Below are 461373 nucleotides of genomic sequence, written 5' to 3' on the forward strand. Positions count from 1 at the left end.
ACGTTCCGGTGCTGCTGTCCCCGTATGCGTATTCAACCTATCGAGGAAGCTGAGGGTGCGGTGAAAGCGGTCATCATCGGTGCCGGCATGGGCGGTATGTGCGCAGCCATCGCGCTGCGACAGATCGGTGTCGAGACCGAGGTCTTTGAGCGGGTGACCGAGAACAAGCCGGTCGGTGCCGCGATCTCGGTATGGTCCAACGGCGTCAAATGCCTCAATTACCTTGGGTTGGAGGCGGAGACCGCAGCGATCGGCGGCATCGTCAACAGCATGAGCTACGTCGACGCCCACACCGGCGAGACGATGTGCCGCTTCTCGATGCAGCCGCTGATCGACGAAGTGGGCCAGCGGCCCTATCCCATCGCCCGCGCCGAACTCCAGTCGATGTTGATGGCGGCCTACGGCCTCGACGCGATCAATTTCGGCATGAAGATGGTCGCCGTCGAAGACGGCCCCGACCACGCCACCGCGACGTTCGCCGACGGCTCAACTGCTACCGCCGATGTCATCATCGGCGCCGACGGCGCGAGCTCGATCACCCGTGAGTACATCCTCGGTAAACCCGCCAGCCGCCGGTATGCCGGTTACGTCAACTTCAACGGACTGGTCACGGTCGATGAGGAGATCGGCCCCGCTACCGAGTGGACCACGTATATCGGTGACGGTAAACGGGTTTCGGTGATGCCCGTCGCCGAGGGCAGGTTCTATTTCTTCTTCGACGTCGTCGAAGCCGCGGGAATGCCCTACGAGAAGGGCAGCGCGCGTGAGGTATTGCGCTCGCATTTTCACGACTGGGCGCCCGGCGTGCAGAAGCTGATCGACGCCCTCGACCCGCTGACCACCAACCGGGTCGAGATCCTGGACCTCGACCCGTTCGACACCTGGACCAAGGGCCGCGTCGCGGTGCTCGGCGATGCCGCGCACAACACGACGCCGGATATCGGCCAGGGTGGTTGCTCGGCCATGGAGGATGCCATTGCACTGCAGTGGGCGTTGCGCGACCATCCCGGCGATGCGCGGGCCGCTCTGGCGGCCTACGCCGCGTCGCGCACGGAACGGGCGGGCGATCTGGTGCTCCGCGCGCGCAAGCGCTGTGACGTCACCCATGCCAAGGATCCGCTCATCACGGCCGCGTGGTACGAAGGCCTGCGCAGCGAAGACGGCAGCGGCATCATCGCCGGCATCGTCGGCAACATCATGGGTGGGCCGCTCACTCCAGTGGGTTGACGGCGAGAATCCTTGGCGCGCGCCCGGTATCGAGCCGCACTTACTCCAGCTGGTCGCGCAGGCGGGTCAGCGCCCGGGCCAGCAGTCGCGAGACGTGCATCTGGGACACCCCGATGCGTTCGGCGATCTGGGTCTGGGTCAGCGACTCGAAGAACCTCAACACCACCACCGCGCGCTCGCGGTCGGGCAGCGATTCCAGCAGCGGCCGCAGGGCTTCGCGGTTCTCGATCTGATCCAAAGTGGCATCGACATCGCCGAGGGTGTCGGCGATAGCCGGTGCATCCTCGCTGCCGCTGCCGCCACTGTCGATCGACAGGGTGTTGTAGGAGCTGCCGGCCACCAGGCCCTCGACCACCTCGTCGCGGTCCATGTCCAGCAGTTCGGCGAGTTCTGTCGGGGTGGGGGCCCGCCCGAGCCGTTGGGACAGCTCAGCGGTGGCCGCGCCAAGCTGCAGGTGCAGCTCCTTGAGCCGTCGCGGGACCTTCACCGACCAACTGTTGTCGCGGAAGTGTCTGCGGACCTCCCCCATGATGGTCGGGACCGCGAACGACACGAAATCCGACCCGGCGTCGACGTTGAACCGGATCACCGCGTTGACCAGTCCGACGCGAGCTACCTGAACCAGGTCGTCATGCGGTTCACCACGGCCATCGAAACGGCGGGCGATATGGTCAGCCAGCGGCAGGCACCGTTCGACGATGCTGTCGCGCTGACGCTGAAATTCCGCGGAACCTTCCTTCAGAGCCGCCAGCTCCCGGAAACGATCAGGAACGTCGGCGTACTCAGAAGTCGATCGTGAGGACGATCCGCGGGACGCGGGTGGTGTCACCTGGCGGGGCTCACTCGTCTCGTCGTCATCGAGATCCCGAACACCGGATTGAGATCAGCACCGTCGCGGAAGGTCCGGACATCATCGGTCAGGGAAGTCAGGACGTGCCAGCTGAAACTGCCTGGCGTCAAGATGTCCTCGGCGGTCGAGGTCGTCGACACATCGATGACCACCTCGCTGGCACTGGGATCGATCACCAGGACCAGGGTGGAGTCAGGCGAGGCCGACCGGATGAGCCGGGTGCACGCTTCATCGACGGCCAGTCGAAGGTCGGCGACAGCGTCCAGATTGAGATCTTCGAACGTACCGACCGCAGCGATCAGTGTGCGGACGACAGCAAGATTCTCCAGTTGTGCAGAGACCCTGACTTCGACCGCCCGCGGGCTGCGAACGTGAGGTTGGTCGCTGTTGTGAGCGTCGGACATGTGCCTGCCTCCCGGCGATATCGAACCGAGGTTACCCCAGCTGTCAGGCCTGCTAACCAAGGCGGTGCCCTCCATCTACATAGTGTCGGGTGTCGGCTCGACCGGCTCCGGGTGACGGACCGGCCAGACCGATCGCCCCTCCCCGCCGACCTCGTCCGATACTGCCATCATTCGATGGCAGTAAATACCGGTCACTCACGGCCCTGTAATGGCCTGCGGCGCTGCGCTGTGAAGTCATGATGCGGATTGCCATACCCAGATCACGACCAAGGCAAAACCGTCCGGTACGACTTCGGCGCACATCACTGCGTTCTCCAATGCCTTTGCGGCGCAAGGCCGCTACCCACTACAGGCCCGGTCGACGTTCCGACCGGGCCTGTAGTGGCGCGCGCTGCGCGAGGTGCAGCCGCGGCGGTGGGATAGAGCGCCACCGCCGCGGGACTCGATTCACGTGTGGAGGGGATTGGCTACTGGTAGCGAGGGTTAACTCAGCGCCGGCCCGGCGAGGGTGGGAAATCCGGTGGTCAGTGCCAGCAACATCAGCGTCATGAGGAACCAGCCGGCGCCCTGCCAGCCCCACCAGGTGCGCTCTTCGCGCCAGGTCTGGTAGGTACGGACAAACGCCCAGACTGCACTGCCGAGCAAAATAGCGGGCGCGCCAAGGCCAAGAAGAGTGCGCTGCGGCACCCCGCAAGCGACGGTGTCGACGTCGGCGGTACCGCAGGTGCTGACCCAGAGGGCAGCGATAACAAGGAATGCGATGCCGGCAACCGAAGCCAATGCGGCGAACCGGATGGCGGCGCGGACGTCGTCATCCTCACGACCCAGACGGTCGTCACGGGAGCGCCGTGATGAACTGCGCGTGGTTGCCATGGTCCTCGCCTTCATGAGGACCCCAGTATTCCCGGTCGGCGGCGACGGCAAACACGGAAACGCCAGATCGACCTGACGACGCGCGCGGGTGCGGTCAATCCATGTCCTCGGCGATGCGTTTGATCGCCGCCAGGCGTCGATCCCACAGTCGACCGATGGCTTCCAACTCACCAGCGAGCGCGCTGAGCCGGCCGCCGAGCGCACGGTAGCGGATCTCCCGACCGACGCGCACAGACTCGACCAGACCGGCGCCGGCGAGCACAGTGAGATGTTTGGCGATGGCTTGGCGGCTGACCGGCAGCAGCCCGGCCAGTGCGCTCGCCGACAGATCCTGGGCACCGAGTTCGGTGAGGATGCTCCACCGTGTTTCATCGGCGAGGATGCCGAACACCGCGGGCACACCCACCCCCGACGACGTCAAGAGAGCGCCGCCTCCTTCGCTTCCACGAACGCGACCAGCTCCCCCAGTTCGGCCCGCCAGCCCGTGGTGTTCCCGTCGTGGGCACCTTGCGGGTCGGGCAGGGCTTCGAAACCGGTCTCGAAGACCGTGAGCCGAGTGCCCTGTGGGATCTCTTCGAGATCGAAGCGCACCAGCGTGGAGTTGCCCGGCTCGGGGTCAACGTCGAACTCCCGGGCCCAGCGATACACCAACGTGGTGGGCTCCTCGACGTGTTCGACGAGGATGCGGAAGGCGCCACCGTGATCAGCCCAGCCGAACTCGCCCCTGGCCCCCGGTTCTGCGACGAATTCGGCTGTATCGCCGAACCATTGCGCGATCAGCGCCGGGTCGGTAATCGCTGCCCACACCTTTTTCGCCGGGGCGTGGATGTCGATGGTCCTGGTGATGTCCAACGTGGTCATGATGGCCTCCTCGATGACGTGTCCGATATGCAACCACAGCATTGCACATGCCCATCGGCGAGTGCAACCCCCAGATTGCACTTTCGGTCACGGTGCGGCACCGCCCCAGGTTGACTAGCGTTGCCATGTGGACCTCAACACCGTCGAGGTGATCGACGTGCCGACGTGCCGCGATGACGTCTGGCCACTGGGCCCCGATGCCGCGGTGCTGGCCGGTGGCACCTGGCTCTTCTCTGAGCCGCAGATTCACCTGCGCAGGTTGGTCGATGTCACCGCGCTGGGATGGCCACCGATCACAGTGCGCGAGAACGGTATTGAGCTGGCCGCCACCTGCACCATCGAGCAGGTGTCCACACTTTCGGGCGAGTTGCCGGGGCTGCAACCGGATTGGTCGGCCTCGCCGCTGCTGCATCAATGCTGTACGGCTCTGCTCGCGTCGTTCAAGGTGTGGCGCACCGCCACCGTCGGCGGCAATATCTGCCTGTCCTTTCCCGCCGGAGCAATGATCTCGTTGGCCGCCGCCCTGGACGGAACGGTGACCGTCTGGCGCGCCGACGGTTCTGAGTACACCGTGCCGGTGACCGAATTCGTCACCGGCTCCGCCACCAACATCCTCACCACCGGCGACGTGCTTCGGTCGGTGCATTTGCCCGCCGCCGCGCTGCGCGCCAGCACAGCGTTTCGCAAGCTGGCACCGTCGCCGCTGGGGCGCTCCAGCATCATCGTCATCGGTCGCCGCGACACTCCTGCCGACGGCGGGCGCTTCGTCCTGTCGATCACCGCTGCCACCGTGCGCCCGTTTACGTTCGAATTCGCCACTGTCCCGGACGCCGCGGCACTTCAGGCCGCCCACGCGACCATTCCCGATGACGCATGGACCATCGACGCCCATGGTGATCCGGACTGGCGCGCAGCGGTCTCCCTGGTGCTCGCCGAACAGATCCGCGCGGAGCTGCGATGACGATCCGCGTGAACGGTGCCGAGCGGCCGAACCACCCGCGCAGCGGTCAGTGTCTGAGAACCTATCTGCGCGATCACGGTCACTTCGAGGTCAAGAAAGGTTGTGACGCAGGCGATTGCGGCGCGTGCTCGGTCCTGGTCGACGGTGCACCTGTGCACTCCTGCATCTTCCCCGCCTACCGCGCCGATGGGCACGACGTGACCACAGTGGCCGGGCTCGGCACACCGGCCGATCTGCATCCGGTCCAGCGACAGTTCCTGGAAGCGGGCGGATTTCAGTGCGGTTTCTGTACCGCGGGCATGGTGACGACCGCGTCGACGTTCACGCCCGAACAGCTCGCCGACCTGCCCCGCAATCTGAAAGGCAACCTCTGCCGGTGCACGGGATACCGCGCCATCACCGACGCACTCGACGGTAAGGGAAACACCGAAAAGCCCGCGCAGTCAGCCGATGTCGGACGATCGATCAGCGCGCCGGCAGGCCTGGGCGTGGTCACCGGAACCGAGCAGTACACGATGGACTTCTGGCCCGACGGGACACCATCGAGCCTGCTACACCTGGCGGTACTACCCAGCCCCTTGCCGGCCGCACGGATTCTTTCCATCGATACCACGGCAGCGGAGGCGATTCCGGGTGTTCGGCTGGTGCTCACCCACCGGGATAGTCCCGTGGTGGCTTTCTCGACTGCCCGCCACGACAACCGGCTCGACGATCCCGATGACACCCTTGTGCTCGACGACACGGTGCGCTTCGTCGGCCAGCGGGTGGCCGCTGTCGTCGCCGATGACCTCGCTACCGCCGAAAAAGCTTGTCGCGCAATCATCGTCGAGTACGATCCGATGCCTGCGGTATACGACCCCGAGCTTGCGCGGCAGCCGGGCGCACCGTTGGTGCACAACGGTAAGGACACGGCCTCGCGCATCGCTGACGTATCACGCAATACCGTCGCCGACTTGCACGGCGGCGTAGGCGATATCGAGGCCGGTATCGCCGCGGCCCACTCCGCGGGCGGGGCGGTGGTCACCGGTCGCTGGCAGACCCAGCGCGTGCAGCACGCCCATCTGGAAACACACGGCTGTACCGGCTGGCGAGACGATGCCACCGGCAGGCTGGTGATCCGCACCAGCTCGCAGGTGCCGTTCCTGATTCGCGACGAGTTGGCGCACATCTTCGGCTTGGCCCGCGACGACGTGCAGGTGTTCACCAAACGGGTCGGAGGGGGTTTCGGCGCCAAACAAGAAATGCTCACCGAGGACCTGGTTGCGTTGGCAGTATTGCGACTTGGCCGTCCGGTGCGTTATGAGTTCACCCGCTCGGACCAATTCACGCTCGCTCCGTGCCGGCACCCATTTCGCGTCGATATCACCATGGCCGCCGACGCCGACGGGATACTCACCGCGTTGGGTGTCGATGTGTTGACCGACGCTGGTGCCTACGGAAACCACAGTCCCGGTGTGATGTTCCACGGCTGTGGCGAATCCATCGCGGTCTACCGATGCCCCAACAAGCGCGTCGATGCCCAGGCGGTGTACACCAACAACCTGCCGTCGGGTGCGTTCCGCGGGTACGGCCTCGGCCAGATCATCTGGGCCGTGGAATCGGCGATCGACGAACTCGCAGAACAGTTGGGGATCAATCCCTTCGACATGCGTCGGCGCAACGTGGTGGTGCCCGGCGACGATTTCGTCGACTCCCATGTTCTGCGAGATGATTTGACGTTCGGCAGCTACGGGCTCGATCAGTGTCTTGACTTGACCGAAGCAGCTTTGGGCAGCTGGGCGGGAGGCAACCCCGCCGTCACACCGCCGGAGGGTCCGCAGTGGCGTATCGGCACCGGTGTCGCCCTGTCGATGATCGCCACCATCCCACCCCGCGGCCATTTCGCGGACGCGACGATCACGCTTTCCGGTGACGGGGAGTACGTGCTGTCCGTGGGTACCGCCGAGTTCGGCAACGGCACCTCCACGGTGCACACCCAGATCGCCGCGACCGAACTGCACACCACCGCGGATCGAATCATGTTGCGCCAGTCCGATACCGATGGCGGTGGGTACGATACCGGGGCCTTCGGTTCGGCTGGGACGGTGGTGGCTGGGATGGCTGTGCAGAACGCGTGCCGCGACCTGCGCTCCTTACTCACCGATACCGCTGCCGCGCTGACGCATACGCCGCACCATCGCTGCGAGCTCGGGCCTCACGGTGTGCAATGCGGTGACCGATTCGTCGATTTCGGCGATCTCTGCGCCGAGGGCCCCTTGACGGGTACCGGCCACCACGACGGCACGCCGCGATCGGTGGCATTCAACGTGCAAGGCTTTCGTGTCGCGGTCGATATCGAAACGGGTGTGGTGGTGATCCTGCAGTCGGTGCAGGCAGCTGACGCGGGGGTGGTGATCAACCCACAACAATGCCGAGGTCAGGTGGAAGGTGGTGTCGCACAAGCGATCGGATCATCCCTGTATGAGGAGATCCTGACCGGCCCTGATGGCGAAGTCCTCACCAAGGAACTGCGTAACTACCACATTCCACAGCTGGCGGATCTGCCGGTGACCGAGGTGTACTTCGCCGATACCTATGACGAACTCGGTCCGATGGGCGCGAAGTCGATGAGCGAGTCGCCCTACAACCCCGTCGCGCCCGCACTGGCCAACGCCATCAAGGATGCGACCGGCCTGCGGCTGCGTCAGCTGCCGATGTCGCCGGCCCGGGTATGGCGTGGGGTCACAGACCCCGCTTTGCGGCCTTGACCGCAGAGATCACCTCCGGATCGCCGCTGAAATCGGCGTGCACGGCGTTGCGACCGAAGGTGAACAGCAGCAGCTCCGCAGGATCGGCGGTGACCACCACCTCCGGCCCCTTACCCGTGGTCAGCACGGAATGGCCGTCGGGTGTCTGCAGTGTCAACCGCGCGGGCACCTTCGTCAGTCCGATGCGGCCGAGCATCGGCAGCGGTCGGCTCACCGCGGTCAAGGTGTCCTGGTCGAGCTCACGAGGCGTCCAGTCCGGCTGCGCCCGACGCACGTCCTCGTGGTGGACGAACATCTCGGTCGCATTCACCAGCGGATCAAGCAGTTTGAACGGCGAGTACAGCGGTGGGCCCGCAGCGATCTGATCCACCAGCACGTCCCAGGGCGTGCTCGCCGCGATCCGGTCCTGCACCTTCGCGGTGTAACCGGCCAGCGGTTTGAAGGCGATACCCGCCGTGGCGTCAAGGCGGCGCTCCCGCAGGACGAGGTGGGCGGCCAGATCCTTGGCCGTCCACCCTTCGCAGAGGGTGGGGGCATCGGGGCCGACGGTACGTAGGGTCGCGACGAGGGCGGCACGTTCACGCGCAGAGACGCTCATGACCTCACGATAGGCCCTCATGTCGGCGGTGGGATTTACGATCGGCGCCGTGCAGGTGAAAGTGTGCGTGCTGATCGGGTTGGCGGCCGGAATCGGCGCCTTCGCTTCAGGGGTCAGTCCGTGGTGGAGTCTGGCCACCGGAGCAGGGGTGGCCGCGGCCGTTCTGGGCGCGCCACATTTCCTGCGCGGTGCGCTCACCGGAGCCCGCACACCAGGAGCGCGGGAACGCCCCGCTGAGGCGATGTCGGGAACGCAATTCGAAGACTATGTCGCGCAGGTGGCCCGCACCTGCGGCGTCCCGGTGATCATGACTCCCCTGTCCGGCGACTGGGGGGTCGACCTGATCGTCGGCGACCGCCCCGATCGGCTGGCCATCCAATGCAAACGCCTCGGGCGCCCGGTCGGGCCCGGCGCCGTGCAGGAGGTGGTCGCCGGCGCCCCGATGCAGGGCTGCACCAGGACCATGGTGGTGACCAATCAGGGCTTCACCCCGGCCGCCCGCAAACTCGCCGAGCTGCACGGTTGCGCGCTGGTCGGCGGGACCGAACTGCCGCAGCTGCGCTCAGCCATCCGGACGGCGCTGCGCTGAATCTATGAAATCGCTTCGCGCACTGCGCCGATGGCGATATCCAGCTCATCCTGCGACACCGTCAGCGCCGGACGGAATCGGACGCTGGTCTCGCCGCTGGCCAGCATCACCACGCCGTTGTCCCAGAGCCGCGCGATCAAGGCGTCGCGCTCAGCGGCCGTCGGCAGGCTGAACGCACACATCAGTCCCCGACCCCGGACGTCGAGCACCGTCGCCGGGAATTCCCCGGCGAGCTCATCCAGACGTGCCATCAGATAGCGACCATGGTCCACTGCGCGCTCGAAAAGCCTTTCGGCTTCGATGGTTTCGAGGATGCGTCGCGCCCGGACCATATCGACGAGGTTGCCGCCCCAGGTGGAGTTGATTCGCGAGCTGACGTTGAAGACGTTGTCGGCAATCTCGTCGACCCGGCCGCCGGCCATCACACCGCACACCTGGGTCTTCTTGCCGAATGCCACCACATCGGGCCGCACACCCAGCTGCTGGAAGGCCCACGGAGTTCCGGTCAGACCGCATCCGGTCTGCACCTCGTCAAAGATCAGCAACGCGTCGAACTCGTCGCACATCGCGCGCATCGCGGCGAAGAACTGCGGCCGGAAATGCCGGTCGCCGCCTTCCCCCTGGATGGGTTCGGCCAGGAAACACGCGATGTCGTGTGGCGCCGCCTCAAAGGCCGCCCTGGCCTGGCGCAGCGATTCGGCTTCAAGGTCAGCAGTATTCGCACCGGGCCGGACATAGGGTGCGTCGATCCGCGGCCAGTCGAACTTCGGGAAGCGGGCCACCTTGTTCGGGTCGGTATTCGTCAGTGACAGCGTGTACCCACTGCGGCCATGGAAGGCACCGCGCAGGTGCAGCACCTTGGTGCCAAGGGCCGGGTCGATCCCACGGGCCTCGTTGTGGCGGCTCTTCCAGTCGAATGCGACCTTGAGGGCGTTCTCGACAGCCAGCGCCCCGCCGTCGACGAAGAACAGGTGCGGCAGGGCCGGGTCGCCAAGGACACGCGCAAAAGTGTCGACGAACCGGGCCATCGGCACGGTGTAGATATCGGAGTTGCTCGGCTTGTTCACCGCGGCTTCGGCGAGTTCCGCCCGGAAACCGTCGTCATCGGCCAGTGCGGGATGGTTCATCCCCAAGGCCGACGAGGCGAAAAACGTGAACATGTCCAGGTAGCGCCTGCCGTCGCGCGCGTCGACGAGGTAGGAGCCGCGCGACCGCTCGAGGTCGAGAACGAGGTCCATCCCGTCGGCGAGGATGTTGCGGCCCAGCACGTCGTGCACCTGTGCGGGTGCGATGTCGCGGCGGGCGGTGGACGCAGACTCCTGCGTCGTGAGAACGGCAGTCATGATCGCCACCATAACGTATTTTTTACGGTCGTGTCGCGTTCAAACAGGAACTATTCCGGTATGAAGTCGCGTCCTGCGTAAAAAGTCTGTAAGATGATGGTGCTTCGCGTCCGCACATTCGCCGCAGTCCTGATCTGTTGCAGCAGCTCTTCTAGTGCCCGTCCGGACTCGACACGCACCAACAGCACGTAGCTTTCCTCGCCGGCCACCGAGTGACATGCCTCGATGGCCGTTATGTGTTCCAGGCGGGCGGGCGCATCATCGGGTTGAGAGGGATCGAGAGGGGTGATGGCGACGAACGCCGACAGCAGGTGGCCGACGGCTTCTGGGTTGACGCGCGCGGTGTACCCGGTGACCACTCCCCTGGTCTCCAACCTGCGCACCCGCGACTGCACCGCCGAGACCGAGAGGCCCGCGGTGCTGGCCAGGTGCGCCAAGGTGGCACGGCCGTCGGCGACCAGCTCACGCACCAGGATCCGATCGATATCGTCGAGGTGCTCAGGATCGCCCATGGCCGGAGACTATCCCAGCTGGAGGACACGGTGAGCCCGCCGTTGGCGTTGGAGACCTGGCAGCTGCGGGCGCGGTTCGCCGCGGCGCTGTCGGCGATGTACGGCGCGGAGGTGCCCGCCTACACCACGCTGGTCAACGTCAGCGGGGACGTGAACCGCGATTTTGTCGCCCGGCATCACGACGCCGAGCGCCTCGGTTCCCTAGAGCGCGTCACCGCCGAGCGCCACGGTGCCATCCGGGTCGGCACACCCGCCGAACTGCGCGATGTGGCCGATTTGTTCGCCGCGTTCGGCATGTTCCCGGTCGGGTTCTACGACCTGCGTGACGCCGGATCGCCGGTTCCCGTGGTGTCCACCGCTTTTCGTCCCACTGACGCAGGTGAACTGGCCCGCAACCCGTTCCGGGTGTTCACCTCGATGCTGGCCACCGCCGACCCGCGATTTTTCGACAGCGATCTGCGCCCACGGGTTGAACGTGCCCTTTCCGCCCGCACACTGTTCGATCCGGCACTGATCGCGCAGGCACGCACCATCGCCGCGGCGGGGCACTGCCCGGCTGCGGACGCCGACGATTTCGTCACCCGAGCGGTCGACGCCTTCGCACTGTCCCGTGAGCCGATCGACCGCGCCTGGTACGACGAGTTGTCCGCAGTCTCGGCGGTCGCCGCCGATATCGCCGGGGTGGCCAGGACCCATATCAACCATCTGACCCCGCGGGTGCTCGACATCGACGATCTGTACGCCAGGATGGCGGCGCGCGGCATTGCGATGATCGACGCCATCCAGGGTCCGCCACGCTGGGCCGGGCCTGATGTGTTGTTGCGCCAGACGTCATTTCGGGCGTTGGCCGAGCCACGACAGTTCCGCGATACGCACGGTACGGTCACCGAGGGCACTCTGCGGGTGCGCTTCGGCGAGGTCGAGGCGCGTGGGGTGGCCCTGACCCCGGCAGGTCGAGAGCGCTACTCCGCCGCGCTTGCGGATATTTCAGCTCTTGCGCACCTGGCCGGCGCATCCGATCCCGCCGCGGTGTGGGCCCGGTACTTCCCGGATACCGACGCCGAGCTGGCTCGCCAGGGGCTGGCCTATTACTATCGCGGCGACCCGACGAAACCCGTTGTCTACGAGGACTTTCTGCCAGCGTCGGCAGCGGGCATCTTCCGCTCCAACCTTGACACCGACGCTTCAATCCTGGCGGCCCCGGACGCCGACGATTCCGGTTACAGCAGCGACTGGATGGCCGGCGCCATCGACCGTGACCTTCTCGACCCTTATGCCCTCTACGGGGCACTCGCACAGCAGACGCAGGAGATATCAGTATGAGTACGCCCACCGATGTGAGCTCCCGGACAGCACTACCGACCGCCGATGATCTGCGGGCTCGCGCCAAGGCCGCATTGGCCGCGATCGGCGTGCACCACACACTCGGCGCGCCCGGCGCGCACGGGGTGCTGGCCAGCACCCCACTGACCGGTGACGTGCTCTTCACCGTGCCTGCGAGCAGCCCCGATGACACCGAGGCAGCGATCACCGCAGCGGCACAGGCGTATTCGACCTGGCGCACCACGCCGGCGCCGGTGCGCGGCGCGCTGGTCGCCCGACTCGGCGAGCTGCTCGTCGAACACAAGGCCGACCTCGCGACACTGGTGACCATCGAGGCCGGCAAGATCACCTCCGAAGCCCTCGGCGAGGTGCAGGAAATGATCGACGTCTGCCAGTTCGCGGTCGGCCTGTCCCGACAGCTGTACGGGCGCACCATCGCCTCCGAGCGCCCAGGCCACCGGTTGATGGAGACCTGGCATCCGATCGGCGTCGTCGGGGTCATCACCGCCTTCAACTTTCCCGTCGCGGTATGGGCGTGGAATACCGCCATCGCGCTGGTCTGCGGCGACACCGTCGTCTGGAAGCCTTCTGAACTGACGCCACTGACCGCCCTGGCCTGCCAGGCGCTGATGGTGCGGGCGGCCACCGATGTTGGTGCGCCGGTGGATGTGACCCGCCTGGTACAGGGTGGCCGCGATGTCGGCGAGCTGCTGGTCGATGATCCGCGGGTCGCCCTGCTCAGTGCCACCGGATCAGTGCGCATGGGCCGCCAGATCGCGCCGCGGGTGGCGGAACGTTTCGGCAAGGCGCTGCTGGAATTGGGCGGCAACAACGCTGCCATCGTCGCGCCATCGGCCGATCTCGACCTGGCCGTGCGCGGTATCGTCTTCGCCGCGGCGGGCACCGCGGGACAGCGCTGTACGACGTTGCGACGGGTGATCGCCCACTCCTCGGTGGTGGACACGCTGGTCGAACGGATCGCGGGCGCGTACGCCAGCCTGCCCATCGGTGACCCGTCTGCCGATGGCACCCTGATCGGCCCGCTGATCCACGAGACCTCCTACCGCGATATGGTCGGCGCTCTGGAACAGGCCCGCGCTGACGGCGGCAAGGTGATCGGCGGGGACCGCCAGGACGTCGGTGGTTCCTCCGGTGAGGGCGCGTATTACGTTGCGCCCGCAGTTGTTCGGATGCCCGCGCAGACCGCGATCGTGCATTCTGAGACATTCGCGCCGATCCTCTACGTGTTGACCTACGACGATCTTGATGAGGCGATCGCCCTGAACAACGCGGTACCGCAGGGTCTTTCGTCGGCGATCTTCACCACCGACATTCGCGAGGCCGAGCGCTTCATGGCCGCTGACGGGTCGGACTGTGGCATCGCCAATGTCAACATCGGCACCTCGGGCGCCGAGATCGGCGGCGCATTCGGCGGGGAGAAGCAGACCGGCGGCGGGCGCGAATCAGGCTCGGATTCCTGGAAGGCCTATATGCGCCGCGCGACCAACACAGTCAACTACTCCTCGGAGTTACCGCTGGCCCAGGGCGTGCAGTTCGGGTAAGCCCCGTCCCCGCTGCGAGCTCAGGCATGCTGGTAGGTATGGACGACGTGCGAGAACGTGAACCCGGGACTTTTCTCGACCTCGATGAGATCAGCTCCTTGCGCGATGAGTTCTCCCGTTTCATGTTCTCGTACAAGTTCGGCATGGAAGAAGTCGCCACCAAGGTCGGGATTCTTCAGCAGGAGTTTCAGCACCTGCAGAAGTACAACCCGATCGAGCATGTGACCAGCCGGCTCAAGGCACCGGAGAGCGTGCTCGACAAGATCGCGCGCAAGAATTGTGAGCCTCGGTTCGAGACAATCCGCGAGACGATCACCGATATCGCAGGCGTTCGCGTCACGTGTTCTTTCACCTCTGATGTCTACCGGGTGTTCGAGGCGCTCACCCGGCAAGACGATATCACCGTCCTGGCTGTCAAAGACTATGTGCGCCAACCTAAACCGAATGGCTACCGCAGCCTGCACGTGATTGTCGAAGTGCCGGTCTTCCTCTCCAATGGTGTGGTCGACGTTCCCGTGGAGGTGCAACTGCGCACCGTTGCGATGGATTTCTGGGCCAGCCTCGAGCACAAGATCTTCTACAAGTTCAGCGGCGAGGTCCCACTCGACATCTCCCGCAGCCTCGAAGAAGCTGCCGCGACGGCGGCTCGCCTCGACGATGAGATGGAGCGCCTGCATCGGGACGTCCACGGTGACTTACCGCCGGTTCCGGTCGAAGTGGCCCGGGGTGCGATTCCGATGCCCGATGACGTGGTGGCCCGGCTCGTGCGCCAACGGGGACTGTTCTCGGGCCTTTAGTGTTTGTGGTGCGCGTCAGGCGGCGGAGATCCGGGCCCGGATCTCGAAATCGAGATGATTCGCTTCTGCGACATAGATGTCCTGGCTGAGCTGGTTACCACGCATGCTGACTTCGCCGCGGGGACTCTGATAGGTCAGCCGGTTCGCCGCCGCCGTCAAGTCGGCTACGTCCAACGACCCGGCGCGGCAAGCTAATTCGATCAGCAGGGTGATGGCTTCATAACATGACTCACCAATGCTGTTCAGGGCGGGCGCGGCCGGTCCGAAGCGGGCGTAGTAGTGCGCCGCAAAGTCCATGCTGGAGGTGGTATTGAGCGCCTCGAAGTAGCCGGCGGCGGCGAACAGTCCGTCGTTGCTTTCACTGCCGCTGGCCAACAGCATGTTTTCTTCGACATGCGGACTCAGCCGGCGCACCGCGCCGGCCAGCCCGGTGGCGGCGAACTGACGGTTGAAGGCCACCCCGTCACCGCCGACGAGCAGCAGTAATACGCCGGTCGCCGACGTGGACTCAACCTGTGCGATGGCGTCGCTGAAGTCCTCGGTTCCCAGTGGCAGGTAGATCTCACTGATGAGTGGGTTGCCCCGGCCCCTGGCGTGATGGCGTGCCGCCGCGCCGGTCTGTCGGGGCCAGACATAGTCGTTGCCGATCAAGATCCACCGGTCGATCCCGTATTCGGAGTTCATCCAGTCCATCGCAGGCAGCAGCTGACGCGACGGCGTCTCGCCGGTGAGGAACAGTCCCGGGGTCCGTTCGCCGCCCTCATACAGCGGCCCGTACACGTAGGGGATCCGATTGCTGGTCACCCGGGCGATGGCCTGTCGCACGGGTGAGATGTGCCAGCCGGTCACCGCATCGATCATTCCGCCGTCGATCAACCGGGCGATATCGGCGGCCACCACCATCGGTGCGCGGCTGCCGTCGATCGGGATCAGCCGGACCGGGCGACCTAGCAGTCCCGATGTCGCGTTGAGGTCGGTGATGGCCAACTGCGCGCACGCCTCGCAGGACGGACCGTAGATACCCGCCGAACCACTGCGCGGAATGACCAGGGCCACATCGACCGTGGTTCGGTTCGCTGACCGCCCATCACGTCGCATCGCTCCAGCTTTCACGCATCAATGGTGTCCCCGGCGAGTTACTGCGATATTGCGCGACTGTTCGCGTTTTGAAAATATTTCAACTGGTGGTGATCACGGTGTCACGTCCCCGAGCCGGGAGAGGGTGCGGATCAACTGGGTTGCGGTGTCCTCCCCCAGCTCCTCGAACAGGGTGGCCTTGAGCAGCACCTCCTGCTTGCTCAGCTTGCGCACCTTGGTCTTGCCGCGGGCCGAGAGATAGATCAGGACTCGTCGACGATCCGTCGCGTCGACGCGTCTGAGCACGAACCCACCGTCCACCAGTTTGTCGACGATGCGGGTGAGCGTGGGAGGCGGGATGGCCATCGCCCCAGAGATCTCGCTCATCGTGTAGCCGTCATCGCGGCGGAGCGCACCGAGCACCCGCCATCCTTCGAGGGTGTTCACATCGGCGTCGAGCAGACCGGCACACAGCGCGTCGGTCCACCAGCGCCCCGCGCGGAAGAACACCTCGGATACACCGGCAACGGATTCCAGACCTGTCGAGGAAGTCACCCTGCTCCTGAGGTAATCGCTTTCAATGCGAACTATTGCGGATTTCACCTTATCTGAACCGCTTTGCTGCCGCAGCGGGTAGCCGTGCCGTTCTCAGGCAGGCGCTGTCGCACCGGAACCGAGCCTGCCGAATCCGCGAGACAGCAGCGCGGCACCCCATTCCGACGCGACCCCGAAACCTGCCCCGACCAGCGCCGTGACGGCGGCGATCAGCGCCGGGTGCGACAGACTGCCGGTGGTGATCGGAAAGCCGGTTGCAGCAATGGTTCCGACCGTCATGGCGAAGCCGAAGACGATCGCCGGGGCCGCCGAGATCCACGACAGCCGTGAGACTTGCACCATGGCGAAGCTGCCCACACCGACCGCGATCGACACCAGCAGAGCGCTGGTGGTGGACTGCACCGACAACAGGGTGGCGGTGGCGATCAGGATGCCGGTCCAGTTGCAGGCAACCGATTTCAGCAGTCCGGTCCAGCCTGTGCCGACGAAGAAGAACGACGCCCACGCCAAAAACAGCACCCACACGGGCAGCGGCCAGACCGTGGCCGTCAACAGCGTGGAGAGCATCCCGAATACCCCGACGCTGATCGAGAGCGCGGTGACTTTACTCATGAAGATCTTTCTGGTTCAGGGCCGACGGCCTAGTGATGGTGATCGTGATCGTGGTCGTGGTCGTCACCTGAGTGCGAAAGTCGAAGTACCTCGGCATCCGTACGCTGTTGCAGCGCAACCGAATCGAAGAACTCCTTCTCACTGGCCAGGCGGCAGAACGCCTCGCCGAACTGCCGGTAGTAGACCGCCGGATCGCAGGTGTCGTCGATGCCGGAGTCCTCGATCGCGGCGATCAGGTGGGTCTTGAACTCGTCCCACTCGAACGCACCGGCCTGGCACAGGTGCAGAACCAGCCCGAACAGGCGGCCCTGCCAGGGTGCGTCGAAGACCAGTTCGCCGTTGGAGCGCGGTAGCGCGCTGAGCCCACCCGGGTCGTCGAACTCGTCGAGTTCGATTGTGGGAGCGGTCATGATGACGCTCCCGCTGCGGATACCAGCGCGGTGCCGACCATGGAGTCGCGGCTGATCAGCGGAACCAGTTCCTCGGCGCTCAGGCCTTCGGTTCCGCTGGGCCGCTGTGGGATCACCAGGTAGCGGATCTCGGCGCTGCTATCCCAGACATCGATCGCCACATCGTCAGGCAGCGTGACCCCGAACTCCGCGAGCACGCTGCGCGGCTCTTTGACGACCCTGGCGCGGTACTGCGGATACTTGAACCACGCCGGCGGAATGCCGAGCAGGGTCCACGGGTAGCACGAGCACAGCGTGCACACCACCACGTTGTGCTTCTCCGCGGTGTTCTCCACGGCGATCATGTGTTCGGTCTGCAGTCCGGTGAAGCCCATATCGGCAATGGCCGCGGTGGCATCGGAGAGCAGCCAGTCGCGATACTCCGGCTCAGTCCAGGCGCGGGCCACCACCTTGGCGCCGTTCACCGGGCCCATATCGTTTTCGAACGACGCGACAACGGCGTCGACCGCCTCGTGTTCGGCGAGACCTTTCTCGACCATCAACGATTCCAGCGCGTTCACTCGCGCCTCGACGTCGGTCAGTGAAAGCCAATCCATTTCCGTGTCTCCTTGATTCAGTCGTTGGCCGGCTCGAGGTAGTCCTCGAACAGATCTGCGTAGAGGTCGAAATCTTCGGCGTTGTCCTCGCCCCATAGTTCTTTGGCCGAGAACCGCACCATGTAGAGCTGATGCGGACGGTCGACCTGCTGGTGCGCGCTGGCAGCCGGGTCGTGAAAAGCGCCGTACTGCTTGGCGATAACGCCAGGCGTCTTGTTCAGATAGCCGGGCAGGCGGTTATGGGTGGCCTCATTCAGGTTGCGCACGACGACGGCTGCGCCCACCTCGTAGACGGGAGGCGTCTCGGCGGGCAGGTCGTGCGGGGTGCCCTTCCAGAGCACGTCGACCATCTGCTGGGCGAAGGGCGAGAGCGTCTCGGGCTTCTGTGGATGCGGTGTCATCGATGGCGCGCCGAGTTCGGCCATCCGGGCGTCGATCTCCTCATGAGAGATGTAGCCCTTGTCGTTGAGAAGTTTCTCGACTGAATACAGCCAGTGCGCGTAGTAGGTCGAGTCGAGATACTCGCTCCACTTCATCAACTCGATTCCGTGGCGCTGCTCATCGAGATTGAATGCACCCTTGGCAATGGCCATGGCCGTCACCGCATGCATGCGACCCTCGAACGGATAACGCCAGTCGGGAATACCTGGCTCGAGGAACTCCGTGGCGATGGGCCCGATGCCATCGCGACCGCCAAGGTCGTGTGGACCGTGCATATGACCACCTCTCCAATCATTAGTTCAGGACGGCAATACTTTCATTTGATAATGATGCACAGGGACAGAACCCTTGGCAATCGGTGGCGCAAGGCGTTACACACGGTTAACAGTCGGTACCGCTGATTGTTAAAGATGGGTTTCGTTTCCTGGCCAGATGGCTGTGCCAGTTGACGTTTCACCAGTGCGGGTGCGTAACTTGCAGCTGTTCAGAATATTTGCGTAATGGAAGTAAATGTACTTCCCAAGACGAAGGGATCACCGTGACATCACCTGCACAACAATCAGTAGTGGCCACCGGCGTGGCTGTGGAACTGCCGGGCGACGCCGCGATCAGCCGGACACTATGGCTCAGCGCCACCTTGGCGCTGGCGCTGATCGCCTACTACTTCATCGGTTTCGACCAGGGCGTGGTCTCGGTCTTCGGATCCGACACCCACGTACACGAATTCGTTCACGACGCCCGGCACCTGCTGGGCTTCCCCTGCCACTGAGGACAACAGACCATGGACAAGAAATTCGTAGGGCTGGGCCTGCTGGCCGGGCTCGCCGGCGGGACCGCGGCCTTCGCCCTGGCGCGCTGGCAGGTCACCCCGGCCATCGCCTCGGCGATCGAGTATGAGGAGGGCCGCTCGGCCGCTGAGGCGGCACTGACCGGAGAACACGCTCATTCCCATGAGGTGTTCAGCCGCGCCCTTCAGGAGAACGTGGGCGCCGGCGTTGCCACGGTGGCGTTCGGGCTGATCACGGGAGCGCTTTTCGCAGTGGCCTTTTCGTTGACGTTGAGCTATCTGCGCCGACGCGACAGCGCGGTGGAACCGCGTGCCGTCGCACTGGGACTCGCAGGCGCAGGGTTCGTCGCGATGTGTCTCGTACCGTTTTTGGCCTACCCGGCCAACCCGCCCGGAGTCGGGGATCACGAGACGCTCGCCGATCGCACCAGTTCCTATCTTGTGCTCACTGTGCTCTCGGTGGTCGTGGCCGTCGTCGCGTTCATCGCATCGTCGCGGGTGGCCCCGAGGATCGGCGCATTCGGCGCGGCCGTCATCGGCTCGGGCGGTTACCTGGTGACGATGGCGGTGGTGGCTGCCGTCCTGCCGTCCTTCGACGAGGCACCGGGAGCCCTGGCTGACGCCACCGGCGCGCTGGTGTACCCGGGCTTCCCTGCTGAGGTGCTGGCCGATTTCCGGATGCACTCCGTCCTGAGCCAGGCAGCCATGTGGGTGGTGATCGGCGTGGTGTTCGCCGCGCTCGTCGGGCGGTCCCTTCCGCAGAAATCCCCCGCGGCGGCCCACGTCACCGCTGTCACCGTCTAGTTCAGGAGGACGTATGGAAACCATCGAGTTCAGCCCGACCAGGGATCAGTACGCGTGGACCTTCGGCGGGGTGGAGCCCGTTCTGGAAGTCCGCCCGGGCACGGTGATGAAGTTGTGGACCGAGGACGCCTTTGCCGGTCGTGTCACCTCAACCGCACATAAGCCCAGCCAGGTGTTGAACACCAAAGAGCTCAACCCGCAGACCGGGCCCTTCTATGTCACCGGCGCCGAACCCGGCGACACGCTGGCATTGCATTTCGTCACGATCGAACCGGCTCGTGATTGGGCGGCGTCCACCACGATTCCGTTGTTCGGCGCTCTCACAGGCACCGACCGGACGGCCACCTTGCAGCCGGCGCTGCCCGAACTCACCTGGATCTATGCGGTGAACCGGGAGACGCAGTCGGCGACGTTCGTCGCCCATGAAAGCGACTTCACCGTGGAGCTGCCGCTGGCGCCGATGATGGGCACCGTCGGGGTGGCACCGGCGTTGCGCGAGGTCCGCACCACGCTGGTGCCCGACTACTTCGGGGGCAATATGGACACCCCGGAACTGCGGGCGGGCACCACGGTCTATCTCGGGGTGAACGTCGAGGGGGCACTGTTCTCGGTGGGTGACGGCCACTACCGCCAAGGCGAGGGCGAAACGTGCGGAACCGCCCTCGAAGGCGCGATGAACGTGACCCTGATCGTCGAGCTGATCAAGGGCAACGCACCGGCGTGGCCGCGGTTCGAGCACGATGACGCGTTGATCGCGGTCGGCTCCGCCCGGCCACTCGAGGATGCCTGGCGATGCAGTCAGGTGGAAATGGTCACCTGGATGACCGAGCTCTACGACCTGGGCCGCATGGATGCCTACCAACTGTGCAGCCAATTGTGTCTTTCGCCGATCGGCAACGTGGTCGATGTGAACTACAGCGCGGTCACCAAACTCGGCAAAGGTGTACTGCCCGATATCGATCCCTACGGCGGAATGCATCGACGGCTACGGGCACTGGCCTCTGGCCTGCAGTAGTGCCCACCCGATTGCCGGGGTAGCGCCGGCAGCGGGTAAGCACAACGGATGGATATCGACGGCAAGGTGGCAGTGGTCACCGGCGGTGGTTCGGGTATCGGCGCGGCACTGGCGCGGGCGTTCGCGGCCGCCGGTGCCAAGGTCGTCGTTGGCGACCTCGACGAGCCCGGCGCTCGGACCACCGCTGAGCGCATCGGTTCAGCCGCCGTCGGCGTACGCGCCGACGCGAGCCTGACTGCCGATATCGACACCCTGTTGGCCACCGCGGCAAGCGAATTCGGGCCCGTGGACATCTACGTCGCGAACGCCGGCATCATCGGCACCACCGGACTTGGCGACGACGACGACTGGGACCGCATCCTGAACGTCAATCTGCGGGCCCATATCCGGGCCGCCACGCTGCTCGCCCCGCAGTGGCAGGCCCGCGGCAGCGGCTACTTCGTCTCGGTCGCCTCGGCGGCCGGCCTGCTCACACAGCTCGGCGCCGCCGGGTACGCCGTCACCAAACACGCCGCGGTCGGATTCGCCGAATGGCTGGCCATCACCTACGGCGACGACGGCATCGGCGTCAGCTGCGTGTGCCCGCTCGGCGTCGACACCCCGCTGTTGCGGGCCATCAGCGCGTCAGACGATCCCGTCGGTCGACTCAGCGGGGAGTCGGTGGTGCGGTCCGGCACCGTGATCAGCGCTGACCAGGTCGCCGAAGCCACCCTCGACGCCGTCCGCGCCGGCCGGTTCTTGGTACTCCCGCATCCCGAGGTGCTCGACATGTACCGACACAAGGGGTCCGATTACGACCGCTGGCTGGCCGGAATGCGTCGGTATCAGCGCTCGCTGGGCTGACGGTTCGGTGGCTTCCTGATTCCGCGCAGGAACAGCGCAAGATGACGGCGCGCGGTCACCGCCCAGTCCGGTCCGTGCGGCAACGGCATGGCGATCAGCGTGCCGCACACGATGACGTCGAGCGCCACCACGTCGGGGTACACCGACCCGTCGGCTCGCCCTCGTGCGAGGAAGTCGTCGATCTCCTGACCGATGCGCACCTTCGCGTCCACCGACGCGTCGTCAGTGAGCGGTTGCGCGCCGCGAAGGGGAAGAGCGATGAGCTGATCCGCCATCATCAGGCACTCCTGCAAGTAGGCGTCGATGGCGTCGGCGCCGGTCAACCCGTCTGCCCTGATTCGGGACAGCGTCGTGAGCAGAAGGTCGTACCCGCGACGTTGCAACTCATCGAGAAGTGCAGCGCGGTCGGGGAAGCCGCGGTAAAACGTGCCCACGCCAACGCCTGCCGCCTCAGCGATCTCCGTCAGCGGCACGTTGCGGCCCCTGCGCGCGATCAGCTCCGCGGCCGTGCGCAGGATCTTCTCCCTGTTTTCGACGGCGTCCCGCCGTTCCGCACGCGGGCGCCGACGCGAAGGCTCACCGGCAGGCATCAATCGAGTCTCACACACACCTCGGGACGACCGCACGTGCGACGTCGTCGGCGGTGCGCGCACGTACCACGGCGCAGGGGTGCTGCGGGCAGCTCGAGTTATCGGGAGTCGTTGCGGCGCTGTATGCTTCGCCACCCGGTCGATGCGCAACACCGGGTAATTCGGCGAGGAGTTCGCCCACCATTGCCTCAGTCATCGCGCCCTTTCGGCAGTAGTGCCAGAACCGGGATGGTGCGGGTGGTCTTGCGTTGGTATTCGGCGAACCCTGGATACCGTTTCGCTTGCTCGGCGTACTTCGCGTCGCGTTCGGCGCCGCCCAGTTCCACGGCGTGGACGTCGAGGCGCTGATCCCCGACTTCGATGCTGACGTCGGGGTGCGCGATGAGGTTCCAATACCAGGCGGGGTTGCGGTCCGCGCCTGCTGCCGAGGCGAACACCAGGTACCGGTCGCCGTCGGCAAGGTACATCATGGGGCTCACCCGTTCCTCGCCGCTCCTGGCTCCGATGCTGTGCAGCAACAGAACTGGAGCGCCTTGGAAGTTTCCACCGAGCTGTCCGTGGTTGGCGCGGAACTCGTTGATGTTGCGCTCGTTGAAATCGTCCTTGGTCCTATCGTCCTTGGTCATGACGCCGACCGATCTGCGATGGTCATCGCGGGATAGTCGGTGTAACCGTGCTCGCCGCCGCCGTAGAACGTCGCCGGGTCCGGATCATTCAAGGGCGCCGATACCCGCAATCGGTCGAGGAAATCGGGATTGGCCAGCGCCCACTTCGCCACGGGCGCAATATCGGCGCGCCCGGCCGCGATATCGGCACCGAGCTCATCGAGCGTGCGACCGTCCCTGATCAGCAGCAAGGCATTGGGCCAGAGTGCGCGCAGGTCCGCCAGCAGGCCGTGATCGTCGAACGAATAAACATCGAGGAACGCCAGGTCGAGCTTGGCAAGTTCAGCGACCAGATACCGGTACAGGTCGTCGCTGTCGGGGCCTTCGTCCAGGCCGCCCAGCGGGGCGTTCGGTGAGAGCCGAATCCCGACGCGGTCGGCGCCGATGCGCGCCACCACCGCCGCCGCGACCTCGAGGGTGAACCGCGACCGGTTCTCGATCGAACCGCCGTAGATATCGGTGCGCACGTTGGCGTTGGGTGCGAGGAACTGGTGCAGCAGATAGCCGTTGGCGCCATGGATCTCGACGGCATCTGCACCGGCGGCGATCGCCATTTCGGCAGCGTGGGCGAAATCTTCGATGGTCGCGGCGATCTCGTCGACGGTCAGCGCGCGTGGCGTCGGGGCCGGTTGCTTCCCGGTGGGCGTGACCATGTTCACGCCCGCTGCGATGGCCGACGGCGCCACCGGGGTGCGGTGATGGGGGGTGTTGTCGGAATGAGCCATCCGTCCGACGTGCATCAACTGGATGACAAGGTGGGCCCCGCGCGCGTGCAGTGCGTCCGCAATCGCACGCCACCCCTCGACATGCTGCGGCGTGTAGATGCCCGGGGTGTTCAGGTAACCCTGGCCGTCGGCGGACGGTTGCGTGCCCTCGGTGATGAGCATGCCGAACGATGCGCGCTGGGCGTAGTAGTCGACGGACATCGGGGCGGGGGTGCCGTCATCGAGTGCACGGCTTCTGGTCATCGGCGACATGGTGATTCGCTGCGGCAGCCGCATGCGTCCAATCGTGATCGGGTCCCAAATGCTGGTCATGTCTGACTCCTCGAATTGGTTTGTGGGTCGGGTGACTCGATAGTCACGACAGCTATAGCGGAAGATTTATTCCGCTTATTTCATCGAGCATTCCCTCCGGGCGACGCTTCGTCAAGCGGGGTGTGCAGTCAGAAATGACATGTGCGGCCGAATTGTCGGACCTAGTTGGCACCATGGAGAGGTGGCCCGTACGAAAGACCCGCTCGCCCGCTTCACCGCGCTGACGCGGGAGTGGTTCGCGGGCACCTTCGTCGAGCCGACACCGGCGCAGGCCCAAGCCTGGGCGGCCATCGCTGACGGGGACAACACGCTGGTCATCGCCCCCACCGGGTCCGGCAAGACGCTCGCCGCGTTCCTCTGGGCCATAGATGGGTTGGCCCGTCCCGCCGACAACGCCGTGCCGCCGGAGCAGAAGGGCACCCGGGTGCTCTACATCTCTCCGCTGAAGGCGCTGGCCGTCGATGTGGAACGCAACCTGCGGACACCGTTGACCGGTATCGGGCGCATCGCCGAGCGCAACGGGGTGCCCGCACCTGCCATCACCGTCGGCGTCCGGTCCGGGGACACCCCGGCCGCCCGGCGCCGCGAACTGATCGCCAAGCCGCCGGACATCCTGATCACCACCCCCGAATCGCTGTTCCTGATGCTGACCTCAGCGGCCAGGGAGACCCTGGCCCACGTGCAGACCGTGATCATCGACGAGGTGCACGCCGTCGCCGGCACCAAACGCGGTGCGCATCTGGCGCTGTCGCTGGAACGCCTGGACGCGCTGCTGCCCGCACCCGCGCAGCGCATCGGCCTGTCGGCCACGGTGCGGCCACCGGAGGAAGTGGCGCGGTTCCTGTCCGGGGCGGGCGCCGCCACACCGACCAATATCGTCGCGCCACCGGCGGCGAAAACCTTTGAGCTGGCCGTGCAGGTGCCGGTGCCCGATATGGCCAACCTGGAAAACAACACCATCTGGCCCGATGTCGAGGAACGCATCGTCGACCTGATCGAGGCCCATCAGTCGACCATCGTCTTCGCCAACTCCCGCCGGCTCGCCGAGCGGCTCACCTCCCGGCTCAACGAGATCCACGCCGAGCGCACGGGTGTGGCGCTGCCGGAAGTACGCAATACCGGGGTGTCCGGCGGTGCCCCGGCCCAGGTGATGGCCAGCGGCCAGTCCTTCGGTGCCGACCCAGTGCTGGCGCGCGCGCACCACGGCTCGGTGTCCAAAGAGACCCGCGCCGACGTCGAGGACGCGTTGAAGACCGGCAGGCTCAAAGCCGTCGTCGCGACATCCAGTCTGGAGCTGGGCATCGATATGGGCGCAGTCGATTTGGTGATCCAGGTCGAGGCGCCGCCATCGGTGGCCAGCGGCCTGCAGCGGGTCGGTCGGGCCGGCCACCAGGTCGGCGAGATCTCCCGCGGCGTGCTGTTCCCGAAGCATCGCACCGACCTGATCGGGTGCGCGGTCAGCGTGCAGCGCATGCTCAAGGGCCAGATCGAAACCATGCGGGTGCCGGCGAATCCACTGGACGTGCTGGCTCAGCACACGGTGGCGGCCTGCGCGCTGGAACCACTGGACGCCGACCACTGGTTCGATACGGTCCGGCGCAGTGCCCCGTTCGCGACGTTGCCACGCAGCGCTTTTGAGGCCACGCTGGATCTGCTGTCCGGGAAGTATCCGTCCACCGACTTCGCCGAACTGCGGCCCCGCGTCGTCTACGACCGCGATACCGGCACCGTGACCGCCAGGCCGGGTGCGCAGCGCCTGGCGGTCACCTCCGGCGGCGCCATCCCCGACCGCGGACTGTTCACCGTGTACCTGGCGTCCAGTGCCGACACCGACAAACCTTCCCGGGTAGGCGAACTCGACGAGGAGATGGTCTACGAGTCACGCCCAGGAGATGTCATCTCCCTCGGTGCGACCAGTTGGCGCATCACCGAGATCACACACGACCGGGTGCTGGTGCTGCCTGCCCCCGGGCAGCCCGCGCGGTTGCCGTTCTGGCGCGGCGACGCCGTCGGCAGGCCAGCGGAGCTCGGTGCGGCCGTCGGCGCGTTCACCGGCGAACTGGCCCGACTGGCCCGGCCCGAGTTCGAAACACGTTGTCGACAAATCGGTTTCGACGACTACGCGGTAGTAAACCTATGGCAGTTGATCGACGAGCAGCGCAATGCCACCGGCGTGGTGCCCACCGATACGACACTGGTGGTCGAACGGTTTCGTGACGAGCTCGGCGACTGGCGGGTGATCCTGCACTCCCCCTATGGCCTGCGGGTGCACGGGCCGCTGGCACTGGCCATCGGCAAGCGAATCTACGAGCGCTACGGCATCGACGAGAAACCCACCGCCTCCGATGACGGCATCATCGTGCGGCTGCCGGACACGCTGTCGGATAACGACGATGCTGTCTCCTTCGCCGATCTGTTCGTCTTCGACGCCGACGAGATCGAACCACTGGTCACCGCGGAGGTCGGCGGCTCGGCGCTGTTCGCGTCGCGGTTCCGGGAATGCGCGGCCCGTGCCCTGCTGCTGCCGCGCCGCCACCCCGGTAAACGCTCACCGTTGTGGCATCAGCGGCAACGCGCCGCTCAGCTGCTGGATGTGGCACGCAAGTATCCCGATTTCCCGATCGTCCTCGAGGCGGTCCGGGAGTGCCTGCAGGACGTCTACGACGTGCCGATGCTCATCGATCTGATGAAGCGGGTCGCGAGTCGGCGGGTCCGGGTGGTGGAAGTCGAATCCTCGACACCGTCGCCGTTCGCCGCGTCTCTGCTGTTCGGCTATGTCGGCGCATTCATGTACGAGGGTGACAGCCCGCTGGCCGAACGGCGTGCTGCCGCATTGTCTTTGGACAGCACGCTGCTCGCCGAGCTGCTCGGCCGCATTGAGCTGCGTGAACTCCTCGATCCTGAGGTCATCGCCGCGACCCACCGGCAGCTTCAGCATCTGACCGAAGAGCGAGCCTCCCGCGATGCCGAGGCGGTTGCCGATCTGTTGCGACTGCTTGGCCCGCTCACCGAGGACGAGATCGTGCAGCGCAGCACCGCCACCGACGTCGGGGGTTGGCTCGACGGTCTGCACGCCGCCAAGCGTGCATTGACCGTGTCCTTCGCGGGCCGATCGTGGTGGGTGGCGGTCGAAGATATCGGGCGACTGCGCGACGGGGTTGGGGTCGCCGTGCCGGTCGGCGTGCCCGCCAGTTTCACCGAATCGGTGGTCGATCCCCTCGGTGAGCTGCTGAGCCGCTACGCCCGCACCAGGGGCCCGTTCACCACTGCCGACGCGGCAGGCAGGTTCGGCCTCGGCTTGCGGGTCGCCAGCGATGTGTTGGGCCGGTTGGCGGTCGACGGCAAGCTGGTTCGCGGCGAGTTCACCGATGTGCCAACAGGTCTCGCCGGTGGTGAACAGTGGTGCGATACCGAGGTGCTCCGCATCCTGCGCCGGCGCTCGCTGGCGGCGCTGCGCGCACAAGTCGAGCCGGTCAGTACCGCCGCGTATGCCAGGTTCCTGCCATCGTGGCAACAGTTGGGGTCGGCCAGCGGAGTCGACGGGCTAGCCGGGGTGATCGAACAGATTGCGGGAGTGCCCATTCCGGCGTCGGCGATCGAACCGCTGGTATTCGGTCAACGCGTCCGCGACTACCAACCGGCAATGCTCGACGAGCTGCTGGCGACCGGTGAGGTGACCTGGTCGGGTGTCGGTCCGATCGCCGGCGGTGACGGCTGGATCGCCTTCCATCCCGCCGACACCGCTCCGCTGACGTTGACTCCCCCGACAGAGCTCGACTTCACCGATACGCACCGCGCGATCCTCGATACCCTCGGCCGACCTGGCGAGGTCGGCGGGGCGTTCTTCTTCCGGCAGCTGATGACCGACGGGACCAGCGCCGAAAGCCTCAAAGAAGCGTTATGGCAGTTGATCTGGGCGGGCTGGATCTCGGGCGACACATTCGCCCCGGTGCGGGCGATGCTGACCGGCGGGCGCCGCCCCGGCACCCGTAAACCCGCGACACCGGCACACCGGCAGCGCCGCGCCCCCCGACTGAGCCGCTACAGCGTCGCGCACGCACAGGTCCGCACCTCCGATCCCACCGTCGCAGGCCGCTGGTCGGCACTACCTGCGGCGGAACCGGAGTCCACCGTGCGGGCACATTTTCAGGCCGAGCTCCTTCTCGGCCGCTACGGGGTGCTGACCAAGGGGCCGGTACTCACCGAGAACGTCCCCGGCGGGTTTGCGATGCTCTACAAAGTGCTGTCCGCGTTCGAGGACACGGGCCGGTGCCAGCGCGGCTATTTCGTCGAATCCCTTGGTGGGGCACAGTTCGCGATGTCCGCCACCGTCGACCGGCTGCGCACCTATGCCGACAGCGTCGACCCGCAACAAGGTGACCTCAACACCGTCGCGGGGATCGCCCTTGCCGCCGCCGATCCGGCCAACCCCTACGGCGCAGCGCTGCCGTGGCCGCGAGCCCGTGACGGCGAAACCGAAAAGGCCCACCGCCCAGGACGCAAGGCCGGAGCGCTGGTGGTGCTGGTCAACGGCGAGCTGGTCTGGTTCGTCGAACGCGGCGGCCGCTCACTGTTGAGTTTCACCGATGAGCCAGACGCTCAACACGCCGCCGCCGGTGCACTGGCCGATCTCGTCACCAGCAGGCGCATCGACGCGCTCCTGGTCGAGCGGATCAACGGCGTACCGGTGCTGGACACCCGCGATTCCCCGGTGGTCACCGCACTCACCGAAACCGGCTTTTCCCGTACCCCACGCGGCCTGCGCCTGCGCTGAACCGCTACGCCTACAAGGCGAAAGCCCGAGGCGGCCCGGCGAGGGATGCTTTCGCCTGGAGACCGAGATCATCGAAGATCTCGATGTTTCCGGCTTCGAGCCCGTCGAGGGCCAGCCGGGCGAGATCGGCCGGGGCGATCACGGCACCTTCGGGCAGCTCGACGCCGAGACGTTCCACGAAATCGAACAGCGTCTGGGTACCGACCAGTCCGGGCACGAGCGCGGCAACGAGTGTCCCCTGGCCTGCGAGTTCGACCCGCACCCCGTTGGTCAGTCCCCATTCTGCGGATTTCGCGGCGGCGTAGGCGGTATTGCCGTCAACGGTGTTCCACGCCGCGGCAGACAGCACGTTGAGGATCGCTCCGCCGCCATTGCGCGCCAGGATGGGAGCGAACGCCCGGATCATCGCCAGCGTGCCGTAGTAGTTCGTATCCATCGTCGACCGAATCGCTTTCAACTCACCGGTCACGAGATTGCCACCGGCGGTATCGGCGGCGTTGTTGATGAGGATGTCGACGTCGCCGGCGAGTTCGGCTGCCGCGTCGACCGATTTTTGGTCAGTGATGTCCAGGCGGATCAGCTCGGCGCCAGGAATATCGACGAGTTCGGGGCGCCGGGCGGTGGCGTAGACCTTCGCTCCACGTTTGAGTAGCTCGACCCCGAAGTCCCGGCCCAGTCCACGGTTCGTGCCGGTGACCAGGGCTGTGGCGCCGTCCAACTTCATTTGTCCTCCAAGGGAATTCGGGCATCGCGAAGCAGTGTCCGCGAAAAATGACCATGTGGTCATCTTCTTTCACCACAGTAGGCACAAGGTGACCGCGCGGTCAACTTGATAGTCTGCGGTCGTGGCTACCACTCCTGCTCGACCACTGCGCGCGGACGCCGCGCGTAACCGCGACCTCTTGCTCGCCGCGGCCGAGGAGGAATTTGCCGATCGTGGGATGGCCGCGTCGGTCGCCGATATCGCCCGGCGAGCTGGCGTGGCCAAGGGCACGGTGTTTCGCCACTTCGCCACCAAGGAGGATCTGATCGCCTCCATCGTGGCTGCGAACATCGCCACACTCATCACGGTCGCCCGCCGACTGGCCGACGCGTCAGATCCTGGCGCGGCACTCCTGGAATTTCTGACCGTGGCCGCCGACGAACGTCAACAACATGACTTGACTTTCCTGCAGCAGGCCAGCCAGGGCGACCCGCGGGTGACCGCGGCCAGGGACGAACTGCTGGCGTGTATCGGCGTTCTGGTCGACAGGGCGCGCACATCGGGCGCCATCCGACCCGATATCACCGGACTGGATGTCTTTCTGTTGATGTGCGCACCGATTCACGTGGTCGAGAATCTGTCGAATCCGACGCCTGACCTCTGGCAGCGGTACCTCGCGATCATCTTCGACGGGTTACGTCCAGAGGGTGCCAACCCGTTACCCCATGCCGCGCCGAACTCGCCCTGACCGTCGTTCGGAACGTCTCATCGGCTAGGCGGCTTCGTGCGCCGCGAGCAGGCGCCCAGAAACCACACTCTCGACGGTGAAGTGGGCCCGCCGGCCGGTATCTTCGTCGTCTCCGGGAACCCCTTCGGCCGCCCACTCGATGGCCGCGGTGCCCGAGAGTTGGACTGTACGTCCCGTACTGAAGTCCAGGAAAAGCAGCGCGGCGCTCGGATCGACAGCCAAATTGCCGAAACTGTTGAACATGTTGTTACCCGGGTAATCCGGCCACCACAGTTCGTTGCCGTCCACCCGGACGAAACCGGCGGGGCCGCCTCTGTGGGACGCATCCTTACCGCGGTCCGGGTGTGTGGTGCCGAGAAAGAACGTGTCCGCCGACCGGATCAGTTCGGCATCGTCGTCACCGAGGACCGCGCCGCGCCGGGTGTCCGGGCTGGCGGCGTCACCGGTATCTGCCACCAGCACTCGTTGGTGGATGTGCTGCGGGCAGTTGCCGTAGGCCTGTTCGACCTCGATGACCAGCCGATCGTAGCCGGCGTCGGTGAGGAACCCGTTGATCCGTACCCGCCGCCGGGTGGCGAACTCGATGACGATCAGGCCGACGGATTGCCCTACCCCCACCCGATGCAGCGGGTCACCACGCAGCGGGGCGGCATGGATGGTCAGGGTGGTCGGCGAGGTCGCCTGCAGAAAGCCCGGCTGGCCGGTCAGCGGCGAGACCCAGAGTCGGCCCGCGTCGTCGCGCGCGGTGATCACCGCGAAGGTGCGCCCGGCCAGAAACGTGACGATCCCGCCACGGAGTTCCACCGGTGCCAACATCCCACGCAGGCGCGCCGCCTGCGTCTGAACGCCCGCGAGCCGTTGAACCTGCAATTCGCCATCGTGAAAACCCACCGCCGCCTGTTGTCGCGTCACGGTCGCTCCTTCTGTCGCTGGTGCCACACCACCCTCAACGCCGACTTCTAACGGATATATGCCCGATTACCCATGATAAATTGGTCACTATGCCGTACGCGGAGCCGTCACCTGTTCGGTTGATGAATACCATCTGGGCCGATACCGGCGGAATTCACGATGACCTGACCACGACAGCGCAGGTCCGCGGCTGGCTGATCACCTCCGGGGACGCAGACCCGGCGTTGACCTGTACCCCCGCAGAGCTCGAACGGGCCAGACTCCTTCGGGATGCCCTGCGCAGGCTGGCAGCGCATCGGACCGACGACGCCCGTCGCGCCGCGAGGTCGCCGCTGACCGATCTCGACGAGGCGATAGCCGCAGTCAACGAACTTGCCGCCGACACACCTCCGACCCTGCTGGCCGTGCGCGACGGGCAGCTCACGCTGGACGACACCGCGGCCCCGACTGCGACGACCGCGCTCGCCGCAATCGCGACCGAGGCGATCGCGCTGTTTACCGATCCGAATGCCCCGCACCTGCACGCCTGCCACGCACCACGATGCGTGCGCTACTACACCGCAGCCCACTCCCGCCGCGAGTGGTGTTCGCAGGCATGTGGCAACCGCGTGAGAGCCGCACGCCACTACCAACGCATCCGCAAGGGCTGAGCACCACACCGGATTGTTTCGCGGAGTTAACTCGCGATGTGCCAGTGGTAACTCGATTCGCCGCTGCTATGACCTGGATGTAAATCCCCTCCTGCGCAAACACCGGCGGGGTGTTTCACCGGGTAAACTCATGTGGCGCGCGACACACTGTCAGACACCACCAAAATCATCAATTCGATTGTGCCACAGGGACTTAGAGTTCACTGACGTCCGCAGGCACGGTGAGATTCCGGTAATCAGTTGTTGTTCCCGATGAAACCATTCGGAAGTAATCCAGGACGTAAATGTTGCTCAGACACCCCACCCCGAACCACAGGAGCAGCAATGACCGACACCGCCACGCAGACAACGACTGACATCGACGCCGCCATCGCCGCCAATATCGCGAAGTCGCTCAACGAGATCCCGCACCCGTCGCTGCCCAAGGGAACCAACATCTACGGCGGCACCAAGATCTTCCCCGACTTTCAGGCCACCGCGGGCGAGACCTATTTCACCCTGGTGCACGGTATCGCCCACGAGTCGTCGGTGAGCTTCGTCGCTGTGCTGCAAGCCACCCGCGCCCTGCGCAAGGGGTTCGAATCCGCGATCTACTTCTACGGTCCCGGTGCCATCAACTGCCTGGCCACCCGCGGCTTCCCGACCACCGGTGACAGCGGTTTCCCCGGCGAGCAGAACATCAACGATTCCCTCGCCACCTTCATCAAGGAGGGTGGCACGGTGTACTGCTGCCGTTTCGGCCTGGCCCTGCACGGCGGGCGCGAAGAGGACCTGATCGAGGGCGTCATCCCGGCCCACCCGCTCGATGTGCAGGACGCGCTCATTCATTACGCGCGCAAGGGCGCAATCATCAACTCCACCTACATGGTCTAACGCCATGCCCACCGTCCACCTCAGCACCGGGCCAAGTCTGCGTATCCGCGCCGACCTGGCTGTGCGCGGCGCGAGAATGCTGGCGCCGGTCTCGCGGCGCTCCGGCGCCGGACCGTCCGACGACGGGCACGTCAGTATCGCAGGCAACGGCGCCACCATTCCGCTGAACCCGTTGAGCGACTTCGTCATCGACGGCGACCGGGTGTTGTTCGACGGTGATGATATCGGCGTAGATATTCACCCGGTCGCGCGTCCGAAGTTCTACGACCTGTCCACCGCTGACGGTGTCAGCTACGAGAAGATCGCCCGACTGCACGGCACCAACGTGCTCGCCACCACAGTCATCCAGAAATGCATCCGCTACAGCCAGTCACAACGCTGCCGGTTCTGCACCATCGAGGAGTCGCTGGCCGCGGGCGACACCATCGCCTATAAGTCACCGGAACAGATCGCCGAGGTGGCTGCCGCTGCGGTGCGCACCGACGGTATCGCGCAGCTGGTGATGACGACCGGCACCACCAACGGAAAGGACCGTGGCGCAGCGCATCTGGCCAACTGTGTGCGGGCCGTCAAACGTGCCGTGCCGGCCCTGCCGATCCAGGTGCAATGCGAACCGCCGGCCGACCTCGGCGTCATCGCCGACCTGAAAGCGGCCGGTGCCACATCCATCGGCATCCACGTCGAATCGATGAACGACGACGTCCGCCGGGCCTGGATGCCGGGTAAGTCCACCGTGCCACTGGACGACTATCGGGCGGCGTGGACCGAGGCGGTCCGGGTATTCGGCCGCAACAAGGTCTCCAGCTACTTGCTGATCGGCCTTGGCGATACCGGTGACGAGATTGTCGAAGCGGCAACAGAATTGATCGATATGGGTGTGTACCCGTTCGTGGTGCCGTTCCGGCCGCTGGCCGACTCGCTGGCCGCCAAGGACGGTGCGGCACCGCCGGACGCCGGGATGGTCGCCGATATCACCGAACGGGTCGCCACCCTGCTCCGGCAGGCGGCGATGACGGGTGCGGACCAAGAAGCCGGGTGCGCGGCATGCGGCGCGTGCAGCCTGCTCTCGGCGGCTGGAGCCTGATGTGACCGATAACCTGCTGATGTCCCTGCTGTCCGGTGAAACGGCGGCGCCGCAACAGGATTACCTGATCACCCCGGCCGATACCCAGCCCCATCGGATCGCCCAAGAGTATGCCGCACTACGTCACCACGTCTTCGTCGATACGCAGGGCCTGTTCGCGCGTACCGACGTCGATGACGCCGACGCCGACCCCGCCACCACCGTGCTCGTGGCAACCGATCCGGCAGGCACGCTACTCGGCGGGGTACGGCTGGCACCGGCCCACAGCCCGGATCTGGGCTGGTGGACCGGTAGCCGGCTGGTGCTCTCACCATCGGCACGGGGCACCGGCGTCGGGCGCGCCCTGGTGCGCGCCGCGTCGGCCTGGGCCGAAGCAAACGGTGTGCTGCGCTTCGACGCCACCGTCCAGCAGCGCTACCAACGGCTCTTCACCGCGCTGGGCTGGACTCCTCTGGGCGAGATTGACTTCGGCGGCGTGCCACACGCGCGGATGCAGTGGCCCATCGACCGCTTCGATCGCCAAGCTGCGGCGACCAAATCGATGCTTGCCGACGTGCTGGCCCCTATCAGTCGACAACCCCTCGGGCTGGGTCCGGCGCAGTTCCGTGGCGATGACGGCGTGCCCGTCGGCGACCCAGCAGCCGGGCTGATTGCGGCCTGCGATGCCATCATCCCGTCGATGGTGGCCCGCGATCCGGAATGGGCGGGCTGGTGCGGCGCGCTGGTCAACCTCAATGATCTGTCCGCCATGGGTGCCACTGCCACTGGACTGCTCGACGCGGTGGGGGCGCCGACTGCCTCCCAGGTGACCAGGATCATCCGCGGCCTGGCCGCCGCGAGCGCCGCCTGGGGGGTGCCGGTACTCGGCGGTCACACCCAGGTGGGCGTGCCTGCGGCGCTGTCGGTCACCGCACTCGGACACACCACCCACCCGATACCGGGTGGCGGCACCCGACCCGGTGACGCCCTGACTCTCACCGCCGACCTGGCCGGGTCCTGGCGCCCGGGATACACCGGTGCGCAGTGGGATTCGACCTCGGGTCGAGAATCCGCAGACCTACGTCACCTGGCCGGCATCGTCGGCCGCACCGCGCCGCACGGCGCCAAGGACGTCAGTATGGCCGGGTTCGTCGGCACGGTGGGCATGATGGCCGAGGCCAGCGGGGTCGGTGCCGAGATCACCGTCTGCGCGGTGCCCCGCCCCGAATCCGCGCGAGCCGCCGACTGGCTCGCCTGCTTCCCCGGCTTCGCCATGATCACCGCGGACACCCCGGGTCGCACCGTCACCGATCCCGGCCCCGCAACCACCAAGCCCTGCGGCTCTTTTCACACCCGCTCCGGCCAACAACCGCTGGTCACCTTGCACTGGCCCGACGGCGAAACCACCACAGCCATCGCCGGCACCGTCACCGGGCTGGCACCCACAGAACAGGATCTCTCGTGAGTACCACCACCATCTCGGTCGCCGCCGCAGAGTTCGGCCGCGACCTGGAACAATGCTTCACCACCATCGCCCGACTGATCGACGAGGCCAAGGCCCACGGCGCCCAGCTTCTCGTGCTACCGGAGGCCTGCCTCGGTGGTTATCTGCCCAGCCTCGGCGGTGGTGATGAAACCGAGGAGGAAAAGGAGCGTCGGCGCCAGGCGCTGCCGCCGGCGTTCGCCCTCGACGCACCGGAGTTCACCAGGCTGCGCTCGATGGCAGGCGATCTGGTGCTCACTCTCGGATTCTGTGAGGCCGACGGCGAGGATCGCTACAACGCCGCGGTCACCCTCACCGGCGACGCGATCCTGGGCGCCTACCGCAAGGTGCACCAGCCACTGGGCGAAAACCTCTGCTACAAAGCCGGTTCCAGCTATCAGGCGTTCGACACGCCGGTGGGCCGGATGGGCATGCAGATCTGTTACGACAAGGGTTTCCCGGAGGCCGCGCGGGCGCTGGCACTCGACGGCGCGGAGATCATCGCCTCTATCTCTGCGTGGCCGACCGCACGTACGGCCACCGTGCCCAACCTGGAAGACGACCGGTGGAAGCACCGTTTCGATATTTACGATCAGGCCAGGGCTTTGGAGAATCAGGTGGTCTGGGTGGCCGCCAATCAGGCGGGTACGTTCGGGTCACTGCGGTTCGTCTGCAGCGCCAAGATTGTCGGGCCCGGCGGCGAGATCCTGGCCAGCACCGGGGTGGAGCCCGGCCTGGCCACCGCCACCATCGATATCGAGGAGCGCATCGGGATGGCCCGCGGCGGCGGCATGTACAACCTGCGCGATCGCAGACCCGATGTGTACCAGAGCTTTCTGTTCTCCGATACCTACCAGGTGACCGCACATGCCTGAGATGACCTTCACCGTGCGCTGGCCCGATGGGGCCACGCAGGACTGCTACTCACCGTCCCTGGTCATGCACGACTACCTCTGCGACGCAGCAAGTTATCCGCTGGCGGACTTCATGTCCCGCGCGGTGACCGCCCTGACCCAGGCCAGTGAACGCGTCAAGGCGAAGTACGGCATGTACTGCAGCTCCGCGACCGCACAGATCGATGCGCTGCAACAGACCAGCAGTCGCTACGTAGCCGGGGATGTCACCGTGCTGGCGATGACACCAGGACGGGAGGGCCTGGGATGAGCGAACGTTCACCTGAACATCACCCGGTCATCGTGATTGGCGCCGGGCAGGCGGGTCTGTCGATGAGCTGGTATCTCACCAGCGCCGGTATCGACCACATTGTCCTGGAACGTGATTCGATCGGACAGGACTGGCGTAACCGCCGCTGGGACAACTTCACCCTGGTCACCCCGAACTGGCAGTGCGATCTACCCGGCTTTCCTTACGACCGCGGCGATCCGCACGGTTTCATGACACGCGACGAGGTGTACCGCTTCGTTTCGGACTACGCCGCGTCCTTTGCGGCACCGGTTCGGGAGGGGGTGGACGTCACCAGCCTGCTGCAGGCACCCGGCGGCGGCTTCGACCTGATCACCTCGGCCGGGCCGATGCAGGCCGATCAAGTGGTCGTCGCTACCGGCGGATACCAGAAACCGCGGCTACCGAGAATGGCAGAACGGCTATCCCCCAGCCTCTTTCAACTGCACTCCGCTGACTATCGCGGATCGCATCAGCTGCCGGACGGTAAGGTGCTGATCGTCGGCAGCGGCCAGTCCGGGGCGCAGATCGCCGAGGATCTCCACCTTGAGGGTCGTGAGGTGCATCTGGTCACCGGATCGGCTCCACGCTGCGCCCGCTTCTACCGCGGCCGTGACTGCGTGGCCTGGCTCGCGGAAATGGGCACCTACGATGTGCCGATCGACGCCCAAACCGGCGGTGTTGCCAAGCGGGAGAACACCAATCACTATATGACGGGTCGCGGCGGTGGCCGTGATATCGATCTGCGCGCCTTTGCCGTGCAGGGAATGAAACTCTACGGCCGCCTGACCGAGGCCGACGGTACCTGCATGACGTTCGCTCCGACGCTGGCACGCAACCTCGATTCCGCGGACGCCGTCGCCGAGGGCATCAAAGACATGATCGACACCTACATCGACCGCGAGGGTATCGACGCACCGACAGAGGAGCGCTACGTTCCGGTCTGGCGCCCCGCGCAGGAGCCGCGGTCCCTGGACCTGACCGCCGCCGGCATCACGTCGGTGCTGTGGTGCGTCGGATTCGCCACCGACTACGCCTGGCTGCGCGCCTCGGTATTCGACGGTGAGGGTCACGTCTGCCACCACCGCGGGGTCACCGGAGTCGACGGCCTGTACTTCCTCGGGCTGCCGTGGCTGCACACCTGGGGTTCCGGCCGGTTCGCCTCGGTGGGTCGCGACGCCGAGCATCTGCATACGCACATCGTCGCGGCCGCGGTGCGAAAGACCCGCGCGGCATGAAGATCGCTGCGATGGCAGCTCATTTCGGCCGCGATATCGAGCGGTCGATGGAGAAGCTGGGCGGCATCATCGACCGGTTACGTCAGGAGCAGATCGACCTCCTGGTGCTACCGGACGCCACCTTGGGCGGTTATATCGGCAGCCTGTCCAATCCGTCACCCGGCGAGCGCCCACCCGCGCTGGACCCTGACGGTCCCGAACTGCGATCGCTGTGTGCGATGTCGGGACCGATGACGGTGTGCGTGGGTTACGCCGAGCAAGGTGACGGTGGCCAGATCTACAACGCCGCCGCGTGCCTGTCCGGCGATGGCATCCTCGGCAGGCACCGCAAAGTGCACCAACCCGCGCAGGAAAGCCTGATCTACGCCGCCGGTGAGCGATTCGAACCGTTCGACACCCCGGTCGGACGGATCGGGATGCTGATCGACTACGACAAGACCTTCCCGGAATCGGCCCGCACCCTGGCGCTCGGCGGGGCGCAGATCATCGCCGCGCTGTCAGCCTGGCCGGCCAGTATCACCGATCGCGCGGCGCGCATGCCAAATGACCGGCAGGCCCGGCTGTTTGACCTGTATGACATGGCCCGCGCCGCAGAGAACCAGGTGGTGCTGGCGTCGTCGAACCTCACCGGCATCACCGGCACGTTGCGTTTCCTCGGCCAGGCCAAGATCGTCGACCCCGGCGGCAACGTCGTGGCGAAGACGTGGTCTAAGGGTGGACTGGCCGTTGCCGACATCGATGTCGCTGCCGAGATCGACCGCGCCCGGGCAGTTCTGAACCATCTGCGGGAACGACAGACAGTTTCCTACCACCCGAGCCTGGCCGGGCAGTGATGCGGATCGCGCTGCTGACGTATTCGACCAAACCGCGCGGCGGGGTGGTGCATACCCTCGCGCTCGCCGAAGCACTGGCGCGCGCAGGTCAGGATGTCACCGTCTGGACGCTGGGCCGCGGCGGCGACACCACGTTCTACCGCCGGGTCGACCCCGCGGTGCACGTCGTCGCGGTGCCGTTTCCGCCGCTCGACGGCGAGGGTGTCGGGCCGCGGATCTTGCGCTCAATCCATCTGCTGGGCAAAGCTTTTACCGAGCGAGCCGATTCCTACGATATCGTCCACGCGCAGGACTGCATCAGTGCCAATGCGGTCAGCAGATGCATCCGCACCGTGCACCATCTCGATACGTTCACCACGCCGGAGCTCGCGCGTTGCCATGAACGCGCGATCGTTGCGCCCTATGCCAGGATCTGTGTCTCGGCCGCTGTTGCGCGCGAGGTAACCCAAGGGTGGGGTTATCACCCGGTTGTCATCCCGAATGGTGTTGATTGGCAACGGTTCTCCACTGCCGACGGTGAGCCGTGGCGGGCCCGACTGGGACGGTACGTGCTTGCCGTCGGCGGTATCGAGCCCCGGAAGGGCAGTATCGACCTGCTGGAGGCCTACGGCTTGTTGGGCCGCCAGCAGGTCTCCCTGGTGTTCGCCGGCGGGGAAACTCTTTTCGACTACCGCGACTATCGAGCCGACTTCGACGCCAGAGCCCGCGAACTGGGTGTGCACCCGATCATGCTCGGCACCGTCGACGATACGGAGATGCCCGCCTTGGTGGCCGGTGCAGCGGCCCTGCCCTTCGTCTCCACCAAGGAAGGCTTCGGTCTGGCCGCCATGGAGGCCCTTGCCGCGGGGGTACCGGTCGTGGCGCGTGACCTACCGGTGCTGCGTGAGGTGTTCCGCGATCAAGTGGAGTACGCCAGCGACCCACCCTCGATCGCCACCGCGTTGCGGGCCGCACTGGACGGCGAGTTCACCTACCGCCGTGAATCAGCAGCGGCCCTGGCCCGCTCATACAGCTGGGATGCCGCCGCGGCAGCGCATATCGCGTTCTACCAACAGGTCGGGTCACTCGGTCTCGGCGCGCTCTGACGCTCGACGAACCCCGTCGCGGATCTCGAACAGATCCGTGGCCACACCGCCGATGGCCCCGGCGACATCTTTGACAGCGGTCGTGATGATCGAGGCCACCTCGCCAACCGCCGACGATACCGACTCGACGGTCTCCTGCAACGCGTCCTTGCCGATTTCTGTCTTGCTCAGCCGTTCATCCATCGGCTCATTCTGGTCGGTCGGAGCTGCGATTGCTAGCCCGTCAGCGTCGAGGTGTAGTAGATGACGCTGCTCATGGTCGGCTGGTCGTCGGCGGCTTCCGGGATCCCGTCGAAGCCGTTGGCCGCCAAGAGCTCTCCCATGGGGGTACCGGCCGAGGTCCAGCCGCGCGCATCGAGGTACTCGCCCACATCGTGGCGTTCGCCGTCGAAACCGAGCTCACTGAAGTCCAGGTCGAACCCGTGACTACGCCACTTCTCGGTCGCCTCCCGCATCTTCTCGCGTGCCTCATCGAGGTTGAAGTGGGGATTGTTGGGCACCGCCTCAGTCGCGATCCGGCTACCGGGCGCGCCCAGCTCGGTCACGGCGTCCAGCAACCGGTCCTGCGCTTCTGGCGGTAGGTAGCCGAACAGTCCTTCGGCAATCCACGCCGACGGCTTGGCCGGGTCGAATCCTGCATTCTTCAAGGCGGCGGGCCAGTCGTTGCGCAGATCGATCGCCACCGTGTGGACGTCGGCCGTCGGCGTGGCACCCAGGCCGGCCAGGGTGGTCTGCTTGAAGGCGATCACCTCGGGCTGGTCGATTTCGAAGACCGCCATGCCGGCCGGCCATTGCAGCCGGTAGGAGCGCGCATCCAACCCGGACGCGAGGATCACGGCCTGCCGGATGCCTGCTGCGGCAGCATCGGCGAAGAACTGGTCGAAGTACCGCGTTCGCGCCGCCATCGCGGCGGGCATCTGGGCCAGCCCGAAAGCCGAGCCCTCGACATCGAGGTCCACCCCAGCCAGCTCACCGTTGGCCCACTTCGTCAGGAAATCAACGCCAACAGCGCGAACCAGGGGCTCGGCGAACGGATCATCGATGACCTCGTCCTTGGTGGCGATCGCTCGGGCGGCGGCCACCATGGTCGCCGTGGCGCCCACGCTCGATGCCAGGTCCCAGGTGTCGTCGTTGGTCCGTGCCACGTAACTCTCCTCAGCTCGTCGTTGTACTTAGCTCATATAACGACTGCTGCCCCTCCAGAGTTCCCGAAGGTAGCGTCGTACTCATGCCCGAAGGCGATACCGTCTTCCGCACCGCGGAGAAGCTGCGCACCGCGTTGGTGGGCAAGACGCTCACCCGATGCGATGTGCGCGTCCCGCGCTACGCCACTGTCGATCTGACCGGCGAGGTGGTCGACGAGGTACTCAGCCGCGGTAAGCACCTCTTCATTCGAGTGGGCCCGGCCAGCATCCATTCACATCTGTTGATGGACGGCAGCTGGCAGACCGGTTCGCTGCGAGTTCCCCAGCACACCGTGCGGATCATCCTGGAGACTGCCGATTCCCGGGCGGCCGGCGTTGACCTGGGCGTGCTGGAGATCCTCGACCGCAACCTGGACATGGATGCGGTCGCACACCTCGGTCCCGATCTGCTCGGCGGCGATTGGTCAGCCGACGTCGCGGCGCAGAACCTGATGGCCGACCCTGACCGTCAGCTGGCCGAGACCTTGCTCGATCAGCGGGTGATGGCCGGTGTCGGCAACGTCTTCGCCAACGAGCTGTGCTTCATCGTCGGACTGCGCCCCACCACCGCCGTCGCCGAAGTGGCAAACCCGCTGCGACTGGTCACCCGCGCGCAGCAGATGTTGTGGGCCAATCGATCTCGGGTCAACCGGACCACCACCGGGGACACCAAACCGGGCCGCGAACTATGGGTCTACGGCCGGGCGCCCAAACCCTGCCGACGCTGCGGCACACCCATCGCGACCGATAAGGGCGGCGACCGCGTGACCTATTGGTGCCCCGCCTGTCAGCGCTGACCGGCCTGCCGACAAGCGCGAAGACGACGAGTTTTGTCAAAAGTGACAAAACATATGTCCGGTCGACGCATACTGCCAGCCATGATTTCCTTGATCGTCCATGCCGTTCTCGGAGTAGTGACCGCCGTCTGGATTGTCCGCTCGAATCCACACATCTTCGCCAAACCTGCCACCGGGCCGATGTTCTCGGGGCTGGAGATTGTCTATCTGCTGACCGGGCTGCTGGTGATCCCGATCTGCTGGTATTTCAACTACCAGTTCGTCCTGGAATACAAGACGGGTGCGGACAACCCGATCTGGGGCCCGGGCAGTTGGCAGCAGTTCATCGTCCTGGGTTACGACAACCCGGCGGCCGCCTCGGCCAGCGTCGATTACACGGTGATCAGCCTGATCCTGGTGCCGGTGTTCACCATCGTCGACGGAATGCGCCGCGGTATCCGTCGCCCATGGCTGTTCTTCGGGTTCATCCTGTTCGCCACCAGCGCCAGCGCTTTCGCGTGGTACTTCGCGGTCGCCGAGCGGCAGCACCGCCATCAGCAGTCACAGGTCGGCAGCCTCAGTCACCTCTGAGGGAACGCCCGCTGACGAACCGATGCCGCGCTCCGCTCATCGGATCGTCGAACTCCAGGGTGTGTGCCAGCAATTGCAGAGGTGCGCTGAAGTCATCGGCGGCAACGTCTTTCACCACCGGATACCACGGGTCGTTGACGATCGGGGCACCGATGGAGTTCATGTGCACCCGTAGCTGATGGATCCGGCCGGTACGGGGCGTCAGCCGAAAGCGGCCACCGCCGAGGTGCTCGATCTCGGTTACCGCGTTGCACTCCCCCGGCTCCGCCGGCACTTCCACTGCCTGCAGTACATCGCGATGTTTGACGATCCGGTTGCGCACCACCTCGGGTATCTGTGCCGGAATACGCTGCGCCACTGCGAGATAGGTTTTGTGCACCTCCCTGCGCGCGAACAGCGTCTGATACCGGCCGCGCACCTCGCGCCGCGTGGTGAACAGCAAAACGCCGGCCGTCAACCGGTCCAGGCGGTGCGCCGGACTCAGCTCGGGTATTTCCAGTGCGCGTCGCAGCAGGACCACCGCGGTCTGCACGACATGCCTGCCCCGCGGCATGGTCGCCAGGAAATGCGGTTTGTCCACCACCACGATGTCGTCGTCGCGGTAGAGGATCGGGATGTCGAACGGGACCACAACCTCGTCGGGCAGATCGCGGTACAGGTAAACGTGGCTCCCCTCGGCCAGCACCGTCGTCGCATCGACGATCGTCCCATCAGCGCAAAGCACTTCCCCGGCAAGCACTTTCGCACCGGCCTCCGAGCCGAACCGGTCGGTGAGTTCGGTCAGCACCGGCCCACCGTGCAGGCGCACCCGCGCCGGGCCGACACCGTCGCGGTCCGGCAGCGGAGATTGTCTACGTGAGCGGGACCGGCTCAAGGATTTCCGCGCGCGCTTCCGGAGCGGCGGCGCGCAGGGCGTCGGCCGAACCGTCGTCGGGCTGAGTCTGCGACAGCACCTCGGCCTCGACTCGCGCGGTGTAGGTGGCCACCTCGCGGTCGACGTCCTCTGCACTCCAACCCAGCACCGGCGCGACGATCTGCGCCACCTCGCGGGCGCAGTCCACGCCGCGGTGCGGATATTCGATCGAGATCCGCATCCGGCGGGCCAGAATGTCCTCCAGGTGCAGAGCCCCCTCGGCGGCCGCCGCGTACAGCGCCTCCACCTTGAGATAGACCGGGGCGTCGGTGATCGGCGTCAACAATTCTGGCCGATCTACCGCCATTGCCAACACCTCGTCGATCGCAGACCCGTAGCGGTCCAACAGATGCCGGACCCGGTACGGGTGCAGGCCATAGGTGGTGCCGACCCGTTCAGTCTGGTTGATCAGGGCGAAATAGCCATCGGCACCCACCAGCGGCACCTTTTCGGTGATCGACGGTGCCACCCGGGTCGGAACGAATTCGGCAGCCGCATCGATCGCATCGGCCGCCATCACCCGGTAGGTGGTGTATTTGCCGCCGGCGATCGCCACCAGGCCTGGTGACGGCGAAGCGACCGCGTGCTCACGCGACAGTTTGGAGGTCTCCTCGCTCTCACCGGCCAGCAGTGGACGCAGGCCGGCGTACACACCGTCGATATCGTCATGCGTCAGCGGATTGGCCAACACCGTGTTGACGTGTTGGAGGATGTAATCGATATCGGCCTTGGTGGCCGCGGGATGCGCCAGATCCAGATTCCAGTCGGTATCGGTGGTGCCGATGATCCAGTGTGTCCCCCAAGGGATCACGAAAAGCACCGACTTCTCGGTGCGCAGGATGATCGCGACCTCGCTGACGATCCGGTCGCGGGGCACCACGACGTGCACACCCTTGGACGCGCGCACCCGGAAACGCCCGCGTTGATGCGACAGCGCCTGGATTTCATCGGTCCACACACCGGTTGCGTTGACCACCACATGGCCGCGCACCTCGGTGACCGAACCGTCCTCCGAATCGCGGACCTGCACCCCGACGACGCGATCGCCCTCGCGCAGCAGCGCCACCACCTGGGTGGAGGACCGCACCACCGCGCCATAGTGGGCGGCCGTGCGCGCGACGGTCATGGTGTGCCTGGCGTCGTCGACGACGGTGTCGTAGTAGCGGATCCCGCCGATCAGGGCGTTCCGCTTGAGGCTGGGCGCCAGCCGCAGTGCGCCATGCTTGGTCAGATGTTTCTGCGCCGGAACGGATTTCGCGCCACCGAGCTGGTCGTAGAGGAAGATGCCTGCCCCGATGTAGGGCCGCTCCCACACCCGTTTGGTCAGCGGGAACAGGAAGGGCAACGGCTTGACCAGATGGGGGGCCAGCGTCGTCAGGGATAGCTCGCGTTCGTGCAGCGCCTCACGCACCAGCCCGAATTCCAGCTGCTCCAGATAGCGCAGTCCACCGTGGAACATCTTCGATGACCGGCTCGAGGTACCCGAGGCGAAGTCCCGCGCCTCGACCAGGGCCACCTTCAGACCGCGGGTGGCGGCGTCCAGGGCGCTGCCGGCGCCGACCACCCCGCCGCCGATCACGACGACATCGAACTGTTCGCTACCGAGGCGAGCCCAGGCCTGGGCTCGCTGTTGTGGGCTCAGGAAGGAAGCCGACTCGTTCACGCGCACTCCTGTCGTTACTTGTCAGTTCGTTCCCACGCTACGTGTGTGCGGCCCTGGGTGTGGCTCACCGCGGCTTCCCTAGCCGTCAGTCGAGGTCGTCGTGCGCTACCAGCCGCCGGGCCGCCTCGATGACCGAACCCGACAGTGAGGGGTACACCGACAACGTCTGGGCCAGGTCACGCACGGTGAGGTGATTCTGGACGGCGAGCGCGATCGGCAGGATCAGCTCGGAGGCGATAGGCGCGACCACCACGCCGCCGATCACCACACCGGTGGCAGGTCGGCAGAAGATCTTGACGAAACCGCGGCGCAGCAGCGACATCTTGGCCCTGGCATTGGTGGTCAGCGGCAACATCAGCGTGCGGGCCGGTACCGATCCATTGTCGATGGCGTTCTGCGAGATGCCGACCGCCGCGATCTCGGGCCGGGTGAAGACGGCGGCAGCGACGGTACGCAGCCGGATCGGGGTCACCTCGTCGCCCAGTGCGTGATACATCGCGATCCGGCCCTGCATGGCCGCGACCGATGCCAACGGCAACAACCCGGTGCAGTCACCCGCGGCGTAGATACCGGACGCAGTGGTCCGCGACACCCGGTCCACCGGCAGGTAGCCACCGGGTTTCAGCTCGATACCCACCCGCTCCAGGCCGAGCCCGCCGGTGTTGGGGACCGACCCGACCGTCATCAGCGCGTGGCTGCCCGTCACGGTGCGGCCGTCAGCGAGCTCGACCAGCACGCCGTCATCGGTACGGGTGACTTTGTCGGCGCGCGCATTCTTGACCAGCTTGACGCCGCGCTCAGCCAACGCCTCCTCCAGCACGGCCGCGGCGTCGCTGTCCTCGTGGGGCAGGATCTGGTCCCGGCTGGCCACCACGGTGACGTTCACGCCGAGTTCGGTGTAGGCATTGCAGAATTCGGCCCCGGTCACCCCCGAGCCGACGATCACCAGGTGCGTGGGCAGTTCGGTCAGGTCGTAGAGCTGCCGCCACGTCAGGATGCGCTCGCCGTCGGGCACCGCATGTGGCAGCACCCTGGGTCGGGCACCGGTCGCGATCAACACGACGTCGGCCTTGAGCACGCCGACCTTGCCATCGGGGGTGGTGACCTTCACCCGGTGATGCGCCATCCCGGCGATATCGTCGACGAGCTCGCCGCGGCCGCGAACCACCGTGACACCTTCACGCACCAACTGCGAGCCGATATCCGCGGACTGCGAGACCGCGAGCGTCTTCACCCGGTTATGGATCTGCGGCAAGGTGATCTTGGCGTCATCGATGGAGATGTCGAACCCCAGCCCCGATGCGCGACGGAGTTCGGTGCGGACACCGGTGGAGGCGATGAACGTCTTCGACGGCACGCAGTCGAACAGGACGCAGGCCCCTCCGACCCCGTTGTCCTCGATGACAGTTATCTGGGCGGCCTCTCGGCCGTGGGATGCGGCGACGAGCGCGGCCTCATAGCCGGCAGGTCCGCCACCGATGATCACGATGCGGGCTGGCACGGCTCATAACCTAGTCAACAACCGGCGCTCGGGCTTACGTCTAAGCTTTTCCCCGTGCCGATCTACGCCGCCTACGGGTCGAACATGCATCCAGAGCAGATGCTCCAGCGGGCACCCCACTCTCCGATGGCCGGAACCGGCTGGTTGCACGGTTGGCGACTGACCTTCGGCGGCGAAGACATCGGCTGGGAAGGCGCGCTGGCCACCGTCGTCGAGGACCCCGACTCGAAGGTTTTCGTCGTGCTCTACGACATGACTCCCGCCGACGAGAGCAACCTGGACCGCTGGGAAGGTTCTGAGTTCGGCGTACACAAGAAGATCCGGTGCCGGGTGCACCGCGAATCATCGGACACCACAACCGATCCCGTACTGGCCTGGCTATACGTGCTGGACGCCTGGGAGGGCGGCATTCCCTCGGCTCGCTACCTCGGGGTGATGGCCGAAGCCGCGGAAATCGCAGGCGCACCCGGGGAGTATGTGCACGATCTGCGGACCCGCCCGGCCCGCAATATCGGCCCTGGCACCTAGCCGACGGGGCAGGCGGTGGCCCGCATCCCCCTGCGACGGCCCAGCAGTATCGCGAATATCACAACGATTCCCAGCAGGCCGACGGCCGCCGCGCCACCGATCACCACGTATGGCGTGACGTCGCGGTACTCGTGCCGGTAGAGCAACCGCTGAAAAGGTGTGTCGTCGAGTGCCGGGATGAACTCGAAATCGGAGGTGATCGTGGCGGGCTCGCCGATCAGCACCGAGGTGCGGGTCAGGTAATCACCGTTGCCGGACAGCTCGACCAGCGTGGGATCGGCCGTGCGACCGGCGAGGTGTCCGGCGTAGTCGATCTGCACGGGCTGGGCGGCGGCATCGGCGTCACCGCGCTGCATCCGGTGCTGGCCGAGGGTGTAGATCACGACGCGTTGCGGGCCGCTCGCCTGCGCCGACATCCGCATCGGGTACACCAGCCGATCAGAGCCGAAGACGAGCTTGACGGGATCGAGGTCGCCGTTGAGCGGCGCGGGACCGGTCAACCGCATCGCGACCACGGCCCACCCCTCGCGTAGATAGGGGTCAAGGCCTGCCGCGATCTCCGCGCGTAGCGCGTATCCGTTGGCCTGTAGCCAGTCGCGCACCCCCGTTACCCCGCCGCCGGCCAGCGTCGTCGCCTCCAGCGGCCCCACCTGGACCCGGCGGACCACGGTCGGGCCCGCGCCCATCCCGGTCGGGGCGCCCCCGGCCGCCTCGTCAAGGGCTGCCCCGTCGCCCCAGGTCCAGTGCTGCACGGTCTCGATCCTCGGGGCGCTCGCCGTCGCCAGTTCGGCGAAGAACTCCGGGCCCGCCGCGGTGACCGTTGCGGGGGTCGGGGTGGGGATGACCAGGGCGGCGTTATCGGCGGTCGACTCCAGGTTGAGCCGCATCACGATGGTCTCGACAGTGCCGTCGGTGGTGACCAGGGCCATCTCGTCGGCGACGCGGGCATCGACGTCGGGACTGACGACACCGCCGCACGCACACGCCGACGCGACGTCAGGCATTCCCACTCCAGGCATTCCTACGAAGGCGGCCGCCAATGCCGCGACCACTAGCGACCTGACCCACCGCATCGCGGACCCCCATCGAGATAGAACTCAGCGCGCAAAACTACGAGTGAACCTCGCAGTGAGTTCTATCTCAACGTGCTATCTCAACGTGCTAGTACTGCGCGGACTGCTCGACGATATTGAGCATCACCCGGATACCGACGCCGAGTGCTCGCTCGTCGAGGTCGAAGGTGGGCTGATGGAGATCGAGCTGCGGGCCCTGACCACTCCATACGCCCAGGCGCGCCATCGCGCCGGGCACCTCTTCGAGATACCAGGAGAAATCCTCGCCACCGCCGGACTGCCGGGTATCGGCCAACGCCTCAGGCCCGACGGCTTCGATCGCGTGGGTCATGATGCGTGTCGAGCTCTCTTCGTTGACCACCGGCGGCACGCCGCGGCGGTAGTTCAGCGAATGCTCGATGTGCAGCGGCGCCAGCAGGCCCGACACCGTCTCGGTGACCAGGCCTTCGAGCTCAACCCAGGTCTCGCGGCTGGCGGTGCGAATAGTGCCTGCCAGGGTGCCGGTCTGCGGGATGGCGTTGGCCGCCACCCCGGCGTTGACCGCACCCCACACCATCACCGTGCTGTGTCGCGGATCGATCCGCCGTGACAGCACCCCGGGCAGCCCCGTGATCAGCGTGCCCAGACCGTAGACCAGATCACCGGTCAAATGCGGGCGCGATGTGTGGCCGCCCGCCGAATACAGCGTGACCTCCATGGAGTCGGCGGCCGATGTGATCGGCCCCGGTGTGATCGCGACCTTGCCGACGGCCAGTCGCGGGTCGCAGTGCAACGCGAAGATGCGCGACACCCCGGTCAGCACCCCGGCGGCGATCGCGTCGATCGCCCCGCCGGGCATCAGCTCCTCGGCCGCCTGAAAAATCAACCGGACCGAGACCGGGAGTTCCGGCAGGGAAGCCAGCGCCAGGCCGGTGCCGAGCAGGACCGCGGTATGCGCGTCATGCCCGCAGGCGTGGGCCACGTTCGGCACCGTCGACGTATACGGCGCGCCGGTACGTTCGGCCATCGGGAGCGCATCCATATCAGCGCGCAGGGCGATCCGCGGTAGGTGCTCGGGTCCGATATCGCAGGTCAGACCGGTTCCGCCGGGGAGCACCTTCGGGTTGAGCCCGGCTTCGGCCAACCGCTCGGCGACGTACTGCGTGGTGGCGAATTCCTGTCGGCCCAGTTCGGGATGGCGGTGGATATGCCTGCGCCAGGTGACGACGTCGTCGTAGTTGCTGGCCAGCCAGGACTCGGCGCGGTCGGTCATCGTCATGCGCGCACCCGCTGCGCCTGGGCCGCCAGCACCCGATCGCGCTGCACCGGCGTCTCTGCCAGCGCCACGACCGTGCGCGCCAGCATGATGGCGCCGTCGACGACGGCCTGGTCACCGCTGGGACCGCCGGCCGCCGCGGTGAATGCGGGCTGGTGCACCGACGCCCCGCCTGCCTGCACCCCGATGAGCGGATGAATCCCCGGCAGCAGCTGTGTGACATTGCCCATATCTGTGCTGCCCAACGGCAAGGACGCCTCCATCTCCTTGGGCACCGGGGTGCGCCCGAGACGCTCCATCTCGGCGCGGAACACGTCGGCGAGCCAGGCGTCCGGAATCAGTTCCTCATAGATCGGCGAGGCCTCGGTGACGTCGTAGTCGCAGCCGGTGCCGAGCGCGCCGGCCAGGAAACACCCGCTCATCCGGTCTTCGAGCCCGTGCAACGACGACGAGTCGGTCGCCCGCATGGTGTATTGCATTGCGGCGTATGCCGGGATCACGTTGGACGCCTGCCCACCGTCGGTGACGATGCCGTGCATCATCTGTCCCGGCGCCAGATGCTGACGCAACAGCCCGATCGCCACCTGCGCGACGGTGACGGCGTCAGCGGCGTTGATACCGAGATACGGCGCGACCGCGGCATGCGATTCTCGGCCGCGGTAGCTGACGTTGACCTCCGACAGCGCCAGGGACCGCGCGGCGGCGATATCGACGGGGCCGGGATGCACCATGGCGGCGACGGTGAGGTCGTCGAAAACACCGGCCCGCAACATCAGGACTTTCCCGCCGCCGGCCTCCTCGGCGGGTGTACCGAGCAGCACGACGGTGAGCCCGAGTTCATCGGCCACGTCGGCCAGCGCGAGGGCGGCTCCGACGGCGGAGGCCGCAATGATGTTGTGCCCGCACGCATGTCCGATGCCAGGTAGCGCGTCGTACTCCGCGCAGAGCCCGATGACCAGCGGCCCGCTCCCATATGTCGCGCGGAAGGCGGTATCCAGACCGCCCGGCGCCGCAGTCATCTCGAAGCCGCGCTCAGCGGCCAGCGTCTGGGTCTTGGCACAACTGCGGTATTCAGCGAACGCCAGCTCTGGTTCGGCGTGAATCGAGTGCGAGAGCTCCACCAGGTCGCCGCGGAGGCGAAGGACGACGTCCTCGACACTGTTCAACGCGGTGGCTGTGGGCATCACAGCAGTATCGCACCAGAGCTAGTCTGCCTCTCTGTGACCAGTTCCCTCGCGCAGCAGGCCGCCACCGCCATCGCCGATCGAACCGGGGCGGCCCGCCACGATGTGGCGGTGGTCCTCGGCTCAGGCTGGGCGCCTGCTGCCGGCGCCCTCGGCACACCCTCAGCGGTGGTGCCGATGTCGGAGCTACCCGGATTCACCCCGCCGTCCGCGGCCGGTCACGGCGGTCAGGTGTTATCGCTTGCGGTGGGCGATAACCGGGTGTTGGTGCTGCTGGGCCGGATTCACGCCTACGAGGGCTACGACCTGAGCCATGTGGTGCACCCGGTGCGCACCGCCTGCGCGGCCGGTGCGCGCACAGTGGTGCTGACCAACGCCGCCGGCGGACTGCGTAGCGAGTTCACGGTCGGCCAGCCGGTGTTGATCAGCGACCACCTCAACCTGACCGCGCGGTCACCGTTGGTGGGCGCCGAGTTCGTCGACCTGGTCGACGCGTATTCACCCCGGCTGCGGGCCCTGGCGCGCGATATCGATCCGTCGCTGGCCGAAGGGGTGTACGCGGGCCTGCCGGGACCGCATTACGAGACGCCCGCAGAGATCCGGATGCTGCGCACGCTCGGCGCCGATCTGGTGGGCATGTCGACCGTGCACGAGACGATTGCCGCGCGGGCCGCCGGTGCACAGGTATTGGCCTTCTCGCTGGTGACAAACCTGGCGGCCGGTATGACCGGTGCGCCACTCAACCACGAGGAAGTGCTGGAAGCGGGCCGTCAATCGGCGACGGCGATGGGCTCTCTGTTGGGCTCGGTGATCGCCCGACTCTGACCGCTGTGACTCTGACCGCGGCGACCTACCCGCGCGGTCAGCGCGACCATGCCTCGTGCCAACAAGGGTGCACAGAACAGCATCACCAGCACCCGCAGCACCTGTGCGGCGATGATGAAGGTGACATTCGAGCCGGTCTCGACCGCGGTCGCCAAGACCGCGTAGATACCGCCGGGGCTGGTGGCGAGGTAACCCTCCAGCGGGGTCAGTCCTGCGACTCGCGCCAGCAGCACACCCAGACCGGCGGTCGCGACGGACAGCGCGACGATCAGCCCAAGCGCCAGGGGTAGAGCGCGCCCGATGGAGCGGATCGACTCCCTGGTGAAGGCCACTCCGGCCTGCCACCCGATGAGTACGTAGCCGATCTGCACCAACACCACCGGTACGGACAGGCCAAACGACATCCCGGTCAGCTGCAGCACGATCGTCACTGCCATCGGGCCGAGCAGACCGGCACCGGGCAGGCGGGCAAGTTTGCCGAGCGCGGCACCACCGACCGCGATCACCGCCACCATCGCAAGGCTGAAATACCAAGGTGCTGACACGCTTTCGGCGGTCGGGACGCTCGGGTGCGAACGATCCGGTGCGAAGGCCAGGGTCACCACGATCGGCATCGCTGCCGTCACCAGACCCACCCGCAGGTACTGCACCACCGCGACCACCCTGTCGTCGCCACCGAGCTCACGGGCGATCGCGACCAGGCCGGAGGCGCCGCCGGCAACCAGGGCCAGCGCACCGGTGAGCGGGCTGACGTCGCGGTGCAGACCCATCAGTGCGCCGGCGACCACGCTGATCAACAGCGTTGCCACGACGACTGCGAGCACTATCGGCCAGTGCGAACCGAGCGCGCCGACGGCGTCACCGTGGACCATCGTGCCGATGTAGACACCGAGCACACCCTGGGCCAGCAGACCGGCCCGGCGCGGCACACCTGACGGTGCCACCGACGCCAGGGCCAACACGATGCCGACAGCGAGGGCGGCGAACAGTGCGGCCGACGGCACGCCGATCAGGGTGAGGGGGACGGTGACGGCCACCGTGGCGACTGTCAGTAATAACCAGCGCGACAGCTGCCACCTCGCCATATATCCCTCGACCTCTTCCCTGTCTGCCATCCGACCCTCTTCACTCACTAATGACAAGTATGTCCTTGCTTTTATTTCAAATCAATCCGGTGTTTTGCGGTATCCATCGGCTATATACCAAGGTATACCTTTGGGTATGACGCAAGACACCCCGTCGGCAACCGAGTTACGCGAGTCGATGATGGCCTTGGCCCGGCAGATGCGCAGGCACCGTCCGGATAACGGTTTGACCACCAGCCAGATGGAGGTCTTCGGCGAAATCAGCCGTAGCGGGGTGACTACCCCCGCCGAGCTGGCCGCACGCATGCATGTTCGGGTGCAGTCGCTGACCGACAGCATCAACGCCCTTGAGGCCCGTGACCTGGTGACCCGCCGCGCCGATCCCGTGGACCGGCGTCGGCAGCTGCTCGAGATCACCACCCTTGGGGCGGAGGTGCTCGACGAGGACCGCGGCGAGCGGGATGCCTGGTTGCACGCCACCATGCGCGACAACTTGTCCGATCTGGAGTTCAATCTGCTGATGTTGGTCGCCCCGGTCCTGCGCAAGCTGGCCGACGCAGAGGTGATGGCGGCACAATCAGCGTCATGACCACCGATGTACCGCTGGCGTTCGGCACTGCGGGCCTGCGCGGCCCGATGCGCGAGGGCGTCGGCGGAATGAATGTGGACCTGGTCGCCAGGGCCAGCTGGGCAGTGGCTCGCGTGCTGACCGATCGGTGTTTGGGCGGGTCCACCGTGGTGGTTGGCCGCGATGCCCGCCACCATTCCACCGAGTTTGCCCTTGCCGCCGCTGAAGTCTTTGCCGCCCAAGGCTTTTCGGTCACCCTGCTGCCAGACCCGTTGCCGACGCCGGTGGTCGCTTTCGCGGTACGCAAGGGCAATGCGGCGGCGGGTGTCCAGATCACCGCGTCGCACAATCCGGCAACCGACAACGGCTACAAGGTGTACTTCGACGGTGGCCTGCAGATCATCTCCCCCACCGACCGCGAGATCGAAGCTGCGATCGCCGCGGCCCCGCCCGCCGACCAGATCGCCCGGCGCGCAGTGCTGCCCGCCGATACCGAGGTGGTGTTGCGCTATATCGACCGCGCCGCCTCTGTTCGCTACGGCCGCGCCCCGGCCCGGGTGGCGCTGACGGCACTGCACGGCGTCGGCGGTGTTACCGCGGTCGAGGTGTTGCGCCGGGCCGGCTTCGACGACGTACATACAGTGGCCGAACAGTTCGAACCCGATCCCGACTTCCCCACTGTGGCCTTCCCCAACCCGGAAGAGCCGGGGGCAACAGATCTGGTCCTGGCGTTGGCCGCCGACGTCGACGCCGACGTCGCGATCGCCCTTGACCCGGATGCCGACCGTTGTGCGGTCGGGATCCCCACCCCGACTGGCTGGCGGATGCTCTCCGGCAACGAAACCGGCTGGCTACTGGGCGATTACATTCTGTCCCAGGTCGATCCCGGCACTGTCGCCGAGCACACCGTGGTGGCCAGTTCGATCGTGTCCTCGCAGATGCTGGCGGCCATCGCTGCCGATTTCGGCGCCCGCCACGTGCAAACGTTGACCGGGTTCAAATGGTTGGCCAGGGCCGACGCCGGCCTGCCGGGCCACACCCTGATCTACGCCTACGAGGAGGCGATCGGACACTGCGTGGACCCGTCGGCCGTGCGGGATAAGGACGGGATCAGCGCGGCGGTCCTGGTCTGCGATCTGGTCGCCACGCTGAAAGCTCAGGGCCGCAACGTAACCCAGGCTTTGGACCTACTGGCTCGGCGCCACGGCGTACATGTCACCTCAGCGGTGACGACGCACATCGACGATGCGGCCGGGGTCATGGCGCTGTTGCGCGGGGATCCGCCCACCCGAATCGGGGGTATCGCGGTCGAGGTGGCAGATCTGCTGCACGAACGCGGCCAAGGCCGCACCGATGCCCTGATCTGCACCGGTGGCGACGAGCAGATCTCGTTGCGGCTGGCGCTACGCCCTTCGGGTACCGAGCCGAAGATCAAGTGCTACATCGAAATTCGAGTGGCGCCGACCGAGTATCTGGACGACGCCCGTGCCCGCGCGGCGACTGCGCTGCGCGCCGTCGAATCCGATGCGACAGCGCTTCTTCAGCGTGGGCCGAATTGACGGTCACCCGCGTCGCCCAGACCGGGCACGATGTAGGCGATCTCGTTGAGGCCGTCATCGATGGTCGCGGTGTAGAGCCGCGCATCGGGTGCCGCCTCGGCCAGGACGGCAATACCTTCGGGTACCACCACGACGCAGACCACGGTGATATCGGCCGCGCCACGCGCTTGCAGTAACCCGATCGCGTGGGCCATCGACCCGCCGGTGGCCAGCATCGGATCCAACACCATCACGGGCCGGGTGCTCAGATCCTCCGGTAACGATTCCAGGTACGGGGTGGGCTGATGCGTCTCCTCGTCGCGCGCGACACCGACAAAACCCACCTGAGCGTGCGGGAGCAGCACCTGCGCCGCCTCGGCCATGCCCAGCCCGGCGCGCAACACCGGCACCAGCAGCGGCGGCTTGGCCAGACGGGACCCGACGGTCTCGGCGAGCGGGGTGCGGATGGTGAATTGCTCACACGGCGCATCCCTGGTGGCCTCGTAGACCAGCATCAGGGTGAGGTCATGCAGCGCAGCGCGGAACCCGGCGTTATCGGTGCGCTCGTCCCGCAGGGTGGTCAGCTGGGCTGCAGCCAGCGGGTGATCGACGACGCGGACATCCATAGCCGATGACCCTAGGCGGTCACCGCGCGGCGTGCGTGGACGCGCGCAGCTATGCGCCGGTACAACCCAGGATCGCCGCCTTGGCCATCCCCCCGAATTGATAGGCGTAGATGATCCCCCACTCCAGCGGGTGATAGGGGTAGGTGTGCGGTGACGACCGCATCGTGACGGTGCCGTCGAAGCACTGGTGAAAGATGTAGCGGGCCCGGACGAGGTGGAAATTCCACGACACCACGATCACGTGCTGCCAATGGTGCTGGGCCGCCGCGCGCTGGACGAACATCGCCTCACCGCGGGTGGTGAAGGGCGACGGGCGAAAGCAGATCACCGTGATCTTCGCCGTGCCCGACGCACATGCCCGGGTGATGGTCGGCTCGCCGCGGTCGTAGGAATCAGAGATGACCACGGTGTCGGCGTAACCCTGCCGCGCCAGGTCCAGGCCGTAATCGATGCGGCCGTCAAGATCGCCACCGAGCACCACGATGGCATCAGCCTTGCTGAGCGGATCGCCATGCGGGCGGGTGAACAGGACATAACCGGTGATGCCGAACACCAGCAGAACAGGAAGGATGACCACTGCCGCAGCCATCGCCGCGCGCTTCAGCCTCCCTTCCACGGCGCCAGATTACAGGCGGCAAAGCCGCCGCGATCGCCTGCGATGAGGGGCCGGCGGGTCCGTTTAGCCGGGGAACCGGCGGCGCCGCCAGCGGGCGTCGTTATCCTGTGCCGCATGGCTGCTGATCTTGTCCCGATCCGTCTTGGCATCACCGCGGGCGACCTCTACACCCTGTGGGCGCCCCGCTGGCGCGACGCCGGCGACGAATGGGAGGCGTTCCTCGGCAAGGACGAAGACCTCTACGCCTTCACCAGCGCCGCGGATCTGGTGGCCTTCGTGCGCACCGACACCGATAACGATCTCGCCGACCATCCGGCGTGGCAGACCGTGGTCGAAGGCTCGGCGCACAAGCTGAACCCCTCCGAGGCGCGGCAGTTCGACCTGATCGCCGTCACCGAACTGGTTGCCGAAAAGCCGACCGAAGAGTCGGTGCGGACACTGGCCAGTGCGCTGGCGATCGCCTCCTCCATCGGTTCGGTGTGCGAGCTGCCCGCGGTGACGAAGTTCTTCAACGGCAACCCCACCTTGAGCAGCGTCAACGGCGGTATCGACGAGTTCAGCGGTAAGGCGGGACTCAAGCGGTGGAACAACATCGCCATCATCGTCGGACGCAGCTGGGACAACGTCATCGCCGCGATTGACGAGGTCGTCACCACCCCCGAGGTCGACGAGGCGCGCTCAGCCAAGGCCGCGCAGGAGTTGGCCGAGCCCGCCCCCGACGACGAGGAGGAGGAGGTGCTGGTCGATGACTCCGCGCTCGACGATGATGACGACGACGAGTTGCCTGCCGCCGCCGTCACTGTCGACGCCCAGGAAGCCGCCGCCGAGAGCAGTCTGGTGCTCGGGGACGACGAGGACTTCTGGGTCAAGGTCGGCATCGACCCGATCCAGTTGATGACCAGCTCGGGGACGTTCTACACGTTGCGCTGCTACTTCGATGACCGCCCGATATTCCTGGGCCGCAACGGCAGAATCAGCGTCTTCACCTCCGAGCGTGCGCTCGCCAGGTACCTGGCCGATGAGCACGATCACGACCTGTCCAGCTTGAGTACGTATGCCGATATCCATACGGCGGCCACCGACGGATCACTCGACGTCGAGGTCACCGAGGACAACATCTATGTGCTGACCGGATTGTCCGACGATATCGCCGACGGTCCTGACGGCGTCGACACCGATCAGCTGGACCTGGCGGTCGAGTTGTTACGCGATATCGGCGACTACTCCGAGGAAGACACCGTCGACAAACTGCTCGGCGAGGATCGCCGGCTCGGTGCATTCGTCAAGTACGTCCTGGCGCCGGGCTCCACCACCAAACCGGCAGCGCCATATGCGGATGTGGTCGACGAGTTCGAGAAACTCGAACGTTTCGCGGATTCGCGCCTCCGCAGGGAGTAGGCCCGGTCGCCGAGGCGGGCGAGGAACGAGCCCGGGGAGAGAGGGGCCGGGCGCGTAGAGTAGGCCCGGTCGACGAGGCGGGCGAGGAACGAGCCCGGGGAGAGAGGGCCGGGCGCGTAGAGTAGGCCCGGTCGCCGCGATGATTTTGTGCACCCCGGATGGTCAGTACCCCTGACCTAACGTTCGGACCCCGGAGGACCGCATGACCATTACCGACGGCCTGATCTCTCGTTCACTCGATGTCCCTGGCGCCCGCCTGCATTACGAGGTCCGCGGCACCGGCCCGCTGCTGTTGGTGATCGGTTCGCCGATGCCGGCCGCCGACTTCGCCCCGCTGGCCCACGCACTGGCCGGTGACCACACCGTCGTCACCTACGACCCGCGCGGGCTGGCACACAGCACCATCGACGACCCAGCCCAGGACGCCACGCCTGATCTGCGTGCCGATGACGTAGCGGCGCTGATCGACGTCCTGGGTGGTGAGGCGGATGTGTTCGGCTCCAGCGGCGGCGCGGTCACCGGGCTGGCGTTGGTCACCAAACATCCGGACAAGGTGCGCACCCTGGTCGCGCACGAACCGCCGGTGACCGAACTGCTGCCGGACGCCGCTGAGCAGCGGGCGGCGACCGAGGACATGATCGAGACCTTCCACCGCGACGGGCCGGAAGCCGCGTGGATGAAGTTCATGCTCAATGCCGGTTTCGATCTAGCCGGTTTCGATCTGACCGGCGACGAACAGGGCGCACCGGTCGGGCCCGAACCCACGCCCGAGGAGCAGGCCCGTCAACTCGCCGATATGACGCGGTTCTTCGACCACGAGATGCGCGACACCATCGCCTACGTTCCCGATATCGCGGCGCTGCGGCGCGCCCGCGTGGTGATCGGTATCGGCGCCGATTCCACACGGCTGCTGACCTACCGGACCAGCACCGCGCTGGCTGATCTGCTGGGCACGACGCCGGTGGAGTTTCCCGGTGACCACGGCGGGTTCATCGGTGCGCCAGGCCCATTCGCCGACCGGTTGCGGACCGTACTGTCGGATTAGCCGATCAGCACAGCGAATCGCGGCTTGATGACTTCGTCGATGATCGCCAACCGCTCGTCGAACGGCAGGAACGACGATTTCATCGCGTTGATGGTGAACCGCTCCAGATCACTCCAGCCGTAACCGAACGCCTCGACCAGCCGCAGCATCTCCTGGCTCATCGTGGTGTCGCTCATCAACCGGTTGTCGGTGTTGACGGTGACGCGGAACCGCAACCGGGCCAACAGGTCGAACGGGTGCTCGGCGATGCTGGCGACGGCCCCGGTCTGGACGTTGGAACTGGGGCACAGCTCGAACGGGACGCGTTTGTCACGCAGGATGGCCGCCAGCCTGCCGAGGTGGGCGTGACCGTCGGCGTCGACAGTGATGTCATCGACGATCCGTACCCCGTGCCCGAGCCGGTCGGCACCGCAGAACGCGATCGCCTCGTGGATGGACGGCAACCCAAACGCCTCACCGGCGTGAATCGTGAAGCGCGCATTGTTGTTCCGCATGTATTCGAACGCATCCAGGTGCCGGCTCGGCGGGTAGCCGGCCTCCGCTCCCGCGATATCGAAACCGACGACACCCTTGTCCCGGAACCGGATCGCCAGCTCGGCGATCTCGCGGGACCGGGCCGCGTGACGCATCGCGGTGACCAGGCAACGCACGGTGATGGTGCGACCCTCCGCGGCGGCCGCCTTCTCGCCGTCGGCGAATCCGGCCAGCACCGCGTCGACGACAGCGTCCAGCGACAGGCCCTGATCGATATGCAGTTCCGGGGCGAAGCGCACTTCGGCGTAGACGACGGAGTCGCGGGCGAGATCTTCTACGCATTCGAAGGCCACCCGGTGCAAGGCTTCCGGCGTCTGCATGACGGCGACGGTGTGTGCGAACGGCTCCAGGTAGCGCACCAGCGATCCGCTGTGGGCGGCGGTCCGGAACCACGTCGCCAGTTCGGTGACGTCGGTGGCAGGTAGATCGTCATACCCGATCTGGGCGGCGATATCCAGGACGGTGGCCGGTCGCAATCCACCGTCGAGATGGTCATGCAGCAACGCTTTGGGGGCCTGTCGGATCACATCGATATCGCACGGTCCCTGCGGTGTGGTCATGGCTCTATTTTGCGCTTCCGAGTCGCGGCTCTCACCTACCCCCAGATACCACGAGCGAAGTGCCATGCTTCGTCTGCGTTAAATTGCAGTTCCCAGCTCAAAAGGGCAGTTACGACCGGCATATGATGCGACCATGTGGATCAGCTCGATCGACCGGATTCGATCGAACCCCGCACACACAGCTCTCGTCGGCCTGGTGTTGGCGATCACCTACATCGCGCTCGGCCGACTCACTTTCGCGGTTTCTGTCGAACACAGCAACGTCACCAGCGTCGTCTTCGCACCTGAGGGTGTCGCATTGGCATTGGCCATCATCTTCGGCCCGCGGGTCGCCTGGGGAGTGCTGGTCGGCCAGACGGTCCTGTCGCTGTGGTCCGGCCCATCCCTGCTGGGTGGCATGACTATTGGTGTCGTCAACAGCCTGGAATGCGCCCTCGGGGCCATTCTGTTCGCGCGTTGGAGGATCTCGCCGCAACTCGCCCGACCCCGCGACGTACTCCTCTTTGTCGCGCTGATTTTCCTGGTCTTACAACCCATCAGCGCCACCGGCGGAGTCAGCGTGCTGTGGGCGGTCGGGGCAATCCCGCTGGACTGGATCCCCGACTCATGGGAACAGGTATGGAATCAGGGCATTCAACACCCGCTCGCCAACGCGAGCGAGATCCCGTCGGCATGGATGCACTGGTGGATCGGCAACTCCGTGGGCCAACTCCTGGTCGGACCACTACTGCTGGCTTGGGCGTTGAAGGGCGCTTCCCGCCGACCCGAGACGAGATACGACCTGCTCTTCTGCGCGGTCGCCATCGGCCTATTAGGTGTCGCCGCAACCGCGCTGCCCATCTACCCCTTGCTGCTGCTTGGCGGAACCTATCCACTGCTGGTCTGGATCGGACTTCGGCGCGGCTTGCGTGGCGTCACCACAGCCAACGTTCTCATCGTGCCGGCCGTCACCTGGGCAGGAGCGTCTGGGAACGGATTTCTCTCCCATCTCGCCGTTCCTGACCGGCTCGCCTATGTCAGCTTCTTCATCGCCACGGCGTCCATCTTCTCGTTGATGCTGTTCGCGATGTTCGAAGAACGCCGGCTGCTTGTCGAAGCGCTAGACGAGCTGGCACGGCGGGATTCGTTGGTACCACTGGCAAATCGTCGGCACTTCGTTGAACGCCTGCGACACTGGCTCACGACGTCGAACGAGAGTGACGCCTCGTTGGCGGTGGTGGCCTTCGATGTCGACCACTTCAAACGCATCAACGACGACAACGGCCATGCGGCCGGCGATTTGGCCCTCGTCGTGATCGCCGACACCTGCACAGCGATGCTCAGTACGGGTGACGTTGCGGCAAGGATCGGCGGTGAGGAGTTCGCCGTCGCACTTCCCGGCACCGATCTTCAGGACGCGCAGCGCTTCGCTGACCGTCTCCGCGACGCCATCGCGCACCAGCATCTGGCCGACGATGCACCCACCGAGTTGGTTCCCGTCACTGTCAGCGTCGGTGTCACTGTGGCTCGATCTGACGATTCACTCGACGCGCTCCTCAACCGCGCCGACGATGCGCTTTACGCCGCCAAGCGGGGTGGCCGGAACATCGTCGTCGCCGAAAGCTGACCGGCGACCACGCGCTCAGCTGATTCCCGTGCCAATCCGGTCGATGATCAACGGCCGAACCTCCGGTGGCGTGTCACCGACACTCCATGCGCCGTCCAGTTCGGCCATCGCCGGTCCGATTCTTGCCGGGTTATCGGTATAGAGAGTGAACAACGCATCACCAGCGGCGACGGGCTCTCCGGGACGGCGGTGTATCCGCAGCCCAGCACCGTGCTGGACCCGCTCACCAGGGCTGGCGCGGCCCGCCCCGAGCCGCCACACCGCGTGCCCCACCGCCAATGCGTCGATGCCGCCCATTGTGCCGCCCGCCGGTGCACGGACCGTCTCGCAATGGGCGCCGATCGGCAGCTCCGCATCCAGGTCGCCGCCCTGAGCGGCCACGATCGCCCGGAAGCTGTCCATCGCGGTGCCGTCGCGCAGGGTCTGCGCTGGGTCAACCGCATCGAGACCGGCCAGCTCGAGCATTTCGCGGGCCAAGGCGATCGTCAGCTCCACCACATCGGCCGGCCCTCCCCCGGCCAGCACCTCGAGCGATTCAGCCACCTCCACGGCATTACCGACGGTGCGACCCAGGGGCGTCGCCATATCGGTCAGCAACGCCCGGATCGGGATACCGCGCGCCGCACCGAGGTCCACCATCGTGCGCGCCAGGTCCCACGCTTCGGCTTCGGTCTTGAGGAAGGCACCCGAGCCCACCTTGACGTCGAGCACCAATGCGTCGGCGCCTTCCGCGAGCTTTTTGCTCATGATCGAACTCGCGATCAACGGCAACGACTCCGTCGTTGCGGTGACGTCCCGCAGCGCATAGATCTTGCGATCGGCAGGCGCCAGCTGCCCGGCGGCGAAGATGGCCGCCCCCACATCGCAAAGCTGCTGACGGACTTGCTCTTTCGAGATTTCGGCAGTGAATCCAGGGATGGCTTCCAGCTTGTCCAGCGTGCCGCCGGTATGCCCGAGACCGCGCCCGGCCGCCTGCGGCACCGCTGCGCCACAGGCGGCAACCACCGGAACCAGCGGAATGGTGATCTTGTCCCCCACCCCGCCCGTGGAGTGCTTGTCCACCAAGGACAGTGGCTTCCCGGCACGGCGCAGATCGGAGAAGTCCAACTGTTCACCGGAGGCGATCATCGCCGCGGTCCACCGGGAGATCTCGGCCCGATCCATCCCGCGCAGGAAGATCGCCATCAGCAGCGCGGCCATCTGTTCCTCACCGACACCACCCCGGGTGTACTCGTCGATGACCCAGTCGATCGCCGCATCGGACAACCGGCCGCCATCACGTTTGGTGCGGATCACCGTCGGCGCATCGAATGTGAACTGGGTCACGGCTTTTCCTTCTCCCGGATCAGTCGGCTGCTCGCCCGTAGCGGGCGATGTCGTCGGGGCCGAATGCGTCGGGCAACAGTTCGGCGAGCCGCTTCGGCCCGGACGGGTGGTCGATCAGCATGTCAGAACCGCCGTGCTCGAGCAGGACCTGGCGACACCGCCCGCACGGCATCAGCAAGGTGCCCGCACCATCGACACACACCAACGCGATCAGCCGTCCGCCACCGCTGGAATGTAGGTCGCAGACCACAGCACACTCGGCACAGAGACCTAGGCCATATGAGACATTCTCCACATTGCAGCCGACTACCAGCCGACCGTCGTCGACCAACGCCGCCGCCCCGACGGGGAAGTGAGAGTACGGTGCGTATGCGTGCGCGGTTTGCTCAATTGCCTTGTCTTGCAGGGATTTCCAATCGATATCAACCGACATGTCGAGGCCACCGTGTCAATTCTGAATGCATTCCGAAAACCCACTTCGCTCGTTGATCCAACGTGAAGGCCACCCTAACTTTTATGCGCTGACCCCGCCTTTCGGTATTACGGCAGTTCGATCGACCCTGTAAATGGGATTAGAGTCCAAACGGCGGCTTCCCGATCCCCTTTTCCAGACATGATGGTGATATCGAGACACCGCCACGCCGGGCTTTCTCAGTGGGGTTCGGCGTCCACCGATGGCGTTGGAGGCACTGATGAGTACAGCGGCAATAGAGCCGACTCAACAGGAGAGGCCGCGCAGGCGAACCCTGTATCGCGGCGACCCAGGCATGTGGTCGTGGGTATTGCACCGCATCACTGGCGCGACGATCTTCTTCTTCTTGTTCGTCCACGTGCTGGATACCGCGCTGGTGCGGATCAGCCCCGAGGCCTACAACGAAGTCATCGACACCTACAAGACCCCGATCGTCGGGCTCATGGAGGTCGGCCTGGTGGCAGCCGTACTGTTCCATGCGCTCAACGGCATCCGGGTGATCCTGATCGACTTCTGGTCTGAGGGTCCGCGGCATCAGAAGAAGATGTTGCTCGGCATCGCGGTGATCTGGTTGCTGGTGATGGTGCCCTCGCTGGTCGTGATCGGTATCCACATGTCGGAGCGATTCCTGTGACCGCGCCCGATAGTCAGCTGGGTCGCGGCGATATCGCCCCGATCATGGAACGTAGCCACGACCGGCCGGCCGGTCTCGATAATCCCCGGGCACCGCGACGTCGAAACGGTATGCCCAACTTCGAGAAGTACGCGTGGCTGTTCATGCGCTTCTCCGGGATTGCCCTGGTCTTCCTGGCGCTGGGGCATCTGTTCGTCATGCTGATGTGGGAAAACGGCGTGTACCGCATCGACTTCAACTATGTCGCGCAGCGCTGGGCCTCGCCGTTCTGGCAGACCTGGGACCTGTTGCTGCTGTGGCTGGCCCAGCTGCACGGCGGCAACGGCATGCGCACGATCATCGCCGACTACACCCGCAAGGACTCCACCCGGTTCTGGCTGAACACACTGCTCGCGTTGTCGATGCTGTTCACCCTGGTGCTGGGCACGTATGTGCTGTTGACCTTCGACGCAAATATCTCCTGAAGGACAAAATGAGCTCGATCATTCAAGAACACCGCTACGACGTCGTCATCATCGGCGCAGGTGGCGCAGGTATGCGCGCGGCCGTGGAAGCCGGGCCGCGCGCCCGCACCGCGGTCCTGACCAAGCTGTACCCCACCCGCAGCCACACCGGCGCCGCCCAAGGCGGCATGTGTGCCGCGCTGGCCAATGTCGAGGACGACAACTGGGAGTGGCACACCTTCGACACCGTCAAGGGCGGTGACTACCTGGCCGATCAGGACGCCGTCGAGATCATGGCCAAAGAGGCCATCGACGCGGTGCTCGATCTGGAAAAGATGGGGATGCCGTTCAACCGCACCCCAGAAGGCCGCATCGATCAGCGCCGGTTCGGCGGGCACACCCGCGACCACGGCAAGGCCCCGGTGCGCCGGGCTTGCTACGCCGCTGACCGCACCGGTCACATGATCCTGCAGACCCTGTATCAAAACTGCGTCAAACACGACGTCGAATTCTTCAACGAGTTCTACGCGCTGGATATCGCCCTGACCGAGACGCCCGGCGGACCCGTTGCCACCGGCGTCATCGCCTACGAGCTGGCCACCGGCGGGATCCACATCTTCCACGCCAAGTCCATCGTGTTCGCCACGGGCGGTTCGGGCCGGATGTACAAGACCACCTCCAATGCCCACACCTTGACCGGCGATGGCCTGGGCATCGTGTTCCGCAAGGGACTTCCGTTGGAGGACATGGAGTTTCACCAGTTCCATCCGACCGGTCTGGCCGGCCTTGGCATCCTGATCTCCGAAGCCGTGCGCGGCGAGGGTGGCCGGTTGCTCAACGGCGAGGGCGAGCGATTCATGGAGCGCTACGCACCGACGATCGTCGACCTCGCACCCCGCGATATCGTCGCCCGCTCGATGGTGCTGGAAGTACTCGAAGGCCGCGGCGCCGGACCGAACAAGGACTACGTCTACATCGACGTGCGTCACCTGGGCGCCGACGTCCTCGAGGCCAAGCTGCCCGATATCACCGAGTTCGCGCGCACCTACCTCGGCGTGGATCCGGTCACCGAACTGGTGCCCGTCTACCCCACCTGTCACTACGTGATGGGCGGTATTCCGACCACCATCAACGGCCAGGTGTTGCGCGATAACACCAATATCGTGCCGGGTCTCTATGCCGCCGGTGAATGCGCATGCGTGTCAGTGCACGGCGCCAACCGGCTCGGCACCAACTCGCTGCTGGATATCAACGTCTTCGGCCGTCGCGCCGGAATCGCCGCTGCGGCTTACGCATTGAGCCACGACCACGTCGACCTGCCACCCGAGCCGGCATCGATGGTGGTCGGCTGGGTCGGCGATATCCTTTCTGAGCACGGCAATGAGCGCGTGGCCGATATCCGTGGCCAACTGCAGCAGTCGATGGATAACAACGCTGCGGTGTTCCGCACCGAGGAAACCCTCAAGCAGGCGCTCACCGATATCCATGCCCTCAAGGAGCGGTACTCGCGAATCACCGTGCACGACAAGGGCAAGCGCTTCAACAGCGATCTCCTAGAAGCCATCGAACTCGGCTTCCTGCTGGAGTTGGCCGAAGTCACCGTGGTCGGTGCCCTCAATCGCAAGGAGTCCCGCGGCGGGCACGCCCGTGAGGACTACCCCAACCGCGACGACACCAACTACATGCGCCACACCATGGCCTTCAAGCAAGGCAGCGAGCTGCTCTCTGACATCAGGCTGGATTACAAGCCCGTGGTCCAGACCCGGTACGCGCCGATGGAACGGAAGTACTGACACGATGACTGCCGTCATTTCCGAAGCCGAAAAGGGCGACCTGCCACTGCCACCCGTGCCGGAAGGCGCGACGATGGTGACGCTCAAGATCGCCCGCTTCAACCCCGAAGACCCCGACGCCACCGGCTGGCAGAGCTTTCGGGTGCCATGCCTGCCAAGCGACAGGCTGCTCAATCTGCTGCTCTACGTCAAGGGTTACCTCGACGGCAGCCTGACGTTCCGGCGGTCCTGCGCGCACGGTGTGTGCGGGTCTGATGCGATGCGCATCAACGGGGTCAACCGGCTGGCCTGCAAGGTGCTGATGCGCGATCTGCTGCCGAAAAAGGCGGGCAAGGACCTGACCATCACCATCGAGCCGATCCGCGGGCTGGCCGTGGAAAAAGACCTCGTGGTGAACATGGAGCCGTTCTTCGACGCCTACCGCGCGGTGAAGCCGTACCTGATCACCAGCGGTAACGCGCCGACCAAAGAGCGGATCCAGAGCCAGACCGACCGGGCCCGCTACGACGACACCACCAAGTGCATCCTGTGCGCGTGCTGCACGACCAGCTGCCCGGTGTTCTGGAGCGAGGGTTCGTATTTCGGGCCCGCGGCGATCGTCAACGCGCACCGGTTCATCTTCGATTCCCGCGATGAGGCCGCTGCCGAACGGCTCGACATCCTCAACGAGGTCGACGGGGTGTGGCGCTGCCGCACGACGTTCAACTGCACCGAGTCCTGCCCCCGCGGTATCGAGGTCACCAAGGCGATCCAGGAGGTCAAGCGCGCACTGATGTTCGCGCGCTAGCCTCTCCCCGCGAGCGTGCACGTACGTGCATTTTCGGACCGGCAGTTTTAAGCTGTGGATGCAACAGCTGGTGGTTTGAACGGGTTCGACAGTAGCTCGTCGAGGGCTTCGGTTGGGGTTTTCCAATCGAGGGTTTTGCGGGGTCGGTTGTTGAGTTTGATGGCGATGTAGTCGAGATAGTCAGCCGGAAACACCGATAGGTCGGTGCCTTTGGCAAAGTATTGGCGCAGCAGTCCGTTGGTGTTCTCGTTGGTGCCACGCTGCCACGGCGAATGCGGGTCGCAGAAGTAGATGTCCAAATCGGTCGCCGCGGCGACCGCGGCGTGGTTGGTCATCTCCCGGCCCTGATCCCAGGTCAGGGTCTGACGCAGGATCGCCGGCAGCGCGGCCATCTTGGCCACAATCGCCTCTTGTACCGCGGTGGCGCCGTGACCATCGGGCAAGTGCAGCAGCATTAGGAACCGGCTGGCGCGCTCCACCACGGTGCCGATCGCCGAGCCAGACGCCACGCTGCCCATGATCAGATCGCCTTCCCAATGCCCAGGCACCGCGCGGTCCTCCACCTCAGGTGGGCGCTCACTGATGTTGACCATGTCCCGGATACGTCCGCGACGCTCATCGGCACGGCGATGCGGTCTACGTAACGCCCGCCCAGTGCGGAGACACTGATGTAGCTCGCGGCGCAGATTCCCTTTGCCCTGAACATAAATCGCTTGATAGATGGTCTCGTAGGACACCCGCATCTCCGGATCGTCGGGGAAGTCGATCACCAGCCGTGCAGCGATCTGCTCGGGGCTGTGCTGCTCGACGCTCAACCGAGTCTGCACCTCCTCGTGGAGCCGCGCATTAGTCGCCAGCCTGCCCGGCCTGCCACGCCGGGCCCGCCGCCGGGCATGCCCGTGAGCGGTGCTGGCCCGATACCGCGGCTGGGCATCCCACCCACCCTGACGGACCCCGAACCTATACCGCGATCGATACCTACCGCGGCACTTGCCATTACGGTTGATCTCGCGCATCACTGTCGAGGCCGCGCGCTTCAATCGCCGCGCTATCGATTGGATCGACTCACCGCGAGCAATACCGTCTTGGATCTCTTCGCGTTCCTCGAGGCTAAGCCGAGGCCTCCGCCGTACTCCGTTGTCGGGAAATCGTGGTTTCACCCCACCGAGCTCAGCAAACCAACGATAACCGGTGAGCCCTGACACGCCGACAGCGATCCCGGCCTCTCGGGGCAGTATCCCGTGGGCAATCAAATCCCAGAACTGACGCTCTACACACGCCAACCGCATCGCACCCATAACAACCCCTCAGATGGAGGCTGTTGCAATGACCGCTTAAACCCAAGACCGGCGAAATGCACATGGGTGCACCCTCGCGGGCACTGCACAGGGTGATTAGCGGACGGTGTGGGTTTGCCACACCATGCCGGAGTGACACCTGAACTCGACAGGATTTTCGCCGTGCAGGGTGGCGTGGCCACCTCCCGACAAATCCATCAGCACGTCAGCAGGGCAGCGATGCAGCGCTACCTGCGGAAACATTTGCTGTTTCGAGTGTGGCCAGATATCTACAGCAAGACTCCACCCGACACCCGCACCCGGTTGACCGGGCTCGACCTGAGGTGCGGAGAGTCGGTAGTGATTTGTCTGTCAACTGCCGCCGCCAGATACGGGTTCGACACCGAGGGAGGTGGGGCTCTCCACGTGCTGAACCCCGTTGGGCACCAACTACGCAACTCCTCCGATCTGACCGTGCATCGTCGCGCCGGCGTCCCCTTGGCGCAGGTTGCTGGACGCCTCGCGTCGGCACCGGACTGGACGGCCGTCGAGGTGGCTCGGGAGCTCAATCGGCCTCGTGCCCTGTCCACACTCGATGCGGCATTGCGCAGCGGCACGTGTGAGCCCCCCGATCTCCTCCGGGCAGCACTAGCGCAGTCGGGCAGACGCGGCATAGTTGCCGTCCGCGATCTCATCCCCTTAGCCAGGCCGGGAGCGGAGTCCCCGATGGAGAGTGAGGCTCGACTGGTGATGCTCGATTGCGGTCTGCCCGAACCCGTTCTGCAACATGAGGTGGTCGACTACGACGGGAAGCTGTGGCGGCTAGATTTCGCGTGGCCCGAAGCGATGGTCGCGGTCGAGTACGACGGATTCGATTGGCACAGTTCACCGGAAGATCTTCGACGGGATCGGCAGAAGCGAGCTGCCCTTGAGGAAATGGGATGGCGGCTGCTATCGATCGTCAGCGACGATGTTCGCAGGCGACCCGCGGGAATGGTCCGGCGGATAGGCTCAGCTCTGGCTGCGAGCGGCAGAAGTGCCGAATCTCCTCCGGTACATCGCCAGCTGCAGGTTGGCCAGCCGGGTATCACGAAAAGTGAAGGGCGGCGCCATCATCTGCGCGAGGCTGATCGGCGCCTTCGAGAACGCGACCGCACGGGCATGGGTGAAAGTATCGAAACCCGCTCTGCCGCGGTAGGCACCATACCCACTGGTACCGACGCCACCGAAGGGCAAGGCACTGCCGATGAAGTTGGCGGTGAAGTCATTGCCGTTGACCGAGCCTGATCGGGTGGCGGACTGTAACCGCTCGTGACGGTCGTTATCGTCGCCATACCAATACACCGTCAGCGGATGCGGGCGGCTGTTGATGTGCTCGATCGCCTCGTCCATGGCCCGGTACGGATACACCACCAGTACCGGCCCGAAGATCTCCTCGTGTGCGATCCTGGCCGCGTCCGGCACACCGGTAAGGACAGTCGGTGCGATCTTGCGGGTCCGTCGGTCCGGAAGCCGCTCTCCGATGGGAATATGTTGGTGCACTGAAGCTCCCCGCGCCACCGCATCATCGATGAGTCCGGTGACGTGGTCGTAGTGGCGTTCGTTGACAGCAGATGTGTACTGCTGGTTGTCCACGACGCGGGGGTAGGCCTGCTGCCACGCGTCCAACACAGCCGCGACGAAGGCGTCTTCATCCCCTTCGGGGACGAAAACGTAGTCAGGACACATGCAGACCTGGCCACCGTTGACCATCCGGGACGCGGCGATCCGATGCGCCGCGCGCCTGAGGTCGGCCGACGGATCGACGACGACGGGGTTTTTGCCGCCGAGTTCCAAGGTCACCGGCACCAGATTTGCCGCCGCCGCGGTGGCGACCAGCGCGCCGACGCCCGGGGATCCGGTGAAGAACAGGTGGTCGAACGCCTGCGCCGCGAACTCGGCGCCATCGGCCTGATCATCGGTGATGACGGCCAGTTCTTCTGGCGGAAAATAGTGCGGCGCAACATCAGCCAACACCGCTGCGGTGTTCGCGGTGATCTCCGAGGGCCGCATCATCACCCGATTGCCTGCCGCCAGCGCCGTTCCGGCAGGCAGCACGGTCAGCTGAACAGGAAAATTCCACGGTCCCATCACTCCGACGACACCGAGGGGATCGTGGCGGATGCGTTGTCGCAGACCAGCACCTGCCAGCACCCGGCCCCGGGCCTGCGGCCTGATCCAGGCACGCAGATGGCGCTTTTGATACTGCAGATCACCCATCGCGCCGACGATGTCCGCGAGCAGGGAGACCTCTCTGGCCCGGGTACCGAAATCCGCTGCCAGCGCCCCGACGAGCTCCTCGGCGTTATCAACCACCATCGCCTGTAGTCGCCTGACCCGGTCGATGCGGGTCGCGAGGTCGGGGATCCCGTCAGCGCGGAACGCGGCCCGCTGGCGTTCCAGGATGGTGGTGACCGCAGCCCCGCTCACTGCACAGCACCAAGCTCAACGGCGGCGGCGTAACCGGTCCCGCGGGCGTCGCGCTGCCACAGCACACCGTCTCCCCCGCTCACCCCTTCGGCGATCAGCTCGCGTTTGAGGATCTTGTTGGTCGCGGTCCGGGGCAGGTCAACGTTGATCCGCACGAAGCGGGGCCAACCCTTCGGGGAAAGGTCCGGTTGGTCGGTCAGGAAATCTTCGAAGTCCTTGGGCCGCAGCACCGCACCCTCGTTGAGGACAAGCGCGGCCATCACCTGGTCACCCACCCGCTCGTCGGGCACGCCATAGACGACGACCTGGTTGATCTGCGGTAGCCGCTGCAGGATGCGCTCGATCGGTGCGGCGGCCAGGTTCTCGCCGTCGACCCGCAGCCAGTCCGCGGTCCGCCCAGCGAGGTAGATCCAGCCTGCGGCGTCACGGTAGGCCAGATCGCCCGACCAGTACATGCCGTGTCGCATCCGCTCCGACGTCGCCGCCGTATCGTTGTAGTAGCCCGAAAATGCGCCGGCCCCTTCGGTATTGACCAGCTCGCCGACCGCGTCATCGAAATTGGTCAATGCACCGTGCTGATCGAAGATGGCGGTGGCGCATTCAGTGACCGTTTCCGGGTGATATACCGACACCCCGGGATAGCCCTTGCCAATGGAACCGGGTGGGGTGCCGTCCTCACGGACGACGATGACCGCGAACTCGCTGGATCCGAACCCGTCCACCACTCGACAACCGAACCGCCGGGCGAACTCGTCGATATCGCGGTCGGTGGCTTCGTTGCCGAAAGCCGCCCGCAACGGGTTGTCGGCGTCATCGGGGGCCTCGGGGCTGGCCAGCAGCAACGCCAGTGGTTTCCCGACATAGTTCAGGTAGGTGACGCCGTACCTGCGGATGTCGGTCAGGAACCGGGAGGCGGAGAACCGGGCGGGCACCATGGTGGCGCCGCTGCCGATCGCCACGGACCAGCCGGCGGCCACCCCGTTGGAGTGAAACAGCGGCATCGACAGATAACACACGTCGGCGTCGGTGATCTCGAACTGGTAGATCAGGCTGGCCCCGCACATCACCGCCATCGCATGGGCGAACGGCACCGCCTTCGGGTTCCCGCTGGTACCTGAGGTGAAGATCAGCATCAACGGGTCGGTGCCCTGTACTTCCCGATGAGGCACCAACGGTCCGGCGGTCGCCACGGCGTCGGCGTAGGCACGGCCGCCGACGTCGAGTACCACGGCGCCGCCCAGGTCGAGCCCGTCCAGCAGTGCCGCATGATCGTCGTCGACCAGCAGCAGCTGACAGTCGGCCCGGCGGATATCGTCCGACAGACCCTGTCCGCGACGGGTGGTGTTGATACCGCACAGCACATACCCGCCGAGTGCGGCGGCCGCCATCGCGCGCAACATGGCCGGTGAATTGGTCAGCAGCGCGCCAACATGCAGGGCCCGGCCGGGTTGCGCCAACGCGATCAGCACCGCGGCCTCGGCAGCGGCCTCTGCCAGATGTTCGCGCCACGTCCAGGTTCGGTCGCCGTAGGCCACGGCCGTGCTGTCATCGTGTACGCGGCCGCGCAGCAGCTGTTGAACGGTCTCGATATGCGGTCCAGTCATGCGGTGGCTCCTCCGTCGACGACGAACTCGGCTCCGGTGCAGTAGCTTCCGGCGTCACTGGCCAGGAATGCCACCAATCGCGCGATCTCCGACGGATGCGCTGCCCTGGGAATCGGCAGATGGGACAGGTCAAGGCTGGGCGCATCGATCATCGGCGTATCGACCGCACCCGGGCAGACACAGTTCACCCTGATCCCCAACGGAGCCAATTCGATTGCCGCCGAGCGACTTGCACCACGCAGCCCCCATTTCGACGAGGCGTAGGGCAATGCGCCGCCGAAACCCCGCAGCGCCGCCGTCGACGCGATATTGATGATCGAGCTGCCCGACGGCATCACTGGTGACACCGCCCGGATACCCAAGATCGGGCCGATCAGGTTGACATCGACGATCTCGCGGATCTCGGCCGGTGACCAGTCGGCGAGCGGCGCTTTGCGGTATCTCCCCGCGTTGTTGATCAATACATCGATCCGGCCGTGTTGGGCGACCACGTCCTTGACCAAGGCGTTCCAGCCGTCGGGGTCCGTGATATCGAGATCGCGACAGTCGACACCATGGATATCGCAGGCCACCACCTGGGCACCTAGTGTTCGGAACAACTCAGCCTCGGCGGCACCCTGACCCTGCGCCGCGCCGGTGACGACGACGACCTTGCCGGCCAGACTTTCAATTCCCGGCAGTCCCACACTGGGCGCGCTCATCATCGCTGCCTCATCGCGTCGTGAACACCAGCCCGGCGTACCCACGGGCGGCAACATCGTCGCAGTGGGTGCGGTAGGTGCCGAAACCGCCTGTGTAGGGCATGAATACGCGCTTCTTTCCGTCGATGTTGGCGCCGAGGTACCACGACGACCGAGCGAGCGGGAACAGTGTCGACCCGGCCGCATCGGCGACGTGCTCGGTCCAGGCGATCGCCGCATCGCGGCGTGGTTCGACCTCACTGACACCATCTGCCAGTGCCTGCGCAATCAGCGCCAGCACCCAGTCAACCTGCACCTCGGCGTGCAGCACCATATTGGCCAGCACCGAGGGACTGCCCGGACCACTGATGGTGAACAGGTTCGGTAGCCGCGGCGTCATCAGCCCCAGGAAGGTGACCGGCCCGTCGGACCACAGCTCGGTGAGTCGGTCACCACCGGGGCCGACCGGGTCGATACGGGTGAGCGCACCGGTCATCGCATCGAAGCCGGTGGCGAAGATCAGGATGTCGCAGGGGTAGGTCGCTGCACCAGTGCGCACTCCGTCGGCGACGACGGCCTCGATGGGTTCCCGGCGCAGATTCACCAGGTGCACCTCTGGTGAGTTGAAACTCGCATAGTAGCCGGAGTCGGTGCAGATCCGTTTGGTCCCGATGGGATGGTCTGTCGGGATAAGATCGTGTGCCACAACCGGATCGGTGACCACCTCGCGGATGCGGTCATCGGCAAACGCCCTGGCGATATCGTTGGCGGCCAGGTCGCTGAGCTGGTCGGCGAACGTCTTACTGAACAGCACCCCACCTTCGCGCCAGCGTCGCCACAACGCCTGCTCACGCGTCTGCGGATCGGTATCACCAGCCCGCGCAACGGGGGCGGCGTGCGGAGTGCCTGCCGGGGCGTAGGCGGACTTTCTCCGCCGCTCGGGATACTCGGCGCGGATGCGTTCCATATCGGCGGCCGACCATGGCCGGTTGGGCATCGGCACGGTGTAATTCGGTGACCGTTGGAACACCACCAGCGATGCGGCCTTGGCGGCGATCACCGGGACGGCCTGGATACCGGAGGAACCGGTGCCGATCAGCCCGACGCGCCGACCGCTGAAATCGGGATCCTGCTGCGGCCAATCCGCGGTGTAGAGCACATCACCGTCGAACTCTGCCAGTCCCGGTAGGTCGGGCCGGTTCACCGCCGACAGGCATCCCGTGGCGCACAACAGGAATCGACTCCGGTGCTGTTGCCCGCCCGATGTGTGGATCACCCAATGGCTCTGCGCGGAGTCGAACGTCGCGTCGGATACTTCGGTACTGAAACGGTAATGCCGCCGCAGGTCGAACCGGTCGGCGACGTGCTCGAGATAGGCCAGGATCTCCGGTTGCCCGGCGAAGCGCTCCGTCCAGGTCCACGACTGCTGCAGGTCGTCGTCGAATGAGTAGGAATAGTCGATGCTCTCGACATCGCAGCGGGCGCCTGGATAGCGGTTCCAGTACCAGGTCCCGCCGACCCCTGGCGCGGCTTCCACCCCCAAGACAGTCAAACCCGTTGCGGTGGCGCGGTGTACCGCATAGAGACCGGCAAAGCCGGCGCCGATCACGATGACGTCGTAATCGGTGCTCACGCCGCCGGCTCCCGGACCGGTGCCAACAGCTCGCGGATATCTGCCCAGATCAACTCGCGGGCACTGGCCGCAGGGGCGAATGACATCATGGTGAGGAACCCATGGAACAGCCCAGGGAAATCGCGGTGCACGACCGGGACACCTGAGTCGCGCAGCAGGCGGGCATAGGCAACGCCCTCACTGTGAAGTGGATCCAGGCCGGCAGTGAGGATCAGTGCCGGTGCCAAGCCGGCGTGGGAATCAGCGGAGGCCGGCGCCACCAGCCACGCCGGGTCGGTCAGCAGGTCACCGTCGAGGTACTGGCGCCAATACCACTGCATCGCAGCGCGCGTGGTCACCTGCCCCACCCCGTTGGCGTGCTGGCTCGGCGTGTCACACGACGGATCGAGCGCCGGGTAGAGCAGGACCTGCGCCACGGGTGCGGGCGCGTCCCGCTCACGGCACCACAGTGCGGTGACGGCGGCGAGATTCCCGCCCGCACTGTCCCCGGCCACGGCGACGCGGGTGGGGTCGATCGCGAGATCCTCAGCGTGCGCCACCACCCATTGGAACGCTGCGATGGTGTCCTGCACCGCCGCTGGCGCCCGGTGCTCGGGTGCCAGCCGATAGGCGACCGATACCACGACGCTTCGGGTGTATCTGGACATCGCCCGACAGAAGCTGTCATGACTGTCCAGGTCGCACAGCACGAATCCGCCACCATGGCAGAACACAACGGCGGGCAGCGGTCCCGCCCCCGCCCCGTGTGGCCGGTAGATCCGGACGGCAATCGGCCTGGCACCACCGGGTACGACGGTGTCCGTGGTGCTGTCGACATCGTCGAGATTGGCGACCGGCACCCGGCGCGCCGCGACGGCAGCCCGCGCTTGGGCGCCGGTCATCGTCTCGACGGCGGGAAACCCGGCGTCGAGCAGGCTCAGCATCGCCGCCACCCCGTCGTCCACGATTTTCCCTCCGAACCGAACTAGTCCTAAAAGATATAGTGTCTTCGATGACCAGGAAGCCGGTTTCGCGACTTCCGCTTACCCCGGGCCGCGGCCCCCGTCATCTAGGGTGGCGCCATGGCAGACGAGAGCGCCGAACCGTATCCCCAGCTGCGGGCCACGAGTTGGGCTGTCCTCGGCATCCTCGCGTTCGGCGAGGAACTGTCCGGATATGACGTGAAGAAGTGGGCCGACTGGAGCCTTCGGTTCTTCTACTGGGCACCGTCCTACAGCCAGATCTACGGCGAGCTGCGCAAACTCGAAGAGCTCGGCCTGGTGTCGTCGCACATCGTCGATAAGAATGACGTCCGGGGCAAACGTCTGTACCGCATTTCCCCCGAGGGCGAGCAGGCGGTCAGCGCGTGGGCGGATGGGGCACCTGCAGAGCCCGCCGTTCTCAAACACGGTGTGATGCTGCGGATGTGGTTGGGGCATATGGCCGACCCGGCGAAGTTGCGTGACGTGCTGGTGGCCCACCGCGAGCAGTCCGAGCGGATGCGGGTCAGGGCGGTCGCCGACGTCGAAGGTGCCAAGCGCAACCCCAACTGGGTGTATCCCGAGGCGGTGCTGCGGTGGTCGGCGCAGTATTACGCCGACGAATGTGCGCGCGCAGACGCGATGCTGATCGAACTGGACGAGCTGGCCAAGAAACGCTAGGCAGGTCGGTACCGCAGCAGTGTCACACCGGAATCGGCGATATCACAGAACACCGGGGCCAGTCGCATCCCGATCTTGATATCGGCGGGGTCGATGTCGACGAGCTCGGTGCTGAACCGGGGGCCGACGTCCCACTGCACCACCGCGGGCAACTGAGGTAGCGCATCAGCCCATGGCGGGCCCGTCGGACGTCGCGCCACAGTGAAGGTGTATAGCGTTGCGGCACCATCGATCTCGCGCCATTCCAGGTCATCGGCCAGGGTACCCGGCGCCAGGGTGCGCGGGTAGAACACATAGCGGTCGAGGGATGGCGAAAACTGCACCAGGATGCGATGTTCGGTCAGCGCATCCCAGAATGGGCGCGATACCGGGGTTGGTTCGGGAACCGGCATGGATTCGGCCATCAGTCACCTCCCAGCAGCAACGCCACCTGCTCGCTCATGATGCCGCCCGTCCCGCTGACGAATGCGGTGTTGCAGTTCGCGACCTGCGTCGCGTCCGCCCGGCCCATCACCTGCCGGGCGGCGTCGACGACATGATGCATCCCGCCCGCCATCCCGGCTTGCCCGAATGACAGCTGCCCGCCTGCGGTGTTGAGCGGGAAGTCGCCGCGGAAGGTCAGATCATGCTCCTTCACCCACCCCATACCCTGGCCTTTCCCGCAGAAGCCGGCGTCCTCCAAGGTCATCAGCACTGTCACGGTGTAACAGTCATACAGCGAGGCGACGTCGACGTCGGAACGGGACAACCCGGCCATCGCGAACGCTCGGTCGGCCGCACGGGCGATGGGTGTCGTCATCAGATCGGTGGCATACGTGGGTGTCTTGAAGGTGATGTGTTCGCCAAATCCCTTGACCCACACCGGCCGGTGCCGCGACCTGCGGGCCAGCTCGGCGTTGGCGACCAGCACCCCAGCGCCGCCCTGCACCCGCATCACCGTCTCCAGCATGCGGATCGGGTCGGCGATCATCGCGCTGCCGAGCACATCGTCGACGGTGATCGGGCTGCCGTGGAACACCGCTCCGGGATGCGCGCAGGCATTGGTGCGCTGGTCGACTGCGATCTTGGCGGTCGCCGACGGGTCGTACCCGAACTGTGCACCGTAGCGTTGGGCAATCTGGGCGTACGGCGCGTTCTGTCCGACGTTGCCGTAGGGAATTTCGTGTTCAGCCTGCGGTGATCCGTAGTTGTTGCTCGACGCACCATGCCAACTCGGTGCCGGAGGCGGGCGACGCTGCGAACGAGGCAGCATCATCGAGCCGGGAACGATCACCAGCACCGCCTGACAGAGGCCCAGTTCCACCGCCACCGCGGCCCGCCACACCATCCCCGCCGAGGTGGCCCCGCCGAGGTCGACGCGCTCGCCGAAATCCAGTGGAATACCGAGGTATTCAGACAGGGTTGCCGGGGCGAACATATCGGATTCGGCAAGGCCGTGGCACACCAACCCATTCACCGCCGAGGCAGCCAGCCCAGCATCGTCGGTCACCATCTTCGCCAGCAGCGCGTACTGGTCGAGGGTGAACAGTTCGGGCCTGGTCTGTTTGCGCTGCGCGGGCAGTTCGGCGATGCCGACGATGGCCGCCTCACCGGCGAGGCGCATCACGAATCACCCCGCCGCGGTAGCGAAACGGTCGCAGTACCCGGCATGAGAACGGTGTCGTCGCGGCGCCCGGTGATCTCCAGGTCGACCAGAGCACTGCCGTCATCACCGGTCCGCACGCCGGTGACCACTCCGCCGAAGCTCAGCGTCTGACCGGGATACGCGACCGCACGGTTCTGCACCGAATACGACAGCAGCTTGCCGCGTCCGCCGATCCAGTCGGTGAGTGCGCGGGCCAGGAGGGCAGCCTGCAGCGGGCCCTGTACCAAGACGTCGTCATAGCCTTCGACATCGCGGGCCCACTGCTTGTCATAGTGGATCCGGTGACCGTTGTAGGTGGCGGCGCTGAAGAAGAACATCTGGGTTTCGTCGACCGTCACTGTGAGCAGGGTGATCTGATCGCCTGGTCGTACGTCCTCGGCGTAGCGCTGGGGCGCTGTCACGGTCGGGCGATCATCGACGTCGAGGCCTGCGCCAACAGCTCGTCGTTCTGGTTACGGTAGGTGGTGTTCCAGGTCACCAGCACGAATCGTCCAGACCTGCCTTGCTTTTCGACGACCGACTCGATGGTGCGCACCATCTCGATGTCGTCGTGGTGATAGGCAGGTAGGTGAAATATCGTGCTCTCCCCGCCTGCCATCCGCCGCGGCGCGCGCGGGAACGCCAGGCTCCCCGACGCCGCACCGGAGGATCCGTCGGGCCGCAGATCATCCAGCGGGGTGACGCCCAGCACCGCGTACTGCAGGTACAGCGGTGGGCAGATGATGTCGCGATAGCCGTTGGCGCGTGCGTAGTCGGGGTCGAACCACAACGGGTTGCGGTCGCCCACGGACAATGCCCAGCGCTGCCAGTCGCGCCGGTTCGCCTCGCCCGTCGCGCGCGCCGCCACGGAGCCCACTCTGGCCGCCGACTCGGCGTCGATCAAACTGTCCCCTGCCAATGCAGTCCCCTTCACCAGCCGATTTCGTCCTGCAGCCACCCCGCGGCGATATCGGTACCGCCGCCCAAGGTGGACAGCACGCGGGCCCGTTCCGACCACAGATGCAGATCGGTCTCCACCACATAGCCCATCCCGCCATGCAATTGATGGGCGTCGAGAGTGATCAGCTTCGCTGCCGACGCCGACTTCATCCTGGCCACCGCCGTTTCCCGGGTGGCGATGCGGCCCTTGGCAATCCAGAAGACGGCCGAGCGGGCGGCCAGTCGGGCCGCGGCCAGCGCGATATGCATATCGGCCACCAGATGCTGAGCGGCCTGGAACGACGCTATCGGCCTGCCGAATTGGTGGCGCATCGTGGTGTAGTCGACGGTGGCGGCCAGGACGGCTTCACCCACCCCGACCAGGTCCAGCGACAGCAGCGCAACGGCGGCGTTGGCCACCCTGCGCAGATCCGCTACCCGCAGGCCCGTCCCGTCGGGACCGTCCAGAATCGTGTCCCCGTCGGCGGCGACCACGTTGTCGAATCGAATGCACTGGGCGTGATGGCCACCCATCAGATCAAGCGGCTCTCTGGTGACGCCGGGCGCGTCGAGGTCGACGACGAACCCGAACGTCCGCTGCGATTCGTCGGCAGCTGTCACGACAATGACATCGGCGAGGTCGGCATCACTGACGAAATCGACTGTGCCAGAAAGCATCCACCCTCTCTCGGGGTGGGGCCGCGCGGTCAACGTCGGGTGGATCGACGCGGCATCGCGGGCGTTCCACAGCCCGGTGCAACCGCGAATCGCACCACTGGCCAGCCCGGGGAGCCACCGCCGCCAGGCACCGGTCGCGCCGAGCGTGTCGATGGCGAAACCCGCAAGTATCGATCCGTACACCATCGTTGGACACAGCGCACGTCCTGCCTCCAGGCAGAACGTCCCCGCATCGGTCAGTCCACCCCCGGATCCGCCGTATTCGGTGGGCAGGGCGATACCGAGCACGCCGGCGTCGGCAAGCGCTTGCCACAATGCCGGCGACATCCGCAGTGCCGCAGCATCTTTGCCGGCACGAGCCAGGTTCGTCGGGCACTCGGCAGCCAGCAGTCCGCGCAGCATCGAGGCCAGCGCGCGGTCATCCTGATCGATCAGCAGCTTCATGGTCACCGACCGTAGGACGGCATGCCGTGGCCACGTTGGGCGATGACATCGCGCAGCACTTCGTTGGTGCCGCCCCCGAAACGCATCAACGGCGATGTGCGATAGAGCCTTTCGAATTTGCCGTCCAGCGGAGCATGCGGTGCTCGGTGCGCCAGCAAGCCGTCCGTGCCGAGCATATCCAATGCCAGGTCTGCGATCCGCTGACGGAGTTCGCTGGTGAAGATCTTTTCGACGCTGACCTCGATGCTGGGTATCGTGCCGCTGTCCAGCAGTGACGATGCTTCGTAGCCCATCAGCGTTGCCACCTCGACATCGGCTTCCGCCGCGGCGATTCGGCGACGGAAATCCGGATTCATGGCCGGGATGGTCCCGTCGCGAAGGGGGGCGCGGACCACGGCCAACAGGTCGTCGAGGGCTCGGCGCATATCCCCCGCGTTGGTCAGTGCCCCGCGTTCCAGGTCCAGGGCGCCGGTGATGTAGGTCCAGCCGCGGTTGACCTCGCCGATCAGGTTGGTCGCCGGCACCCGGACGTCGCGGAAGAACACCTCGTTGGTCCGGTATCCGGACCAGGCGATCAGCGGGCGGATCTCGATACCCGGCAGATCGATCGGCACGATGATCACCGAGATTCCGCGGTGCCGAGGGGCGTCGGGATCGGTGCGGACACAAAGCCATTCGTGAGTGGACCGCTGGGCACCGCTGTTCCAGATCTTCGAGCCCGTGATCACCCAGTCATCGCCGTCGCGGACCGCCCTGGTGCGCAGCGACGCCAGATCAGTACCCGCCTCGGGCTCGGAGTAGCCGACGGCGCAGATCATCTCCCCCCGCGCGATCGGCGGAAGGAATTCGGTCTTGTTGGTCTCGGTGCCGTGCCGCATGATCATCGGCGCCACGGAGGTAACGGTGAGATCCGGTCCAGGCACACCACGGTATTCGAACTCACGCATCAGCAGATGCTGGTGCACGGCGCTCAGGCCGAGCCCGCCGTACTCCGTGGGCCAGTTCAGGCCGAACCAGCCCTTGGCACCGATCTTGCGCCGAAATGCCCCGACCTCCCCGCCGAGGTATTCCAGGTCGTGGGCGGCAAGTTCGGATTTGAGCTCAGCAGTGACGTTCTCGTCGAGGAATTGCCGCACCTCCGTTAGCCAGGCCTGCTGTTCGGCGTCCAGCTCGAAGTCCACAGTTCGGTACCTTAACCGGATCTCGGTGATTCTTTCAGGAGTATTCCGAAAAGGAATACCTATCCTCGTTGTCACACCTACGCGGGCTGTCTCGTCCAATGGTTATGACTACACAACACCCTCGTCTGGAGCCCCTGCCGCCTGCGGAGGCACCGCTGGTGGCGCGCCTGATGTATCGCTACGCCAAACGCCGGTTCGGGGAAGTGCCCGTCCCGTTCGCGGTCGGCGCTCACCACGTGGCGCTCCTGATCGCCAACGCCGTGCACGAGACGTTGCTGGAACGGGGATCGACGAAGCTGCCCGCGAATATTCGCGAACTCGCCGTCTACTGGACCGCCCGCACTGTCGGGTGCTCGTGGTGCGTCGATTTCGGCGCCATGCTGATCCGGCTCGACGGCCTCGACGTCGACCGGCTCAGACAGATCGACGACTACCAGACCTCACCGCTGTTCACCGAGGACGAGCGCGCCGCCATCCGCTATGCGGACGCGGTGACCACCGATCCCCATCAGGTGACCGACGAGCAGGTGGCCGATCTTCGCCGCCGCTTCGGCGACGCCGGCGTGATGGAGCTGACCTATCAGATCGGGATCGAGAACATGCGGGCCAGGATGAACACCGCACTTGGCATCACCGAGCAGGGGTTCAGTTCTGGTGATGCATGTCGGGTTCCGTGGGGGCCGGACGCAAAGGCGAAGCCGTGAACTTATCGGGATTCGCGATATCCCATACGGCGCAGACCTTTCCATCACGAACGGTTATCGCCACGATATGCGGCAGCATTTCCGGATGCTCGTCACCACCCGGTGCGCCGGCCGTATATACGCCGAGCTCCCCGTTGATCAGCGCGAGCTGATTCGACGAGAAGAAGGCAGGCCCGTAACGGTCGGCCAGCCCGAACAGGAACCTGGCCACCTTGTCGGCCCCGTGGATGACCCGCGCGGCAGTCGGTGCCCTGCGGTTCGAATCGCCGGTGAAGGTCACCTCCGGATGAAGAAGTTCCACCACGGCCGCCACATCACCGGCCGCCATGGCCGCCATCAGCTGCCCGACTACCTCGTCATGGGAATGATTGCCCGCCTCATCGCGCTCGCCGGGCTGCGCGTCGGCCACGGCACGGCGGGCCCGCGACGCGAGTTGGCGCGCCGCCGATACCGACGTCCCCAGCACGTCGGCGATTTCGGCGAACGGGACCGCGAAACCGTCATGCAGGACGAAGGCCACCCGCTGATCGGGAGTCAGCCGCTCCAGCACCACCATCGCGGCAAACCGGGCGTCCTCGTGCGCGACGACAGCGGCCAGCGGATCCGCCCCGGCAAAGCTCGTGACCACTGGTTCTGGCAACCACTGCCCGTAGTACGCCTCGCGGCGATGCACTGCCGAGCGCAATCGGTCCAGTCCTATCCGACTGACCACGGTCGTCAGCCAGGCGCGTAGATCCGCGATCGTGCTGCGATCGACATCCGCTGTGGCCCAACGTAACCACGCGTCCTGCACAGCATCCTCGGCGTCTGCGTAGGTACCGGTGAGACGGTAGGCCACGGCCAGCAGGTGGGGACGCAGCGCCTCGAATTCTTCGGCCCGCCGCGCGGTGGTCACCTCACGGAGCCTACTTCCCACCGATGACCACCGGCAAATGGCATTTTGGCAACGAAATTCGTTGCTGAGAGGTCCCTGTCAACACTGATTCCGTTGATAGTGCGCGAAATCACCACGGAAACCGTATTCTGCCAACGCTGCGTCCAGGTGCGAAGGAGAGTCCGATGACCACAGGTGAGACCACTATCGATCCGGGTAGTGCGGGGGGTGGTGGATCGGTCGACAGTAAGGGCTTGCGTGGCGGCTCGCTGGGCCTGCTGTCCAGCGTGGTCGTCGGCATGGCATCCACGGCGCCGGCCTACAGCCTGGCGGCTGTTCTCGGGCTGATCGTGGCCAGTGGCGCCGGCGTCAAGGCGGCATCGATCGTGCTGCTCGCGTTCGTCCCGATCTACCTCATCGCGGTCGCGTATCAGGAACTCAACAAAGCCGAACCCGACTGCGGCACCACCTTCACCTGGGCATCGCGTGCCTTCGGGCCGCTGGTGGGCTGGATGGGCGGCTGGGGCATCATCGCCGCCGACGTCATCGTGATGGCCAACCTGGCCCAGATCGCGGGCTCCTACTCCTTCACGTTCGTCGGTGACCTTGGCTGGGATTCCGCGGCCGACCTGGCCAGCAGCACCCTGTGGTCGACGGTCGCCGGTGTCATCTGGATCGTTGTGATGACCTACATCTGCTACCGCGGTATCGAGGTATCGGCCCGACTGCAGTACTTCCTGCTCGGCTTCGAGGTCATCATCCTGGTGGTCATCTCGATCTACGCACTGGTCAAGGTCTATACCAACAACGCACTGCCGGGGGAATCAATTCACCCGTCGCTGTCCTGGTTCTGGCCGGCCGGCCTGGACTTCGGCACCGTCATCGCACCGGCCATCCTGATCGCCATCTTCATCTACTGGGGCTGGGATACCGCCGTGGCGTGCAACGAGGAATCCGATGATCCCGGCACCACCCCCGGTAAGGCCGCTGTGCTGTCGACCTTCCTGCTGCTTGGTACCTACGCCATCGTGACCGTGGCGGTCGTTGCCTTCGCCGGCGTCGGTGAAGCCGGTGCGGGCCTTGGCAATCCAGACAACTCGGCCGACGTGTTCGCCGCCATCGGACCCGCACTGTTCGGCGATAGCATTATCGGACACATCGGCCTGCTCGCGCTCTCGGCCACCATCTTGACCTCGGCCTCGGCGTCGACCCAGACGACGATCCTGCCGACCGCGCGCACCACGCTGTCGATGGGTGTGTACAAGGCGTTGCCGGCGTCATTCGCCAACATCCACCGCAAGTACCTGACCCCGACCACCTCGACGGTCGTGATGGGTGCGGTGTCGATCTTCTTCTACGTACTGTTCACGCTGATCAGCAGCAGCCTGCTCCTGGCGTTGATCGGCTCGGTCGGTCTGATGATCGCCTTCTATTACGGCCTGACCGGCTTCGCGTGCGCCTGGTACTACCGCAAGACGTTCACCTCCTCGGCCCGCAACTTTGTGATGCGGTTCGCGGTGCCGCTGCTCGGTGGGATCATGTTGACCGTCGTCTTCATCTACGGACTGATCCAGTACGCCAAGGTCGACAACCTCGTGGACGACGCAGGCAACAACGTGACGATCTTCGGCTTCGGCGCGGTGGCTGTGGTGGGGATTGGCGCGCTGGTGCTCGGCGTCATCCTGATGTTCATCTACTGGGCAATGGAACCCGGCTTCTTCCAAGGCAAGACCCTGCCGCGGCGAGCGGACCTGCTGCTGGAACCGGCAACCGGCTCCGTCGCGCATTTCGGTCTGCCTGATTCCGGTCAGATGCCCACCGTCATCGCACCCAATCTGTCGAACCTGCCCGCGGGCGAGACTGCCGTCGATCCGCAGACCGGTGAAGAGTTCAGCAAGGACCGCTGACCGGGGTTTACTCGCGTAACCGGACAGAAACTGAATTCTCGCAGGATCTACACAGATTCGACGTAATCGATCCGTATATTCCAGCGCATGGCAATCACGGAACCGTCGGCCCCCGCAGTTGGCGGTAAGGGGCTGCAGGCTGGGGCGCTCGGCCTCGTCGGCAATATCGTCATCGGCCTGGCCGCTGTCGCCCCCGCCTACAGCCTGGCTGCCACCCTCGGTTACGTGGTGCTCAATGTCGGCGAGAAGGCACCGGCGATGTTCGTGCTGGCGTTCATCCCGATGCTGCTCGTCGCGTTCGCATACAAGGAGCTGTCGCAGGACACCCCGGACTGCGGCACCACATTTACGTGGGGCACAAAGGCGTTCGGGCCGTGGATCGGCTGGATCGGCGGGTGGGGCCTGGCGGTATCGGCCATCATCGTGCTGGCCAACGTCGCCGAAGTAGCGGCGATCTACCTGTTCAAATTCCTCGGCCAGGATGAACTCGCCGAATCGTTGCCTGCCAAGGTGTTGCTCGGTTCGTTCTTCATCATCTCGATGACGGCCGTCAGCGCGCGTGGTGTTGTCGTTTCCGAACGCGTCCAGAACGTGCTGATCGCCATCCAGTTCGGCGTGCTGATCCTGGTCAGTATCTGGGCGCTGATCCGGGTCTTCACCGGCACCGCCGGCGCCCAAGCGATCACCCCGCAGCTGTCCTGGCTGTGGCCGTCGGGTCTGGACATGTCGTCGATCGCCGCAGCGATCATCCTCTGCATTTTCATCTACTGGGGCTGGGACGCCTGCCTGGCCGTCGGCGAGGAAACCAAGAACCCGGGCAAAACCCCGGGTATCGCAGCCGTCATCACCACGCTGATTCTGGTGTGCACCTACGTGCTGGTCGCCTACGCGATCGAGTCCTTCGCCGGGTTCGGGGACGTCGGCATCGGGTTGAACAACCCGATGAACACCGATGACGTGCTGACGGTGCTCGGCAAACCGGTCGCGGGCAGTCTGGTGGCTTCGCTGCTGCTGTTGACCGTGTCGGTATCGGCACTGTCATCCACCCAGACGACGATTCTGCCGACCGCTCGCGGGACGCTGTCGATGGCTGTCTACGAGGCCATCCCCAAACGCTTCGCCAGCGTGCACCCGAAGTACATGACCCCCGCATTCGGCACCATGGTGATGGGCTTCTCCGCGCTGGGCTTCTACCTCTTGCTGACCTTCCTGTCCGAGAACGCCCTGGCCGATTCGGTGGCCTCGCTTGGGCTCGCGGTGGCCTTCTACTACGGCGTCACCGCGTACGCCTGTGTGTGGTACTTCCGGCGCACCCTGTTCCAGTCGGTGCGAAACCTGTTCTTCCGCGGCATCTTCCCGCTACTGGGCGCCCTGGCCATGACGTGGGCGTTCATCCAGAGCTCGATCGACATGATCAAACCCGACTACGGCTACACCGCCTTCGGATCGATCGGCGGAGTGTTCGTCTTGGGCGTCGGCATGCTGGTGCTGGGCATCCCGCTGATGCTGGCCTGTTTCGCCTTCGGCACCAAACGGTTCTTCCGTGGCGAAACCCTCAATGCCTCAACCGAAGTCAAAGTTCCCGACACGTTCTAAGGATCAGCAATGCATCTGACTGTTGGGTACCTGGCTACTCCCACGGGCGACGACGGCGTGGCGCTGGCCGCCGCGCTGGCCAAAACCTTCAGCGCCGACGTCGACATCGTCCTGGTGGTGCGCGCCGAGATGCCGGACGGCCATCCCGGCCGCGCCGAATATCAGCAGTATCTGGCCGACCGCGGCGAGGAGTGGATCGCCAAACCAACAGCCCGACTGTCGGCCGCGGGGCTGTCGGTCACGTCCAATGTGTTGGTCGGTGAGTCCTACGCCGAATCGCTGATCGCCTTCGCCGAGAGCAAGTCCTCGGACCTGATCGTCATCGGTGGGGCGCGCGACGGTTTCTTCGGCGGCCACGTCATCGGACCGATCGCCGGTGCGCTGCTGCACTGCTCACCGATCCCGGTGGCACTGGCGCCCCGCGGTTACTCAGAAGATCCGCCCGAGACCATCACCGAAGTGACCGCCGCGGTTCCCGCCAAGGCGGGCGAAGACAACCCATTGCCCTTCGCACTGGTACTGGCCAGCGCCGGTGCCCTGCCGATCCGGCTGGTATCGCTGGTGTCGCTGGAGAACATCGACAGCGATCTGTCCTACGCGGAAGTGCGCGCCAGCCAAATCGCCGCCGCGGAGCAGAATTTGATCGTGGCCGCCCGCTCGGTGCCGGAGTCACCGGATATCCAGTCTCTGGTCGCCGACGGCTCGACACTGGAATCGGCGATGAAAAAACTCAATTGGGGATCCGGTGACCTTCTGCTGGTGGGTTCGAGCCGGTTCGCAGCACCGCGTCGGGTCTTTCTCGGCTCGACAGCGGCGCGCATCCTGGCCGGCACCGACGCACCGGTGATCGTGGTTCCGCGGGGTTAGGCCCGACGTTAGAAGGTGAACCCGAGCCGAGCCGGGACGTCGGTGCCGAACGCGGCGTCCAGCCTCGCCGGAAGTGCAGCGTCGGTCGTCCTGATGCGGTTGGCCGCCGTTAACGATGTCGCCCGGTGCGCGCCGAGGTAGATGGCTCCCAGCACGCCGAGATCCATGGTGAGCTGCGCGGGCGCCGAGGTCGGCACGCACTGTGCGCGGCCGTTGCGAATCTGTAGCGCGAATCGTCCTCCGTCGGAACGGAACCCGTCGTCGATCTGCAGGACGGTATCGAGATCGGCCAGATAGCTGCGGGCCTCAAGGGTGGTCGGGACGTCCATGATCCGCAGCCACAGGCCGTCCTCGGCGGCAGTGGTACGCACCAGCCGGGCGTCGGTCAACAGGTAGGGCAATACGTCGCCGGGATGGCTGGTGGCAACGACCGTCTCGACCAGATCCAGCCCGAGCAGCGCGCGCCACAGAGCGTTGTGCGCCTCGGGTGTGATCGCCTTAAACTCCTCCACCCGAACGGTTTTGGGGTGTCCATGCACCCGGTAGAGCAGGTAGCCATCCGCGTGCAGGAACGCGAACCACGGAGAACCGCCGCCCCGGGAATCGTCCCAGTCGGCGAGAAGGTCGTCCCACAAGGGCAGCGGCCGTTCCAGCCCGCCTGGTGTGAGACGCCGGTAGCGGTCGTAGACCGCGGCGAATTCGTCGCGGTGCTCCCCCGCCATCACCACCCGGACGCCGCCGGGATCTGCTGCGTCGGGGTGGAATCGGGCAAATCGGCGGTCGAGCGTGAACTCGGTTTCGATGGTGGCCGGTCCATATCCGAACCGGCCATAGATACCGCCCTCGCTGGCGGTCAGTGCCGCGATCGGATAGCCGCGCTCGGCGATGTGCTGGTGCAACGAGGTATACATCGACCGCAACAACCCACGACGACGATGGGTCGGCGCCACGCCCACCCAGGTGACCCCGGCGGCGGGGACCACCGCCCCACCGGGCACCGTGAGCTTTAATTCGACGTAGTGCGACATCCCGATCACATCGTCGCCGTCGCAGACCACCACCGAACTGCCGGGGACCATCAGCGAGCGCCAGGCGTCGAGCGTCTCGGGATGCCAGAACGATCCGAAACTGGTCGCGGCCAGCAGCCGAACCCGGGGCCAGTCGGCCTCGGTGACATCGCGTGCGGTCAGCGACATGAGCTAGCGTTTGGTGAAAATTGTTCGGTGCCAACCCTTATCGGCGACACCGGTGATATCGCTCATCACATGCTTGATGGTCAGGTACTCCTCGAAGGAATAGTCGCTCATGTCCTTGCCGAAGCCGGATGCTCCGACACCGCCGTGCGGCATCTCGCTGATGATCGGGATGTGGTCGTTGATCCACACGCAGCCGGCCTGGATCTCGCGTGACGCCCGGCCGGCCCGGTACACATCGCGGGTCCACGCCGAGGCGGCCAGTCCGTATTCGGTGTCATTGGCCTGACGCAGGGCATCGTCATCGTCGGTGAACGACCGCACCGTCAGCACCGGTCCGAAGATCTCGTCGCGGTAGACCTCGGAGTTTTCGTCGACATCGGCGATCAGGGTCGGCCGGTAGAACGATCCGGGCAGATCCGGTACCACGCCGCCGGTGACGATTCGGCCGCCCTGATCGGGCGCCCGACTCACCATGCCCGCGATCTTGTCGCGGTGCGCCATCGAGATCACCGGCCCCAGATCGGTGTCGGGGTCGGTGGGGTCCCCGACGACGATCTTGCTCATCACCTCGGCGACACCGGCGACGAAATCGTCGTACAGCTCGCGGGCCACGATCGCCCTGGTGGCGGCGGTGCAATCCTGACCGGTGTTGATCAGCGACCCGGCCACCGCGCCCTGGATGGCGGCGTCGAGGTCGGCGTCGTTGAACACCACAAACGGCGCCTTACCGCCCAGCTCAAGCTGGGTGCGGTGGCCGTGCACGGCGGCGGCGGCCATCACCTTGCGCCCGACCCCGGTCGACCCCGTGAACGTCACCACATCGACGCCCGCGTGCCCGGCCAGTGCGGTACCGGCATCGGACCCCGCGCCGGTGATCACGTTGAACACCCCGTCGGGCAGCCCGGCCTCGGACGCGAGGCGCGCCAGTGTGAGTGTGGTCAACGGGGTCAGCTCGGCAGGCTTGATCACGACGGTGCATCCGGCGGCCAGCGCCGGGAGCACCTTCCAGACCGCCATCTGCAGGGGGTAGTTCCACGGGGTGATGCTGCCGACGACACCGACGGCCTCACGGCGGATGCTCGACGTGTGATCTGCGGAGTATTCCGCGGTGGCCTTGCCTTCGAGATGTCTTGCCGCACCGGCGAAGAAGGAGATGTTGTCGATGCTGCCCGGCACGTCGAACTCCGTCGCCAACCGGACCGGTTTACCGGTCTGGGCGACCTCCTCGGCGATGAACGCATCGGCGTTCGCGGTGACCAGTTCAGCCAGCTTGGCCAGTACGGTCGAGCGCTCCACCGGGGCGGCGGTTGACCATCCGCGTAGCGCCGCGCGAGCCGAGGCCACCGCGACGTCAACATCGGCTGGGGTCGCCAAGGCCAGCTCGGCGACGGTCGTGCCATCAGCGGGATTCACCACCTGGTGCAACGCCCCTGCGGTCGTGACGGCTGCGCCGTCTATCCAGCTGCCAGCCACCCTCACGGTCGTCTTCGCCATGGCGTAACGGTATCTGACCAACCGATCCTCAGTGAGGGTCGGACGACGCATTCCCGCGATCGAGAGGTCTTTGACCGCGGATACTGTCGTAATGGTTGCTCTTGGCAACTGAATCCGTGCACAATCGTGAGCATGCGCGATTCGGGTGGACCCATCGGCCCGGTGACGCTCCGCGCCGCCAGAGAAGGCGGACCTGGGATGCAGCTCGATGAGCTGTCCAAAGCCATTATCGAGAAACTGCAGCAGGACGGTCGCCGTTCCTATGCCGGTATCGGTAAGGCGGTCGGCCTGTCCGAGGCCGCGGTGCGCCAACGCGTTCAGCGATTGGTCGATGCCGGGGTGATGCAAATCGTGGCAGTGACCGATCCTATGCAGCTCGGTTTCGCCCGCCAGGCGATGATCGGCATCCGCTGCACAGGCGACACCCTCAAGGTCGCCGAGAAGCTGGCCAAAATCGAGGCCGTCGATTACGTGGTGCTGACCGCGGGATCCTTCGACGCCATCGCAGAGGTGGTGTGTGAAGACGACGGCGATCTACTCGACCTACTCAATACCCAGATCCGAGCGGTACCGGGAGTGATATCCACCGAAACTTTGGTTTACCTGAAACTCGTTAAGCAACAATATAATTGGGGTACAAGATGACAATCACTGAATCACGGGTAGCCACCACCAGCGAGCTGTCCGCCAAGGCCGACCGCCACCTGTGGGGCCATTTCGCCCGCCACGGCGCAGGGATCACCCCGGCGATCATCACCCGCGGCGAAGGCGTGCACATCTGGGACAGCGAAGGCAACAAGTTCATCGACGGACTGTCTGGCCTGTTCGTGGTCCAGGTCGGCCACGGCCGAGCCGAACTGGCCGAGGCCGCTGCCAAGCAGGCCGAGACGTTGGCTTTCTTTCCACTGTGGTCGTTCGCGACACCGCCGGCCATCGAACTCGCCGAGCGGATCGCCAGTTATGCACCGGGTGACTTGAACCGGGTGTTCTTCACCACCGGCGGCGGCGAGGCCGTCGAAAGCGCGTGGAAACTGGCCAAGCAGTACTTCAAGCTGACCGGCAAACCGGGCAAGTACAAGGTGATATCGCGGTCCATCGCCTACCACGGCACGCCGCAGGGCGCCCTGGCCATCACCGGCATCCCCGACTTCAAGGCGCCGTTCGATCCGCCAACCCCTGGCGGTTTTCGTGTGCCCAACACCAACTTCTACCGGGCGCCCGAGCAGTTCAGCGCCGACCCCAAGGCGTGGGGACGCTACTGCGCCGACCGCATCGCCGAGGCTATTGAGTTCGAGGGCCCGGACACGGTGTGTGCGGTTTTCCTTGAGCCCGTGCAGAACGCGGGCGGCTGCTTCCCGCCGCCGCCCGGATACTTCGAGCGGGTCCGCGAGATCTGCGACGAGTACGACGTCCTGCTGGTCTCCGACGAGGTGATCTGTGCCTACGGCCGGATCGGTTCGATGTTCGCCTGCAACGACTTCGGCTACGTGCCGGACATCATCACCTGCGCCAAAGGATTGACCTCGGGTTACTCCCCGATCGGGGCGATGGTGGCCAGCGACCGGCTGTTCGAGCCGTTCAACGACGGTAAGACGGTGTTCGGCCACGGCTACACCTTCGGCGGACATCCGGTGTCGTCGGCGGTGGCGTTGGCCAACCTCGACATCTTCGAGCGCGAAGGCATCAACGATCACGTCAAGGAAATGGCGCCGGCATTCAGGGCCACCCTGGAGAAGCTGCTCGACATCCCGATCGTCGGTGACGTGCGCGGTGAAGGTTTCTTCTATGGCATCGAGCTGGTGAAGGACAAGACCACCAAGGAAACCTTCAACGACGACGAGTGCGAGCGGCTGCTGCGCGGCTTCCTCACTCCCGCGCTGTTCGAAGCGGGCCTGTACTGCCGGGCCGACGACCGTGGCGACCCAGTGGTCCAGCTGGCGCCGCCGCTGATCTGCGGGCAGAAGGAATTCGACGCCATCTACGAGATTCTGCGGGGCGTGCTCACGGAGGCGGCCGCACGGCTCTAGCCTGCACAGGTGACGAAGCCTTCGATTGACCCGGTTCGCTGGCGGCCCCCGCCGATCGATCCGTTGCCGGATTACCCGCCGGCCACCCTGACGGTGGTCGGCGTTCCCGGTGACGCGCCTGAGGATGTGGTTGTCGATGCCGACGGCCAGCTCTGGACGGGTCTGGTCGACGGCCGCATCGTCCGCATCGGCGCCGATGGCGTACCTGCGGTGGTGGGTAGAACGAAGGGCCGGCCGCTGGGGTTGGCGGTCGGGCGCGATGGCCGGCTGCTGATCTGCACCAGCCCCGGTGGCCTGGTCGCCATGGACACCAGCACCGGCCAGGTGGACACGTTGGTCGAAGCAATCAACGGCCGGGCTCTGCAGTTTTGCTCGAACGTGGTCGAAACATCCGACGGCACAATCTATTTCACTGAATCAACCAGTGCGTTCACCTACCAGGACTTCTCTGCGGCGATCCTGGAGGCCCGCGGGCGCGGCGGCCTGTTCCGTCGCGAGCCGGATGGAACCGTGTGCGTGGTTCTAGAAGGACTCTATTTCGCCAACGGTGTCACCCTGACGTCGGATGAGTCCGCCCTGATCTTCGCCGAGACGCAGGCGCGACGACTGTCGAAGTACTGGCTGACGGGTCCGCAGGCCGGACAGGTGTCCCCGCTGGTGGACAACCTGCCCGGCTATCCGGACAACCTGTCCACCGGTAGCGACGGCCGCATCTGGTGCGCCATCGTCAGCCCGGCCAACGGGTCTGTCGAGTGGTTGGCCCCGCGCGCGCCCGCGCTGCGCAAACTGGTGTGGCGCCTTCCTGCACGGGTGCAACCCAAGATCACCCCGGAAGTCTGGGCCGTCGCATTCGACCCGGTGACGGGTGCGCCGGTCGCGGGTCTGCACACCACCCATCCCGACTTCGGGCAGACCACCGGGCTCGTCGAACAGGGCGACCGGCTCTGGCTGGCCTGTATCGGTAACCCGGCACTGGCGCACTGCGCGCTGCCGCCGCGTCAGGATTGAGATAGAAACCTCTGCGAAGAAGGTCGGGAGACCGTCGCAGTGGGCTCTGGATGAACTCGCCGCGAGCTCACATTTGTAACTTGAACCCCACCAGTCACAGCGCGGCTCCGCCGGAAACGGCAGCGTCTCGCTTAATCTGCACACACCATGGCGACCTTTCGAACCGTCTCCCGGCGGGTTACTGCCCTGGCAGCGGCCCCTTTCCTGGTGAGCTTCTGCCTGCTGGGCAGCCCGGCCACGGCCAACGCCGACCCCGACACCTGCCCGTACAAAGTGAGCACCCCGCCCGCCGTCGACTCTTCTGAGGTGCCGACTGCGGGCGATCCGCCGCTACCGATGCCGGTTCCCAGTGACACCGTCGGCGGTGACGCGCTGAGCAGCTGCGGTGTGATCACCGCACCGGGCACGCCGCCGGTTCCCGATGGGATTTCCGCCGAGGCGTGGGTGGTCGCCGACCTCGATACGGGCGAGATCATCGCGGCAAAAGATCCGCATGCCCGGCACCGGCCTGCCTCGATCATCAAAGTGCTGACCGCGATGGCCTCACTCAACGAGCTGAACGTCAACAAACTCGTCCCAGGCACCCAGGACGACGCCAACGCCGAAGGCACCCGCGTCGGTGTCGCTCCCGGTGGCATGTACACCGTCAACGATCTGCTGCACGGCCTACTGATGCACTCAGGAAACGACGCCGCCCACGCGCTGGCGGCGCAGCTGGGCGGGATGGACACCGCGGTCAACAAGATCAACACCTTGGCCGGCAAGCTCGGCGGGAAAGACACCCGGGCCGCCACCCCGTCCGGCCTCGACGGGCCGGGCATGAGCACCTCGGCCTACGACATCGCCCTGTTCTACCGCTATGCCTGGGAAAACCCGACGTTCGCCGACATCGTGCACACCCAGACCTACAACTTCCCCGGGCGCGACGGCAATCCGCCGTACGAGATCGAGAATGACAACAAGCTACTCAGCAACTACCCCGGCGCACTGGGCGGCAAGACCGGCTACACCGACGATGCCGGGCAGACGTTTGTCGGTGCGGCCGATCGCGACGGCAGAAGGTTGGTCGCGATCACGATGCGCGGCACGCGATTGCCCGACGCCCCGTGGGAGCAGGCAGCCAGACTGCTGGACTACGGCTTCTCCACCCCGCCGGGCACCAAGGTCGGCACATTGGTCGACCCCGACCCGTCGCTGGCGCCAAAACCCGACCCGCTGGCAGCCGCGGCCGAAAAGACATCCGCCAAGGCCGCACCATTCGTCGATGCCGCAGACGCAACACCGGTGCGGGTGGGCGTTGCCGTGGTCGGCACGATCATCGTGCTCGGACTGATCATGGTCGCGCGGTCGACGAACCGCCGCAGGTCACGAATCTAGTCACGTTCATACGTGGCTGGGGGTGATGACCGAGACCGTCTTGCCGAATGTGTTGGTCACGTATGCAATGCCGTCAGGTGCGACCGTCACCGAGCCCGGCGCGAATCCGACCGGCACCGTGGCGATCACCGACTGAGTAAGAGTGTTGATCACCGTCACCGAACTCGTATTGGTGTCGGTGACGTAGAGCACCGAACCGTCGGGACTGAGGGCAACATCTGTTGGCCCAGCGGGGTTTCCGCCGATGGCCGCGATCGGGATGGTCTTGGTCACTGCGCTCGACGCGGTATCGATCACCACGACCGAGTTATCGTCGGACCTGGTGACATAGAGCGTCTTGCCGTCCTTGCTCAGTGCGAGAGACCCCACGGCGGACGGGGTGGTCCCGACGTTGATGGTCTTGACGGCCTTGGTGGCGACGGTGATGACCGACACGATCGGCACGGTGCCGCTCGTGGAACCGGAGACGTAGGCCGTGGCCCCATCCGGGCTCAAGACGATGTCGGTGGGGCCGTACGCGACCGGGATCTTGTCGACGACCTTGCCAGTCTTGGTATCGACGATCAGCACGGAACTGTTGCCCACCAACTGATCTGGCAGATAGGCATGCAGACCGTCAGGCGCGAAAACCACCGACCGCGGGTTGGTCCCGATACCGGTCAGGGGGCTTGTCCCGTTCGTGCCGGTATCGACGACCGTTATGGTGCCGTCGCCGGCGTTGACGACGTAGGCCACCGCGGGCTTGGCCGGGTTGAATCCCACGGCGACCGGGTTGCTCCAGACGGTGTATTGGCCGACCACTGCGTTGCTCGACCGGTCGATCACGTACACCCGGTTGTTGCCGATAGTGGTGCCACTGACGACGTACAGCTTGCCGTTCGGGCCGACGGTCACGTTGACCGGATAACCGTCGATGGGGATCGTGCCGGTGACCGTGAAGGTGTTCGGTGCCTGCACCGCGGGTAGCGCCGCCACCGGCACCGTGATGGTCGTCGGTGTCGACAGCTGTCCGTCGCTGGCAGACAACGTGAAGGCATCCGAACCAGCGGGCGAACCCGCCGGCGGCCGGGTCGCCGCATTCGGGGTGTAGGTGTAGGTGCCATTGGCATTGGCCACCACCGTGCCCTTGGTCGGACCGGTCACCACGGAGTAGGTCAACGGATCGCCGTCAGGATCAGAGAACCCCGAACCCGCAGTCACCACACCGGTCTGCGCATTCACCGAAGGCGCGCCCGGCGACCCCGCCACCGGTGCATGATTCACCGGTTCGGTCCCGGTCAGTTCAACGTCGAACTCCACCTTGGCACGGTGCGCTCCGCCAGGGAAGATATCGTCGGCCAAGTCTTGATTAAACAGTCCCACAACACTATTGAGTATTCCGAGGGGTCCGTGGAGGTGGGGTTCGGCGTCGGCGTCACTCACGGAAATGACGAACTTGTCCGAGCCACCCGATGCCAACAGATCAGCGTTGGGCGTGTAGGAGAAGGTGCCGTCGGCGTTGACAACGACACTGCCATCGCCGGGCTGCTGTGTCACCTGGTAGGTGACCGGATCACCGTCATCGTCGCTGGCGTCCACCTGGCCGGTGAAGCTGCCGTTCGGCTGTTGGGTGGTCGTACCTGCGGTGATCGTGGGCGTCGCGTTGAAGAGGTCCCGCCGGACCAACGCCAGGATGCCCTCGATGTCAAAGATTCCCGCCGGTTCAGGGATGGCTGGGGCACCGCTGGTCGCAGGACCTGCCGGTGCCGTGGCGGCGACGGTCACCCTTGGTGCGACGGGCCGCGCGGTCGACGCCCGCAGGATCGCCGGCGCTGAAGTGACCGTGCGCTCGTTGGCCACACTCGCGGAAGTCTGGCTCGCGGCGCTGGGTTCAACATCCGGCGCAGCGCCAGCGGAAGAAAGTTTGCTGGTTTGCGCATCGACCGACGCGTGGGAACCGGTCGGTTTATCCGAACGCGCTTTCGAAGTGGAGCCCGACGCCGACGACCGGCCCGAAGCGGCATGGCCGCCTTTTTTCGATCCGCCTGACGCCGAGTCAGGGGATGAACCGGCTGACGCGCCTGATGAATCCGTGGGTTCGGCCTGTGCGACCCCGGCGTTCGCAGCGACTGCAACCCCCAAGCCGACCGCTACCGCGAGTCCCCCGACACGAGATACATACTTCACTGAATCCATTGGCTGCTTTCCGTTCTCGTGCCCATTACTTACTCGGTTCGCCTTCACACGGGCGAGGTCTGCGTCAACGACAGCACGAATCTCGGTGCAGACAGTCCACAGTCCGACGCGGGTGACAGCGTCGTCGACGACTCGATTCGCTCGCACCACATCGTCTTCCGATCGCCGCAGCACGCCGTTGAAAAAGACTGCCCGGTACTGAAGTCGCTTTCGAGCGCCACATTATGCTGCCGGAGCGGATGCGGGAATACGGCAAACAGCGTATATTTTGCTGCAACGATAATTTGCTGGGGGCTTGATATGGGCAGCTTGCGCCACAAAGATATTGAGGCTGTACACAATCTGGCGCTGAGGGCCTATGCCTGTGACGGACTCGACAGCTTCCCGGCGGCGATCTTGCCAGAGCTACGAAGCCTGGTTCCTGGAGACATGTTCGGCTACAACGACGTTGACCTGTCCGCCGGACGAGTGATCGTCATCCTCGACCCACCCGATGCCGGCCTCGACGCACTCTTCGACGCATTTGCGGCGACCGCGCATCAACACCCCGGGGTGATGCTCTCCGCAAGCGGTGACTATCGCCCCCACACGTTGTCCGATTTTCTCACCACCCGCGAGCTGCACCGCCTCGACCTCTACAACGAGGTGTACCGGGTGCTGGGCTCCGAGGACCAGATCTACTTCAACTTGGCGCCGCCAGCCGTGGTCACGATCGCCATCAATCGGTCCAAGCCCACATTCACCGAACGCGACCGCGACGTAATCGAGGTGTTGGAGCCACATCTGAGTCGGGCGTTCATGCAGGCGCAGCATCGGGAACGCACCCGGGTGCTCATTGCCGCGCAGGACGCAGGGCTGCGCGAGACAGATGCGGCGCTGGTCCTCATCGATCCGACCGGTTCGGTGGTCCACGCATCGGCATTGGCCCGCGACCTCCTGACCCAGTACTACCCGGGCCGGCGCGACGTCAGCGGCGTTCTTCCTCAGGTGTTGGCCGAGTGGCTGCATAGCTGCAACCCCGAGATGCCCGCTTTGACTACCGTCGCGGGCGCCCACGGCCGACTGCAGATTCGAGCCTTATCGGGTCACACACCGCAGGGCTGGCGTGCCGTACTCCTCGACGAGGTGCGGGGACGCTCGGCACCCAGCGTGGACTCACTTCGCCGGCTTGGCCTGACCGACCGCCAGGCACAGGTACTGCGCCTGCTCTGCACCGGCAGCCGGACCGAAACGATTGCCGAGCAGCTGTATCTCAGTCCGGCGACGGTGCGCAAACATCTGGAGAATGTCTACGCCCGCCTCAGTGTCCGCTCGCGGACAGAAGCTGTCGCCATCGCCATGCGCCAACGACCATCCTGATCCCGCCCAGCAATCCGCGAAAGACCGTCCCAACATTTTCGTCGCGTTGGTAATATCCCCCCACCCGCGGAGTTCGGTACAACTGTCCAGTTGTTCGTGGGCTCAAGTTCCGGTGGGGGATAACGTGAATGCTGTCGCGCCAGCGCACCGCGCCGCGATCGCTTCGACGATGGCACACTGGCCCACCCGCTCCGACGTATGCGATTTTTCCCACCACGAGTCTGGAGGCCCGGATGGAATTCGGTTACGCAGATAGTTCTCGTCGAGCGTTGGTGATGGTGTCCGCGCTTCTGGTTTCTGGCTCGATGGTCTTCGGCGGCGTTCCCGTCGCGAGTGCGGACCCATTCGACGACGACTCCTCGACCGAATCGGTCGACAGCGCACCGGAGCCCGAGGCACCAGAGCCCGATGCCCCCGAGGCACCGGAGCCCGAGGCACCAGAGCCCGAGGCACCGGACCCCGGGCCCGCGGCAGATGAACCCGCTGTCGGTTCCGGCCCAGAGGCGCCGGAACCGGATGCACCCCAACAGGAATCGCCGGGCGCGGGCGAGCCGGATGCCGGCGGCGCCAATGCTGGCGGCGACGAGCCCCCGGCTCCCGGCGACGAGCCCGGAGCCGGTGAAACGGCACCAGGAGAACCCCCAGCGCCGCAGAACCCCAGCGACGATCTACCCGGCCTCGGCGACGAGGACCCGATCGACCTGGACCTCAACACAGCCGACGTACCGGACGCCGACGAGCGCGCAGCGGAAACGGGTAAAGCCACCGAAGTGGATCCCGGCGTCGCCGACACCGCTGAGATCGACGATCTGCGCGAGATCGTGGACAGCCAGTTCACCAGCACCACTTCGAGCAGTTCGACGACAACATCGTCGAGCTGGAACCAGTCGGTCACCTCGTGGAGTTCGTCGTGGGTGGGATATGACACCTACTACCGCCCGATCATCGTCAACCCGTACCAGAGCCCGCTGCAGATCGTCTACACCTATGACGACGCGACTCGTATCGTCGTGGTCAATCCGTTGGAGCGGGTGATAGTCGACGCCAACACCCCGGGCGTGTACAGCTTCACCGCGTTGACACTCTCCCCCGATAAGAAGACGGTCGCCACCGCATCCGTCGGCAGCTTCTCCGGTGGCGGATACAAACCGCAACCGGGCCAACCGCCGCCCGCAAAACCGGCGGCACCCAAGAGCTTCGAGAACGTGCTGGTCCAGCTCCGGTACGAGGGCGCCAATTCCAAGCCGTTCCGCGTCAAAAAGCTCTACGACCTCGGCGACGATCCCACCGTCGGTAACCAACGCCGCGTGCTACTCGACGGCGAGGTCCCGGCCTGGGGACAGTGGACGAAGACCACCAAGGGTGAGGCGCTGTTCGCCATCGACAAGACCCAGCAGCTGCCCGGTCTCAACGCTCCGTCCCAGGGCCCGCTGCCGGGTTACAACGTGGAGCTGGTCGCCAATGAGGCGGCGGAGAAGCATTCGATCTGGAGCAATACGTGGCTCTGGGTCGGGGTGGCGGCAGCAGGTGTCGTGGCACTCGGCGCCATCCTCTTCACGGTCGTGTCCCGCCGCCGCCGCGTGGAGTAACTGCCGCGTGCAGTAACTAGCGATCGCGGCTGCGGAACCGCGAAAAGCTCAGCACACCAAGGGCTCCCACCGCCGCAGCGGCCATCGCCTGCGGTACCTGCAGACCTGGCCGGGTAATCACCCGCGAGTTGATCACCGCAGGCGGCGGTGGCGCCAGCAGGTCTTCGCGCAGGTTGTCCTTGGCTGTCGCGGCCCATGCGGTGGCGAACAGGATCAGGCGTGCGGTGATGTAGGCGAACACCATCACACCCAGCACCGGACCGAACGTCGCACCCGCGGGACCGGTCACGACACCGCGCAGATAGATCGTCGCAATCTGTTTGAAGATCTCGAAACCCACCGCCGCCAGCAGACCCGCCGCGATGCTGCTGCGGAAGCTGATCCGCTCTCGGGGCAACCGCGCGATCATCCAGGTGAACAACAGCCATGAGACGACCAACGACATCGCCAGGGACACCACTCGCAGCACCACGCTGAGCACCGGCGAATCCGGGATGCCCAACCAGGCCAGCACGGTAGCCATCAGATTCGAACTGCCCAACGCCGAAAGGGCGATCGTCAGGATGATCGCCACAAATGCCGATAGCAGCGCCAGGAGATCGGAGAGCTTGGTCTTGACGAACCCTGCGGGCTCACCACGCTGTTTGCCCCACATCTGGCTCAGCGCCTCGCGCAGGTTGGCCATCCAGCCCAACCCGGCCCATGCCGCGGTGGCCAGCCCGATGACACCGACCGAGGTGCGCGAGTCGATGGCCGAATCGATCAGCCCAACCAGTTGCTCACCGAAATCGCCGGTGACGATGGACCGGATCCGATTCTCGATCTCCGTCAGCAGCTCGGGTCGGCTGGCCAGGACAAAACCACCGGCCGCGAAGCCGACCATCAGTAGCGGAAACATCGCGAAGATCGTGAAATAGGTGATACCCGCGGCGTAGAAATCGCCCTTGCTGTCGTTATAGCGTTCCTGGCCGCGCATCACGTGATCGAACCAATGCCACTTGGCGCGATACCGGTCCAGCAACCCCGGTTTCTTGTCGGGTTCAGCGGGTTCGGTCATTCCTGCCTCCCGGCGCTCACTGCAGCTGCGGTAAAAAACCTAACCGGTCATATACCCGCTTGACCGTGTTTGCAGACGCCTCCCGCGCGCGCCGCGCCCCTGCAGCCAGGATCGCTTCCAGTTCGGTCGGATCCGCAAGCAGCTCGTCGACACGGGTTTTGATGGGCGTGACAAATTCAACGACCGCATCAGCGGTGTCTTTCTTCAGGTCGCCATAGCCGCGGCCGGCGTAGCCGTCGACGAGGGTGTCGATATCGGTGCCGGTGACCGCGGACTGAATGGTCAGCAGATTCGAGACACCCGGTTTGGCGGCGGTGTCGTAACGGATCTCGCGGTCGCTGTCGGTCATCGCGGAGCGAATCTTCTTCGCAGTCTTCGCCGGATCGTCGAGCAGGCTGATCAGCCCGGCATCGGTGGCTGCCGATTTGCTCATCTTCGCCGTCGGATCCTGCAGGTCGTAGATCTTGGCCGTCGCCTTCTGGATCATCGGCTCTGGCACCACGAACGTCCGGGGGAAGCGGGCGTTGACCCGTTGTGCGACATCGCGGGCCAGCTCGAGGTGCTGACGCTGGTCCTCCCCCACTGGCACGACGTTGGTGTCGTAGAGCAGCACATCGGCGGCCATCAGTACCGGATAGGTGAAGAGCCCGACGGTGGTGGCGTCGGCACCTTCCTTCTGCGATTTGTCCTTGAACTGCGTCATCCGCGATGCCTGCCCGAAACCGGTGAAACACCCCAGCACCCAAGCGAGTTCGGTATGCGCGGGAACGTGGCTTTGCACGAAGACGGTGGAGCGGGCCGGGTCGATACCGAGCGCCAGGTACTGCGCCGCGGTCACCAGGGTGCGCTTACGCAGTAACGCCGGATCCTGCGCGATGGTGATCGCGTGCAGGTCGACGATGCAGAAGTACGCGTCGAAACCGTCCTGTAGCGCCACCCACTGGTTGACCGCACCGAGCGCATTGCCGAGGTGCAGGGAATCGGAGGTGGGTTGGACGCCGGAGAAGACCACCTGGCGGGGCTGATTGGTGTCGCTCATGATCGTTGGATCATTTCATGCGCACCCGCGCCTACCCGCTGCTGCCCACATGGGCCATTACGCTGGCCCGATGCAACGGATACTTGGTCTTATCGTCGCGGCTACGCTGCTGCTGGGCATCGCGCCCGTCGGTAGTGCGTCAGCCGAGCCGCCGGCGCACCGCGCCGTAGTGGTGGTGTCCGGTGGCGACGCCGTCAGTCCGTTCACCACGCCCGACCTGGCCTGCGAAACGGGGTTGGCAGCCGGCAACACCGATACCGAGATCCGCGACTATCTGCTGCGCCAGGGCTACACCGTTTACACCTCCCCCGCGATGGCAGGCCGAGGGCCGGTGGTCGACCAAAGTGGCTTCGGGGCATTCGGGAACTGCCCGGTCACCCTGCCAGACGTGATGACCGTCGACTCGACCGGCAGCATCGACCTGGCCGGTGAGCGTCTGGCCCGGTTCCTGAACTATCTGCACACCGACCACGGTGTCGACGAGATCGACGTGGTGGGTCATTCGATGGGCGGCCTGTATTCGCGCGCGGCATTCCGGATGCTCCAGCAGACCGGGTCTCCGATCCACATCCGCTCGCTGACCACGATCGGCACACCGTGGCAGGGCAGCTTCCTCTCCGACTACGCCAATGGCATCACCCCGCTGGCCGACTGCCTCGGCGACGCGTTCTGCGAGAAGGGCATGGAGGGGATGAAAGCCCGGGCCGAGTTACTCATGACGGGGTCCGGCCGCGAGGTCAACCAGCGCTATCTGATGGGTGCGACGGGGTGGAACGAATTTCAGGCCGGGGTCCTCGACGACATCCCCGTGGTGCTGATCGGTGGTAACCGCTTCACCAAACCAGGGGCGGTCAATCCGACGGTGTGGCCCAATGACGGCATCGTTGCGACATCCAGCGCGTTGGCCACCGATATCAGCGACCGGGTACTGCCACACCGCAGCTGCGTGAGCTTCGACGACACCCACAGCATCTTCGTCTCGGACGCCGCAGGCTTGCCCTGGGACACGGGGCTGACCTGGGACCCGCGGACACTGGCCGTGCTGCGCGACGCGATAGAGGGTGCTCCCGCGGCATTGTCTGCACCGACGCGGCAAGGGTGCCCGGCCTAGGCAGGCAATCACTTTCGTAGCCTTACGCCTGGTCCACATCCGGGCCAGGTGCCCCGCTTGATGACAGGCGTGGGAACTTTGCAGCGCGTGCCACATTCGCATCTGCGTGGACACGAGCGTCAATTATTCCTATGCTCCGATGAAACACGCAGTTGACGGGTCCTCTCCTGCGGGCGTTCGAGATTGATCGGTTCACTCGTCATGCCTACCGGGGATGGGTTTATGAATGCTGTAGTTGAGTCTGGCCTTGCAGTCCTTGGCAATTCACTCATTGGGCCTGGGACCGGCACTGCCTTCCGGTCGGGCTCGCCACCCTCTGCGGCCTCGATGCTGAACGTTGGCAACGCTTTTCATCGGATGTAGTCGAACGGTCGGTTTCCAACGAACAGATCTACACGTGGGAAAGCGCTGCGGCTCAGCAATCGGTACGGGTAAAGAATTTCGTTTCCATACACTTGCGCGTTCCTTGTCCTGTGTTATCTTTTGACGCACGCGTCATAATGTTTGCCGCATTCGCAAATACTTGTCGTAAAACACCGTCTTTAAACAAGGTTGGGGTCAATGGGGGATTCTCGTAGTTCGCGGGTGAGCGGTTTTGTGGTTGCGGCAGGCCTCGGGCTTGCGGCTGCGACGGGCCACGGGGTGGCAGCGGCCGATCCCGACACCACGGCCTCGCCGGGCACCACCGGGAGTTCTCCGAACGCGTCATCGCCGGCCGGCCCGAAAGCCAAGCCGAGCCGCGCGACGTCGGGCAGAAACCAGACCCGTTCCGGCGACATCGCCAGCGCAACAGGCAAAACCGGCACCAACATCACCCGCTCCTCTGCGGCCGATCGCCCCGCACCCGTTACCGCCAAGCCGGTAGCTGCCGGTGTTGCGGAGACTGAAAGCGCGAGCAGTGCAGCAGTAGACACCGGACCCGCAGCGACTGCGACGGCCACCAAAACAGTGACACCGCTGGCGCGGTTCACCGCATCGCCCGCGCATGCCACCGCACTGCCAGCCACGGCGACGGTCTCCACCCCGCAGGTAGCACAGGTCGCGGCTGGCCCGGAAAACCTCATCTCGGGACTCCTCGCCGCGTTCGGCCTCAATGGCGGCAGTCCGTCGACCCCTGTCGACTCCCCCACCCTGTGGACCGTGCTCGCCTGGGCGCGCCGCCAGATCGTCGGCGCCTTCATCAACCACGCGCCGATCGCCCATCCGGTCCAGACTTCGGTCTCCGAGGGCGGTGTCATCCGGGGCACGATCGGCGCTGTGGACCCCGACGGGGACCCGATGACCTACACCGTGGATCAGCAGCCCACCTCGGGCACGATCACCGTCGGATCCGACGGCAGCTACACCTTTGTCCCGAACGACCCCACCTTCTCCGGGGCAGCCACCTTCACAGTCACGTTGCGTGACAAGGGCTTCCGACTGTTCAGCCAGCCGGGTGTGACGACAGTGGACGTGTCCGTGCGCATTGGCGCGCCGGTCACCGTCGTCGCCCCTCCGGACAGCGGCACTCCTGACGCCACCACCGGGCAGGTGTCCGGGTCGTTGGGTGTCAAGGATCCGAACACTCCCGCGGCAGGTTTCACCTACACCGTGGTCAACAAGCCCCAATACGGCACGGTGACCTTCGATACCACCACGGGGCGGTACGTGTACACCCCCAGCCTCGTCGGGCGCATCACCGCGGCCCTGACTCCTGGCCTGACCGATTCGTTCACCGTGGCGGTCGGCACCACGGTCAGCACAGCCATCGAGGTCAAGGTCGACGGGATTTCCGTATCGCCACGGGCGGTCACCTCGACGGTCAATCAGGTTGGCACCGACAGCTATCCGTTCGGTATCGCCGTCAGCAAGGACGGAACCCGTGCCTACGTCACCAATATCCACGACGGCACGGTGTCGGTGATCGATCTGCGCACCGGCCAGGTCGGCGCCTCGATCACCATCGGGGGTCAGCCCACCGCCATCGCGGTCAACTCCGCGGGCAACCGGATCTATGTCCTCAACGACGCCGACGACACCGTGTCGGTTGTCAACACCATCACGGGAAAGATTGTCGGACAAGCGATTCAGGTCGGCAACGACGCGAGTGCGATCGTGCTGAGCAGGGACGGGAACCGGGCCTACGTCAGCAATTCCAGCGACGGCACCGTCTCTGTGATCGACACCGTCAGCAGGACCGTCGTATCCACGGTCGCGGTCGGCACCACACCGTCGGGGTTGGCGTTGAGCCCCGACGGGCGCTACGTCTACGTGGCCAACTCCGATTCGGGCACAGTCTCGGTGATCAGCACGCTGCGCAACGCTGTGGTGGGGACCGCCACGGTCGGTGAATCGCCCACTGCGCTCGTGGTGAGCGCCGACGGCTCCCGGCTCTATGTCGCCAATTCCGGCGACTCGACGATCAGCGATGACGGCACCGTCTCGGTGATAGACACCAGGACCCTCGCGGCCATCGGTTCACCGATCCGGGTCGGTGACTATCCGAGCGGAATTGCGCTGAGCGCAGACGGAACTCAGCTCTACGTGGCCGATGCGCTGTCGAGTGAGGTGTCGGTGATCGACACCGCAACCTTCGAGGTCGTCGACCTGCCCGTCGCCAGCGGCCCAACCAGCCTGGTGGCCGTCAACAGCGCCAACGGTCCGCTCATCGTTGTCGCACACACCGATCTGCTCGGCACCGGCAATGCGCCGATCACCGTCATCTCGCTCAACGGTCAGGCGGGAACCCTCACCCCGGCCGCGGCTGTCGGAGCAGGGCTGCCCGACTCTGAGCTCTCCGTCTCACCTGCTGCAGCGACGACCCCGAACTACACCCCGCCGCTCGGTAATGACTGGACGCTCGGATATGACATCACCAACCTGACCGCCTATCCGATTGTGCTGCAGTCCCAGACCTATGTCGGCCGTGGCGGTGGCCCCGCAAACGGAACGGTGCTTGCACCCGGCGCCACCCAGCACTTCGAAGTCACCCGATACTTCTGGACAGGCAACGGCGGAACGCTGACCTACTACCAGCCCCAGACGCAGCAGACCTATGCGGTATCGCTGACGATCAATCCAATCTTCAACGACGGTCTCGTGACCGCCACATCGTGCACCAAGGGCAACTGCCTTGGCACCGGGAACGACCAGACGAGGATCGCCCTGCTCGGCGTCGCCGGGAGCACCGTCAACATCGCTGCCCAGCAATCCGACAGTCAGGCCGCAGCCGTCAACGCACTCTGCGACAAGAGCGGTGTGAGCTGCAGTTTCAAAATCTCCTCGACACTGGACACCTACAGTGCCGTCCGTCAGGTCGGAAACACCCTCGCCAATAACAGCGGCACCAACCTGAACAAGACAATCTCGGAGAGCACCACCCAGACCGTGACTTCCAGCTGGAAGCTCTCGGCCAAGGTCGGCTTCAAGATTGCCGAAATCGTGTCAGCCGAAATCGCCGGCGAATACGGCAAGTCGTCCGCGGAGGCCAAGTCCTTCACCGAATCGCTGACCTTCACCATCCGGCCCGGCTACCAGGGTCGTGTGTTCGTGGAGACACCAATTACCCGCTACTACGGCGATATGACGATCACGGTCGGCAACACCACGATCATCTTGAAAGACACCTACTTCGACGCCGCACGCACGGGCGATGCCCGCTGGGACGTCGTCGAGGAACTTCAACCGACGAAGCCCACCACCGCCGTCTGAGCGGGGGCGCCTGACGCATCAAGAACTCACCAAGGATCCGAAGAGGTCGTCGTCCGAGTCTTGTCTCAACCGAGCACCACCGCGGTGCCGGACACAGACGAGACTCGAGGAGGACAACCATGATGACGAACACAGTTCGCGCCGCACTGGTCGCCGGTGTGTTGGGCACAGCGACGCTGGGTCTTGCCGGTGCAGCGGTCGCGACGACCGCTCCTGGCACCAGCCCGTGCACCGTCGGCCACTGCTACACCGCCCAGGCCGGGCGGGACGGCGCACCCATCACGATCCGCCTCGTTGACGACGAGGACGGAGGCGGCGACATGGGCGGCGACATGGGCGGCGACAGCTCGGGTGACTTCAGCCCGGCAGAGGTGACCGACGATGTCCCCGACACGTCCTGGGCGCCGATGGATTCCGACGAAGGCCCAGGGGCTGACGATCCTGCCCCCGCCGACCCGGAACCGGCAGATCCAGGCCCGGCAGATCCAGGGCCCGCCGACGAAGGACAGGCACCGGACGCCGGGGACAACACACCGGCGTTCGACTCCACCGGTTCGGAGCCATCGGATTCTGGCGCTGACGCATCCAACGACCCGGCCGGTGACCCGTCCGACCCGGCCGCTGACGTTCCGACGGCACACGAGCCGGCGCAGGCACCTGAGGTCCAGGTCGCCTCGGCCCCGCAGCAGGATGTCGACGCCGCGCAGGCCTCCGAGCCGACGGTGGCCGATCCCGGGCCCGCGGACACCGCCGACGTGACCGAGCTCCGCGAGTCCATCGAAAGCCAGACATCGTGGAGCAGCGCGAGCAGCTCGTCGTCATGGAGCAGCCAGGTGTCGACGTGGAACTCGGGTTGGGTGGGCTACGACGCCTACTACCGCCCGATGATCCTGAACCCGTACAACAGCCCGCTTCAGCTGATCTACACCTACGACGACGCACCGCGCATCGTCACGGTGGGACCGTTGCAGCGAGCGGTGATCGGGGCGTCGAACACCGGCGTCACCAGCTTCACGACCCTGGTGAAAACACCGACGGGAGCCGTCAGCAATGTCTCCGTCGGCAGCTTCACCGGCGGGGGCCACGTCCCGGCGCCGGGGCAGCCACCCGCTACGAAGCCGGCACCACTGGCCGCCTTGAAGAACGTTCTTGTGCAGCTGCGCTACTCGACCGGCACGAGCGCACCGTTCTGGGTCAAGGAGATCGCCGACCTCGGTGACGATCCCACGGTCGGTGGCCACAAGGTGTTGATCGACGGCGCGACGACAGCGTGGGGCCAGTGGTCGAAGACCAGCAGCGGCGAGCGCCTGTTCGAAGTGAGCAAGACCGAGCAGCTGCCCGGCCTCACCGCACCGTCAGAAGCCCCGCTGCCCGGCTACCAGAATGTGCGTCTCACCGCGAACACTGTGCAATCGGACACCTGGATGGACGTGCTGATGTGGGTGGCGATCGGTATCGGCGCCGTCGGAGTGGGCACGGTTGGGGCAGTACTGATCCGCAGCCGGACGCGCAACACCGACCGGGAGCACACCGTTTAGTTTTGCGAAGGAGACGCCCGGCTGGGAATCCCAGCCGGGCGTCTCTTTCTGTGCTGGGTCACAATTGACGGTGCAGTGGCTCGGACAGGTGAGTTGGACGGCAGGACGGCAGGAGGGCGATGGCGGGATCGACTGTCGGCTTTGGCGTTCTGGGCCCGCTTCAGCTGACCATCGACGGCGTCGACATCGCTATTGGCACGCCCAAGCAGCGGGCCGTCCTGGCCGTCTTGGTGATCAGCCGCAATCGCGCTGTCGGGGTGGATTCGCTGATCGATGCTGTCTGGGGTGAGTCGCCCCCGTCCGGGGCCAGGGCAGGCCTGCATTCCTATGTGTCCAACCTGCGCAAACTGGTCGGCAAGGCCGCTGGGGCCAATCCGCAGGCGATCCTGGCCAGCGCCCCGCCCGGCTACCGGCTCAGCATCGTCGACAAGGATTGTGACCTGGGGCGATTCGCGGCCGAAAAGGCTGCGGGGGTGAACGCCGCGGCGGCAGGACAGTTCGACCAGGCCAGCCGCCACCTCTCCGCGGCGCTGGATCAGTGGCGCGGGCCCGTGCTGGAGGACCTGCGCGAATTTCCGTTCGTCGAGCCTTTTGCCGCCGCCATCGAGGAAGAGCGACTGACCACGGTCACGGCCAGGGCCGAAGCGGAACTTGCGTGCGGCCGCGCGAACGGAGTCATCGGTGACCTCGAGCCACTAGCCGCCGAGCATCCCTACCGCGAACCGTTGTGGGCGCAGCTGATCAGCGCCTACTACCTCACCGAGCGGCAGTCCGATGCCCTGGAGACCTACCAGCGACTCAAGACCGCGCTGGCCGATGAGCTCGGCATCGATCCAGGGCCGACCGTGCAGAAGCTGTACCAAAAGATCCTGCGCCAGGAACCACTGGATACCAAGGCATCGGCGCGCACCGCGGCGGCCGGTACCAAAACCGTTCTCGACCAGCGCACCCAGGTCGAGGCCGGCGGCGCCACCGCCTGGCTGGTCGCGCTCTCGGGTGAGCGCCATCAGCTGCGTTCGGTCGCCACCCGCATCGGCCGGTTACCCGAGAATGACGTCGTCCTCGACGATCCCAAGGTCAGTCGGCATCACGCCGCGATCATCGACACCGGAACCGGTTACACGCTCAGCGATCTGCGGTCGGCCAACGGTGTACAGGTGCAGCACGTGCGGGTCCCTGGCAGCGTCGCCCTCGCGCACGGCGATCAGATCCGCATCGGCGATCACCTTTTCACCTTCGAATTCGCCAGCCCCGACTGACCGTTGCCGATGCCGCAACGGCCGGGCTCGCCCCGTCCGCGCCGCGTAGTTAGTACGGTTTGACTAGTTCCCGAAACAACATGCGGCCCGAGCCCGAAGCGTGGCGGACGAAGGAAAGAGCGGCGATGAACGAGACCCCGCAGAACTCGCGGGTGGGGACCCGACTCGGCCCGTATCAGCTCAGACGACTGATCGGCCGCGGCGGTATGGGCGAGGTCTACGAGGCTGAGGACACCGTGAAGGGCCGCATCGTCGCCCTCAAGCTCCTCCCCGAGGCACTTTCCGGTGATGCGGTGTTTCGGGAGCGGTTGCAGCGGGAAGCGCGCTCGGCGGGACGGTTGCAGGAACCTCATGTGGTGCCGATCCACGACTACGGTGAGATCGACGGTCAGCTCTTCGTCGATATGCGGTTGATCGACGGTATCGACCTGCGCACCGTACTGAGCCGCAGCGGTCCGATGCCCCCGGCACGCGCGGTCGGCATCATCCGCCATATCGCCTCAGCCCTGGACGCTGCGCACGAGGCAGGTGTCCTGCACCGCGACGTCAAACCAGAGAACATCCTGATCACCCGTGACGACTTCGCGTATCTCGTCGATTTCGGGATCGCGAGCGCGGCTTCGGAGAAGACGCTGACCGAAACCGGCACTGCCATCGGCACATACGCGTACATGGCACCCGAACGGTTCAGCAGCGAGCCGGTCACCCTTCGAGCCGATATCTATGCGCTGGCCTGCGTGCTGTATCAATGCCTGACTGGCGCACAACCTTTCGAGTCCAAGAGCATCAGCATGCTGATCACCGCGCACCTGATGGAATCACCACCACGGCCCAGTGCGTCCCAACCCGATATTCCCCCGGCATTCGACGCGATCATCGCCAAGGGCATGGCCAAAAAAGCCGAGGACCGCTTCGAAAGCGCGGGCGAGCTGGCTCGTGCGGCGGCGGCCGCGATCGGCATCGTCGACCTCGGCCAGCCGGTGGGTACCGGGACAACGGAATACCCGGCACACGAACCGACGATCGCCTCGAGCGCGCTTCCCGCGCCTGCGCCGCTGCCGGACATGGGGGCGACGACGGCCGCCGTCGGACCGACGCCACCGGCGCGTCGCCGCGGCTGGCTCATCGCGGGTGGCGTGGCCGCGGTACTGCTGATCGTGGCGGGCACCGTCGGCTGGGTGAGCACCCGTCACGCCGACGATGCCACCGCGATGGCGTCGACCCTGACCATCACCCGCACCGTGGAGAGCACCACCCGCACACCGGTCAGCTCCCCGGCCGCGCTCTCACCCGACGAACGCAAGCTGCTCGGGATGATTCCCAATCCCGCCACCTGCAAACTGAACACCGACGAGTCGGCCGCCATCGCCGCATTCAATTGCGCGGCACCAGGATCCGACGGGCATCAATCCGCCTACTACGGGCTCTACAGTGACGCCGCCGCACTGGAATACGACTTCACCGCCCTCGTCGGTGATGACGAGCTGACGGCGTGCCCCGGCGCCGAAGACTCCCCCACGCATTGGGATTACGAGGGCTCCGCCGACGACGGCGCCGAAGGCTCACTGGCGTGTGGCGAGTACCAGGGCGTCGCTGACATCGTATGGACCAAGACATCGGACCTGGTACTGGGAACCGCTCAGGGTAAGGACCTGACTGCGTTGTACAACTGGTGGGTCAGCGTCACCTAGCCCTAGGCGGTGCCTGCGGTGTATTCGACGGTGACCGGCGCGTGGTCGGACCAGCGCAGGGCGTACGCGGCAGGCCGCTCGGTGCCGGCCGCCACCGCGCGGGCCGCCAGTCCCTCGGTGGCCAGGTGGTAGTCGATGCGCCAGCCTGCGTCGTTGTCGAACGCCTTCCCACGCCACGACCACCAGCTGTACGGACCGGCCACCTCCGGGTGGGCCTGCCGGACGACGTCGACCCAGCCCGCGTCGAGCACCGTTCCGACCCAGGCCCGCTCGCCGGGCAGGAAGCCCGACTTCTTGACGTTGGCCTTCCACGCTTTGATATCTGCCTCGGTGTGGGCGATGTTCCAGTCGCCGCAGATCACGGCGTCCCGACCGGTGGCAACCAGTTCGGCCATCCGCTCGGCGAGCGCCGCCATGAACCGCTCCTTCTCCAACTGGCGTGGCGTGTCGGCCTCGCCGGTCTGGACATACACGCTGCCGACGGTGAGCCCGCCGGTCGGGGTGTCCAGGTCAACCTCCAGATAGCGGCCGTGAGCCAGGAACTCCTCGGCGCCGAATCCGACCCGCACCGCGCTGAACGGGTGCCGGCTCAGTATCGCAACACCGTTGCGGCCCTTCAGATGTGGCTCAGCGGCGGCCAAATGCCAACCGGCGGTGAGCGCCGGGGCCAGAGCCGCTGCGAGTTGCTCGTCATCAGCGCGGGTCTCCTGCAGGCACACCACGTCGGCGCGAGTGTTCGCCAGCCAGGGCAGCAAGCCGCGGTTGTCATCTGAGCGCTCTTTGACTGCGGCGCGGATGCCGTTGACGTTGATGGTGCTGACAATCACGGAGCAAGACCTTAACCGCACCTCACCCGATACCGGCGGTACCGGGTTCTTGCTAGAGTCTGGGCATGACGTTCCGACGCGAACCGATCCATATCGGATCGGGCGAACCGATCCTCTTGCTGCACCCATTCCTGTGTTCACAAGAGGTCTGGTCGACGGTCGCCGAGCAGCTCGCCGAGACCGGCCGCTTCGAAGTTTTCGCGCCGACGATGGTCGGCCACCACGGCGGACCCCGAACGCGCAGTTGGTTGCTGGACACACATGTCTTCGCCGATGAGGTCGAACGCCAACTCGACGAATTGGGCTGGGCAGACGCTCATATCGTGGGTAACTCGCTGGGCGGTTGGGTGTCGTTCGAACTTGAGCGCCGGGGCCGCGCCCGCTCGCTGACGGCGATAGCGCCCGCCGGCGGCTGGACCGACTTCTCACCGGTCAAGTTCGAGATCGTCGCCAAGTTCCTGGCGGGCGGCCCGGCGCTGCTGGCTGCGCGGCTACTGGGCGCCGAACGGATCCTGCGGCTGCCGTTCGCGCGTCGTATCGCCACGCTGGCCGTCAGCGGTCCCGCAGACGGACCGCGCCACCCCGAACTGGTCACCCTGATCGACGACGCGACGCACTGCCCGGCCTACTTCCAGCTGCTGGTGAAATCGCTGACCGCGCCCGGACTCAAGGAACTCGCCAACGCCGAGGCGCCGGTGCAGCTGGTCACCTGTGAATTCGACCGGGTGCTGCCGCATCCCCGGTACAGCAGGCATTTCACCGAATATCTGCCGTCGTCCTCGCGGATCAGTCGCCTCGACGGCGTCGGGCACATCCCGATGCTGGAGGCACCCGGTCGGGTCACCGAACTGATCGCCGACTTCGTCGACGAAAACACAGCGCCCGCCGACCTTTTCCTGCGCGAGCAGACGTAAACCGCCCTCCCGCACAGCGTGTCGCGGGGTGTTTTGCGTCTGCTCGCGCGAGGAAAATTAGCCCTGCGCGGACTCCAGCACCGCATTGAACGTCTTGCTGGGCCGCATCACCGCAGTGGTCTTCTCGGTGTCGGGGTAGAAGTAACCGCCGATATCGACGGCCTTACCCTGCACGGCGTTGAGTTCTTCGACGATGACGTTCTCTTTCTCGGCCAGCGCCGTGAACAAGGCCCCGAAATGTTCGGCGAGCTCCTTGTCCTCGGTTTGCTCGGCCAGTTCCTGCGCCCAGTACATGGCCAGGTAGAACTGGCTACCCCGGTTGTCGAGCTCACCGGTCTTGCGCGACGGGTTCTTGTTGTTGTCGAGCAGTGTGCCCGTCGCGGCATCGAGGGTGGTCGCCAGAATCTTGGCGCGGGCGTTATCGGTTTTGATGCCAAGGTCTTCCAGGCTGGCACCCAACGCCAGGAACTCGCCGAGCGAATCCCAGCGCAGGTGGTTTTCTTCCAGGAGCTGGTTGACGTGCTTGGGCGCCGAGCCGCCGGCACCGGTTTCATACAGTCCGCCGCCTGCCATCAGCGGCACGATGGACAGCATCTTCGCGCTGGTGCCCAACTCCAGGATGGGGAACAGGTCGGTCAGGTAGTCGCGCAGGATATTGCCCGTCGCGGCGATGGTGTCCTGCCCGCGGCTGGCGCGCTCGATCGTGTGCCGCATGGCACGGACCTGCGACATGATCGAGATGTCGAGACCCTCGGTGTCGTGGTCCTTGAGGTAAACCTCAACCTTCTTGCGCAGCTCGTTCTCGTGCGGGCGTTCCTGATCGAGCCAGAACACCACCGGCATACCGGAATTGCGAGCGCGGGTGACGGCGAGCTTGACCCAGTCCCGGATCGGGGCGTCCTTGACGATGCACAACCGCCAGATATCGCCGGCTTCGACGTTCTGGGACAGCAGCACCTCGCCGGTAGCGATATCGACGATGTTGGCGACGCCGTCCTCGGCGATCTCGAAGGTTTTATCGTGGCTGCCGTATTCCTCGGCCTGCTGCGCCATCAGACCGACGTTGGGCACGGTGCCCATCGTCGTCGGATCGAACTGGCCTTCGGTCTTACAGAAGTTGATGATCTCCTGGTAGATGCGAGAGAAGGTGGACTCGGGGTTGACCGCCTTGGTGTCCTTGGTCTTACCGTCTGCGCCGTACATCTTGCCGCCGAGGCGGATCATCGCGGGCATCGACGCGTCGACGATGACGTCGCTGGGTGAATGGAAGTTCGTGATGCCCTTGGCCGAATCGACCATCGCCAGCTCGGGACGATGCTCATGGCAGGCGTGCAGATCGCGGATGATCTCCTCATGCTGCGATTCCGGCAGCGACTCGATCTTGCTGTACAGATCGGACAGGCCGTTGTTGACGTTGACCCCGAGCTCGTCAAAGAGCTTCTGGTGCTTGGCAAATGCGTCTTTGTAGAACACCTTTACGGCGTATCCGAAGACGATCGGATGCGACACCTTCATCATGGTGGCCTTGACGTGCAGTGAGAACATCACGCCCGTTTTGTAGGCGTCTTCCATCTGCGCTTCGTAGAATTCGCACAGCGCCTTTTTGCTCATGAACATGCTGTCGATGACGTCGCCTTCGAGCAGCGAGACCTTCGGCTTGAGCACGACAGTCTCGCCCGATGTGGTTTGCAGTTCCATCTTGACGTCGTGCGCCTTGTCCAGCGTTTTCGACTTCTCGCCGTGATAGAAGTCGCCTTCGCGCATATGGGCCACGTGGGTGCGCGACGCCATCGACCACTCAGCCATGCTGTGCGGGTGTTTGCGGGCATACTCCTTGACCGCCTTGGGCGCGCGCCGGTCCGAGTTGCCTTCGCGTAGAACAGGATTCACCGCGCTGCCCAGGCATGTGCCGTAGCGCTGGCGGATCTCTTTCTCCTCGTCGGTCTTCGGATCGCCGGGAAACTCCGGCAGGTCGTAGCCCTTGGCTTTCAACTCCTTGATAGCGGCAAGAAGCTGAGGCACCGAAGCGCTGATATTCGGCAGCTTGATGATGTTGGTATCCGGCAGCTGCGTCAGCTTGCCCAAGGTGGCCAGATTGTCGGGAACGCGCTGCTCTTCGGTCAGGTAGTCACCGAATTCGGCCAGGATGCGCGCCGCCACCGAAATATCACTGGTCTGGATGTCGATACCGGCTGGCTTCGCGAAGGCCTGCACGATCGGCAAGAAGGCGTACGTCGCAAGCAGCGGCGCCTCATCGGTCAGCGTGTAGATGATGGTCGGCTGCTCCGCGCTCATGTGCTGTTTTCTCCCGGCGTCAGTGTGTCTTTTTCAAAGCGGCTATCAGTATCGCGTCGATCTCCACGCTACGTGCGACACGGGTCCAGAAAACCCCCACCCTCCCGGCTTGTGAACCCACTGGCAGACGAACAGCAGTTTGCGATATCGTGGGCCTCGGTCATGAGTGCCAGCGTCAAGCCCCGGCTCGCTGGCCGGCAACCCTCCAACCGCGGTGGGGTGCCCCGGGTGATTGACCAGGTTGAGTGGTCGCTCGTGTTTCACGCGAGCGGCCACACGGCAAGCGCGGGCCCGGGAAAACGGGCCCTCAGAGGAGACAGGGAAACCTGATGGAGGCCCACTATGTGCAGTTGTCGCTGACCTGCTGACCCCGAAAAATCCACCCTTCCGCGCGGTCGCTGTCCTACGACACCCGCGTTTTCCCAGGAGAACATCCATATGACCAACACCGACGATCCGAGTGTCAACTGGTCCTTCGAGACCAAGCAGGTCCACGCCGGCCAGTCACCCGACCCGGCGACCAGCGCCAGGGCGCTGCCGATCTACCAGACCACGTCGTATGTCTTCCGCGATACCGACCACGCGGCGGCGCTGTTCGGCCTGGCCGAGCCGGGCAACATCTACACCCGCATCATGAATCCGACCCAGGACGTCGTCGAGCAGCGCATCGCGGCGCTCGAAGGCGGCGTGGCGGCATTGTTCCTGGCCTCTGGACAAGCCGCGGAAACCTTCGCGATCTTGAACCTGGCCGCCGCGGGCGACCACATCGTGTCCAGCCCGCGCCTCTACGGCGGCACCTACAACCTGTTCCACTACACGTTGCCCAAGCTGGGCATCGAAACCACGTTCGTCGAGGATCCCGACGACCTGGACTCGTGGCGGGCGGCCGTGCGACCGAACACCAAGGCGTTCTTCGGTGAGACCATCTCCAACCCGCAGATCGACATCCTCGACATTCCCGGGGTTTCGGCGGTGGCCCACGAGAACGGCGTACCGCTGATCGTCGACAACACCATCGCGACGCCCTACCTGATCCAGCCGATCGCGCACGGTGCCGACATCGTCGTGCACTCGGCCACCAAGTACCTCGGCGGGCACGGCACGGCAATCGCAGGCGTGATCGTCGACAGCGGCAACTTCGACTGGACGCAGGGTCGCCACCCCGGTTTCACCACACCGGACCCCAGTTACCACGGCGTGGTGTTCGCCGAATTGGGTCCGCCCGCCTACGCACTCAAGGCGCGCGTGCAGTTGCTGCGCGATCTCGGTTCGGCGGCAGCGCCGTTCAACGCGTTCCTGGTCGCACAGGGCTTGGAGACGCTGAGCCTGCGCATCGAACGGCACGTCTCCAATGCCTTGGCGGTGGCAGAGTTCCTCAGCGGTCACGACGGCGTGGTGTCGGTCAATTACGCGGGCCTGCCGACGTCGCCGTGGTACGGGCTCGGAAAGAAGCTGGCGCCCAAGGGAACCGGAGCTGTGCTGGCATTCGAGCTGGCTGGCGGCATCGACGCAGGCAAGGCGTTCGTCAATGCGCTGACGCTGCACAGCCACGTCGCCAACATCGGAGATGTCCGGTCGTTGGTGATCCACCCGGCGTCGACGACGCACGCTCAGCTCTCCCCCGCCGAGCAGCTCGCCACCGGTGTGACACCGGGTCTGGTGCGGCTGGCGGTCGGGATCGAAGGGATCGACGATATCCTCGCCGATCTGGAACAGGGATTCACCGCGGCCAGCTCAGTCGGGACGGCGGCGGTGGGTGAGGCCAAGGTAGCCGATCCGCATGCCGTGGCGGCCTTTTGAGAAGGCAGATCCCTGTGACCCTGTCCGACGAACGCATCTCAGACGAGCGCATCGCCACCTTGCCCGCCGAAGGCGAGATCGGCGTGGTCGATATCGGCCCGCTGACGCTGGAAAGCGGCGTGGTGCTCGACGATGTCAGCATCGCAGTCCAACGCTGGGGTGAGCTCTCGCCCAACCGCGACAACGTTGTCATCGTCCTGCACGCCCTGACCGGTGATTCACATATCACCGGCCCGGCGGGGCCCGGCCACCCGACACCGGGCTGGTGGGACGGTGTCGCCGGTCCCGGCGCACCGATCGACACTGACCGGTGGTGTGCGATTTCCACCAATGTGCTCGGCGGTTGCCGTGGCTCCACCGGGCCCAGTTCATTGGCCCGCGACGGTAAACCGTGGGGCTCACGGTTCCCGCTGGTGTCGATCCGAGACCAGGTAGCGGCCGACTTGGCGGCCTTGCGCGCGCTGGGCATCACCCAGGTCGCCGCCGTGGTCGGTGGTTCTATGGGCGGGGCGCGCGCGTTGGAATGGGTTGTCGGCCACCCCGATTCGGCGCGGGCGGCGCTGGTACTGGCCGTCGGTGCGCGGGCTACCGCCGACCAAATCGGCACCCAGAGCACCCAGATCGCGGCCATCAAAGCCGACCCTGACTGGCAGGGCGGCGACTACCACGGCACCGGCGTCGTCCCGGAGGCCGGCCTGGAGATCGCACGGCGGTTCGCCCACCTGACCTACCGCGGTGAAGCCGAATTGGACACGCGGTTCGCCAATGAAGCCCAGGGCGATGAGGATCCGCTGTCCGGTGGCCGTTATGCCGTGCAGAGCTACCTGGAATACCAGGGCGCAAAGCTTGTTGGACGATTCGATGCGGGAAGCTACGTGATTCTCTCCGAGGCGTTGTCCAGCCACGACGTCGGCCGCGGCCGGGGCGGGGTGGCAGCGGCGTTGCGGTCGTGTCCGCTGCCCGTCGTGGTCGGCGGGATCACTTCCGATCGGCTCTACCCATTGCGTCTGCAACAGGAGCTGGCCGACCTGCTGCCGGGCTGTTCGGGCCTCAACGTGGTGGAGTCGATATACGGCCACGACGGGTTCCTGGTGGAATCCGACGCCGTCGGTGTCCTGGTTCGCCAGACCCTTGAGCTGGCGGCCCGGTGACCCGCTCACGCCAGGAGCGTTCACTGTCCTTCGGGTCGGAAGCTTCGGCCTACGAGCGAGGCAGACCGTCCTACCCGCCGGAGGCCATTGATTGGCTGCTGCCGTCGCACGCCCACACGGTGCTCGATCTGGGCGCAGGTACCGGCAAGCTGACTGCCAGATTGGTCGAGCGCGGACTCGACGTCATCGCCGTGGACCCGATTGCCGAAATGCTGGAAGTGCTGAGCACCTCGCTGCCCGACACCCCGGCACTGCTGGGCACCGCCGAGGAGATCCCGCTGGCCGACAACAGCGTGGATGCGGTGTTGGTGGGCCAGGCCTGGCACTGGGTGGATCCTGCGCGGGCCATCCCTGAAGTGGCCAGGGTGCTGCGCCCCGGCGGACGCCTGGGCCTGGTGTGGAACAACCGCGACGAGCGGCTCGGCTGGGTCAGGGACCTCGGCCGGATCATCGGCCGCGAGGTCGATCCGTTCACCTATCAGACGCCGCTGCCCGCCCCCTTCGCGAGCCAGGAGCGTCATCTGGTGGAGTGGACGAATTACCTCACGCCGCAAGCAGTTATCGATCTGGTGGCCTCACGCAGCTATTGCATCACCTCCCCGACCGAGGTTCGCGACAGGACATTGGAGCGGGTGCGGGAGCTACTGAACACCCATCCCGCGCTCGCCAACGCGACCGGTCTGGCTCTGCCCTATGTGACGGTGTGTGTGCGGGCCGAACTGGCCGGCTAGCTGGTGCCCAGCGGGTCGATGGTCCAGGCCGTGTAGATCACTGCCGCACCCACCGCGGCGGTCGTCATGAAATCGACGCCCTTGCTGCGGACCACCAACAGCCCGGCCCGATCGTCGGACAGCACCAGCCGCAACGCGGCGGCCACTCCGACGCCGATCCCGATCAGCAGTGAGCCTCGGCGCCAGAAGTTGGCCGCTACCAAGGCAAATGCGGTCACGAAGACCAACCCGACCACAAGGATCGGCCACTGGGCGCGCACCGCAGCCTGCACGGTCACAGGCTGCTTTCCACCCTTTCCACGACGTTGGTCAGCAGGAAGGCCCGTGTCAACGGGCCCACCCCGCCCGGGTTCGGCGAGACGTGACCGGCGACATCCCACACGCCGGGGTGCACGTCACCGGTCAGCTTGCCCTCAACGCGGCTGACCCCGACATCCACCACCGCGGCACCGGGCCGGACCATATCGGCGGTCACCATATGCGGCACCCCGACCGCGGCGATGATGATATCGGCCTGCCGGGTCAGTTCAGGAAGATTGCGAGTTCCGGTGTGGCACAAGGTAACCGTCGCATTTTCAGAACGGCGGGTCAGCAGCAGTCCCAGTGGTCGTCCGACGGTGACGCCACGGCCGATCACCACCACATGGGCACCGGCGATCTCGACGTCGTAGCGCCGCAGCAGGTGCACGATGCCGCGCGGCGTGCACGGCAGTGGGGCCGTCTTACCCAGGACCAGCCTGCCGAGGTTGGTCGGGTGCAGCCCGTCTGCGTCCTTATCGGGGTCGACGCGTTCCAGCGCGGCGTTCTCGTCCAGATGCTTGGGCAACGGCAACTGCACGATGTAACCGGTGCACTCGGGATTGGCGTTGAGTTCATCGATGGTTTCATCGAGGGCGGCCGCGCTGATATCGGCGGGCAGGTCGCGGCGGATCGAATTGATGCCGACCTTCGCGCAATCGGCGTGCTTGCCGCGCACGTAGGCCTGCGAGCCGGGGTCGTCACCAACCAGGATCGTGCCGAGGCCGGGTGTGCGTCCCTGCGCCGTGAGCGCAGTGACCCGTTCCTTCAGATCGACGAAAATCTCGTCGCGCGTCGCCTTACCGTCCAAAACTGTCGCTGCCACGCCATCCATTCTGGCAGAGTTCGACCGGTGGACAGCCCCCCAGATGTGTTCAGTCCCGCCGCCCTCGGGCCGCTGACCCTGCGCAACCGGATCATCAAAGCCGCCACCTTCGAGGCAGCCACACCCGAGTCGCTGGTCACCGACGAGCTGATCAACTACCACCGCAAACCCGCCGCGGGCGGGCTCGGGATGACCACGGTGGCCTACCTGGCCGTCACCCCCGGTGGCCGCACGCAGAGCAAGGTGATCTGGATGCGACCGGAAGCGGTCCCTGGGTTGCAACGCCTGACCGATGCCATCCACGCCGAGGGTGCGGCCATCGCCGCGCAGATCGCCCACGCCGGTCCCGTCGCCGATGCCCGCTCCAACGGCGTCGAGGCACTGGCGCCGATGAGTCACAAGCTGTTCCGGGCGGCGACGGCCGACGATATCGCCGAGGTGATCGAGGCACATGCCACCGCGGCGCGGTACGCCATCGACGCCGGGTTCGACAGCATCGAAGTGCATCTCGGGCACAACTATTTCTGCAGCGCGTTCCTCAGCCCGCTGCTCAACCGCCGCGACGACCAGTTCGGCGGCTCGCTGGCCAACCGCGCCCGGGTTGCCCGTGCCGTGGTCCAGGCGGTCCGCCGGACCGTCGACGAACACGGCGGGGGCCGTGTCGCGGTGACCGCCAAGCTGAATATGGCCGACGGGGTGGACGGTGGCATCACGGTCGAAGAGTCTTTGCAGACGGCCAGGTGGTTACAGGACGACGGTTGCCTGGACGCGATCGAGCTCACCGCGGGCAGCTCGCTGGTCAACCCGATGTACATGTTCCGCGGCGGCGCGCCAGGCAAGGACGTCCCTGCGATGGCGGGCATCATGCGCGAATACCCCTACCACGACGTCTACCTGCTCGGCGATGCCAAGCTGTTCCGCGCCGAGCTGAGCATGCCGCTGATCCTGCTTGGCGGGATCACCAACCGCGCGTCGATGGACCTGGCGATGGCCGAGGGATTCGACTTCATCGCCATGGGTCGGGCTCTGCTCGCCGAACCGGATCTGCTCAACCGGATTCGCGACGACGGCGACGCGCACACGGTGACGTCGGTCTGTACCCACACCAACGACTGCATGATGACGATCTACAGCCACACCCATTGCGTGCTGACCGGCGCACCGGACTGATCACAGAACAGTCAAAACGCACGGCGGCAAGCGCGATCCACGGGTCACTACCGTTAGAGTTGGCGTCGATGAGCCGTCCAGCCGCACCCGCGTTGACCGTTCGATACGAAGGGTCCCAGCGCACTTTCGCAGCTGGCCACGACGTCGTCGTCGGGCGTGACCTGCGCGCCGACGTCCGTATCGCCCACCCGCTGATTTCGCGCGCTCACCTGGTGCTGCGGTTCGAACAGGGCCGGTGGATGGCGATCGACAACGGGTCGCTCAACGGCATGTTCGTCAACAACCGGCGGGTGTCCACCGTCGATCTCAATGACTCCACGGCCATCAATATCGGCAATCCGGACGGCCCGCGGATCGCCTTCGAGCTGGGTCACGACACCGGCAGCATCGGACGTCCCCCGCCCACCGCCGCGGTACCTGTTACCGGACGTACCGCTTATCCGCCTTCGCAGCAGCAGCCCGCCTACCCCACCGCCGGCACCGCGTGGCACCAAGGACCGCCATCTGCGGCCACGCCTTCGCGACCGCAGACCTACCCGTCGAGCGCCCCGCCCTACCCGACGGGCGCGCGCCCGCAGACGGGTTATCCGCCCAGCACGTCGCAGCCGACCCCACCGCCGGCCCCGCCATCAGCGGGCAATATGCCCACCCAGATGGGCCCGATGGCCATCCCGCCCGCCCAGAAATCGGGCGGCGACGGAAACCTCGCGACCAGCATGCTCAAGATCCTGCGGCCCGGCCGGCCCGCGGACGTGCCGACGGGGTCGACCAAGATCGGTCGCGCCACCGACAACGACATCGTCATCCCCGACGTGCTGGCCTCGCGTCATCACGCCACCTTGATCCCGTCGCCGGGCGGCACGGAGATCCTCGACAACCGCAGCATCAACGGGACGTTCGTCAACGGTTCCCGCGTCGACTCGGCGATCCTCAAAGACGGCGATGTCGTCACCATCGGCAATATCGACCTCATCTTCACCGGCGGCACGCTGGCCCGCCGCAACGAATCCGACGTCGCGACCCGCACCGGCGGCCTCGAGGTACGCAGCCTCACCTGGACCATCGAGGGCACCAAGACGCTGCTGGACAACATCTCGATCGACGCCAGGCCCGGCACGCTCACTGCCGTCATCGGCCCGTCCGGTGCCGGTAAGTCGACGTTTGCGCGCCAGGTCGCCGGCCTGACACACCCGACCAGCGGCACCATCACGTTCGAGGGCCACGACGTGCACGCCGAGTACGCCTCGCTGCGGTCCCGGATCGGCATGGTGCCCCAGGACGATGTGGTGCACGGCCAGCTCACCGTCCGGCAGGCACTGATGTACGCCGCCGAACTGCGACTGCCGCCCGACACCAACAAGGACGACCGGGAACAGGTCGTCATGCAGGTCCTCGAGGAACTCGAGATGACCAAGCACCTGGACACCCGCGTCGACAAGCTCTCCGGCGGTCAGCGCAAACGTGCGTCCGTGGCCATGGAGCTGCTGACCGGTCCGTCCCTGCTGATCCTGGACGAACCCACCTCGGGCCTGGATCCCGCACTCGACCGCCAGGTGATGACGATGCTGCGTCAGCTGGCCGACGCCGGACGTGTCGTGCTGGTGGTGACGCACTCCCTGACCTACCTCGACGTGTGCGATCAGGTGTTGCTGCTTGCGCCGGGCGGCAAGACCGCCTTCTACGGGCCGCCGAGTCAGATCGGGGCGCGGCTGGGCACCACCAACTGGGCCGACATCTTCAGCACGGTGGCCGGTGACCCCGACGAGGCGAGTCGCCGCTACCTGGCCACCGCCCCACCGGTCCCACCCGAGCCGCCGTCGAAACAGGCCGTCGACCTGGGTAAACCCGCCAAGACCAGCATCAAGCGGCAGCTCTTCACGATCGCCAGGCGCCAGGTCAGACTCATCGTGTCCGATCGGGGTTATTCGGCGTTCCTGCTGTTCCTGCCGTTCATCATGGGTGTGCTGTCACTGTCGGTCCCCGGTGGCGGTAAGGACGGAGCCAGCGTCGGATTCGGTCTGCCGATCCCTGCAATCCAGGGCGGTGCCTCGCCCAACGAGGCGGGCCAGATCCTGGTGATGCTCAACGTCGGTGCCATCTTCATGGGCACGGCGCTGACCATCCGTGCGCTGATCGGCGAGAAGACGATCTTCCTGCGCGAGCAGGCCGTCGGGCTCTCCACGACCGCCTATCTGCTGGCCAAGATCGCGGTGTTCACAGCGTTCGCCATCGTCCAGTCGATCATCGTCACCACCATCACGGTCGTGGGCAAGGGCTGGGGTGAAGGCGCCGTCGACTCCGGAGCCTTCCTGAGCGGCCGAACCCTCGAGTTGTTCGTCGACATTGCCGCAACGTGTGTGGCCGCGGCCATGACCGGGCTCGCGCTCTCGGCGCTGGCCAAGTCCGCCGAGCAGATCATGCCGCTACTCGTCGTCGCGATCATGTCGCAGCTGGTGTTCTCCGGCGGCCTGATCCCGGTGACGGGCCGCGTGGTGCTCGACCAGTTGTCGTGGGTGACACCGGCGCGCTGGGGCTTCGCCACTTCGGCGTCAACGGTTGACCTGACTCGACTGGTACCGCCGCCGCTGCTGCCCGACGATCCGCACTGGAAGCACACGTCGTCGGCCTGGCTGCTCGACATGGGCATCTTGGTAGCGCTCTGCATCTTCTACACCGGTTTCGTCCGCTGGAAGATCCGGCTCCCCAGGGCGTAGCTCGTGGGTTTACTCCCCGTGCACGTCCAGACCGTGAGCGGCGGCGAAGGCCAAACCCTGGGCGATATCGATCCTGGCGCCGCTTAGCTTCGCGCTGACCCACAGCGATGGATCAATGCGCGCACCGCGAAGATCGGCGTCGTCAAACCGAGCGCCGACGGTGCGCGCACCGGACAGGTCAGCACCCCGCAGCACCGCCTTGCGCAGGTCTGCCTCCACCAGCGACACCTCCCGCATGCGACACCCGCTCAGATCCACCCCGCGCAGATCAGCCCCGCCGAGCACCGCCAGCGTGAAGTCCACCTCGTCGAATTTCGCAGGCCGCAGCCGGCAGTTGACGAAGACCGAGCCCATCATGCTGCAGTTGGTGAATGTGCTGTGCCACAGCGTGGCCCGCTCGAATTTGCAGTTGCGGAACGCGCTACCGACGTGCACGGATTCGGACAGGTTCACCCCGGAAAAATCGCATCCATCGAAGACGACACGCTCGGTGTGCAGCCCGCCAAGGTCTTCGTCGTGGAATTCGCGCTCGACGAACTCCTGGTCAGCCCAGCTTTCCATCAGCCTGCGGCAGACAAAGTCTCCAGCGCGTACTCGCTGATGGCGATCAACGCCTCTTTGGCCGAGTTGCGGTCACGGGCATCGACACCGATCACCGGGACATGCTCGGCCAGGGACAACGCCTTACGCACCTCGTCGGCCGGGTAGCGCTGCGCACCGTCGAATTCGTTGACCGCGACGACGAATGGGATCTTGCGGTCTTCGAAGAAGTCGACCGCCGCGAAACTGTCCTGCAGGCGACGCGTATCGACCAGGACGATCGCTCCGATGGCGCCGTGCACGAGGTCATCCCACATGAACCAGAACCGACGCTGACCGGGTGTCCCGAACAGGTACAGCACCAGATCTTCGTCGAGGGTGATCCGGCCGAAATCCATCGCGACCGTGGTGGTCGATTTGGCCGGGGTGGCGTCGAGGCCGTCGACACCGTCAGAGGCGTTGGTGACCATCGCCTCGGTCCGCAGCGGCATGATCTCCGACACCGTCCCGACGAAGGTGGTCTTGCCGACACCGAACCCGCCCGCGATGACGATTTTGGTCGACGCCGCGTCACGCCTCTCAGAGTGCGCGTAGGCCACGGAGTGTCCTTCCTATGAGTTCGCGTCGTTCGTCCTGGGTGGAGCGGTCGGTCAAGGTTGTCTGCACACGAAGGTATCCCGACGTGACCAGATCACCGACCAGGACACGGGCCACACCGAGAGGAACATCCAGGCGCGCCGAGATCTCGGCCACAGACGGGCTCTTGATGCACAGCTGAATGATCTTGCCTCGCAGGTCGTTCTGTGGCCACCGGTGAAAAAGCGCGGACTGCAACGCTTGTATCGGTGCTTCCAATGGGAGATCGACAGTCGTATCGGTTCGCCCGGCGGTCAATGTATACGGTCGGACCAGATTCGCCTCATGGGCGGGTGACGGGCGTTCTGGTCTATCCATGGCGGCCTACGAATGGGATGCGGCGCGGCGTCTGGTCGACTGGACGACACCGCTGACCCGTTCGACGAGCAGGGCCATCTCGTAGCCGACCTGGCCGATATCGCATGTCTTCGACGCCAGGGTGGCCAGCTGGCTGCCGTCGCCGACCTGCATGATCAACACGTAACCGTGGTCCATTTCGACGACCGATTGCAGCACGCGGCCGCCGTCGAACAATTGGGCGGCACCAGCCGAGAGGCTGGCCAGCCCCGAGGTCACCGCAGCCAGTTGATCAGCCCGCTCGGGGGGTAGATGCTCACTGGCCGCGATCAGCAGCCCGTCGACCGATACCAGCACGGCGTGTGCGACGCCGGGGATGTCACGGGCGAACCGCGACACCAGCCAGTCATGAGGATTCTCCTGCGACGAACCTGGCACGCTCATTCGTGATCGAGTCCTTGAGTTGAGTTGCGAGCCTGCGACCGTGCCGCACGCACACCCCCGAAATGGTTGCTCATCGAGGTGCGGATCGCGTCGGGGTCGCGTTCAGGAGCCTGCGGCTCCCCCGTCTCCGAAACGTCCGGGCCGAGGTGGGCGCCGCCGTTCGATGCTACCCCGTTCTCCTCGTTGGGCCCGCGGTTGCGGAGACCACCAGCTGCGACGTTAGCTGTTCCACCGGGAATCAGCCTGGCTCCGGGGGCACGCATCGGCAGACCCTGCTCGGTATGCGATTCGACGGGCTTGCTCTCGGCCTCCTCGGCGGCCGCCCAACCGTTGTCCCACACCGATTTCCAGTCCTGCGGCTGCGCATCGATCTCATCGGGATTGACGAGCCACTCGTTGACCATGTTCTGGTAAATCCAGTCGGGCCCGGAACTGGTCGAGTGGGGTGCCGACATTTCGGCGGCCAGCCGGTTCATATCGCTGATATCGATCGAGATGGTGTCGACGAGGTCATCGGGCACGTATACGGGCTCAGGTTGCGGCTCAGGTTCCGGCTCCGGTTCCGGCGTTGCCTCGGGTACGGCGACTGACTCGGCCGCCTGAGCGGCCTCCTGCCGTGCACGCCTTCGGGAGGCGAAGAATCCGGATGTATTCGCCGGCGCCTCCGGTGTGGGCGGTACCTCTACCGGAGTTTCGTCCGCAGGAGTCTCGTCGGACGGCTGCTCTGCCTGCTCGGATTCGGACTCCATCCACCACGGCACCGGCAGGGGCCGTTTGCCCGACGGTGCAGCGGGGGCAGCTTCCTGGAAGGGGTTGTCCGCAGGCACGCCGGTGATCCCGCTCGAGCCGGGACTGCGGCGCGGTAACAGCGTCACCGACGCGTCCAGAATGGGTCCGGCCGACTCGAACAGCGATACCGGGACCTCAACCTGATCGGCAGCGGCAGGTGAGACGGTCGGCTCTTCGGCCGCAATATCTTCGGCCGCAACATCTTCGGCCGCAACATCTTCGACGTCATCCGCTACCGCGACGTCCTCGGGCGACTCCGGCGTTGCGGACGGTACCGCTGCGCCCTCCCAGAGCCCGGGCGGTACATAGAGCTGCGCGGTGGTGCCAGAACCACTGGCCGGTGCAAGCAACCGGACATACATATCGTGCTGGCGGGCCAACCTGCCGACCACGAACAGACCCATATGCCTGGTGTTGTCGGGGCTGACCTCGCCGCCGGCGTTGAGCCGCATATTGGCGATCCGCAGATCGGCCTCGGTCATCCCGAGCCCGGCGTCGTCGACGTCGATCAACATGCCGCCGTCGCTGGTGTGCACCGCGGTCACCCGCACCTGCTCCGACGGCGGCGAATACCGCAGCGCGTTATCGATCAGCTCGGCCAGTAGATGCACAGCGTCACCCGCCACCGAACCGAGCATTGATGCGTCGGGCACCGCGCCGGTTTCGACCCGTTGATAGTCCTCGACCTCGGAGGCCGCCGCGTTGATCAGCGATGCCAGGGGAACCGCGGCGGCCTGGTCGCGAGAGACCTGGGCACCCGCGAGCACAAGCAGGTTCGCGCCGTTTCGCCGCATCCGGGTGGCGAGGTGGTCCAACCGGAACAGGCTGTCGAGCCGCTCCGGGTCCTGCTCGTTGCGCTCCAACCGATCGATCAGCGAAAGTTGTTGGTCCACAAGCGTTTTGTTCCGCCGGGACATGGTTTCGAACATATCGTTGACCATCACCCGCAGGCGGGCCTCGTCACCGGCGAGCAGCAGCGCCTGGGTATGCAGTTCGTCCACCGCATGGGCCACCTGGCCGATTTCCTCAGTGGTGTGGATGGGCAGCGGGTCCGGCTCGCGTTCGTCGCCGGCCTTGACCCGCTCGATTTCCTGAGTCAGGTCCTCGTGAGCGATCTTCAGTGCGCTGTCGCGCAGGGTGCGTAGCGGTCGAATCAATGACCGAGCCACCACAAACACGATGACCAGCACGAACAGGATGGCGGCGAGAACGACGACGGCGTCTCGAATCGCGTTGCTGCGCTGGTGAGCCGCCTCGGCATCAACGGAGCTGGTGATCGTCGACGTGGTGGAGTTGATCAGATCCTGGGCGATCTGATCGGTGGTCTGGATGGACTCCAGCAGCTGCGGGTTGGCCACCAATTGCGCTTCAGGATCCGATAACAACGTCTGCCGTTGCACCAGCTCCGAGCGCAACGTGCCGGCCTTTTCCGACGCGCCGCCGAGTAGTTGGCTCATCCCGGTCACCGTCGACGGCTCGGTACCGGCGAGTCCGATCATCCGCAACCGCAGAGCGGGCTCGGGAAGATCGCCACCACGCTCGACGAGCATTCTCTGCATGGCCATCTGACCGCGGGCACCCACCGCCCGGGACAGCCCTTCGGCCTGGAGTCGCAGGGTCTCGTCATCGACCCGCACCGACCCGGTGATCGCCGTCTCGGCGGTCAGCAACAACGGCGCGAAAATGCTCACCTGTTGCAACAGGTCGACCTGCTTGTTGGCGACCCGGCCCATCAGATCGGTGCCGTAGTTGATCAGCGTGGTCACCGCCAACCGGACATCGGACTGCGGGTCGGTGGTGTCCAAGCTCTGCTGCAGATCCGCTTTGCGGGCGGTGTAGTCGGCGACCGCGTTCGCGTTGTCGCCACCGGCTGCGTCGGTGACCAAGGCGTTCTCCAGCGCCGCCATGTACGCGTTGATATCGGGCACCAGTTTCGCGCGATCCGCGGCGACACTGAGCGTGCGGGCTTCGGTGATACTGCTGTAAATCCGGACACCACCAAACACCGCGGCCAACAGCAGTGGCACCAAGGCGATCGCGACGACTTTCCACCGGACCGGCCAGTTCGACACCGCCAACCGGCCCGGGCGCTTCACCGGCCGTGGCGCAGAGGGACTCTGGGGCACAGCCGGGGCCGCCTGGGGTTGGTCGCCCGCGGGGGGATCAAACAAAGTCACAGGGTCGGGCCCGGTGTTGTGCTGTCGGACCCGAACGCGTCGCTGTTAGTTTGTGCTGTCGTCTCGCTCATAGGACTTCCTGCTCATGTGACCCGTCGACGATACGACCGGGCGCAATTCGCCTGGCAATCCGAGCAGTATGACAGTCCCTGACGAGCGGTTCCAGAGTTGTTACTGAACAGATAGATCCCACGGCCGCGTCAATAACCAGGCCAAACACTCTCCTAGCAAAGTCAGCCGTCCCGTACTGACATCATCGGTACATGTTCCGGCTGATGTTCTACTCACCACGTATCGCGCCCAATACCGGTAATGCCATCCGAATGGTCGCTGCGACGGGCGTCGAGTTGCATCTGGTCGAGCCCCTCGGCTTTGACCTGTCCGAACCCAAGTTGCGGCGGGCCGGACTGGACTATCACGACCTCGCTTCGGTGACGGTGCATCCGTCGCTGCCAGCCGCATGGGATGCGCTGGCCCCCGACCGCGTGTTCGCGTTCACCGCCCACGCCAGCACGCCATTCACCGATGTCGGCTACCTACCCGGTGATGTCTTGATGTTCGGCCCCGAGCCGACGGGTCTGGACGCCGATACTCTCGCCGATCCCCATATCACCGAGCGGTTGCGGATCCCGATGCTCGCGGGACGCCGGTCGCTGAACCTGTCGAATGCGGCGGCGATTGTGGTGTACGAGGCGTGGCGCCAACACGGCTTCGCCGGCGCCGTGTAGCAGCTCAGCCGTCGAGTCAGAGCTCAGTGCGATCGCTACTCGCACTTTCTCGCAGCCAGCTCTGACTCGATGCGTAACTCCGACCTACCAGGTATCCCAGTGGGTGACCTGATCGGCGGGCAGCCGTTTGGCCAGCTTGAAGTCGGTGCCCTTGGTGTAGGCGATCGGGAACAGCCCGGCTTGGCGGTACCTCTCGTACGGAATGCCGAGGATCTCCGCCACCTTGCGCTCACCGTCGTTGGCCAGGTGCAGCGTCGTCCAGCAGGACCCGAGGCCACGCGAACGCAGCGCCAAGTTGAAGCTCCAGACGGCCGGTAACAGCGAACCCCAGAAACCCGCACTCATCGCATTCGCCAGTTTGATGCTGCCCTCAAGGCAGGGCACCAGCAGCACCGGCGCCTCGTGCATATGCTCGGCAAGATATTTCGCGGAATCGGTGACCAGACCCATCCGCTCGCCGCGGCTGTCCCCTTCGGCGTACTCCGGCTTCGGCATATCCAGGTATTCGGTGGCGTTCGCGAGGTAGATATCGGCGATGGCCTTCTTCTTCGCGGGATCCTCGACGAACACCCACTGCCAGCCCTGAGCGTTGGACCCGGTCGGCGCCTGCAGCGCCAACTCGAGACACTCCATCACCAGTTCGCGCGATACCGGCTTCTCGAAGTCGAGGCGTTTGCGCACAGATCGGGTGGTGGTCAGGACTTCGTCGACACTGAGGTTGAGGGCCATATTTGGAGACTACATTCGCGTCATGACTGCCGAACTGACACAAGAGGTTTCCACCCACCTCACCGACGCCCAGTACGGGTGGCTGACCACGGTGGCGAAATCTGGCCAGCCCGTGCCCAAACTGATCTGGTTCTACTTCGACGGCTCGGACCTGTTCGTCTACACCGAGCCGGGCGCCGCGAAGGTGGCCCATATCGGGCGGCACCCGCAGGTGAGCCTCAACCTCGACTCCGACGGTAGCGGCGGGGGTGTCATCGTGATCGGCGGTACCGCGACGGTGGATGCGACCGGTGTGGACTGCCGCGAGGACGAACCGTACTGGGCGAAGTTCGGTGCGCTGTCGGATCGGTTCGGCCTGACCGAGACCATGTCGAGGTTCAGCACGCGACTCAAGATCAGCATCGACAAGGTGTGGACGACCCCGTCTTAGGTGCGCGTCCTGATCACCGCTGACGGGCCCGGCTGTAGACCAGGCCTACCGCGATGATGGCGCCGATCACCAACAGGCCCAGCTCCTTGTGTCTGGTGGTGCGGGGCGGGGTGGCCACGGGCGGCGTCTCGGCGGGCAGCGGATCGCCGGCCATTGCCGCGTGCGGGTCGACGACGCCGTGGCCCATCCGGTTGGTGAGAACCCCGAGCGGCGTGTGGGCGGTGGACTCGATTTTCTGGATCACTCCCGCAGCGGTCAGCTCGGGGAACTTCGCCCGCATCAGCGCGGCCAGCCCCGAAATGTAGGCGGCGGCGAAACTGGTCCCACTGATGGTGCCGAGCTCACCGGTCTCGGAATTGGCTGTGCCGTTGATCAATTCGCCCTGATCGTTGAAACCCTGCACCCAGACCCCCGGTGCCGCGACCCCGACCCACGGGCCGCGCAGGCTCATCTCCTGGCCGTTGAGATATGTCGCGGGTTGGTAGGTGGCATCGGTGGCAGCGACGGAGAGCACGTAGTCGGAGAACACGGCCGGAGAGTCGACGGTGACCACCCCGCTCCAGTTACGCGGATCGGTCTGCTTGGCCGGATCGATATCGGGGTTCTGGTGGCAGCGGCGGTCATCGACGTTGCCCGCAGCCACGACGATCACCGCGTCTTTGTCCACGGCGGCATACCGCAGCGCAGCACCCAGTCCGGCGAGGTCTGCCGGTTGCCCGGCTGGGATGCACGTCCCTATCGAGATGTTGATAACGCCCGCACCGGTGTTCGCCGCGTGCACGACCGCGCGCGCCATGGTGTCCAACGCAGCGTTGCGTGCCGCCTCCTGGCCGAGAAAGTCCCGCAGGCTGTACGCGCCGGAGTTCTCCCGGATCGAGATCAGGGCGGCGTCGGGTGCCATTCCGGTGAACCCGTCGAAGGCCGCGGGCGCGCCGCCGATGATGCTCGCCACGATCGTGCCGTGCGCGTCGCAGTCGGTGAGACCGTCGCCTCCGGCGACTTGATAGTCGCCGCCACCACGAAGATGCGGCAGCCTGGCCGACGGGGACACCCCGGTGTCGACGACTGCCACCGTCACCCCGGCGCCACGGCCGGTGCCGGGCCACAACGACGGGGGATTCATGAAGGCCTGGGCGGCTGACATGGTTCTCGGGTCAGTGTCGGGCAGCACCCCGGTCGCTGTGCACGCCCGGGTCTGCACCAACGGGGCCGACGGGCCGGGTGGACCGTCCGGCGGTAACGCGCCCGGGTCGATCACCGGCGGTGGCACCGCGACTGCCTGCGGTACCGGTGCGACGCACATCAGCATCGCTGCGGCGGCCGCGGCGCAGCGCATCAACGCGGTCACGGTCACACTGACATTGTCGCGCGAACTGGCTACTGGAAATCTCTCGAACGCGACCGCACTCTCAACTCGATGGGGCCCATCCGGTCGGCCACCACGGTGACCGCGCCGGTGGCGTTCTGCACGATGCCCCGGATCACCAACGCCGACGCCGTCTGCGCCAACTTGCGATGCCGTCCCCACACCCCCGGTGAGCACAAGATGTTCATCAGTCCGGTCTCGTCTTCGAGACCGAGGAAGGTCACGCCTTGGGCCGTCGCGGGTCGCTGACGGTGTGTCACCGCACCGGCCACCAGGATTCGCGTGCCGTCGGGTACCGCCAGCAGCTGATCGGCCGGGACAACACCGAGCGCGTCCAGGTCAGCCCGCAGGAACTGCGTCGGAAAACTGCCCGGTGAGACGCCGGTGGCCCAGACGTCGGCGGCCGCGAGTTCCACCTCGCTCATGCCCGGCAGCGACGGGGTGTGCGACGACGAGCCCACCCCGGGTAGGCGGTCGGGTCGTTCGGTGGCGGCGGCTCCGGCCGCCCACAACGCTTCGCGACGGGTGATCCCGAAACACCCCAGTGCGCCCGCGGTCGCCAGCGCCTCGGTCTGCGGCACGCTCAGCTGCACCCGCCCGGTCAGATCAAGCAGTGAGGTGAACGGACCATCAGCCAACCGCTTTTCGACAATCCGTTCCGCCAGATCGGTACCGATGTTGCGGACCGCCCCCAACCCGAGGCGAACCGTGTTCCCGGCGTCCTCCAGATCGGCGTGCGCCAGGCTGGCGTTGACATCAGGGCCGTGTACCAGCACCCCGTGGCGGCGCGCATCGGCGACCAGCGACTGCGGCGAGTAGAAGCCCATCGGCTGGGCGCGCAGCAGGGCGGCGCAGAATGCGGCCGGGTGATGCAATTTCAGCCACGACGAATAGAACACCAGCGACGCGAAGGACAGCGAATGACTCTCCGGGAAGCCGAAATTGGCGAATGCCGCCAGCTTCTCGTAGATACGGTCGGCCACATCGCCGGTGATACCGTGCGACTCCCGCATACCGTCGTAGAACCGGTCCCGTAATCGGCGCATCTTCTCGGAGGAACGTTTGGAGCCCATCGCCCGGCGCAGCTGATCGGCCTCCGACGCGGAGAACCCTGCGCAGTCGACCGCCAGCTGCATCAACTGTTCCTGAAACAGTGGTACCCCAAGGGTTTTCCGAAGCGCGGGCTCCATCGACGGGTGGTCATAGACCACCGGCTCCAGTCCATTGCGCCTGTTGATGTAGGGATGCACCGACCCGCCCTGGATCGGCCCGGGACGAATCAGTGCCACCTCGACCACCAGGTCGTAGAAAACTCGTGGTTTGAGCCGCGGCAGGGTGGACATCTGCGCCCGTGATTCCACCTGGAACACCCCGACGGAATCGGCGCGTTGCAGCATCTCGTAGACCGCAGGCTCGGACAGATCGAGGGTGGCCAGATCCACGTCGATCCCCTTGTGCTCTGCCAGCAGATCGATGGCATAGTGCAGTGCCGAAAGCATGCCGAGCCCGAGCATATCGAACTTCACCAAACCGATTGCCGCACAATCATCTTTGTCCCACTGCAAGACGCTGCGGTTTTCCATCCGCGCCCATTCCACCGGGCATACATCGGCAATAGGACGGTCGCAGATGACCATGCCACCCGAGTGGATCCCCATATGCCGTGGCAGATTCTTGATCTGCATGGCCAGGTCGATCACCGACTCGGGGATGCCCTCGACATCCGGGGAATCGGCCAGACCGTTCCAGCGGCTGATCTGTTTGCTCCAGGCGTCCTGCTGCCCCTGCGAAAAGCCAAGGGCGCGAGCCATATCCCGGACCGCGCTGCGGCCGCGGTAGGTGATGACGTTGGCGACCTGGGCGGCGTAGTCCCGCCCGTAGCGCTGGTAGACGTACTGGATGGCCTGCTCACGCAGGTCTGATTCGATATCGATGTCGATATCGGGCGGCCCGTCGCGCGCCGGGGACAGGAACCGCTCGAACAACAACTCGTTGGCCACCGGGTCGACATGGGTGACACCGAGCGCGTAGCAGACCGCCGAGTTGGCCGCCGATCCCCTACCCTGGCACAGGATCTTGCTCTCCCGGCAGAACCGGGTGATGTCGTGCACCACCAGGAAATAGCCGGGAAATTTCAATTGGGTGATGACGGCCAGTTCTCGTTCGATCTGCGCGTAGGCCTGCGGCGCGGCGGCGCGCGGGCCATAGCGTTGCGCGGCGCCGATCATCGTCAACTCGCGCAGCCAGCTGCCCTCGGTGTGGCCGTCGGGTACGTCGAAGGGTGGCAGCTGAGGTGCGATGAGTTGCAGACCGAACGCACACTGCTCCCCCAATTCTGCTGCCGCCGTGACCACGTCGGGCCGGTGCGCAAACAGCCTGGCCATCTCGTCCCCGGAGCGCAGGTGCGCACCCCCCAGCGGGGCCAGCCAACCGGCCCCGTCGTCGAGGGACTGCCTGGCCCGGATCGCCCCCATGGCCATGGCGAGACGTCCCCTGCTCGGCTCGGCGAAATGTGCCCCGGTGGTGGCGATGACGCCGACGCCGAACCTGGGCGCCAGCCCGGCCAGCACAGCGTTACGTTCGTCGTCGAGAGGGTGCCCGTGACAGGTGAGTTCCAGGCTCACCCGATCAGCTCCGAACCGGTCCACCAGCCCGGCAAGCGCCGCCTCGGCCGCAGCCGGCCCACCATCGTTAAGCGCTTGGCGCACATGCCCTTTACGGCAACCGGTCAGAATGTGCCAGTGCCCACCCGCGGCCTCGGTGAGTGCGTCGAAGTCATAGCGCGGTTTGCCTTTCTCACCACCGGCCAGATGGGCGGTGGCCAGCTGACGCGATAACCGCCGATACCCTTCCGGCCCCCTGGCCAGCACCAGCAGATGCGGCCCCGGCGGATCGGGTTCCTCGGTGCGCGCCACATTGCCCAGCGACAACTCCGCACCGAATACGGTACGCACGTCCAGTTCCCTGGCGGCTTCGGCGAAGCGGACCACACCGTAGAGGCCGTCATGGTCGGTCAATGCGATAGCCCGCAGGTTCAGCCGTTGCGCCTCTTCGACGAGTTCCTCCGGCGTGCTGGCCCCGTCGAGGAAGCTGTACGCCGAATGGGTGTGCAATTCGGCGTAGGGCACCGTCGAACAGACCTGATCCGGGCCGCGCTCCGGCTGTTCGTAGGCTTGCCGCTTGCGCGACCAGGCCGGCGAGTCGCCGCCGTCCCCGATCGGCTCGCCCTCACCCTTCCCAAAAGGCATGCCTGCGCGACGGGGCTTGCTGTTGAGCACCCGTTCCATCTCGGCCCAGGTCGGCGGTCCCTCGTTCCAGCCCATCGAACGAGTTTATCGAACATCTGTTCGATAGGCTAGGGGGTCGCCGACGCGATCACCTATATTGTGACGCGCCCCCGCCGGGTGGCGATCAACGAAGTGCTGATCAGAGCCGAAGAGCGAACGTGGTGACACCGTGCTACAAACGATTCTCAACTACTTCGGCATCGCGGTATTCGCGGCTTCGGGCTCAATAGTTGGTGTTCGCAAGGGTTTCGACCTGTTCGGGATCGCGGCGCTGGGGATCTTGACCGGCGTCGGCGGCGGCGTCCTGCGCGATATCTTCCTCGATGTCACCCCGCCCACTTCCATCGAGCACTGGCCCAACATCACGGTCTGCCTCGTTGCGGTGGCGGTGACCACTCCGCTCGCCAAGACGTTCCTGCGGATGAGCCGACCGGTGCTGGTGGCCGACGCGATCGGGATGGGATTCTTTGCCACCGCCGGTGCGGCCATCGCAGTCGACCACGGTGCGTCCTGGTTCGCGGCGGCCTTGCTCGGGATGATCACCGCCGTCGGCGGCGGTGTCCTGCGCGACGTGCTCGCCAGGGAAATACCGCTGCTGATGGGGCCCGACGACCTCTACGCCGTGCCGGCGATGCTGGGATCGATCACCTACGTGGTGATCGACTATTTCGGTCCGCAGTGGATAGGTGTGGCCGTCGGCGCTGTGGTGGCCACCGTGCTGCGGCTGGCCGCACTGGCCTTCAATTGGAGGTTGCCCACTGGCCCAAGGGATTTGATCGCGGGCAGTTAGGGGCACTGCCATTCGTCCCCACGGCCGGGGACCAACGACCCTGGTAGCGCCGAGCATCACCGGAAACAATCGCAGTCGGCGACGGAAACGGTGGTGATAATGCCTCATCAGGTGGTGGATACCGATCTCATCAAATGCGCGGTCGAGCTGGCCTCTCGGGCGCCGTCACTGCACAACACCCAACCCTGGCAGTGGGTCACCGACGGACACGAGCTGCGGCTGTACGTCGCCCGGGGACGCACCGTCCGGCATACCGACAGCTCCGGGCGCGAGGCGTTGATCAGCTGTGGGGCCATGCTGGATCACGTACGGGTGGCGCTGGCCGCGGCGGGTCGACGCACGATCATCGAGCGATTCCCCAGCCCGGACAACGCCGAACACCTGGCGACACTGACCTTGAGCCCTCTGGACTATCCGGCAGATTCCGCCCAGCTCATCGCCGACGCGATCGTGGTGCGACGCACTGACCGGCTACCGTTTCGGGCCCCGGTGAATTTCGGACCGGTCGAATCGGCCTTACGGCAGGCGCTGGCCACCACCAAGGTGCGCCTGGATGTGCTGGTGGACGAAGAACGGCCAGATCTCGTCGAGGCATCGCGCGTGAATGAGGCCGCCCGTCGCCTCGATCCTGGCTACCACGACGACCTCGACTGGTGGACAGCGCCTTTCGGGCTGGATTCCGGGATACCGCGCACCTCGTTACCTTCGGTGCCCGAAGCGGATCGGGTTGAGATAAACCGGCACTTCCCGGTCGGCCCGGCCGGGGACCGACGGCCGGCAATCACCCACGACGAGTCCTTGGTGCTTGCCTTGTCGACCCCGGACGACTCCCGTGCGGCCGCCCTGGAGTGTGGTGAGGCACTGTCGCAGGTATTACTTGAGTGCACGTTGGCCGGCCTGGCCACCTGCACTGTCACCCATCTGACCGAAGACCCGTCGGCACGGAAAGTGCTGGCCACGTTGATCGGCCATGCCGGGGTACCTCAGTTGCTCATCCGGGTCGGACGGGTACCTGCCTTCGATCACGGCACACCGACGACACCGCGTCGGCCGATATCCGATATTTTGTCGATTCGGTTCTGAGAGCTGTTAATTCGCGCTGACGTCGTCCAGCACCGGGGTGCCGCGACGCAGCGTGCGGCCCAGGAAGAAGTCCGGGCTACGGAACCGCATGATCATCATCAACACTGCCCCCAGAAGCAGGATGCCGAAGCCGAGAAAGAACACCAGGCCGATGCCGCCGATGGCGGTCCCGCTGCCGTTCTCCGGGTTCATGCTCTCTTTGATCGAGATGACGAACACCGCGGCCAACATGATGCCGCCCAGCAGCGGGAAGAGCAGTTTGAACACGACGTTGTGGACGTTGGCGAACAGCTCGCGACGGAAATACCAGATACACGCGAACGCCGTGATGCCGTAGTACCAGCAGATCATGATGCCCAGTGCGGCAATGGTATCCAGCAGGATCGACTCCGAGAGCAGGCTGACCACGGTGTAGAACACACCGGTGACGACACCTGCTGTCACGGTACTGAAGGCAGGTACCAGGAACCGCGGGCTTACTTCGGCGAACTTCTTCGGGAAAGCGCCGTAGGCGCCCATCGCCAGCATCGCCCTGGCTGCCGGCAGGAAGGTGGTCTGCAAGCTGGCCACTGATGACGCCAGCACCGCGAGGAACAACAACGGCCCACCCCATGAGCCGAGCACCGGGTCGGCCAGCGCGCCGAAGACGTTATCGGCGTTCTCCTCATTGCCCAGGCCGAGGCCTTCCTCCTCCACCCCGGCGTACATCATCACCGCGACGGCGACCAGCAGATAGGTCAGCAAAATGGTGACCACGCAAAGCAATCCGGCTCGACCGGGCACTTTGGTCGGGTCCTTGGACTCCTCACCGAGGGTCAGGCAGGTGTCCCAGCCCCAGAACGCGAATATCGAACCGGTGACGCCAATGATGAAGGCGCCGATCGCAAGCCCGGAGAACGGATCGAACCAGCCCAGGTCGAAACTCAGGCCGGCCGGGGCGTCACCGGCGCCGACATGGACCAGGGCGGTGACGGCGAATGCCACCAACACGGTCATCTGAAATCCGACCAGCACGTATTGAACCCGCTCGCTGGTCGTGATGCCGCGACTGGCGATCAGGGTGGCGATCGCCAGAAAAACCAAGGTGGTGACGATGTTGATCGCTTTGTTGCTCGCCAGCTCGGCGATATCAGGGTTGTTGAGCACCCGCCCGATGAACAGATAGAAGAACTCCACAGCGATCGCAGCCAGATTGGACAACACAATGATGGTGGCGATCACCATGCCCCAACCGCACATCCAACCGACGTAGGGGCCGAATGCCTTGGTGGACCAGGTAAATGACGCGCCGCAGTCTGGGGCCCGGGAATTCAACTCACGATAGGCGTAGGCAGTCAGGAACATCGGGATGAAGCCGGCGATCAGGATCGCAGGCATCTTCAATCCGACGGCCGCGACGATCAGGCCGATACTTGCGGTCAGCGTGTAGCCGGGTGCCACCGATGAAATACCAAGGATGGCACCGGAGAAGGTGCCGACCTTACCGGCGGCCAGCCCTTTCGAGACCACCCCGGACTGTTCCTCGATCACTGTGAGGCCATCGGCTGCGGCATCGGTCATGGTAGGTCCTCCTCGGTGAACTGCTCCCTGGGTACGACAACCATCGGAACTTCCAGAACCCGCAGCATCTTGGCCGCCGTCGAACCAAGGAACAGTCGGCGCGGTGCGCCAAGGCGACTGGACCCGACCATGATGATATCGCCGTCGCGCCATTCGAGCTTGTTGACCGCGGCCTCGACGGTCGGACCGTCGACGATCGTCGATTCCACCGGGAAGCCTTCCGGTAGAGCATCTTTGGCCGATTCCAAGGTCTGGGTGGCGTGTGCGATGGCCCGGTCGCGGACCGAATCGTTGTCACCGCGCAGCGATCCGTACATGGGGTCGAGGGCCACCAGCGACACCAGCCGCAGTGGCGTACCTGCCGCCGCGCTGGCGCGTACCGCCGTCTCCAACAACAGGTCGGCACCCGTGCGTTGCCCCAGCGCACACGTCACCTCCCGCACGCGGTCGATCTTCGAGTAGCGGGTACCGCGCGGTGCGAGCGCCAGGGGCACCGGCGAGGAGTACAGCAGATCGGCGGTGACCGATCCGATGGTGTAGCGGCCCATCAGTCCGTCATGGGCCGCACCGACGACGATGGCTTCGGCTTCCAACCTGGCGGCCTGCTGGATCAGTCCCTCGGCGAAGGACTCGTTGAAGCTGATATGGGTGTCTACCTCGATATCCTCGGGCACTCCTGCGGCCGCGTCGTCGAGCCACTTCTGTGCCTGATCGGCCAGGATCTGGTCGTAGCCACCGACAGTGACGAGGCCGGGCAGCACCCGGTCCGGCGGCAGCACGATGCACAGATCGATGCGCGCCTCCAGCGTCCGGGCCAGCCGGATTCCGAGCGTCAGTCCGTCGTCACCACTTGGGGTGGCGAGGTAACCAACTATGAGTCTCATCAGCGTCTACCACCTATCCCGCACCGCGTTGTACGGACGTTCCGCAGCCATCCTGTCAACGCGGGCCGCGGTTCACCGGCGTTCGCGGATATTCGGCTGCTCCAACCGAACCCGGTTGCATCCGCGCACCGCCTACCCCGTGTAGGTGGCGACACCGTCCTCCAGAACCAACCGGGCACCGGAGCCGTCAGGCGCCGACGCCTCGGTGGTGAACACTGCCTGCCCGGGTTCGGTACGCCAGATCGATGTCGTCAACGTCTCGCCCGGGAAAACAGGTGAGGTGAACCGCGCTTTGATCCCGGTGATCCGCGAGGCATCGCCCTGACCGAGGTCGGCGAGTATTGCCCGGCCGGCGAAACCATAGGTGCAGAGCCCGTGCATGATCGGCTGCGGGAACCCGGCCAGGGTCTGCGCGAACCACGGATCGCTGTGCAACGGATTGCGATCACCGGAGAGCCGGTAGATCAGCGGCTGATCCTCCCTGGTGGGCATCGTCGTCCGGGAATCGGCCGCGCGGTCAGGAATCTCCGGCGCCGCGGCGCGCTCACCGGGCACGCCGCCGAAACCGCCCGCCTTGCGGATCACGAACGTCGACAACGTCTCGACGATCGGTTCGGAGGTCGCCGGGTCGGTGCCGGTGGCACGCACCACGATGATGGCGTTCTTACCCTCGCCCTTGTCCTGAATGTCGGCGACTTCCGAGGTAACCGTCAGCGTCCCGGCCGCAGGCAGCGGCGCGTGCAGGATGATCTCCTGCGATCCGTGCAGCAGTAGGCCGAAGTTGAAGTCACCCACCTTGGCCATCGCCGGGAACCCCATGCAGGCGATGACGGCGTAGGTCGGCAGAACCTGCTGCGGGATGTCGTGGCTGTTGTCGGTGGTGAAGGCCAGGTCCGCCGTGCCACAGCCGACGCCGAGGGCGTAGAGCATGGTGTCGCGGTCTGTCCAGGTAAACGTGTGCGGGTCCGCTGTTGCGCCAACGGCGTTGGGATCGATCGGCATGGTCTGACCCTATCGGGGCCGGGATTAGCGCAGACCCGGTTCGGTGCCCGCAGAACGGCCATGGCTACATAAAGGTCGTGACGGAGTCGTTGAAGGACATTCTGGACCTGTTCGCTTTAGAGGATGTCGGGGGCGGAACCTACATCGGTCCGCAGCCAACCGTTGGCGACCGGGTGCGGGTGTATGGCGGCCAGGTGATCGGGCAGGCGATGATGGCCGCCGCACGCACGGCGCCTGCGCGCCAGATTCACAGTCTGCACGTCTCGTTTCTGCGGCCGGGCAATCCGCGGGCGCCGCTGCAATATGACGTGGTCACGCTGCGGGAGGGCCGGACGTTTTCCACTCGACGGGTCTCCACCAGGCAGGGCGGTGTGCTGATCATGGAGGCTGTGCTGTCCTTCATCGAAGCGATCGACGGCGACGACTACCAGCAGCCGATGCCAGAGGTGGCAGCGCCGGAAACGTTGATCCCGATCGCCGACCAACTCGCGCCATACTCCGGTGAGGCTTACAGCACACAGGTCAGGCACCCGGCCTTCGAGATGCGCTATATCGACCCCCCGCCCCGCATCTCGGTGGATGGGCCACCGCCGGCCGAGGCGGTCTGCCGGTTGTGGATACGGGCCGACGAGGTGGTGCCGCCGAACGTGCACCGCGATCCGTTGCTGGCGAACTGCCTGCTGGCCTATGTCAGCGACTGGTCGATTCTCGATGCGGTACAGGTCGGCGTCGGCAAGACGTGGCAGACACTCGAACAGATGGCCTCGCTCGATCATGCGATGTGGTTTCACCGGCCGGTCGATTTCTCCGACTGGTTGCTCTATGACCAGCGGTCATCGAGTGCGGTCGGAGGCAGAGGTCTGGGGTTTGGTGCGATCTACAACCGCGCCGGCGCACTGGTATGTACCGTGACCCAGGAGGGATATCTGGGCAGGCCGAAAAGACGGAGCTAGATGCCACACCTAACTCGAAGAGTTCTTGGCAAAGCGGCCGCGGTCGCTGCGGCTGCGATCGTGCTCGGCGCGTGCAGCTCCACGCCGCCCGCGCCTCGGTCGATCACTCTGACCTTCGTTCGGCATGGCGAATCGGAGGCCAACGCCGCCGGCGTGATCGACACCGCGGTGCCTGGCCCTGGTCTCACCGAGAAAGGTGAACAGGAGGCGCAGCAGGTCGCAAATGAACTGCGCGGCAATGATTATGACGGCATCTACGCCTCAGCATTGCTTCGCGCCCAGGAAACTGCCGCACCACTTGCCAAAGATCTCGACAAGCAGGTACAGGTGCTGCCGGGGCTCAATGAAATAGCGGCAGGTCGGTTCGAGGGACAATCCGGCGGTGCCGCGTTGTTGGCCTATTTCATGGCGCCGGCGGCCTGGCTCAAAGGCGACCGCAACGCGGCGATTCCCGAGTCGATCAACGGCAACCAGTTCAATAACGACTTCACCACAGCGGTCCAGAAGATCTACGACAGCGGCGATAAAAATCCCATCGCCTTCGCCCATAGTGCGTCGATCATGCTGTGGACATTGATGAATGTGAAGAACGGCAGAAACAATCTGCTGACCGACCATTCCCTGCCGAATGTGGGTCGCGTGGTGATTCAGGGCAACCCCGTCACCGGGTGGAGGCTGGTCAATTGGGATGGGATCACCGACTTCGGCGCCTAGCCTTTCCTGCGCGTTGCGCGATCGGGCAACAGGCTGTTGACGTTTGCCCAGTGACCGGCCACGATGGCTCGCATGCATTATGTCGTTACCGGCGGTACCGGGTTTATCGGCAGCCGGGTGATCACCCGGATACTGGAGACCGAACCCGACGCACTGGTGTGGGTGCTGGTCCGTCGCGAGTCACTGGCCCGCTTCGAGCGTCTCGTTCATCGGTGGGGTGAGCGCGCCAAACCGCTGGTCGGTGACCTGACCGCGGTTGGCCTTGGACTGTCCGATCAGACCGTCGGCGAGTTGGACTCCGTCGACGCGGTGGTGCACTGCGCGGCAATCTACGACATCACCGCAGGGGAAGCCGAGCAGCGGGCCGCCAATGTCGAGGGCACGCGCGCGGTGATCGGCCTGGCCACGACGCTGGACGCCACACTGCACCACGTGTCATCGATCGCGGTGGCAGGCACCTTTCCCGGCGAGTACACCGAGAACGATTTCGATGTCGCCCAAGAGCTGCCAACGCCGTATCACCGAACGAAATTCGAGGCCGAGCAGCTGGTGCGAAGCACACCCGGGCTGCGTTATCGGGTGTATCGGCCAGCGGTGGTGGTCGGCGATTCGCACACCGGCGAGATGGACAAGGTCGACGGGCCCTACTACTTCTTCGGGGTGCTCGCCCGGCTCGCGGTGCTCCCGAAGGTGACGCCGATCGTGCTGCCCGATTCCGGTCGCACCAACATCGTGCCCGTCGACTACGTCGCCGACGCCCTGGTCGCGCTGCTGCGCTTGGGCGGTTGGGACGGTCAGACCTTCCACCTGACGGCGCCCGAGTCCATCGGTCTGCGCGGGATCTACCGCGCGCTGGCACGCACGGCCGGGCTGCCTCCGCTGCGTGCGACGCTGCCGCGAGCCGTTTCCGCGCCATTCCTGGCGGCCCGCGGGCGCGCCAAGGTGTGGCGCAATATGGCCGTCACCCAGCTCGGCATTCCCGCCGAGATTCTCGACGTCGTCGACCTGGCTCCGACGTTCACCACCGACAACACCCGAAATGCGCTGCACGGCACCGGAATCACGGTGCCCGACTTTGCCTCGTACGCACCTGCACTGTGGCGGTACTGGGCCCAGCATCTCGACCCGGACCGCGCCCGTCGCAACGAGGTGTCTGATCCACTGGCAGGTCGGCATGTCATCATCACCGGCGCCTCCAGCGGGATCGGACGGGCCTCGGCGGTCGCCGTCGCGGCGCGTGGTGCCACGGTGTTCACCCTGGCCCGCAACGCTGACGCACTTGACGATCTGGTCACCGAGATCCGTGCCGACGGCGGACAGGCCTATGCCTTTACCTGCGATGTCACCGACTCGGCATCGGTCGACCACACGGTGAAGGACATCCTCGGTCAGTTCGGCCACGTGGATTATCTGGTGAACAATGCGGGCCGCTCGATTCGTCGGTCGGTGGACGCTTCCACCGACCGGTTGCACGATTACGAGCGGGTGATGGCGGTCAACTACTTCGGTGCGGTCCGGATGGTGTTGGCGCTGTTGCCACATTGGCGGGAACGCCGGTTCGGGCATGTGGTCAATGTGTCCAGCGCGGGTGTGCAGTCCACCACCCCGCGGTACTCGGCGTATCTGCCGAGCAAGGCCGCACTCGATGCGTTCGCCGAGGTGGTGGCCACCGAAACCCTGTCAGATCACATCACTTTCACCACCATTCACATGCCGTTGGTCTCGACCCCGATGATCGCGCCGTCGCAGCGACTGAACCCCATTCCCGCGATCAGCGCCGAACATGCTGCAGCGATGGTGGTGCGTGGACTGGTCGACAAGCCGGTCCGGATCGACACCCCGTTGGGCACCCTGGCCGACGCCGGGCGGTATCTCACCCCGAAGTTGTCGCGGCGCGTGCTGCATCAGGTGTATCTGGGATATCCGGACTCGGCGGCCGCCCGCGGGGTGGATACTGCGGAACCGACGGCCGAACGACCCCAGAGAATCAGGCGCCCGAAACCCCCCGCGCGTGCGGTGCGCGGGCTTCGGGTGCCGCGACCGGTGAAGTCGGTGGTACGGCGGGTGCCCGGGGTGCACTGGTAACGCACGCGTCAGTACAGGCGGTGGTGTGACGGTAGGGTCTGCGGAATGACCGCTGCGGCAGGCCCATCCGCGGTGTCTCCGCTTCCGGTTTTCGCCGACGTCGACACCGGCGTGGACGATGCTTTTGCACTGGCCTATCTGCTGGCCAGCGACGATGCGGAACTTGTCGGCGTCGCCTCGACCGCAGGCAACGTTCCGGTAGACCAGGTATGCCGCAACAACCTCGGCCTTTTCGAACTCTTGCAGGTCTCCGGCGTGCCGGTGTCCTGCGGCGCGGCCCAGCCGTTGAGCACACCGTTGCGCACGGCGGAGGACACCCACGGCCCGGCCGGGTTGGGGTACGCCGAACTGCCGCCCACCGATCGGGTGGCGACCACCCACGATTCCGCCGAAGCGTGGGTGCTGGCAGCGCACGCCTATCCCGGCGAGCTGGTCGGCCTGGTCACCGGGCCGTTGACCAACCTCGCGTTGGCACTGCGCGCCGAACCGGCACTGCCCACCTTGCTGCGACGGTTGGTGATCATGGGCGGGGCTTTCGACTACCGCGGTAACACGACCCCGGTGTCGGAGTGGAATATCGCCGTCGATCCCGAGGCTGCGGCAGAAGTTTTCGCCGCCTGGGGTAACGCCGAGATTCCCGGAGTCGCCGAGCGTCCCATCGTGTGCGGCCTGAATCTCACCGAGAACATTGCACTGACCCCGGCGATCCTGGCGCGGTTGGCCTCAGCGGCTGACTCTCACACCATGACCATGAGCGTGCTCGACGAACGGGGTTCCCGTTCGTCGGCGCCCAACCCTTTGATCCGGGTTCTCGAAGACGCGGTGCGGTTCTACTTCGAGTTCCACTTCGACCAGGGCGAAGGCTATCTGGCGCACTTACACGACCCCTTCGCCGCCGCCGTGGCGCTGGACCCCTCGCTGGTGACGACCCGGACGACCACCGTCGATGTCGAACTGGACGGCACCCTGACCAGGGGTATGACGATCGCCGACTGGAACGGACATTGGGGACGCCCACCCAACGCGGCGATCGCCATCTCCGGTCCAGCTGGGGCCGGAGCGGCAGGAGCCACCGAACCGCTGCCGACGGTGTTCTTCGACCGGTTCATCGAACGGGTCGGGCCGTATGCCCGCCGATTCGGCTGATCAACTTCATCTGGGGCTACTCATAAACCCCCTCCACATACCATCGACTACGCCGGTAGCACAGCAGCAGTGCAGGACCGGATTCGCTTGCAGCGGAGTCACTTTCCAACAAGACTTGAACACGCGCGGTACGACCTGCCTGCTCCGCTTTGGGGTCCCACCAGCGTTCGTCGACCGGCCACGGCCCTGCCCACCACCGCAACCGGCCGGCGTGGGTAGGACAACGCGACTCTGCCGGGGAATCCAGCTTCGCCGGTTCGGCTGAGAACAGGCCGCGTCCGGTGACCCGGACCGGATTACCTTGCACATCAAGCAGTTCCACCGGGTCATCGAGCAGCACCGTCGGCGACGGCTCCGGTAACCGCCCCGGCCACGGCTGGTTGGGGTCGGCACGCGGAACAAGTTCGTCGCCCAACGGGGTGAGGGTGATGCGCTCGGCAGGTCCACGACCACCGCTGAGCACCGGTATCTGCACGGCTTCGGGACCAAGGAGACCCTGCACCCGGATCAGCGCACGTCTGGCCCGCAGCCGGTCATCGTCACCGGCGCCACCCCACAGCGGCAGTTGCAGCGCACCAGCGGAAACCACTTCCACCGGCTGCAACCGCAGGGTGGTGATGGGAGCAGTCGGCCTGTCGCCGGCGTTGCGCCTGTTCAGCCAGCCATCCAACTGCCAACGGACCCGATCGGACGTGGCGTCCTCGGTCAACGGCTCAGCGCACCGCCACACCCGGCTCAGTTCTTCTCCGTTAGCGGTGACGGCGTGAATGGCGAGCCTGGTGCAGCCGACACCGGCCGACTCCAGGGTTCGGTGTAGTTGACCGGCCAATGATCGCCCGGCGAACGCGGCGGCATCGATCCGGTCGATCGGCGGGTCGCAGTCCAGAACGGCATCCAGCTCAGCTGGTGGTTCACGCCCCGACGGGCCCCGCATCGGCTCGGCACGGGCAAGCCGATGCGCCAGCATCGCATCCGCGCCGAATCGCGACACGACATCAGCCCGCGACAGCGCCGCGAACTGCCCCATGGTGCGAACCCCCATGCGCCACAACAGGTCCACCAGGTCATCGCGGCCGGCTGCGGACAGGCTTGGCTCGGTTGCCAGCTGTCGAATCGACAAAGCAGACAGGAACACCGCATCCCCGCCCGGTTCGATGACCTGACCGGCACGGGCCGCGAAAACAGCGGTGGGCAGTTGATCGGCGATCCCGACCTGACATTCGGCGCCTGCCGTCGCCACCGCGTCGACCAGCTTCTCCGCGGCAGCGTGTTCGGATCCGAAATAGCGCGCCGCCCCGCGAACCGACAGCACCAGGAGCCCGGGACGCAGCACCTCCGCGCGCGGCACCAGATCGTCCACCGCGACTGTCACCCCTTCGAAGAAGCGGGCATCACGACCGGGGTCGGCGGCGACCACATGCAGTTGCGGACAACGGGCCTGCGATTCCCGCCTGCGCAGCCCGCGACGCACTCCGGCCGAGCGGGCTGCCGACGAACAAGCGATCACCCGGTTGGCCAACGTCACCGCCACCGGGGCAGTTGCCGGTAACCCGGCCGCCGCCGCAGCCGCCACCGCAGGCCAGTCCATGCACCAGATCGCCAGAACCCTCGAGGACATGTCAACCCACCCTGGTGCTCACCCGTGTTCCAGGCCCGACAATCCGCCCCCTGGCCCGCATCGCCAACCGCACCCGGCTGATCCGGCCGAAACCGGGCACCGGACCACCTGACATCTCGTACCCGCAGACCCTGGCGTCCAGCCGGATCGGGGCGCCCTGCCAATCGCCACCGGTGACCAGCAGGGTGCACCCTTTGTGCTGGGCGCGAGCCGTCACCGCCCTGGCTCGGGTCGGCGCTACCGTGCGCCCGCCCAGGCCCAGCACCACCAGGTCCATCCCGTCCATCAGCACGGCGGCGATTTCGACCGGATCGGTCCCCGGATTGGGGATCATCGCCAACCGGCTCAGGTCAGCCCCCATCTCCGCGGCGGCCAGAAGACCGGCGCCGGCGTGGCCGACGATCGCCACATGTCCGCCCGCAGCAGTCACCGCGGCCGCCATGCTCAGTGGAAGCGACCGAGCCCCTGACAGCACAGCCACCACCCCCCTCGGCAACCCGGCGGGCAGCAGTTCCACCAGCGATTCGGGCACTGGTAGCAAACTTTCTGAGCCGGGAAGCACCTCGCTGTTGCTATCCTGACCGCGGCGGCCGGCACCCACCTTCCCGGAGACGGCCGCCATCTGACGACGCAGCTGTTGTAGCTGCTCAGCGCGGTCATTTCGCGGTTGATCGAGAGCAAGTGCCGCCGTCATCGCCCACCTCCCAGCACGGTCAATTGTTCCTGTGTTCGAATATATGTTCGATACGGCGAGTAAACACCCACCCACCGACAGCGTCAAGCCATCGAAAGACGCCAGATGCCGACGGTGCGGATGGGGCGGAAGAGTCGATCGGGCCGTCAAATATTCACTGAGCAATGTCTTCGTTTGCCAATGTTGTCATTGACAAATGTCACTATTTGCCGTTGCATTCGACATGCCCACCGAGCCAGACAGGAGGCCGCGGATGCCAGCACCGGTACCGTCACCGACCCAGCTACCAACGAACCCGAACGGCACTGCGATACGGGGCTCGATTCGCTCTCGCATCGCGGCGGATATCAGCGCCCAGACGTTGCGTCGGATCAGCGCGATGCTTCCACCGGAGCGGGCTGGAGTCTGTGGCTGTCCCGCCAGATCGTGGCGAACATCATGAACAGCTTCGGTCCGAGGATGGCGGGAACCGACGTCGAACCTGTCGACGTCACGCTGCCCGATGGTCGCCGGGTCGTCGGCGAATGGGTACGGGCCCACGGTGTCAACAGCGCCGCCGACACCGGATCGGCCATCTACTTCCTGCACGGCAGCGGATACGCGCTGTGCTCACCACGAACCCATCGACGGCTGACGTCCTGGCTGTCGAAACTGACCGGGCTGCCGGTGTTCTGCCTCGACTACCGGCTCGCCCCCCGGCACCGATTCCCCGCCGCCTCGAACGACACCCACGCCGGTTGGGACTGGCTACGTTCTGTCTGCGCACTCCCAGCACAGCGGATCGTCATCGCAGGAGACTCCGCCGGTGGTCACCTCGCCGTCGATCTGTTACTGCACAAGGCCACCCCTCGGCCCGCAGCAGTGGTGCTGTTCTCACCGCTGGCCGACCTGACGTTCCACCGGGCGCGCGAGCAGGAACGACTGCGGCCCGATCCGGCGATCAGGGCAGCCGATGCCTCCCGGCTGGTCCGGTTGTATTGCGGCGAAATCGATCCCACGCACCCACGGCTACGCCATGACGTCACCACCAGGTCGGCCCCGTTCCCCCGGACCCTGATCCAGGCCGGAGGCGCAGAGATGCTCGTCGCGGACGCACACCACCTGGCTGAGGATATTCGCGCCGGCGGCGGCGACTGCGAACTCCAGATCTGGCCCGATCAGGTGCACGTCTTCCAAGCACTACCCCGGCTGGCGCCCGAGGCCACAGCGGCCATGCGTTACGCCGCCGACTTTGTCATCGAATCCTTGGAGGCCAGCACATGTTCGGAATGACGAAACGCAGCCGAGATGGTGATGCGCTGATCACTGGCGCCGGCAGTGGCATCGGCGCGGCCTTCGCCATCGAGCTCGCCACCCGCGGAAACCGGGTGATCTGCAGCGATCTGGACATCTCCGCTGCGCAGTCCACCGTCGAAACCATCCACGACCAGGGTGGCACGGCGATCGCCCTACGCTGCGATGTCACACAGATCGATGACGTCAAAGACCTTGCCGCCCAAGCACAAACATGGTTCGACGGACCCCCGACGCTGGTCGTCAACAATGCCGGCGTCGGCGCGGGCGGGCGACCGATCGGCGATATCCCACTCGATGACTGGGCCTGGACTCTCGGGGTGAACCTGTGGGGCCCGATCCACGGCTGCCATGTGTTCACCCCGATCCTGCGCGACGCGGGCCGGGGCGGGATCATCAATGTCGCCTCCGCCGCCTCCTTTGGCGCCGCACCGGGGATGGCCGCCTACAACGTCAGCAAGGCGGCAGTGTTGTCGCTCTCGGAGACGCTGGCCGCCGAACTGTCCGGCAGCGGTGTGCATGTCACCGTGCTGTGCCCGACTTTTGTCAAGACCAATATCGTCAACGCCGGCCGCATCACCAACGAATCGTCCGACCTGGCCGACTGGCTGATGCGGTGGACCGGGATCTCCGCCGAACGCACCGCCCGGATGTGTCTGGATACCTACGACCGCGGCGGTCTGTACTGCATGCCACAACTGGACGCCAAAATCGGTTGGGGTATCAAACGTCTGGCTCCGACCACCTTCACCCGCACCGTCGGGCTGGTCTCTCGACTCGGTAGTGCTGTCAGCTCGTAACACCACACAAAAGAAAGAGGCTCATGGCTATCGATATGGACACGATGCTCGCCAAGATCAAAGACCGCCAGTGGGCACTGGCTGATATCGATTGGGATGCGCCGGGTGCGGAGACCATCAGCGACGAGTTCCGACCGAAGCTCAAGGCGTTCATGGCCGATCTGTGCTGGATCGAGAACGTCGGTGCACGCGGATTTGCGGCGCTGGCCAAGAAGGCCCCTACCCCCACCCTGGCGGAGATCTACCGTTACTTCCATGCCGAAGAGCAGCGGCACGCCAATGCCGAACTGGCCCTGATGAAACGGTGGGGCATGATCGACGGCGACGAGATGCCCGAACCAAACGTCAACATCCGGTTGGCCATCGAGTGGCTCGACGCCTACGCCGACGGGATGTCGCTGGCCATTCTGGGCACCGTCATCCCCATGCTCGAAGTGGCCTTGGACGGCGCGCTGCTGAAATTCCTGCTCGACGAGGTTGACGACCCCGTCTGCCATCAGGTGTTCGAGAAGATCAACAACGACGAATCCCGGCACATCGCCGTCGATTTCGAAGTACTGAACATGATCGGCAATGCCAGCGCCCGTAAGCTCGCCATCGAGTTCGTCGGTAACGTCGCGACACCCGGGGTGATCATCGGTGCGCTGATGTACGTCCCACTACTGAACCGGATGCGCAACAACATCGTCGGGATGGGGCTGGAACCCGAACGGCTATACAAGGCGATGCTGCGCTTCAAGGAACTCGGCAGCCGCAGTGAATACACCTGGCGGGTACCGACGTATCAGATCCTCAAGCTGCACGCCAGGATGGTGGTCAACCCGCGCAACCCGTACCACTGGGTGGCCAATCCAGCGGTCTGGGCCAGCGACCGCTACCCCCGCGCCCTGCTGCGACCGATCCCGTCCTGGTTCAAGGAACTGACCTACAAGCCGGCGGCCTGATATGACGATTCACGACACACTGATCATCGGTGCCGGCTTCACCGGGCTGGGTGCCGCCATCAAACTCACCCAGGCCGGCGTCGAGGACATCGTCATCGTCGAGCGCAGCGACCGAGTCGGCGGGACCTGGCGGGATAACACCTATCCCGGTGTGGCCTGCGATATCCCGTCGCTGCTGTACTCGTTCTCGTTCGTCAAGAATCCGTCCTGGTCGCGTGCCTACCCCACCGGCAGCGAGATCTGCGCACATATCGAGGACCTGACCGATCAGTTCGGTCTGCGGCGGCTCATCCGGTTCGACACCGAGATCACCGGGCTTTCGTTTGCCGAGGACACCGGAGTGTGGACGGCAATGACCAAGGGCCGCAAGCAGTTCCATGCCCGCACCGTTGTGCTGGCCTCGGGCCCGCTGGCCGACCACACGTTGCCCGACATCCGAGGTATCGACACCTTTGGCGGACATAAGATTCACAGCGCCGACTGGGATCACGATTATGATTTCGCCGGCAAACGCGTCGCGGTGATCGGCACCGGTGCCAGTGCCGTGCAGATCGTGCCCGAACTGGTCAAGACAGCCGAGTTCGTCAAGGTTTTCCAGCGCACCCCCGGTTGGGTCCTGCCCCGGCTGGACACCACGATGCCCACGGCAGTGCAGTCGCTGTTTGCGAAAGTTCCTGCCACCCAGGACTTTGCGCGCCAAGTCCTGTTCTGGACACACGAGGCCAGCGCGACCGCGCTGGTATGGAAATCTCCGTTGTCCTCGGTGGTGGCCCGGCTCGGCAAGGCGCACCTGCGCCGGACAGTCGCCGACCCATGGTTACGGCGCCAACTCACCCCGGATTTCACGCCCGGCTGCAAGCGCATGCTGGTGTCCAGTGACTATTATCCTGCGCTGCAACGGGATAACTGCAAGCTGATCGACTGGCCGATCGCCACGCTCAGCCCGGTGGGCATCCGCACCAGCGACGGCGTCGAACATCACCTGGATGCCATCGTCTTCGCCACCGGATACGACGTGCACCTGTCCGGTCCACCGTTTCCCGTCACCGGCCTAGACGGTCGGTCGCTTCAGCAGGAATGGTCCGGGCATGCCGAGGCCCACAAGAGCATCAGCGCGCACGGCTACCCGAATCTGTTCTTCATGAGCGGACCGAACTCCGGCCCAGGACACAACTCGCTACTGGTTTTCGTCGAGGGCCAGCTGGACTATCTGGTCGCAGGCGTCAGCGCGATCCTCGACGAGGACCTGCGTTACCTCGACGTCCGCGAGGACGTTCAGCGCGAGTACAACGCCGCCATCCAGCATCGGCTCAAGCGGACCACCTGGATGTCGGGCTGCAGCAGCTGGTATCTGACCGCGGACGGATTCAACGCGTCGATGTACCCGGGGTTCGCGACGCAGTATCTTCGACAGATGCGCGACTTCCGCTATGAGGACTACACGGCCATCGCCCGCAGTGTCGATCGACGCGCTGCTCGCGTCCCGGCCCGGCGAGCCTGACCGAATCACCGAACCGGCGCGCATGATGTCCTCCGCCAAACCGCCTCGACCGCCAACCGGTCCGATCGGCAGCATTCTGGCCAATCTGCGCCGAGCCCCACAACGGGTGCGTCGGGGCTCGCGCGACGTCATCGAGAACGCGGTCTCCCAGCTTTTCGACGCCGCCGTGCGCGCCCCGCACGCCGAAGCGGCTGCGGCATCAGGTGAATACCGGATCGACGACCTGGCCCGGTTGGCCGGTTCCACCACCCGCAATGTGCGGGTGTACCGCGACCGGGGGCTGCTTCACCCCCCGTTACGCGTCGGACGAATCGCGCTGTACAACGACACGCACCTGACCCGGCTGCGGCTGATCACCTCGATGCTGGACCGCGGTTACAACATCTCCCACGTCCACGAAATGCTCAGCGCATGGGAGCAGGGCAAGGATCTGGGCGCGGTGCTGGGTCTTGAGTCGGCGATCGTCGGGACCTGGGCCGCGGAGAAACCCGAAACCATGGCGCGGGCCGACGCCGAGCAACTGATCGACGATCCGGCCGCGTTCGAGCGGCTGATCGCGACGGGACTCATCCGGGTCGACGATGACGAGCAGACGGCGACCATCATCCGGCCGCAGCTCATCGAGGCCTTCAACGAGATCCGCGGCTACGGCATCAGCATCGACAAGCTGATCGAGATCCACGAACAGATCGCCCCACATCTGGACGAGATCAGCGGCATCCTGGTCCGGGCCGGCGCCGAACATGCCCTCAAACGCATCAAACCCGGCGAATCACTGCCGGACGACACCGAAGTCGCCGAGTTGATCACCATGCTGGTCCGGTTCCGCACCCAGGCCGTGGCGTCGGTGACGGCGACGCTGGCTCATTCGATCGAGTCCACCATCGAATCGCTGGTCGGCCAGCTATTGTCCGATTTCATCGAACAGTCCAACGACCCAGCAGCGGACTAGGCCTAGGAGCGGTGGCCGTCACCTGAGTGCCACAGCCTCAACACGCTGTCGTGGAACTCGGCGACTCGAGTTGCCCGCATTGCAGCGAAAACTGCCATAGTGCTGGCCAAGATTCGCTCGGTAGGTGGGCAATTCGACAACTGACTCCGCCCGCGCGACTGCAGGCGGACAGCTACTCCCACTCGATGGTGCCCGGCGGCTTGCTGGTGATATCCAGCACGACCCGGTTGACCTCGGGCACCTCATTGGCGATCCGGGTCGAAATGCGTTCCAGCACTTCATAAGGCACGCGCGTCCAGTCGGCGGTCATCGCGTCCTCGCTGGAAACCGGCCGCAGCACGATCGGATGCCCGTAGGTGCGGCCATCACCTTGGACGCCGACCGAGCGGACATCGGCCAGCAGTACCACCGGGCACTGCCAGATCTGCGCGTCCTGGCCGGCCAACGTCAGCTCCTCACGAGCGATCACATCCGCCCGGCGCAGGGTGTCGAGGCGCTCCGCGGTGACCTCACCGACGATGCGAATGCCCAGGCCCGGCCCCGGGAAGGGTTGGCGCCCAACGATATCCTCGGGTAGGCCGAGTTCCCGCCCGACCGCACGCACCTCATCTTTGAACAACAACCGCAGCGGCTCGACGAGTTTGAATTTCAGGTCCGCAGGCAGCCCGCCCACATTGTGGTGACTCTTGATATTCGCGGTGCCGGTACCGCCGCCGGACTCCACCACGTCGGGATACAGCGTGCCCTGCACCAGGAATTCCGTCTCGGCGGACTCCTCGCCGTCGCTGTCGTGCATCGCGTCGCGGACCGCACCCTCGAAAGCGCGAATGAATTCGCGGCCGATGATCTTGCGCTTGCCCTCGGGGTTGGTCACGCCGGCCAGCGCGTTGAGGAAGGTGGTTTCGGCATCGACGGTGACCAGCTTGGCCCCGGTTGCCGCGACGAAATCGCGCTGCACCTGCTCACGTTCACCGGCCCGCAGCAGTCCGTGGTCGACGAACACGCACGTCAACCGGTCTCCAATGGCCTTCTGCACCAGCGCCGCCGCCACGGCGGAGTCCACTCCGCCGGACAGCCCGCAGATGGCGTAACCGTCACCGATCTGAGCCCGCACCTGCTCGACGAGCGCATCGGCGATGTTGGCAGGCGTCCAGGTGGCGTCGATACCGGCGAATTCGTGCAGGAATCGGCTGAGCACCTGCTGCCCGTGCGGGGTGTGCATCACCTCGGGGTGGTACTGCACGCCAGCCAACTGGCGCGCCCGGTTCTCGAACGCCGCGACCGGTGCACCCGTGCTGGTGGCTACCACGTCAAATCCGTTGGGCGCCACGGTGACCGCGTCACCGTGACTCATCCAGACCGGCTGGGTCTCTGGCAGACCGGAATGCAGTTCGCCACCAACGACATTGAGCTCGGTGCGGCCGTATTCACTGGTGCCGGTGTGGGCCACCGTTCCCCCGAGGGCCTGCGCCATCGCCTGGAAGCCGTAGCAGATACCGAACACCGGGATGCCGAGGTCGAACAGCGCGGGATCGAGCTGCGGAGCGCCGTCGGCATAGACGCTGGCCGGGCCACCGGACAGCACCACCGCCTGCGGGTCCTTGGCCTTGATCTCCTCCACCGTCATGGTATGTGGGATGACCTCGGAGAACACCCGCGCCTCGCGGACGCGCCGCGCGATCAGCTGGGCGTATTGCGCGCCGAAGTCGATGACAAGGACAGGGCGGGGTGATCCGGATTCCACTGACCCAGTCTAGTGGCGGCGGCATCAGTCGCGGCCAGGCGCCAACCACCGGGTGCGAAAAGGCCTACCCCGCCGACGTGACCGGGGTGATCGGCAGCCGTCGTAGAGCAGCGGGTGCATCCGCGGGCACTACCGGATGTTCGGGCGCAATCGGAGCCAACCGCCGATAGGGCTGGCCCTGCGCGGGCCGCTCGTCGACCTGACCTTTGTTGGGCCACAACGACGCCGCGCGCTCGGCCTGGGCGGTGATGCTCAGCGACGGGTTCACTCCGAGGTTCGCCGAGATTGCCGCGCCGTCCATTACCGACAGGGTCGGATAGTTGTGTACCCGCTGGTACGGGTCGATGACCCCACGCTCTGGGGTCTCGCCTATCGCGGCACCGCCGAGGAAATGCGCAGTCAGCGGGATATTGAACAGCTCACCCCAGGTACCCCCGGCCACACCGTCGATCTTCTCGGCGATGCGCCGTGTGACCTCGTTGCCCGCCGGGATCCACGTCGGGTTCGGCTCGCCGTGGCCCTGCTTGCTGTCGAGCATGCGAAAGCCCAGCTTGGTCTTGCGGGTGAATGTGGTGATGGAGTTGTCGAGGTTCTGCATGACCAGCGCGATCATGGTGCGCTCGCTCCAGCGCCGCGGGTTCAGTAGCCGCAGCGTGCCCTTCGGGTCGCTCTCGGCGTTCCGGAACAACTGCTTCCACCTCGGCACGTCGGTGCCTTGCGGTCCGGCGCCATCGGTCATCAACGTCTGCAACAATCCCATCGCGTTGGACCCCTTGCCGTAGCGGCAAGGCTCAACGTGGGTGTCGCTCGTCGGGTGGATCGACGAGGTGATGGCTACGCCATGGGTGAGGTCAAGGTCATCGGATACCGCCAGCCTGCCCGCCCCGACGATCGACTCCGAGTTGGTCCGGGTGAGCACACCGAGCTTGTCGGAGAGGTCTGCCAGCCGGCCGGTGTCGCGCATCTTGAACAGCAGCTTCTGCGTGCCATAGGTGCCTGCCGCGAGGATCACGTGGCGCGCGGTGAACGTCTTACGCCGGCGGCGCAATTTGCTACCCGTGCGCGCGGTACGCACCTCCCACAGCCCGTCGCCGCGCTGCTGAAAGCTCTTCACCATGGTGAGCGGATGGACCTGTGCGCCAGCAGTTTCCGCTAACCCCAGGTAATTCTTGAGCAAGGTGTTCTTGGCGCCGAACCGGCAACCGGTCATACACGATCCACACTCCAGGCATCCGGTCCGCGCGGGCCCCGCACCGCCGAAGTACGGGTCGGGCACGGTCTTACCCGGGGTCTTCTCGCCGTCCGGGCCGAAGAACACCCCGACCGGCGTCTGCACAAACGTGTCACCGACCCCCATGTCGTCGGCGACTTCCTTCATGATCCGATCGGCATCGGTGAACGTCGGATTCGTCACGACGCCGAGCATCCGCTGCGCCTGGTCGTAATGCGGCATCAGCTCGCCCCGCCAGTCGGTGATGTCTTTCCACTGCGGGTCGTTGAAGAACGGGTCCGGCGGCACGTAGAGCGTGTTGGCGTAGTTGAGCGACCCACCACCGACACCAGCGCCGGCCAGGATCATCACGTTGCGCAGTAGATGGATGCGCTGAATGCCGTACATGCCGAACTGTGGCGCCCAGAGGAACTTGCGCAGATTCCATGAGGTCTTGGCGAAATCGGGGTCTTCGTAGCGTCGGCCCGCCTCAAGCACGCCGACGCGATAGCCCTTCTCCGTCAGCCGCAGCGCACTGACACTGCCGCCGAATCCCGAGCCGATGATGAGGACGTCATAGTCAGGCTCCATCACGCCATTATGAACTTACTGGCGGGTAACAAGCTAGAAAGGTAGACCTAAGTTCGGGTTCCCGTTCCTCCCGCGAGCAGTCGCAAAGTACCCCCGACATGCCGATCGATAAGGGTCTTTTCCGTCTGCTCGCGCCAGAAAACTAGGAACCGACAGCCAGTCCGACTTTCTGGAATTCCTTGAGGTCGCAGTAGCCGGCCTTGGCCATCGAGCGGCGCAAACCACCCACCAGGTTCAGCGTGCCGAACGGGTCATCGGATGGGCCGTTGAGCACCTGTCGCAGCGACGGCCGCTCCCCCAGCGCGATCTGCAGCAGGGCTCCGCGCGGCAGCGACGGGTGCGCCGCGGCCGACGGCCAGAACCAGCCATCGCCGAGCGCCTCTGCCGAGGCCGCGAGCGGGGTGCCGAGCACGACGGCGTCGGCGCCGCAGGCGATGGCCTTGGCCAGTTCACCGGAGGTGTGGATATCGCCATCAGCCAGCACGTGCACGTAGCGGCCGCCGGTCTCGTCGAGGTACTCACGTCTGGCGGCGGCGGCGTCGGCGATGGCGGTGGCCATCGGCACACTGATCCCGAGTACCTCATCGCTGGTGGTGACGCCGGAGGTGGATCCGTAGCCGACGATCACCCCGGCGGCGCCGGTCCGCATCAGATGCAGGGCGGTCCGGTGGTCGAGCACACCGCCGGCCACCACCGGAACATCCAGTTCGGAGATGAAGGTCTTGAGGTTGAGCGGCTCACCGTTGGAGGCCACGCGTTCGGCGGAGATGATCGACCCCTGGATCACCAGCAGATCGAGACCCGCCGCGACCAGAGTCGGTGTCAGCGCCTGGGCATTCTGCGGGCTGACCCGCACGGCGGTGGTCACCCCGGCCTCGCGGATCCGGGCCACCGCTGCACCGAGCAGTTCGGGGTCCACCGGGGCGGCATGGAACTGCTGGAGCAGCCGGATCGCCGCTGACGGTTCATCGGACGCCGCCGCAGCCTCTACAACCTGTGCGACCTTGGCTTCGACGTCGGCATGCCTGCCGATCAGACCTTCACCGTTGAGTACGCCGAGACCGCCGAGGCGGCCCAGTTCGATGGCGAACTCCGGTGAGACCAGCGCATCGGTGGGGTGGCTCAGGACGGGGATGTCGAACCGGTAGGCGTCGAGCTGCCAGGTTGTCGACACATCCTGGCTCGACCTGGTGCGCCGGGACGGCACGATGTTGATGTCGTCGAGCTCATAGGTACGACGGGCTTCCCTGCCCATGCCAATTTCAACCGTGTCGCGCACGGGGCAGTCTCCTCTTCGCGCAGGCGCTCATCGACGACAGTCTCCTAGCGCGAGTAATAGTTCGGCGCTTCGGCAGTCATCGTGATGTCGTGCGGATGGCTCTCTTTGAGACCCGCAGCGGTAATCCGAACGAACTGCGCCTGCTGCAACGCTTCGATGGTTGCCGCACCGGTATACCCCATTGCGGCACGCAGGCCACCGGTTAGCTGGTGAATCACCGTCGAAAGGGGGCCACGGAACGGGACCCGGCCTTCGATGCCCTCGGGGACGAGCTTGTCTTCGGAGAGCACGTCGTCCTGGAAGTAACGGTCCTTGGAGAAACTGCCGCGGATATTTCCGGCGGCGCCGCGACCCTGCATGGCTCCCAGCGAGCCCATGCCGCGGTAGCTCTTGAACTGCTTGCCGTTGACCAGGATCAACTCGCCAGGGGCTTCGGCGGTACCGGCCAGCAACGAGCCGAGCATGGCTGTCGATGCACCGGCGGCCAGTGCCTTGGCGATATCGCCCGAGTACTGCAGGCCGCCGTCGGCGATGACTGGCACACCATGCGCCTGGCAGGCCGCGACCGCTTCAAGGATGGCGGTGATCTGCGGCGCCCCGACTCCGGCGACCACGCGGGTGGTGCAGATCGAACCCGGTCCGACCCCCACCTTGACTGCGTCGGCGCCGGCCTCGACCAGGGCCAGGGCACCCGAGCGGGTGGCGACGTTGCCGCCGACGACCTCGACCCGTTCGCCGGCTTCGGCTTTGAGCTTGCCCACCATGTCGAGCACGAGCCGGTTGTGGGCGTGCGCGGTATCGACGATGAGCACGTCGACTCCGGCATCCACCAACGACATCGAGCGCACCCAGGCGTCCTCACCGACACCGACCGCGGCACCGACGAGCAGACGACCGTCGCTGTCCTTGGTGGCGAAGGGGTGCTGTTCGGTCTTGACGAAATCTTTGACGGTGATCAGCCCGGTCAGCCGCCCGTGACCGTCCACGATCGGCAGCTTCTCGATCTTGTTGCGGCGCAACAAACCGAGCGCAGCATCGGCAGTGACACCTTCGCGTGCGGTGATCAACGGGGCCTTGGTCATGACTTCGGCGACAGGCTTGTTCTGATCGACTTCGAACCGCATGTCGCGGTTGGTAATAATGCCCACCAGCGCGCCGGAACTGTCGACGACCGGCAGGCCGGAGATCCGGAACCGGGCACACATCGCGTCGACCTCGGCCAACGTGTTGTTGGGCGAACAGGTGACCGGATCGGTGACCATGCCCGCCTCGGACCGTTTGACGGTCTCGACCTGGCCGGCCTGCTCGGCGACCGGAAGGTTGCGATGCAAGACCCCCATGCCGCCCGCTCTGGCCATCGCGATCGCCATCCGCGATTCGGTCACGGTGTCCATTGCCGAGCTGACCAGCGGCACGTTGAGGCGAATCCTCTTGGTCACCTGGCTGGAGGTGTCGGCAGTCGCAGGCACCACATCGGAGGCGGCGGGAAGCAACAGCACATCGTCGAAGGTCAGACCCAGCATTGCGATCTTGTGCGGATCATCCCCGCCGGTCAGGACGGCGTCGTCAAGGAACGCGCTTGGGCGCGTACTGACGACGGTGCCGGCACTGCCTTCGGCGTCGAACAAAGGTCGAGACATCGGTGGGGCCTCCATCAAGCACGCCTAAAAAAATCAAGCCCCACAAACGAGCGGAGCGAATACCCCATCCTATCGGCTGCGCCGACGATTCCGGGCCCACCGGCACCGCGTTCGCGCCCGGAGGACACGACCTTGGACAGAAGAGGTGCAGCTAGCGCGATTCCGGCGCGGCTGAGTACTGTAGAGACGTGCGCGACCACCTCCCACCGGGTTTGCCGCCCGACCCCTTCGCTGACGACCCCTGTGACCCGTCTGCAGCCTTGGATGCGATCGAGCCTGGGCAACCGCTCGATCCTCAAGAGCGCTCAGCGGTGGAGGCCGACCTCGCCGACCTCGCGGTCTACGAAGCGTTGTTGGCACACAAGGGAATTCGCGGATTGGTGGTGTGCTGCGATGAATGCCAGCAAGACCACTACCACGACTGGGACATGCTGCGGGCAAACCTTTTGCAACTGCTGGTCGACGGAACTGTGCGGCCCCACGAGCCGGCGTACGACCCCGAACCAGACTCCTATGTCACGTGGGACTACTGCCGCGGTTATGCCGACGCCTCGCTCAATGAGGCCGCCACCGAAAGTGACGGATATCGCTGACGGCCGAACGGCCCGCTAGCCCCCGCCGAGTAACGGCAATTGCAGTACCGGCCGAGGCATCGTCGTCGTGGCCAGGTCCGGTGCTTGCTGCGGCACCGTCGAAGTGGCGGGCGCCGCTGGGGCTTCCACAGTCTGCGATTCCGCGGCACGAGGTGATGCGGGGACCGTGGTCGTGGTGGTCACGACAGCACTTTGAGATGAGGACGCCGGCGGCGCAGTCGTGGTGGTCACGACCTGTGGAGCCTCAGACGTCGGGGCTGTCGATGCAGGAGCCGACGATGACGGTGTCGCCGACGCCGACGGTGGCACCGACGATGTCACGGTGGGTGCCACGGTCGTGGTGGTCGGCGCTGACGGGCTGACCGAAGCCGGCGCCGGGGCGTTGGCGGTCTGCTGCGGGGCGGGTCCCGCCGACGGCGCCCCCGGCGACGGGAACAACGACGGCAGCGTCATGGACGGCAGCGTCTCCGGCAAGGTCGGCAACGTAAACGACGGCAGCGTCTCCGGCAAGGTCGGCAACGTAAACGACGGCAAGTTGTCCGGCAGCGACGGCAGAGTCTCCGGCAAGGTCGGCAACGTAAACGACGGCAAGTTGTCCGGCAGCGACGGCAGAGTCTCCGGCAGCGACGGCAGCGATTCGGGGAACGACGGAAGCGTGAGCTGCTCCAGTGGGCCCGGCGCCGCGCTCGGCGGCACGGTGGCCGCCGGATCTTGCTGATCGACCTTGACGGCCAGCTGATTCCACTGATCGATCAGATCCTGTTTGCGCGCCGTGTCGTCGACCGATTGCACCGAGGTGCTGACCGATGCCAGTTTCTCCTGGGCCTGCTGCCAGTCGCCGTTGTCGATCAGCGTCTGCACCTGCGCCATCTCCTGCTGGGCAGCGAGAGCGACGCGGTCATCGCGCACTGTCTGCGGCTCGCCGAGGAGCGAGGTGCGCAGTCCGTACAGCGGGTCGCCGGGACCTGCGCCGCTGACGACGGCGCCGAAACCGCCGATGCACAACACCGCGGCCGCGAGGGACGCGACGATGGTCAAGCCGCGATGCCCGCCACGCTTGGACGGCATCGAGTTGACCCCGTCCCGCAACGCCGCCGCCGCTTCCCGCTCGGTGATGAGTGAGCCCGCCGGCGGCCGCCGGACGTCGTCGCGCCAATCGGCGAGCAGGGCGAACAGTTCCGCTTCACCGGCGTCGCCGGGCTGGACGCGGTGCTCGTTGGCGATCGCGTCCAGCAGTTGATCGGTACGGGCGATGGCGTCCAGCGAATCATCGCCGGTTGAGCGTCTGCCGAAATCAGCCACGGTCGTATCCCGTCGCGACGGCCTCGGTCTTCAACCGCGCCAGAGCTCGGTGCTGAGCCACCCGCACAGCACCGGCAGTGCTACCGACAGCGTCAGCGGTCTCCTCGGCAGAGAGTCCGACGACGACGCGAAGGATGAGGATCTCGCGCTGCTTTTCAGGCAGTACCTGCAATAGCGCATTCATCCGGTCCCCTGCGTCGGTGTTGATCGCGAGCTGCTCGGGACCGGCTTCATTGGAGGATCGTTCCGGGACTACCTCGGTGGGCTCGGCACGGTTACGGCCTGCCGCGCGGTGCGCGTCAGCTACCTTGTGCGCGGCGATGCCGTACACGAAGGCCAGGAACGGTCGTCCCTGATCTTGGTAGCGGGGCAGCGCCATCATGGCGGCCAAGCAGACCTCCTGAGCCACGTCGTCAGCTGAAAGACCACTGCGTTCCGCGGTTCCGACGCGAGCTCGGCAATACCGAACCACAACGGGGCGGATAGTCTCCAGCACTTCCCGGAGCGCATCTCGATCCCCTGCCACCGCGTCAGCAACGACAGCGTCCAGACGTTCTCCTGGAATTGTCATCGGCGGCGATATCTCCAACGTTACGAATCCAACGTTACGAACCGGACACATCCCGGCGGTGCGGCAAAGTAAACGATAGCGGCAGAGTGTCCCAACGCCGGTCAGCGACCGCTCCACACCCCGCCGCGTCGCCGCACAGTCTCGGCCGTTTCGTCTCTGATGGCCTGCACCTTCTGAACTGTGTAGGTGACGCTTCCTATTCCGGAAAGGAGGCTGGCCAGCGCCCATTGCAGAGGGATGAGGCCACACCGGTAGGTCGCCACCAAGGCGGCGTCAGCGACATTCCTGGCTTCATCCACTTCCCCTGAACTACACAGCGCGGCGGCCAGCACGACGTTGCTCTTGACTTGGTGGCGTGCCGAACATCCTGGAATATCCGCCAACTCCACGCCGCGGCGTGCGTGCCGGACGGCGGCCGCGCCGTCGCCGGTGGACATGGCGAGCTCCGCGCTGACCCAGGCCAGCCGGACGGGAAGGCGGGCCGGCACCGTATTCACGTCTGCGCCAGAGAGCGCCGTGCGAGCGTGGCCCAACAACGCCGACGAGGCAGCGAATCTGCCCACTCCGAGGGCGTCGGCGGCCAGGCCCACCAGCGCGTCCTGGCGCGCCTCGGTGTGCTCCCCTGCCAACGCCAGGGCGCGGCCGTCCCAGCTTCGCGCCTCTCGATGCCAACCCAGCTGCCGCAACAGTGAACCGTGCGTGCTGCACGCGAGAGAGGCCAGCGGGCCGTGTGGATGCTCTCTGCGTAGGGCTGACAGCTCCGTGTGGGCGCTGGCATAGCGCCCCTGCCCGCCTGCCGCCACCGCGCGCAGCCAACGCTCGGTCGGCGTTGTGGCTGCCGGGAGGGGCCAATGTGCCGGGTCGCCGCCGAAGGCAGCCGCGTATAGCGTTGTCATGGCACTGCCGAAACTCTCCGAATGGACAGGTTTGCTCACCGTCGGCGACGTTATCAACCAAGCCCCAACAGATTTGACGCGGGCAATAGTTAACAGTTCATCGTCGTGAGGTTACGGACAGATCAACTACCTAGTGATCCGTAGGAAATCCCTGATCGCCGTCGGCGAAGGTGAGCTGCGGATATACCCGATCCCTCGACCCACCGCGGTCCGTCCTACCACCGAACACCTCGTGAAACTCGCTCAAGGATGAACGTGATGTAAATTCTCACGCTGCGGTTATGTCATTCAGCACATATGTAGCCTATTGACGGAGTTTCCTGCGCACCCCTACTTTGTCTTCACGAGTAGTCATCGGCGACAGCGCTCGGATCGGTTCCAATACTCACGCGATGTCAATCATGCGCGGGGAGAGGGGTTTTCCAAATGCCACAGCCGCAGCAACTACCCGGCCCGAACGCCGACATCTGGGATTGGCAGATGTCTGGACTTTGCCGGGGCGTCGATTCCGCCATGTTTTTCCACCCCGACGGCGAACGCGGCCGCGCCCGTGCACAGCGTGAGATGCGCGCGAAGGAAATGTGCCGACGCTGCCCGGTAATCGCACAGTGCAGGTCACATGCCTTGGCAGTCGGCGAGCCCTACGGCATCTGGGGCGGACTGTCCGAGTCCGAGCGTGAACTTTTGCTGAAACGGGGCATTCGCCGCACGGCCTAGCCCTATCTGCAGTCATCCGAGTAGTCGTCCAAGCCGACAAACGAGGCCCATCCCGCGCGGCGGGGTGGGCCTCTTTTGGTCGCCGAGCCCAGCGCGAAGACGGTTCGTCATCGGTACGCCTTCGTAACACGCCGGCAATAAGCTTCTCTGACACTAGTGGTCAGACCACCCGATGACCGGAGGACCTGATATGAGCGACGGATTTGTAGCCCGCAACGCGTTGTGGACCGAGGAGCAGCGCGACCACGCCGAAAAGGTCGTCGCGCAGGCCCAAGAGCTGGAGCTGCGTCAGATCCGTATCGCGTGGAGCGATCAGCACGGCATCCTGCGAGGCAAGACCGTAGAAATGGGGCACTTCCTGTCCACGCTGCGCGAGGGCAAGGATTTCCAGACCGCGACATTGATCTTCGACACCACCAACAACCCGGTGGTCGCACCCTTCGGCGCGTCGGCGCTCGGCGACCCACGAATGACCGGATTGCCCGACGGCGTGCTGGTGCCTGACCCGACGACGTTCAAGATCCTGCCCTGGCTCGACAAGACCGGCTGGATTCTGTGCGATCTCTACTACCAGTCCGGTGAGCGGGTGCCCTTCGATACCCGCGGGGTGCTGCAGACGCAGTTGCAGCGACTGGCGGCCGACGGGTTCGAGTTTGTCGCAGGCATCGAATTGGAGTGCTACATCACCCGGCTGGTCGATCCCAAGCTGAGCTTCGCCGACTCCGGCTACCCGCCGGCACCACCGGAAGTGATGGCGGTCGCACACGGCTTTCAATACCTGACAGAGAACCGCGGCGACGAGATGGATCCGATCCTCGGGGTGCTGCGCGACAACCTGGTCGCACTTGGGTTCCCGCTGGCGACTGTCGAAGACGAGTGGGGGCCAAGCCAAGTCGAGTTCACCTTCGATCCGATGGTGGGGTCGGCGGCGGCCGATGCGGCGGTGCTGATCCGTGGCACCATCAAACAGTTGTGCCGCCGCAACGGCTACCACGCCACCTTCATGGCCCGCCCAAGTTTCCCCAATGCCTTTTCCAGTGGCTGGCATCTGCATCAGTCACTGCGCACCGCGAACAGCCCGAACGCTTTCGCCGCCAACGACAACGAGCTGCTGTCCCCCACCGGAATGCAATACATGGGCGGCCTGCTCGAGCACGCGCTGTCCTGTTCAGTGCTCACCACGCCGACGATCAACGGCTACAAGCGATTCCGACCCGACTCGTTCGCACCGGATCGGGTGGCCTGGGCCGAGGAGAATCGCGGTGCGTTGATCCGGGTGGCAGGCAGCCGAGGAGATTCCACCACTCACCTGGAGAACCGGATCGGCGAGCCCGCGGCCAATCCATACCTGTATCTGGCGTCCCAGATCGTCAGCGGCCGAGATGGCTTGCGGCACAATACCGACCCGGGACCGTCGGCCGATGAGCCCTATCTGGCTGACGCGCCGGCTCTGCATGCCACCCTGGAATCGGCCGTGACCGCTTTCGAAAGCAGCGACCTGTTACGCGCCGAGTTCGGCGAAGCATTCGTCAACTACCTCACTGCCATCAAACGCCACGAGGTGGCCCGCTTCAACGCCTACGTCACCGATTGGGAACAGCGCGAGTACTTCGAGGTCTACTGATGATGACCGCAACTCACCGCAACGACGCGGCTGTCATCGCCCGGCACCACAGCACCGAACCGCACCCGGAACAAACACTCACCGTCGGGGCGGCGCAACTTGGTGGGCCCTGGCTCAATCCGGCGGCTCGACTGGAAAAAGTCACCGCCTACACCGAGCTCGCTGCCCGCGAGGGCTGCGATCTGGTGGCGTTCCCCGAGACCTATCTCAGCGGTTATCCGTTCTGGCTGCCGCGCACCGGCGGGGCGCGGTTCAACGATCCGGACCAAAAGGCCTGCTACGCCTACTATCTGGACTCGGCCATCGAGGTTCCCGGGGAGCAGATCAGCCACATCCAAACCCTGGCCGCCGATCTCGCGATCACGATCGTCGTCGGCGCCACCGAACGAGGCATCGGCAACGGACACGGTTCCACCTACTGCTCGGTGTTGACGTTTGATCCCAGCGCTGGGCTGGTCGGGCATCACCGCAAGCTGGTCCCCACCTACGACGAACGGCTGGTCTGGGCCAACGGTGACGGTGCGGGGCTGCGTACCCACGCAGTGGCAGCCGCCCGGATCGGCGCGTTGAACTGCTGGGAGAACTGGATGCCCTCAGCCCGCCAAGCGCTGTACGCCGGTGGCGAAGACCTTCACATCAGTATCTGGCCCGGCACCACCGATCTGACCACCGACATCACTCGATTCGTCGCGCTCGAAGGCCGCGTCTTCAGCGTCGCGGTCTCTGGTCTGCTGCACGCCGACGACGTCCCCGACGACTTCCCACTCGCCGTGGAACTGCGGGCACATTGCGCCACAACGCCGTTCAACGGTGGATCGGCCGTGGCCGGCCCCGATGGGCGCTGGCTGATCGAACCGGTACCCGACACCGAAGGGCTCATCATCGCCGAACTGGATCTCCGCGCGGTGGCCCGGGAGCGCCTCACCTTCGACCCCACCGGCCATTACAGCCGGCCAGACGTTTTCACCAATATCGTGCGCCGCGACCGTCAGAGTGCGGTGACCTTTACCGACGACGCGAGTGATCAGCGGTAATCTATGCCGAACGACCGAATATCTGTGCGACGGGATGTCCATGCCGAGCTCTGCTGCCAAGCGCACTGCCCTGCGCCCCGTGAGCCGCAAACCCATCTACGAGCAGGTCAGCGACCAACTGCGCGAGTTTATCGACGTCAACGAGCTGCAGCCCGGCGATCGCCTGATGACCGAACGCGAACTGGCACAACAGCTATCTGTGGGCCGATCCTCCATCCGTGAGGCGATCACCGCGCTGCGCGCCCAGGGCATCGTCGACGTCCGTCACGGTGAGGGCATTTATCTGCTGCGCCGCCCCGAGGACTTGATTTCCTCGCTGGCCGCCGAACTGATCGAGACCCACGCCGACCACCCCTATATCTGGGAGACCCGCCAAGCCTTGGAAACGCAGTGCGCACGACTTGCTGCGGCGCGGGCCGATCAAGCCGACCTCAACACAATCGGGGCCGCACTCACTCAGATGGCCGCTGAAATCGCCGACGGGAAGCCTGGTTTGGAGGGTGATCGTCGGTTCCACATGGGTGTCGCGGCCGCCTCACACAATCCGGTTCTGATCGAGCTTCTCAAGGGCATCCGCGGTCCACTGGACCGCACCTCGGAGACCTCGCTGACCCGCACCGGCCAACCGGAACGATCGCTCGCCGACCACCACGCCATCCTGGCCGCGATCACCGCGGGCACACCAGCCCAAGCAGCCGACGAGATGTTGCGGCACTTGGTCAGCACCTGCGACGGTCTTCTCGACGATTCGCGTCATCCGACCGTCTGAGCGCTGAGAGATCAGTGCGCGCGGCGGGCCGGTAGACGGCGTCGCCGGACCTTCCACGAGCTCCATTCACCCAAGGTGACTCCGGCCGCCAGTGCGCTCCCGATGGCGATCGCGCTCAGGACCGAGGCAAACCCGACGGCGTGCTGGTCGTTGAGAATCGCGTAGATCCCGTGCAGCAGTGCCAGGCCAGGCAGCAGCGGCACGATGCCCGCTATCGACACCACCAGTGGCGGCGCGAGATTGCGGCGCTCCATCAGCCGACCGACCAGCCCGATGGGCACCGCCGCGATGAACGATGCCACCACGACGCCCAAGCCCAGGCCCTGGGTCAGAAGAAATGCGATGGTGCCCGCCGCACCACCGAATGCCGCAGCCACCGCCGCGGTCCGTTCGGCATAGCAGGCCAGTGCGTAGGCCGCCGCGCTGGCAGCGCCGAACGCGACACGCGCAGGGAACTCGGCCAGTGCGGGCGGCGCCTCGGCACTGATGGCGACGAACGGCGCCCCGAAGCGGTTGGCCAGGTGTAGGACCAGCGCCACACCGGCGATCGTCGCGGCAGTCATCATGACCAGCTCGAAGAACCGTCCCGCTGCGGTGACCGGAGCACCGGTGATGACATCACCGACTGAACCCACCAGCGAGAGTCCGGCGAGCAGGACGACGAGGCCGGCCGCAATCGCCACCGTGGGTTCGAATTGCAGCCCCAGCTTGGGGCTGAGCCAGTAGAGCACCAGCGGAGGCGCGGTCGCGATCGCTCCGCCGACCGCATATTGAAAGAAGAACGGCAGTCCGTGCCGGTTGAGCCGCCGATTGACCCGGTCGATCGTCATGGCGCTCAGCGCGCTGACCAAACACGCCAACAGACCGGCGCCCAGTGTTCCCGCCGTGGCGAACGCCAGCGCACCCCAGGCGAGGGTGGCGACCCAACGCTTGTAGGGGTGCGGCGCGGTGATGATGGCGTCGAGCTCGTCGCGGGCCTTAGTCGAGGACACCTCACCGCGGCGAATACGAGCGATGAGACGGTCAACTGCCGCCAGTCGACTGAAGTCCATCGACCGGGACCGCACGGTGTACAGCGTGGTGGCCGCAGGTGAGGTCGGTCCACGGTAGGCGGCGACGTGGATCGTGGTGTTGATGACGTCGACTTCGCAGCGCTCGATACCGTACGCGGCGGCGATGGCCGTCACCTGCTCCATCGTGGCGGTCGCCGGCATCCCCGACGCCATCAGGATGGCGCCGATATTGCCGGCCAGATCGAGCACCTCCCCGACACGCGCCTGGTAGGCGGCGTCGAGGGCCGCGCTGTCCGATTTCGCCATCCGGGGCAGGCCGCCGGTCGGCGGGTCGGTTTCCCGAACTATCCGGTTCAATATCTCGCGTTGACGTGCCCGCCAAGGCTGGCCCGCACGATCGCGGGTCACCTCCATCACACTTCCTCCTGCTCACTGACGGACTCTTACTGTCCGCCAATACTTTTCGTATTTGCTCGCTTACCCGTGGCCGGGCCGCACGCAGCGGCCCACGCAAAAAGGGCGGTAAGGAGTAAAACCAATTTTACTCCTGGCAATTCCGTGTTTCGGCCATCTGTCCCGTGAGACTCCGCACACCGGTCACACGCCGAGCGGGGTCCCCATGAATCGCCGGGGTTCTACAAGAACAGCGTGTCGTCGTCGGACTGCGCCACGGAGTAGCCAAGGTCCTCAAGGATGCCGAGTTCGACCGGACTGAGTGAATAGGCCACCCCGTATGCGGTGGCGTGGCTCATCACGTCGCCCACACCGTCGAGGTGCGCAATCGAGCCACCGTCGAAATAGCTCGGTGTGTACAGCGGCACCAACCCGCCGTAGGCAGCTACGGCGTTGGCTCCGCCGAAGTACAAGCCGCCGTTGCCGCCGGTGATATTCGGATCGAAGGCGCTGTTCCACAACCCAGTGCTTCCGATTGCATGCGTGCCGCTGCTGGTGACGATGAATTCGTCATACCCCGTCCACGGCTGGCCACCGACGTAGGGGTCACTCGGGGCGCCCGTGTTGTTGAAGCCCGCCGCCCGCACCCACGACGTAAATCCCAGGCTGTGCAGCAATTCATGCAGTGCCACCGTTTGGAAGTCGATCTCATCGTTGGCCACGACCCCGTCGTAGTCCCAGTTGTAGCCGAAGTTCCAGGTGATGGAACCATCAGCGGACTCGAAGTTGGCGTCGTAACCGGTCAGAATCTTGTCCTGGACGACGGTGTTGTTGAAGACGGCGGTGTCATAGATAGGGCTCCCGGCAGTGGCCAGAATTCCCGACCCCGGCGAGTACTGGGCTGTGACGCCGTAGGTGATCCGCACCGGGGTGGTCACCACGATGTAGGACGCCAGGTCCCGCGCGGCCCCCTCCAGGGCTCCGCGCGCCTCGGGCGTCCAGTATTCCGAACTGCCGTAAAGGAATTGGAAGATCACCTGCGGCTTCCCGACAGCGTTCTGGAAGACGGTGACCGCTGCGTCGGTGCTCGGCGACCGGAGCAGGTCGAACAAGTTGACGTGCAGCCCGGTATCCGTTGCTGCCACAGTGAAGGCGTCCATCCCGTCGAAGCTGTCTCCGGGGGTGTAGGTGTAGGTGCCGTCCGAGTGGATCACGACGGTGCCGCCGACGGGCCCATCGAGCAACCGGTATTCGATCGGGTCGCCTTCGGGATCGACCGCGCCGATGGTGCCGGTGATCAGCCCGTCCTGCTTTCCGCCGATTTCCACCGGGTTCACCGTGGGCGCCTCGTTGAAGAAAGTGCGACGGATCAGTAACACCACCCCGTCGAGCAGATCCTCAATGGGGTTCGCCGACCCGGGCAGTGCGGTGTCCGTCAACGGTTGGGGCGCTGCCACGGCGGCCGCGGCCTCGGCGGGGGCGCTGTCTATCCGCCGCGTCGCGGCGCGGCGGGCGGGTTTGACGTCGCCCGCCGAACGAGGAGGCGCAATCTGAACCTTGCGGTGGATCTCAGAACCCCGCGGCGCGGACGGCGAACGCTTGGCCTTATTGGCCGCTCCGCTGACCGCCTTGGCCGGACCCGCCGACACCGAGTGAGTATCAGCATCACCGGTATCGGCGCCAGCAATGCCCATTACCTGCGGCCCCGCCCACAAGACACCGGCCACACATGCCGCTGCGCCGACATGTATCCCGCACCTGACAACCGACATCGGACCCCCCGTTTTCGCCCAGTCCCGCCAACTGTCACCCCTGTGGACGATTGACGACAAGGTAACCGACAGTTGGGGCCGCCGCGTCGGTTTGCGAGCCCCGGAGTTAGCCCCGGCGAGCCCCCACCAGTCGGACGATGAGGTAGACGACGCCACCGACGACGGCCACCACCCCCAACCATGGCAGCATCAGTCCGAATAGCAGCACCAGGTTTCCGACGACGGAAACCAGTGCGTCCCAGCCTTGTTCGATGTGCCCGACAAAACCCTGGTACTGCTTGGGCGCCGGTCCGCCGATCGTCTCCGCCACGAAGGTGACATCGATGGTGCTGTATTCGATGCGGTCACCGAGCGCGTCGCGCTGCGCACGCAGGCTGTCCAGATCGGCCTGGCGCTGCGAGAGTGCGCTCTCCGCGGCGATCAGCGCCTCGGAGTCCTTCGCGTCACGCATGATGGCCAGAAGGCGATCGACCGACGTCTGCAGGGCTTTGATTCTGGCGTCCAGATCGACCCGTTGCGCCGTGACATCCTCGGATCTGGTCTCCGCGGTCTGCACCGCCCCCAGAGTCTTCAGCTCCCGCACCACCCCGTCGAGCTTCGCCACCGGAACGCGCAGCACCACCGAAGTGCGCGCCAGTCCCCGCTCAGAACCCGCATCCTCGCTGCGGCTGTCGACCCGGCCATCGGAGTTCTCCACCATGACGGCCGCCTTGTCCGCGGCCTCAGAGGTATCGGCAACCGTGATGGTCATCGACGCGGTCTTCACAACGTCGCGCGCCACGTCTTGCACCGGCAGTGGCCCACTCTCGGGTGGGGCGGCCGGTGCATCGGCGGTGACGCCCTCCTTGAAACCGGATGCGGGCGCGCTATCGGAGGCAGACGGCCCCGAACAGGCCGTCAGGACGCCAAGCACCGCAATGCCGGCAATCGCCAACCTGGACCACCTGCTGCGCAACGTGCACGGAGTTCCGCTCATATCGGCCACCTTGCCATTAGCTGTGAGCTTCGACCATAAACGCTGGGCAGACCAACCAATCGACAACAAAAAACCCACCCCGGTCACCCGGGGTGGGTTTTTGGTGTTGCTTACCTAGTGCGAATGGCCGTGATGGCCGTGCCCGTGGCCGTCGTCCTCGGCCTGAACAGGCTTTTCGACGATCGCGGTCTCGGTGGTCAGGATCATCCGGGCCACCGATGCGGCGTTGAGCACCGCGGAGCGGGTGACCTTCACCGGGTCGATGACGCCCTCGGCCACCAGGTCGCCGTAGGTCAGGGTCGCGGCGTTGAAACCGTGGTTGACCGGCAATTCGGAGACCTTGTTGACCACGACCGAGCCATCGAACCCGGCGTTGGTGGCGATCCAGAACAGCGGTGCCGATAGGGCTGCGGCGAAAACGTCCACACCGAGCGCCTCGTCACCGGAGAGCGAAGCCCGCAGGTCCTTCAGCACGGACCCGGCCTGCACCAGCGCGGAACCGCCGCCGGCGACGATGCCCTCTTCAACCGCGGCCTTGGCAGCGGCGACCGCGTCTTCGACGCGATGCTTGCGCTCCTTGAGTGCGGTTTCGGTGGCAGCGCCGACCTTGATGACGGCAACTCCGCCGGCCAGCTTCGCCAGCCGCTCTTCGAGCTTCTCGCGATCCCAGTCGGAGTCGGTGGACTCGATCTCGGCACGCAGCTGCTTGACGCGACCGGATACGGCCTCGTCGGAACCGCCGCCGTCGACGATCACCGTGCTGTCCTTGTTCACCACGACGCGGCGGGCGGTGCCCAACACGTCGAGACCGGCATCGCGCAGCAGCAGGCCGACGTCAGGGTTGACGACCTGACCGCCCGTGACGACCGCGAGGTCATCGAGGAACGCCTTGCGACGGTCCCCGAAGAACGGCGCCTTGACCGCCACAGCCTTGAGCGTCTTGCGGATGGCGTTGACGACCAGGGTCGACAGCGCCTCTCCGTCGACGTCCTCGGCGATGATCAGCAAGGGCTTGCCCGACTCCGCGACCTTCTCCAGCAGCGGGAGCAGATCGGGCAGCGAGCTGATCTTGTCGCGGTGCAGCAGGATCAGCGTGTCTTCGAGGACGGCTTCCTGCTGGTCGAAATCGGTGACGAAGTAGGCCGACAGGAAACCCTTGTCGAACCCGACGCCGTCGGTGATCTCCAGCTCGGTATTCATCGTCGAGGACTCTTCGACGCTGACGACGCCATCGGCGCCGACCTTGGTCATTGCCTCGCCGACCAGTGCGCCGACTTCCTCATCACGCGAGGAGACCGTGGCGACCTGGCCGATGGCGACCTTGTCCGATACCGGGGTGGCCGAGGCCAGCAGCGCTTCGGACACGGCGTCGGCGGCCTTGTGGATACCCGAACCGAGCTCGATGGGGTTGGCTCCGGCAGCGACGTTGCGCAGGCCGGCCTTGACGATGGCCTGCGCCAGCACCGTCGCGGTGGTGGTGCCGTCACCGGCGACATCATTGGTTTTGGTGGCGACCGACTTGACCAGCTGGGCGCCCAGGTTCTCGAAGGGATCTTCCAGGTCGATCTCACGGGCGATGGTGACGCCGTCGTTGGTGACCGTTGGGCCGCCGAAGGCCTTGGCGAGTACTACGTGCCGACCGCGGGGACCCAGGGTCACCTTGACCGCGTCGGCGAGTTTGTCGACGCCGGCCTCAAGGGCACGGCGTGCGGTTTCGCTGAACTCAATCTGCTTGCTCATGAATGTCTTTCCGTGTGCGGAATTGGTGGCAAAACGTGCGCCGCCCCGGACATCGCCCGCATGGCTATGCGGGGACGTCCGGGGCGGATCACGGTCGAATTATTTGGAGACGACAGCCAGCACGTCGCGTGCCGAGAGGATGAGGTACTCCTCGCCGCCGTACTTGATTTCGGTGCCGCCGTACTTGCTGTAGATCACGACGTCGCCAGTCGACACGTCCAGTGGAATCCGCTTCTCGCCATCTTCGTCCCAGCGGCCGGGGCCAACTGCAACGACGGTGCCTTCCTGCGGCTTCTCCTTGGCGGTGTCGGGGATGACCAGACCAGATGCGGTCGTGGTCTCGGCCTCGTTGGCCTGAACGAGGATCTTGTCCTCGAGTGGCTTGATATTGACGCTCGCCACGATGGAGCCCCTTCACTAGATTCAGGATGTGGCTCGGGTTGTTCCCGAGGCCTCACACAATTTCGAGCATTACAGGTGTCGGCATTCGTCCATGTCCCTGCGTCGTCGTCGCGGGAGCCGACACTGGGGTTGTCCGCCTGCCGACTAGCACTCTATACACGCGAGTGCCAGTCCTCAAGGGCGGGCCGAAGGCTCTTGGCCTGGGACGTCCGATTGGACCATCAAATGGGCGGAGATATCGCCCATCATCTCGAGGTCCACCTCTCGGGTGGTGAAGTGCCAACCGCTCTCGTCTCGGGCGAATGCGTCCTGGTAGCGGCCGACCACTATCGGCTGCAGAGGCGTCCCCTGAGTCTGCTGGACGACGCAGAAAGTGGAGCGGGCATTGGCTCGGCTCCCACTGACCTCGACGATGGGGTTGAGCACCAGGTGCCGGGTCCGCGGGGTGTTGCCGGCATCTGGGTAGCGGCGAATGTTGTCGGTGAGAAATTCCGCGATTGCCGTTGCGCCGGAGACCGGCGGCGATTGAGTATTGACGAAGGTGCAACGGGCCAGCAGGACGCCGACATTGTCGAAATCGCCTGCGTCGACCAATTCCGCATATCGGTAGAGCAGCTCAGTCACGGCGAGGCGATCAGACGAATCGCTCATCACGCCACCTGGCCCTGGATGACCGGCAGACCAGGGTCCGTGGCCACCCCCAACTGCGACGGTTTCGCCCCCGCGGCCACCAGGTGCGCGGCGAATGAGGCGATCATCGCGCCGTTATCGGTGCACAGCCGCGGACGCGGTACCCGCAGCGTCAATCCGGCTGCGGCACAGCGCTCTTCGGCGAGTTCACGCAGCCTGGAGTTGGCGGCCACCCCGCCTGCGATGATCAGGGTCGACACTCCCAGTTCGGTGGCGGCCCTGACCGCTTTCATCGTCAGGACGTCGGCGACCGCCTCCTGGAAACCGGCGGCGATATCCGCGGTCGACGCATCCGGATTCTTCTCGACATAGCGGGCCACCGCCGTTTTCAGACCGGAGAAACTGAAGGCGTTGCGGTCATCACGCGGCCCGGTCATCCCGCGCGGGAACACAATTGCGCCTGAGTCACCGGTGCGGGCGAGGTCGTCGAGCACCTTGCCACCCGGGTAGCCCAGCCCCAACAGGCGCGCGACCTTGTCATAGGCCTCCCCCGCCGCGTCATCGACGGTGGTCCCGATTTCGATGATCGGCTCCCCCAGCGACCGGACGTGCAGCAGGTGGGTGTGGCCGCCGGAGACCAGCAGACCCACGCTTTCCGGCAGCGGTCCGTGGTCGAAGACGTCGGCGGCCAGGTGTCCACCGAGATGGTTGACGGCGTAGAACGGGACGCCCCAGGCCGCCGAATACGCCTTGGCCGCAGCCACTCCCACCAACAGCGCGCCGGCAAGTCCCGGGCCGATGGTGGCGGCGACGACATCGGGTTTGCTCACCCCGGCAGTCTCCAGCGCCCTGCGCATCGTCGGACCGAGCGCCTCCAGGTGCGCCCGCGACGCGATTTCGGGTACCACCCCACCGAATCGTGCGTGTTCGTCGACGCTGGAGGCCACCTCGTCGGCCAGCAGGGTCACCGTCCCGTCGGCGTCCAGGCGGGCGATACCGACGCCGGTCTCGTCGCAGGAACTCTCGATCGCCAGGATGATCGTCATGGGCTGTCTCCGACCGGTTGCCGCCGCATTGTGTAGGCGTCCGCCCCGCTGACCTGGTAATAGCGTTTACGCAGGCCCACGGTGACGAACCCGTTGCGTTCGTAGAGGGTGATCGCGGGGACGTTATCGGTGCGCACTTCCAAAAACACCGTGCCGCCTTCGGCGAAGGCGAGCAGCTCATCCAGCAGCGCCCTGCCGACGCCGCGCCCCTGGTATGCCGGGTCGACGCCGATGGTGTGCACCTCATATTCGAACGGTGCGCGCCTGCCCAGGCGCGCGATCCCGCCGTAACCCACCACGTGTTGACCGTCGCGGGCAGCGATGTAGTGATTGTGTCCCGCCGCGAGCTCGCCGAGAAATGCCGTGGCCGGCCAAGGGTCATCGCCGTCGAACAGGAGCGCTTCGAGCTCCGCGCACCGGTCCGCATCGGCACGGGTGAGCGCGTCGATCGTCACGGGCTCCAGGCTGTTGGTCATCGCGACGCCTGCCTCTCCGCCAGGGTCTTGGCGTCCGGCCTGCGCAGGTACATCGGCACCAGCGGATCCGGCTCGCGATCCCAATCAGCAACGGCGGCAACCAGACCCGCCGAGGTCGGGCAGGTGCCGGCGAGCCGGGACAAGTCGAAGAGGCCGGCATGCTCGGGTGAGCCCGCCACCGCAGTGGCCGCACCGACGGGCACGTCAGCGGCAGCACCGACAGCAGGGCCGTCCACGCGGACCCCGTCGTGGTAGCGCGCCCAGTACACCTCGCGGCGGCGGGCATCGGTCACCACCAACACCTCACCGGTCGTCTGGCCACCGATCGCATCGAGGCTGCAGACGCCATGCACCGGTACGCCCAGCGCGTGACCGTAGGCCGCCGCGGTGGCCATCCCGACACGCAGCCCGGTGAACGGCCCAGGCCCGCACCCCACCACGACACCGGTCAGATCGACCATCGTCAGTCCGCAATCAGCCAGGGCAGCAATCACATTGGGTGTCAGACACTCCGCGTGCGCGCGCGCGTCCACGGTGATGCGTTCGGCCAGTACCTCGATGTTCGCCGGCGATGCGCCGTCGATGCGGACGATGCCCGCGGTCACCGCGGGGGTGGCGGTATCGATCGCCAGAACCACCCGCGTCACGGTGTACTCCAACGCCATATCGCCGTGCGCTCCTCGGAGTTTTCGCCGCGCTCCAACCGGATGTCCAGATGTCGGTCGGAGAGCCGCTCGGCCAACCCCTCACCCCACTCCACCACGACGACCGCGTCGTCGAGATCGGTATCGAGATCCAGGGAATCGAGCTCGGCGAGCAGGTCGGCCGCAGCGTGATCGAGCAGCCGGTAGACATCGACGTGCACCATGGCCGGCGCCCCCTGCCGACGCGCCCGGTGCAGCCGGGCCAAAACGAAGGTGGGCGAGGTGACGGGCCCCTCGACCTCCATGGCCGCGGCAATTCCCTTGGCCAACACGGTCTTCCCGGCACCCAATGGGCCAGACAGCACCACCACGTCCCCGGCTTTGAGTCCACGGCCCAGCTGTTCGCCCAGCGCCCTGGTGTCCTCGGGGCCGGCGAGTTGCGCGGAACCTTCGACCACCCGGATGTCCTCATCCACGGGGCCGCGTCCGATCCCGCAGTCGCCGCGTCAGCGCTACCAACTTGCTCGGTGTGGCGCGCTCGACCAGACGTACCAACGCGTCGTCGATGATGTCGGGCTGCTCCAGCTGCACCAGGTGACCGGCACCGCCGACGATCAGCAACTCCGACTTGGGTAGTTGCGCCACCATCTCCTCGGAGTTCTCCGGCAGCGTCAACACATCAGCATCACCGCAGGCGACCAGGGTGGGGATTTTCGCCAGCACCGGCAGCGCGGCGGACTCGTCGTGCACCTCAAGGGCGTGCAGGAATTCGACCATGGTGCGCACCGAGGTGTCGTGGATCATCTCCTCCGAGAACGCCACGACGGTGGGGCTGACATGCTGATCCCCATACGAGGCGGCCTGCAGGATCGGCCCGAGCACCGACCGCACTGCACCGCGGCCGCGGTGCACCAGTTTCGGCGCGTAGCGGGCCGCGAAGCGTGCGGCCTCCAGCGCGGGATTCTGCAGGATCTCACCCAGCGGTGATCGCGATAATCCTTCTGCCGCAGAGGAGATGATCGCGGCGCCGACAACGTGAGTGCCATAGCGATGCGGGAACTGACGGGCATGGGAGAGCACTGTCATCCCGCCCATCGAGTGTCCGACGAGCACCACCGAACCGCGGGGCGCCATCACCGCCAGCACAGTTTCGAGGTCCCGTCCCAACTGCGGCACGGTGTAGCTCTCCGACGGCCCGTCACCGGACTGGCCATGGCCCCGCTGGTCGTAGAACACCATCCTGACCTGATCGCCGAAGTCCAGTGCCAGCCGCTGGCGCTGGAAGTGCCAGGCACCCATCCGCAGGCAAAAACCGTGGGCGAAGATCACCGTCGTCGCCGCATCTTTCGGCCCGACCTCGCGGACCACCAGATCGATCCCGTCGGGCGTGGTCACCACACCGCCACGATCGGCGCCGAGCAGATCGAAATCCTCACCCAGATAGGGATCTTCGGCTGGAGTGCGGCGCGTCACCGAGCGGGCGACGGATAGTCCGGCGACGGTACCCACGGCACCGAGCCCGGCAATGCCCGCCAGCCAGGGGGCACGCTTGCGACCGCGGTGCCCGTGCGGGGTATCCGCACCCTGCGCAGTTCCCTCGGCGCTCAACCGCCGACCTCGCGGTAGGTCCGTCTGATCCGGCCACGCGGGCTGGTGACCACCTCGTAGTGGATCGTGCCCAGCAGATCAGCCCAGTCCTGGGCCGTCGACTCCCCGGCCGTCCCCGGCCCGAACAACACGGCGTCATCACCCTCGGCGACATCGACCGGGCCCGGCCCGAGATCGACCACGAACTGGTCCATGCAGATTCGTCCGACGTTGCGCCGCAATCGGCCGTTGATCAACACATCGAAGCGGCCGCTCAGGGCGCGGAACACCCCGTCGGCATAACCGAGCGGTATCAGAGCCACCGAGGTATCCGCCTCGGCGATCCAGGTGTGCCCGTAGGACACACCTTCGCCCGCCTGAAGTGATTTAACCCCTGCGACAGGACTTTTCAGCGTCATCGCGGGTATCAGATTGAGATCAGTCCGCTCGGGAACCGGGTTCAGCCCGTAGACCGCGACACCGGGGCGGACCATATCGAAGGCCAGGTCGGGGCGCGTCAGCGTCGCGGGCGAATTGGCCAGGTGGATCACGTTGAAGTCGACGCCGTGGGCACGGGCGTAGGCGGCCATCTCAGTGAAGCGCTGCGCCTGCAGGTCATTGGTGGGGTGCGCTGGTTCGTCTCCGTGGGCCAGGTGCGACATCAGCCCGTGGATCCGGATCGCCCCGTCATCTCCCGCGCGCCGCAGTGCACTCAGCAGAGCCGGGTACTCCTCACCCTTGGCCCCGTTGCGGTTCAACCCGGTATCGACCTTGACGGTGACCGTCGCCGTGGTGCCGGTGCGGGTCACCGCATCGAGCAGTTCGTCGAGTTGGCGCACCGACGACACCGCGATCTGAACATCGGCCGCGACCGCAGGCGCGAAATCGGTGCCCGGCGGGTGCAACCACGCCAGCACCGGCGCGGTGACCCCGTCCCGGCGCAACGCCACGGCTTCGTCGACGGTGGCGACACCCAGCTCGGCCGCGCCGGCCGCGACCGCGGCCTGCGCCACCCGGGCGGCGCCGTGTCCGTAACCGTCGGCTTTGACCACCACCATCACCGCCGCATTGCCGGCGTGCTGCGCCAACACGCGCACGTTGTGCGCGATCGCGTTGAGGTCGACCACCGCTTGCGGGGTAGCCGGGCTGGTCAGGGCCGTCGTTACGGGTTCTGGGGGCATGGTCATGGTCACCATCGTCGATTGTCCCAGAACTGGCCGCAGGGATCCCAAACGAGACCCCCAACGAGGGTCAGGACGTCAGTGTGAGAAGGGCTGCAGAGTGTCGAAATGTCCGTCGGGCTGCAGCTCGTCGAGGGTCTTCAGCACGGTCAGAATGTCGTCCTTCAGTGACCTGGCCAAGTCACTGGAGAAACCTTCGCGAACGACGACGCGCAGCACCGTGACGTCGGTGGCGTTATCGGGCATCGTGTACGCGGGCACCTGCCAGCCGAAAGACCGCAGAGAGTGCGAGACGTCGAATTCGGTGTAGCCACGGTTGCCCTTGAGCCGGAAGCTGACCACCGGGATCGCCGACCCGTCCGAGATGAGCTCGAAATGCTCGCTCTCGCGGAGTTGATCGCCGAACCAACGCGCCGTACTCGACAACGCCGACATCACCTGGCCGTAGCCCGCGCGGCCGAGCCGGATGAAGTTGTAATACTGCCCGACAACCTGATTGCCCCCCTTGGAGAAGTTCAGGGTGAACGTGGGCATATCACCGCCGAGATAGTTGACCCGGAACACCAACTCTTCCGGCAGGTATTCGGCGCTGCGCCATACGACGAAGCCGATGCCCGGGTACGTCAGCCCGTATTTGTGGCCGCTGACATTGATCGACACCACCCGCGGCAGCCGGAAATCCCAGATCACGTCGGGATGCAGGAAGGGCACGACGAAACCGCCACTGGCCGCATCGACGTGCACCGGCACATCTGGACCGCCGTCGGCAGCCAGCTTGTCCAGTGCCGCGCAGATCTCCGCGATCGGTTCGAGTTCGCCGGTGTAGGTGGTGCCGAGGATGCCGACCACACCGATGGTGTCTTCGGTGACCGCTCCGAGAACCTGTTCCGGGGTGATGACATAACGCCCCTCCTCCATCGGGAGGTAGATGGGTTCGACATCGAAGTACCGGCAGAACTTCTCCCAGACCACCTGGACGTTGGATCCCATCACCAGGTTCGGCGTGCGGGTGCGCCAACCGTCCTTTCCGTCGCCGACCTTGGCGCGCCACCGCCAGCTCATCGCCAGCCCGGCCAACATCACGGCCTCGCTGGAACCCACCGTGGAGACGCCGACGGCGGTGCTCGGATCGTCATCACGCAGGTTCTCGGCATGGAACAGGTCGGCGACCATACACACGCAGCGCTGCTCGATGGCCGCAGTCGCCGGGTATTCGTCCTTGTCGATCATGTTCTTGTCGAACGTCTCGGCCATCAGCTTCTCGGCCTCGGGGTCCATCCAGGTCGTGACGAAGGTCGCGAGATTGAGCCGGGAGCTGCCGTCGAGCATGAGCTCGTCGTGGATGAAGCGGTATGCGGCTTGGGGGTCCATGCATTCATCCGGCATGCGCAACGACGGGATGGGCGCGGTGGACAGCCGGCCGGTGTAGGCGGGCGAAATCGTCGCCGACGGCGTGCGCTTGCGTGTCATGGATGTTTCTCCTAGTGGGTCAGGTGGGGGTTGGTGCGGGTTGCAACGATGCGATCGCTGCTCTGATGTGGGCGCGAATTCGTGACGCTGACGTGGGCACGGCGGCCGGTCCCGGGTCGGCCGCCGACATTCCGGCAGCCCGTGCGTGGATGAAGTCGGCCGCCGCTGCAGCTTCCCCGGGAGGCAGGCCTGCGGCAAGCAGCGCACCGATGACACCGGAGAGCACATCTCCCGATCCTGCCGTGGCGGCCCACGATTGCCCGGCCGGACTGAGATACACCGGACCGCCGGGGTCGGCGATCACCGTGACATTGCCCTTGAGGAGCACGGTCGCCCCGTACGCGTCGGCCAGGGCGCGGGCCGCGCCGACCCGGTCAGCACCGGGTGGGTGGCCGGCCAGTCGGGCGTATTCCCCGGCGTGTGGCGTCAGCACCGTGGGTGCCGTGCGGTTGCGCACCAGATCGGGATGAGCGGCCACCATGGTCAGCCCGTCGGCGTCGACGATGACGGGCACATCGGTGTCCAGGGCGAAAGTCAGTGCGTTCGCACCTGCCTCGTCGGTGCCGAGTCCCGGCCCGACCACCCAGGCCTGCACCCGGCCGGCAGCTGCCGCGCTTTGCGCGGCGACTACCTCGGGCCAATGCGAAACCACCTCGGCCGCAGCGGTTCCCGCGTACCGAACCATGCCGGAGGTGGCTGCCACCGCGGCACCGCTGCACAGAATCGCCGCGCCAGGATAGGTCGACGAACCGGCCAGCACGCCGGTCACACCTTGGCTGTACTTATCGTCTTTAGGGCCGGGTACCGGCCACCTGGCGCTTACGTCCGCAGCCTCGAAACCCAGGATGTCGGTCGGCGGGAGTTCCAGACCGATATCGACGAGCTCGACACGTCCGCAGTCGGCCAGTGCGTGCACCGGTTTGAGACCGCCGAAGGTGACCGTCAGCGCGGCGCGCACCGCAGGTCCGGTGACGGCACCGGTCTGGACATCGACCCCGCTGGGAATGTCAACGGCGACCACCGGGATCTGGAGTTGCTCGAAGATGGCTGCGGCGGCGGGCCGCAACGGGCCTGAGCCCGAAATTCCCACCACCCCGTCGAGCACCAGATCTGTTGTGTTCGAAACACTTTGCACCACCCGGCCACCCGCGCGACGGAATGCCCCCAGCGCCGCAGCGTGAGTGCGCTCGGGGTTGAGCAGGATGGCATCGGCCGCGACGCCACGGCGTCGCAACAATGTCGCTGCCCACAGGGCGTCGCCGCCGTTGTCTCCGGACCCAACGATCGCGCACACCCGACGCCCGGCCAGGCCGGTGGTGCGACGTGTGAGCTCGGCGGCGACCACCGTGGCCAGGCCGTAGGCCGCGCGGCGCATCAGCACGCCTTCCGGCAGACTGGCCAGGAGCGGGGCTTCGGCGTCACGTATCGCGTCGGCGCTGTAGTAGTGCCGCATCAGCCCCCGTCCACTCGCCCTTGCCACGCGCCACACAGGTTACGTGGCGAATCTGAATACGGTCGGCGTTCGCCCCAGCGCACATTCGGTGAATCTGCTGACCTATTCGTTGCCGACGCTTACGGTTTAGCGCTAGGGCGTTCAGGCGTGAGGGCTCCAAGGGGATGGCGAGATGGCTGGATCATCGTCGGTAGGTCGGCATGCTGGGCCAAAGCTGGCCGCGACAGTCGCGGCCGCGGCCCTGGTTGTCTCGGCGTGCGGGGCCACTGGCAGCGGTGGGAGGGGCGACGCCGCACCACCGTCCGCCAAGTCACCGACCTCGCAGGCGGCTCAGGCTGCCGGTATCGGGGACACGCCCAATGCGTTGACCGGCGTTGCGGAAGCCACGGCGCTGCCGGATGACGAAGCCACCGACGGGCAGATGATCGTGACCTACGGGGATGCCACCACACCCGAGGCGATCAGGGGCCGCGACCTGATGCAGAAGACCCATCTGCTCGAGGGTCTGGCCAAAGACATCAACGATTCGCTGAAGTTGCCCTACGACATTCCGTTGCTCGGCGAGGAGTGCGGGGTGGCCAACGATTTTTGGTCCCCCGAGGATAAAACGATGACCCTTTGTTACGAAGACGTCGATTACAGCCTCAACCTCTTCACCGAGGCCAAGGATCCCGACCCCGAAGCAGTCGCGCGCAGGGTCGCGATCGGCGCGTTCTATCACGAACTCGGCCACATGGTCATCGATATCTATGGCCTGCCCGTCACCGGACGCGAGGAGGATGTCGCCGACCAGATGGCAGCCTTTGCCCTCTTACAGCGTGACGCCGACGGCAAGTTCAACCCCGACTTCGTCGAGTCCGCCAAAGACACCGCCGAGTGGTACGCGATCTCCGCCAAGGAGCAAGACCCGGCTGCCGAAGGTGCGCTCGCGGATGTGCACAGCCTCGATCAGGCCCGCATGTTCAACTTCGAATGCTGGGTCTACGGCTCCGACCCGGCGGGAAATGCCGATATCGTCGGCCCCGACGCACTTCCTGAGGATCGCGCCGGCGGGTGCGAGGACGAATACAACCAGCTGACCCGGGCATGGAGCACGCTACTGGCGCCGCACTGGAAATAGGGTTATCCACAGTTCGGGTTTCATCCACAGACCCGGCTGGCCGTGGTCAACGGGTGCCGAATTCGGTCATCGGACAACCCTAGAGTCGTACGTATGTTCGAAGAGTTCGGATCGCTCGATGACGGCGCGGTCGCCGCAGCCATCACCGCAGCCACCCGCGAAGAAGCCGCCGCCACCGCGCGGCGTATCGCCGCGATCGCCGAACTCACCACCCGCCGCTGCGGCGCCCCCGGTTCCGATCCCGGCACCGACATCCGCGAATACTGGGCCTGCGACACCTGGGATGCGGCCACCGCAGAAATCAGCGCCGCCTATGGCGCCACCCGCGGGGTCACGTCCGGCCAAATGCAGATCGCCCTCGCCCTCCGACACCGCCTGCCCCGCGTCGGCGCCCTGTTGGCCGCCGGCACCATCGGCTACTGGCTGGCCTACACCATCGTCGAGCGCACCGGCCTGATCCACGACCCTCACGCTGTGGCGTTGGTCGATCAAGCCCTCGCCGCTGACATCACCACCTGGGGTCCGCTCTCCCAACGCAAAACCGAAGAGGCCATCGACTTCTGGATCGATCGGCATGACCCCGGCGCCATCCGACGCACCCGCGCGACTGCCAGGGGCCGCGACGTCGTGATCGGCACCCCCGACGACGCCGCAGGCACCACCAGCTTCTGGGGCTCACTCCTGACTCCCGACGCCGCAGCTTTAGATCGACGACTCATCGAACTCGCCCACACAGTCTGCCCCGATGACCCCCGCACCATCCCCCAACGCCGCGCCGACGCTGTCGGCGCACTCGTCGCCGGCGCAGACACCCTGGCCTGCCGATGCGGCAGCCCCACCTGTCCGGTGGCGGGAAAGTCTTTGCAGCGCAGCAACATCCTCATTCATGTCGTCGCCGACGCGCCCGCCCTGCACACCCCCGCAGACCCCGAAACATCCGGCCACTTCAGCTCCGGTCCTGTTACTGTCGGCTCGTCGACCGCCGATACGCCCGCACCCAAAACCGCGGGTGCGGCCCTGGTCGTCGGCCGCGGTGTCATCCCCACCCCGTTGCTGGCCGAGCTCATCTACAACGGGGCCACCGTCAAACCGCTGTACCACCCCGGCATTCGGCCCCCGGAACCGCAATACCGGCCGTCCACCGCACTCGACGAGTATGTCCGCTTCCGCGATCTGACCTGTCGGTTCCCCAACTGCGACCGCCCCTCCGTCTACTGCGACGTCGACCACAGCGTGCCCTACAACGACGGGGGCGCCACCCACGCCTCCAATCTCAAATGTCTTTGCCGACATCACAGTCGATTGCGCAAAGTACACTCTAGTAATGCGTGCCGCGATCTACACCCGCATCAGCCTCGACAAGTCCGGCCAGCGCCTTGGCGTTCAGCGCCAGCTAGACGACTGTCAGGAACTCGCTGACCGGCTGGGGTGGACCGTCGCCGAGCACTTCGACGACAACGATCTCAGCGCATTTTCCGGCAAGACGCGACCACGCTTCGAGGCGATGCTTGCGGCGATGAGGCGCGGCGAGATCGACGCCCTAATCTGCTGGCACACCGATCGGTTATACCGGTCGCTGAAAGATCTTGTGCGCCTGTTCGAAGTGGCCGGAAACATCGAGATCCGTACCGTCAACGGAGGCGACCTCGATCTCTCAACTGCAACCGGCAAGATGTTGGCGACGATCCTCGGATCAGTCGCGGTCAACGAATCTGAACACAAGGCGGAGCGGCAGCGTCGCGCCGCCCGGCAGAAAGCCGAGCAGGGCCGCCCACAGTGGCGGCGGGCCTTCGGCTACGTCGAAGACACCTACGGGGTGGACCCCACCGTTGCGCCGCTCGTGAAAGAGGGTTACGCCGCAATCGTGGCCGGCGCTTCGCTCAAGGACGTGGCCGACATCTTCAACGCGGCCGGTAAACACGGCCTTAACGGCAAGCCGTGGTCACGGTCCACGGTTAGCCTGTTCCTGCGTGCCCCGAGGAACGCGGGGCTCCGCGCCCACCGGGGCGAGATCGTCGGCAAGGGTACATGGCCGCCGTTGGTGGATGAGGACATGTGGCGGGCAGCGCAATTCGTTCTCAACGCCGATGCGCGTAAGCCGGGTCCAAAGTCCGTTCGTCAACATCTCTTGACCGGGATGATGCGATGCGGCAAGCAGGGGTGCGATGGCTACTTGTCGGGGCAGTGGGTGATGCAGGCGAACAAGGGTGCTCCGAAATCGCACGTAATTACCTACGCCTGCAAGACATGTCGCGGGTGCAGCATCCGCGCCGAACATGTCGAACCGATGATAAAACGTGCGCTGATCAAGCGGTTGGCGCGACCCGATGCCGTCGAGCTTCGCCGGAAACGCGAACAAGACTCGCCAGAGCTTGAGGCGCTGCAAGCTGAGGGTTTGACGTTGGCGGATCGTCTCGATGAGATTGCCGACGAGCGCGCCGACGGACTGCTGACCGGACCGCAGGCACAGCGGGCGACTGCTCGAATCAACGACAGGCTGCAGGCCATCGAGCGCCTACGGGAGGATGAGAACATGGTCGAGGCCCTGGCCGATTTGGAGAATCTAGGGACACCGGAAGTCGCCGGAGATGTTGAGCGCGTGTTGTCAAAGTCTCAAGACCGCTACCGCACAATCCTCAATCTGATCATGGAGGTGACCGTACAGCCGGTCGGCAAGGGTGGCCACGTCTTCAAGAAGGAGCGGGTGGCCGAGGGGATTCGGTACAAGCTGTGATCGTGCCGAAAAGATCCCACTATCGGGACCGTTTGCCTATATGCAATCGGGCGAGGGCCGTCTACAGTTTGATCCATAGATCCCCAGTAGACCCAAAGAACCTCGACGGGGACCACGCGCGTTAATCGACTGTCGCGCAACTAAATAGATACGACCGCACACCCACCCTGGACTACATGTCCGGGGTGGGTTTGTTGATTCCCCCTGGAGAAAACAACGATGACCGATGATGAGTACGATGCCTACCTCGATGAGCTGGTGGCCCAGGCGCCACCGTTTTCCGAGGCGACGCGGGCGAAGCTCTACGAGCTGTTCCGGCCCGTGCGGGAAGAGCGCTATGCCGAGTTCCTGCGGTCGCGGGGCGGCAAATCGCGGATCGGCGATGCGGCCGGCACCCACCGCACCGACTGGGAGCTGGCTCAGTGACCGAGACCGATACCATTGACGCCGAGCTGATGTTGACCCCGTCCGAGGCACGTTCGCTGACGGCCGAGATCCGCACCAACCTGCAACGGGACTGGGAGCTGATCAAGCGTGCGTACACCGAACGCGCCTGGCAGGTAATGGGATATGCGTCGTGGGACTCATACTGCGGGAAGGAGTTCCACGCTGCACTGTTGCGGCTCCCACGTGAGGAGCGCGGAGCCACGGTGTTGTCACTGCGCGACCATGGGCTGTCGGTACGTGCAATCGCCTCGGCGACGGGCCTGGGCAAGAGCACCGTCCAGCGTGAGCTGTCACCTGTCCCAAATGGGACACCCGTCGGGCTTACCAGTCAGGCACCCGGCAAGACCCCGCGTGTAGCCGAAGCGCTAGTGAAAGCCCAGAGCGGGGTTGACGACCTCTCACCCCTACATGATCTCGATAAGCGGCCTCCTGCGCCGAAGCCGGAACGTGTTCCGGCACAGAAGAAGTACGCTCACGTCGCCGCGCCGGCAGATGTCATCCAAGTTGACGAGTGGGACTACGACTACCACCTAAACAACGACAATGACGATGCCGCGCGATTTATCGTCGCGCGAATGTGGGACGTTACGCTCGATGTAGCCGTCCTAGGAATCCAGGACCACTCAGGCGCTGTCGGTTGGCACGTCGAAATAGAAAATCACATCGAACTTCAAACGCCGCATGAAATCCGCGCGATGGCGCAGATGCTATTGGAAGTCGCCGACGAACTGGAACGGCGGCAGGATGACTGACGCCGGGATGGCATGACCGAGGTCAAGCACGGCAGGGACCCTGACCTGGAACGCCTGGCCGACAAGATCCTCACCGAGGGGTTGAGCGACAACAAGCGCAGCATCGACAGGGATATCGAGAAGATGATGTACCAGGGTGGGCACCTCACCATGGAAGAGTTGAGAGTGTACGACCCTGGAAATGACTGGGATACACAGGATTCTGCGTATTCCATCCTCGTTGAGCCCGCCAAAATGCAGTACATCGAGCCATCGATAACGCACGGCGACGAGAATGTCCGCGCCAGGAATCCGCGACTGTTGGAACGCCAAGCGCTCATGCGTCATGTCGGAGAAGGGAATTCGCCGCCCGAGGATATCCCCCTGCTGGGCATCAATGACGGACGGCGCAAGGTGTGCGGGCGGTGTCAGCAGGCCAAAGGATTGCCGTTGTTCTCGCCGAAGAATGACGCCAAGGATGGGTTGCACCCATGGTGCAAAAAGTGTCGGAAAGACACTGTGCCACAGAATCGGAAAACCAGCAGGTCAGGGAAATAAGCCGCTGTAGCGATAGTAGAAGGAAATGTTCCCCTCGTCTTTTTTTGAACTCATTCAATCAATCACCTATCAAAGGAGATCGCATCCCCATGTTCACATGCGGGCGTGGCCACGAAATCCGCGGACCACAGGACAGGACGAACAGCGGGCAGTGCGCAGCCTGCCACCGTGAGGACGCGCTCAAACACCAGCGCAAGCGCAAGGCGGGCATTGCGCTTTACGACGCCGTCATTGCGCGGGGAATGACCGTCGGGGAGGCAATCTCGGTTATCCAGAAGATCGACTACTGGTCAATTCAGAAGTGCCAGGCAGCCACGTCATGAAGATCGACCTCGGCGGCACCCCTATATGGGTCTCGCCCCGTAGGACCGGCGGCGCTGAAATCATCCAGGGCAGTAGCCGAATCAAGCTCCGTGAAAATGAGATGGCGGCGCTAGGCCGCGCTCTGCAAGACATGTCAAATGATGCCCGGGTGGGCAAGGAGATGACGACGATTGAACAACAACAGCACTGATACGAGAGCCCGATAGATGGGCTATTCGGAACGGTCCACGGTGAAGCTTCTGGGAGAACACCCGAAGGTCAACTACGTCATGACACCGAAGTCACTGATGCTCGACGACCGACTGACGTCAGATGCTTTCCGCGTCGGCGTCTATTTGCTGTCGCTCAAAGATGGCCGGGAGGTGAATCAGCGCCAGATCACCGCGGCTCTGGGATGGCCCACCAACAGCATTCGCGTTTCCAAAGCGATCAAGAATCTTGTCGGCCGCGGATGGCTGATGCACAACAGGTACACAAGCGGCAAGCGGACCTACAAGCACGAGTACGTTTTGAACCGGGCACGTCGGGTCTATGCCGAGAAATCATCGGCAGTGGATCTCGACACCACCGAGAGGGGCAGTGCCGAGAAATCATCGTCACTGTATGCCGAGGATTCCTCGGCACCTCCTAAGGATCAAAAGAAAACCGATGACCATGAGAGTCATCGGGTTGATGATCTAAGCCAGCCTGACGGCTGGACTCGGTGCCCGGAGTGTGGGTACCCGAGACAGGCGCATGGCCATACCGATGACGGGCGAATGTACTGCCCGCAAACCACTGTCATGGTCCCGGACGACGCCCCGCCATTCTGATTTCCAGCGGAACCCACTACACCCGTGTGGGTTCCGCCGATGATCTACGCGCCGATGATTCTAGGGCGGTCTGCTTCGCGCCCGCCTCAAAGGTATTGAGATCTTCATCCCTGCCGGGCGAATGGGTACCGCACCCTAGACCGTGAATAGTCATCCGGCCACGCCATCGGGTCTTCCCTGTCGGCGTCGCCGGTCGACGACCCCGACGCATCCTGCCTGTTGCGAGAAGTGTTGGTAGAGAAGCGGGGTGGGGACCGGAAGTCCGATGAGCCGAAGATCAAAGCTGACATTGTCAGTTCTGATGCTCATGGCAACTCCCGTTCCTACACCCTCGACCGCCTCCACCGGGAATCGCCGGAGCTGTACCAGCAGGTGGTCGACGGGCTTCGGGTCCCGGAGACCCGAAGTTACACACGCGTGTGAAACTTTTTAGTTTGCTGCTGCAGGCAGCCCTTACCCACAATAGAACCAAAACTCATGAATCTTGTTGAAGAACTACTCAAACTCCCAGACGACGATCTACAGTCCGTTGTCGACCAGGTTTGCCACCGCCGGCACATGACAGTGCCCAGAACTAGCCAGATTCGGCGATACGACATCTCCCGGCGTCCATCACACCACTCCCGGGGAGATCGCCAGCCCTAGCCCCCGATTCGGGGGTCGCAATAGGTATCCTAAATGAGGACACCTCCCCATCCGTGGTGCGCGGCGTCTACTCGGTTGTGTACGCCACCACCACCCCTGACACCGCTCGCTGGCTCGGTCCGCTGCCCTCCTCCTCTTCCGGGGCGCACCGGGCAGCGGACGGTGTCAGGCCCCCATTCTCCCGCCGTGCCCGAACACGATCTTTCAAGCGATCCGTCGTGTCCGGGAAATGATCCCTCCCTCTCCGGGGATAAGCGTCTAATCCGTGCCGGGGACGCCACGGCGGGCTTAACTTCTGAAAACTGAATAGAGGCCGAATGGCAAGCGTTACAATCGATGTCAACACGCGTGTTGTTGACCGCGATCTCCGAAAATCCGCCTACGAGATCCAACGTAGCTTCCAAAATCTTGGTCAGGATGCCGGCCGCCAGTTCGGCCAAGAGTTCTCCGCTGGTGCGGAGCGCGGTAGTGACCGCGTCGTCCGGGCTATGGACCGCTCCGCTGTCGCTGTCGAGAAAGTCACCAAGGCTGAAGAGCGTCTTGCCAAGGCGCTCAAGGGCAATGACCTAGAGGCCGTGATCTCAGCCCAGGACCGGCTTGCCCGTGTTCGCCGCGATATGGCAACCCAGGACGACCGCCTGCACGCCTCCACGAGTCGCCTGGCCGCGACGATGGCCGGCGACCTCACCAACGCCGCGACGAGTGCGAGCGAGGCGGTCACCACCTTCGGGGCCTCGGCTGCCAAGACCGGCGCCAGTGTCGCGACCTTCGCACCGCTGGTCGGCGCTGCCGGTGTAGCCGTGGCCAGTCTCGGCGGTGTCGCCGCGTCAGCGGCCGGCGCCCTAAACCTGTTGCCCGCCGCCATCACTGGCGTGGCTGGTGTCGTCGGGACTCTGGCGTTAGGTCTACATGGTGTAGACGACGCGTTAGCGAATCTCTCCGATCCGCAGAAGTTCTCGGAGTCGCTGACCAAGTTGTCGTCGGGCGCCCAGCGGGCCATGCTCGCGGTCTACGGCCTGATGCCCGCTTTCACCGATCTACAGCGCGAAGTTCAGGATGACCTGTTCAAAGGCATCGGGCCTCAGCTCACCGCGACCATCAACGCCGTTCTGCCCCAAGTTCGCGAGCTGACAACCGGTATCGCGGGCGCACTGAACACCGCCCTGTCGGGCGTGATGGGCGAAGCCCAGAGCGCGTCGATAGCGACACTCGTCAAGAACATCGTGACGGCATTCCAGGATCTTGCGCCAGCGGCGGCACCGTTTATCAAGGCCATCACAGATCTCAGCTCAGCGGGCAGTGGTGCGCTGCCCATGGTGGCCACCTCGTTGACGAACGCGGCCAACGCTTTCTCTGATCTGGTCAGTGAGAGCACGGCATCGGGTGCGTTCCAGACCGCCCTGATATCCAGCCTGAACACCCTGAGTGAGTTGGTTGGTGTCGCCGAGAACTTCGTTGACTCGTTCATGCAGCTAGCGCCGATCTCCGATCGCGTGTTACCCGGTGTCGTTGACTCTCTGAACACCGTGGCTCAGATGTTGCCAACCATTGCCGACGTAGCGGTCAACGCGGGCAACGGTTTTGAGCAGTGGGTCGGCCCCTTGCAAATTGTCAAGACGATCTTCGACGGGCTCGACACCTCGGTTGGCCGTTTCGCCACGCAGGTCTCCGCGGCGCTGAGTCCGATCCAGGTGCTAACCAACGCGGTCAACAGCGTCCGATGGTTCCTTGACCCCAACTATCGGGACTCTGTGAGTCCCGAAGCAAAGGCCCAGGCCGCGCTCGACGCCGCCAAACAACGGGCCGGGATGGGTATCGGTGGTCCCGGTGGTGGACCCTTCGGGGGCACCGCGCCGCCGGTATCGAACCCGGCCGCTGATGCGTGGCTGCGCGCCGACCAGGCCGCCCGCCCACCGAGCGCCAACGGGCTGCCCCCGGGGGCTTACCGACGCCGTGACGGGTCGATCGGCTACGCCGCACCGCCGAGTGCCCAGACCGGTATCCCGTCCCCGTTGACTGGCCCTGGTGCCGGTGGTGGTGCCTCGCGCCCCGATGTGCAGGTGCCCTATCCCGGTACCGATCCGATGTCCCTGATACAGGGATTCCCGGTTACGGCGAGCCTCTACCAGTCCGCGCAATCGGTCATCGAGAGCCAGCACAAGCTGGCGCAGGACCAGGCCATCCTCAACGCTCTGGAGAAGGACAACACCGCTACAGCGGCCGAAATCCAAAAAGCCAAAAACGATCTCATCAAAGATCAGCAGGACCAACACGAGGCCGAGCTACGTCTCACCGAGGCCAAAAAGTCAGCCACCGACGCCAACCTCAAGGCGTCAAAGACAGCCGCTGACGCGTTCGCGAACATCTCGGCGGGACTTGACTCCGATCTTGGTCTGTCGAAAGGCCTGTCAGGCCTGGCAGATAACGCGGTCCGGTTCATCGGCAAGATGTTGATGGCCCCCGTGCTCGGTGCGCTCCAAGAGATGGGTGCCGGGAACGGTAAGCAGACCGGTTCGGGTCTGATCGGCATGCTCGCCTCCCGTAACGCCTCGGGACCCAGTGGTGCCGCAGGCACACCGGGGGTTGCTGACATCTCAGCATGGCAACCCGGCGGCAACGTCGCGGCGATGATGAACCTGGCGCAGGCGTCGAGCGGCAACGTGAAATACGCGGCCGCCTCCGACCTTATCCACGGCCTAGCCGACTGTTCGGGTTCGATCTCCGATCTGGTGGAGGTATTGCAGACCGGCCAGAGCAGTTCTGGCCGGCTGTTCGACACCACCGACTTCGCCACTGATGCCGACGCCGCGAAGGTGGGCGCCCTACCGGGTTACATGCCCGGTGCGCTGAACGTAGGCGTCAACCCCTACCCGGGTCAGAGCGGCCACATGGCCGCCACCCTGCCCAACGGGGTCAACTTCGAAGGCGGCGGCGCAACCGGCGGCGGCGCCCAATATGGCGGTGGCGCCGCAGGCGCACTGGACCCACAGTTCGCGAAGCAGTATTACTTCCCGATCGGCGCAGGGGCGCCCACGGTCTCCGACCTGTACAGCCCGGCCAACACCAACCCGGCGCTCAACAACCCGGTAGCCCCCGCAGGGGGCGGTCCCGGCCCCATCGCGGGTAACCAACCGCAGGGATATCCACTCCCTGTCAGTCCTGCCGGTCCATTGCAGTACGCAACACCGCCGCAACCTGCTTGGCAGCCTTCAGGCGGCGGCTACAAGGGTGTGGGCGGCGCACCGATGGCAGCGCTATCGGCTGCCACATCGATGATCCCAGGCGCGGGCGCTGCGGCTGAGACGGCTTCGCAGCTCATCAACCGCACGGTCGGATTCGCCGGTCAAGCCGCGTCCATCGGAATCTCCGGTCTGCTAGAGACTTTCGGCCTCGGTGACACCTTGGGCAATCTGCAAAATTCATGGCCCGGTCGCATCCTGTCCGGTTTTGCCGGCGCGGGTGCCGCACTGCCGAACTCCGCTGGGGAGAACAAGACCCCAGTCCAGCAGTCCGTCAATGACGGCAAGAACGCCGTGCAGACCCAACAGGCCAAGGGTGGTCCGACGGTCAATATCGAGAACTTCACCCAAGCGCCAAATCGCAACGGCCAACAGGCCGCTAAGGAACTCGCCTACATGTCATACGCCAAGGGCGGTCGGTAGGTCATGGTCAGACGGCCATGCCTGACGGCTGGCTGTACCGGGTTCGCCATGTCGAATTCTCGGTGCCGCGCGTGTCATCGCGCGCGGCGCCGGGATACCTATGACCACCCGGACTACCGCCGCTGGGGAAGACCCGCTGGCCCTTGTCAATTGCGCATCCTCTGCGATGGAGCGCCCGCCACAAGTTGGGATCACCAGGACGGCAACCCGTTCAACCACGCACTGTCCAACCGCCTTCCCGCCTGCGGGCGCTGCAACAGCTCAAAAGGAAACAACCACATTTGACCTCTTCAAACCGGGAAATCCGCGACGCGCTATTCGAAGCGATCAACGACGACACGGAGCTACTGCGAGAGCTAGAAGCCATCCCCGACAAGGTCGCTGAGACCGTCCGCGAATACACCCCCGTGTTGAGCGGCGAGACCGTTAAGAGCATCGAAGTCAAGGCCCGCCGTACCGCCATCAGGAAACTGACCACCCGCCGCGTTTCACTCGGTGAGGTGTACTCCGACGACGACCCCGAACGGGTCAACGCCATCGAGTTCGGGCGCGGCGAGACCGACAAGCACGGTGGTACACCCGAATTCGGCATGTTCCGCAGAGCCGCAGCGGCGTGGAACGCCGCAGAGTTCTAGGTGGCGCTGGCCGCCGGCCCCAAGACACGCAACCTCAAACCGCTACCGCCCAAACAGGACCCCGTGCCGTGGATAGAGCACGCCACGGGGGAGTCCCTATACGGCTGGCAGCGGCAGATTCTGTGCGATCTCGCGGCCGATCAACGCCCCCGAGTGGCCTACGTCCAGGTGCCCAGAAAGAACGGAAAGACCCGACTGGCAGCGGCATTGGCGCTCTGCGAAGTCTGCCTCAAGCAACGCCGTCACGTCTACGCCATCGCTGACAGCGAGCGCAACCTCAACAGCGTTCTCATCCGCGAACTACGGGATCTGATCGGCGGCAGCGAACACCTCCGCGAATCGATACACGTCTTCAAAGACAAGATCGAAGTGCCTGAGACCGGGTCATTTATCCAGACCCGGCCCAACAACTTCCAGGCAAGTCAAGGTGTTAACCCGCACCTGGTCCTCTTCGATGAGGTCCACCTCCAACGGGACGACACCGTCTGGTCAGGGATGCAGATGGCGGGCGCAGCCCGCACCGATGCCCTTCTCTTCGGTATCACCACACCGGGCTATGACCTGACCAGCATGGCCCACGGGCTCTACACCTCGGTCAAGGCCGATGACCCGACCATCTACGGGAAGATCTACGAGGCCGACCCCGCATGGCCGATCGATGATCTGGACAACCTGCGGCGGGCCAACCCGTGTTATGACCGGCCCGGGTTCGCCGAGGCGTTGGAGTTCGACCTAAGTCGACTGCCGGAACATGAGTTCTGGCGGTTCCGGGCCGGGGTGTGGACAGCCACCGAATCCGCCTGGCTGCCACACGGCAAGTGGGATTCGCTCGCGGCGCCCATCGGTGAGCCACCAAGCGGCACAAAGGTTTTCCTGGGATTCGACGGCTCGTATTCCGGCGACAGTACTGCGCTCATGGGGTGCACCGATGAGGGCCATATCTTTGTCGTGGGCTGCTGGGAGAACCCCGGTCGCAAGGGCTGGCGTGTCCCACGTGACGAGGTCAATCAGACTGTTGCCGAGGCGATGACACGGTGGAACGTCCGCGAGCTGGTCTGTGACCCGCCGTACTGGGAGCGAGAGATCGCAGAATGGTCGGCCCGCTGGCCAGACAAGGTCACCGAGTTCCCGACCTACAGCCGTGCACGCATGGCGCCGGCCACCACCGCGTTCTACGCCGCGGTCATGGATGGTCGCATCACCCACGACGGCGACCCACGACTGGCACGCCACGTCGCCAACTGCGTGGTCAAGACCAGCCCGCAGGGCGACGTAATCACCAAGGCGCACAAGGATTCCCCGGCCAAGATCGACCTGGCAGTCGGGGCCGTCTTAGCACATGCCCGTGCCAGCGTGTCAGTAGCAAAGCCCAAGGCGCCCGCGTTCGTGCTCTAGCGAACTGAACGATCCAGCGAGTGTTGAGCTGGAAAGTTCTTTCCAGTTGCACATTCATGCAGGTGAGCGGGCAGTATGCCCTGTCCACGCTGCATAACCGCAGGTCAAAAGCTTGCGATCTGAACAGCCAGTTCGACCCCGGCCCTCGATTTTCCCCACTCTCACCGCCGGCTCGCTACCACGTCCAGCAAACCCATCGGCAGGCGGGGAACCGCCACAGCAAACCTCCAGGTGGTCAATTCTTTACCACCTGATCCTGAGCATCTAGGACATTCATTTGAGCTTCATCACGCGCCTGCTGCGCGTCCCCGACCCTCCCTACGAACCCCCCGAACAACGCAACATCTCGATAGCCAACCCCGGGGTGTTCGCCCTCTTCGGCGGTGGCCCGTCACTTGCCGGTGTCTCTGTCAGTGAACACTCCGTACTCGGCCTGTCGGCGGTGTGGCGCTGTGTGCAGATCATCGCCGGAGGCATTGCGACCCTGCCACTGCGGGCACTGCGAGAAGAGAACGGGATCACTCAGCGGGTGCCCTCCTGGCTCGACAATCCTGCTGGGGGCCTCACCCGATTCGAGTTGGTACAGACCACTCTCGCCCATCTGTTGTTGCACGGCAACGCATTCTGGGCGCACATCTACGGCGGCGCCGGTCAGCTACTCGGCGTTACCCCGATCCACCCCAACGCGGTGGGCATCGATCTCGACAAGGCGGGCAACAAGACCTATCGCGTGAGCTTGCAGGACGGCAGTACGAAGCTGTTCACCGATCAGACCATGACGCATATCAGGAGTCTGGCAACTGACGGTGTCCGCGGGCTGTCACCGTTGCACTTGGCCCGTAACGGTGTCTTCGGCATCGCCTTGGCCGCCGACAAGAGCGCTCAAGGTTTGTTCACTTCCGGCGGCCTGATGTCCGCGATTGTCACCGTTGACGAAGAACTCACCGAGGACGAAGCGCGGGAACTTAAAGAGGGCCTGGACCGCAAGGTGGCGGGCGTCAACAACGCAGGCGAGATCGCCTTTATCAATCGCAACGTCAAGATAACCCCCTGGCAAGCGTCGAACGAAGACCTCCAGTGGTTGCAGTCCCGACAGTTCCAAAAGTCCGAGATCGCAACATGGTTCGGCATCCCCGACAGCCTGGTCGGCCTTTCCGAAAAGCAATCATCGTGGGGTACCGGCATCCGTGAGATGCACGAGGCCATGGCCACATGGACCTTCAAGCTATGGACAGCGCCGATCGAAGATCGATTGTCGTTGCTGTTCCCGGCCAACGTCAAAGCCGAGTTCGACTATCGGGCCTTGCTGTCGCCGTCGCCTGAGACCGAGATCAATCTTCTCATCGCGCAGGTGGACGCCGGCCTACTCACCAACGCCGAAGCACGGGCAATCCTCAATAGAGCACCCCTGCCGGAACCCACCACCCTGCAGGAGATCCCAGCATGAGCCAATCACGCTTGAGCGTCGAGATCCGCTCCGAGATCACCGGCAACAAACTGACCGGCCTCGCGGCCGTCTTCGGCTCCTATGCGGATATTGGAACCTACCTAGAAACACTGGCCCCCAGCGCATTCGACGCGGTCCTAGCCGATCCCGCCACCGATGTCCGCGCCTATTACCAGCATGATTCCGCGATGCTACTGGGCCGGCAATCCTCGGGGACGCTACGGCTTAGTGCCGATACCCACGGGCTGGCTTTCGAGCTGGATCTCCCGAACACCACCTACGCGAACGATCTTCGCGAGTTGGCGTCGCGGGGTGACCTCACCGGCATGAGTTTCGGATTCATTGCTGGGCAAGAGGAATGGGGCACCGTCGGCAACCGCGACGTACGTACGCACGTATCAGTCGCCCGCCTCATCGAAATCAGCCCAGTCTCACTACCCGCATATGCGGACACCTCGGTCCAGCTCCGATCGCTGACCGAGATCACCACACCGGCTATCGATGGCCGCACTCAGATGTTCCGCGCATGGTTCGCGGCTCACCACCGAAAGGTTTAGAAAATTGAATAAGGAACAGATCCTCGCGCGTCTCGCCGAGCTGAACACCGCGACCGAGACCCGCTCGCTCACCGATGACGAGTCGGCCGAAGTCACCACCCTGCAAGGGGATCTCAAGCGCGCCAACGATACCGAGCAGTTCCGCGCGGCCTATCAGTCCTACGTGACCCCGGTCAATCACGTCGGTGTCCACGTCGCCACCCAGAAGCAGGACGACACCCTGGACCGGGCGTTCGATGCCTATCTGCGCACCGGCCAGCCCAACGCCGACATTGCTGAGCTTCGCGCGCAGGGCAGCGGCGACAGTGCGGGCGGGTACACCGTGGCCCCGGCGTTCCGGCAGAAGCTCGTTGAGGTTCAGAAGGCCTTCGGCGGTCTGGCTGCCGAAGTCGAGACCATCAATACCGAGACCGGCGCCGATCTCGAATTCCCGTCCAACGATGACACCGGGGCTTCTGGCACGATCACCGCTGAATCGGCGGCGTTCTCCAGCGGATCGGATTTAACGTTTGGCACAGTGGCTCTCAAGGCGTTCAAGTACACCAGCGCTGGCGCGAGCAACCTGCCCCTGCGGGTGCCCGTAGAACTCTTGCAGGATTCAGCGTTCGATGTAGGGGCCTACGTCGCCAAGGCTCTGGGCACTCGCATCGCCCGGAAACAGGCCAGCGACTTCGCCGTAGGTGGTGGCACCACCCTGCCCTTCGGGATCTGCCATGCCGGCCTCACCGAAGACAAGGCACTGACCACCACCACTACGATCACCTACGCTGATCTGTTGGACCTGGAGGCCGCGCTGGACCCAAGTTACGAACAGAACGCCCGCTGGGTCATGAATAAAGCGACGTGGACCAAGATCCGCAAGCTCGAAGACGACAACGGCCGACCGCTGATCTTCGATCAGGCGGCGTCGGGCATCGGTGGCGCACCACAGAAAACGCTGCTGGGATACCCTGTGGTACTCGATCAGCAGATGCCCAATGCCACAGGCGATTCCACCAACTTCGCGATCCTTGGCGACCTAAAAGAATCGTATTTGATCCGCAGGGTCGCACCGCTGACCGTGGTCGTTAACCCATGGACCCGCGCCGGCAATGGCGAAGTTGAGTTTGTAGCCTGGGAGAGGGCTGACGGGAACATTCAGAACCGCAAGGCCTACACCGTTCTCGCCACCCAGGACGTGTAATGAGCTGGGCGACAAGCTATGCCAAGGATATCGACCTCGCAAGCTGGCTCCGCATCGACGCCGACGATGCGGAGCTGGCGTTGGTCTGCGACGCAGCCTCCCGTGCCGTGGACAGGGCCACCGGGAGGCAGTTTGGTGTCACCGAGCCGGAAGAGCGCACTTACCAGGCCGAACACTTCCGGGGCCGAACGCTGGTCAACATCGATGACCTTATGACGACCGACGATCTGCTGATCGAGGTCGACGGCACCGAGGTCACCGACTTCACCCTGTGCCCGCCAAACGCGAGCCAAAAGGGTAAGCCGTGGACACATTTGACGATTCCGGGTGCTGTCCATGGGTGGGTTGTGATCACCGCCAGGTGGGGTCAGCCCACACCCGAGGCCATCAAGATGGCCTGCCTGATTCAAGCGGGCCGGTGGTACGACCGCCGTACCAACCCCGCCGGATCGCTCACCACCAAGCGCGTTGATGTTGTCGAATATCAGTGGTCGGCTGCCCAGCCACAGGATTTGGACCCCGACGTGCTGGCCAGTATCGCGCCATTCCGCAAGCTGTGGTTTGCGTTCTAAAAATTCGTCTTTTCGGTTCTGGCGTACCCGATAATTGATCTCGACAGTGGGACGAGAAAGGAACTGGCAATGGACGAGCACGAATGGGGTCACGCCGAAGTGGGCTTCCCCGATTGGAAGGGAACCGCGCAGCTCGACGAGAAGCTCACCGGGCCGGAGAGCATCTACGACTGGACTGGGGTTGACGAAGACGAGTTCCAGATCATCGGGTTCAGCTTCGGTGGTGGAGAGTCTGGCGTGCACGACCCGCACGTCATCGCCGTGCGGAAGTCTGAACGTGGCGACCGGCACATCTCGGATATCTCAGATATCCGGGCGGTCGATATCCAGATTCACGATGTTGACCCGTTTGAGTTGCTGCTCAAGATGACTCACTACTTGGACGTGCGTTTCCGCCTCCGCGCTGTCGAGAATGCGACCATTACAATCACCGAACTGCTGGACAGCCCGCCGCAGGAGTAGGGCAGGCACAAGAAACCGCCCCCGTCGTAGTGACGGGGGCGGTTCTTTTTGCGGGCGGTTAGCGAGAGCCGGTGCCATCGCCGTTACGCGCGCGATCCGGCTTGCCGTAACCCTGCCCCGACTTCGGGGTTGGGGGCATCGGCTCACCCTTCACGACAGTCCGGTCCTTGCCTATGTCGCCGCCACGGGGGCCGACGATCGGATACAGACCTGATGCCGGGGCCTTTTCGCCCGGCCTCAATACCTTGCCCATGTGGGCACTCCATTCTTCGCACCTTGCCCAAATGCGCCGGGGCACTACAGGTGTTCGAGTTGACGGAGCGTCCGGTACGACTACAGTGGGTATTCCTTAGGTACACCACAGCACCCCGTATCCGGCGCTCAACACCGCGCTTGATGCGGGGTGTTGCTCACTGCGATCAGTATGCACCCTCGGCACGACATTTTGGGGCGTGGCGCGCCGTATATTGTGGTTCTTTTTTTTCTAGCCCCTACATGTTGTGCCTAGATGCTCAACGGACGTAACCCACCACTATATCGAAGTGCTCCGACAGCCGGAGAATTGAATTTACCGGCCGTCCAATGCCCGCATCCGGCACCGCTCACCCACGGGCGGCGTGAACGCAGTCGCCTCACAGATCAGGCCCCCACGATCGACTGACTGCCTTTGATCGATTGATGGTAGAAACTGCCCCCCGCTTCGGCGGCAGGCAGTTTCTGCGCTTCGAGGGTTTTCGCAGTGCTAGTGCGTGACGGATTTCGGCGATGATCTCGTCAGCGATCACGGCATCGAATTCGGAGCCAGATGTCTCGGCGTAGAACCGGCGCAGGTCGGGTTCGTATGCCGAGGCTCGCGCGATAGCGGCGCGTGCATCGGCCACGGCCTTGATGTATCTCTCTGTGCCATCTTGGCCAAGCCGGGATATGAACTCGGTGTACTCATCGTTGGTTGCACCCGTCCACGGGCCGACCTGCCCGATGTAATCCTTACTGGCCGCAGCGACGGCCACCGCCGCTATGGCGTCGTGGTAGATGTCCTCGATACGTGTTCGATTGCGTGAGTGAACATTGAGCCAGTAGGTAATAGCGGCGCCGGCCAACACTGAGAGAACCGGGATCAACGCTAACGCCGCCGTCATGAGGCAATCGTAGAGAGCTAACGGGTCTATGTTTCAGTCTTCATCGTCCACTTGCGGGAATCTCGGCAAGTCGTCAACGCGGTCGCCCTCGAATTTTGTTGCCATCACGTGAATAGTGCTCGATGGCCCAGAGCCATCCCACTTACGGAATGCGACAACAGAGGCGAAGGCGTCAACTCCCTTGGGCATTCGATACCGCACCTCGAATGTCTCTTTGGGGGAGAGCGATTCCCCTTGGCGCGCAATGTTCAAGAGGTATCTTGACGCATCGACGCTTTGGAGGTTTGCACGATGCTCCGTATATGCGCCACGAAAGCCACCAGTGCGCCAGCCCGTTTTGTGGACGAGAATGGGCGCGGTCGTCTCAATCTGGAATGACAAGCGCTCAGCCCAGAAGTTTGCAGAAAACACGAGAGTCCCGAGATTGACGCGGGTCGGGTGCCGTTCGCACCGTACGACCAGATTAGGTTCATCCTCGACTTTGCGATCAGCGAAGCGCCCATCGATCGCGGCTTTCATCTCGGGGAGCCACTTATCTTGGGTGAGCTTTGTCAGATCGATGTGCTTCTTATCTCGGAGGAACGGCGGCAGGGCGTCCAGGCCTTCCACGATCACCGGGATGACAAAATCAGGCTTTACGCCCTGTATGTCGAGGGTGAGCGCATCGCGAAGTTCGGCGAGAACCCACGGCTTCTTGATCGAAGTTGGCGACAGAAAAACTAGGAACTTCTCTGCCCCATCCATACCCTGCCCGATCTTCTCAAGCAGGCTTTGGCCGCTCACGATCTCGAATTCGTCAAGCCACGGCTCGACCTCGGGATAGGTATCAGTAAGCAATCGCAGCACTTGGCGAACAATCGGTTTGTCCTCGGATGCGTGGCTAAAGAAAACTCTCGCATTTGCGGTCACGGGTTCACGCTACTGATTGCATCCGACATATCACCCTTACCGCCCATCCAACGCCCGCGACCGGCAACCCTCACCGAGGGCCAGGCGTGTAGACCGTCGCTCCGCAGCAGACATAGATGTGTCCGGTGGATGGTCACGTAGTCACAGTGCTGCGACCCGACCACGATGCCCTGGGCAGCAAAAGGCCCGCGCCGCCGAAATGGCGCGGGCCAGAGCTTTGTGCGCTAGATAGTGCGTCGCAAACTTCGCAGAATTCTCCGCGTTTATAGACGCTAGGTGTTGTCCATCAGCAACTCGATGAGCTGCTTGGCTGCTTCCTTACCAATCTGGAAAGCCATGCCGTTCCGCAGACTCCGCATCATGCCACTGTTGCGCTGTTTAGCCCGCTCAAAGACTTCATCGACGGTCGGGGTGTCGTCGGGTATTCCCTCCTTTCGTGACCCGCTGACTTGGGGATTCTTTTCCGGGTGGGACATGATCGCCCTCTCGGTGCCTGTGTTGATAGCACCCACACAGAGTCGTTGCGGGACCATCGAACGGGGCCAGGCGTTACCCCGTGGTCTTCTCCTTCTCCTGGCTTACTTCTCGGTATGCCTCAAGCCCATTGAGCACCAAGGCGCGGATCGCGGATGAACGCGTTGCCCCTGGGACTCCCTGTTGCTTGCAAAACTCGACGAATGTGTCGAGGGCAACTGACTCAGACGGCGTGAATTTCGCCTGGGCCACAACCGAGCGGGTTTCAGGCTTCTGAAACCCAGCCAGTTGATGGACAGTCATTTGGTCGTCTCCAATCTGTAGGTGGGTGGGTGTGTCTATTTATTGGAGCGATGTCGCGGCTTATCGGCTCGCTGGCCGTTAGCTTCCGATCTGGATGACCGAAAAAACACCGCCACGACAATGCTCTCGACTGCGTCCGGTTTGGCTTCCGCACCGAACGCGCCGACCCAATCTCTTAGTCGTTCACTTCTGCATGCTCTCTCCTGTTCTTCCGCCGGTACCCTATTGCCGGCACTGCCCACTCTACCCTATGGTGGTGGATCTAAGGGTGATGAAAAGGTATTACCTTAGTGTCAGGTCCAGCTAGTCCACGCGGGGCGGGGTCTACCTCGCCACCACGGCCCTAAAGTGTCTTTCACAAAGTCGTTGTCATCATTTGCTCAAGACATTCTGGGGTGGCCAACGCGGATGGCGCGATACACAGCACCCCGACGGCACCATCACCTGGACCGCACCCAACGGCCAGACCTACATCACCCGCCCAGGGAGCCGAATCCTCTTCCCCGCCTTGTGCGTTCCCACTGGCGAACTACCTCCGCCCGTCCCACGCGCAGACACACTCGCCAATGCCACCACGATGAGCTTCGCCCGACGACGAACCCGGGCCGAACAGCACGCCGCCCGCATCAAAGCCGAGCGGGCACTCAACGACGCTCATGTCGCCGAAGTGCAAGAGCCACCACCGTTTTAACGGTCCGGGTTGACCGTTCGGCCATAGTGGCGGCGCGCCTTCATCCGGTTACCGCACCCGCTCATCGAGCACCACCGTCCGGTCCCGCCGCGGCTGCGGTCGACCAGGAACAGGCGGCATTCGCCATTGGCGCAAGCCCGTAAGCGGCCAGGGCGTTCGTTCTGCAGCTCACCCCAGGCCAGCACCACCTGCGCCGGCCAGTCGGTCGTCTCACCCAGCGTCCAGACCAGTCCGTCACCGTCCAGCATCGGCACCTTGTGCACCGATCGGAGGTAGCGATTGAGCACCGCGGCGTCGGCCTCACCACGGACGACCCGCTGCAGATCGTCGCGCACCAGACGGACCGCGGCGATATCGGCGTCACCCCCGTGGTCGCGCACCCAGGCCGTGGCGTCTGCATCGACGGCAAGTACGTCGGTATCTGCGCCGTCGACGACCGGCGTGGTGTTCAGCAGGTCGAGCAGCACCGCTGACCAGTCGACTTCCATGCTAACCACCATAGATCATTTGACAGGTTAGAGTCCACGGTGTTCACTACGCATAACCGTCATAGTCACTCAAAGGGGTTAGTCATGGTCACTCGTCACCGCTTCGCCGACGTCGCCGGCCGGCAGATCTTCTACCGCGAGGCGGGCCCCGCGGACGACCCCGCCATCGTCTTGCTGCACGGCACCCCCGCCAGCTCGCACATGTACCGCAACCTCATCCCCGCGCTGGCCGACCGCTACCGCGTCATCGCTCCCGATTACCCCGGCTTCGGCCACTCCGAGGCGCCCACAGTCGACGACTTCGACTACACCTTCGATACCCTGGCCGACCACATCGACGGGCTGCTCGATCAGCTGGGCCTGACGCGATATGCACTGTATGTGCAGGACTACGGCGCCCCCGTGGGTTGGCGCCTGGCGCTACGGCATCCGGAGCGAGTCACGGCGATCGTCTCCCAGAACGGCAATGCTTATGTCGAGGGCTTCGTCGGCGATGCCATGGAACCGCTGTTCACCTATGGCCGCGACCGCTCCGAGGCCAACGCCGCGGCATTGCGTGGCCTGATCAGTCTGGACGGGATCAAATGGCAATACACCCATGGTGTTTCGGATCCCAGCGTCATCGATCCTGACGCCTGGGTCAACGCCCATGCCGCAGTCGCGGGCAGTGAAGACGCGGTCGCGATTCAGCTGGCACTATTCGCCGACTACATCACCAATGTCGAGTTATATCCCCGCGTGCACGAATACTTCCGCTCGTCCCATGTGCCGCTGCTGGCGGTATGGGGTCGAAACGATCAGATCTTCGGTCCGGCAGGCGCTTTGGCATTCGGCGGTGATTTGCCGCAGGCCGAGATCAACCTGCTCGACGGCGGCCATTTCCTCTTGGAGAGCCGCCTCGACGCCACTGTGGCACTGATCCGGCCGTTCCTGGCCGAACACGCACGGTAGTGCGCTATTCGACGGTGACGGACTTGGCCAGGTTACGCGGTTTGTCGACATCGTAGCCGCGGGCCTGCGCGACAGCCGCGGCGAACACCTGCATCGGAATGGTCGACAGTAGTGGCTGGAAAAGTGTTGACACCGCCGGTATTTCGATCATGTGATCGGCGTAGGGCCGCACCGTCTCGTCGCCCTCCTCGGCGATCACGATGGTCAGCGCTCCGCGGGCCTGGATCTCGCGGATATTGCTCAGCATCTTCGAGTGCAGCATGGCCGCACCCTTGGGTGAGGGCATCACGACGATCACCGGCAGGCCATCCTCGATCAACGCGATCGGGCCGTGCTTGAGCTCACCTGCGGCGAAACCCTCGGCGTGCATGTAGGCCAGTTCCTTGAGCTTGAGCGCGCCCTCGAGGGCCACCGGATAGCCGACGTGCCGCCCGAGGAACAACACGGTCTGCGACTGGGCAAACCGGTGCGCCAGCGCCGACACCGGTTCCATGCAGGCCAACACCCGGGTGATCAACTCGGGCATCGCTTCGAGCTCGTTGAATTCCCGCTCGACCTCGTCGGGGTATTTCGTCCCGCGGGCCTGTGCCAGCGCCAGTCCCACCAGGTAATTGGCGGCAACCTGTGCCAGGAAGGTCTTGGTCGACGCGACACCGATCTCCGGTCCGGCGCGAGTGTAGAGCACCGCGTCGCACTCCCGCGGAATCTGGCTGCCGTTGGTGTTGCAAATGGCCAGGACTTTGGCCTTCTGCTCCTTGGCATGCCGGACCGCTTCGAGGGTATCGGCCGTCTCACCGGACTGCGAGATGGCAACCACCAGGGTGCTGCGGTCCAAAACCGGGTCACGGTAACGGAATTCGCTGGCCAGCTCGACTTCGACAGGTAACCGCGTCCAGTGTTCGATGGCGTATTTGGCCAACAGCCCGGAGTGATACGCGGTACCGCAGGCGACGACGAACACCTTGTCGATCTCGCGTAGTTCCTGATCGGAGAGGCGCTGCTCGTCGAGCACGATCCGTCCGTCGACGAAATGTCCGAGCAGGGTGTCGGCGACCGCGGCGGGCTGCTCGGCGATCTCCTTGAGCATGAAGTATTCGTAACCACCCTTTTCGGCGGCCGACAGATCCCAATCGATGTGAAACTCGCGGTACTCGACGTCGGGGTTGCCGTGGAAGTCGGTGATCGTGTAGCCGTCAGCAGTCAGCACCACGGCCTGGTCCTGCCCGAGTTCGACGGCGTTGCGGGTGTACTCGATGAAGGCGGCGACGTCGGAGCCGAGGAACATCTCCCCCTGACCCACCCCAATCACCAGCGGTGTCGAACGCCTGGCGGCAACGATGGTGTCCGGGTCGTCGGCACTGGCGAAGACCAAGGTGAAATGGCCCTCCAACCGGGGCAACACCGCCATCACCGAACCGACGAAATCACCGGCCGTGGGCCCGTGGTGGTACTGCCAGGACACCAGGTGCACCGCGACCTCGGTGTCGGTATCGCTGGCGAACTCGACGCCGGTGAGCTCCAGCTCAGCCCGCAGCGAGGCGAAGTTCTCGATGATGCCGTTGTGAACCACCGCGATCTTGCCCGCGGCGTCCCGGTGTGGGTGCGCATTGCGGTCGGTGGGACGCCCGTGGGTGGCCCAGCGGGTGTGTCCCACGCCCGTGGTTCCCACCAACGACTCCGGGTCAGTCTCGGTCAGCGCCGTTTCGAGGTTGATCAGCCGACCCGCGCGCCTGCGTACCGTCATTCCGCCATGGCCGTCGAGCAGAGCCACTCCTGAGGAGTCGTAACCCCGATATTCCATCCGGCGCAACGCGTCGATGACGACATCGCGGGCAGGCCGCTGCCCTACGTAGCCGACAATTCCGCACATGGATGTCCAGAGTAGTGCAGGCGGCCGGCCTGCCCCCGAATCCTGCTGTTGAGCTAACGTCATCGGGTGGCCAGCACCAAGAAGCTCGTCGGCGCCTTGACCCGACGCGGTCCGCACCGCATTCTGCTCGGTGACCTGGCATTTGCCGGTCTGCCCGGTATCCTCTACACCCCGGAATCCGGCCTGAATCTGCCTGCGGTGGCGTTCGGCCACGATTGGCTCACATCCGCTGATCACTACGCGGGCACGCTGGAACATCTGGCGACGTGGGGCATCGTCGCCGCGGCACCCGATACCGAGAAGGGGTTGGCGCCCTCAGTGCTCAACCTGGCGTTCGACCTGGGCACGACGCTGGACATCGTGACCGGGGTGCGGCTGGGCCCAGGCAAGATCAGCGTGCATCCGGCCAAGTTGGCGGTGGCCGGCCATGGTTTCGGCGCATCAGCTGCGGTGTTCGCCGCGGCCGGGATGCCCGGCCGGGTCAAGTCGGTGGCCGCCGTATTTCCTGCCGTCACCAAGCCGCCCGCCGAACAACCCGCCGCGGCGCTGACCGTTCCCGGCGTGGTGTTCAGCGCGCCGGGAGATACCACCACCCTGCGGTCGAATTCGCTCACGCTGGCGCGGGTCTGGGATGGCGCAGAGCTGCGGATTGTCAGCAAGGGCGAGGCCGACGGCCTGGCCGAGGGGCGCCGGATCGCGAAGTTCGCGGGACTGCCCGGTTCGGACCGCCGGACCCAGAAAACGGTGCGGGCGCTACTGACCGGCTATCTGTTGTACACACTGACCGGCGACAAGACCTACAAGGACTTCGCCGATCCCGATGTGCTCCTGCCGAAGACCGACGCCGTCGACCCCGAACTGACGGTGTCGACGCCGGAGGAGAAGGTCCTCGCGCTGCTGAAGACCTAGGGCCATCGACGGAGCCGACCAACCGGTTGGTGATCCTCGGTGATATACATGCTCGATGCGCACCGGAATTTTCCTGAGCTATGCAGGCGGCTTTCGCGAGACCGTGGACGAAGTTGTCGAATTCGAACGACTCGGCGTTGATATCGCACTGGTGGCGGAGGCGTACTCCTATGACGCCATCAGCCAGTTGGGATTCCTGGCCGCCAAAACATCGACAATCGAGTTGGGCAGTGGCGTTGTCCCCATTTACACCCGCACACCGACGCTGCTGGCGATGACGGCCGCCAGCCTGGACTACGTCTCGGACGGCAGGTTCCGGCTGGGGATCGGGACATCGGGTCCACAGGTGATGGAAGGTTTCCACGGCGTACCGTTCGACGCGCCGCTGGGACGCACCCGTGAGGTCGTCGACATCTGCCGCCAGGTGTGGCGCCGCGAGAAGGTGAACTACGACGGCAAGTACTACCAGGTGCCGTTGCCCGCCGATCGCGGTACCGGCCTGGGCAAGCCACTGCGACTGATCAATCATCCTGTCCGGGAGAGCATTCCGATCACCATTGCCGCGCTCGGACCTAAGAACGTCGAGTTGACCGCCGAGATCGCCGAAGGCTGGCAGCCGGTGTTCTTCTATCCAGAGAAGGCCGACCTGGTGTGGGGTGACGCGCTACGGGTCGGGTCCGCCAAACGCGATCCTGCGCTGGGCCCGCTGGACGTCATGGTGTCGGCCAGCCTGGCCATCGGCGATGACGTCGAAGATCGGCTGGCCTGGGCGAAACCCCAACTGGCGCTGTATATCGGCGGCATGGGCGCCAAGGGCAAGAACTTCTATCACAACCTGGCGACCCGGTACGGCTTCGGCGAGGTCGCCGACCGCATCCAGGATCTCTTCTTGGCGGGCAAGAAGGAAGAGGCCGTCAATGCCGTCCCCGACGAACTGGTGCGCCACGTATCGCTGGTCGGACCGCGCGGTTTCGTGGCCGAACGATTGGCCGCCTACGCCGAGGCCGGGGTGACGACCCTGCTGGTCCATCCGTTGGCCGCCGATCCGCGGGAAAGCGTCAGCTACGTCGAGCAGTTGCTGGAGCTGACCAGCTAACTCCCGATTGCCCGCGACGACTTCGTGGCCAGGCCATGGCCTGCCGGTGGCAGACAACGTTCTAGCTGCTAGCGCCGAGTTCATCACCAGGGTTGTGGTTGGTCGTGGATTTCTGCGTTATCGCGACCATTGACAGCCCTCATGGTGAACTCGGCCATAGCGTCGTCGAGGGAACATCATCGACCGGCTTGCGGCAGTTCGTCGGCCGCAATCTCGCAGGGTGTCTTTGTCTCTGCTGCGTCAGCCTCAGGTGCCGCGGCCAGCGGTTGAGCAGGTGGTGCGGGCGGTGGCGGGTCGGCCGTCGGCGGAACAGGTTCGTCTGCAGCAGCTTCCGGCTCGGCTGGGTCCTCTGCCTCTGCTGGGTTGTCGGCATCGGCTGGGTCCTCTGACTCAGCTGGGTCCTCGGCGTCATCCCCGTCATCGTCCACAGCGTCCGTTTTACCCGGGTCGTCAAGCTCGGCTTCGGGCAGCTCCGGCGCATCGGGTAGCGAGTCACCCGGGGAGCCGAAGAGACTGCCGAGGAGATCGCCGAAGGGGTTGGCGAGTTGCCCAAGTCCACCTCCGCCCGACCCTGGCAACGACCCGGAACCCGCAGCGGGCATGGGCAATTCAGTCGGCGGCGTGGGCGACAATGATGTCGGCGGCGGAGGAGGTGAGGCCGGCGGCGGCAGCGGGGCCGCGGCCATCGGCGGGGCAGCCGAATCAGCAACGGGCACCATGGGATCGGAACGGTTGGCGGGCCATTCGTCTACCGGTGGTAGCACCGCGGCGGGCCGGACAGCCACCGGGGCGGGAGCGGCGGACACGCCCGCAGGCGGGACATATCGCGGACCCAGATCGCCGGGCACCTCGAATCGCACCCAGGCCTTGGCGCCCACCGCGTCGGTTGCCGCCCGGTAGAAAGCGGTCACGTCACCGGTGACCGAGCGCATTGCCGGAACCCATTCGCCTCGAATACCGCTGTCCACGAATGATTTAACCTCAGCGTCGACCGTCGCGACCGACAGCTCATCCTGATCCCCCGCGATCACCGCCCGCGCGGCAGCCAACCAGCCCGGCCGTTGCGCAACGGTGCGGTCGTCGATCGATACCGTGGCGGACACCTTGTGATCGACCGCGCCCCACAGCTGCTCACGCAGCGTCGCGCAGGTCTGCGCTGCTCGCCGCACCGCATCGGCAACCTCCGCCGCCGCAGCACTGTGCCGGCTGATGAATTCGACGGCGGCACCGCCACCGCCGCCCGACCATGTGCTTTGCAGTGCGGCAATCTGGGCGTGCGTCGTGCGCAGCGCATCGTCCGCCGCCTGGGCAGCGTTGTGCAGTTGAGCGCAATCACTATCCAGCAGATGGAGATCCAGCCCGTCCTCGGTGCTGTACCAATCCTTGACCTGTTCCGCGTGCAACGTTAGATCGGCGTTGACGTACCCACGCACCTGACTCGCCGCCACGTACGTCTGCATATCGTCGACCGCAGCCGCGCCCTGCGCCAGTCGGCCTGCCACGTCGTATCGGGTCGACACAGCTCAGGCGATCCGGGTCGCAACACCGAGATCGGCATCCACATAGCGGTCCGCACCCGCGCGCAGAGCCGCCGCGATCTCACCAGCGGCCCTGGCCCAGACCGCGAGATCACCGGCGAGCTGGTCCAGCGCACGACGAAGATCGTCGCCGCCGGCGGCGTGCGCCCGCCCAGCGCTCAGCCCGGTGAAACCCAGTCCGATACCGGCGGCACGGCCGAGTTGCTCAGCGACAGAATCGAATTGATCGGCCACAGCCCGGACCGCCGCAACCTCCAGCCGCGTGGAGTCTCGTTCGCCCATATTCTGTTTGACGCACAACAGGCCCGAACGGTTCCACTAGCTATTGCCCGCCTCAAGGTTCTGCGCTGACCGACTCCGCAACTCGAACGGCCAGCTGACGTGCCGTGTCCTCGTCGGCGGCTTCCACCATGACCCGGACCAGCTGTTCGGTTCCGGACGGGCGCAACAGAATTCGACCGGAATCGCCGAGTTCAGCCTCGGCCTCGGCCACCGCGCTCTGCACCGCCGGCGCCTCGGCAACCGTCGCCTTATCAGTCACCTGGACGTTGATCAGCACCTGCGGCATGGTCTGCATCGGCGCGGCGAGTGCACTCAGCGGTGCCGAGGTCTGCGCCATCCGCGACATCAGCCGCAACCCGGTGACGATTCCGTCGCCGGTGGTGCCATAGGCGGGCAGCACGATATGGCCGGACTGCTCACCGCCAAGGGTGTACTCCCCCGCGCGCATCTCTTCCAGCACATAGCGGTCACCGACACCGGTCGTGCGGACCGTGATACCGGCCTCCCGCATCGCCAGGTGCAGCCCGAGGTTGCTCATCACGGTGGCGACCAGTGTGTTCGAGGCCAGCTCCCCGGCGTCCTGCATCGCCAATGCGAGCACCACCATGATGGCGTCACCGTCGATCACCGCCCCGGTGGCATCGACGGCCAGGCAGCGGTCGGCGTCGCCGTCGTGGGCAAGTCCGAGATCGGCGCCGAAACGCTGCACCGCGGCCTGCAGTACATGCAGATGGGTCGACCCGCAGCCGTCGTTGATGTTGAGACCGTCGGGGGTGGCGTTGATGGCGTGCACGGTGGCGCCCGCAGCGCGGTAGGCGCGCTCAGCGGCCTCCGAGGCGGCGCCGTTGGCGCAGTCGACAACGACAGTCAGGCCTTCGAGGCGGCCCGTCGCGGCCTTGCCGACGTGACGCAGATAGCGTTCCAGGGCGTCCTCGGCGTTGACCACGCGGCCGATACCGGCGCCGACCGGTCGTTGACCGGGGCCCGAGGCCACCAGGTCTTCGATCCGGTCCTCGGCAGCATCGTCGAGCTTGTGCCCGCCGGGGCCGAAGATCTTGATGCCGTTATCGGGCATCGGGTTGTGCGACGCCGAAATCATGATGCCGAAATCGGCGTCATAGGCGTGCGTCAGATAGGAGATCGCCGGGGTCGGCAGGACTCCGACCCGCAATGCGTCCACGCCTTCGCTGGTCAAACCGGCGATGACGGCGGCTTCGAGCATCTCACCGCTGGCTCGGGGATCACGGCCGACCACCGCGACACGGCGGCGGCCAGGGCTGAAACTGGCCAGGTGGCGGGCCGCGGCCGAACCGAGGGCGAGCGCCAGCTCAGCGGTCAGATCGCGATTGGCGAGGCCACGGACCCCGTCGGTGCCGAACAGTCGAGGCATACACACACCTTCCGAAAAACCGTGCCTCCATGAAATGCCGAAGGCGGGCGTGTCCATGGTGCGACACGCCCGCCCAACGAGCAGAAAGGATCAGCGCTTGGAGTACTGAGGCGCCTTACGGGCCTTCTTGAGGCCGTACTTCTTGCGCTCGATGGCCCGGGGGTCACGAGTCAGGAAGCCGGCCTTTTTCAGCGCCGGGCGGTCATCGGGCGAGACGATGATCAATGCGCGGGCGATCGCCAGACGCAAGGCGCCGGCCTGCCCGGACGGTCCGCCGCCATCGAGGTGGGCGAACACGTCGAACGCATCGACGCGGTCCACGGTCACCAGCGGCGCCTTGATGAGCTGCTGGTGAACCTTGTTCGGGAAGTAGGCCTCCAGGCTGCGCCCATCGAGCATGAACTTGCCGGTGCCCGGTGTCAGGCGCACCCGCACCACGGCCTCCTTGCGGCGGCCGACGGTCTGGATGGGACGGTCGATGATGATCGGCTCGCGCGGCGCCGACTCTGCTACCTCGTCAGAGGGTGCGTATTCGACAGTCTCGGTCTCCTCGACCAGCACTGCGTCGTCACCAAGGGCCTCTTCGACAGCTTCCACTTCGGCGGCTTCCACTTCGGCGGCCTCGGCGATTTCGGTGTTATCGGTGGACTCGGTCACTGGCTTACCTGCTTGATCTCGAACGGAACCGGCTGCTGGGCGGTATGGGGATGTTCCGGCCCGACATAGACGCGCAGCTTCTTCTGGATCTGATGGCCCAGCTTGGTGTGCGGCAGCATGCCGATGATGGCGCGCTCGACCACACGGTCGGCGTGCTTCTGCATCTCGTCGCCGATGGAGCGCGCCCGCAGACCACCGGGGTAACCCGAGTGGCGGTAGGCCATTTTGTTCTTCAGTTTGTCGCCGCTGATGGCGACCTTGTCGGCGTTGATGACGATGACGAAGTCACCGCCGTCGACATTGGGGGTGAATGTCGGCTTGTGCTTGCCGCGCAACAGGGTGGCTGCTGCAACGGCAAGGCGGCCGAGCACCACATCCGTGGCGTCGATGACGTACCACGTGGTTGTGGTGTCACCGGCCTTCGGTGTGTACGTAGGCACAGCGCTTACCTTCTCTTCTCGGGTTAGTTCCCAGTCCAAAAACCGGGTGTCGGTCCTGGCGGTGCAGTTCGGGGTGTTCTCGGCGACCGACATCGACCCGAGACCCATGACGCTCCGCACGCCAACCAGGGAGCCTACCGGCGATCGTCACCGCAGGTCAAAACGCGGTCGCCGCCTCAGGCAGCGTGAGCCAGCGGCGCAGCAGGGTGGCGTCACCGGTGGCCAACACCGCGCCGCTCATGCTGGCGGTCAGTTCCGCCCGAATTCTGCCGATTGCCGGTGACAGCGACTGCGGCAGGAGCGCGCCGGGATAGCTGTCCAGGGCGGCGTGCACGTCTCCGGCCTGCAGATGAGCGAAGACCTGCCCCAGATCGCTGGTGACGGGTTGGAGCAGCCGATAGGGCCGGGATTCGACGATTCCGGGGGCGATGGCCCGCCGCAGCCGCGACATCTCGGCGCGCACGGTGACGACGTCGAGGTCCTTCTCGTCGAGAAGCATCGCCAGGTGATCCGCACTGAGTCCCTCGGGATGGCGATGCAGGAGCACCAGGATGTCGGCGTGCCGAGGCGTCAGCGGCACCGCGTGAATACAGCCGTCCTGGTCGGTCAGATGCCACTGGGGCCGAGCACCGCCGAGCACCGACAGCCGGGCCCGTCCGCCGGCTGCGGCGGTCGCGTTGGGTTTGGTCAGGCGCACGAGCGCGAGGTGGTTCTGTACCGCGACGACGGTGGCCCGCACCAGCGCCAGTGTTTGCGACGTGGCAACTTCAACCCCGCCGGTCAGGTCGATCGCGCCGATCAGTACGCCGGTGATCGGGTCATGGACGGGCGCCGCGGTGCAGCTCCACGGCTGTGCGACGCGGGAGAAGTGCTCGGAGCTTCGTATCTGCACTTCGCGCTCGAGCGCCAAGGATGTGCCGGGCGCATTGGTGCCCGCGCTGCGTTCACTCCAGTCCGTACCCGGCACGAAGTTCATCGCCTCGGCTTTGCGCAGCGCCCTCGGATCGCCCTCGACCCACAGCAGGGTGCCGTCGGCCGCCGTGACGGCGACCACCACTCCGGAGTCGACGGCATCATCGACGAGAAGCCTGCGGATGACGGGCATCGCCGACGCCAGCGGATGGTTGTCACGCATTTGGGGCAGGCTCAGATTGACCGCAGCGGCGACGCCGCCTTCTCGGTCTGGATCGACACCGGTGGCGAGGCTGCGACGCCAACTGTCGGCGACGATGGGCCGGATGGTCGTGGAATCGAGGTAGGACGGGTCGACCTGTCCCGCGACGAACAGTTCGTGCACCGCACGCATGGCCGCGGACGCCATCCTGGCCGGCGCCCGGCCATCCGCAGTCCTCGACGGGCCCACCGGCGTTCACACTCCTCGCGCAGCCGGTGATCGCAATGCCGGGTGACCCGGTCCGCTGCGCCTTGAAGCCACCCTAGCCGAATGAACTGGGTTGGCGGCTGGACTCCGTTGGCACGGATAGTCCCAGCTCAACTGGTCTACTATTTCCTTGCGCTTGGCGTACAGGAATCTGGTGGGAATCCAGAACGGTCGCGCCGCTGTGAGCACACGGTGATATGCGGTGTGCGAGTCAGATGTTGGGCCACGCGCATCCTTACCGATCGTCGACGTGCAACACGAGGGACGCGTCATCCCTCGAAAGGAAACCGGTATGCCACAGGGACGCCCCCTCGTCGTTCCCGATGACGGCCGGACCACCCGCGCCCGTCGCAACACCCCGGTACTTGCCGTCCACACCGGGCCGGGCAAGGGAAAGTCGACGGCCGCGTTCGGGATGGCGCTGCGCGCCTGGAACAGCGGCTTCGACGTCGCGGTATTCCAATTCGTCAAAAGCGCCAAGTGGAAAGTCGGCGAGGAGGCCGCTTTCGGTCGACTCAATGACCTACACGTCGAGCACGGCATCGGTGGCAGCGTCGAATGGCACAAGATGGGCGCGGGCTGGTCGTGGACCCGCAAACCCGGTCAGTCCGAAGATCACGCGGCCGCGGCGTCCGAGGGTTGGGCAGAGATCGCCAGCCGACTCGCCGAACAGCGCCATGATTTCTACGTCCTCGACGAGTTCACCTACCCGATGAAATGGGGCTGGGTCGATGTCGACGCGGTCATCGACACCCTGGTCGCACGCCCAGGCAGTCAGCACGTGGTGATCACCGGCCGTGACGCCCCGGCCCGGCTGCTTGAGCACGCCGATCTCGTCACCGAGATGACCAAGATCAAACATCCGATGGATGCCGGGCGCAAAGGCCAGAAGGGTATCGAGTGGTGACCACACCCGCCGTCGTGATCGCGGCACCATCATCAGGTAGCGGGAAGACCACCGTCGCGACTGGACTGGTTGGCGCCCTTCGTCAGTCCGGTCACCGGGTGGCCCCGTTCAAGGTCGGTCCTGACTTCATCGATCCCGGCTACCACGGCCTGGCCGCTGGGCGCCCCGGCCGCAATCTGGACGCGGTTCTGGTGCCCGAGGAGCGCATCGGCCCGCTGTATCGGCACGGTTGCGCAGGCGCCGATATCGCCGTCGTCGAGGGTGTGATGGGGCTGTTCGACGGTCGCATCGACCCCGAGCGGGTGGCGCCTGCCCCCGGTTCGACGGCACACGTCGCCGCGCTGCTGCGTGCCCCGGTCCTGCTGGTCATCGATGCCAGTGGTCACAGCCAGAGCATTGCCGCACTGCTGCATGGCTTTTCCACCTTCGACAGCAATACCCAGATCGCCGGCGTCATCCTCAACCGGGTGGGCTCCCCCCGCCATGAACAGGTGCTGCGCCAGGCCTGCGCGCTGATTGGGATGCCGGTACTTGGCGCCATCCCCCGGGCCGACGCGTTATCGGTCCCGTCGCGGCATCTGGGTCTGGTGACCGCAGTCGAACATGGCCGACAGGCATGGGAGGCTGTCGAGGCGATGACCGCCTTGGTGGCCCGGCACGTCGATATCGCAGCGGTCGCCGCCATCGCCTCGTCCAATGTCGGTGCAGCACCCTGGGATCCGGTCACCGCGGTGGGCGGTCCGGTGGACGGTCACCCCGTCGTGGCGATCGCCGCCGGGCGTGCCTTCAGCTTCAGTTACGCCGAACACGACGAGTTGCTCCGCGCCGCGGGCGCGGATGTGGTGACGTTCGACCCGATGACCGAGCCGTTGCCCGCGGGCACAGCGGCCCTGGTGTTGCCCGGCGGGTTCCCGGAGCAGTATCCGGCCGAACTGTCGGCCAATACCGCAGTGCGTCAACAGATTCGCGATCTCGCAGAGCGCGGACCGATCTACGCCGAGTGCGCCGGCCTGACGTATCTGGTGACCGATCTCGACGGCCACCCGATGTGTGGGGTGTTGGCCGGATCGGCGCGGTTCACCCGCCGCCTGACCCTGGGCTACCGCGACGGTATCGCGATGGCCGATTCACCCCTGCATGTGGCGGGCCAGCACGTCGTCGGGCACGAATTTCACCGCACCACAGTGGAATTCGATATCGAGTATCAGCCGGCGTGGACCTTCGACGTGCAGGGTGCCACCGTGCGCGACGGCGCGATCCACCGACAGGTCCATGCGGCCTACCTGCACACCCACCCGGCTGGCCAACCCGAATCGGTGCGCCGGTTCGTGGCGAGCGCGCTGAGCACCCCGCGACTGACCAATGATGTTCTGATGGAAATGGAGATCTGATGGATGTCACCGAGTTTTCTGAGATCACGGCGCCCGATGCCGATGCCGCCGCGGCCGCCCGGTCACGCCAGGACATCCTGACGAAACCACAGGGCGCCCTTGGTCGTCTGGAGGACCTCTCGGTATGGGTGGCGGCGTGCCAGGGGGCCTGCCCGCCCCGTCAGTTCACCCGCGCCAGGGTGGTCGTTTTTGCCGGTGACCACGGCGTCGCCAAGGCGGGTGTCTCGGCATTCCCGCCGGAAGTCACCGCGCAGATGGTCGCCAATATCGACTCCGGTGGCGCGGCCATCAACGTGCTGGCCGGGATCGGCGGGGCGACCGTACGCGTCGTCGATATCGCCGTGGACTGCGATGAGCCGCTCTCAGAACAGATCGGCGCCCACAAGGTTCGCCGCGGCAGCGGCAATATCGCCGTCGAGGACGCCATGACCGAGGCTGAAACCATCGCCGCGGTGCAGGCCGGCCGCCGGATCGCCGACGAGGAGATCGATGCCGGCGCCGATCTGCTGATCGCCGGCGATATGGGTATCGGTAACACCACCCCGACCGCGGTGTTGATTGCCGCGATCACCAATAACGAGCCGGTCGCACTGGTGGGCCGGGGCACCGGCGTCGACGATGCCGGCTGGGCCCGCAAAACCGCCGCGGTGCGCGATGCGCTGTACCGCGCCCGCGGCGCCGTGAATACCGATCCCCTTGCCCTGCTTCGCATCTGCGGTGGGCCCGATCTCGCCGCCATGGCCGGGTTCTGCGCACAGGCCGCCGTCCGGCGGACGCCGGTACTTCTCGACGGTGTCGTGGTCACCGCGGCCGCACTGGTGGCCGATCTGCTGGCTCCCGGCGCGCGGCAGTGGTGGCAGGCCGGGCACCGCTCCACCGAGCCCGCCCATTCGATTGCGTTGGCGCAGTTGGGCCTTGAACCCGTCGTCGATCTGGGGATGCGCCTTGGTGAAGGGTCCGGCGCCGCGGTCGCCCTGCCGGTGCTGCGGGCGGCCGTCGCAACGTTGGCGGCGATGGCGACCTTCGGTGAAGCAGAGGTCTCCGATCGGGATGAGGCCGAGCGCTTAGCTCTGCGTCCGCAGTAGGTAGATATCCATGATCCAGCCCATTCGCTCCCTGGCCTCCGCCCTGGTTTGGACGATCTGGTCACCGACGTCGCCGACGGTGCCGCTGATCAGGATCTGATCGGGGGTGCCCAGATAGGCCCCCCACCAGATGTGATCGGCTGGGTCAGCGGTGGTGCGGAACGTGCAGTCGGCGTCGAGCATCACGATCTGGTTGGTATCGGCACCGGCCGGGGTGTCGGGCAGTCGACGGCCGGTGGTGATGTGGATCGGTTCACCGATTCGGTTTGCCAGGATCTGATGGGCCGCGGTCAGTGCTGATGCGCTGGTGACGCCGGGGATCACCTCCACGTGGAGGTCGCACAGGCCGCGCTCGCGGATCTCCTCGACAATGCGCAGGGTGCTGTCATATAGCGCGGGGTCACCCCAGACGAGGATGCCCGCAATCCCGTCTGGACCGATCTCGGTGGTCAGTGCCGCCGAGATCCTTTCAGTGCGGGCGCTGTGCCAGCGACGTACCTCTGCGGCGTAGGCGTCGTTGTCGCCGGAGACCTGCGCTCTGGGCGGATCGTCGACTTCCACGAAACGGGCTGCGCCACTGCGGATGTAACGGTCGCAGATCTCCCGGCGCAACCCGACGAGTGAGTGTTTCACCGCGGCATTGCCCCGACTTCCGGCCTTGTCGAGGACGAAGAACGCGTCGACATTCTGCATCGCTTCGATGGCCTCGATCGTGATCTGACGGGGATCGCCGGGGCCGATCCCGATCACTCGCAGTGTGCGCATTCCGGCGAGACTATCGGCGGTGCACGTCCGCAGCGCCGGCCCCGCGCCGGAAACTGTCCGTTTAGCCGGTTTTCTCTACCGCGACGCCATCTACTGTGAGCGGGTGCCCGGCTGTTCGTACGATTATGTCCGCGACGGCGCGGAGATTTACCGCCGTTCCTTCGAGATGATCCGGACTGAGAGTGACCTGCGCGGCATCCCCGTCGAGGCCGAAGGCACCGTCGTGCGGATGATCCACGCCTGCGGGCAGACGGATCTGGCTGCCGATGTCCGCGTGAGTACCGGCTGCGTGACGGCGGCACGTAATGCCCTAGCCGCGGGCGCACCGATTCTCTGCGATGCGCAGATGGTCGCCTCCGGGATCACCCGCACGCGGCTACCCGCGGACAATGACGTGCTGTGCTTCCTGCGCGATGCCACGGTGCCCAAGCTCGCGGCTGAGCTGGGGACCACCAGAACTGCTGCCGCTCTTGAGTTGTGGCGGCCGATGCTGGACGGGGCGGTCGTCGCTATCGGCAACGCTCCGACCGCTCTGTTCGCGCTACTGGAGATGATCGACGCGGGCGCCCCACGCCCCGCGGCCATCGTCGGGGCTCCGGTCGGATTCATCGGGGCGGCCGAATCGTGTGCGGCCCTGCACGCCCGCGACGATCTCGACTATGTGACCGTCCTGGGGCGCCGTGGCGGTTCGGCGATCACCGCGGCCGCGGTCAACGCCCTGGCCAGTACCGCCGAATAGCCGTGGCCACCATGGGACCTAGTCGTTCGACGGGGGTTTCGACCAGAAGGCGGCGGCGCCGACTAGGGTGGTCGAGTGGATAGCCAGCAGACTACGCCGGGAAAACTCTGGGCTGTCGGACTCGGCCCCGGCGACAGCGAACTCGTCACTTTCAAAGCGGCCAAGGCGATCGCAGCCGCCGACGTGGTGGCCTTCCACTGCGCCCGGCATGGCCGTAGCGTCGCGCTGACTGTGGCGCAACCGTATCTGCGCGAAGAAGGCCAGATCCACGAGCGGCTGATGTATCCGGTCACCACCGGGACCACCGACCATCCGGCCGGGTACCGCGGCGCATTGGACGATTTCTACACCGAAGCCAGCGAGGTGCTTGCCCAGCATCTGCGCGCGGGCCGCAGCGTCGCGCTGCTCGCCGAGGGCGATCCGCTGTTCTACAGCTCGTACATGCATATGCACAAACGTCTGGCGCATGAATTCGACACCGAGATCATCCCCGGTGTCACATCGGTGAGCGCGTCGGCGATGGCCGTCGGCCTCCCCCTGGTCGAGGGTGAGGAAACCCTGACGGTGCTACCCGGCACACTGCCCGCCGAGGAGCTGGTCCGCCGTCTACGCGATGGCGATGCGGTCGCGATCATGAAACTGGGCCGCACGTTCCCGAAGGTTCTCGCCGCGCTTGAGACGGCGGGCGTCGCCGACCGGGCGTGGTATGTCGAGCGTGCCTCGACAGCCACTCAACGGGTGCTGCCGGTACACGATGTGGATCCGACGACGGTGCCGTACTTCTCGATGGTGATCGTCCCCGGTCTGCTGAACAACCCGGTATCGCGCACCACCGGTACCACCATGGGCGAGGTGACCGTGGTCGGCCTCGGCCCCGGTGCCGATCGGTGGACCACTCCCGAGGTCCAGGCGGAGTTGGCGCGGGCCACCGATCTGGTCGGCTACAAGACCTACCTGTCTCGGGTCTCGCCGCGCCCCGGCCAGCGAATGCACCCCAGCGATAACCGTGTCGAGTCCGAACGTGCCTGTATGGCACTGGATCTGGCGAAGGGCGGGGCTCGGGTTGTCGTCGTCAGTTCCGGTGACCCCGGGGTCTTCGCGATGGCTGCCGCGGTCCTGGAGGTCGCTGCCGACCCGGCATGGGGCGATGTCCCGGTGCGGGTGGTACCGGGGATGACGGCAGCCAACGCTGTCGCAGCGGCAGTCGGCGCACCGCTGGGTCATGACTACGCCGTGATCTCGCTGTCGGACCGGCTGAAAAGCTGGGCGGTGATCGAACGGCGCCTGCATGCTGCGATCGACGGCGATCTGGTGATCGCCATTTACAACCCAGGTTCGGGCAGCCGCACCTGGCAGGTAGGCGCGCTCAAAGATATCCTCCAACAACGCCTTCCGGCCGATCGGCCGATTATCCTCGGACGCGACGTCGGCGGCCCCGAAGAGCAGGTCACCGTCACGACGGTGTCCGACTTCGACCCGGCGGTGGTCGATATGCGCACCCTGTTGATCATCGGCTCGTCGACGACGACGGTGGTCGACCGACCGGCGGGCCAGACGGTTTTCACGTCGCGGCGCTACGCTCCAACTTGACCATCCGTGCCTGCGAATACAGGTAGCTATCGGCAAATCCGGTCGCGGCCAGCACCGGACCGACGAAAATCACGGCGGTGCGCACGATTCCCGCCAGCCGCATCCGCTCCGCCAGGTCGGCCAGCCGGCACCGGATGATCTGTTGGTCGGACCGACTGGCGAAAGCCACCACGGCGGCCGGGCAGTCGGGGCCATACCGCGGGACCAGCACGGCGGCGATCTCTGCCGCCCGGTGTGCCGAAAGATGCAGGGCCAGTGTGATACCGGTGTCGGCGAGCCTGCTCAGCTCTTCACCGGAGGGCATATCAGTCGATAAGGTGGACACCCTGGTGATCAACAGACTCTGCCCGATCTCCGGAACCGTCAACTCCCGGCCGAGCGCAGCCGCTGCGGCGGCGAAGGCAGGTACCCCAGGGACCAGCTCGTAGGCGATACCACGCTCATCGAGAGCCCGTAGTTGTTCTGCCAGAGCCGAATACAAGGACAGATCACCTGAGTGCAGCCGGGCGATGTCATGACCGGCACTATCCGCGCGGACAATATGATCGATGATGTCCGACAATGGCATTCGCGCAGTGTCGACCAGTATCGCATCGGCGGGACAACGGCCCAGCAGCTCGGTCGGCACCAGCGATCCGGCGTACAGACAGGTGGCGCAGCGGGCCAGGAGATCGGCGCCGCGCACGGTGATGAGATCCGGCGCCCCTGGACCCGCACCGATGAAGTAGACCGTCATCGAGCGGTCGTGGCGCAGGACTCGTCGACATCGCGGGCCTCGCTGAGGTTCAACTCGGCCAGTTCGATCATGCTGCGCCAGAAGGTCGTTCGATCTACCCGGGTCCGGCCGACGACCACCGCCCGCCACTGCGCAATGAAGGGCGCGAAGTAGCCGTTCTCGTCGAGCAGGTCCGCAGTCTCCGTGACCAGGCTGCGCGCCACCGGCTCTTCACGGCTCAGCGTCCGCCACAACCGGGTCGCGGTCCGCACTCGCCGACGGTGATCGACCAGCGCCGCCAACAACCACCGAATGGCCCGCCGATCGTCATCGCTGATCCAGGTGGCATCACCGCAGCTGTTGAGAAATGACTGCTGCGCCTTGGTCAACTCGTTGAGCTCCTCCAGCACCCGGATGGCCTCAGCGGGCATCTGCGCTGCACTCCGCTGCCCCAGGCTCATGACAGCGCGTCCGTGCGCAGGGGGATGCCGACCACAATGCGAGCGGCGTTATGCCCAAGCGTACGAGCCAATGTCAGGTCCGTCGGGCCCTCGGTCGACAGACCAGGCGGTGACTCGGCGAGCTTCTGATGCTGGACCGATACCCGCCCCCGGCCATCAATACCGATACCTACGCTCAGCGACGACCGACCCGCAGCCAGCCGCCCGAGTGTGTTCGCATCCTCGTCACCGCGGGGGCGTTCGACCACACACGGCACACCCTCTTCTTCGATCCCGGCCAGCACCTCGTGCTCTATCACGCCGTTGTCGGAACTGAGAACCAGAATGGCCGGCTTGTCCGGTTGGCCGCCCTCAAGCATTGACCGCCGCCGGAACATCTTCGGACTCCAACGATTTCACGTAGGCCGCAACGAGACCGGATGCCACCGCATTTCGCGGGCCTTCGGTACCCCGGACGTTACCGGTACCGCAGACGATGCCGAAGGGGGCGACCGCGTCAGCGATCAACTCGGGAATCTCGAAGTCGAGCGCGCAGCCACCGAGCAGCACCACGAAGCCGATCTGCCGCAGATCACCAGCGGGTGCGATGGTCCGCAGGGCGCGAAGCGCGTTCACCACGAACACCCGGTCCTTGGCGGTGCGGCGCACCGTCCTGATCCGTTCGAGGGAATGCCGCGTCGGGATCGGGTTGAGCCCGGTCTCCCCCAGTGCGACCACCCGCGCAAACGCGGTCGGCGGCAACGGCGTATCGAAGAACTGCACAGTGCCGTTCTCCAGTCGAATGTGAAAGAAGCTCTCCGCCTTGCCCAACGGGCAGCGCTTGATCTCCTCGGCCAACTCCAGGTTGTCCAGCCCAAGTTCGGCATCGATCAGCTTGGTGACCAGGTCGCCGGCGCCGGCCAGGTGAGTGGCATCGGTATGGCCGTCGGTCTCGATCACCGCGGCGTCGGTGGAACCGCCGCCGAGGTCGAGCACGACCAGGGGTTTATCGGTTCCCGGCGTCGTCAACGCCCCCAGAACGGCCATCTCGGCTTCGACGCCTCCGACGACCACCGTGACCTTCTGCGCTCCGGCATCGCGCAGATGAGTCGCCACCGCGTCCGCGACAGCCTTCATTCCACTCTCTTTGGTGCGGACCATCGCCGCCAGCGCCACTGCATTCTCCAGCGCCACCTCGCCCGCGACCCCACCCCGGACCTCTTGCGGGACAAGGGTATCGATGGCCAGTAGATCCTGGATTCGGACGTCGGCGAGCGCGTGTTTAGACAGGTCGGCCATGCTCTGGCGGACATTGGCGATCATGCCGCCGGTATTGGTGCCCGCTTCGCCCACGACATCCACCAGCGGACTCACCCGCTGGACTTCAGCCATGATGTCAGCGGCGCCCCGCGAAACATCGACCGTCCCCTTCTTGGTCACTCCGAGCAGTTCGAGCGAACCGGCCGGGATGGTCCGGTCCTCGACATCGCCCGAAGGTGTCCGCACGACGACCGCCGAGCGGTTACCTGTCAGTGCCCGCGCGACCGGCGAGACCACTTTCGTCTGGTCGGAATCGAGGCCGAAGATGGTCGCCAGTCCGTAGGCGTTCGACAGTGTGCGGATCGACTGACCGGGTCCGGCGACCTCGACGGCGGCCACCATGCCCACCGGCACAAGGTCGATCCGCGACACCTCGTCAATGATCGGAATCTTGATGTCCAACCGATTGGCCACCAGCACCGCATCGTCGTTGCCCAGGATCGCCCCGGTGACGTCGATGCCATTCTCAACGGCAGTATTGATCGCCTTGGCCGTGACATCGAAATCGGCGCCACGGGGCACCAGGACGATAACCGGTGTCTGCGTGTCACTTTCGGCAAGAGACTCGAAGTCGACGATGGTGCCGACTCCGAGCCCCCGACCACCTGGCGTACGCGGATCGTGACCGATCATGGTCGACTCGGTGATGATCGTTTCGGTGATGGTCTCCATCGCCAGTCCACTGATCACCGGGGTGGCCTCGTTGAGCAGTATCAAGTCGAGGTCAGCCAACGCCATGCCGGCACCCTCGAGAGCCCACATCACCGACTTCGCCACACCGTCGACATTCTTGACAGTGCCCTTGATCCCCGTCGTGCGCGTCAACGCCGCACCGACATACTCGACCGATCCGTCGGGACCGATTGTGGCCAGACTCGCCTCCGTAGTGGAGTTACCGATATCGACCCCGACGACCGTCCGAAACACCGCGCCAACTCTCCTTATCGTTTAACTCAGACCGCCGCGGCGGAGAACTCGGGCATCACCTCGACGGTCTTGGCCCCCTTGCGCACCAGTTCGGTCTCCTTCAAGTGCAGGAGAGCCGCCTTGGCCTGCCACCTGGGCCGGGCCATCTGGTCATTGAGGGTCGGAACCGGCTCCGGTGATTCACCTTTGGCGTACTGCGCGGCATTCGAGCCGATGCTGCGGTAGGTCTCCAGCGTCAGCAGCGGACACTGCGGGAACAGCTCAAGGCTCGACAGTCGCGGCAGGTCACGCTGATGGATCATCGACGTGCCGCGGGCCAGGATTCCGATGCCGATGCCCGATCCCGACAGCTTCGCCGCGGTATGCGCCATCAGTGCCAGGTCGGCGCTGTGCTGAACCCGGATGATCCGCGCACTGACCTCCTGTTCCTCGATACCGGCGAGCATCTGGCGGATCACCTCGGCATGCGGAATATCGACGATGGTCTGACTGAAGAGGCTGCCGAACGCCGGCGAGATCGCGATGACCACCTCATCGGGCCGCTTCCCACGCTCCGCCGGGCCGATCTCGCTGAACGAGAGCGTCCGGCCACCTTCGGTATTGGTCGACACGGTCATTCCACCTCTGTCTCGGGGTTCGATGCGCTCGTCACGTGGCGCAACTTCTTCATTTCTTCCCAACGCGCTCCCGACGGCCGGTAACCGGTACCAGGGCCGGCGTAATCGTTGGCATCGTTGACGGCCGACAGCGGCTGCAGATCCTTCGTCATGATCGCTGACGTCTGCAGCAGATCACCCGAAACCCGTTGACGCAGAACAGCAAGCAGATTTTCGGCGATGTCGGTGAAACCCGTTGCTTCCAAGGCCTTCACCAGATCCAAACCGGTCACGTTACGGTCCATCACCTGCTGGGCACCCTTGAGGTCTTCCAGCACGTCACGGGGCAGAAGTTCCTTGCTGCCGTTGGCATACACCGCGGCGTCGATCTCGGCGTCGGTGATCGGCGGCAGATCCAGGTACCGGAACACCGCCTGCAGCGCGTTGGCTGCCCGGGTGCGGACGGCCAGGATCTCCGATTCCTTCACATGCCGCAGTCCACCGTCGATCTGCAGGTCACGCTGGATGGTATTGAAATCGTCGTAGTCGTCGCTCTCCAGATTCGAGCCGGCAAACATGTTGTCGTAGTTGGGCATCGTGGAGTATCCCGAACAGACGAAGTCCGTTCCGGGCATCATCTGCGGCATCAACCGCGCCGTGCGCCGCATGGCGGAATGCGAGAATGACTGGTCGTTACCCGAGGCGCATTCGAGGTCCACCGAGGACGCGATCAGGTTCTCTGCGGCGACCGCCCGGATACCTGCCGGGACAGCGCCAGGAACACCAATGCACGAGATCGAGCCGTTCTGCAGGCCCTGGACCCCGGCACCCTTGGCGATCAGGATGCAGCGAATCTCCAGATATAGCATCGACTTTCCCTGCGCATTGCCCATCTGCACCTCGGAGCCGGTGCCGGAGGTGAAGCGCATCTTGATACCGCGTGACGCGTAGGCGCCGGCCAGGAATGCCTTCGACCACGGCGTGTCGTCACCGTCGACGAAGACCGGCTCAGTGCCGTACACCGAGATGGTCTCGGCGTAGCCGGTGATGCCGCGCATGCCCAGATCCAGCTCGGTCGCCTCCTCCAGTGCGCACTGGGTCAGCGGGCCCCCGGTTCCCACCTGGCTGCCGATCTGCTGCGCCATGGCGACCAGCGGCGCATACCGCACCACGCCCAAAGTTGTTTCTACTTCGGAGAATCCGCGGATGGATGCTTCCGCCGCATCGCAGGCCACCTGAAGCGGGTTGTCCCTGGCGCTGGTGCAGTGCCCCTGGTTCGCCGGGGTGCGACGGGCGCGCATCTTCTGCATCCCCATCATGATCTCGACGATGTTGAGGTTCTTGGCAACGGCAAGCAGCTTGGCCGGGGTGAGACCGTTGGTCACCGCGATGACTTCTTGGCGGGTTACCGCCGGATCGACCAGCATCCGCGCGATGTCCTGCGCCGACAACGCCATCGACTCTTCGGTGGTCGCGGCGTCGACGGCTTTATCGGCGATGAACTGGTCGATGAAGTCGAAGTCAGCACGCTCGACACCGTCCATCTCGACGATCACACCGTTCTCCACCCGGACACTCGGTTCCGGGTCGAAAGCGCTGTCCATCGCGACCATGCCCACCTCGGGCCATTCCTCGACGAAACCGTCCAGGTTGACGGGGCGGTCTTCCAGGATCTGAGTTCTGGCGGAGTGCCGAACGCCGTCACCCGAAGCGCTCACCTTCTGAATTGCCTCAGCTGTCATAGCTCTCTCCTATTCGCTTTCCGCGAGAACGTCGCGTCGCTCATAAACTTCGGCGGCCTCGCGCACGAGTTCCGCAAGTAAGACCGCGCTGTACTGCGATTCCAATTCGTCGGCAATCGATTCGAGCTCAGCCTTGGTCGACGCATTTGGTCGGAGCGCGTTATAGATCTGCAGAACGCGCTCATCGGAGATGGCAGTCATTTCCGCCGCACGCCTCAGATTGGCGCCCAATTGCTTACGGCCGGCCTTTTCCGAGACCTGTGCCTGCAGCCGCAGTGTATCGGGTGTGATCCTCAGATCGGTGGCCTGAATCTCGCCGGAAACGACGGCTTCCAGAGTGATCTCGTCGATCGTTTTTCCGTTGGGCGTGAATAGCAGATCCTTGCGGTGGACACTCAGCGGATAGTCCACCGCGGGATCGAGGGTCGGTTGCGTCATGCACTGCTCCAAGAGGTGAGGGGTGACCTGCATCACCCAACGTCCATATACGTGACACGGTCGGTCGCGCGTGGCCCAATTGTGTCTCGTATCACGTTGCACCAACGTTGCAGCGATTCTGCTACCGAAAAGGCCAGGTGAGACCTGCCCGCTCGGGCGGGCGTGCGTCGACCGTTCGGTGAGTTGCGAACCGTTGCACACCGTCACAACGTCGAAGTCCGCCGCCGAATGCGTGCTCACCGAGCCAGTTCAGCACCGTCCGGGCAGGCAGTCAGGGCTGACCGTGAGAGCACGCCATCCCCATCTGTTCGGTCAGGAAAAGGCGTGATGACACCGTTCGATTCCGCGGCGGCAGACAGGGGAAGTTAGCGTGGCAGCACCATGGACCACGGCGCAGCACAGGCACCCGGGCCGGTCACTCCGGTCGACGGCACGGCCCTGCTTGCGCGGACCGCCGCCCTGGGCGAGTACTTCGCGTTGCCGTCTCGCGATAACACCACATGGCATGAATTGCCGTCATTATTCGATGACGACGTATTGATCGACTTCATCGACCTCACGAGAGTCGCCATCGCCACCTCGATGGGGTGCAGCGTTTCGGATATTCCCATCAAAATGGCGGCGTCGTCGTTTCAATTGGGGGTCGCAGCACGGCTGCTATCGCCGGTCATCGGGGCGGCATCGTGTTTTGGCACAGTCCCAGTACTGGATATTCGATCGATAATGTGGCAACCGACGTCGACGCATTCTCCTCGGTTCGCCGTGACTGACGTGCATTGGCTGCCGGCGCCGACGCCCGCTCGCGCAACGGGTGTTATCGCGGCGTCGCTACTGAAGCACGTGCTCGGCCCGTTGACCGACAAGTTGCGAGCGTTGGTATCGCTATCCCCGCAGGTGGCGTGGGGCAATATCACCTCGGCTGCCAACGGCGCCGTCACCGTTCTGGCCATGGCGCAACCGCAGCACGAAGGTGCAGGCCGGGAGCTGGTGCGGGCCTTGTTGGACATCGAGCCACTGGCCGGTACCGGGGAATTCGTGCACGGCGCGTTCGTGCGGCGCAGCTGCTGCCTGTTCTATCAGGCCCCCCAAGCGGGGCTGTGCGGAGACTGCGTGCTCGCAGTGTCGGGTGGGTCACACTAGGCCCAGGTCCAGCGACTTCATCGCATTGCAACGTTGGTGCAACGCACCCGGCGCTAACATTCGCCCCGCTGACCGGCAGGACGGAGTTAACCATGGGTTGGTCACAAACGCGCTACGCACCCACACACATCGCTCTGCGCGGAGCGGAAGTCGTTCACTCTCGCGGAATCGCAGATATCAGAAGCAAATTCGTCGATTCTCCACGTCTGCGGACTGTGTTCGTGATGAACGACGAACTGCTGCGCCACGGGCTCATGCATGTGGTGTCGCAGGCCAGCGGCGTCGAATTCGTCGGCGATCTGCAGCATGGCAGCGGGCTGACCGATCGGCTTCGCGCTCTGCGACCCCAGTTGCTGGTGGTCGGCGTCGAATCCGGCGTACCGCTGGCAGCGCTGCTGGCCGAGCTCGATCCGGTGCCGAAAGTGGTGGTCGTGATCGATGGTGAGGACGCCTCGCACCACGCCGTGGACTTGATCCAGGCCGGAGCGGACGCCCTGGTGGACCGCCGATCATCGTCGAGCGAACTGCTCAACACTGTGTTGAGGGTGATCAACGGGCAGACGGCACTCGATGCTCGCAGTGCCAATGCGCTTATCGCCGAGCTACGTTCACGACGCAGCGAAACCCCGACCGACTACTCACGGATGCTGACGAGGCGGGAACGCGAGGTGTTGAGTCTGCTCACCGACGGACTCGATAACCGGGCGATCGCGGCAAAGCTGTTCATCTCCGAGGCGACGGTGAAATTCCATCTGCACAACATCATGGACAAATTTGGTGTGCACAGAAGAGCGGCACTGGTATCCGCCGCCCTTCGTGGCAACCGGGGAGGGATGGATGGCTACCCGTCCGCTATCCACAATGGGTGAGGCCATCTACGACGTGATCGATCGTCGGCGCGACGTCCGCGCCGAGTTCACCGGTGAACAGATCGACCCGCAGGTGTTGGATCGCATTCTTGGAGCTGCGCACACCGCACCAAGTGTGGGAATGAGCCAGCCGTGGGACTTCATCTTGATTCGAGATCAGCAGACCAAGGCGGCTTTTCAGTCCCACGTGATGGGTGAACGCAAGGTCTTTGCCGAGTCGTTGCACGGCGAGCGGGCCGAGACTTTCGACAAGATCAAGATCGAGGGCATCCTGGACTGCAGTATCGGCATCGTGGTCACCTACGACCACCGCCGCGCGGGTCCGGCGGTGCTGGGCCGACATACCAATTCCGAAACCGGCCTGTACTCGGTGTGCCTGGCCATCGAAAATCTATGGTTGGCAGCCACCGCGGAGGGCCTCGGCGTCGGCTGGGTTTCGTTCTTCGAAGAGCCGTTCCTTCAAGAGCTGCTTGGGATCCCAGCGCCGGTGCGACCGATTGCCTGGCTGTGTGTCGGACCGGTGAGCGAACTGCAACGAACACCGGATCTGCAACGGCACGGATGGCGCAATCCGATGCCGTTGTCGAGTGTGGTGCATTACGAGCACTACGGACTTGACGAGGCCCGCCGATGACCGCCGACTCGATCCAGCCTGAACCCGCCCACTGGACTGAGGCGACAATCTCGCTAGACCTGCCGGTCCGTGGTCGTTCGGTAACGGTCGCCGGGTCGGGCGGCCGGGCCATGTCGACCACTGGGTCGTTGCTGCGCGCGGGCGCCACGGTGACGGTGGTCGCCACCGAGCCGACGCTGTATCTGTGCGACCTGGCCGATCGCGGCCTGATCACCATCCACCAGCGCGAGTTTGCCTCGACTGATATCGATTCTGCTGCACTGGTTTTCGCCTATACGGGGGTAGCCGCCCTCGATGCGGTGATTGCCGACGAGGCGGAGCGACGAGGGGTGCTGTGCATCTGCGCCGATCCGGCTGACACCCCGCCGTCGCGACCGGTGTTCGGTAACGGCCGGCCGCGGTCTGGCCGGGTGATCCTGGTGGGCGGCGGCCCCGGCAACCCGGGCCTGCTGACCGTTGCGGGACGCGACGCCATCGCCAGCGCGGACGTGATCGTCACCGACCGGTTGGCCCCGGTTGCGGTACTGAACGAGATCGCACCGCACGCCGAAATCATCGACGCCTCAAAGATTCCCGGCGGCCGTCGGGTGGAGCAGAGCCAGATCAACTCCTTGTTGATCAGCCATGCACGCAGCGGCAAGACGGTGATCCGCCTCAAGGGTGGAGACGGATTCGTCTTCGGCCGCGGTGGCGAGGAGGTCGACGAATGCGTGCGGGCCGGTGTCGCCGTCGACGTGATCCCCGGGGTGAGTTCTGCTATCGCGGCGCCCGCCTCGGCGATGATTCCCGCTACGCATCGCGGCCTGACACAAGGATTCACCGTCGTCTCCGGACACGTCCCGCCCGACCACCCCGAATCTGCAGTGAGTTATTCAGCACTGGCACAGGCGAATACGACGATTATCCTGATGATGGCGGTGGCGAACCTCGATGCCATCACCGCGGCGCTGATCGACGGGGGCATGGACGTCGATACTCCGGCCGCTGTGATCGCCGACGGCAGCCTGCCCAGTCAGCGTGAAGTTCGGGCCACTTTGTCCACGATTTCCGCTGCGGCCCAGGCGGCCGGTATCGGTCCGCCGGCGACGACGGTCATCGGTGCGGTGGCCGGTTTCGTTCCGGGCCATGCCGTGCGGCAACTGCCGGCCAAACTCAATATTGGCTGATGGAGCTTGTCGGCGCCCGCCGCAACCATCACCTCTGGGTGGTCCGGCACGGTGAGTCGACGTGGAATGCAGCGGGTCGGATGCAGCGCCAGATTTCACATCCGCCGTTGACAGCGCGCGGTACCACTCAGGCGTACGCGGCGGGATATGCGTTGCAGAGCAAACACATCCGCAGAGTTGTCAGCTCCGATGCGGTCCGGGCGATGCAAACCGCGCAGGCGATGGCCACGGTCCTGGGCATCGAGGTGGTGGTGGACCAGCGTCTCCGCGAACGCGGCCTGATCGCGGGAAAACTGGTTGACGCCCGCACACCTGGGCGGGAACGTCTGGAGGATCCGACCGGCCGGGTGCACTCCGCCCTGCTCGACATTGCGGCGCTACCGGGCCCGACGGCGGTGGTGACGCATGGCGATATCGTCTGCACGATCCTCGATATGCTCGGCGACCCCAGTGCGAGGCGCCAGCAATGGGTCACTGGCACAGATGTTCCCAATGGAGCAGTGATCGAGGTCAGCCTGCGAAGGCTGCGCGGTGTGGTCGATCCGGCCTGACGGGTCAGCCGTTCAGGGCCGCATCGACGCTGATCTGCACACTCGACAGCGCCCGCCCGATCGGGCATACCGACGATGCGGTGTTGGCGAGGTCGACGAACTCGTCGTTCGATCGATTGATATCGCGACCCCGGACGATCAGGGCAATACCGGCGATCCCGAAATCGACTTCTGGTCCACCCTGGGTGACCACCACCTCGACATGCAGTGCCGGGGTTTCCTCAGGACCGGGATCAAGGAGCGCCGACAGTTGCATGGCGTAACACGACGCGTAGGCGGCGGCCAGCAGTTCCTCCGGTGAGGTGGTGCTGGCCTGGTCCGCCGCTCGGGTAGCCAACGAATAGTCGAAAACCGCTTGCCCGGAGGATGTCAACGCGATGGTGCCTGCGCCACCGACCAGAGAGCCGCGCCACTCGGCGGTCGACACTCGTGTGCTCATCTGCTGTCCTGTCTGCGTCGGTCAGTGTTTGACGGCGCGGTCGCCGCCGGGTTTCCACAGCACATCACCGTCGGGGTTCTCGTATCGAGACAAGATGAACAGCAAATCCGACAGCCGGTTGAGGTAGCGCAGCGCACAATCGTTGACCGGCGCCGCTTCGGCCAGGCACCAGGCGCTGCGTTCCGCCCGTCGCGCGACGGTGCGCGCGTGGTGCAGATGCGCGGCGGCGAGTGTGCCGCCGGGCAGGATGAAGCTGGCCAGCTTCGGGAGCGCTTCGTTGAACTCGTCGCACCACGATTCCAGTTGCGTCACTTGCTCTTCGGTGACCCGCAGCGGCTCGTACTCGTTGACCTCGGCGATCGGTGTGCACAGGTCGGCACCGACGTCGAAGAGGTCGTTCTGGATGACGCCCAGCACCGCCACAGTGCGCTCGCCGGCGCCGCCGGCCGCGATCGCCATCCCGATGACGGCATTGGTCTCGTCACAGTCGGCGTAGGCACCGACCCGCACATCGGATTTGGCGACCCGGGACATGTCACCGAGGGCGGTGGTACCCGCGTCACCGGTGCGGGTGTAGATCCGGGTCAGATGAACGGCCACGACGTGTACCTCCTGCGTCTCGTCCAGATCCGCAAGCCCAGCGCGGTGGGCCACACCAGACCGATCGCCATATGCAGCATCAAGACGACGCCACCGCGGGCAGTATCAGCGCCAGACCCGCGGCCAGTGCCGCACCGATCAGCGGCGCTACCACCGGCACCCACGCATATCCCCAGCCGGGATCGGCCTTGCCCTTGATCGGCAGCACCGCATACGCCAGGCGGGGGCCGAGGTCACGAGCCGGGTTGACGGCGTATCCGGTCGGCCCGCCGAGCGCGAACCCGATCGTGATGATGACGAACGTGACACCGCCGTAGCCCAGTGCCTCGTTGGCGGGGGGATTCACCAGAACCCACAGGACCAGTACGAAGGTCGCGATGATCTCGGTGGCCATATTCCACGGCGTGTTCGGGATCGACGGAGTGGTGCAGAAGATGCCGCGGGTGCCTGAATTGTCTTCCATTTTGTCGAACTGCAGTTTGAACGCTGCCCAGGCCATCCACGCGCCGACGAAGCCACCCAGTAGCTGAGCCGCCCAGTAGACCGGTACCGATGACCATGGCACGCCGCCGGAGATCGCCACCGCGAGCGTCACCGCCGGGTTGATGTGCCCACCGGCAGGCGAGGCGATACTCGCACCGGCGAACACACCGAAGCCCCAGCCGAGCACGATGACGATCCAGTCCCCTCCCCCGCCAAAGGAGTACGAATTCTTCAGCACCACCGCGGCCACGGACCCGTTACCGAGGAGACACAGGATGGCGGTCCCCAGGAACTCCCAGATGAAGATGTCGATATTCGACACTGACACAACCTCTCTGACGGGCGGTATTGATAGGCGGTTTTGATAGCCACTGCTGACGCCTGCTGGCATGACTCGGCCAGCGCCGACTTCTCTTCAGTGTTTTCTCCCCGCTCGCCGAATTGGCGGATTGTGCACTGGTCCCGGCCATTTACTGATCCAGAGGTGAGCTTTTTGGATAGGTCCGGCTGACCCGGGCGCAAAAGATGGCCAAAAAACTGGCCTGACATCGACACCGGGCACTATCATCGTCGGTGAGCCACCATGTCGGCCGCTGGCCACTATCGCCAAATCCATTGCAGGCCAAATTTATTGCGCGCAAAACCGTCGAAAGGTCTCTCCATGAGTTGCATTTCCCTGCCTACCGCCACCACCGTGATCGAGGCCGCGGTCGCAAAGGCACGTGAGATCGGTCAGCCGATGAACATCGCGGTGGTCGACGACGGCGGTCACCTGGTGGCATTTGTCCGCATGGACGGCGCGATCAAAGCCAGCATCGACATCTCGATCAGGAAGGCTCGCACGTCAATTCTGATGAATGCGCCGACTCGCGCGCTGATGCCGTTGGTACAGCCCGGCGCCGAGCTCTACGGGCTGGAGCAGACCTCCGGCGGCATGGTGATCTTCGGCGGCGGAATCCCGTTGACGGTCGATGACGTGGTGGTCGGTGCGATCGGGGTCAGCGCGGGCAGCGTCGAGCAGGATTGTATCGTCGCCGAAGCCGGTGTCTCGGCTCTGTAAAAACCCAGCTCTCTAGAACCGGGTGATGGCATCGAGCAGGGCCGGCCACTCCTTGCGGACAGCGGCCCGCAGGTAGGGGCCGGTCAGGCCGACGAACGTATCGCAACGTCGCACCGCAATACCGCTCGCGCTCAGATGTTTTCGCATCGCGATGGCATCGGCCACCCGCACGAGCACAAACGGTGCTGCGCCCTCGGTGACCGCCAGACCTGCCGATCGCAATCCGGCCACCATCTCGCGTCGCAACGCGCTGAGTTGCCGGGCACCAGCGTCGGCTTCGGCAACCGCCTCGGGTGCACAGCACGCGGTCACGGCCTCCATCTGCAACGTACCCACCGGCCAATGCGCACGCCGCGCGGTCAGCCGAGCCAGCAGATCCGGAGAGCCAAGGGCGTAACCCACCCGCAGACCGGCCAGCGACCACGTCTTGGTCAAGCTGCGCAGCACGAGCACGTCCCCTAGCTCGCTGTCTGCATCACCGGCCACCGATTCCGGTTCACCGGGGATCGCATCGGCGAAGGCCTCGTCGACCACCAGAACGCGCCCCGGCCGGCGGAGGGCGAGAATCTGCTCACGCGGATGCAGTACCGATGTCGGGTTGGTCGGGTTCCCGACCACCACCAGATCGGCTTCCTCGGGGACCTGGGCATCGGCAAGATGGAACGGATCCGGCAGCACCACATGGCATATCGGTATCCCGGCAGCGGATAACACCGCGTCCGGTTCGGTGAACGATGGGGCGATCAGCGCCGCCAGTCGGGGTGCCAGATTGGGCAGCAGCGCGAAACCTTCGGCTCCACCCGCGAGCAGCGCGACCTCCTCGACGGAGCGTCCGTGCCGGGCGGCGACGGCGGCCACCGCGCGTCGTCGGTCCTGCATGTCGGGGTAGCGGCCCAGATCCCGCAGCCGGGACGCCAGCCGGTCGGTGAGCCATCCCGGTGGGGCCGCCGCGCGGACGTTGACCGCGAAATCCAGCATGCCGGGCACCGCGGCCTGGTCACCGTGATAGCGCGAAGCCTGCTGCACTAGAGGACGGGAAGGAGCTGTCGGACGATGCCCGCCGAGATCGCCGCGACCCCCTCGGCGAACGCCCCGAAATCGAGCGCGGAGTCCTGGCCCGCCAGATCGGACAGCGCCCGGATCACCAGCCACGGGACGCCGAACACCTCGCAGACCTGTGCTACCGCACCACCTTCCATCTCGATCGCTTGCGCACCGATGTCGCCGTGCAGCCGATCTCTGGTCAGTTCACAGTGCAGATACTGGTCGCCCGTGAGCACAGTGCCGTACACCAACTGCGGTGGCCGGTCCGCTCCCCCGGCGGAAGCCGGTAACGTCGGCAGCGTCGTGCCGTCGAGGTGCTCGCGGATCCGGGCGAGGGTGTCGGGATCGGCGTTGTAGCCGAGTTCGTCGGTCGGGTTGATGAAGGAGACGTGCCCAGCCTGATACATGAGCAGCTGCTCATCCTCGATGCGGCCGACGTCGTGCTGGATCACCCGCTCGGCGATGACCACGTCACCGATGTGTAGCGCCGGGTCGAGACCGCCTGCGACACCGGACAACACGATCACACGGCAGGCGAACCGGTCGGCCAGCAGCGTTGTGACGATGGCGGCGTTGACTTTTCCCATCCCGGCACCGACCAGGACGACGCGGTGCCCGTCGAGCATGCCTTCGTCGAATCGGAAGTTGGCGACCGATACGGTACGCGCAGCGACCAGAGCACCCCGCAGGTGCGCCAGCTCCTGCGGGAGGGCGCAGATGAGCCCGATCATGCGATTTGGGCGCGCTCAGCCGCGGTGAGCGCGGCTGAGCGCGCCGAAATCACGGTCAGGAGACGTCCACCCAATCCAGGGTCCGCTGCACGGCCTTCTGCCACCCCGCATAGCCCTCGGCGCGCTTCTCATCAGACCAGGTGGGCGACCAGCGCTTGTCTTCCTGCCAGTTGGCCCGAAGATCATCTGGTGTGGCCCAGAAGCCGACGGCCAGTCCCGCCGCATAGGCCGCACCGAGCGCAGTCGTCTCAGCGACAACAGGTCTCACCACGTCGACGCCGAACACATCGGCCTGGATCTGCATGCACAGGTCGTTGACGGTGATACCACCGTCGACCTTGAGCACCTCGAGATGCACACCGGAGTCCCGCTCCATCGCGTCGACGACATCGCGGCTCTGGTAGCAAATCGCTTCCAGGGTCGCCCGGGCCACGTGTGCATTGGTGTTGAACCGCGACAGCCCGACGATCGCGCCGCGGGCATCCGAGCGCCAATACGGGGCGAACAGTCCCGAGAAGGCCGGCACGAAGTAGACGCCCCCGTTGTCCTCGACCTGCCGGGCCAGCGACTCGCTCTGGGCGGCACCGCTGATGATGCCCAGCTGGTCGCGCAGCCACTGCACGGCCGAACCGGTCACCGCGATCGAACCCTCAAGGGCATAAACGGGTTTCGCATCCCCGAACTGGTAGCAGACCGTGGTCAACAGGCCATTCTGCGAGCGGACGATCTTCTCGCCGGTGTTCAGCAACAGGAAGTTACCGGTGCCGTAGGTGTTCTTCGCCTCACCGGGTGCCAGGCAGACCTGGCCGACCATTGCAGCCTGCTGATCACCGAGGATGCCGGTCACCGGCACCTCACCGCCGAGTGGCCCGGTCGCCAGCGTCATGCCATACGGTTCCGGTGAGGACGACGGTTTGATGGTCGGCAGCATTTGGCGTGGAATGTTGAAGAACGACAACAGTTCATCGTCCCAGTCGAGCGTCTCCAGATCCATCAGCATGGTGCGGCTGGCATTGGTGACGTCGGTGACGTGCACCCCGCCGCGCGATCCGCCGGTGAGATTCCACAGGACCCAGGTGTCGCTGTTACCGAAGATCGCATCACCGCTCTCTGCGGCTTCCCGAACCCCGTCGACGTTTTCCAGGATCCACTGCACCTTGCCCGCCGAGAAATACGTCGCGGGCGGCAGGCCGGCCTTCTGCCGGATGACGTCACCACGGCCGTCACGATCCAGTGCCGACGCGATGCGGTCGGTACGGGTGTCCTGCCAGACGATGGCGTTGTAGTACGGCCGGCCGGTCTTTTTGTTCCAGACCAGCGCGGTCTCACGCTGGTTGGTGATACCCAGTGCCGCAAGATCACTCGGCTGCAGGTTGGTTTTGTTGAGTACCGACATGAGCACCGACGATGTGCGCTCCCAGATCTCCACCGGGCTGTGCTCGACCCAACCGGCCTGCGGCAGGATCTGCTCATGCTCTAACTGATGACGGCCCACTTCGGCACCGGCGTGGTCGAAGACCATGGCGCGGGTGCTGGTAGTGCCCTGATCGATCGAAACGACAAAATCAGCCACGTTGCTCCTTTGACGAGGTGACCTACTTAGCGGCGCACCGCACAGGCATCGACGGCGTCGGCCACGACACTTGAACCGGTAGTGCGTAAACCAGTGTTCGAGCTTTGACCGCCGTGCTCGAACGCTACACCCGCCGTGGACCCCGTCACAGGCGTTTCCGACTGCAACAACCCCATTTCGGTGTCGGTGAACGCACGGCCCCTGGACAAGAATCGCTTTCCCTCTGGGGCTTCGAGGCTGAACCCGCCGCCGCGTCCCGGCACCGCGTCGATCACCAATTGGGTGTGCTTCCACACGTCGAACTGCGCAGCGCCGATCCAGACTGGCGTGCCATCGGGGTGCGCATCGGAGCCGATGTCCAGCACTCCGAGCAGAACATCCCGGTCCCCGACGATGAATTCGCCGGCCGCGTAACACATCGGCGACGACCCGTCGCAGCAGCCGCCGGACTGGTGGAACATCAAGGCGCCGTGGCGCTCTTGTAATGCTGCCAACAGTTCGGCGGCCACCGCGGTGATGAGCACGCGCGGCGGGGCTTGCCCCACCACGAGATTCATCAGAAGAAGCCCTGCGCCTTATTGCTGTAGGACACCAGCAGGTTCTTGGTCTGCTGGTAGTGATCCAGCATCATCTTGTGGTTCTCGCGGCCGATCCCGGACTGCTTGTAACCGCCGAAGGCGGCGTGGGCCGGATACTGGTGGTAGCAGTTCGTCCACACCCGGCCGGCTTTGATATCGCGGCCCGCCCGGTAGGCGGTGTTGCCGTCACGGCTCCACACGCCTGCACCCAATCCGTAGAGGGTGTCGTTGGCGATCGAGATGGCGTCTTCGTAATCGGTGAACGACGTGACCGCGACGACGGGGCCGAAGATCTCCTCCTGGAACACCCGCATCTTGTTGTGCCCGGTGAAAATCGTTGGTGCGACGTAATACCCGCCGTTGAGATCGCCGCCGAGCTGCGCGCGCTCCCCGCCGGTGACCACAGAGGCGCCTTCGCTCTTGCCGATTTCGATGTAGGACAGGATCTTCTCCAACTGATCGTTGGAAGCCTGGGCGCCGATCATCGTTTCGGTGTCGAGCGGATCGCCTTGGCGGACGGCCTTGGTGCGGATCGCGGCCAGTGCCAGGAACTCATCGTAGATATCAGCCTGGATCAAGCTGCGCGACGGGCATGTGCAGACCTCACCCTGGTTGAGGGCGAACATCGTGAAGCCCTCGAGCGCCTTGTCCTGGTAGTCGTCGGCCTGGGCCAGCACGTCGTTGAAGAACAGATTGGGGCTCTTGCCGCCGAGTTCCAGGGTGACCGGGATCAGGTTCTGGCTGGCGTACTGCATGATCAGCCGGCCGGTGGTGGTCTCACCGGTGAAGGCGATCTTGGCGATCCGGTTGCTCGACGCCAACGGCTTACCCGCTTCGACACCGAACCCGTTGACGATGTTCAGCACACCTGCGGGCAGCAGGTCGCCGATCACGGACATCAAGTACAGGATCGACGCGGGAGTTTGCTCGGCGGGCTTGAGCACGATGGCGTTACCCGCGGCCAGCGCAGGGGCGACCTTCCAGACGGCCATCAGAATCGGGAAGTTCCACGGGATGATCTGGCCGACGACACCGAGTGGCTCGTGGAAGTGATAGGCGACGGTGTCTTCGTCGATCTGGCTCAACGAGCCTTCCTGCGCGCGGATGGCGCCGGCGAAATACCGGAAGTGGTCGACGGCCAGCGGGATATCGGCGTTGAGGGTCTCGCGGACCGGTTTGCCGTTGTCCCACGATTCGGCAACCGCGATCGCCTCGAGGTTCTCCTCGATCCGGTCGGCGATCTTGTTCAGGATGACCGCGCGCTCGGCGGGTGAGGTCTTACCCCAGGCCGGCGCGGCGGCGTGCGCTGCGTCGAGCGCCTTCTCGATATCGGATTCGTCGGACCGAGCCACCTCGCAGAAGGTCTCACCGGTGACCGGCGTCGGATTCTCGAAGTACCGGCCGGCGGTGGGCGCTACCCAGTCGCCGCCGATGTAGTTGTCGTAGCGCGGCTTGAAAGACATCACGGAGCCTTCAGCGCCTGGGCGCGCGTAAACAGTCATGGGAAAACCTCTTCCTGCCATGGAGACGACAAATGTGTCGGTCGTCACTCAGGGTAGGAAAAACAGGGTTGCACCACCGTTGCACGCACATTCTTTGCGCCCACACCGACAAACGGGCGCATGAGCGGGATTAACCGAGCTCGAAGTCCAGCCCCGCCAAGTGCCCACCGGCCTGCGCACGACCGACCGGCCCGATCGCCGCGCTGGTGTGCAGTACCTGCCAACCGTCGCGGTCATCGCGACCTTCCGGTGAGTCCAGCCAGCGGCGCAGCGGGGCGAGATCGCCCTGCGCGCACTCGGCCAGCACCGCACCACGCACACTCGCCGACAGCTGGGTGCGCAGCCGGGCGATCGACGGCGATACCGATTGCGGTAGCAGTGGGCCGTGATAGCCGGCCAGCGCCGATTCGACATCACCGATATCGAGCGCGTCGAACACCTCACCGATATCGCTGGTGATCGGCATGAGCAGCCGGTAGGGACGGGATTCGAGCAGCTCAGGCCCGATTACTTTGCGCAACCGCGACATCTCGGCGCGCACCGTCACCACGTCGAGGTCCTTATCGTCGAGCAGGACCGCGAGGTGATCGGCGGACAACCCCTCGGGATGGCGGCTGAGCAGGACGAGGATATCCGCGTGCCGCCCGGTCAGCATGGATGCCCGCAGGTGGCCGTATTCGTCGGTGGTCACCCAACGCGGCCGGTCGGCGCCCAGCACGACGAGGTGGGGTTTTCGGGTCGCCGGCTCCGGGGCGGTCCCGGTCAGTCGCAGCAGCGCCAGGTGGTTTTCGACAGCGACCGCGGTAGCCCGGACCAGGGCCAACGTCTGCGCGGCGGCCGCCTGGGGTCCACCGGTCAGGTCGATCGCACCGAGCAGCGCGCCGGTGTCGGGATCATGCACCGGGGTGGCGGTGCAACTCCACGGCTGGACGATGCGGGAGAAATGCTCCGAACCGTGGATCTGCAATTCGCGGTCCAGGGCCAGCGCGGTTCCGGGGGCGTTGGTGCCTGCGCTGCGTTCACTCCAGTCCGCACCCGGCACGAAGTTCATGGCCTCGGCCCGGCGGCGGGCTTTCGGGTCACCTTCGACCCACAGAAGGGTGCCGTCCGCTGCGGTGACAGCGACGACGACACCGGCGTCCGCGGCGTCGTCGACGAGCAGTCGCCGGATCACCGGAAGCGCAGGGGCAAGTGGATGCGCGTCACGGAGCCTGGCGACACTGAGCGCGACCGGCGACGAGCGCGCCCCACCGAAATCGGGGTCGACCCCCTTGGCGAGGCTGCGTTGCCAACTCTTCGCGACGACGGGGCGCACGGTGGTGGAGTCCAGGTTGGCGACGTCGACCTCACCGGACACGAAAAGTTCGTGCACGGCGCGCAGCGCGCGGGAGGATTCCCGACCGCTGGGGCCTTTCATGATTCGCACCGTGTGATCACGCTCCTGGCATCGCCGGGCGTCTCACCGCCCGACCGCGTGCCGACACCATAGTCCGAAAATGTCCTCGAGGACACCCATTGTTCAGCTTAGGCCCGGTTGCTGTGCGGCCCCGCAGGCTCTCCTTTCCTGACGGGGCCGCACAGAGTCTGTGCAATGCCGGCGGGTCAGGCACCCCATGCGGTGGCGGCGCGGCGGTCGGTCTCGGCGACCTCGTCCGCCCCATCGCGGACGGCGTTGCCGAGGCGGGTCAGGATGTCGTTGAGTGCAGCGGCCGCCTGATTCCAGTTGGCCTGTTCGACGCGGTAGGCCCCCGCCGCCTCGCGGGTCCAGACTTCCTGCAGCGGTGCGATGCGTGCCACCAGGTCGGCGAGCGCGGCGTTGAACCGGGCTGAGGTGCTGTGGATGTCGCCGCGCACCGAATGCTCGATCTCCACGAAATCGTAGGACAAGACAGGATCCATGGGTGTGCTCCATCTTTCGGGTGTCGAGTTTGTCGGATGGGTCAGGAAGCGCCGAGGCCGCCGGCCGAGGCACCGATCTGGTGGGCGTGTTGATCCGCCGCCTCAGTCAAGGCACGTTCGTTGTAGCGAATGGTTTCGGCAATGGTGTCCAACGCGTGACACAGCCGGGTCGATTCCGAGTTCCACTGTTCGACAACGTCTTTGAATCGAGCGGCGGCTGTCCCACTCCACACCGACGGCGGGACGGCGGCCATCCTGCCGATGAACGACTGCAGCAAGGTTCGGATCTCTACTGACCGGGCATCTGTAGCCGCGGCGACGGTGTGCATCAGCGCGAAGTCCGTCGTCAGTGCACCTTGTGTTGCCGGTGTGGGTATTGCCGGTGTGGTCACCTATCCCCCTGGGGTCTGCGTCGCGCGGCAGGTTCCGCACCTTGTCTCTATTTGACTGTCGCGCGGCGCTTTTGGTTCCCATCTCCCTCAGCCAATCTCGTGTGCCGACCGGATGGCTTGATCGCAAGCCGCCGTGATATCGGGTTCTGCGGGTTCGGGCCCGGTCGCGCTCTGACAACCGATGCCGATCCGCATATCCCCGTCCAGGATCACCGTCCAGCGGATATCGTGACCGGGCCGGATCTCTCGGTAGGTGATGGCGGGTCGACCGGCCCGCTGATCGGATGGGTGGAAGTCGACGAAGACACCTGCCGGTTCGGCATCGATCGCCCGCCGAAGCATCGTCGCGGCCGCGGCAAGGCTGTCATCGGGTACCGATGTCTGGGTAAGGTGCAGCCCCGCCTCGCCGCCCATGGGCGATACCACCTCCACCCGTGCCGAACCCGGGCCTGAGCGGATCCGCTGCACCGCCCAATGCGAAGGGATCTCCATGGTGACCCGGCCTTCGACGAGGGCCGTCGTTTCTAGAGCCGTCGTTTCGAGGTTCGTCGGGCTGACATCGGAGCGGGTGATCACCCCTATTCCGATCACGACGACGCCTGCCACTGTCACCGCCGCCGCCACCAGTCGCCGTCGGGGGCGGCCGATCGACTCGACGGACTCGACGGGTTGCGTGCGGTCGGTGCGCACAATGGCTGCCGCACTGCGTACATCGTGGTCGGTGACCCGGTGGGTGGTACGCCCAGCCGCCCGCAATAGATCGTCGATCAGGATGGCAAGTGCGCCCGCACCGGGTACGCCGGCGGGAGCATCGAGCCAGACCGGAACGCCTCCCGTCGCCCGAACCACCTCGCTGGCAACTGATTCCACGACGTCGCGTGGCGCCGCGGTGCGGGCGTGCATACTCGGCGGGGTTCCACTCGACAGGGTGACGACGATCAGCTGGGGGCCGATCTCCACCACCGGAGCTGGCCCCGCCACCGCTTCCAAGAGTCTGGCACGCGACGCGGTGACAATTCCGATCGTCAGCGGGCGGGCGATCGCACACACCGCGTCGATCCGGCTGGCCGGCCACCAGGACGGGTGGACCAGCAGTGTCGACTCAGTCGCACAGAGCAATGGTTCGAGCACTGCCCGCCATACTTCGTCGCGTGCCACGGGGTGGTCGCCGAGCAGGACGACGGGTTCATCACCGCCATCGAGAGCCGCCTGCGCGAGCGCCGGATCGGCCACGCGCACCGTTTCATCTGCAGGGCAACATAATCGACGGATGGCTGCCGGGCCGATTTCGCAGACCGCGGTGACGTCTACCGCGGAGTCGTCCATGCCACCTGCACTGTCTGTTCGCCACCTGATCGCGTCGACAGGGTGCCTCTGCCGGGGGGCAATGGTCGCGGCCGGACCGTCCCCAACAGTGCGCCCTCATCCGAGGATCCACTGAGCTGCAGACCGGCGGCACCGAGATCGCGTACCGCGGCGAGCACCGGTTCATACAGCGCACGCGCCGCCCCGCCGTGGCGCCGGGCGATCACCATGTGCAGCCCGATATCCCTGGCATGCGGAAGGATGTCGAGGATGGGGGCCAGCGGGTTGCCGCTGGCGGTGGCCACCAGGTCGTAGTCATCGACCACCAGGTGGATATCGGGTCCCGTCCACCAGGACCTGGTGCGCAGTTGATGTTGGGTGACCGCTTCACCTGGTAGCCGTTGACGCAGCAGCGCCACCAGTTCCGGCAGCTGGGCCACTAGCGCCGCAGGCGTCGTCAGATACCCCGCAAGACGATCGCCGTCGATCTCCCCGAGCATGCTTCGGCGGGGATCGACCAGGAAGAGCTGCGCCTGCGCGGGCGATGTGGTGCGCAGGATTTCACGGCACAGCACGCGCAATGCGGCCGTCTTCCCACTCTGCGCATCGCCGAGGACCAGCAGGTGCGGCTCGCGTTCGATATCGATGGCCACCGCAGCCAAGCTCTGCTCGTCGATCCCGATGACCAGGGCCGCGGTCGGCGGTTCCGCGATACCAGCCAGCACGCCATCGTGGTCGATGTGGTTGGGCAGCAAACGGATTGTCGGGGCACGGCGATCGCCGTAGCGGGCACCGATCACCTCGCCGATGCTGATCCCGGGCGGGCCGACGGGCAGCGCAGCCACGAACGGAAGACCGTCCGGGGATAGCCCGCGGCCTGGGCAGCCCGGTGGCACATTACGCGCCCGCCTGCGGTCGATCTCGGAATCTGCCGGGTCCCCCAGGCGCAGCTCGATACGGGAGCCGATCTGGTCTTTCAGTGCCGGCCTGATATCGGCCCACCGGGTTGCCGCGAGCGCCACGTGCACGCCGTGCGAAAGTCCCTCTGCTGCAATGGTTGTGATTGCCTGTTCCAGACCGTCGAAGTCCTGGCGGATAGCGTGCCACCCGTCGACCACCAGAAAAACATCACCGAACCGGTCTTCGCGACCCGGCCCGCCGCGTTGCCTACGGCGCAGCACCGCTCCGATTTCGGCAACCGTGCGCCGGACCAGGTCGGCGTCATGCCGGCCCGCCACCACTCCGACCTGGGGCAGTTCCGCCAGCGGCGCGAGCCCTCCCCCACCGACGTCAAGGCAGTAGAACGCAACCCGACCCGCATCATGTTCGAGCGCGAGTGCTGTCACCACTGTGCGCAGCAGTGTCGACTTGCCCGATTGCGGCCCACCGACGATGGCAATATTGCCCGCGGATCCGGCCAGGTTCAGGACCAGCGGGCCTCGGTATTGCTCAAATGTGTTGTCGGCCAATCCGATGGGCACCATCAGATCGCCACCGGACCGTGGTTGCGCGAGCACTGCGTGCAGGGTCGGCGATTCGACCAGCGGCGGTAGCCAGATCTGGTGCGCGGCCGGACCGTGCCCAGTGAGACTGTCCAGCAAGGCGTCCGCGACGCTGACCCCGGACCCGGTCCCGTCGCACGCCTGAACAGTCGGCCCCACCGGGGCCGCGGTGAACACCATCGGTCCCGTCGCGACCGCGCCCATCGGCGCAGCGGGAGCGATACGCCCAGACACGTAGGTGGACTGGAACCGGATCGGCTCGGCGGCGGCGATTTTGAGATATGCCGCACCGGGTTCCCCCGGGAGTTCGTACGCGTCGGGAACGCCGATGCTGAGCCGGGATTCGCTCGCCGACAGCGTCCTCAAGCAGATCCGGTAGGACAGATGGGCGTCGAGGCCGCGCAGCCGACCCTCCTCGATACGTTGACTGGCCAACAACAGATGCATGCCCAACGACCGACCCAGCCTGCCGATCGCCACGAAGACATCGATGAATTCCGGCTGCTGAGCCAGCAATTCAGAGAACTCATCGACGATCACGAACAACGCCGGCAGTGGTGCCAACGGGCGGCCGGCGCGACGGGCCCGGTGGTAATCGGCGATACCGGCGAGGTCGCCCGCGCTGCGCAGGATGTGCTGTCGCCGGTTGATCTCACCGGTCAACGCGTCCCGCATCCGGTCCACCAGGTGGGCCTCCTCGGCAAGGTTGGTGATGACCGCCGATACGTGATTCGCCCGGTCCAGGCCCAGAAAGGTCGCGCCACCTTTGAAATCGATCAACACCAGGTTCAGCGCCTCGGGTGAATGCCGAGCGATCATTCCAAGTGCGATCGACCGCAACAGTTCCGATTTACCTGATCCGGTGGCACCGACACACAGACCGTGTGGACCCATCCCACCCTCGGCAGCCTCCCTGATGTCGAGCTCGAGTGCGGCCCCAGAGGGCATGTGGCCGATGGGCACTTGCAACCGCCGCGCCCCTACGCTGTCCCACAGTGCTTTCCACTCTCCGGCCACCGGTATTGCCGGGATCCCGATCAACTCCGGCCAGCTCGAGGCCGGGCCGTGCGCGCCAGGGTCGGCACGGCGGTATCCCGCCATCCGCCGCGCACAGATGATGGCGTCGGCCTGCGTCATCAGATCGGGTACGGCCACGATGTCGTCCTGGCCGGGGACCGTCACCGTCACCTGGCTACCCGCGTCGGCGGTGCCGATCTCGAGCACCGTCACTCCGGCGCCGGGTGCGTCGGCCCCGGCAACACCGTCGGTGACCACGACGACGCAGCGATCAGGCGGCACCGCAGCCAGCGCGGCGGACAGGGTGGAATAGACCATCCGAAGCGCGCCGAGCTGATCATGCATGCTGGGATGTCGATGGTGGGGTAACCATTTCAGCCAGTCCCAGTGGCGCGCCGAAGAATCCGCCACCACCGCCACCACCGCCAGGTCGTCGGGGCTATGCAGGACCGCGAGCTGGCAGACCATGGCCCGCACCAGTGCCCGGGCATCGGCGCTGTCTCCGTTGATCGTCACGGCGGTGGCACCAGTCAGGGCAACCGTCACCGGCGCTGAGGACACCGTCGAATGCACCCGAAGGAACCTGCGAAGCGCCGTCCAGGTGACCGGATCCGCACCTTCGTGGGGTTCGCCGCCGGGGTCGATCGGCGCTTCGACCGCTGCAACGGTTCCCACCCCGACCCGGACCTCGCCGAAGTCGGGATCGGCGCGGCGGCGCTCCCACATCCGGGGCCCACCGGCGAGAACCCACAACGCTTCCGGTGCGGGGTGGCGGCGATACATCCACTCCCGTTGCACCACAGCACTATCGGTGAGCCGCAGGGCTTGAGAGTGCAGGTAGCTCAGGTAACGTGCGCGGTCCGCGTTCAGTTCGGCGGCGCGCTGCCTGCCGCCACCGCCTTGCACGGCGGAGGCAATCGCGGAGCCGAGCATCATCACCGGGAAGAGCACAAACATCGGGTTGCGGGATATCGACGCCCCCGACAGGACTATCGCGGCCATCATCCCCCCGCCGGCCAGCAGCGTCACAGCCGGGATCAGCAGGCGGGTGACTGTGCCGGTACCCGTCGCCCGGGGCACTGGCGGCGGAGCGGTGATCGCTATTGGACTGCTCGGGTCGTTCACCGGCCTCCTGTCGTTATCGACGGACGGTAAGCAGCACCGGCGGTGCCCGCAATTCACCTGTGGATCAGCGCACACACCGTCGGGGTGATGAGAGTTAGCGTGACGCCGCGGTGCTGGACGACACCGCAGGCCCGAGCCGGCGGAGGTGGCAACGCGTGGAATCAGAAGTCGGGCCGGGACGTCAGGTCACCGGCCAATGCCGGGTGGCGGTGCAATTCGACGGCACCCAAGCCGATCTGGCGCTACCCGGCGACATCGCGGTGGGGCAGCTCATTCCCGCGATATACGACATCCTGAACTGGCCCGAGGGATGCCGACCGGATAGCTCGCCGGCCGGTGCGCCCTTCTGCCTGCACCTCCCAGGTCAGCCGGCGCTGGATCCATCGATGACACTGTCGCAGTTGAGAATTGGCGAAGGTAGCCTACTGATCCTTGCACCTGCCGTCTCGCGAACGGCTCCCCCGCCCGTGGTCTACGCCGCCGACGCGGTCGCGCACATATCGGATCCGCCGCCAGCGGAGTGGACATCGCAGCAGTCCCGGCTGGCGGCGCTGCTGGTGGTCATCGCCATGGCCGGGATCACCGGGCTGATGGCCGTCCCCGATGGATTCGGGGCGCCGAACGTCCTCCTGGGTGCGGCATCGGCAGCGACGGCGGCCGCCGTGTCCACCCGGGTCACCTGCTGCGGCCAGACCACCCTGATGGCGCTGACGACACTGGGCACACTTGTCACCACGGCCGCCCTCGGCGCAACGCTGTGCGCGGCGCCGTTGCCCGTCGCGGGCATGGCGCTCACCGTGCTGGCGGTCGGCGTGCTGACCGTCCCCCACCGCCTGGCGGTGATCATGTCGGGTCTGTCGAGGTATATCCGCGGCGGTCTTGACCCCGACTCCGATGGTGTGGACCCCAGCCTCTGGGACAGGTCACGTCGCGCCCAGCGGCTATTGACCGCATTGATCGCCGGGGCGTCGGTCGGGGCAGCGCTCGGCACCGCAGCGGTGGCGTTCGGCTCGGGCAGGCGTTGGCCAGACTGTGCCGCGGTCGCGGTCACCGCGGCATTGCTGATCCTGCGATCCAACGCCCAGCCCGACCCGGGCCAGCGGGCCGCCCTGCTGGGCAGCGGAATACTCTGTACCACAGTCGGCTTCGCGGGATCTTGGTGGGAAGATCCGCAGCTGACGCTGTGGCTCTGCGCAGCCGCGGCGGTGCTGGCGCTGGGCGCGCTCTGGTTCGGTTTCGATCCACCCGCGGCCGCTGCTGCCCCACCGGTGCGGCGCTGCCTTGACGTGGTGGAGTATCTCCTTCTGGCGTCGCTCATTCCGTTGTTCTGTTGGAGTTCAGGCCTCTACGGCCTGGCGCGCGGGCTGAGCCTGTGACAGTCGCACGGGCCCGCCGCATCGCCAGTGTGACCGCGGTCGGGGTGATCGCCGCCGGGCAGTCATGCGCGCCTCCGGCGTCCGCGATGACGCCTCCCGCCATCGATAACAGTCGGTTACCTGCCTCTTCTGCGCCCGCTCCGCCGCAACTGACCGCACAGCGTGCGATGTGCACGGTTCTTCGGCGAAGTCATGCCTCGACCCCGACCGCAAATCCGTTGCACGCCTTCGATTTGGACGCCGTGTGGCGGCTGACTCGCGGTGCTGGCCAACGGGTCGCCGTCATCGATACTGGGGTCACCCGTCATCCACGCCTGGCGCATCTGGAAGCAGGAGGCGATTACGTGGCGGCTAGTGACGGTACGCAGGACTGCGACGGGCACGGCACGATCGTCGCCGGAATCATCGCGGCGGCGCCCGAATCCACAGAGCAGGTGAAGTTCTCGGGGATGGCGCCCGCCGCCACCGTGATTTCGATCAGGCAGTCCAGCACGAAATTCGGACCGGCGGCGCAACCGTCGATCGCTGGATTCGGTGATGTGGACACCATGGCGCAAGCGGTCCGGACCGCGGCTGATCTCGGCGCGACGGTCATCAATATCTCCTCGGTCGCCTGCGCCGCAGGTGCGCTCGACGATCAGGCACTTGGTGCCGCCCTCGCCTACGCCGTCGACGTCAAGGATGTGGTGGTCGTGGCCGCCGCGGGCAATGTCGGCGGTGCCAGCCAGTGCCCGAAGCAATTCGACAACGGCGAATTGACCTGGGAGACAGCGACCGTCGCGGTGAGCCCGGCCTGGTACGACGACTACGTCCTGACCGTCGGCGCCGTCGGAGTCGACGGCGCTCCATCGTCGTTCAGCCTGGCCGGGCCCTGGGTCGACGTCGCGGCTCCCGGCGAGGACATGGTGTCCCTGGATCCCGCGGGGACCGGCCTGGTCGATATGCTGGCCGCGTTCGACCGCGAAGTCCCTATCTCGGGAACCAGCTACGCCGCGCCGGTCGTCAGCGGGCTCGCCGCATTGGTACGCTCCCGCTTCCCGGAGTTGACCGCACGCCAAGTCATGGCGCGTATCGAGGCCACCGCCCGCCGGTCGGCGGGTGGTTGGAACCCGGTGATCGGCAACGGCGTCATCGACCCGCAGGCCGCGGTCAACAACGAGGTGGCCGCCACCCCGACCCCACCACGTCCAGGCGTCGCGCCGTTTTATCCGGTAGCAGGCGGACAGACTCCATCAGGTGCGCGGCGCGGCACCAGGATCGCGGTGCTCGGCGCAGCGTTCTGTGCGGCCGTGGCCGCCGCCGCGTTGGGACTGTCAGCCGCCAGGACGCGGCGACTCCGCCAGCAACGTGTCGCGGGCGACTAATGCAGCGTCCCTATCTAATTCCGGCCCGAGCGGCAGCGTCTCCAGCAGCGATGACGGGGCCGACTCTGGGCGATCAGGCAGCCCGAGCACTCTGGCAGACTCGGTGTCCCCGACCGGAAACCGCACCCCGGTCTCGCTGATCACCGATCCGGTGCCCGCGGTGAAGCCTGCCGAGCCGATATAGGCGCTGCGCCCTGGCGGCAGGTACACCGCGTCGACGGCGGGTCCGGCGCCGTCGGCCTGCGCAAGTCGGACCGCCCCGTCCTGGTCGCGCACAGGTAGCGCCACACCGGCGCGGAAAGTCACCTCACCGGCCGCCCACGAGGCACACAAGACCCGAACATCACCGGCCAGCGGCGCGCCGATCCGGTCGGGAAACTCCGCCACCGGTAGCACCCCGACGGTCGGGACAGCAGCGATGACCGAGGCCGCAACAGCTGTTATCTCGGTGCCGGGTCGCCCAGTCGCGAACTGGATGAGATCTGCTGCGACGGCCCCGATGCGTTGCACGCCGCCTGCGAGCACTACGAAATACTCGGTGGCACTGGCACGTTCGACGCGCACTACGTCACCGATGACGAACCCCGGTAGGACCTGCGGCCCTGGGCGACCAAGATCCGGGATCACCGGAGCGGCAATCGGTGCCGCCTCACCGACGATGCCCAGCAGCGCTTGCGATACCGGCCGCGGGGTGCGGCCCTCGAGATGCAAGGCCCGCACGGTGGCGGTATCGGCCATATTCACCACCGCGCGTTTGCCGTTGTAGAGCAGGTAGGTGCGGCCCGATCGGCTCGATACCAGCGCCGGCTCATCCTGGGCGAGCGGGCTGGCCGCGCCACCGGTCAACGGGCCGGCAATGACGGTGGTGGTAATCGCGTCATCGCACACTGTCCAGCCTGCCTCCGGGCCGGACAGGGGTTTGCCGATCACCCCCGGCGCACCCGGAATACCCAGCAGTGCGCCATGTTTGGCACTTGCCAGGTCAGCGGAAGTCACCGGCCGTGGAGCAGTGTCTACCTGGGCGATCATCCGCGCGGAGCTGAGGTTCATGACGGGGTGGACGGTATCGCCCACGCGGACATAGAGCGCACCGGATACCCGATCCATCCAGAGCACACCCTCACCGAGACCTGGTTGCGGTCGCAGCCAGCCGAGCACTGCACAGCCTGCCACCGCCAGCACCGCGATCAACGCACCGAAAATCAGCGAAACTGATTGCAGCCGAACCGCATCACCGTCGGCAGCTGGGTCACCGTAGAGAACCGCAAGCTCGAGCCTGCGCCGCAGAAACCGGTGGCCGCTGAGCTGCAGCCGCGAGGTCGAATACCTGGCCACGGCTTCACGTTAGGCGTGCTGCGCCCGGCAGTTAGTCAACGATCCACAGGGTTCAGCGCCAGCGCGCCCAAACGTATGGCACCAACGATCGGAGAAAGTCGAGATCGGGGCCAGGCGCCGCGTCGGCGAACGCTTCTTCGAAGTACTCTTCGGCGACCAAGAGGATGCCCTCGGCGTACTCCCGGGTGAAGTCAATGCTGCCATAGTCGTCCATCAGCGCACGCAGTGCGCGTACGTGCTCTTCCGTGCGTTCGGATCGGGTTCGACGAAGATGATCACTGACGAATTTTCGGTCCTCGCCGCGCGCCGTGCCCATCAAGTGCATGAGTGTCAAAGAGCGTTTTCCCTCGTACAAATCACCGAGGATCTCCTTGCCATAGTCACCTTCCTCGCCCACAAGATTCAACAGGTCATCGCGAATCTGGAACGCCGCACCAAAATGGAAGCCGAACTTGACTAGCGGTCCGAGCTCGACCGTCCCACGTGAACCTACGATTGCCCCGACGCGCAGCGGATGAATCGTCGTGTACCAGCACGTCTTATGCAGGATGAGCTCGAGGTAGTCCTCAGGAACTAGATTCTCCACCTCATCGCGCTGCCAACCGATTTCGAGCGCCTGGCCCTCCAAGGTGCGCATTGCCATAGTGTCGAACTCGGCTATCACGATATCTGCAAGGTCGCGATCCATCCGGCGCGTTGCTTTACGCAATAGCTGTCCGGCCGCTACAGCGAGTCCATCACCAGCGTTCATCGCCAGCCCCAACCCGTGCAAAGCCGACAACGTCGGCCTGCCTCGACGCATCTCACTGCCGTCAGCAATATCGTCGTGAATAAGGAATGCGTTGTGAAGTAGTTCAATTGCGACCGCTACCCCGAACAATTCTTCGTCTTTGGCGCCGAACGCTCGCCCAGCTGAAAGACACAACGCGGGTCGCAGCCCCTTCGCAGGCCGAGCAGGGTAATCCCGCATCGGCGCGTACAGCCAGTTCACGGGCTCGCCGCCGGGTAATGCGTCGAGCATTGCTCGTCGAATCCCTCGCCCGACCTCCCGGAGCCGGACCTCGACAGCGGCGACGAAGTCGGGTGAGTCTGCTGCCACGGTCACCCGACAGTGAGCACAACAGGCAGTGAAACCCCCGGGTAGCCGTCCACGACAACTGTGCCGCGGTACTCCCCCGCAGGGGTACCGTCCTCTACTCGAATTTCCATTGTGATGCCGCGACTGCAGCGAGCGGGCATTTCTATGCTCTGTGGGGCAAAGTGAATGTCCTCGGCCGGCACCACTTCCCTGTCATGCGAGTGCAGATCGCTGCAGCGTAAAACAATCTCGCCGACATCGTCCGTGCTGCCGTTATGCACCCACACCTCTGCACCGGCTGGGCGAGAGCTCGTGATCTCGATACTGATTGTCGCAACGGCATTACCGTCGGCCATGCCGAGGGTAATGCCATTGCCCATCGGGACCAGCCCTGCGGCCGGGTTCGGGCGCACTGATTGCAGGAACCGCTCAACAAGCGGCTCCCACATTGCGAATAGACTGGTTAATTCCGGGCTCTGCTCACTGCCATGTGGGGCGGTGTCGGGATCATTCCGCCGCTGAGCTTCTGAAGCCCCGGGACTATCGGTAGGTCGGACAAACCGTCCGATTACTTCGCTGGCCGCTCGGAAACCCCTGGCTTGAATTGCAGTGAGAGCGCGAACATTCACTGCAGGGTCAAAGACGGTCGCCCAAGGGATCTCGACTATGTTGCCGTCGTCGCGCAAACTTTCATCCCCCATTGCCCCCCCTGGCGCCTATCCAGTTGCCTCTCGGATGGTATAACACGAGTTAGACTAGCCGGACGATCCTGGGGGGATAACAGATGTCCGATCTGCATTCTCTATTGGCAGTTTACGGCTCGATAGACCAGCTGATTGCCCGCCATGAACCTACTCTTGCGGCGACAGTTGAGAAGTTCCTTCCTGGCACTGCTGGTCGTGGCGAGATCGGTTGGTTCAGCCAGATCGAGGAATTCATGGGCCGCGTCGCTCCTGCTAGCTCCGGCCTCGAGTTTCCCTCCGTGAGTATGGCTTTGGATGACTTCGCCAAATCGCGGATGGAAGATGGCGACACAGGGTCACTGAACGACCCCCAGCTGGCGCGGCTGATTTACGCCATCGGAATGCTGAGTCGACTTCCCGCCGATGTCATTGATGAGCATTTGTTCGTCTCAGACGAGCAACTCGCATCAGTTCTGGCTCTCGCTAGCCCCTCCGACACTGCGAGTTCCGAGCGTGGACACCGCTTGCTCGCCCTCCTCCGCCAGGAATTCACGGATCGGCGGCATTGGGCCGATGTCATGGCCACCGCAAGAACCGAGAATCTGGTCAACAGCCAAATTGCCGCATTCGGGCCGCCGTGCGCCGGGTCCGTCAAGCGGCGCGGTCCTAACTACTGTGCGCTCATCACGACCGACTTTGTTGTCGACGAGCTGTCCATCGACGCGATAAAAGCCATCATCGATCCACTGAATTGGGCTGATACCGGGTCGGATAGCTTCTTTTGCCGGATGACGGAACTACAACCAAATACCGATGCGAATGGCTGGAGCCGAGTCCTCGAAGAGGGTAGTACCGACTGTAGTCAGTATCGGATCAAGACTGCGCTTAAATATTGGAAAGCTGAGTTTGACGGCGGTTTGATCATTAACTACGACGTCGATGACGAGCGCGAACGCACCGACGACAACGGGATGGTTGTCGTCGACAGCGGCTACCTATGGGTGACAGCTGCCGGAGGGGGCGGGGTCCGGATTCGTACCAGTAAGGAGTTCCTCATCCACGGTGTCGGCCCAACTGCGTCGGCGGTATTCGCCTGCGTACTGGGGTGGGCAGATGTCACCCGACATTGGTTCACCGAATCCGTGCAGAACGTGCAGCTGGATCGAGTGGGATGGAGCGTGTCAAGCGCGCCCGAGCGGGCATCGGTGCGACAAAGAAATCTGCGTCAACGGCCACCAGCGGTTCCAGCCGGCGTGCGGCGCCAGCTAATCGCGCAGTCGATAGAGTTTCTCGCTCAATGCGCAGACGCCGTCGTCGGACGACGACCATGACCAATCCCAGCGATGCCCGCGCCTTCGTTGATCAGTGGGCCGCGATCACCCGCAGAGTGGTGGCGAACTCGGGTGTGGTCGTGGCCGAGACGGCGGAACAAATCGGCGCAGGCACGTTCACAGGTCAAACGTGGGTCAAATCTGCCACGCAAATATTTGATATTGCTCTGCTAGGCAGCCTAGAACTCGCCGAGGCTACCCTCATCGGACCCGCGAAATTTGCCCCTGAAAGCGTCAGATCCCAAGCCATAACGGTCGACGCCGACACGGCCGTCGACCGCGTGTTGACCGTAACTACACCGTTTGTTCGACTCGGCGAATCGGAGGCCATCCACGGGGACCGGCTGACCTTCGATCCGCCGGCCGGACGGGATGCAAATCGCAACCCAGTGGGCGTACTCGCGGTCGGGGCGACAGAATTCCACATCGCCGTCAAGGTCGACGAGCTACCCAGCGGCATCTACGCGGGTGCAGTGTGTGTGACTAACCCAAGAGACCTCCAAGCATCCACCATTCCTGTCATGTTGGCGCTGTGAGAATCTCGGCGCGGAGGGTCCGCCCCGGGTGATCTCTTCGAATGGCCGGGTGGCAATCTTTGGCGGCGGAATGGCCGGTCTCAGCGCGGCATGGCGGCTCAGTGAGCCAGGCTGGCAGGACCGCTTCGACTCGATCACTGTCTATCAACGAGGCTGGCGACTCGGCGGAAAGGGTGCGTCGAGCCGCGGACCAAACGGTCGGATCGAAGAGCACGGCCTGCACATCTGGTTGGGTTCTTACGAGAACGCCTTCACGCTTCTTCGCGAGTGCTATGCAGAGCTCGACCGCCCGACAACTGACCCAGGCGCTCCGATCCAGAGGTGGGATCAAGCTCTGATTGCCGCCGATAACCCCGGCGTCGCGGACCACTGGGGCAACGCATGGTCGGTCTGGGTCGGTACCCATCCCCACGATGACAAACAGCCCGGTGATCCCAACGGCCCGAGCGATGAAACCACCGCTGTGTCAGTGATTGAGCGGGCTCTCAAACTGGTTCTCGCGTTCGCCGATTCGATCCGCGCCGACGACTTAGCAGATTCGGCACTATCTGATTCGTCAACGCCGTGGTCACGCGGGACGTCAGGAATTGTGCAGCGTGCGCTGCTGAACGCGGTGCGTGCCGTTACCGCTCCGAGAAAGTCCGACCTGACGCCAGCCCAGTACCTTGACGAAGCGCTACGCGCCATTAGCGCCGAGATTGACCGTGAACAAGAAGCCGGTTATCGGCGCTCGTGGCTGCTGATGTCACTGGTGGGCGCGGTGATTCGCGGCATTCTGATACACAACCTCGTAACCGATCCACGAGGATTTCGCACAATCAACGACGAGGACTTCTCACGTTGGGCAATTCGCCACGGCGCGCACCCAGAAATCCGCGACTACCCGCTTGTACGCGGTCTGTATGACCTGGTTTTCGGCTACGAGGACGGCGACCCAATGCGGCCGTCATTCGGCGCAGGTGTGATGGTGTTCCTTCTCGGCCAAGCGCTTTTTGAATACAAGGGCTCGTTCTTCTGGAAGATGACAGCCGGTATGGGCGATGTCGTCTTCGCACCGCTATATCAGGCGCTTCGCCAGCGAGGCGTCTGCTTTGAGTTCTTCCATCGTCTCGAGACGCTGCACTTGGACAGCAGACGCCAGGCCATCCATGCCATCACAGTAAGCCGCCAAATGGTCCTAGCCGACGGAGCTCAATACTACGAACCACTCACCACGGTGAAGGGCCTCCCCGTCTTTCCAGATCGACCGCTGATCGATCAGGTTATCGACGGGGACTCGGCCCGATCGTCGGAATCGCATTTCGGCGTCCGCAACGACGTAGAAACCCGGGTTTTGCGCCGAGGGGCCGACTTTGACCATGTTGTGCTGGCAGTGTCACTGGGAATGCTGGAGATCGTCGCAGATGAAATCATTGCCGACCGTCCAGAATGGCGAGAAATGACAGAACACGTCAAAACCGTTGCCACTCAATCATTTCAGGTATGGCTGCGTGCCGATGAAGCCGCACTTGGCTGGGTGCGGCCCGGCGCGACCATAAGTGCCTACATCCCCCCGTTCGAAACCTGGGCATCGATGCCGCAAACCCTATGGGCCGAGGATTGGCCCCACGACGACGAGCCAAAGACAGTTGCGTACTTCTGCGGAAGCCTCGACGCGGCGTGGCCGCCAGGGGAAGACACCGCCCACTACCAGCGCCGGTTCCGCCAACAGGTTCACGTCGATGCCACCGCGCACGTCGAACGCAACTTGGCACTGTTTTTTCCTCATGCGTATGACGAGGGCGAATTCGGTTGGGATCTGCTGTGTGGTGTGAACGGTGAGAGCGGTCAGGCCGCCCTTGCTACTCAACATATTTCGGCGAATATTGACCCGTCCGATCGCTATGTTCAATCGGTCCCCGGCTCCGACAAGTATCGGCTACGGCCCGATGAAAGTGGCTATGACAACCTCGTTTTGGCAGGCGACTGGACAGACTGCGGACTAAACGCAGGGTGCATCGAAGCAGCAGTCCGATCCGGCCTGCAGGCCGCAAATGTCTTGCTCGGCCGCACCCGGACTTATCGAATACGCGGCTTTGCCATGCCATAACACGGTCTGCCATGTTCCGCACGCATCGGTAGGCTGCCTGCAGGTTCGCTCTCTTCTTCCGACGTACTAACGCACTGCTCGATCGCCGGTAGTCAATGTCGGCCCCCACTTCCATCGTCACTGCCTCGGGGGATTACAGCGCGCTCCACCGTCCATCGTTGTGAACCGTCAAAGGAAACTTCAGACGTACGGCTAAGCGACTGAGACCTCACTCGCCCCATAGAGCCGTCAGGCAAGATAGAAGCCTCGGATTCGATGGAAGCGATGGCGTCCCAGGATGGCGTTGGCCGCTTCAAGCCCGGACATGACGGCTGATTCGATACACCCGGAGTTTATCCCGTTGTTGGTCCAGTCGCCGGCTAGGACGAGATTCTCGTACCCACTTTCGTCGGGCCGTAGCCGATACTTGTCGGAGCCGGGAACGGCCTGCACATAGCGGTCGGACGGATCGATGTTAACGCTGATGTATTGGGTATCGACCGCGTCTAAGGAAGCCAAGTTGTTGGCTCCGCACAACAACTCCCATCGGAAGCCACCGTCGCTGCTTGCACGAGGGAAGAACAGCGGAATGCTCTTCTCGACAAATGCGAGGGCGTCGTCGCGGACCACCCGCTTGTAGGGGGCGGCGTACTCCGGTCCGGTAGTGGTAGGCGGCCATTCGGTGACCAGGGTGCCGCAGTAGTAGGCAGCGGTGCCAGGCCGGTCATCGTCGGGCCAGTCTTCAGCCCAGAGGGTCTGCGGCATCGACGCCCACGTCTCAAACGGCGGCGTGTACGCACTGACTGTGGCTCCGGGTTCGTACCACCCGAGGTCGGCTTCATCAGGACGCAGCCAGAGCTGCATGGCTTGAGTGGCGGTAGTCTCGACTCGGCTGACAAGTTCACGCCATTCCGGTCGGTGTTCCAAGATGCTCTGGGCCACATATGGAATCATTCCCAGGGAGACCGACAGCACGACATGGTCGAAATCGATGCCTTGGCGCAGCACCCGGGATTCTGCATCGTCGTATCGGCTGAAGTGCGTCTCGAGTTCGTTCCAGTCTCGTCCTTCGGAGCGCCAGATGGGGGCGAGCTGATCTTGCAGAGGCGAAGCCGGAAACACGGTCAATCCGCGTACCCGCGTGAGCGGCTCGTAATGTTCAACGCCGTCCGAGAGAGCTAATTGGCGGCCCATCGTGATGGCCGCGATAGCTTGACGGTCTGGGGACAGCTGCACACCGTCGAGACGGTGAAAGAATTCAAAGGTGACACCGCGTCTACGCAGGGCCTCGTAGATCGGTGCGACAACCACGTCACCCATGCCTGCGGTCATTTTCCAGAAGAGGGAACCTTTGTACTGGAAGAGGACCTGGCCAGATAGGAACACCATCAGCCCGGCCGCGAATGCGGGCCGGGACGGGTCACCGTCTTGGTAGCCGAATACCATATCGTAGAGGCCGCGCAGGACTGGGTAGTCAAGCGCGTCGGGGTGAGCCCCGTGACGTAAAACCCAGTCGCGGTAGTCCTCGTCATTTATGGCCCGGAAGCCACGGGGATCGGTGACGAGCGATTCGACGACTATTCCTCGGATAGTCGCCACTATCAGCGATAGGAACTGCCACGTCCGATTGTGGTCTGGGCGAGTCTCGCAATCGAGTTGATCACGGATGGCCTTTAAGGCGAGGTCAATTGCCGCCGCCGCACCGCCGCTAGATGGGTCGGCCAGTGCGCCCAGTGCGGCCAGCAACGCGGCTTTGACTGCAGAGGCCGCAGCGCTCGCAAGTGGCGGCGTAGCGGTGTAGGACATGCTCAGTCCGAGCGACGGGGTGTTACCGACAGATTCCATAAAACTGAGGATCAGCTGGACCGCCCGTTCGGTGAATTCGATCGTAGTCAGTTCGCGGCCATCGGCACCAGGGTCTCCAGGCAGTTGATCGTTATTAGCGAATTTCGCCAGCCAAGTCAGCCAGCCATTGCCCATTCGATCGGCGAGACCGACATCCTCGGAGGGGATAAGTGCTTGGTTCCAGGTCTGGATCGGTGAAGTCGGGTCGGTGTTCGCTCGGTCCAGTTCGGCATAGCACTCGCGAAGCAGGGTGAAAGCGTTCTCATACGAACCGATCCAGATGTGTAGGCCGTGCTCTTCGATACGCCCGTTGTCGCCGCGACTCGATGCGGCCTTGCCGCCGAGCCTCCAGCCCCGTTGATAGATCGTGATGGAGTCAAATCGGTCACGCCAGCCGGGTTCGCTGAGCCGCCAGGCGGTACTGAGTCCTGCCATGCCAGCACCGATGATGGCTACTTTGCCCCCAGGACGCTTCATCCTCACGACTGTCGCGTGCCGCGAAAGCCCGCCAACCCCGGCCAGTTGCGGGCTGTCATAACGCAATCTCTACGGGGACGAGGTGAATACTGCCCTGGCTGGAAGTGACTCGGACAGTCCCTTTGTAGACCGCGGAAGGCGCGTCGGCGATGTCAACAACGAGGCGCGTGACAGGCACGCCCGCGGGGGCGAATCCCACCGGCCGACCGGCGGGATCGCGGTTCGCGGCGGGTAATTCAAAGGTGATCAGGCTGAGAGGGATCGCATCATCAGCTCCGAGACGAATTAACGGAGTCTCGATGGTGAGCGTGCGATCGGACTCGACGGAACCCAATGAGATTGGGTCAGACCACGTTTGCGAGGGCCCCGGTCGAGCCGGGCCCGCGACAACCGACTCGACCAACTCGATGGCGCCGAGGAACGCGACATCAAACATTTGGGTGGCGGCCGTGATCCAGCCATCTTGGTCGAAGACTCCGTCGTCGATGGCACGGGAGGCCTGGAGTGCGATCGCCTCTGTGTTCGTGATCATCCGTTGTGCGATCGCGGCCCACGGGCTCGAGCCGGCCGGCGTGCTAGGCATCGGTGACCCCGCTTCTATGCGTCTGAGTACCGTTATCCTTGCCCAACAAGTCAATGTAGTCATTGAGCATTTGGCTTGTCTGAGTAATCATTTGGCCACGTGCTCCGGCAGGCAGATGGGCGGCACGTCTTGGCCGGACAGGAGCTCTTTGGAAGGGTGCTGAACTGATTGACGTCGTCCAGGGGATGCAGCCCGGAGGGGGGTTGCGGGCGGCGTCATAGATGAGATTGCGTGCGACATCGGCCCAGCCGAGGACGCAGGCAAACAGGGCCGCAGCCGTTGGACTTAGCCCCTGAATGAGTACCTCTTTACTTGTACGTACGCGTACACCCTCCTGGATTGGCGACACCCAAAGGTATCCATGGTCGACCAGGACCAACCCGCAGTCTGCGGTGTCCTCGCGGTGGTCATCAACGTCATAATTGATGACGACCCCGCCGTTGACTTCTGCTTTCCAATATTTAACCGCTGTCACCATGCGGTATTTACTGCAATCGGTGCTCGTCTCCTCCAGCACCCTGCTCCATCCGTTGGAGTCGCAGCGAGGTTCGAGAGCTGTCGTGGAGCAAAAGAAGGTTGAAATGCTAGCCCAGTTCAACGGGTCAATGACGGCTTTAACCGCCGAAATGGTTATATCAGGATGTGTGGAGTCGGTTGTGATTCGTGCGCAAACGGTATCTTCGATCCGTTTCAGAGATCCGGTGCACGGCGCCCCGATGGCGGCGATATCGGATTCGACGAGGCCCTGGCGCAGCGCCTCTGCCATTACTGAGGGCCAGTGGGCGCGGTCGTCGAATCGTTCACGTAACAGTGTTAACAGGCGGCGACCGCGATCGTCTCGAGTCGACTGATTTGCTGTCCCACCGGCAAGGGACAAGATTGCCGCTAATTGTTCATCGGAAATGAGCAAGCTTTGGTCGGTCACCCGGGTGGGCAGTCGGCTCAAGACCCCGATGGCGTAAGTCAGCCGCGCAAGCTGGGCAGGTGTCAAGGTGTCGGAGTCATCGGAGCGGCCTCCTGTGATCTTGCCGAGGCCGTCGAGCGAAGCGCCGAGGTCCGGAAAGTCTGTTCTCTGTTCATCGGGGACAAGTCGATCAATGAGATCGCGGATCTGTCGGTACCAGCCGCGTTGACCTGGAGCCGTCGTGCCGGGAAGGAATCGTTCAACCACTGCGGCTGCAGCCCCGGAGTCCTCGCGTGCGACCAGTTCATCAAGTGCACCAAAAACGGCCAGTACTGATTGGAGTTTGGCTGCCATTTGTTCCCCTGGGGACAATTAGTCCGGTCTTAGCCGGGCACCTGGGTTACCATTCCATACCATTCTGGTTGTGTCCACTGGGTGGGGGGCTTTGTGTACGAGGAGGCTTTCGATGACGACGGGGGGGTCGGCGACATCCCGTGGGCCTCGGTATTTGATCCTGCAGTAAATATGCGCGCACTGAGTGCAATTCAGGCAAGGGGCTTTCGGGCCGCGACTGAAGTGATTGCGCGGTTCGTGCGCTCAACTGGAGGACAGACTGAGTTCGGGCGGGGCCCCTCGAAGGACGCCGGCGATCGCGACGACGGAATCGATCCGTTGGGACCACCGATGTATGAGGACAATGCGCAGCGATTGGAGTCGTGGTGGCAGCCGCTGGCTGGACAACTACTCGGCAAGTTATCCGATGAGGCAAGGCCCTCTGGCCCAGCACGGATGGACCTCTCTGAACAGAGAGCCGATGGCAACCTGGAATTAGCGGCCACCGTGGGAGGCAACGCCTCTGTCGAGGTGTGGCTCCATAACGGTGGTCCGGATAGTTTTGGTCAGGTGCGACTGCACTGTAGTGACCTATGGGCTCATGATGGTGCTCGCATCGGGTCGGCATCGGTATTAATCCAACAGCCCGAATTACCAATTCGGGCCCGCACCAGCGTGGGTTCGGTGCTGGAAATTACTGTGCCCCTTAATGTTTTGCCGGGATGGTATCGAGGCATGCTTTTCGCACAGGGACACCCTCTTGTCTGGCTACCTCTGTGCGTCGAGGTCAGATCCGTCGAGACATGACAGCCGTGATTGACGGTGCCGGACGTGTTGACGGCGTCGATGAACAGCTCCGTCGAGTCGCCCGGGCAGTCCGGAACGTCGCATTGGACGCGATCCCGGACGCTGAGCCGTCCGATTGGTTGTACGGGCCGATGCGTACATACGTGACTCGCCCCGGGGTCTGCTTTCGTGCGGCTCTGTGCTTGGCAGCCGGGGCTTCACTCGGCGCTTCACCTGTCGATCTCATGGGCATCGCCGTTGCAATCGAGTTGGTGCACACGGGTTTTCTCATTCATGCCGACCTCACCGATGGGGGCACAGAACGCCGCGGTCGGCCCACACTGGAGGCTGCGCACGGGTTTCCGCTGGCCATCAACGCAGGAGACGCGGTCGCGTCGATGGCTGGCCAGTTGCTTCGCCGGGCGACACGACGCTTACATCGCGATGTCGCTGATCAGGTTTGGGCAGAGTTTGACGCGATGGCCATGAGCGCGCTTCAGGACCGGACTTATTCCGAGGCGCATACTTTCACCAATCCTGACGAGATACACCCGGAGGCGTACTTCAACGGACTCTTGCCGGTCTGCGGTTGGCATAGCGCGGCAGCGCCGCTGCGGATCGGGGCGATCGTGGGCTCGGCGGGGGCCGCCGACCTCGAACCGTGGACTCGACTCGGGCTTCAGATCGGTTCCTTGGCGCGGGTGGCCCGCGAGCTGTCCGAGCTTAACGGTGGCGGCCGGGCCGAAGATGATGAATTGATCCCGGGCGCTGGCTCCGGCGTGCTGTCGCTAGCCTTGGTTCATCTCGCCTCAGGCTCCGAACTGCGCGACCGCACTGCATTGGAACACTATCTGCAAATCTACAACGCTGGTCAGCGATCCGAAGCGGCTCGGCAACTGCAGGCACTCGTGATTCAAACCCAGACCATCAGATTTGTGAAGTTATATGCGCAAGGCATGATCAACGCTGCGGAGTCTGATGCCGCGATTCTGCTGGCCGGAGCCCGGTCTCGCCCCGACTTGCCTCATCTCGGCACCGTGCCGCGGTACGTGTGGCTACGGAGCGTAGCCTCACAGAACCAGTTCGCCGCTGATCATGAGCGTGGGTCGAAACATTGACAATCCCTTCCGATGCCGTTGTGCGCCGTGTCGAGAGCAGACTGCGTGATATCGGTGATGCTGTCCGCGACGAGATGCTGGAGATGACGTCATCCACCGCCGTCGACGATTGGTTCTACGCACCGATGCGCGAATATCCGCGCCGAAGCGGCAAGGCCTTGCGACCGGCTCTATGCCTGGCGACGGGCCTGGTCTTTGGTGCCGAGCCGGGCGAGATGCTTGGTTTCTCTGTGGCAATCGAATTGCTGCACAACGCGTTTCTGGTGCATGACGATATTGTTGACGGCTCGGAGATGCGGCGCGGCGGTCCCACGTTGATTCAGAGCCATGGGTTGGGATCTGCGCTGGCATCTGGGGACGGTTTGGCGATCGTGGCCAGTAGTGCTCTGCGGGAGGCCACGGCGCGACTGGATCGTGATACCGCAGATCTGGTTATGGCCGAGTTTGACACTATGGCGATGCGCACCTTGGAAGGTCAAGCGACGGAGATCGGCTGGCAGGTAGACGATATCGAGGATATCGGACCTGATGACTACCTGGAATTAATCATGCGAAAGACCTGCTGGTACACGACAATTCATCCGCTTCGAGTGGGGGCGCTGGTGGGGGCGCGCGGATCGGTGGCGCTTGATCCGTTTGTGCGATTCGGCTTCCACTTTGGTGCGGCCTTCCAGATCCGCGACGACCTGCTCAACCTCGTAGGCGATGAGCGAACGTATGGCAAGGAAATTCTTGGTGATATCTACGAAGGTAAGCGGACACTTACCCTCATCCACCTTTTAGATCGCGCGCGCGGGAAGAACCAATCCTTGCTCCGCGACTATTTGCGCCTAAGCAGGGACGAAAGGTCACCAGAACTAGTCCGCCAGGTCCGCACCCTGATGGACGACTACGGCAGCATTGCGTTTACTCGCCAATACGCCGAAGGCATCTTGCTAGTGGCGGAAGAGTATTTCGAGGTAGCCTTCGCTGGTGCGGCGCCAGGTCCCGACCTCGATTTTTTGCGCGCCTTAGTGCCGTACGTGTGGGCTCGCTGGCATTAGACGCGATCCAGGTCCTTGTCGTAGACCGGCTCAACCACGAGCGTGGCAGCTTCAATCTTCGCTTGGTGATGACGCTATGAAATTCCCGGCCGGAGAAGATCTTCACCAAAGAGTGACTTCGGAACTGGAGGTTGGCGCTGCCAGGGCGGAGCTCGATCTAGCTGTCGCGCCCAGGGAGGTTGGTAAAAAAAATGTCTGACGACACACTAGACCCGTCGCTAATGGGTAAGGAATTTTGGTCTTCCAGCACGCCACCGCAACGAACAGAATCCTCGTAGTCAATGCTATTGCTGCTTTGACTGAAGACTGCAGTGCGGTCCGTCGTGACGTCAAAATGATTAACAGCCAACCGGCGTCGCCCTAATCACCCTGCTCGTCCGCGGGGGTGACGGTGCGCGACGCCTCCACATGAGCCGAGGCTGCGCCACGTCGAGCAAAGAAGTACTCATCGGTTACGACGCCGTATTCTCGGCTAACAATGTCAGTATTCCCTACGCAGAAGGTCATGTTGGTCAGCGAGCGCCTGCAGGAATTCGCCGAACGTTACGCCCCCAGCTAGCTCAGGGCCATCAGCAGGTCGCCCATTTGCCACGGCTCCGCTCGAACGCCGACGGGACGCCAATCCCTTCATTGCGAGCAGGGCTCCAGCGACAGCACATACGACTCCCGCTGAAAGGCTGCGAGTAAGCGAAATCGACATGAATCTCCAATGGCTCGTCACGAACGTATATGCCCGGTGGGACGGACTAAGATAACCGCACGTAGTTCGGACACCCGGGGGTAAGAGCGCGTAATTACCGACACGCAGAATCTACGCTTCATTCATTGCCATGAAAAGGTCAGAGCGCCTTACATTTGCAGTCATCCCAGTGGTAGATCTCGCCGGGCGCCTTAATCGAACGCGCGTTTGGCAAGTTGCGCTTACTTGCTAAGCCTAGAGTCCAACACCGCACCTGTTACTCGAAGGCCCCCGCGGCGGGAGCACGCGGACGACTAGGGCGACCAGCTGGGCTTGATCGTCGGCGCTCGCCGCCGCATTTCCGTCGTTAAATTTCGCCGACCTCGAATCGCATCAAAACCACACCGGGGCCCGATACATGTACTGCGATATCCCGTTCGAGGCGTTTGTTGGAAACGTCAGGAAAATGTTGCCAGCATGACAAATTGTGGTTGGTTTTTCCCGCGACGGCATCGGTTCATTTGCCTTGCCGAAGAAGGAGCCGGCATTGCAACATAAATGATCCGGACCCTTAGGCGCTGGATCTAGAGCATGTAACCACCGCGAATGTATCGGTCCAACCATGTAGTGATGCGAGTCCCAGGTTGTCGTTCATTTGCGCACCCGAATCCCTTCGTGCCCGGGGTGGCGCGGCCGCCGTCGAGGTCAAGAGATTCCCGCGGGCACGTGCTCACCGAGCCCTGGCTGGCCACAAGTAGCGCGAAGGCCGCGGAATCCCCGGCCGGTTTGTGTGCTACCAATATCGCGCTCAGCAGGCGAGGCGCTCGCTACGCGGTATCGGCGAACAGGTCGCCAAGGCCGAACGCGCCGTAAGTGGCAAGGCAGCGGTGAAAAGCAATCGGCTCATCAGCTCCCTGGGGCCACCAAGTCGCTGAACCGAGATCTGGAGCCAAGACTCGCGAGCTGTCGCGGTACACGGTGTGCTCCACAAGCTGATCGGCCAGACCCCGGAGTTCACGTTCGGCCCGCACAACCGGTAGTCGCAGATAGAGAAGTGCTTCTGGCTGTCCATCCACATTCTGCAGGCCCGGCCGATCTACCACCAGACAAACCTGAGTCGACCGACCCACACCTCGCGATCATGTTCGCCGCACTGACCGTCACACACCAGGTTGCGCACCAAACTGGCTGTGGCATCGAGAAGTTCGTCCGCACCGCGCGTTGCTACCCACCCAGATCGCGCCGGACAGCAGATCCTCACCGCCGCCGATCCCCTGCGATGACCTCGACCATGCCCTCGTCGCAATCAACCCGCCAAGCGGTGCGCACTGAATTGAGCAACTCGGGTGGCGGTATGACCGCGTGCCACTCGCACCAAAACAGTCAGGCAGGAGTAAACCCGCCCCCTTTGCGACAGGATGCTTAATTTGCTGCTCCAAGGACAGCATCGCGGCGCCGACGAAGCGGAGCAAAACAGTCGGCCATGACCGCGAACCATAGTGTTTACTGCATCAAAGGGGCGATGATGAAGCGGTTGCACCGTAAGAGCAGGGCCCGTGCCGTATCACCGGGGCGAACGGCGCGGCATGTTGAGTAGCGCTCCATGACTGCTCCGATGCTCGATACCGACGGCCGGATGTTCGGCCGGCAGCACGAGCTGTCGGTGCTGCGCGACGCGGTGCAGCGGGCAGAGCGCGACGGCGGGGCATGCGTCCTCCTTAGCGGCGCACCCGGCGTGGGCAAGTCAACACTGGCACAGGCATTCGGGACCGAGATCACAGGGCGAAGTTGCGTTTTCGCCTACGGAAGGTGCCGCGATGGCGCACCCGCACCGTACGCGGCGCTGGGGGATGCGCTCAGTTCGATCGTCAGCGTTATGGAAGCCACGGGCTCTGCCGAGCGTGACCGCTGGCGCACGGATCTCAGCGAGATATCGGGCCTAGCCAGCGTCCTGGGCACGCTCGTACCCGGTTTGGCGCATGCATTGGGCGAGGCTACGCAGGTAGCCGACCTCAACGCCGCCGATGCCCGCCGACGACTGCACCGAGCCGCCATCCGGCTGGTGTCGGCAACAGCGGCCTACCGTCCAGTGGTGCTCGCCATCGACGACCTTCAATGGGCCGACCGCGACACTCTGCTGCTGTTGTCGGAGCTGATGACGGTCGCGCTTCGCAACGTCCTGATCCTCGGTATGCACCGGACAGGCGAGTTCGATCCTGTAGAGGCAGGTTTCACCGTTTCGAGCCTCAGCAGTATCGAACTCGAACCGCTGGCACCTAAAGATGTCGAGGAGCTGCTTGCCGAGGTCTGCGGACGCGGTGTGGAGTTAAGCGATGTGGCCGCCGAATTCCAGCATCGGACGGGCGGTAATCCTCTGCAAGTTCGTCAGCTCCTCTATCGCGCTCAACGGGAAGGTGCCCTCACACCGGTGGGTGCAGATGGCCATCCCGGTTGGGACCTTCGGGTACTCGCGTCGATAGAGGTTTCTGCCACGACCGCCGAATTCCTCGGGGCCTATCTCGGCCAGTTGCGCCCCGTCGACAGAACAGTGCTGAGCACGCTGTCCTGCATCGGCGGCGAGTTCGATCTCGACGACGCCGCGGAGGCGGCCGCCGTGCCGCCCGACGTTGTCGCGCAGGCCCTGTGGTCATGTTTGGAGCTGCGCCTTCTCGAAGCGGTTGACAGCGGTAGCAGGCGCATCACCAACGCAATCAGCCGTGACGCACGGTACCGCTTCAGCCACGATCGGGTGGCCGAAGCGGCCCGGGCCGACTTCACCGACGACGCCCAACGCGAAACCCATCTGCGGATAGGCCGCCGGTTGGTCGAACTGGGCGACGCCCGCCTGTTTGAAGCCGCCCGCCACGTCGGTATCGGTGGCCACGGAGTCGCCGACGACGAACGCGTCAAGTTTGTCGAGGTGCTGCACCGTGCTGCAGGCATGGCGCGAGCCCAGGCATCGTTCCCATTGGCTTTGGAGTACTACCGAAGCGGTCTGCGCCTGCTCGGTAAGGAACGGTGGGTAACGCATTTTCCACTGGCCCGGCAATTGCAGCTCGATGCCACTGAAGCAGCGCTCCTGGTCGGCGACGTACCGGCGCTGCACATCCTGCTCGACGAAGCTGAGGACACTCTTCACGACCCAACTGACCGTGCACGGCTCGCCTACCTTCGACTCAAGGGGCGGGTGGCGCAGAACCGACTGCAGGAGGCGCTCGAGATCGGGTTGCGGGCCCTCGCGGACCTTGGCGAGCCGTTACCCCCAGATCCAGGTAAGCCGCGGCTCGCCACCGCGCTCGTGGGGATGAAGCTCTCCATGCGCCGCTGGACAAACGAGCGCCTGCTGCAGTTGCCCAGGTGCGAAGACGGACGGATCATCGAGATCCAGCGAATCCTTGCCGAGCTGCGCAGCATGTCCTACATCGTCCGGCCAAACATTTTCCCCATCGTCGTGCGCAAACAACTCGACCTGACATTCGCCCACGGCCACACTCCTTCGCTACCGCTTGTGCTCGCCAGCTACGGACTGTTGCTGGTCGTCACCGGCGACCGGGCCGGGGCGCAGCGGTTTGGCGAGGTCGGACTGTTGCTCGTTGGGCGTGAAGAATTTAGGGAAGCCCGACCACAGACTCTGTTCTTGCATCTGAATTTCATCCATCACTGGCGCCATCCCCTTCGCGACGGATTGGGCAAGCTTCGCGACGCCGTCAGCGAGGCTCTGGACCAAGGCGATCAGGAATACGCCGGCTTCCTGGCCGCCGTACTGCTTTCCCAATCATTCTGGGCGGGACGCCCGCTCGCTGAGATCGACGCCCTGGCCCAATCGATCATTCCCCAGATCCGCTCCCAGCCTGTACCCACCGCGCTGTGCCAGGCCATGCAGCAGCTCTGCCTGAACATGCAGGGCCGCACCAAGGACACCTTCCTCGTCGCTGGTGAGAGCGGCTACGACGAGCGCGTGGTGGTGCCGGCGGCGCGCCGTGAGAACGACGAGGTAGCCCTCAGCGTCGCCGCGAACGTCAAACAGGGGCTGTATTTCTGGTGCGGCGATGACGCGGGCGCAGTCCGCGCCACCGACGAGTGCTTTGCCCACAGTGATGGCATGGCAGGTACTGCGGTCCTACAACTCGTGCATCTGGTTAGCGCACTGAGCAGGATTCGGTCGGCTCCCGATGATCGCTCGACCGCGCAATCCGTTCGTCAAGCTCTTGCATTGCACCGCAAATGGGCAGCCGACGCGCCGTCCAATTATGCGGCGCCGTGCGCACTGATCGAGGGAGCGTGGGCTCGGGTGCGCGGGAAGCGGGTCAAAGCCGAACGGTACCTGCACCAGGCCATGGACCTCGCCGACGAACATCAACTCCCCTTGATCGGCGCGCTCGCCCGCGAAGAGGCCGCCTCGCTCTATGCCCAGACCGACCGGACCATGCTGCGCGAGCACATGCTGCGATCGGCGTACAAGCGGTGGCTGAGTCTGGGTCTGACGGTTCGCACGGACGGACTCGCGCAGGAGTACCCCTGGTTGCTCAATCGTGATCTCGTCCAAGCAGATTCGTCGGAGATCGACCCCGTTGGCGCGCATCACCTGCTGCGAGCGCTGGCCGCAGCGCGGACCCAGGACAGTTTGGCCGAGATAACTCTTGGCACCGTGGCAGACACAACCGGCGCGGACCGCGTGCTGTTGCTCACCGTCGAAGGGGCGAATATCGCGGTCCGGGCTGTCAGAGAACACGGTGAGACGACGACAATCGACGGCCCTTGGACCGAAGTCCCCTACGACCGGGTCATTGTTCAGCGCGTAGTGGACAGTGGCTCGACGCTGAGCATGGCAACTCTCCTGGCTACTCCAATAACGGTGCAGGGCAGGACCGTTGGTGTGATTTATGCCGAGTATCGCGATTCACGACGACATTTCGCACCTGAACACGAGGAAGCTGTCGGCTTTGTATGCGCGCAAGCGGCCGCGCCATTGTGGAATTTTCAGCTGGAGGCACAATTGCGTGCCGCCGACGAACACCGGCAGTCCCTCATTGATGTGCAATCACGTTTCGTGCCCAACGAACTGCTCCGCATCCTCGATATCGACGACCTGCGCCGTGTCCGTAGCGGTTACCGGGTGGAACGTGAGATGACGGTGTTGATCAGCGATATCCGCGGCTACACCACGATGCTCGAAGACATGGACGTTTCCGAGGCGAGCAACCTGGCGATGGGCTTCCTTCGAGCTGTCGAGCTACCGATCATCAGCTGCAACGGGATGATCCAGGACGTGCGCGGCGACGAGATTGTCGCTGTATTTGAGTCCGAGCCCGACGCAGTCCGCGCAGGCTTGGCCATGCTCAGGTCGATGCGCGAGCACAACCGGGAACGGGTGGCGCTGGGCACCGAAGAGTTGCGCGCGGGTATCGGTATCCATCGTGGGTCTGTCGGCGTCGGACTCGTCGGCGGCGTCAACCGGATGGTGCTGACGATCATCGGCGATGCCGTCAACCTCGCTGCCCGTATCGAAAGCACCAACAAGCGCTACGGGTCAGCGTTACTCATCTCGGATGCGACCTACGCCCGACTTAGTGGGCACGCCGAGTTCGACATCCGCCGAATGGAGCGCGTGATGGTGGTCAACCGTCGGCGACCGGTGACGATCTACGAGGTCTACAACGAAGATCCGTCCACGCTGCGGGACGCGAAGCATTTGGCCCAAACTGCTTTCAACAATGCGTTCGCCCTATTCGATGCCGGCGATGCCACAGGGGCTCGCGTCGCATTCGAACGATGCCGCCACTTACTGCCCGACGACCCCGTCGCCCCGCTGCACCTGGCGCACTGCGACGCCATGGAGAGGGGTGAGCTGACGCCAGGGCAAGACGTTGCACTTGTACAGAAATAACGAAGCGTCGATTTGACAAAAAGGCATCAATACGTAGCGCGCGCTGACATCGCCTGTCATCATTTGATTCACACTCTGAGGGGGGTAGTGATATGTATCTGAGCGCTGAGCGGTTGGCTCTCGCCAACCAAACGGTTCTGGAAACGTTCGAGCAAACGTGCGTTGCCTGGCAGGCCATCCCTCGCTGGGACACCGGTGACCCCGCTCAAACGTTTGTGCGCGCGGACAATATCAACAATGCGGCGGCAGTGCCCATCGCAATAGTTCCGAAGAATGTCGCGTTCAAAGTGACACTGGCGCAGGCGATCGCGCCGACCCCCGATACGTTGCTGGCACAGGTGATTGAGAAAACTGTCGATCTCGCCACCTTGGTCGATAAGTTTGTCTTGCCCAAGATTCGCGCGGCGGCAACAGAAGTTGAATTGACTGGTCTTGTGCCACCAGATCCCATCCTCGACGCACTCATCGATGCCCGGGTGAAGGTCGAGGACGCCGGATATCGAGCGCCGTCCTGTGTGGTGACAAATACCGAAGGCCTCAAGAAACTCAGCCAGCTGGTGAGCGGGTATTCGGTCCTGGAGACCTTGCTGATCGCGGCAAACGCCAACTCATTGCACCGTGCGTCGCAACTCGACGAGAAGAGGGCCGATGGTGTCACGCCCATGGTCATCGCGGTGCTGCTCGGCAGGCGGCAGCGGATAGCGCACGGGTCTGCGGGGGAGGCGTCGCCGGGCGAAGAGCCTGTGGATCTGGCCATCAGTATTCCCCCGAGTCTGGAAGTCATCGGGGAAACGTCCAGCAACGAAATCAATCTTGCCGTCCGGATCGGATTTGCTCTAAGAATCACTGACAAGAACGGCATCGCTGTCATCGTCGACGAGGCCTGACGTGATTTCCACCTTGATACCCGATGACATCGACCCTGCCTGACTTGCGCTCCGCCCAGGCGGCGGCCAATCCGCTCGAGGACTATCTCGCCCTGTGCAAGGAGGCCTGCGACGGCGAGATAAGGCGGTTGTACGGACCAGATAAACGCGGATCGAGCAGCCTGCACGAGCTGATTCTGGACTACCCGTTGCGCGGCGGAAAGGCACTACGCCCCGCCTTGAGCATCGCGATCTGCCTTGGACTTGGCGGCCACCTCGACTCGATACTGCCGACTGCGGCCACACTCGAGCTCTACCACAACGCATTTCTCATCCACGATGATATCGAGGACGAATCATGGTGGCGGCGCGGCAAACCCACGATGCACATCGATCACGGAATTCCCATCGCCGTCAATGTCGGCGACGCGATGCTCTCGCTGTCACTGCAACCGCTGCTCGACAATGTCGAGCGGGTGGGCCTCGGACCTGCTCTGCGCATATTGCGGGCCGTCGCCCATATGACCCGTCAGACCGTGGACGGTCAGGCGCTGGAGCTCGAGTGGGTTCGGTCCAACGCCTGGCAACTCCACGACGCCGACTACCTCACGATGGTCGAACTCAAGACTAGCTGGTACTCGTTCATCACACCGCTACAGGCAGGCGCAGTCGCCGCCGGAGCCGGAAGCGAGCAGCTGGAACCGTTGGAGTCCCTTGGCCGCCACCTCGGAGCGGCCTTTCAGATCACCGACGATCTCCTGAACCTGCGGGCGGACCCGGAGGACTACGGCAAGGAGATCGGCGGCGACCTGTGGGAGGGCAAACGAACCCTGATGCTATTGCACGCGTTGCGCTGTGCCGGGACCGACGATCAGGAACGTGCCGTGCAGATCCTGGCCAGGCGCCGTCCAGCCGCCGAGGGCGAACTGGGGCTGACCGACGTGCTGGATCGACTAACCGCGTGCGGCGAGCTATCACGATCTGGCCGCGCTGATATAGCGGCTGCCCTTGCGGGCCAACATATCTCGGAGTCGAAGAGCCTGGACGATATCCGCTGGCTTTATACCCTCATGCAGCGCGTCGGCTCGCTCAAACATGCCAGGGATATCGCGGCCCGGCACGCCAGAGAGGCCGCCGCGGTGTTGGCCGGCATGGAATGGTTGCCACCCAGCAGGCACCGCGACGCACTCGCGGCCCTCGTCGAATACGTACACGGACGCACCAGATGACGCCCGAAGTCCTGATTGGCATGCTGGCCGAGCTCGAACGCGTCCGAGAACTGACCCTCGACCTCATTGAGCAACAGACCCCGCGGCTGATGCCGGCGCCGCCGACGGGTGCGTCCGGGGCCGAGAACACGGTGTACGAACTGCTCCTCGGAGCACGCCGTGCGGTGCTCGGTAACCCCGCCGCGGCTCGCAGCGTGCACGACCTACTGGTCACTGAGGGTTGCCGCTACGCAGATTCACCCGCTGGTGCGCAGCTACGCGATGCCCTCGTCGCGTCCGAGGCGGTTGAAAACCTTCGGCGCGTTTGGGAGACGGTCAGTCTGAACATCCTCGACGGCCCGGCGTCGCCCGGTTCCGCTCCAATCGCCTGGGCCGAACTGCTCGCCGACGCGGTCATCGGGCATGGCCTCGACGAGGCCATCCTGGCGCGTCTGAGGCCAGAGGGATTCGCATGACGCTCACCGATCCGCGCGAGTCACTGGCCAAACAGAGCAACTTCATCGGCTATCTAATGGGCTTGACTAGCATCGCCAGCGTTGTACATGCCTTGGCCGCCAAAGATATTCGCCCTTCCGATCCACCACAGGAAGCCGACGACTTCATCCACCTGCTGCTGGGCCTGGCAAGCGTCGGCGAGGCGGTGGAGAGACTGGCCGTAGCGCCCCCGCCCCCACCGACTTCGACTGCATCCACCACTGAGCACATGAGGTGGCTGCGATGACCGCAGTCCTGGCCGGTAGCGACTTCCTCCGGACCCCGGTGCTTGCTGCCGCCGAGCCCACCGGGTTCAAAGAGTGGCACCACTTCGTGGTTCACACTCAGGGTTGCCGCCTGTTGATCAATTTCAGCCTCTCGAATGAGACGTCCCCGACGGGACATCATCAGCTGGCACCCCGGGTGATCGTGATTGCGCACGCCGAGCAATGGACAGGAGCCATCGAACGATTCGACCCGTCAGCGCTGGAAATTTCGGCTGGTCTCGGTGACGTGAGCGTCGGCGGTAACCGCATGACGCTAGGCTCCGACGGTTACCGCGTGGTGATCGACCTGCCCGGGCATGCCATCGCCGGTGAGATCGAATTCGCCGCGACGAGTCGGCCATTCGTCGTGAACAACCAACCCCTGGGCGAAGGCCGGATGTCCTGGCTGTTCGTCCCGCGGTTGCGCGCCGACGGCTGGCTGCGCATCGGAGGCCACGAGTATCGACTGCAGGACGATCTCGCCTATCACGATCACAACTGGGGTCGCTTCCTCTGGGGCGATGACTTCGGCTGGACCTGGGGCACGATCTTGCCCCAGCGGCACGAGGAACCGTGGTCGTTGGTTTTCCTGCAGATGACTGACCGGCGACGGTTGAACTGCCTGTCCCAGGCGCTATACGTGTGGCACCACGACGAACCTGCCGCCATATTTCGACATGCCGCCGTGCAGACCCAATCATCCGGGTTCCTCGACCGGCCCCCGGACTGCACGTTGCCGCCGCCGATGCGACTACTGATGGATGGTGCGACACCGGCTGTGCCGGAACAGCTTCAGGTCAACGCGACCAGAGCGGGCGATACTGTGCAAGTACAGTTTCGGCCACAGTCCTACGCCCGTCTCGCCCAGCCGAGCGAAGTACACCTGGACCGGTCGACAGTGCTGTGCGAGTCAAGCGGCACCGCCCGGGTGCGCGGGTCTATCAAAGGTGTAGCCATGGACTTTGTGGCTGCCGGTGTATTCGAGTTCCTCCATGGCTGAACCGATTTCATCCCTGCTGCAGAGGTCGATCGAACAACTCGCCGACGAGGTGCCCTCAAGCTACCGCGTGGTGCTCGACAAGCTCGGACCGCTGGTGGTCGAACTCGATATCGACGGCGAACTCTTCGCGCTCTCAGGTGGGCGACGGCTGGAGATTTCGCAAGGGCCTGCAGCGAGGGCGGGCGCCCGGATCGCCACCACCCGATCGGCGATCCTCGACGTGCTCGATGCCAGAGTCGGACTGGAGGATGCCGTCGAGGCGGGCACAGTGAACGTTCGAGGCTCGCTCGATGACATCCTGCGAGCACACGACACTCTGCTCGCCTACGTACACGCCGCGGTCCGGGCACCGACACAGCCCGGCTTGCTTGCCGCACTCCGGACGGGGCCGACATGACCGAGTGCATAACGACCCCCGCTTCATGTGAGCATCGCCCCACGGTAGCTGTTCTCGGCGCCGGAATAGCCGGACTGACGGCAGCTTTCGAACTGGCAGAGCGGGGTTTTGATGTCACCGTGTACGAGCCCCGCCAAGACGAACGACGCGGACTGGGAACCGATCCCGAGGAATGCTTCCCGCCCGTCAAGCTCGGGGGCCTCGCCGCTTCGCAGTATTCGACGGTAGGCACCCACGGCGGAAGCCAGGCCGAGTTGCGTCCCTTTCCGGGGCGACGCGGCCAGCCTCGCCAGCCCACGCGCGCGGTGGCCGGTGAACACGGCTTCCGCTTTTTTCCGGCCTACTACCTGCACACCTGGGATCTGTTCCAACGCATACCCGTATATGAACGCGTCGACCGGGACCATGGTGTCATCAAATGGCTTCCGACATCGCGCACCGTCCTCGACAACGTCAAGCGGGTCGTGACACAGGGCACCACAGTGGACGGTAAGCCGTCATTGGTCTTCCCGCGCGAGGCCCCGCGTAGCCCGGCCGAATTCCTAGGGGTCGTCGGCCAACTCGCGCAGCTGGGCTTCAGCGCAAACGACGTCCAGACCTTCGTGAGCAGGTTGTTGCGCTACCTGGTCACCAGTCCCCTGCGACGTGCGAGGGAACTCCAGAACCTGTCCGCCTACGATTTTTTCGTAGGGCTCGACGAGGCAACCGGTACTCGAAAGTTTGCCTACACACCTCGCTTTGACGAACTCCTGCTCGAAATGCCCAGGGTATTAGCTGCTTTCGATACCCGCTGGGGAGACGCAAGGACCAACCTCACGACCTACCTTCAGCTCCAGCTACAAATGGATCGCCGCGACAACAAGGCCGACGGGGTCCTCAATGGTCCCACCACCGAATCATGGTTCGACCACTGGTATCGGCACCTGGTCACGCTCGGAGTCCGCTTCGTGGCAGGTGCAGTCGAATGTCTTGATCCCCCCGCAAATGATCCGACCGAGCCGCCGCACGAGCGTGGGCGGGTGGCGATCACACTGGCCGACGGCACCCGCGTGTCGCCGGATTACACGGTGGTGGCCGTCGATGCGCCGGTGGCCGAAAAGATCACCTCGGCAATGCGCGCAGCCGGTGGCGGCGGAACAGTGGCTCAACTTGACGGATTCACCACCTCCGCTCCACCTCCCGATGGACCACTGCAGCCCGGCGTGTCACGACCGCAGGTTCGCCGAGACCCCTACGCCGTGGACGAAATGGGAAAGCTGCCGTGGGACCGCTTCCAGACACTCGGGGGTATTCAGTACTACTTCGATACTGAGTTTCAAGTGCTCCGGGGTCACATGTACTACTCGGGCACCGAGTGGGCATTGTCGTCGATCAATCAGCACGGAATGTGGGAGCGGCGGCCGACGCTGGCTCGCGACGGCCACGTCTCGGTGCTCTCGGTGGATATCGGAGATTTCAACACACCGTCGCGTCACCTGGTCGATGAGTTCGGTCGCGGCAAGGCTGCCCGCGACTGCACCGTCGATGAGATTGCCGCGGAGGTGTGGCGCCAGATCATGTGGGCCCTGACCAGCGGGGTAGATAGGCCTCCGGAGTCACTACTGCCGTGGCCGGTCTGGTACGCGCTCGACCGGGGTCTGATCATGGAGGACGGGCCCGGCCAGGGAACCGGCAAGGTGATACGGAACGAAACTCCCTACCTGGTACCGATAGTCGGTGACTGGTCCAATCGCCCGGGTGGCGGGCCCTGGAACCCGCACGACACCTCTTGGGGCACCACACCTTCGGAGGACTTGTGGCTTGAGGATCTCGAGTTGCGCAATGTCTGGCAGGCCCGCCACGGCGGATATCAGGTACACAACAACTCGGTGGTCTTCGCCGGCACCTGGACCAAGACGTTCACCAGAATGACGTCGATGGAGGCGGCCTGCGAGTCGGCACGTCATGCAGTCAACGCCATCCTCGATCACTACATTTGGGTCGAATCAGGCGGTGTAGACCGCCGCGCGAAAACCTCCCTCGGATGGCGCTTCCCGTACGGCTTCCTCGATCAGGGCATGTCGAGTCCAATCCGGATGCCGACGCCTGCAGGCGACTACTGCTACGTCTTCGACGTCGAGAACCGTGAGCCACCCGACACTCGTACCTTGCGCAATCTCGACACCCAGTACTGCCTCGAATCGCTGCCCCATCCTCTGGACCCACCAGCCGGATTTCCAGCCGGGTCCGCCGCACCACCCGTTCCCTCGCAGGTAGGAGATCCGACCATGACGAATCCCATGGACCACAACCAGCAACTGTCCTCCTACCTCCAAGCCTGGCAGCAGCTACTGGGGCAGTCGCCAACCGCGGCTGGACTGACCTTTCCCGGGTTCCCGTCCTCAATACCGATGATGCCGCCGCTCCCACCGTTACCACCGGCGGCTCCCACAGCTCCCGGTCCGCTGTTTGCACCACCGGGAACCGATTACGCCCAGCAACTATTCGGATATCTACAGGCGTGGCGGCAGTACCTGGAGCAGCTGACAACGGCAGCCCCCACACCTCAACAATCGACGGGTTCGCAACCTTCGGCCGGGCCGTTGAGTCCCCAGTTACCCGGCGTCCCCTGGGGCGCACCCCATAAGGGCGGGTACCAACAGGGCGGCTACCACAACGAAAACGGCACTGACAGTCCCGAGGCACCCGTCAAACCCGGTAATCCCGATGGCAGCAAGAGCATGTCGGGCAGCGGCGCCGGCGCGGGCATGAAGAGTTCTTATATGGATACGCAACCCGGAAACCAGGGAGGAAGCCAGATCAACGAGAACGCTCTGCGCGGCCCAGATTTGCGTTTCGGGCCCGACGTTCGGCTAGCTGACCGGTCAGTCCGTCGGCAGACTTCATCCCTTACCACCGGTGGGTCTTCCGGGCGCTCACCCGGATCAGCGTTCTCTAAGGCAATAAATCGTGTCGATACAGCAGCTGTCCCGCAGACGGCGTCGCGTTCGCTTTTCGGCGCCCCTACCGCAACAAACGCCGCCGACCGACTACAGAAGCCGACCGACCGCATGAGCGGCACCTAAAATACTGCCGACGATCAGCAGTGACGGACTTCAACGCCCGGTGATCCGGTACGACACGGAGGAACCGGCGGTGCTCGCTGTAATCGCCATCAGTTACCGGCGCAAGCCAAGCGACTCGGCGCTTTAGCAATACCGTTAGCAAGCGACTGCCGCCGCTTCCACACGCCGACAGAACCTCGGGATGGCATTCGCAGCCCACCCACCCTGTTACCCAGCCCACACGCATCCGTCGGCTGTGAGATTGCTGTCACGAGCAAAAATCATTTGACGCGTGACCTGCGCAGACTCTATCGTCATGACCAAAGAACTTTTCACTCATTACACCTATTGAGGAGGTGCCACATGCTGATGGCGAGGCCCGTTAACGATTTCCGGCTCGGCCTGCTGTTCGCGGTCGGGTCCGCGTTCACCTTCGGCATGTCCGGCCCCTTCGCGAAATCACTGATGGAAGCCGGCTGGAGCCCGACCGCGGCCGTCACCCTGCGACTGGCGGGCGGCGCCATCGTGATGGCGATCTTCGCCACCGTGGTCCGGCCCGGCTGGTTCCGCGAGACACTGCTGCACAAGAAGACCGTCGTGGTTTACGGCCTGATCCCGATCGCCGGCGCCCAACTCTGCTACTACAACGCCGTCTCGCACGTGTCCGTCGCGGTGGCGCTGCTGCTGGAGTACACCGCACCGCTGCTCGTGGTGGGTTGGCTCTGGGGCACCACCAAGCGCAGGCCCAGCAATATGACCATCGCCGGCGTCGGTCTGGCCGTCGCGGGAATCATGCTGGTACTCGGCGTCATCGGTGCCACGGGGTTTGCCAGCGCCCACATCAATGCCGCGGGCATCGCCTGGGGTCTTGGTGCGGCGGTCTGTGCCGGCTTCTACTTCATGATGAGCGACGAGGTTGCCGCCGACGGCAATGGGCTGCACGCCATCACGCTGGCTGCGGGCGGTCTCATCGTCGGGGCTGCCGCGGTGGCGCTCCTGGGCCTGACCGGCGTGATGCCACTCATCTTCACGTCCAACAACGTCGTCATCGCAGGTTTCGCCACCTCCTGGCTGGTGCCGGTGCTGATGCTGGGAATCTTCAGCACCGCGATCGCCTACACCTTGGGCATCGCAGGTGTGGCCCGGTTGCGTCCCAGCTTCGCCTCCCTGGTGGGTCTGGCCGAGGTGCTGTTTGCCGTGTTGTGGGCCTGGGTGCTGGTCGGTGAGGCGATGACCATGTCGCAGGCCGTCGGCGGGGCAGTGGTGCTGGCCGGTCTCGCGCTGGCGCGCCAAGGCGACAACTCGGTCGAAGTAACTGCGGCGAGTTGGCCCGACGCAGGCGTTGTTGAGTCGTTCAGCGCCAAGAATTTCGAGATGCCGCCGCTCGCTGCGCCGACTCCTGACGGCAGCGGCCGCTAAGCTGCTGAGGTGAAGACTGACCTGCGCCGCTCTGCGGCGACCGCCATCGCGATGGCCGCACTTATGGTGACCGCATCCACTGTGCTGCCTGGCCCGTTCGGCGCCGCAACCGCGAACGCTGCTTGCTCGGATGTCGAGGTGGTATTCGCCCGCGGCACCGACCAGCCCCAGGGTCTCGGCCGAGAAGGTACGGCCTTTGTGAACTCGCTCAAGAGCCAGATCGGTAACAGGTCGCTCGGCGTCTACGCCGTCGTCTACCCGGCGACCTACGACTTCCTTGCAGCCGCCGGCGGTGCCAACGACGCCAGTGCGCACATCCAGGGCACCATTGTCGATTGTCCCGCCACCAGGATCGTGCTGGCCGGCTACTCGCAGGGGGCGGCGATTGTCGACACCCTTGCGGCAGTGCCCTTCCCGGCCATCGGCTTCAATGCGCCCCTGCCTCCCGATGCGCCCGATCACATCGCAGCGCTAGCCGTCTTCGGCAACCCAACCACCAAGGTCGGATTGCCGCTGACGGTCAGCCCGGTCTACGGGGCCCGGTCGATCGATCTGTGCAATGGCGGTGACCCGGTGTGCTCCGACGGCAATGACGTCGCCGCCCACAGCAACTACGTGGCGACTGGCTTAATCAGTCAGGGAGCCACCTTTGCCGCCGGCCTGGTTTGACGAGAGAGTAAATACCTCAACAATTTCGGCCGAGCCGACCAGCTATGTAAGTATGTCTAAATGAGTTCAGTTGATGCCGTCGCAGCACCTTTTAGATGGATGGCGACTGCCCGCAGGCTGCTGACCGCGACTGCGGCGGTACCGGTCGCCGCTCTGGCGCTCGTCGCCCCCGCCGTGATCGCGACTTCCGTCGGCATCCCATCGGCGCATGCCGCGTGCCCCGACGTCGAGTTGGTGTTCGCCCGTGGCACCAGCGAGCCCGACGGCATTGGCCGCGTGGGTCAGGCCCTGGCGGACAATCTCGTACCGCTGCTCGGCGGCCGCACACTGGGCACCTACGGGGTTGCCTATCCGGCCACCTATGACTTCCTGGCAGCAGCCGACGGCGCCAACGACGCGACTGCGCACATCCTGTCCATGGCGCAGACCTGCCCGTCGACCCGGATCGTGCTCGGCGGCTACTCCCAAGGCGCAGCGGTGGTCGACATGCTCGGCAATATCCCCCCGCTGGGCAACAAGGTCGGCGAGGTCGGGTCGGCGGCTCCGCTCCCGGGCAGCGTCCTCGGCAACATCGCTGCCGCCGCAGTCTTCGGTAACCCCTCCACCAAGTTCAGTGTGCCGCTGACCAACAGCTCCTTGTTCGGCGGCCGCTCCATCGACCTGTGCAGCGATGGTGACCCGATCTGCAGTGATGGCCGCAATCCGTTCGCCCACACCCACTACGAGTCCAGCGAGTTTCCCGGTCAAGCCGCCAACTTCGTCGCCGGGTTGGTCTGATCAGCCCGCGGCCGGCTAGCGAAACGACGATTTTCCACCCCCGTCAGTTAATTCGTTAGCATGAAGCCTATGAGCCGGCTGCGAACTTGCTGCGCAACACTGATCTCCGCAATCACGGTCGCTGCGACGCTCTTCGTCGCCCCGACGCTGGTGACCGGCTTCGGTATCCCGTCCGCTGCTGCAGCGTGCCCCGATGTGGAGGTGATCTTCGCTCGCGGCCGGCTGGAACCGGCCGGTGCCGGACAGATCGGCAACGCATTTGTCAGCGGGCTCCGTTCGAAGACCGGCAAGAACATCAACCTCTACGCGGTGCAGTATCCCGCCGATAACCAGATCGACATCGGCGCCAACGATATGAGCCGACGCATCCAGAGCACGGCCGCCGACTGCCCGAACACCAGAATCGTGCTCGGGGGCTACTCCCTTGGCGCGGCCGTGACCGACGTCGTGCTCGCCGTGCCGATGGGATTCATGGCGTTCAAGAATCCGCTACCGGGCGATATGAGCGACCACATCGCCGCTGTCGCCCTGTTCGGCAATGGGTCGCAGTGGGTCGGTCCGCTCAGCAATTTCAACCCGGTCTACGGCGACCGGACCACCGAGTTGTGCCACGGTGACGACCCCATCTGTAATCCGACCGACCCGAACAACTGGCAGGACTACTGGCCGCAGCATTTGGCACCGGCCTATATCGGGGCGGGCATGGTCAATCAGGCCGTCGACTTCGTTGCGGGCCGGCTCTAGCCCAACCGCGGACGCACGACCTTGGTCACCTGGATCCGCTCCTCCAGTTGATCGTCGCTCGGATAGTCGACACCGATCATCGTCAGCCCCTTTGCGGGCGCCACGCTGTAATCGTTGGCCCGCCGGGTGGCATCAAGCAGCTCACTTGCCCAACCCCGTGGCCTGCGTTGCTCCCCCACCGCCGTCAGCACACCGATCAATGACCGGACCATGTTCCAGCAGAACGCATCCGCGGTTACCGACGCGGTGATCAGATCGCCGTCGCGGACCCAGTCGAGACGCTGCAACTCCCTGATAGTGGTGCCGCCTTCCCTGTACCGGCAGAACGCAGCAAAATCGTGCAGCCCCAACAGATCTCGTGAGGCGGCGGCCATGGCGTCGACATCGAGCGGCCGCGGCCAGGGCGCGACGAAGCGGGCCAGTTCCGGCTCAACGCCGTGGTGCGCCGTCGAGATCCGGTAGATGTAGTGCCTGCGCAGCGCCGAGAACCGCGCATCGAATCCTGCTGGGGCCCTGGTGATATCGCGGACCCGGACATCATCTGGCAGGATCCGCCCCAGCCGTCGGACCAGGGATTGAAATTCTGGGTCCAGTGGCCGCGGCGTCCGTGGGTAGGCCCGCGCGATCGCATCGAGCGGGACATCGACGTGCGCAACCTGACCGGTGGCGTGCACACCGGCATCAGTGCGGCCGGCCACCTTCAGTTCCACCGCCACCCGGAACACCAGCGACAACGCGTCACCGAGCACGCCTGCCACCGTGCGCTGTCCCGCCTGGGCTGCCCACCCCGAGAAATCGGTGCCGTCGTAAGCGATGTCGAGGCGAAGACGAAGATGCCCGCCATCGGAGTCGATGGCGGGCATGTTCGGTTCAGCTTTACTTGGCGTCTTCGGCCTTGTCGTCCGCAACCTCTTCGGCTGCTTCGGCTTCCTGAGCGTCCTCGATCGCGCTGTCTTCTTCGACAACGTCGGCCTCAGGTGTGGCCTCGACCTCGTCGGTCACCTCGACCTCGTCGGCGGGAGCGGCAGCAGCCGGCTCGGCCTTCGAAGACTTCACCCGACGGGCACGGTCGGCCTCAGAGGTTACCGTCTTCTCCCGCACCAACTCGATGACGGCCATCGGGGCGTTATCGCCCTTACGTGCCTCCACCTTGATGATCCGGATGTAGCCGCCGGGGCGATCTGCGAAGAACGGACCGATCTCGGCGAACAAGGTGTGCACGACATCCTTGTCACGGATCTTCTTCATCACCTCGCGGCGATTGTGCAGCGAGCCCTTCACGGCATGGGTGATGAGCTTCTCCGCGTACGGCCGCAACGCCCGGGCCTTGGGCTCGGTCGTCTTGATCCGGCCGTGCTCGAACAGCGACGTGGCCAGGTTGGCCAGCAGCGCCTTCTGGTGCGAGGACGACCCGCCGAGGCGAGGACCCTTAGTGGGCTTGGGCATTGCGACTGTCTCCTAAATGGGGCCGACCCCCGTATCAGGTAGGGCCGGGACGATTGTTGTTAGAGCTGTTCGGTTTCGGCAAAGTCCTGGTCGGTGTCCAGGTCATAGCCGGCATCGCTGTTCCAGGTACCGGTGGCGACGTCATAACCGGCAACCTCGGACGGGTCGAAAGTGGCCGGGCTGTCCTTGAGCGAGAGACCGAGCTGATGCAGCTTGATCTTGACCTCGTCGATGGACTTCTGGCCGAAGTTGCGGATGTCCAGCAGATCGGACTCCGTGCGGGCCACGAGCTCGCCCACGGTGTGCACACCCTCGCGCTTGAGGCAGTTGTACGACCGGACCGTCAGGTCCAGGTCGTCGATCGGCAGCGCGAACGAGGCGATGTGATCTGCCTCGGCCGGCGACGGCCCGATCTCGATGCCTTCGGCCTCGATGTTGAGTTCCCTTGCCAGACCGAACAATTCGACCAGCGTCTTGCCGGCCGAGGCCAGCGCGTCACGCGGGGTGATCGAATTTTTGGTCTCGACGTCGAGGATCAGCTTGTCGAAGTCGGTGCGCTGCTCGACGCGGGTGGCCTCGACCTTGTAGGTCACCTTCAACACGGGCGAGTAGATGGAGTCAACCGGGATACGGCCGATCTCCGCGCCCGAGGCCTTGTTCTGCACGGCGGGAACGTAGCCACGGCCACGCTCGACGACGAGCTCGACCTCGAGCTTGCCCTTGTCGTTCAGGGTGGCGATGTGCATTTCGGGGTTGTGCACGGTGACGCCGGCCGGCGGCACGATATCGCCCGCGGTGACCTCACCCGGACCCTGCTTGCGCAGGTACATGGTGACCGGCTCGTCCTCTTCGGACGACACGACCAGGCCCTTGAGGTTCAGGATGATGTCGGTGACATCTTCCTTCACACCTGGGACGGTGGTGAATTCGTGCAGCACGCCGTCGATGCGGATGCTGGTGACCGCTGCGCCCGGGATGGACGACAGCAGGGTGCGCCGCAGTGAGTTGCCGAGGGTGTAGCCGAAACCGGGCTCCAACGGTTCGATGACGAACTGTGAACGGTTGTCGGCGATGACCTCTTCGCCCAGGGTGGGCCGCTGAGAAATCAGCATGGTGTTTCCTTCTCCTTCTCGACACCCACTATTTGATGCCGATTGAGTTGCCCCACTGGGCCATTGGGCCCAGTGGGGGTACTGCTACTTCGAGTAGAACTCGACGATGAGCTGCTCCGCGAGCGGAACCTGGATCTGAGCCCGCTCCGGCAGCTGGTGCACGAGGATGCGCTGGCGCTCCCCGACAACCTGCAGCCAGCCCGGGATCGGGCGATCGCCGGCGGCCTGACGGGCAGCCTCGAACGGCAAGGTGTTGATCGACTTCTCGCGGATGTCGATGATGTCGTACTGGGTCACCCGGTAGCTGGGGACGTCGACCTTGACACCGTTGACGGTGAAGTGGCCGTGGCTGACCAGCTGACGGGCCATCCGACGGGTACGCGCCAGGCCGGCGCGGTACACGACGTTGTCCAGGCGGGTCTCCAGGATGCGGAGCAGGTTCTCGCCGGTCTTACCCGAGAGGCGGTTGGCCTCTTCGTAGTAACGACGGAACTGCTTCTCCATCACGCCGTAGGTGAAGCGGGCCTTCTGCTTCTCCTGCAGCTGGGTGCGGTATTCGCTTTCCTTGATCCGCGCGCGGCCATGCTGGCCGGGTGGGTAGGGGCGCTTTTCGAAGGACTGATCTCCACCGATGAGGTCGACGCCGAGACGGCGTGACTTACGGGTTGCAGGTCCGGTGTAACGAGCCATGAGTCTTTTCTCCTAATCCCGACTAGACCCGGCGCCGCTTGGGCGGGCGGCAGCCATTGTGGGGCTGCGGGGTGACATCAGAAATGGCGCCGACCTCAAGGCCTGCTGCCTGCAACGAACGGATCGCGGTCTCGCGGCCCGAACCCGGACCCTTGACGAAGACATCGACCTTCTTGACACCGTGCTCCTGCGCCTTACGCGCAGCGTTCTCGGCGGCCAACTGGGCGGCGAACGGGGTCGACTTACGCGAACCCTTGAACCCGACGTGTCCCGACGAGGCCCAGGCAATGACGTTGCCCTGAGGATCGGTGATCGAGACGATCGTGTTGTTGAACGTGCTCTTGATGTGAGCGGCGCCGTGCGGGACGTTCTTCTTTTCCCTGCGACGGGTCTTCTGCCCCTTCTTGGGAGCAGCGCCACCCTTCTTTGCTTGTGCCATCCGGGGTTACCTGGCCTTCTTCTTGCCGGCGATGGTGCGCTTCGGGCCCTTGCGGGTGCGCGCATTGGTCTTGGTTCGCTGACCGCGCACCGGCAGGCCACGGCGGTGCCGCAACCCCTGGTAGCAGCCGATCTCGATCTTGCGACGGATGTCGGCCTGCACCTCACGGCGCAGGTCACCCTCCACCTTCAGCGAAGCTTCGATGTAGTCGCGCAGCTGAGTCAGCTGGTCGTCGGTGAGGTCCTTGGTGCGCAGATCCCGGTCGATGCTCGTCGCCGCCAGGATCTCCTGGGAGCGGGTACGGCCGATGCCGTAGATATAGGTCAGCGCGATCTCCATGCGCTTATCGCGCGGGAGATCGACGCCCATGAGACGTGCCATCAGGCAGTGTTTCCTTCTTCGTTGCGGAGGTCTGATCCCAGTCCGTTCCCCGTCTTTACGGGGTCCGGCCTCCGTGCCGGACGTGAATAAGCGGGCCCATCTTCTAAAAGATGCCAGCCGCCTACTGGTACTGGGAGGTCTGCATTGAGTTGTGGGTGGTACTTCTGCGATCCGCCCGGGGATTAACCCTGGCGCTGCTTGTGGCGCGGATCAGAGCAGATCACCATGACCCGCCCATGCCGGCGGATCACCCTGCACTTATCGCAGATCGGCTTGACGCTCGGGTTCACCTTCACGGCTGTCGCGATCCTGTTCTTTGTCTGGGAGTGAAATATGTGGCTTCGGGCCCGGCGTGACTGCTGAGCCTGAACTTCATTACTTGTACCGGTACACAATGCGGCCACGGGACAGGTCGTAGGGCGAGAGCTCCACTACCACTCGGTCCTCGGGCAGGATGCGGATGTAGTGCTGCCGCATCTTGCCGCTGATGTGGGCGAGTACCTTGTGTCCGTTTTCCAGCTCAATGCGAAACATCGCATTGGGCAGGGGCTCGACCACGCGGCCTTCGACCTCGATGGCTCCGTCTTTCTTGGCCATACTTTCCGGCAATCCTCTGTTCTTCTTCGGGGTCTTCTTTGGTTTCGTATCTTTTTGGCGTGCTGCGTTCGTTTACGTCCGTGCTCGGCGCAGCGTCAACTCCGACTACAAAAACGTGAGCCAGGAGGCGGAAATTCCGAGAACTTCAACACAGGCACGCAAAGAGTCGGCGCGCAAACCGCACCGCCGACCTACGATACCCGCTCGGCGGCCAGGCTCCAAAATTGCTGTCACCAGCTGCGGGCAGCGGACGCGACGATCATCCCAGGTCGCCGAACTGAGGGCCAACCAGCATGCACCCGCATCCGGTTTCGCCCGCGGAGTAACGCTCACTCCCACCTGTGACGACAGGCCCGGCCCGGCGCATACTTACAGGCGATGACCGGATCTGTTGCCCAGGCCCCCAAACCGATAATCCTCACCGTCGACGACGATCCTTCGGTGTCCCGCGCGGTCGCCCGAGATCTCCGTCGGCACTACGGCGAGCATTACCGGATCGTGCGGGCCGAGTCGGGGCCCGACGCGCTGGACGCCCTGAAGGAACTCAAACTGCGCGGTGAGACCGTCGCGGTTTTCGTAGCCGACTACCGGATGCCGCAGATGAGCGGTATCGAATTCCTCGAACAGGCGATGGACCTGTTTCCGCTGGCCCGCCGGGTGCTGCTGACCGCGTATGCCGATACCCACGCGGCGATCGACGCCATCAACGTCGTCGACCTGGACCACTACCTGCTCAAACCCTGGGATCCGCCGGAAGAAAAGCTCTACCCCGTCATCGATGGGCTTCTGGAGGCATGGCGGGCCGCAGGTGACCGACCCATCCCCCACACCAAGATCATCGGGCACCGATGGAACGCCCGCTCAGCTGAGGTCAGGGACTTCCTGGCCCGCAATCGCCTGCCCTATCACTGGTTCATGGCCGACGAACCCGAGGGTGAGCGTCTGCTGGAGGCCGCCGGACTCGACGACCGGACCCTGCCCGTGGTCATCACCGAACAGGGTCAGCCGCTGGTGAATCCGTCGGAAACCGAGCTGGCAGACCGGCTCGGGTTGTCCACCACACCGTCGGAAGAGTTCTACGACCTCGTCGTCATCGGCGGCGGTCCGGCCGGCCTGGCCGCCGCGGTCTACGGCGCCTCAGAAGGACTCAACACCGTCCTGATAGAGCGCACCGCCACCGGCGGGCAGGCGGGTCAGAGCTCGCGGATCGAGAATTACCTGGGCTTCCCGGACGGGGTGTCGGGCAGTCAGCTGGCCGACCGCGCCCGCAGGCAGGCAGAGAAGTTCAAGGCCGAACTGATCACTACCCGTGAGGCGGTCGCGCTGGAGATCAACGGGCCGGTGAAGACCATCAAATTCGCCGACGGCACGTCGATCGACTCGCGGGCGGTGATCCTGGCGACCGGCGTCTCCTACCGGCAGCTGCAGGCCGAAGGTTGTGTGGACCTGACCGGTAAGGGCATCTACTACGGCGCGGCGAATTCGGTGGCGTCGGAATGCGAAGACGAGGACGTCTACGTCGTCGGCGGAGCCAATTCGGCGGGCCAGGCGGCGATGTACCTGTCGCGCGACGCGAAATCCGTGACGATCGTGGTGCGCGGGCCGTCGCTGGAAGCGTCGATGTCGTACTACCTGATTCAGCAGATCGAGGCCAACCCCAAGATCACCGTCCGAACCTGCACCGAGGTGCAGCGTGCCGCCGGCGACGGTCACCTGGAGAACCTCTACCTGGTGGACCGCAACTCCGGGGCGGTCGAAGAGGTCAGCGCTGCGCGGATGTTCATCTTCATCGGCGCTGCCCCGCTGACCGAATGGCTTGAGGACGTCGTCGCCCGCGATGACCACGGTTTCATCCTGGCCGGCCCCGACCTGAAGGCCTGCTCCCGGTGGCCGCTGGAAAGACCACCCCATCATTTGGAAACAAGTGTGCCCGGTGTGTTTGTTGCAGGGGACGTGCGTTCGGAATCCGCCAAGCGGGTTGCGGCGGCGGTAGGCGAAGGATCGATGGCGGTGATGCTGGTGCATCGCTACCTCGCAGAGGCATAGAAAGGTCACACGGCCATGGGCGAGCGCTGTCTACCCGAAGAGTTGCGGACGTTGTTCCTGTTCGAATCACTGTCCGACGAACAGCTGGCCACGCTGTGCAAGGACGGCCACATCGCCACGTTCGAGCCCGGCCCGATCTGCGTCGAAGGTGAGCCGGCGACGTGCTTCTACGTGATGATCGACGGCGAGTTGGTGATGTCCAAGCGCTCGGGCGGCGACGATATCGAGACCAACCGCACCTCGCAGCGCGGTGTCTACTGTGGCGCGTGGAGCGCTTTCGTACCGGATGTCCCGCAGCTGTATGAGTCCTCGGTGCGGGTGACCAAGCCCTCGAAGTTCTTCGTCCTCGACGCCCACGCCTTCGGTCATTTCGTCAAAGAAGAGTTCCCGATGGCGGTGCATCTGCTCGACGGCCTCAAAGTCGGCGGTCTTCGTCAGCGACAGATCATCGACCAGCGGGAGAAGCTGCTGGCACTGGGCAACATCACCGCGGGTCTGACCCATCAGCTCAACAACCCGGCCGCCGCCACGGCCCGCGCGGTGTCCGACCTTCGCGAAAAGGTCGCCGGCATGCGGCACAAGTTGGCGATGCTGGCCGACGGGAAATTCAGCCCAGAGGGGCTGCGCGTACTGGTCACCATCCAGGAAGAAGTCGCCGAGCAGGTGGCCAAATCCAAGGCTCAGGAGCTGACCGCGCTGGAGGCCTCCGACCGCGAAGACCGCATCGGCGACTGGCTCGATGACCACGACATCATCGGCGCCTGGGATTACGCCCCGACCTTCGTCGACGCCGGCCTGGACACCGACTGGCTTGAGCGCATCTCCGCGTCCATCGACGAGGTGGACGCGTCGGCGTCACTCCAGGGAGCGATGGGGTGGCTGAAGTACACCATCGACACCGAGCTGATGATGAATCAGATCACCGAGGCGTCCAAGCGCATCTCCGCCCTGCTGGCCGGCGCCAAACAGTATTCGCAGATGGACCGGGCACCGTTCCAGGTCTCGGACATCCATGAGCTGCTACACAGCACGCTGATGATGTTCGCCGATCGGATCGGCAAGGACAAAGCCATCAAATGCGTCAAGGAATACGATAAGACGCTTCCTGAAATCCCTTGCTTCCCAGGTGATTTGAACCAGGTTTGGACGAACATCATCGACAACGCCATTCAGGCGATGGACGGTAACGGCACTTTGACGGTGCGCACATCGCGCGAGAGCGAAAGCATGGCGCGCATCGAGATTTGCGATACCGGGCCGGGCATCCCCGAGGAGATCCGCAGCCGGATCTTCACCCCGTTTTTCACCACCAAGCCGTTCGGTGAGGGCACCGGTCTCGGACTGGATCTGGCCTGGAAGATCGTCGTCGAGAAACACCATGGCGACCTGCGGGTGGAATCGACGCCCGGCGACACCCGGTTCATCATCCTGTTGCCGCTGCAGGCCCCGGCGACAGAGGCGATAGCGCCGCTGGACGAAGCGGCACACGTTTCGTAGTTTCGATCTCTATGAAGGAATCGGAATACCGCTCGCCGCAGGACAGGTTGCAGCAGCCATGACCAAACCAGATCTCGGCCGTTTCGGAGTTTTCGGACGGGGCGCGAGCCCCGCACAGGCCAAGGACATCGAAGCGCTTGGCTACGGCGCCCTCTGGGTCGGCGGCTCACCGCCTGCCGAGTTGGATTGGGTGGAACCGATCCTCGCGGCGACCACCAACCTCAAAGTCGCCACCGGCATCGTCAACATCTGGACCGCCGCGGCCAAGCCCGTCGCCGCCTCCTTTCACCGGATCAACAATGCCTACCCGGGCCGCTTCATCCTCGGTATCGGCGTCGGCCATCCTGAGGCGCACGCCGAGTACAAAAAGCCCTACGACGCCCTCGTCGAATACCTCGATGAACTCGACGCGTACGACGTGCCCAAGGATCAACGGGTGGTCGCAGCATTGGGACCGCAGGTACTAAAACTGTCGGCGCGTCGCAGCGCAGGGGCCCATCCCTACCTGACCACCCCCGAGCACACTGCCCAAGCGCGTGAGCTGATCGGGCCGGACGCTTTCCTGGCACCCGAACACAAGGCCGTGCTGACCACCGATGCGGACAAAGCCCGCGCCGTTGGCCGCAAGGCGCTGGAGATCTACCTCAATCTGACGAACTACACGAGCAATTGGAAACGGTTGGGTTTCACCGACTCTGACATCGCCAAGCCCGGCAGTGACGCACTGGTCGATGCGTTCGTCGCCTACGGCACGCCGGACGCCATCGCTGCGCGACTGAAGGCGCACCTCGACGCCGGTGCGGACCATGTGCCCGTTCAGGTGCTGACCTCACCTGAGAAGCTGGTAACTGCACTGGCCGAACTGGCTGAACCGCTCGGACTGACCTCCGCCTGATCGACAGGACCCTCCCAAGAATGACCGACGCAGCATCACTCAAACCCGATCTCGGCCGTTTCGGCGTCTGGACCGGTGGTCCCGTAACGCCTGAGCAGGCCGTCCAGATCGAGAAGCTGGGCTACGGCGCGGTCTGGGTGGGTGCGTCGCCACCTGCTGATCTGTCATTCGTCGAGCCCATCCTCGAGCAGACCGAACACCTGCAGGTGGCCACGGGCATCGTCAATATCTGGTCGGCGCCCGCGGCGACGGTGGCAGAGTCCTACCACCGCATCGAAGGTGCGTATCCAGGCCGGTTCCTGCTCGGGGTGGGTGTCGGGCACCCCGAGCACACGCAGGAATACCAGAAGCCCTACGACGCGCTGGTCGAGTATCTCGACGCCCTCGATAACGCGACCGTGCCGACCAGTCGCCGCGTTATCGCCGCCCTGGGACCGAAGGTGCTGACGCTCGCCCGCAACCGCAGTGCGGGCGCCCACCCCTACCTGACCACGCCCGAGCACACCGCGCAGGCCCGCGAACTCGTCGGCAACACCGTCTATTTGGCTCCTGAGCACAAGGTGGTGCTGACCACCGATCCGGACGCGGCCCGCGAACTCGGCCGCAAGACGGTCGGCTTCTATCTGGATCTGAGCAATTACGTCAACAACTGGCGCCGGCTCGGTTTCACCGCCGACGATGTGACGAAACCGGGTAGCGATAAGTTGATCGACTCGGTGGTGGCGCACGGTACGGCCGAGCAGATCGCCCAACGCCTGGGCGAGCACCTCGAGGCGGGTGCCGACCACGTCACCATCCAGGTTCTGGGCGACCGGGACCAGTTGATCCCCACCCTGACCGAGTTGGCCGGACCGCTGGGGCTGTCCCCTTCCTGACCAGTTCGGCGTGGTGGGTAGCGAAGAGCGCTCCCCACCGCGCTGGACCCACACCTTGCGCGGCGATGTCTCCATTTACTAGGATATCCAAGTATCTCACTCGCCGACTCCACCGGGACGGATCATGACCACTCAGATTCCGCATTTCATCGACGGCCGCCGCGACACACTGCAGTCCACCCGGACCGCTGATGTGCTCAACCCCAGCACCGGCGAGGTGCAGTCCCAGGTCGCGCTGGCGTCGGCGGCCGACGTCGATACAGCGGTCGCCATCGCCGTCGAGGCGCAGAAGGAGTGGGCGGCCTGGAACCCGCAGCGGCGCGCCCGCGTGATGATGAAGTTCGTCGAGCTGGTCAACAAGAACGCCAATGAACTCGCGGAGCTGCTGTCCCTGGAACACGGCAAGACCGTCCCCGACTCACTCGGCGATATCCAGCGTGGCATCGAAGTCATCGAATTCGCCATCGGCATACCGCATCTGCTCAAGGGCGACTACACCGAAGGCGCGGGCGGCGGGATCGACGTGTACTCGCTGCGCCAGCCGCTGGGCGTGGTCGCCGGGATCACCCCGTTCAACTTCCCGGCGATGATCCCGCTGTGGAAAGCCGGCCCCGCGCTGGCCTGCGGCAACGCCTTTATCCTCAAGCCCAGTGAGCGCGACCCCTCCGTGCCAGTCCGCCTCGCCGAGCTGTTCTTGGAAGCCGGCCTGCCCAAGGGTGTCTTCCAGGTGGTGCAGGGCGATAAAGAGGCCGTGGACGCGATCCTGCATCACCCCGATATCAAGGCCGTCGGCTTCGTCGGCAGTTCCGATATCGCGCAGTACATCTACAGCACGGCCGCCGCCAACGGTAAGCGTGCCCAGTGCTTCGGCGGCGCCAAGAACCACATGATCGTGATGCCCGACGCCGATCTCGACCAGGCCGTCGACGCGTTGATCGGCGCCGGCTACGGCAGCGCAGGCGAGCGTTGCATGGCCATCAGCGTCGCGGTCCCAGTGGGCAAAGAGACAGCAGATCGCTTGCGCGCCAGGCTCGTTGAGCGAGTCAACAACCTGCGGGTCGGTCACAGCCTTGACCCCAAGGCCGATTACGGCCCACTGGTCACCGGTGCCGCACTGGCGCGGGTGAAGGATTACATCGGCCAAGGCGTCGACGCAGGCGCCGAGATCGTCGTCGACGGTCGCGAGCGTGCCAGTGACGACCTGACCTTCGGCGATGCCAGCCTTGAGGGCGGCTACTTCATCGGGCCCACTCTCTTTGACCATGTCACCTCCGATATGTCGATCTACAAGGACGAGATCTTCGGTCCCGTGCTCTGCATCGTCCGGGCCGACACCTACGAAGAGGCGCTGGCGCTGCCTTCGGAGCACGAGTACGGCAACGGCGTCGCGATCTTCACCCGCGATGGCGACACGGCAAGGGACTTCGTCTCCCGGGTCCAGGTCGGTATGGTCGGCGTCAACGTGCCGATCCCGGTTCCGGTGGCCTACCACAGCTTTGGCGGTTGGAAGCGCTCCGGCTTCGGCGACCTCAACCAGCACGGACCGGCGTCGATCGTGTTCTACACCAAGGTCAAGACGGTCACTCAGCGCTGGCCCTCCGGTATCAAGGATGGCGCCGAGTTCGTCATCCCGACCATGAATTAAGGCGCACCCGTGGCTATGCAGTTGTTCGGGCTCGACGACGACGAACGCGTGATCACCGAGACGGCAGCCGCGTTCGCCATCAAGCGGGTGGCCCCGCACGCCTTGGATTGGGAAGCGGCCAAGCACTTTCCGATCGATGTGCTCCGCGACGCCGCCGAGCTGGGGATGGCGGCCATCTACTGTTCCGAGGATGTCGGCGGTAGCGGGCTCACCCGACTCGACGCCGTCCGGATCTTCGAACAGCTGGCCACCGCGGACCCGACGGTGGCGGCATTCATGTCCATCCACAACATGTGCGCATGGATGGTGGACAGCTACGGCACCCGCGAACAGCGCAAGAGCTGGGTGCCGCGGCTGGCCTCGATGGAGGCGATAGCCAGCTACTGCCTCACCGAGCCAGGTGCCGGTTCCGACGCGGGCGCCCTGCGCACCAGGGCAGTGCGGTCCGGCCCAGAACAGAACGCGGACTACGTGCTCGACGGTGTCAAACAGTTCATCTCCGGGGCTGGGACGTCCGACGTCTATGTCGTGATGGCCCGCACCGGTGGCGACGGCCCACGGGGTATCTCTGCATTTCTCGTCGAAAAGGGCACGCCGGGACTGAGTTTCGGTGCCGAAGAGGAAAAGATGGGCTGGCACGCCCAACCCACCGCACAGGTCATCTTCGAAGGCGTCCGGGTGCCGGCGGATGCGATGCTGGGCGGGCCGGAAGGCGAAGGCACCGGGTTCGGCGTGGCGATGAACGGGCTCAACGGTGGACGGCTGAATATCGCCGCCTGCTCACTGGGCGGCGCGCAGGCCGCCTACGACCGGGCGGCCGCGTACGTCAGGGACCGCGAGGCATTCGGCGGTGCACTGCTGGACGAACCCACCATCCGGTTCACCCTTGCCGATATGGCCACCGGGCTGGAGACATCGCGACTCCTGTTGTGGCGCGCGGCATCTGCTCTTGATGCGGGGGCACCCGATAAGGTCGAGCTGTGCGCGATGGCCAAACGCTACGTCACCGATACCTGCTTCACCGTCGCCGATCAGGCCCTGCAGTTACTCGGCGGCTACGGGTATCTCCGTGAATACGGGCTGGAGAAGATCGTTCGTGATCTACGGGTGCACCGAATCCTGGAGGGCACCAACGAAATCATGCGTGTGGTCATCGGGCGGGCCGAAGCCGCCAGGGCCCGCGCCAGTGCATAGAGGGGTAGATCGATGAGCACCATTGCGTTCCTGGGCCTGGGAAATATGGGCGGCCCGATGGCGGCCAACTTGGTTGCAGGTGGTCACACCGTGCGCGGTTTCGACCCGGTACCCGCACTGGCAGAGGCTGCCGAAGGCAAGGGCGCCAGCATATTTGGCAGTGGCGCCGAGGCGGTCGCCGAGGCCGACGTGGTCATCACCTCGCTGCCGAACGGCGATATCGTCAAGAAGTGTTACGCGGAGGTCCTGCCGGCCGCCAAGGCAGGCGCCCTGTTCATCGACACCTCGACCATCTCCGTCGATGACGCGCGACAGATCCACGCCGACGCCGCAGCCGCGGGCTTTGCGCAGATCGACGCACCCGTCTCCGGCGGTATCAAGGGTGCGACCGCGGGCACTCTGGCGTTCATGGTCGGCGGTGAGGAATCGGCGGTCGAGCGCGCCAAGCCTGTCCTGGATCCGATGGCAGGCAAGGTGATTCACTGCGGCGACGCCGGTGCGGGCCAAGCGGCCAAGGTGTGCAACAACATGGTGCTCGCGGTGCAGCAGATCGCGGTCGGTGAGGCGTTCGTGCTGGCCGAGAAGTTGGGCCTTTCTGCGCAGTCGTTGTTCGACGTGATCACCGGCGCGACCGGCAACTGCTGGTCCGTGCACACGAATTGCCCTGTGCCAGGACCTGTTCCGACCTCTCCGGCCAATAACGATTTCAAGCCCGGCTTTGCGACCGCACTGATGAACAAGGACCTCGGCCTGGCCATGGCCGCGGTGTCGTCGACCGGTTCCAACGCGCCGCTGGGCAGCCATGCCGCACAGATCTACGCCGAATTCGCCACCGAACACGCCGATCAGGATTTCAGCGCCGTCATCGAGATGCTGCGCTGACCTTTAACCGCGAGCAGCCGCAAACGTCCCTCGACACGCCCGTCTGAGGGACCCCTTTACGTCTGCTCGCGGGAAATTCAGAAGTCGCCGGCGTTTCGGCGCATCGTCTCGATAGATGACACCAACGACCGCGACTCGGCTTCTGAGATACCGATATCGGCGAACACCTTCTCGTTGAGCGTGACCGTCGCATCCTCGACGGTGGATCTACCGAGTTCGGTGATGCTGACCAGCGTGGTGCGGCCATCGGTGGGATGCGGCACCCGTTGCACCAATCCGTTGGCTTCCAGCCGGCGGATCGCATGGGTGACGCTGGTGACGTGCACCTGGAGCCGGTCGGAGGCTTTCGTGATCGGCAGCGCACCGTTACGACTGAAAGCCAGCAGCCGCAGCAGCTCGAAACGGGAAAAGCTCAGATCGTAGGGCCGCAGCGCGTTCTCCACCCTGGCAAGCAGGATCTGATGTGCCCGCATCACCGATGTCACTGCCACCATGCCGTCGGCGACGTCACCCCAGCCGGCCCGCTCCCAGTTGATCCGCGCCTGCCCGATGGGGTCGTGCTCGTCGCGGGGACTGGTCGACGAAAAGGGCGGGGCCATCCGCCCATTCATACCGCATGTGCTTTGCACTCAGGGGTGAACGACGCGCACCGCGCCGGACAAATCACAGATTGCGCTGGAGCAGCACATCCCCGCTGTCAGCGGAAACCACTTGTACGGCAACGATCTCGTCGATCGGCATGGATGTGCTGCCGGTCGGACGCGCGGTGGTACCCGATAACGCCATCCAGGTTGCCAGTTGGGTGTGGTTACCGTCACGACTGACGGCCACCATCGCCAGCTTGTCCCCGGTGTCAGTCTCCTCGCCGGCGGAGTGCTCACCTTCCGGAGCCCACTGGTAGGTGCAGGCCATCTCGAGGTGGGTGCCCCAGCCCTGACTGGTCAGGGTCACCGTGGCCTCCAACGACGACGGCATCATCGGGTCCATGGTCATCGCGGCGGCCGACGCCCGCGGCGGGTCGGATACCGGCACCACCGGTCCGGGGCGCACCGCGATGAAAACCCCCAGCGCCAGCACGGCGGCGGCTGCGGCGGTCACCGACCATGTCAACCAGCGGGTCCGCCGACGGCGGCGGGTCACCTTCTCCAGCAGGGTGGTCAGTACCTCGGGGCGCAGCGGCGGCGGGGCCGCGGGTAGTTCATCGCTCGCCGCAGCCGTCTCGTCGCGGTCGAGCAGGGCCAGCAACGCGGGTACCCCGCACAGGTCGGAAACCGACGCCCGGCAAGACGGGCAGCCGGTGAGGTGGTTCTCGTACTCGCGGCGCTCCGCGCTCGACAACGAGCCAAGCACGTAGGCGGCATCCCAGAGGGCGTAGCGATCTGGCGCGTCGTCGATGGTCATCGTGTCACCCCCATCTCCTGCAGCGTCAGCCGTAGCGCCCGCACCGCGTAATGCAGTCGCGACTTGACGGTGCCCTCAGCAATATCAAGGTCCGCAGCTATTTGGGCTGTGGACCAGCCCAGATAATAAGACCGCCGGATCACCGCGCGGTGATCGACGGACAGTTGAGCCAACGCGTCGTCGATCAGCAGTCGGTCGAGGGCGGCGTTGACCTCATCCGGCCCGGTGTTCTCCGGTTCCCCCGCCGTTTCCAGAGTGCCCGATTCTTTGCGGAAACGCGCGCTGCGCCGTTCGTCGATGATCATGTTGCGCGCGACGGTGAACAACCAGGCCCTGGCCGAGCGTTCGCTGTCTTCGGTCACTTCCGGATGTGCCCAGGCCCGCAACAGGGTTTCCTGTACGACATCCTCGGCCCGGGCCCGGTCACCGGTCAGCCGCACAGCGTAACGCCACAGCGCGGCAGCGTGCTCGTCATAGAGCACGCGCATCAGCGCCGTTTCCGGATCCTCACGGCTTTCCACGTCAGCCAACCTCCCGCCAGTGATACGTGGTGGCGGGCCAATCGGTTCACTGTCAGAAGGTGGTGAGTATCCGGGGACCATCGTCGGTGACGGCGACGGTGTGTTCCCAGTGCGCGGCACGGGTCCCGTCGGCGGTCACGACCGTCCATTCGTCGTCGAGTACGACGGTTTTCACCGTGCCCAAAGTGAGCATGGGTTCGATGGCCAGCACCGAGCCGGGCGCCAGGGTCGGCCCCTTACCTGGGGCGCCCTCGTTGGGCAGGAACGGATCCATGTGCATCTGTCTGCCGATACCGTGGCCGCCGTAACCCGCGACGATGCCGAACTTCCTGTCGTACCGGATTTCAGCGGCCCGGGTGCCGAGCTCGATGGCATGAGAGACATCGGACAGGCGGTTACCGGGAATCATCGCCGCGATACCGGCCTCCATCGATTCCCTGGTGGCGGCGGACAGCGCTTCGTCGATCGGGATCAGCGCACCGACCCCGAACGTGATCGCTGAATCCCCATGCCAGCCGTCGACGATGGCCCCGCAGTCAATCGACACCAGATCGCCCGGTGCCAGTACTTCGGTCGCCGACGGGATCCCGTGGACCACCCTGTCGTTGACCGACGAGCAGATCGACGCCGGAAAACCGTGATAGCCCAGGAAAGAAGGGGTGCCACCGGCCTCGCGGATGACCGTTTCGGCGATCTCGTCGAGCGCCAGTGTCGATACCCCTGGCGCGGCAGCTTCCTTGACCGCACGCAGCGCGGCGGCGACCAACGCTCCCGCGATCGCCATCGCGTCCAATTCACCGGCGGTGCGTTGAGGGACGACCTTTCGGCTACGCAACCCCGGCAAGGACACCATCGTCTGGCCTAGCGGCCGAGGGCGCTCAATGCGCGGGCGAACACCTCGTCGACAGCGCCCACCGCGTCCACGGTCTTGAGTTCGTCGGAGTAGTAATCCAGCAGCGGGGCGGTCTCGTCGCGGTAGACGTTCATCCGATTGAGGATGACGTCATCGGTGTCATCAGCGCGTCCGCGCTCCTTGAGTCGCTTCAGCAGCTCGTCCTCGGAGACCCGGAACTCCACCACGGCGTCCAGCTTGAGGTTGCGCCGTTCCAGCATGTCGTGCAGCGCCTCGGCCTGTTCCACCGAGCGGGGGAACCCGTCGAGGATGAACCCTGACGCGGTGTCCTCATCGTTGAGCCGGTCGTCGACCAGGGCATTGGTCAACGTGGCGGGCACCAGATCGCCGGCGTCGAGGTACTTCTTGGCCTCCAGGCCCAGCGGGGTGCCGGTGCTGATGTTGTGCCGGAACAGGTCGCCGGTGGAGATTTGCGGAATCCCCAGCTTCTCCGCCAGCTGGACAGCCTGCGTTCCTTTGCCGGCACCCGGCGGTCCAAGCAAAACGATTCTCACTTGAGAAACCCTTCGTAGTTGCGCTGCATCAGCTGGCTTTCGATTTGTTTAACAGTGTCCAAACCGACGCCAATCATGATGAGAACCGCTGTACCGCCAAACGGCAAGTTCTGGATACCGCCACCGTTGCCGAAGCCGAGGAAGACGTTCGGCAGGACGGCGATAAGACCCAGGTAGATAGAGCCAGGAAGCGTGATTCTGCTCAGCACGAAACGTAGGTAGTCCGCGGTCGGCTTACCCGGTCGGATACCGGGGATGAAGCCGCCGTACTTCTTCATGTTGTCGGCTTGTTCGTCGGCGTTGAAGGTGATCGAGACGTAGAAGTACGTGAAGAAGATGATCAACGCGAAGTAGATGCCGATATAGATCGGGTCAGTGGAGTTGCTGAGGTGATTTGCGACGAACTTCGACCACCAACTGGTGCCGGGGTTGCTGCTGCCGCTCTCGACCAGCTGGGTGATCAGGTGCGGAATGTAGATCAGCGACGACGCGAAGATCACCGGGATAACACCGGCCTGGTTGACCTTCAGCGGCAGATACGTCGAGCTACCGCCGTACATGCGACGGCCCACCATGCGCTTGGCGTACTGCACCGGGATGCGGCGCTGGCCCTGCTCGACGAACACCACGCCGACGATGATGACCAGTGCAGCCACACACACCGCGGAGAACACCAGGCCGCCACGGCTGTCCAGGATGGACTTGCCCTCGGCCGGGATCCTGGCGGCGATACCGGCGAAGATCATCAGCGACATGCCGTTGCCGATACCGCGCTCGGTGACCAGCTCGCCCATCCACATCACCAGCGTCGCGCCTGCGGTCAGCACCAACACGATCACGACCAACGCGAAGATGCTCGTATCGGGGATGACGTCCAGCGTGCAGCCCTGCAGCAGGTTTCCGCTGGCCGCCAGTGCCACGATGCTCGTGGCCTGCAGAATCGCCAGCGCCACCGTCAGATAGCGCGTGTACTGCGTCATCTTGGCCTGACCGGCCTGGCCTTCTTTACGCAGCTGTTCGAACCGTGGGATCACCACGCCGAGCAGCTGCACGATGATGCTGGCGGTGATGTAGGGCATGACGCCCACCGCGAACACCGTCAACTGCAGCAGTGCACCACCGGAGAACAAGTTCACCAGGGAGTAGATCTGCGCGGACTCACCGCCACTGACCTGCTCGATGCACTGATGCACGTTGCGGTAGTTGACCCCTGGCGACGGCAACGATGCGCCGGCGCGGTAGAGGATGACGATGCCCAGCGTAAATAGGATCTTCCGCCGCAAGTCGGGTGTCCGCAGCGCAGAGATGAAAGCCGAGAGCACTCTTCCTCCTGGGCAGCCGGGCTCTATCGCGGCGTGCCAATGGGGCTGGCCGAGCCAGCGTTTGGTAGTTCTGCGTACTGTGCCGAACCGGCAGGCCCACGGCCTGCGGACTCACCTGTCAAACAGTCTACGAGAGTAACAGCTGGCCCAGTTAAACCCTCCATCCGCGTGAGCTCGCCAAACCCACAGGTCGCTCCCAGATCAGCGGGCGTACTCTCGTCAACAGGTCGTTATATAGACTAATTAACATGGACAGCAGTTGACTGCATGTCGAACAGCGGAGGTATTGGCGATGGCACGAACCGACAACGACACCTGGGATCTGGCCTCAAGCGTGGGTGCGACCGCGACGATGGTGGCCGCCGCCCGGGCGTTTGCCACCAAAGCTGCCGACCCGGTCATCGACGATCCGTTCGCCGAGCCATTGGTCAAGGCGGTCGGTATCGACTTCTTTACCAAGTTGGCCTCTGGTGAACTCGATCTCTCCGAATTGGACCCCGACGGCACCGGCGGTGTCGGCAATATGAACCGCTTCGCCGACGGGATGGCTGCCCGCACCCGCTTCTTCGACGACTTCTACGCAGAAGCCGGCGACGCCGGCATCCGACAGGCCGTCATCCTGGCCTCCGGCCTCGACGCCAGGGCGTACCGGCTGAACTGGCCGACCGGCACGGTGGTCTTCGAGATCGACCAGCCAGAGGTCATCGAGTTCAAGACCCGGACGCTGGCCGAGCTCGGCGCCCAGCCGACGGCAGACCTGCGCGCCGTCCCGGTCGATCTGCGCAACGACTGGGCGGCTGCACTACAGGACGCCGGGTTCGACACGTCAGCGCCGACTGCGTGGATCGCTGAAGGCTTGTTCGGTTACCTGCCCCCCGACGCACAGGACCGCCTGCTGGATCAGATCTCCGAGCTGAGCGCGCCGGGTAGCCGGTTGGCCGCCGAAGGCGTGGTCCACGATGCCGATCTGGATGAAGAGGAAACCCGTAAGAAGATGCAGGCGGTCTCGGACCAGTGGCGCGGCCACGGGTTCGATGTGGACTTCTCCGAACTTGTCTACCTCGGCGAGCGCGCCGACGTGACGGACTACATGGAAGGCCACGGCTGGAAGACCACAGCCATCTCGGCCAGAGACCTGATGGTCAAGCACGGGCTTGCGGCGCGTGAGGACAGTGACGCCCATTTCGCCGAAATCATCTACAGCACATCCACGAAGTAGAACGGGGCTGGCGATGGAACGCACGGATACCGATACCTGGGATCTGGCGTCCAGCGTGGGCGTGACCGCGACGATGGTCGCGGCAGCGCGGGCGCTGGCCACCGTTGAACCCGACCCCATCATCAACGATCCCTACGCCGCACCGCTGGTGCGGGCTGTCGGGATCGACTTCTTCACCACGATGGTCGACGGTGATATCGCGGCCTCGACCGCCGGGCAGAGCGCGGAGGCCGCCGACGGTGTCCGGCTGATGACCGATGCCATGGCGGTGCGCACCAAGTTCTTCGAAGACTTCTTCACCGATGCCAGCGGCTCGGGCATCGATCAGGCAGTGATTCTGGCCGCGGGCCTGGATTCGCGGCCCTACCGGCTGCCGTGGTCGGCAGGAACCGTTGTCTACGAGCTCGACCAACCGCGGGTCGTCGAGTTCAAGACCACGACAATGGCGGCGCTGGGCGCTGAACCCACCGCCGAGCGGCGCGTGGTCGCCATCGACCTCCGCGACGACTGGCCAACAGCGTTGCGCCAGGCCGGGTTCGACCCCGACCGGCCGTCGGCGTGGAGCGCCGAGGGACTGTTGATGTATCTGCCGCCAGAGGCCCAGGACCGGCTCTTCGACAACATCACCGCACTCTCTGCACCGGGAAGCCGGGTGGCCACCGAATTCCACGGCGGCGATTTTGGTGCCACCCTCGGTGAACGGGCCAAGGCGATCATGGGTCAGTGGGGCGGTAGCGGTCTCGACCTGGATCTCGGTCAGCTGTTCTACGAGGGCGCCCGCAACAACGTCGTGGACTATCTACTGGCCCGCGGCTGGCAGGTCAATACCCGCAACCGCCCCGATCTGTTCGCCGACTACGGCCGACGCTTCCCCGATCACACCTCGATGGCACCGCTACGTGACTCCGTTGCCATCACCGCACTCCGCACGTAAGGACTCTCAATGAAGAAGTCAAGCGGCTTTCTTGGTAAGTGGGGGTGAATCAGGATGCCAGGTGCGGTTGTCTCGGATGAGGGCGTAGAGGACGTTGGTGCGGCGCCGGGCCAGGCAGATGGTGGCGGGGATTGGCCGTTTACCTTCGTCGCGTTTGCGCTGGTAGTAAGTCCGAGAATGGGGATCGCAGCGGATGGCGGTCAGCGCGGACATGTACATGACGCGGCGCAGTCGTCGGCTGTAGCGCTTGGGAGTCTGCAGGCGTCCGGTGCGTTTGCCCGAGTCGCGGGAAACCGGGGCCAAGCCGGCCCAGGCGGCGAGTTCGTCGGCCGACCCGATCAACGCTGGATCACCCACCGCGGCGAGAAACTCAGCGCCGAGCCGGAACCCAATACCGGGCATGCTGGTGATCACCTCGGCGAGCGGATGACGGCGAAACCTGCCCTCGATATCGGCGTCAGTAGCTTTGATGCGCTCATCGAGGGCAATCACCCCCTGCGCCAACTCGGCTACCAGTCCTGCGGCGACGTCTTCGCCGGGCAACCGCACCGTCTGGGTCTTGGCAGCCGCGACAGCGGCCGCGGCGATAGTGGCTGCGTTGCGCACCCCGGCCTCGGTCAACGTCTTCGTCAACCGCGAAACACCGCTTTGCCGAATAGCTTTCGGCCGCTGATAACGCGACAACAAGACCACCCAGCCACGGTCCTGGGTCAGTGTGGCGACTCGTTCCAATGCCGGGCACACCGCTACGAGTTGCTGACGCAGCCGGTTGATCGTGCGGGTGCGGTCGGCCACCAGATCCGCGCGATGAGTAGTCAGCATCTGCAGTTCGGTGATCAGGTCGTCGTCGGGGTGCAACACCGGCAGATCGGTGCCACGCATCCGCGATTGATCGGCAATGACTCGGGCGTCTTTGGCGTCGGTCTTGGCTTCTCCGCCGCGGTAGGTCACCGAGGCTTGCCAGACCGCGCGGCCCGACAAGTAGCGCACCGATTTGCCGGCGTTGGTCAGCACCGTCAGCAACAAGCTGGCATACACCGTGGTCAAATCGACCGTCCAGGACACGGTCTGGCTCATCGTGTCGATCTCACCGATCAGGCCACGAATGGACTGCTCGTCATTGACGAGCTTGCGCGACAACACCACCGTCCCGGTGCCGTCGACCACGCACACCCAGTGATGTTCCTTACCAACATCTACACCAGCCCACAACTGGCCCATCAGAAGATCCCCTATTCGCTTGTCTGCCAACAGCATCCCCAGGGACAACTCCGCCGGCATTTCCTTAAACAAGCGATCACATCGCAGATCTCAATCAGCGGCCAGAGAAGTCCAGGCAGGTCGGGCGGCCAGTCCTTTCAAGCCGCACCACCAGGCCGGCAAAAACCCATTCCGCCTCACCCGACCCACCCGGGTTACAGCACAACGTAACAACACGTAAGTAACTGCACCTACGAACTTAAGGAAAACCCATGGCAGAGAGCACTTCTGTACGCACCGACGGCGACAGCTGGGACCTGGCATCGAGTGTGGGTGCCACCGCGACCGCGGTCGCAGCCGGCCGCGCAGTGGCGTCCCAAGGCCCCGGCGCCCTTCTCGACGACCACTTCGCCGAACCCCTGGTGCGGGCGGTCGGCCTCGAGCACTTCGTCCGCATGGTCGATGGTGAGGTCTTTGTCGACGACGATCCGGTGTTGAACCGACAGGCGATGAACGAACAGATCACCGTACGCACCAGGTTCTTCGACGATTTCTTTACCGACGCCACGACAGCAGGCATCCGGCAGGCCGTGATCCTGGCATCCGGTCTGGACACCAGGGCCTACCGGTTGGCATGGCCGGCGGGCACCGTCGTCTTCGAGATCGATCAGCCCCAGGTCATCGAGTTCAAGACCCGCACGTTGACAGACCTGGGCAACTCCCCTACCGCCGATCGCCGCACAGTAGCTATCGACCTGCGCGATGACTGGCCAACAGCGTTGCGCGAACAGGGTTTCGACGCAGATCTGCCCACCGCATGGATTGCCGAAGGGCTGCTGCCCTATCTGCCGCCGGACGCCCAGGACAGGTTGTTCGACAACATCACCGCGCTCAGCGCACCGGGCAGCCGGCTGGCGACCGAGCATATGGACATGTCCGAATTGCCCGAGGACTGGGCGAAGAAGCTCACCGAGCGGACCCGCCGCCTTGGTTCGGGTCTGGATCTCGCGGCACTGTTCTACACAGGTGAGCGCAATCTCGCCAGGGATTATCTGAGCGCCCGGGGGTGGGATGTCAGCATCTCTTCGACGCAGGAGTCCTATGCCGCGCACGGCTTCGTACTGCCCGACAATGAGCTCACGCGGCTGGTCGGCGGTTCCGGTTACCTCGCCGCGACCCTAAAGTAGGTTCCTATGGCACGCACTGGTGATGATTCTTGGGACCTGGCGTCGAGCGTCGGCGCCACCGCGACGATGGTGGCCGCGGGACGCGCCATCGCAACAGCGGATCCACGAGGACTGATCGACGATCCGTATGCGGCGCCGTTGGTTCGCGCGGTCGGGATCGAGTTCTTCTCCAAAATGCTCGACGGCGAGCTGGATGCGACGCAGTTCCCGGACGGATCTCCGGAGCGGGTGCAGGCCATGATCGACGGAATGGCGGTGCGCACCAAGTACTTCGACGACTACTTCACCGCGGCGACGGCCGCTGGTATCCGGCAGGCCGTCATTCTGGCATCCGGTCTGGATTCGCGGGCGTACCGACTGTCGTGGCCGGCGGGCACGGTGGTCTACGAGATCGACCAGCCGCAGGTCATCGAGTTCAAGACGCAGACGTTGGCCGGAATCGGCGCGACACCCACCGCTACGCACCGGACCGTCGGCATCGACCTGCGCGAGGACTGGCCTGCGGCCCTGGCAGCAGCGGGTTTCGATCCTGCCCTGCCGACGGCGTGGCTGGCCGAGGGGCTGCTGATCTATCTGCCACCCGAGGCTCAGGACCGGCTGTTCGACCAGATCACCGCACTGTCGGCGGCCGGCAGCACCGTCGGTACCGAATATGCGCCCGGCATCATGGATTTCGATGCCGAGAAGGCCAGCGAGATGTCGGCGCCGCTGCGCGCGCAGGGCCTCGATATCGATATGTCGACGCTGGTCTACGCGGGCCAGCGCAGCCACGTGATGGAATACCTGCGCGATATCGGTTGGCAGGTGACGGGCTCGTCGCGAACCGAACTCTTCGAGCGCCTTGGGCTGCCCGCCGTCCCGCCTCGCGAAGAAGGTGACCCGCTCGGTGAGATCGTCTACGTCAGCGCAAAGCTCGCCTAGGAAGCTCGCCTAGGAACCGCAGTCAGAAGCGCGACTCCCCCAGCCACACCACATTGGTCCCCGTCACCGAACGTTGTGCCTGACTGATCATCCCGGCCACCGATCGAGCCAGCACCGCACCGACCGCATCGGGTAGCGACGCCGCTGCGGGCAGCGAGGACTGCTTGGGCCTCATCATGTCCCGCAACGACGAGCCGGGGTAATTCACGATCTTGACCTCTTCGTCCTCGTCAAGGCCTGCCAGCACTTTGGCACGCCGGATAGCGGTCCGCAGACCGCCGAGCTCATCGACCAGACCCCGGCTGTGCGCATCGGCTCCGGTCCACACCCGGCCGCGGGCCACCTCCTCGACCGCCTCGATCGTGAGGTTCCGGCCGTCGGCCACGCGCTGGACGAAATCGGTATAGAACACTTCGGTTTCGGCCTCCACCTGCGCGTGCTGCTCGGGGGTGAACGGCGCGTTCACCGACCAGGCATCGGCATTCGCGTTGGTCCGCACCCCGTCGAAGCCGACCCCCAACCGGTCCTTGAGGTCGCGGGCCACCAGCTTGCCGGTCAGCACACCGATCGACCCGGTGATCGTTCCGGGGTTGGCCACAATCGCATCGGCAGACATCGACACGTAGTAACCGCCGGATGCTGCGACAGCCCCCATCGACGCCACCACCGGGGTGCCCGCCTTACGTGCCCTGACCACCTCGCGCCAGATGGTCTCCGAGGCGGTCACCGAACCGCCGGGGCTGTCGACCCGCAATACGATGGCGCCGACGGCGTCGTTCGCGGTGGCTTCTCGAAGTGCGGCGGCGATGGTATCGCCACCGGCACTTGAGGTTCCGAACGGCGACAGCCCTTGGCCACCGCGTCCGCTGACGATCGGTCCGGCGAGGGTGACCACCGCGATCGTCGGCTTTGCCTTGCGCCCGGGAACCGACACCGCGGGCAGCTGGGATTTGTTACCGCCGGTCGCCTTCGCGTAGCGGGCCAGGTACAGCCGCGGCGGCGCACCATCGGCGTCCGGGTCAGCGTCAGCGTCACCGGTTTCCGGCGAGATACCCTCGGCACCAACCTTTTCCGCGATACGCGCATACGCCTCATCGCGGAAACCGATGCGGTCGACGAGGCCACCGGTGACCGCGTCGTCACGCAGCAAGGGTGCGCGGTCGGCCAGTGCATCGACAGCGGCGGGTTCGATGTTGCGGGCGGCGGCGACAGCCTCCCACACCTGGGCGTGCAGGCTTTCCAGCAGCCGGGTATCGGCCTCCCGATGCGCATCGGTGTAGCTGTTCTGAGTGAAGACGTTCACCGCAGACTTGTATTCACCCTGGGCGATGAACTGGGCCTCGATACCGGCTTTGTCCAGTGCGTCGCGCAGGAACATCGCGTTGGTGGCGAAACCCACCAGGCCGACAGTGCCCGACGGTTGCATCCACACCTCGCCGAAGGCCGACGCCAGGTAGTACGACAGCGTGCCGGGATAGGTCTCAGCCCAGGCCAGCGACGGTTTGACCACGGTGAACGCCGCAATCGCCTCACGTAACTCCTGCACCGGGCCCGCTGCGGCCGCGGGGATCTGAATCCGTGCGATCAGGCCGGCCACCCGTGGGTCCTCTGCAGCCCGGTGGATGGCGGCGACCGCCTCGCGCAGCAGGAGTGGACGATGAGAGCCAAGAACCCCCGACAGCACCGCCAGCGGGTCGAAACCGCCGGTCTCCGACGGCACGGTCTGCAGGTCGAGTTCGAGCACACAGCCGTCAGGGACGCCGTGGTGGCGGGCGGTATCCACGTTGCGGGCGAAGGCGCGAACATCATCAAGACCGGGGATACCGGCGAGAGCGAACATGCCACGAGCCTACCGACGCCGCGAAGGTCGCCGAGGTGACCAACGGCGGGGCCTGTCCGTCGTACCGTGAGCCGATGACGTCATCCCCCCGCGTTCAGGAGCACTGATGGTTCTGAAGATGAAGGTGTCACCAGAGCGCATCGACGGCGGCGCCGACGAGGGCTACGGCAAGGTCGCCGACGCCTTCCGCGCCAATTTCGCCGCCAGTCGCGAGATCGGCGCTGCGGTCGCGGTGTATCGCGACGGTGTCAAGGTCGTCGATATGTGGGGTGGCTATCGCAACGGCTCCACCATGGCACCGTGGCAGTCCGACACCATGGTCAACATGTTCTCGACCACGAAAGGCGTTGCTGCGCTGACCTTTGCGCACGCGGTCTCGCGCGGGCTGCTGTCATACGACGCCAGGGTCTGTGACTATTGGCCCGAGTTCGCGCAGAACGGCAAAGCCGAGGTGACGGTTCGCCAGCTGCTGGCGCACCAGGCCGGACTCTGCGCCCTCACACCGGCCCCGACTCTGCGTGACGTCGCCGATCCGGCGGCGAAGCTGTCACCGATCCTGGCGAGGCAGAAACCCGCATGGCAGCCGGGCACCAGGCACGGTTATCACGCGATCACCGTCGGCTGGTACGAATCCGAGCTCATCCGCCGGACAGACAAACACGGCCGCACCCTGGGCCGCTATCTGGCCGAAGAGATCACCGGCCCCCTCGGGTTGGACCTGCATATCGGCTTGCCCGCCAGTATCGACCGCAATCGCGTTGCCCACGTGCACAATTGGAAGCGGGCGGAAACGCTGTTGCATCTGCGGGCGATGCCACCGGGGTTTCTCGCGGTGGCACTGAATCCCGTCGGGCTGACTGCGCGGGCCACGGCGGTGCCGTCCGACGTCAACGCCTTCGCCGGTGACTACAACCGCGATGAGGTGCGCAGTGCCGAAATTCCGTCAGCCAATGGCATCGGAACCGCCCGTGCCGTCGCGCGGTTGTACGGTATCGCGGCCACAGGTGGAGCCGAACTCGGCCTGACCCCAGAAACTGTCGACGAGTTGACGGCGGCCGCGCGAAACCCGTCCGGCGGTGTGCGCGACAAGGTGCTGAACACGCACTCGGAGTATTCGTTGGGCTTCTGCAAACCTTTTCCGGACTTTCAGTTCGGCTCGTCCGGCAAGGCCTTCGGTACACCGGGTTTCGGCGGATCGTTCGGATTTGCCGACCCCGATACCGGTATCGGGTTTGCCTACCTGATGAACCGGTCGGGGTTCCACCTGATCAGCGATCCACGCGAGCTGGCCCTGCGCCAGGCCCTGTTCCGCGACGTCGTGGGCGCCCGGCGCCAAACCTGACCTACCGGCCCAGGAGTGCGGCGTGCTCGGGGCAGTAGATACTTGTCGCGACCCGCAGCAGACCGCCCGCCTGAGCGCGAGAAAGACCGCCGCTCTGGAGTTGGCTGACCACGCCACGCACCACCGGAACCGGATTGACGCTGCCCTGCAGTCCGGTGTTCAGCATGTTGCAGACGCTATGCCCGACATCGGGCAGGTTTACCCCTTGGTCGTTCGGGATGCCCAATTGTGCAACCGCATTGGCGAAGGCGTCGTCCTCGGGGGTGGCACCCGCACCGGCAGCACCCACCACAGCCGCCAGGCTCAGGCAGGCCCCGGCCAGTATTACGGTGACGGCCCTGCTACGTCGGTGGCGGGTCATGGTCCAGCTCCTCGGGGTTGGAGACGCTTTCGATGATGATGCGAAACGAAAAGGCCCCCGCCGGGGCGGGGGCCTTCACGTTATCTGACTTTAGAGCTCGGTGGCCGTGCCGCCCGCGGCGGTGATCGCCTCGCGCGCGCTACCACTGAACTTGTGCGCCGTGATGTTGACCTTGACGGTCAGTTTGCCGTCGCCGAGAACCTTCACCAGCGTGTTCTTACGAACCAGACCCTTGGCAACCAGCTCGTCGACGCCGAACTCGCCACCCTCGGGGAACGCCTTGGTGAGATCGCCGAGGTTGACCACGGCGTACTCGGTGCGGAAGCGGTTGCGGAAGCCCTTGAGCTTGGGCAGCCGCATGTGGATCGGCATCTGCCCGCCCTCGAAGCGCACGGGGACGTTCTTGCGCGCCCCGGTGCCCTTGGTACCGCGGCCAGCCGTCTTACCCTTCGAGCCCTCGCCGCGACCAACGCGGGTCTTCTTGGTCTTCGAACCGGGAGCCGGCTTCAAATCATGCAACTTGATGGCAGTCATTATTTGGCTGCCTCCTCTACTGCTTCGACCTCGACGAGATGGTGCACGACCTTGATCAGGCCGCGCGTCTGGGCGTTGTCCTCACGGACCACGGACTGGCGAATCTTGCGCAGTCCCAGAGTCCGCAGGCTTTCCCGCTGCGTCCAACGTGCGCCAACAGTCCCGCGCACCTGGGTGATCTTCACTTGTCCACTTTCAGATGCCATGACTAGCTGCTTCCCTCACGCGCTGCCGACGCGGCCAGCGCTTCGCTTTCCCGACGCGCGCGCAGCATTCCGGCCGGCGCAACATCCTCGATCGGCAGACCGCGACGGGCCGCCACCTCTTCGGGACGCTGGATCATCTTCAGCGCGGCAACGGTGGCATGCACCACGTTGATCGCGTTGTCGCTGCCCAGCGACTTGGCCAGGACGTCGTGCACTCCAGCACATTCCAGCACGGCGCGGCACGCGCCACCGGCGATGACACCGGTACCCGGGCTGGCCGGACGCAGCATCACGACACCCGCAGCCGCCTCACCCTGAACGGGGTGGACGATGGTGCTGCCGATCAGCGGAACGCGGAAGAAGTTCTTACGAGCCTCTTCGACGCCCTTGGCGATCGCGGCGGGAACCTCTTTGGCCTTGCCGTAGCCGACACCGACCATGCCCTTGCCGTCACCGACGATGACCAGCGCGGTGAAGCTGAAGCGCCGACCACCCTTGACGACCTTGGAGACGCGGTTGATGGTGACAACGCGCTCAAGGTAGTTGCTCTTGTCGCCGCCGCTGTCGCGACCGCCACGGCCACCACCGCGGTCGTCGCGACGACCCCGATTATCACCACGACTGTCGCCGCGGCCTCCGCCACGCGTATCCGCTGCGCCGGCGGCTCCGGCACTGCTGGCCGCCACAGCGCCCTCAGTACCTGACGTCTGCTCCGCCATCATGCGGTCCTTCCGTTGGTATGCACTAGAACTTCAGTCCGTTCTCACGGGCGGCGTCGGCCAGAGCCGCGATCCGCCCGCCGTAGGTGTTACCGCCGCGGTCGAACACGATGGTTTCGACGCCGGCTGCCTTGGCACGCTCAGCGATGAGCTGACCGACCCGGACGCTGTGCGCCTTCTTGTCACCATCGACACCACGGACGTCGGCCTCGATGGACGAGGCGGCCGCAATGGTCGTACCGGTCAAGTCATTGACCAGCTGGACGTGGATGTGCCGCGACGAGCGGTTGACCACCAGGCGCGGACGCTCAGCGGTTCCGGTCACCTTCTTGCGCAGTCGGTTATGACGACGCAGGCGGGACACCCGGCGGGTGGCCGAAACGCTCTTGCCTACCGTCGCGCGCTTACCGGTCTCTTCAACTGTTTGAGCCATGACTACTTACCTGTCTTTCCGACCTTGCGGCGGATCTGCTCACCCTCGTACCGCACGCCCTTGCCCTTGTACGGGTCGGGGCGACGCAGGCGGCGGATATTCGCCGAGATCTGGCCGACCTTCTGCTTGTCGATACCGGTGATCGAGAACTTGGTGGGGGTTTCGACGGCGAAGGTGATGCCCTCGGGAGCCTCGATGATCACCGGGTGGCTGTAGCCGAGTGCGAACTCCAGGGTCTGGCCCTTGAGCACGACGCGGTAGCCCACTCCGAAGATCTCCATCTTCCTGGTGTAGCCCTCGGTGACACCGGTGATGAGGTTGGCCACCAGGGTGCGCGACAGCCCGTGCAGCGAGCGGTTGAGCCGCTCGTCGTTGGGTCGGGCCACCACAATGGCGCCGTCATCGTTGCGCGACACCGAGATTGGCTCGGCCACATCCAGGGTCAGGGTGCCCTTGGGGCCCTTGACCGACACGTTCTGTCCGTCGATGTTGACGTCCACACCAGCCGGGATCAAGACCGGCTGCTTTCCAATACGCGACATAGTTCCGTTCTCCTATCCCGCTACCAGACGTACGCGAGGACTTCGCCGCCAACGCCCGCTCGGGACGCCTGACGGTCGGTGAGCAGACCAGAGGACGTGGAGATGATCGCCACGCCAAGGCCACCCAGCACGCGGGGCAGATTGGTGGATTTTGCGTACACCCGGAGACCGGGCTTGCTGACCCGGCGGAGGCCGGCGATGCTGCGCTCACGGCTCGGGCCGTACTTGAGCGAGACCACCAGCGACTTGCCAACGCGGGCATCTTCGGTGCGGTAGTCGTTGATGTAACCCTCGCGCTTGAGGATGTCGGCGATATTCGCCTTGATCTTCGAGTGCGGCAAAGTCACCTCGTCGTGGAACGCCGAGTTGGCGTTACGCAGACGCGTCAAGAAGTCTGCGATTGGATCCGTCATTGTCATGACAGCGGTGTCACCTTCCTCGCAGCGGTTCCCTGCACAAGCTGTGCGGGCCTACTGCGCACCTTTTAACTAGGGTCTGTGGACCGGAATGTTCCGGTTACCAGCTGGACTTCTGGACGCCGGGCAGTTCGCCGGCATGTGCCATCTCGCGAAGGCAGATACGGCACAGCCCGAACTTGCGGTACACCGCGTGCGGGCGACCGCACCGGTTGCAGCGGGTGTAACCACGCACTGCGAACTTCGGCTTCTTGTTGGCCTTGATGACCAATGCCTTCTTTGCCATCTGCTCAGTTCTCCTTGAACGGGAAGCCGAGGGCCCGCAGCAGCGCTCGTCCTTCATCGTCATTAGTCGCCGAGGTGACGACGGTGATGTCCATGCCACGGGGCCGGTCGATGCTGTCGATGTCGATCTCATGGAACATCGACTGCTCGGTCAGGCCGAAGGTGTAGTTGCCGGTGCCGTCGAACTGCTTGGCCGAGAGGCCACGGAAGTCGCGGATACGGGGCAGCGCGACCGAGACCAGTCGGTCGAGGAACTCCCACATCCGATCGCCGCGCAGCGTGACCCGCGCACCGATCGGCATGCCTTCGCGCAGCTTGAACTGGGCGATCGACTTGCGGGCCTTACGGATCTCCGGCTTCTGACCGGTGATCAGGGCCAGGTCGTTGACCGCACCGTTGATCAGCTTCGCGTCGCGGGCGGCGTCACCGACACCCATGTTGACGACGACCTTGACCACGCCCGGGATCAGCATGACGTTGGGGTATTTGAACTCTTCGTTCAGCGCGGGCTTGATTTCTTCGCGGTAGCGAGCCTTCAGCCGGGGCTGGACCTTCTCGGAAGTTTCTACGGTTGTCATGTTCGTCAGATGTCCTTGCCGTTGCGCTTGGAGACGCGGACGCGCTTGCCGGACTCCTCGTCGGTGCGGTAGCCGATCCGGGCCGGCTTGCCGTCGGAGTCGATGACCATCACGTTCGACACGTGGATAGCTGCTTCCTGGGTGACGATGCCGCCCGAGGATGCGCCGCGCTCATTCTGCGAGACGGCGGTGTGCTTCTTGATCCGGTTGACGCCCTCAACGAGGATGCGGTTGCGGGTCGGGAACGCCTGCAGGACCTTGCCCCGGGCGCCCTTGTCTTTGCCTGCGATGACCAGAACGGTGTCGCCTTTGTGGATCTTCATCTACAGCACCTCCGGAGCGAGGGAGACGATCTTCATGAACTTCTTCTCGCGCAGCTCGCGACCGACCGGGCCGAAGATGCGCGTGCCGCGGGGATCGTTATCGGCCTTGATGATGACGGCAGCGTTCTCGTCGAACTTGATGTAGCTGCCGTCGGCGCGACGACGCTCTTTGACGGTGCGGACGATGACCGCCTTGACGACGTCGCCCTTCTTGACGTTGCCGCCGGGGATGGCGTCCTTGACGGTGGCCACGATGACATCACCGATGCCTGCGTAGCGCCGCGACGAGCCGCCGAGCACGCGGATGCACAAGATTTCCTTGGCGCCCGTGTTATCGGCGATCTTCACTCGCGATTCCTGCTGAATCACTAGATCTCCTCGACCTGGTTACTGTGTGCACGGCAGATTCCGACCTGACGTGCGCGGTCTTGTACAACAAAACGTTCGAGACATTCTCGTCACCCAAAGAGCACGCAGGGTTGAACCAACCGAGGTCTGCTCAAGGCAACCCCTAGATTCTAGGGGACGACCTGGTAATACCCAAATCGCTCCAGCTCACCATCAGGGCAGGTCGGCGGCGCAGCGAAATCCGATGTGTGTGGTGGCACTGTCCTGAGACTGCGGCGAGCGGGCCGCGGGCCGGTATCGGTGACAGTACTCGGGGGCGCACAGATGCGATCCGCCCTTGAGTGCCTGGTTGACGGTGGGGTCGGGGGCATGGCTGGGGGTGCAACAAGCCTTTTCCTGCCCCCCGGCCGTTTCCCGCTCCCCGGGCCGATGGCGCGGGGTGTACCGGGTAGACGTCCATTCCCAGACGTTGCCGATCATGTCGACCAACCCGAATGCGCCCGCCGGGAATGCGCCCACCGGCGAGGTGCCGACCCACCCGGCGGCGCCGTCGTTGCGGTAGGGAAAGCGGCCCTGCCAGGTGTTCGCCCTCAGCACTCCGCCGGGCGCAGGCTCGTCACCCCAGGCGTAGGTGGTGTCCGCGCCACCGCCCGCGGCGTACTCCCATTCGGCTTCGGTCGGCAGCCGACGGCCCGCCCAGGCCGCGTAGGCGACAGCATCGGGATAGGCGACCTGCACCACCGGATGCTCGGCTTTATCTGCGATTCCGGTGTCGGGTCCGAACGGATGGCGCCAGCACGCACCGGGTGACCAGTCCCACCACTGCCGCCAGTCGCGCAGGTCGACCGGGCCCACCGAGGGCCGGAAAATCAACGCCCCAGGTAGCAGGTCTGCCGCGGCCACCCCCGGGTAGAGCACCGGATCCAGGGGCTGTTCGGCGACGGTGACGTAACCGGTGGCGGCAACGAACTCGGCGAATTGCGCGTTGGTGACCGGGTGCCGTTCCATCGCAAAGCCCGCCACCGTCACGGGATGGCTGGGGGCTTCCTCCGGGTAGAACCGCGTCGACCCCATCCGGAACGACGCACCCGGCACCTCGATCAACTCGGTGAGCACGGATTCAGGGTATGACGATTCCGAAGTCCGCCATCAACACCGACTCGGCCGCATCGAAGCCGGCCACACCGGTGGCCCCCTCCAGGTGAACGGCAACAAGATAGTTCTTGGTGTTGGTCCAGATGTGCACGATCCGGTCGCGAAACTCTTTCGCCTGCCCCGGCTTGGCGGCCAGACTGCCCATCAGCCGTTGACCGCTGTATCCGCAGAGGTCGCCGGGCAACACGCTGATTGAGCTGAATTCCGTTCCGGCGGTGAGCTTGTCGCCGTACTGCTTGAATGCGGCCTCCGGTGTCAATTCGGTGGCCGCGATCGTTACCGTCGCTGACATACCGTCGGGTCCTGGCATCGTCACCGCCACATCACCCTCTCCGGTGGACGGCAGGAACCCGGCAGGCACACCGATCACCAGCTGTGGTGCCGCCGGATCGGAAACTTTCGCACCGAAGGTGACGTTGCCCGTGCCGTCCACCGGACATGTGTCGGCATTGGGCGGCAACGAGGTCCTGGTGGTGGGTTCGACGCCGTAGGCGGGCAATTCGAAGGATCCGGACGACCCTGTCGGTGTCGAGGTCGGTGTCGAGGTCGGTAAGGCTGTCGCTGTTGTTGTCGCCGCCGTGGAAGCGACCGGCGTCGAACTGGACGCGACGTCGGTCTCACCGCTGCCACCGCACCCGGCGGTCGCCGCGGCGACGAGTAACGCCGCAGCGACCGTACGGGTCGTTGGAGACCACATGTCAATCTCTGGCGAACGCCGCCGCCAGTTCCTTCTCGGTATCGATGTAGGGCGTGCCGGAGATGTCGACGACAACCTTGACGATGGTTCCACCGGTGAACTCATACGGCGTCTGATAGGCGCTGGATACCGCCTGCCCGCCGTTGCGTCCGACGCTGACCCCGCCGCCGGCCAGCCCGAAGCTGCCGGGGTGCGATCGCACGCCCGACCGCGTCGCCACGACGACATCGTCTACGTAGAGCGATACGTCACCCAGTGGGGTGTGGCTGCCTTCAACGGTCCCGGTGCGCTCATATCGAACGCCAAAGATGTTACTGCCCAACGGAAGTGGATCGGGTGCGGATACCCGCTGCTCCTCCTCGCCCATGAAGTTGTAGACGTACTGCAGTCGGCCGTCCTGCACGAACAGCACATGCCCACCGTGTCCGGCACCGTGTTTGAACACCACCCCCGCCACGTCGGCCGAATCCACGACCACTTCGGCCAGCACCGAATAGGACTGTCCGCGCAGTTCGACCGCCGCACCACTACCGACCTCGGCCGTACCCGGGTAGTAGGTGAAGTTCTTCCGGTCGACCGACAGATACGGCCGGAACCGGCCCAGGGTCTCGAAGATGTTCAGATCCGCCAGCGGTAGCCCGTTGTATTTCTCCGCCTCGGCGAACCACGCCGCCTTGAGTTCTTCGAGCTTCTCCGGATGCTGCGCCGCCAGGTCGTGGCACTGACTGCGGTCTGCGGCAATGTTGTACAGCTCCCAGCGGTCTGCGTCGAAATGACCCCAGCCGGCCGGGCTGGCGGCGTGCACGGTGTTGGCGAACCAGCCCTGCTGCCAGATGCCGCGAGTACCCAGCATGGTGTAGAACTGGGTGGTCTTGCCGGTCGGAGTATCCGAATTCTGCAGTGCGGCTTTGAAACTGATGCCTTCGAGGGGTCTCTGCGGGATTCCGCGTACCGTGGCGGGCGGCGTGATGCCGAGCAGGTCGAGGACCGTCGGGGTGATATCGGCGACGTTGACGTAGTTGTCGTGCACTTCACCATGCGCGGCAATACCTTTGGGCCACGAGATGATGGCCGGATCGGCGATACCGCCCTCGTGCGAGGCATAACGCTTGAACAGTTTGTACGGGGTGTTGAAGGCCATCGCCCACCCGATCGGGTAATGGTTGTAGGTCTCCGGTCCGCCGAGTTGGTCGTAGAACCGCATGCTTTCCTCGACGGTGTCGATATAGCCGTTGAAGAATTTGCCCTCGTTGACCGATCCGTTCGGCCCGCCTTCGCCGCTGGCTCCGTTATCGGAGATGACGACGACGATGGTGTTGTCGAGCTGGCCGGACTCCTCCAGATAGTCCAGGATCCGACCGATCTGCTCATCGGTGTAGCTCATGAAGCCGGCGAACACCTCGGCCATCCGGGCGAACAACCGCTTCTCTTCGTCGTCGAGAGACTCCCACGGCCGCACGGTGTCCTGCAGTGGCCACGGTTCGCCGTTCGGACCCGTGGTCTCGGCATAGGGATTGACCGGTGACAGTTCGGTATCGGGCGGGACGATTCCCAGCCGCTTCTGGTTCTCCAGGACGATCTCGCGGTACTGCTCGTAACCCATATCGAAGCGACCGGCATATTTGTCTGCCCAGTCTTTGAAGATGTGATGCGGCGCGTGCCCGGCGCCGGGGCAGACATAGGAGAACCAGGGTCGGTCGGGGGCGATCACCTTGGCGTCACGGATGAACTCAATGGTCCGGTCGGCGATGTCCTTGGACAGGTGATACCCCTCCTCCGGCGTCGCGGGCGGGGCCACCGGATGGTTGTCGTAGACGAGCTCCGGATACCACTGGTCGGTCTCGCCGCCCATGAACCCGTAGAACCGCTCGAAACCGCGTGACAGCGGCCAATGCCGTTTGGTCGACGCGAGATTCGACTCTTCCAACGGGGTGAGGTGCCACTTGCCCACGCAGTAGGTGTTCCAGCCTCGTTCGGCCAATACCTCGGGAAGTAGCGCGGTCTCCAACGGAATACGCCCGCTGCAGTTGGGAAATCCGTCGGTGAATTCTTCGATGGTCGCCATCCCGACAGAGGTGGGATTGCGACCAGTCAACAGCGCCGCGCGCGTCGGGGAGCACAGCGCGGTGGTGTGGAACTGCGACAGCCGCACGCCACGCTCGGCAATTCGGCTCATATTCGGCATATCGACCAGGCCACCGAAGCAGTCCCAGGTGGCGATTCCGGTGTCATCCCAGACGAGATAGAGCACATTGGGAGCGCCTTCTGGCGCTGTCGGCGCCGCAAAGGGACCCCAATCCGCCTCTGAATCGCGGATATCCAGCTCGATCTTGCCGTGGAACTCGGTGGCCATTTCAGACTCCGTTCTCATTGGTGGCGAGGCCGTTCACGCTGCCCCGCCGTCGCCCGCACAGTACACCGACTTCACGCCTGCCAACTGCTGAATTTGGTCACGGCTCGGCGCGCCGAGCTGCCCCTTCGCGGCTATCGTTGCGCCACCGACTCGTTCACCCGATACAGGCGCCAGTTCGGCTGGCTGTCACCGTCATTGGGAATCTCCAGCTCCAGTGTCGCGATATCGGCCCCTGTGTCGTACAACGTCGGATAGCGCCGGTTGAGGGCATCGGCGGTTCCGCGGCCCGACGGCGGCACCGCAAGCAGGTATTTCACCCCGGATTCCGATGGACTGTTGAGCAGTGTGGTGAAGTCCGGATCCGATGGCACCACAAAGGTGTCAGGACGCTGCGATGCCGCGATAATCGCGAAACCGTAGATGGTGTCGGTGATCACCGAACTCGGAGGCAGGTGCAACGACTCCAGGTAGTGCGCGATATCGCGTTCGGTGGAGAACGACGCTGCGATGCGATGTTCGAGGGCCTTCTGCTTGCTGACACTGTCCGGTTCGGGCGACAGCACAGCACCGAGTGCGTATTCCTGCGGGGCGTACTTCGGCTGCCCCATCCCCCACGCGGTGATCGGGATGGCCAAGGCAAAAGCCGCAGCCACCGGGAGGTAAGCAGCCCACCTTTGACGCGGGCGTGGTTCTGGCGGCGACAGCGGTGGGGCATATCGGCCTCGACGTTTGGCCGGTACCAGCACCCCGTCGGGAACGGCCAGGATGGCCAGGCAGGCGGTGAGCGGAATGGCGATGATGTAGAACCGCAGGAACGGGAACGTCGATCCCGAGGCATAGCTGTAGGCCTGGAATGCCAGCGCCGAACCGTAGATCAGCAGCGGAACCAGCAACACCCGCCAGTTCGGCTTACCCCATCTGCGGACCACGGCCCAGGCCGCGATCGGAACCAAGGTCGGGGCCAGCAGCAGTGTGCAGGCGGTGGCGAAACCGAGGCCCGCAGCGAAGTCCGGCTTCGTCTGGCCGGATTGCGCCAGGATCGCCGAGTTGCCGTACTGGGAAGTGAACTGCGCGAAGGCTTCGCCGGTGATCAACCAGCTGACGACGGCCCAGCCGACGAACGACGCGAAACCGGGCACGGCGACCATGATCAGGTCCATCGCCGCGCGGAGCGCCCGCGGTTCCTTGCGGGCCCGCCGATAGGTGGTGAAGCCGACCAGAAAGCCCGCTGCGGCAATACAAGCCACGGCGTCGTACCGGGTGAGGTACGCCAACCCCATGGCGATACCGCCCGCGGTGACCAGATGGTGGACGTCATCGTCGAGCATCCACAGGATCAGCCGACGGACGGCCCAGGACATGAAGAAAATGAACGGCGCCTCGCTCATCCCGTTGGAGCCGTAGAAGATGATCATCGGATTCAGGGCGAACAACACGGTGATCGCCAACGTGTAGCCGCGCGGTAATCCTCGGTCGACGCCCATGGTGAGGATCTGTGCAACGGCAGCGGCCATGAAGAACGACGACATGATCGTTCCGGAAAAAGCCCTGGCGGAGATATCGGGCCACAAGGGCGCGAACAGAATGGGCGGAACCTGCACCAGCGCGGTCAGCGGGGTGAAAATAAAGCCGATGGCGGCCAGGTGCGGATCGCGACTGAATACCACGGCCTGGGCTGCCGATACCCGCGACAGCGCATCGCCGAGAATGAAGCCGTGCTGCACCTGCAGCCAGAAGCCGACACCCAGATAAAGCGCGAACGCGAGGAAGAAAGCCGAGAGCTTCAGTCGACGGTCCGACCAGCCGATCGTGTTCATGTCTGTTGGGCTGACTGCTTTTCGGCTGACTCAGCGTCGAGTTCGTCGAGGTCGACCTTGGTGGTCAACCCGTGGAACGTCTTCTCCCAGTAGGACGGATTTCGGATCATCTGGTAGACGCCCTTGGCCGCAGCGACGCTCATCATCACCCAGAAAATAGGCACCGTGAGCGCAGGCCACAACAAATCTGATCGGTCGTCCTCGCGCAGGGCGATCAGATTCATGTACAACGTTGCGGCGTTGCCGAGTACCAGGGCGATCAGCGCAGGGAAGTAGATGATCGGCGGGAACACGTCTTCGACGATGCCGGGCTGACCGAGGAACCACAGCGCGGTGATCATCCAAAACAGCAGGTTCAGCACCGCGATGATCGGGGTACCGGCTAATACCAGATTGAACCGGACGAAGTTTCGGAAACCGATGGTGCGCAACAGCCGAATGGGGCGCCTGATCTGTACCAGCCAGGTTTGCAGGTTGCCCTTGTACCACCGCGAGCGCTGCCGGATCCAGTTGATCCCGTCGCTGTTGGCTTCTTCCAGAGTGGTCGAATCGATGACTGCGGTGCGGTATCCGTTCGCCGCGATCCGCAGCCCCAGGTCCGCATCTTCGGTGACGTTGAACGGATCCCAGGCACCGATCTCATCCATCACATCCTTACGGAGGTGATTAGAGGTGCCGCCCAACGGGATTGGCGAGGAGCTACCCATCATGCCCGGCAGCAGATAACCGAACCACAGACCGTACTCGGCAGTGAACCAACCGGTGAGGATGTTCTGATGTCCGTTGTGGTACACCAACTTCGCCTGAATGCAGGCCACCGTATCGGGCAGAATGCTGAAAGCCGTCACCACCCGACGCAGTTGGAGCGGCTCAGGTAGGTCCTCGGCGTCGTAGATGGTGATGATGTCACCGGTGGCGAAATGTAGACCGTAGTTACAGGCCTTCGGTTTGGTGCGGGGTTCGGCCGGGGGCACCAGGCAGATGGTGATCGCATCGGACTGGGCGCAGTTCTGCGCCGCCTCGATGGTTACGTCGTCATCTTCTTCCAGCAGCAGCAGCACCTGCAGCTTTTCGGTTGGGTATTCCAGTCGGGCCATGGCGCCGATCAGGTCGCCGACCACCTCCGGCTCGTTATAGGCCGGCACCAGGATCGTGTACCGCGGGAGGTCGGCATCCGGTATCTCGCGGGCCTCTTCCTCGGTGATCTCGATGGCGCGCGATGCCAGGCCCTGCCGGAAGATCAGCAGGCGATCCCCCATCGTCAACAGATAGCCGAAGGTGCAAATACCGATCAGGACGATCGCGGTGCGCATCGGATCCCAAATGGCACAACCGACCACGATGACGAGTAGCGACCACAGGATCACCCGCTGCCCGACGGTCACCGGAACAGATGCCGAACCCAGCGGATCATCCTCGCGCAGGCCGTTGATGGCGCGATCGAGCGCGTACATCCGCTCTGCCTCGTTCGCCACTTGGACCGGGTTGGACACCGGGCCCTCGCTACCGGTGCTCACCGTCTGCCCGCCGACGCGCCGAACTGCGCAGCCACCAACTTGCGGCCGAACTCGGTGAGCAGGTCGGCGTCTTTGTAGCTCGGCGTCTTCTCGTCGAGGACGGCGTTACCGCGGAACAGCAGCGTGAACATCGTGCGCAGGGTCGACGGCAGGGTGCCCGTCGGGGTCGGGAACGGTGCATTGGGGTCGTGGTTGTCGACGGCGAAGATGGAGACGCGCTGCGCCTTCTGGTCATTTCCCCAGGCGAAGCGCAACGAGTTCCAGGTGATCAGCAGGTTGTCGTCGACCACCGAAAGTAGCTGGCCCTTCAACCCGTAGCCGAGGTCGACCGTGCGGGTGACGCTGAACCGGGAATCGGTCAGGCCATAGATCATTCGGCCCGGATATACGTCGAACGAGAAAGGCCGCTGGCTGACGATGTTGTCCACCATGACCGTGCGCGGCCGCGAGAATTTGTCGAAACGTGGGTCTCCGACGTCGGCCGTCATCGCCTGGCGGACCAGGACCGCGTCGGCACCATAGAACCGGCTTACCTGCCGGTAGTTGGTCCGCGCGGTGGTCTGCCACCCTTGTGGTGCCACCAGCGGCTGGCCGAAGGTCAGCTCCCCGGGTGCAGGCTGAACAACGACGGTGGAGAACGCCGACGTGGGAAGACCGACCAGGGCCAGCACGATCGCCACCGCGATGACCAATGGGATCGCAGACCAGACCTGTTTGGCGGCAAGGGGTTCCACTTGGCGATCCAGGATCCGCTTTGGTACACCGCGGCGCGCCCGTAGATACATCACCAGGCCCACCGAAACGATGGCGGTGTATGCCGGAATCTGTTGAAAGGCAATCAGCGGCGAATCGGGAAAGAAGACATCCATGATCACCAGCACGGTCAACCCGACTCCATAGGCCGCGGCCGCCCCGATCAAACCCCGCTCCGTGGTCCGGCCCACCGCGATGCCGGTGGCAGTACCGGCGATCACCAGGGTTGCCGCGCCTGCGGCGAAGTTGCCACCGCCGAGCACGATCACCATCAGGTAATAGGGCAGCGGAAACATCATCGTCAACAAGCCCCAGATCGACGCGAATCGCGTCACCGGGCGCAAGCCGAACAGCACGATGCTGCTGCTGAGGACGAACAGCCACAGTGCCACCAGATCGAGGTGCAGCAGATGGAAGTACAGATCGAACCGGGCCAGCAATACGCCCTTGACCAACAAGGCCAGAATAAGGCCCAGGAGTCCGACGATGATGTCCGTCTGGCGGTCGTGAATCGGCAGCTCGTTGCGATGGCGGCGAGCCACACCGACGGCGGCCAGGAACGCGGCCGTCGGCACCGTCCACACGTATCCGCCGATACCACCGGCGTGGGTGGTCTGCAGCAAACTCACCAGGCTCGGGTAGAACGCCATAATGGTGCAACTAGCGATCAGCACCCATCGCAGCCCCGCCCGGAACAACGGACTGGTCGCGTAATACCGATCTGCCAGTGATCGGGACGGCGGGGGCTCGGTATCGGCGGGGGCGATCACGGTCATGCTCAGGCCTTGGAACGTCGGTTACGCAGCAGGATCAGACCGGCTCCGACGGCGACCACCGCCACCACTGCGGCGCCGATACCCAGATACAGTGTCGTCCGATCTGTGGTTGCCTCGGCCGGCGCGGCGGCGGCCGCATCGGTGGAGAGCAACATGGGCTCACGCCCCGGTGCTGAAATCAGCGCATTCCCGGTCAGGCCCGACCACCGCTGCACATTCGAATCGAGCCACCCCAGCAGTGCATCGACCTCTTCCGGAGCATTATTCGAGGTGGCCACCAACAGCGTCCGCTTACCGTCGTACATCGTCTGTAGCGAGCCGAACGGCGATCCGGGATCAAGGGTCAACGTGCCTTCGGCACCGCTGCCGTCGACGTTCTGGACGGTGATCTCGCCCGAGGTGTTCATGGCAACGGGCAAGGTGGTCGCGGTGTCGGTCCAACCGGCCGCGGCCACCACGACAGCGGGCCCGGCCGAGGTGATGGCCTCATCGACGGATGTGACGGCGGTGTCGAATGGCAATGCGCTCAGGCGTTGTAAGCCGACCATGATGTCGACCGCGCGCCTGGTGTCGTCGAAACCGTCACCGATGCCGATTTGCACGCGCGGCATGAACGCCTGCGGTAATGCCTGGAATCCACCGGGTACCGGCGGCGTCGAAAGCGAACTCTGAATCGGGCTGTCGCCGTCAATGGTCAGCGTGATCGGCTGGAACTCGCCGCAGCGACCGGTGTTTCCGCTGATGTTGAGGGCCACACCCAAATTCGTATAGCGCTGCAACAGACGGTCAGGGATGTCCACCCAACGATTGATCGTTCCGGTGTTGTCGGCGGGCCAACGGTCGATGACCTCGCCACCGATGGCCACGACAAGCTGACCGCCGACCTCCGACGGCAACGGGGTGTGGGAACCCTGAAGATGCACCCGAATGTCATGGGCCGGTCGGCCGAGACGGGTCTGGTCCAACGCGATGGACACCTGCGGCGACAGGGCTGTCGCGTTCACGCCCGGCTGGCCGAGCTGGCGCATCGTCGTATTGTCGGCCGCCAGTTGCGGACTCGACCGAAGCGGTCCGACAACGGCTTTCGAACTCAGGGCGAGGCGGCCAATGCCGCTGGACATCAGCCGGCTCTGATTCGTCAGTTCACTGGCAGGGCCGCTGATCGACAGTGCGGGCACACCGATATCGCCGACCAACGCCACACCGATGTCGGGAGATTCCCGGATGACGATATTGCGCTGCATCGGCAGTGACGGATCCAGCGGCGCGACTTCGCCCTGCGGCAGAGGCGATATCGTCACCGCAGGATTCTGCTTGCCGTAGTGCGCGACCACCGCGGTCGACAGCCGGATGGCCGCATCGGACTCGGCGCGCGTCGGCACCGGCGATACGAAGAGATTGAGCTGTTGCAGGACCGGCGGCAGGAAGTCGGCGATCGTCTGCGGCGCGCTTTCGACGCCGAGATATCCGATGACGGCATCCACGAGGCGAAGCGGATTGGTCGGGTCGAGGCAGTAGCCCGGTAGCGGCGACAGATAGCTGCGCAACGTCAGGGTGACTGCGTTGTCCACGACAGCCACGCCGTCGAGCGGAATGGTGATCGGCACCCGGTCCACGTCGGGCAAAACCACCCGCGAGAGCGTCCGGTTGTCCTGCGTGACAGTCAGAGTCCCGCTACCCAGATTCACCGGGAGTTCGACAACTGCACTCAGGTCACCCGGCACCAGACCGAGCGGCACGGGGACGGTGATCGAGGTGACGCCCTCGGTGCCATAAAAGGCCAATACCGGATCGGTGCCCACCTGTTGCAGACTCAGCCGGGGCGCGTCGGCAACGAGGCCACCATCTCCCGGAGCCGACCACGCCGCCGGCGAACTGATACCTACAGCAACCGCGGTCGCACACATCGCCACCATCGTGCGAACGACCCTTTTACCAGCTATCACGGCCGAATAGTGGTGGGGATTCTCTACTCCCGCAAACACATTGCCAAAATTGCGTGAAACACGCATATACGGGCGCAGGTAAAGATAGGAAACCCTTTGGGGCCTTTGCCACTCCGCCTAAAACGGCCCTAAGTGCGGGTTTCTCGCAAATGCCAGCGCCATTCCGCCTCGCCCGCATTAGCGCTCGTTCGAAAAACAGGCATGCCCGACACCCGACAATTCAGCCGCCGAGCAAATGTTTGCGATTCTTTTGGCAGCAACGGCACAGTGGTGTCGCCCTGATACCGGCCCCGGATCGGCGGCCGCTACGATCGCGAAGCGCCGCCCGGAAAAAGCCACTGGCGGATGGTGATTCGACGGGAACAGGCGTCACGACGTCCCGCACCTGAGCACACCCGGGCGGGCGTAGCCGAAGACTACAAGCTCAGAGCATTACCGACAGTATTTGCCAACCGCCGCAGGGGTGCCGCGATATTCCGTACACGCGCAAAAACTCCCGACACGCCGTACGTGTGTCGGGAGTCGTTGCGGATCTGACGTCCTGGCGGTGTTACTTCGCGCGCTCGAGGACCTCGACCAGGCGCCAGCGCTTGGTCGCCGAGAGCGGGCGGGTCTCCATCAGAGACACCCGGTCGCCGATACCGGCGGTACCGTTCTCGTCATGCGCCTTGACCTTGGTCGTGGTGCGAATGATCTTGCCGTACAGCGGATGCCGGTGACGCGCCTCGAGCTCGACGACGATGGTCTTCTGCATCTTGTCGCTCACCACGTAGCCGATGGCGGTCTTGCGACGGCCACGGACCTCTTCTGTGGCGGGCGTGTGCTTCTGGCCCGCTTCTGTCTTCTGGTCTGCCATTACGAATCCTCACCAACGGGTCCGGAAGCCAGACCCAGTTCACGTTCGCGCAGCACCGTGTAGACGCGCGCAATTTCATGTCGCACCGTACGAAGCCGACGGTTGTTGTCGAGCTGGCCGGTAGCCATCTGGAAGCGAAGGTTGAACAGCTCTTCCTTGGACTCGCGGACGCGGTCGGCCAACTCTTCGTCGGTGAGCTCGCGCAGTTCGCCAGCGGGGGTTCCCACTGCCATCAGAACTGCTCCTCTCGGGTAATGATGCGTGCCTTGATCGGCAGCTTGTGGATGGCACGGGTCAATGCTTCCCGTGCAACTTTTTCATCGGGGTAGCTCAGCTCGAACAACACGCGTCCGGGCTTCACGTTGGCGATCCACCATTCCGGCGAACCCTTACCGGAACCCATGCGGGTCTCGGCAGGCTTCTTGGTCAGGGGACGGTCGGGGAACACGTTGATCCACACCTTGCCACCACGCTTGATGTGGCGGTTGATGGCGATACGAGCGGCCTCGATCTGCCGGTTGGTGAGGTAGGTGTGCTCCAGAGCCTGGATACCGTAGTCACCGAAGCTCACCGAGGTGCCACCACTGGCGATCCCGCGCTGGCGAGGGTGGTGCTGCTTGCGGTGCGCGACCTTACGGGGAATCAACATATCTAGCTCTCCGTGTTTTCAGCTGCTTCGGGAGCAGCAGTAGCCTCGACGGCTGCAGCCTCAGTGGCGGCCGGTGCCTCAGTGGCCACCGGTGCCTCTGCCGGGTTTTCAGTCGCCGCGCGACCTGCGTCGGTGCTCGTCGCGGTGGTGCCAGAGGCACCGCTGCGGCGCGGCCGGGTGGCGCCCGTCGGACGCTCACGGCGCGGCCGATCAGCGCCTGCGGGTGCCGCCGCGGTCAGCTCACGCTTACCACCGACGATGTCGCCCTTGTAGATCCAGACCTTCACGCCGATCCGGCCGAAGGTGGTCTTTGCCTCATAGAGGCCGTAGTCGATATCCGCGCGCAGCGTGTGCAGCGGGACGCGACCTTCGCGGTAGAACTCCGAGCGGCTCATCTCCGCACCGCCGAGGCGACCGGAGCACTGCACCCGGATGCCCTTGACGTTGGGCTGGCGCATTGCCGACTGGATGGCCTTGCGCATCGCGCGGCGGAACGCCACGCGGTTGCTCAGCTGCTCCGCGACACCCTGGGCCACCAGCTGAGCCACCGACTCAGGGTTCTTGACCTCGAGGATGTTGAGCTGAACCTGCTTCTTGGTCAGCTTCTCCAGGTCGGCACGGATGCGATCGGCCTCGGTGCCGCGACGGCCGATGACGATGCCGGGACGCGCGGTGTGGATGTCAACGCGGACCCGGTCACGGGTGCGCTCGATCTCCACATCGGCGATACCGGCGCGCTCGAGGCCAGTGGCCAGCAGGCGACGGATCGCGACGTCTTCCTTGACGTAATCCGCGTACTGCTTGTCGGCGTACCACCGGGACTTCCAGTCGGTGGTGATACCGAGTCGGAAGCCGTGGGGGTTGATCTTCTGGCCCACTACTGCGAGCCTCCCTTCGCTTCGCTAGAAGCCTCAGCAGTCTTGGCGGGTGCCTTCTTGGAGGTGGCGGCCTTGCTGGCCTGCGCGCGACGCGAACGCGTTGCGCTGACCGAAGTCGAGACCTTCCGCCCACCCTTTTTGTCGGGCCGGCTCTCAACGATCACCGTGATGTGGCTGGTGCGCTTGCGGATCCGGAAGGCGCGACCCTGTGCGCGCGGCCGGATGCGCTTGGCGGTCGGGCCACCGTCGGCGTGGATGGTGGCGACCACGAGAGTCGCCGGATCCAGACCTTCGTTGTTCTGCGCGTTGGCGGCAGCGCTCGCGATGACCTTGGCAACCGGCTCGCTGGCTTCCTGCGGCGCCCAGCGCAGGATGTCCAGCGCCTCGGCCACAGACTTGCCACGGACCAGGTCGATCACGCGGCGCGCCTTGGTCGGCGACATGTGCACGAACCGTGCCACCGCCGTCGCAGACGGATACTCGATAACAGGTGTACTCATTACCGCCGCTTCGCTTTCCGGTCGTCCTTGATATGACCCTTGAAGGTCCGCGTCGGGGCGAACTCGCCGAGCTTGTGCCCGACCATCGACTCCGAGACGAACACCGGCACGTGCTTACGACCGTCGTGGACGGCGAAGGTGTGTCCGATGAAGTCGGGGATGATGGTCGACCGACGGGACCAGGTCTTGATGACCTGCTTGCTGTTCTTCTCGTTCTGAACGTCGACCTTCTTGAGCAGATGGTCGTCGACGAACGGGCCCTTCTTCAGGCTGCGTGGCATCGCTGGCTACTCCTAGCGCTTATTCTTGCCGGTGCGCCGGCGTCGGACGATGAGCTTGTCGCTCGGCTTGTTGGGCTTGCGGGTGCGGCCTTCCGGCTTACCCCACGGGCTGACCGGGTGGCGACCACCGGAGGTCTTACCCTCACCACCGCCGTGCGGGTGGTCGACCGGGTTCATCACGACACCACGGACGGTCGGGCGCTTGCCCTTCCACCGCATGCGGCCGGCCTTGCCCCAGTTGATATTCGACTGCTCGGCGTTGCCGACCTCGCCGACGGTGGCGCGGCAGCGCACGTCGACGCGGCGAATTTCACCACTGGGCATGCGCAGCGAGGCGTAGCTGCCTTCCTTGCCGAGCAACTGGATGCTGACCCCGGCCGAGCGAGCCAGCTTGGCACCGCCGCCCGGACGCAGCTCCACCGCATGGATCACGGTGCCCGACGGGATGTTGCGCATCGGCAGGTTGTTACCCGGCTTGATATCGGCGTTGGGGCCCTGCTCGATCGTGTCGCCCTGCTTCAGTCCCTGCGGCGCGATGATGTAACGCTTCTCGCCATCGAGGTAATGAAGCAGCGCAATGTTCGCGGTGCGGTTGGGGTCGTATTCGATCTCCGCGACCTTGGCGTTGATGCCGTCCTTGTCGTGGCGACGGAAATCGATCACCCGGTAGGCGCGCTTGTGGCCGCCACCCTTGTGACGCGTCGTGATACGACCGTGCGCGTTGCGGCCACCCGTGCTGTGCAGCGGGCGGATCAGCGACTTCTCCGGTGTCGAACGCGTGATCTCAGCGAAATCGGAGACGCTGGAGCCGCGGCGACCCGGGGTCGTCGGCTTGTACTTGCGAATTGCCATGTCTGTTTAAGTCCTCTGTGCTTCCGCCGGCCGGTTAGGCCGGTGCTCCGAACAGGTCGATCGGCTTGCTGCCGGGAGCCAGGGTGACAAGGGCACGCTTGGTGCTCTTGCGGGTTCCGTATCCCACCCGGGTGCGCTTGCGCTTGCCCTGCCGGTTCAACGTGTTCACCGAATCAACCTTGACCTTGAAGATCTTCTCGATCGCGATCTTGATCTGGGTCTTGTTCGAATCGGGGTGCACCACGAACGTGTAGACGTTGTCCTCGATCAGCCCGTACGACTTCTCCGAGATGACCGGGGCCAGGATGATGTCGCGGGGATCAGTGATGGTTGCCATCAGACTGAAGCCTCCTGCTTTGAATTAGAGCTGATGTACGCGTCCAGCGCCTCGACGCTGAACACCACATCGTCGGCGTCGAGCACGTCGTAGGTGTTGAGCTGATCCGGCGAGATGACATGCACACCGGGCAGGTTGCGCACGCTCTTGGCGCCGACCTCGTCGCTGCGGCCGATCACGACGAGAACCTTGCGGCGCTCGGTGATGGCGGCCAGGAACGCCTTCGCGCTCTTGGTCGACGGGGTCTGTCCCTCGATCAGTTCGGTGATCGCGTGGATGCGGTCGTTGCGCGCCCGATCAGAAAGTGCGCCACGCAGTGCGGCGGCGATCATCTTCTTGGGGGTGCGCTGGCTGTAGTCACGCGGCTTCGGGCCGTGCGACACACCGCCACCGGCGAACTGCGGCGAGCGGGTCGAGCCCTGACGGGCGCGACCGGTGCCCTTCTGGCGGTACGGCTTCTTGCCGCCGCCGGAGACCTCACCGCGGGTCTTGGTGGAGTGCGTGCCCTGACGCTTGGCGGCCAACTGCGCGATGACCACCTGGTGCATCAGCGCAATATTCGCCTCGACGTCGAACAGCTCGGCCGGCAACTCGACGCTGCCGTCCTTCTTGCCCGCCGGGGTCTGAACGTCAATCTTCAGAGCCATTACTTCTCACCTCGTTTGATCGCGCTGCGCACCATAACCAGTCCGCCGTTACGACCCGGGATTGCACCCTTGATCAACAGCACACCGTTCTCGGCGTCGACCTTGTGCACCTTCAGGTTCTGCGTGGTGATCTTGTCGCTGCCCATGCGGCCTGACATGCGAGTGCCCTTGAAGACACGACCCGGGGTGGCGCAGCCACCGATCGAGCCGGGCCGACGGTGCACAGCCTGCGCGCCGTGGCTGGCGCCCTGGCCCTTGAAACCGTGCCGCTTCATGGTGCCGGCGAAGCCCTTGCCCTTGGACGTACCCGTCACATCGACATACGCGCCGTCGGCGAAGATTTCGGCGGTCAGTTCCTGACCGACCTCGTAATCGGCGGCGGCAGCTTCATCGTCGAGACGAAGCTCGGCGAGATGCCTGCGGGGGTTGACGCCTGCAGCGGTGTACTGACCGGTGACCGGCTTGTTCACCTTGCGCGGGCTGATCTCGCCGTACGCGAGCTGCACGGCGCTGTAGCCGTCGAGCTCCTGGGTACGGATACGGGTCACCACGTTGGGTCCGGCCTTGACGACCGTCACGGGCACAACCTTGTTGTTCTCGTCGAACACCTGCGTCATGCCCAGCTTGGTGCCCAAAATGCCTTTTCTAGCCATTTTTCTCGGGTCTCCTACTGAATGTTGACGTCGACGCTGGCCGGCAGATCGATGCGCATCAAGGCGTCAACGGTCTTCGGCGTCGGGTCGAGGATGTCGATGAGTCGCTTATGGGTGCGCATCTCGAAGTGCTCCCGCGAGTCCTTGTACTTATGCGGGGACCGGATGACGCAGTAGATGTTCTTCTCCGTCGGCAGCGGCACCGGGCCAACCACACTGGCGCCCGTACGGGTGACCGTCTCGACGATCTTGCGCGCCGAGGCGTCAATCGCCTCGTGGTCGTAGGCCTTGAGCCTGATGCGGATCTTTTGTCCCGCCACGCGTGTCCTACCTCACTACTACTGGGCCCTTTCGGGCCTGGCCTGTCACAGCGCTAATTGCGCTCGTACGCCGCCGCTGTTTACCTGTCTGAAGTTCACCGGCCCCCGCGGTCGGGTGTGTCGCCCTAACGCAGCCTCGCCCGCTCTGAAAATTCAGATCGATCTAAGGTGGGACCGGACGCGCCCGTGAGGGCGCCGGTCGTAGCCCTGGCGAGCGAACCCGGCTCAAGGCAACCCGAACAGTATGCCTCAGATCCGGGCGTCCTCCAAATCCCTGATCAGGTGATCGCGCGCACCCCGGGATTGAGATAGAAGCCACTGCGAAGAAGTTCGAGTGGCGATCGCGGTGAGCTCTGGATCAACACGTCGAAAGTACTCACCGCGCGCCGCGCAATTCGCCCAGTCCCGCCCAGAACCCGCACTGATGATCTTCGCCGAAGGTGGTGATCAGCCGGCTGCCGGTGGGTTCGAAGGACATCGTCTGCCGCGCTGGGGCGTGATCATCGACCTGCGGCCAGACGGGGGCACCTGCCAACCCCGGCACTCCCGTGCTCACGAACTGGCCCCAGTAGGAGATCATCTGCTCCGATAGCTGCTGCTGCGCACCGTCCAGCGGTGGGGCGCCACCGACATCGAAGAGGTAACGCAGTTCCAGCGAGTGACTCGCGCCGACCTTGAAAGGCACCTGGCGCAGCGTTTCCGGGGCCGGGGCGTCGGGATCGTTGAATTCGTAGGCATAGACCGGCGCCTCGCCGGCCAGCGCGCCGGCCATCCGGTCGGCCAGACAGGCGAACACCCCATCGGTCACCGCAGCCGAATACGCCTGCGACACATTGCCGCCATACCGCGACAGCGGATAGCGCTCGGCGACCGCCGCTCCGTCGGCACCGAACGTGTCCGCCAGCTCCTTCGGATAGTCGGCCGCGGAAGGCAATCGGCCCTGGCGCAGATACTGAATGGCCGTGAAGAGCGTGAATTCATCATGGTTGGTGCCGATCAGCACCGGCACACGCGCGGCATTGCCGGAAGCGAAGGCCGCAACCGGATCGACCGGCAGCGTCGGTGTGCCCGTGACGGGCCCGGTCAACGCATCGGCGCCGATATGGAAGTACCACGGCGGCTTCTCCAGAGCCGACGGCGGCAGCGCCCGAAGGCAGGTGGCCGCGGTCGCCGCATCGGGGCAACCCACCGACCGGGCGTACCGCAGGCTGCTCTGTTCTGCGCTGGCCACCGGAGCCTGCGCCTGGCACGGCCCACTCTGGATGATCGCGGCGCGGAACAGCCCTGCGGATTCCGGCGCCACCAAGTGGTCGCAGACCGACATCCCGCCCGCGGATTCCCCGGCGATGGTCACTTTGGCCGGGTCGCCGCCGAAACCGGCGATGTTGTCATGGACCCACCGCAGTGCGGCTTGCTGATCCTGCAGCCCGTAGTTGCCGACTTCGCCCTGTTCACCGAGGGCAGGGTGAGCCAGGAATCCGAGTGCACCGAGCCGGTAGTTGACGGTGACGACGACGATATCGCCCTTGGTGGCCAGGGCACGGGCGTCGTAGAGGTCGCTGCTGCCGTTGATGAATGCCCCGCCATGGATCCAGACCATCACGGGTTTGCCCGCCGCACCTGCGGGCGACCACACGTTCAGGGACAGACAGTCCTCACCGGTCAGCCTGCCGAAATCAGGATCCTGCGACGTGTCCTGGATACACCGCAACCCCGGCTTACTGGCATCACGCATACCCGGCCACGGCGGGGCAGGCTGCGGCGGTTGCCACCGCAGCGGACCGACCGGGGCGGCGGCGTACGGGACACCTTGGAACAACTGGTAATTCGAGCCGACCAGGCCGCGGACCACACCCGTTTTCGTCCGGACCACACCCGCGGCGAGGCCGGGGTCGGGAGTGGCTGCGTGGGATTGGTCGCTGGTACCGGCCGGCGACGGCCCGCTGCCGTGGCCACATCCGGCCACCAGCACCACCGCCAGAAACATCGCCAGAAACATCGCCGCAAGAGCCTTTAGGCATCGACGAGACGATCCATTCGGCACGCCTAGAAGGGTAGACGAGCCACTCATCGGGCAAAGTGGTGGCGTAACCGGCGTCACTACATGACACTGAAGTTGACAGCCGTCAATTATCGACATGCAGACGTTGAGGAGACGACACATGAGTACGCCGACCCAGGAGCACCGAGCCAGCCAAGAGGGACAGGTGCTTGCCGATCCGTTGGCGTACAGCGACGAGCCGCGACTGCACAGCGCGTTGACACACCTACGCGCGAATGAGCCGGTCGCCTGGGTGGACAATCCGCCGTACCGGCCCTTCTGGGCCATCACCAAACACGCCGACATCATGGCGATCGAACGAGATAACAACCTGTTCGTCAGCGGTCCACGACCGTTGCTGATGCCCGCCGACGCCGAGGACCTGCTCCAAGCCCAGCAGGAGGCGGGTATCGGTCTGCGCACCCTGATCCATATGGACGATCCCCACCACCGCGACGTGCGCAAGATCGGCGCCGACTGGTTCCGACCAAAGGCCATGCGCGCCTTGAAGATCCGTGTCGACGAACTAGCCAAGCGCTATGTCGACCGGATGCGTGAGATCGGGCCGGAATGCGATTTCGTCACCGATATCGCGGTCAACTACCCGCTCTACGTCATCCTGTCGCTCCTCGGCCTGCCCGAAGAGGATTTCCCCCGGATGCTGCAACTCACCCAGGAGATGTTCGGTGGCGACGACGCCGAGCACCAGCGCGGTAGTACCCTCGAGGACATGCTGGCGGTCCTGATGGACTTCTTCTCCTACTTCGCCAGCCTCACCGCATCGCGGCGCGCGCAGCCGACCGACGACCTGGCCTCGGCCATCGCCAATGGTCTGATCAACGGCGAGCCGATGTCGGATATGGACACCGCTTCCTACTACGTCATTGTCGCCAGCGCGGGCCACGACACCACCAAGGATGGAATTTCCGGGGGCCTGCGCGCGCTGATCGAGCACCCTGATCAGCTGGCCCGGCTACGCAATGATCCGGCGTTGATGCCGACTGCGGTCGAGGAGATGATCCGGTGGTCGGTGCCGGTGAAGGAGTTCATGCGTACGGCCACCGCCGATACCGAGGTGCGTGGGGTGTCGATCGCCGAAGGCGAATCGGTGTACCTGGCCTACGTCTCGGGAAACCGGGACGAGGAGGTCTTCGACCAACCGTTCCGCTTCGACGTATCACGAGATCCCAACAAGCACTTGTCATTCGGGTACGGAGTGCACTTCTGCCTCGGTGCCGCGCTGGCCCGGATGGAAATGAACAGCCTGTTCACCGAGCTGATACCGCGATTGGACTCGATCGAATTGGCCGGGGCGCCAGAGCTTTCCGCAACGACGTTCGTGGGCGGACTCAAGCACCTGCCGATTCGCTACTCGGTGCGGTGACGCCGGGCCGCCTACCGTAGACGTGCATGAAACCTTCGACCGATGCCCGGATGCACTCTTGGTAGTTGATCCCGGGCAGGGTGGACATCTTGACCGTCACCAGCGGGCCGAGGAGCAGGCAAATCGCTGCGACGCGATCGTAGTCGCCGAGTTCGTCGGCCACCTTCGGGCTGTCGAAGATGGCATCGAAAGGCGCCGCGTACTGCTGCGCGATACGTTCCCGAAGCGTCTGCACCGCATCACTGTCCGACGCGTTTTCCGCTTCCGGTAGTTGCTCAAGATCGCTGCCGAGAGCCACCCAGTACATCGCGGACAGCATCATCGGCGTCTCGCCGATGAGGTCTGACCAATCCGTTAACAACTGGGTAAGTCGCTCGCGCAGTGTGCCTTCCGTCGGGGGCATCGGCGCCGGTGGCATGACACTTTGGAAGGCCGCCGCCAAAAGGTCATTTCCGCTGGGGAAATGGCGATACAACGTCGCGCGCGCCACGTTGGCCCCACGGAGCACCGCATCGACGGTGACCGCGGCGGGCCCGCCCGAGCGAAGCAGAGCCGTTGCGGCATCAAGTAACCGTGCACGTGAGCGCGCCGGCCGCGGGTCGACCCGACCGCTACTCATCCGCTTCCCATTTCGCGGCATTCGCCGATCCCATGCGCGCAGGTCATCGGTGACCCTTTCCTCCGCCAGGTAAGACCGCCATCGTTGCTACAAGACCGGTAGTTCGGAAAGTATAACCTTCATGGGATGCGACCCGACCATGGTCCGGTCCCAGGTCCAGCCCGCCCACAGTACCGATCCAACCCTGCCTGGTGATGTGAATCCGCGGCGCTCACCAGGTAAAACTCTGGGACCGCCATTACGCTGGCACGGTGCGATTACTGCTCGTCAATCCGAATACCACCGCGTCGATGACCGCCGCGATCGCCGCCAGCGCGGAGGCCGTCGCCAGGCCCGCGACACTGGTGGAGGCCACCAACCCGGTCGACGGGCCGGCCAGTATCGAGAACGACGATGACGAGCTCCGTTGCATCCCAGGCCTATTGGCACAGGTGCAGGCGGCTGCCAGTCGGCCCAGCGCCCACCGGCCGGACGCCTACGTGGTGGCCTGTTTCGGCGATCCGGGCTTGGAGCAGGCCCGCGAGCTCGTGGACGTGCCGGTTATCGGCATCGCCCAGGCCGCGATGCACGCCGCCGCGCTCGTCGCGGGCACCTTCTCAGTCGTCACGTCGATGTCGGCGACCGTGGCACGGGGTTGGGAACTCGCCAAGGCGTACACCCCGGCCGCCTGTCTCGGGGTGTACGCCACCGATATTCCGGTCCTGCGAATCGACTCCGACCCGACCACGATCGACCCCATCGGCGAGATCTGCGCGAAGGCGCTGGCGGCCGACGGCAGCCGCTCCATCGTGTTGGGCTGCGCGGCGATGGCGCGATTCGCCGAGCCACTGCGGCAACGCCTCGGGGTACCGGTGATCGACGGCGTGGTGGCGGCCACCCTGCTGGCCGAGGCGCTGGCCCCGCTCACCGCCGGATGAACTCGGCGGCGCGATGCCCGAGCATCGCCGTCGTCGCATGCGGACCACGACTGGGTATCGACGGCATGATCGAACCGTCGACCACCCACAGCCCGTCCACCCCGCGAACCCGGCATTGCGGATCCAGCACTGCGCGTGGATCATCCGCTGACCCCATCGGCGCGGATCCGCACAGATGCTGCGAGGTCGACCAGGCAGGCGGGCCTACTTTTGTTGTCGCACCGGCTAACTCGCGAGCCAGCTGGACGCCCGCCTGCAGCGCCGCAATATCGGCCGGCTCGCTGTCGTAATGATGCTCGATCCGCGGCGCAATCGCCGGATCTGCGGAAACCAGTGTGATCCGCCCCCGAGCCAACGGCTTCATCAAGGCCACGCCGATATGCGGCCAGTCCGGGTGGCCCGGCGTCCCGTCTCCGACCATCCCGACGAAACCGCCTGTGTACGGCCGGATCTCAAGGTTATCCGCCACACTGAGCACGACCTCGAGAACGGGCCGGCCGGGTGCGACCACCCAGTCGGTCGGTAGCACCCACTCGGGGTGGTCGGCGCAAAGCCACCCCACCGGGGCGGGGAGCACCACCGGAACACCGGCGGCCCGCAATGCCGACTCCGGCCCCACACCCGAGAGCATCAACAGGTGGGCCGAACCGATGGCTCCGGCGGACAGCACTATCCGGTCGGCGGTGAGTGTGTACGGCCCTTCCGGACCGACGACGTCGACCCCGCTGGCCCTACCGTCGACGATCTGGATCCGCCGGGCTCTGGTGCGGCTGCGCACGTCGAGATTCGGCCGGCCGAGTGCGGGCTGCAGGAACGCCGCTCCCGGTCCTCGCCGGACTCCGTCGACGATGTTCAGCGGTACCGCACCGATCCCGGTCGGCAGCCCATGGCCGGCCGGTTCACCATTGAGATCGGGGAGCCACCGGTAACCGGCGGACTCCGCCGCCTCGGCGAAAGAAGCTGTGCTGCCTACGAGTTCGTGAGTGCGTCGGATACGGATGGGGCCGGCATCGCCGTGATAGGGGCCGGTGTAATCCAGATCGGTCTCGATTGCCCGGAAATGCGGCAGCACGTCAGACCACGCCCAGCCCGGTACTGCCCAGTCGTGGTAGTCCTGCGGCACGCCCCGGCAGAAGTACCCACCGTTGACCGCCCCCGACCCGCCGACGGTCGCTCCCCGGACGATCGGCACCACCCGTTGCGGCGAGTCGGTGATGATGGCCTCAAACCGCGCCACCAACGGGCTGGCAGCTCCGATGGGTAGCTGCAGACCGTTCGCGGTCAGTGCGGCCACCCCGGCGTCGGCGGGCCCGAGCCCCGCCTCTATCACCCTGACCGTAGCGGCTGGATCGGCCGAAAGCTGCTCGGCCACCACTGATCCGGCGCTACCCGCACCAACGATCAGGACATCACTATGGGACGTGAATACCAATTCGGTCAGGTTCGGATCTGGGGTTTGAGCGGGCCGACATTGCGTTCCCGCACTACGCCCGTCCACAGCCCGGCACCGTAGGCCAGGTCGTCGAGGCGTTTGAGCACCAGATACGCGGTCAAGCCGATCGGCTTTGTGTCATCCTCGACGTTGCGGCGTCGGCTCAGCCAGTCGACCACCCCGTCGACGACGGCGGCGATCAGCACCACCCGCCGGCAGCGCCGCGATACGGTGGCCGCCACCAAGGCCAGCGGCCAGTAATGCCGACAGATCGCCGACGCAAGTTGCAGCGCCGCCGAGCCGATACCGCGCGCGGCGACGAAGGCGACGTCGCGGCGCTGAGCCTCTGGCACGTTCAGCGCGTTGTTGACCCGGCGACCGGTCACCAGCACCGCGACGATCGAAGCCAGATATCCCAACCGGGATCCGAGCGCCATCAGCACCCAGACCACCATCGTCGCGCCGGAGATCACCAGTGGCGCCGTCTTATCCGGGTGCCGGGTGGCCAGCGGTGCGGCCGATGTTCCGTAGAAAGCCTTGCGCGACAACCAATCGCGCAGCTCTGTTCGGTGTTCGTGGGCCACCAGTGCGATGGGTTCGTAACGCAGCCGCGCGCCCGCCTCGATCAGGCGCCAGCACAGGTCGACATCCTCCCCGGAGCGCATGGTCTCATCGAAACCACCCATCTCCTTCAGTGCTGTTGCCCGGCAGATCATCGCCGCGCTCGGCACATAGGACACCCGACCATACGGAATCACCGGGGCCTCCCGCTGCCCGAGATCCAGCGATGAGCGGACCGCTTCATAGCGTGCCACCACGTTCTCGTGCTGAGGCAGGCCGACGATTCGTGGGGCGACCAGGGCCACCGCGGGGTCGCAAAAATGGCCCAGCAGCGCTTCGAGCCAGCCTCGGCGCGGCACCACATCGGAGTCGAGAAAGGCAACGAAGTCGGTGGTGCACGATTCGAAACCGGTGTTGCGCGCGGCCGCAGGCCCTCGACTCACCGGGTGGCGGAACAGCTGGAGATCGCAGTGTGCGTCGGCGAAGTCACCGGGCACCAAGGGCGTGACTGAGCCGTCGTCAACCACGATGACCCGTAGTCCGCGTAGGACTGATACCAGGCGGATGACCCCGGATAGGTTGTTCCGCACGGGAATAACGACGGTGACGTCGCGGTGCGAGGGCCCGCCGGCCGGCCGCGGGTGCGCCACGGTCGCATCGAGCAGGGTGCGCGCCAGCTGGGCGGTGACCGCATCGTGGACTTCCAGGCGCCCCCCGGTCAGCAAAGTCTGCGCGGCCGGGGCCAGGCGTAACAACCGAGTCGGCGAGCCGCCAAGCAAGGCCGACCCGGAACCGAGCACGCGGACCCGGCGGTCGACCTGCACAGCAAATCCGTCGGGCAGTCGCGGCTGGGTCATATCAGCATTCCGTCGGCACGGGGCTGCCACCGGCCGATCCGGGCGGTAGCGCCCTGGACCATCTCGTCGAACAGGCGCGCTCCGTCGGCCGCGGTCGCCGTGGTCGGATCCCCCAGCACTCCCACCTCACTAACTGCCGCGACTCCCCCGCGGCGCATGCTCGGCATCAGCTCCGCGAGCGGAGCGCTGTTGCCAGGTCGCGACGCTTCGATTCTGACGTCCGAAGGCGAAATATATAGCAATACAGACGTTTCGGTGTGGCCTGCGTGCGCATCTCCCCCGCGTACCGAACAGGAGCACCAGCCGGCGTCGCGCCCCTCCGCCCGCAGGCGCCGCACCGCGGCCGCCAGCGCGCCGACGTTACCTCCGTGCCCGTTGACGAAAACGAGCCTGCCTGCCCAGTTGGAGGCCGATCTGCCGAACTCCAGCAACAGGTGCTCGAGCGCTTCGGCGCCGATCGAGATGGTGCCGGGGAATGCCTCGTGCTCACCGCTGGCGCCGTAGGCGATGGCAGGGGCGAGTAGGTAGGAGGCTTCTGAACCGGCCCCAGAGTTCGTGGAGTCCGGCTGCGCAAGCCCTGCGATCACCGCGCGAGCGACCGCTGATGCGATCCGGGTATCGGTGTCCATCGGCAGGTGAGGACCGTGCTGTTCGGTGGACCCCACCGGAATCACCACAACCGGCGATGTGCCTTGGCTTTGTAGCTGCATATGTAGCTCACGCGAGGTCGAGTTTCCAAGCTCGCTAGGAAGAGCCACCCGCCGATGGTAGGCCCAATTCACCTGGTGTGCCCCGATTGTTGGCGCACCGGATGATTTTCTTTGGGGCCTGCTCCGGTTGGCCCGGGCTAGGGGGTAACGCCAGTCCCGCCAGCCACGTCCGTACCACCGTTGTCCGACGCCGGACCGATGCGTCAGCGACGCGCCTCAGAGCTTGAGCTGATCCTGTCGGACTGGCTCCGAGGGCGAGGGCACACCGAGGGCACGCGTGAAGCCATCAGGAATGAGGATGTCCTCGGGACTGAGATCGTGGATCGACGCCCGACCGAGGCCGCGCAGTGCCGAGTCGATACCGCCGTGCAGAATGTCGAGGACGTTCTCGACACCGGCCTGGCCGTTGGCGGCCAGGCCCCACAGATAGGCCCGGCCGATCATCACCGCCCTGGCTCCGAGGGCAACGGCCTTGACCACGTCGCTGCCGCGCCGGATGCCCCCATCCAGCAAAACCTCGACCTGATCGCCGACCGCTTCGGCGATCGCGGGCAGGCAACGGATCGCCGCCGGTGTGCCGTCCAGATTGTTGCCACCGTGGTTCGATACCGAGATCGCCGAAACCCCGGCATCGACAGCGCGTTTGGCGTCGTCGACGCGCACGATGCCTTTGAGCATGAACGGCCCGCCCCACTCCTCGCGGAGCCAGGCGATGTCTTCCCAGGTCGGTGGCGGGGTGCCCATCCACTGCCCGTACGCGTCGAAGAACGTCGGGCCCTGTTCGCCGCGCTTGCCCTGGTTCGGCACCCGCAGGTCAGGTGGCTGGAAATTCTTCCCGAAGCTCCACAGCCACCGAGGCTTGGTGATCACCTCCGGCGACATCTTCAGCATCGTCTTGAGGTCCATCTGCTCGGGGATCGACGGGCTGCCCCAGTCCCGGCCGTGACTGAAGCTCCAGTCGGTGGTGGCGATCATCCCGACGGCCCCGGCCTCCTTGGCCCGCGCCACCCGCTCGGCGATCGCCTCACGACCACCCAGCCAGTAGATCTGGAAGAAGACCTTGCCGTTGGCGGCCACCACGTCCTCGACGGGCTTGCTGGCGAACGACGACAGGCCCATCGCGGTGCCGCGCGCAGCTGCCGCCCTGGCGACGGCAACCTCACCGTCGGGGTCGACCGCCTGGACGCCGGTCGGCGAGATGATCACCGGCATCGAGATGTCTTGGCCCATCACGGTTGTCGCCATATCGCGCTTCTCGAGTGCACCCACGACGTGCGGCGCAAAGCCCAGCTCGCTGAAGGACGCGACGTTATCGCCGACGGTGATGCCCTTCTCGCTGGCGGAGATCAGCGAGGAGTAGACCGATTTGGGCAGCCGCTTCTTCGCCCGTTGCTGGGCGATGGCGACCGTTTCGAACCAGGTATCGCGTGCCATGGTCAGACCGGACTTTCATTGCAGGCGCGCGCCGGCGGTTGGGCGGGCGGGCGCACGGACAGGGTGAGGGAAACCGGACCGGATGCGCGCTTACCGGTGCGGGAGTGGTCGACCGACGACTTCGGCTTGTCCCGTTCGGCGGCCAGTGCGGACTCGCCGTACCCCTGAACGCATTCGGGATCGGGCCCGTCCAGCGGCAGCCCGGTGAAGAACTTGGCGGCCATACAACCGCCCCGGCAGCTGTCATAGTGCCCGCAGCTACCGCACGCCCCTGCCGACTGCGGCTCGCGCAGTTCGCGGAACAGCTCGGAGTTCTGCCACACGTTTTGGAAACCGTTATCGGAGAGGATGTTTCCGGCCAGGAATTGATCGTGAATGGCGAACGGGCAGGCGTACACATCGCCGACCGGGTCGATCAAGCAGACCACCCGGCCCGCGCCACACAGGTTGAGGCCGGCGAGCGCGCCCGGCTCACCTAGCCCGGACAGGTGGAAGAAGGAATCGCCGGTGAGGATCCCGTCGCCGCGGGCAACCAGCCAGTCGTACAACTGCACCTGCTGGGCAGCGGTGGGGTGCAGCTCGTCCCAGACATCAGCGCCGCGTCCCGACGGCCGCAGGCGGGTGATGCGCAACGTGGCACCGTAGCGGTCTGCCAGTGCTTTGAACTCGTCGAGCTGGCTGACGTTGTGCCGCGTGACGACCACCGAGATCTTGGCGTCCTTGAAACCGGCGTCGGCGAGGTTCTCCAACGCCTTGATCGCCATGGCGAAGGAACCGGGGCCACGGACCGCGTCGTTGACGTCGGCGGTGGCGCCGTCGAGCGAAATCTGGACATCGACGTAATCGCTGGCCGCGAGCTTGGCGGCGACCTCGGCGTTGATCCGGACACCGTTGGTGGAAAATTTCACGCCGACGTGATGGGCGGTGGCGTAGTCGACCAGCTCCCAGAAGTCCGGGCGCACAGTCGGTTCCCCGCCGCCGATGTTCACGTAGAACACCTGCATGCGTTCCAGCTCGTCGATGATGTCCTTGCATTGCTGCGTCGACAGCTCGCGCGGATCGCGCTTACCCGAGGATGACAGGCAGTGCACACACGCCAGGTTGCACGCGTAGGTGAGCTCCCAGGTCAGGCAGATGGGCGCGTCGAGACCATGTTCGAACTGATCGACAAGCCGGGGTACCGGCATCGTTGACGTCATGAGTCCTCCTTCAGAACCAACATGTGCGACGCGGCGAGAACACCGAACGCATGAACATAGGGGGCCAGCTGGGCATCGTCGACACCCGCTGCGCGACAGGCGGACCGAATATCGTCGTGGTCATCCAAGGACTGGATGATCTCGAGGATGGTCCGGTTCTTCAGGAACGACAGTTTGCGGGTACCGAAGTGGTACAGCAGCGCGCCGAATGGCTCCGGCCGCACCGCGACCGACGGGTGCAGACGCCACCCGCGGTCCGGATCGAAAGACCCGGAAGTTGTGACTTCGGGTGCGGCCGGGGCGGTGCTCACGGTCAGTAAACCCCGCACATGCCGTCGATGGACACCTCTTCGACGAGGGACTCCGTGACAAGCTCGGTATCAGTACTGACCTGCTGATCGTGATCCATGATGAGACTGCCTTTCGTCGTGTGACACTCGACACATCGAGTGCGTGCGGATCAGAATATGGCATCGAGTGCCAGAAGGAAAGAGGGTTCGTGAAAATGAGGCGGCATGACTCTTGAAACCAGTCCCCGACTGGGACGACGCCCCAGCACTACCCGTGGCCATATCGCCGACGTGGCCATCGGCCTGTTCAGCGCCCGCGGGTTCGACGCGGTCAACGTCGACGATGTCGCGGCCGCCGCCGGGATCGCCCGTCGCACGGTGTTCCGCTATTACGCATCGAAGAACGCAATTCCCTGGGGAGACTTCGACGTTCACCTCTCCGACCTCCAGGATCTGCTCGACGCGGTCGATGAGAAGGTGTCGCTGCGCGACGCCCTACGTGGGGCACTACTGGCGTTCAACACCTACAGCCCCGACGAAGCGCTGCGGCATCGCGAGCGGATGCGGGTGATCCTGGAGACCGCCGAGCTACAGGCCTATTCGATGACGATGTACGCCGGTTGGCGCGAGGTGATCGCCGGCTTCGTCGCCCGGCGTTGCGGCCTGCAAGCCGACGACCTCGGCGCTCAGGCCGTCGGGTGGATGATGCTGGGGGTCGCCCTGGCGGCTTACGAGAATTGGCTTGCCGATGCCACCGTGGCACTACCGGACGCGATCGGCGAAGCATTCGACGCCGTCAGTTCCGGATTGGACGCACTGGAGCGTCGATGACTACGGCCATGATCGAGGTGTTGCGTAGACAAGGCCGGATCTGCGCGTCGCTGGGCTCGCCCATGTACGGCGAGTTACTCGACCGCATCGCCGACGATGCCGACGCCGGCGGGGCATTCGCCGATGTGCTGCGCGGCCACCAGGACGACCCCATCGGCTCGGCTATCGCGTTACGCCTGATCGGCGGACTGCATCGGCTGGTCTTCGAAGGCCGGGCCCCCGAGCTGGCCCGGTGGTACCCCAGTGTGGGTGGCACCTGGGACATCGCCGGGGCGTGGGCCGATATCACCGCCGCCGCGACCACGCACCACGACCGGTTGCGCGCGGCACTGGACACCGTCCCCCAGACCAACGAAGTGGGTCGGTCGGCCGCGCTGATCGGCGGCCTGCTTCGTCTCGTTGCTTCCAGGGAGACCCGATCCCCCATGCCGGTAAGGCTTTTCGAAATAGGGGCCAGCGCCGGATTGAACCTGCGTGCAGACCAATATCTCTACCGCTACCCCGACGGCCAATGGGGTCCGGAGGGCTCACCGGTGGTGATCGACGACGCCTGGCACGGCCTGCGTCCCCCGCAGATACCCCTGCGGATCGTCGAACGCCATGGCTTTGACATCGCGCCGGTGGACGCCGCCAGCGACGATGGCCGCCTGACGCTACTCAGTTATGTGTGGCCGGATATGCCGGTTCGGCTGCAGCGACTCCACGGCGCGATCGATATCGCCCGGCGGGTACCGGCCGGGCTGGACCGAATGTCCGCAGGTGATGCCGTCGCCGGTCTGCGGCTGGTTCGCGGCACGCTGACAGTGCTGTGGCATTCGATCATCTGGCAGTACTTGAGCGACGACGAGAAGGCCGCTGTCACTGCACGCGCCGGTGAACTCGGCGAACGTGCCGATACCGCAACACCCTTCGTCTGGCTGAGCCTCGAACCGCTCCGCCGGACACCGGGGGGCCGGAACGAATTCCTGGTACGGGCCCGCTGCTGGCCTGAGCACACCGACGAGATCCTGGGCACCTGCTCACCGCATGGGCCGCCGGTGGTCTGGGAATGACACCCATCCAGAGCTCAGTTCTGACCCGAATCAAAAAGATCGGGTCGAACCCGTCGGAGTTTGGCCGCGGACAGCGACGATAAGGGTGTGGATGCGCCGCGGGCCCTTCTTGAGCTGTACGACGAGGCGCTGCCAGCGGTGTACGGCTATTTCGTTCGCCGCTGTGGTGACCGCGGAACCGCGGAGGACCTGACCTCGGAGACCTTTCTGGCGGCGATGGATGCTGCCAGGAAACCGGATCCGCCGCCGATCTCGGTGCCCTGGCTGATCGGCGTGGCCCGACACAAGTTGGCCGATCACTACCGTCGGCGCTCCGACCGGTTCACCACCCCGGTCGCCGAAATACCAGAAATGGTTGATGCCGAGGACAACTGGGATGCCGAACTCGATCGCATCATCGCCGAGAGTGTGCTCGCCCAGCTGTCCGAATCGCATCGCACGGTGCTGGCTCTGCGCTATATGGATGACCGTTCGGTACCCGAGTGTGCCCGGGTGATCGGCCGCACGGTGCACGCCACCGAGGCACTTCTGGTCCGGGCTCGCCGGGCCTTCCGAGCGCAGTACCCGGAAGGAGGCACGTCATGAGCCCACTCGACGATCGCGACCCGTTGACCGTGCTGGCCGGTGACGACCTTCCGATCCAGCCTGACCCGGCGTTCGCGGCGCGGTTGCGTCGACGCCTGGAATCCGCGCTGAACCTGCCCGCAGGAACCGAAGGAGTAACGATGAGCGGTACGCAAGAAGCCCTCGACGAACTGAGCACCGACGCCAGCGCGACCGCCGTGCCCCGGCCCGCCGCTCTGCCCTACCTCACCGTCGCCGATGCCAGGGCCGCTATCGCCTGGTACATCGCCGTCTTCGGCGCGGTGGTGGTCGACGAGCCGATAGTGATGGACGACAACCGAATTGGACATGCCGAGTTGGGTATCGGCGGCGGGGTGCTCTACCTGGCCGACGAATTTCCGGAGCTGGGCCTTCGCGGCCCGACCCAGGGAACCGCGTCGGTCAGCCTGATGTTGCCCGTGGCCGATACCGACGCCGCGCTGGCACTGGCGCGCGACCGGGGCGCCACCGTCGTGCGGGGCGCCGCCGATAACCACGGTGCCCGCAGTGCCATCGTCGTCGACCCGTTCGGTCACCGGTGGATGCTTTCGGGGCCGCCGACCGGCACCTCCACGCGCATCCAGCACGGCGATATCGGCTACGTGTCGGTATGGACGCCCGACGCAGACCGAGCCGCAACGTTCTACGGGCACGTCCTTGGCTGGACCTACGATCGCGCGACACATCGGGTCACCAACACCACGCTCGCCATCGGCATCTCCGGAATCAACAGCCACCGCACGCTCTTCTGCTGCTACGCCGTCGCCGACCTGCCCACCGCCAGTGCGGCCATCATGGCTGCGGGTGGTGCGGTCGCCGAACCCCAGGACATGGGCTTTGGCATCATGCTGGCGGCGACGGACTCCCAAGGTGCGCCCTTTGCCATCTACCAGCCGACGGGCGACGTCGCCCGACCTGAGCTCAATGGTGCTGGCCCAGGCGAACTTTCGTACATCACCTACGAGGTGGGCGATTCCGCGCCATTCCGAGAGTTCTACAGTCGGGTGCTGCACTGGAGCTTCGAGCCGGGCCGGGTGCAGGACGGGTGGGCGATTTCACCGGCCCACCCGATGGGCGGAGTGGCCGGCGGCAGTGCGGCGCCGATGACGGTGCCGATGTGGACGGTCACCGATATCGGGGCCGCCATCCACCGGGTGCGGGCGGCCGGCGGTACCGTCATCTCCGAGCCGCAGCAGCAGCCCTACGGATTGATGGCCGAGTGCGCCGACGATCAGGGCTCGCGGTTCTACCTCGGTGAGTTCTGACCGCTGACACCGAGAGGTTGACAACGGAATTCGTTGCCGAAACCTGATATGGCGCCGCGATCCGCATCACAGCAGTGGAGATTTTGGGTAAATCCGAAGCTCACAACGCACAGTTGACTATCGCTACGGAATTGGTCCGCAGGTGCGGAATTCGTACTAAAGTAGGTCCCGGTTGAGCTTGCAGCCGTGGGTCGTCTGCCATCACCGCACCTAATTGGTACCCGTCGAGTCCAAGTGTCACGATAGCCGACCCCGAAAACGTTCCCGCACAACGATTTAGGGGGTGCCATGACAGTCGTCGGCACCATCAGACTGTACCGGCCGGCACCGGAGTCGATCAGCGAACCGGAGCAATGCGGCCGGGCGACGTTCACCGTGTGCCATCCCGGCCCCGGTCGGATCCACATCGACGCCTCCGGGGAAATCGACGCCGTCAACGGTCGCGCGCTCGGCCGCTACGTCGAGCGTCATACCGGCATCTCCCGACAATTGATCCTCGACCTACGCACCGTCGACTTCTTCGGCAGCCAGGGTTTCACCGCGTTGTACTACATCAGCGTGCACTGCGCTCGAAGCGATGTCGATTGGGTCATCGTCGACAGCCCGCCAGTGCGCAGGGTCTTGCAGATCTGCGACCCACATGGCGAGTTTCCGGTCGCGGCACAGTTCGACGCCGCGGTCGACCGCCTGGACCGACTTGCCCTCTCACGTCAGCGCACCCACTCGACCGGATAGAGCGCGAGTCAGCCCAGCACGTCGGAAATTGCGGCACCTGCGGCGATCTTGGCGCGCGACTTCATCACCTTGCCCGGCATCCCGCCTCCGACGACACCGACAAATACGCCGTCACGTTCGTAGTACGCCAGGAACTTTCTACCGTCGTCCTCGACGATATGCACGATGTCGTCGGCTTCCGGCTCGCCGAGGCACTGGATTTTGACGTCGTACTGATCGCTCCAAAAGTACGGCACCACGATCACCTCGGGTGGTTCCTGGCCGAGAATCACCGGCACCAGGACCCGGGCCTGCTCAGCGACATTGCTCCAATGCTCAACGCGCGCTTGATGTCCCGTTGCGTCTCGCCATGATGCGACGTCCCCGAGCGCCCACACGTGCGAGGCGCTGGTTTGCCCGACGTTATCGCAGATGACGCCGTTGTCGACATCGATCCCGGTGCCTTCCAGCCAGTCGGTGTTCGGGCGGGAGCCGATACCGACGACCACCAGGTCGGTCTCCACCTCACTGCCGTCGGTCAGCACGACCTTGCGGACATGGGTATCGCCGACCACCTCCGCCACGCCGATGCCTAGGCGGACATCCACCCCCTCTTCGCGATGCAGCCTGGCGATCAATGCGCCGATCTGCTCGCCGAGCACCGAGGCCAACGGTGCCGGTTGCGGTTCGATGATCACCACGTCGACGCCGAGTCCGCGCAAGCTGGCCGCCACCTCGCACCCGATGAAACCAGCGCCGATCACCACGGCCCGATGCGCCGAGCCGGCATGGGTGCGCAGTGCCACGCTCTCGTCAAAGGTCCGCAACACCCTGATGCCCTCGAGGTCAGGGAAGGACGGGATGCGTCGCGGTACCAGACCCGTCGCGATGATGAGGTCGCCGTAGCCCAGCGTGGCGCCATCGGCCAGCGTCACCGTCTTGGCGTCGATGTCGACTCCTGTGACGGCCGAACCCAGCATCAGTGTGATGTTGTTGTCGTCGTAGAACTCGCGGGGTTTGAGCGTGACGTTTTCGACCTCACCGCGGAGCACGTCCTTCGACAGCGGCGGCCGATCGTACGGTAGATGGATCTCGTCGCTGACGATCGTGACCGGGCCCGCGTACTCGGCGCGGCGCAGTTGCTCGGCTGCCCGCGTGGCGGCCAGTCCCCCACCCACAATGACTATTCCCGTTTGTTCCACGGGAGCTTCTTACACGATCCACGAGACTGGCGGTCTACCACCCTGCCCGCAGGGATCGTCGCAAGCCTTTTCCGGCCCTGGTCTCACCCTTCCGGCCGCACCCTGTCGATGATGTTCGAGAGCACCACAATGCTCTCGCTGCGCTCGATATCGGCACTGGAGCGGATCCTCTCCAATGCCGACTCCAGATGCCGCATATCGCGGGCGAGCACATGCAGAATCGCATCGGACGTGCCCGTCACCGTTGCGGCGCTGACTACTTCGGGGATGTCCACCCAGGCCCGGCGCAATTCGTCAGGAGCGATGGTGCCGTGGCAGTAGACCTGCACGTAGGCCTCGGTGCTCCACCCGAGGGCGTTGCGGTCGACCACGGTGGTGAATCCGCGGATCACGCCGTTGTCCAGCATTCTGTCCACCCGGCGTTTGACGGCCGGTGCAGAGAGATTGACCCGCTCACCGATCTCGGCGAACGTTGCGCGCGCATGCTCGCCCAGCTCGGACAAAATCCGTTCGTCGGTGTCATCCAGGCGATCCATCGGGCTCCTTCAGTCGCTGCCGCAACAAACTGCCAGATTCGGCCGTCTGGCGCAAGGAATCGCGCCTAGACACGCAAGAAGTGGCGATTGATTGCACAATTATGGGCGAATACCATCTATCCATGACGATCTCAGATGTCACGGGTCCCCCCGCCCACTCCGAGTCCGCCGTCCGGGAAAGCCTCCCAGCGGAAAACCCTTCAGCAGAAGAGCCGCGCGTACCCACCACCCGGCACTACGTCATGACGCCGCCCACCCATTTCGCCGTCGAATACGCCATCAATCCCTGGATGGACACCTCCACTCCCGTCGATCCCGACCTGGCCACCCGCCAGTGGGACTACCTGCGGCAGACGTATCTGCGCCTGGGCCATACCGTCGCCGTCGTCGAACCGGTACCCGGACTGCCCGACATGGTCTACGCCGCCAACGGCGGTCTGCTGGTCAACGGCACGGCGATCGTCGCACGATTCAAATACCCGCAGCGCGACGGAGAGTCGGCGGCATATGCGCAGTGGATGACGACGAACGGACACACCCCCGAATACACCAGGCATATCAACGAGGGCCAAGGCGACTTCCTTGTCGTCGGCTCAAAGATCCTGGCGGGTAAGGGTTTTCGTACCGACCATGCCGCCCACGACGAGGTTGCCGCCCTGACCGGACTGCCGGTGGTCAGCCTGGCCCTGGTCGACCCGCGTTTCTACCACCTCGACACCGCACTGGCAGTTCTCGACGACACCACCATCGCCTACTACCCACCGGCGTTCACCGACGAATCGCGGGCCACGTTGGCGCAGCTGTTCCCGACAGCGATCGAGGTGGCCAGCTCCGATGCCTACGTCCTGGGACTGAACGTGGTCTCCGACGGTAAGCATGTGGTCCATCCGGTGGCCGCGACCGGATTTGCCGAGCAGCTCTACCAAGCCGGATTTGACCCCATCGGGGTGGATTTGTCAGAACTGCTCAAGGGTGGCGGATCCGTGAAATGCTGCACGTTGGAGGTTCACCCATGACCACTGTGGAAGCCGACACCCGACCTGGTACCGCTCGTCCTGGCGCTGCGACGGCCGCGGCGATCGCCGTCGATGACCAGTATGCGGCACATAACTATTCGCCCTTGCCGGTGGTGGCGGCCTCCGCAGAGGGTGCCTGGATCACCGACGTCGAGGGACGCCGCTATCTGGACTGCTTGGCCGCCTACTCCGCGGTGAACTTCGGCCATCGCCATCCGCAGATCATCGCCACGGCGCACGCCCAACTCGACACCGTGACTTTGGTCAGCCGGGCCTTCCACTCCGATCGGCTCGGACCGTTCTGCGCCGCACTGGCCGCGTTGTGCGGCAAGGAGATGGTGTTGCCGATGAACAGTGGCGCCGAAGCCGTGGAGAGCGGTATCAAGGTGGCCCGCAAGTGGGGTACTGACGTCAAGGGCGTCCCGGCCGGGCAGGCGAATATCGTTGTCGCGGAGAACAACTTCCACGGTCGCACCATCAGTATCGTCAGCTTTTCCACCGACGACTCCGCGCGGCAGGGCTTCGGTCCCTTCACCCCCGGTTTCCGCACGGTGCCGTTCGGTGATGCCGACGCAATCGCCGAGGCCATCGACGAGAACACCGTTGCGGTTCTCCTGGAGCCCATCCAGGGCGAGGCCGGAATCATCGTCCCCGCCGCCGACTATCTGCCTCGGGTACGCGAAATCTGCACCGCGCGTAACGTTCTGATGATCGCAGATGAGATCCAGTCCGGCCTGGCCCGCACCGGGCGGACCTTCGCCTGCGATCACTGGGGCGTGGTGCCCGATATCTATCTGCTGGGCAAGGCACTGGGCGGCGGCGTGGTTGCCCTGTCCGCGGTGGTAGCCGACGCCGACATCCTGGGGGTGCTGCATCCCGGTGAGCACGGTTCGACATTCGGCGGCAATCCACTGGCCACGGCCATCGGCGCGACTGTCGTCTCGTTGCTGTCCACCGGCGAATTCCAAGACCGCTCAGCCGACCTCGGCGAACACCTGCATGCCCGGCTGCGCACCCTGATCGGGCACGGCGTGCTTGCCGTGCGCGGGCTCGGACTGTGGGCCGGGGTGGATATCGACCCGGCACTGGGCACCGGTAAGCAGATCAGCCTCATGCTGGCCGCGCGAGGAATCCTCGTCAAGGACACCCACGGCTCGACGCTGAGGTTCGCCCCACCACTGGTCATCTCGGCTGACGAGATCGACTGGGCTGTCGACCAGTTCGCCGCGGCGCTGGCCGACGCACGGTCACACAAAACAGGTAGCGCTATTTAGCGCATAACAGGAGGCACCATGACCTCAGCTGATCGAGCACCTACCGTCACCCTCATCGAGCAGATGCTCAGACGCAGACCGGTCGTCGGCGCGCCCGTCGCCCATGGTGCTTCGTCGAACCTGAAACGGACCATCGGCACCTTCCAGCTCACGATGTTCGGCGTCGGGGCCACCGTCGGCACCGGTATCTTCTTCGTGCTGTCGGTGGCGGTGCCCAGCGCGGGCCCAGCGGTGGTCGTCTCGTTCATCATCGCGGGTATCGCGGCCGGCCTGGCCGCCCTGTGTTACGCCGAACTCGCCTCGGCAGTACCGGTGTCGGGTTCGACGTACTCCTACGCCTACACCACGCTAGGCGAGTTCGTAGCGATGGGCGTCGCCGCCTGTCTGCTCCTGGAGTACGGCGTCTCGATCGCCGCGGTGGCGGTGGGCTGGAGCGGCTATCTGAACAAGCTGCTCGATAACCTCTTCGGCGTCCAGATACCGCACGCGCTGTCCGCCGCCCCGTGGGATTCCGATCCCGGCTGGTTCAACCTGCCTGCGGTGGTCCTCATCGTGATGTGTGCCCTGTTGCTGATCCGCGGCGCCAGTGAATCAGCCGCGGTGAACACCGTCATGGTGGTGATCAAGCTCGGTGTGCTGGCCCTGTTCGCCATCATCGCGTTCACCGCATTCAACGCCGATCAGTTCGCCGATTTCGCGCCCATGGGCGTCGCGGGGATCGGTGCGGCGGCCGGGACAATCTTCTTCTCCTACATCGGCCTTGACGCCGTCTCCACCGCCGGCGACGAGGTCAAAGACCCCCAGAAGACGATGCCAAAGGCCATCATCGCGGCCCTGCTGATCGTGACCGCTGTCTACGTCATCGTCACGGTGGCGGCGCTGGGTACCCAGAAGTGGACCGAATTCGAGAATCAGGAAGAGGCCGGGCTGGCCACCATCCTGGATAACGTCACCGGGAGTACCTGGGCCTCAACAGTTCTCGCAGCGGGTGCGGTGATCTCCATCTTCTCGGTCACCCTCGTGGTGATGTACGGCCAGACCCGAATTCTGTTCGCGATGGGCCGCGACGGCCTACTGCCTGCGCGATTTGCCAAGGTGAATCCGAAAACGATGACGCCGGTGGGCAATACCGTGATCGTCGCGGTGATCGTATCGATTCTCGCCGGGTTCGTGCCGCTGGACAAGCTGGCCGATATGGTCTCGATCGGCACCCTGGTGGCCTTCATGATCGTCTCCCTCGGCGTCATCATCCTGCGCAGGCGAGAACCCGATCTGCCGCGCGGTTTCAAGGTGCCGCTGTACCCGGTGACGCCGGTGCTGTCGATCCTGGCGTGCGGCTACATCCTCTACAGTTTGCACTGGTACACCTGGATCGCCTTCAGTATCTGGGTGGCCGTCGCGTTGGTCTTCTACCTGGTGTGGAGCCGGCACCACAGCGCACTCAATGACGGCGGTGACGGCGTGATCGCCACCGCTGCAACAGGAGTCGACGTCGTGCACCCGCCGAGGGATGCGCAGTGACCGTCGTCGCCGCATATCTGGCAGGTAAGGGCGGATCGGCGGCCCTGCACCTCGCGGTCGAGGCCGCCAGGACGCTCAATACCTCGCTGACCGTCGTCACCGTGGTACCGCGGCCATGGCTGACACCGTCGCCCGCGCGCATCGATGCCGAGTATGCCGAGTGGGCGGACAAGCTCGCCGCGGACTCCCAGCATGAAGCCGCCAGGCTGCTCACGCCGCTGGCCGACGGTCTGGCGATCGTCTACCACAAGGTGGCGCACCGGTCGGTATCCGGCGGACTGCTGGAGGCTGCGGCGGAACTGAACGCCGATGTGCTGGTACTCGGTTCGGCAGCCAGCGGCCAACTGGGCCAGGTGGTGCTCGGCTCGACCGCCGACCGCCTGCTGCATTCGTCACCGGTCCCGCTGGCGATCAGCCCGCGCGGTTACCGGGGCAGCGAATCAGGCCAGCTCACTCGCATCACCGTCGGTTTCCCTGGCACGCCAGACGCCGTGCAGATCGTGCAGCGGGTCGCCGCGCTGACCGATGACCTCGACGTTCCGCTGCGGGTGGCGACGTTCGCGGTGCGGGGTCGGACGATGTACCCACCTGAAGTCGGCCTGCACGCAGAGGATTCGATCCTGGCCGAATGGGCCACCCACGCCCGAAAAGCGCTGGCCGAGCTCAAGACCGATGGCGTGATCGCCGACGGTGTCGAACTGCTGGTGGTCACCGGCAACGGTTGGGATGAGGCACTGGACGCGGTGAACTGGCTCGATGGCGAGATCTTGGCGCTTGGCACCTCACCCCGCGGCGGGATCGCCAGCGTGTTCCTGGGCTCCCGCGGCGCGAAGATCGTCCGGCACAGCCCGGTACCGGTGCTGGTCCTGCCCGCCTAACTGTTTCTCCCGCGAGCAGACGCAAACAGATACTTTTTGACGCCAAACGGTACGAGTTTGTGTCTGCTCGCGGGAAAAAAGATCAGTACTTGGCGGTGCCGCGGTCGACGGCGATCTGCGACCCTGAGATGGTCGCCGAACCGTCACCGGCCAACCAGGACACCACGTCCGAGACTTCTTCGGGACTCATGAACTCCTTTAGACCCTTCTTGCCCGCATGATTGACCGGGTGGTACGGCATCGGCGAGAAGCTGTGCAGGAAGGCCGGGTACTTGCTGAAGATCTCCATCATCGCGTCCGGTTCGACCATCGGGGTGTCGATCGAATACGGGTGGATGGAGTTGACCCGTATGCCGAACTCCCCCACCTCGATCGCCAGCGCGTTGGTGAGCCCGACGAGGCCGTGCTTGGAGGCCGAGTAGTGACCGTTACCCGGAGTGGCTTTAAGCCCCGCCGATGAGCTGACGATGATGATCGACCCGCCGTTGCCGGGTGTGATCATCGCTGGAATGGCTGCACGGATCGTGCGCCAGGTGCCGGACAGATTGACCTCGATGACGGTGTCCCACTGCTCTTCCGACATCTCGAACATCCGGCCCCAGCTCAGGACACCGGCGTTGGCCACCACGATGTCGAGCCTGCCGAACTGCTCGATACCGTCGGCCACCACCTGCTGTTGGGCGGCGAGATCACGGATATCCACCTCACGGGCCAGGACCTTACGACCGGTCGACTCCACGGCGGCCACCGTCTCGGCGAGATCGTCGGCCGACGGCATGGGGTAGGTGATGGTGTCCGAGATGGACCCACAGCTGTCGATGGCGATGATGTCGGCGCCGTCCTCGGCCAACCGGATCGCATGTGCCCGGCCCTGCCCGCGAGCCGCGCCGGTGACGAACGCCACCCGTCCCTCAAGTGATCCGCCAGCTGCCGACATCGCCAGTCCTTTCGTGAGCCCGCGCCAAGGCTAGCAGCCGAACTGAAACGTGTTCTAGAAAGGCGACGAGGCGTTACCAGTCGATCGCGTCGCGGATGATCGGGCAGGTCATACAGTGCCCGCCGCCGCGACCGCGCCCCAGTTCCGCGCCGACGATGGTGATCACCTCGACCCCGGCCTTACGCAGCAGCGAGTTGGTGTGGGTGTTGCGGTCGTAGGCGAAGACCACACCGGGCTCGACGGCGACCAGGTTGTTCCCGCTGTCCCACTGCTGACGCTCCGAGTCATACGCGCTACCGCCGGTTTCCACCACTCGCAGCGACCCCAATCCCAACGCCGCAGCGACCACTTCGACAAAGGGTTTGCTCTCCTCGACGACCTCGACACCGCGCTCGTCATCGCTGGGCAGCAGCGTGAACGGTGCTATGCGGTCGACGATTTCGGGGTAGATGGTCACCACGTCCCGGTCGGCGAAGGTGAAGACGGTGTCCAGGTGCATCGCTGCCCGCAGCTTGGGCATGCCTGCGACGATGACCTTCTCAGCGGCGCCCCTGGCGAACAACTGCGCGGCGACCTGGGTGATGGCTTGGCGTGACGTGCGCTCGCTCATCCCGATGAGCACCACCCCGTTGCCGGGGACCAACACGTCACCGCCCTCGATGGTGGCCAGGCCCCACGACCGCTCCGGATCACCCCACCACACCGTCGAACCCACGTAATCCGGGTGGAACTCATAGATCGCCTTCATCAGCAGCGTCTCGTCGTGGCGGGCGGGCCAAAACAGCGGATTGAGCGTCAGACCGCCGTAGATCCAGCAGGTGGTGTCCCGGGTGTAGAGCGTATTCGGCAGCGGCGGCATCAAATACTCGGTGACGCCGTGATCTTCACGGGCCAGCCCGCGGTAGCCCGATTTCAGGTCGGCCGGCAGGTCTCGGGTGGACATGCCGCCGATCAGGAACTCCACGAGTCGACGGGTTTGCAAGGAGTCAAGGAAGCCTCGGGTGTCATCGACGAGGCCAAGACCCACTTCGTTTGCGACGATCTTGCGGTCCAACAGCCAGGTCTTGGCTTCGGGAATGTCCATGGTCTCGGTGAGCAGATTGTGCAGCTCGACCACCTCGACATCGTGGTCGCGCATCTTGTCCATGAAGTCGAAGTGGTCCCGCCGCGCGTTCTGCACCCACAACACATCGTCGAACAGCAGGTCGTCGCAATTGCTTGGCGTGAGCCGTTCATGGGCCAGGCCCGGGGAACAGACCAGTACCTTGCGCAGTTTGCCGACCTCGGAATGCACGCCGTAGTCAGCTGACTTATTGCTCATCTCAACACCTTTCGATTGCCAGCTCAGCTTCTAGATTGCGATCGCGCCGGTGGCCAGGGACACCACCCCGGCGATGGCGCCACAGACGATGACGCCGAAGAGCACTGCCTCCGCTGGACGGAACACCCGCAGATTGCGTTCCTTCCGGGCCACGAAATACAACAACGCCCCTGGCGCGTAGAGGACGCAGGACAACAACAGCTTGTCGAAGCCGGCGGCGTAGATCAGGAACAGCGTGTAGAAGGTCGCCAGTCCGGCGACAGCCATATCGCCCGCCACCGATGCGCCGTTCCCGTAGGTCTCGCGGGTGGCGGTCAGTTTCAGCATGTAGCCCGCGGCGAGCAGGTACGGGATCAGTGACAACGCGGCCGTCAGGTCGAGCATGAAATCCAGCGCGTCCGAGGTGAAGAGGATGAGGATGAGCAACAGCTGGACCAGTCCGGCCGCCAGCACCAACGCTGTCACCGGCGCACCCTTGGCGTTGGCCCGGGCCAGGAAGCGCGGCATATCATCGCTTTTGGCCGGAATGTAGAGAATCTCGGCCGCCATCAAGGTCCACGCCAGATACGCGCCGAGCACTGAGAGCACGACGCCGACCCGGATGAAGATCGAGCCCCAGTGTCCGACAATCGATTCCAGTACCGAGCCCATCGAGGGCTGAGCGAGCTGCGCCAGGTCGCCCTGCGGCATGATGCCGTAGGAGACCAGCGTCACCAGCGCGAAAACGCTGAGCACACTGAGGAATCCGATGACGGTGGCTCGGCCGACATCCTCGCGTTTGCGGGCGAACCGGGAGTAGACGCTGGCGCCCTCGATGCCGAGGAAGACGAACACCGTGATCAACATGGTGCCCTTGGCCTGTTCGAAGATCGCCGAGAAGGATCGATCCTTTCCGCCCCAGAAGTTATCGGCGAAGTAGTGCCCCTTGAACGCGATGACGGCCACCACGATAAAGACCAGGATCGGCATCACCTTGGCGATGGTGGCGATCTTGTTGATGATCGCCGCTTCCTTGACACCCTTGAGGATCAGGAAGAAGAACAGCCAGACCCCGATGGAGGAGGCGATGACCGCGACGACGGTGTCGCCGGCCCCGAGTGCGGGGAACAGCGCGCTCGCCGTCGTCATGATCACCACCCAGTACGACGTGTTGCCCGCACACGCCGATGCCCAGAAACCCCAGGCTGAGTTGAATCCGACATAGTCGCCGAACCCCGCCTTCGCGTAGGCGAAAATGCCGGCATCGAGATCGGGTTTGCGGGTGGCCAGTCGCTGAAAGACGAAGGCCAGCATCAACATTCCCGCGCCGGCAATGGTCCAGGCGATGATCGCGCCGAGCACTCCGGTCTCGACCCCGAACCGCCGCGGCAGCAGGAAGACACCCGAGCCGATCATCGATCCGACGACCATCGCCGTCAGGGTCAGCAGACTGACCTTATCGCTCGATTCGACGCGCTCCTCGGTGCTGGTCATCAGCCGCCCCCGGCCTTCTCCCTAGGTGAATCCTGCACGATCCTGAACCCGGCTAGAGCTCGGAGATGATCTGCTGGCGCTTCGTGGCGTATTCGGTATCGGAGATGGTGCCCATGGCCCGCAAGGTCTCCAGCTCCTGCAGTCGCTGCGCCGTCGACGCCGGGGGTGGCTGCACCGGCGGTGGCGAGGGCACAGGTTGGGCCGGGCCGGGTTGCGAGGGGGCCGCCCCCTGATGTGCCGCCGCACGGCGCACCACCGCCATCACCTGCTGGCGCACTGCCGGGTTCGACCGGATATCGATGGTGCCGTTCATCGGCACGTTGTTGGCCTTGAGGATCTGCATGATCTCCATCAGCGGCGCCGCCTGCCCGGACAGGTCATAGGTCTGGTTGTCTTCGGCGAGGGTGAACTGTGCCGGCACCATGCCACCGACCAAAGCGCTTCGCTGCCAGTCGATCTCATAGGAATTGTTACTGGGATCGACCAGTACCACCAGTTTGCGTCCGGTGATCAGCGGGAGGCGTGTCACCGAGGCGATCACCCGGTCCTGACTGGTGAACGGGGCGATCCCCGGCCCCTCGACGCGCAGGTCGATCTTCACCAGCGGCTGATCGTTGATCCGGGTGCCGGTCTCGTGGATGCCGACCACCTGGGCGAGCGCAAGCACGCCCTGCTGTTCCAGGAATTGGGACTTCGCCGATGACTTGACCCCGTAGCTGGTGAGCGCCAACGCGATCAGCACATCGGCGGCCGTGATCAGCAGACCGACATAGAACATCCACTGGATGTACGGGCGCGCCGACTGGCCGAGCGCGAAGTACACCACCAGGAAGATCGGTCCGACCAGGCCGCCGCACAGCAGCACCATCGCCTGAGCCTTCAGATAGCGCAGCAACATGCCGGTAGGTTAACGCACCGACCCCCTGTTACCGATCCCAATCTTGAACTGCCGAGCAGACACAAAAGTCCCCCATTTCGCGAAGAAATGGGGGACTTTTGCGCCTACTCGCGAGCAGAACCTACTTGTTGATCTTGGTGACCCGGCCGGCGCCGACGGTACGGCCACCTTCACGGATCGCGAACCGCAGGCCCTCGTCCATGGCGACGGGCTGGATCAGCACGACGGAGATGTCGGTGTTGTCACCGGGCATCACCATCTCAGTGCCCTCGGGGAGGGTCACAACGCCGGTCACGTCCGTCGTACGGAAGTAGAACTGCGGGCGGTAGTTGTTGAAGAACGGCGTGTGACGGCCGCCTTCGTCCTTGCTCAAGATGTAGACGCTGCCGTCGAACTCGGTGTGCGGCGTGGTGGTGCCGGGCTTGACCACAACCTGGCCACGCTCGACGTCTTCACGCTTGACACCACGGACCAGCAGGCCGACGTTGTCGCCCGCCTGGCCCTGATCGAGCAGCTTGCGGAACATCTCGACACCGGTGACCGTGGTCTTCGTGACGGTCGGCTTGATGCCGACGATCTCGACTTCCTCGTTCACGTTGACGACGCCACGCTCGACGCGACCGGTGACAACCGTGCCACGGCCGGTGATGGTGAAGACGTCCTCGACGGGCATCAGGAACGGCTTGTCGGTTTCGCGGATCGGATCCGGGATCGACTCGTCGACGGCATCCATCAGATCCTCGACGGCCTTGACCCATTCCGGGTCGCCTTCGAGAGCCTTCAGCGCAGACACCTTGATGACCGGGGCGTCCTCGTCGAAGTCCTGGGCGGCCAGCAGTTCGCGGACCTCCAGCTCGACGAGCTCGATGAGCTCCTCGTCGTCGACCATGTCGGCCTTGTTCAGCGCGACCAGGATGTAGGGCACGCCGACCTGGCGGGCGAGCAGCACGTGCTCACGCGTCTGGGGCATGGGGCCGTCGGTGGCGGCGACCACGAGGATTGCGCCGTCCATCTGGGCGGCACCGGTGATCATGTTCTTGATGTAGTCCGCGTGGCCGGGGGCGTCAACGTGTGCATAGTGACGCTTCTCGGTCTGGTACTCAACATGCGAGATGTTGATCGTGATGCCACGCGCACGCTCCTCGGGCGCATTGTCGATCTGGTCGAATGCGCGCGACTCGTTCAACGCCGGGTACTTATCGTGCAGAACCTTGGTGATTGCTGCAGTAAGCGTGGTTTTGCCGTGGTCAACGTGACCGATGGTCCCGATGTTGACGTGCGGCTTCGTCCGCTCGAACTTCGCCTTCGCCACTTCTGTGTCCTCCTGGACTTGTTGGTGCTTGATTAAGCAGTTGTGTTGATGTTTTCAGTTGTGTGGTCGTCGGAAGAAACCGGGGCTATTCCCCGGTGGCCTTCGCGATGATTTCCTTCGACACGTTCGCCGGAACTTCGGCGTAGGAGTCGAACACCATGGAGTAGTTCGCCCGGCCCTGAGTCTTCGACCGTAGGTCTCCGACGTAACCGAACATCTCCGATAGCGGCACAGTCGCCCGCACGACGCGGGCTCCACTGCGCTCCTCCATGGCTTGAATCTGACCACGGCGGGAGTTGAGGTCGCCGATCACTTCACCCATGTAGTCCTCGGGTGTGGTGACCTCGACGGCCATGACGGGCTCCAGGATCGTCGGCTGCGCTTGCGCGGCAGCCTTTTTCAGCACCTGGGAGCCGGCGATCTTGAAGGCCATTTCCGAGGAGTCAACGTCGTGGTACGCGCCGTCGAGCAGGATGAGCTTGACGTTCACCAGCGGGTAGCCGGCGAGCACGCCGTACTGCATGGCGTCCTGCGCACCGGCATCCACCGACGGGATGTACTCGCGCGGGATACGACCGCCGGAGACCTTGTTCTCGAACTCGTAGGTCGCGCCATCCTCGCCGACGAACGGCTCGATGCTGACGAGAACCTTGGCGAACTGGCCGGAGCCACCCGTCTGCTTCTTGTGGGTGAACTCGACCTTTTCGACCGCGCGCTTGATGGTCTCTTTGTAGGCCACCTGCGGCTTGCCGACGTTGGCCTCGACCTTGAATTCACGACGCATCCGGTCGACCAGGATGTCGAGGTGCAACTCGCCCATACCGCCGATGACGGTCTGACCGGTCTCGGAGTCCTGGTGAACCTTGAAGGTCGGGTCTTCCTCGGCCAGCTTCTGAATGGCCAGGGACAGCTTCTCCTGGTCGCTCTTCGTCTTGGGCTCGATGGCCACCTCGATGACCGGATCCGGGAAGGTCATCGACTCAAGGACAACCTGCTGCTGCGAATCGCTGAGGGTGTCACCGGTGGTGGTGTCCTTCAGACCGATCACGGCGTAGATGTGGCCGGCCGCGGCCGTCTCCACCGGGTTCTCCTTGTTGGAGTGCATCTGGAACAGCTTGCCCAGACGCTCCTTCTTACCCTTGGTCGCGTTGATGACCTGGGCGCCGGAGTCGACCTTGCCCGAGTACACCCGGACATAGGTCAGCTTGCCGAAGAACGGGTGCGTCGCAACCTTGAACGCCAGGGCCGAGAACGGCTCCGTCGTCGACGGCTTGCGGGTGACCAGCTGGTCTTCCTTGCCCGGGACGTGCCCGGTCACGGACTCCACGTCCAGCGGCGACGGCAGGTAGTCGATCACGGCGTCGAGCATGGGCTGAACGCCCTTGTTCTTGAACGCACTGCCGCACAGCACCGGGTAGATCTCGGAGTTGACGGTCAGCTTGCGGATCGCGCCCTTGATCTCGGCGACCGTGAGGTCTTCGCCACCGAAGTACTTCTCCAGCAATGCCTCGTCGGTCTCGGCGACCGTCTCGAGCAGCTTGGTGCGGTACTCCTGCGCCTGCTCAAGCAGGTCGGCCGGAATCTCGATGGTGTCGTAGGTTTCGCCGAGCTTGGTCTCGCCCCGCCACACCTTGGCGTTCATCTCGACCAGGTCGATGACGCCCTCGAAGCCACCCTCGGAACCGATGGGCAGCTGGATGGGCAGCGCACGGGCGCCGAGGCGCTCCTCGATGGTGCGCACGGTGAAGTAGAAGTCCGCACCGATCTTGTCCATCTTGTTGACGAAGCAGATGCGCGGCACGTCGTACTTGTCCGCCTGGCGCCAAACCTGCTCGGACTGCGGCTCCACACCCTCTTTACCGTCGAAAACGGCGACGGCGCCATCAAGGACGCGCAGCGAGCGCTCTACCTCGACGGTGAAGTCGACGTGCCCGGGGGTGTCGATGATGTTGATCTGGTTGCCGTCCCAGAAGCAGGTGGTGGCAGCGGAGGTGATGGTGATACCCCGCTCCTGCTCCTGTTCCATCCAGTCCATCGTGGCGGCACCGTCGTGCACCTCACCGATCTTGTAGCTGATACCGGTGTAGTAGAGGATGCGCTCGGTCGTTGTCGTCTTGCCGGCATCGATGTGCGCCATGATGCCGATGTTGCGGACCTTGGTGAGGTCGGTCAGCACGTCCTGTGCCACGGCGGTGTTCCCACTCTTTCGATAGTTCGGTTGCTGTTCTCGTTACGCCCGGCCGGCGCCCCGCTATTCGGTGCTCCGCCGGCTCACAATCACCAGCGGTAGTGCGCGAAGGCGCGGTTTGCCTCTGCCATCTTGTGGACATCCTCGCGACGCTTGACTGCGGCACCGAGGCCATTGCTGGCATCCAGAAGTTCATTGGCGAGACGCTCGACCATGGTCTTCTCACGGCGCTGCCGCGAGAAGCTGATCAGCCAGCGCAGAGCCAGCGTGGTGGACCGATCAGGACGCACCTCGACGGGGACCTGGTAGGTCGCGCCACCGACACGGCGGCTGCGCACCTCAAGTGCGGGCTTGACGTTGTCGAGTGCACGCTTGAGGGTGACGACCGGATCGGTACCGGTCTTCTCGCGAGCCTGTTCGAGCGCACCATAAACAATGCGTTCTGCCAGCGATTTCTTCCCATCAAGCAGCACCTTGTTCACCAGCTGGGTAACCAGCTGCGAACCGTAGACCGGGTCGTTGACCAGCGGCCGCTTCGGTGCGGGCCCCTTGCGTGGCATTAGCTCTTCTCCTTCTTGGCGCCGTACTTGCTACGGGCCTGCTTGCGGGCCTTGACACCCTGGGTGTCAAGCGAGCCGCGGATGATCTTGTAACGCACACCGGGGAGGTCCTTCACACGACCGCCGCGCACCAGCACCATCGAGTGCTCCTGCAGGTTGTGACCTTCGCCCGGGATGTAGGCGGTCACTTCGACGCCGGTCGTCAGCTTCACGCGCGCCACCTTGCGAAGTGCCGAGTTCGGCTTCTTCGGGGTGGTGGTGTACACGCGAGTGCACACACCGCGGCGCTGCGGGCTGCCCTTGAGGGCCGCGGTCTTGACCTTCGCGACCTTGTCGGTGCGACCCTTGCGGACCAGCTGCTGGATGGTTGGCATGTACCGGCTTTCTGTGTTGCTTCTACGTTGCTTCTAGTTCTGTGGAGCTTTAAAGGTCTTCTGTACTGCAGTTATGCGCGGTCCGCGTACCCCGCGACCGGGCGTGTCGCACGCTCCCGCACCGAATCAAATCTGATTCAATTCCCGATGCTTGGCATGCGAATTGGCCCGGCCCGCGCGCATGCTCACTGCCAGACAGAGCTGTCAAACAGAAGCGTGCGCCAACTCCCGGCTAGGCACGAGCTACCACGATACCAGGGCCGGGCAGCCCGACAAAACCTGCGCGCAGCCCTCGCCCTCGCGAGCGGGCTCTGACGTAACCGCAGGTCAACGCTAGCGGCGATGCTCCATGCCGGCAGCCAACCGCAACACCATGTCAGAGAAGACCACGTCAGTGTCCACCTCATCCATGACACCGGTCATCTCCAGCAGGACAAAACCGTGTAGCGCAGACCAAAACTCCAGCGCCGCATAGAAGGCGTCCTCACCCTCGAGTCCGTAGGAGGCCAGCACCGAGATCACCGGACCCGCAGCCCCCTTGGTGGCGGCCGAATATTCGGGATCTTCCCCGCCGAAGGGCATCCGGGTGAACGCGGAGTACCGACCAGGATGGTGGTGGGCGTAGCTGCGGTAGGCGCCGGCCATCACCAGCACCGCATCATCGCGGGTGCGGCCCTGGCCGACGGTATTCAGCATCTCGATGATGTCGCCGATCACCCGCATGCGGACGGTGCGACGCAGGTCGTCAAGGCTCTGCACATGGTTGTAGAGCGACGGCCCCTTGGTGCCGAGGTGGTTGGCCAGTGCGTTGATGGTCAGCGCATCCCAACCCTCACGGTCGAGGAACGCCAGGGCCGCGTTGACGATGACATCGCGGCTCAGCTTGGCGGTCCTGGCAGGCGGCCGGCCCGCAGGACGCGACCTGGCGCCCCCTGGCGGCGGGTCGAGCCGTGCTGCCATCAGATTTCGTCCTTCGCGTTGACAACCGATTAACGGTCAGCGACGAACTCTAGTTGAGTCGACAACGCCGACGTGGCCGTAGGACGAGGGCGACCTCGCCCAACAACCACAACAGCGAGAGTCGGGGCCGTAGGCTCAGGCCCACAGAACTGGCGACACCGCGGGAGGGCGAACACGTGAACCGGACATCTCAGGCTGTGGCAGCGACCGTTACCGCTGCCGTCGTCGCCGCCGGGGTTGCGGGCATGCCGGCTGCGGCCGCCAAGAACGGTGACACTCACATCACCTCGATCGGCTCGGTCCAGACCGTCGACTGCAACAACGCGACGCTGCTCATCAATGGGTCGTACAACACCATCACCGCGGTGGGCAGCTGCTGGGCGGTGACCATGCAAGGCTCGGGCAACACCGTGATCGCCGATAACGTCGTCAACGACATCACTGTCTATGGTTTCGATCAGACGGCGTACTACAAAACGGGTGACCCCTTCATCGTCGACCGTGGCCGCGAGCTCGGCATGGTCAACCGGATCGACCGCATCCCCGCGTAGTGGCTGCTAGTAGACCTCCGCACCCACCGTCACGTCCTCTGCCAGTTCCCTGTCACGAGAATCGAGAACGCATGCGTATGTACCGTTCGGCCGCCCTCATCGGCGCTATCGCGGTGGTGGTGGCCGGCTTGGCTGGCTGCGGTAACGACGACACCAATTCCCCGACGGTGACTGCGGGCAGCTCTGGCGCGCAGGTCGAGGTCGGGAACACGATCAACTACGGGTCATTCGGCACCACCGCGGATATCGACTGTGCGGACGGCAAATCGCTCAATGTCGGCGGCTCGAACAACACATTGACGGTCAAGGGCACCTGCGCATCGGTCAACATCGGCGGCGCCGACAACAAGATCTCGCTGGAGAAAATCGACAAAGACCTCTCCGTCGTGGGTTTGAACAACACGGTGAGCTACAAAGACGGCGATCCGAAGGTCGACAACCTCGGCTCGGGCAACAACATCAAGAAGGGCTGACGCCGGGCCAATTTAGGCCCGCCCGCCGTGCCTGCCGGCCCCGTCGGCGAATTGTTTCGCACCGGCCAGCGACTCGGCGGCCACCCGCGACATGCTGCCGAATTCGACATCCATGGCAGCTGTTTCGCTCATCCCCCATTGACCCAGTAGTGAAAGCCGATCCGCGCGCAGGCACTGTTGCGGCAGAAGCGCCAGCTCGGCGGCCAACTCCTCGGCCCGCTGGCGCGCCAGCCCGGTCGGCACGACGCGGTTGGCCAGGCCGATGGCGAATGCCTCCGCCGCGTCGACGCTGCGACCAGTCAGGACCAGATCCATCGCCCGGCTGTGCCCGATCAACCTGGGCAACCGGACGGTGCCGCCGTCAATGAGCGGTACGCCCCAACGCCGGCAGAACACACCGAAGAACGCACTGTCCTCGACGACCCGCAGATCGCACCACAGCGCAAGCTCGAGACCGCCCGCTACCGCATAACCACTGACCGCGGCGATCACCGGCTTGGACAGGGTCATCCGCGTCGGCCCCATCGGACCGGGCCCGCTGCGGTGCACGGCGTTGGCATCGGGCGTGCCGAAGGCCTTCAGATCGGCTCCGGCACAAAATGTTCCGTTATCGCCCCACAACACCGCCACGGCCGCCGAGTCATCGGCGTCAAACTCTTCGAAGGCGGCGTACAACTCCGCGGCCGCAGGGCCGTTGACCGCATTGCGTGCCTGCGGACGGTCCATGATCACCGTGGTCACCGCGCCGTTGCGCTCGACGCGCACTCCCCCACTCATCAGCTACGTCGCCTCCATCAGTTCGGTGTGATCCCGCCGGGCAGCCAGCTCGGCGGCGAATTCGTTATAGGACACCCGCAGCCGGTCCCCCGGCCAATCATCCGGCAACAGTTCGCCGGGCAGCATCGGGTCGGCCTGTAGATGCCGGACGATCGTCGCCGCGACGATGAATCGACCTGGTATGTCAACGGCTTTCGTCATCGCCGCCATCTCATCGAGGAGCCGGCGGGCGATATCGGCCCACCCTGGCAGGTCCCAGAGCTGACCGGCCAGCTCCGTCGATGCGCCGTCGTAGCTGTGCAGCACCCGGACCCGGCGCCGGATCTCGGTATCCAATTCGATCCCGAGGTTATCCGGGCGCAGCCATACCCCTTCACGTAACTCTCCGAACCGGCTGTCCTGCAATAGTTTACGTAGATCAGCACGACCCCGCGGCGCGATTCCGACGCTGGTGATCACCAGGGTCGTCCACCTGCCGTCCCAGGGCCGCAACCGGGGTGCGAGCGCCTCGTCCTGGCGGCGCTGCCTAGCCAGCAACCGGTCGGACAACCGGTAGCCGTCAGCCGAGCGGATCAGGTCGCCGGTACCGACCATCCTGGTCAGCGCCACCCGTAGCGTCGGCTCCCTGATATCGAAATCTGCTGTCAGCCGGACTAATTCAGCGGCACTGGCCCAGGCGGGGTGGGCACCCAGCAACACCGACAGGACGACCGACCTGGCGGTGAGCCTCGATAGCGAAGGGTGGGCCGTCATCCCTACACCCCGGAGGCCTGGCGTCCATGGTCGCCGAACGGTTCGTCCCGGTGCCGGACCGCCTCACGGAAACCGTGCTCGACGGCATCAGCGACGAAGGCGTGGCCCTCCGGTGTGTGCCGGGCGACACCGTCGAAAACCGTACTGACCATCTGGCTGGTGGCCACGCCCTGGTTGAACAGCGCCGTGTTCAATGCCAGCTTGGCCATGATGAGTTGATTGACGGGCATCGCGGCGATCCGGGCGACCAGGCGCTCGGTGCGCTCGTCGAGATCGGCGGGATCAGCCGCTTCGACGGCCAACCCCCATTCGGCGGCCTGCGCCCCGGTGAGGCAATCACCGGTAAACAGAAGACGTTTGGCGCGCTGATCACCGAGCCGGTGTGCCCACAGCCCGGCCGCGGGCACACCCCACACCCGCATGGGCGGGTAGCCGATGATGGCGTCCGTCGCGACGATCATCTGGTCGGCATGTAGAGCGATATCGGTACCACCTGCGACGCAGTACCCGTGGATCTTCACCACGGTCGGCTTGTCGGCGTGCATCAGACTGGCAAAGCCGCGAACGAAGCGGCTCATCATCTGATAGTCGATCATCGGATCCCACGGCGCATCGGGCCGGTGATTGATGCCTTGGGTTTTGCCGTCGAGCACCGTGCCCTGGTAGCGGCCGGTACCGCCTGCCGAACCGGTCCGGTCGGCGTAGGCGGACAGATCGAAACCGGAGCAAAAGCCTTCGCCGCGGCCCGATACCAGGATGACGTGCACCGCGGGATCCAGATCAGCCCGCTCCACCAGGGCCGCCAGTTCCAACGGTGTATCGGCCACGATCGCGTTGCCTTTGTCGGGGCGGTTGAACGTGATGCGGGCAACCCGGTCGGTGACCTCGTAGGTCATCGTCTTCAGATTGTCGAAGTCCACTCCCCTGATCGCGTTGGTCACCCTTTCACCATTGCGCGTTCCAGGATGGGACCGAGGTCCAATCCCGTTGGCAGCGTGCCGAAAGCACCACCCCACTGCCCACCGAGGCGGGTGGCCAGGAAGGCTTCGGCCACCGCTGGGTGGCCGTGGCGCACCAGCAGCGAACCCTGCAGGGCCAGGCAGATGTCTTCGGCGACCTTACGAGCGCGGTACTGAATATTGTCGAGATCGCCCAGCTCGGTCTGTAACCGCAGCACGTGGGCGTCCAGGCGGGCATCCTGCCCGGTGGAGACGTCGAGCTCGTCGAAGAACACCTCGATACACTCGGGCCGAGTTGCCATGGCGCGCAACGTGTCCAGCGCGCTGACGTTGCCCGATCCCTCCCAGATTCCCATCAGCGGGGCTTCCCGGTACAGCCGTGGCATACCGGATTCCTCGGCATAGCCGTTGCCGCCGAGGCATTCCATGGCTTCCGCCGCGTGCGGGGTGGCGCGTTTGCACACCCAGTACTTGCTCGCCGCCAGACCGATGCGACGCAGCAGGGTCTCACGCTCGTCGCCACGCACCGCCTTATCGGTGGCGCCGGCCATCCGCATCGCCACCATCGTTGCGGCTTCGGCCTCGACCGCCAGGTCGGCAAGCACGTTGCGCATCAGCGGCTGGTCGATCAGATACTCGCCGAAGGCTTTTCGGTGCTGCGCATGGTGAATGGCGCGAGTCAGGCCCGACCGCATGCTGGTGGCGCTGCCCAGGGTGCAATCCAGCCGGGTCAGGTTGACCATCTCGATGATGGTCGACACCCCGCGACCCTCCTCGCCGACCAGCCAGGCGGTGGCCCCGTCGTATTCGACCTCGCTGGACGCGTTGGCGTGGTTACCGAGCTTGTCTTTGAGGCGCTGCAGGAACATCCGGTTGCGGGTGCCATCGGGCAGGACGCGCGGCAGGAAGAAACAGGACAGTCCGCCCGGCGCCTGCGCGAGGACCAGGAAGATATCGGACATCGGCGCCGAGGTGAACCATTTGTGCCCGGTCAGGCTATAGGAGCCGTCAGCGTTCGGGAGTGCGCTGGTGGTACCGGCCCTGACATCGGAGCCACCCTGCTTCTCCGTCATCGACATACCCGCGGTGATACCGACTTTCGTGGTCGGAACGCTCAGTTCGGGGTCGTACGTCCGGCTGGTCAACAGCGGTTCGTAGACCTTCGCGAGTTCGGCGTTGCTGCGCAGCGCGGGCACGACGGCGTAGGTCATCGAGATCGGGCAGACATGGCCGGGCTCGACGTTCCAGACGGAGTTCTTGGCCGCGCGCACCACATGCGCACCGGCTCGGTCATCAGCCCATGGCGCGGCATGCAAGCCGTGCCCGATCGCCACCGTCATCAGCTCGTGGTAGGCGGGATCGTATTCGACTTCGTCGATGCGGTTGCCGTAGCGGTCGTGGGTGCGCAGCACCGGCTGATTGCGATCGGCCAGTTCACCCCACCGGATGGCTTTCGCGCTGCCCGCCAACGCACCGAGCTCGGTGACCTCGTCGACGCCCCACTGCCCGCCCTCGCGGATCAGCGCCTCGATCAATGCCGGCGATGAGGCCGGATTGTGGTCCAGCAATGTCGGTGTCTGGTTGGTGACGACGTGCGTGTCTGACATGGCGTCGATGTTACAGATTTCCGACAGTCGCACAAGAGCTGTAATGGCACCGGTCCCCGGCCGACACGCCGGGCCGATAAGTGGCAGACCGCACGCTCGCCCACCAAGGTGGGCGGGTGACCGAATTGCAGCCCAACACCGTCGTCCACGCCACAGCCACCACGCTGACCCATGAGCCCGTCCCCGCCGCCCAATCGGTGCGTGACAGTCCGACCACGGGCACGCACGCCCTCGGTGACTTCGACGGCCTCGAAGTGGGCGTCTGGGAGATGTCGCCGGGAGTGATGACCGATGTCGAGCTCAACGAGCTGTTCATCGTGCTGTCCGGCTCAGCAACGGTGGACTTCGCCGACGGCAGCCCGAGCCTGCAGCTGGGCCCCGGTGACGTGGCACGCCTGGCCTCGGGAGCCGAGACCACATGGACCGTCACCGAGACCCTGCGGAAGGTCTATCTGACCTGATCCTGCCAGGTGTGCGTTTTCCCCAGCAAAGTCGGTTACGTTCGAGTGGTGATACTTACTGGAGCGCTCCTTGCCGAATCCGCGTCCGTCGTCGACAACAAGCTGAACATCCAAGGCGGCGTCGTCAGCTCCTTCCGAGCCGGACCAAGCCGGGTCGCCGTTGCGACGCTGGTGGTGCTCATCCAACCGGAGCCCCTCGACCAAACCGCCACCATCAACCTCACGCTCGCCGACCCGGCCGGCGAGTCCCAGCCGTTCAGCTTTGAGGTACCCAAATCCAGTCTCGGCGGAGAAATCGGCTTCGCCTATTTCCCGCTGCGGATAGCGGTGCCCGTCGACGGCCGCTATCTGCTGGCGGTCAGCGCGCGATCAGGGTCGGTCACGCTGCCGCTCACCGTCACGACGTAACTGATCTAGCGCGAGCAGACGTAAAAGGCCCTCGACACGCCGGGCTGCGGTAACCCTTTGCGTCTGCTCGCCAGAAAAAATCAGGCGGCCCGATCTAGCTGACGGTGCATGCGGTCAACGAACCCCATCCGGTCGCGATAGATGTCGTGCACGACAATCGGCACCGTCGTCCAGCGACAGTCCTGAATCGCCGCGGTGCGGATGCGGTCGTTGAGCATTTCCGCAGCACCGGAATGCCAAGCGATACTCTCGTATTCGGCCACCACCCGATGCTGCGGCCATGCGAAGTCCACCCGCCACACCCGGCCCTGCCGATCGACGATTTCGTATTGCAGCTCAGGCATCGGGAGTCCGCCGTCGATCATGATCATGCGCGCCATGCTCTCCATGGCCGATTCGGCACGGGAGTCCGCCAATGGCAACAACTCCCGCACCTTGACGACACCGCGTCGGCCTTTCTGCTCGCGCAGGGCCGCAGCTAGTTCCTGGCGGTCGCACGCTCCGCTACGCAGGGCCGCATCAAGCGTCGCCAACGCACCAGGGCGCCACTGCGTGCGGGCCACCTCGACTGCGGTCCACGCGGGCGCGGTGGCAAGCCGGCCCTGGACCCGTTTCAACGGTGCGCCGAGTCTCTGGTGCACCATCAGCTGCGAATTCGGCCGCACCCGCGCGCCGGGATCGAGCACATGCATCCGCCCGGGATCCTCGGTGCCGAACCCGTAAAGCGTTGCGGCACTGTGCATACACGCAACTATTGGCCGACCGACCGATAGTTCCAAAGCCGCCAGCCGGCCCGGCAGATCGGGCATGGCCGCGGCGTACACCCCGTGCCACACCCGCACCAGTGCACCGGCTGCGACCTGTCGAGCCAGTGTCTTGGGATTCATTGACGCGAGCAGTTGGTCGCGGGTCGCCAATCCCGCGTCTGCGCTGAACATTTCGTCGATGGGCATCCGGCGATCGTCCACAACACGACGCGCGACGGGTAGTCAGCGCTGTGGATAACCCGCCCACCAGACACAAACAACCCCCGACACGCTGGGCGCCGGGGGTTGTTTGTGTCTGCTCGCGCAGAGTTAGTTACCGATAATCGCTGTAGCCGTAATCGTCCAACGGAACCGCGGCACCAGTGGCCTGACCGAAGTCCGGGCTGTAGTACTGATCCTCGTAGGACGGGATCGTGTACGCCGCAGCGCGGGCCTCTTCGGTCGGCTGAACCTGGATGTTGCGGTAACGGTTGATACCGGTACCGGCCGGGATCAGCTTGCCGATGATCACGTTCTCCTTCAGACCCAGCAGCTTGTCGCTGCGGCAGTTGATCGCCGCATCGGTCAGCACACGCGTGGTCTCCTGGAACGACGCTGCCGACAACCATGAATCGGTGGCCAGCGACGCCTTGGTGATACCCATCAGCACCGGACGACCCGCTGCGGGCTCATTGCCCTCAGCGACCACCCGACGGTTGGCGGCCTCGAACTCCGCCCGCTCGGTCAACGAGCCGGGCAGGAATTCCGTTGCGCCAGAATCGATGATGGTCACGCGGCGCAGCATCTGGCGAACAATCACCTCGATGTGCTTGTCGTGGATCGACACACCCTGAGCGCGGTACACCTCCTGGACCTCGCTGACGAGGTGCACCTGCACCTCGCGCGGGCCCATGACGCGCAACACCTCGTGCGGGTCGGCGGAGCCTTCCATGAGCTGCTGGCCCACCACGACGTGATCGCCGTCGGAGAGCAACCGCTCGCTGCCGTCTTCGTGCTTGAAGACACGCAGCCGCTGACGCTTGGAGAGCTTGTCGTAGACAACTTCCTCGCCACCGTCGTCGGGGACGATCGTCATCTTGTAGAACTTGTCGCTCTCCTCGAGACGAACCCGTCCTGTGACGTCCGCGATCGGTGCCCGGTTCCGCGGAATCCGGGCCTCGAACAGCTCCTGCACACGCGGCAGACCACCGGTGATGTCGTCGCCGACGCCACCCTGGTGGAAGGTACGCATGGTCAGCTGCGTGCCGGGCTCACCGATGGACTGCGCGGCGACGATGCCGACGGCCTCACCGATATCGACCAGCTTGCCGGTGGCCATCGAACGGCCGTAACAGGTGGCGCAGACGCCGGTACCGGTGGTGCAGGTCAGCACCGACCGAACCTTGACCTGCGTGACACCCGCGGCCAACAGTGCCGCGATGGCAGGGTCGCCCAGGTCGTGACCACGCTCGACAACAACGTTTCCGTTCTTGTCGACCGCATCGGCGGCCAAGGTGCGCGCATACGCACTGGTCTCCACATGCGGATCGGTGATCAGCGTGCCGTCCGGCTGCTCCTCGGCGATGGTGACGGTGACGCCACGCTCCGTGGTGCAGTCGTGCTCGCGGACGATCACGTCCTGGCTGACGTCCACCAGACGACGGGTCAGGTAACCCGAGTCGGCGGTGCGCAGGGCGGTATCAGCCAGACCCTTACGGGCACCGTGGGTGTTGATGAAGTACTCCAGCACCGTCAGGCCCTCGCGGAACGAGGACTTGATGGGGCGCGGGATGTACTCGCCCTTCGGGTTGGTCACCAGACCCTTCATGCCGGCCAGGGTGCGCGTCTGCGTGAGGTTGCCTGTCGCGCCGGACTTCACGATCGTCATGATCGGGTTGTCGTCGGGGTAGTAAGCCTCAAGAGCCTTACCGACCTCTTCGGTCGCTTCCTGCCAGATCTTGACCAGGCCGTCTTTGCGCTCGGTGGTGTTGAGCGCGCCACGCTGGTACTTCTTCTCGATCGCTTCGGCTTCTGCCTCGTAACGGTCGAGAATTTCCTTCTTCTGCGGCGGCACCAGCACGTCGGACATGGCCACGGTGACACCCGAACGGGTGGCCCAGTGGAATCCGGCGTCCTTGAGCTTGTCGACGGTCTGCGCGACGACGATCATCGGGTAGCGCTCGGCGAGATCGTTGATGATCGCCGCCTGGACCTTCTTGTGCTGCTGCTTGTTGACGAAGGGGTAACTCTTCGGCAGCAGCTCGTTGAAGATCACACGACCCAGCGTCGTGTCGGCGGTCCAGGCAAGGCCTGGGCGCCAACCGTTTTCGCCGAACAGCTCGGTCTCGACCTCGACCGGCGGACGCAGCTGCGTCAGACGGATCTTGATCTTGGCGCGCACGGACAGCACGCCGCGGTCCAGGGCCATGATGGCCTCGGACGGCGAGCTGTACACCCCGAACTCGGGCTGATCCGTGCCGGCTGCGACGTATTCGCCTGTGTCACCGGGGATCTCGGTGGTCAGGAAGAACAGACCGGTCACCATGTCCAGACGCGGCATGGCCAGCGGGCGGCCCGACGCGGGAGACAGGATGTTGTTGCTCGACAGCATCAGGATGCGCGCTTCGGCCTGGGCCTCTGCGGACAGCGGGAGATGGACGGCCATCTGGTCACCGTCGAAGTCGGCGTTGAACGCCTCGCAGACCAGCGGGTGCAGCTGGATGGCCTTGCCCTCCACCAGCTGCGGCTCGAAGGCCTGGATGCCCAACCGGTGCAGGGTTGGTGCACGGTTCAGCAGCACCGGGTGCTCGGCGATGACCTCTTCGAGGACATCCCACACCTGGGGACGCTGACGCTCGACCATGCGCTTGGCGCTCTTGATGTTCTGCGCGTGGTTGAGGTCAACCAGACGCTTCATCACGAACGGCTTGAACAGCTCGAGAGCCATCAGCTTGGGCAGACCGCACTGGTGCAGCTTGAGCTGGGGGCCGACGACGATGACCGAACGGCCCGAGTAGTCGACGCGCTTACCGAGCAGGTTCTGCCGGAAGCGGCCCTGCTTGCCCTTGAGCAAGTCGGACAGCGACTTCAGCGGACGGTTGCCCGGTCCAGTGACGGGCCGGCCACGACGGCCGTTGTCGAACAGCGCGTCCACGGACTCCTGCAGCATCCGCTTCTCGTTGTTGACGATGATCTCGGGGGCACCGAGATCGATCAGCCTCTTGAGACGGTTGTTGCGGTTGATCACGCGGCGGTACAGATCGTTCAGATCGGAGGTGGCAAAGCGGCCACCGTCGAGCTGGACCATCGGGCGCAGCTCCGGCGGGATCACCGGAACAGCGTTGAGCACCATGCCCATGGGCGAGTTGCGGTTCATCTGGAACGCCGCGACAACCTTCAGTCGCTTGAGGGCACGAAGCTTCTTCTGTCCCTTGCCGTTCTTGATGGTGTCGCGCAGGCTCTCGGCCTCGGCGTCGATATCGAAGTTCTCGATGAGCTTCTGGATCGACTCCGCGCCCATGGCGCCCTGGAAGTACTCGCCGTAGCGGTCGACGATCTCGCGGTAGAGGTTCTCGTCGACGATGAGCTGCTTGACGGCCAGCTTGGTGAAGGTGGTCCAGATCTCGTCGAGCCGGTCCAGCTCACGCTGGGCCCGATCACGGAGCTGACGCATTTCGCGCTCGCCACCGTCACGCACCTTGCGCTTGACGTCCGACTTGGCGCCCTCGTCCTCGAGCTCCTTCATATCGGCTTCGAGCTTCTGGGCGCGCGCCTCGAGATCGGCGTCGCGCTGATCGGCGACGGCCTTCTTCTCGACGACCATCTCGGCTTCGAGCGTGGAGAGCTCGTTATGCCGCATTTCCTGGTCGACGGCGGTGATCACGTAAGCGGCGAAGTAGATGATCTTTTCGAGATCCTTCGGCGCCAAGTCGAGCAGGTAGCCCAACCGGGACGGCACGCCCTTGAAGTACCAGATGTGCGTGACGGGTGCGGCCAGTTCGATATGGCCCATCCGCTCACGACGCACCTTGGCGCGGGTCACCTCGACGCCGCAGCGCTCGCAGATGATGCCCTTGAAGCGCACGCGCTTGTACTTGCCGCAGTAGCACTCCCAGTCGCGAGTCGGTCCGAAGATCTTCTCGCAGAACAGGCCGTCCTTCTCTGGCTTGAGCGTGCGGTAGTTGATGGTCTCCGGCTTTTTGACCTCGCCGAAGGACCAGTTGCGGATGTCGTCCGCGGTGGCAAGGCCAATGCGGAGTTCATCGAAGAAGTTGACGTCTAGCACGTAACTCCCTTTCCCCTTTCGGGTTTAGATAAATATCAAAAAATCAAAGCGGAGGGTTAGAGCCCCGCGGCGGAGCCGCAACCTCAGGCCAGGTCCTCAACAGAAGCAGATTCGTTGCGCGACAAGTTGATTCCCAAGTTGGCGGCAGCGCGTTCCAGGTCTTCGTCATCGCCGTCTCGCATCTCGATGGCAGCACCATCGGATGAGAGCACCTCAACGTTGAGGCACAGCGACTGAAGCTCCTTGAGGAGCACCTTGAACGACTCCGGGATGCCCGGCTCGGGGATGTTCTCGCCCTTGACGATCGCCTCGTACACCTTGACCCGGCCGACGGTGTCGTCAGACTTGATGGTCAAGAGTTCCTGCAGCGTGTACGCCGCGCCGTAGGCCTGCATGGCCCAGCACTCCATCTCACCGAATCGCTGACCACCGAACTGCGCCTTACCACCCAGCGGCTGCTGCGTGATCATCGAGTACGGACCGGTGGAGCGGGCGTGGATCTTGTCGTCGACCAAGTGGTGCAGCTTCAGGATGTACATGTAGCCGACCGTCACCGGGTACGGGAACGGTTCACCACTGCGGCCGTCGAACAACTTGGCCTTACCGTCGGCGTTGACGAGCACCGTGCCGTCGCGGTTGGCCAGCGTCGAGGCCAGCAGACCGGTCAGCTCACCTTCCTGTGCACCGTCGAACACCGGGGTGGCCGTGTTGGTGTCCGCCGGCGCCGACAGCAGCTCCTCGGGGAGCTTCTGCGCCCACTCGGGGACTCCAGCTGCGACGTCGATGTTCCAGCCCGTCTTGGCGACCCACCCGAGGTGGGTTTCCAGGATCTGACCGATATTCATCCGTCGCGGCACACCGTGCGTGTTCAGGATGATGTCGACCGGCGTGCCGTCCTCCATGAACGGCATGTCCTCGATGGGCAGGATCTTGCCGATGACGCCCTTGTTGCCGTGGCGTCCGGCGAGCTTGTCGCCGTCGGAGATCTTGCGCTTCTGGGCCACGTACACCCGGACCAGCTCGTTGACGCCTGCGGGCAGCTCGTCGTCATCCTCGCGGGAGAACACGCGGATGCCGATGACCTTGCCGGACTCGCCGTGCGGCACCTTCAGCGAGGTGTCGCGGACTTCGCGGGCCTTCTCGCCGAAGATGGCGCGCAGCAGGCGCTCTTCGGGAGTCAGCTCGGTCTCGCCCTTCGGAGTGACCTTGCCGACGAGGATGTCGCCGTCACGGACCTCGGCGCCGATGCGGATGATGCCGCGCTCGTCGAGATCGGCCAGCACCTCATCGGAGACGTTCGGGATGTCCCTGGTGATTTCCTCGGCACCCAGCTTGGTGTCGCGGGCGTCGATCTCGTGCTCCTCGATGTGGATGGACGTCAGGACGTCCTCCTCAACCAGGCGCTGCGAGAGGATGATCGCGTCCTCGTAGTTGTGGCCTTCCCACGGCATGATCGCCACGAGCAGGTTCTTACCGAGGGCCATCTCACCGTTTTCGGTGCAGGGTCCATCGGCCAGCACCTGGCCGGCCTCGACCCGCTGACCACTGTCGACGATCGGGCGCTGGTTGGCGCACGTGCCGTGGTTGGAGCGGGCGAACTTGCGCATCCGGTAGGTCTGGCGGCTGCCGTCGTCGGCCATCACGGTGATGTAGTCGGCCGACACCTCCTCGATGACACCGGTCTTGTCGGCGACGACAACGTCACCGGCGTCGATCGCGGCGCGCAATTCCATACCGGTGCCCACCAACGGTGCCTCGCTGCGCACCAGCGGAACCGCCTGGCGCTGCATGTTGGCACCCATCAGGGCACGGTTGGCGTCGTCGTGCTCGAGGAACGGGATCATGGCCGTGGCCACCGACACCATCTGGCGCGGCGAGACGTCCATGTAGTCGACCTCGGTCGGGAGGACGTTCTCGACCTCGCCACCCTTACGACGAACCAGGATGCGGTCCTCGGTGAACCGGTCCTCGGCGTCGACCGGCGAGTTGGCCTGCGCCACGACGTGGCGGTCCTCCTCGTCGGCGGTCAGGTAATGGATCTCGTCGGTGACGACACCCTCGACGACCTTCCGATAAGGCGTCTCGATGAAGCCGAACGGGTTGACCCGCGCGTACACCGACAGCGAACCGATCAGGCCGATGTTCGGGCCTTCCGGGGTCTCGATCGGGCACATGCGGCCGTAGTGGCTGGAGTGCACGTCACGAACTTCGAGGCCGGCACGCTCACGGGACAGACCACCGGGGCCCAGCGCCGACAGGCGGCGCTTGTGGGTCAGACCCGACAGTGGGTTGTTCTGGTCCATGAACTGCGACAGCTGGCTGGTTCCGAAGAACTCCTTGATCGCCGCCACGACGGGACGGATGTTGATCAGGGTCTGCGGCGTGATCGCCTCGACGTCCTGAGTGGTCATCCGCTCGCGGACGACGCGCTCCATGCGGGACAGGCCGACCCGGATCTGATTCTGGATCAGCTCGCCGACGGTACGCAGGCGACGGTTACCGAAGTGGTCGATGTCGTCGACCTCGACCGGAACCTCGGCGCCACCGGGAGCCGTCATGAACGCGGGCTGCCCATCCTGAGCATCGTGCAAGCGCACCAGGTACTCGATGGTCGCGACGATGTCCTCTTCGGTCAGCGTCGAGCTCGTGATCGGCTTGCCCACGTTCAGGCCAAGCTTCTTGTTGACCTTGTAGCGACCCACGCGAGCCAGGTCGTAGCGCTTCTCCTTGAAGAACAGGTTCTCCAGCAGGGTCTGCGCGGACTCCTTGGTGGGCGGTTCGCCCGGACGCAGCTTGCGGTAGATATCCAGCAGCGCCTCATCGGGGCCGGCGGTGTTGTCCTTCTCCAGCGTCGACATCATGATCTCGGAGAAGCCGAAGCGCTCGGTGATCATCTCGTTGGTCCAGCCGAGCGCCTTCAGCAGCACCGTGACGGGCTGGCGACGCTTGCGGTCGATGCGGACACCGACGGTGTCGCGCTTGTCGACGTCGAATTCCAGCCATGCACCGCGGCCGGGGATCACCTTGACGCTGTGCAGCGTCTTCTCGGTGGACTTGTCGATGGTGTCGTCGAAGTAGACACCCGGAGAGCGGACCAGCTGGGACACCACGACACGCTCGGTGCCGTTGATGATGAAGGTGCCCTTCTCGGTCATCATCGGGAAATCACCCATGAAGACCGTCTGGCTCTTGATCTCACCGGTGTTGTTGTTGATGAACTCGGCCGTGACGAACAGCGGGGCCGCGTACGTCATGTCCTTGTCTTTGCACTCGTCGACCGGGGCCTTGACCTCGTCGAAGCGCGGATCGGAGAAGCTCAACGACATCGAGCCGGAGAAATCTTCGATCGGCGACAATTCAGCGAGCACCTCTTCGAGGCCGCCGACGGGGTCGACGACATCGCCGCGGTCCAGCGCCTTCGCACGCCAGCGATCGGAACCGATCAGCCACTCGAACGACTCCGTCTGGACGTCGAGTAGCCCCGGAACCTCAAGAGGTTCGCGGAGCTTTGCGAAGGAAATTCGGTTTGGTGCTCCAGGTACCGATGAATTCGATGTACCTGTGTTTGTCTGGCGGGAGACTGCCAAGATGCGTCCTTCCAGCACCTCACGCGACTACCGGGTGCCGGGGTGCCGGACCGTGTGTCGCTTATCTGCGATGGTTCGGCTGGATGACCACTGTCCGGGTCACAGACGCACGGCACGCAACTAGGTCGCTGAGCAGGAGCTCAGGCTAGGACACAGAGGTCAAATGCGGTCGGAGGCGGTTAGTGGGCAGGAGGCAGCCAGCGCAACGTCCAACAGTACCGCAGGACGGCCTATTCCTCAACTACCACACGTCGTGCACAAAATGGGGGACAAAAAGGCGCTGGCTGGCGTCTCGTTCAACCCATTCAAACATGCTGCGAAACAGATTGACCCCTAGTTGCGGTTCCGTCAAGAGGTGACGCGCCTTTGGTGGGGATAAGTTGCCGAGCAGCGATCAATGCGCACGTCACTAGGCGGCCAGCCCAGCCAGCGTGGACGCCGCGCCGCCGGTTGAGGCCGCCTGCGGCTGCCGCGTCGGGGTGATCCACCGGTTGACGCCCTTGACCGACGCCCGGTTCAGCAGTTCCTGATACAGCGCGTCGGACACCGTCGGGGTGCGACTGAGCAGGAATCCCGTGCCTCCGGTGGAGTCGGAGACGATCGCCCAGCTGTAGTCGGGAGCCAGATCGACGATCCAGTAGTTGCCGGGCGGGGTGGCCGAGGCCGGGCCCAGGAAGCTGACGTTCAGCTTGTTGTTATCGACATTGAGTGACACGGCGTTGCCGACGATGGTGGACTGCGGGCCGTTGTTGACGAAGTAGTTACCGGAGTTCTCGACCTTGATCGATCCGTCGAGTAGCGGGGTGTACACAGCTGTGGTGTTGACCAGACCGATCGAGAAGAACTGCTTGACGCTGCCTACCTCGTACCAGAGACCGGAGTAGTCGTTGACATCGACGACCGGCGGCGGCCCGAGGACCACGGCAGCGGTCGGGCCCATGACGATGTACTGGTCGGGGTCGCCGTAGATGCCATAGGTGGGACCGGGAGTGGTCGGGGTGTTACCTGCGTAGAAGTCGTTGATCCAGCCGGTGGCCAGGGTGTATACGGCCTGGGTGTTGCCCGCCGGTGAACACTTGACGAGCAGTTGGCTGGCGATATCGGCAAGCAGATTGCCACCGATCAACGAGTCGACATGCGAGCCGTTGGCCAGCACGTCACCGACGAACTGATCGGGCCGCAGCGCCACCAGGTCGGTGGTCGTCTGACCGTTGGCATTCCACGGCTGCGGCGGGGCGGCGATCTGGTACACCGGGATATCCCCGAGTTTGGCCAATGAGTCGGCAAAGGTGGCGCTCGAGGAGACGCCGTCGTACATCACGACGCCCTTGAGATGGTTGTCGCCGCTGGGTACGGCCTGGTTGTAGAAGCCGCCCGCAGTCGCGGCCAGTCCGCCGCCTGCCGAGTGACCGGTCAGCACGAAGTCCTGCGGCAGGGGCCCACCTACGTAGCCGGCGGCGTTGGCGCTGGCGGTCAGCCAGGTTCGATCGGGATCAGCGAACAGCCCCGCGACCCCCTCCGCCATCGGTGCACCGCTGAGCAGACAACCCGTGCAGTCCCATGGAAATTGGAACCACGGGACGTTGGGCGCCACGACGACGCTGTTGGTCTGCAGGGCGAGCTGAGTGGCCAGCGCCGAGTACCACGACTTGAATCCGAAGAAGCCGTGCTGCAGATAGATGACGCCTTGGGCATTGACCGTGCCGTCGGCTTGCGTGGGGAAGTACCAATCCGCGGCCGCGGTGTAGCTCTCGTCGGTGCCGATCGGGATATAGAGATCTGAGTGGCCCACCTTGACGCCGGTCACCCCGTCGCCGACCGCGGAGGCGGCAACGGCACGCGCACGTGCGCGGACCGCCGGCGCCCCGTCAGAGCGGGCCGACGAACGAGGAGCGGATCGGGTCTGTGCCGCAGGCACGGTTTCCACCGGAGCGGCAGCTTCGGTGACATCGGTGGCTTCCACCGCCACCGTCGTCGTGGTCGCAGTTGCCGTCGCCGTCACTGCCGCTGCCGTCGTCGGAACAGCAAGCGTGTCAACGGTTTTGGTGTCTTTTACCGTCGCCGTCACACTCGGTCGGCGGTCCGTGCCGCCCTGGGCGCGCAACGCAGTCGCAGGCTTGGAGCGGGCCGACTTTGCAGTGGCAGCAGATTTTCCGGCGGATGTCGTAGAACCCTGGGGCGACGCGGAGTCGGCCGAGCGACTGCTCGACGCTCCCGATGAGCCGGCGTCGGCGGAGGCGACGCCGCAGCCGATGGCCATCGCAGCCCCGATACCGATACCGATCGCTGCCGCGGCAAGCCACCTTCGTTGGTGCGCCATCAACGACTGCCCCCCTTATTGACGTTGACGAAACGCTAACCCGCGACTGGTCGACTCGGTGGAATTTGCTCAAGACGTCACAAACGCGAAATGCCCGGCATCAGCCGGGCATTTCACGTTGCTTGAGAAGCCTTGAGGGTCAGGCCTCGCGCTGGGCGGGGATCGACGCCGTCGGCGCATCGTCCTCGACGGGGACGTGGTGATGTGACGTCGAGGCGGTATCAGTTCCAGGGAACTCGTGCGACTGGTTTTTCCGCGTGTTCTCCAGGTCATCGAGGATGGCCTGTTGGGCGTTCGGGGGCAGCGTGCTCATGATCTCGCGCACCCGGGCCTGACGGCGATCGACAGCTTGGCGGTGCGGCATCCCCGGCGTGGCGATGATCTGCGGCGGCACACCTTCGATTTCCTCGACACCACCATCGTGATGCCCGGCGTCGACGAGTGCCTGCTCCTCGGCCATCTGCGACTCGTCCTTCTCTTCCGACATACCGATCGGACCGAGACGACGACCATTGAGGAACTGCTTGACCACCGGCTCGTCAGAGGTCAGCAGAACCTCGCGCGGACCGAACATCACCAGGTGCTTACGGAAGAGCATGCCGATGTTGTCCGGCACGGTACGGGCGATGTTGATGTTGTGCGTGACGATCAAGATCGTGCAGTCGATCTGGGCGTTGATATCGATCAACAGCTGCGACAGATACGCGGTACGCACCGGGTCCAGACCGGAGTCGGGCTCATCGCAGAGGATGATCTTCGGGTCGAGCACCAGCGAACGGGCCAGCCCGGCGCGCTTGCGCATACCGCCGGAGATCTCACCGGGGAATTTGGTCTCATCGCCACCGAGGCCGACCAGGTCGAGTTTGTCCATCACGATCTGACGGATCTCGGACTCTTTTTTCTTGGTGTGCTCGCGCAGCGGGAACGCGGTGTTGTCATAGAGGTTCATCGACCCGAACAGGGCGCCGTCCTGGAACATCACCCCGAACAGGGTGCGGATCTCGTAGAGCTCCTTGGCTGAGCACTCCAAGATGTTGGTGCCATCGACGACGATAGAGCCGCGCTCCGGGCGAAGCAGACCGATCAGCGACTTCAAGAAGACCGACTTACCCGTACCTGAGGGGCCCAGCAGGACGCTGACCTCACCCTCCGGGATGTCGAACGTGACGTCTTCCCAAATTCGCTGGGATCCGAAGGACTTGGTTAGTCCCTCAACCTGGATGCCAATGCCCACGCGAAATCCTTCCGAATCATCAACCCCACCACCTGCCTCCCGCCTGTGGCTTGAGTCACTGTAGCGCACAGCCGTTTCACCGACCGCTTTTGTGTCATTACGTGCACACCGCCCTCTGAGCCTCCCGCGAGCAGACGCAAAGAACCCCCGCCACGCCGAGCGTGCGGGGGTCTTTGTGTCTGCTCGCGCAGAGAAAAAACGACTACTTGACGGTGACCGAAGCGCCGGCGGCCTCGAGCTTGGCCTTGGCGTCGTCGGCCTGATCCTTGTTGACCTTCTCCAGCAGTGCCTTGGGCGCGCTGTCGACCAAGTCCTTGGCCTCCTTGAGGCCCAGGCCGGAAACGATCTCACGGACGACCTTGATGACGCCGATCTTCTTCTCGCCGGCACCTTCGAGGATGACGTCGAATTCCGACTGCTCCTCAGCGGCCTCGGCGGGGGCAGCGGCAGCTGCCGGGCCTGCGGCGGCGACCGGGGCGGCCGCGGTGACGTCGAAGGTCTCCTCGAACGCCTTCACGAACTCAGAGAGCTCGAGCAGGGTCAGTTCCTTGAACGCATCAAGCAGTTCGTCAGTGCTGAGCTTTGCCATGGTGTGTGTCCTTCCTGATTTTCTGAAAACGGGGCTTTGAAACGGAAATTGGTCTGGTTATTCGGTTGTCTCTGCGACAGCCTCGGTGGTCTCCGCGGCGGGAGCCTCCTCGACTGCTGCTGCTTCTGCCACGGGAGCCTCGTCGGCTGTGCCCTCCACCGACGGCGACTCTGGGGCGCCTTCGGTCTCGGCCCGCTTTTCCTGCAGCGCAAAGACCAGACGAGCGACCTGCGACAGCGGCGCCTGGAACAGCGCAGCGGCCTGACTTGTCTTCGCCTTCATCGCGCCGGCCAACTTGGCCAGCAGCACCTCGCGTGATTCCAGGTCGGCAATTGCCTCGACCTGGGCCACGGTCAGCGCAGCGCCGTCCATGTAACCGCCCTTGATGACCAGCGCCTTGTTTTCTTTGGCGAAGGTCTTCAGAGCCTTGGCGGCGTCGACCGGTTCACCATTGATGAACGCGATCGCGGTGGGACCGGCGAACAAATCGTCGAGCCCCTCGATGCCCGCCTCTGACGCCGCACGCTTGACCAGCGTGTTCTTGGCGACGGAGTACGTGGCTCCGGCGCCGAGTGAACGACGCAGGGCGGCCAGGTTGGCCACCGTCAGACCGCGGTACTCGGTGACGACGGTGGCAGTCGAGGCCTTGAACTGCTCAGTGATCTCTGCGACAGCAGTGGCTTTGTCAGCCTTGGCCATGCATGCCTCCTCGGTTGTGTAGCTGCTTTGTCTTGCAGGTCTCGGTCTTCCACCGGACCCGGAAACGACGAACGCCCCGACGCAGGATGCGGTCGGGGCGTTGATATGCCGGGCGCGTGGGCCCGATCAAGTAGAAGCCTCGTCCTCCTGCGTGGGCCGTCCGGATGACTCCGGACCTTCGACCGATTGCTCGGTGACCGACGGTCTTGGGTGGATCGCCGACAACGATAGCGCGCTACACGCCCATCAGCCAAAACGCCGACCCACACCAGGCACACCTGCTGCGCCGACACGGGCCAGCCCGCCCGCGTGTCGGATGGCGACACGCTGAGGACATTTTTATTTTCGACTTCGGGCTTACTCCCCCTCCTCTGCCGTTGCCAGCCGCGATCTGCACCCGGCCCCACGGGCTCGCTGTGAGAGTTGCACCGCTAAGCCGAGCAGCTTTTCTGCAAATGACCGATCGGCGGCGACATGTGACCCTTGCCGCAACCCTCGATTCGGTTGCTCGCGCGTCAATAATTTGCTGCGAAGTTCGGCTCCTACGGAACATGCATGTAGCCGAGCTAATTGCCCCCAGCAACAAACTTACCTGAGGAGAAGCTGAGTAAATCGTAATTAGGAACTAAGTCAGGAGATTTGTCTAGACAAAGTCAGAATTGCGCACGGTGAACAAAATGGCTCTTGAAGTGCTCACTTGCCTTCTGCACTCAGTTCGACGCCCTGTCGGGGGTGCCGAATCTCCCGTCGCATCCCGGTCTGACCGCCCCAGCCCAGCTACCTCACAGGCGACGGAAAAATGAATTTCCTATGGAAACTATGGCCTGCCACGTGACCGTGGTGTTACGTTGCTGGTGATCTTGCAGGCGCCACTAATCCAGGGAGTTCCATCTATGTCTCATGACGCTAGCTCGTCCGGTACCAGCGAACGGACGATCGTGACCCATCGGCGACCGAAGTCGTCGCGTACCGGCTTAGCTGCCGGCGCTGTCCTCGCCGGAGCAGGAATCTTCCTGGCCGCGCCCGCCATCGCACTCGTGGCCGCCACCGGCGAAGCACACGCCGCGCCGGTCTCGTCCCTCGAGCTGCCGCCGTTCCTCTTCGGAAACTCGGCCGCACCGACGCCGACCGCGCTGTCGAACGCCCTCATCGGCAACTCGGCAGCTGCAGCCTTCGTCGCACCCGCCCCCGACCCGTTCGAGGCTTTCCTCGACATCGCCGGCCAGATTCCTGTCTTCAACTTCTTCGTCGGTAACGGCGCAGACGCGATCCTGCCCGGTACCAACGGGGGCAACGGCGGCATCTTCATCGGCAGCGGCGGCAACGGCGCAGCGGGTGACCCCACCGGCGTGATCAATAACGGTGCCGGCGGCAACGGCGGCACTGCCGGGTTGTTCTACGGCAATGGCGGCAGCGGCGGGGCGGGTGCGCCGGGCGTTCTCGGCATCCTGCCCGGCGGTGCCGGCGGTAACGGTGCCAACACCGGCCTGTTCTCTGTCTGGGGTAACGCAGGCAACGGCGGCAACGGCGGCGTTGGCCAGGCCGGCGGCAGCGGTGGCAGCGCCGGATTCTTCTCGCTGTTCGGCAGCGGTGGCGACGGCGGCACCGGCGGTAACGGGTACACCCAACCGCTGGGCCAGGCCCAGGACGCCGGTAGCGGCGGCAACGGCGGTAGCGCCGGGTTCTTCTCCCTCACCGGCAGTGGCGGAAACGGCGGAAACGGCGGAAACGGTGTCGCGGGCACACCGACGATCGGTAACCCGGTAGCTGGTACACCGGGCAATCCGGCAATCGGCGCAATCGGATCGCCGGCCGTCGGCGTCGTCGGCGTCGCCACCGGTGGAGCCGGCCAAGACGGTGGTGACGGCACAGGCAACGGCATCCTCGGTGCCGGCGGCACCGGTGGTATCGGCGGCGTTTCGGTCAATCCGCTCGGCACCGCCGTTGGCGGCGCAGGCGGTAACGGCGGCGACGGTTCCGCTGGAGGCGCTGCGGGCGGCGCAGGTGGCCTCGGCGGCGCCGCGACCAGCGTCAACGGGTCCACCGGCGGTGCGGGTGGCAACGGTGGCAACGGTGGCGCGGGCACCGCTGGTGGCGCCGGTTCCAACGGCGGCAACGGCGGTAGCGGCGGCGGCGGCGGCATCCTGCTCGGCAACGGCGGTAACGCAGGCAGCGGCGGCACGGGTGGCAACGGTGGCAACACCAGCGCGACCGGTGGCGCAGGCGGCGCAGGCGGCATCGGCGGCCCGGCGGTCAGTGTCGGTGGCACCGGCGGCAAGGGTGGCAACGGCGGAAACGGCGGCAAGGGCGGCACCGGTGGTGCGGGCGGTAACGGCGGCACGGCCGGCACCGCTGGTTCCGGCGGCTTCTTCGGCTCCGGCGGTAAGGGTGCAACCAGCGGCAAGGGTGGCACCGGTGGTACCGGTGCGGCTGGTGGCGCCGGTGGCGCCGCGGGTGGAGCCGGAGCTGGCACCACTGCCGGTGGTACAGGCACCGGAGGCACCAACGGTGCAGCTGGCGGAACCGGAGCGAACGGCAACGACGGCTAAGCAGAACAGATGACAGTGGGGGCGTCGGCACAGCCGACGCCCCCACTGTCATTGACGGGTCCACCGGCGTGTCATCGATGAAACGCCAGATGAAAATTCTCGACTGCTCGGCTACTGCGTCAATGAAATCTCAGTTGCCGCAGACGCCGCGATGCGGCAGCGCGGAGACCGCACCACGACTACATAGCTAACGCCCGTTGATTCACGTGCTCGGATCTGCACTGATCCCGAAGCGCATCCGGACCATTATTCCGGCAGAAGATCTCGACACTCGTAAAGTTTGCCAGCCAACCCGCATAGTGCGGTTGTCCAGCGCCCGACCGATATGCCAGCACGGCGCGTAGTGGCTGAGAATTGCCTGAGAAACCTGTGATGGGTCCCATCTGGGCTGTCTTGATCTGCCCACAACCCGAATCTGCGCTCTCTCAGAAATATATTCTGAACTGCAGATGTGCTACCGGACGACCTGAGAACCAGCCGCGGCATCCTCCCCGCGCCGCTGTCCCAGCACCCCACCTGGTGGCCGCCAAGGGATCACCGCGTGAATTGCTCGGATCAATACGCCCGCGTTACCTGATAGTGATGTTACGTTGCTGAGAGCTTATTAAGCGAAAATCAACCAGGGGGATCCTTGATAACTCAGAACGCTAGCTCGGCCCGCATCAGCGAATGCAAGACCGCAACACACCGTCGGCAGAAGTCGTCGCGAACCGGCTTAGCTGCCAGCGCTGTCCTCGCCGGAGCAGGAATCTTCCTGGCCGCGCCCGCCATCGCACTCGTGGCCGCCACCGGCGAAGCACACGCCGCGCCGGTCTCGTCCCTCGAGCTGCCGCCGTTCCTCTTCGGAAACTCGGCCGCACCGACGCCGACCGCGCTGTCGAACGCTCTGATCGGCCCCTCGGCCGCCGCGGTACCCGGTACCGAACCGTTCGAGGCGTTCCTCGACATCGCCGGCACCATCCCGGTCCTGAACCTCTTCGTCGGCAACGGCGTCGACGGGGTGCTCCCCGGCCAGAACGGGGCCAACGGAGGCTTCTTCCTCGGCAGCGGCGGAAACGGCGCAGCGGGCGACCCGACGGGGCTGATCAACGGCGGCAACGGCGGCAACGGCGGCAGCAGCGGCTTCTACTGGGGTAACGGAGGAAACGGGGGGGCCGCCGGCCTGAACGGCAATGGCGGTTCCGGCGGTAACGGCGCAGCCTTCTCGATCTTCAGCAGCGGCGGTAACGGTGGCAACGGTGGCAACGGGTACACCTCGCTGGCCGGCGTAGCCCAGGACGGCGGCAACGGCGGCAGCGGCGGCAGCGCCGGGGCATTCACCATCTTCGGCTCCGGCGGTAGCGGCGGCACCGGTGGTAACGGCGTGAACGGGTCCAACACCCTGATCAACCCCGTCCTGGGCGGCACACCGGGTAACCCGGCAATCGGCGCAATCGGCGCACCGGCCGTCGCCATAGTCGGCGTCGCCACCGGTGGCGCAGGCCAAGACGGCGGTAACGGCACCGGGACCGGTATCACCGGCGTGGGCGGCACCGGTGGTATCGGCGGCGTCTCCATCAACCCGCTCGGCACCGCTGTCGGCGGTGCCGGCGGTAACGGCGGCAACGGTTCCGCCGGAGGCGCTGCGGGCGGCAACGGCGGCCTCGGCGGCGCCGCGACCAGTGTCAACGGGTCCACCGGCGGCGCGGGCGGCAACGGCGGCACCGGCGGAGCGGGCACGGCCGGTGGCGCCGGATCCAACGGCGGCAGCGGCGGTAACGGCGGCGGCGGCGGGTACCTGACCGGCACCGGCGGCAATTCGGGCAACGGCGGCACCGGCGGCAATGGCGGCAACACCGCGGCAACGGGTGGCGCAGGCGGCGCAGGCGGTCTCGGCGGCCCCGCGGTCAGTGTCGGTGGCACCGGCGGCAAGGGCGGAACCGGAGGCACGGGCGGCAAGGGTGGCACCGGCGGTGCGGGCGGTAACGGCGGCAGCGCCGGCACTGCAGGCGGCGGTGGCTTCTTCGGTTCCGGTGGCTCAACCGGCACCAGCGGCAAGGGCGGCACGGGTGGCACCGGCGCCGCAGGCGGCACGGGTGGCGCGGCCGGCGGCGGCGGAGCCGGAACCACTGCCGGTGCTCCCGGCACCGGAGGCGCGAACGGTGCAGCCGGCGGTTCCGGAGCCAGTGGCACCGACGGCTAAGCAGAACGAATGAGGTTGGGGCGTCGGCGAAAGCCGGCGCCCCACTTTCGTTTCCCCGCGAGCAGACGTATACACCCCGCCCCACCCGGCGTGTCGGGGGTCGTATGCGTCTGCTCGCGGGAAGACGGTCAATCCCGCAGCAGTGCCGCCGCCCCGATCAGGCCCGCGTCACCGCCGAGTTCGGCGGGCAGCACCCGCAACGCGGCGAGGAAATCCAGCCGCGCGTAGCGACGCAGCGCCTGCCGCAGCGGATCGAACAGCAGCGCACCCGATTTCGCGACTCCCCCGCCGATCACCACCAGGTCGAGGTCGCACACCGCGCCGACCGAGGCGATCATCGCCGCGACCGCACGAGCGCCACGGGTAAATGCCTGCAGCGCAACAGGATCACCCGCGACGGCCGCGTCCGCCAGCTCCTTGGCGTCGGCATCCGGCGGCCCCACCCAGCCGTGCTCGCGCGCCCAGCGGGTCATCCTCGGGCCGGCCGCGATGGTCTCCACGCAGCCATGTCCGCCGCACGAACAGAGCTCGCCGCCCTGATCGACCACTCCGCTCACAACAACGTGACCGACGTGCCCGGCGTTACCGGTACGCCCGTCGTACGGTGCGCCGTCGAGGACAAGCCCGCCGCCCACCCCGGTCGACACCACCATCCCGAGCAGGAACGCCGCACCCCGCCCGGCGCCGCGCCAGTGCTCGCCGAGCGCCATGCACAGACCGTCGCCGCCGAGCCGGACCGGCACGCCGGGCAGTGTTGCCATGACTCTGTCGCGGATCGGGAAGTCTTGCCAGGCAGTGATATTGATCGGGCTGACGGTGCCGGTCGGCAGGTGGATCGGCCCCGCTGACGCTATCCCGACACCGCGGATCCCGGTACCGGTCGTCATCGCCGCGATCAGCTCCGCAACGACGTGCCAGATCGCTTCGGCGTCTGTGTCCGGGGTGGGCAATTGCTGGGATGCGACGAGCGTGCCGTCGGCATCGACGAGTCCGGCGGCAATCTTGGTACCGCCGATATCGAGGGCCAGCGTGAGGTCGGCCATCAGTGTTTGTGGGTGTTGTCGGGTTGGCGGGGGTCGCCGGGATGCTCGTAACCGGGGGCGAGTACCACCAGTGCCGCGACGCGCTCGTCGAGCCAGCCCCGAAATGCGCGGCGGCGGGCAGCGGCCATCAGGTGCTCGGTGATCATCGGCCTGACCTCCTCAAGCTCCGGCGGCGGTGCCGGCATCCGCCAGCCTGCCGCGGTCTGTGTGCTGGTGGCGAAGCGCAGTGGGTTGCGCTCATGGTAAGCCGCGACGTCATCGTCGATAACGGATACCGGAGCCGTCACTACTCGAAATAAGGCCCGCGCCAACGGATCTGCGAGTATCGACGCGGTGATGCTGCCGATTTCCAGGCGGGCGGTCACATCGGGCAGCACCTCCGTTTCGCTCGGCGCACCGTCGGCGGTCACGCCCAGCGCGGCGGCCTGCGCGACGATCACCCGTTCGGTCACGATCAGTTGGGTCAACCAACGACGGAGCTGCCTGCCCTCGCTGGTACCGGGAATCGGGAGCGCGTCGGTCAGCGGGCCAGAGCGCAATCGTTGTTCGCGGGCATCGACCTCGGCGGCGGTCACTGGTTGCCCGGCCACGATTGCCGCGGTCACGGCGTTGCCCCGATGACTCGCACCCGCACGGCCGGGGTGTACAGAAGCTCACCGGCGCAGGCGATTCGGATCAGTGCCCACCACTCCCCCGGTTCGATCCACGGTGGCGGTGCCACGTCGAAGGCCACCTCGACGGTTCCCGAAGCGGGCAACACGATACCGACGGCCGCGGGGCCGACCCACTCCCAGGTGCCCCATGGGCTGATGAGGTGGGCCTCCACCGTCAGGTCGGCATGCGCATCGGTGCCCACTGTCACCGCCAGTCGGGCACTGGTACCGGCGACCAGCTCAATATCGTTGGGCTCGTTGACTATTCGAAGCAAACCACTGACCGCGCCGCCGACCGTCACCAGAGCGACGTCTTCGACTGTCTGGTGCCATGCGCTGGGAATATCGGCACTGTCGAGGCTGAGTTGGGCGCGGACGGGATAGCACCCCGGCTCGGCGTCTGGCGGCCCGGCGATGGTGATATCGGCGTCGAGGTACCCACCGGGGGTCAGCTCGAATGGCAACTGGGCGGGGCTGGCCGACCACCCCGGTGGGCACCGCAGTGTCACCGTGCCCGACAGTGGGGTGTCGGTGCAGTCACTGGCCGCGGTCAGGCGCAGAGTCACCGGATCACCGGCGACGGCGTCGCATCGGTGCGGGTGCAGGTGCGCGACGGCGGCGAGCCCACCGAGCGGCGCGGGGCCCCGATTGTGCAGCCAGTAGCGGGCGTAGAGCGGTTGTGCCGCTTCGGCATCGGGTGCGAGCTCAGCCGCGTTGCGGGAGCCCGACGAACGCGGTTCGAGGCGGGCCAGGACGGTGCTGATCTGATAGCCGTGCAGCTCAAGGGTGTCGATGGAAGCCCTGGGCTCCTCCAGAAGGTTCGCGGTGGTCAGGGCCGAGACTGCCGCCACGTCGGAGTCGATGCTGACTGTGGTTGGTGCACCGTGTGTTTCGATGACCCGCAGGGTGACCTCTGACGGGTCGACGGGGCGTGCACTGCCACCAGCGGTCGGGTTGCCCGACGCTTTGAGCGCGTCGAGATGGACGGCACCCGCGCCCGCGTCGAGGCGCAACAGTGCCCCGACCGCGGGTAACCCGACGCCGCCGGCGGTCCTGACTGCTAGCAGCGGGCGGGAGAATTCGGCACTGCGAGCCGGGATGCCGGCCTGGCGCCAGTCCCCGTCATCGGCGATCAGCGCGTAGTCGAAGGTATGGGTCCAGTGCTGCTGTTGGAAATGCGAGCCATCGGGCGCGCTGCGGCGTTCGTGGGTGGTCCACACCCCCGACGGCCAACCGGTGCAGGATCGCATCAGCGATGTGTGCAAGGTGCCGTCGCGGTCGACCGCGAAGCTGGGCACGCCCCGGTTCAGCAGCGCCACCGTCCTTGATTCGGCCCGCTCCATACCGGCGGGTGCCTGTTGGGTGACCCGGATTTCGGCATCGTCGAGATCCTCGGCGACCGTGGCGATCTCCGCGCGCAGGGCGTCGGCGTCGCGTCCCGCGATCACCAGTACCGGCAGTGTCCGCACTCCGCGCAGGTCGGCATCCGGTACCCACTGCGCGGGCAGCGGGCCGCTGGCGGGTACCCAGACCCGCGCGGTGCCCGAGTCAGCCAGTTGGCGCCGCAATTCATCGGTGTAGGCCGGATCAGCGTCAGCCAGAAGCTCCGCGGTGAAGGTGTTCTGCTCTGGACCGCCGAGCGCGATGCGGGTATCGGGCAGGTTGGAGTCGACGTCGAGATAGCCGTAGCGCGGTTTGCCCGCCGACGAGCAGGTGGCCGTCACCCCGGCCCGGACCAGCGCCACCATCAGGTCGCGGGCCAACGGGCTGGACTCGACCTCGGTCGGCGCCACCACCTCGGCGACCGACACCGCACGAAACACCCCGTCGTCCAGTCTGATTCGCGCAGCCGACGAGGCACCGAACCAGGTGTAGGCCGGGTTCTCCAGCGTCCACGGATGGGCGGCGGTGTCGACCGAGACCGAGGGATCAGCCGGGTCGTGAATCAGCCCGAACCCGCGTCCGATCACGGCGTCGCCGACCTCGCTCACCGGCATCGCCCCTGGGACGGGGCACGGCCAGCGCAGTCGCAGCAGCCGGTCCGCGCCGGTGAATTCATCGATGACCGTGCGGCAATCCACCCGGTCGATGCCGTCCCAGAGCGTCAACGTCTGGGTGTAGCGCAGAACATCGCCGATGCTGCCGCGTACCACCAAGCGTTCACCGAGTGCACTGCGATAGGCCTGCACCGTCGCGGCGGTGCCCGACGAGACGGTGACCGGACCCTTGGGCAGCAGATGCCACGGGCCCTCCCCTGCCGTCGGGTGTGCCGAATACTCCTCGTACACCGCGAGTTCGTTCCCCACCTGCCCGTCGGCGATCAGTTCCCGACCGTCACGCAGTAGTGACGCCACGCCGCCACCGCGGGCCGGGTCCACCCGTAATCGATAGTGCCCGTTGGCAATCACGTCACCTGCCAGCGGCAGCCAACCCGTCGCCGCACCGGCGGCCACGCGGTAGCCGCGCCAGCCCAGCGACGGGATATCGCGCGCCACGAAGCTGATCGAGTGACCCCCGTGCTCGACCAGGGCGGGTATTTCGTCACCGCCCGGACCGACAATCCGTGCTTCGTCACCGATCGGCTCAGCCAGTCGAACCGTGACGATATCGGTTCGACTGTGCGCCAACGGGTTCCACACCACGATCTCGCCGTCCACCGCCTCTGACAGCAGTGCCAGCGAGTTGTCCCTGGCTGCCCGGCCGAGCTCCCACGCATCGCGCCAACTGGTCAACAGGTCGAGGTAGACCTGATCGGACTCCGAACCGGTGATGGCATCGTGATGCGCGCCGTACGCCAGCTGCACCCAGGCCTTGGCGAACGCCGGTTCCGGATACGACGCACCAGCGAGGAGCGCCGCGAATACCGCGAACCGCTCGCCGTCGAGTACCGCGGCTTCAGCGGCCCGGTTGGCTTGTTTGGTGTCGATGAACGACACGTCCTTACCGGTATAGATGGGGTTCATATCCCGGGTCTGCGGCGAGGCGGCCACCCCGCGATCGTCGAGTTCGGCGCGGACCGCGGCGAAGAATTCGCGCGGCAGGGCGCAAACGAACTTCGGCCAGGTGTAGCGCGCGTTCCAGTCCCGGTGAATCTCGGTGACCCACTTGTTCGGTGGCGTGTAATCGGTTCCGACCGGCAGCAACACGTTGCGGGTGGCCGCCACCGCCTTGAGACCCTCGAACAGGTGGTAGGTCGCGGCCTGCGCCTCCTGCAGCGTGGCGGCGGAATCCATCCACCAGCCCGCCGAGTAATGCGCGGGCATGTAATGGGTGAGCAGTCCGACGCCCGAGGGTGCGATCCACTCGAATTCGCTGGCGAACTGCATCCGCGCCGGATCGCCGTCGCCTGCCATCGGCCCCCACTGGTGAAACGGCCCACGCGCCCACGAACTCGAGGTCAGCCCGGCATCGGCGGCCATCCCCGGAAACTGCGGATCGTGTCCGAACACGTCGAGTTGCCACGCGGTGGCCGGGTCGGCGCCGAGCACGTCACGCTGGAAACCGATCCCGTGCACCAGGTTCCGGATCCCCGTCTCGGGGCCGGTGAGGTTGGTGTTCGGTTCGTTGTAGGTGCCGCCCATGATTTCGACGCGGCCCGCCGCGATCAACGCGCGCAGATCTGCCCGGTCGTGCGGATGGGTGTCCCAGTACGGCTTGAGGTAGTCGACCTCGGCGAGGACAAACTTGTACTCCGGTTCGCGGCGCGCCATCTCGAGGTGGGCGGCCACCAGCTCGAAGCTGTTGGTCTGGCGCGCTTTACCGGGCGGGTCCTCGGTCCACAGGCTGGTGTACGCGGCCTGGGTGTTCCACCACACCGGGTCATAGTGGAAGTGGCTGATCATGAACATCGTCCAGCCGGGTTCGGCGTCGACGAAGGTGAACGGGGTTACCGCACCGTCGGCGATCACCGTCGCCGCCCGGTTCCGGCCAGGCTCGGGTGTGTTCACCGCGACCGGGACCTCCACGGTGGAGTCCCCGACAGCTGCCATCGTCAGACCAGCCGTCACCAGGCCGGTGCCACTGACGTGGATGGGGGTGGGCTGGGTGGCTCCGATGACGCTGACCCGCACCAGTTGCAGCGGCGCATCGGCCGGTCCGATGAACAGCCCGGTGGACTCGGCGGTGAGCACCGTCAGCGGCATGTCCGCACTGTACGCATCTGCGCACCACGAATTGCGGGTATCCGCGCAGCAACGAGAGAAACGCCCGGTAAACGGGGCTCTACGGCAGACACCGGTGTTGTTGAACGGCAGATCATTTGGCTGTGGCGTGCGGCGGGTCACATTGACCGATGCCGCGGTTGTGCCACAGTGGAGACATCATGAGGACCGATCCACTCGCCCTGTCCTTCGAGGCGCACCGGCGGCTGCTGCTGTTGCGGCTGCGGTTGCGGCACCCTTCGGACCGACCGACTGTCCGCCGGCGGCGCCTGCGCGACGCAGTCGTTCGCCCATCGACTGTGCGGCGGCGACTACCTCGGGCGGGCCGATGATCTCGAAATCGCAGCTCACCATCGCCAGATAGAGCACCAGGCGTTCCGGGTCGTCGGCCCCAGCGGTGACCACACACGCATCGGGCCCGTCGGCCTCGATGGTCGCTGATGTCGGTGAAAAGTGTTGTGCCACCGCCTCAGCAGCGGCGTGATAGCGGACTGTGGCGATATACCGGTAGGGCGAGCTACTGATCGACCGGCTGACATAGCTTGCCGCGTCGGGCGCATCCCGCGCGGTGAAGGTGGTGCCGCGCGCCACGACATTGGCCATCCGGTCCAGCCGCAGGCTGCGCCAGTCCTCGCGGTCCCGGTCATAGGCCAGCAGGTACCAGCGCCGTCCGGTGGTCACCAACTGGTAGGGCTCCAGCCGGCGTTGCGTCGCGTTGCCGTGCAGGTCGGTGTAGCCGGTGTCGACATGTTCACGGTCCCGGCTGGCCCTGGCCAAGGTCATCAACACCTCGGGGTCCACCGGATTGTTCGCGTTCGGCGTCAACGTGACCGTGGCGTCGTGCACCGCAGCCACCTGCGAACGCAACCGCGCCGGCATCACCTGGTCCAGCTTGCTCAGTGCCCGCAGCGCCGATTCCCCGATACCGGCCACGCTGCCGCCGGCAGCCAGCCGCAGGCAGACGGCCATCGCGACGGCCTCGTCCGGGTCCAGCAGCAGCGGTGGCAGCGCCGCCCCCGCCCCGAGCTGATACCCGCCGCCGTGGCCCTTGCCCGCCTGGACCGGATAGCCGAGATCACGCAGCCGTTCGATATCGCGTCGCACACTGCGCCCTGTCACCCCGAGGCGCTCGGACAGCTCCACTCCGCTCCAGACCCGGCGGGACTGCAGCAGCCCCAACAGCTGCAGCACGCGACTGGTGGTTTCGGACATGGCGCCAGTATTTCCCACTCTTAGGACCGGAACTGTCCTAAACGCCTGAGACGGTGTGACCATGACAGACCTGAGCGCGTCGCTGGCCGAGCAGTTGGACTGGCATTGGCGCACACAACTGCGGCCCCGCCTGGCCGGACTGACCGATGACGAGTACTTCTGGGAGCCGGTCCCTGGGTGCTGGTCCCTGCGTCGTGACGGCGGGATCGATTTTGAGTTCCCGGCGCCGGAGCCGGCACCCTTCACGACCATCTCGTGGCGGCTCGCGCACGTCATCGTCGGTGTCCTCGCGATGCGAAACCACTCGCATTTCGGCGCTCCGAGCGCCGATTATCAGAGCTGGCCTTATGCCACCGCCGCCGCTACCGCACTCCAGCAACTCGACGATGCCTACCGGCATTGGTACGACGGGGTGCGGGGTCTCGACGATGACGCCCTGGCGCGGCCGATCGGTCCCGCCGAAGGCCCGTTCGCCGAGAAGCCGATGCTCGACCTGGTTTTGCACATCAACCGCGAAGTCATCCACCACGGTGCCGAAATCGCCTGTATCCGTGATCTTTACGCACACCAGCCCACACCCCACAAGGAGAACTGACCATGCCCGCCATGCCGCCCCCCGTTGCCGATGAGCGCCAAGCCCTGCGCGCCTACCTCTTCCAACAGCAGTACGCCTATCACGCGCTGGCTTTCGGGTTGACCGATGAGCAGGCCCGGGCCACCCCGACCGTCAGCGCGCTGTCGATCGGCGCCCTGATCAAACACGCCACCGGCGTTCAGCGCATGTGGATGCAGCGCGTCGCCGCAGCCCCGGCGGCACCCGCGGACGACGACCGACCGATGGACGTGCGGCAGGCCGAATACACCGACGAGTTCGTGATGCGTGACGACGAGACGCTGGCCGAGCTGCTCACCAGGTTCGAGGCACAGAGCACCGAGACGCTGCGGTTGTTGGAGTCGGCCGATTTCGACGCGGCGGTCCCGGTACCCCAGGATGCGCCATGGTTCCCCAAGGACGTCGCCGCGTGGTCGGTGCGTTGGGTGTTGTTCCACATGATCGAGGAACTGGCCCGGCATGCCGGCCAAGGCGACATCATCCGGGAGAGCATCGACGGCGCAACCCTCTACGAGCTGCTCGCCGGTCTGGAGGGTTGGGAAGCGACGTCATGGCTGACGCCGTGGGGTAAGGCTCCCGTCAGCGGGTAGGAACGCCGTCGGCGGCGCTGGTGAGGGCGTCGCCCGGTGATCCCGCGGACGCCACAGGGGCATTGCAGTTCAGGTTGATCAAGTAGATGTTCTGCTGTCGATTCCCGGCACTGTCGAGTGCACTCGACTTCTGCCAGGAGGAGACCAGGCATTCGTCGGTGGTCAGCCGGCTGCCGACGACGGTGGAGACCTTCGGTGTCCCGTTCCACCCCGCCACCTCGGCGGAGGCTTCGGCATAGGTTTTTCCGATGAGGGGATCACCCGTTGCGGCGGACAGACCGCCGGCGGTGGCCAGCAGGGCCAGCGCTGCAACGAACACTCCGGCGATACGGACGATCAAGCTCATCGATGCCTCCGGTCTTGATACGGAACCCAGTGACATCGCACCCGGCGCCGTACGCGCGTACTAGCACCTCGGATATCCGCTGAGTTTTGTTACACCGCAACAGCCTCGCCCGTTCACCCGAACACGGACGGGTCACCGGCCAGGAACGCCGGGTAGAACGGTAAGGATGCAGAGCACCACCGGCGTCGCTCGCCGCGAGACCCCCGACGGCACTGTCGAGCTGTTCTACGAGGACCTCGGTAATCCGGCCGACCCTGCGGTGCTACTGATCATGGGGCTCGGCGCGCAGCTGCCGATGTGGCCTGACGGGTTCTGCGCGCAGCTGATCGACGCCGGGTACCGGGTGATCCGCTTTGATCACCGCGATTCCGGGTTGTCGGCCAAGATGCACGGCCGTCGTGCCGACGGATCGCTCTACCGGCGCATTGCCCGCTACACCTTCGGCAGGTCCAGTCCCGTGCCGTACACGCTGGTCGATATGACCGACGATGTGCGTGCCCTGCTGGAGCATCTCGGTGTGGACGGTGTGCACGTCGTCGGTGCGTCGATGGGCGGCATGATCGCCCAGATCCTGGCCGCCACCAGTCCCGAGCGGGTGCGCTCGCTCGGGGTCATCATGTCGACCACCGGTAGGGCGTTCTCGGCGCCACCGGCCTGGCGGGTGATCAAGCTGTCCTTCGACACTCCTGCCGCCGACGCCTCCGATGAGGAGAAGCTGGCCTATGAGGTTCGCAATGTCGCGGTGATGAACGGACCGAACTATCTGCCCTCCGATGGCGAACTGCGGCAACGGGTTTCCGATCTCGCGCAGCGCTGCACCTATCCCCCCGGCATGTTGCGCCAATTCGACGCGGTGCTCGGTACCGGCAGCCTGCTGGCCTACAGCAAGGCGGTGACGGCGCCGACGGTGGTTCTGCACGGTTCGGCCGATCCGATGCTGCGGCTGCGCAATGGCCGCGCCGTGGCGGCGGCGATCCCTGGTGCGCGCTTCGTGGTGATCGACGGGATGGGCCACGACCTGCCGCCGGCGGTGTGGCGACCCATCGTCGATGCCTTGACCGAAAATTTCGCAGCGGGCTCCAGCTGACCGCAGCAACTCGTGTTTTCGGGCCGCTGCGCAGCACTGACGATCAAACGAGATCGTCGTGCACCGGTGGCCAGGATCTGAGACTGCTCCCCTTCTGTCAGTTCCGGTCGAAAAGTGAGCAGGTGATTCCGGAACAGGCTGCTGACAATTCAACCGGAGCTGACACCCTTCCTCGCGAAGATCGACCAGATCCACTCTTGTGAGCGCGGCGCGCGACGCGGTTCTCCCTGGCGGTGACCCCTAGAGCGGGGAGATCGTGGCGATGAAACGCTGCCCAAGCGCGGGTCGGCAGCATGGATATCTCGGGCAGCGTTGAACGAGTGCGCATCATTCCAATCACGCTGTCTAAGAAGTGCTTTACGCAACTCTCTACAAATCTTGGGTGTAGACACCAAGGACCCGGTAGGTCACCGTGACGGGAACACTGTCGTCGGCAACGTCTGTCTAGGACCAGCGGATACCTCTAGGGACTGCCCCGAGTTCAGTTGACTCGCGGGGTGTGAATTTCAGGCCGCGGTTGCGGCTGGGGTGTGGAGCAGTTCGAACTCTATCGGGGTGAGCTTGCCAAGGGCGCGTTGGCGGCGGCGTCGGTGGTAGGTGCGCTCGATCCAGGTGACGATCGCCAGTCGCAGTTCGGCTCGGGTGGACCACCGTTGCCGGTCGAGGACGTTACGTTGCAATAGTGCGAAGAAAGACTCCATGGCGGCGTTATCTCCACATGCCCCGACGCGGCCCATGGAGCCTCGTAACCCGTTGTGCGACAGCATGTACACGAATTTCCGTGACCGGAATTGGCTGCCGCGGTCGGAATGCACGATCGTAGCGACGGGCGAGCGGACGCCGACGGCGTGACGCAGGGCGGCCACGGCCAGCGACGCCTTCATCCGCGAGTCGATCGAGTAGCCGACGATTCTGTTGGAGTACACGTCCTTGATGGCGCAGAGGTAGAGCTTGCCTTCATCGGTGCGGTGCTCGGTGATGTCGGTTAACCAGATCTCGTTGGCGGTCTGGGCAGAGAATTGGCGGCCAACGAGGTCGTCGTGCACGGGTGGCCCGGCCTTCCTGTTCAGTCCGCGCTTCTTGGCGAAGACCGACCAGATGCGTTCTTGCGAGCACAGTCGAGCCACTCTGTTCTCGCCGGCGATGATCCCGAGTGCGGGGAGTTCATCGGCGATGAAGCGGTAGCCGAAGGTGGGGTCGTCGGCGTGGATGTCGAGGGCGGCGTTGATGAGATGTGCATCGTCCAAGTCGCGTTGTGTCACAGGGGCTTTGCGCCACTTGTAGAACGCTTGGGTAGAGAAGCCAAGAACCCGGCAGGTCACCGTGACGGGGACACCGTCTGCGGCAAGATCAAGGACCAGCGGGTACATCATTTTGGGTTGACGTCCCGCGACAAGTAGCCGACGGCACGGCGCATGATCTCGGCTTCTTGCTCGAGGAGCTTGATCCGTTTGCGCGCTTCACGCAGCTCGGCAGAGACGTCACCCGCGGCCGCGGTTGCTCCTTTTCGGTCGATACCGTCTTCGCGGTCGGCGATCTTGAGCCAGCGATGCAGGCAGGCCTCGGAGATGCCGAAGTCCTTCGCGATCTGACGTAGCGGCGCCTCACCCTTGCGGGCTACAGCGATCACGTCAGCGCGGAACTCGGCGGGAAATGCTTTCGGCACGGAATTGATCCTTCCAGCAAGGACGAATCCTCACAGGTCAGGAGTCAACCAAACTGGGGGCAGTCCCCTACTTGGCCACCAGTGGGCTACTTTTTCATGGCCACGGACAGCAGTGTTGACGCTTGGCTCGGCTCGTCTGACTCCGGGTATATCCGAACCGCTCAGCGCGTGTCTCCAAAATGCCCTGCCCGCGAGTGGAACCGGCGTCGACACTGCTTTTCCTCGCCCTGCTCGCTTCAAATTGTTGACGACGGGGTGAGTTCTAGCCAACGTCGGGACTGGCCGGGTCTTCAAACCGTCGTCAACAGGTTCCATGGGTGTTGCGACGTTGACTAGTACCCATCCCGCGCGACTGGCCGGGTTTTCAACCTTCGCCAAGAAACGGGCCTGCCTTTTGCGATATCCGTGGCACCACAGGGACATCGAGGTGCTCGATGAGCTGCCTCCAGATACACAGCTTCGAGAAAGCTACCCGGTGCCACGGGCGAACGTGTCAGTACTGGAAAGCAGGCGGCACAACCCAGTGCCAGTGCCCGATTGCTCGGGAGGTAGGGGCGCGACGAGATCCATTAACCGGCGCAACAGAGCCACCACGTTCTACGCGCCCCTTCTGATGCCACCCATCGCTGCTTTGAGATCGGACCCGCAGGCGGCCCGTATACCGACTCTCCCGTGCTCGATAGGCCTCAGTCCAGCTATACGTTTTGCGTTGGCGGTCGCTGAGGCTAGCTCAGCGGAACCCCGGCGGCTTGGAAGGATTCGGCGATGACTGGGTAGATCTTCCTCCCATATGCGGGAGCCAGGTGCGCTTCGTCGTACTTCGTCGGGGTCACACCGGCGAAGGCCGGGCACAGCCGTCCGGTGCTGCAGAACCAGGTCCGTGAGTCGATCCACGCGCCGCCGATTTTCTCGGCGAGCGCGCGTTCGACAGTGGCGATGTCGTTCCACTGCTTGGTCACCTTGCCAACGCAATCGGCCGGTCCGTGGGATCGCTTACCGAAGCACTCCTTGATGTCGACTTCGCCCGGCGGTGAGGACATCAGTACGACATGTTTGGTGCTCGGGCGGAACTGTTCAATCAGTTTTTCTAGCGACTCGGACCAGTCGCCGGGGGTCATCGGCCGTTGGGCCCCGACCACCTTTCGGAGCCAGTCGAGGTTCGCGATGATGACAGCTTCTGGCTTCACGGCGTTGATGGTGTCGACGACGAACTGTTTACGGCCTGAGCAATTCGCTGCGAGGGTGGCGCTCTCGATTAGTTCGGTTGTGAACTCACACGACGCCATAGGCAGCACGATCAGCTGCACTTGACCGCCTGAGTTCATGACAATCTCTCGTAATGGCCCTGCGTAGCCGATGGCTACTGAGTCGCCTGCGAGAAGGATTTTTCTCGGTGCGGATGAGGATCCGAAAGTGCACGTGTTGAGGTCGATGGTGACGCTGCCCTTGTCGCAGGGGAGGATCGGAGTGTCGACGAGGCCTTCTTGAACGACGGTCTCGATCGACGGGTCAAGCTTGGGCCACCCGGTGGCTTGCAGCGCGGTGACGATCTCTTCCTGCAGGGCGGTGCCCAGCGGGCCTACTTGAAGCTGTGGTCCGGACGGGTCGACCTCGCTCGCATCGATCACCGGCGGGGCGGTCGGCTGCTTATACGCGTCAGGCCGCGTCGAGTACGCGACCAATGCGACGAGTACAAGTCCGAGGGCCCCGATGGCGGCGTATCTATTGCTCGGACTTGGGTCAAATTGGCGTCTGCGCATACCGCGCAGGGCCTCGTGGAAACTCCCATAGCTGGCGCTGCGTAGCGGTGTCTCGATGAAATGATACGACAGGATCGCCAGCCCGAATGCTGATGTGATAACGACGAGGTTGAAGAAGGCTCCGCCATCCATCAGTTCGGCGGCGAAGATGATGATCGGCCAGTGCACCAGGTACAGCGAGTAAGAGATGTCGCCGATGTAGCAGCTCACCGGGTTTCGCAGGAAGGCCTGATAGTTCGGCTCCCCACCCACTCCGGCGGCGATCACCAAGGCGGCACCGGACACTGGTAGCAGCGCCCACGGGGCAGGGAAACCTGACGAGTCGTCGGCGATAAGAATCAGACTCGCGGCGATCAGCGCCAGCCCTGCCCAAGACAGAAGTGGTTTCACCACCTCGGGGATCCGGGCAAGCACCCCGACAGCGGTGGCGAGTAGCGCTCCGACACCAAGCTCCCAGACCCGGGAGAAGGTGTTGAAGTACGCCCACGTCGGCGATATCGCCGTCTCGTACAGAGCCCACCCCAGCGACGCCGCGATGATCGTGGCCATCACGGCTCCCGCCAACTGCATGCGGTGCCGGTGGTCCCACGCCCTTCGGGCCACAACCAGGCCGATGACGAAGATCAGCGCTGGCCACACGAAATAAAACTGTTCCTCGATAGACAGCGACCAGTAGTGCTGTAGCGGGGACACAGTGTTGGCTGCCACAGCGAAGTAGTCGGTTCCTTCTATCGCGAACCGCCAGTTCGAGAAGAAGAAGAACGCGGTCACGGCGTCTAATCCGACCTGCTGCGATCGGAACGGCAGAAACACCAGCATGGATGCCACGTAGGTGAGCACCAGAACGACGGTGGCGGCCGGGATGATCCTCAAGGCCCGCTTCTTATAGAAGTAGCGAAACGACACGTTGCCTTTGGTTTCGGCCGCACGCAGCAAATTCCCGGTGATGAGGAACCCGGAAATCACAAAGAACACGTCGACGCCGACGAAACCGCCCCGCGGCCAATCCCACAGATGGTTAGCGAACACTGTCAGGACTGCGACCATCCGCAAACCCTGGATGTCCAAGCGCTGATGTGATTTCGCAGCTGCCCGCCGTCGGCGCCGCGAATAACTCTGGTAACGCTCCAGCACACTGGTCACTAGCTAATCCCCCCGGAAACTGAACTTGCCAATTCCGGTCACATCATGGCCCAGAATCGGGGTCCCCGCATACCTTAAGGCGAAGGCGCTTTCTCGATTTGGTGTCAGCGGAGGTGAGGCCTGCCGTGCGACAGCCGTCGCAGGGATCAGATCTGGGCGGCCATAACCGTAGCGAGGTGGTGGCCGATCGCCCTGTATGACGCTGGGGTGAAGTGGGTGCCGTCCACCGTCAAGGATGGTGGGACTTTCCCGTCCGCGACCGCCTGGACGTCTTCAGGCGTTGGTGCTACACCGGCTGCGGACAGGCCGTCAGCGATGAGCCACTGCCGCAAATCTACAAAGCGCGATCCGTAAGTGGGTGACAGCTCATCCCTGATGCTTGGAATGGTTCCGATCACCAAATACCTTTTGGGATCTGGTATTTCATTCACCATCGACGCAATGTCCCGGGTGATCGCCGCTGGCTGTGCAGCATTGTTGGTGCCGGCCCAGATGATTTGGACGCAGTCTCGGGAATCGTTCCCCTGGTCGCCGACGAAGACAGTTTGGGGTGGCACGGGGACAGCTTCAGTAGGTGGAGCGTCGGGTACGAACGAGAAGCCACCCTGGCCGGGCCCGAGGGTGTGCTGCATGGTGCCGGCCACACCAGCCAGCGTGCCGTGCATCTTCAATGTTTGCGGCTGGGGGTTCAAGCTCCATCCGTCGATAGGGTTGACGGCAGTGATGGCGCTCGGGGCGATAGTCCCGGGTTGGATGTGGTCGCCGCTCAGGGTCACTGCTGGTTTGAGTCCGCCTTGCCGAACTGCTATCTCAGCAGACCCTTCTGATGGGTTGCCGAAATTCTTGGTGTTGACATGAAGATCTTCGCCGAGCACCTCAAGCCATGTGGGAACACTGGCCACGTACTTGCCGGAGGCGCTTCTCGTCGCCGAGTACGTCAGCGAATCGCCCCAACCAACGACTTCGCCCTGCTTGCAACCGATGTCGGCGGCGCCGGTGCCCATTACCGAGCAGCACGTAAGACCCGAAAGGGAGACAAAGCAAGTCAACATCACAGCGATGCGGCCGCCAAAGATCATTCCTGGAGCCTAGATGTCCGTACCCTTTTCGGCGCGCTTCGGCAGCGTGAGTAGCGTCGCACGCTTCCATATTTGCCCGGACGATTTCTCCACGGAACCGCTGCGCCCATCTGCTGACGACGGTTGAAATCTACCCCTCTTCGACGGGTGAGTTTTAGTCATCGTGTGCGACACAGTCGGACGACACGGGGTTACCTTTCAGGCACTGTCGACAACGTGAAGCAATCATGCCGTTGTTCGATATACCGAACCTCGGCGAAATCTCCGGTCTGTATGTGCCGCAGGACGAAGCGGCACATCACCCAGCGTCTGGGACCGGGAACAATGGTTGCCCTTCTTCGATCGCCCAGACCTTATCGAAGTCGAAAACTTGGGCGGCGGGTGGTCGTACGGGGTATTCCTGCCAGGATGCCTGGTTGCCCAGCATTTCGGCCGTCGACACCTTCTTGGTCACATTCTCTGCGCCGGGGACGCTGACAGTCACAGCGTCATCGGTGACCGAAAACTCGAACAGATAGTCGCGGTCGAATTCGAGATTTGGAGAAAACGCGCCGTGAGCCAGCGTATTGAAGGGACGCCCGAGTTGGCGCACTTTGATGCTCCAGTCCGTACGGGTCGCAAAGAAGACGACCGTATTGGTGTCGTGCGGATCCCCGGTGAAGATGTTCATGGCTACCCCCGTTTGGACCAGTCCGGGTCTCACCCTACGGAATTGCCCTGCGGCGCCCATACCTCGCACATTCCCGGAGAATTGGCGGATGGCAAGTACTGGGCTCGCGCCCGAGTAGGTGAAGTGACCGCCCTTGATAAATCCGTCAATCGCCGGTCGCACCGTCGAGCTCCCCGACACTGCACTACCTTGCATATCCCAGCCGTCCCCCAAACCGAGGGTGGTGTCAGGGCGGTCGAAAAGGTCAATGAAAGACGCCTGCGACGGTTGCGGCGGAGCCTCCACTTGAGGCGGTACCGCGACAGCCGGAGCGGAGGAGGTTTCGGGTGGAACGTAGTGAGACTCGTACGCGGGGGGTTCGCGGCTGCACGATGCCAGCAGAATCAATAGCACCGCGAGGCAAAGGCAGCGCTTCACAGCCAACACTGTGTCACACACTGGATCTGGTTGCCAGGCAACGCACTGAAGCCGCCCCCTTGTACAGGCTCCAATACTGTTGTAACAGTGTCGATTCGAGGTGGTCCCACACGACTAATTCGAGCAGAATCTATCGCCCACCAACGAGATTGTCACTGCGCAGCAACATCGCAAACGGATTCGTGATACTTACAAAACGTTGCACAATTCTCATTGTCCACCTGCTCCGGTAGCGCACACCATGTGGCGACCTTAATATTGTGCTTCGCTAACTTGCCTTCAGGGCTGGCCGCCGAATTGCCAGGCGTGCCAGCAGAAGCAACCGTCTCGTTACAGTTGAGATTCAGTAAAAAATCACCATATCGCTTCTCACCTCCGATACCAGTAAAGATCGATTTCTGCCACGAGGTGACGATGCAGTCATCGGATGCCAGCCGACTGCCGACGACCGTATTGATGATCGGGTGACCTCCCCACCCGCTCACCGTCGACGACGCCTCGGCGTAAGTCTTTCCGTTCAATGGGTCGTCTGCAGCTGCGATTCCGCTAGCCGAGCAAAGTAGGGCTAATGCAGCGCCTGCGACAGCAACGACGCGAACTGTAAAATTCATCCAGGCCCCCCGGTTTCGAAGTTCGGTGCCCACCTGCGTTGACGAGCAATCGTGAAAATAGTACCCACAGTTGAGCGATTGCGGCCACCGTTCCATGCTCACCGGAGGTGTGTCGGCGCCGCGCTGCTGCAAGCCGCCTGCAAACTGGACTATGGCGCTTGCCAATTGGCAACTTTAGAAATGTTGGTCCTCACAATCGGCGCATGATCGTCGAGGCCTGTTGCGCGCCAAGGGTTCCCGCCAGGCCGACGTGAAGCTCGAAACCGCGCGGCCCGCTCCGGCTGTGAGCCCCTGGCAACTCGTCGAATCGAAAGTCGGGCCGCCAAGCCCCCGGCGACTTCGGTGTAGCGGTCCGTCGATTTGCCGATCGGTGCACCGCTACGCATGCCAGCAACTCGTGGGGACGAGACAACGTGACAACCGTCGACATGCCCCCGAGCTCGATACTTCAGCAAACACGGCAACAGCAGGGCCGCTGCTGGTCGTAGCGTGAGTTGGCTCTCGTTGCACTACGACGATGCCAGCCACTGGCCTTCGCATTGACTGTGCTGGGTGAAAGAGTTGGATCGTCCACCGTGTGTGTGTCTACCGTCGTACGATCGCGCGTCGCGGATGGGAACTCACGGCCAAGGGGCGCTTTGCCACCGCCCGGCGATACCAGCTCAGTACGCGCCTGAGGGACCGATCACTGCTTTCACAGTTTTCAAGGCGATCAGCAGGTCAGCAATCATCGACCAGTTCTCGACGTAGAACATGTCGAGCCGGACCGAGTCCTCCCAGGACAGGTCCGAACGTCCGCTGACCTGCCACAGACCGGTGATACCGGGCCGCACCAGTAGGCGGCGCTTGGCATAGTCGTCATAAGACTTGACCTCGCTGGCCAGTGGCGGGCGGGGTCCGACAACGCTCATATCCCGCTTGAGGACGTTGAAGAACTGCGGCAACTCGTCGATGCTGTGCTTGCGCAGGAATCGGCCGACCGGTGTCACCCTCGGGTCGCTGCGCATCTTGAACAACACCCCGCCGTCGCTTTCGTTCAGAGCAGCGAGTTCCCCCAGCAGAGCATCGGCACCATCGACCATGGTGCGGAACTTGATCATTTCGAAGGCCCGGCCGTCCAGACCGATACGCTCGGAACGGTAGAAGACGGGACCCTTGCTGGTGAGCTTGACTGCGATCGCGACGGCTAGGAGAACGGGCAAACCACACAGCACCACCAAACTGGAGAACATGAGGTCGAACAACCGCTTCTGAAAACGCTTGGCGCCGTTGTATTGCGGTTTCTCGACGTGGATCAAGGGCAGACCGGCGACAGGGCGCATCTGGAGACGAGGTCCCGCGACATCCACCACACCCGGCGAGACAAGGAGATCGACGTCGAGCTTCTCCAGCTCCCACGACAGATCCCGGATACCACGACCGTCGAGACGCTCGGTGGCTGTAACGGCCACGGCGTGGCTGTGCGTTGCCGTCACGGCGCCAACGACGTTGGACTCATCACCAAAGGTCGGTATTGTTCCGACGCCGGGGACCTCGAGCTCGGTGCGAATGACCGGGCCGGGAATGCAAGCGCCTACCACGAGGTATTCCGATCGTGGCTCTCGAGCGAGAGAAGCAGTGAGGTCCCGTACCGCTGAGGCGTTACCGACAACCAGAACACGGGTGATGCATGCGCCTGTCTTCGCGCGCGCATTGACGATGACGCGGCGCGCAATCCAGCGAAAGAGGATCAAGGCCACGAGACCAGTGGGCAACGCGATCATGAGATATCCGCGAGCTATGTCTAGCTTGAATACCATCGACATGATGGCGACGCCGCCAAAGACCGAAAGCGTAGCCAGCCATACCCGCCGGTATTCCTCCGCGCCGGTTCCAATGACACGCGGCGAACGAGAGCGGTTGATCGACAGCGCCAGCATCCAGCCGACCCCGATGGCAAGCGACACCGCCGTATAGTTCCAGTACTGATATGTCGGTGTGGTACCCGGCAAAGCACCAAAGCGAAGCCACTGGGCCAAGCCGACCGCCAAGACAACACCCAGCAGATCTACTGCCACAAGTCGACGCGAATACCCCCGCTGCCACGCCGGAATTTTGCTTAGTGTCGGTTCTGCACCAGGTAGAGCGGCCACCATCCGATCGTTTACTGCCGTCATGTGCCCCCCAAGACGTTTGATTCTCGGTGGAACCTTATCTGTCAGCAGCAATCATCTCAAGGTGAGCGGGTCCTCACAGCGAAACGTAACAATCCGGCAACGGTTCGGAGATTTTAAGGGCTTCACTTTCACCTTGCGGTGCACTACCCACCGGTCCCGAAAATGACAATACGGAGATGGACCCAGAGGGCTGAACGGTCACAAGGGTTAATGCCTTGCCGGGGCGGCATCCACAGGCCGCGCTCGCGAGCGTCTAGGGGCGGCGCGCTGTACGAGCGACAGCGCGCCCACCAGTACGTACGCTGGTGTTTGTTGCTTTCTGCAACATACGACGCTCGCCGCCGCGGCATCTCGATCGGTAGACCCAGCTCCGTACCTCGGCAGAGCGGCGCCCACCAGATGCACCCTCTTGGAAGTCGCTGTGAACGCTCTCGTTCGGCACTCGACAATTCCGAAATGTTTGCCAAATATGCGATCTAGGGGCGATTCGGCCGCAACATCCAGCAGTGCGACCGACCGGTCGATATATGGCTAATCAACCGTCTCAGTCGCCGATCGTCGGCAAAGATCGAGCACCGGCTCCAAGAGGTCCGCAATCAGCGAACCAACCTCAGCGAATACGTCGATACCTTGGCCTATTGGATCGGAAATATCCGCGCGCTCGTGCGGGGCCAGTTGGGGCCGTCGCATTGCTAGATCAGCGACGTCCTGTGCGTTGCACACTGAGACGAGTCGGGACGCTTCGGTCAGCGTGAAGGTTCGCTGCAGTTTGTTCGGGGCGAGTTCCAGTAGCGAGTCACGATGTGCCGTCGTCATGGTGAGGACCAAGTCTGCATCGGTGGCTATGCGCCGCGTGAGCTGACGCGCTGCGAATTCGGATGTGTCACCGCCCAGCTTTTCCAGAACGAGCGCAGCATGGCGGTGAATCGGGTGCGCGATCACAGCGCGGGTGCCAGCGCTCGATGCCGTCAGGTTCGGCACGTTGTGCCGTTCACAGTACGCAGTCGTCAGTCGCTCGGCGGTAGGTGAACGACAGATGTTTCCCGTACAAACGAAGAGTATGTGCAGGGGAGTCTCCTAGTCCGGTCAACTATCCTTCCGGCACCGCTCAGAATGAGCTGACCCTACTTCACGCGCCGTCGTTCTCGCACGTCCGCTATCTCGGCGTGAGCCTGTCTCAGGTGCGCGACCCGCAGCTACCGCGCACTCCGGCAACGGCCCGCTTAGTTCGTAGCGAGATCCGATGGGGCACAGGCATGGGCGCGCCAAGCTGCCTGTCGGTCAGCCACATTCATCGGCGTATGCCACGATGTCCCTGTGAGGGGCATTATCTTGGCGGGGGGGTCCGGCACGCGGTTACACCCGATTACTCTCGGAGTGTCAAAACAGCTGATCCCCGTCTACGACAAGCCGATGGTGTATTACCCGCTATCGACGCTGATGTTAGCTGGCATCCGCGACATACTCGTGATAACGACTCCGCATGATGCAGAGCATTTTGAGCGCCTCCTTGGTGATGGATCGCGATTCGGAATATCGATAACCTTTGCCCAACAACAGTCACCCGATGGATTGGCACAAGCATTCACAATTGGTGCTAATTTCATCGGGACCGACAAGGTTGCGCTGGTTCTGGGCGACAACCTGCTGTACGGGCCAGGTTTGGGCGGGCAGCTCACACGCTTTGCGGACGTCGACGGCGGCGCTATTTTCGCCTATTGGGTAGCCGAGCCTTCTGCGTACGGCGTGATCGAGTTCGACAGTGGCGGATTGGCAATAACCCTGGAGGAAAAGCCAGAGCACCCGAAGAGCAATTATGCCGTCCCAGGCCTCTACTTCTACGACAATGACGTGGTCGCGATGGCCGACAGCTTAAAGCCGAGCACACGCGGCGAATACGAGATTACTGATATCAACCGCACGTACCTGGAGCAGGGCCGCCTCCAGGTGGAAGTGCTGCCACGCGGAACAGCATGGCTCGACACCGGAACATTCGACCAAATGACCGACGCGGCAGACTTTGTGCGCACCATGGAACGAAGAACCGGCCTGAAGATAGGCGTGCCCGAGGAAATCGCTTGGCAGCAGGGCTTTCTCACCGACGAAGAGTTACGCAAGCAGGCTTTAACGATGGTGAAGTCCGGCTACGGGGCCTACCTGCTGCAACTGTTGGAGAGAGAACGCCGATGAAAGATCTTCTCGTAACCGGCGGTGCCGGATTCATCGGCTCTAATTTCGTCCATCACATCGCGGAGCACACCGAGCATCACGTAACCGTGCTCGACAAACTCACGTACGCCGGCAATCGCGCTTCGCTGTCGGGTCTATCCGAAGAGCGCGTCAGATTCGTCCACGGCGATATCACCGATGCCAAGCTCATTGATCGGCTGGTGGGTTCCGCTGACGCGATCGTGCACTTTGCCGCCGAATCGCACAACGACAACTCACTTGATGACCCATACCCGTTCGTCCACACCAATTTGGTGGGCACGTTCACGTTGTTGGAGGCGGCACGTAAGCACGGCACCCGGCTACACCACATCTCCACCGACGAGGTGTACGGCGATCTGGCGCTGGACGAGCCAGGCAAGTTCAGCGAGGGCACCCCGTACAACCCATCGTCGCCCTATTCCTCAACGAAGGCGGGCAGCGATCTCTTGGTACGTGCGTGGGTTCGGTCGTTCGGCGTAGCCGCGACAATCTCGAATTGCTCGAACAATTACGGCCCTTACCAACACGTCGAGAAGTTCATCCCGCGCCAGATCACCAACATCTTGCGAGGTGTGCGCCCCAAGCTCTACGGCGAGGGCCTGAACGTCCGCGACTGGATCCACGCCGATGATCACTCGTCGGCCGTTTTGACGATCTTGGACAACGGCAAGATAGGAGAAACGTATCTCATCGGCGCCGACGGTGAAAAGGACAACAAGACCGTTGTCGAGCTGATTTTGACTCTCATGGGTCAGGACGCGGACGCCTACGACCACGTCACTGATCGGGCCGGCCACGACCTGCGATATGCAATCGATCCCACCAAACTCAAGGACGAGCTGGGCTGGCGGCCGCGCTACCAGGACTTCGAGCGCGGCCTCTCCGCGACGATCGACTGGTACCGCGAGCACGAGAATTGGTGGGCCCCTGCAAAAGATGCCACTGAAGCCTTCTACGCCAGGCTCGGCCAATAACCAAAGGATATGAGGACGGTCGTGATCGAGTACGGAAAGACCTTGCGTACGAACGCGACTCCGATCCCCGGGTTGCTGTTGTTGGATCTGCCAGTCCACGGCGATAGCCGCGGCTGGTTCAAGGAGAACTGGCAGCGCGAGAAGATGGTGGCTGCCGGATTGCCCGACTTCGGACCCGTGCAGAACAACGTGTCATTCAACGACGCCGCGGGGACGACGCGCGGTATCCACGCCGAGCCCTGGGACAAGTTCATCTCAGTCGCCACTGGCCGTATTTTCGGCGCTTGGGTCGACCTGCGCGCAGGGCCCTCGTTCGGCAATACATTCACAGCCGAGCTCGACCCGTCGCGAGCGGTGTTCGTGCCACGTGGGGTCGGCAATGCGTTTCAAACTCTCGAGCCGAACACCGCTTACGTATACCTGGTCAATGACCACTACTCCCCCGATGCTATCTACACATCGGTGAACCTGGCCGACGAAACAGCCGCTATCAATTGGCCGATCCGCCTGGACCGCGCTGAACTGTCAGTGAAGGACCGCGGCCACCCGCGGCTGGCAGATGTCAAACCCGTTCCGCCCCAGAAGGTTTTGGTCCTAGGAGCCAACGGGCAGCTGGGCCTTGCGTTATGTGAGACGTTTGCGGACGTGCCTAATGTTGAGTTCACCGGGCGCGCCGACCTCGACATCACCGGGCTCGATCTTGATGGCGCACGCCGCTGGCGCGATTACGACACGATCGTTAACGCAGCCGCGTACACCGCGGTCGATGCTGCCGAGACCATAGAGGGCCGACGTGCGGCGTGGGCCACAAACGTCACTGGTGTTGCCGCATTGGCGCGCATTGCCGCCGAGTACGACATCACACTCGTGCATATCTCCAGCGATTACGTGTTCGACGGCGCCGCATCGGTGCCCTACCGCGAAGATGATCCCGTAGTGCCGCTCGGTGTCTACGGTCAGACGAAGGCCGCCGGCGATCAGATCGTCGCCACCGTTCCACGCCATTACATCGTGCGTACATCGTGGGTAATCGGCGAAGGCCGAAACTTCGTGCGCACCATGCTGTCGCTAGCTGAGCGCGGTATCAATCCGTCCGTGGTCAACGACCAACACGGACGGTTGACATTCACCTCGGAGCTATCCCGCGCCGTCCGGCATCTGATCGAGACGCGTGCGCCGTACGGCATCTACAACGTGACCGGCTCCGGGACGGTTGCCTCCTGGGCGGACATCGCACGGCATGTGTTCACCCACGCCGGACACGACCCGGATCGGGTGACCGGCGTGAACACCGCCGAATACTTTGCCGCGGCAACAGGTCCGGTCGCGTCGCGCCCGCGTAACAGTGTCCTCGACCTGACAAAGCTTGAGGCCACGGGGTATTCGACGGGCGACGCCGAGGCAACACTCACCGATTACGTGAAGGCCGCAGTCGCGGCGACAGACGTCCCAGATCGGAGTGGTCGGTAATGCACCCGCTGTGGACGCCTACTTCTTCGCGCGGTCGCGCGGCCGCTGGGAGCTGCTCCATTACACACGCTAAATCACCTGTGCAGCAACGAGGGTTAAGCGAGAAGGTCTCTCAGACTCCGGCACAATGGACGATTGTCGGTCGATGATGGGCCACTTCCCCCCGACGTCGGTTCGTCGCGCTACCGACGATGGGACCGGGAGCGATGTTCAGCGCCCAGTGTGTACGCGAGTTGCGCAGTGACGGGCAGTCTCGTACACCGCTGGCTGACTCTGGGCCAACCTGATCAGCACAACAATCCGCGAGCAATTGATGCGGCGCATCATCAGCTAGTAAGTCGCGTGAGCAGTCTGGTGCTCGCGGCGCTCGCGATAGCAGTGTGTGGCGTTGTCGTAGCCCGGTGTCGCTTCACCGTCAATGGTGATTCACAGTTCACGCTGGTCGACGATGCGATGATCAGCATGCGGTATGCGCGCTACCTCGCCAGCGGCGATGGACTGGTGTGGAATCTTGGTGACCCGCCGATTGAGGGGTTCAGCAACCTCGGCTACACGCTGTTGATGGCACCCGGCTTCCTGTTCGGGAACACGCTGTTCAGCCGGTATTTACCCATTTGCATCACCATCGCAGGATTCGTCGCCAGCACGTTGCTGACTGCCGCGCTGACCCGACAGATTTGCCCGCGATCAATCACCGCCCCGCTCGCCGCCGGCGCCATGGTCGCGCTTGACTTCGGCCTCGTCTTCTGGACTGCGCGGGGAATGGAAGTGTCGCTGGTTATCGCCGCCATCCTCGCGATGACGCTTCAGCTGATCCGGTGGCGACACACGCGGATCACACGCTGTCTCTGGTTCGGAGCCGCGCTGGGCGCAGCAGCCATCGTCGTTCGAATGGACTCGCTTGCCCCAGTGCTCGTCATCGCGGTCTGGCTGCTCATCTGCGAATTTGTCAATCACCGTTCCGTACGTGAGTCACTGGTCGTGGCGGCCGTCGCAGTCGGAACGACAGTCGCGCTTATAGCATTTCAAGCCAGCTACTTCGGCGACGCGCTGCCGAACACCTACCGGTTGAAGATGGAAGGAGCCTCGATAGCGGAACGCGCGGCGGTCGGCTGGCAGGTGTTCCTCGAGAACGCGAAGCCGCAGCTGCTCGTGCTGTTACTGCTCGGCATCGTCCTGCTCGCGTTGTGCTCCCCGATGACGATGCTCAACGGCGATGCGCTGGTACTCGTCGCCCTTGCTGCCGTTTCGATTAGCTATTCATTGTGGGTTGGTGGGGACTACGCAGAACCGCAGGTTCATGCGCCCAACCGCTTCATTCTCGTCGGCATCCCGGGGTTATGTGTGCTCGCGGCCGCAGGTGCCGCTGCCGCGGGTGCAGCAGTGCGCCCCCTGGTGCGCACTGCTGCGGTGGGGCCGGTGTTGGGCATTCTCGCGGTCGCCGCCGTCCTACAACCGAATTACGAGAATCTCCGCTCGCTATGGTCGGGGGAGATCCCGTTACTGGATTACGACGAGCAGCGGACAGCGCTCGGCTTACACCTTCGTGCGACGCTGCCGCCGGAGGCAACGATTGCGACTCACACGGCTGGTCAGATCCCCTTCTACTCCCAGCTGCGAACAATCGATCTGCTCGGAAAGAGCGATAAAACCATCGCCTCATTACCTCAGACTTCGGACCGCTTCCGCCCCGGCCACAACAAATGGGACTACGACTACGGGATCAACGAACTTGCTCCCGACGTGGTTGCCGACGAGTGGGGCCCGGTGCGGTCATACCTTCAAAAGCACGGCGGCTACACACGGTTACCTAACGGTCTGTGGCTATCGAACACACCACGTGTGCCGATCGACATCCAAGCACTCGGCACCTGTTATTGGCAGTGCAAGCCATAGCGATTAGCCCCCTACCCGCGTGCCCCGTTTAACGGTCTCGGGCGCCAATGTGATGGTCGCGTACTATGTGAGTTGGAAAGCACTGGGATACAACAGCATCGCTAGCACCTATGTCAGCTCTACGCTTACACCGAGCAGTAATCGATCGCAGCGCGGCTACAATTGCACCTCACGGATGGATCCCAGAGTCGGGCTCCCACAGACTCGGACATCTCACGGAGGGACGGCATTCCGCGTGTGGCTATCGCTTTCACGCCGAGCCTTGATCCGCCGCACCGCGCGACTAGCGGCGGTCGCAGTGGGAGCTCCAATCTTAGGGGTTGGGCCAACATCGCCGGCAAACGCTTCCGCGAGAATCGGGGGGACCGCGCCTAACGCCAAGCCTGGTATGCCTACGTTCTACGTCTCGGCGTCGGGCAGTGACAGCGCGAATGGGCTCAGTCCGGCGACTGCGTGGGCGACCATTCAGAAAGCCAACGACGCGCTTCCAGACGACGGATCGATCGTTTTATTCGAGCGCGGCGGTACGTTTTACGGGGAACTAGATCTGCCCTTGGGCTGCGAAGTCGGCGCCTACGGTTCCGGTGATAGGCCGGTTCTAACGTTGTACAAACTCTTGAACAATGCGGGGGGTTGGTCCGAGCACGCTCCAGGTGTTTGGCAGATTGACCTCGGCGACCCCGATTCGCACGGCGGGTACACCGCATCAGACGACGCAAATGTCGGCTTCCTTTTGGTCGATGGCTCGATCAAGCCGAGCTTGAAATTTGACATGTCAGAACTCAAGTCCCAGTGGGATTTCTATTGTGATATACCGAACCACACGCTCTATGTCGCCGCTTCGACCAACCCCACTGCAGCCGCGGGCGATATCAAGGCAGCACCCAACGGAAACGCTTACGGCGCAAGCGGTTGCGTCATCTACTGCCAACGAGGTCAAAATAGCGTGCATGACGTTCACGTCACGGGGAGCGGCGGCTGTGGCATTCGCGGCGCAGCAGCTGACGTACACGTGCACGATTGCCTGATCGATTTCATCGGTGGGGCGGTGTTGGCAGGCTACGGAGGCGGCAATGTCCGCTACGGCAATGGAATCGAGCACTGGCGTCACGCGAGTCGCTGGACGATTGAGGAGAACGAAGTAGCCAATGTCTACGATGTCGCATGGAGCCCACAGGGCGGCGACCTGAACGGCAGAGGACCCGGCTGGACGGACATGACGATTCGCAACAACCATTTTCATGACTGTGGGCAGATGTTCGAGTTCTGGTCTGAAGGTGGCAGCGACGCACCTGGTTTCGTCCGAATCATCGTTGAGGGAAACCTATGCGAACGCGCAGGCTATGGGGCCTTCTCAGATGTTCGGCCCGTGCAAAGCCTCCGCGTTCATTTGTTGACCTGGCAGCTGGATACGCCCGTTGATATCACCATCCAAAATAACGTCTTCGACGATGCCTACGGGTCGTACACCTATACCGATAAGGATCTACCGCCCGGTTTCGTCACACGCGGCAACACAATTCGATTAAAAGCAGGGCACAAGATTGAATACCAACGCGCTGAGACGGTGGAGCAGGCCTCTGAATGGCAGTCGGCAACGGGGCGCGAAACCGGCTCGACCTTCGTGATCCTGCCCTAGTCCGCAGACGGGGCACGCGAGTCGGTTACGCTGAATTCAGCACGCTGGGAAAGAAGATCTCTTCGTGACGGCGGGTTACCGCGTCCCAGCTGAATTGGGCCTCCGCGCGTGTCCTGGCAGCAACTGCGTTACTGGCCAGCTCGGGCGCGTGATCGAGCGCGTAGCTCAGCTTGGCCGTCAAATCCGCGGTATCGCCCTTACGAAATGTCACGGCGGTGTCGCCAACGACAAATAGGTTCTCGCGAATATCACTGCAGATCACCGGCGTCCCGAGACCCATGTTCTCAAGGACGACCGGCGAGAGGCCTTCCAAGTCCGACGGCTGTACGTACGCGTACGCATTACGCATCAATGTGTGTACATCAGGCCCGTAGAGGTATCCAGGAAAAAGCACGCGATCATCGGTGGTGCTCTTAAGCGAGCGCTCGAATTCCGAACCCCCGGTCGTACCGCCGACGAGCACGAGTTTCCGGTCGGTGTTGAGCGCCTCGAAAGCGGGGATCAGGTACTGCAATCCCTTATCCGGAATGAAGCGGCCGACAAAGAGGAAGTAGCCCTGCTTATCCAAGCCCAGCTTATCGAGGATATCAGATTCAGTCTGGTCTTCGGCTGGATCACTGCCGAAAGGCACGAAATGATATGACTTCGAATATCGCCTCTCAAACATTTCGCGCACGAAAATATTGTCAAAGATCACGCCATTGGGGACATGCGCTGTGATCCAACGGGTCATACGCAAGTAGAGGCGGGCATACCAAGGCCATTTTCCCCTGGCCCACTCGGCTCCGTCTTCGCCGATGAAGACCTTCTTCCCGCAAAGTCGAAGCAGGATGGCGAAGATGCTGTTGCCACCATTTTGGACGTGGACAACATCAGCCGTATTGTGCCGGATGATATGCAACGTAGCCTGGAACGAGTGCCACAACGCCTCGATACCGCTGCGCCGTGGCGTCCGGATGTCGATAAGCGTCACGCCTCGATATGTGCTCGTTGCCAATCCGGGCGAGTCGTGGACCCGGTTGTACCCGGTGACCTCGTAGCCCCGCTCCACGAGCCGCGGATAAAGCTCTTCCGCAAATTTATCTGCCCCGGCACAGCCCGGTTTCGACGGCACTGAACGAAAACCGAATGCGGCGACCCTGCCCTTACTAGCCATGACCTACTCCGATCAGAGATAGTCGTGGTAGTAGCCCTTGAGGTACTCCTCAAGGCCGATACGCCAGTCCCGCATAACGTTCACGCCCCGGAGGCGCAGCTTGCGGTTAATCAGTCGCTCGGAATCAGGCCGCAATGCGAAGTACTCCTTCGCAAAAAAGCTCGAGTCGACCTCGTTGATGTTCACTTCGTCGGCGAGTCCCAGCAGTCGGACCATTTCGCGGGCGACGTCGAGGCGGCTCGTAAGACCGTCGCAGACCGTGTTATATAGACCCCAGTATTCCTTTTCGAGCAGTACCTTGACATTGGCCGCAAAATCGTGGGTGTAAGTCGGCGTACCCAACTTGTCGTTCACCACATTCAGGTCGGTCTTACCGGCTTTCAGCTGCGCCATCATCTTCTGGACGAATTTCTTGTCCTTGGCAGGACCGCCACCCATCATCCAACCGGCCCGGCACACGATGTAGCGACGGGCGTGCTCGACGACGAACCGTTCGCCTAGATACTTCGATCGCGCATAGTGCCCGAGCGGGTTTGGTTGATCCCAGTCGTCGTAGACTTCCTTTGTCCCATCAAATATGCCGGCGGTGCTGATGTACAGCAGAGGAATGTCCAGCTCGTTCGCGATGTAGACCGCGTTCTCCACCGCCATTGTGTTGGTGGCATACGTGTCTTCGACGTTGAGTTCACAGAATTCCAAACCTGTGTACGCGCCGAGGTGAAACAGCATGTCAGGCTTGAAATCGTGGACGTCACGCCGGTAAGCGTCGAGGTCGCGGAAGTCCAAATAGGACAGCCAGGTGTCGTTCACATCGATATCAGTGCACTTGAGCTCCGCGTCCGCGAACTTCTGGTAGAACGCCTCCCCGAGCATTCCCCCGCAACCCGCGATGTAGATCTTGTTCAATCTCGAATCCCCCCAATGGATTTCAACCGACGGAGCCGTACGCCGCATAGTGAGTACATCCGACCGCGAAGCCAGACTGTTTGCGGATTCAGTTTGAACCCTCTTGCCCCACCATGCTGGTTGCAGTGGCCTGAAGCAAGCCGAACAGATCTTTAGCGCAGTCCATCTGTGTCACATCTGAGCACCTTGCTCTGAACGCGCCACCAGGATATCCGGAGAGCTCCGACTATGGATACTCAGCCGGTCAACCCGACGTCCCGCTGCCTGGTGCACCCCGGTAGGTAATACTTGAGCAGGACACGGCGTACCGGTTCGCTGAATCGCCAGTGGTCGGGGCCTATCAGCACGGGGATCTTGAAGTCTGGGGCCGGGTGGACCGTCACAGCGGTGAACTGAGGGGAACAGTGTGGTAAACATCGCCATCATCGGCCTCGGGAAGATGGGGCTGTCCCAATTCTCGATCATCAATGCGCACAACGACGTCAAGGTTGTCGGTGTCTGCGACGCCAGCGGGTACATCCTGGATGTACTCGGAAAGTACACGGGCGTGGACACATACAGCGACCTCGGAAAAATGCTCGACTCGGCAAATGTCGAGGCAGTGGTGATCTCGACACCGTCGAAGTTTCACGCGCCCATGGTGCGTGACTGTCTCGAGCGCGGCCTCCACGTCTTTTGCGAAAAGCCCTTCTGTCTCGACCCGGCAGATTCGATCGCCCTTGCCGAACTCGCCCGGGAGAAGAGCCTCGTTACGCAGGTCGGCTATCACAACCGCCACGTCGGAACGTTTACTGAGGTGAAGCGTCTGCTGGACCTCGGCGTGCTCGGCCAGGTCACGCACGTCCTCGGCGAGGCCTACGGCCCGGTGGTGCTGAAGCCCAAGGGAAGCACCTGGCGCAGCAAGAAGGAGGAGGGTGGTGGCGCGTTATACGACTACGCGGCCCATCCGACCGACTTGTTGGCCTGGTACTTCGGCCGCCCTGAGTCCGTCTCGGGAACGGTTCTAGGGCAGGTGTTTTCGGCAGAAACTGAGGATGAAGTGTTCACCACACTCAGGTGGCCTGGAGGCGTCAGCGGCCAGCTCTCGGTCAGCTGGTCGGACGAATCGCATCGCAAGATGACGACGCGAGTCTCGATCTGGGGCACCAACGGCAAGATCTACGCCGACCGCCAAGAGATCCAGGTATACCTGCGTGACGAGGCACTGGCTCCGGCGGGGTACGGCAAAGGCTGGACCGTCCGCTACACAACAGAACTGACCGACGAGGTGGACTTCTACGTACGCGGGGAAGAGTACTCGGCGCAGCTCGATACCTGGATCAAGCGAATTGCCGACCACGCGGTGACCGGTTCATCAGACTTCACCGAGGCCAGTGTCACTGACGAAGTGCTCTACGCCATCCTGAACAGCGCGGATGGCAACGTGCGAACGTTAGATTCGAAGAGTAACGGCGCCAACACGCAAGAGCCGGCGACGGGGTTCTGGAACCGACTACGTGCGCGACGCCGCGCGCGCAAAACGCGCACGGGAAGGATGAACTGAGGGTGGATCGCCTCTTGTTCGGTGACAATCAGTTCTTCGGTGTCAACCACATGTCGGAGGAAAAAGCGCGCGCCCAGGCGATGCGCTTTCAATCGACCGACGCCATCATGTCCGTACTCGATTCGGCGTACGACGCAGGTGTGTCGACGTTCATGTGCACGACCCACGATCGCATCGCCGACGTTGCCGACCGGGTGCGCGCGAATCCTGAGCGTTACGAACGGCAAGTCTTCTTCCCCTGTATGCCGTACGCCCATAAATACGCAAATGCGATGGCCGAGGCGGGTGTGTTCGGGGCGATCAAGCAGTTCCTTCCGGATGGTGGTTTTGTCGACGCCGCAATGCGCAGTGGCAAATCGTTCGCCAAAAAGGATATCGAGGGCATCATCACGTTGCTCGTCGATGCCGAGATGAAGATGTTCCATGGCCTGAAGACGCCAGTGGTGTTCCTGCAGAACGTCATCGTCGATTTCCTGCTCGGCATGGGCTTCACAGAGGCGTTCCGGATCTTTGCCAATCATGTGTCAAGCAAGTACGACGCAGATCCGGGTTTCATCACCATGAATATGCCTCGCCTGCTCGACGCACTCGACTCAGTCGGAATCGAGAACCCGATCGTCTGTTCGAACATCAATAAGATCGGGTTCCGCATGTCCGGCGGCATCGACACCTACCTCGACGCGCTCAACAACAGGAAGTTCCGCGCCGTCGCGATGTCGGTCTTCGCCTCCGGTGCAATTCGACCAGACGAAGCGATCGAGTGGGTGGCTTCGCTACCGAACATCGAGTCCATCGTCTTCGGCGCCTCGAGCCGCGCCAACATCGAATCCACCGCGGAACTCGTTGGTAGATACTGGCCGGCTCGGTAGTCCGTGAAGCGCGGTCCGCTAGATCCGGGAAGGGGCAACCACTAGGCGCATCCTTAAGCGTGACCGATTGCACACCGCGTCGTGAGCACCGATTAAAAACCAACCTGTGGTCAAGTAACTTGACGCCGACACCTTCGTAAACTCTTGCTGAAGCAGCGATTTCAACGCCGCCGACAAGCCGCTAGCCGCTAGCCGCATGGCGTCCGGTCGCCATGCAGTTCGCCTGCAAATGTGTAGCATCGACTTGATCCGTAGGGAGTGATCGTGAATGAAGGGGGTAGGTCATGAGCACAAGCGCGGGCAGTGACATGGACAAGTTGAAGAGGTTCACCTTCGTCCGTCGACTCCTGGCTGAGTATCGGTATTCGCCTGCTGTCGTGCCAGTACTATGGCAAAGGCTCCGAACGGGATCGCTACCCAATACGCGCGAGGTAAACCGCGCCATGTGGGGTTCGTGGAATTGGGCCACCGGCGGCAACGAATGGTCGAACTCAGAAGTTAGCGGCTGGAAAGAAAGCATCGTCGGCAAAATCTTGGTGCCTTTCGTGGAGAACGATTTTTCCGTACTGGAAATCGGTCCCGGCGCCGGACGGTGGACCGAACATCTCGTCGAACGGTCAGCGAAACTGACACTCGTCGATGTCACGCCTGAGTGCATTGATTTGTGCAAGGAGAAATTCGCAGGGCACGGAAACATTGAATTCCATGTCAACAATGGAAACGATCTCGGATTCATCGCCTCGTCCAGCATTGAACGCATCTGGTCCTTTGATGTCTTCGTTCATATCTTGTCGGTCGATGTTGAACGTTACGTCGCTGAGTTTGCTCGCATCCTTGTGCCTGGAGGCCGAGCACTCATCCATCACTCCAAGAACGGCCCCGATTCAGGGCCCTGGCGAACTGACATGACTGCTCAACGCATGCGCGAGTTTGCGGCGAGTTACGGACTAGAGGTGATCGATCAGTTCGAGTCCTGGGGCGAGGGCACGGAACGTTTTTGGCCGACCCTGCCCCCCGAAGCCAACCCCGACATCGTTTCAGTCTTACGCAAACCGGCTTAGCCCGGCTCGGGGGTCACAGTCGTGACGGTGCCCTTAACGAATGGCGATTTTGCGTTCAAGTGTAGCGAGTGCTTTGGCGTCGAACCGCATCCGAAGGGTGAACTAATTGCGACACCGACGCGGCCCAGGTGCGTTACTAGCTTTGGGCCAGTCGTCAAGTCGATAGGCTGTCGCCACGGTCCGCGTGTAGCTTTCGATCGAATAGCGAGATCCAACCTCCGCCCGCGCCTGTTCGGATAATTCGCGCCCTTTATTTGGATAGGTTGCGAGTTCGATCATCGCCTTGGCCAATACCTCAGCCGAATCGCTCACGGCAAAAAATAGCTGGTGCGATATCGTGCCTTCTACCGCAATCGGCGTCGCCACAATATTTTTGCCGGCGAGGATAGCGGAAACCGTCTTGAATTTGACTCCCGCGCCGTATCGGAGGGGTATCACTACCGTACTGAACTGGTCGTTGAAACTATCGATGTCATCCACGTACCCTGTCACCGTCACTGCATCTCCGAATGCAGTCGCTGCGTCTTGCAATTCCTGAGATGGCCTCGACCCGACAAGATAGAGCCGCCCAGCGGGACAATCTTCAAGCACGAACGGCCAAATTTCAGAAAGTAGCCACATCGCTGCATCGTGGTTCTCGGGACGTTGAAACGCAGCCACAAACCCGAAGGAAGTACAGGCGTCATCCGAAAGAGAGTCGGCATTCACTGCGGACGCCGGGTGGCCGAGGTCCAGCGGCGGATCCAGGACAACCGCTCGGACCGAAGTCGAGCGCTTTGCTATGAGTGAGGCGTCCTTCGAGCTCAGAACCGTCACAGTCGGTATCCCGCGAAGCAGCATACGTTCGAGCCATCTGGCGTATGCGATGTATGTACGAAGCAAACCGGCCGGCCAATGAGAAAATGCGCGCTCGAATTTCTGACTAGGGATGTCATGAGCAAATCCAATGACTTCGGCCCTCGAGTTGATACGGTGGACGAGCCCGCGAAAAAAGAAGTACTCAAACCATTGAAGTTCCACAATATCAGCCTCTAAAAGGCTTTCACGAAGGGCCTTCGACGATGCGAATGCGGCCCAAATTCCAATATCGGGTAAGACAGGCAAAGCAAAATGCCATATCCGAGCCACAATCTTCCCGAGTAATGACCTGCGCCAGCGCGGCAACTTCACAATTACCGCGCTATACGAATCTGATGCGATATCCGCGTCACGATTCGCTGCACGCAGGTTTTCGTCGAAGTCGACGGCGAACGCGGCCACGCTATCGCACCTTTCAGCGAGCACCCGATAGTGGTGTAGCAGCAACTCGCCACCGGCATGATCCACCCCGCTGTAAGGGAGCATCAAAGAAATTGACACGAGTTTCGGTCCGCACTGCATTTTTTCTACATCACCTGGCTCCGGTGATTGCCGCCGTGGCTGTTTACTCAACGTTCGCGTACTCCTGGAAATACTCTTTTAGGGAAACTTCTTCTCTATGCAGTCGGCCCTTTACCGCCCAACGCATGAACCATAGAGCTAGCCTCTGCTGATTCGTCATCCAGTCAACTTCGTCGCGAAAATCCGCGTGGCGGAACAATATTCTGGCCGTCGCGAGTAATGGCGCCGCCACGAGCCGCGCCGCGCCGCCGGCCAAGACGGTCAACCGCAACGAGAGCAGCCCGTACCCCTGCAGCCGGTACATGCATTGCACAGGAGCCTCGACAAGTTCCATGATGCGCAGCGCATGTTCGTGATCAGTGACTGACTTTCGACTGGCGCCACCAACGTGTACCAATTCAAGGTCGGCGTGCAGGCGTACTGGCAAGCCTTTGCTAAGGCTCCTCAGGCAGACTTCCTGATCTTCGAGGTACATGGGCAAAAGCGTGTCCATACCATCGGCGAGCACATCGGCGGCGATGCACATCAGTCCCCCACTGACCATCGCCAACTCTGACTGGTCGTGCGCAATCTCGTACTCATTCAGGCTGCGCGGAGTAGTCCGCAGTGCTGTCACCAAATCGTGGTAACCCACCAGATGACTGAAGAATCGGCGACGGTTCCAGACGCGCCTTGCACACCCACGATCGATGGCACCGTCCTGATCTCTCAGGACCGCGCCCCAAACGCCGACGTTGGCGTCACGCTGATCGACTGCGCGGTTCACTAGTTCGCTCACCACGTGACCAGCGGACAAGACATCGGGGTTCAGTAGGACGATGAACTCGAAATCCCCCCAAAGATCCTGTGCCAGCTTATATCCGAGGTTCACACCATGGCTGAAACCCTCGTTGCGCGGCACAACCTCGACGTAGACGCTGTCGGACTTTATACGTGCCTCGATGGAGTCCTTCACGCGCGGGTCTTCGGAGTTCTCAACCACTATCGCGCGATTTCCCCGATGATCCCCCACGAACTTTTCGATGGAAGAGACGAGGTCTGGTAGCGAATCGTGGGAGTTGTACGTGACGATGATCAGCAGGGCGGCGCGGACATCGGCCCTCGGTGCGTTTATGTGATCACCGCCGAAAGTGCAGCGCTTTCTCGGGTGCTCATGACGCGGCTGCGGCATAGAGCTCGTTCAATCCTTTGAGATGGGATTCGTCGCTCATGGAGCGCTTTGCGACAGCCTCTCGCAACGTGGTAGTACCCGCACTTCGTCGCGTGAGCTCGCCAAGAATCGCCTCGCTCAGCGCCTTAGGGTCCCCCGGGGGTACCACTGTGCCCGACAGGGAATCGACCATCTCGGGCATTCCCCCGACATTACTGACGATCGCAGGCACTCCAAAAAGCAAGCTCTCACGGACTGTGAAAGGGCTGTTCTCGTACCACTGAGACGGATGGACCGAAACAGCGACCTGCCCAAATAGATCCCCCAGCTCGGACCGTTCATAACGACCGAGAAATCGAACGCTTTCCAAACCAAGTTCAGTTGCTTTCGATTCCAGGAAACTCTGCTCGGAGCCGCTCCCTGCGATAATCAGCTCGCAGCCCTTTTGTCGTTGTTGGACGAGCTTCCACGCATCGAGCAGAACATCGACGCCCTTCTCTCGTTCTAACCGACCGACGTAGATCGCACGCCGTGCCCATCCATCGGCGGCGACGCGAGGTTCCGGATCACCCCATGGTAGGTCCAACGTATGTACTCGATTGGGGATATAGGGTGCCTTCTCGATTACGTCTCCCATGAACTGAGAAGGGGCATGAATGACCACGTTGCTTTTGCCCCAAAGGTAATCGGCAATCGGAATCTCCGGCAGTGCGAACAGGCTTGCCGCCGTCGAGCCTCTGACGCATCGGCGCACCGCGACGTTCTTCATGCGAGACAACGCACTGCCGCTCAAACATGCCGTGCACACCCGCTGCTGGCGTTCGTCCCACAGTCGCTGAGTCGCACATACCTGTTTGTACTCGTGGGCTGTTAGAACACCTGGGAGTCTTTTACGCGTTACAGCGCGAGCGACGCTGGGGGTTAGCTGACGGCAAGTCGAGTGAAAATGGACAAGGTCAGGTTGGAACCTATCGATTTCTGCATTCAGCATCCGCTCTGTGAGCGGTGAATACACCGAGCTCAGGGCAGCTTTAGCCGCTGTTAATTTAGCGCCGTTAAACTCGCGATTCGGAGTAAGAGTCACGCGATCCCGGATACTAGGAATAATTTCTCGACCAACGGGGGGCGCCATACCGAAGAAGTGGGTGTCAATACCCAAAAGTTCAAGATTTCGGGCTTGCCAATCGACATATGTCTCTACCCCGCCCACATGGTGGAGAAATTTATTTACAATAAGAACCCTCACGGCAAATGGCCGTTACGTCGGGGGCCGAAATACACCCGACGGTCAAATTTAGAGTTCGCCCTGGACATTTCCCCCGCCATCATGCCCTTCCCTCACCTATCCCCGCCGTGCGCTGGAACCGAATATTCCCCCTCGGCTGGCGCCCGTCAAGCCGAGGAGAACGGAGACGACCATGATCACAACATCATCGTCTCTGACGGCCCCAAGACTCGGGAGTTGACCCAAGCTTGCCAACACATCGATCCCCCTATGGGACGCGCAGGTCTTGTTGGACTAGGGCCGTACGCCCCGCTGCAGGTTAGCCGTTGCAGGAGCAGTTCGCCGGGCTGGCCTGACGCGCCTGCACTGACATTAGTGAACCGAGTTCACCGCAGGGAGGTCTTCGAGGCCTCCCAGCAATGAGTTTCCGCCGCGTGCGACCAGTCGTTCATCAGTCGCGGTGTCGTCGTCCAATCCGGTTTCGCACCAATGCATTAAGAGTTGGCCCACTCGCATCGTCGCCTCTCGACCTCAGGGTACGACCCTTTTCCGCACCACCGGACTGTTTCGCGGCCTGAGAATTTATATGGGACAGAGCCCCTACGCGGCTCACGGATGCCTCAGCGGTGTTATCCGGCGAACGCCCCTTGAACCGCCCCTCGAACCCCGGTCGACACCACGAAAACCGCACCCGCATCAGGCTCTTGGTCAGCATCTAGCCCTTGCCGGGATGTGGTGATGTAGAGCACGTCTCGGTCCTGTCCCCCAAATGCACAGGAGCTGGCCTGAGTAACGCCAGGCACGCCAATCGCTTCAACGATGCGACCCGTCCTATCGTAATGATTCACTGCCCCACCTCCCCACAGAGCTATCCAGAGTCCATCGTCCTCATCGATGGCCATACCGTCCGGAAAGCCCTGCCCATCTTCGACGCGAATGTGGGTCCTACGGTTCGACCACGCGCCAGTGTGTGGATCAACATCGAAAACGTCGACACATCGAGAAGGAGTGTCGATGTAGAAGACGCGCTTGCCATCGGCAGACCACTGCACTCCATTTGAGATCGACACCGGCCCAAGGATTTCAGTCACGACAAGTTCGGGCGTCACCCGATACACCGCGCCGCGGCCTGGCATCCCTTCGTGTGACATGGTGCCGATTACCAGCCCGCCGAGTGGATCGCAACCGCCATCGTTCGTCCGCACACCCGCATCAGTGGTCGCCACTGCGATTTCCTCAAACGTCGTCAGATCGTCGTCGGCGGCCACGATCCCGCGCTCTGTGGCGATGACGAAGCCACCAGTCGAGCGACGTCTGATCACCGTCGCGACCGAGCTCGGCACTGCGTGACGTCGGGTTTCGCCTAGCGAATCAATCGAAACAACCGATCCAGCAAGCACATCCATACATAGGAGACGATCGCCGCGCGAATCCCAGAACGGCCCTTCTCCGTGATACGCGAATACTGATGTAAAACGCTCAGCGGTGCGCGCAGATCGTCCGTCAGTCATCATTGCCGCCAATGTTAGACCCTCATTTCTTGCGCATATCCCCACGTCGGCCGCGTTTGGGGCGCCAACAACCATCAATCCCGAACGGCGCGCAGAGCGCGAACGTGTTAATTTCTACGGGTGTCCTCGCTGCGGTCAGCTCTAGTTTCACGACTCCCGCACCCGGTCGCCAGACGGTTGCGGGCTGCTAAGCGCGCCATGGTGCCCGACTGGATCGACGAGCCGGAGATTATCGCAAGTCTTGCATCAACACCGAAGTCAGCTGGGTCGGTTTTGGTCGACGTTGGCGCGCATAGCGGTTTAGTGACCAAGATGTTCCTTGAGCTGGGCTGGTCGGTGGTCGCATACGAGCCTGACCCCTCTAACCGTGCAAAGTTCGAGCGAAACGTCGGTACGGAGCCACGGGTACAGCTGTCTACAGCTGCAGTATCGGATAAGCCCGCGGCGTCCGCGTCGCTGTTCACTTCGCCGACATCAACCGGAATCAGCACCCTCGCCGCGTTCCACGAGTCACACGAGCCGACCGCTGTAGTCGATGTAGTTACCCTTGCAGCGGATCTGCGCGCACGTGGTGTCCGGCGTGTTGATTTCCTCAAGGTCGACATTGAGGGCTTTGATTTTTTCGCGCTAAGGGGCTTCGACTGGACGTATAACCCTCGGTTCGTCCTCTATGAGTTCGAGGAGCGGAAGACTCGCCCGCTTGGCTACTCGCTCGACGACAGCAGCGCCTACCTTGCCGAGCACGGTTATCACCTCGTGTACTCAGTCTGGGAGCCGATCGTTGAATACGGCACCCGGCATCGGTGGCGAGGCTTGTTCACCACTCTGCCGAGTGATGTCGAGTCATGTTGGGGAAACGTGTTGTGTTTCCGCGATAAGGCCGATGCGGACCGTTGCATGAAACGGTTTGAGTCACGATACCGTCGGGTTATTGACCAACTGCAAAATGGCTAGGTCATGAGGACTGTTGATCATTTGCGGGCACTGACTACGCGTCGACGCCGTTATATCTTCGAGGGGCCTGCGGCACAGCGCACAATATATTCTTTTTTCTCGGTTGGCCGTTACTCGTTCCCGCGATCTCAGCGCGTCAAGCTCGCAGTGTGGCGGTTGGCGAATAGTTCGGCAGACTTGCTGAGGAGCCCGATTCGGCGCCAAGAAGTACTACTCATCACTGGAGCATCCTCTTCAGAGAAGATCAGCCAAGTCGAAGATCGCCTGCGCTTCCTGCTTTCCCACTTTGAGAACAAGCTGAAAATCCGGCAGACGCCGGCGGCGTCACCTCTGGAATATGTTCGCAGTACGGCTGTGGCCGCGGCGGACGCCAGCGCACTTTCCAACTTCGCCCGCCAGCGGTTGCAGTGGGTTGCCGATCTCGACTACGAAGCCAATCCAATAGACGGATGGGATCTGATGGATCTCGGCTCCGCGATCAGCCGCCGAGACCCGCAGCGTAGGCCCGTATCGGTGGTGCACCGATCATTTGTCCAGCACGTCACCGAACTTAAAGCTGCGGGGCCCCGTCCCGTCTACCTCTTCGGCACCGGGCCATCTCTGCAGTTGGCCGGCGATCGCTCATTTGCTGATGGAATCACTGTTGTATGCAACACAATCGTGCGCGACGCGGAACTCTGGCACCATCTTGCTCCAGCGTTCCTTACTGCGGGGGATGCGATCTATCATTTTGGCGATAATGCGCACGCTCGTGCGTTTCGCGCCGATGCGTTGTCGCGACTTCTGGAATCAAAAGGCCGGACGTTATTCGCGTACCCCTCCAAGTTTGATGTCGTAGTGCGTTCAGAATTCAAGGAAGTTCAGTCCTCTTTGGTCCCAATCCCTCTCGGCGAGCACACCGATGTAAGCGCGGACCTCACATTGCAGTTTTCCTTCCCCCTCATCGAGAATGTGCTCAATGGCATGCTGCTACCCCTCGGCTGCACTCTGAGCCACGATGTGCGGCTGTGGGGATTCGATGGGCGTGCACCAACAGACTCCGGCTTCTGGGCGAACTCTGACCGGCATCACTACTCGGAGCTGATGCAGACGATCCGTGATTCGCATCCGGCGTTCTTCGCACAGAAAGTGCCCAAAGGGAACGAAAATAAGTATGTGAACCATGTCCACGGCGATCTCTTGGAAGAACGTCTGGTGGAAGCGGAATGCCGCGGGTTCACCTTCGAAATGCTGCATCCGTCATGGACGCCGACATTACAGAAAAGATATCGCGCGGCTAGTTAGTGCCGTTTGCAACTGAGAAAGTGCCTGCCGGTATGGACGGCGAACGCAGGATTGAGAGCTGCGCGTCGACAGGTCTTGCGTTTGGCGTATCTGTGCCGGCCTGACGTTCGTCAGCCTGGCAAGCGACCGCGACAAGGATGACCAGCAGCCAGAACGTGCCCTGAGCCGGCCCCGGCACCGCCGACACCTCAGTCATTCCGCTTAAAAGCAGAAGACTCATTGCGGCAATCGCAATCAGCCCCCAATTGCCCCACGCACGCCGACGTTTCGCCAGTCGCGCGCTAGCCCAGAATACGGCAACGAACAGGAGGAGGACGCCGACGATGCCGCCGTCATAAAGCTGCTGCAGGAACGAATTATGGACCGATGCCAGTTCCGGACTTCTCGTGATCGAGGAGATAAAGTCCCGATAACCTAATGATGCGCCAGATCGGTATTGTCCGTTAACGCCGAATCCAAACCAGACATTCAACGGGTCGGACACCCAATCATTCCAATAGCTGATGGAGCGCTCCCAGATCGTGTCCCGACCGTTGAGCGTGGCGATGGTTCCTATTCCCAGGTCTCGGCCCGGTATCAAAGACAAGACTGGCGCGACAAGAAACTGCGTGACTGTGATGACTGTTGGCAATACAAACACAGACGCGGCGGCGAGTATCGCTGTTGCCTGCGCCAACCAACGAGTTGCCATCGGAAGGCAGATCACTATCAGCGATATCACTGCCACCGCGATCATCGGCACGCGAGTACCAGCGCTCACAAGCACCACCATTGCCGCCGCCAAACAGGCCAGTCGCAACGTGCGCCGCACCCACCCTGCCTCCCATATCATAAAGATAAAGGCGACAACGTAGATTGACGCAATAGTCGGAGGAGTATTGAGTGTCGAAGCCAACGGGAAAATAATGCGGGTAAATCCCGTAGATTCGACGAGCGCGCCAATACGCGAACCCGCAGCAGGCGACCGCAATCCCGCCGCATAAGCGATGACATTCAGTGCGAGATACAACCCGCAGCCGTCAACCATCGACGAGATAATTCTGGGCGCACCGACTGTCATCACCAGCCGGATTGCTAAGGCTCCGACGAGGATAAAGGTCAACACTGAGCCAGTATCCGATGGCCTGATGAATACAATTGAAGATGCCGCGAATAGAAAAAGGACAGGGCCGGGCTGGATTCCGAACTTGCCCTTAGTCGGCTTGCGTAAGAACGCTGCGGCAACTAACAGTCCTATAGCCAGGAAGAATCCTCGCTCGCTGAAAGGCCGAACGGCGATGACAGTCGGGAGAAGCACGATGATCCAGTCGGGCCGTACGGTGCCAATCACATCGAGTCCGCGGAAATTAAACACGCGGAACCGAGTCCAGACAACAACGGCCAGTACACACAGCGCAATCGCTGCGATCGCCAAGGCTGGGTAGAACGTAGCGGCAATCCCTAAAGAAAACACAATGACGAGGTAGGCGACCGTGGCCCCTGTGACGTCCATACGATCCCTTTCTGATACATCCCTCGCCGTGCGCTGATGCTATCCGTCGCCGGTCCAACCCGACGGTGAAGATCCCGCCCGTATAGCGTCAGTGGGCTTTTCGGCGCGCGGCCAAGGCCGCCGCTCCCACACCCGAGACCAGGCATCCGCAGACGAATGCCCAGTAGAGCGGGGAGCCCCCCCGAGACGCAAGTGCCGCGACACTGCAGGCGAGCGCTGCGGTGGCGAGGAGCGTCTCCGGCCAGTTTGCTAGCCATGATCTCCACGCGATGTCTACCTTATGCATAAATACTAGGGTCAGCGCGACGATCGCCATGGTCAGGTACCCCGCGACTGTGACGTAAGAAACCCCGACAGCGCCGAATCGCCGGCCCACTACCAATATGCCCACCAGAATCACGGTGGCGCCGGCACCGGATGCCACCGCACTGAATTTAGGAAGTCCAGCAGTTTGGGTCAGATAGTTCATCGGTATGAGGTACAGACCATACGCGGCTTGGCCAACAAGGAGGATTCCCGTCAGGAGGAATGACGGCCAGTACGCCTCAGCGAAGAGCAATCGACCCGCGACTGCCACCCCGACGCCCACGATTGCAGGCACGAGAAATGCGGCCATCACTTGCCACGTGACAGCCCCGCGCGTCTCATGGGTCGGAGCCGGCAAAGTCTCACGCGAATAATGCGGAAGAGCTGCCCGGTTGGCCTCCGAGAGGATCAGAATCGCGACCGACGCGAGGTTCAATCCAAAAGAAAGTAGACCTACCTGCTCAAGCGAGGACACCGCAGCCATCGCAGGTCGGCTCAGGGACGTCAGAGCCCACAGTGACGCAGCATGCGGAACTAGCGGCAAGGTGAATTTCACAAGGTACCGAAGGTGACTGGAATCTGTCTGTGCCCGCGGTAGACGGACAAGAACGATCGCCAGGACCGCCGAGAAAACTGCAGTAATCAGATCGGAAAGGACCCAGCCAAGCACGCCCATCTGCAATACGACGACAAGTACCACCTTCGAGGCCGCCGTCACGAATATCGAAGTTGCCGAGAGCCAAACGAATTTGGGCAGATCCGCCCTTGCTTGGGCCACCCACATCGCGAATGTGGAGCTCGCAGGTTGAAATCCGATTGCTAAAAGCTCAATACTCCAGATATATCCCGATACGCCGAGCAGCGTGGGGACAAACAGTGCGACCGCGCACGCCACCAGCGCGATAGCAATTGGCAGCACCACGTAGCAATAGGTGCCGGCCGTGCGGAGTATGGCCGGACCATTTTCTTCGCCGCGGGCAGCCGCCCGGACTATCAGCTGAATCAGCGGTGCGGCGACAACGGCGGTAAGGAACAGCGACGCTGCCGACAGCATCGACGCAGCCCCGTACTCGACAGGTGACATCACATGTGTCACGAAGGGCAGGATCAGCAGCGAAATGCCACGTTGCAGCGCCGCTAGCGAGACGTAGGTGGCCGCTGCGCGTCCGGTTGTTCCGAGTCGAGCCACGGCTAGCGCGCCCGAGGAAGTGCGATATCGGGTTGCTCTACTGGTTCAGCCATGAGTTATCAATCATTCCGAGCCCAGACGCGCAGTAGCCCCACCGTCGACGACGAGAACCGCACCAGTGATGAAGCGGGCGTCGTCCCCGATCAGGAACGACACCGGGCCGGCGACGTCCTCAGGGTCTCCGATCCGACGCAATGCGGTGCGCTGGCGTAGGACTGCTTTGCGCTCTTCGGCCGACTCCTCGCCCCAGCGCGCGAACCCTTCCCGGAGCTTCGCGGTGTCGATGGCGCCAGGGACGAGAGCGTTAACCCGGATATCGGGGCCCAGGTCTAGTGCGGCGGAACGTACCCACCCTTCCAATGCCGCCTTCGTGGTGGCGTACGCCGTGATGCCGCCCGTTGTAGCTCGCCCATGCACGCTTCCGACGACGACCACTGACCCGTCGTTCGCCGCCAAACTCTCTCGGGTGCCCGCTACCAGCGCGTCAACGGCAATAACGTTGACGCGCAAAGCATCTGACCAATCGGCGAGCGACGTCTCCCCTGCCCCTGCGAGTGGTTGCACCGCACCGTTGTGCACGATGGCCTTCAGCTCGTAGTCCCGGGCCAGCTCCCGCCCCAGTTCGATGAGGCGTTCGGAATCGCGCAGGTCGACTCTGAGGTCCACGTCGGCGTCGACTGCGACGTTTTGGTCGATCCCGATTGCGAGGTACCCGTCTTTGCGCATGCGTTGGCACAACGCTGCGCCGAGCCCCCCAGCCGCCCCGGTCACGATGACCGCACGGGTCACCTTGCAAGCTCCTCGATGAGGAAATCGACGGCAGTGTTACTGGCCCGCACCACGCCCTCGCGGGTGTTCGACGCGTTGTGCGCGCCCAGCACGACATTTGCCAACACCCGAAGCTCGCTGCCCATCGGCAGAGGCTCTACCTCGAACACGTCGAGCGCGGCTCCGGCGAGTTGCCCGTTCTTGAGTGCGTCGACCAGGTCCGCCTCCACGACGACCGGCCCCCTCGCCACGTTCACCAGATAGGCGTCTTGACGCACCACAGCCAGACGGTCGGCGTTGATCAGGTGGAAAGTATCGGACGTCAGCGGACAGGCCAGCACGATGAAGCGGCTCGTCGACAGGAGAGTGTCGAGATCGACCATCGAGGCGCCCGCCGGTGCGGTGTGGACGAAAGGGTCGAATGCGACGACGTCCATATCAAAACCGCGGCCCCGCTTGGCGATAGCACGACCGATGGCACCAAAGCCGACGATGCCTAGCCGCGCGCCGGCAAGTGTTATCCCCTCCACCTTGGGCCACTCCCCGCGGCGGACAGCGGAATCCACCGCGATATATCCTCTGACAAGGTTCAGTATGTATCCGAAAGCTGAATCGGCGACTTCGTAGCCGAAGACACCAGGGGTGTTGCGGACGGTCACACCATGCGCTCGGGCGGCTTCGTGGTCGACTGAGTCCATTCCGATCCCCCAGCGGATGACCGTCTTGAGTTCCGGCGTGCCGCCGAAGAATTCACTGTCGAGCTCATCGTCGCCAGCGATGATTCCCACCAGGCGCGCACCGTATTCGAGCAGCTCGGCAGCGCTAAACTGTTGGCGCCCAGCGAGATCCGGCGCTACGACCTCGTAGCCTAGGCTCTCGATGCGTTCGCGGTGTTTGGGTAGTTCGACCTGCATCTGCCTGCACGTCACGAGAATCAGTGGCTTCGTCACGTACTGATCTCATTACTCTCGGCGATGGCGGCCGCCATCGCGAAGTCCGCCTCGGTGTCGATGTCGACGGCCTCAAGGGGCGCCATCTCGACCATCAGCGGACGGTCGCCGATCCGGTTTCCGCGCTGCCGGAGGACATCAGGAGTGAAGATAAAGAAGCACGAGTTCTCGATGTAAAGCGGTGCTAGGTCCTGGGTGCGCAGCAAGACTGCCGGATCGTGGTTGACCGCGCGGCAATCGCCGTCCCAGAGGCGGGCTTGCAAGCGGGTGACGCTGAAGACAGAGTCGAACTCGCTACCTGGCTCCGTGAACAGCTTCAACGCGGACGAGACCGTTTCGGCTTTAAGGAACGGGTTGGTCGAGTGCGTCTGCAGCGCGATGTCTGCGTCGACCTGAGCGAGGGTATTCAGCAGCACATCGTTCATGGCGATGGCGCCATCACGCAGGTGCTCGGGCCTAAGCAGCACCTGGACGCCAGGGAAGTGCTCGGCGCAGTCATCAATGATGAAGTCACTATCTGTATCGATCACCACCTGGTCGATCTCGCGCACCGAAGTCAGCATCCGAACGACGTGGTGATATAGCGGGATACCGGCTAACGGTCGATAGTTTTTGCCTCGGACGCGCTCACTGTTGTGGCGCATAGGCACAATGGCGACAGTGTTGGTCATTGCTCTCTACAGATGATTCATAGAAATGTCATCGGAATATAGGATCTTGCGGCCTGGAGCCGGCGGCAGGTCACTTCCCTGCGAATGGGCGGGATAGTAGAACCGTTCCAGAAGCCGTGATGACACATGGTCAGGCGCCCGAAAGCCCTCCCACGCACCGATGAACTGAGCGAACCGAAACAGCGGAATGCCGAGGACATTGGTACGCAAGCGGCCAGCCTTCGCCGCGTCGACGTAGTCGCCCGCGATGTTCGATACCGCCAGACCCACGGCCCTTGGCAGTGACATCTCCGAACCTTCGACAATCCGTGCATAGGCGATCGCTTCCCGCCGATACCTGTTACGAGTGACGTTCCAGGTTTCTTCATGAACGTGGACCACCGGCGCGTCTGCGACGTACGCGATTTTATGCCCCTTGTCGATTGCCCGCTTAGCGAACTCGAGGTCCTCTAGACCTGTCAGAGTCTCGTCATACGGCCAGTCTTCCCAGACCGACTTCAGCACCGCAGCGTTGGCATTGTTACTGAAGGGATGGCCCTGATCCCAAATATTCTCGGTGGGGAACCATTTCAGCATCACGCGCGCCTCGGAGAACTTTGTGCGCTCGTCACCGACCTGACGCCCGTAGGCGATGGCAACGCGGTCTCGGTCGAACGCATTGACGATATGCTCAACGTAGGTGTCATAAACTGGGTAGACATGCGCCGAGGCAAACAACAGGATGTCGCCGGTGGCCGCAGCGCAGCCCCTGTTCAGAGCCCGCCCGAACGAGAACTCGCTCTTGTCGATGTGCACGACGGTGCACCCGCCCGCCTCGGCGATCGCGACTGTGTCGTCGGTGGAACCGGAGTCAACCAGTATGATTTCATCGAGTTTCACCGTTTGCTGCTCAAATCCTTTGAGCAATCGGCCAATGTGTTTACCCTCGTTCAGGGCGCGGATAACAGCTGACACCCTGCGTTGCGGCATGATTTCACTCATTCTGTCAGACCTGCCCCCACGTCGGTCGACTGCCTACCGTCAATGTTTTGCGAAATCACATGGCCCAGAAGGCTATTCCGACCATGACGATACCGGAGGCCATGACGGCGCGCATCCGCTGTTCAGCGGGGTGCCTGCGGTTCCCCGGCGCTCCAAAACGCCTACAACGGGCAAGCTAGAAACACCATCAGACCCGTCATTTTTCATTTTTGGCGCTGCTCACCTTTGGCGCATCGGCATTGAGTGGCGTACTGACCGTTGCCGATGACGACGAGTCAGGTGAAGTCATCTTGGCATCGTCGCCGTAGTAGCTGTAGCTGTAGTACCCCGTGTTGCCGCGCGTAGGTGTCATGGTGAATACGGCGCCGAGGACCTTGGCATCAACGCCCTCGAGATTCGTCACAGCATGCGCGAGCTGATCACGCTTGGTCTGTCCGAACCGCGCTATAACGAGCACACCATCCGAATGGGCCGCCAAGACAGCCGCGTCAGTCACTGCAAGCAGCGGCGACGAGTCGACGATTACGTAGTCGAACTTCGACCGCATTTCCGACAGCAGATTCTTCGCTGACTGCGACCCCAGTAATTCGCTCGGGTTCGGCGGGATGGCGCCCGACGTGAGAACGGTCAACCCGGGAAAACGAGTCTTCTGCAGCGCCTCGTCGAGAGATGCCTGACCGCTGAGCACCGTGCTGAAGCCCACTTGCCCGATCAACTCCAGGTACTTGTGCAGCATCGGCCGGCGCATATCACCATCGACCAACACGACATTGTGCTCGGCCTCTGCCAACGCCAGCGCGATATTAATGGATGTCGTCGACTTGCCCTCGCTGGGAGTCGAACTGGTGACGACAATTACGCGTGGCGGGTTGTCCACCGCGAGGAATTGCAAGTTCGTACGCAGTTTGCGGAACGCTTCCGCGATAGAGGAATTCTCGCTCTCAAACGCAATCGCTGCGTGCTTGCGACGTTCCTTGTCCAGGGGAATGTTGCCGACGACGCCGGCGCCGGTAATTCCTTCAAGGTCAGTTCGGTCTTTAATCGTACTATCGAGCACGTCACGCAGTACCGCCAGGCCGATACCCAGCAGTAGGCCCAGCGCTAATCCGATAGCAATATTGCGCGTCGTTTGTGGCACGACAGGATGACTGGGAATGGACGCTCTCTGCTCGACAATAACTCGCGCATCGGGAGTCGCGCCGTCCTCTGGCGTCTCCAGTTCGCGCACTGTGACGACAAATTCGTCAGACAGAGTATTGGCGATGTCACGCGCTCGCACCGGCGATGCATCAAGCACCGCTACGTCAATCAAGACAGTATCGGGCTTTGCGCTCGCCTTGACATTGGCACGCAGGGCCTGCGCGCTCATATCAAGGTTGAGCTTGTCGACAGTGCGTTGGGCAACCGTCTCGCCCATGAGGAGCTCAGAGTAGGACAGCACCCGCTCCTGTGATAGGCGGTTGCCCTGATAGACATCCGACAACGAGGAACCGGCGGCAGTCGCCACGAAGAGCCTCGTCGAAGCCTGGTAAAGCGGAGTCGTTAGCAAACTGACCGCCACTGCCCCCAGCACCGCGACCAAGACCGTCACGCACACGGTGATCCACCGCGTACGCAACAGTTTTACGAAGTCCTGCAGATTCAACGCAACTCCTCCACCGCTGATTATCCAACAGCCCGCGCTCCGTGAGTCGAAGTGACGAGCTTCGAGCCTATACCCTCAGCAACCTCCCCGCAGCCCAACCGCAACTGCCCCAGCAAACATCTACTGTGCGGTGCACTTCCGTGCGCTCACCCTGGACACTGAGGAACCGAAACCTTAGGTGTGACCAAGTCGACTAGCGGCTGAACAGGGACACGGGCCGCCCCCGGAGCCGTCGGCTCAGACAGTCGGAACGTTAATTCGCCTGACTTGCCTGGCGGTATAGCTACCTGCACCACATAGCTGGGGTGGCCACGTTCCGTCTCTTCGAACACCGGGACCTTCTGCCCGTTTGAAAGGGTGCTGACCAACTTCGCGCCCTGAGTGGCGAGAAGACGAACCGAAGTCAACATGGTCCCCTTCGGAACGTTGAGCGCTGATTTGGACGTAAAACCCATCTTCCCGGCAACGTATTCTGGCAGGGGCGTCACATCGCCTACTGTGTTGGTCAGCCGGACTGTCACAGTCGACATCCGAGTCTCACCGTCGCAACCGTCGGCAACATATTCGATTTGTCGATCGAGGTAATAGTCCATCTTGTTGCCGCCAAGGTTATTGACAACGACCTCTGCATACGGCGCCGGATCATCCGGAATCACGTGGGCGAGTGGAGTTTGCTCAAGCAGTGCCTGGTCGGCGGGGTTCGCGCTCCACACCGCGATTCGGCGTTCGCTGACTGCCCGCCCCAATGCGTCGAGCAACTTACGCGGTGACGGCACCGGTCCGGACACCTTCTTCACCACTTCAGCAGCGATGTCTTGAAGATATCGCTTGCGCGCCGGCTGATCATCAGGAAAACGCACATAAGCGGTCGACTCGGTCAGCTCAACGACATTGTCGTTGGTAACCACTTCGCCGTCTGGCATCTTTACCGGGCCCAACGCGTCAAGTACATAGCTCAACGCGACTGGATCGATGGCAATCACCCCGTCGACGTTCATTCCCGATTGCTGCGCCCACATCGACTTCCAGATTTGAGCGGTATAAGGAAAGTGCGAGCTTTGATTGCTGTTCTTCCAGTCCGTTGTCGGATTGGTGAATCCATACTGCGTCGCGAACTCAGGGCCGAGATCGATCGGTGCGAACTGCTTGTCGAGCTCAGTGTTAGGCCCCAACGCGTCCATGGTTGGACTGCCATTGTCGAAATGAAGAATCCCGAACCCGCCCAGCAGCCCCCCGGTGCCGCGAGCTTCCGCATTGGTCTGGAAACCCATGAAGTAGGTCCGCGGGCCGTCGGCCCCCATCATCGAAGGTGCCAGGCGCGCAGCAAGGGCGGTATTCCCCAGCAGTTTTGCGATGTCCGCCGTCTGCGCTTGAAGTTGGGTTCGCGCCTCGCCGAGGGCGGGGATGAAGCGCGGATCCGCAATCCCTTCGGCGTCGGCGTTGATACGGGCAGCATCTGCCGCCAGCTTGCTCAATGCCGGCTCTTCCTTCCGGAGGGCCACGACGTCCAGCCGGCCGTCGGCGAGCAGTTGATTCGGCGCCACAGTAGTGCCCGCATCCGTGGCGGGCTTCAACACATCGGCGGTCAGACCGAGCACCACGTCCGCGATCTGTTGGCCCGTCTTGAATGGGCTCCCTATCCACGGCACGGACGAAGCGATGGTCCACGGCAGAGAGTGCGTTGCATCGCGGGCTGACTGCGCATGAGTCTGCGCTTCGATTGCAAATCGTGACGCATCTCCGGTATTTCCTTGCAGCAGTGCGTCTTTGGCCTGTTGAGCACTGTGACGCGCTTGCTCGAGACCTGATTTCGCGGCCTGTGCCCGGAACCCGAGCCAACAACTAAATGCCACGACGATAGCCAGAACGACAACCGCGCCCCAAGCGACGCTGCGACGCCTGAACCAATGAGGCTTATCGCCGTCGTCCTCAATCACAATTACATTGTCATCGTCGCCACTCGGTTCATCGCTGAACTGACGTCGAGAGAAAATACTCAAATGAAGGATTCCCGTGCTCGGGTGTGGAATAGCCCGTAGGTGACGGTCATCCACAACAGCGCTAAATCCGAAACGGCGCGACTCGTCATTTGACGAATCGCGCCGTACGGACTAGCGACAGACGGTGTTGCGTCGGACGGAACTACTGACTAGCTGCGTCCTTAGACGGCGTAGGGGCCAACCTGGAAGAACCGTGCGACTCCGTTGGCGACAGCGATGATCGTGTCGCCGATGAAGGTAAGCGTGTCGTAGACGATGGTCGCGAAGAACTTGACGACACCGTCGATGATCGCAAACGGCTGGAAATCAGTCACCGCTGCAGCTGTGGAGACGTCTCCAGGCGCCGACGACCCGACGTAGGGCAAGATTTCATCGAAAGAGCTGCCCAGTGCCTGCGTGACAGGAGCGAAGCTCACCGACGGCGCGGCTTGCGCGACAACCGGCGTAAGCGTGGCGGCGGCCAGGACTGTCGCTACCGCGGCAGTGCCGACCTGGAGCTTGGCCGTAGAAAACTTAGTGGCGATGGTGGACATGTCCCCCCCTTGAGTGGGTTAGTGGTGTTCGTTCCTGCAGGTGTTGCTGAAATTCCCCTGTGAATTGAGAACAGAATCTCAGACTTCACAGGTCCTGTCAACACGAAACGGTGCTCTTGCCAGGTGCTTTGTAGTCCGGTAACCAAAAGTTGGCCGCCACCAACACCACCGGTGAGCTTAGTTGCGATCATGTTGCTGGCGACCTGTCCGAGTCGTCGAACCGCCGCTCATTTGCAGTTGCGTAACGCGAACATTTGCGACAAGTGCGCGAGTGGTGCGCTTGTCCCTCGTCAGAGGGCTACCCGCGAGTTAACTGACGTCACCAGGGTCACAAACTGCGGATACTCGACCGACGCGGCATCCGGGGGCTGAACAGGTACTTTAGTTACCAGAAGTAAATCACCCGCCGCGAGCGGCGGTCCTCATACCCTCAACTTGCTAGACGCTGTCCCCCAAAATTCCTGTGCGTGTCCTTGAGGTTGAGCCAACCCGCTGTCGATGGACAGGTGTCGGCGAAGGACCCGCAAACTGGTGGGGCCGCTGGTATTCGGCGAAGGTCATCAGTTTCACAACGATGGCCGGCTGATCGTTCACCCTCCACGTCTCTGTCTAGCGGCGGGGCGCACACGCACCTATCCCATACCGTTTGCCACGCCGCTTCAGCTGCCTTGTCCACAGGAATAGGCCCCGATACCGCGAAGTTCTGTTCAACACTCATTTCGGTGCGTCAGCTCTGCCCCGGATCCGGCTGTTGTTCAACGGGCGAGATCTCATCGTTGACCGCACGCCGCCGCCACAATCCGACAGTGGGGGAGCGCTGCCACGAAAAAGCCCCCGCCCGCTTGCGCGCGACGGAGGCATCTTCGGACCTGGGGGCGGCCTACGTGACCGCACCCGGCTTCAGGTAGGTCACCAGACTGACGTCGATGGTTTCGTCGATGAAGTAGAACTGACAACCCTGCAAGTACTTCATATAGCGGTTGTAGTTCTCTTCGTCAGTGGCCGCGATCGCCTCGTCTTTGTGCTGTTCGAGGCGGCTGGCCCAGATGCCCAGCGTCTTGATGTAGTGGTTACGCAGTGACAAGGCTTCGGGCACGGTGAAACCGGCCTTCTCCCCGTGCTCGATCATCATCTTGGTGGTCGGGATACGTCCACCGGGGAAGATCTCGGTGACCATGAATTTGATGAACCGGGCCATCTCAAATGTCAGCTTCTTGCCCCGCTCGGCCATGTCGTACGGGTGGTAGCCGACACTGCTCTGGATGGTCATCCGACCGTCGTCGGGCAGGATATCGAAACAGGTCTTGAAGAACTCGTCGTAGCGTTCGAAGCCGAAGTGCTCGAAGGCCTCGATCGACACGATGCGGTCAACGGGGCTGTGGAACTGCTCCCAGCCCTCAAGGCGCACGTCGTGGGTGCGCTCGGAGCCGATGCCGTCGAGCAGTTGGGTGCAGTAGGCCTGCTGGTTCTTGCTCAACGTCAAACCGATGACATTGACGTCGTACTTCTCCATGGCGCGCCGCAGTGTCAGCCCCCAGCCGCAGCCCACTTCCAGAAGCGTCATACCCGGCTTGAGGTCCAGGCTGTCAAGATGCTGATCGACGTTAGCGATCTGGGCCTCTGACAGCGTGACGTCGGGACCGGTGAAGAAGGCGCAGCTGTATTTGCGCGTCGGATCCTGGAAGACGCCGAAAAAATCGTCCGACAGGTCATAGTGCGCCTGGATGTCCTCGAAATGCGGTCGCAAATCGGTGGATTGTTCGGCCATCTGCGTGTATTGCCTTTCCTGATACTCCCCGGCGGGTATGCGCTCCGCGTTGTGACGGATGCCATACTTTCGACTTGGAACGATGCTAACGGTCTGAACATCGTGAATGCCCGGCGACGCGGGGATGAAACTGTTTCTACTTCTCCAGCGTGAACTGGCAAACGTCGACTTGGCCTTGCCGGAACATCTTCGCGCAGCCGGTCAGGTACTTCATGTAGCGCTCGTAGACCTCTTCGGACTGGATCGCGATGGCCTCGTCTTTGTGCGCCTCCAGAGCGGCAGACCAGGTATCGAGGGTCCTGGCGTAGTGCGGCTGCAGGTGCTGAGTCCGGGTGAGGGTGAACCCGCCTTCGGCGGCACGCTCCTCGACCATCGGCACCGAGGGCAAGCGCCCGCCCGGGAAGATCTCGGTCATGATGAATTTGACGAACCGGGCCAATTCGAATGTGACCGGGATGCCCAGTTCCTTGGCGTGCACCGGGTTGAAACCGACGATCGTGTGCAGCAGCATCACGCCATCGGCGGGTAGTGAGTTGTAGGCCATCTTGAAGAAATCTTGATAGCGGTCGTGCCCGAAGTGCTCGAACGCGCCGATCGACACGATGCGGTCGACGGGCTCGTCGAACTGCTCCCAGCCCTGCAGCAGCACCCGCCTGGTGCGGGGGCTGTCCATCTCATCGAACTTCTGCTGCACGTGGCCGGCCTGGTTCTTGCTCAGCGTCAATCCGATGACGTTGACGTCGTACTTCTCCACGGCCCGGCGCATGGTCGCGCCCCAGCCGCAGCCGACGTCGAGCAGGGTCATACCGGGGTGCAGGCCCAGCTTCCCCAGCGCCAGATCGATCTTGGCGAGCTGGGCTTCTTCGAGCGTCATATCGTCGCGCTCGAAGTAGGCGCAGCTATAGGTCTGCGAAGGGTCCAGGAACAAAGCGAAGAACTCGTCGGATAGGTCGTAATGGGCCTGAACATCTTCGAAATGCGGCTCTAAGTTTTTGGGCATGGCGTTTACCGCCTTCCTGATAGTTCAAAGGCGGACGACACGTTCCCCGAGACGCATCAATGGTCCGACCTGATGCATGTCGCCAAAAATATTATCCGATGGGCGATCAACCAGCCGAATCGAGCACGTCAGACCTGTTCAGGCCCTCGTTGAAGGTGACGTGCAATTGGTCGATGATCTGATCCCACAGTGGTTCGGGCAGCTCATGGCCCATACCCGGGAACAGCACGAACCGGGCGCGACGGATGGACGTGGCGATCGCCCGCCCGCCGAGAGGCCGCATCAGTTTGTCGGCCAGGCCGTGAATGACCACGGTGGGCGCGGTGATCATCCGGTCATAGTGCCGCAGGCTGCCGCTGCCCATGATCGCCCCAAATTGCCTGGCGATACCGACGGGGTAGTAGCTGCGGTCGTAACCTTCGGCCGCCTCGGCCCGGATCCGCTCCTCTGGCGCCGGGTAGGCCGGGCTGCCGATGATCCTGGTGACGCGTACCGCGTTGTCGATGATGGCTTCGCGGGGTGAACCCGGCGGCGGACCCTTGATCACGGAGAACAGCGCCCGCGGCGCCGGCGGCGGCAACGCGGGCTGGTTGTTGCTGGAGAAGATCACCCCCAGCGACAGCGTGCGGGCGGCGTGACGGGCAGCGAAAACCTGGGCGATCATCCCGCCCATCGATCCGCCGACGATATGCGCGCGGTTAATCTCCAACGCGTCGAGCACCGCGGCGGCGTCGTCGGCCATATCTTCGAGCGTGTACACCGACGGACTGCGAAAGCCGAGGAAAGAGCGCACCATTCGCGGATACTGCGAGCCGGCCACCCGCTGACCCTCCAGCTTGCTCGACAACCCGACATCGCGATTGTCGAACCGGATGACGCGCAGCCCCTTTTCGACCAGCTTCTCGCAGAAACCGTTGCGCCACAACAGAAGTTGCGCGCCAAGCCCCATGATGAGCAGGACCGTCGGGTCGCCGGGGTCGCCCATCTCCTCGTAGTAGATATCCAGATCGCCCGATTTTGCGTAACCGCTTCTGACGTCCACCTAGACCTCTAGTTCGTTTGTGTCCGAAGCACTTTGATGCTCGCGGCTGACATCGACCATGAAGTTGGCGAAGTAGCCCGTCAGTTGCGGGTCCGACATCATCTGCCAGCGCGGCGCGAGCAGTTTCATGTAGCGCTCCACGTAGAGGAACTGCTTACCGATGAGCACCAGTTCCCGCGGCAGTTTGACGTCATAGGCCTCTGCCAGCGTCGAGAGTTGTTTACCGATATCGGCGTAGGACATGTCGCCGAGCGTGGACAGGGTCAGCGGAGTGGCGAAGGCCTCCAGGTCCTTGGCGGCTTCGGCCTCGGGCTTGGTGGTGCCGACCGCACCCATCAGGACGACGATCTTGCCCGCGGCGGCGTGATCCTTCTTGACCAGCAGCGCGTACACCAGTTCGCGCAGCAGCCAGCGGGTGCGCGGGTCGATGCGGCCCATGATCCCGAAGTCCAGGAACACGATGCGGCCCTGATCGTCGACGAACAGGTTGCCTGCGTGCAGGTCGCCGTGGAACAGACCGTGTTTGAGCCCGCCCTCGAAAACGCTGAACAACAACGCTTTGACCAGCTCGGTGCCGTCGAAACCGGCCTTGCGGATGGCGGCGACATCATCGATGCGCACGCCGGAGACGCGTTCCATCGTCAACACGCGCTCACTGGTGAAGTTCCAGTGCACCTGCGGAACCCGGATGTTCTTGCCCAGCGGAGAGCCCTGCAAATGGGAGATCCAGGCATCCATCGACTGTGCTTCCAGGCGGAAGTCCAGCTCCTCGGCGAGGTTATCGCTGAAATCGGCGACCACATCCTGGGCAGAGAGCCGCCGGCCCAGCTTGGCCAGCTCCACCACCTGGGCGAACCGTCTCAAGATCTGCAGATCAGCGGCGATGCGGCGACGGATGCCGGGGCGCTGAATCTTGACGACCACCTCTTCGCCACTGTGCAGCGTCGCGAAATGCACCTGCGCGATCGATGCCGACGCAATCGGCGTCTCGTCGAAGCTCTTGAACAGGTTCGATGGTTCGTCGCCGAGCTCCTGCTTGAACAGTTTGTGCACTTCGCCGGGGTCTGCGGGCGGTACCGAGTCGAGCAGGCTGCGGAATTCGCGGGACAGCGGCTCGCCGAAAGCGCCGGGCTGGACGCGATGATCTGGCCGAATTTGACGTAGGTGGGACCCAGGTCGGCGAAGGTCTGGGGGATCTCTGAGATGAACTTGCCCTGCAGCGATCCCGGTTTGGTCAGCTTTCGAAGGAAGCGTGCGCTGGTGCGGGTGAGTTGCCAACCCGTCACGCCGACGCGGGCCGCCTCGATCGGCAACGGCACCCGATCGAGCTTGGCCGCTTCGCGGTGTTTGGTCGGAGTCATAGGTGCAGTGTGCCAAATTGGCCAGGTCTCGCCCAATTTTGTTATTTAGCACAGTCGTCGCGGGTCCGAAGCGGAGCCACGCGGCGACATCTCCCTCTTACTGATAGCTTGGCGGCTTGCAGGCGCACAGGCAGCACATGCCCTCTCGGTCCGGCACGCGCCGCCGTCGACCATGGATGGTGCTGGCGATCGTTGCACTGCTCTTCACAGTGCTCAGTCTGGTGATACGAGCCCGACCGCTGACGAACCTGCCCGCCCTGCTCGTCGCAGTCGGGTCGCCATATACGACGTTAGTGGCGCTGCTAGGAACGGCAATCCTGATACTGGCCCGCCGTGTTCGGCTCTCCATTGTGGCTGCGTTGATAACAGCAGTAGCCGTGGCCGTCCAGGTGCAGTGGTATTACCTCGGCTCACCGACCGACGTCGGCGAACATGTCGATATCCGCCTGCTTTCATCGAATCTCCGCAAGGGTCAGACGGACGCGACGGCTTTCGTCGAGTTGGCCAAGGGCAGCGCGGACGTGATCACCGTGTCCGAGCTGACCGCAGAGGCAGTCGACCTCTTCTCACGAGCCGGCATCGACGACGCATTTCCGCACTCCCTGCTCGTCCCCCGTCCCGGCGCTGGAGGAATCGGCCTGTGGAGCCGGTATCCATTGACCAATGTGACGCAGTATCGAATCGCCACCATCGCCGCAGTGCGTCTGGAGGTGCCCGACGTCAGGTTCGACCCACTCATCGCCAGCGTGCACGCCATGTCACCGGTCGCGCACGATGAAAATTCGTTTGGCGCCTGGCGAATTGGGATCGCCGACGCAAAAGCGGCCTTCGACGACTACGCCGCGATCGTGGACCCGGCCGCGGTGATCGTCGGGGGCGATTTCAACAGCACGCCGGACATGCGCCAGTTTCGCGATCTGCTCACCGATGGCTACCGCGACGCGGTCGATCAGATTGGCGCGGGCTTCGCGCCGACGTTTCCGTCCAACACCTTCCTGCCGCCGTTCATCACCATCGATCACGTGCTGACCAGAAACGCCGCCGCCTCCTCGATCCGGACGGTGGACGTCCCGGGTTCCGACCATCGCGCGCTGCTCGCCACGGTCCAGGTGCCGCTGGATCCGACCGCGTCCTAGACCTGTCGGATTGTGGCGGCGGCGTTCGTCGGACAGGTAGAGAGTGGAATACAGGGTTTCGCTCGCTGACCTTAAGGACACCACGATGCATTACTTCGCACTGCTGCTGAGCCCCGAACGGACCGAGCCTGCCTCGCCTCAGGAGCAGGCCGCCGAGATGGCCGCTTACCAGAACTTCCACGCGGCGGCCGCTGGGGCGATCCGCGCCGGCGACGCACTGGCACCTTCCGCGACCGGGAAACGAATCTCCGGCGGACCTGACCACCCGGCCGTCACCGACGGCCCCTTCGCCGAAGGGGCCGAAGTCGCCGGCGGTTATTACGTGTTCGAAGCCGAAAATCTCGACGAGGCCCTGACCTTGGCTAAGGGCATCCCCGCCGCGGGTTACGGTGCCGTCGAGGTTTGGCCGATGGTGCACTGGACAGCACCCAGCGAGCCCCTCGCCGGCACCAACTGGATTGCCCTGCTCCTCGAACCGGCCGATCAGACCAATACCCCGGGCAGTCCCGAATGGCAGGCCAGCGTCCAAGAGCACATGGCCTTCGGCCAGGCCGCAGGTGACCACATCAAAGGCGGGGCACCGCTGCATCCCCCGTCAACCGCGACGACAGTAAAGGTCCGCAATGGGGAAGCGGTGTTCACCGACGGTCCGTTCGTCGAGGGCGCCGAAGTCGCCAACGGTTTCTACCTGTTGAGCGCGACTGATCAGGACGAGGTGGTCAAGATCGCGTCGATGATCCCGGCTTCCGCCGTTGGATTGCGCCAGCTGGCCGGGATCTCCGGGCTGTAGTCTTTGCACGAATGGCCAACCTGGACAGCATCTTTCGACGCGAGTGGGGACCGGCAGTCGCTGCGCTCGCACGTTGGTGCGGTGACCTCACCGTCGCCGAAGATGCTGTCCAGGAGGCCTGCAGTGAGGCGCTACGGACCTGGCCACGCGACGGGATGCCCGACCGCCCAGGCGGTTGGATCGTCACCGTCGCCCGCAACCGCGCCAGGGACCGACTTCGTCGCGAATCCCTAAGACCTGCCAAAGAATTCGAATCGGTGTCGGGCAATATCGGAGAAATCATGGCGCGCACCGAGGGTAGCGAGCCACACCCGGTACCCGATGACGAGCTGCGGATGATGTTCACCTGCGCCCATCCCGCACTGGACCCGTCATCGCAGCTGGCTCTGACACTGCGGCTGGTCTCGGGCCTGACAGTGGCCGAGATCGCCAGGGCCCTGCTGCAGACCGACGTCGCGATCGGACAACGCATCACCAGGGCCAAACACAAGATCCGCCACGCCAACATTCCGCTGCGAGTGCCACCTGCGGAGCTGCTGCCCGAGCGCACACCACATGTCCTTGCCTGCATCTATTCGGTGTTCACCGAGGGCTACTGGTCCACCGCGGGTCCATCGGCGATCCGCGATGAACTCTGCGACGAGGGCGGTCGGCTCGCCGCCGAATTGTGCACGCTGATGCCGAAGGAACTGGACGCCCAGGCATTGACTGCCCTAATCCTGCTTCATGATTCGCGACGATCAACCCGCGTCGACCGCTGCGGTGCGCTGGTTGCTCTGGACGAACAGGACCGTAGCCGCTGGGACCGGGCCCGAATCAATCGCGGGCTGGACCGGTTGCGGTTGGCAGAGGGGTCGCCGGGGCCATACCTGCCGCAAGCCGTCATCGCGGCGATGCACGCGACAGCGACGTCCTGGGATCAGACAGATTGGGTGACGATCTGCGCGGCATACGACCGGCTGCTCTCGATGACGGAATCGCCGGTGGTGCGCGCCAACCGCGCCTTGGCGATCGGCTTCCGCGATGGACCCGACGCCGGATTGGCGGCATTGGAGAGCGTCGCTGCCGACCCCCGGCTGGCCCGATCGAACCTGGTGCCGTCGGTGCGGGCAGATCTGCTGCGACGCGCGGGTCGCCCCGCCGAGGCAGTGCAGTGGTACCGGGTTGCCCTAGAGCTCAACGGTTCTGTGCCCGGACGCGATTTTCTGCGGCGCCGGATCGTGGAGTGTGGGGGTTAAAGCCAACAAACACCCCCCACACACGCCGAAACCCCCGCACGCGCGCGTGCAGGGGCCTCAGACAGGGGTTACTAGACCTCTTCGGTGAAGTTCCTGGTGACCGCGGGGTCGACCGGGATACCCGGGCCCGTGGTGGTCGAGACGGTGATCTTCTTCAGATACCGGCCCTTGGAGCTCGACGGCTTGGCGCGCAGGATCTCGTCCAGGGCAGCGCCGTAGTTCTCGGCCAGCTTGGCTTCGTCGAACGATGCCTTGCCGATCACGAAGTGCAGGTTGGCCTGCTTGTCGACGCGGAAGTTGATCTTGCCGCCCTTGATCTCGGTGACAGCCTTCGCGACATCGGGGGTGACGGTGCCGGTCTTGGGGTTCGGCATCAGGCCACGGGGGCCCAGCACGCGGGCGATCCGGCCGACCTTGGCCATCTGATCGGGGGTCGCGATGGCGGCGTCAAAATCGACCCAGCCACCCTGGATCCGCTCGATCAGGTCATCGCTGCCCACCACGTCGGCGCCGGCAGCTTCGGCCGCTTCGGCCTTCTCGCCCACGGCGAAGACGATGACACGGGCGGTCTTACCGGTGCCGTGCGGCAGGTTGACGGTGCCGCGCACCATCTGGTCAGCCTTACGGGGGTCGACACCGAGGCGGACAGCCACCTCGACGGTCGCGTCCTGCTTCTTCGAGGACGTCTCCTTGGCCAGCTTGGCGGCCTGCAGCGGGGTGTAGAGGTTGTCCTTGTCCACCTTCTCGGCGGCTTCGCGGTATGCCTTGCTTGTCTTGCTCATGAATCTTCCAATCAGTTTCGTTGGTTGTGGTTGGCGAGCCGATGCCAGCTCTCCCACGCTTTCTTCAGCCACCGGCCCGAAGGCCGGGTGTAACTACTTGACCGTGCTGTTTGGTCAATTCGTCCTGCGAGTTCGTCGACTGGGGCTCATTCTTCGCCCCGCCTCCTCACTCTTGGACTACTTGACCGTGATCCCCATCGACCGAGCAGTACCGGCGATGATCTTCGCGGCCTGGTCGATGTCGTTGGCGTTGAGGTCGTCCTTCTTGGTCTCGGCGATCTCGCGGACCTGATCCCACGTAACCGTGGCGACCTTGGTCTTGTGCGGCTCGCCGGAACCCTTCGCCACGCCTGCGGCCTTCAGCAGCAGCCGGGCAGCCGGCGGCGTCTTCAGCACGAAGGTGAAGGTGCGGTCCTCGTAGACAGTGATCTCCACGGGGATGACGTTTCCGCGCTGCGACTCGGTCGCGGCGTTGTACGCCTTGCAGAATTCCATGATGTTGACGCCGTGCTGACCGAGCGCGGGACCAACCGGCGGCGCGGGGTTAGCCGCTCCGGCCTGGATCTGCAGCTTGATCAGCCCGGTGACCTTTTTCTTCTTCGGGGCCATGAGGTGTTCGGTTTCCTGTTCTTGTTCTTGTTCTTGAGGGGTCTTAGATCTTCGAGACCTGGGTGAAGGTCAATTCAACGGGTGTTTCGCGACCGAAGATGGACACGAGCACCTTGAGCTTCTGCTGCTCGGCGTTGACCTCGCTGATCGACGCGGGCAACGTGGCGAACGGGCCGTCCATAACGGTGACGGACTCGCCGACCTCGAAGTCGACGAGGATTTCCGGACGCTCCATGTTGACCTCGGAAGCTCCGCCACCGGAGGTGCTCTTGGCAGGCTTCTTCGGCTGGCCCTGGGGCAGCAGGAACTTCACCACGTCATTGAGCGACAGCGAGGTGGGGCGCGACGTGGCGCCCACGAATCCGGTGACACCGGGGGTGTTACGCACCGCCGCCCAGGAATCATCGGTCAGATCCATCCGGACCAAGATGTAACCGGGCAGCACCTTGCGGTTGACCTGCTTGCGCTGGCCGTTCTTGATCTCGGTCACTTCCTCGGTCGGGACTTCCACCTGGAAGATGTAGTCGCCGACATCGAGGTTCTGCACACGGGTTTCGAGGTTGGCTTTCACCTTATTCTCGTAGCCGGCATAGGAGTGGATGACATACCAATCGCCTGGCTTGGCGCGCAGCTCAGCCTTCAGCGCGGTCGCGGGGTCCACGTCTTCTTCGTCGGCGATGTCGCCGGGCCCCTCGTCGACCGCAGCGATGTCTGTCGCTTCGGCTTCCACTGCTTCGGCGGTCTCGTCGATCACGTCGACCGACTCACCCGCGGGCGTCTCGCCCTCGAAGCTAGTCACGGTTGTCAGTCCTCTCTTGCGTTATACGTCGGTGGCTGGTTGCCGGCGGCTTAGCCGAAGACCAGCAGTACGAGCCTGGCCCAGCCAAGGTCGACACCACTGATCAGCGCCACCATGAAGACCAGGAACACCAGCACGACGGAGGTGTAGCTGACCATCTGCTTGCGGTTAGGCCAGATGACCTTCCGCAGTTCGCCGATGACCTGCTTGAGATATGTGATGACGAACAGGACCGGGTTGCGGGACGGACCATCTGACGATTTCTTCGCCGTCTTGGCCTTGCTACCCGAACCGTTCTTGCCTGCGCTGTCTTCGACCGCGATGACTTCGGTATCCGTGGCATCGTCGCCGTCGGTCAGCGCCCGCTGACGCGTCCGCTTGCCTGTCGGACGCTGCGGCGTCACGACAGCCGTCTGGCCGCGTGTCCCGCTGTCCTCGGTGCCGTCGCCTGAGGCGTCGGCACTGTCGCGCTCGTCGCTCACGTTCGTCCTACCCTTGTCTCGGCGTGGTTCACACTCTCCAGTGTCCACCACCTAAAAATATTCAGTTGAGCAGGGGCGACAGGACTTGAACCTGCAACCTGCGGTTTTGGAGACCGCTGCTCTGCCAGTTGAGCTACGCCCCTTCGATACTGCCGCGGCGGTTGGCAGGCCAACCTGCGCCTTCTCTCCAGCATCTCTTCACAAAACTTACGCGCTCTCCGATCGGTCAGACGCGACCGCCGGATAGCGCGCTTGTTCAGGGAGAAATCCCGAGGTCCGAGTGTACATCGGGGTAACTGGGAACTACTAATCCGTTGCCGCGGTCCTGGTGACCTGACCGGTCTCCGGATCCCACTTCGCCGAGATCGAGTTATCACCCTCGTGACCCATCAGGGTGGTCCAGGCTTCCATCACCAGCTCCCCTTCGGGGGTGCGGCACATGTTGTGCGTGGTGACGATGTCGGCGCCGAACCGCTGATCGACCGACGTCACCTCCAGCCAGGCGGTGAGCTTGTCACCAACCTTGATCGGTCGGTGGAAGAAGAACTTCTGATCGACCTGGACGATCTGCATGGTTTCCACGCCGACGTCGACGTTCATGAAGAAGTCCTTCTGAACCTGCAGCGCAAGGATGGAGGCGAAGGTCAGTGGTGCGATGAGCGCGTCATGGCCGAGTTCGGCCGCAGCTGCCTCGTCGAATGAAGCGGGGTCATTGGCCTTGATCGCTCGCGCGAACTGGCGCACGGTTTCACGACCGACCTCGAAATAGTCGGGATACTCGTGAACCATTCCGAGGATGTCGGCCTTGAGTGGCACCTCAGGCCAGCTTCGCGGTAGCGACAGCTCTACCGAAGATCTTTTTGCCGCCCGTGGTGGCGGAAATCGCGATCACCACGGTCTTCGATTCAGGCTCCACGGATTTCACTCGACCATTGAAGACGATTTCAGCTCCGACGCCGTCGTTGGGCACCGGCACCACAGCGGTGAACCGGACGTTGTACTCCGTGACCGCACCCGGGTCGCCGACCCAGGCGGTGACGTAGCCGCCACCGAGGCCCATGGTCAACATGCCGTGGGCGATAGCGGTATCGAGGCCGACCTGCTTGGCGATCTCGTCGTCCCAGTGGATCGGATTGAGGTCGCCGGACACCCCGGCGTAGTTCACCAGGTCCTGACGGGTCAGGGGGATGGTCCGCTCCGGCAACTCGTCCCCGACCTTGACCGAATTGAACTCACGCAGTGCCATTGCTGAAGCCACTCTCTCCGTTTTCCTCACTACGCCCCGCGAGCGTGGTGTACGACTCCTGAACTACTTCACCGTCCTGGTTGGTGATGACATTCTTCGTCACGATGATGTCGGTGCCGTGGGCCTGCCGAAGCGAGTGCAGATACACATCGCAGAAGAGCTTGTCGCCGGCCTGGATCGGGGCGTTGATAATCAACACCTGGTCGACCTGGACAATCTGCCGATCCGTGATGCCGATATTCGCGTGTTCGAAAAACGCGAGCTGCGCCACATAGCCGAACACGGAGATGAAGGTCAGCGGGGCAAGCAGAGACGAATAACCCAGATCCGCCGCAGCGCTTTCCTGGTGATACCACGCTTCATCGTTTTTGACCGCGATGGCGTATTCGCGGACCTTTTCGCGCTCCACCTCGTAATGGTCGGGATAGCGATAGTGCATCCCGACAATTTTTTCCGACAGGGCCACGGACTCGAACCTACCTAGTCAACCTCGACAAACCTTCATCGGTCACAGCGAACCTCCGCAGGACCTACCTCACCTATTGCAGGTTTAACGCGACTCACGGTGCGGCTGGTGATGTCCACAGTTCGGGCAGAACTTCTTCAGTTCCAGCCGATCGGGGTCATTGCGGCGGTTCTTCTTGGTGATGTAGTTGCGGTGCTTGCACACCTCGCAGGCCATGGTGATCTTGGGCCGTACGTCTGTACTTGAGGCCACGTCCGTTGCTCTCTTTCACGTCTAAATGTTGTCTTGTAGCGGTGGGGAGGCTCGATCTCCCGACCTCACGATTATGAGTCGTGCGCTCTAACCAGCTGAGCTACACCGCCCCGATGGGCACGGGGCCGGCATGCCGCACCCGTCCACCGAGCCCCCTAACGGAATCGAACCGTTGACCTTTTCCTTACCATGGAAACGCTCTACCGACTGAGCTAAGGGGGCCTACCTCATACCCACGGCCGGAGTAAACCGAGCCGAGGGCCTTAGAGAGGGTACAGCCTGGGCCTTTTCAGCACCAAACCGCTGGTCACCGAAGCGCCCGAGGATCGCTACCCGAGCAGCCAGTCGTTGGGGCTGAAAAGCTCGCAGTGCACGTGCGATGCGTCGATTCCGAGCCCGCTCAGCTGTGCGCGAACAGCCCGCACGAAGCCGTCGTTCCCGCACACGTAGACCTCGGCCCCGTTGGGTAGCCCGGCGCGATCCAGGGTCAGCAGCCCGGCGTGGGCCCCCGCCACCGCGCCGGTTTCGTACCAGAGCTCAAGGGTGGCATTGGGCAGCGCCGCCACCGCTTGGTGCTGGCGGTCCCGCAGCGGATGGCTGCGTTGGTCACGGTCGGCGTGCAGCACCCGCACCTGGGTTTCGGGCGCCTCGGCCGCCAACGTCTCGAGGATGCCGATCATCGGGGTGACCCCGATGCCTGCCGAGATGAGCACCACCGGAGCCCCGACGGCCGGGGCGGGCAGGTCCCCGAACGGAATGGTGACATCGAGTAGGTCGCCCACCCAGACGTTGGCAAGGATCCAATTGGACACCTCACCGGCGGGCTGGTTGTCTACGGCGCGAACCGGTTTGACCGCGAAGGTCAGCTCGCCGCTTCCCGGTGCGTTGACGAGGCTGTACTGCCGCAGCTGACGGGCACCGTCGGGCATCGTCACGCCAACCGAAACATATTGTCCACCAGCATGATCCACGGCATCGCCGGGCACGCTCAACAGAACGACACCAGATGGGTCGTCCACTCGTGACGTCACCCTCACCTGGCGATAGACGTCACCGTCGGCGACACCGGCAGCGGCGTAGAGGCCACGCTCCAATTCGATCAGCGTGTCGGCCATGATCCAGTACACCTGGGCCCATGCCTCGGCCACCTCATCGGTCACGGTGTCAGCACCGAGCACCTCGACGATCCCGGCGAACAGATGCTCGTGCACGATCGGGTACTTATCGGCGGTGATCCCCAGCGATGCGTGCTTGTGCCCGATGCGCGAGAGCAATTCGGCCGGGTGCGGCAACGCCGGATCCACCAGATGGGTGGCGAAGGTGGCGATCGACGCGGCCAGGGCGCGCTGCTGTGCACCTTGGGCCTGATTGCCGCGGTTGAACAGGTTGCGCAACAGATCAGGGTGGTTGGCGAACAGTCGCCGATAGAAGGCCGTGGTGATCTCGTCGATATGCGCGCCGATCAACGGCAACGTCGCGGTGACGATGCTGGCGTTCTGCGGATCGAGTTCTTGTCGAACCGCGACAGCTTCGGGTGTACTCATGGGGTTTTCCTCTCGATGGAAAGTTGCAGAACCCCGGGAAGCCCTGCGCCCCCGGCTAAATCACTGATGGTGTGGCGATCCAGCTCGGCGTAGAACGCCTCCTTGGCCTCAGCCAGTGCCCGGCGCAGCCGGCAGGCCGGAACCAGCGGACATGGATGCTCACCGAGGCAGTCGATGACCTCGCGATCACCTTCGAGTCGCCGGACCAGCCAGCCGACGGACGCCACCCGGCCCGCCTCGGTGAGCTCAAGACCGCCGACCCGACCACGACGGGCGTGCACCATCTCCAGCTCGACCAACCGCGATACCGCCTTGGCGATGTGATGCTCCGAAGCGCCTGCGGCAACGGCGATGGTGCGGGTGGTGACCCGACGCTCCCCCAACTCCCCGGCCGAAAGCAGCATCATCGCCCGCAGACCCAGATCGGTGAACCGCGTCAGCTGCATACCGAGCACGTTAGTTAATTGCGCATCAAGCGTGCGCCTTTTGTCGCTGTGACGTTAAATACCCGATGACGTGCGGTTTTTGTACCTGCAGTTAGTGGTCCCGACGGGGCCGCCCTACGCTGTGCGCATGGCCAGCTCCCCCGACCGCCTCTACTTCCGGCAGCTGCTTTCCGGTCGCGATTTCGCGGCGGGGGACATGATCGCCCAGCAGATGCGTAACTTCGCCTATCTGATCGGCGACCGCGAGACCAAGCAGTGCGTCGTCGTCGACCCCGCGTACGCCGCGGGCGATCTGCTGGACGCGCTCGAGGGCGACGGTATGACGTTGTCCGGCGTGCTGGTCACCCATCACCACCCCGACCACATCGGCGGCTCGATGATGGGTTTCGAACTCAAGGGCCTGGCCGAACTACTCGAGCGCGTCAGTGTTCCGGTGCACGTCAACACTCACGAAGCCGAATGGGTGTCACGCATCACCGGTATCCCCCGCACAGACCTGACCGCCCACGAGCACGGCGATAAGGTCGCCGTCGGCGATATCGACATCGAACTGCTGCACACCCCCGGGCACACGCCGGGCAGCCAGTGCTTCCTGCTCGACGGCCGCCTGGTCGCCGGCGACACTCTTTTCCTGGAGGGCTGCGGGCGGACCGACTTCCCCGGCGGCAATGTCGACGAGATGTTCCGCAGCTTGCAGCAGCTCTCCAAACTGCCCGGCGATCCGACGGTGTTTCCCGGGCACTGGTATTCGGCCGAGCCGAGTGCCCCGTTGGAGAACGTCAAGCAGACCAACTACGTCTACCGCGCCTCCAATCTCGACCAGTGGCGCACCTTGATGGGTGGCTGAAACTCCCCCACGCCGGGTGAGTAGGTTGCCGAATTCACGCGTCGACGCAGACAGTGCGCTGATGTCCTGCGGGACGGCCTGACCTGGGATATCTTCGCGATGCTTGGCATTTGCTGAGCGACGCCTGGGGAGGGCCTGTCATGACGACGTCGAACACACCGGCCGGGCGGTATCCGGACCCGGACGGCTCTGGGGGACAACGTTTCTGGGACGGCAGCCGGTGGACCGAGAACCATGCTCCCTCCTCTGCCCCACCCGGGGTGACCGCCGAGCCCGAACCTGAACCCGCGCCGGCGACCGTTGCGGCACCGATTTTCGAGCCCCCGCCGTACGCACCTGACCCTCCCGAGGATGCCCGTTCGACGCTGATCAAGCAGTACAGCATCGGGGTCGGCGTCGGGCTGGTCTTAGTCGTGGCCACCGCGGTGTGGGCGCTGACAGCCACCCCCGACTCGAACACGATTCAACTCGGTTCGCCGGCGACGAGCACTACGTCGACCACCGCGACAAGCACCGCCACCAAATCCGAAACCTCTTCTGCCGCTCCGACAACCGAGCCGGTACCAGTTCCCGAGGATGGCGTCACCCCGGATATCACCTTCCTGATCACCGCCGTGGATTCGGCCACCTCGGTGACGAGCCCGAACAATGAGTACCTGACCAAAGAGGCGCAGGGCGAGTTCATCATCGTCACGATGGAGGTCACCAACACCGGCACTCAACCGGCCACCTATGTGGCCAACCTGCAAAAGCTGCTTTCCGCGGGCACCGCCTACGAGTCGGATCCGGAAGCGACGTTTTACCTGGGCAGCCCCTACGAAGAGCTTGCCCCTGGCGACAAGATCAACGCGACCATCGTCTACGACGTCCCGCCCGGTACCGTGCCCGACGGCATCGAACTGCACGGCGACACCATCGGCCCCGGCATCACGGTGCCGTTCCAGTAGCAATCGAGTAGTCGGGTACGCGCGACGTTGCAGTACCCCTCGGTAAGCGTGGTGAGCATGAAGAACATCGTGTTGTGCTTCGATCATGAGCGGGCCGGGTCGGCGGCCGGGACCAACGTTCGCGCCCTGTTCGACCTGCTTGAGGACGAGCCCGCCGAGCAACTGACTTGGTATCACTGCGGCGTGACCGAACCGTCCGGCGCCGGCGATCGCCCCAGAAGCAATCTGACCGAGGCATACCTGTTCCTGGTGGACCGGTACGAGCCCGACGACCGGATCTTCATCTTCGGCGCCGGGTGCGGTGCGTACTGCGCACGCGCCCTGACCCGGCTGCTCAATACTGCCGGCGTACTGCCTGCCGACAGCGATCTCCTCGAATACGCACTCGCACACTGGGTCCTGCCCCATACTCACCGCACGCCCCAGGATTGGGCGCGGCTGGGCCGGCTGGCGGGTGAGCTGATCGGCGCCACCGCCGTCGGAGTTCACTACCTCGGATTGTGGGACACCGCGAAAATTCCTGGTGTGCAACGGTTATCGGGCCAACATCGCGATACCGACCCGATGGACAACGTCACCGAAGGGCGCCATGCCGTCGCACTCGATGAGCACCGCGTGCCCACCGGCGAATATCTGCTGTCACAAGCGGCCGCCGAGCGGATCGAGGAAGTCTGGTTTCGCGGCACGCACGCCGATGTGATGGGGGCAGGCGCCCACCGCGGCCTCGGGCGCATCACCTTGGAATGGATGCTCGACGGCGCGCGGCGGGCCGGCTTGCGTCTGCGGGCGGGCGCGGGCGATGAAGTGCCCTCCCCTACCGAACTCGATGTGCTCACCCCAAGCCGTCGACCCCCGGCGATGACGTGGCTCGCCGGGGTTCGACTGTCCCGCATACCTTCCGACGGCGCGCTGGTGCACACCAGCGTCGATATCTATCTGCGCCACCATCCCGAATATTGGCGACGTCTGCCGGCCAGCGTGGTGTGGGCCGACGCCGATTGGCCTGCCCGCAGCGAACGCTTGCTCGCCGCACCGGCTGCGCCGCGGCCCTCCGGCCGAGCCGCCAGGCTGGCCTCTTGACGTTTCGTAACATCGTTACGTAACGTCGCCCTGAATTGGGAACGCGCCAACGAAGGAGCATTCATGAGCGGTCCGGTCACCTACCGACACGATGACACGATTGCGGTCATCACCATGGACGACGGCAAGGCCAATGTGCTTGGCCTCGGTATGCAGCAGGCCCTCAACGAAGCCCTCGACCAAGCCGATAGCGATAACGTCGGCGCCGTGGTGATCGCGGGCAACCACAAGGTGTTCAGCGGCGGGTTCGACCTCAAGGTGTTCCAGTCCGGTGACGTCGCGGCCTCGGTGGCGATGCTCAAGGGCGGCTTCGAGCTGTCGCATCGGCTGTTGTCCTATCCCAAGCCGGTGGTGATGGCCGCGACGGGGCACGCCATCGCGATGGGCGCCTTTCTGCTGTGCAGCGGCGACCATCGAATTGCCGCGCCGGGCTACAACATTCAGGCCAATGAGGTTGCCATCGGCATGGTGCTGCCCTATGCGGCACTGGCGGTGTTGAAGCTGCGGCTCACCCAGTCGGCGTATCAGCAGGCGGTTGGCCTGGCCAAGGTGTACTTCGGCGAATCAGCGCAGGCCGCCGGATTCATCGATGAGCTCGATCTTCCCGACCGGGTGCTGGAGCGCGCCGAGGAGGCGGCCCGCGGACTAGCCGGTCTGCATCAGGGTGCGCACGTGGCGTCGAAGTTGCGGGCCCGCGCCGACGCGCTCGACAGTATCCGCTCGGGCATCGACAACATGGAAGCCGAGTTCGGCATCAAGGCCTAGCCGTCCCATGCCCAGGGTCAAGCAGCGCACGCCCGAACTGCGCGACCGGGTGCTCGGAGTCGCCGTCGACGTACTCAGCGAGGATGGCGTCTCCGGTTTCACCACCCGCCGCGTCGCCGAACGGGCCGCGACGTCGGTGCCGGCGGTCTACGAGCTGTTCACCGATAAGGCCGGCCTGGTGCGGGCGGTCTACTTCGAAGGTTTCCGACGGCTGGGCCGCGCCCTGGCCGAGGTCACCGAGACCGCCGACCCCATCGGCGATCTGGAGCGGGTGATCCCGGTGTTCCGCCGGTTCTGCCTGGACTATCCGGCGCTGGCGCGAGTGATGTTCTCGCGGCCGTTTCAGGATTTCGATCCCGGTCACGCCGAGCAGGCGGCCGCCCCGTCGGTACGGGAAATATTGATCGGCAAGATCCGACGCTGCGTCGACGCCGGGCTGCTGGCTGGCGATGCCACCGATATCGCGCACGTATTGCTTGCTCTGGCACAAGGTTTGGCGGTCCAGGAGGGCGGGCGCTGGCTGGGCACGTCACCGGTGTCGGTGGACCGTCGCTGGGAGGTCGGAGTGACCGCTCTGCTGCGAGGGTTCGCGACCTAGGGATTCCACCCGAGGATGCGTTCGGCCAACTCGGGCCCGGCGTCCTCCTGGATGAAATGCGAGGCATTGATGCGGGCGTGCGGTTGACCGGCAGCACCGGGAATATGGTCGATCAGGGGCCGATCGGCCTTACCCAAGATCGGGTCGCGGGAGCCGAAGACGGCCAGAAACGGCTTCTCCCATCGACCGAGCTCAGCCCATGCGGCGCGGTTGGCGGGCACGGCAGGATCATCGGGTGAGGTCGGCACCAGTTGCGGGAAAGCCTTTGCCCCCGCTTGATATTGCTTTGCCGGGTAGGGGGCGTCGTAGCCGGCGCGAATCTCGGCGGACAGTTTGGTGACAGTGCCGATGGCCACTATTCGGCCGCACGGCAGCACCGGGATGTACTTGGCAGCGGCCCGCCATGTTTTGAAGGCGATATTGGCCGAGCGGTCCGCCGTTGGCAGGAAACCGTTCGCGACGACAATTCGGGCGATCCGGTGGCCTTGCTCGGCGGCGATGCGCAAACCGATCAGCGATCCCCAGTCCTGCACCACCAGCGTGACCCCGGTCAAATCGAGACTCTCGAACCAGGACGTCACCCACTCGACGTGCCGAAGATAGGTGTAATCCGATGTGCGCGTGGGCTTATCGCTACGGCCGAAACCGATGAGATCGGGGGCCAGCACCCGACGCCCAGCCGCGGCCAGCGGCGGGATCATCGTGCGGTAGAGGTAGCTCCAGGTTGGCTCGCCGTGCAGCAGGACGATCGGCTGACCATCGGCCGGCCCCTCATCGACGTAGTGCATCCGCAGTGGTTGCGTAGCACTGGCCGTGACATCGACATAGTGCGGCGCGAAGGGATAGCCGACGAGATTAGCGAAGCGGGAGTCGGGAGTACGCAGCACGTTCATGTAGGGAAACTACCGGCCGCGCGACTAAAAGTGAGACGAAATCAGCACCAAGCCCGTGCGAAGAATGCGCAGCCGACGATGCCGATGGCCAGAGCGAGATTGGTGAGCCCCATGGTGGCGGCCACGATGACACCCGCAATGGCGCCGATACCGACGACGACCATCAGTAACGCGAGCACCCAATGCGTGTCGGACTTTGCGGCCCGCCTAGCGGCGGCTGTAGCCGGAACAACCTGACCATCGTGTGCAGCGGTCACTGGCGATCCCCTTCATCGTGATGAGGAACACACTATAGCGCGTTTTGTGATCCGCGCCACAACACTTAAATGCGCTAATTGTATTGCGGCGCAGGAGGTTCGCGGCACGCCCGACGAGACTCTTCGTCTCGTTTGGCGGATGAGCGAGACTGTGGTGATGACGGAACCCGGTGCCACCCGCGTCGCGGTCTATCTCGACTTCGACAACATCGTGATCTCGCGATACGACCAGGTCAACGGCCGCAATTCATTTCAACGCGATAAGGCCAAAGGCCTCGACCCGGACCGCCTGAAACAGGCGACCGTCGACGTCGGCGCGATCATCGATTTCGCGTCGTCATTCGGGACGCTGGTGCTGACCCGGGCCTACGCGGACTGGTCGGCCGAGCTCAATGCCGGATATCGCGGTCAGCTGGTCGGGCGCGCCGTGGACCTGGTCCAGCTGTTCCCGGCGGCCGCCTACGGCAAGAACGGTGCCGATATCCGGCTGGCCGTCGACGCCGTCGAGGACATGTTCCGGCTACCGGATCTGACGCATGTGGTGATCGTTGCCGGCGATTCCGACTACATCGCGTTGGCGCAGCGTTGCAAAAGGCTCGGCCGGTATGTGGTCGGGATCGGGGTGGCGGGGTCGTCGAGTCGGGCTTTGGCCGCCGCCTGCGACGAGTTCGTCATCTACGACGCGCTCCCCGGCATCCCGGTGTTCTCCCCGGCAGAGACCGCAGACCCGCAGCCCGAGGCCCCCGAACCCAAGGAACCAGACCCGCAGGCCGCCGCCACCGGCCTGCTCCTTCGCGCCTTGCAGATCGGGCTGGAGAAGGACGACGTCGACTGGCTGCACAACTCCGCGGTCAAGGCTCAGATGAAGCGGATGGACCCGTCATTCAGTGAGAAGTCTTTGGGCTTCCGATCTTTCAGCGATTTCCTGCGCTCGCGTACCGAGGTGGTGGAACTGGACGAGAGTTCGACGACGCGAATGGTGCGCCTGCGCGGAGACACCTGAGCCCGGACGCGGGTGCATCCGGGCTCAGGGCTCGCGGGGGTTACTTGTTGTTCTGGTGGCTGTGGTGGATCTGGGTGCCCGGCTGCGGGGCGTTGGTCTGGATCGGGAAAGCCGGGTGCACCTGCGGGGGGTAGATGAAGCCGTTGTTGTTCTCGTGCGGGTCGGCGTTGCTCACCGATGCGGTCCCGAGGGCGATCAGGACCGGGGCAGCGATCAGGGTGACTCCGACAGCAATGCGACGGACGGTAACGTTCATATGAATCTCCTTGTGTGCGTTTGATTTTGGTCTCCCCCGGGCATGTTCCGGCGTTGACCTAACTCTGTCGCACACAAGGTGGCCGGCCTGTCAGCTGACCAGCCCCTAGCAGGGATGAACCCGTCGTCCCCCAATCGGGGGACGGTCGCTCACATCGACAGCGCGCTGCCCTTGAGCCACTGATCCCACGGCACCGTCCAGTCGCCGCCCTGCGAGATCTGCAGCGGCGGCCCACCGGTGTTGCGGACCTCGACAACATCTCCTGGCACCGCGAAATTGAAGAACCAGGCGGCGTTGTCGCCGTTGAGGTTCAGGCAGCCGTGGGAGGTGTCGGTATTGCCTTGGGCCCATACCGTCGAGTTGAGCTGGTGCAGATAGATACCGTCGATGCTGATCTTGGTGGCGTACGGGATCGTTTCCTTGTACCCGAGCCTGGAGTTGGTCGGCAGCCCGAATGTCGAGGAATCCATGATCACCGGGTTGGCCTTGTCAATGACGGTGTAGACACCGGGCGGGGTGAAGAACGAGAAGGTGGTGCCGGCGATCGTCTGGAATCCGCCCATCCCCATCGAGGTGGGCATGGTGCGTACCAGCTTCCCGTTGTCGAACACCTCGACCTGGTGAGTGTTGTCATCAGCGATCGAGACGTGCGAATCACCGATGGTGAACGCCGCCTTGGTGTTCTCTTCGCCGTAGAGACCGTCGCCCAACGGGGTGCCGTAGATATCGGCTTCGACACTGACCTTGGTACCCGGGGCGTAGTACTTCTCCGGACGCCAGTGCGCCACCTGGTCATTGACCCAATACCAGGAGCCGGTGACCGGCGGGACGGTGGTGACCTTCAGATGCTTTTCCGCATTGGCCTTATCGGTGATGGCCTCATCGAAATGCGCGACGACCACGTTGCCGACACCGTAGGTGCCGCCATCCTGCAAGAGACCACCCGCCGTGGTTTCCAGGTAGACCTCGGTCTGATCGCTGGGGGTCAAGGTGCTGAAGCTGGATGTCTCTCGAGTGGGCATACCGCCGGTGCCGCGGCTGGCGACCGTCATCGTGTAGGTATGGCCGTAGCCGAGCTGTGTGGTCGGCTTCCAGGCCCGGTTGTCCGGCGTCATCACACCGGGAACGGCCTTACCGTTTTCGTTGACCATCTCGACATCGGTGAGCGTTCCCGTCGCGGCGATGATCAGGACACGCTTGGTGGGGTCGACATCATCGGCACCGGGAGCGGGCGTGATCGACAGCGCCGCGGGTTCCGGTGCATTCTGCGGGGCCGGCGCCGGGGCCGCGGTCGCCATCGGCGCGTGGCAGTGATCCGTGCAGCTGACAGAGGAGGCGACGACGTCACCTCCGAGCACTGCAAGTACGGCCACCACAGCGGCCAGACAGAGACCACGGACACGGCGAGAAGACGACAACGGTTCAGTTCTCCAAAGTTTGGTGGCCGGAAGCCGGATTGGCCGATCGACGATTGATCGGTTGGTGCGATTTTAGCGGGTTCTCGGGCCAACGTGGACGCAGCAAGGTGACGACCTGATGGCGAGTCCCTAACGGCCGAGCTCAGGAGTGCGGCGGACACGCCGGATCTTCTTGCGTAAGTGGTGTTACGGGCAGAAATCACTTGTGAATCCGCATGATTCGCCGTTGCGCGGACTGGTCCGCTGAGCTACTCCGGATAGGGCGCCGTGCGGACCAGCACGGGGAATGCCGCCCAGCGGTTGGCCAGATGGATCCGGCCGCGCGGCACGGCGTTGGCCTCGGCCCGCAGCGCCGGGACGATCTGCGCCTTGAGGCGGTGACGCGGGTGGCGCAGCTGTAGGTCGCCCAGCCACCCCGGTTCGATCTCATCGAGACGGCGGCCGATGCAATCGGCCATCGAACCGGCGAGCACGAAGCCGGCCGGGTCGGCGAGGGTGTGGTCCACCCCGGGGGTGGCGTGCGCGCCGGTCGCTGCCGCGACGGCCTCGGCAATCCTGGGATCGGCACCCCAGTCGAGCAACAGCTGGTGCGCACGTTCGCCGCCGGTCACCGCGAAACACCGACCCGGCGTGGGGTGTTCCAAGTTGATGTCGTGCAGCAGCGCGGCCAGGTAAGACACTTCGTCATCGATGGTGACACCGTCGAGGTCGGCGAGCGCCTTGCCCAGGAAGTAGGTCCGGTAGGAATGCGCGAGCACGAACGGTGACAGTTCCTCGCGCACGAAGGATTCCGCACGACGGGCGTGGGTCGATTCAGGTGCCGGCACCTCGGCCAGGTCCGCGCGGCCGCTTCCCCGCCTCCCCAGGCGATATCGGATGACACCGGCCAGTCCGCCCGGCACATCCCGCAGGATCACGCCGACGAGATGGCGGTATTCCTGCCTCGACAGATTCCCGCCGGTGCGTCGAGCCCAGTCCCAGTCCAGCGTGACGACCGCCATGGAGGCCGACGATAACGATTAGCGGCGGTAGGCCGGCAAGTTTCCTGCGAGTTCGTCGAACATCGCCTGGTTCAGACCGAAGGCGACCTTGACCTCGTCGACCGCGCGACCGATGTCATCTGCATCCAGGCTGAGCCCGTCGATCCGGTCTCGATAGGAATCTTTGTAGGGCTTGGGCCGCATCGGGAAGTCATAAAACGCCAGACCCGCGCCGTCCAGACCGAAGGTGCGGTCGAGAATCCGGCCGATGGCCTGGCCACCCGAGAGGTCTCCGAGATAGCGGGTGTAGTGATGGGCCACCAGGGTGCCACCCCAGGAGGCCTCGACGATGCGGTGTCGGTACGCCTGCGCAGCCGGGGATTCCACGTCGAGCGCAATGCCCGGAGACCAATGCTGCAAGTCCTCGTCGATGGCAGTGAGCCGCTCCAGCGCCGGGTCGTAGACAGCGGCGACGATCGGATCATCGCGGCGCACCCGCACGGCGTCTTCCAGCGCGGCGTAGACCATCCGCAGGCGCAGCAGGTAGTCGATGTAGCCCTGCTCGTTGACCCGACCGGACAGCAGTTCCGAGACGAACGGCGACTGCTCGGCCGCCTCGTGCTCGGACATCGAGCCTTCCTTCATAGCGACGGATAGGGGTCGGACGGCCTCGGCGGCGCTCAGCGACATGCTCTGCTCCAAGTAAGTCGGCGAATCAGTGACAACATGTCAAAACGATATTGACAGTCTGTCAGGAACATAGCATCGCCGCATCCCAAGATGGGGCCTACGTTTTTGCACCCAGCGCACGCAGAACAAAATGCTCGATAGCCGCGCCGGGCAGATCGCGAGGCGCCAAACAGGCATGGATCAAACTCATCGTGGCGGTCTCGTCCTCGATGGTGAACTGACCGGCCGCGGCGCCGTCGGTGAGGATCTCCCGCAGCACGTCTTCGATCGCCACCACGTGCTCACGGATGGCGCGCATCGTGTCCTGCGAGAGCGCGCCATAGAGCTGCGGGCCCAACCCCATATGGAATTGCTGACCGGCATCGAGCTGATATCGGATGTACATCGCCAGGCGCTCAACAGGATCGTCCACCCCGGCCAGGTCGGCCCGCAGCCCGTCGATATACCGACTGGTCTCGTGCGATGCGAACGCGACCACCACCGCTTCCTTGTCGGCGAAGTGGTGATAGATCGCCGTGCGTCCGATATCCGCGGCGGCCGCAAGTTTGGCCATCGTGATCGCATCGAAGCTGTGCTCGGCCATCAGCGTGGCGAAGGCCTCGAAGACGCGTCGTTGAATGTCCTCGCGATGCTCCTCCACAGATGAGGCGCTGATCTTGGGCACCCGGCGACTCTATCCCCGGTGTCGTCATTCCCCGTTTGTCCTGCGACATGACACGGGCTATCCGATCTCGACCCCGGGATAGCCTTCGACATACGTCTCGTCGCCGAGGCCGAAATAGGTACAGGTGCGATTGTCGAGGTCGACGACATAGCGGACCACGCCGGCCCGCCAGGCCGCGACCGCGAAGTCCACAAAGGTGGTCTCCCCCGCCTGATCGGCTCTCAGGGCGGCAACCAGGGCCGTTCGGTCGAACGGCGCAACGTCAGCCATCCCGTCGATCAGCGGATCACCCTGCACGACGACCGCTCCCAGATCCGTGTCATAGCGGCTCTGCATCGCCGGCAGCCACCATGTGTTGGTGCGCACGCCGGCACGTCGCAGCGTCTCGGCCAGATGTGGAAATCCCTGCGCCACCGGGCGGTTGGCAAACGCAGCATGTTGTGCGGCTTGCAGATTGGCGATTGCGGCGCTCACGGTTTCTCCAGAGGATATCGATCCGATATGTGAAAACAGACTGTCATCTAGACAACATGTTGTCAATAATGAAGGATGAACCCATGGCTGACGAGATAGCGCTTCTGGTGGCCGACGTCTATGAACTTGCCGGC

430 protein-coding genes, 3 tRNA genes, 5 pseudogenes and 2 riboswitches (2 of these 440 running past the window's edge) are annotated in these 461373 nt (G+C 64.4%); of the genes and pseudogenes, 180 read left to right on the top strand and 258 right to left on the bottom strand.

What is annotated here, in order from left to right; genetic code table 11:
• Positions 1-53, top strand: the end of a protein-coding gene (gene uraH, locus ADBZ9O_RS26055) for a hydroxyisourate hydrolase (RefSeq protein ID WP_526525980.1). 271 nt of this gene lie to the left of the window's left edge; 53 of the gene's 324 nt are visible here — the last part of the coding sequence; its start codon lies off the left edge, out of view; the stop codon is at positions 51-53.
• 7 nt (positions 54-60) lie between these two features.
• On the top strand, positions 61-1227 hold the full coding sequence (gene hpxO / locus ADBZ9O_RS26060; protein WP_526533514.1) for an FAD-dependent urate hydroxylase HpxO: 1167 nt from the start codon (positions 61-63) through the stop codon (positions 1225-1227).
• Between the two features lie 40 nt (positions 1228-1267).
• On the opposite strand, the gene ADBZ9O_RS26065 is transcribed toward hpxO, so the two are convergent.
• From ADBZ9O_RS26065 to ADBZ9O_RS26085, 5 genes are all read right to left on the bottom strand, one after another.
• The gene (locus tag ADBZ9O_RS26065; RefSeq protein ID WP_526525982.1) at positions 1268-2056 is read right to left on the bottom strand and encodes an RNA polymerase sigma factor SigF; all 789 of its coding nucleotides are present in this window, start codon (positions 2054-2056) and stop codon (positions 1268-1270) included.
• The gene (locus ADBZ9O_RS26070; RefSeq protein ID WP_526525984.1) at positions 2053-2481 is read right to left on the bottom strand and encodes an ATP-binding protein; all 429 of its coding nucleotides are present in this window, start codon (positions 2479-2481) and stop codon (positions 2053-2055) included. Before ADBZ9O_RS26070 ends, ADBZ9O_RS26065 begins: the two co-directional genes overlap by 4 nt.
• A gap of 483 nt (positions 2482-2964) precedes the next feature.
• Positions 2965-3354 (bottom strand): hypothetical protein, encoded by a 390-nt coding sequence (locus ADBZ9O_RS26075; protein WP_526525986.1) that lies wholly within the window; start codon positions 3352-3354, stop codon positions 2965-2967.
• Positions 3355-3448: 94 nt separating this feature from the next.
• Positions 3449-3775, bottom strand: coding sequence for an ArsR/SmtB family transcription factor (locus ADBZ9O_RS26080; RefSeq protein ID WP_526525987.1), 327 nt, complete (start codon positions 3773-3775; stop codon positions 3449-3451).
• A complete protein-coding gene (locus tag ADBZ9O_RS26085; RefSeq protein WP_526525988.1) occupies positions 3772-4215 on the bottom strand; it encodes an SRPBCC family protein in 444 nt (147 codons plus the stop codon). Before ADBZ9O_RS26085 ends, ADBZ9O_RS26080 begins: the two co-directional genes overlap by 4 nt.
• Before the next feature lie 127 nt (positions 4216-4342).
• Here ADBZ9O_RS26085 and ADBZ9O_RS26090 point away from each other — a divergent pair, with 127 nt between their 5' ends.
• Together ADBZ9O_RS26090 and ADBZ9O_RS26095 are read left to right on the top strand one after the other, a co-directional pair.
• Positions 4343-5176, top strand: coding sequence for an FAD binding domain-containing protein (locus ADBZ9O_RS26090; protein WP_526525989.1), 834 nt, complete (start codon positions 4343-4345; stop codon positions 5174-5176).
• Positions 5173-7923 carry a molybdopterin-dependent oxidoreductase gene (locus ADBZ9O_RS26095; protein WP_526525990.1) on the top strand — a complete coding sequence of 917 codons (2751 nt, stop codon included), beginning with the start codon at positions 5173-5175 and terminating at the stop codon, positions 7921-7923. The genes ADBZ9O_RS26090 and ADBZ9O_RS26095 overlap by 4 nt, the downstream gene beginning before the upstream one ends.
• Here the strand turns inward: ADBZ9O_RS26095 and ADBZ9O_RS26100 are convergent.
• Positions 7898-8521 carry a TIGR03085 family metal-binding protein gene (locus ADBZ9O_RS26100; protein ID WP_526525991.1) on the bottom strand — a complete coding sequence of 208 codons (624 nt, stop codon included), beginning with the start codon at positions 8519-8521 and terminating at the stop codon, positions 7898-7900. The genes ADBZ9O_RS26095 and ADBZ9O_RS26100 overlap by 26 nt on opposite strands.
• Positions 8522-8561: 40 nt before the next feature.
• Here ADBZ9O_RS26100 and ADBZ9O_RS26105 point away from each other — a divergent pair, with 40 nt between their 5' ends.
• Positions 8562-9110 (top strand): restriction endonuclease, encoded by a 549-nt coding sequence (locus tag ADBZ9O_RS26105; protein ID WP_526533516.1) that lies wholly within the window; start codon positions 8562-8564, stop codon positions 9108-9110.
• 2 nt (positions 9111-9112) lie between these two features.
• On the opposite strand, the gene lat is transcribed toward ADBZ9O_RS26105, so the two are convergent.
• Positions 9113-10453, bottom strand: a complete 1341-nt coding sequence (lat, locus tag ADBZ9O_RS26110) for an L-lysine 6-transaminase (protein ID WP_526525992.1) — start codon at positions 10451-10453, stop codon at positions 9113-9115.
• A gap of 50 nt (positions 10454-10503) precedes the next feature.
• Complete coding sequence (locus ADBZ9O_RS26115; protein ID WP_526525994.1) at positions 10504-10965, bottom strand: Lrp/AsnC family transcriptional regulator; 462 nt, start codon at positions 10963-10965, stop codon at positions 10504-10506.
• Positions 10966-10995: 30 nt separating this feature from the next.
• Between ADBZ9O_RS26115 and hglS the strand changes: the two genes are divergently transcribed.
• Genes hglS through ADBZ9O_RS26130 form a run of 3 tightly spaced genes read left to right on the top strand, consistent with a single transcriptional unit; the run spans position 10996 to position 14647 of the window.
• Positions 10996-12288 (top strand): 2-oxoadipate dioxygenase/decarboxylase, encoded by a 1293-nt coding sequence (gene hglS, locus ADBZ9O_RS26120; protein ID WP_526525995.1) that lies wholly within the window; start codon positions 10996-10998, stop codon positions 12286-12288.
• Positions 12285-13850 carry an L-piperidine-6-carboxylate dehydrogenase gene (gene amaB, locus ADBZ9O_RS26125; RefSeq protein WP_526525997.1) on the top strand — a complete coding sequence of 522 codons (1566 nt, stop codon included), beginning with the start codon at positions 12285-12287 and terminating at the stop codon, positions 13848-13850. Before hglS ends, amaB begins: the two co-directional genes overlap by 4 nt.
• A gap of 38 nt (positions 13851-13888) precedes the next feature.
• Positions 13889-14647, top strand: a complete 759-nt coding sequence (locus ADBZ9O_RS26130; protein WP_526525998.1) for a GTP pyrophosphokinase — start codon at positions 13889-13891, stop codon at positions 14645-14647.
• Positions 14648-14662: 15 nt separating this feature from the next.
• Here ADBZ9O_RS26130 and ADBZ9O_RS26135 read toward each other — a convergent pair whose 3' ends face one another.
• From ADBZ9O_RS26135 to nthB, 6 genes are all read right to left on the bottom strand, one after another.
• Entirely contained in the window at positions 14663-15760 is a 1098-nt protein-coding gene (locus ADBZ9O_RS26135; RefSeq protein WP_526526000.1) for a substrate-binding domain-containing protein, read from the bottom strand.
• 78 nt (positions 15761-15838) lie between these two features.
• On the bottom strand, positions 15839-16279 hold the full coding sequence (locus ADBZ9O_RS26140) for a MarR family winged helix-turn-helix transcriptional regulator (RefSeq protein WP_526526002.1): 441 nt from the start codon (positions 16277-16279) through the stop codon (positions 15839-15841).
• 93 nt (positions 16280-16372) lie between these two features.
• A complete protein-coding gene (locus tag ADBZ9O_RS26145; protein WP_526526004.1) occupies positions 16373-16891 on the bottom strand; it encodes a DUF1097 family protein in 519 nt (172 codons plus the stop codon).
• A 29-nt stretch (positions 16892-16920) separates the two neighbouring features.
• Complete coding sequence (locus ADBZ9O_RS26150) at positions 16921-17301, bottom strand: nitrile hydratase accessory protein (RefSeq protein WP_526526005.1); 381 nt, start codon at positions 17299-17301, stop codon at positions 16921-16923.
• The gene (gene nthA / locus ADBZ9O_RS26155) at positions 17298-17897 is read right to left on the bottom strand and encodes a nitrile hydratase subunit alpha (RefSeq protein WP_526526007.1); all 600 of its coding nucleotides are present in this window, start codon (positions 17895-17897) and stop codon (positions 17298-17300) included. The genes ADBZ9O_RS26150 and nthA overlap by 4 nt, the downstream gene beginning before the upstream one ends.
• Positions 17898-17914: 17 nt before the next feature.
• Entirely contained in the window at positions 17915-18613 is a 699-nt protein-coding gene (gene nthB / locus ADBZ9O_RS26160; protein WP_526526009.1) for a nitrile hydratase subunit beta, read from the bottom strand.
• Between the two features lie 290 nt (positions 18614-18903).
• On the opposite strand from nthB, the gene ADBZ9O_RS26165 reads away from it, so the two are divergent.
• From ADBZ9O_RS26165 to ADBZ9O_RS26180, 4 genes are read left to right on the top strand one after another with little or no spacing between them, the layout of a single operon-like run.
• Positions 18904-19107 carry a CbtB domain-containing protein gene (locus ADBZ9O_RS26165; protein ID WP_526533518.1) on the top strand — a complete coding sequence of 68 codons (204 nt, stop codon included), beginning with the start codon at positions 18904-18906 and terminating at the stop codon, positions 19105-19107.
• A gap of 12 nt (positions 19108-19119) precedes the next feature.
• A complete protein-coding gene (locus ADBZ9O_RS26170; protein ID WP_526526011.1) occupies positions 19120-19929 on the top strand; it encodes a CbtA family protein in 810 nt (269 codons plus the stop codon).
• 13 nt (positions 19930-19942) lie between these two features.
• Positions 19943-20944 (top strand): acetamidase/formamidase family protein, encoded by a 1002-nt coding sequence (locus ADBZ9O_RS26175; protein WP_526526012.1) that lies wholly within the window; start codon positions 19943-19945, stop codon positions 20942-20944.
• Positions 20945-20992: 48 nt separating this feature from the next.
• Entirely contained in the window at positions 20993-21787 is a 795-nt protein-coding gene (locus ADBZ9O_RS26180; RefSeq protein ID WP_526526013.1) for an SDR family oxidoreductase, read from the top strand.
• Here ADBZ9O_RS26180 and ADBZ9O_RS26185 read toward each other — a convergent pair.
• From ADBZ9O_RS26185 to ADBZ9O_RS26195, 3 genes are all read right to left on the bottom strand, one after another.
• Entirely contained in the window at positions 21769-22377 is a 609-nt protein-coding gene (locus tag ADBZ9O_RS26185) for a TetR/AcrR family transcriptional regulator (RefSeq protein WP_526526014.1), read from the bottom strand. The two genes, ADBZ9O_RS26180 and ADBZ9O_RS26185, sit on opposite strands and share 19 nt — an antisense overlap.
• A 188-nt stretch (positions 22378-22565) precedes the next feature.
• Positions 22566-23003, bottom strand: coding sequence for a nitroreductase family deazaflavin-dependent oxidoreductase (locus ADBZ9O_RS26190; RefSeq protein WP_526526015.1), 438 nt, complete (start codon positions 23001-23003; stop codon positions 22566-22568).
• On the bottom strand, positions 23000-24079 hold the full coding sequence (locus ADBZ9O_RS26195) for an alkene reductase (protein WP_526526016.1): 1080 nt from the start codon (positions 24077-24079) through the stop codon (positions 23000-23002). The genes ADBZ9O_RS26190 and ADBZ9O_RS26195 overlap by 4 nt, the downstream gene beginning before the upstream one ends.
• 139 nt (positions 24080-24218) lie before the next feature.
• Between ADBZ9O_RS26195 and ADBZ9O_RS26200 the strand changes: the two genes are divergently transcribed.
• Entirely contained in the window at positions 24219-28853 is a 4635-nt protein-coding gene (locus ADBZ9O_RS26200; protein WP_526526018.1) for an ATP-dependent helicase, read from the top strand.
• A 10-nt stretch (positions 28854-28863) separates the two neighbouring features.
• On the opposite strand, the gene ADBZ9O_RS26205 is transcribed toward ADBZ9O_RS26200, so the two are convergent.
• A complete protein-coding gene (locus tag ADBZ9O_RS26205; protein WP_526526020.1) occupies positions 28864-29577 on the bottom strand; it encodes an SDR family NAD(P)-dependent oxidoreductase in 714 nt (237 codons plus the stop codon).
• Between the two features lie 121 nt (positions 29578-29698).
• Here ADBZ9O_RS26205 and ADBZ9O_RS26210 point away from each other — a divergent pair, with 121 nt between their 5' ends.
• On the top strand, positions 29699-30304 hold the full coding sequence (locus tag ADBZ9O_RS26210) for a TetR/AcrR family transcriptional regulator (RefSeq protein WP_526526021.1): 606 nt from the start codon (positions 29699-29701) through the stop codon (positions 30302-30304).
• Between the two features lie 24 nt (positions 30305-30328).
• Here ADBZ9O_RS26210 and ADBZ9O_RS26215 read toward each other — a convergent pair whose 3' ends face one another.
• Positions 30329-31216 (bottom strand): pyridoxamine 5'-phosphate oxidase family protein, encoded by an 888-nt coding sequence (locus tag ADBZ9O_RS26215; protein ID WP_526526022.1) that lies wholly within the window; start codon positions 31214-31216, stop codon positions 30329-30331.
• Positions 31217-31305: 89 nt separating this feature from the next.
• Here ADBZ9O_RS26215 and ADBZ9O_RS26220 point away from each other — a divergent pair, with 89 nt between their 5' ends.
• The 9 genes from ADBZ9O_RS26220 (at position 31306) to ADBZ9O_RS26260 (ending at position 39623) form a co-directional block, all read left to right on the top strand.
• Positions 31306-31866: an ABATE domain-containing protein gene (locus ADBZ9O_RS26220; RefSeq protein WP_526526024.1), complete on the top strand. Its 561-nt coding sequence runs from the start codon at positions 31306-31308 to the stop codon at positions 31864-31866.
• A 324-nt stretch (positions 31867-32190) separates the two neighbouring features.
• A complete protein-coding gene (locus ADBZ9O_RS26225; RefSeq protein WP_526526025.1) occupies positions 32191-32739 on the top strand; it encodes an MSMEG_0572/Sll0783 family nitrogen starvation response protein in 549 nt (182 codons plus the stop codon).
• A 4-nt stretch (positions 32740-32743) separates the two neighbouring features.
• Complete coding sequence (locus tag ADBZ9O_RS26230; protein WP_526526026.1) at positions 32744-33823, top strand: MSMEG_0568 family radical SAM protein; 1080 nt, start codon at positions 32744-32746, stop codon at positions 33821-33823.
• Positions 33824-33842: 19 nt separating this feature from the next.
• Positions 33843-35267 carry an MSMEG_0567/sll0787 family protein gene (locus tag ADBZ9O_RS26235; RefSeq protein ID WP_526533520.1) on the top strand — a complete coding sequence of 475 codons (1425 nt, stop codon included), beginning with the start codon at positions 33843-33845 and terminating at the stop codon, positions 35265-35267.
• Positions 35264-36160 (top strand): carbon-nitrogen hydrolase family protein, encoded by an 897-nt coding sequence (locus tag ADBZ9O_RS26240; RefSeq protein ID WP_526526027.1) that lies wholly within the window; start codon positions 35264-35266, stop codon positions 36158-36160. The genes ADBZ9O_RS26235 and ADBZ9O_RS26240 overlap by 4 nt, the downstream gene beginning before the upstream one ends.
• The gene (locus tag ADBZ9O_RS26245; protein ID WP_526526029.1) at positions 36153-36449 is read left to right on the top strand and encodes an MSMEG_0570 family nitrogen starvation response protein; all 297 of its coding nucleotides are present in this window, start codon (positions 36153-36155) and stop codon (positions 36447-36449) included. The genes ADBZ9O_RS26240 and ADBZ9O_RS26245 overlap by 8 nt, the downstream gene beginning before the upstream one ends.
• Positions 36446-37705 (top strand): MSMEG_0569 family flavin-dependent oxidoreductase, encoded by a 1260-nt coding sequence (locus tag ADBZ9O_RS26250; RefSeq protein ID WP_526526030.1) that lies wholly within the window; start codon positions 36446-36448, stop codon positions 37703-37705. Before ADBZ9O_RS26245 ends, ADBZ9O_RS26250 begins: the two co-directional genes overlap by 4 nt.
• A gap of 11 nt (positions 37706-37716) precedes the next feature.
• A complete protein-coding gene (locus tag ADBZ9O_RS26255) occupies positions 37717-38538 on the top strand; it encodes a carbon-nitrogen hydrolase family protein (protein ID WP_526526031.1) in 822 nt (273 codons plus the stop codon).
• A complete protein-coding gene (locus tag ADBZ9O_RS26260) occupies positions 38538-39623 on the top strand; it encodes an MSMEG_0565 family glycosyltransferase (RefSeq protein WP_526526032.1) in 1086 nt (361 codons plus the stop codon). Before ADBZ9O_RS26255 ends, ADBZ9O_RS26260 begins: the two co-directional genes overlap by 1 nt.
• Here ADBZ9O_RS26260 and ADBZ9O_RS26265 read toward each other — a convergent pair.
• A complete protein-coding gene (locus tag ADBZ9O_RS26265) occupies positions 39600-39806 on the bottom strand; it encodes a hypothetical protein (RefSeq protein ID WP_526526034.1) in 207 nt (68 codons plus the stop codon). The genes ADBZ9O_RS26260 and ADBZ9O_RS26265 overlap by 24 nt on opposite strands.
• A gap of 32 nt (positions 39807-39838) precedes the next feature.
• Positions 39839-40768, bottom strand: a complete 930-nt coding sequence (locus tag ADBZ9O_RS26270; protein WP_526526036.1) for an SAM-dependent methyltransferase — start codon at positions 40766-40768, stop codon at positions 39839-39841.
• 83 nt (positions 40769-40851) lie between these two features.
• Here ADBZ9O_RS26270 and nei2 point away from each other — a divergent pair, with 83 nt between their 5' ends.
• Both nei2 and ADBZ9O_RS26280 read left to right on the top strand, forming a co-directional pair.
• Positions 40852-41604, top strand: a complete 753-nt coding sequence (gene nei2 / locus ADBZ9O_RS26275) for an endonuclease VIII Nei2 (protein ID WP_526526038.1) — start codon at positions 40852-40854, stop codon at positions 41602-41604.
• Between the two features lie 81 nt (positions 41605-41685).
• Entirely contained in the window at positions 41686-42174 is a 489-nt protein-coding gene (locus ADBZ9O_RS26280) for a DUF2834 domain-containing protein (protein WP_526526039.1), read from the top strand.
• Here the strand turns inward: ADBZ9O_RS26280 and ADBZ9O_RS26285 are convergent.
• From ADBZ9O_RS26285 to ADBZ9O_RS26295, 3 genes are all read right to left on the bottom strand, one after another.
• Entirely contained in the window at positions 42161-43048 is an 888-nt protein-coding gene (locus ADBZ9O_RS26285; RefSeq protein ID WP_526526041.1) for a pseudouridine synthase, read from the bottom strand. The genes ADBZ9O_RS26280 and ADBZ9O_RS26285 overlap by 14 nt on opposite strands.
• Positions 43026-44750: a glycerol-3-phosphate dehydrogenase/oxidase gene (locus ADBZ9O_RS26290; protein WP_526526042.1), complete on the bottom strand. Its 1725-nt coding sequence runs from the start codon at positions 44748-44750 to the stop codon at positions 43026-43028. The genes ADBZ9O_RS26285 and ADBZ9O_RS26290 overlap by 23 nt, the downstream gene beginning before the upstream one ends.
• Before the next feature lie 85 nt (positions 44751-44835).
• Positions 44836-46251 (bottom strand): NAD(P)H-quinone dehydrogenase, encoded by a 1416-nt coding sequence (locus ADBZ9O_RS26295; protein WP_526526043.1) that lies wholly within the window; start codon positions 46249-46251, stop codon positions 44836-44838.
• A 54-nt stretch (positions 46252-46305) separates the two neighbouring features.
• On the opposite strand from ADBZ9O_RS26295, the gene ADBZ9O_RS26300 reads away from it, so the two are divergent.
• On the top strand, positions 46306-46779 hold the full coding sequence (locus ADBZ9O_RS26300; protein ID WP_526526044.1) for a gamma-glutamylcyclotransferase family protein: 474 nt from the start codon (positions 46306-46308) through the stop codon (positions 46777-46779).
• Here ADBZ9O_RS26300 and ADBZ9O_RS26305 read toward each other — a convergent pair.
• The 3 genes from ADBZ9O_RS26305 to ADBZ9O_RS26315 form a co-directional block, all read right to left on the bottom strand.
• Positions 46776-47783 carry a DUF2330 domain-containing protein gene (locus ADBZ9O_RS26305; RefSeq protein ID WP_526526045.1) on the bottom strand — a complete coding sequence of 336 codons (1008 nt, stop codon included), beginning with the start codon at positions 47781-47783 and terminating at the stop codon, positions 46776-46778. The genes ADBZ9O_RS26300 and ADBZ9O_RS26305 overlap by 4 nt on opposite strands.
• Positions 47784-47940: 157 nt before the next feature.
• Entirely contained in the window at positions 47941-49110 is a 1170-nt protein-coding gene (locus tag ADBZ9O_RS26310; protein WP_526526047.1) for a M20 family metallopeptidase, read from the bottom strand.
• Entirely contained in the window at positions 49107-50291 is a 1185-nt protein-coding gene (locus ADBZ9O_RS26315) for a M20 family metallopeptidase (RefSeq protein WP_526526049.1), read from the bottom strand. The genes ADBZ9O_RS26310 and ADBZ9O_RS26315 overlap by 4 nt, the downstream gene beginning before the upstream one ends.
• 36 nt (positions 50292-50327) lie before the next feature.
• Between ADBZ9O_RS26315 and ADBZ9O_RS26320 the strand changes: the two genes are divergently transcribed.
• Positions 50328-51116: a purine-nucleoside phosphorylase gene (locus tag ADBZ9O_RS26320; protein WP_526526051.1), complete on the top strand. Its 789-nt coding sequence runs from the start codon at positions 50328-50330 to the stop codon at positions 51114-51116.
• On the opposite strand, the gene ADBZ9O_RS26325 is transcribed toward ADBZ9O_RS26320, so the two are convergent.
• Positions 51062-52201: an AbrB family protein gene (locus tag ADBZ9O_RS26325; RefSeq protein ID WP_526533522.1), complete on the bottom strand. Its 1140-nt coding sequence runs from the start codon at positions 52199-52201 to the stop codon at positions 51062-51064. The genes ADBZ9O_RS26320 and ADBZ9O_RS26325 overlap by 55 nt on opposite strands.
• A 136-nt stretch (positions 52202-52337) precedes the next feature.
• Here ADBZ9O_RS26325 and ADBZ9O_RS26330 point away from each other — a divergent pair, with 136 nt between their 5' ends.
• Together ADBZ9O_RS26330 and ADBZ9O_RS26335 are read left to right on the top strand one after the other, a co-directional pair.
• A complete protein-coding gene (locus ADBZ9O_RS26330) occupies positions 52338-52790 on the top strand; it encodes a MarR family winged helix-turn-helix transcriptional regulator (protein WP_526526052.1) in 453 nt (150 codons plus the stop codon).
• Positions 52787-54328, top strand: coding sequence for a phospho-sugar mutase (locus ADBZ9O_RS26335; RefSeq protein WP_526526053.1), 1542 nt, complete (start codon positions 52787-52789; stop codon positions 54326-54328). The genes ADBZ9O_RS26330 and ADBZ9O_RS26335 overlap by 4 nt, the downstream gene beginning before the upstream one ends.
• On the opposite strand, the gene upp is transcribed toward ADBZ9O_RS26335, so the two are convergent.
• A complete protein-coding gene (upp, locus tag ADBZ9O_RS26340; RefSeq protein WP_526526055.1) occupies positions 54310-54933 on the bottom strand; it encodes a uracil phosphoribosyltransferase in 624 nt (207 codons plus the stop codon). The genes ADBZ9O_RS26335 and upp overlap by 19 nt on opposite strands.
• A 49-nt stretch (positions 54934-54982) precedes the next feature.
• The gene (locus ADBZ9O_RS26345; protein ID WP_526526057.1) at positions 54983-55549 is read right to left on the bottom strand and encodes a YdcF family protein; all 567 of its coding nucleotides are present in this window, start codon (positions 55547-55549) and stop codon (positions 54983-54985) included.
• A 114-nt stretch (positions 55550-55663) separates the two neighbouring features.
• Between ADBZ9O_RS26345 and satS the strand changes: the two genes are divergently transcribed.
• Together satS and ADBZ9O_RS26355 are read left to right on the top strand one after the other, a co-directional pair.
• Positions 55664-56947 carry a protein export chaperone SatS gene (gene satS / locus ADBZ9O_RS26350; protein WP_526526059.1) on the top strand — a complete coding sequence of 428 codons (1284 nt, stop codon included), beginning with the start codon at positions 55664-55666 and terminating at the stop codon, positions 56945-56947.
• 202 nt (positions 56948-57149) lie between these two features.
• Positions 57150-57992 carry an alpha/beta fold hydrolase gene (locus ADBZ9O_RS26355; protein WP_526526061.1) on the top strand — a complete coding sequence of 281 codons (843 nt, stop codon included), beginning with the start codon at positions 57150-57152 and terminating at the stop codon, positions 57990-57992.
• On the opposite strand, the gene ADBZ9O_RS26360 is transcribed toward ADBZ9O_RS26355, so the two are convergent.
• Positions 57989-59086 carry an adenosine deaminase gene (locus ADBZ9O_RS26360; RefSeq protein WP_526526062.1) on the bottom strand — a complete coding sequence of 366 codons (1098 nt, stop codon included), beginning with the start codon at positions 59084-59086 and terminating at the stop codon, positions 57989-57991. The genes ADBZ9O_RS26355 and ADBZ9O_RS26360 overlap by 4 nt on opposite strands.
• A 133-nt stretch (positions 59087-59219) precedes the next feature.
• Here ADBZ9O_RS26360 and ADBZ9O_RS26365 point away from each other — a divergent pair, with 133 nt between their 5' ends.
• Positions 59220-60692: a GGDEF domain-containing protein gene (locus ADBZ9O_RS26365; protein ID WP_526526063.1), complete on the top strand. Its 1473-nt coding sequence runs from the start codon at positions 59220-59222 to the stop codon at positions 60690-60692.
• Positions 60693-60707: 15 nt separating this feature from the next.
• On the opposite strand, the gene ADBZ9O_RS26370 is transcribed toward ADBZ9O_RS26365, so the two are convergent.
• Entirely contained in the window at positions 60708-62018 is a 1311-nt protein-coding gene (locus ADBZ9O_RS26370) for a thymidine phosphorylase (protein WP_526526064.1), read from the bottom strand.
• 19 nt (positions 62019-62037) lie between these two features.
• A complete protein-coding gene (locus tag ADBZ9O_RS26375; RefSeq protein WP_526526065.1) occupies positions 62038-62451 on the bottom strand; it encodes a cytidine deaminase in 414 nt (137 codons plus the stop codon).
• Between the two features lie 334 nt (positions 62452-62785).
• Here ADBZ9O_RS26375 and sdhC point away from each other — a divergent pair, with 334 nt between their 5' ends.
• Genes sdhC through ADBZ9O_RS26395 form a run of 4 tightly spaced genes read left to right on the top strand, consistent with a single transcriptional unit; the run spans position 62786 to position 66147 of the window.
• Positions 62786-63124: a succinate dehydrogenase, cytochrome b556 subunit gene (sdhC, locus tag ADBZ9O_RS26380; protein ID WP_526533524.1), complete on the top strand. Its 339-nt coding sequence runs from the start codon at positions 62786-62788 to the stop codon at positions 63122-63124.
• 44 nt (positions 63125-63168) lie between these two features.
• Entirely contained in the window at positions 63169-63588 is a 420-nt protein-coding gene (locus ADBZ9O_RS26385) for a succinate dehydrogenase hydrophobic membrane anchor subunit (RefSeq protein WP_526533526.1), read from the top strand.
• 17 nt (positions 63589-63605) lie between these two features.
• On the top strand, positions 63606-65360 hold the full coding sequence (gene sdhA / locus ADBZ9O_RS26390) for a succinate dehydrogenase flavoprotein subunit (protein ID WP_526533528.1): 1755 nt from the start codon (positions 63606-63608) through the stop codon (positions 65358-65360).
• A 4-nt stretch (positions 65361-65364) separates the two neighbouring features.
• Positions 65365-66147, top strand: a complete 783-nt coding sequence (locus ADBZ9O_RS26395; RefSeq protein WP_526526067.1) for a succinate dehydrogenase/fumarate reductase iron-sulfur subunit — start codon at positions 65365-65367, stop codon at positions 66145-66147.
• A 47-nt stretch (positions 66148-66194) separates the two neighbouring features.
• Here ADBZ9O_RS26395 and ADBZ9O_RS26400 read toward each other — a convergent pair whose 3' ends face one another.
• Positions 66195-67445 carry an IS30 family transposase gene (locus ADBZ9O_RS26400; protein ID WP_526524756.1) on the bottom strand — a complete coding sequence of 417 codons (1251 nt, stop codon included), beginning with the start codon at positions 67443-67445 and terminating at the stop codon, positions 66195-66197.
• A 132-nt stretch (positions 67446-67577) separates the two neighbouring features.
• Between ADBZ9O_RS26400 and ADBZ9O_RS26405 the strand changes: the two are divergent.
• Positions 67578-68447 (top strand): annotated as a pseudogene (locus tag ADBZ9O_RS26405) (type IV toxin-antitoxin system AbiEi family antitoxin); the annotation flags it as partial.
• Here ADBZ9O_RS26405 and ADBZ9O_RS26410 read toward each other — a convergent pair.
• Genes ADBZ9O_RS26410 through ADBZ9O_RS26430 form a run of 5 tightly spaced genes read right to left on the bottom strand, consistent with a single transcriptional unit; the run spans position 68436 to position 74733 of the window.
• Positions 68436-69893, bottom strand: a complete 1458-nt coding sequence (locus ADBZ9O_RS26410; RefSeq protein WP_526526068.1) for an aldehyde dehydrogenase family protein — start codon at positions 69891-69893, stop codon at positions 68436-68438. The pseudogene ADBZ9O_RS26405 and the gene ADBZ9O_RS26410 overlap by 12 nt on opposite strands.
• Entirely contained in the window at positions 69890-71497 is a 1608-nt protein-coding gene (gene fadD1 / locus ADBZ9O_RS26415) for a fatty-acid--CoA ligase FadD1 (RefSeq protein WP_526526069.1), read from the bottom strand. The genes ADBZ9O_RS26410 and fadD1 overlap by 4 nt, the downstream gene beginning before the upstream one ends.
• Entirely contained in the window at positions 71494-72201 is a 708-nt protein-coding gene (locus ADBZ9O_RS26420) for an SDR family NAD(P)-dependent oxidoreductase (protein WP_526526070.1), read from the bottom strand. Before ADBZ9O_RS26420 ends, fadD1 begins: the two co-directional genes overlap by 4 nt.
• Before the next feature lie 7 nt (positions 72202-72208).
• A complete protein-coding gene (locus ADBZ9O_RS26425; protein ID WP_526526071.1) occupies positions 72209-73810 on the bottom strand; it encodes a flavin-containing monooxygenase in 1602 nt (533 codons plus the stop codon).
• Positions 73807-74733, bottom strand: coding sequence for an alpha/beta hydrolase (locus tag ADBZ9O_RS26430; protein WP_526533530.1), 927 nt, complete (start codon positions 74731-74733; stop codon positions 73807-73809). Before ADBZ9O_RS26430 ends, ADBZ9O_RS26425 begins: the two co-directional genes overlap by 4 nt.
• 138 nt (positions 74734-74871) lie before the next feature.
• Between ADBZ9O_RS26430 and ADBZ9O_RS26435 the strand changes: the two genes are divergently transcribed.
• The gene (locus tag ADBZ9O_RS26435; protein WP_526526073.1) at positions 74872-75450 is read left to right on the top strand and encodes a PadR family transcriptional regulator; all 579 of its coding nucleotides are present in this window, start codon (positions 74872-74874) and stop codon (positions 75448-75450) included.
• Here the strand turns inward: ADBZ9O_RS26435 and ADBZ9O_RS26440 are convergent.
• The 6 genes from ADBZ9O_RS26440 to ADBZ9O_RS26465 are packed head-to-tail and all read right to left on the bottom strand — an operon-like array spanning position 75447 to position 80316.
• Entirely contained in the window at positions 75447-75854 is a 408-nt protein-coding gene (locus ADBZ9O_RS26440) for a Zn-ribbon domain-containing OB-fold protein (protein WP_526526075.1), read from the bottom strand. The two genes, ADBZ9O_RS26435 and ADBZ9O_RS26440, sit on opposite strands and share 4 nt — an antisense overlap.
• Positions 75854-77056: a thiolase family protein gene (locus tag ADBZ9O_RS26445; RefSeq protein ID WP_526526077.1), complete on the bottom strand. Its 1203-nt coding sequence runs from the start codon at positions 77054-77056 to the stop codon at positions 75854-75856. Before ADBZ9O_RS26445 ends, ADBZ9O_RS26440 begins: the two co-directional genes overlap by 1 nt.
• Positions 77053-77496, bottom strand: a complete 444-nt coding sequence (locus ADBZ9O_RS26450; RefSeq protein ID WP_526526078.1) for a MaoC/PaaZ C-terminal domain-containing protein — start codon at positions 77494-77496, stop codon at positions 77053-77055. The genes ADBZ9O_RS26445 and ADBZ9O_RS26450 overlap by 4 nt, the downstream gene beginning before the upstream one ends.
• Positions 77493-77993 carry a MaoC family dehydratase gene (locus tag ADBZ9O_RS26455; RefSeq protein ID WP_526533532.1) on the bottom strand — a complete coding sequence of 167 codons (501 nt, stop codon included), beginning with the start codon at positions 77991-77993 and terminating at the stop codon, positions 77493-77495. Before ADBZ9O_RS26455 ends, ADBZ9O_RS26450 begins: the two co-directional genes overlap by 4 nt.
• An 11-nt stretch (positions 77994-78004) precedes the next feature.
• Positions 78005-79135, bottom strand: coding sequence for an acyl-CoA dehydrogenase family protein (locus tag ADBZ9O_RS26460; protein WP_526526080.1), 1131 nt, complete (start codon positions 79133-79135; stop codon positions 78005-78007).
• A 2-nt stretch (positions 79136-79137) separates the two neighbouring features.
• Positions 79138-80316, bottom strand: a complete 1179-nt coding sequence (locus ADBZ9O_RS26465) for an acyl-CoA dehydrogenase family protein (RefSeq protein WP_526526081.1) — start codon at positions 80314-80316, stop codon at positions 79138-79140.
• A 104-nt stretch (positions 80317-80420) separates the two neighbouring features.
• Here ADBZ9O_RS26465 and ADBZ9O_RS26470 point away from each other — a divergent pair, with 104 nt between their 5' ends.
• The gene (locus ADBZ9O_RS26470) at positions 80421-81020 is read left to right on the top strand and encodes a carboxymuconolactone decarboxylase family protein (RefSeq protein WP_526526082.1); all 600 of its coding nucleotides are present in this window, start codon (positions 80421-80423) and stop codon (positions 81018-81020) included.
• On the opposite strand, the gene sigJ is transcribed toward ADBZ9O_RS26470, so the two are convergent.
• A complete protein-coding gene (gene sigJ / locus ADBZ9O_RS26475; protein ID WP_526526083.1) occupies positions 80962-81915 on the bottom strand; it encodes an RNA polymerase sigma factor SigJ in 954 nt (317 codons plus the stop codon). The genes ADBZ9O_RS26470 and sigJ overlap by 59 nt on opposite strands.
• A 164-nt stretch (positions 81916-82079) precedes the next feature.
• On the opposite strand from sigJ, the gene ADBZ9O_RS26480 reads away from it, so the two are divergent.
• The 3 genes from ADBZ9O_RS26480 to ADBZ9O_RS26490 all read left to right on the top strand — a co-directional run bounded on the left by ADBZ9O_RS26480 (position 82080) and on the right by ADBZ9O_RS26490 (position 86264).
• A complete protein-coding gene (locus ADBZ9O_RS26480; protein ID WP_526526084.1) occupies positions 82080-83801 on the top strand; it encodes an amino acid permease in 1722 nt (573 codons plus the stop codon).
• Positions 83802-83888: 87 nt separating this feature from the next.
• Positions 83889-85397, top strand: coding sequence for an amino acid permease (locus ADBZ9O_RS26485; protein ID WP_526526085.1), 1509 nt, complete (start codon positions 83889-83891; stop codon positions 85395-85397).
• Between the two features lie 9 nt (positions 85398-85406).
• Positions 85407-86264 (top strand): universal stress protein, encoded by an 858-nt coding sequence (locus ADBZ9O_RS26490; RefSeq protein WP_526526087.1) that lies wholly within the window; start codon positions 85407-85409, stop codon positions 86262-86264.
• A gap of 8 nt (positions 86265-86272) precedes the next feature.
• Here ADBZ9O_RS26490 and ADBZ9O_RS26495 read toward each other — a convergent pair whose 3' ends face one another.
• Together ADBZ9O_RS26495 and ADBZ9O_RS26500 are read right to left on the bottom strand one after the other, a co-directional pair.
• Positions 86273-87460: an enhanced intracellular survival protein Eis gene (locus ADBZ9O_RS26495; protein WP_526526088.1), complete on the bottom strand. Its 1188-nt coding sequence runs from the start codon at positions 87458-87460 to the stop codon at positions 86273-86275.
• Positions 87461-87463: 3 nt separating this feature from the next.
• Entirely contained in the window at positions 87464-88954 is a 1491-nt protein-coding gene (locus ADBZ9O_RS26500) for an aminobutyraldehyde dehydrogenase (RefSeq protein WP_526526090.1), read from the bottom strand.
• A 132-nt stretch (positions 88955-89086) separates the two neighbouring features.
• Here ADBZ9O_RS26500 and ADBZ9O_RS26505 point away from each other — a divergent pair, with 132 nt between their 5' ends.
• The 4 genes from ADBZ9O_RS26505 to ADBZ9O_RS26520 all read left to right on the top strand — a co-directional run bounded on the left by ADBZ9O_RS26505 (position 89087) and on the right by ADBZ9O_RS26520 (position 93366).
• Complete coding sequence (locus tag ADBZ9O_RS26505; RefSeq protein WP_526526091.1) at positions 89087-89599, top strand: Lrp/AsnC family transcriptional regulator; 513 nt, start codon at positions 89087-89089, stop codon at positions 89597-89599.
• Positions 89596-90981: an aspartate aminotransferase family protein gene (locus ADBZ9O_RS26510; protein WP_526526092.1), complete on the top strand. Its 1386-nt coding sequence runs from the start codon at positions 89596-89598 to the stop codon at positions 90979-90981. The genes ADBZ9O_RS26505 and ADBZ9O_RS26510 overlap by 4 nt, the downstream gene beginning before the upstream one ends.
• Before the next feature lie 9 nt (positions 90982-90990).
• Entirely contained in the window at positions 90991-91989 is a 999-nt protein-coding gene (locus ADBZ9O_RS26515) for an SMP-30/gluconolactonase/LRE family protein (protein WP_526526094.1), read from the top strand.
• 147 nt (positions 91990-92136) lie between these two features.
• Positions 92137-93366, top strand: coding sequence for a D-alanyl-D-alanine carboxypeptidase family protein (locus tag ADBZ9O_RS26520; RefSeq protein WP_526526095.1), 1230 nt, complete (start codon positions 92137-92139; stop codon positions 93364-93366).
• A gap of 6 nt (positions 93367-93372) precedes the next feature.
• On the opposite strand, the gene ADBZ9O_RS26525 is transcribed toward ADBZ9O_RS26520, so the two are convergent.
• Entirely contained in the window at positions 93373-95205 is a 1833-nt protein-coding gene (locus ADBZ9O_RS26525; protein ID WP_526526096.1) for a cadherin-like domain-containing protein, read from the bottom strand.
• Positions 95206-95841: 636 nt separating this feature from the next.
• Here ADBZ9O_RS26525 and ADBZ9O_RS26530 point away from each other — a divergent pair.
• Both ADBZ9O_RS26530 and ADBZ9O_RS26535 read left to right on the top strand, forming a co-directional pair.
• Entirely contained in the window at positions 95842-96900 is a 1059-nt protein-coding gene (locus ADBZ9O_RS26530; RefSeq protein WP_526526098.1) for a response regulator transcription factor, read from the top strand.
• Positions 96901-97133: 233 nt separating this feature from the next.
• A complete protein-coding gene (locus tag ADBZ9O_RS26535; protein ID WP_526526099.1) occupies positions 97134-98489 on the top strand; it encodes a hypothetical protein in 1356 nt (451 codons plus the stop codon).
• A gap of 16 nt (positions 98490-98505) precedes the next feature.
• On the opposite strand, the gene yhjD is transcribed toward ADBZ9O_RS26535, so the two are convergent.
• Entirely contained in the window at positions 98506-99546 is a 1041-nt protein-coding gene (gene yhjD / locus ADBZ9O_RS26540) for an inner membrane protein YhjD (protein WP_526526101.1), read from the bottom strand.
• Positions 99547-99562: 16 nt separating this feature from the next.
• Complete coding sequence (trpS, locus tag ADBZ9O_RS26545) at positions 99563-100585, bottom strand: tryptophan--tRNA ligase (RefSeq protein WP_526526103.1); 1023 nt, start codon at positions 100583-100585, stop codon at positions 99563-99565.
• A 70-nt stretch (positions 100586-100655) separates the two neighbouring features.
• Here trpS and ADBZ9O_RS26550 point away from each other — a divergent pair, with 70 nt between their 5' ends.
• The 5 genes from ADBZ9O_RS26550 (at position 100656) to ADBZ9O_RS26570 (ending at position 109874) form a co-directional block, all read left to right on the top strand.
• A complete protein-coding gene (locus ADBZ9O_RS26550; protein ID WP_526526104.1) occupies positions 100656-101696 on the top strand; it encodes a lipase family alpha/beta hydrolase in 1041 nt (346 codons plus the stop codon).
• Between the two features lie 585 nt (positions 101697-102281).
• Entirely contained in the window at positions 102282-105386 is a 3105-nt protein-coding gene (locus ADBZ9O_RS26555) for a beta-propeller fold lactonase family protein (protein WP_526526105.1), read from the top strand.
• Between the two features lie 119 nt (positions 105387-105505).
• Positions 105506-106924, top strand: a complete 1419-nt coding sequence (locus tag ADBZ9O_RS26560; protein ID WP_526526107.1) for a hypothetical protein — start codon at positions 105506-105508, stop codon at positions 106922-106924.
• A gap of 119 nt (positions 106925-107043) precedes the next feature.
• The gene (locus tag ADBZ9O_RS26565; protein WP_526526108.1) at positions 107044-108183 is read left to right on the top strand and encodes a BTAD domain-containing putative transcriptional regulator; all 1140 of its coding nucleotides are present in this window, start codon (positions 107044-107046) and stop codon (positions 108181-108183) included.
• A 125-nt stretch (positions 108184-108308) separates the two neighbouring features.
• The gene (locus ADBZ9O_RS26570) at positions 108309-109874 is read left to right on the top strand and encodes a serine/threonine-protein kinase (protein WP_526526110.1); all 1566 of its coding nucleotides are present in this window, start codon (positions 108309-108311) and stop codon (positions 109872-109874) included.
• 2 nt (positions 109875-109876) lie between these two features.
• On the opposite strand, the gene ADBZ9O_RS26575 is transcribed toward ADBZ9O_RS26570, so the two are convergent.
• Positions 109877-110701 (bottom strand): exodeoxyribonuclease III, encoded by an 825-nt coding sequence (locus tag ADBZ9O_RS26575; RefSeq protein WP_526526111.1) that lies wholly within the window; start codon positions 110699-110701, stop codon positions 109877-109879.
• A 65-nt stretch (positions 110702-110766) separates the two neighbouring features.
• Here ADBZ9O_RS26575 and ephH point away from each other — a divergent pair, with 65 nt between their 5' ends.
• Complete coding sequence (gene ephH / locus ADBZ9O_RS26580) at positions 110767-111615, top strand: epoxide hydrolase EphH (protein ID WP_526526112.1); 849 nt, start codon at positions 110767-110769, stop codon at positions 111613-111615.
• 57 nt (positions 111616-111672) lie between these two features.
• Here the strand turns inward: ephH and ADBZ9O_RS26585 are convergent, their stop codons facing one another.
• Positions 111673-113910 carry an NADP-dependent isocitrate dehydrogenase gene (locus tag ADBZ9O_RS26585; protein ID WP_526526113.1) on the bottom strand — a complete coding sequence of 746 codons (2238 nt, stop codon included), beginning with the start codon at positions 113908-113910 and terminating at the stop codon, positions 111673-111675.
• Between the two features lie 158 nt (positions 113911-114068).
• Positions 114069-114202, top strand: a riboswitch (SAM riboswitch).
• A gap of 146 nt (positions 114203-114348) precedes the next feature.
• Between ADBZ9O_RS26585 and ADBZ9O_RS26590 the strand changes: the two genes are divergently transcribed.
• Genes ADBZ9O_RS26590 through ADBZ9O_RS26600 form a run of 3 tightly spaced genes read left to right on the top strand, consistent with a single transcriptional unit; the run spans position 114349 to position 117592 of the window.
• Positions 114349-115710: a bifunctional o-acetylhomoserine/o-acetylserine sulfhydrylase gene (locus tag ADBZ9O_RS26590; RefSeq protein WP_526526114.1), complete on the top strand. Its 1362-nt coding sequence runs from the start codon at positions 114349-114351 to the stop codon at positions 115708-115710.
• Between the two features lie 35 nt (positions 115711-115745).
• A complete protein-coding gene (metX, locus tag ADBZ9O_RS26595; protein WP_526533534.1) occupies positions 115746-116861 on the top strand; it encodes a homoserine O-acetyltransferase MetX in 1116 nt (371 codons plus the stop codon).
• Entirely contained in the window at positions 116858-117592 is a 735-nt protein-coding gene (locus ADBZ9O_RS26600; RefSeq protein WP_526526115.1) for a class I SAM-dependent methyltransferase, read from the top strand. Before metX ends, ADBZ9O_RS26600 begins: the two co-directional genes overlap by 4 nt.
• On the opposite strand, the gene ADBZ9O_RS26605 is transcribed toward ADBZ9O_RS26600, so the two are convergent.
• Both ADBZ9O_RS26605 and ADBZ9O_RS26610 read right to left on the bottom strand, forming a co-directional pair.
• The gene (locus tag ADBZ9O_RS26605; protein WP_526526116.1) at positions 117589-117870 is read right to left on the bottom strand and encodes a DUF3017 domain-containing protein; all 282 of its coding nucleotides are present in this window, start codon (positions 117868-117870) and stop codon (positions 117589-117591) included. The two genes, ADBZ9O_RS26600 and ADBZ9O_RS26605, sit on opposite strands and share 4 nt — an antisense overlap.
• Entirely contained in the window at positions 117867-118715 is an 849-nt protein-coding gene (locus ADBZ9O_RS26610) for a bifunctional methylenetetrahydrofolate dehydrogenase/methenyltetrahydrofolate cyclohydrolase (protein WP_526526118.1), read from the bottom strand. Before ADBZ9O_RS26610 ends, ADBZ9O_RS26605 begins: the two co-directional genes overlap by 4 nt.
• Positions 118716-118742: 27 nt before the next feature.
• On the opposite strand from ADBZ9O_RS26610, the gene ADBZ9O_RS26615 reads away from it, so the two are divergent.
• Both ADBZ9O_RS26615 and ADBZ9O_RS26620 read left to right on the top strand, forming a co-directional pair.
• The gene (locus ADBZ9O_RS26615; protein WP_526526120.1) at positions 118743-119885 is read left to right on the top strand and encodes an NADH:flavin oxidoreductase; all 1143 of its coding nucleotides are present in this window, start codon (positions 118743-118745) and stop codon (positions 119883-119885) included.
• Positions 119886-119953: 68 nt separating this feature from the next.
• Positions 119954-122599 carry an FHA domain-containing protein gene (locus ADBZ9O_RS26620; protein ID WP_526526121.1) on the top strand — a complete coding sequence of 882 codons (2646 nt, stop codon included), beginning with the start codon at positions 119954-119956 and terminating at the stop codon, positions 122597-122599.
• A gap of 9 nt (positions 122600-122608) precedes the next feature.
• Here the strand turns inward: ADBZ9O_RS26620 and ADBZ9O_RS26625 are convergent, their stop codons facing one another.
• The 5 genes from ADBZ9O_RS26625 to ADBZ9O_RS26645 are packed head-to-tail and all read right to left on the bottom strand — an operon-like array spanning position 122609 to position 127476.
• Positions 122609-123160, bottom strand: coding sequence for a pentapeptide repeat-containing protein (locus tag ADBZ9O_RS26625; protein ID WP_526526122.1), 552 nt, complete (start codon positions 123158-123160; stop codon positions 122609-122611).
• Positions 123160-123738, bottom strand: a complete 579-nt coding sequence (locus ADBZ9O_RS26630) for a GTP-binding protein (protein ID WP_526526124.1) — start codon at positions 123736-123738, stop codon at positions 123160-123162. Before ADBZ9O_RS26630 ends, ADBZ9O_RS26625 begins: the two co-directional genes overlap by 1 nt.
• Positions 123719-124093, bottom strand: a complete 375-nt coding sequence (locus ADBZ9O_RS26635) for a DUF742 domain-containing protein (RefSeq protein ID WP_526526125.1) — start codon at positions 124091-124093, stop codon at positions 123719-123721. The genes ADBZ9O_RS26630 and ADBZ9O_RS26635 overlap by 20 nt, the downstream gene beginning before the upstream one ends.
• Positions 124094-124099: 6 nt before the next feature.
• On the bottom strand, positions 124100-124516 hold the full coding sequence (locus ADBZ9O_RS26640) for a roadblock/LC7 domain-containing protein (RefSeq protein ID WP_526526127.1): 417 nt from the start codon (positions 124514-124516) through the stop codon (positions 124100-124102).
• Entirely contained in the window at positions 124513-127476 is a 2964-nt protein-coding gene (locus tag ADBZ9O_RS26645) for a sensor histidine kinase (protein ID WP_526526129.1), read from the bottom strand. Before ADBZ9O_RS26645 ends, ADBZ9O_RS26640 begins: the two co-directional genes overlap by 4 nt.
• A 269-nt stretch (positions 127477-127745) precedes the next feature.
• Between ADBZ9O_RS26645 and ADBZ9O_RS26650 the strand changes: the two genes are divergently transcribed.
• Positions 127746-128210, top strand: coding sequence for a tRNA (cytidine(34)-2'-O)-methyltransferase (locus ADBZ9O_RS26650; RefSeq protein WP_526526130.1), 465 nt, complete (start codon positions 127746-127748; stop codon positions 128208-128210).
• An 84-nt stretch (positions 128211-128294) separates the two neighbouring features.
• Here ADBZ9O_RS26650 and ADBZ9O_RS26655 read toward each other — a convergent pair whose 3' ends face one another.
• The gene (locus tag ADBZ9O_RS26655; RefSeq protein WP_526526132.1) at positions 128295-128939 is read right to left on the bottom strand and encodes a nitroreductase family protein; all 645 of its coding nucleotides are present in this window, start codon (positions 128937-128939) and stop codon (positions 128295-128297) included.
• A gap of 22 nt (positions 128940-128961) precedes the next feature.
• Here ADBZ9O_RS26655 and ADBZ9O_RS26660 point away from each other — a divergent pair, with 22 nt between their 5' ends.
• Positions 128962-129369 carry a TIGR03667 family PPOX class F420-dependent oxidoreductase gene (locus tag ADBZ9O_RS26660; RefSeq protein WP_526526133.1) on the top strand — a complete coding sequence of 136 codons (408 nt, stop codon included), beginning with the start codon at positions 128962-128964 and terminating at the stop codon, positions 129367-129369.
• A 13-nt stretch (positions 129370-129382) separates the two neighbouring features.
• Here ADBZ9O_RS26660 and mycP (ADBZ9O_RS26665) read toward each other — a convergent pair whose 3' ends face one another.
• Positions 129383-130723, bottom strand: a complete 1341-nt coding sequence (mycP, locus tag ADBZ9O_RS26665) for a type VII secretion-associated serine protease mycosin (RefSeq protein WP_526526134.1) — start codon at positions 130721-130723, stop codon at positions 129383-129385.
• A gap of 23 nt (positions 130724-130746) precedes the next feature.
• Positions 130747-134058 carry a DNA polymerase III subunit alpha gene (locus ADBZ9O_RS26670; RefSeq protein ID WP_526526135.1) on the bottom strand — a complete coding sequence of 1104 codons (3312 nt, stop codon included), beginning with the start codon at positions 134056-134058 and terminating at the stop codon, positions 130747-130749.
• Positions 134059-134191: 133 nt separating this feature from the next.
• Between ADBZ9O_RS26670 and ADBZ9O_RS26675 the strand changes: the two genes are divergently transcribed.
• Positions 134192-134812: a TRIC cation channel family protein gene (locus tag ADBZ9O_RS26675; RefSeq protein ID WP_526526137.1), complete on the top strand. Its 621-nt coding sequence runs from the start codon at positions 134192-134194 to the stop codon at positions 134810-134812.
• Between the two features lie 99 nt (positions 134813-134911).
• Positions 134912-135895, top strand: coding sequence for an Acg family FMN-binding oxidoreductase (locus tag ADBZ9O_RS26680; RefSeq protein ID WP_526526139.1), 984 nt, complete (start codon positions 134912-134914; stop codon positions 135893-135895).
• 6 nt (positions 135896-135901) lie between these two features.
• Here the strand turns inward: ADBZ9O_RS26680 and ADBZ9O_RS26685 are convergent, their stop codons facing one another.
• The 3 genes from ADBZ9O_RS26685 to ADBZ9O_RS26695 form a co-directional block, all read right to left on the bottom strand.
• A complete protein-coding gene (locus tag ADBZ9O_RS26685) occupies positions 135902-137455 on the bottom strand; it encodes an amino acid permease (RefSeq protein WP_526526141.1) in 1554 nt (517 codons plus the stop codon).
• The gene (locus ADBZ9O_RS26690) at positions 137452-138339 is read right to left on the bottom strand and encodes a universal stress protein (protein WP_526526143.1); all 888 of its coding nucleotides are present in this window, start codon (positions 138337-138339) and stop codon (positions 137452-137454) included. The genes ADBZ9O_RS26685 and ADBZ9O_RS26690 overlap by 4 nt, the downstream gene beginning before the upstream one ends.
• Before the next feature lie 132 nt (positions 138340-138471).
• Positions 138472-139341, bottom strand: a complete 870-nt coding sequence (locus ADBZ9O_RS26695; RefSeq protein ID WP_526526145.1) for a MaoC/PaaZ C-terminal domain-containing protein — start codon at positions 139339-139341, stop codon at positions 138472-138474.
• 77 nt (positions 139342-139418) lie between these two features.
• Between ADBZ9O_RS26695 and ADBZ9O_RS26700 the strand changes: the two genes are divergently transcribed.
• The 4 genes from ADBZ9O_RS26700 (at position 139419) to ADBZ9O_RS26715 (ending at position 144239) form a co-directional block, all read left to right on the top strand.
• Positions 139419-140294, top strand: a complete 876-nt coding sequence (locus ADBZ9O_RS26700) for an acyl-CoA thioesterase (RefSeq protein ID WP_526526146.1) — start codon at positions 139419-139421, stop codon at positions 140292-140294.
• Positions 140295-141008, top strand: coding sequence for a histidine phosphatase family protein (locus tag ADBZ9O_RS26705; protein WP_526526147.1), 714 nt, complete (start codon positions 140295-140297; stop codon positions 141006-141008).
• Between the two features lie 72 nt (positions 141009-141080).
• The gene (locus ADBZ9O_RS26710) at positions 141081-143093 is read left to right on the top strand and encodes an SDR family oxidoreductase (RefSeq protein WP_526526149.1); all 2013 of its coding nucleotides are present in this window, start codon (positions 141081-141083) and stop codon (positions 143091-143093) included.
• A gap of 45 nt (positions 143094-143138) precedes the next feature.
• A complete protein-coding gene (locus ADBZ9O_RS26715; RefSeq protein ID WP_526526151.1) occupies positions 143139-144239 on the top strand; it encodes a nucleoside hydrolase in 1101 nt (366 codons plus the stop codon).
• Between the two features lie 16 nt (positions 144240-144255).
• Here the strand turns inward: ADBZ9O_RS26715 and ADBZ9O_RS26720 are convergent, their stop codons facing one another.
• Positions 144256-145857, bottom strand: a complete 1602-nt coding sequence (locus ADBZ9O_RS26720) for a DNA polymerase Y family protein (protein WP_526526152.1) — start codon at positions 145855-145857, stop codon at positions 144256-144258.
• Position 145858: 1 nt separating this feature from the next.
• Positions 145859-146551 carry a DnaE2-dependent mutagenesis accessory factor ImuA' gene (imuA', locus tag ADBZ9O_RS26725; protein WP_526526154.1) on the bottom strand — a complete coding sequence of 231 codons (693 nt, stop codon included), beginning with the start codon at positions 146549-146551 and terminating at the stop codon, positions 145859-145861.
• 253 nt (positions 146552-146804) lie between these two features.
• On the opposite strand from imuA', the pseudogene ADBZ9O_RS26730 reads away from it, so the two are divergent.
• The 5 genes and pseudogenes from ADBZ9O_RS26730 (at position 146805) to ADBZ9O_RS26750 (ending at position 152041) form a co-directional block, all read left to right on the top strand.
• Positions 146805-147823: pseudogene (locus tag ADBZ9O_RS26730) on the top strand (alpha/beta hydrolase).
• Complete coding sequence (locus ADBZ9O_RS26735) at positions 147811-148644, top strand: SDR family NAD(P)-dependent oxidoreductase (RefSeq protein ID WP_526526155.1); 834 nt, start codon at positions 147811-147813, stop codon at positions 148642-148644. Before ADBZ9O_RS26730 ends, ADBZ9O_RS26735 begins: the two are co-directional and overlap by 13 nt.
• 23 nt (positions 148645-148667) lie before the next feature.
• Positions 148668-149588 (top strand): ferritin-like domain-containing protein, encoded by a 921-nt coding sequence (locus ADBZ9O_RS26740; RefSeq protein ID WP_526526157.1) that lies wholly within the window; start codon positions 148668-148670, stop codon positions 149586-149588.
• Position 149589: 1 nt separating this feature from the next.
• Positions 149590-151089: a flavin-containing monooxygenase gene (locus tag ADBZ9O_RS26745; RefSeq protein ID WP_526526158.1), complete on the top strand. Its 1500-nt coding sequence runs from the start codon at positions 149590-149592 to the stop codon at positions 151087-151089.
• A gap of 25 nt (positions 151090-151114) precedes the next feature.
• Positions 151115-152041, top strand: coding sequence for a MerR family transcriptional regulator (locus tag ADBZ9O_RS26750; protein WP_526533536.1), 927 nt, complete (start codon positions 151115-151117; stop codon positions 152039-152041).
• A gap of 172 nt (positions 152042-152213) precedes the next feature.
• Here ADBZ9O_RS26750 and guaA read toward each other — a convergent pair whose 3' ends face one another.
• The 4 genes from guaA to guaB all read right to left on the bottom strand — a co-directional run bounded on the left by guaA (position 152214) and on the right by guaB (position 158505).
• Positions 152214-153785: a glutamine-hydrolyzing GMP synthase gene (gene guaA, locus ADBZ9O_RS26755; RefSeq protein ID WP_526526160.1), complete on the bottom strand. Its 1572-nt coding sequence runs from the start codon at positions 153783-153785 to the stop codon at positions 152214-152216.
• A gap of 64 nt (positions 153786-153849) precedes the next feature.
• Positions 153850-155586 (bottom strand): GMC oxidoreductase, encoded by a 1737-nt coding sequence (locus tag ADBZ9O_RS26760; RefSeq protein WP_526526161.1) that lies wholly within the window; start codon positions 155584-155586, stop codon positions 153850-153852.
• Positions 155587-155728: 142 nt separating this feature from the next.
• Positions 155729-156841, bottom strand: coding sequence for a GuaB3 family IMP dehydrogenase-related protein (locus tag ADBZ9O_RS26765; protein WP_526533538.1), 1113 nt, complete (start codon positions 156839-156841; stop codon positions 155729-155731).
• A 68-nt stretch (positions 156842-156909) separates the two neighbouring features.
• Complete coding sequence (gene guaB, locus ADBZ9O_RS26770) at positions 156910-158505, bottom strand: IMP dehydrogenase (protein WP_526526162.1); 1596 nt, start codon at positions 158503-158505, stop codon at positions 156910-156912.
• 188 nt (positions 158506-158693) lie between these two features.
• On the opposite strand from guaB, the gene ADBZ9O_RS26775 reads away from it, so the two are divergent.
• Entirely contained in the window at positions 158694-159098 is a 405-nt protein-coding gene (locus ADBZ9O_RS26775) for a DUF5319 family protein (RefSeq protein ID WP_526526163.1), read from the top strand.
• Between the two features lie 15 nt (positions 159099-159113).
• Here ADBZ9O_RS26775 and ADBZ9O_RS26780 read toward each other — a convergent pair whose 3' ends face one another.
• The 3 genes from ADBZ9O_RS26780 to ADBZ9O_RS26790 form a co-directional block, all read right to left on the bottom strand.
• Complete coding sequence (locus ADBZ9O_RS26780; RefSeq protein ID WP_526526165.1) at positions 159114-160400, bottom strand: anti-sigma-D factor RsdA; 1287 nt, start codon at positions 160398-160400, stop codon at positions 159114-159116.
• On the bottom strand, positions 160393-160971 hold the full coding sequence (locus ADBZ9O_RS26785; protein WP_526526167.1) for an RNA polymerase sigma factor: 579 nt from the start codon (positions 160969-160971) through the stop codon (positions 160393-160395). The genes ADBZ9O_RS26780 and ADBZ9O_RS26785 overlap by 8 nt, the downstream gene beginning before the upstream one ends.
• Positions 160972-161072: 101 nt before the next feature.
• The gene (locus tag ADBZ9O_RS26790) at positions 161073-161867 is read right to left on the bottom strand and encodes a hypothetical protein (protein ID WP_526533540.1); all 795 of its coding nucleotides are present in this window, start codon (positions 161865-161867) and stop codon (positions 161073-161075) included.
• Positions 161868-162293: 426 nt separating this feature from the next.
• On the opposite strand from ADBZ9O_RS26790, the gene ADBZ9O_RS26795 reads away from it, so the two are divergent.
• The 4 genes from ADBZ9O_RS26795 (at position 162294) to ADBZ9O_RS26810 (ending at position 166011) form a co-directional block, all read left to right on the top strand.
• Positions 162294-162584, top strand: a complete 291-nt coding sequence (locus ADBZ9O_RS26795; RefSeq protein ID WP_526526168.1) for a WhiB family transcriptional regulator — start codon at positions 162294-162296, stop codon at positions 162582-162584.
• Positions 162585-162774: 190 nt separating this feature from the next.
• The gene (locus ADBZ9O_RS26800; protein ID WP_526526170.1) at positions 162775-164208 is read left to right on the top strand and encodes a glutamine synthetase family protein; all 1434 of its coding nucleotides are present in this window, start codon (positions 162775-162777) and stop codon (positions 164206-164208) included.
• A complete protein-coding gene (locus ADBZ9O_RS26805; protein WP_526526171.1) occupies positions 164208-165242 on the top strand; it encodes a carbon-nitrogen hydrolase family protein in 1035 nt (344 codons plus the stop codon). Before ADBZ9O_RS26800 ends, ADBZ9O_RS26805 begins: the two co-directional genes overlap by 1 nt.
• Before the next feature lie 79 nt (positions 165243-165321).
• Positions 165322-166011, top strand: a complete 690-nt coding sequence (locus ADBZ9O_RS26810; RefSeq protein WP_526526173.1) for a FadR/GntR family transcriptional regulator — start codon at positions 165322-165324, stop codon at positions 166009-166011.
• Between the two features lie 11 nt (positions 166012-166022).
• Here ADBZ9O_RS26810 and ADBZ9O_RS26815 read toward each other — a convergent pair whose 3' ends face one another.
• From ADBZ9O_RS26815 to ADBZ9O_RS26880, 14 genes are all read right to left on the bottom strand, one after another.
• Entirely contained in the window at positions 166023-167438 is a 1416-nt protein-coding gene (locus ADBZ9O_RS26815; protein ID WP_526526174.1) for a threonine/serine exporter family protein, read from the bottom strand.
• A 221-nt stretch (positions 167439-167659) separates the two neighbouring features.
• Positions 167660-169189: an Ig-like domain-containing protein gene (locus tag ADBZ9O_RS26820; protein WP_526526175.1), complete on the bottom strand. Its 1530-nt coding sequence runs from the start codon at positions 169187-169189 to the stop codon at positions 167660-167662.
• Positions 169190-169295: 106 nt separating this feature from the next.
• Positions 169296-170165, bottom strand: coding sequence for a DUF4349 domain-containing protein (locus ADBZ9O_RS26825; RefSeq protein ID WP_526526176.1), 870 nt, complete (start codon positions 170163-170165; stop codon positions 169296-169298).
• A gap of 114 nt (positions 170166-170279) precedes the next feature.
• Positions 170280-171905, bottom strand: a complete 1626-nt coding sequence (gene groL, locus ADBZ9O_RS26830; RefSeq protein ID WP_526526177.1) for a chaperonin GroEL — start codon at positions 171903-171905, stop codon at positions 170280-170282.
• Between the two features lie 99 nt (positions 171906-172004).
• Positions 172005-172307 (bottom strand): co-chaperone GroES, encoded by a 303-nt coding sequence (groES, locus tag ADBZ9O_RS26835; protein WP_264068277.1) that lies wholly within the window; start codon positions 172305-172307, stop codon positions 172005-172007.
• A gap of 174 nt (positions 172308-172481) precedes the next feature.
• Positions 172482-172958, bottom strand: coding sequence for a nuclear transport factor 2 family protein (locus ADBZ9O_RS26840; protein WP_526526179.1), 477 nt, complete (start codon positions 172956-172958; stop codon positions 172482-172484).
• Positions 172958-173983, bottom strand: a complete 1026-nt coding sequence (gene tsaD, locus ADBZ9O_RS26845) for a tRNA (adenosine(37)-N6)-threonylcarbamoyltransferase complex transferase subunit TsaD (protein WP_526526181.1) — start codon at positions 173981-173983, stop codon at positions 172958-172960. Before tsaD ends, ADBZ9O_RS26840 begins: the two co-directional genes overlap by 1 nt.
• Positions 173980-174459: a ribosomal protein S18-alanine N-acetyltransferase gene (rimI, locus tag ADBZ9O_RS26850; protein WP_526526182.1), complete on the bottom strand. Its 480-nt coding sequence runs from the start codon at positions 174457-174459 to the stop codon at positions 173980-173982. The genes tsaD and rimI overlap by 4 nt, the downstream gene beginning before the upstream one ends.
• Positions 174456-175124, bottom strand: coding sequence for a tRNA (adenosine(37)-N6)-threonylcarbamoyltransferase complex dimerization subunit type 1 TsaB (gene tsaB / locus ADBZ9O_RS26855; RefSeq protein ID WP_526526184.1), 669 nt, complete (start codon positions 175122-175124; stop codon positions 174456-174458). The genes rimI and tsaB overlap by 4 nt, the downstream gene beginning before the upstream one ends.
• Entirely contained in the window at positions 175103-175579 is a 477-nt protein-coding gene (gene tsaE / locus ADBZ9O_RS26860; protein WP_526526186.1) for a tRNA (adenosine(37)-N6)-threonylcarbamoyltransferase complex ATPase subunit type 1 TsaE, read from the bottom strand. The genes tsaB and tsaE overlap by 22 nt, the downstream gene beginning before the upstream one ends.
• Positions 175572-176630, bottom strand: coding sequence for an alpha/beta fold hydrolase (locus ADBZ9O_RS26865; protein WP_526533542.1), 1059 nt, complete (start codon positions 176628-176630; stop codon positions 175572-175574). Before ADBZ9O_RS26865 ends, tsaE begins: the two co-directional genes overlap by 8 nt.
• A gap of 77 nt (positions 176631-176707) precedes the next feature.
• Entirely contained in the window at positions 176708-177913 is a 1206-nt protein-coding gene (gene alr, locus ADBZ9O_RS26870) for an alanine racemase (protein ID WP_526533544.1), read from the bottom strand.
• Positions 177914-177949: 36 nt separating this feature from the next.
• Positions 177950-179341: a glutamate decarboxylase gene (gene gad / locus ADBZ9O_RS26875; protein WP_526526187.1), complete on the bottom strand. Its 1392-nt coding sequence runs from the start codon at positions 179339-179341 to the stop codon at positions 177950-177952.
• 19 nt (positions 179342-179360) lie between these two features.
• The gene (locus ADBZ9O_RS26880) at positions 179361-180794 is read right to left on the bottom strand and encodes an NAD(P)H-hydrate dehydratase (RefSeq protein WP_526533546.1); all 1434 of its coding nucleotides are present in this window, start codon (positions 180792-180794) and stop codon (positions 179361-179363) included.
• A gap of 172 nt (positions 180795-180966) precedes the next feature.
• Between ADBZ9O_RS26880 and ADBZ9O_RS26885 the strand changes: the two genes are divergently transcribed.
• The 17 genes from ADBZ9O_RS26885 to ADBZ9O_RS26965 all read left to right on the top strand — a co-directional run bounded on the left by ADBZ9O_RS26885 (position 180967) and on the right by ADBZ9O_RS26965 (position 198078).
• Positions 180967-181914 (top strand): DUF4344 domain-containing metallopeptidase, encoded by a 948-nt coding sequence (locus tag ADBZ9O_RS26885; RefSeq protein ID WP_526526189.1) that lies wholly within the window; start codon positions 180967-180969, stop codon positions 181912-181914.
• Between the two features lie 93 nt (positions 181915-182007).
• Positions 182008-183333 (top strand): HNH endonuclease signature motif containing protein, encoded by a 1326-nt coding sequence (locus tag ADBZ9O_RS26890; RefSeq protein WP_526526191.1) that lies wholly within the window; start codon positions 182008-182010, stop codon positions 183331-183333.
• Positions 183239-184648: a recombinase family protein gene (locus tag ADBZ9O_RS26895; RefSeq protein ID WP_526526193.1), complete on the top strand. Its 1410-nt coding sequence runs from the start codon at positions 183239-183241 to the stop codon at positions 184646-184648. Before ADBZ9O_RS26890 ends, ADBZ9O_RS26895 begins: the two co-directional genes overlap by 95 nt.
• Before the next feature lie 219 nt (positions 184649-184867).
• Positions 184868-185074 carry a hypothetical protein gene (locus ADBZ9O_RS26900; protein ID WP_526526195.1) on the top strand — a complete coding sequence of 69 codons (207 nt, stop codon included), beginning with the start codon at positions 184868-184870 and terminating at the stop codon, positions 185072-185074.
• The gene (locus tag ADBZ9O_RS26905; protein WP_526526197.1) at positions 185071-185847 is read left to right on the top strand and encodes a hypothetical protein; all 777 of its coding nucleotides are present in this window, start codon (positions 185071-185073) and stop codon (positions 185845-185847) included. The genes ADBZ9O_RS26900 and ADBZ9O_RS26905 overlap by 4 nt, the downstream gene beginning before the upstream one ends.
• Positions 185848-185859: 12 nt before the next feature.
• A complete protein-coding gene (locus tag ADBZ9O_RS26910) occupies positions 185860-186384 on the top strand; it encodes a hypothetical protein (protein ID WP_526526199.1) in 525 nt (174 codons plus the stop codon).
• Positions 186385-186473: 89 nt separating this feature from the next.
• Positions 186474-186707: a hypothetical protein gene (locus ADBZ9O_RS26915; RefSeq protein ID WP_526526201.1), complete on the top strand. Its 234-nt coding sequence runs from the start codon at positions 186474-186476 to the stop codon at positions 186705-186707.
• A complete protein-coding gene (locus tag ADBZ9O_RS26920) occupies positions 186704-186898 on the top strand; it encodes a hypothetical protein (RefSeq protein WP_526526203.1) in 195 nt (64 codons plus the stop codon). The genes ADBZ9O_RS26915 and ADBZ9O_RS26920 overlap by 4 nt, the downstream gene beginning before the upstream one ends.
• A 97-nt stretch (positions 186899-186995) precedes the next feature.
• Positions 186996-187520, top strand: coding sequence for a hypothetical protein (locus tag ADBZ9O_RS26925; protein WP_526526205.1), 525 nt, complete (start codon positions 186996-186998; stop codon positions 187518-187520).
• A 962-nt stretch (positions 187521-188482) separates the two neighbouring features.
• A complete protein-coding gene (locus ADBZ9O_RS26930) occupies positions 188483-191827 on the top strand; it encodes a phage tail family protein (protein WP_526526207.1) in 3345 nt (1114 codons plus the stop codon).
• A gap of 281 nt (positions 191828-192108) precedes the next feature.
• Positions 192109-192462, top strand: coding sequence for a hypothetical protein (locus ADBZ9O_RS26935; RefSeq protein ID WP_526526209.1), 354 nt, complete (start codon positions 192109-192111; stop codon positions 192460-192462).
• Positions 192463-193857 carry a terminase large subunit domain-containing protein gene (locus ADBZ9O_RS26940; RefSeq protein ID WP_526526211.1) on the top strand — a complete coding sequence of 465 codons (1395 nt, stop codon included), beginning with the start codon at positions 192463-192465 and terminating at the stop codon, positions 193855-193857.
• A 277-nt stretch (positions 193858-194134) separates the two neighbouring features.
• Complete coding sequence (locus ADBZ9O_RS26945; protein WP_526526212.1) at positions 194135-195304, top strand: phage portal protein; 1170 nt, start codon at positions 194135-194137, stop codon at positions 195302-195304.
• A complete protein-coding gene (locus ADBZ9O_RS26950) occupies positions 195301-195861 on the top strand; it encodes an HK97 family phage prohead protease (RefSeq protein ID WP_526526214.1) in 561 nt (186 codons plus the stop codon). Before ADBZ9O_RS26945 ends, ADBZ9O_RS26950 begins: the two co-directional genes overlap by 4 nt.
• 4 nt (positions 195862-195865) lie before the next feature.
• Positions 195866-197044, top strand: coding sequence for a phage major capsid protein (locus tag ADBZ9O_RS26955; RefSeq protein ID WP_526526216.1), 1179 nt, complete (start codon positions 195866-195868; stop codon positions 197042-197044).
• Positions 197044-197616: a hypothetical protein gene (locus tag ADBZ9O_RS26960; RefSeq protein ID WP_526526218.1), complete on the top strand. Its 573-nt coding sequence runs from the start codon at positions 197044-197046 to the stop codon at positions 197614-197616. The genes ADBZ9O_RS26955 and ADBZ9O_RS26960 overlap by 1 nt, the downstream gene beginning before the upstream one ends.
• 69 nt (positions 197617-197685) lie before the next feature.
• Positions 197686-198078: a hypothetical protein gene (locus ADBZ9O_RS26965; RefSeq protein ID WP_526526219.1), complete on the top strand. Its 393-nt coding sequence runs from the start codon at positions 197686-197688 to the stop codon at positions 198076-198078.
• A gap of 58 nt (positions 198079-198136) precedes the next feature.
• On the opposite strand, the gene ADBZ9O_RS26970 is transcribed toward ADBZ9O_RS26965, so the two are convergent.
• From ADBZ9O_RS26970 to ADBZ9O_RS26985, 4 genes are all read right to left on the bottom strand, one after another.
• Positions 198137-198331, bottom strand: a complete 195-nt coding sequence (locus tag ADBZ9O_RS26970) for a hypothetical protein (protein WP_526526221.1) — start codon at positions 198329-198331, stop codon at positions 198137-198139.
• A gap of 379 nt (positions 198332-198710) precedes the next feature.
• Positions 198711-199217, bottom strand: coding sequence for a hypothetical protein (locus ADBZ9O_RS26975; RefSeq protein ID WP_526526223.1), 507 nt, complete (start codon positions 199215-199217; stop codon positions 198711-198713).
• Between the two features lie 33 nt (positions 199218-199250).
• Positions 199251-200126 (bottom strand): TIR domain-containing protein, encoded by an 876-nt coding sequence (locus ADBZ9O_RS26980; RefSeq protein WP_526526224.1) that lies wholly within the window; start codon positions 200124-200126, stop codon positions 199251-199253.
• Positions 200127-200398: 272 nt separating this feature from the next.
• Positions 200399-200638 (bottom strand): hypothetical protein, encoded by a 240-nt coding sequence (locus ADBZ9O_RS26985; protein WP_526526226.1) that lies wholly within the window; start codon positions 200636-200638, stop codon positions 200399-200401.
• A 641-nt stretch (positions 200639-201279) separates the two neighbouring features.
• Between ADBZ9O_RS26985 and ADBZ9O_RS26990 the strand changes: the two genes are divergently transcribed.
• The gene (locus ADBZ9O_RS26990; RefSeq protein WP_526526227.1) at positions 201280-201594 is read left to right on the top strand and encodes a hypothetical protein; all 315 of its coding nucleotides are present in this window, start codon (positions 201280-201282) and stop codon (positions 201592-201594) included.
• Here ADBZ9O_RS26990 and ADBZ9O_RS26995 read toward each other — a convergent pair.
• The gene (locus tag ADBZ9O_RS26995) at positions 201591-202082 is read right to left on the bottom strand and encodes a CGNR zinc finger domain-containing protein (RefSeq protein ID WP_526526228.1); all 492 of its coding nucleotides are present in this window, start codon (positions 202080-202082) and stop codon (positions 201591-201593) included. The two genes, ADBZ9O_RS26990 and ADBZ9O_RS26995, sit on opposite strands and share 4 nt — an antisense overlap.
• A gap of 84 nt (positions 202083-202166) precedes the next feature.
• Here ADBZ9O_RS26995 and ADBZ9O_RS27000 point away from each other — a divergent pair, with 84 nt between their 5' ends.
• Positions 202167-203033 carry an alpha/beta fold hydrolase gene (locus tag ADBZ9O_RS27000; protein WP_526526229.1) on the top strand — a complete coding sequence of 289 codons (867 nt, stop codon included), beginning with the start codon at positions 202167-202169 and terminating at the stop codon, positions 203031-203033.
• Between the two features lie 4 nt (positions 203034-203037).
• On the opposite strand, the gene glmS is transcribed toward ADBZ9O_RS27000, so the two are convergent.
• Positions 203038-204903: a glutamine--fructose-6-phosphate transaminase (isomerizing) gene (glmS, locus tag ADBZ9O_RS27005; RefSeq protein WP_526526230.1), complete on the bottom strand. Its 1866-nt coding sequence runs from the start codon at positions 204901-204903 to the stop codon at positions 203038-203040.
• A gap of 66 nt (positions 204904-204969) precedes the next feature.
• Here glmS and ADBZ9O_RS27010 point away from each other — a divergent pair, with 66 nt between their 5' ends.
• Positions 204970-205812: a hypothetical protein gene (locus ADBZ9O_RS27010; RefSeq protein WP_526526231.1), complete on the top strand. Its 843-nt coding sequence runs from the start codon at positions 204970-204972 to the stop codon at positions 205810-205812.
• Positions 205813-205867: 55 nt separating this feature from the next.
• Positions 205868-206908: an LLM class F420-dependent oxidoreductase gene (locus ADBZ9O_RS27015; protein ID WP_526526233.1), complete on the top strand. Its 1041-nt coding sequence runs from the start codon at positions 205868-205870 to the stop codon at positions 206906-206908.
• 176 nt (positions 206909-207084) lie between these two features.
• Here the strand turns inward: ADBZ9O_RS27015 and ADBZ9O_RS27020 are convergent, their stop codons facing one another.
• The 6 genes from ADBZ9O_RS27020 to ADBZ9O_RS27045 all read right to left on the bottom strand — a co-directional run bounded on the left by ADBZ9O_RS27020 (position 207085) and on the right by ADBZ9O_RS27045 (position 212578).
• Positions 207085-208428: a hypothetical protein gene (locus tag ADBZ9O_RS27020; RefSeq protein WP_526526234.1), complete on the bottom strand. Its 1344-nt coding sequence runs from the start codon at positions 208426-208428 to the stop codon at positions 207085-207087.
• Between the two features lie 3 nt (positions 208429-208431).
• Positions 208432-208680 carry a hypothetical protein gene (locus tag ADBZ9O_RS27025; RefSeq protein WP_526526236.1) on the bottom strand — a complete coding sequence of 83 codons (249 nt, stop codon included), beginning with the start codon at positions 208678-208680 and terminating at the stop codon, positions 208432-208434.
• 100 nt (positions 208681-208780) lie between these two features.
• Entirely contained in the window at positions 208781-210118 is a 1338-nt protein-coding gene (gene glmM, locus ADBZ9O_RS27030; RefSeq protein ID WP_526526237.1) for a phosphoglucosamine mutase, read from the bottom strand.
• A 90-nt stretch (positions 210119-210208) separates the two neighbouring features.
• Positions 210209-210676 (bottom strand): 30S ribosomal protein S9, encoded by a 468-nt coding sequence (gene rpsI, locus ADBZ9O_RS27035; RefSeq protein WP_526533548.1) that lies wholly within the window; start codon positions 210674-210676, stop codon positions 210209-210211.
• Between the two features lie 95 nt (positions 210677-210771).
• Positions 210772-211215 carry a 50S ribosomal protein L13 gene (gene rplM, locus ADBZ9O_RS27040; protein WP_526533550.1) on the bottom strand — a complete coding sequence of 148 codons (444 nt, stop codon included), beginning with the start codon at positions 211213-211215 and terminating at the stop codon, positions 210772-210774.
• Positions 211216-211372: 157 nt separating this feature from the next.
• Positions 211373-212578, bottom strand: coding sequence for a helix-turn-helix domain-containing protein (locus ADBZ9O_RS27045; protein WP_526526238.1), 1206 nt, complete (start codon positions 212576-212578; stop codon positions 211373-211375).
• A gap of 138 nt (positions 212579-212716) precedes the next feature.
• Positions 212717-212838, top strand: a riboswitch (cobalamin riboswitch).
• Positions 212839-212888: 50 nt separating this feature from the next.
• Here ADBZ9O_RS27045 and cobO point away from each other — a divergent pair.
• The 3 genes from cobO to cobT are packed head-to-tail and all read left to right on the top strand — an operon-like array spanning position 212889 to position 215979.
• Positions 212889-213503: a cob(I)yrinic acid a,c-diamide adenosyltransferase gene (cobO, locus tag ADBZ9O_RS27050; RefSeq protein ID WP_526526239.1), complete on the top strand. Its 615-nt coding sequence runs from the start codon at positions 212889-212891 to the stop codon at positions 213501-213503.
• Positions 213500-214894, top strand: coding sequence for a cobyrinic acid a,c-diamide synthase CobB (locus ADBZ9O_RS27055; RefSeq protein WP_526526241.1), 1395 nt, complete (start codon positions 213500-213502; stop codon positions 214892-214894). Before cobO ends, ADBZ9O_RS27055 begins: the two co-directional genes overlap by 4 nt.
• Positions 214894-215979 (top strand): nicotinate-nucleotide--dimethylbenzimidazole phosphoribosyltransferase, encoded by a 1086-nt coding sequence (gene cobT, locus ADBZ9O_RS27060; protein WP_526526242.1) that lies wholly within the window; start codon positions 214894-214896, stop codon positions 215977-215979. The genes ADBZ9O_RS27055 and cobT overlap by 1 nt, the downstream gene beginning before the upstream one ends.
• Here the strand turns inward: cobT and cobF are convergent.
• Positions 215959-216744 (bottom strand): precorrin-6A synthase (deacetylating), encoded by a 786-nt coding sequence (gene cobF, locus ADBZ9O_RS27065; protein ID WP_526526243.1) that lies wholly within the window; start codon positions 216742-216744, stop codon positions 215959-215961. The genes cobT and cobF overlap by 21 nt on opposite strands.
• 166 nt (positions 216745-216910) lie before the next feature.
• Between cobF and ADBZ9O_RS27070 the strand changes: the two genes are divergently transcribed.
• Together ADBZ9O_RS27070 and cobJ are read left to right on the top strand one after the other, a co-directional pair.
• Positions 216911-217483 carry a precorrin-8X methylmutase gene (locus tag ADBZ9O_RS27070; protein ID WP_526533552.1) on the top strand — a complete coding sequence of 191 codons (573 nt, stop codon included), beginning with the start codon at positions 216911-216913 and terminating at the stop codon, positions 217481-217483.
• A 75-nt stretch (positions 217484-217558) separates the two neighbouring features.
• Positions 217559-219073, top strand: coding sequence for a precorrin-3B C(17)-methyltransferase (gene cobJ, locus ADBZ9O_RS27075; protein ID WP_526526244.1), 1515 nt, complete (start codon positions 217559-217561; stop codon positions 219071-219073).
• On the opposite strand, the gene cobM is transcribed toward cobJ, so the two are convergent.
• Genes cobM through ADBZ9O_RS27110 form a run of 7 tightly spaced genes read right to left on the bottom strand, consistent with a single transcriptional unit; the run spans position 219045 to position 225284 of the window.
• A complete protein-coding gene (gene cobM, locus ADBZ9O_RS27080) occupies positions 219045-219809 on the bottom strand; it encodes a precorrin-4 C(11)-methyltransferase (RefSeq protein ID WP_526526246.1) in 765 nt (254 codons plus the stop codon). The two genes, cobJ and cobM, sit on opposite strands and share 29 nt — an antisense overlap.
• Positions 219806-220249 (bottom strand): hypothetical protein, encoded by a 444-nt coding sequence (locus tag ADBZ9O_RS27085; protein ID WP_526526247.1) that lies wholly within the window; start codon positions 220247-220249, stop codon positions 219806-219808. Before ADBZ9O_RS27085 ends, cobM begins: the two co-directional genes overlap by 4 nt.
• Positions 220246-220626: a glycerol dehydratase reactivase beta/small subunit family protein gene (locus ADBZ9O_RS27090; RefSeq protein WP_526526249.1), complete on the bottom strand. Its 381-nt coding sequence runs from the start codon at positions 220624-220626 to the stop codon at positions 220246-220248. Before ADBZ9O_RS27090 ends, ADBZ9O_RS27085 begins: the two co-directional genes overlap by 4 nt.
• The gene (locus tag ADBZ9O_RS27095) at positions 220601-222475 is read right to left on the bottom strand and encodes a diol dehydratase reactivase subunit alpha (RefSeq protein WP_526526250.1); all 1875 of its coding nucleotides are present in this window, start codon (positions 222473-222475) and stop codon (positions 220601-220603) included. Before ADBZ9O_RS27095 ends, ADBZ9O_RS27090 begins: the two co-directional genes overlap by 26 nt.
• Before the next feature lie 26 nt (positions 222476-222501).
• Complete coding sequence (locus tag ADBZ9O_RS27100) at positions 222502-223092, bottom strand: propanediol/glycerol family dehydratase medium subunit (RefSeq protein ID WP_526526251.1); 591 nt, start codon at positions 223090-223092, stop codon at positions 222502-222504.
• A complete protein-coding gene (locus tag ADBZ9O_RS27105) occupies positions 223089-224813 on the bottom strand; it encodes a propanediol/glycerol family dehydratase large subunit (protein ID WP_526526253.1) in 1725 nt (574 codons plus the stop codon). The genes ADBZ9O_RS27100 and ADBZ9O_RS27105 overlap by 4 nt, the downstream gene beginning before the upstream one ends.
• 9 nt (positions 224814-224822) lie before the next feature.
• The gene (locus ADBZ9O_RS27110) at positions 224823-225284 is read right to left on the bottom strand and encodes a diol dehydratase small subunit (protein WP_526533554.1); all 462 of its coding nucleotides are present in this window, start codon (positions 225282-225284) and stop codon (positions 224823-224825) included.
• A 348-nt stretch (positions 225285-225632) separates the two neighbouring features.
• Here ADBZ9O_RS27110 and ADBZ9O_RS27115 point away from each other — a divergent pair, with 348 nt between their 5' ends.
• The 5 genes from ADBZ9O_RS27115 to ADBZ9O_RS27135 all read left to right on the top strand — a co-directional run bounded on the left by ADBZ9O_RS27115 (position 225633) and on the right by ADBZ9O_RS27135 (position 229611).
• Positions 225633-226391: a (2Fe-2S)-binding protein gene (locus ADBZ9O_RS27115; RefSeq protein ID WP_526526255.1), complete on the top strand. Its 759-nt coding sequence runs from the start codon at positions 225633-225635 to the stop codon at positions 226389-226391.
• A 224-nt stretch (positions 226392-226615) separates the two neighbouring features.
• Complete coding sequence (locus ADBZ9O_RS27120; protein ID WP_526526256.1) at positions 226616-227260, top strand: LuxR family transcriptional regulator; 645 nt, start codon at positions 226616-226618, stop codon at positions 227258-227260.
• Positions 227229-227894: a 5,6-dimethylbenzimidazole synthase gene (gene bluB / locus ADBZ9O_RS27125; protein WP_526526258.1), complete on the top strand. Its 666-nt coding sequence runs from the start codon at positions 227229-227231 to the stop codon at positions 227892-227894. The genes ADBZ9O_RS27120 and bluB overlap by 32 nt, the downstream gene beginning before the upstream one ends.
• The gene (cobA, locus tag ADBZ9O_RS27130) at positions 227891-229060 is read left to right on the top strand and encodes a uroporphyrinogen-III C-methyltransferase (RefSeq protein WP_526526260.1); all 1170 of its coding nucleotides are present in this window, start codon (positions 227891-227893) and stop codon (positions 229058-229060) included. Before bluB ends, cobA begins: the two co-directional genes overlap by 4 nt.
• Positions 229060-229611 carry a histidine phosphatase family protein gene (locus ADBZ9O_RS27135; RefSeq protein WP_526526262.1) on the top strand — a complete coding sequence of 184 codons (552 nt, stop codon included), beginning with the start codon at positions 229060-229062 and terminating at the stop codon, positions 229609-229611. Before cobA ends, ADBZ9O_RS27135 begins: the two co-directional genes overlap by 1 nt.
• A gap of 4 nt (positions 229612-229615) precedes the next feature.
• On the opposite strand, the gene ADBZ9O_RS27140 is transcribed toward ADBZ9O_RS27135, so the two are convergent.
• From ADBZ9O_RS27140 to ADBZ9O_RS27150, 3 genes are all read right to left on the bottom strand, one after another.
• Entirely contained in the window at positions 229616-230050 is a 435-nt protein-coding gene (locus tag ADBZ9O_RS27140; RefSeq protein ID WP_526526263.1) for an OsmC family peroxiredoxin, read from the bottom strand.
• Between the two features lie 21 nt (positions 230051-230071).
• Complete coding sequence (locus tag ADBZ9O_RS27145; protein WP_526526264.1) at positions 230072-230650, bottom strand: cob(I)yrinic acid a,c-diamide adenosyltransferase; 579 nt, start codon at positions 230648-230650, stop codon at positions 230072-230074.
• A 79-nt stretch (positions 230651-230729) separates the two neighbouring features.
• Entirely contained in the window at positions 230730-231455 is a 726-nt protein-coding gene (locus ADBZ9O_RS27150; protein ID WP_526526265.1) for an MIP/aquaporin family protein, read from the bottom strand.
• A 339-nt stretch (positions 231456-231794) separates the two neighbouring features.
• Between ADBZ9O_RS27150 and ADBZ9O_RS27155 the strand changes: the two genes are divergently transcribed.
• Positions 231795-232193, top strand: coding sequence for a heme-binding protein (locus tag ADBZ9O_RS27155; protein WP_526526266.1), 399 nt, complete (start codon positions 231795-231797; stop codon positions 232191-232193).
• Between the two features lie 12 nt (positions 232194-232205).
• Here ADBZ9O_RS27155 and cobC read toward each other — a convergent pair whose 3' ends face one another.
• The 10 genes from cobC to eccCa form a co-directional block, all read right to left on the bottom strand.
• Complete coding sequence (cobC, locus tag ADBZ9O_RS27160; RefSeq protein ID WP_526533556.1) at positions 232206-233171, bottom strand: Rv2231c family histidinol phosphate aminotransferase CobC; 966 nt, start codon at positions 233169-233171, stop codon at positions 232206-232208.
• A gap of 47 nt (positions 233172-233218) precedes the next feature.
• A complete protein-coding gene (locus ADBZ9O_RS27165; protein WP_526526267.1) occupies positions 233219-233968 on the bottom strand; it encodes a 5'-methylthioadenosine/adenosylhomocysteine nucleosidase in 750 nt (249 codons plus the stop codon).
• A 55-nt stretch (positions 233969-234023) separates the two neighbouring features.
• Positions 234024-235490: a glycerol kinase GlpK gene (glpK, locus tag ADBZ9O_RS27170; RefSeq protein WP_526533558.1), complete on the bottom strand. Its 1467-nt coding sequence runs from the start codon at positions 235488-235490 to the stop codon at positions 234024-234026.
• Positions 235491-235567: 77 nt separating this feature from the next.
• A complete protein-coding gene (locus ADBZ9O_RS27175; RefSeq protein ID WP_526526269.1) occupies positions 235568-236098 on the bottom strand; it encodes a DUF779 domain-containing protein in 531 nt (176 codons plus the stop codon).
• Positions 236098-237621 (bottom strand): aldehyde dehydrogenase, encoded by a 1524-nt coding sequence (gene adh / locus ADBZ9O_RS27180; RefSeq protein ID WP_526526271.1) that lies wholly within the window; start codon positions 237619-237621, stop codon positions 236098-236100. The genes ADBZ9O_RS27175 and adh overlap by 1 nt, the downstream gene beginning before the upstream one ends.
• A 130-nt stretch (positions 237622-237751) precedes the next feature.
• Positions 237752-239038, bottom strand: a complete 1287-nt coding sequence (locus ADBZ9O_RS27185; protein ID WP_526526273.1) for a helix-turn-helix domain-containing protein — start codon at positions 239036-239038, stop codon at positions 237752-237754.
• 185 nt (positions 239039-239223) lie between these two features.
• Entirely contained in the window at positions 239224-239520 is a 297-nt protein-coding gene (locus tag ADBZ9O_RS27190) for a WXG100 family type VII secretion target (protein WP_526526275.1), read from the bottom strand.
• A gap of 41 nt (positions 239521-239561) precedes the next feature.
• Complete coding sequence (locus tag ADBZ9O_RS27195) at positions 239562-239912, bottom strand: WXG100 family type VII secretion target (protein WP_526526277.1); 351 nt, start codon at positions 239910-239912, stop codon at positions 239562-239564.
• Positions 239913-239999: 87 nt separating this feature from the next.
• Entirely contained in the window at positions 240000-241238 is a 1239-nt protein-coding gene (locus tag ADBZ9O_RS27200; RefSeq protein ID WP_526526279.1) for a type VII secretion-associated protein, read from the bottom strand.
• Positions 241220-244861 (bottom strand): type VII secretion protein EccCa, encoded by a 3642-nt coding sequence (gene eccCa / locus ADBZ9O_RS27205; protein ID WP_526526281.1) that lies wholly within the window; start codon positions 244859-244861, stop codon positions 241220-241222. The genes ADBZ9O_RS27200 and eccCa overlap by 19 nt, the downstream gene beginning before the upstream one ends.
• Positions 244862-245016: 155 nt before the next feature.
• Between eccCa and eccD the strand changes: the two genes are divergently transcribed.
• Positions 245017-246237 carry a type VII secretion integral membrane protein EccD gene (eccD, locus tag ADBZ9O_RS27210; protein ID WP_526526282.1) on the top strand — a complete coding sequence of 407 codons (1221 nt, stop codon included), beginning with the start codon at positions 245017-245019 and terminating at the stop codon, positions 246235-246237.
• The gene (gene mycP / locus ADBZ9O_RS27215; RefSeq protein ID WP_526526283.1) at positions 246234-247601 is read left to right on the top strand and encodes a type VII secretion-associated serine protease mycosin; all 1368 of its coding nucleotides are present in this window, start codon (positions 246234-246236) and stop codon (positions 247599-247601) included. The genes eccD and mycP (ADBZ9O_RS27215) overlap by 4 nt, the downstream gene beginning before the upstream one ends.
• Here the strand turns inward: mycP (ADBZ9O_RS27215) and eccB are convergent.
• From eccB to ADBZ9O_RS27230, 3 genes are all read right to left on the bottom strand, one after another.
• On the bottom strand, positions 247551-248936 hold the full coding sequence (gene eccB / locus ADBZ9O_RS27220; RefSeq protein ID WP_526526285.1) for a type VII secretion protein EccB: 1386 nt from the start codon (positions 248934-248936) through the stop codon (positions 247551-247553). The two genes, mycP (ADBZ9O_RS27215) and eccB, sit on opposite strands and share 51 nt — an antisense overlap.
• A 52-nt stretch (positions 248937-248988) precedes the next feature.
• Positions 248989-249957, bottom strand: coding sequence for a polyprenyl synthetase family protein (locus ADBZ9O_RS27225; protein WP_526526287.1), 969 nt, complete (start codon positions 249955-249957; stop codon positions 248989-248991).
• A gap of 80 nt (positions 249958-250037) precedes the next feature.
• Positions 250038-250463, bottom strand: coding sequence for a hypothetical protein (locus tag ADBZ9O_RS27230; protein ID WP_526526288.1), 426 nt, complete (start codon positions 250461-250463; stop codon positions 250038-250040).
• A 335-nt stretch (positions 250464-250798) separates the two neighbouring features.
• Here ADBZ9O_RS27230 and ADBZ9O_RS27235 point away from each other — a divergent pair, with 335 nt between their 5' ends.
• Genes ADBZ9O_RS27235 through ADBZ9O_RS27245 form a run of 3 tightly spaced genes read left to right on the top strand, consistent with a single transcriptional unit; the run spans position 250799 to position 254653 of the window.
• Positions 250799-252028 (top strand): hypothetical protein, encoded by a 1230-nt coding sequence (locus tag ADBZ9O_RS27235; RefSeq protein ID WP_526526290.1) that lies wholly within the window; start codon positions 250799-250801, stop codon positions 252026-252028.
• Entirely contained in the window at positions 252025-252564 is a 540-nt protein-coding gene (locus ADBZ9O_RS27240; protein ID WP_526526291.1) for a hypothetical protein, read from the top strand. The genes ADBZ9O_RS27235 and ADBZ9O_RS27240 overlap by 4 nt, the downstream gene beginning before the upstream one ends.
• Positions 252565-252613: 49 nt before the next feature.
• Positions 252614-254653: an FAD-dependent oxidoreductase gene (locus ADBZ9O_RS27245; RefSeq protein ID WP_526526293.1), complete on the top strand. Its 2040-nt coding sequence runs from the start codon at positions 252614-252616 to the stop codon at positions 254651-254653.
• A gap of 228 nt (positions 254654-254881) precedes the next feature.
• Here ADBZ9O_RS27245 and ADBZ9O_RS27250 read toward each other — a convergent pair whose 3' ends face one another.
• The 3 genes from ADBZ9O_RS27250 to ADBZ9O_RS27260 are packed head-to-tail and all read right to left on the bottom strand — an operon-like array spanning position 254882 to position 258795.
• Complete coding sequence (locus ADBZ9O_RS27250; protein ID WP_526526295.1) at positions 254882-257020, bottom strand: FAD-dependent oxidoreductase; 2139 nt, start codon at positions 257018-257020, stop codon at positions 254882-254884.
• A complete protein-coding gene (locus ADBZ9O_RS27255; RefSeq protein ID WP_526526297.1) occupies positions 257010-257537 on the bottom strand; it encodes a hypothetical protein in 528 nt (175 codons plus the stop codon). Before ADBZ9O_RS27255 ends, ADBZ9O_RS27250 begins: the two co-directional genes overlap by 11 nt.
• On the bottom strand, positions 257530-258795 hold the full coding sequence (locus tag ADBZ9O_RS27260) for a hypothetical protein (RefSeq protein ID WP_526526298.1): 1266 nt from the start codon (positions 258793-258795) through the stop codon (positions 257530-257532). The genes ADBZ9O_RS27255 and ADBZ9O_RS27260 overlap by 8 nt, the downstream gene beginning before the upstream one ends.
• A 917-nt stretch (positions 258796-259712) precedes the next feature.
• Here ADBZ9O_RS27260 and ADBZ9O_RS27265 point away from each other — a divergent pair.
• Both ADBZ9O_RS27265 and ADBZ9O_RS27270 read left to right on the top strand, forming a co-directional pair.
• Complete coding sequence (locus ADBZ9O_RS27265) at positions 259713-260678, top strand: polyprenyl synthetase family protein (RefSeq protein ID WP_526533560.1); 966 nt, start codon at positions 259713-259715, stop codon at positions 260676-260678.
• Positions 260679-260698: 20 nt separating this feature from the next.
• The gene (locus tag ADBZ9O_RS27270; protein WP_526526299.1) at positions 260699-261721 is read left to right on the top strand and encodes a polyprenyl synthetase family protein; all 1023 of its coding nucleotides are present in this window, start codon (positions 260699-260701) and stop codon (positions 261719-261721) included.
• A 1506-nt stretch (positions 261722-263227) separates the two neighbouring features.
• On the opposite strand, the gene ADBZ9O_RS27275 is transcribed toward ADBZ9O_RS27270, so the two are convergent.
• Entirely contained in the window at positions 263228-263503 is a 276-nt protein-coding gene (locus tag ADBZ9O_RS27275; RefSeq protein WP_526526300.1) for a hypothetical protein, read from the bottom strand.
• A gap of 512 nt (positions 263504-264015) precedes the next feature.
• Between ADBZ9O_RS27275 and ADBZ9O_RS27280 the strand changes: the two genes are divergently transcribed.
• From ADBZ9O_RS27280 to ADBZ9O_RS27335, 12 genes are all read left to right on the top strand, one after another.
• Positions 264016-268287, top strand: coding sequence for an AAA family ATPase (locus ADBZ9O_RS27280; RefSeq protein ID WP_526533562.1), 4272 nt, complete (start codon positions 264016-264018; stop codon positions 268285-268287).
• Positions 268288-268379: 92 nt separating this feature from the next.
• On the top strand, positions 268380-269174 hold the full coding sequence (locus ADBZ9O_RS27285; protein ID WP_526526302.1) for a hypothetical protein: 795 nt from the start codon (positions 268380-268382) through the stop codon (positions 269172-269174).
• 23 nt (positions 269175-269197) lie between these two features.
• Positions 269198-270382, top strand: a complete 1185-nt coding sequence (locus tag ADBZ9O_RS27290) for a polyprenyl synthetase family protein (RefSeq protein WP_526526303.1) — start codon at positions 269198-269200, stop codon at positions 270380-270382.
• Positions 270379-270837 carry a hypothetical protein gene (locus ADBZ9O_RS27295; RefSeq protein WP_526526304.1) on the top strand — a complete coding sequence of 153 codons (459 nt, stop codon included), beginning with the start codon at positions 270379-270381 and terminating at the stop codon, positions 270835-270837. The genes ADBZ9O_RS27290 and ADBZ9O_RS27295 overlap by 4 nt, the downstream gene beginning before the upstream one ends.
• Positions 270834-271103, top strand: coding sequence for a hypothetical protein (locus ADBZ9O_RS27300; protein WP_526526305.1), 270 nt, complete (start codon positions 270834-270836; stop codon positions 271101-271103). Before ADBZ9O_RS27295 ends, ADBZ9O_RS27300 begins: the two co-directional genes overlap by 4 nt.
• Positions 271100-272122, top strand: a complete 1023-nt coding sequence (locus tag ADBZ9O_RS27305; protein WP_526526307.1) for a hypothetical protein — start codon at positions 271100-271102, stop codon at positions 272120-272122. The genes ADBZ9O_RS27300 and ADBZ9O_RS27305 overlap by 4 nt, the downstream gene beginning before the upstream one ends.
• Entirely contained in the window at positions 272115-272519 is a 405-nt protein-coding gene (locus tag ADBZ9O_RS27310; RefSeq protein WP_526526309.1) for an SCP-2 sterol transfer family protein, read from the top strand. Before ADBZ9O_RS27305 ends, ADBZ9O_RS27310 begins: the two co-directional genes overlap by 8 nt.
• Complete coding sequence (locus tag ADBZ9O_RS27315; protein WP_526526310.1) at positions 272516-275584, top strand: FAD-dependent oxidoreductase; 3069 nt, start codon at positions 272516-272518, stop codon at positions 275582-275584. The genes ADBZ9O_RS27310 and ADBZ9O_RS27315 overlap by 4 nt, the downstream gene beginning before the upstream one ends.
• Positions 275585-275932: 348 nt before the next feature.
• Positions 275933-276982 (top strand): EamA family transporter, encoded by a 1050-nt coding sequence (locus ADBZ9O_RS27320; protein WP_526526312.1) that lies wholly within the window; start codon positions 275933-275935, stop codon positions 276980-276982.
• A 63-nt stretch (positions 276983-277045) separates the two neighbouring features.
• Positions 277046-277651: a cutinase family protein gene (locus ADBZ9O_RS27325; RefSeq protein ID WP_526533564.1), complete on the top strand. Its 606-nt coding sequence runs from the start codon at positions 277046-277048 to the stop codon at positions 277649-277651.
• 99 nt (positions 277652-277750) lie between these two features.
• Positions 277751-278428 (top strand): cutinase family protein, encoded by a 678-nt coding sequence (locus ADBZ9O_RS27330; protein WP_526526314.1) that lies wholly within the window; start codon positions 277751-277753, stop codon positions 278426-278428.
• Positions 278429-278497: 69 nt separating this feature from the next.
• Complete coding sequence (locus ADBZ9O_RS27335; RefSeq protein WP_526526316.1) at positions 278498-279172, top strand: cutinase family protein; 675 nt, start codon at positions 278498-278500, stop codon at positions 279170-279172.
• Here ADBZ9O_RS27335 and truA read toward each other — a convergent pair.
• The 8 genes from truA to infA all read right to left on the bottom strand — a co-directional run bounded on the left by truA (position 279169) and on the right by infA (position 283837).
• On the bottom strand, positions 279169-280035 hold the full coding sequence (gene truA / locus ADBZ9O_RS27340) for a tRNA pseudouridine(38-40) synthase TruA (RefSeq protein ID WP_526526318.1): 867 nt from the start codon (positions 280033-280035) through the stop codon (positions 279169-279171). The two genes, ADBZ9O_RS27335 and truA, sit on opposite strands and share 4 nt — an antisense overlap.
• A 13-nt stretch (positions 280036-280048) precedes the next feature.
• Positions 280049-280618 (bottom strand): 50S ribosomal protein L17, encoded by a 570-nt coding sequence (rplQ, locus tag ADBZ9O_RS27345; RefSeq protein WP_526526319.1) that lies wholly within the window; start codon positions 280616-280618, stop codon positions 280049-280051.
• Between the two features lie 59 nt (positions 280619-280677).
• On the bottom strand, positions 280678-281730 hold the full coding sequence (locus ADBZ9O_RS27350) for a DNA-directed RNA polymerase subunit alpha (RefSeq protein ID WP_264068337.1): 1053 nt from the start codon (positions 281728-281730) through the stop codon (positions 280678-280680).
• A gap of 84 nt (positions 281731-281814) precedes the next feature.
• Positions 281815-282420, bottom strand: coding sequence for a 30S ribosomal protein S4 (rpsD, locus tag ADBZ9O_RS27355; protein ID WP_526526320.1), 606 nt, complete (start codon positions 282418-282420; stop codon positions 281815-281817).
• Positions 282421-282442: 22 nt separating this feature from the next.
• Positions 282443-282859, bottom strand: coding sequence for a 30S ribosomal protein S11 (rpsK, locus tag ADBZ9O_RS27360; RefSeq protein ID WP_005140014.1), 417 nt, complete (start codon positions 282857-282859; stop codon positions 282443-282445).
• Between the two features lie 6 nt (positions 282860-282865).
• Complete coding sequence (gene rpsM / locus ADBZ9O_RS27365) at positions 282866-283240, bottom strand: 30S ribosomal protein S13 (RefSeq protein ID WP_526526322.1); 375 nt, start codon at positions 283238-283240, stop codon at positions 282866-282868.
• 182 nt (positions 283241-283422) lie between these two features.
• Positions 283423-283536 carry a 50S ribosomal protein L36 gene (gene rpmJ / locus ADBZ9O_RS27370; protein WP_003879483.1) on the bottom strand — a complete coding sequence of 38 codons (114 nt, stop codon included), beginning with the start codon at positions 283534-283536 and terminating at the stop codon, positions 283423-283425.
• Positions 283537-283615: 79 nt separating this feature from the next.
• Positions 283616-283837: a translation initiation factor IF-1 gene (gene infA, locus ADBZ9O_RS27375; RefSeq protein WP_003418601.1), complete on the bottom strand. Its 222-nt coding sequence runs from the start codon at positions 283835-283837 to the stop codon at positions 283616-283618.
• 378 nt (positions 283838-284215) lie between these two features.
• Here infA and ADBZ9O_RS27380 point away from each other — a divergent pair, with 378 nt between their 5' ends.
• The 7 genes from ADBZ9O_RS27380 (at position 284216) to mmsB (ending at position 292871) form a co-directional block, all read left to right on the top strand.
• Complete coding sequence (locus ADBZ9O_RS27380; RefSeq protein ID WP_526526324.1) at positions 284216-285883, top strand: NAD(P)/FAD-dependent oxidoreductase; 1668 nt, start codon at positions 284216-284218, stop codon at positions 285881-285883.
• Between the two features lie 15 nt (positions 285884-285898).
• The gene (locus tag ADBZ9O_RS27385) at positions 285899-287380 is read left to right on the top strand and encodes an ATP-binding protein (RefSeq protein ID WP_526526325.1); all 1482 of its coding nucleotides are present in this window, start codon (positions 285899-285901) and stop codon (positions 287378-287380) included.
• A gap of 58 nt (positions 287381-287438) precedes the next feature.
• Entirely contained in the window at positions 287439-288275 is an 837-nt protein-coding gene (locus ADBZ9O_RS27390; RefSeq protein ID WP_526526327.1) for an LLM class F420-dependent oxidoreductase, read from the top strand.
• A gap of 20 nt (positions 288276-288295) precedes the next feature.
• Entirely contained in the window at positions 288296-289150 is an 855-nt protein-coding gene (locus ADBZ9O_RS27395) for an LLM class F420-dependent oxidoreductase (RefSeq protein ID WP_526526329.1), read from the top strand.
• Between the two features lie 124 nt (positions 289151-289274).
• Positions 289275-290795 (top strand): CoA-acylating methylmalonate-semialdehyde dehydrogenase, encoded by a 1521-nt coding sequence (locus ADBZ9O_RS27400; protein WP_526526330.1) that lies wholly within the window; start codon positions 289275-289277, stop codon positions 290793-290795.
• 21 nt (positions 290796-290816) lie between these two features.
• Positions 290817-291989: an acyl-CoA dehydrogenase family protein gene (locus tag ADBZ9O_RS27405; RefSeq protein ID WP_526533566.1), complete on the top strand. Its 1173-nt coding sequence runs from the start codon at positions 290817-290819 to the stop codon at positions 291987-291989.
• Positions 291990-292001: 12 nt separating this feature from the next.
• Positions 292002-292871, top strand: a complete 870-nt coding sequence (gene mmsB, locus ADBZ9O_RS27410; protein ID WP_526526331.1) for a 3-hydroxyisobutyrate dehydrogenase — start codon at positions 292002-292004, stop codon at positions 292869-292871.
• A gap of 77 nt (positions 292872-292948) precedes the next feature.
• Here mmsB and ADBZ9O_RS27415 read toward each other — a convergent pair whose 3' ends face one another.
• The 6 genes from ADBZ9O_RS27415 to secY form a co-directional block, all read right to left on the bottom strand.
• Positions 292949-293470 carry a MarR family winged helix-turn-helix transcriptional regulator gene (locus tag ADBZ9O_RS27415; protein WP_526526333.1) on the bottom strand — a complete coding sequence of 174 codons (522 nt, stop codon included), beginning with the start codon at positions 293468-293470 and terminating at the stop codon, positions 292949-292951.
• A gap of 64 nt (positions 293471-293534) precedes the next feature.
• A complete protein-coding gene (locus ADBZ9O_RS27420) occupies positions 293535-294272 on the bottom strand; it encodes an anti-sigma factor family protein (protein WP_526526335.1) in 738 nt (245 codons plus the stop codon).
• Positions 294269-294760, bottom strand: coding sequence for an RNA polymerase sigma factor (locus ADBZ9O_RS27425; protein WP_526533568.1), 492 nt, complete (start codon positions 294758-294760; stop codon positions 294269-294271). Before ADBZ9O_RS27425 ends, ADBZ9O_RS27420 begins: the two co-directional genes overlap by 4 nt.
• 85 nt (positions 294761-294845) lie before the next feature.
• Entirely contained in the window at positions 294846-295646 is an 801-nt protein-coding gene (gene map / locus ADBZ9O_RS27430; RefSeq protein WP_526526337.1) for a type I methionyl aminopeptidase, read from the bottom strand.
• A gap of 8 nt (positions 295647-295654) precedes the next feature.
• On the bottom strand, positions 295655-296200 hold the full coding sequence (locus tag ADBZ9O_RS27435; protein WP_526526338.1) for an adenylate kinase: 546 nt from the start codon (positions 296198-296200) through the stop codon (positions 295655-295657).
• A complete protein-coding gene (secY, locus tag ADBZ9O_RS27440) occupies positions 296197-297522 on the bottom strand; it encodes a preprotein translocase subunit SecY (protein WP_526526339.1) in 1326 nt (441 codons plus the stop codon). Before secY ends, ADBZ9O_RS27435 begins: the two co-directional genes overlap by 4 nt.
• A gap of 292 nt (positions 297523-297814) precedes the next feature.
• Between secY and ADBZ9O_RS27445 the strand changes: the two genes are divergently transcribed.
• Both ADBZ9O_RS27445 and ADBZ9O_RS27450 read left to right on the top strand, forming a co-directional pair.
• A complete protein-coding gene (locus tag ADBZ9O_RS27445; RefSeq protein ID WP_526526341.1) occupies positions 297815-298741 on the top strand; it encodes a class I SAM-dependent methyltransferase in 927 nt (308 codons plus the stop codon).
• 13 nt (positions 298742-298754) lie between these two features.
• A complete protein-coding gene (locus ADBZ9O_RS27450) occupies positions 298755-299675 on the top strand; it encodes a class I SAM-dependent methyltransferase (RefSeq protein WP_526526343.1) in 921 nt (306 codons plus the stop codon).
• 18 nt (positions 299676-299693) lie between these two features.
• Here ADBZ9O_RS27450 and ADBZ9O_RS27455 read toward each other — a convergent pair whose 3' ends face one another.
• Entirely contained in the window at positions 299694-300896 is a 1203-nt protein-coding gene (locus ADBZ9O_RS27455; RefSeq protein ID WP_526526344.1) for an IS110 family RNA-guided transposase, read from the bottom strand.
• A 251-nt stretch (positions 300897-301147) separates the two neighbouring features.
• Here ADBZ9O_RS27455 and ADBZ9O_RS27460 point away from each other — a divergent pair, with 251 nt between their 5' ends.
• Both ADBZ9O_RS27460 and ADBZ9O_RS27465 read left to right on the top strand, forming a co-directional pair.
• Positions 301148-302062 (top strand): SAM-dependent methyltransferase, encoded by a 915-nt coding sequence (locus ADBZ9O_RS27460; RefSeq protein WP_526526345.1) that lies wholly within the window; start codon positions 301148-301150, stop codon positions 302060-302062.
• 6 nt (positions 302063-302068) lie between these two features.
• Positions 302069-302983, top strand: coding sequence for a class I SAM-dependent methyltransferase (locus ADBZ9O_RS27465; protein WP_526526346.1), 915 nt, complete (start codon positions 302069-302071; stop codon positions 302981-302983).
• A gap of 22 nt (positions 302984-303005) precedes the next feature.
• Here the strand turns inward: ADBZ9O_RS27465 and sppA are convergent, their stop codons facing one another.
• Positions 303006-304823: a signal peptide peptidase SppA gene (gene sppA / locus ADBZ9O_RS27470; protein WP_526526348.1), complete on the bottom strand. Its 1818-nt coding sequence runs from the start codon at positions 304821-304823 to the stop codon at positions 303006-303008.
• A gap of 106 nt (positions 304824-304929) precedes the next feature.
• Between sppA and ADBZ9O_RS27475 the strand changes: the two genes are divergently transcribed.
• Positions 304930-306165, top strand: coding sequence for a serine hydrolase domain-containing protein (locus ADBZ9O_RS27475; RefSeq protein ID WP_526526350.1), 1236 nt, complete (start codon positions 304930-304932; stop codon positions 306163-306165).
• Between the two features lies 1 nt (position 306166).
• Here the strand turns inward: ADBZ9O_RS27475 and ADBZ9O_RS27480 are convergent, their stop codons facing one another.
• From ADBZ9O_RS27480 to ADBZ9O_RS27625, 30 genes are all read right to left on the bottom strand, one after another.
• The gene (locus ADBZ9O_RS27480) at positions 306167-306526 is read right to left on the bottom strand and encodes a DUF732 domain-containing protein (protein WP_526526351.1); all 360 of its coding nucleotides are present in this window, start codon (positions 306524-306526) and stop codon (positions 306167-306169) included.
• A 90-nt stretch (positions 306527-306616) separates the two neighbouring features.
• Positions 306617-307060: a 50S ribosomal protein L15 gene (gene rplO, locus ADBZ9O_RS27485; RefSeq protein ID WP_526526353.1), complete on the bottom strand. Its 444-nt coding sequence runs from the start codon at positions 307058-307060 to the stop codon at positions 306617-306619.
• Positions 307060-307266, bottom strand: coding sequence for a 50S ribosomal protein L30 (gene rpmD, locus ADBZ9O_RS27490; RefSeq protein WP_526526354.1), 207 nt, complete (start codon positions 307264-307266; stop codon positions 307060-307062). Before rpmD ends, rplO begins: the two co-directional genes overlap by 1 nt.
• A gap of 2 nt (positions 307267-307268) precedes the next feature.
• Positions 307269-307952 (bottom strand): 30S ribosomal protein S5, encoded by a 684-nt coding sequence (rpsE, locus tag ADBZ9O_RS27495; protein ID WP_526533570.1) that lies wholly within the window; start codon positions 307950-307952, stop codon positions 307269-307271.
• A 58-nt stretch (positions 307953-308010) separates the two neighbouring features.
• Positions 308011-308418, bottom strand: a complete 408-nt coding sequence (gene rplR, locus ADBZ9O_RS27500) for a 50S ribosomal protein L18 (protein WP_526526356.1) — start codon at positions 308416-308418, stop codon at positions 308011-308013.
• Positions 308419-308420: 2 nt separating this feature from the next.
• Positions 308421-308960 carry a 50S ribosomal protein L6 gene (gene rplF, locus ADBZ9O_RS27505; protein WP_526526358.1) on the bottom strand — a complete coding sequence of 180 codons (540 nt, stop codon included), beginning with the start codon at positions 308958-308960 and terminating at the stop codon, positions 308421-308423.
• A 20-nt stretch (positions 308961-308980) separates the two neighbouring features.
• Entirely contained in the window at positions 308981-309379 is a 399-nt protein-coding gene (rpsH, locus tag ADBZ9O_RS27510; protein WP_526526360.1) for a 30S ribosomal protein S8, read from the bottom strand.
• Between the two features lie 97 nt (positions 309380-309476).
• A complete protein-coding gene (locus tag ADBZ9O_RS27515) occupies positions 309477-309662 on the bottom strand; it encodes a type Z 30S ribosomal protein S14 (protein WP_149374958.1) in 186 nt (61 codons plus the stop codon).
• A gap of 4 nt (positions 309663-309666) precedes the next feature.
• Complete coding sequence (gene rplE, locus ADBZ9O_RS27520; RefSeq protein WP_526526361.1) at positions 309667-310239, bottom strand: 50S ribosomal protein L5; 573 nt, start codon at positions 310237-310239, stop codon at positions 309667-309669.
• 5 nt (positions 310240-310244) lie between these two features.
• Entirely contained in the window at positions 310245-310562 is a 318-nt protein-coding gene (gene rplX, locus ADBZ9O_RS27525; RefSeq protein ID WP_264068368.1) for a 50S ribosomal protein L24, read from the bottom strand.
• Complete coding sequence (gene rplN, locus ADBZ9O_RS27530) at positions 310563-310931, bottom strand: 50S ribosomal protein L14 (protein WP_264068369.1); 369 nt, start codon at positions 310929-310931, stop codon at positions 310563-310565.
• 192 nt (positions 310932-311123) lie between these two features.
• Positions 311124-312026 (bottom strand): formylglycine-generating enzyme family protein, encoded by a 903-nt coding sequence (locus tag ADBZ9O_RS27535; protein WP_526526362.1) that lies wholly within the window; start codon positions 312024-312026, stop codon positions 311124-311126.
• 4 nt (positions 312027-312030) lie between these two features.
• Positions 312031-312762: a hypothetical protein gene (locus tag ADBZ9O_RS27540; protein WP_526526364.1), complete on the bottom strand. Its 732-nt coding sequence runs from the start codon at positions 312760-312762 to the stop codon at positions 312031-312033.
• A gap of 1 nt (position 312763) precedes the next feature.
• Positions 312764-315115: an arylsulfatase gene (locus ADBZ9O_RS27545; RefSeq protein WP_526526365.1), complete on the bottom strand. Its 2352-nt coding sequence runs from the start codon at positions 315113-315115 to the stop codon at positions 312764-312766.
• 131 nt (positions 315116-315246) lie between these two features.
• Complete coding sequence (locus ADBZ9O_RS27550; RefSeq protein WP_526526367.1) at positions 315247-316932, bottom strand: ArnT family glycosyltransferase; 1686 nt, start codon at positions 316930-316932, stop codon at positions 315247-315249.
• Positions 316929-318386: a glycosyltransferase gene (locus ADBZ9O_RS27555; RefSeq protein ID WP_526533572.1), complete on the bottom strand. Its 1458-nt coding sequence runs from the start codon at positions 318384-318386 to the stop codon at positions 316929-316931. Before ADBZ9O_RS27555 ends, ADBZ9O_RS27550 begins: the two co-directional genes overlap by 4 nt.
• Positions 318387-318445: 59 nt before the next feature.
• A complete protein-coding gene (locus tag ADBZ9O_RS27560; RefSeq protein ID WP_526526369.1) occupies positions 318446-319978 on the bottom strand; it encodes a hypothetical protein in 1533 nt (510 codons plus the stop codon).
• A 2-nt stretch (positions 319979-319980) separates the two neighbouring features.
• On the bottom strand, positions 319981-321885 hold the full coding sequence (locus tag ADBZ9O_RS27565) for a hypothetical protein (protein WP_526526371.1): 1905 nt from the start codon (positions 321883-321885) through the stop codon (positions 319981-319983).
• Positions 321886-322474: 589 nt separating this feature from the next.
• Positions 322475-322780, bottom strand: coding sequence for a 30S ribosomal protein S17 (gene rpsQ, locus ADBZ9O_RS27570; RefSeq protein WP_526526373.1), 306 nt, complete (start codon positions 322778-322780; stop codon positions 322475-322477).
• Complete coding sequence (gene rpmC / locus ADBZ9O_RS27575; RefSeq protein ID WP_526526374.1) at positions 322780-323013, bottom strand: 50S ribosomal protein L29; 234 nt, start codon at positions 323011-323013, stop codon at positions 322780-322782. The genes rpsQ and rpmC overlap by 1 nt, the downstream gene beginning before the upstream one ends.
• The gene (rplP, locus tag ADBZ9O_RS27580) at positions 323013-323429 is read right to left on the bottom strand and encodes a 50S ribosomal protein L16 (RefSeq protein WP_526526375.1); all 417 of its coding nucleotides are present in this window, start codon (positions 323427-323429) and stop codon (positions 323013-323015) included. The genes rpmC and rplP overlap by 1 nt, the downstream gene beginning before the upstream one ends.
• A gap of 2 nt (positions 323430-323431) precedes the next feature.
• Positions 323432-324307, bottom strand: coding sequence for a 30S ribosomal protein S3 (rpsC, locus tag ADBZ9O_RS27585; RefSeq protein ID WP_526526377.1), 876 nt, complete (start codon positions 324305-324307; stop codon positions 323432-323434).
• The gene (gene rplV, locus ADBZ9O_RS27590; RefSeq protein WP_526526379.1) at positions 324307-324807 is read right to left on the bottom strand and encodes a 50S ribosomal protein L22; all 501 of its coding nucleotides are present in this window, start codon (positions 324805-324807) and stop codon (positions 324307-324309) included. The genes rpsC and rplV overlap by 1 nt, the downstream gene beginning before the upstream one ends.
• A complete protein-coding gene (gene rpsS / locus ADBZ9O_RS27595) occupies positions 324807-325088 on the bottom strand; it encodes a 30S ribosomal protein S19 (protein WP_264060403.1) in 282 nt (93 codons plus the stop codon). The genes rplV and rpsS overlap by 1 nt, the downstream gene beginning before the upstream one ends.
• 12 nt (positions 325089-325100) lie before the next feature.
• The gene (gene rplB / locus ADBZ9O_RS27600; protein ID WP_526526380.1) at positions 325101-325940 is read right to left on the bottom strand and encodes a 50S ribosomal protein L2; all 840 of its coding nucleotides are present in this window, start codon (positions 325938-325940) and stop codon (positions 325101-325103) included.
• A 34-nt stretch (positions 325941-325974) separates the two neighbouring features.
• Positions 325975-326277, bottom strand: coding sequence for a 50S ribosomal protein L23 (rplW, locus tag ADBZ9O_RS27605; RefSeq protein WP_526526382.1), 303 nt, complete (start codon positions 326275-326277; stop codon positions 325975-325977).
• Positions 326277-326924 carry a 50S ribosomal protein L4 gene (rplD, locus tag ADBZ9O_RS27610; protein WP_526526384.1) on the bottom strand — a complete coding sequence of 216 codons (648 nt, stop codon included), beginning with the start codon at positions 326922-326924 and terminating at the stop codon, positions 326277-326279. The genes rplW and rplD overlap by 1 nt, the downstream gene beginning before the upstream one ends.
• Positions 326924-327577 carry a 50S ribosomal protein L3 gene (gene rplC / locus ADBZ9O_RS27615; protein WP_526526386.1) on the bottom strand — a complete coding sequence of 218 codons (654 nt, stop codon included), beginning with the start codon at positions 327575-327577 and terminating at the stop codon, positions 326924-326926. The genes rplD and rplC overlap by 1 nt, the downstream gene beginning before the upstream one ends.
• Positions 327578-327591: 14 nt before the next feature.
• Entirely contained in the window at positions 327592-327897 is a 306-nt protein-coding gene (rpsJ, locus tag ADBZ9O_RS27620; protein WP_003925843.1) for a 30S ribosomal protein S10, read from the bottom strand.
• 376 nt (positions 327898-328273) lie between these two features.
• Positions 328274-329896, bottom strand: a complete 1623-nt coding sequence (locus ADBZ9O_RS27625; protein WP_526526387.1) for a carboxylesterase/lipase family protein — start codon at positions 329894-329896, stop codon at positions 328274-328276.
• Between the two features lie 163 nt (positions 329897-330059).
• On the opposite strand from ADBZ9O_RS27625, the gene ADBZ9O_RS27630 reads away from it, so the two are divergent.
• Positions 330060-331322 carry a cytochrome P450 gene (locus ADBZ9O_RS27630; protein ID WP_526526389.1) on the top strand — a complete coding sequence of 421 codons (1263 nt, stop codon included), beginning with the start codon at positions 330060-330062 and terminating at the stop codon, positions 331320-331322.
• On the opposite strand, the gene ADBZ9O_RS27635 is transcribed toward ADBZ9O_RS27630, so the two are convergent.
• Entirely contained in the window at positions 331288-331941 is a 654-nt protein-coding gene (locus ADBZ9O_RS27635; RefSeq protein ID WP_526526391.1) for a TetR/AcrR family transcriptional regulator, read from the bottom strand. The two genes, ADBZ9O_RS27630 and ADBZ9O_RS27635, sit on opposite strands and share 35 nt — an antisense overlap.
• A 251-nt stretch (positions 331942-332192) precedes the next feature.
• On the opposite strand from ADBZ9O_RS27635, the gene ADBZ9O_RS27640 reads away from it, so the two are divergent.
• Complete coding sequence (locus ADBZ9O_RS27640; RefSeq protein ID WP_526526392.1) at positions 332193-332858, top strand: aspartate/glutamate racemase family protein; 666 nt, start codon at positions 332193-332195, stop codon at positions 332856-332858.
• On the opposite strand, the gene mftG is transcribed toward ADBZ9O_RS27640, so the two are convergent.
• From mftG to mftA, 7 genes are all read right to left on the bottom strand, one after another.
• Positions 332845-334290 carry a mycofactocin dehydrogenase MftG gene (gene mftG / locus ADBZ9O_RS27645; RefSeq protein WP_526526394.1) on the bottom strand — a complete coding sequence of 482 codons (1446 nt, stop codon included), beginning with the start codon at positions 334288-334290 and terminating at the stop codon, positions 332845-332847. The two genes, ADBZ9O_RS27640 and mftG, sit on opposite strands and share 14 nt — an antisense overlap.
• A gap of 5 nt (positions 334291-334295) precedes the next feature.
• Entirely contained in the window at positions 334296-335708 is a 1413-nt protein-coding gene (gene mftF / locus ADBZ9O_RS27650) for a mycofactocin biosynthesis glycosyltransferase MftF (protein ID WP_526526395.1), read from the bottom strand.
• Complete coding sequence (mftE, locus tag ADBZ9O_RS27655; protein ID WP_526526397.1) at positions 335705-336490, bottom strand: mycofactocin biosynthesis peptidyl-dipeptidase MftE; 786 nt, start codon at positions 336488-336490, stop codon at positions 335705-335707. Before mftE ends, mftF begins: the two co-directional genes overlap by 4 nt.
• A gap of 144 nt (positions 336491-336634) precedes the next feature.
• Positions 336635-337852 (bottom strand): pre-mycofactocin synthase MftD, encoded by a 1218-nt coding sequence (gene mftD / locus ADBZ9O_RS27660; RefSeq protein ID WP_526526398.1) that lies wholly within the window; start codon positions 337850-337852, stop codon positions 336635-336637.
• Positions 337853-337854: 2 nt separating this feature from the next.
• Positions 337855-339051 (bottom strand): mycofactocin radical SAM maturase, encoded by a 1197-nt coding sequence (gene mftC / locus ADBZ9O_RS27665; RefSeq protein WP_526526400.1) that lies wholly within the window; start codon positions 339049-339051, stop codon positions 337855-337857.
• Positions 339048-339380 carry a mycofactocin biosynthesis chaperone MftB gene (mftB, locus tag ADBZ9O_RS27670; RefSeq protein ID WP_526526402.1) on the bottom strand — a complete coding sequence of 111 codons (333 nt, stop codon included), beginning with the start codon at positions 339378-339380 and terminating at the stop codon, positions 339048-339050. The genes mftC and mftB overlap by 4 nt, the downstream gene beginning before the upstream one ends.
• Positions 339365-339460: a mycofactocin precursor MftA gene (gene mftA / locus ADBZ9O_RS27675; protein ID WP_526526403.1), complete on the bottom strand. Its 96-nt coding sequence runs from the start codon at positions 339458-339460 to the stop codon at positions 339365-339367. Before mftA ends, mftB begins: the two co-directional genes overlap by 16 nt.
• A 106-nt stretch (positions 339461-339566) precedes the next feature.
• Here mftA and mftR point away from each other — a divergent pair, with 106 nt between their 5' ends.
• The 5 genes from mftR (at position 339567) to ADBZ9O_RS27700 (ending at position 343827) form a co-directional block, all read left to right on the top strand.
• Positions 339567-340172 (top strand): mycofactocin system transcriptional regulator MftR, encoded by a 606-nt coding sequence (mftR, locus tag ADBZ9O_RS27680; protein ID WP_526526404.1) that lies wholly within the window; start codon positions 339567-339569, stop codon positions 340170-340172.
• Entirely contained in the window at positions 340169-341224 is a 1056-nt protein-coding gene (locus ADBZ9O_RS27685; RefSeq protein ID WP_526526405.1) for a DUF2332 domain-containing protein, read from the top strand. The genes mftR and ADBZ9O_RS27685 overlap by 4 nt, the downstream gene beginning before the upstream one ends.
• Before the next feature lie 87 nt (positions 341225-341311).
• The gene (locus ADBZ9O_RS27690; protein ID WP_526526406.1) at positions 341312-341809 is read left to right on the top strand and encodes an RNA polymerase sigma factor; all 498 of its coding nucleotides are present in this window, start codon (positions 341312-341314) and stop codon (positions 341807-341809) included.
• Positions 341806-343092, top strand: coding sequence for a VOC family protein (locus ADBZ9O_RS27695; protein ID WP_526526407.1), 1287 nt, complete (start codon positions 341806-341808; stop codon positions 343090-343092). Before ADBZ9O_RS27690 ends, ADBZ9O_RS27695 begins: the two co-directional genes overlap by 4 nt.
• 288 nt (positions 343093-343380) lie before the next feature.
• On the top strand, positions 343381-343827 hold the full coding sequence (locus ADBZ9O_RS27700) for an STAS domain-containing protein (protein ID WP_526526409.1): 447 nt from the start codon (positions 343381-343383) through the stop codon (positions 343825-343827).
• Between the two features lie 8 nt (positions 343828-343835).
• Here ADBZ9O_RS27700 and ADBZ9O_RS27705 read toward each other — a convergent pair whose 3' ends face one another.
• On the bottom strand, positions 343836-345008 hold the full coding sequence (locus ADBZ9O_RS27705; RefSeq protein ID WP_526526410.1) for an NAD(P)/FAD-dependent oxidoreductase: 1173 nt from the start codon (positions 345006-345008) through the stop codon (positions 343836-343838).
• A gap of 83 nt (positions 345009-345091) precedes the next feature.
• Positions 345092-345544, bottom strand: coding sequence for an Rv2324 family transcriptional regulator (locus tag ADBZ9O_RS27710; protein ID WP_526526412.1), 453 nt, complete (start codon positions 345542-345544; stop codon positions 345092-345094).
• A gap of 122 nt (positions 345545-345666) precedes the next feature.
• Here ADBZ9O_RS27710 and ddaH point away from each other — a divergent pair, with 122 nt between their 5' ends.
• The 4 genes from ddaH to ADBZ9O_RS27730 are packed head-to-tail and all read left to right on the top strand — an operon-like array spanning position 345667 to position 350233.
• A complete protein-coding gene (ddaH, locus tag ADBZ9O_RS27715) occupies positions 345667-346560 on the top strand; it encodes a dimethylargininase (RefSeq protein WP_526526414.1) in 894 nt (297 codons plus the stop codon).
• Positions 346557-347834, top strand: a complete 1278-nt coding sequence (gene rocD, locus ADBZ9O_RS27720; protein ID WP_526526415.1) for an ornithine--oxo-acid transaminase — start codon at positions 346557-346559, stop codon at positions 347832-347834. Before ddaH ends, rocD begins: the two co-directional genes overlap by 4 nt.
• A gap of 18 nt (positions 347835-347852) precedes the next feature.
• Positions 347853-349355, top strand: coding sequence for an amino acid permease (locus ADBZ9O_RS27725; RefSeq protein ID WP_526526416.1), 1503 nt, complete (start codon positions 347853-347855; stop codon positions 349353-349355).
• Complete coding sequence (locus tag ADBZ9O_RS27730; protein WP_526526417.1) at positions 349352-350233, top strand: universal stress protein; 882 nt, start codon at positions 349352-349354, stop codon at positions 350231-350233. Before ADBZ9O_RS27725 ends, ADBZ9O_RS27730 begins: the two co-directional genes overlap by 4 nt.
• A gap of 82 nt (positions 350234-350315) precedes the next feature.
• On the opposite strand, the gene ADBZ9O_RS27735 is transcribed toward ADBZ9O_RS27730, so the two are convergent.
• From ADBZ9O_RS27735 to ADBZ9O_RS27775, 9 genes are all read right to left on the bottom strand, one after another.
• Positions 350316-351170, bottom strand: coding sequence for a mycofactocin-coupled SDR family oxidoreductase (locus tag ADBZ9O_RS27735; RefSeq protein ID WP_526526418.1), 855 nt, complete (start codon positions 351168-351170; stop codon positions 350316-350318).
• A 73-nt stretch (positions 351171-351243) separates the two neighbouring features.
• A complete protein-coding gene (gene arcA, locus ADBZ9O_RS27740; protein ID WP_526526420.1) occupies positions 351244-352491 on the bottom strand; it encodes an arginine deiminase in 1248 nt (415 codons plus the stop codon).
• Between the two features lie 30 nt (positions 352492-352521).
• A complete protein-coding gene (locus ADBZ9O_RS27745) occupies positions 352522-353964 on the bottom strand; it encodes a basic amino acid/polyamine antiporter (RefSeq protein ID WP_526526421.1) in 1443 nt (480 codons plus the stop codon).
• Positions 353965-354016: 52 nt separating this feature from the next.
• Positions 354017-354862: an SHOCT domain-containing protein gene (locus tag ADBZ9O_RS27750; RefSeq protein ID WP_526526423.1), complete on the bottom strand. Its 846-nt coding sequence runs from the start codon at positions 354860-354862 to the stop codon at positions 354017-354019.
• Between the two features lie 121 nt (positions 354863-354983).
• Positions 354984-356174: an elongation factor Tu gene (gene tuf, locus ADBZ9O_RS27755; protein ID WP_526526425.1), complete on the bottom strand. Its 1191-nt coding sequence runs from the start codon at positions 356172-356174 to the stop codon at positions 354984-354986.
• Between the two features lie 85 nt (positions 356175-356259).
• Positions 356260-358362, bottom strand: coding sequence for an elongation factor G (gene fusA / locus ADBZ9O_RS27760; protein ID WP_526526426.1), 2103 nt, complete (start codon positions 358360-358362; stop codon positions 356260-356262).
• 89 nt (positions 358363-358451) lie between these two features.
• Positions 358452-358922 (bottom strand): 30S ribosomal protein S7, encoded by a 471-nt coding sequence (gene rpsG, locus ADBZ9O_RS27765; RefSeq protein WP_526526428.1) that lies wholly within the window; start codon positions 358920-358922, stop codon positions 358452-358454.
• Complete coding sequence (gene rpsL / locus ADBZ9O_RS27770; protein WP_526526429.1) at positions 358922-359296, bottom strand: 30S ribosomal protein S12; 375 nt, start codon at positions 359294-359296, stop codon at positions 358922-358924. Before rpsL ends, rpsG begins: the two co-directional genes overlap by 1 nt.
• A 333-nt stretch (positions 359297-359629) precedes the next feature.
• Positions 359630-360256, bottom strand: coding sequence for a TetR/AcrR family transcriptional regulator (locus tag ADBZ9O_RS27775; protein WP_526526431.1), 627 nt, complete (start codon positions 360254-360256; stop codon positions 359630-359632).
• Positions 360257-360501: 245 nt separating this feature from the next.
• Between ADBZ9O_RS27775 and ADBZ9O_RS27780 the strand changes: the two genes are divergently transcribed.
• On the top strand, positions 360502-360807 hold the full coding sequence (locus tag ADBZ9O_RS27780; RefSeq protein WP_526533574.1) for a DUF3060 domain-containing protein: 306 nt from the start codon (positions 360502-360504) through the stop codon (positions 360805-360807).
• A gap of 71 nt (positions 360808-360878) precedes the next feature.
• Positions 360879-361280 (top strand): DUF3060 domain-containing protein, encoded by a 402-nt coding sequence (locus ADBZ9O_RS27785; protein WP_526526432.1) that lies wholly within the window; start codon positions 360879-360881, stop codon positions 361278-361280.
• Between the two features lie 12 nt (positions 361281-361292).
• On the opposite strand, the gene ADBZ9O_RS27790 is transcribed toward ADBZ9O_RS27785, so the two are convergent.
• Genes ADBZ9O_RS27790 through ADBZ9O_RS27805 form a run of 4 tightly spaced genes read right to left on the bottom strand, consistent with a single transcriptional unit; the run spans position 361293 to position 365376 of the window.
• Entirely contained in the window at positions 361293-362057 is a 765-nt protein-coding gene (locus tag ADBZ9O_RS27790) for a crotonase/enoyl-CoA hydratase family protein (protein ID WP_526526433.1), read from the bottom strand.
• Between the two features lie 3 nt (positions 362058-362060).
• Positions 362061-362810: a PaaX family transcriptional regulator C-terminal domain-containing protein gene (locus tag ADBZ9O_RS27795; RefSeq protein ID WP_526526434.1), complete on the bottom strand. Its 750-nt coding sequence runs from the start codon at positions 362808-362810 to the stop codon at positions 362061-362063.
• Positions 362811-362812: 2 nt separating this feature from the next.
• Complete coding sequence (locus tag ADBZ9O_RS27800) at positions 362813-363751, bottom strand: enoyl-CoA hydratase/isomerase family protein (protein WP_526526435.1); 939 nt, start codon at positions 363749-363751, stop codon at positions 362813-362815.
• The gene (locus tag ADBZ9O_RS27805) at positions 363748-365376 is read right to left on the bottom strand and encodes an acyl-CoA dehydrogenase family protein (RefSeq protein WP_526526437.1); all 1629 of its coding nucleotides are present in this window, start codon (positions 365374-365376) and stop codon (positions 363748-363750) included. Before ADBZ9O_RS27805 ends, ADBZ9O_RS27800 begins: the two co-directional genes overlap by 4 nt.
• A 125-nt stretch (positions 365377-365501) precedes the next feature.
• Here ADBZ9O_RS27805 and ADBZ9O_RS27810 point away from each other — a divergent pair, with 125 nt between their 5' ends.
• Together ADBZ9O_RS27810 and ADBZ9O_RS27815 are read left to right on the top strand one after the other, a co-directional pair.
• A complete protein-coding gene (locus ADBZ9O_RS27810; protein ID WP_526533576.1) occupies positions 365502-365837 on the top strand; it encodes a cupin domain-containing protein in 336 nt (111 codons plus the stop codon).
• 48 nt (positions 365838-365885) lie between these two features.
• Positions 365886-366245, top strand: a complete 360-nt coding sequence (locus tag ADBZ9O_RS27815) for a hypothetical protein (protein ID WP_526526439.1) — start codon at positions 365886-365888, stop codon at positions 366243-366245.
• Positions 366246-366325: 80 nt separating this feature from the next.
• Here the strand turns inward: ADBZ9O_RS27815 and ADBZ9O_RS27820 are convergent, their stop codons facing one another.
• The 7 genes from ADBZ9O_RS27820 to rplJ all read right to left on the bottom strand — a co-directional run bounded on the left by ADBZ9O_RS27820 (position 366326) and on the right by rplJ (position 379705).
• Positions 366326-367198 (bottom strand): type IV toxin-antitoxin system AbiEi family antitoxin, encoded by an 873-nt coding sequence (locus ADBZ9O_RS27820; RefSeq protein ID WP_526526440.1) that lies wholly within the window; start codon positions 367196-367198, stop codon positions 366326-366328.
• A gap of 127 nt (positions 367199-367325) precedes the next feature.
• Positions 367326-371276, bottom strand: a complete 3951-nt coding sequence (locus ADBZ9O_RS27825; RefSeq protein WP_526526441.1) for a DNA-directed RNA polymerase subunit beta' — start codon at positions 371274-371276, stop codon at positions 367326-367328.
• Between the two features lie 83 nt (positions 371277-371359).
• A complete protein-coding gene (gene rpoB, locus ADBZ9O_RS27830) occupies positions 371360-374863 on the bottom strand; it encodes a DNA-directed RNA polymerase subunit beta (protein WP_526526442.1) in 3504 nt (1167 codons plus the stop codon).
• A gap of 409 nt (positions 374864-375272) precedes the next feature.
• The gene (locus ADBZ9O_RS27835) at positions 375273-377183 is read right to left on the bottom strand and encodes a lipocalin family protein (protein ID WP_526526444.1); all 1911 of its coding nucleotides are present in this window, start codon (positions 377181-377183) and stop codon (positions 375273-375275) included.
• Positions 377184-377322: 139 nt separating this feature from the next.
• Positions 377323-378417, bottom strand: coding sequence for an ABC transporter ATP-binding protein (locus ADBZ9O_RS27840; protein ID WP_526526446.1), 1095 nt, complete (start codon positions 378415-378417; stop codon positions 377323-377325).
• A gap of 202 nt (positions 378418-378619) precedes the next feature.
• A complete protein-coding gene (rplL, locus tag ADBZ9O_RS27845) occupies positions 378620-379006 on the bottom strand; it encodes a 50S ribosomal protein L7/L12 (protein WP_526526447.1) in 387 nt (128 codons plus the stop codon).
• A 57-nt stretch (positions 379007-379063) separates the two neighbouring features.
• A complete protein-coding gene (gene rplJ / locus ADBZ9O_RS27850) occupies positions 379064-379705 on the bottom strand; it encodes a 50S ribosomal protein L10 (protein ID WP_526526449.1) in 642 nt (213 codons plus the stop codon).
• Between the two features lie 893 nt (positions 379706-380598).
• On the opposite strand from rplJ, the gene ADBZ9O_RS27855 reads away from it, so the two are divergent.
• Positions 380599-382254, top strand: a complete 1656-nt coding sequence (locus ADBZ9O_RS27855; protein ID WP_526526450.1) for a hypothetical protein — start codon at positions 380599-380601, stop codon at positions 382252-382254.
• A gap of 631 nt (positions 382255-382885) precedes the next feature.
• The gene (locus ADBZ9O_RS27860) at positions 382886-384436 is read left to right on the top strand and encodes a PE family protein (RefSeq protein ID WP_526526452.1); all 1551 of its coding nucleotides are present in this window, start codon (positions 382886-382888) and stop codon (positions 384434-384436) included.
• 128 nt (positions 384437-384564) lie between these two features.
• Here the strand turns inward: ADBZ9O_RS27860 and ADBZ9O_RS27865 are convergent, their stop codons facing one another.
• From ADBZ9O_RS27865 to ADBZ9O_RS27880, 4 genes and pseudogenes are all read right to left on the bottom strand, one after another.
• A complete protein-coding gene (locus ADBZ9O_RS27865; protein WP_526526453.1) occupies positions 384565-385479 on the bottom strand; it encodes an ROK family protein in 915 nt (304 codons plus the stop codon).
• Positions 385479-386084: a DUF7158 domain-containing protein gene (locus tag ADBZ9O_RS27870; protein ID WP_526526454.1), complete on the bottom strand. Its 606-nt coding sequence runs from the start codon at positions 386082-386084 to the stop codon at positions 385479-385481. Before ADBZ9O_RS27870 ends, ADBZ9O_RS27865 begins: the two co-directional genes overlap by 1 nt.
• Complete coding sequence (locus tag ADBZ9O_RS27875; RefSeq protein WP_526533578.1) at positions 386081-390268, bottom strand: glycoside hydrolase family 38 N-terminal domain-containing protein; 4188 nt, start codon at positions 390266-390268, stop codon at positions 386081-386083. The genes ADBZ9O_RS27870 and ADBZ9O_RS27875 overlap by 4 nt, the downstream gene beginning before the upstream one ends.
• Before the next feature lie 294 nt (positions 390269-390562).
• Positions 390563-391504 (bottom strand): annotated as a pseudogene (locus ADBZ9O_RS27880) (helix-turn-helix transcriptional regulator); the annotation flags it as partial.
• 61 nt (positions 391505-391565) lie between these two features.
• Here ADBZ9O_RS27880 and ADBZ9O_RS27885 point away from each other — a divergent pair.
• Complete coding sequence (locus ADBZ9O_RS27885; protein ID WP_526526456.1) at positions 391566-392099, top strand: DinB family protein; 534 nt, start codon at positions 391566-391568, stop codon at positions 392097-392099.
• A gap of 2 nt (positions 392100-392101) precedes the next feature.
• Positions 392102-392707, top strand: coding sequence for a DinB family protein (locus ADBZ9O_RS27890; RefSeq protein ID WP_526526458.1), 606 nt, complete (start codon positions 392102-392104; stop codon positions 392705-392707).
• Here the strand turns inward: ADBZ9O_RS27890 and ADBZ9O_RS27895 are convergent.
• Positions 392697-393053, bottom strand: a complete 357-nt coding sequence (locus tag ADBZ9O_RS27895) for a hypothetical protein (RefSeq protein WP_526526460.1) — start codon at positions 393051-393053, stop codon at positions 392697-392699. The two genes, ADBZ9O_RS27890 and ADBZ9O_RS27895, sit on opposite strands and share 11 nt — an antisense overlap.
• A gap of 166 nt (positions 393054-393219) precedes the next feature.
• On the opposite strand from ADBZ9O_RS27895, the gene ADBZ9O_RS27900 reads away from it, so the two are divergent.
• Entirely contained in the window at positions 393220-394140 is a 921-nt protein-coding gene (locus ADBZ9O_RS27900) for an alpha/beta fold hydrolase (RefSeq protein ID WP_526526461.1), read from the top strand.
• Between the two features lie 506 nt (positions 394141-394646).
• Here the strand turns inward: ADBZ9O_RS27900 and ADBZ9O_RS27905 are convergent.
• The 7 genes from ADBZ9O_RS27905 to ADBZ9O_RS27935 form a co-directional block, all read right to left on the bottom strand.
• Positions 394647-395806, bottom strand: a protein-coding gene (locus tag ADBZ9O_RS27905; protein WP_526523762.1) for an IS3 family transposase whose coding sequence is annotated in 2 segments (ribosomal slippage) — positions 394647-395515 and positions 395515-395806 — 1161 coding nt in all. Because the reading frame shifts where the segments join, the coding sequence is not laid out codon by codon here.
• A 725-nt stretch (positions 395807-396531) separates the two neighbouring features.
• A complete protein-coding gene (locus tag ADBZ9O_RS27910; RefSeq protein WP_526526463.1) occupies positions 396532-398613 on the bottom strand; it encodes an acyltransferase family protein in 2082 nt (693 codons plus the stop codon).
• A gap of 242 nt (positions 398614-398855) precedes the next feature.
• On the bottom strand, positions 398856-399788 hold the full coding sequence (locus tag ADBZ9O_RS27915) for an SGNH/GDSL hydrolase family protein (RefSeq protein WP_526526465.1): 933 nt from the start codon (positions 399786-399788) through the stop codon (positions 398856-398858).
• A gap of 298 nt (positions 399789-400086) precedes the next feature.
• Positions 400087-400458 carry a hypothetical protein gene (locus ADBZ9O_RS27920; RefSeq protein WP_526526467.1) on the bottom strand — a complete coding sequence of 124 codons (372 nt, stop codon included), beginning with the start codon at positions 400456-400458 and terminating at the stop codon, positions 400087-400089.
• A 569-nt stretch (positions 400459-401027) separates the two neighbouring features.
• Positions 401028-401651, bottom strand: a complete 624-nt coding sequence (locus tag ADBZ9O_RS27925; RefSeq protein ID WP_526526469.1) for a hypothetical protein — start codon at positions 401649-401651, stop codon at positions 401028-401030.
• Between the two features lie 497 nt (positions 401652-402148).
• Positions 402149-403642: a sugar transferase gene (locus ADBZ9O_RS27930; protein WP_526533580.1), complete on the bottom strand. Its 1494-nt coding sequence runs from the start codon at positions 403640-403642 to the stop codon at positions 402149-402151.
• 531 nt (positions 403643-404173) lie between these two features.
• Entirely contained in the window at positions 404174-404710 is a 537-nt protein-coding gene (locus tag ADBZ9O_RS27935) for an arsenate reductase/protein-tyrosine-phosphatase family protein (protein ID WP_526533582.1), read from the bottom strand.
• A gap of 249 nt (positions 404711-404959) precedes the next feature.
• Here ADBZ9O_RS27935 and rfbA point away from each other — a divergent pair, with 249 nt between their 5' ends.
• The 5 genes from rfbA to ADBZ9O_RS27960 all read left to right on the top strand — a co-directional run bounded on the left by rfbA (position 404960) and on the right by ADBZ9O_RS27960 (position 411832).
• On the top strand, positions 404960-405832 hold the full coding sequence (gene rfbA, locus ADBZ9O_RS27940) for a glucose-1-phosphate thymidylyltransferase RfbA (protein WP_526526470.1): 873 nt from the start codon (positions 404960-404962) through the stop codon (positions 405830-405832).
• On the top strand, positions 405829-406827 hold the full coding sequence (gene rfbB / locus ADBZ9O_RS27945) for a dTDP-glucose 4,6-dehydratase (RefSeq protein WP_526526471.1): 999 nt from the start codon (positions 405829-405831) through the stop codon (positions 406825-406827). The genes rfbA and rfbB overlap by 4 nt, the downstream gene beginning before the upstream one ends.
• 9 nt (positions 406828-406836) lie before the next feature.
• Positions 406837-408297 carry a dTDP-4-dehydrorhamnose reductase gene (gene rfbD / locus ADBZ9O_RS27950; protein ID WP_526526473.1) on the top strand — a complete coding sequence of 487 codons (1461 nt, stop codon included), beginning with the start codon at positions 406837-406839 and terminating at the stop codon, positions 408295-408297.
• A gap of 342 nt (positions 408298-408639) precedes the next feature.
• The gene (locus ADBZ9O_RS27955; RefSeq protein WP_526526475.1) at positions 408640-410193 is read left to right on the top strand and encodes a DUF8728 domain-containing protein; all 1554 of its coding nucleotides are present in this window, start codon (positions 408640-408642) and stop codon (positions 410191-410193) included.
• Between the two features lie 388 nt (positions 410194-410581).
• Positions 410582-411832 (top strand): hypothetical protein, encoded by a 1251-nt coding sequence (locus ADBZ9O_RS27960; RefSeq protein ID WP_526526477.1) that lies wholly within the window; start codon positions 410582-410584, stop codon positions 411830-411832.
• 25 nt (positions 411833-411857) lie between these two features.
• On the opposite strand, the gene ADBZ9O_RS27965 is transcribed toward ADBZ9O_RS27960, so the two are convergent.
• Together ADBZ9O_RS27965 and ADBZ9O_RS27970 are read right to left on the bottom strand one after the other, a co-directional pair.
• Complete coding sequence (locus ADBZ9O_RS27965) at positions 411858-412988, bottom strand: glycosyltransferase family 4 protein (protein ID WP_526526479.1); 1131 nt, start codon at positions 412986-412988, stop codon at positions 411858-411860.
• A 12-nt stretch (positions 412989-413000) separates the two neighbouring features.
• Positions 413001-413894, bottom strand: a complete 894-nt coding sequence (locus ADBZ9O_RS27970) for an SDR family oxidoreductase (RefSeq protein ID WP_526526480.1) — start codon at positions 413892-413894, stop codon at positions 413001-413003.
• A gap of 406 nt (positions 413895-414300) precedes the next feature.
• Between ADBZ9O_RS27970 and ADBZ9O_RS27975 the strand changes: the two genes are divergently transcribed.
• From ADBZ9O_RS27975 to ADBZ9O_RS27985, 3 genes are all read left to right on the top strand, one after another.
• Complete coding sequence (locus tag ADBZ9O_RS27975) at positions 414301-415437, top strand: Gfo/Idh/MocA family protein (protein ID WP_526526482.1); 1137 nt, start codon at positions 414301-414303, stop codon at positions 415435-415437.
• Positions 415434-416306, top strand: coding sequence for a hypothetical protein (locus ADBZ9O_RS27980; protein WP_526533584.1), 873 nt, complete (start codon positions 415434-415436; stop codon positions 416304-416306). Before ADBZ9O_RS27975 ends, ADBZ9O_RS27980 begins: the two co-directional genes overlap by 4 nt.
• Positions 416307-416590: 284 nt before the next feature.
• A complete protein-coding gene (locus ADBZ9O_RS27985; protein ID WP_526526483.1) occupies positions 416591-417367 on the top strand; it encodes a class I SAM-dependent methyltransferase in 777 nt (258 codons plus the stop codon).
• A 102-nt stretch (positions 417368-417469) separates the two neighbouring features.
• On the opposite strand, the gene ADBZ9O_RS27990 is transcribed toward ADBZ9O_RS27985, so the two are convergent.
• The 5 genes and pseudogenes from ADBZ9O_RS27990 to ADBZ9O_RS28010 form a co-directional block, all read right to left on the bottom strand.
• Entirely contained in the window at positions 417470-418627 is a 1158-nt protein-coding gene (locus ADBZ9O_RS27990) for a glycosyltransferase (RefSeq protein WP_526526484.1), read from the bottom strand.
• 163 nt (positions 418628-418790) lie between these two features.
• Positions 418791-419918 carry a glycosyltransferase gene (locus ADBZ9O_RS27995; RefSeq protein WP_526526485.1) on the bottom strand — a complete coding sequence of 376 codons (1128 nt, stop codon included), beginning with the start codon at positions 419916-419918 and terminating at the stop codon, positions 418791-418793.
• On the bottom strand, positions 419899-420666 hold the full coding sequence (locus ADBZ9O_RS28000; RefSeq protein WP_526533586.1) for a glycosyltransferase: 768 nt from the start codon (positions 420664-420666) through the stop codon (positions 419899-419901). Before ADBZ9O_RS28000 ends, ADBZ9O_RS27995 begins: the two co-directional genes overlap by 20 nt.
• A gap of 24 nt (positions 420667-420690) precedes the next feature.
• Positions 420691-421143 (bottom strand): annotated as a pseudogene (locus tag ADBZ9O_RS28005) (glycosyltransferase); the annotation flags it as partial.
• A 608-nt stretch (positions 421144-421751) separates the two neighbouring features.
• Entirely contained in the window at positions 421752-422636 is an 885-nt protein-coding gene (locus ADBZ9O_RS28010) for an SMP-30/gluconolactonase/LRE family protein (RefSeq protein ID WP_526526487.1), read from the bottom strand.
• A gap of 195 nt (positions 422637-422831) precedes the next feature.
• Between ADBZ9O_RS28010 and ADBZ9O_RS28015 the strand changes: the two genes are divergently transcribed.
• Complete coding sequence (locus tag ADBZ9O_RS28015) at positions 422832-423587, top strand: FkbM family methyltransferase (RefSeq protein WP_526526488.1); 756 nt, start codon at positions 422832-422834, stop codon at positions 423585-423587.
• 156 nt (positions 423588-423743) lie between these two features.
• Positions 423744-424871, top strand: a complete 1128-nt coding sequence (locus tag ADBZ9O_RS28020) for a hypothetical protein (RefSeq protein ID WP_526526490.1) — start codon at positions 423744-423746, stop codon at positions 424869-424871.
• On the opposite strand, the gene ADBZ9O_RS28025 is transcribed toward ADBZ9O_RS28020, so the two are convergent.
• From ADBZ9O_RS28025 to ADBZ9O_RS28085, 13 genes and pseudogenes are all read right to left on the bottom strand, one after another.
• Complete coding sequence (locus ADBZ9O_RS28025; protein WP_526526492.1) at positions 424864-426363, bottom strand: O-antigen ligase family protein; 1500 nt, start codon at positions 426361-426363, stop codon at positions 424864-424866. The genes ADBZ9O_RS28020 and ADBZ9O_RS28025 overlap by 8 nt on opposite strands.
• Before the next feature lie 88 nt (positions 426364-426451).
• Positions 426452-427765 carry a lipopolysaccharide biosynthesis protein gene (locus tag ADBZ9O_RS28030; RefSeq protein WP_526526493.1) on the bottom strand — a complete coding sequence of 438 codons (1314 nt, stop codon included), beginning with the start codon at positions 427763-427765 and terminating at the stop codon, positions 426452-426454.
• 156 nt (positions 427766-427921) lie between these two features.
• Positions 427922-428647 (bottom strand): SDR family NAD(P)-dependent oxidoreductase, encoded by a 726-nt coding sequence (locus ADBZ9O_RS28035; protein ID WP_526526495.1) that lies wholly within the window; start codon positions 428645-428647, stop codon positions 427922-427924.
• Complete coding sequence (locus ADBZ9O_RS28040; protein WP_526526496.1) at positions 428644-429576, bottom strand: phosphoglycerate dehydrogenase; 933 nt, start codon at positions 429574-429576, stop codon at positions 428644-428646. Before ADBZ9O_RS28040 ends, ADBZ9O_RS28035 begins: the two co-directional genes overlap by 4 nt.
• On the bottom strand, positions 429573-430247 hold the full coding sequence (locus ADBZ9O_RS28045) for an acylneuraminate cytidylyltransferase family protein (protein ID WP_526526497.1): 675 nt from the start codon (positions 430245-430247) through the stop codon (positions 429573-429575). Before ADBZ9O_RS28045 ends, ADBZ9O_RS28040 begins: the two co-directional genes overlap by 4 nt.
• Before the next feature lie 6 nt (positions 430248-430253).
• A complete protein-coding gene (locus ADBZ9O_RS28050; protein WP_526526499.1) occupies positions 430254-431228 on the bottom strand; it encodes a glycosyltransferase family 2 protein in 975 nt (324 codons plus the stop codon).
• Between the two features lie 196 nt (positions 431229-431424).
• Positions 431425-432873 carry a tyrosine-protein kinase domain-containing protein gene (locus ADBZ9O_RS28055; RefSeq protein WP_526526501.1) on the bottom strand — a complete coding sequence of 483 codons (1449 nt, stop codon included), beginning with the start codon at positions 432871-432873 and terminating at the stop codon, positions 431425-431427.
• 146 nt (positions 432874-433019) lie between these two features.
• A complete protein-coding gene (locus ADBZ9O_RS28060) occupies positions 433020-434813 on the bottom strand; it encodes a DUF4012 domain-containing protein (RefSeq protein ID WP_526533588.1) in 1794 nt (597 codons plus the stop codon).
• A 221-nt stretch (positions 434814-435034) separates the two neighbouring features.
• Positions 435035-435406: a hypothetical protein gene (locus ADBZ9O_RS28065; RefSeq protein ID WP_526526502.1), complete on the bottom strand. Its 372-nt coding sequence runs from the start codon at positions 435404-435406 to the stop codon at positions 435035-435037.
• 880 nt (positions 435407-436286) lie between these two features.
• Positions 436287-437174: a cyclopropane mycolic acid synthase family methyltransferase gene (locus ADBZ9O_RS28070; protein ID WP_526526503.1), complete on the bottom strand. Its 888-nt coding sequence runs from the start codon at positions 437172-437174 to the stop codon at positions 436287-436289.
• A gap of 136 nt (positions 437175-437310) precedes the next feature.
• On the bottom strand, positions 437311-438174 hold the full coding sequence (locus ADBZ9O_RS28075) for a cyclopropane mycolic acid synthase family methyltransferase (RefSeq protein WP_526526505.1): 864 nt from the start codon (positions 438172-438174) through the stop codon (positions 437311-437313).
• 106 nt (positions 438175-438280) lie between these two features.
• Positions 438281-439216, bottom strand: a complete 936-nt coding sequence (locus ADBZ9O_RS28080; RefSeq protein WP_526526507.1) for an alpha/beta fold hydrolase — start codon at positions 439214-439216, stop codon at positions 438281-438283.
• A pseudogene (locus ADBZ9O_RS28085) lies at positions 439217-440577 on the bottom strand (ABC1 kinase family protein).
• Positions 440578-440714: 137 nt separating this feature from the next.
• Here ADBZ9O_RS28085 and ADBZ9O_RS28090 point away from each other — a divergent pair.
• The 3 genes from ADBZ9O_RS28090 to ADBZ9O_RS28100 all read left to right on the top strand — a co-directional run bounded on the left by ADBZ9O_RS28090 (position 440715) and on the right by ADBZ9O_RS28100 (position 443741).
• Complete coding sequence (locus ADBZ9O_RS28090; RefSeq protein WP_526526508.1) at positions 440715-441713, top strand: endonuclease/exonuclease/phosphatase family protein; 999 nt, start codon at positions 440715-440717, stop codon at positions 441711-441713.
• 85 nt (positions 441714-441798) lie between these two features.
• On the top strand, positions 441799-442503 hold the full coding sequence (locus ADBZ9O_RS28095) for a YciI family protein (protein ID WP_526526510.1): 705 nt from the start codon (positions 441799-441801) through the stop codon (positions 442501-442503).
• 11 nt (positions 442504-442514) lie between these two features.
• A complete protein-coding gene (locus ADBZ9O_RS28100) occupies positions 442515-443741 on the top strand; it encodes an RNA polymerase sigma factor (protein ID WP_526526512.1) in 1227 nt (408 codons plus the stop codon).
• 71 nt (positions 443742-443812) lie between these two features.
• Here the strand turns inward: ADBZ9O_RS28100 and rplA are convergent, their stop codons facing one another.
• From rplA to ADBZ9O_RS28165, 13 genes are all read right to left on the bottom strand, one after another.
• Complete coding sequence (gene rplA / locus ADBZ9O_RS28105; protein ID WP_526526513.1) at positions 443813-444523, bottom strand: 50S ribosomal protein L1; 711 nt, start codon at positions 444521-444523, stop codon at positions 443813-443815.
• Between the two features lie 177 nt (positions 444524-444700).
• Positions 444701-445132, bottom strand: a complete 432-nt coding sequence (gene rplK, locus ADBZ9O_RS28110) for a 50S ribosomal protein L11 (protein ID WP_526526514.1) — start codon at positions 445130-445132, stop codon at positions 444701-444703.
• 43 nt (positions 445133-445175) lie between these two features.
• Entirely contained in the window at positions 445176-445931 is a 756-nt protein-coding gene (gene nusG / locus ADBZ9O_RS28115; protein ID WP_526526515.1) for a transcription termination/antitermination protein NusG, read from the bottom strand.
• A 50-nt stretch (positions 445932-445981) separates the two neighbouring features.
• Positions 445982-446413 carry a preprotein translocase subunit SecE gene (gene secE, locus ADBZ9O_RS28120; protein WP_526526517.1) on the bottom strand — a complete coding sequence of 144 codons (432 nt, stop codon included), beginning with the start codon at positions 446411-446413 and terminating at the stop codon, positions 445982-445984.
• Between the two features lie 70 nt (positions 446414-446483).
• Positions 446484-446556 (bottom strand) — tRNA-Trp (locus tag ADBZ9O_RS28125).
• Positions 446557-446719: 163 nt separating this feature from the next.
• A complete protein-coding gene (gene hadC / locus ADBZ9O_RS28130) occupies positions 446720-447229 on the bottom strand; it encodes a (3R)-hydroxyacyl-ACP dehydratase subunit HadC (protein WP_526526519.1) in 510 nt (169 codons plus the stop codon).
• A gap of 1 nt (position 447230) precedes the next feature.
• On the bottom strand, positions 447231-447659 hold the full coding sequence (hadB, locus tag ADBZ9O_RS28135; protein WP_526533590.1) for a (3R)-hydroxyacyl-ACP dehydratase subunit HadB: 429 nt from the start codon (positions 447657-447659) through the stop codon (positions 447231-447233).
• Entirely contained in the window at positions 447646-448125 is a 480-nt protein-coding gene (gene hadA / locus ADBZ9O_RS28140; protein ID WP_526526520.1) for a (3R)-hydroxyacyl-ACP dehydratase subunit HadA, read from the bottom strand. Before hadA ends, hadB begins: the two co-directional genes overlap by 14 nt.
• Positions 448126-448209: 84 nt before the next feature.
• Complete coding sequence (rpmG, locus tag ADBZ9O_RS28145) at positions 448210-448377, bottom strand: 50S ribosomal protein L33 (protein WP_526526522.1); 168 nt, start codon at positions 448375-448377, stop codon at positions 448210-448212.
• Between the two features lie 36 nt (positions 448378-448413).
• A tRNA-Met gene (locus ADBZ9O_RS28150) sits at positions 448414-448487 on the bottom strand.
• A gap of 39 nt (positions 448488-448526) precedes the next feature.
• Positions 448527-448599, bottom strand: a tRNA-Thr gene (locus ADBZ9O_RS28155).
• A gap of 107 nt (positions 448600-448706) precedes the next feature.
• Positions 448707-449921 carry a globin domain-containing protein gene (locus ADBZ9O_RS28160; RefSeq protein ID WP_526526523.1) on the bottom strand — a complete coding sequence of 405 codons (1215 nt, stop codon included), beginning with the start codon at positions 449919-449921 and terminating at the stop codon, positions 448707-448709.
• Complete coding sequence (locus ADBZ9O_RS28165) at positions 449918-450367, bottom strand: RrF2 family transcriptional regulator (protein WP_526526525.1); 450 nt, start codon at positions 450365-450367, stop codon at positions 449918-449920. The genes ADBZ9O_RS28160 and ADBZ9O_RS28165 overlap by 4 nt, the downstream gene beginning before the upstream one ends.
• A 127-nt stretch (positions 450368-450494) precedes the next feature.
• Between ADBZ9O_RS28165 and ADBZ9O_RS28170 the strand changes: the two genes are divergently transcribed.
• The 5 genes from ADBZ9O_RS28170 to ADBZ9O_RS28190 all read left to right on the top strand — a co-directional run bounded on the left by ADBZ9O_RS28170 (position 450495) and on the right by ADBZ9O_RS28190 (position 454604).
• On the top strand, positions 450495-451214 hold the full coding sequence (locus ADBZ9O_RS28170; RefSeq protein ID WP_526526526.1) for an MBL fold metallo-hydrolase: 720 nt from the start codon (positions 450495-450497) through the stop codon (positions 451212-451214).
• A 140-nt stretch (positions 451215-451354) separates the two neighbouring features.
• The gene (locus ADBZ9O_RS28175) at positions 451355-452161 is read left to right on the top strand and encodes a DUF4352 domain-containing protein (RefSeq protein WP_526526527.1); all 807 of its coding nucleotides are present in this window, start codon (positions 451355-451357) and stop codon (positions 452159-452161) included.
• Positions 452162-452218: 57 nt separating this feature from the next.
• Complete coding sequence (locus ADBZ9O_RS28180) at positions 452219-453241, top strand: phospholipase effector Tle1 domain-containing protein (protein WP_526526528.1); 1023 nt, start codon at positions 452219-452221, stop codon at positions 453239-453241.
• 63 nt (positions 453242-453304) lie between these two features.
• Positions 453305-454006 carry a crotonase/enoyl-CoA hydratase family protein gene (locus ADBZ9O_RS28185; RefSeq protein ID WP_526526530.1) on the top strand — a complete coding sequence of 234 codons (702 nt, stop codon included), beginning with the start codon at positions 453305-453307 and terminating at the stop codon, positions 454004-454006.
• 7 nt (positions 454007-454013) lie between these two features.
• A complete protein-coding gene (locus ADBZ9O_RS28190; protein ID WP_526526531.1) occupies positions 454014-454604 on the top strand; it encodes a TetR/AcrR family transcriptional regulator in 591 nt (196 codons plus the stop codon).
• Here the strand turns inward: ADBZ9O_RS28190 and ADBZ9O_RS28195 are convergent.
• Positions 454601-455497: an alpha/beta fold hydrolase gene (locus tag ADBZ9O_RS28195; RefSeq protein WP_526526533.1), complete on the bottom strand. Its 897-nt coding sequence runs from the start codon at positions 455495-455497 to the stop codon at positions 454601-454603. The two genes, ADBZ9O_RS28190 and ADBZ9O_RS28195, sit on opposite strands and share 4 nt — an antisense overlap.
• A gap of 41 nt (positions 455498-455538) precedes the next feature.
• Entirely contained in the window at positions 455539-455754 is a 216-nt protein-coding gene (locus ADBZ9O_RS28200) for a hypothetical protein (protein ID WP_526526535.1), read from the bottom strand.
• Positions 455755-455911: 157 nt separating this feature from the next.
• Between ADBZ9O_RS28200 and ADBZ9O_RS28205 the strand changes: the two genes are divergently transcribed.
• Positions 455912-456757, top strand: coding sequence for an NYN domain-containing protein (locus ADBZ9O_RS28205; RefSeq protein WP_526526537.1), 846 nt, complete (start codon positions 455912-455914; stop codon positions 456755-456757).
• Between the two features lie 40 nt (positions 456758-456797).
• On the opposite strand, the gene ADBZ9O_RS28210 is transcribed toward ADBZ9O_RS28205, so the two are convergent.
• From ADBZ9O_RS28210 to ADBZ9O_RS28235, 6 genes are all read right to left on the bottom strand, one after another.
• A complete protein-coding gene (locus ADBZ9O_RS28210; RefSeq protein ID WP_526526538.1) occupies positions 456798-457013 on the bottom strand; it encodes a hypothetical protein in 216 nt (71 codons plus the stop codon).
• 149 nt (positions 457014-457162) lie between these two features.
• Positions 457163-458311, bottom strand: coding sequence for an Ig-like domain-containing protein (locus ADBZ9O_RS28215; protein WP_526526540.1), 1149 nt, complete (start codon positions 458309-458311; stop codon positions 457163-457165).
• Between the two features lie 368 nt (positions 458312-458679).
• On the bottom strand, positions 458680-459432 hold the full coding sequence (locus ADBZ9O_RS28220) for an HD domain-containing protein (protein WP_526526542.1): 753 nt from the start codon (positions 459430-459432) through the stop codon (positions 458680-458682).
• Positions 459433-459450: 18 nt separating this feature from the next.
• Positions 459451-460101 (bottom strand): biliverdin-producing heme oxygenase, encoded by a 651-nt coding sequence (locus tag ADBZ9O_RS28225; RefSeq protein ID WP_526526544.1) that lies wholly within the window; start codon positions 460099-460101, stop codon positions 459451-459453.
• A gap of 97 nt (positions 460102-460198) precedes the next feature.
• Positions 460199-460765: a TetR/AcrR family transcriptional regulator gene (locus ADBZ9O_RS28230; RefSeq protein WP_526526546.1), complete on the bottom strand. Its 567-nt coding sequence runs from the start codon at positions 460763-460765 to the stop codon at positions 460199-460201.
• Positions 460766-460822: 57 nt separating this feature from the next.
• Positions 460823-461239, bottom strand: coding sequence for a DUF1398 family protein (locus tag ADBZ9O_RS28235; protein ID WP_526526548.1), 417 nt, complete (start codon positions 461237-461239; stop codon positions 460823-460825).
• A gap of 83 nt (positions 461240-461322) precedes the next feature.
• Here ADBZ9O_RS28235 and ADBZ9O_RS28240 point away from each other — a divergent pair, with 83 nt between their 5' ends.
• Positions 461323-461373, top strand: the 5' end (the start) of a protein-coding gene (locus ADBZ9O_RS28240; RefSeq protein WP_526526549.1) for a MarR family winged helix-turn-helix transcriptional regulator. Its footprint extends 381 nt past the window's final position; only the first 51 of its 432 coding nucleotides appear in the window; the start codon lies at positions 461323-461325; its stop codon lies beyond the right edge, outside the window.

The sequence above is a fragment of the Mycobacterium sp. genome (genome assembly GCF_965229105.1).
Taxonomy (GTDB): domain Bacteria; phylum Actinomycetota; class Actinomycetes; order Mycobacteriales; family Mycobacteriaceae; genus Mycobacterium.

Coding starts and splice junctions, on each gene's coding strand:
- ADBZ9O_RS27310 (WP_526526309.1), top strand. CDS start 272,115: ATGGCTGAACCGATTTCATCCCTGCTGCAGAGGTCGATCGAACAACTC.
- rpsH (WP_526526360.1), bottom strand. CDS start 309,379: ATGACAATGACGGATCCAATCGCAGACTTCTTGACGCGTCTGCGTAAC.
- ADBZ9O_RS28095 (WP_526526510.1), top strand. CDS start 441,799: ATGCATTACTTCGCACTGCTGCTGAGCCCCGAACGGACCGAGCCTGCC.
- rplQ (WP_526526319.1), bottom strand. CDS start 280,618: ATGCCCAAGCCCACTAAGGGTCCTCGCCTCGGCGGGTCGTCCTCGCAC.
- ADBZ9O_RS27120 (WP_526526256.1), top strand. CDS start 226,616: ATGAACGACGAACTGCTGCGCCACGGGCTCATGCATGTGGTGTCGCAG.
- rpsG (WP_526526428.1), bottom strand. CDS start 358,922: ATGCCACGCAAGGGGCCCGCACCGAAGCGGCCGCTGGTCAACGACCCG.
- ADBZ9O_RS26400 (WP_526524756.1), bottom strand. CDS start 67,445: ATGGGTGCGATGCGGTTGGCGTGTGTAGAGCGTCAGTTCTGGGATTTG.
- rplW (WP_526526382.1), bottom strand. CDS start 326,277: ATGGCAACCATCACTGATCCCCGCGACATCATCCTGGCCCCGGTCATC.
- ADBZ9O_RS26565 (WP_526526108.1), top strand. CDS start 107,044: ATGGCGGGATCGACTGTCGGCTTTGGCGTTCTGGGCCCGCTTCAGCTG.
- ADBZ9O_RS27230 (WP_526526288.1), bottom strand. CDS start 250,463: ATGTGGGAGCCGCTTGTTGAGCGGTTCCTGCAATCAGTGCGCCCGAAC.
- rimI (WP_526526182.1), bottom strand. CDS start 174,459: ATGACCAACAGCCTGGAGCCCGTGACGATCGACGCGCTCACCCGTGCC.
- ADBZ9O_RS26220 (WP_526526024.1), top strand. CDS start 31,306: ATGCCGTACGCGGAGCCGTCACCTGTTCGGTTGATGAATACCATCTGG.
- ADBZ9O_RS28205 (WP_526526537.1), top strand. CDS start 455,912: ATGACGGAACCCGGTGCCACCCGCGTCGCGGTCTATCTCGACTTCGAC.
- ADBZ9O_RS27890 (WP_526526458.1), top strand. CDS start 392,102: ATGCCCGCCATGCCGCCCCCCGTTGCCGATGAGCGCCAAGCCCTGCGC.
- ADBZ9O_RS28165 (WP_526526525.1), bottom strand. CDS start 450,367: ATGCAGCTGACGCGGTTCACCGATCTGGGTCTGCGGGCGATGATGCTG.
- ADBZ9O_RS26365 (WP_526526063.1), top strand. CDS start 59,220: ATGTGGATCAGCTCGATCGACCGGATTCGATCGAACCCCGCACACACA.
- hadB (WP_526533590.1), bottom strand. CDS start 447,659: ATGGCACTGCGTGAGTTCAATTCGGTCAAGGTCGGGGACGAGTTGCCG.
- ADBZ9O_RS26360 (WP_526526062.1), bottom strand. CDS start 59,086: ATGACCACACCGCAGGGACCGTGCGATATCGATGTGATCCGACAGGCC.
- yhjD (WP_526526101.1), bottom strand. CDS start 99,546: ATGACCGAACCCGCTGAACCCGACAAGAAACCGGGGTTGCTGGACCGG.
- ADBZ9O_RS26965 (WP_526526219.1), top strand. CDS start 197,686: ATGGACGAGCACGAATGGGGTCACGCCGAAGTGGGCTTCCCCGATTGG.
- ADBZ9O_RS27965 (WP_526526479.1), bottom strand. CDS start 412,988: ATGGCTAGTAAGGGCAGGGTCGCCGCATTCGGTTTTCGTTCAGTGCCG.
- ADBZ9O_RS28010 (WP_526526487.1), bottom strand. CDS start 422,636: ATGATGACTGACGGACGATCTGCGCGCACCGCTGAGCGTTTTACATCA.
- ADBZ9O_RS27635 (WP_526526391.1), bottom strand. CDS start 331,941: ATGAGTAGCGGTCGGGTCGACCCGCGGCCGGCGCGCTCACGTGCACGG.
- fadD1 (WP_526526069.1), bottom strand. CDS start 71,497: ATGACTGGACCGCATATCGAGACCGTTCAACAGCTGCTGCGCGGCCGC.
- ADBZ9O_RS26505 (WP_526526091.1), top strand. CDS start 89,087: ATGCGCGATTCGGGTGGACCCATCGGCCCGGTGACGCTCCGCGCCGCC.
- rocD (WP_526526415.1), top strand. CDS start 346,557: ATGACCACTGTGGAAGCCGACACCCGACCTGGTACCGCTCGTCCTGGC.
- ADBZ9O_RS27300 (WP_526526305.1), top strand. CDS start 270,834: ATGACGCTCACCGATCCGCGCGAGTCACTGGCCAAACAGAGCAACTTC.
- ADBZ9O_RS26495 (WP_526526088.1), bottom strand. CDS start 87,460: ATGTCGCTGACCGCACGCGATGTCACCGAGGCCGACTGGCCCCGGGTT.
- ADBZ9O_RS26840 (WP_526526179.1), bottom strand. CDS start 172,958: ATGAGCGATTCGTCTGATCGCCTCGCCGTGACTGAGCTGCTCTACCGA.
- ADBZ9O_RS26750 (WP_526533536.1), top strand. CDS start 151,115: ATGTCCTCCGCCAAACCGCCTCGACCGCCAACCGGTCCGATCGGCAGC.
- ADBZ9O_RS27985 (WP_526526483.1), top strand. CDS start 416,591: ATGAGCACAAGCGCGGGCAGTGACATGGACAAGTTGAAGAGGTTCACC.
- ADBZ9O_RS26150 (WP_526526005.1), bottom strand. CDS start 17,301: ATGACCGCTCCCACAATCGAACTCGACGAGTTCGACGACCCGGGTGGG.
- ADBZ9O_RS27725 (WP_526526416.1), top strand. CDS start 347,853: ATGACCTCAGCTGATCGAGCACCTACCGTCACCCTCATCGAGCAGATG.
- ADBZ9O_RS27155 (WP_526526266.1), top strand. CDS start 231,795: ATGAGTTGCATTTCCCTGCCTACCGCCACCACCGTGATCGAGGCCGCG.
- ADBZ9O_RS27685 (WP_526526405.1), top strand. CDS start 340,169: ATGACTACGGCCATGATCGAGGTGTTGCGTAGACAAGGCCGGATCTGC.
- ADBZ9O_RS27820 (WP_526526440.1), bottom strand. CDS start 367,198: ATGCCCATCGACGAAATGTTCAGCGCAGACGCGGGATTGGCGACCCGC.
- ADBZ9O_RS26385 (WP_526533526.1), top strand. CDS start 63,169: ATGGAACGTAGCCACGACCGGCCGGCCGGTCTCGATAATCCCCGGGCA.
- ADBZ9O_RS27070 (WP_526533552.1), top strand. CDS start 216,911: ATGATCCGGACTGAGAGTGACCTGCGCGGCATCCCCGTCGAGGCCGAA.
- ADBZ9O_RS26715 (WP_526526151.1), top strand. CDS start 143,139: ATGACCGCTGCGGCAGGCCCATCCGCGGTGTCTCCGCTTCCGGTTTTC.
- ADBZ9O_RS27320 (WP_526526312.1), top strand. CDS start 275,933: ATGGCGAGGCCCGTTAACGATTTCCGGCTCGGCCTGCTGTTCGCGGTC.
- ADBZ9O_RS27420 (WP_526526335.1), bottom strand. CDS start 294,272: ATGACCATCGACGACGCGCCAGATCGCTACGCCCTCTGGGATGCCGCC.
- rplJ (WP_526526449.1), bottom strand. CDS start 379,705: ATGGCCAAGGCTGACAAAGCCACTGCTGTCGCAGAGATCACTGAGCAG.
- ADBZ9O_RS27565 (WP_526526371.1), bottom strand. CDS start 321,885: ATGTGTGCGACCGCGGTTGCTGTAGGTATCAGTTCGCCGGCGGCGTGG.
- ADBZ9O_RS26185 (WP_526526014.1), bottom strand. CDS start 22,377: ATGCCTGCCGGTGAGCCTTCGCGTCGGCGCCCGCGTGCGGAACGGCGG.
- ADBZ9O_RS26180 (WP_526526013.1), top strand. CDS start 20,993: ATGGATATCGACGGCAAGGTGGCAGTGGTCACCGGCGGTGGTTCGGGT.
- glmS (WP_526526230.1), bottom strand. CDS start 204,903: ATGTGCGGAATTGTCGGCTACGTAGGGCAGCGGCCTGCCCGCGATGTC.
- ADBZ9O_RS26335 (WP_526526053.1), top strand. CDS start 52,787: ATGACCACCGATGTACCGCTGGCGTTCGGCACTGCGGGCCTGCGCGGC.
- rpsD (WP_526526320.1), bottom strand. CDS start 282,420: ATGGCTCGTTACACCGGACCTGCAACCCGTAAGTCACGCCGTCTCGGC.
- ADBZ9O_RS27415 (WP_526526333.1), bottom strand. CDS start 293,470: ATGGCCCCGCCCTTTTCGTCGACCAGTCCCCGCGACGAGCACGACCCC.
- ADBZ9O_RS28195 (WP_526526533.1), bottom strand. CDS start 455,497: ATGAACGTGCTGCGTACTCCCGACTCCCGCTTCGCTAATCTCGTCGGC.
- ADBZ9O_RS26235 (WP_526533520.1), top strand. CDS start 33,843: ATGTCCCTGCTGTCCGGTGAAACGGCGGCGCCGCAACAGGATTACCTG.
- ADBZ9O_RS26330 (WP_526526052.1), top strand. CDS start 52,338: ATGACGCAAGACACCCCGTCGGCAACCGAGTTACGCGAGTCGATGATG.
- ADBZ9O_RS26440 (WP_526526075.1), bottom strand. CDS start 75,854: ATGGCCGAATCCATGCCGGTTCCCGAACCAACCCCGGTATCGCGCCCA.
- ADBZ9O_RS26995 (WP_526526228.1), bottom strand. CDS start 202,082: ATGGAAGTCGACTGGTCAGCGGTGCTGCTCGACCTGCTGAACACCACG.
- ADBZ9O_RS27085 (WP_526526247.1), bottom strand. CDS start 220,249: ATGAGCCTGGGGCAGCGGAGTGCAGCGCAGATGCCCGCTGAGGCCATC.
- ADBZ9O_RS28160 (WP_526526523.1), bottom strand. CDS start 449,921: ATGAGTACACCCGAAGCTGTCGCGGTTCGACAAGAACTCGATCCGCAG.
- ADBZ9O_RS26500 (WP_526526090.1), bottom strand. CDS start 88,954: ATGGCGAAGACGACCGTGAGGGTGGCTGGCAGCTGGATAGACGGCGCA.
- guaB (WP_526526162.1), bottom strand. CDS start 158,505: ATGTCTCGACCTTTGTTCGACGCCGAAGGCAGTGCCGGCACCGTCGTC.
- ADBZ9O_RS26625 (WP_526526122.1), bottom strand. CDS start 123,160: ATGGAAAGCTGGGCTGACCAGGAGTTCGTCGAGCGCGAATTCCACGAC.
- ADBZ9O_RS26740 (WP_526526157.1), top strand. CDS start 148,668: ATGGCTATCGATATGGACACGATGCTCGCCAAGATCAAAGACCGCCAG.
- cobF (WP_526526243.1), bottom strand. CDS start 216,744: ATGCGCACACTGCGAGTGATCGGGATCGGCCCCGGCGATCCCCGTCAG.
- ADBZ9O_RS26815 (WP_526526174.1), bottom strand. CDS start 167,438: ATGGAGGTGACCCGCGATCGTGCGGGCCAGCCTTGGCGGGCACGTCAA.
- ADBZ9O_RS26950 (WP_526526214.1), top strand. CDS start 195,301: ATGAGCCAATCACGCTTGAGCGTCGAGATCCGCTCCGAGATCACCGGC.
- ADBZ9O_RS27225 (WP_526526287.1), bottom strand. CDS start 249,957: ATGCTCGACGCATTACCCGGCGGCGAGCCCGTGAACTGGCTGTACGCG.
- satS (WP_526526059.1), top strand. CDS start 55,664: ATGGCTGCTGATCTTGTCCCGATCCGTCTTGGCATCACCGCGGGCGAC.
- ADBZ9O_RS27165 (WP_526526267.1), bottom strand. CDS start 233,968: ATGATCGGGCTCATCTGCGCCCTCCCGCAGGAGCTGGCGCACCTGCGG.
- ADBZ9O_RS26070 (WP_526525984.1), bottom strand. CDS start 2,481: ATGTCCGACGCTCACAACAGCGACCAACCTCACGTTCGCAGCCCGCGG.
- ADBZ9O_RS26145 (WP_526526004.1), bottom strand. CDS start 16,891: ATGAGTAAAGTCACCGCGCTCTCGATCAGCGTCGGGGTATTCGGGATG.
- ddaH (WP_526526414.1), top strand. CDS start 345,667: ATGACGATCTCAGATGTCACGGGTCCCCCCGCCCACTCCGAGTCCGCC.
- ADBZ9O_RS27465 (WP_526526346.1), top strand. CDS start 302,069: ATGGCACGCACTGGTGATGATTCTTGGGACCTGGCGTCGAGCGTCGGC.
- ADBZ9O_RS28220 (WP_526526542.1), bottom strand. CDS start 459,432: ATGGCGGTCGTCACGCTGGACTGGGACTGGGCTCGACGCACCGGCGGG.
- ADBZ9O_RS27255 (WP_526526297.1), bottom strand. CDS start 257,537: ATGCCTAGCACGCCGGCCGGCTCGAGCCCGTGGGCCGCGATCGCACAA.
- map (WP_526526337.1), bottom strand. CDS start 295,646: ATGGTGTCCTTGCCGGGGTTGCGTAGCCGAAAGGTCGTCCCTCAACGC.
- ADBZ9O_RS26655 (WP_526526132.1), bottom strand. CDS start 128,939: ATGGCCCTCAACCTCAGTGTCGACGAAGTCCTGACCACCACCCGATCT.
- ADBZ9O_RS26130 (WP_526525998.1), top strand. CDS start 13,889: ATGGACGACGTGCGAGAACGTGAACCCGGGACTTTTCTCGACCTCGAT.
- ADBZ9O_RS28070 (WP_526526503.1), bottom strand. CDS start 437,174: ATGGCCGAACAATCCACCGATTTGCGACCGCATTTCGAGGACATCCAG.
- infA (WP_003418601.1), bottom strand. CDS start 283,837: ATGGCCAAGAAAGACGGAGCCATCGAGGTCGAAGGCCGCGTGGTCGAG.
- ADBZ9O_RS27885 (WP_526526456.1), top strand. CDS start 391,566: ATGACAGACCTGAGCGCGTCGCTGGCCGAGCAGTTGGACTGGCATTGG.
- rplC (WP_526526386.1), bottom strand. CDS start 327,577: ATGGCTAGAAAAGGCATTTTGGGCACCAAGCTGGGCATGACGCAGGTG.
- ADBZ9O_RS26890 (WP_526526191.1), top strand. CDS start 182,008: ATGTTCGAAGAGTTCGGATCGCTCGATGACGGCGCGGTCGCCGCAGCC.
- ADBZ9O_RS26170 (WP_526526011.1), top strand. CDS start 19,120: ATGGACAAGAAATTCGTAGGGCTGGGCCTGCTGGCCGGGCTCGCCGGC.
- ADBZ9O_RS27455 (WP_526526344.1), bottom strand. CDS start 300,896: ATGGGCCAGTTGTGGGCTGGTGTAGATGTTGGTAAGGAACATCACTGG.
- mftF (WP_526526395.1), bottom strand. CDS start 335,708: ATGACCCAGCCGCGACTGCCCGACGGATTTGCTGTGCAGGTCGACCGC.
- ADBZ9O_RS26660 (WP_526526133.1), top strand. CDS start 128,962: ATGACTGCCGAACTGACACAAGAGGTTTCCACCCACCTCACCGACGCC.
- ADBZ9O_RS26885 (WP_526526189.1), top strand. CDS start 180,967: ATGGCTGGATCATCGTCGGTAGGTCGGCATGCTGGGCCAAAGCTGGCC.
- ADBZ9O_RS27190 (WP_526526275.1), bottom strand. CDS start 239,520: ATGGATCCTGTCTTGTCCTACGATTTCGTGGAGATCGAGCATTCGGTG.
- ADBZ9O_RS28210 (WP_526526538.1), bottom strand. CDS start 457,013: ATGAACGTTACCGTCCGTCGCATTGCTGTCGGAGTCACCCTGATCGCT.
- ADBZ9O_RS28065 (WP_526526502.1), bottom strand. CDS start 435,406: ATGTCCACCATCGCCACTAAGTTTTCTACGGCCAAGCTCCAGGTCGGC.
- sppA (WP_526526348.1), bottom strand. CDS start 304,823: ATGTTCGCTCTCGCCGGTATCCCCGGTCTTGATGATGTTCGCGCCTTC.
- ADBZ9O_RS26795 (WP_526526168.1), top strand. CDS start 162,294: ATGCCACAGCCGCAGCAACTACCCGGCCCGAACGCCGACATCTGGGAT.
- ADBZ9O_RS27090 (WP_526526249.1), bottom strand. CDS start 220,626: ATGTTCCGGCGGCGGTCAATGCTTGAGGGCGGCCAACCGGACAAGCCG.
- ADBZ9O_RS26690 (WP_526526143.1), bottom strand. CDS start 138,339: ATGAGACTCATAGTTGGTTACCTCGCCACCCCAAGTGGTGACGACGGA.
- ADBZ9O_RS27305 (WP_526526307.1), top strand. CDS start 271,100: ATGACCGCAGTCCTGGCCGGTAGCGACTTCCTCCGGACCCCGGTGCTT.
- ADBZ9O_RS27775 (WP_526526431.1), bottom strand. CDS start 360,256: ATGGCAGCACGGCTCGACCCGCCGCCAGGGGGCGCCAGGTCGCGTCCT.
- ADBZ9O_RS26255 (WP_526526031.1), top strand. CDS start 37,717: ATGGCAGCTCATTTCGGCCGCGATATCGAGCGGTCGATGGAGAAGCTG.
- ADBZ9O_RS26535 (WP_526526099.1), top strand. CDS start 97,134: ATGGAATTCGGTTACGCAGATAGTTCTCGTCGAGCGTTGGTGATGGTG.
- ADBZ9O_RS27695 (WP_526526407.1), top strand. CDS start 341,806: ATGAGCCCACTCGACGATCGCGACCCGTTGACCGTGCTGGCCGGTGAC.
- ADBZ9O_RS27900 (WP_526526461.1), top strand. CDS start 393,220: ATGCAGAGCACCACCGGCGTCGCTCGCCGCGAGACCCCCGACGGCACT.
- ADBZ9O_RS26805 (WP_526526171.1), top strand. CDS start 164,208: ATGATGACCGCAACTCACCGCAACGACGCGGCTGTCATCGCCCGGCAC.
- ADBZ9O_RS26895 (WP_526526193.1), top strand. CDS start 183,239: ATGCGTGCCGCGATCTACACCCGCATCAGCCTCGACAAGTCCGGCCAG.
- ADBZ9O_RS27385 (WP_526526325.1), top strand. CDS start 285,899: ATGGGCGAGCGCTGTCTACCCGAAGAGTTGCGGACGTTGTTCCTGTTC.
- ADBZ9O_RS27445 (WP_526526341.1), top strand. CDS start 297,815: ATGGCACGAACCGACAACGACACCTGGGATCTGGCCTCAAGCGTGGGT.
- ADBZ9O_RS26930 (WP_526526207.1), top strand. CDS start 188,483: ATGGCAAGCGTTACAATCGATGTCAACACGCGTGTTGTTGACCGCGAT.
- ADBZ9O_RS26325 (WP_526533522.1), bottom strand. CDS start 52,201: ATGGCGAGGTGGCAGCTGTCGCGCTGGTTATTACTGACAGTCGCCACG.
- ADBZ9O_RS27185 (WP_526526273.1), bottom strand. CDS start 239,038: ATGAAAGGCCCCAGCGGTCGGGAATCCTCCCGCGCGCTGCGCGCCGTG.
- ADBZ9O_RS26915 (WP_526526201.1), top strand. CDS start 186,474: ATGTTCACATGCGGGCGTGGCCACGAAATCCGCGGACCACAGGACAGG.
- ADBZ9O_RS26560 (WP_526526107.1), top strand. CDS start 105,506: ATGATGACGAACACAGTTCGCGCCGCACTGGTCGCCGGTGTGTTGGGC.
- amaB (WP_526525997.1), top strand. CDS start 12,285: ATGAGTACGCCCACCGATGTGAGCTCCCGGACAGCACTACCGACCGCC.
- ADBZ9O_RS26190 (WP_526526015.1), bottom strand. CDS start 23,003: ATGACCAAGGACGATAGGACCAAGGACGATTTCAACGAGCGCAACATC.
- ADBZ9O_RS27805 (WP_526526437.1), bottom strand. CDS start 365,376: ATGTCAGACACGCACGTCGTCACCAACCAGACACCGACATTGCTGGAC.
- ADBZ9O_RS26970 (WP_526526221.1), bottom strand. CDS start 198,331: ATGGGCAAGGTATTGAGGCCGGGCGAAAAGGCCCCGGCATCAGGTCTG.
- ADBZ9O_RS27280 (WP_526533562.1), top strand. CDS start 264,016: ATGCTCGATACCGACGGCCGGATGTTCGGCCGGCAGCACGAGCTGTCG.
- ADBZ9O_RS26195 (WP_526526016.1), bottom strand. CDS start 24,079: ATGACCAGCATTTGGGACCCGATCACGATTGGACGCATGCGGCTGCCG.
- ADBZ9O_RS26650 (WP_526526130.1), top strand. CDS start 127,746: ATGTTCCGGCTGATGTTCTACTCACCACGTATCGCGCCCAATACCGGT.
- ADBZ9O_RS26430 (WP_526533530.1), bottom strand. CDS start 74,733: ATGCTGAGCCTGCTCGACGCCGGGTTTCCCGCCGTCGAGACGATGACC.
- ADBZ9O_RS27265 (WP_526533560.1), top strand. CDS start 259,713: ATGCGTACATACGTGACTCGCCCCGGGGTCTGCTTTCGTGCGGCTCTG.
- rplO (WP_526526353.1), bottom strand. CDS start 307,060: ATGACTGCCATCAAGTTGCATGATTTGAAGCCGGCTCCCGGTTCGAAG.
- ADBZ9O_RS26640 (WP_526526127.1), bottom strand. CDS start 124,516: ATGAGCGTGCCAGGTTCGTCGCAGGAGAATCCTCATGACTGGCTGGTG.
- ADBZ9O_RS27895 (WP_526526460.1), bottom strand. CDS start 393,053: ATGAGCTTGATCGTCCGTATCGCCGGAGTGTTCGTTGCAGCGCTGGCC.
- rplX (WP_264068368.1), bottom strand. CDS start 310,562: ATGAAGATCCACAAAGGCGACACCGTTCTGGTCATCGCAGGCAAAGAC.
- ADBZ9O_RS26520 (WP_526526095.1), top strand. CDS start 92,137: ATGGCGACCTTTCGAACCGTCTCCCGGCGGGTTACTGCCCTGGCAGCG.
- bluB (WP_526526258.1), top strand. CDS start 227,229: ATGGCTACCCGTCCGCTATCCACAATGGGTGAGGCCATCTACGACGTG.
- glmM (WP_526526237.1), bottom strand. CDS start 210,118: ATGCCTCGACTGTTCGGCACCGACGGGGTCCGTGGCCTCGCCAATCGC.
- ADBZ9O_RS26670 (WP_526526135.1), bottom strand. CDS start 134,058: ATGGGCTGGAACGAGGGACCGCCGACCTGGGCCGAGATGGAACGGGTG.
- ADBZ9O_RS26910 (WP_526526199.1), top strand. CDS start 185,860: ATGACCGAGGTCAAGCACGGCAGGGACCCTGACCTGGAACGCCTGGCC.
- ADBZ9O_RS27735 (WP_526526418.1), bottom strand. CDS start 351,170: ATGTCGGCAGCTGGCGGATCACTTGAGGGACGGGTGGCGTTCGTCACC.
- nthB (WP_526526009.1), bottom strand. CDS start 18,613: ATGCACGGTCCACACGACCTTGGCGGTCGCGATGGCATCGGGCCCATC.
- cobT (WP_526526242.1), top strand. CDS start 214,894: ATGGATGTCACCGAGTTTTCTGAGATCACGGCGCCCGATGCCGATGCC.
- cobM (WP_526526246.1), bottom strand. CDS start 219,809: ATGACGGTCTACTTCATCGGTGCGGGTCCAGGGGCGCCGGATCTCATC.
- ADBZ9O_RS26395 (WP_526526067.1), top strand. CDS start 65,365: ATGACTGCCGTCATTTCCGAAGCCGAAAAGGGCGACCTGCCACTGCCA.
- ADBZ9O_RS26705 (WP_526526147.1), top strand. CDS start 140,295: ATGCCACACCTAACTCGAAGAGTTCTTGGCAAAGCGGCCGCGGTCGCT.
- ADBZ9O_RS26820 (WP_526526175.1), bottom strand. CDS start 169,189: ATGTCGGTTGTCAGGTGCGGGATACATGTCGGCGCAGCGGCATGTGTG.
- tsaD (WP_526526181.1), bottom strand. CDS start 173,983: ATGACGATCATCCTGGCGATCGAGAGTTCCTGCGACGAGACCGGCGTC.
- ADBZ9O_RS26590 (WP_526526114.1), top strand. CDS start 114,349: ATGACCAACACCGACGATCCGAGTGTCAACTGGTCCTTCGAGACCAAG.
- ADBZ9O_RS27260 (WP_526526298.1), bottom strand. CDS start 258,795: ATGGCAGCCAAACTCCAATCAGTACTGGCCGTTTTTGGTGCACTTGAT.
- ADBZ9O_RS27920 (WP_526526467.1), bottom strand. CDS start 400,458: ATGAACATCTTCACCGGGGATCCGCACGACACCAATACGGTCGTCTTC.
- ADBZ9O_RS27015 (WP_526526233.1), top strand. CDS start 205,868: ATGCGCACCGGAATTTTCCTGAGCTATGCAGGCGGCTTTCGCGAGACC.
- ADBZ9O_RS27200 (WP_526526279.1), bottom strand. CDS start 241,238: ATGGACGACTCCGCGGTAGACGTCACCGCGGTCTGCGAAATCGGCCCG.
- ADBZ9O_RS27315 (WP_526526310.1), top strand. CDS start 272,516: ATGACCGAGTGCATAACGACCCCCGCTTCATGTGAGCATCGCCCCACG.
- ADBZ9O_RS27425 (WP_526533568.1), bottom strand. CDS start 294,760: ATGCGCGTGCTCTATGACGAGCACGCTGCCGCGCTGTGGCGTTACGCT.
- ADBZ9O_RS26585 (WP_526526113.1), bottom strand. CDS start 113,910: ATGAGCGCGGAGCAGCCGACCATCATCTACACGCTGACCGATGAGGCG.
- ADBZ9O_RS27745 (WP_526526421.1), bottom strand. CDS start 353,964: ATGACCAGCACCGAGGAGCGCGTCGAATCGAGCGATAAGGTCAGTCTG.
- ADBZ9O_RS27545 (WP_526526365.1), bottom strand. CDS start 315,115: ATGGCCACCGAGTTCCACGGCAAGATCGAGCTGGATATCCGCGATTCA.
- ADBZ9O_RS27135 (WP_526526262.1), top strand. CDS start 229,060: ATGGAGCTTGTCGGCGCCCGCCGCAACCATCACCTCTGGGTGGTCCGG.
- ADBZ9O_RS26260 (WP_526526032.1), top strand. CDS start 38,538: ATGCGGATCGCGCTGCTGACGTATTCGACCAAACCGCGCGGCGGGGTG.
- ADBZ9O_RS28050 (WP_526526499.1), bottom strand. CDS start 431,228: ATGAGTGAAATCATGCCGCAACGCAGGGTGTCAGCTGTTATCCGCGCC.
- ADBZ9O_RS28045 (WP_526526497.1), bottom strand. CDS start 430,247: ATGACCAACACTGTCGCCATTGTGCCTATGCGCCACAACAGTGAGCGC.
- ADBZ9O_RS27550 (WP_526526367.1), bottom strand. CDS start 316,932: ATGAACACGATCGGCTGGTCGGACCGTCGACTGAAGCTCTCGGCTTTC.
- ADBZ9O_RS27910 (WP_526526463.1), bottom strand. CDS start 398,613: ATGGTCGCAGTCCTGACAGTGTTCGCTAACCATCTGTGGGATTGGCCG.
- rpsS (WP_264060403.1), bottom strand. CDS start 325,088: ATGCCACGCAGCCTGAAGAAGGGCCCGTTCGTCGACGACCATCTGCTC.
- ADBZ9O_RS26435 (WP_526526073.1), top strand. CDS start 74,872: ATGGCAGACGAGAGCGCCGAACCGTATCCCCAGCTGCGGGCCACGAGT.
- cobO (WP_526526239.1), top strand. CDS start 212,889: ATGCCACAGGGACGCCCCCTCGTCGTTCCCGATGACGGCCGGACCACC.
- ADBZ9O_RS27515 (WP_149374958.1), bottom strand. CDS start 309,662: ATGGCAAAGAAGGCATTGGTCATCAAGGCCAACAAGAAGCCGAAGTTC.
- ADBZ9O_RS27475 (WP_526526350.1), top strand. CDS start 304,930: ATGGTTCTGAAGATGAAGGTGTCACCAGAGCGCATCGACGGCGGCGCC.
- rplB (WP_526526380.1), bottom strand. CDS start 325,940: ATGGCAATTCGCAAGTACAAGCCGACGACCCCGGGTCGCCGCGGCTCC.
- truA (WP_526526318.1), bottom strand. CDS start 280,035: ATGCCCGCCATCGACTCCGATGGCGGGCATCTTCGTCTTCGCCTCGAC.
- ADBZ9O_RS26790 (WP_526533540.1), bottom strand. CDS start 161,867: ATGACAACGCTATACGCGGCTGCCTTCGGCGGCGACCCGGCACATTGG.
- ADBZ9O_RS26880 (WP_526533546.1), bottom strand. CDS start 180,794: ATGCGGCACTACTACAGCGCCGACGCGATACGTGACGCCGAAGCCCCG.
- ADBZ9O_RS26420 (WP_526526070.1), bottom strand. CDS start 72,201: ATGATGAGCGCGCCCAGTGTGGGACTGCCGGGAATTGAAAGTCTGGCC.
- arcA (WP_526526420.1), bottom strand. CDS start 352,491: ATGAGCAATAAGTCAGCTGACTACGGCGTGCATTCCGAGGTCGGCAAA.
- ADBZ9O_RS27240 (WP_526526291.1), top strand. CDS start 252,025: ATGACCAATCCCAGCGATGCCCGCGCCTTCGTTGATCAGTGGGCCGCG.
- groL (WP_526526177.1), bottom strand. CDS start 171,905: ATGAGCAAGCAGATTGAGTTCAGCGAAACCGCACGCCGTGCCCTTGAG.
- ADBZ9O_RS26205 (WP_526526020.1), bottom strand. CDS start 29,577: ATGAAGTTGGACGGCGCCACAGCCCTGGTCACCGGCACGAACCGTGGA.
- ADBZ9O_RS26735 (WP_526526155.1), top strand. CDS start 147,811: ATGTTCGGAATGACGAAACGCAGCCGAGATGGTGATGCGCTGATCACT.
- rpsL (WP_526526429.1), bottom strand. CDS start 359,296: ATGCCAACCATCCAGCAGCTGGTCCGCAAGGGTCGCACCGACAAGGTC.
- ADBZ9O_RS28100 (WP_526526512.1), top strand. CDS start 442,515: ATGGCCAACCTGGACAGCATCTTTCGACGCGAGTGGGGACCGGCAGTC.
- ADBZ9O_RS27700 (WP_526526409.1), top strand. CDS start 343,381: ATGACAGTCGTCGGCACCATCAGACTGTACCGGCCGGCACCGGAGTCG.
- ADBZ9O_RS28000 (WP_526533586.1), bottom strand. CDS start 420,666: ATGAAGAACGTCGCGGTGCGCCGATGCGTCAGAGGCTCGACGGCGGCA.
- ADBZ9O_RS27790 (WP_526526433.1), bottom strand. CDS start 362,057: ATGAGTGGGGGAGTGCGCGTCGAGCGCAACGGCGCGGTGACCACGGTG.
- ADBZ9O_RS27325 (WP_526533564.1), top strand. CDS start 277,046: ATGGTGACCGCATCCACTGTGCTGCCTGGCCCGTTCGGCGCCGCAACC.
- ADBZ9O_RS27835 (WP_526526444.1), bottom strand. CDS start 377,183: ATGGCGCACCAACGAAGGTGGCTTGCCGCGGCAGCGATCGGTATCGGT.
- ADBZ9O_RS28190 (WP_526526531.1), top strand. CDS start 454,014: ATGCCCAGGGTCAAGCAGCGCACGCCCGAACTGCGCGACCGGGTGCTC.
- ADBZ9O_RS28075 (WP_526526505.1), bottom strand. CDS start 438,174: ATGCCCAAAAACTTAGAGCCGCATTTCGAAGATGTTCAGGCCCATTAC.
- ADBZ9O_RS27110 (WP_526533554.1), bottom strand. CDS start 225,284: ATGCAGGTCACCCCTCACCTCTTGGAGCAGTGCATGACGCAACCGACC.
- ADBZ9O_RS27960 (WP_526526477.1), top strand. CDS start 410,582: ATGCCTACGTTCTACGTCTCGGCGTCGGGCAGTGACAGCGCGAATGGG.
- rplP (WP_526526375.1), bottom strand. CDS start 323,429: ATGTTGATTCCCCGTAAGGTCGCGCACCGCAAGCAGCACCACCCTCGC.
- rplK (WP_526526514.1), bottom strand. CDS start 445,132: ATGGCCCCGAAGAAGAAAAAGGTCACCGGGCTGATCAAGCTGCAGATC.
- ADBZ9O_RS27555 (WP_526533572.1), bottom strand. CDS start 318,386: ATGTACGCGCTCGATCGCGCCATCAACGGCCTGCGCGAGGATGATCCG.
- ADBZ9O_RS27995 (WP_526526485.1), bottom strand. CDS start 419,918: ATGCCGCAGCCGCGTCATGAGCACCCGAGAAAGCGCTGCACTTTCGGC.
- gad (WP_526526187.1), bottom strand. CDS start 179,341: ATGACACGCAAGCGCACGCCGTCGGCGACGATTTCGCCCGCCTACACC.
- ADBZ9O_RS26685 (WP_526526141.1), bottom strand. CDS start 137,455: ATGACCGATGCCGCAGCCGATGGCCTCACAGTGATCGAGGAACAGTCC.
- ADBZ9O_RS27140 (WP_526526263.1), bottom strand. CDS start 230,050: ATGAGCACACGAGTGTCGACCGCCGAGTGGCGCGGCTCTCTGGTCGGT.
- rplV (WP_526526379.1), bottom strand. CDS start 324,807: ATGAGTACACCTGTTATCGAGTATCCGTCTGCGACGGCGGTGGCACGG.
- ADBZ9O_RS26570 (WP_526526110.1), top strand. CDS start 108,309: ATGAACGAGACCCCGCAGAACTCGCGGGTGGGGACCCGACTCGGCCCG.
- ADBZ9O_RS26800 (WP_526526170.1), top strand. CDS start 162,775: ATGAGCGACGGATTTGTAGCCCGCAACGCGTTGTGGACCGAGGAGCAG.
- mftD (WP_526526398.1), bottom strand. CDS start 337,852: ATGGCACGCGATACCTGGTTCGAAACGGTCGCCATCGCCCAGCAACGG.
- ADBZ9O_RS28170 (WP_526526526.1), top strand. CDS start 450,495: ATGGCCAGCTCCCCCGACCGCCTCTACTTCCGGCAGCTGCTTTCCGGT.
- rpsM (WP_526526322.1), bottom strand. CDS start 283,240: ATGGCACGTCTCATGGGCGTCGATCTCCCGCGCGATAAGCGCATGGAG.
- mftR (WP_526526404.1), top strand. CDS start 339,567: ATGACTCTTGAAACCAGTCCCCGACTGGGACGACGCCCCAGCACTACC.
- ADBZ9O_RS27285 (WP_526526302.1), top strand. CDS start 268,380: ATGTATCTGAGCGCTGAGCGGTTGGCTCTCGCCAACCAAACGGTTCTG.
- lat (WP_526525992.1), bottom strand. CDS start 10,453: ATGACTGCCGTTCTCACGACGCAGGAGTCTGCGTCCACCGCCCGCCGC.
- ADBZ9O_RS26760 (WP_526526161.1), bottom strand. CDS start 155,586: ATGGAGCCTGACTATGACGTCCTCATCATCGGCTCGGGATTCGGCGGC.
- ADBZ9O_RS28015 (WP_526526488.1), top strand. CDS start 422,832: ATGGTGCCCGACTGGATCGACGAGCCGGAGATTATCGCAAGTCTTGCA.
- rfbB (WP_526526471.1), top strand. CDS start 405,829: ATGAAAGATCTTCTCGTAACCGGCGGTGCCGGATTCATCGGCTCTAAT.
- ADBZ9O_RS27390 (WP_526526327.1), top strand. CDS start 287,439: ATGACCAAACCAGATCTCGGCCGTTTCGGAGTTTTCGGACGGGGCGCG.
- upp (WP_526526055.1), bottom strand. CDS start 54,933: ATGGATGTCCGCGTCGTCGATCACCCGCTGGCTGCAGCCCAGCTGACC.
- mftA (WP_526526403.1), bottom strand. CDS start 339,460: ATGGATCACGATCAGCAGGTCAGTACTGATACCGAGCTTGTCACGGAG.
- ADBZ9O_RS26265 (WP_526526034.1), bottom strand. CDS start 39,806: ATGGATGAACGGCTGAGCAAGACAGAAATCGGCAAGGACGCGTTGCAG.
- ADBZ9O_RS26230 (WP_526526026.1), top strand. CDS start 32,744: ATGCCCACCGTCCACCTCAGCACCGGGCCAAGTCTGCGTATCCGCGCC.
- ADBZ9O_RS26305 (WP_526526045.1), bottom strand. CDS start 47,783: ATGCCTGACGTCGCGTCGGCGTGTGCGTGCGGCGGTGTCGTCAGTCCC.
- ADBZ9O_RS27115 (WP_526526255.1), top strand. CDS start 225,633: ATGGACCACGGCGCAGCACAGGCACCCGGGCCGGTCACTCCGGTCGAC.
- rplR (WP_526526356.1), bottom strand. CDS start 308,418: ATGGCTCAAACAGTTGAAGAGACCGGTAAGCGCGCGACGGTAGGCAAG.
- ADBZ9O_RS27450 (WP_526526343.1), top strand. CDS start 298,755: ATGGAACGCACGGATACCGATACCTGGGATCTGGCGTCCAGCGTGGGC.
- ADBZ9O_RS27175 (WP_526526269.1), bottom strand. CDS start 236,098: ATGAATCTCGTGGTGGGGCAAGCCCCGCCGCGCGTGCTCATCACCGCG.
- sdhC (WP_526533524.1), top strand. CDS start 62,786: ATGTGGTCGTGGGTATTGCACCGCATCACTGGCGCGACGATCTTCTTC.
- ADBZ9O_RS26745 (WP_526526158.1), top strand. CDS start 149,590: ATGACGATTCACGACACACTGATCATCGGTGCCGGCTTCACCGGGCTG.
- imuA' (WP_526526154.1), bottom strand. CDS start 146,551: ATGACGGCGGCACTTGCTCTCGATCAACCGCGAAATGACCGCGCTGAG.
- ADBZ9O_RS27100 (WP_526526251.1), bottom strand. CDS start 223,092: ATGACCGTGTCGACCAATACCGAAGGTGGCCGGACGCTCTCGTTCAGC.
- ADBZ9O_RS27540 (WP_526526364.1), bottom strand. CDS start 312,762: ATGTGGTCTCCAACGACCCGTACGGTCGCTGCGGCGTTACTCGTCGCC.
- ADBZ9O_RS27380 (WP_526526324.1), top strand. CDS start 284,216: ATGACCGGATCTGTTGCCCAGGCCCCCAAACCGATAATCCTCACCGTC.
- ADBZ9O_RS28175 (WP_526526527.1), top strand. CDS start 451,355: ATGACGACGTCGAACACACCGGCCGGGCGGTATCCGGACCCGGACGGC.
- nthA (WP_526526007.1), bottom strand. CDS start 17,897: ATGGATTGGCTTTCACTGACCGACGTCGAGGCGCGAGTGAACGCGCTG.
- rfbD (WP_526526473.1), top strand. CDS start 406,837: ATGAGGACGGTCGTGATCGAGTACGGAAAGACCTTGCGTACGAACGCG.
- ADBZ9O_RS26710 (WP_526526149.1), top strand. CDS start 141,081: ATGCATTATGTCGTTACCGGCGGTACCGGGTTTATCGGCAGCCGGGTG.
- rplE (WP_526526361.1), bottom strand. CDS start 310,239: ATGACAACCGTAGAAACTTCCGAGAAGGTCCAGCCCCGGCTGAAGGCT.
- ADBZ9O_RS26530 (WP_526526098.1), top strand. CDS start 95,842: ATGGGCAGCTTGCGCCACAAAGATATTGAGGCTGTACACAATCTGGCG.
- ADBZ9O_RS26635 (WP_526526125.1), bottom strand. CDS start 124,093: ATGGATAGACCAGAACGCCCGTCACCCGCCCATGAGGCGAATCTGGTC.
- ADBZ9O_RS27335 (WP_526526316.1), top strand. CDS start 278,498: ATGAGCCGGCTGCGAACTTGCTGCGCAACACTGATCTCCGCAATCACG.
- ADBZ9O_RS26470 (WP_526526082.1), top strand. CDS start 80,421: ATGACTACACAACACCCTCGTCTGGAGCCCCTGCCGCCTGCGGAGGCA.
- ADBZ9O_RS27395 (WP_526526329.1), top strand. CDS start 288,296: ATGACCGACGCAGCATCACTCAAACCCGATCTCGGCCGTTTCGGCGTC.
- rpmC (WP_526526374.1), bottom strand. CDS start 323,013: ATGGCAGTGGGAACCCCCGCTGGCGAACTGCGCGAGCTCACCGACGAA.
- ADBZ9O_RS26095 (WP_526525990.1), top strand. CDS start 5,173: ATGACGATCCGCGTGAACGGTGCCGAGCGGCCGAACCACCCGCGCAGC.
- ADBZ9O_RS27795 (WP_526526434.1), bottom strand. CDS start 362,810: ATGACGGCCCACCCTTCGCTATCGAGGCTCACCGCCAGGTCGGTCGTC.
- rpsQ (WP_526526373.1), bottom strand. CDS start 322,780: ATGGCAGACCAGAAGACAGAAGCGGGCCAGAAGCACACGCCCGCCACA.
- ADBZ9O_RS27560 (WP_526526369.1), bottom strand. CDS start 319,978: ATGACCGTGATCGCCCCCGCCGATACCGAGCCCCCGCCGTCCCGATCA.
- ADBZ9O_RS26765 (WP_526533538.1), bottom strand. CDS start 156,841: ATGGGCAGGGAAGCCCGTCGTACCTATGAGCTCGACGACATCAACATC.
- ADBZ9O_RS27780 (WP_526533574.1), top strand. CDS start 360,502: ATGCCGGCTGCGGCCGCCAAGAACGGTGACACTCACATCACCTCGATC.
- mmsB (WP_526526331.1), top strand. CDS start 292,002: ATGAGCACCATTGCGTTCCTGGGCCTGGGAAATATGGGCGGCCCGATG.
- ADBZ9O_RS26225 (WP_526526025.1), top strand. CDS start 32,191: ATGACCGACACCGCCACGCAGACAACGACTGACATCGACGCCGCCATC.
- ADBZ9O_RS26100 (WP_526525991.1), bottom strand. CDS start 8,521: ATGAGCGTCTCTGCGCGTGAACGTGCCGCCCTCGTCGCGACCCTACGT.
- ADBZ9O_RS26490 (WP_526526087.1), top strand. CDS start 85,407: ATGCATCTGACTGTTGGGTACCTGGCTACTCCCACGGGCGACGACGGC.
- ADBZ9O_RS26075 (WP_526525986.1), bottom strand. CDS start 3,354: ATGGCAACCACGCGCAGTTCATCACGGCGCTCCCGTGACGACCGTCTG.
- ADBZ9O_RS27630 (WP_526526389.1), top strand. CDS start 330,060: ATGAGTACGCCGACCCAGGAGCACCGAGCCAGCCAAGAGGGACAGGTG.
- ADBZ9O_RS27000 (WP_526526229.1), top strand. CDS start 202,167: ATGGTCACTCGTCACCGCTTCGCCGACGTCGCCGGCCGGCAGATCTTC.
- ADBZ9O_RS26720 (WP_526526152.1), bottom strand. CDS start 145,857: ATGTCCTCGAGGGTTCTGGCGATCTGGTGCATGGACTGGCCTGCGGTG.
- ADBZ9O_RS27855 (WP_526526450.1), top strand. CDS start 380,599: ATGTCTCATGACGCTAGCTCGTCCGGTACCAGCGAACGGACGATCGTG.
- ADBZ9O_RS27295 (WP_526526304.1), top strand. CDS start 270,379: ATGACGCCCGAAGTCCTGATTGGCATGCTGGCCGAGCTCGAACGCGTC.
- ADBZ9O_RS26250 (WP_526526030.1), top strand. CDS start 36,446: ATGAGCGAACGTTCACCTGAACATCACCCGGTCATCGTGATTGGCGCC.
- ADBZ9O_RS28225 (WP_526526544.1), bottom strand. CDS start 460,101: ATGTCGCTGAGCGCCGCCGAGGCCGTCCGACCCCTATCCGTCGCTATG.
- ADBZ9O_RS26695 (WP_526526145.1), bottom strand. CDS start 139,341: ATGCCGATCGATCCCAACGCCGTTGGCGCAACAGCGGACCCGCACACG.
- trpS (WP_526526103.1), bottom strand. CDS start 100,585: ATGAGCGACACCAATCAGCCCCGCCAGGTGGTCTTCTCCGGCGTCCAA.
- ADBZ9O_RS28215 (WP_526526540.1), bottom strand. CDS start 458,311: ATGGCGACCGCGGCCCCGGCGCCGGCCCCGCAGAATGCACCGGAACCC.
- ADBZ9O_RS27400 (WP_526526330.1), top strand. CDS start 289,275: ATGACCACTCAGATTCCGCATTTCATCGACGGCCGCCGCGACACACTG.
- ADBZ9O_RS26510 (WP_526526092.1), top strand. CDS start 89,596: ATGACAATCACTGAATCACGGGTAGCCACCACCAGCGAGCTGTCCGCC.
- ADBZ9O_RS27710 (WP_526526412.1), bottom strand. CDS start 345,544: ATGGATCGCCTGGATGACACCGACGAACGGATTTTGTCCGAGCTGGGC.
- ADBZ9O_RS27460 (WP_526526345.1), top strand. CDS start 301,148: ATGGCAGAGAGCACTTCTGTACGCACCGACGGCGACAGCTGGGACCTG.
- ADBZ9O_RS27330 (WP_526526314.1), top strand. CDS start 277,751: ATGGCGACTGCCCGCAGGCTGCTGACCGCGACTGCGGCGGTACCGGTC.
- ADBZ9O_RS27350 (WP_264068337.1), bottom strand. CDS start 281,730: ATGCTGATTTCTCAGCGGCCCACCCTGGGCGAAGAGGTCATCGCCGAC.
- rplA (WP_526526513.1), bottom strand. CDS start 444,523: ATGAGCAAGACAAGCAAGGCATACCGCGAAGCCGCCGAGAAGGTGGAC.
- ADBZ9O_RS26925 (WP_526526205.1), top strand. CDS start 186,996: ATGCTCGACGACCGACTGACGTCAGATGCTTTCCGCGTCGGCGTCTAT.
- ADBZ9O_RS26280 (WP_526526039.1), top strand. CDS start 41,686: ATGATTTCCTTGATCGTCCATGCCGTTCTCGGAGTAGTGACCGCCGTC.
- ADBZ9O_RS26315 (WP_526526049.1), bottom strand. CDS start 50,291: ATGCCCACAGCCACCGCGTTGAACAGTGTCGAGGACGTCGTCCTTCGC.
- ADBZ9O_RS27105 (WP_526526253.1), bottom strand. CDS start 224,813: ATGACAGCTGAGGCAATTCAGAAGGTGAGCGCTTCGGGTGACGGCGTT.
- adh (WP_526526271.1), bottom strand. CDS start 237,621: ATGACTGTTTACGCGCGCCCAGGCGCTGAAGGCTCCGTGATGTCTTTC.
- ADBZ9O_RS26975 (WP_526526223.1), bottom strand. CDS start 199,217: ATGACGGCGGCGTTAGCGTTGATCCCGGTTCTCTCAGTGTTGGCCGGC.
- ADBZ9O_RS27930 (WP_526533580.1), bottom strand. CDS start 403,642: ATGACGGCAGTAAACGATCGGATGGTGGCCGCTCTACCTGGTGCAGAA.
- ADBZ9O_RS26310 (WP_526526047.1), bottom strand. CDS start 49,110: ATGACGATGACCGACCGCGCCGAGTCCTGGCTGGCCAGCAACTACGAC.
- ADBZ9O_RS26785 (WP_526526167.1), bottom strand. CDS start 160,971: ATGACAATTCCAGGAGAACGTCTGGACGCTGTCGTTGCTGACGCGGTG.
- rplF (WP_526526358.1), bottom strand. CDS start 308,960: ATGTCGCGTATTGGAAAGCAGCCGGTCTTGATCCCGGCTGGTGTGGAC.
- mftC (WP_526526400.1), bottom strand. CDS start 339,051: ATGACGTCAACGATGCCGGTACCCCGGCTTGTCGATCAGTTCGAACAT.
- ADBZ9O_RS26920 (WP_526526203.1), top strand. CDS start 186,704: ATGAAGATCGACCTCGGCGGCACCCCTATATGGGTCTCGCCCCGTAGG.
- ADBZ9O_RS26485 (WP_526526085.1), top strand. CDS start 83,889: ATGGCAATCACGGAACCGTCGGCCCCCGCAGTTGGCGGTAAGGGGCTG.
- tsaB (WP_526526184.1), bottom strand. CDS start 175,124: ATGGCGTTGGAGTACACCGTGACGCGGGTGGTTCTGGCGATCGATACC.
- glpK (WP_526533558.1), bottom strand. CDS start 235,490: ATGGTCTTCGACCACGCCGGTGCCGAAGTGGGCCGTCATCAGTTAGAG.
- nei2 (WP_526526038.1), top strand. CDS start 40,852: ATGCCCGAAGGCGATACCGTCTTCCGCACCGCGGAGAAGCTGCGCACC.
- ADBZ9O_RS27865 (WP_526526453.1), bottom strand. CDS start 385,479: ATGGCCGACCTCACGCTGGCCCTCGATATCGGCGGTACCAAGATTGCC.
- ADBZ9O_RS26355 (WP_526526061.1), top strand. CDS start 57,150: ATGACCATTACCGACGGCCTGATCTCTCGTTCACTCGATGTCCCTGGC.
- ADBZ9O_RS28180 (WP_526526528.1), top strand. CDS start 452,219: ATGAAGAACATCGTGTTGTGCTTCGATCATGAGCGGGCCGGGTCGGCG.
- ADBZ9O_RS28025 (WP_526526492.1), bottom strand. CDS start 426,363: ATGGACGTCACAGGGGCCACGGTCGCCTACCTCGTCATTGTGTTTTCT.
- ADBZ9O_RS26960 (WP_526526218.1), top strand. CDS start 197,044: ATGAGCTGGGCGACAAGCTATGCCAAGGATATCGACCTCGCAAGCTGG.
- cobC (WP_526533556.1), bottom strand. CDS start 233,171: ATGCTGGATTTCGCGGTCAACGTCCGCGCGGCGGCCCCACCGGGATGG.
- ADBZ9O_RS26680 (WP_526526139.1), top strand. CDS start 134,912: ATGCCTCATCAGGTGGTGGATACCGATCTCATCAAATGCGCGGTCGAG.
- ADBZ9O_RS27915 (WP_526526465.1), bottom strand. CDS start 399,788: ATGATCTTTGGCGGCCGCATCGCTGTGATGTTGACTTGCTTTGTCTCC.
- ADBZ9O_RS26460 (WP_526526080.1), bottom strand. CDS start 79,135: ATGAAGCTGCTGATCGATCAGGATGACCGCGCGCTGGCCTCGATGCTG.
- ADBZ9O_RS26480 (WP_526526084.1), top strand. CDS start 82,080: ATGACCACAGGTGAGACCACTATCGATCCGGGTAGTGCGGGGGGTGGT.
- ADBZ9O_RS26085 (WP_526525988.1), bottom strand. CDS start 4,215: ATGACCACGTTGGACATCACCAGGACCATCGACATCCACGCCCCGGCG.
- ADBZ9O_RS26245 (WP_526526029.1), top strand. CDS start 36,153: ATGCCTGAGATGACCTTCACCGTGCGCTGGCCCGATGGGGCCACGCAG.
- ADBZ9O_RS26825 (WP_526526176.1), bottom strand. CDS start 170,165: ATGAGCGGAACTCCGTGCACGTTGCGCAGCAGGTGGTCCAGGTTGGCG.
- cobA (WP_526526260.1), top strand. CDS start 227,891: ATGACCGCCGACTCGATCCAGCCTGAACCCGCCCACTGGACTGAGGCG.
- ADBZ9O_RS26620 (WP_526526121.1), top strand. CDS start 119,954: ATGAGCCGTCCAGCCGCACCCGCGTTGACCGTTCGATACGAAGGGTCC.
- ADBZ9O_RS28090 (WP_526526508.1), top strand. CDS start 440,715: ATGCCCTCTCGGTCCGGCACGCGCCGCCGTCGACCATGGATGGTGCTG.
- rplD (WP_526526384.1), bottom strand. CDS start 326,924: ATGGCTCTGAAGATTGACGTTCAGACCCCGGCGGGCAAGAAGGACGGC.
- ADBZ9O_RS27290 (WP_526526303.1), top strand. CDS start 269,198: ATGACATCGACCCTGCCTGACTTGCGCTCCGCCCAGGCGGCGGCCAAT.
- ADBZ9O_RS27750 (WP_526526423.1), bottom strand. CDS start 354,862: ATGTTGCTGCGCTATCTGAAGGCTCAGGCGATGGTGCTGCTGTGCGGC.
- rpsK (WP_005140014.1), bottom strand. CDS start 282,859: ATGGCACAAGCAAAGAAGGGTGGCGCTGCTCCCAAGAAGGGGCAGAAG.
- ADBZ9O_RS27785 (WP_526526432.1), top strand. CDS start 360,879: ATGCGTATGTACCGTTCGGCCGCCCTCATCGGCGCTATCGCGGTGGTG.
- ADBZ9O_RS26115 (WP_526525994.1), bottom strand. CDS start 10,965: ATGGGCGATCCTGAGCACCTCGACGATATCGATCGGATCCTGGTGCGT.
- ADBZ9O_RS26200 (WP_526526018.1), top strand. CDS start 24,219: ATGTGCGGCCGAATTGTCGGACCTAGTTGGCACCATGGAGAGGTGGCC.
- ephH (WP_526526112.1), top strand. CDS start 110,767: ATGACGTTCCGACGCGAACCGATCCATATCGGATCGGGCGAACCGATC.
- ADBZ9O_RS26900 (WP_526526195.1), top strand. CDS start 184,868: ATGACCGATGATGAGTACGATGCCTACCTCGATGAGCTGGTGGCCCAG.
- ADBZ9O_RS28185 (WP_526526530.1), top strand. CDS start 453,305: ATGAGCGGTCCGGTCACCTACCGACACGATGACACGATTGCGGTCATC.
- rpmD (WP_526526354.1), bottom strand. CDS start 307,266: ATGGCATCTGAAAGTGGACAAGTGAAGATCACCCAGGTGCGCGGGACT.
- ADBZ9O_RS26375 (WP_526526065.1), bottom strand. CDS start 62,451: ATGTCGGTTGATATCGATTGGAAATCCCTGCAAGACAAGGCAATTGAG.
- ADBZ9O_RS27480 (WP_526526351.1), bottom strand. CDS start 306,526: ATGACCCGCCACCGACGTAGCAGGGCCGTCACCGTAATACTGGCCGGG.
- ADBZ9O_RS27235 (WP_526526290.1), top strand. CDS start 250,799: ATGTCCGATCTGCATTCTCTATTGGCAGTTTACGGCTCGATAGACCAG.
- ADBZ9O_RS27625 (WP_526526387.1), bottom strand. CDS start 329,896: ATGTTTCTGGCGATGTTTCTGGCGGTGGTGCTGGTGGCCGGATGTGGC.
- ADBZ9O_RS26550 (WP_526526104.1), top strand. CDS start 100,656: ATGCAACGGATACTTGGTCTTATCGTCGCGGCTACGCTGCTGCTGGGC.
- ADBZ9O_RS26175 (WP_526526012.1), top strand. CDS start 19,943: ATGGAAACCATCGAGTTCAGCCCGACCAGGGATCAGTACGCGTGGACC.
- rplL (WP_526526447.1), bottom strand. CDS start 379,006: ATGGCAAAGCTCAGCACTGACGAACTGCTTGATGCGTTCAAGGAACTG.